We start from the raw sequence: 461,373 nt of genomic DNA on the forward strand, positions 1-461,373 counted from the left end.
GCTCTGTCTGCCGCATATTATATGGAAAGCGTAAACGTTGATCCAATCGATAAAATCTTGATAAAACCAGTATGTCTGTCGATTTTAGCTTTCTATTTGTATTTTATAGCAGTTGAATATGTCCGTTATAAAAAAAGGTTCCAGGTTCCCTGCAAGGAGGGCGGCGCTGATTGTCATACTAAGATAAAAATACCTTATAAAGAGATGCTGATTATTGGTATGACTGCCCTTTATGTATGGATTATCCAGTACCTTGGATTTGTAGTCACAAGTATTTTTTTCATGGCGGCAATGCTTTATATCCTCAATGTGCGCAAACTTTGGGTAGTTTGTTGTTTTTCTGTCGCCAGTTCCGCCATTTTATATATTGCATTTAAGGTTGTTCTCATGGTGCCACTTCCCGGTGGCATCTTAGGTTTTTAGTATAAGGAGGCAATGAAAAATGGACTATACTCCTTTCGTTGAAGGTTTTGCTGTCATACTTGCTCCAAAATACATAATGTATATGTTCTCCGGCGTGTTTTTCGGCCTGATACTCGGTGCGTTGCCGGGACTGACCGGTACGCTCGGCATAGCGCTGATGCTGCCGTTTACATATTCGATGTCCCCTCTGACCGCGCTTGTTTTTTTGTTGTCTATCTATTCAGGAGGTCTATTTGGCGGAGCGATAACCGCTATTATGATCAACACTCCAGGTTCTCCGGCAAACATTGCTACGATGTTGGATGGATATCCAATGATGAAAAAAGGTATGGCCAGTGAAGCGTTGGGACTGGCACTGACAAGTTCCGTGATTGGCGGTATCATCGGATGTATATTCCTTCTGTTGATCACCGAACCTCTTGCGACATTGTCTTTAAAATTTGGCCCAGCGGAGATGTTTATGGTGGCGATATTTGGCCTGTCCGTCGTCGGTAGCCTTGGCAATGACCCGCTAAAAGGAATATTCAGCGGTCTGTTCGGAATACTTTTAGGTACTATAGGAATGAACGCCAATGGTATAGAGCGGGGCACGTTCGGAGTCCTCTATCTCTTGGATGGAATACCTCTAATTCCGTGTCTTATTGGGTTTTTGTCACTTCCTGAAATTTTATCGCTTATCAGCCAACAGTATGTCGTGAGTGGTAAAATATCAAACCCCAGCCTATTAAAGATACTCTCTGCCTGGAAAGAAATAATGAAAAGGCCTGTGCAGGTTATATCTACCTCCGTGCTTGGTGTTATCGTAGGAATTATGCCGGCGGCCGGCGCAACTGTCGCCAGTTTGCTTTCATATAACCAGAGCAAGCAATTATCCAAGAGAAGGAACCTGTTTGGTACCGGCATACCGGAAGGTATCATTGCCAGTGAAACGGCAAATAACGCTTCGGAGGGCGGAGCGATGTCTACGATGCTTGTCCTTGGAATACCGGGCAGCGCCTCTACCGCAATGCTGCTGGGAGCGCTGATGCTTCAGGGGTGGGTTCCTGGTCCAAGCCTGTTTATAGATCATCGTGACATAATCTATGCTTCGATCTCATCCTTATTCCTTCAGCAATTCGTAATGTATATAGTAGGGTTGTTGCTGTGCCTGTGCGCGGCATATGTGTTGAAGGTGCCTGTTCGTTATCTTATCCCATGCGTTTTGATGTTTATGGTACTCGGAGCATTCGCAAATAGAAACGCTTTTTTTGACGCCGGTCTTATGCTGGTGTTCGGAGTGCTCGGCTATATCATGAAGGCGAATGATTTCCCTGTCATGCCGACAGTTCTGGGAATAATACTTGGGCCGATAGCGGATCGTGAGCTGCTTCGCACTGTACAGATGTATTCCGGAAATTATTTTGCCGCATTCCAAAAACCGATAGTGCTGGTTTTACTGTTTATAAGCATTGCCAGCATTGTTGTCCCAATGATATTGAAGCATCGTGATGATAGGCAAGGTATGATATCATGACATCAAAGCCAGACTACACGATGGTAAAAAGTGATTTCAGAAGTGATACAAGTACGCGCCCGACTCAGTCGATGCTGCAGGCGATGTTGCTTGCCGAGTGTGGAAATGAGGGTTACGGCGACGATCCGACGCTCAATGAGTTGGAGCGGCGTGCTTCAGTGCTTTTTGGCAAGGATGCTGCTCTTTTTATGCCATCCGGAACGATGGCAAACCTTGTTGCGGTAATGAGCCATATCAACAGGGGTAATGAAGTCATTTTGGAGGCGGACTCTCATATTATTACCAACGAGTGCGGTGGTCTTTGCGTCGTCGCAGGCGCAATTCCGAGGATATTACCCGGAGAAAAAGGCGTAATGGATTTAAATAAGGTGGAAGGTTTAATAAGGAAACAGTCTTTTAAAACTCCATCAACCGGACTGATCTGTATAGAAAACACCCATAATAAGAGTTCCGGAAGTGTTCTGCCGATGAAATATATAACAGATATCAGCGCTTTGGCGCACGAGCATGATGTCCCGGTACATATGGATGGTGCCAGGATTTTTAATGCATCTGTCGCTTCATCCACGCCAGTCAAAGAGATCGCCGCTCCTGTTGATTCTGTGACATTTTGCCTTTCAAAAGGCCTATGCTGCCCTGCCGGTGCCATGCTCCTGGGAAGAAAAGCTTTTATTGACGAAGCAAGGCGCAATAAAAAAATGTTAGGGGGAATAATGAGGCAGACAGGAATCCTTGCCGCTGCCGGGCTGATAGCGCTTGACGAGACAGTTGAACGTTTACAGGATGACCATAATAATGCAAAACTTCTTGCTCTGAAGCTCGCTGAAATAAATGACATTTTCATAGATATAAATAGTGTTCAGAGTAATATGGTTTACTTCAAAATAAATGTTTCGGAGAGTAAGTGCCTTAATATCATTCAGTATTTAAAGAATAACGGGGTGCTTGTCGATTATAAAGGAGGGGGAAGTGTGCGTATGGTTACTCATAAAGATATATCGGAGCAGGATATCAATAAGGCGATAAGGCAAATAATATCAGCTATCAATACAATCCATGCCATGTAAAGAAAAGTAGCATTATAGCTGCCCTTGTTTTTGATGTGTCCTTGTCTGTGGGTATGCCGCGCGCATTATTGCCCGTAATCGTTAGTTTATCTTAAAACGGGTTGACGACGAGTATATAACGGAGGACGGGGCCTCCTAATTCGTCGCAGTCTATTGTGTTCTGTGCGTTCTCTCTGGCCATAGTATACATTGTTCGCATGCGAGTCTTTGGTCATAACAGATAAGGAGTCTGTGTTTATTGTGTTGTGCGGCGTCAGTCAGTGCCGCTATCGGCGGTATTCGCGTATTATATTATAAAATAATGAAAGCCAGTGATAATCAGCCTCTATTCAATCAGGCTGTGCCAAACGGTGTGGTTTTTCTTCCTGTCTTATTGTGTGGTTATATTATAATTACCGTGAAGCTGGGGATACTATTCTGATTTGAAGGGGGGCGGCCGCATGCTTGATCTTACCATCCTTACCGACAACAATACGATCATCGACCGGTATTATCTGGGGGAGCCGGGGCTCTCTTTTTGGCTTGAGTGCGGCGGTAAAAAATTTCTGTTTGACACGGGTTATTCCGATGTTTTTATCCGCAACGCGGCGCTGATGGGCATCGAGCTGACGCGGATGGACGGGCTTATCTATTCTCACGGGCACAACGACCACACCTGGGGTACGCATTCGCTCGTCGCGCTCTTTGACCGCCTGGCGGTTGAGCGCCGGCCGCTGCTTGTCGCGCACCCGCTGGCGTTTGAGAACAAGGTGCACGGACGGCTTACTATTGGGGTGATGATGGGGGCGGAGGCGCTGGGCAATTATTTTGAGCTTGCGCTTTCCGCCGAGCCGCGCGAGCTTGCGCCCCGGCTTTGGTGGCTGGGGGAGATACCGGCGGCGGTGACGCCGCGCCGCGCGGTGGGCAAGATAAAGGATTCCCGCGGCGAACGCGGCGATTATTGCCTTGACGACTCCGCGCTTGCCTACGCGGGCGAGGATGGGCTTGTGATCATCACCGGCTGCTCGCACTCCGGCATTTGCAATATCATCGAACGGGCGCGTGATGTGACCGGGGAGCGCCGCGTCGCCGACGTCGTGGGAGGTTTTCACCTGCTCTCGTGTTCAGGCGGAGAGATGGCGGAGATATCAGCCTATATGAAGATGGTGGGTGTGACGCGGCTGCATCCCTGTCACTGTACGGACTTTGCCGCGAAGGCGGCGCTCGCGCGGGATTTTTCTGTCGCAGAAGGCGGAGTAGGGCTTCGGCTCAATTACAGATGACGCGCAGAGAATAAAAATGCGATACTGAGACTGGCGGCGGAGCCGGCCTCGGACGGATCAATAATGACATAAGTCCCAGCCTCCCGGCCGTCGTATGGAATTTTCGCCATGCATTTTTTAGAACAAAAGAGGAACATACGAATGTTGGGACATAGGTCATCGGCGGCGCTTGGCAAGGAAGAACAGCGCCGGCGAATGTTAAGCGAGCCGGTGGGCAGGCTCATTCTCTCCCTTGGCGGACCGACGACGGTTATTATGGCAGTCACCACCATTTACCTGATCTCGAATGTATTTTTCATCTCAAAGCTGGGGACCAGCGCCAACGCCGCCGCGAGCGTCGTCTTCGCCATCTTCGCCTTTTTCAACGCCGTCGGTTATACCTTTGGCCGCGGCGCGGAGAGCAAGATAGAGATAAGTCTCAGCGCCGGCGACGACACGGAGGCAAGCCGTTTTGCCTCCACATCTTTCTATTCCGTCATCCTGATCGGCACGCTGACCGCGCTCCTCGGCATAAAATATGTTGAGGGTCTCATGAGGCTCCTTGGCGCGACGGACAGCATCCTGCCATACGCCGTCGATTATTCGCGCCACGTACTGCTCAGCGCTCCCTTCGCCTGTTCGGCTTTCGTAATGAACAACATCCTGCGCGCCGAGGGTAAGGCTGTTTATTCTATGCGCGGGCTGCTGGGTGGCTCTTTGCTCAACATAGTGCTGACTCCGGTGCTGATATTTCCCCTGAAAATGGGCATTGCGGGGGCCGGGGCGGCGACGCTCGTGAGCCAGTGCGTCAGCTTCGTCATTCTTTATGAATATTTCCTGCGCGGCAAGAGCATCACCAGGCTCACGCTGGCCGGCGTGTCGCGCGATCCGCGCGAATACTATGATATTTTCCGGATCGGCAGCCCCTCTATGACGCGGCAGGGCTTTTCCAGCCTCTCCACCGCGGCGCTCAACTATGCCGCCGGAGCCTACGGCGACGCCGCAATCGCGGCGATGTCGGTCGTTTCACGCGTCGTCATGTTCCTCTTCGCCATCGTTACGGGCATTACGCAGGGTTTTCTGCCCGTTGCAGCCTATAACTATGGCGCGAAGCAGTACGCGCGCATCCGCCAAGGTTTTTGGTTCACCGTCAGGGCAGGCCTGCTCTGCATGTCCGTCATCTCTCTTCTCACCTACATCTTCGCGCGCGAGATCGTCACGGTTTTCAGCTATGGGGACTCGGCGATCATCGGCGTCGGGACCTTCGCGCTCCGCTGTCAGGCGGCGGTTTTCATCCTTCAGCCGCTCTTCATCGTCACCGAGATGATGATGCAGGAACTTGGCTTCGCCGCGCGCGCCTCGGTGCTGGCCTCGCTGCGTCAGGGGATATTCTTCCTGCCGATGCTGGCGGTGCTGCCGTCCTTTATGGGGCTGGACGGCGTCGCGGTCAGCCAGGCGGCTGCCAATGTTATGACCCTCTTCGCGACGCTGCCCTTTGTTTACAGCTTTATGAAGCTGCTCGACACTAAAGAAAAGGCGATGCCGGATTCCACGGAAACGACGGCGTCAGCCAAAAACTGATCCGGCGTTTTAAGCTTCGCTTTAGGTGCCTGTGCGTTTTCGCGTGAAAAACAGAGGGGCCGGGAGTGGCTCCTTTGCGTTCAAATGATTGCCGCATAGTTTATTTTTTATTCTTTCTGAGTTGGAGGCAGAACGCGCCGAGACAGATGAGGAGGCTCCACGGGGCCGCGCCGCAGCCGCCTGAACCGCCGTAGTGTGTGTCTGTATCTATCACTGTTACCATGCATTCGGCGCTGAATTCGCCCGCCCTGGCCGTTATTACCGCCGTGCCGGGGGCGTGCGCCGTCACCTTGCCGTCAGCCACGCTCGCGGCCTCCGGGCTGCCGCTCGCCCAAATGACGGCGTCCGTCGAATCAGCGGGCGTGACCGCCGCTGCGAGTGTCAGCGTTTCGCCCTTTCTCAGCGACGCCGCGCTCTTGTCTAGCGTGATGCCGGCGGCGGGTATCCTTTCGACGACATTTATCCCCGCAGAGAGCACGATATCATGCGGTGTCTCCGAAGGGCCGAATTCAGGATCGGAGAGATCGCTGGGGCAGAATTTTACCCTGACGGACATTTCGGCGCTGCCGGGGGATTTCCCGCTCACGGCGACGACGGCGCCTTTGGTCGCGGCAGCCGCGATATTGTCAGGCGTGACGGCGGCGGAGAGTTCCCTGACGTGCGAACCGAATGGCGCGCCTGTGCCGGGGAACAGCTCCAGCGTGAAATCGGCAGCGCCGTTTTGCGCCACTGTCGCCGAGAAGGGAACGAGCAGGCAGGCGGTGACTATTTTTTGCTGCTGTTCGGAGGTGAAGGGACACGCTCCGGCTGTCGTCTCCGCGTCGCCCGCGGCGCGCGGCGCGGAAGAGTCTAGCCAGGCGCATTCCGTAATGATCCCCTCATCATCCTGTGGGTCGTGAGCCTTATTGTATCCGGCTATACCGCCTCTGTACGTGCTGAATGATTCCACTCTCCCGGCCGATGCGCATCTCCTTATCATGCCGCCGCTTCCGCGGTTGGCGCCGGCGACGCCTCCCGCCGCCGTCCAGTTTTGACTGACGCCGGAGCCAGGCAGGCGGATATCTCCAAGGTTCACGCAGTCCTCTATCAACAGGAAGTTTATGGCCGCGATGCCGCCAGCGTAACTTTCGCCGTCAATGTACGATGAGGTTATCGTGCCGCTGTTGACGCAATTGGAAATCACGGTTCCATCGTCACCGCCGAGCCGTCCTGTGATGCCGCCTACGGGGGCGTCGGGGCCGCTTATGTTTCCCGTATTGCGGCAATTGAGTATTTTAGTGATGCCGCCGGTGCCGCCCACGATGCCGCCTACGCCTGAACCGGAGCCGTCGCCCTCCAAAGTGACGCTACCGCTGTTTACGCAGCCGTCAATGGATGAGGATTTAGCACCCGTTCTGCTGTCGGTCTCGGCGACGATGCCGCCGAGGGCGCTGTTGCCCCGGCCTTTTACGGGACCGCTGTTTTTGCAATTTTTTAATGTATAGCTATTGGCCGTTACGGCGATGCCTCCCGCCGTCGCTCTGCCGCCTGCCTTCCCTATAATTTCGCCGCTGTTTTCGCAGCCTTCGATGACAGCTTTTTCGGCCTGATATAAGTCGGTTGCATATCGATTACTGCCATTTTCGCAGCTGATGCCGGCGGCCGCTCCTCCCTCTACGCGCGCGTTGTTGAGGCAGGAGGATATGCGCCCGTAGTTTCTTGCGGCGATGCCGGCGCAGTAGCTATTTTCACCGACAGATTCCATTATGAGAGTGCCGGTCACGGCGGCGCGGTTCTCACATCTTTCGATAACGCCGCGGTTGATATCGGCGACGCCGGCCAGATATTCGTAATCTCCCGCAATCGAGCCGGTGACTGTAATGTTCTTCACAACGCCCGACACGCCGATGTATCCGAAGAGGGCGGCGGAAATCCCTGTTCCCGAGATCGTCAGGTTCTTTATGGTATTTCCGCCACCGTCAAGGGCTCCTTCAAAGGTTTTTGCCGGCGTAGTGCCAAAATTTCCTATCGGCGTCCATTGACGGCCGTTGAGATCGATGTCGCCGGAGAGGGTTATGCTCTTGTCCGTGAAATCATCGGAAGCTGCGTTGACGAGCGCGGCCAGTCCGGCGAGTTCTTCGGGGGCGGAGATGACATAGCTTCGCGCGGAGCCGTCGCCGTACCATTCCGTGTCAACGCCGCCGCTCCAAGCGGCGGAACATGATAAACAGCAGAGGAGGAGCGCCGCCGTCAGGAGGAGGGACCTCATGCCGCTCCTAATTAAGGAGGCCATATTTCTCATCTTTTTATCACCCTTTCGTCATATAGAGAGGAAACGGGGCCGCCGAGGGCCCCTTGATATTCGCGCCGGGGTTACTTTTTGCGTGCTTTGAGGCAGAGCCAGGCCGCGCCGAGGGTGATGAAGACGCCCCACGGGGCCGCGCTGCAGCCGCCGCTTGAGCCGCCGGAGCCGGGGGACTCTGGGACCGGCTGGCTTTTGAGCTTCACGTCCCCGATGATGGGGATGGCGAAGCTGAAATATTTCTTATAGCCGGCGACGGTGAAGGTGACAGTCGCCGTCTCCGCGTCATACCGCGCGGGGAAAGCCGTCAGGCGGTACGGCTTCGTCCCGGGGTCGACGATGAAGACGCAGGGGCTGCCGGCGAAGGCCCCCTTAAAGCCGCCGATCCTGATATGGAAGGTGACGTCGCCGTCGGAGGCGGTCTCTTTATCGTAATCGATCGTGACGCCGACCGCGGTGAGGGCCGACAGCGAGATGAGGTCGTCCTTCTTGAACCCCTCCGGCCAGTCTATCGAATCAAGGGTGTCGTCAGTGCTGATGTATTTATTGATCGTGCCGCGCCAGCCGTCAAGCCCTTTTTCACGGCGTTTGACATTTGCGGGGGAAATGCCCGCGGGCAGCGGTTCGTCAACGCTGACGTCTATGGAGGCGACGGGATACTCTTCGTAGTCTTTGCTGATGATGAAGGGTTTCGCGGGCTCGTGGTCAGGGGCTGGGGCGGGACCGCCTTTGGCTATAAAGATCGCGTAAGGCTTATCTTTTTCAAAACTGAGCGTCTTCGCCGGCTTGATGGCGATGGTCTTATTTGCGCTGTCCACCGCGATGCCGTCCACAGCCTCCACTAAGACATATGTGGAAACCGGAGGTTTTGGGGACCAATCGATGTCGAGGCGTGTAATGAATGCCTTCGCGTCGTTTGCGACTGCGGGCGGCACGCCGTCGGTCGTTTCCAGCAAAATGACGCCGCCCGAGCCCGACGCCGAGCAATATGCCTGCCAGGCGGTTAGGATTTCACTGTTGCCGAGCAATTGGCAGAGCCCGTTGCCGGCATCTTCTTTTATCATATTCTGCAGTTCGGTATCTGGCGGTTCTGGAAAGGCCCAGACGCTGTCATCCACTAAGGTCCCGCCCACATTCAGGCCGTTCAGGGGGATCTTTTGATAATTGTCGCTGACAGCCGGCGACGCCAGAGCCGCTGCGGACGATACCGTCAAGACGACGACCAATGTGATGACGCGAAGAAGAATTTTTACCGCTCTCATCGATTCCACTCTCCTCTTTGTTTAGGATGGGCGGGGTCACGCCCTCTTTGTCCTATTATTAAAAAAAGAGAGTCTTTTGAACAGGCCGTCATGACGACAGAATGCGTCGCATGTACGCCAGGTTTTGTCGTAACGACGACATTGATATACAATTAGATTTTATTGATAAAATAAAGGATACTGATGATATGATTTCAAGCCGTCGTGTCCGATTCCCGCGCCGCCTCTTCTTCCGCGAGGCATTCGTAGTAGAGGCGGAGCAGCCCCAGGCGTGATTTTGTGCCGGTCTTCTCATATATGGCGGTGAGGCTGCGCTGAAAGGCTCTGCCGGAGATCGCCATTTGCTCCGCGAGTTCGTTTATGCTGTCGTCGCTCATAATGACCAGCTCGGCTATCTCGTTTTCGCGGCCGCTGAGGCCGTATCTCCCGGCGAAGGAGGCCGCCGTTCCGCCTGCCGGGCTCTTTTCGCCGCTGGAGTTATTCAGCTTGCCCGCTGCGTAAAATAGCAGCAATACCGCGAGCGAGAGGCAGATGCTGATGATGGTCAGCAGATGGTGGCCGGCATGCTGAAAGAGCTTCACTCCCGGCACCGCGATAAAGCCAATGGTAAGCGAGCGCACGACGCGCCCCATACCGGCCCACAGGGCGGGAGCTGCGGTCCTCGGAGCCATTTCCATGAAGGCGAGCGTAATGTACAGAATGACGAAGCCGCCCAGGAAGTAGAGTGTTGCAAGGCTGATGACGAAGCCGAAGGAACCTTCAAGAAATGATGTGACGATTACAGAGAAGAGGAGTACGCAGACGGTGGCTATCGGCAGACAGCGGCGGTCTTTTATATCGGCGATGAATCCGGCCATGACGAGCGATACGGCGTAGAAGAGCCGCGGGTAGGCGGAGAGCGTGACGTCGCCGCGCGCGCTGAAGTCTGTCACGATCGCGTCGCTTATGCCTATCGCCGCCGACATCAGGCAGGCGGCGATGACGCAGGTCAGCTTGTCGTTTGCGGTCTTCGGCGATTCTTCCGCGCCGGGGCGCAGGGGGCGGCGCTCGTCCTTTTGCCCTTTGAGCGGCATCCACAGAGAGAGGGCGAGCGCCGCCGCCGCGCTCGCCATAAGCGCCGGGGCTGTCTTGGTGTAGTTCTGGACGAGATATTGTATGAGGACGGCGGCGCAGACAGCACCGCCGACGGTGATGCCGAGATGGGGACTGCCATCCATGTCGACGGCCGCGGCGTAATGGACGAAGGCCCCGACATAGCCTATCGCGAGCATGGCGACGGCGGCGAGGAGCATGAAAAAGAAGGGCGATCCAACAAAGACGATCAGGCCGAACGAGAAGAGGAAAATCGCGCCGGCGCAGACGAGCATGGCGCGGCGGGCGGCTTCGCCGCGGACGAGCGCGCGGCTCAGCGGCAGCAGCAGGTACCCAGCGGCGGTGGCGATGAGCCCCACGCAATAGGCAGGGACGACCGCCTCCGCGCCGACGGCGGCGGCCGCCCTGTCCTGTATGACCAGCTCGGCAAGCAGAAATATGAACATATAGAGCGCGTAGTATGTCCCGTTGAAGACGGATACGTTTATCTCCGCCCGCGGCGGCGCTATGCTTTTATTCATTTCTTCATCACCAGCCCGGCTCGCTTGATTTATTTACGACGTACTCTGTCCATATTGCAACTATAACAATATACGTACTTAATTTCAACAATAAGAACGTCATAAATCATAAAAGGCCGCCATCTGCCCGTGGTTGGGGCGGATGGCGGCCCTTGTGCCGGCCGTCTATTCTTCCGGGTCGTAAAGGCAGTAGAGCGCCTGTGTGCCGCTGTTTTCGTAACCGCCCTCGGCGAGTTCCTCGTAGAGTTCTCTCGTAACTGTAAGCGCGGGCAGGTCCAGATCCATCTCGTCCGCCGCCTCTTCCGCGAGCTTCATGTCTTTTATGTAGTGTTTGATGAAGAAGCCGGGGGCGAAATCCCCCTTGAGTATGCGGGGCCCGTAATTTTTCAGGCTCCAGGTCGCCGCCGAGCCGCCGCCTACGGCCTCGATGAATTCGTCAAGGTCCAGCCCGCAGGATTTCGCGAAGGCAAGGGCCTCGCACATTCCGGTCATGGTTCCCGCGATCACGATCTGGTTGCCGAGCTTCGCGTTCTGTCCGTCTCCCGCGCCGCCCATATGTTTGACGGTGCGCCCCATTATCTTGAAATAGGGCAGCGCCTTTTCAAAGTCCTCGCTGTCGCCGCCCGCGAAGATGGTGAGCGTCGCCTCGCGCGCTCCTTTGTCGCCGCCGGTGACGGGGGCGTCAAGGACGCCTACGCCGCGTTTCTTGCCCGCGGCCTGTATCTTTCTCGCTAGTTTTGGGCTTGAGGTGGTCATGTCGACGAGCACAGCGCCCTCTTTAGCGTTTTCCACAAGTCCTTTTTTGCCGAGGTAGACCTCTTCAACGTCCTTGGGGAAGCCTACGATGGTGAATATGATGTCGCACTTCGCGGCGATATCGGCGGGGGCGTCTTCCCATACCGCGCCCTTGTCGACGAGGGGCATCGCCCTCTCTTTAGTGCGGTTGTAGACATGCACCTCATTGCCGGCGGCGAGCAGGTGGCCGGCCATGCTGGCTCCCATTACGCCCGTGCCGATGAAACCGAGGATCTTTTTATCAGACATGGTATCACTCCCATAAAATTAATTATCTTGATCATTGACCATATGCACGTTGAGGTGCGGATAGCTCATTTCGACGCCGTGTTTGGCGTACGACTCCGGCACCGCCTCCATTATATCGTAATAGAGGTTCCAGTAGTCGTCGGTTTTGCACCAGAGGCGCACGGTGTATTCGATGACGGAGTCTTTGTAGGCGCCGACGCGCACGAAGGGAGCCGGTTCGGCGAAGACCTGCGGAAATTTTTCTATCGCCTCTCTTATCGCGAGCTTGACCGTTTCGACCGGGCAGTCGTAGCCCGCGGAGAACACGAAGTCGACGCGGCGCTTATCCTCGTTGGTGTAGTTCACGATCTTTGAGGAAGATACCTCGCTGTTGGGGATGTAGATTATTTTATTATCGACAGTCGAGACCTTGGTGTGGATAAATCCGATCTCCCGCACGGTGCCGCCGACGCCGCCCACTTCGACGTAGTCTCCGACCTTGAAGGGCTTGACGGAGAGGAGCATGACGCCGCTGGATAGGTTTGAGAGGACGCCCTGCAGCGAGAGGGAGATGGCCAATCCGGCGACGCTCAGGATGGCGACGAAAGACGTTATCTGTATCCCGAGCGCCCCCGCCACGGTCATAAAGACGATAAAGTAGAGGGTAAGCTTTATCAGCGTGAGGACGAATTTGTGGAGGGTCTTTTCTATGCCCGATCTTTCAAGCGCCTTTGTCAGCGCGCCCATAACTATCTTTACGATGAGAAGTCCGCCCATGAGATAGAGCAGGGCGGGCAGCAGCGAGGCGAACGTTACCTTTTCAAGCATCGCCGGTAGTCCTTCGAGATTGATGTTCATATTGAGGTCATTCCTTTCTTAGCCTTACTTTTATGTTGCCGGCCGCCTTATTTTATCTTCTGCCTCTTCGGCTGGCAATGAACCCAGGGCGTCTTCGATACGCCATTTCACCGATATGTTTCGCGCGAAGAGCGCGATGGCAATAAAAAATGGCATTTCATGCATTGAGCATGAAATGCCATATTGTCGGCTGGCTCCTCGACGAGGACTCGAACCTCGAACCTAGTGGTTAACAGCCACCCGCGCTGCCGATTGCGCCATCGAGGAATATCAGGTCGAAAATCTCGACAGGGGCTATTATAGCACGCCTCTGATTTTTGGCAACCCCTAAAAACTCTGTTGGAGAGCAAATACGCGCGATTACGTGGAGAGCGCGGAGCTCACTCTATGCCGGAGCGGCGGCGGGAGTCATTTTGTCCCCCGGCCGCCGTCGCCGTTTTTGTTGTCGCGGTTATTTTATTTGTTCTTCGTTTGCGCGGGGGCGTCAGGCTTTTTTTGCCAGCTGAAAGGCTCGAAAGAATCCGCTCCTTCAGCCGTCTTCCAGCTCTCTTTGCGGGAGTGGTAGATCAGGAGAGGCACGCCGACCGCGAGGAGGTTGCCGACGATGAGCAGTCCGACCCATTCCGTTGGGCTGCCGACCGGTATCTGTCCGGGCGGTATGAAACCGACGATGAATGCCGCGAAGGCGCCGATGAGTCCCACTCCGCCCACAAGCCACATTCCCAGCTCTCCGCCCGGCACCTTGAAGGGGCGCGGCGTGTTAGGCTCTTTGAGGCGCAGCTTGATAAACGCCCCGAACATCAGCATGTACATGATGAGATACATGGTGACTGTAAGGGCGGAGAGTATCTGGTAGGCCGCCTGCACCGAGGGCAGCAGCACGAAGATGACGGAAAGGACCGTTACGATCGCCGACTGGAAATAGAGGATGTTGACCTGTACTCCATGCTTATTTGTCTTCTGGAGGATGAGCGGCAGATATCCGGCCTTACCTACGGCGAGGATACCTTTGCTCGGTCCCGCGATCCATGTGTTGACTCCCGCGAAGACTCCGAGGGCGAGGCAGATCGCGACGACCGGCGAAAGCCATTCGAGGCCGAAGGCCTGGAAGAGGTTGCGGTAGGCGACAAGCAGGCTCTGTGTAAGGTTGATGTCCTTCTGCGGGATGACGAAACCGATCGCCAATGTTCCAAAGACGAAGATAGCCACCGTGATGCCCGCCGAGATGAGAATGGCGAGCGGGTAATTCTTCTCCGGGTTCTCTACTTCGTTGACGTGGACCGCCGAGACCTCCATTCCCGCGTAGAAGAGGAATATACTCACCGCGAGCGAGAGGTTGCTGAAGTTCCCCAGGTCGGGGATGAGGTCGCCGGCATGCAGCGACATGTAGATCGGATGCCCCGTAACGTAATAGAGGATGCCGAGGACGATGAGGATCGCCGCCGGGATGACGGTGCCGATGAGAGTGCCCCATTTGCTTATCGCGCCCGAGAGCGACATCCCTCTGAAGTTCATCAGCGTCGAGCCCCAGTAAAAGACGAGGACTATCGCCAGGGTGTACATCTTGTTCGCCGCGAGGGCGGAGTCCGCGCCGGGGTTCGTTCCTATATACGCCACGGAAACGGCGGCGAAGGTCAGGACTGTCGGGAACCATATCGTGTTCTGCATCCACTGGAGGAAAATAGCGACAAAGCCGAGCCTTCCGCCGAATGCCTCCCCGACCCACCTGAATACGCCGCCCTTCTGCGGCCATGCGGTCGCCATTTCCGCCGCGGCGAGCGCCACGGGGATCAGGAAGAATACGGCCGCGAATATATAGTAAAACACCGACGAAAGGCCATATTCCGCCTCCGCCGGCAGGCCGCGCAGGCTGACTATCGCGGCGACGTTCATCATAGCCAGTGTAAAGACGCCGATCGTTCCGCGTTTTGAACCGGATGCCGGTTTATTTTCAGCACTCATTTTGATCTTCTCCTTTCAAAAATTTTCCGAATGAATATTCCGAAAAAGCCGGACGCGCCGGCTTTTTCGGAATGTACAGCTATTTGCTGACGCTTTTTGTTTATGAATGTTTGAAGTTTCCCGTCTCCGCTTCCGTGAGGGGCTTCGCGACGGGATGCGTCTTGAAGTACGCGAGCGCTCTCTTCATATCTTCGATGAGGAGGGAGGCCATATCGATGTTGAACCCCTTCCTGACAAGTATGCGCTGGACGACGACATTCTGCGCGTCCGCGGGAAGCGAGTAGGCGGGAACCTGCCAGCCTCTTGAGCGCAGTTTGTCGGCGAGGTCATAGAGCGAGAAGCCGGGCTTCACATCGTCGCGGAACTTCCATGTACAGCCGGGAACGCCGCCGTCTCCGTCGTATACCATCTCGAAGATGCCGAACTTCATGATCTCGCCCGCGAGGAACTGGCCGGTCTCGGCGCATTCCTGCTGGATCTTTGAATAGCCCTCTCTGCCCAGGCGGATGAAATTGTAGTATTGGCTGACGATCTGTCCCGCGGGGCGGGAGAAGTTCAGCGCGAAGGTCGGCATATTGCCGCCGAGGTAGTTGACATAGAATATGAGCTCTTCGGGAAGATCGGAGACCTCTCTCCACATTACCCAGCCCACACCGAGGGGGGACAGCCCGAACTTGTGACCGGAGGCGTTGATAGATTTTACACGCTCGATGCGGAAGTCCCATACAAGGTCACGGTGGATGAAGGGGGCGATGAATCCGCCGCTGGCGCCGTCGACGTGGATGGGGATGTCAAGCCCCGTCTCCTTCTGGAGTTTGTCGAGCGCCTCCGCCACCTGCTTGACCGGTTCGTACTGCAGCGTGAAGGTCAGTCCAAGCGTGGGGACGACGCAGATGGTGTTTTCGTCGACATACTTGCCGACCTCTTCCGGAGTCATGCAGTATTTGCCGGGCTTCATCGGGATCTGGCGGTGTTCGATATCCCAGTAGCGGGCGAACTTGTCCCAGCAGATCTGTACCGCGCCGGTGACGATGTTCGGCTTGTCTGTAGGTTTGCCCTGGGCCTTGCGCTTTTTGCGCCAGCGCCAGAGGGCCGCGAGGCCGCCGAGCATCGCCGCTTCCGACGAACCGGTGGTCGAGGTGCCGATGGTGTTGGCCTCCTCCGGCGAATTCCACAGGTTGCCGAGCATACGGACGCAGCGCGCCTCGAGCTCCGCCGTCTGCGGGTATTCGTCTTTATCGATCATATTCTTGTCGATACACTCGTCCATCAGCTTATGCGTCTCTTCATCGAGCCAGGTCTGGCAGAATGTGGCAAGGTTCTGCGAGGCGTTGCCGTCGAGGACGAGCTCGTTGTGGACCGCCTGATACGCGTCCTGCGCCTTCATCTCCGCCTCGGGGAACGCGTTTTTCGGCAGCAGGCTGGCCATGGCCGCCGAGCCGAATGTCGGGTCGATCTCTCTGTGTTCGTATTCCTTCTGGTAAAGTGACATTTTAGAAATCCCTCCTGTTAAATACCGTCTTGTGTAATTTATACGGATGGTATGTGCCGAATTTTTTCCTTTTTTCGTCTCTTCGCACCGTATGATCCGAGTATAGAGCGCGGATCATTTTTGCGAAAAATAGTTTTTGCCGAATGTCCTCTAGGCAAAAAGCATGTGATGGTTATACGCAATTAAACATGTATAAATTACAAAAAAAGAATAATATTAATGTTAGAGTTCCATTTTGCTTAAATTAATAAGGAAAAATACCTAACCTAAAGGAGTGTCTCCTACATGGATATGCCGACAAAAAAACAGGAAAAAGCCTATGAAACGCTGAGCCCGTTCGAGGTGAAAAACGTCCTCATCGAGATGGCTTCAAAACACGCCCGCGCCGCCTCCTCCGTGATGCTCAACGCGGGACGCGGCAATCCGAACTGGATCGCGACGGAGCCTCGCGAGGCCTTTTTCACGCTTGGACGCTTCGCGATAACGGAGAGCCGCCGCGTCTGGGACGAAGGCATCCTCGCGGGATTGCCGGAAAAAGAGGGGATGGGCTCGCGCCTTGCCGGCTGGCTGGATGTCAATTCAATGATGCCGGGGGCCGACTGCCTCAAGCGGTCTTTTCAATACGGCGTCAATATCCTTGGCTTCGACGCCGACGAGTGGGCCTACGAACTTTGCGACGGCATCCTCGGCTGCCACTACCCGACGCCGGACCGGATAATGCCATGCTGCGAGAGCGCCGTGCGCGAATACATCATCAAAGAACTTGAGCAAGGGGGCGCGCAGGACCAGGATTTCGACCTCTTTGCGACGGAAGGGGCGACGGCGGCGATGGTCTACATATTCCGCTCGCTGCTCAACAACGGACTGCTGAAGCCCGGCGATACCATCGCCCTCGGCACGCCGATCTTCACGCCCTATATCGAGATACCGAACTTGCCGTGGTATTCATTCAAAACGGTGCAGGTCTATGCAGACGGTACGGAGCTCGTCGGCGGCGAACCCCGCCATTCGTGGCAGTATTCGGACAGAGAGCTTGAAAAACTCGCCGACCGGCAGGTCAAGGTCTTTTTCATCGTCAACCCGAGCAACCCGGGCTCGGTGGAGATATCTCCGGAAACGGCGCAGAAGATAAAAAATATCGTCACGGCGAAAAACCCGCAGCTGATGATAGTCACGGACGACGTCTATTCCAGCTTTGCCGACGACTACCGCTCGCTCTTCGACACGATCCCCTACAACACCATCTGCTCCTACTCCTTCTCAAAATACTTTGGCTGTACGGGCTGGCGGCTTGGAGTCATCGGCATCCACCGCAAAAACGTCTTCGACGATATGATCGCGGCGATGCCCGCGGCGCAGAGGATCAAGACGGCGAAGCTCTATGCGGAGCTCGCCGTCGATCCGGAGAAGATAAAATTTATCGACCGCATGGTCGCAGACAGCCGCGACATCGCGCTGAACCACACGGCGGGGCTGTCGGTGCCGCAGCAGGTGCAGATGGCGCTATTCGCCATACACTCGCTGATCGACAAGACGAACGCCTACAACCGCCTGACGAAGGATATCATCCGCCGGCGCTGCAAGGATTTCTGGAACAACCTCAAGTGGCCGCTGCCACTCTCCCCTCACAGCACGGCATACTACCAGCTGCTCGACGTCTCGCTCTGGGCGAAGGAAAAATATAGCGAGGGCTTCGCGGAGTGGCTCATGAAGAACTTTGAACCGATCGACATCCTCTTCCGTCTCGCTGAAAATCCCAACGTGGTGCTGCTCCCTGGCGAGGGTTTCGACGCCCCGGACTGGTCCGTGCGCGTCTCGCTGGCAAACCTTCCCGACCACGCCTATCGCGAGATCGGCCGCGACCTTGTGACGATCCTGGACGAATATTATTCGCAGTATAAGAAAGCGTAACCTTTTAACAAGGCGGCCGGGTCAGGACCGAAGCTGCCGGTGAACGATGACGGCAAACACCGCCGGGGCCTCCTTGCGGGAGGGCCCGGCGGCGTTGTCTTTTTCACGGACGCGCTTTCTGCGGAAACAAAAAACGGCCTCCGCTGGGAGGCCGGGAATTTCAAAAACGCCGTTTATTTACAGTGTTCCAGATAGGCCATTATCGTTTCCACCGCGCCGTCGACGCCGATATTGTCGGTGCTGATACAGAGGTCGTAGTCCTCCATCTTGCCCCATCTCCGGTCGGCGTAAAACTCATAATATTTTGCGCGCTTCTTGTCGACGTCGATAATGCGCTTCTTTATCTCCTCTCTCGTAAAATCGAGCCCCTCGGGGATCATCGACATCTTTCTGTTGATACGCTCGTCAAGGCTTCCGTAGATGAAGCAGTCGACGGGGTTCATGTTGCGGAGGATATAGTCGGCGCAGCGGCCCACCACCACGCAGGGGCCGCGTTCGGCGAGGCTTCTTATCAGCTTTGACTGTCCCTTGTAGATGAGGTCGGAGGGCAGATCCTGGTAAAATACCGGCATCGCGAAGCCAGGCATTATCGGACACATCGGCGGGGAACATTTCTCTTCGTTCGCCTCGATAAAGTCCACGTCGTATTTGCCGTCCTTGGCAAGGAGATCCACGAGCTCCTTGTCGTAAAATTTGACGCCGAGCCTCTTGGCCAGCCTCATGCCGACCTCATGTCCGCCGCTGCCAAACTGCCTGCTGATCGTTATGATACGTTTCTCCATACCCTCACGCCCTTTCTTCTTTATTATTTATTATATTATACCTTTATTATGATAAAAGTATAAGTGTTTGCCGCAAAACCGGGGCAAATAGGCCGCGTCCCCGGCGGAGAGCGGGGAATATCCGTCGGAACATAAAAATCAAAAATTTTTTATGAAAATCAGGAAAAATACTAAAACTTTTTAAGATTATGGTGTATAATGTAGCTGTCGAAAATTGAGATCGTTCCACATGAAGAGATGGGGGACTGCCGCGTGTGATCGTTGAAGCGGGCGGTCTTGCTGTTGTCCTGTTTTTGTAAAAAGGCGTTCTGGTTCCAGTGAAATGTATTTGTCTGTTCCACAACATATAAACTGTGAGAAGGGATTTGAAAGACATGTCACAATCAACACGCAAGATTCTCTTTGAGCTCCGCGGCATTCCCAAATTCACCGAAGCCCTGCCGCTTGCCATGCAGCATGTCGTTGCGATGATCATCGGCTGCATAACGCCGGCCATCGTGATAAGCGTGGTGGCGAACGTTTCGCCGGAGGACACGATGCTGCTGATCCAGGCCTCGCTCGTTACGGCGGCGATCGCCACCTTTATCCAGCTCTATCCGGTCGCCGGGCGCGTCGGAGCAGGCATTCCCGTGGTGATGGGCGTCAGCTTCGCCTATGTGCCTGTCCTGATCGCCATCGGCGGTTCGATGGGGCCCCCCGCCATTCTCGGCGCGCAGATCGTCGGCGGTTTCGCGGCGATCATCGTCGGGATATTTATTCGCAGGCTGCGCCCGCTCTTTCCGCCGCTCGTCTCCGGAACGGTCGTCTTTACGATCGGGCTCTCGCTTTATCCGGTCGCCATCCGCTATATGGCGGGAGGCGCCGGTATGCCCGGTTTCGGCTCCGCGCTCAATTGGGGGGTGGCGCTCTTCACGCTCGCCGCCGTGAGCTTCTTCTCCTTCTTCACCAAAGGATTTACCAAACTTGCCTCGGTCCTGCTCGGCATGGCCGCGGGCTATATCCTGGCGGCCTCCCTCGGCATGGTCTCCTTTGAGCGGATCATTGAAAGCCAATGGTTCCAGCTTCCGCAGGTGAACCACTTTAAGATAGAATTCCACGTCACCGCCGTCGTCTCAATGGTCATCATGTATATCGTGAATTCCATTCAGGCGATCGGCGACATCTCCGCGACGACGGCGGGCGCGATGGACAGGGAACCGAGCGACAACGAGCTCGCGGGCGGCATCATGGGCAACGGCCTTTCAAGCATGCTCTCCGCCTTTATCGGAGGACTGCCGACCGCGACCTTCAGTCAGAACGTCGGCATCGTCACGATCACAAAGGTGATAAATAAGTTCGTCATCGCGCTCGCGGCGGCGATCATACTGTTGGCTGGGCTGATACCGAAATTTGCCGCGCTGCTTACGACGATCCCTCTGGCCGTGCTCGGCGGCGCGACCCTCACCGTCTTTGCGGCGATCACGATGACCGGTATGAAGCTCCTGCTATCGGCGAAGCTGACGCCGCGCAACAGCGCCGTCGTCGGCATCTCCGTAGCGCTCGGCGTCGGCATCTCGCAGGTGGCGAACGCGCTCGGCGGCCCTGGTATGCCCTCATGGGCGCAGGAGATATTCGGCTCCTCGTCGGTGATAATTTCCACGCTTGCCGCCGTCGCCCTTAATGTCATTATGCCGCGGGACAAGAAGGAGCTTTAGCGCGCCGCGGATACGGCCCTCCGCGCATCCGTCCCGTCAGCGGGCGAAGCGCGGGGCCGTGCCCGGCAAATCAAATTTTCTATTGACACCTGCTTTTGAAAGAGCTTTAATTGATTAGATTTTATATATTATTGATAATATGTGTCGTTTGAGCGGAATTAGCGGCGGCATCGTACCGCCGTTCCGGTTTCCGTGCGATGATGGGAAGACAGGCGCGAATATCTTGAAGCGGATATCTATCGCGTAAAGATGTCTTTTGCGCCGGCAGTTTTCAGAGAGAAGGGGCATTATATGAGAGAGCGCCGACAGACCGCCGGGCTGGTGGCGGGCGTCATTATCTGTTTTTTGCTGATCCTCTGCGCGTCTCCGTGCGCGGCCGCCGCGCACGGACAAGATCTGCGGACGGTCCGCGTGGGATTTTTCGCCTTCGACGGATACCACGTGACATCAGGGGACGGCGCCCGCTCGGGCTACGGCTATGATCTGCTCCAGCACATGGCTGGATATACCGATTGGCGGTACGAGTATGTCGGATACGGCAAGGGCTGGGGCGAAATGCAGCGTATGCTGGAAAAGGGAGAAATAGACCTGCTCACGAGCGCCCAGAATACCGCGGAACGCCGGAAGCGCTTTGATTTCTCGGACAGGCCCGTCGGCACCTCCGCCGCGATATTGACCGTGAAGGCCGGAGACAAAAAATTCGCGCTCAAGGATTATGCCAACTGGAACGGCATGCGCGTCGGCATGATCAGGCGCAACAGCCGCAATGACGACCTTGCCGGGTTCGCCGCTCAGAAAGGGTTCTCTTACTCCACAGTCTATTTTGACGATACCGCCTCCATGGTCAAATCCCTTAAAACGGGCGGAGAGATCGACGCCGCGCTTACAAGCAACCTTCGCTCGATCGACGACGAATGGGTGCTGGCGCAGTTCGCCTCCTCTCCGTTTTATATCATGACGCGCAAGGGAAACCGCCGGCTCATGGCGGAGGTAAACGAGGCGCTTGAACAGTTGAGCAACGACGAGCCGGAGCTGCTCACGATGCTTATGAACAAGTACTACACTCCCGACTGCGGAGAGGAAATAGCTTTCACGGTCGAAGAGCGCGCCTATATCGAAGCCATGCGCGGCGTGAAACTCACCGCGCTTATAAACCCGGACCGCGCGCCGTTCTCTTCCTTTGAAAACGGCCGCCCCGTCGGCATCATCAGCGATATCGCGCGGATGATCACCGAGCGCAGCGGACTGAACATCCAATTGATCGAGACCGGCAGCCGCGAGGAATACCGGCGGCTGGCGAAGTCGGGAAAAACAGATATCCGTTTCGACGCCAGGTACGATTACGCCGAGGCCGAGGCGATGGGCTGCCGCCTGACCGCGCCCTATCTGGACGCCTCCGTCACAAGGCTCTACAAACGGGGCGGCGACGGCTTTTCTTCGGCCGCGCTGCTGAAGGATTCGGATATCTCCGCCAAATACGGGGAATACCTTTCAGACAAGCGCCGCGACGCCGTCTACTATGATACCGTCGCCGGGGCCGTGGGGGCCGTGCTCTCGGGAAAGCAGAGCGTGACCTATTTATACCGCCGCAGCGCCGAGCTGGCCGCCCAGAACGACGAAACGAACCGGCTGATGATAGAAGACCTCTACGGCTACAACACCTCCTTCGCCGTTGCCGTCAGCGGCCGCCAGAGCCATCTGCTCTTTTCGATACTCAACAAGAGCGTCCTCAGTATCAAAAACGAGGAGATAAAGGCGATCGACCAAAGGCATGCCTCCTATACTGAAAAACCGTTCTCGTTTGTGGGCTTTATCTACGGCAGCCCGCTCGTAGTTTCCGGGATCGTCGCCGCCCTCTTTATCATGCTGGGCCTTGCCGCCTTTTCCGTCCTGCTCTCCCGTAAGAGGAGGCGCGAACATGCGCAGCTGGCCGAGGAAAAGCGCCGCAGCGGACTCCTCGCCGACGCGCTCGCGGCGGGTGAACGCGCGGACGCCGCCAAGAGCCAGTTCCTTTCGCGCGTCTCGCATGAGATGCGGACGCCGCTGAACGCGATCATCGGCTTCATAACCCTGGCCAGGGGGGCGGAGCCGCGGCAGCTCGAGGGCTATCTCACCAACACGGAGGTCGCCTCCAAACAACTGCTCTTGGTGATAAACGACGTGCTTGACATGTCGTCGATCGAATCCGGCAAGATGAAGATCGCCCACGCGCCCTTTGACTTCCGGCACATGATCCACAGCGTCACCAGCCTTTATCTCGCGCAGTGCCATCAGAAGGGGCTGCTATATGAGACGAAGCTGCTGACGCCGGTGGACGACTGGTTCATCGGCGATCAGCTGCGCGTGAACCAGATCTTGATGAACCTGCTCAGCAACGCCGTGAAATTCACGACGGAGGGGCATGTCTGGCTCAAGATCAGCCAGCGCGACGCTTCCGGGAACAAGGCCTTTATCCGTATCGAGGTATCCGACACCGGCTGCGGCATCACGAAAGAGATGCAGGCGCGGCTTTTCAAGCCCTTTGAGCAGGAGAGCGCCGCCGTCGCGCAGAAATACGGAGGCAGCGGGCTCGGCCTCTCGATCGTGAAGAGCCTCGTCAGCATGATGGACGGCGCGATTTGTGTGGAAAGCGTCAGCGGAAAGGGGACGGCCTTTGTCGTAGACCTTCCTTTCATTAAGGGAGAGGCCTTGCTGGACGCGCAGATGCCGGCGGGGATCGAAAAACTGCGCGTTCTGGCCGTGGACGACGAGCCCGCCGAGCGCGAGTACATATCGGTAGTGCTGGGGCGCATCGGCGTGCGCTACGCCTGCGTCGGGGACGGCAAAGCCGCCATCGCCGAGCTCGAACGCTGCGCGGGCGAGGACGCTCCCTATAACATCTGCCTGATAGACTGGAAAATACCCAACATGGACGGCATAGAGATCACAAAGCGCATCAGGGAAAAATTCAACAGGAACGTCATCATCATCGTCGTCTCGGCTTACGAGCATAATCAGGCCGGAGAAAGCGCCGTAGAGGCGGGGGCGAATATGTTCATCCCCAAGCCTCTTTTCCAGTCCTCGCTTTTCGACCTCTTTATGACGCTGACCGGCGGCGGCGTCGCGGGGAAAAAGGCGGCGCCCGCCGCGCCGCGCGACTTCAGCGGAAAGCGCGTCCTTCTCGCCGAGGACAACGCCATGAACCGCATGGTGGCGGAGGGGCTGCTCGGCAAGTTCGGCCTGGAGTGCGATTCGGTCATGGACGGGCGGATGGCGGTCGATAAATTCCTGGCCTCGGCCCCGGGCTATTACGACGCGATCCTTATGGATATCCAGATGCCGCATATGAACGGCTACGAGGCCGCGCGCGCGATACGCTGCTCCGCACACCCCGAAGCGAAGACGATACAGATCATCGCGCTGACCGCCGACGCTTTCAACGAGGATATTACGAAGACGCTTTCCAACGGCATGAACGGCCACGTAGCCAAGCCGATCGAGCCTGATGTGCTGGCGGAGGCGCTGGACACGGCTTTTAAAGCCGAACAGACGCGCCGGCAGGGATAAATCCATAAACTAAAGAGACCTTTTCGTAAGAGGCCCGCCGCCTGCGTCGGATCTTATCGGTTCCCGGGCGGCGGGTCTGGCGTTTGGCTTCGCCGGGTCCAGCCGGCGAAGGCCGGAGCGGCGGGAAAGCCGTTTTTCTGCCGCCGCGTATGGTCCTATGGCTCGCGGGGCGGAATGATTGGATTTTCACGGAAGCTCGCTTGGCAGTTCGTCTCGCTTCCGGTCTCTGAAAAGCGTATTTTACCCGATTCCCTTTTCATGTGATGGCCCTATTATTTTATCGTGCGCAGAATCTAAAAAAGTTATAAAAAAGAAAAGGGGGCGCCGATCATGAAGGGGCTTAGTATAATGTCTGGCCGCAGTTGTATCCTGTGGTGTTCTATGATCGCCTTATTCGTTTTTCCCGCCGTGCCTCTGGCCAGCGATACGAAACCGCGCCTTAGGGCGTCCTCTTTTCTATGCCACGATTTTTCCGACGCTCCGCAGTCGCGTTTTGTCGAAATGAGCGATAAAGCCTTCGGCAGAGAATGTGAAAAACTCAGGAAAGAACTTGAAGACAGCTACAACGCCTATTATATGATGCTTGACGACGGCGGGCGGCGCGAGCTCTTTGAGAGCGAGGTCTTCTGGGAGAAATACCTTCGCTGCTATCAGAAGAACCTCTGCGATACGCTTGACCGGCCGCTGCTGATATTCACCGGGGAGGCCAAGAGCCCGGTCATTACCAACGTATACCGGGAGATCGTCACAGATATCCTCAGATGGCGTATAAATGATCTGAAGAGGTGGGAGAAGGGGCGTTATCTCTCCAATGCCAATAACAGCACCGAGGATATCGAGCGGAAGCTCTCCGGGGAGCGGCGCCGGTATACCCAACTGAAGAGCGACGCCGTTCTGCTGAGATACGTCCTCTACCATTACGACAGGAGAAACATGGACAAGACCGCCAACCTCTTCGGAGAGAAGAAGCTGGATTTCCTTGAAAACAGGACCAGCGACAAGCGGACGCTGCTCTGCGAACAGCTTGAGATGAGAACGCGCGGAAACCGCGTGCTGGAGATGATTTCGGCCGGGCTGCGCGGGGTCGCCCCCGTAATACGGGAGGAAGGACCCAGTTAAGGGCTTACTGCGCGCGGGCGGCGGTCTCCCGCGGCACGTTGTCTCTCTTTATTCCTCCGCCTTTGCGACGACCGCCCTGAAAATGTCGGCCTGTACGCCGTCGTCTTCCGCAAGGCACTCCGGATGCCACTGTACCCCCACGGCGTATTTATAGGCCGGCGCCCAGATCGCCTCGATGATCCCGTCTTCGGTCCTCGCCGCGGCCTCCGCCTGTTTCGCAAGGCGTCCGACCGCTTGATGATGCATGGAGTTTACCTTCATCGTTTCGCCGCGGTTGTTGGGAAAGAGCGTCGGCACGGTGATTTTTACGTCGTGCACGTAGCCTCTTACGATGTCGGGACGGCGGTGGAGGCCCCAGTCGTCTTTAACGTCCGGCAGGTCTTGTATGAGCGAACCGCCGAGGGCCACGTTCAGGAGCTGGCAGCCGCGGCAGATCCCCAGCAGCGGCCTGTTTTTCTCAAGCGCTTCGCGGCAGAGGGCCAGCTCAAAGCTGTCGCGGTCGAGGTCGGGAGAGATAGTCCCCCTGTCCTCTTCTCCGTAAAAGGCGGGGGCGATATCGCTGCCTCCGGCGAAGACGAAGCCGTCCAGTTTTGAAGCGGCGGCCTTTATCTCTTGTGCGTCGCGCGTCGCCGTAAGCAGCAGCGGGACGCCGCCGGCGGCGCGCACGCAGGAGACGATCTTTTCCGTCAGCACCGAGAGGAGCCAGAAATAGTCGAACTCTTCCTTATCTATATTTACGGGTGTGATTTCCGAATAGCTGTGTTTGAATGGCGATGTCGGGATTCCGATCAGCGGTCTCATCTTTTCTCCGTCCTCTCCGGTCATGGGGGATCTATCCGCGCCGCGGACTAACGGCAGGGGCGCATGTTTCTGCCGATGCAGTAATATTCAAATCCGAGGGCTCTCATCTTATCGGGGTCGCAGATGTTGCGGCCGTCAAAGACGATCTTTCGCTTCATCAGCTTTCCGAGCTTTTCCCAGTCGGCCTCTCTGAACTGCCGCCACTCGGTGACGATCACGGCGCAGTCCGCACCGTCGACCAGAGATTCGATATCGCCGGCATATCCGACGTTCTCCGGCAGCAGTTTACGTGCCTCGTCCATCGCGATCGGGTCGTAGGCGCGCACGGCGGCGCCGCAGTTGAGCAGGCCGCGGATCAGCGCGATCGAAGGCGCTTCGCGCATGTCGTTCGTCTGCGGTTTGAATGCGAGTCCCATGATCGCCGCCTCGATATCCTCCATATCCTCGCCGAAGCGCTCGCGCATCATTATGTGGAGCTGCTCCTTCTGCTTGCGGTTCACCTTGCTGACGGCGGAGGCCATCGTCATATCCAGCCCCTGTCCCTCGCCGATGTAGCAGAGCGCCTTGACGTCCTTCGGGAAGCAGGAGCCTCCGTAACCGCAGCCCGCGTTGAGGAAATATTCGCCGATGCGGCGGTCCGAGGCCATTCCCTTCTTAACGGAGAGGACGTCGGCCCCCACCTTGTCGCATAGCTGCGCGATCTCGTTCATGAAGCTGATGCGCGCCGCCAGCATGGTGTTCGCGGCGTACTTCGTTATCTCGGCGGAGGCCGGGTCCATGAAGATGATCCTCTCTTCGCTGACGAAAGGCAGGTAGAGCTCGCGCATCACCGCGCGCGCCTCGTCGGAGGCGGCGCCGATCACGACGCGGTCCGGGTGCAGGCAGTCCTCTATCGCCATCCCCTCTTTGAGGAATTCCGGGTTTGAAAGTATCTCGAGGTTGATCTTTTCCATGCCGCGCCCGCGCAGATGGCTCTTGATGCGTTTGCAGAGCAGCGTGCCGGTGCCGACGGGGACCGTTGACTTGACGACGATATAGCAGGAGTGCGAAAGCTCCGAGCCGATGTCGTCGATGGCGGCGAGCACCTGCGCGAGGTCCGCCCTTCCGTCGTCCGCCGGCGGCGTGCCGACGGCGATGAAACAGAGCTGCGTCCCCTCGAGGCCGTCTTTTATTTTAGTGGAAAAGGAGAGGCGTCCCTCGCGCTGGTTCCTCTCGATCAGTTCGTCGAGCCCCGGTTCGTATATCGGGCTGATCCCGTTCCTGAGTTTGCCTATCCGCTCTTCGTCGATATCGACGCAGCAGACGGTATGTCCGTTCTCCGCGAAACAGGTGCCGGTGACGAGTCCGACATATCCCGTTCCAACAACACAAATTTTCATCTATTTATTTCTCCTTTTAACTCTTGATAGCGAGCATCGTTATACCCGCGAGGATGAAGGCCATGCCTCCGATCCGCATCAGGGTGATCTTTTCATGGAATATAAAAAAGCCGATCGCGAGCAGCAGCAGATAGACTATGCCCGACATCAGCGGATAGGCGAGAGTCAGCTCGGCGCGGGAGAGCGCCGCCGCCATGAAGAAGAAGGATATTCCGAAGAGGCCGAGCCCGATCACGATCCAGGGGTTTAGCGCGATCTTCAGAAAGGCGCCGACGACGCCGGAGGAGACCATATCGCTGTCTCCGCCGTAGGCGTGCTTCATGACCGTGCTGCCGAGGGCGTTTGTTCCCGCCGAGGCGAGTATCAGAAAAAGCGTTATCTTATCAAGCATCTTATCTATTCCTTCGCAGCGCTCCGCGCTGACAATTTAGATTACCATATGAAGCAAGCGTGCGGATGCGCTTATAGCTGCACCGCGAGCGTGCCCGCGCGTCCCGTGAGGGTCCCGATCATTATCTCGCCGCGCGGCAGCGGCGCCTCCCGCGCGTATTCGCCGAGCGTGCGGAACTCGACGCCCAACGCCTTCGCCATGTTGAGGAAGTTTTCAAAGACGGTGAGCTTTGAGATCCCCTCCATCTCCGCGTGGACGGTGAGCACGTTCCAATCTTTATCCATCCCGTCAAGCCACGCTTTGGGGATGGTCACGTCGTTGATGCCGGGCAGGCCGTATATCTCGTCCATCGTCGGCAGCGTCGTCGGTATCTGCGGCACGCCGTATTCGACGCCCTCGAATACCGGCATGAAGGGGGCGTATCCGCGAACGTCGCTCGCATAGGCGAGGCCGAGCTCCTGCTCCGCCTCAAGGACGGCGTGCGAGACCTGCCAGCCGGGGGCGGCGATCTCCGCCGGGCCGCGTCCGCAGATCTCCCTATAGAGGGCCTCCGCCCTTTTGTAGAGCGCAAGATATTCCTCTTTCGATATTTTGCCGAGGCAATCCTGCACGTAGACGTGATCCCAGGCGTGGACGCCGACCTCGTGTCCCTCTTCCGAGGCGCGGCGCACGATGCCGGGGTCGGCGGGGACTATCAGCGGCGCGGGCAGCAGCGTGCCGTACATGAGCGTCTTCAGTCCGTAGGTCGACGGAGCCTTGGTGCGCATCATCTTGGAGATGAAGCCGGGACGGAAGATGCGCCGTATCGCCTTGCCGGAGTTGTCCGGCCCGAAGGAAAAAAAGATACTGGCCCTTATCCCCGTTTTCTTGAACAGGGCGAGCATGCGCGGCACACCCTCCAGGTAGCCGCGCAGCGTGTCGACGTCGACCTTAACGGCGAGCCGCGTCATTATTATCTGGCCTCGTTTTCGGCATACCACTCTATCGTTTTATTAAGCATCTCGCGCATACCGGTCTTCGGCTTCCAGCCGAGCTTCATCTCCATCTTTTTGACGGAGGGCAGGCGGTTCTGCATGTCGTCGTAGCTCTTGCCGTAGTAGGCCGAGGCGGGGATGATCTCCAGCTCCGTGGCCTCCGCGGCTTCGCGGAATTTCGGAAACTTTTTCGCCTCGTCGATGAGGAGTTCGGCGAGCTCTTTCACCGAATAGTTGTTGGCCGGGTTGCCGATGTTGAATATCTCGCTGTCGGCCTTATTGCCCTCATTTCTGATGATCGCCGTCAGCCCTTCGATGCCGTCGCCGATCCAGGTGAAGCTGCGGCGCTGTTCGCCGCCGTTTACCAGCGATATCTTGCGCCGGTAGATGATGTCGTAGAGCATCTGCGTGACGGAGCGCGCCTGGCGTTCCTCGGCGTCCTTGAAGGTGTCGAGCCGCGGGCCGACCCAGTTGAAGGGGCGGAATAGCGTATACTGCAGATCCTGTTCCTGCCCGTAAGCCATTATCATGCGGTCCATCATCTGTTTGGAGCAGCTGTATATCCAGCGCATCTTGACGATGGGGCCGGTGGTGAGCGGGCTTTCGTCCTCCTTGAGCTCCGCGTCGCCGCTCATTCCGTAGACCTCCGAAGTCGAAGGGAAGATTATCCGCTTGCCGTGCTTTGCGCAGAGGCGTACCATTTTGAGATTCTGCTCGAAGTCAAGCTCGAAGGTCCAGACCGGCTTCTTGATGTAATAGGCCGGTTTTGCGATCCCCGCCAGCGGAATGACGGCGTCGGCCTTTATCACTTCGGCTTCAAGCACCTCGTTGTCCTTGAAGATGTCGCCCTTGCGGAAGGCAAAGCGGTTCTCCCCCTCGTAAGGTTCGAGATTGGTGGAGGCGATATCGAAGCCGTCGACCTCCCAGTCGGTTTTGGCGAGAATATTTTCCAGCAGATGTGTGCCGATGAAGCCGTTTACTCCGGTGATGAATAGTTTCATTGCAAAGTCTCCCCTTCCTCTCCGCCCTCGGGCTGGAGCCTCAATATCTCAAGAAGCCCGTCGCCGGTGCCGATGACGGGCGGGTTCTCGCTGACGATCGTATGAGGCTTCGCGCCGCCCTCGATCGGGCGCGCCTTCCATATATAATATTTCTTTCCCGCCAGCTCTGTAAAGGCCCCCGGGAAAGGATGCGTCACCGCACGTATAAGATTATAAATCTCCTCGGCGCTTTTGGACCAGTCTATCTTGCCGTCTTCCGGGCGGCGGCGTCCGAAGCAGGTCGCCGCCGATTCGTCCTGCGGGCGGCGCGGCGCGCTCCCGGCCTCAAGCTCCGGCAGCCGGCGCGCGACTATCTGCCGCGCGGCCTCCGCCACCTTCATGAAGACGTCGTAGGCCGTGTCGGTGAACTCTATCGGCACCGCCTGCCGGTCGACGATGTCGCCGCGGTCGGCCTTTTCCGTCATTACGTGGAGCGTCGCGCCCGTCTCCCTTTCGCCGTTGAGGACGGCCCAGTTGACGCAGGCGCGTCCGCGGTATTTCGGCAGCAGCGCCCCGTGGAGGTTGTAGGCCCCGAGGCGCGGCGCGTCGAGCACCGCCTTCGGTATCAGTGCGCGGTAGTAGAAAGATAAGACGAGCTCCGGCGCGAGGGAATTGAAATATTCGATCTCATCCGCCTCAAGCTTTTTCGGCGTGCGCACGGGGATGCCGTTTTTTTCGGCGATCTCTTTAACGGAGCGGAACCAGATATTCTCGTGAGGGTCGTCCTCGTGCGTGAAGACGGCGGCGACGTTCGCGCCGTCTTTTATCAGCTCTTCAAGGCAGAGGCAGCCGACCTCGCTGTAGGCGAAGATGACGGTCCTAGGCCTGGTCATCGTGCTCGAAGATCTTTCTCACCGAATAACGCGGGCGTTTGCTCACCTCGCGGTAGATGCGGCCGATATACTCGCCGATGATGCCGAGCGAGAAGAGCGTGATGCTGCCGATGACGAACTGGGAGGCCTCGAATGCCTGTTCGAGGAAGAGCTGCCAGGTGCCGACGCCGAGGAAGAGGCGGCGGGCGAACATATAAAAGAGCAGCAGAAAGGAGATCACCGAGAGCAGCATGCCGGCCATCGTCACGAGCTGCAGCGGCACGAGCGAAAAGCTCGTCATCAGGTCGAAATTGAGGCGTATCAGCTGGAAGAGTCCGTACTTGGATTCTCCAAGCTCGCGCTCGCGGTGCGCGACGGGTATCTCTATGGGGTTGACGGCGAACTTCTGCGCGAGCGCGGGGATGAAGGTCGTCGATTCCTGACTGTGGTTGATGATGTCGATGATGCGCCGGTCATAGCCGCGCAGCATGCAGCCGTAGTCGCGTATTTTAAGCTTCGCGATGCGGTTGGTGAGCTTGTTGATGAACTTCGAGGCGACCTTGCGGAAGATCGGGTCCCGGCGGCCGACGCGGTACGTGCCGACGACGTCGTGCCCCTCGTCCATCTGTTTGATGATGTTCGGTATCTCCGAGGGCGGGTTCTGCAGGTCGGCGTCGAGCGTGATGATCTTGCCGCCGCGCGCGTGGTCGAAGCCCGCCATGATCGCCATGTGCTGTCCGAAATTCGCGCCGAGGTCGATCACGCGCATCTCCGGGTGAAGCCGGTAAAAGTCGTAAAGTATCCCCATCGTCGCGTCGCGGCTGCCGTCGTTGATGAAAATCACCTCGAAGCTTCGCCCGAGGTTCTCCATCACGGGCCAAAGCTCCTCGAAGAGCTTGTGCAGCGATTCCTCCTCATTGTAGGCGGGGATGACGATCGAGACCTCAACCGCCTTCGCCGCCTCTAACATCCGCACACCTCTCTTATCGCCGCCGCCGCGTCGCGCGCGTCGCCGTCCGTCATCGCGGGGAAGAGCGGCAGCGAGACGATGCGGTCGGAGACATATTCCGCCTCCGGCAGATCGCCGCGGTCCATGCCCGTCACCTCGCGGTAGCAGGTAAAGAGGTGCAGCGCCTGATAGTGCAGCGCCGTGCCGATGTTGCGCTCCTTCATGCGCGCCATGAATTCGTCGCGGGAGAAGCCGAGACGGTCGATATCGACGAAGGGCGTGAAAATGTGCCACGAATGCTCATACTCCCACGGCGCGCGCCGGGGCAGGATCAGCCCCTTCACGCCGGCGAGCTCGCGCAGGTAGAAGGCGGCCAGCTCCGCGCGGCGGCGGTTGAACTCCGGCAGCTCCCTCATCTGTGAATTGCCGATCGCCGCCTGGATGTCCATCATCGTGTATTTAAGGCCGGGGAAGAAAATGTCATAATTGGCGCTGCCCTTCGCCGCGTAGCGGTTCCAGGCGCCCTTGGACATGCCGTTCTGGCGCAGCACCATGATCTTCTCCGCGAGCTCCTCGTCGCCGGTGCAGATCATGCCGCCCTCGCCCGTGGTGATGTTTTTAGTCGGGTGGAAGCTGAAGACCGACAGCCGCCGCGCGCCGCGGTCCGCGCCGATCCGGCGCCCCTTATATGACGCTCCGAGCGCGTGCGCCGCGTCCTCGACTATCGCGAGGCCGTGCGCCCCGGCGATCGCCTCGATCTTGTCCATATCGCAGGGCATCCCCGCGAAATGGACCGGGATCACCGCCTTCGTCGCCTTCGTCACCGCGCGTTCGATATTTTCCGGCACGATGTCGAGCGTCTCCCTGTCGATATCGGCGAAGACCGGCTTCGCGCCCGTGAAGAGGATCGCGTTCACCGTCGCCGCGAAGGTCATCGGCGTCGTGATCACCTCGTCGCCGGGGCCGAGGCCGAGCGCCATCAGCGCGCAGTGCAGCCCCGCGGTGGCGGAGTTTACCGAGAGCGCGTAGCTCGCGCCCGTATATTTTGCGAAAGTTTCCTCAAAGCGTATCGTCTTCGGTCCCATCGCAAGCCAGCCGCTGCGGATAGAATCCGCGACGTCGGATATCGCCTCTTCGCTGACGCTTGGTTTGGCGAAGGGCAAAAATTCTTTTCTCATTTTGTCGGCTCCTCCCTGTAGAAGAGAATCACATATTTTCCGCGTTCTATCTTTTCCGCCGTTCCCGTGTCGCCGCGGGGGAATAACTCCTCGAAACGGCCTCCATTTTTCACAACCAGTATAAAGCGTTTTTCCCTCGCGTGCCACTGCCGCATAAACTCTTCCTTTGAAAGAAACCAGCCTTCGCCCTCCGGGCGCTTTGAACCGTACTCAAGCGGCTGCTTCGATCCGTACTCAAGCTCGCCCGGGTTCCCGACGAGCATCACGCGCTGCCCCGTATAAAATGGTATGCCCTGCAGCACCTCGTCGTAGGCGACGATCACATCTCCGGGCTTTCTCTCTTTGATTATCACCTCGGAGACCTCTTTCATGGTACGCATGGGGGCCACGATATTATAAACATCCTGCAGCCCGGAGATGAAAAGCACCGAGCAGAGAATGAGCGCGCGAACAGCCTCCTTATATCTTTTGCCTCCGCGCGAGGTATAATACCAGACCACCGCCGGCATCCCAATGAGGCCGAAGCCGGCCTTGACGGCGATCGGCCAGGCCTGCGCGGGGCTTGCGTGCTCCCCGAAGGCGGGATAGATTATCAGCCCCGCGCCGAGCAGTCCGCTCGTCAGCGCCAGCGTGAGCGGTACATATCCGTGCCACTCCCTGTCCCTGGCCATCCTCACGATATCCGCCCCGATCAGGATCGCGAGCGGCGGCAGGCAGGGGACGATGTAGGGGATCAGCTTGGAATCAGAGAAAGAGAAAAATAGAAAAATCACGGCGAACCAGAGCGCCAGATAGATGCCGGCGCGTTTTTCCTCCGCTCCCTCCGGCGAGCGCGCGACGCTCTTCTTGCTGAAGAGGGCGAAAAAGAAAGCCGTCCAGGGAACGAGGCCGAGCGGGATCATCGGGAAGAAGAACCAGAAGGGTTCATAGCGGTGGTGCATCTTCGTCGCGTAACGCAGGAAATGCTCCTGAATGAAGAAAAAGCGGAAAAAATCGGGATTATCGCGGCAGACCAGATAGAACCACGGCACGCTCACCGCGAAAAAGAGGACTATCCCCGGCAGATAGAGCGGCTTATAAAAAAGCTTCCATTGCTTTGTGAAGATAATGTAAAAAAAGATCACCGCGCCCGGCAGCACCACGCCGATAAGCCCCTTCGTCAGCAGCGCCATCGCGCAGGCGAAATAGAAAAGCAGATAATACTTTTTTTCTTCCTTGACGTGCGCGGCGTAGAAAGAGGCGAAGGCGAGCGTGAGGAAAAAAGAGAGCGGCATATCCGTGATATTGATCGTGCCGATCGCGAAATAGAGCAGCGAAGTCGCCGTCACCACCCCCGCGATAAAGCCGGCGATCCGCCCGTAAATAAAGGCCCCGAGCATCCCCGTCGCCAGCGCCCCCGCGAGCGCGCAGAGCGCCGTGCCGATACGCGCGGCAAATTCGTTCTGCCCGAAGATATGGAAGCTGGCGGCGTTCATCCAATAGAGAAAGACGGGCTTTTCAAAATATTTTACGTAGTTCAGCATCGGCGTGATGTAATTGCCGGATTCGATCATCTCGCGCGGTATCTCCGCGTAGCGTCCCTCGTCGGGCTCCATCAGCGGGTAAGAGCCGAGCGGGACTATATACAGGAGGACCAGCGCCGCGGCGATGGCGATAAAGAAAATATTCCGTTTTGAGATGGATGAAAGCATATATGACCGTACCTTTCTCTGCCGTTACAAAATATCTGGCGTATTTTACATTCAAAATCGTCATTTCTATACAACTTTAAAACTATATCATATACGGCGCGGCAAATGTTTAAGAGAATATTAAACGGCGCGGCCAAATGTAACGGTAATGTAAAAATACCGCCTGGGGCTCACACGTTACCTTCGCCGAAGCGGCCGGCCGCAGAGGAAATTATAAACTCCCAGGTACAACAAAAGTACAACAAAAAGAGGAGGCGTCAGCCTCCCCTCAGTTGAGCGGTCATTGATAGCTTCTATAACTTTATTATGCCTTCGGTTTCTTTACATTCTCCTGCGCCTCTTCGATGCCGCTGAGGATGCCGCGCTCGCTCGGCGTGCCGGGGACGAGGTTGTCGCAGATCGCCGCGAGTATCCCCGCGACCGCCATCGGCGTCTTAAGGACGGCCCATATCATACCGCCGAAGGTCGTGCCGAAAAGTCCCGTGAAAAGCGCCTGATTCGGTTCCACCCATCCGGGGAGGCCGAGCGCCATCAGGAAGGCGAAGCCGACGATGAGCACGTTGCGCTGGCTGCCCATATCGGCGCGCATGAGGTTCTGGATGCCGAGAGCGCCGATCGTGCCGAAGAGCGTGATATAGGCGCCGCCGATGACCGGCGAGGGCATCGTGGCGATCAGCGCGCCGAGCTTGCCGATCAGCGAAAGCAGGATCAGGATCACCGCGCCGGCGCGCACGACATGGCGGCTCGCGACGCCCGTGAGGCCGATAAGGCCGATATTTTCCGTGTACGAAGTAGTGCCGACCGAGCCGAGTATCCCCGAAAGCGCGCAGCACATGCCCTCCGCGCCGATGCCGCGGTTTATCTGCTCCGGCGTCGGGTCGTCGATGCCCGCCGCGTAGGAGCAGTTATGATAGTCGCCGATCGATTCGATCATCACGCAGAAAAAGCCCGCGGCGATCGCGCCGACCGCGAGGCCCGAGAACTTAGGCACGCCCCAGGGCATGAACAGCCTGTAGCGGAGCCACGGCGCGTCATAGACGCTCTGGAGGTTGATATAGGCGGGATGGCCCGGCGCGAAGACGCCGCTCACGGAGAGCGCGAGACAGAGCAGATAGGCGATCACGATCGAGCCGAGCACGGCGAAAATATTGAAATACTTGTTCTTAGAGACGAGGCTGAAGAAAAAGACCATCACGACGACGAGCAGCGAGACGGGCCAGAAATTCGCCGCGTTGAACTGGATCGCCGTCGGCGCGAGCGAAAAACCGATCGCCATGATCGTCGGGCCGATGACGACGGGGGTGATGATCTTCCTGATGCGGCCGATAAGCTTGCTGTAACCGAGCAGCGAGAGCACGATGCCGCCTACGACGAGCGCGCCGCCGACATACTGCATGATCACGTCGGGGCCGAGGCTCTTATAGGCGCCGATGATCGTCATGATGGGGGGAATAAAGCTGAAGCTGGAGCCCTGCACGATCGGCAGCCCCGAGCCGAGCTTCGGGTGTGTCTGGATGAGCGTGGCTATACCCATGCTGAAATAGACGCAGCCGATGAAAGCGCCGATCTGCTGTGTAGTCATGCCCATCGCGGGGCCGAAGATGAGGGGGACGAGGGTGGTCGCTCCGAAAAGCGTGAGAACATGCTGCGCGCCGGCAAGAATAAGTATCGGCGTCGGCGGACGGTCGTCGATCCCGTAAATCAGTTTTTTCTTAGCCATGTTGCACCTCCGTAAAAATTTTTTTGCAATCGGTTGCAAAATTATGCCGCAAAATATTATAGGGGATTTTGCGTAAAATGGCTAGTGCCGGGTAATTTTGGAGGAAGGGTAAATCGCTGTTTATCTTTAACTTCCAATCGTGTAAATCGGCGTTTAGACGTGCCGGATGCTAAATAACTTGCCCTCTGAGTACCGGAGCCGTATTGGTCATACGGCGAGGACACTCAGAGGGCAAGTTATGACGCAGACGGCGCGTATAAACGCCGATTTACAGGTTTAAGGAAGAGGGCCGTCCCAGAACCGCGGCACTCCGATGGTATAGCCTATCGTGAAACCGCCGTCATCGTCGTAGACGAATACCAGTTTGCTGCTGAAGTTGTTCGTCGGGATGGACAGCGCCGCGCCCACCTCCCAGCGGCTGTCGGCGTTCTTCCAGTCGTACATGGTCTGTCCGTAGTTGCCGAATATCTCCACGTTCACTCCGCCCCACCACGAGCGGGTGAATACTCGTTCTATTCCAAGGTGGAGCCAGTAAGCCTGGTCCCCTACCAGCGGGTGCTGCCCGAGGCTGTAGAGCTCTTCGCGCGTGCCGAGCATCGCCGCGTAGGCGAGGCTGTCGGCATCTCCCGTTTTGAGGCCGCCGGCAAAGATCACCTTACCCATCTTCAGGAATGGGACGTAGGTACGGAATTGGGTGTTCGAGACCACGTTATGATCTATCGGGAACCAGAGGTCGCTCATAACGACCATCCCCTTCGTCGGCAGTATAGGGTCGTCAAGCGTGTTGAAGCTGAACGTAAAGTATGGGCCGTGATCGTTGATCGTATCATTGCCGAGCGAGGTGACGCGCTGCGCTCCGTAGCCGAGGCCTACGCGCAAACGTCCGTTTAGCTTTTTGTACCAGGCGGCTTTTGCCGTATACCGCTCAAATTCGGCGTTCCCGTAATTATATGGCTCGTACTCTTCCCGGCGTCCCGCGAGCACGAGTCCCCACTGGGAATCTTTCTCGTCCTCCACCGTGAAGTAGCGCATCATCGCGCCCCAGGTGGTGCCAAAGCGGAACTCGAGCGAGGCGGAATCTCCCGCCATGAGGGTGTCGTGCACCACCGCGGAGAGCGAGATCCAGCGATTCCAGTAAAGGTTGCTCGCATATCCGTCTACGCCAAATTCATATTTCGCGGGCCGTTCTATCTGGAAGATGACGGCGACCGAGCCGCGCGAGATGTTCTCCGTGCGTCCGTCGACAGACTTTATGTCGTCGCGCGTTGATATCTGGGTCACTGTGTCCGCCACGAGCCTCATATCTAGCGGCTTGCCGATCCAGTCTTCGTACTTTTCATGCAGCTCCTCGGCAACTCCCTCAGGGACCCCCTCGAAGCGCACCTCGGCGACGACGGGGGGGCCGTACCTCCTGGTTCGCTCCACTCTGCTGTGATCCCAGGTATGGCATTTTTCTTCGACAAGTTTCTTCAGCTCGGGGACCTTTTCCTCGGCGGCTTCCATCCCTTTGTCGATTATCTTGTCATAGCCTCCTGAGGCGAAGGTACTGAACCCGCTCACCTCGGGGGTGATGACAAGGTCGGCGGCTTCCACGTTTTGGCGGATCTGCTGCACCATGAGAATATCCAGCGTCTGCGCCGCGACGTCGAACATGGTGCGGAAGTTCTCGTTTTTCTTTGTAATATCCTCCGGAGAGAGGTTGACGGCGACGATCGGATGTCCCGGGAATATCTTTTTCGCCTCGAGTACCGGCAGGTTGGCCTTCAGGCCGCCGTCGACCAGGAGCATGCCGTTCATCGGCCAGGGGTCGAAGACGACGGGTATCGACATCGAGGCGCGCAGCGCGGAAGCCAGGTTGCCGTTGCGCAGTATGACGGTGTCGCCGTTCCCCAGATTCGTAGCCACCGCGGCAAAGGGGATCGGAAGGTGGTCGAAGTCCGTCACCGAAACGTGGGAGGTAAGGTCGCTGAGGAAGGCGTAGAGGTCTTTCGCGTTGAGGGCTCCGAGGCGTCCCTGCTCGTTTTTATTTTTGTCTATCGTAAAGGAGAACAGCGAATCGCCTGGGACGGCCGGTTTGTTATAGCCGTTTATGAGGTCGCTCCTGTTTCGCCCCGACATTATCTCCATGAGGTCAACCTTTGACAGCACCTCGCGCATATCCTCAGGCGTGCGTCCCGAGGCGTAAAGGCCGCCCATTATCGAGCCCATGCTGGTGCCGATTATGGCGGCCACGGGGATTTTTTCGCGTTCAAGGACCTCGAACACGCCGAGGTGCGAGAGCCCTTTCATGCCGCCGCCGCAAAGGACCAGCACGACGCCCTCTTTATGAGGGAATCCCCAGCTCTGCATGTGTGCCCGCGTCTCGGGACTGTCCCGCTCAAATTGCGCGCGCGCCGCCCCCTGTTCGCCTTGGCGAACGGTTAAAACTTCCTCTGGGGGCAAGCCTGCGGATGCGTCTGCCGCGTGCGCCGCCCCCTGTTCGCCCTGGCGAACAGTTAAAACTTCCTCCGGGGGCAAGCCCGCGGATGCGTCTGCCGCGTGCGCCGCCCCCTGTTCGCCCTGGCGAACAGTTAAAACTTCCTCCGGGGGCAAGCCTGCGGATGCGTCTGCCGCCCCGGCCCAATTTGTCACCGTAAGGAGGATCAAAAACATGTATAAAATAATTTTATTCTTAAAAATTTGCTTCATCATTCGACCACCTTTACAAAATACCGAAAAAATACCGATGAGTAGTTTCCCCTCAAGATAATTCTACGCCATTTGTCCGCCATAAGTCTATGTTTTTCCACGAAAATAGAGTAACGGACTTATACGCCAACGGCCTTTTTGTTTGCTGATTTTATATATGCGGCATATGCCGTCCGATGTAATATCAGCCATTGTGCAAAGCATACAATATAAGGAGCGGAATAGAGGGGGATTTTGTGCCTCAATCCCAATGACATATCCGTCGGATTGAAATACATTATTTGCGGTCTGCCATGCGGCAAACAAAAATAAAGAGGCGGTCGGAACATAGGGGTTTTCAAAGGCTTGACGGCATCTTACGGGCAGACAGCCGCCGCCGCAAAACCAAGAAGGACATGTGAGGTTCCAGAAAGGATTTTTATACTTGCGGCGGCGCGCAGGCGTTAGTTCCGCGCGCCGGCGTCTAAATTTTATTGCGGAGGGTATCTATGCGGAAAGGACAGGAAGCCAGGCTGAAGAGGCTGACGATAGGCATCGACGTCGGCGGGACCAACACGGACGGGGTGCTTTACGATACGGAGACGCGGAGCATCTTATCCTCCGTGAAGACCTCCACCGATCACGCGGATTATAGGAGCTCGATCGAAACCGCCGTGGGCAGGCTGCTTCAGTCCGCCTCTCCCGGGGAGATAATATCGCTCAACATCTCCACCACTCTGTCGACCAACGCGCTGCTGGAGGGCAAGGGCGCTCCCGTGGCGCTGGCGCTCATCGGCTACGAGGATTTTCCGCACATAAAGGATGAAATACTGCGGGAGGTCTCTCCGGCGGCGCTGCTTTCGGCCCGCGGCGGCCACAACGGCTGGGGGAAGGAGCGCCAGGCTCTTGACCGCGAAGCTTTGCTGCGGTTCGCGAAAGAAAATTCCGGCGGCTATTTTGCCGTTTCGTCGCTGTATTCGCCGCGCAACCCACTTCATGAGATGGAGGCCGCCGGCATCATAAAGGCCGCCGGGTGCGCGGGCGTCACCTGCGGACATGAGATGGCGCGCTCAAAGCTGAATTCGGTAAAGCGCACGGTGACTGCTTTCCTGAATTCATCGCTGATGGATGTGACGGAACGCCTGATCGGCGGCGTGGAATTCTGCGCGGCCTCCCACGGCCTCCGCTGCCCCGTGATGTTCCTGCGCAGCGACAGCTCGCTCGTCTGCGGGCAGTGGTGCGCGCGGTTCCCGCTGGAGACTGTCTTTTCTGGGCCCGCCGCCAGCATGCGCGGCGCGATGCTGCTCGGCGGCGTCAAGAACGAGGACGCGGTCATCGCCGATATGGGGGGGACCTCTACGGACATCGGCGTCGTAAGGAACGGAAAGGCTCTCTATTCAAAAGAGGGGGCCGCTATCGGCAATTATCGTACGATGATCCCTTCGCTTGAGATAAACTCGATCGCTCTCGGCGGCGACAGCTCGGTCAAGATCGGCGAAGATGGGCGGCTTGCCATCGGCCCGGAGAGGGTTCAACCCTACTGCCGGGCATCCGCGGGGGAAGAATGCGGCTACACGCCGACCGACGCTCTGGCCTCCCTCGGCATCGCGGGGGTCGGAAGCAGCGGCAGAAGCCTCCGTGCCTCAAATGAATACGGCGAGAGGTTGGGCCTGTCGGCGATAGAATTCGCGAGGCTCGTGCGCAAAGAGGTTTCGGAACGGCTGCGTGAAGCGCTTGCGCAAAGCGGCAAAGAGGCGAGGCGCATCTGCGTCGGCGCTCCGATCGCGGCCTTCGCCGGCGGAGACAACTGCTCGGTGCCTGACGATGCGGCGATCGCCAGCGCCGCCGGGGCGGCCTCAAGCTCGCTTTCGCTGGACTGCACCGTCTCCATTCTGCACAATTTCTTCGACGGTAATTTTTACGCCTTTCTTCCCGTAAGCCAGATAAAGGGTTCGGATCTGGAGTCCGTCCTTTCGCGGTCGCGCGCCGCGCTTGAAAAATATCTGACCGAACAGGCCGCGCTTATGGGGTTTAAAGATGTCTCGGCCGGGATCAGCGAGGAATATGAATATATCGGAAGAGAAAAATGCCTTTCGTCGCTCGCGGCGATCACTTTGAGCGGCAAGGTGATTGTGCATAATGTATAAATAAGCGGAAGGCATTTTGTTTAATTTCTTTAATAAGTTTATAAAATTATTTATTATGCACAAAAATAAAATCCAGAAAAATCAATCTTTCATCAACTCTTTACAATGACGTTACGGAAAAATGGATATAAAGTATGGGCTACAGGTTGCAGGCCACGTACAATTTGGAGGCATTAAAAATGATAATTTCACTAAAAGACCGCATTGCCGATATATTGAAGGAAACGCCGCTCCCAAAGGCCAAGGATGTAACGGACGAATCACACAGGCTTGCCGCGGAGATAAACATTGGCCGCACCAAATTTATGGATAAATATGACGTTTCGTCGGAACTTGAATATAAGCGCAGGTGCGTCAAAGAGGGGCGCATCATGTATCACGCCCACATCGGCATGAACACATGGAATGAGACGGTGATTGCCCTGGGCGAAGTATATGATTTCGCCGAAAAAAACGGTTTCGTACTCGACCGCGCCGGTATTTGCCTCGACCGCCGCATGTCGCTGCCGCCGGAACTGAGAAAGTCCGCGCCGCAGGAAACGGGGCCGTACCTTGAGACCGAGGGGGACTGGCGGCAGGTGGGGCAGGCCGCGCCGATCCAGCCGCACATGGGAGACTTCATCATCGGCTTTCCCGCCTCGACGGTAAACGCGATGGCGGCGCTCCGCGCCGGCGTGACGACGGTCGGGAATCTTTCGCAGTTCTTCGCCCACGAAGCGCCGATGTGGAAGCGGACCGATATCACGACGGTCGAGACCGTCAAAGCGATCGGCATTATGGGAGCGTTGAGAGAGAAGGGGACGCTGATGCACTCCTATCTCGACGACGGCTTTGGGGCGCTTTTCCTCGACTGCGCGACGAGCGCGGCCTGGGCCTATCTCGAAAGATACATCGTCGAGGATCTTCTCGGAGCCAAGCTCGCCCACTGCGTCGGCGGACTGGTCTCCGACCCGATCAAACGCACGGGTTGGGTCTTCGCGCTCGACGAGATACACGATCACGACTGCATCGGCTCGATGTTCTACGGCGACACGATCTCCGCGAGCAGCGTGCCGGAGGAGAACCGCTCGCTGGCGGCCGAATACCTGATATGGGATATAATGGCCCAGCTAGAATGCCCAACTGGCCACGGACTGATGCCGGTGCCTTTCACCGAGGCGCTGCGCGCGCCGTCGCTCGAAGAGATCTGCGAAATACAGCAGTGGGCGCGCGAGATGGAGCGTATCGCCAGGCGCATGCACCCGCACTTTGACTTTACGGCGAGCAGATCTTTCGCCGCCTCGATCTGCGCCAAGGGCAAAGGCATTTTTAAAAACGCGCTCGACTTCTTCGCCGACTGCGGCGTGGATACGAGGGACGCGGTACAACTGCTTTATATCCTCAAAAAAATCGGCCCGCGGGCCTTTGAGGACGAACTCAACCCCGGCGCGAGAGACAAAGAGAAGACCTCCGCGGGCGGCGAACCGATCCCCAACGACATCTTCACGCGGACGCTGGAACAGGTCGACACCTGGCGGCCGCACTACGAAAGCGGCGAGGTCCGCGAAAAGCTATCGGGCATAAAGGTGCTGCTCGCCTCGACGGACGTGCACGAGCACGGCCTGCTCCTCATCGACCGGCTGCTTACGGCGGCGGGGGCGCTGGTGGACAATATCGGCGCCGAGCGCAACCCCGACGAGGTCGTCTCCGAAGCGGCAAAGCACAGGGCGGAAATGGTGTTCATCAGCACCCACAACGGCATGGCGCTGGAATACGCGCGCAACCTTCTCGACGAAATGGAGGAGGAGGACTACAAGGTCCCCGTCTGCATGGGCGGAGTGCTCAACCAAAACACCGCGGAGGGCACCACCCCGGTGGATGTGAGCGGGGAGCTTGAGGGGATGGGCGTGACGGTGGTAACGGACCTGCGGCTGCTGCCGGAGCGTACCGCCGCCGCAAAGAAACGCGTTTTATAAGGTTTTGCAAATCCATACATACAAAAGGGGAGATTCATTATGCTACACAGAGGTTTTTTTAAGTTTTTAGCTTCACCGTTCGCGCTGGCCGTCTTGGTACTGCTGCTTTGCGGGGCACGGAGCGCTCAGGCCGCTCCGCTGGTCCTCAAGTTTGCCGGGCAGAACCCGCCCGATCACTTCGCGACCGTTTCGATGAGGGACATCGCGAAAGAGGTTGAGAAAAATACCAACGGGCGTATCCAGATCAAAGTATTCCCCGCAAATCAGTTGGGCGACTATTCCCTTGTGTATGAGGAGCTCGTCCGCGGCACCATCGAAATGGCGGCGATCTCCTTCCCCAGCCAGTTTGACAGCAGAATGGACCTCATCTATGTCCACGGCTACACAGGCAGCTACGCTCAGGTCGCGAAAGTATACGCCCCCAACGGCTGGTTCTTCAAAAAGATGGACGAGTTCAACAAGGCGCTCGGCGTCAAACTTCTCGGGATGTACCTTGAGGGCATGGTCGGCATGGGCACGGTGAAAGAGATGAGAGATCCGCTCAACCCGAAGGTAGACCACGGCGTGCTGCTCCGCATACCGAACATGGACGTCTTCAAGACGGCTCTTGAAGGGTCAAAGTACCGCACGATCTCCATCCCCTTCGCGGACGTCTACCAGTCGATGCAGACAGGAGTCTGCGACGGCGACACCGGATACTCGATAGTCGCGGCCTACACGGCGCTCGGCGACGTAATCAAGCACTGGTACAACCTCAACAAAAACACGGAATGCCTCGGCATCATGATCAGCGCCAAGGTCTGGGACAAACTCTCGAACGACGACAAAAAAGTCCTTCAGGCGGCGGTCAACAAACAGACGGCCCTCTCAATAAAGAACGCAGAGGCGAATGACAAAAAATTCCTCGAACTGATGAGGAAAAAGGGCATCAAGGTCCACACATACACGACAGAGCAGCTTCGCCCGCTCATGGACGCCTTCGCGGCGACATGGGGCCAGCTCGATCAGTCAAAGGGCAAAGAGCTGATGGACGAATTCCGCAAAGAGATGAAGAGGATATCCGACAGCACCAAATAAACAGATCGCTCCTCCCAACCGACAGAAGAGCCAGGCCGTGCTTTCGCACGGCCTGGCTCTTTCATAACCATTATACCGGCCGCAAAGATCAGCGGCTGCCGCCGCGGTTGCCCAGCTCTTTCATATAAAGCGCGAGGTAATAGGCCATCACCTGCTTAAAATCCTGCATCGAGATGCCGAGCCGCTCTTCTATCTTCTGCAAACGGTAGGAGAGCGTGTTTCTGTGAAGGTGGAGCTTTTCGGCGGCCTGCTGCTTACTGAAAAAGGACTCGCAATAAACCTTGAACGTATCAAGCAGGTCGTGAGCGTCACCGTCGCCGCCAAGCGCGGCGAGCCTCTTTTCAATGAAGCGCAGTGAAAAATGAGGCTTTACTGAAATAAGCATCTCCTCCAGCAGCAGCCTGTCGAAGGTGTAGGCTCCCGGAGGCATGGACAGCTTTTCGGCAATGCCGACGACGTCCCAGGCGTTGCGGTAGGCGTTGGGCAATTCAAAGAGGTTGTGCGCGGGATGCCCCACGCCGATTATCGTTTCGAGAGAGGCATCCTTCAGCTTGTTGTATATCTCCCCCGCGGATTCGCACGAAGCCTCGATATCCTCTTCAAGATGTTTTTCATCGATGTCGCAGGGCCGTATCACGACAAAACGATCCCGCGCCACGCTCGCAATGATGTTCTGCGGATCGGGGAAAATCTCCCGCAGCAGTACGATGACGCGCCCGTGCATCGAGGAGTAATCTATCTCGTCCTCTATCGGATCGGAATAACTCTCATAGGATATCTTCACCGGGTTTTTTTCCAGGCCGAGGCCGCGGAAGTTTGAAAAGAAGACCGCGATCACGCCGTGCGGCTGATCGAGCTCTATGCCGAACTGTTCGGCGCGCTTGGTGAGCAGGGCGTGATCGTCACGGTTCGGATCAAACACGCCGATATCGCGGACGAGCTCGTTTATCTTCTTCTGCGGAGAGCTCAGCGACGGGGAGAGTATCTTCTCGCGCAGCATGCTCTCTATCTGGTTCTTCACAAGCAGCGAGAACTGCATTACGACCTCCGGCTCGCCGGCTATCGCGGCGGTGCCTATCACCCTGCCGTTATAAAACAGCGGCACCGTCGACCCGGGGTACCACACTCCAAGCTCCTTGGCCGCCTTCGCGTCGTCGAAGCTCATCTTCTTATATTTTACGCAAGGGATAGACGAGGGGTGGAAGTCCCCTATCCTCTCCTTCGCCGGAGAGCCGATTATGATCCCGTTGATGTCCGTGATGATTATGCTGCGGCCCATCATCGAGCTCAGGTATTCCGAAATTTCCTGCGCATATTTTGACAGCATCGTTTTACTCCTATGTTATTGCTAATCAGATATCTGATGAACGCAAAACAAGCGCGCCGTATGGCTCGTCCGCCCGTCCGGCGCGGATGATCCCGCGCCCTCTATTCCCTGTCTTCCCTTCTGAACGGGACCCCCAGCGCCGCCGGAGCGCCCAGGAGCCGCCCCTTGCCGGCCCTGACAGAGACGATCGTAAGTACGATTATAGTCATAATGTACGGCAACGTCATAAGCAAAGAGGTCGAAATTGTGGAGCCCATCGCCTGCAGCCGCAGCTGCAGCGCCTCGACGCCTCCGAAGAGGTAGGCTCCCAGCGCCGCGCGCGCCGGATTCCAAAGGCCGAAGATCACGAGGGCCACAGCGATCCAGCCGCGTCCGGCTGTCATCCCCTCTATCCACATCTGGGCATAGACCACGGAGAGATACCCGCCGCCGACGCCGGCCAGCCCGCCGCCGAAGACGCAGTAAAAATAGCGCAGCTTCGTGACGGAGAGCCCCATCGCGTCAGCCGCGCGCGGGTTCTCCCCCACGGCGCGCAGGTTGAGCCCCGGGCGTGTAAAAAAGATGAACCAGCAGAGAAACACTACGAGGATGTATGAGAGGTAGACCATCGCGTTATGCTGGAAGAATATCGGCCCGATAAAAGGAATGTCCGCGAGCAGCGGCAAATTCATCTGTTTCATGCCCTGTATCGTCTGCCCTATCGCCGAGCGCCCCATGAGGGCGGAGAGGCCGTAACCGGTAAGCACCATCGCGAGGCCGCTCACGACCTGATTACACATCAGCGTTATACAAAGGAAGGCGTGTATCAGCGTTATCGCGCAGCCCGCCGCGAAAGAGGCGGCGATGCCGAACCAGGGATCGCCCGTTGCCATCGTCACGGCAAAACCGGCGTAGGCGCCGACGAGCATGATGCCCTCAAGCCCAAGATTCATTACGCCCGCCCGCTCCGAAACGACCTCTCCGAGAGAGGCGTAAAGCACCGGGGTCCCGCTTCTCACCGCCGCCGCAAGCACCACTGTCAGAAATTCCATTACGCTTTCCCCCTCCCGCCGTCAAGAGCGGAGCTCTCCTTTTCAACATGGACCATCGATATCTTAAAGCGCGAAAGGGTCTCGGCGGCAAGCACGGAAAACAGTATCAGCCCCTGCAATATCTGGAGGCTCGCCAGCGGCAGTCCCATGACCACCTGCAGCGTATCGCCGCCGACGAGCAGCACGCCCATGAGGAAGGCGACAAGCGGCACATAGATCGGAGAGAGCCGCGCGAGCCAGGCGACGAGGATACCGGTGTATCCGTAGCCCATCGAAAAACCGCGGCTCATGCGCCCGTACAGCCCCGCCATTTCGCTCATTCCCGCAAGCCCCGCCACCGCGCCGCCGATAAAGGTGACGAGGAGGATGTTCCTTGAGATATTTATGCCGGCGTAACGCGCCGCGCGCGGGTTTTCTCCGATCACGGATATCTCGTAACCCCACTTGCTGCGCTTCAATATGACCTGAAAGACCAGCGCGACGGCGAGGGCGATAAAAATACCGCCGTGGATGCGCGTATTGCCAAATATCCAGAGGCGCGCCGCCTCGGGAAAGTTAGGCGTGAAGGGAAAGCCCATACTCATCGGGTCTTTCCACGGGCCGTAGATGAAATACTCGCTGAGGTTTATGCCGATATAGTTGAGCATCAGCGTCGTGATCGTCTCATTGACATTCCACCGCGCGCGCAGAAAGCCGGCGAGCATGCACCACAGTCCGCCGGCAACGGCTCCGGCGGCGGACATCATCACGAACATGACGGCCCAATTGTCAACAAAGAAATAACGGACGACGGCGACGGTGGCGATGGCCCCGAGACATAGCTGCCCCTCCCCGCCGATGTTCCAGATAAGCATTTTGTAGCAGATCAAACCTCCGAGCGCCGTCAGAGTGAGCGGTATGGCCTTGGTGACGATCTCGCTGAGTCCGTAGCTGCTTCCGAGCGCCCCTTTGATCACCTCTTGATAGGCCCGCAGCGGGTCCACGCCAAGACATGCAAAAAGCACCCCGCCCGCGAAAAGCCCGAAGATGACCGCCGCGACGGGAATGAGGACGTTCACCCAAGGGGGATTGTAAAGACGCGGTTCAAATCTCAGTCGAATCATCACAAAGCCTCCAGATCACAGATATATAACTGTATGATTATAACATTTCACAGACCGATCCGGCGCCCGCGCAAGCCTAAACGCCGATCTACGTCTGGCGAGGGGAAAATAAACAGCGATTTAGCGCCCTTCCGTCGCTCCGGCCTCCGAGCCGGAGCCGGGTGGCGTTGGTTTTTGCTTTACAATCGATGTTGGAACAAACCTGAAGCCACTGGATGCCGGGTCAAGCCCGGCATGACAAGATAAATCGCGGTTTATCTTTCCCCGCAATCGCGTAAATCGGCGTTTAGACGTGCGAATAACGAAATAACCGAGGGCCTGCCAAGCGGAGGCGCACTAGTGTGCGGTGAGCATTGGCAGGCCCTCGGTTATGAAGTTAGTCGTGCGTATAAACGCCGATTTATCAGATGTTGCGCCAGCGCTTAAACCCCTTGCCGACCACTTCGTTGGCTTCGGTGACGACCATGAACGAGCCGGGGAAATGTTCGGCGAGGAAACGTTTGAGCTCAACCACCTGCCGCGGCATCAGCAGGCACATTATCGTGAAGCCGTCGCGGCGCTTGTAGCCTCCCTCGCTTGACAGCAGCGTGCAGCCGCGGCCAAGCTTTCTGTTGATGAATTCAACTACGGCGTCGGTGTTGGAGGCGACGATGAAGACGAGGCGGCGCTTGTCGAAAGAGGCAAGTACGCTGTCCATCGTCATGCCGCAGATGTAGCAGGAGATAAATCCGTACATCACCTTTTCCAGGCCGATGACGCTGAAGGAAACGGCGAGGATGACCATGTTGAAGTAGAAGCTGAGCCGCCCCACCTCCATGCCGTAGCGTTTTTTAAGCACGGTGATCGCGATATCGAGGCCGCCGGCGCTGATGCCCTCACGGTAGAGCAGGCCGATGCCGAGTCCTTTGATCACGCCGCCGGCCACCGCGACAAGGAAGATGTCGTCCATCATCGGGAAGCTGATGGTCTGGAGCAGATCGAGTACCGCCGAAAGCACGAAAGCGTTGATGACCGTCCATATAAGGAAGCGCTTGGAGAGTGTTTTCGCGCCCCATATCAGCAGGATGATATTCAATATCAGCAGGACATAGGCGGGGTTGAACCCCAGAGTGTATTTAAGCAGCACCGCGATGCCCATGACGCCCTGGTCGGCAAATTTATATGGTATGGTAAATCCGACGACGCCCACCGCGTAGATGACGATGGCGGCCATGGATATCAGCATGGTCTTCCACTCGGAGAAGAACAAAAGCTGCGCCTTCCTGTAGAGATGTTTCCATTTTATTTGATCGATCCTGTATTCCATTTCTATTCTCCTCGCTGAACTCACTTACTACGGCCTATTATATCCGATTTACCGTTTTTATTTACTATTACCAGTCATCTTTTACAACCCGCCGTTTTACTATAAAGAATTTATATCTTTCGCCAATTAAGGTATTGCATGCTGTGATAAAATGTATTGTGGAAATTATTTTGGCAGGAGGAATAGAAATGGCGGCACCTATGCAGATAAGCCTCGAAGAGATCATCTCAATGCTCCTTCAGCGCGTTGAATCTCTCTCCGCGAGCGACGAGAACAGCAAGACAAAGCAGAATATCATAAACAGGGTCCTCTATAAGAAGGGCATTCTTACGGACGAGGATATTCTCGACTCCGTCAAAGAGGAGTACCGTATGCTCAAGGAGCTTGGCGTGATACAGTCCGAGCCCGACGACGCGATGTACAAGACGATCACGGACGGCGTCCTCCAGTGGATCAAGGGCGATGTAGACGGCATCAAGCAGTCGATGGCCGATTACGAAAAGAAGCTTCAGGAATACGCCCGCGAAGAGGCCTCCAAGAAACCGAAGATCGAGGTCGCCGGCGCCAACGTGCTGAACCAGCTCGACGCGGCGGCAAACAAAAAAGGCAAACTGATCATCTAAAAACCGCGGTTTATCTTCCACTCCCAATCGCGTAAATCGCAGTTTATCTTTTCCCCGCCCGAAGGAAATCGGCGTTTATAAGCAGTGAACCAAAACGCCGGTTTTGCGTTTTGTGTGAATCGCTTAATTTGTTCACCAGACGTGCCGGATGCTAAATAACTTTGGGGTCTGCGCCCGGAGCCGTATATTAATACGGCGATTGCAAGGCAATGTTCCCCGCCATTGGCGGGGAACTCTTTCAAATTATCCATATTGCCGCAGCATGCGGGTGCGTTTGCCGCAGGACGCCAGACCCCGAAGTTATGACGCAGACGGCGCGTCTAAACGCCGATTTACATGTGGCGATAGAGAAAAACCGAACACTTCGCCTGATTTACGACCTTCAGCGCGGTGCTGCCGAGGATCACGCGTTCGAGCGTCGTGTAGCCCTTGTTTCCGATCACGATGATGTCATAGCGGTCACTGTCGGCGACGCGCACGATCTCGCTTCCGGGGTTGTCCGCCACGTTTACGCGGATGTCGTATTTATGGCCGTCAGGCAGAGCGCCATACTTTGCCTTGATTTCGTCTGTCAGCTTGTTGACCTCCTGGGAGGCCGCCTCTCTGACCTTCTCCTCCGTTTTGCGGGCATCCGGCGTGATGTAAAAATGCATGTTATAGCCCTCGAGCGGAGAGGCCATCGCGGGAACAATGTGAAGGAAGGTTACGTCCGCCCCCAGCCTCTGCGCGTAATGATAGCCGTTAAAGGCCGCCTCACGGCCGACGGGGCTGAAATCCACTGCGATCAACATTTTCATAATAAACTATTCCCTCCTCTGTCTTATTTTTGCGTTTCTATTATAATCTTTTATTGGTGCTTTGCATTGATTGATATTATCGATAAAAATGGCGGAGGATTGGTCAGTTGAAATACATATTTGATGTTGCGTTTCTTCCCAGCGAGGTTTTGAAGGAGCATGATGTGCGGGTAGTCGTCGACCTCCTGCGCGCGACCACACAGATCACTACCTTTTTCGACGGCGGCGGCAATGTGCTCGTTCCGCTGAGAGACGTGGATGAGGCGTTCAGGATGAAAGAACGGCTTGGCGAGGAATGGAAGATCATGGGAGAACGCGGCGGCCTGCCGGCTCCGGGCTTTGATTTCGGAAATTCACCGCTTGAGCTGCTTGACGCCGGCGTTCCGGAATTTGCGATCATCACCACCTCAAACGGGACGCGCGCGCTGATGCGTGCCGCCGACGGCTGCGGGCGCGTGCTCGCGGGCTGCGCGCGCAACGCGGAGGCGGTCTGCTGGGACGCCATTTGTTCGGGGAAAAATATCGGGATCGTCTGCGCCGGACGCAACGGCGAATTTTCGCTTGAGGATACGGTCTGCGCGGGGATGCTGGTGGAGAAACTGCTGGCACTCGCCCCCGCTAACGGCGCGGAAGAGATGGAGCTCACCGACGGCGCGATGTCGGCGATGGCGCTCTGGCACAGCTTCGGCCCGGATATCACGGCGGTATGTCAGGAATCGACGCACGGAAAGATCCTGTCGGGGCTCGGCTTTGACAACGACCTCTTCTTCTGCGGCGAGGTCGACGCAAGCTCCACGGTGCCGGTACTTAAAGATGTGGACGGCGTGCCGGCGCTGGTCGGCAGATAAGCGGCGACCCGGCGGAGGAGATGCGGAACCGTCCCTTTAATTTCCGGATGCCTCCGCGATGAAGGAGAAACGCCTTATCGGCAACAATCCGCTGAAGCTGACCGAAAAAGCGGTAAGAAGTATCTACGAACGGCCCCGGTGATAAGGACGCGTGCGGCTGGTGGGGTAACTTTTTACCCCTGACGGCCCTTCCAGTCGTTGACGGCGTCGATGAAGGCCTCTCCGTAGCGTTCGAGCTTTGCGGCGCCTACGCCCGGAACTTCGAGGAAGGTTTGCTCGTCCGTCGGCAGCATGTCGCAGATGGCTGAAAGCGTCCTGTCGGTGAAGACGACGTAGGGGGGAACGCCCTCTTCCGAGGCGATGGCGCGGCGCAGCGCGCGGAGCTCCTCAAATAGTTCGCTGCGGACGATCTCGACGTTCTTCGCCCTTTTCTTAAGGCGCTCCTCCTTTTGGGCCCGCTCTTCGGTGCGGCGCATGATGAGGGGCGTCGCGTCGCGCAGGAAGGGCATCGTGCGCTCCGTGAATGAGAGCACGGGGAAATCGCTGTTTTCCATCCGCAGGTAATTCTCCGAGATGAGGAAGTTGATCATCTCGCGCACGTTCTGGGCGCTATGCTCCTTGAGCAGCCCCCAGGTCGATATCTTATCAAAGCCGAGCCGCCGCACCTCTTCGCGCTTCGAGCCCCGCAGCACGTTCACGAGCATCACGGTGCCGTATTTGCCGCCGCCGCTGGCCTGTGCCATGCGGTAGACGCAGGAGAGGATCTTCTGCGCGTCAAGCGTGATATCGACCCGTTCTATCTCATTCGTGCAGTTGCCGCAGGCGCTGCATTTCTCGGGAACGCCGCTTTCGCCGAAATATTTAAGGATATAGCCGCGCAGGCAGTCGTTCGTATGGCAGTAATCGACCATCGCCTGCAGCTTGCGGTAAGAGGCCGCGCGCGTCTCTTCCGGGCTCTGCGCGATGAAGAAGCGCGCCGTCATGATATCCTTCGAGCCATAGAAGAGTACGCAGTCGGCGGGCAGTCCGTCGCGCCCGGCCCTTCCCGCCTCCTGGTAATAGGCGTCGAGGTTCGAGGGCATGTTGTAGTGGATGACATAGCGCACGTTTGATTTGTCGATGCCCATGCCGAAGGCGTTGGTCGCGACCATTACGGCGGCGCGGTCATAGATGAAGGACTCCTGGTTCCGCCGCCGTTCTTCGTCGGAGAGCCCGGCGTGGTAGCGGACGGCGCTTATCCCGTGCCCGCGCAGCCGTTCGCATATTGTCTCGACATTTTTACGCGTCGAGGCGTAGACGATGCCGGATACGTCGGGAAACTGCCGGATATACTGCATCAGCGCGGCGTTCTTGTCGGCGGGATGCTCGACGTGGAAAAACAGGTTTTCACGGTCGAACCCCGTCGTCAGCGTGAAGGGCTCCCGCAGCGCGAGCTGTGAGATGATGTCGTCGCGTACCTCGGGGGTGGCGGTCGCCGTGAAGGCGGCGACGGTGGGGCGTTTGGGCAGCGAGGCGATCACGGGGGCGATGTTGAGATACGACGGACGGAAGTCATGTCCCCACTGGGAGACGCAGTGCGCCTCGTCGACGACGACGAGGCCGATCTCTATGGAGCGCAGGAACTCCGCGAAGCCCGCGCCCTCAAGCCGCTCCGGCGCGACGTAGAGCAGGCGCACCTGTCCCTGGCGCACGCCGCGGAAGATGTCGGACGCGCTTTCCCAGTCCATGGCGCTGTTTATCGAAGCGGCGCTGACTCCGTTCTGTATCAGGGAGTCCACCTGGTCTTTCATGAGCGATATCAGGGGGGAGATGATGACGGCGATGCCGCCGCTGAGAATTGCGGGGATCTGATAGCAGAGGGATTTTCCCGCGCCCGTCGGCATGATGCCGAGCGCGTCGCGCCCCGAGGTGACGGCCTCGATTATCTCCTGCTGTCCCTTTCTGAAGGAACCGTAGCCAAATACCTTTTTTAAAACTTCAAGAGCCTGTTCTGTCTGTCCCATATATATCTAACCCTTCCTTGACACGGAAGAGTATAGCATAGTAAAAAGCGAAAGGGCCGTCCTCACAAGCCGTCTTTTATCTGCCGCCGAGCCGCATCAGCGAAAAACCGTCGACGTTGTCTATGCTGACCTCTCCGTGATGTACGCGCAGACGCTTGTCCGCCGCCTCCGTACCGTTCTCGTTCAGGCCGGAGGCGAAGAAGGTGAGCCCTCCGCCCTTCGCGAGGCAGAGCAGCGCGCTGTTGCGCGCCTCTTTGCGCCATTTTAACTTATCGGCGTTTTTCGCGAGCAGGAAGTTTGAAAGCCCCAGCCCCTCTTCCGTCCTGTAGAGCGGCGAGGCTGTCTCTATTTCGTTGACCTTGCCGGCGATGAATATCACGCGCAGTTCGCGCTGAGGGTCGTCTTTGTTGTATAACCAGATCTCGACGGGATGGTCGGCCATCATCGACTTGCCTCCGACGTGGCCGAATATCTTGGCGTCGGGGCTCTTGCCGCCCATCTCTTCCTTGACCTCCTCTTTGGAGGCGTCAAGTTTTATCAGGCCGAGCGACTTTCCCGGCAGGATGACGAATTTAGCCTCCGTAGGCAGGCCGAGCATCGCCTTGGCGGCGTTCATGCCGTGCAGCGGGCGGTTGTCGCCGGGGGCGGCTTTCGCCGCGAGGACGTATACGTCGATCGCGCGGCGGTAGTCCTTGAGCGCGAGCAGCTCCTTACCGCACTCCATTATCTTATCGGGTTCCTTGTATAGCGTCGCGATATGCGCCCAGGCCTTTGCCGCCTCTTCGCCGTCGCCCGCCTTCACCGCCGCGCCGGCGGTGAGCCGCCACAGCTCGTCGTTCTTTTTGTCACGGGAAGCCGCCTCTTTGAGCCACCGGAGCGCCCGTTCATACTCGCCGCCCTTCATATAGAGCCAGCCGAGGCGCGTCATCGCCTTGGCGTCGTTCTTGGCCGTTTTTAGGTGTTCCTCATAGTACCTTATCGCCTCGGCCGTGTCCCCCGTCTCCTCTTTGCAGTAGGCGATGTTGTAGAGGACGTCGCGCCTCTCGGGGCGGATCTTCATTATCCGGCGGTAGAGCTCCTCGGCCCTGGCGTACTCCTTCTCTTTCATCAGCGCCGTGGCGCGGAGATAATATTTTTCGGGAAGCACGTTCTTTCTGTAGTACCACCAGCTGCCTCCGCCAAAGGCGATGAGCAGGATCAGCGCGATAGTTACAAAGACATATCTGGGGACCCTGGGCCGCGGAGGGCTCTTCACGCTCCACTCGCGTTCCTCTTCGGTCATCCCCTTCTGTTCCTCCGGGACCATATCAGGACATTTGATGTTTTCGCCGCTCATCTTATCTTCGTTTTCCATTTATTTATGCCTTCCTTAATATAATCGTCATAATGCCCTGCGCGTACTTGCGCATTTAATAAAATTCTATCAGATATATGCTTTTTTGCTATGGCAGTTTTGGAAGAAAAAGTATATTCTTATCTAAGACATTTGTAATAGTTTGCGATAACATCTAAGAAAGGTCAATAATACCTCGGAGGTAATTTGCTTGGATTTAAATTTTCAGGAGATAACACTGGAAGAGGCGCCCAGATATATCGCGCATTGGAACATGTGCGAACAGCGCACCTCGGACTATTGTTTCCCGGTTATATGGAGCCTGGGCGCGGACTTCGGCACGAAGCTCGCCTATGACGAGAGCACGGACCTGTATTGGCTGCACCAAAGCAAAGTGGGGCTCGCCGACCTCGCGCCGGTCGGAAACTGGCGGCGGGACGACTGGCCGCGGATACTGCGCGAACGCTACGGGGACGAAATGGAGTTTTTCCTCGTTCCGGAAAAGCTCGCGGAGATATGGTGCTCCGAACTTGCCGGCAAGGCGAACGTCGAGGTTGTGGACGACCGCGGGACATGGGAGTACCTCTACAACATACGGGAGCTGGCGACGCTTGCGGGAAACAAATATATGAAGAAGCGCAACCGCGTCAACCAGTTCAGAAAGAACTACGACTACGTCTACGAACCGATGACCGACGGGCTGCTGCCGGAGGTGGTGGACTTTCAGTATTCGTGGTGCCAGGTGAACCACTGCGGCACGACTGCCGGACTGATGCAGGAAAATCACGCTATCCAGAAGATATTGCAGAACTGGAACCGCATACCGAACCTCTGCGGCGGCGTGATCAAGATCAAGGATCAGATCGTCGCCTACACGATCGGCGAGCTCGCCGGAGATATGCTCGTCGTCCATTATGAGAAGGCGAGCCTCGAATACGGCGCGGCATATCAGGTGATAAACAGGGAGTTCCTTTCACACATCATCGGGCTCCATCCGGAACTTGAGATCGTCAACCGGGAGGAAGACATGAACGATCCCGGCCTGCGCGCGGCGAAGATGTCCTACATGCCGATCGGCTTCCTCAAAGAGTGCAGGGTAGAAATCAAGTTTATATAAAAAGTTATGGTAAAATTGCCAAGTCAGATCTAAAAATGAGACGGAGGATTACAATGATGAAAATATTGGCACTCAGCGCAATGGTGGCGGCGGCGGTAATGTTCCCCTTCGCGGCGAAGCAGGCGGAGGCGGCGGACGCCGCGGAAGCCGCGCCTAAACGTCAGGTCGCTACCTTCGAGACGAACTACGGCACATTCAAGATCGAACTCTTCAACGATCTCGCGCCGAAGACGGTGAAAAACTTCGTCGACCTCGCGCAGAAGGGCTACTACAACGGCCTCTCCTTCCACCGCGTCATCGATCAGTTCATGATCCAGGGCGGCTGCCCGAAGGGCAACGGCACAGGCGGCCCCGGCTACAACATCCCCGACGAATTCGGCAAGGGCCTCAAGCATGACAAACCGGGGATACTCTCCATGGCCAACGCCGGCCCCAATACCGGCGGTTCGCAGTTCTTCATCACACTCGTGCCGACGCCCTGGCTTGACGGCAAACATGCCATCTTCGGACATGTGACGGCGGGTATGGACGTCGTGGAAAAGATCGGCAAGCTCCCGACCGATTCGATGGACAGGCCGCTTAAGAAAGTGGTTATGGAGAAGGTCACTATCCACTAGGTAAATCGGCGTTTATAAGCGCGATTTGCGTCATAAAACGGGGGCTCCGAATCCTCGCCGTATACAAATACGGCTCCGGTATCGGAGCCCCCATTTTATTTAGCAACTCGCACGTCTAAACGCCGATTTACTCGATTGGGAGGGAAGATAAACAGCGATTTAGCGCTCTGCCCTCCCGTCGCTCCGGCCTCCGAGCCGGAGCCAAGTGGCGTTGGTTTTACATGCGCTGGTGGAGCAAAAACATAGAGCCGCTTGGCCCCGGGTCAAGCCCGGGGCGACGGAGTACCAGTGCCGGCATGACAAGATAAATCGCTATTTATTCTTCACTTGAGGAAAATTTCAGCCTCGCGTGAAAGTTCTTTCCTGGCGATCAAAAAACGCGGAGGAGGGTGCGCTTCCGCCGCGGTTATGTTAAAATGCTTAGATGAAGCCTAATGTCCGATAATTTGTTGGTAAATGGAGGAAATAGTTTGAGCATGGAGATAAAATTCAAGGACGGAGATCCGCTAGTCTGCGAGGGGCCTGTGACCGCGCGCGACGCTATGGAAATGATAAATTTTCCTAAGAGGGAAAATGTCGTCGCCTGTCGGGTCAACAGGGTGCAGCGTCCGCTCTCCTGGGAGATCGTGATGGACTCCTTTGTCGAATTCATTACGACGGACAGCATCGAAGGCATAGAGGTCTACATCCGCACGCTATCTTTCCTGCTCACCTCCGCGGCCACCCGGATCAGAGGAATGCGCCTTAGCCTGACGCAGTCCATGTCATATTCGTACTATTATGAATCCCCCGACGGTGAGATCACGGAGGATATCTGCCGCGAGCTCGAGGCGGAGATGCGCCGCATGGTGGACGAAGGCGTGCCGATAACACGCGAGTCCTTCCCGATAGACGTCGCGCGCGCCGTGATGCACGCCCAGAACTATGAAGACAAGGAGCAGCTGCTCCTCTTCGCCGGCAGCGATCCCGTCATCGTTTACAACTGCTGCGGCGTATATGATTTCTTCGGCGGCGCGCTCGCAGACTGCGCGGCGATCACGCCCACATTTGAGCTGCGCCATTATAACGGGGGCATCTTCCTATCCGGGCCGACCTTTGCCGACCCTACGAAGACGATGGCTTTCGTCGAATCGCCGCGGCTCTTCAAGCTCATCGACAGCCACACCGACTGGCTTAAAAACCTCCATATGAGCACGATGGCTGGTATCCACCGGCAGGTGACAGACGGCCGCTCAAGGGACATGATAATGGTCTGCGAAGCGCTGCACACAAAACTGCTCAGCAACACATCGGCGCAGATCGAGGCGCGCCCCGAGGTGAGGCTCCTCTGCCTCGCCGGCCCCTCCAGTTCCGGCAAGACGACCTCGTCGCGGCGGCTGCGCGTACAACTGCTCTCCTCCGGGATAAAATCCGCCACTCTCGAGCTTGACAATTATTTTGTGGACCGCGAGCACACGCCGCTCGACCGGGAGGGAAAACCTGACTTCGAGGCGCTGGAGGCGCTCGACCTGGAACTCGTCAATGAACATATCACGGCTCTTCTCGCCGGCCGCGAGGTGGATATCCCCAAGTTCGACTTCCTCACCGGAAAGCGCACAAAGGGTTATAAGATGCGCATCTCGCCCGACGAGCTGCTCGTCATCGAAGGCATCCACGGGCTCAACGAAAAGCTCACGGCGAGCGTTCCGGCGGATAAAAAATATAGGATCTTTATCTGTCCGCTCACAGGGACCAACATCGATTTCCACAACCGCATCGGTACGACGGACACGCGGCTGCTGCGCCGCCTCGTGCGCGACGCGCGGACGCGCGGGCACTCGGCGGAGGCTACGCTGATGCAGTGGCCCTCGGTGGTGCGCGGTTCGCACCGCCATATATTCCCCTATCAGGAATATGCCGATACCCTTTTCAACACCTCGCTCGCCTATGAGGTGCCGGTGCTGAAGGGATACGTCACGCCGCTTCTCAAAACAGTAAAAGAGGATTCCCCCGTCTACGGCGAAGCGACGCGCCTTTTGTCGTTTCTTGAATATGTTCCGGTCATCCCATCGGACGACGTGCCGAATCTCTCCGTTTTGAGGGAGTTTATTGGCGGCAGTTGTTTTGAATGATACGCGGGGCGGGCGCGGCTTTTGCCGTCCCCGCCTGAATTTTTAAGGCTATGAAGGCAATAAACGAGGTTTTTTTATGTTAATTCTCCATACGGCATTTGAACAGGACCAAATTTATCTGTGGGGCGAAAGCTCCTTTGAAAATAAAAAGCTGCGGAACCGGGAAAGAGCGGGCGGCAATATGCTGCCGTGGAGCGCGAAGCCGCAGCAGCTTCGCGCCGCGCTCCGGGAGTGCGGCGTGCGCCACGGGCGCAGGACGCCGGCCGACGAATCATTTACGGCTTCGCTCCTCATCCCGGCGCGCGGGAAAACCCCGCTGCCTTCGAGCCCGATACTGGGGGAGGTCCCCGACTCCGGCGAACCTCCGGCCCTCTCCGCCTTTTATGTGGATGCCGTCGCCCTTAGCTTCACGGAGTTCACACAACTGCTGCGGATAATCCGCGAGAGCGGCGAGCGCCTTTCCTTCCCCGGGCTTTTATTTGCCGACGACTTTAAATTCATGTGCCGCGCCCTGGAATATTCCGCGGCGCTTGTGCAGCGCGGAGCCTATATCCCCGACATGGAGCCCCGCGGAGACAGCTTCGTCTCGCAATGGAGGCCGATGATCCTCGCGAAATACCAGGACGAATTCTCCGCCTACGCGGCCGCGATGCCGCCGGTCCTTTGCGCCTTCTCGACGGACGGCCCGCCGGCGGCGCCCTGCCCGAAGCGTACCGGAGCGATGCGGCTCCTCGAGTGCATGACCGATATGCTCATCCGCTCCTCACAGCTAGGCGGGACCGACCGCGGCCGCCGGGTCAACGCCGGCAACCCGCACGAGATATGGCTGCGCTCACTGATCTGGCAGAAGGCGCCTCTCGTAAAGTGGAACGAGGAGATGGCGTCGCTCTACCCGCAGATACGCGCCTGGGCTGACTCGCTGAAGGCCGTCACCGCGCAGCCGTGGCGACTCTTCATGCGCCTTGAGGAGCCGATCGGCGAGGGGGAACGGGACTGGATACTCTCGTGGCATCTGCAGTCGACACAGGACCCGAGCCTGATAATCCCGGCCGAACGGGTATGGAGCCCGACGGAGACCGAACGCGGCTGGTTTGATCATACGCAGACGAACCCCCGCCGGTACATGCTGCAGATACTGGGACACCTCGCGACGCGCGTGCCCTACATCGCGAAGAGCCTGGAAGTTTCCTATCCCTGCGAGTGCGTCCTCTCGCTCGATAATTTATTCGACTTTTTGCAGAATCACCTGACCTCGATAATGGATCAGGGCATACAGGTACAGTTCCCCTCGACCTGGGGGCAGATATCCGACCGCCCGCGCCTCTCGGTGCGCGCGGCCCTTCACGATGGGAATGCCTTCGCTCCGGGCGGCCAACTGCATCTCTCCGACATGCTCGATGTCGATTGGTCCGTGGCCCTTGGCGACGACCTCCTCACCGCCGACGAACTGGCGATGCTGACGGAACTCAAGACGCCGCTCACCAATATACGCGGCCGCTGGGTCATCCTCTACCGCGACGAGGTGGAGAAGATCACGACGGCGCTCAAAAAACTTCCCGGCAAAATCGAACGCAAAGAGGCGCTGCTCTCGTCGCTGCGGCAGGAACATATGGAGGCGCCGCTCTCCGATGTGACGGGCTCGCCCTGGCTCGCGAACGTTCGTTCGCTGCTTCTCGGCGCTGAACCGCTTGAGGAAATGGCGGCTCCCGAAGGATTCGCCGGGCGGCTGCGCCCCTATCAGGCGAAGGGACTGGCCTGGCTGGCGCGCCTTGTGCGCCTCGGCATGGGCGCCTGCCTAGCCGACGACATGGGGCTGGGCAAGACCGTCCAGACCCTGGCCCTCATAAAAAACCTGCGCATCCTCGGCGAACGCCGCCCCATCCTGCTCATCTGCCCCACCTCCGTAATGGAAAACTGGCGGCGTGAGACGGAACGTTTCGTGCCGGGGACGAAGACCCTCATACACCACGGCATGAAGCGGAACAAAAAGAACCTCTTCACCGACGAAGCCCTCGCGGAAACGCTGGTCATCTCCTCATATTCACTGCTCTACCGCGATAATTCGCTCTTCGCGAAGATAGAATGGGCGGGGATAATCCTTGACGAGGCACAGAACATCAAGAACCCCGACACCTGCCAGTCCCGCGCCGCGCGGGCCGTCCGCGCCGACTGGCACATCGCGCTCACCGGTACCCCGGTGGAAAACCATGTCGGCGACATGTGGTCTATCATGGAATTCCTCATGCCCGGCCTCATGCCGAACCGCGCGCGCTTCTCGCGCGAGATACTGCGCCCCGTGCAGGCGGGGGAAAAGAAGGCGATGGACAAGGTCCGGCGGATGACCGCCCCCTTCATCCTGCGCCGCCTCAAGACCGACAAAGAGATAATAAGCGACCTGCCGGAGAAGATAGAAAGCAAAGAATTCTGCCCGCTCTCACGCGAACAGGCGACGCTCTACAGCGCCGTCACCTCCTCGCTTGAGCGCGAACTCGAGGGCACGGAGGGCATAAAGCGCAAAGGGATGGTGCTCGGCGCGATAACCGCGCTGAAGCAGATCTGCGACCACCCGCTCTTATACTTGAAAGACAAGTCCGAGATCGACAACCGCTCGGGAAAGCTCGCGCGCCTCGCGGAGATCGCGGAGGAGATGCTGGCCTCCGGAGACCGCGCGCTCATCTTCACGCAATACGCCGAAATGGGCGAGCTGCTGAAAAAATACCTCCAGGAGACCTTCGGCCGCGAGGCGCTCTTCCTGCACGGCGGCGTGCCGCGCGAGAAGCGCGACGAGATGGTGCGCCGCTTCCAGGAAGAGGAAGACGGGCCGCCCTTCTTCGTCCTCTCGCTCAAAGCCGGAGGCACCGGGCTGAACCTTACGCGCGCGAACCACGTCGTCATGTTCGACCGCTGGTGGAACCCCGCGGTCGAACAGCAGGCGGTCGACCGCGCCTACCGTATCGGACAGCAAAACAACGTGCAGGTACACTACTTCTGCTGCCGCGGCACGCTGGAAGAAAAGATCGAATCGCTGATCGAGGCGAAGCGGGATCTCGCCGAAATGCTCGTCGGCACCGGAGAGAGCTGGCTTTCGGAGTTGAGCGACAGCGACCTGCACGAGCTGTTCTCGCTGGAGAAAGAGGCGGTGGATAACCTATGACGGCTTCATTTGAACGTGAAGAAAAATTCTTTAAATACAAAAAGCCGCGCGAGACAAAGTGCGGCATCAAATCGCGCACCGCGCGCGGCCACGCCTACGGTTCAAACTGGTGGTCGCGCCGCTGGGTCGAGATCATGGAACAGTGCATCGACTCCGGGCGGCTCGCGCGCGGCAAGAGCTACGCCCGCAAGGGACAGGTCGTCAACATCCACATAGAGCCGGGGCTGGTGACGGCCTTCGTCCAGGGTTCGCGCAAGACGCCTTACCAGATACGCTTCGGATTCGAGACCCTCTCGCAGGAGGCGCGCGAGCTGATACTCTTCCGCTTTGGGGAAAGCGCCGCGCTCGCCGCGAAGCTGCTTGCGGGAGAGATGCCGGAGGAGATCGAGGCGATCTTTAAAGAGGCGGGGACGCCGCTCTTTCCCGCGAGGGAGACGCTGCGCCGCTTCAAATGCACCTGCCCGGACGACGCCACTCCCTGCAAACACATAATCGCGGTGCTCCTGATACTCGGCGAAGAGCTGGAGGACGACCCCTTCCTGCTGCTCAAACTGCGTGGCCTCGATAAAGAATCGCTGATAAGCCTGCTGACCCTTGAGAACGCCCCGGACGACGAAATCGCAGAGGCCGGCGCGGAGTACGAATGGGAGTCAGCCGGCGAACTGTCGGGCGGCGCCGAAGCGGAGGCGGAGACGGGCGCGCCCGTTCGCGAAGAGGTGCCGCCGGCGGACGAAAACTGGTACGGCGGCGGAGAATTCTCCTTCGAACGCGCGGAGCCGGACGTCCAGCGCCGCGCCGCCGCGCTGGACGTGATGAACGACTTCCCATTCTGGCGCGGGGAACATCCCTTCCGCCAGACCCTGGCCCCCTTCTACGAACACGCCGCGATATACGCCGGCGAAATACTGACGGGAGAAAAGAAAAAACCGGTAGGAAGACCGCGGAAGCTGATATAAGGCAGAAGCCGAACATGCACAGCCTTCCCTCGCACCATGCGGGCGGGAGGCTATATGTTATGGTAGATCTTTTTCGTTTCTTCGAACTGATACGCGACAGCCTTGCCGATGATCTTGAATTCGTTGATATCGGCGGCGTCATCGGCGGAAACATAGATAGCGTCGCTGTTATTCCCTGGGAAGAGATAAAGGGCTCCGTGTCTTGTATACTGCGGCCGCTTCAACGTCAGCTTCCCCTTATAAAAAACAAGGGCTATGTCAAAATTGGCGACACGTTCAGCGGGGTTTATCACCACGTAGCTCCCCTCGCGTATGGCGAATTTTTCGAAAGACTTATCGCGTGTAACAATAGCAAAAGGCTGGCTATGCGGCTGCACATTGCCGATGAGCGCCTTGGGCATGATTATGTGTTCGGTGCTTGCTGCGATGAGATCCGCCGAGGGGATGAGGTTATATGAATCGTTGCTGGACAGCACGGGGACGATAATCCTGTCGCTGACGCCGTACGCGTAAACAGAGTGTGTCTGCGGAGAAGCTATGCCCGTAGAGAGATACTCTATGGAAACACCAAGTATATTCGCGATCGTGACGGCGTCGCTCACCTTGGGCTCCCGTTCCTCTCTCTCATAACGCGCGATCGTCTCGGCGTCCACGCCTAACGGTTCCGCGATATCGTGACGTTTTAAGCCTTTTTCCCTGCGCAGGCGACTCAAGCGGGCGCCAAAAGTTTCCATATGCTCACCTCTTTCATATGAAAACTACCGCATTATGGTAGTGGTTTCAATAAAAAAATGTTGCTATATAAGCGTTAATATCCCTTAATTTTATTTGACACTATAAAATTATTGTATATACTCTATTTATTTACGATAATTTTATTATATAAACAAAGCGTCTCAACCACGCTATTACAGGGAGCCAAAAGCGAGCGCTGCGTATGCGGCCATACGTTTCATAAAGTCAGAAAAAGTATTCGTCAAACCATCATATAAACGAAGGTGATGCGAAAAACAGTCAATATTTCCTCAATGTATGACGGACGCGGCAAAAGGGCGTTTCGGTGAAAGTTGGTTCAAACGATAAGGAGGTACTTATATGAAGAGGAGCATTTTGATTTTTGCCGCATTATGCGCTCTGCTGACGGCGGTCGTGTCAACCGCGGCCGTCAGCACAGGAGGCGTCCTGGTCAAACAACAGGACGGGACAACAAGGGACATTTCCATTCCGGTACAGGACGATAACGACAGATGGCTTCACAACGTTGAAACAGCCTCACTATATGGGGCTTGGGACAATGTGGAAATGGCGATCTGGGGGATATCGTCCGATAATACTTTGTTGAACCTCATAATCTCTGGAGATTTTGATTTCAAAAAGACGGACCCGAACAGAGGATGGTTTAACGCCTACGGCGGTAAGGATTGTTATAACGAGCCATTGGATATTAAAGGCGATACAAAACTTGTTGTGACTGGAGATAAAAACGCGAAGATAGATCTGGACAACGGCGGCATATCGCTCTTTGGCGGAGCCAGCCTCTATGCCAGCTACGGCGGAGATATTCAAGGCAGTACGTTATTAGTGCTTCAAGGTGAATCACCTACATTTACGCCTGATAAAGATGTGGATGAAAATATCAACCTTTATGGTGGTAGCGCAATAGGAAATGATGGAATAAAGATTCATACCATTCATGGCGATTCAAGTGTAATGATAAATGCTCCTTGGGATTTGGGAGATAATGACAGAGATATTAGTTTTGTCATTGGCGGAAGCGATGTACAAGGACGTTCAAAAGTAGTAACTAAGGGCAAAACGTATGTGCTTATTGACAATAAAAAAGCCAGCGCGACAAATGTCAGAGGTGGAGGAAGAGCGTCGGATAGCTCGACCTGTGTCATAGATGGCGGCAGTGAATTGCTTTTTAAGAATGGCTCCATTGGCAACGCCTATGCCGGATGCTACGCATCTCAGCACGCTAAAGCCTACACCGCCAAGACATATGTGGAGATTCGTGATATCAGCGCCCCCGGCGACGCGATGATTACGGGCGGCGGCGTCTCTGGTTCTAATTATGATCTCGACGATCCAACAATGGTTTGCATCAATGTCGTTAGCGGCGATACATATATCCTTGTTGAGCCATCCGCTGGTTACACAGGCAAAGGTGTTTGCCGTATATTCGGCGGCTCGAATATCAGGGGAGCTGGGGCAACGGCTGAGATACTAGGCAGCACGAATATCGTCATTAGCGGTGATGCGGCCCTCAACGTGATAAAGCCGCAGAATCCGGAAAAAGATTGGACACACATCAGTGCGGGGGGGTTCCGCAAAAACAACAAAACAATCTCAAACGACGTAAAGGGCGACGGCAACATCACATTCAAGAACATTACCAATATATCAAAGCTTATGAATAACACCGCTTTGGGTGGCCAGGGGCGTGAACGTGACGATGATATGCCCGGTAACCTTGGCTTTTACGACAATTCTGTCGTGGGCACGTCGCGCCTTATTTACGATAACGTTCAAGGCGTAACCGGCGCAAGGACGTTTCTGTTTGACGAAATAATTTTCAAGAACGGAAGCAATGTGACATTCAACAGATCACTGTCACAGCTCTATTCTGATGACGACAGAGATAAAGAAACAGTCACGTTAGTCGTAGAAAAGGGCAGCACTCTCCGTATTTCCAAAGATCCGACGGGAGATACCGGCAACCCGGTGCTTGGAAACGCGAAGATCGACGGTACGCTCATAGTGGACGAAGGGATGACTCTAGTTCTCAATAACAGTCTTGAAGTCGGCGAAGGGGCCTCTGTCAAAGGCAGCGTTGTCGTGAAGAAAGTGGAACCGGTAAAGCCTCCCGTCAAACCGGAAAGTGAAGGTGTTATTCCAGTAAAAGCGCAGGCGGTGAATACAATCGAAGAACTCCCGGCCAACGTTGCTGTTCTCGTTGAAAAACAGCCTAACGGAGAGCTCGTCGTCACCTCGTCGAAATTTATCTCGGCGGTCCTGTCGAGCGACATCAGCGGTACGGTCGATACCGATCTCATCAAATCGATGCCGGTGATCAAGAGCGCCGTCTCGGCGGATAAAACGGCGCTGATCTCATTTAAGGCAAGGTTGGATGAATTCTCCTCCAAGAAGTTCAGCGATCTTGTACTTTGCAAGATAATACCAGGCAAGGTGCTGAAGTTTGCCCTTCAGAGCGTTCCGGAAAAGATAAAATCCGGCGAATTCACCGTTACGGCCGCTGACGGCAAAGCCGTCGACCTCAACGGCTCGCCGAGCGCGGGAACCGAATATCTCATCAATCTCGCCGTCGCGGATAACAGCGAGTATGACCTTGACCCGGCTAAAGGCGCGATTCTTGATCCCGCGGTGCTCACGGTAAATAAGGAAAAGCTAACTCTGTCCGCCACGGAACTCACGCTGTTTGTCGGAGAATCCGCTTCCCTGAAAGCGTCGGGCTATGCGGCGGGAGCGGCACTCTCCTGGCAGAGTGGCGACAAATCCGTAGCGGCGATCGAAGGTTCCGGCGCGGAGGTAACTGTCAAAGCGCTGGCCGCGGGGACGTCCGATATCGCAGTAAGTGACGGAACCGCGACCGTGACCTGTAAAGTGACGGTAAAACCCGGCACAAGCGGCGGCGGTTCCGGCGGAGGGTGCGATGCCGGAATCGGGGTCATCGCCCTGGCCGCGCTGCTGCCCTTTGCTTGGCGCAGAAAAAGGTAATATTTTCTAGGACAGATTCATCAATTTCCAAGCCGGCACATAAAATCCGTGCCGGCTTGGAGTTCTTTAATCAGCGAGCAGAGCGGTTACACTGTTATTTCATTGAAGCAACCTACATTGAAATAAGTCGTTTGATTTTCTTATCTTATTTCAATATCATTGTCACTTCGCCTCCGTACCATTTCGCCCTTTACCGCGTCTCTTACTTTTTCTTCTCCTTCGCCCACTCGGCCTCTAGCTTTTCCAGTTCGTCGATGGTGATCTTTTTATAGCCCTTGGGCTCGTTGAAGAGGTTGGGGTCCTGCGGGGCCGTCTTTATTTTTTGGTATTCGTAGGAGGCGGAGCCGTTCAGCGACTCCATCTTTACGGGGATGGGAAAGCCGCTGCGGTGCCATTCGTAGTACTGGTCCTGCGTTTCGCCTTTGTTGTATTTCACCGTCACGAGGAATTTTTTGAGGCGGTAGCTGTCCACCATCTCGTAGCCGAGGTCTTTGCGCGAGAGGTCTCCGGTGTCTTTCGCGGCGTTTGTTTCTTTGACGTCCCCGGGAATGACGCCCCAGAATTCCTCTTCCACGTAGACTCTCTTTTTGGGGAAGATGATCCACATTACCTTCTTGTCGGCGCGCGTGACCTCTATTGAGTCCATGCCCTCCATTTCGAAGCGGGACTTTTGCCCCGTCATGTATATTTTCCCCTTGCGCACGGAGTCTCCGTCTTTTTCAACGAATTCGGCGCTGAAGTCCAGCGCGAGAGCCTGCAGCGCGAGAGCCATGACAAGAATGGCGGCGGCCGCGGCGATCATCGTTATTTTTTTCAGTTTCATGTTGTACCTCTCTTTACTTTTTGCTCCGCCGTGTTTTTGTGGTGATGACAGCGGCGGTTATTCTGATATTATATAATCGCCTGTGAGATCGCGCATCAATTAAATTTATGATATGCCGGTGATATCGTGCTTTATGGGATTTTTTTGAGTGTCATTACCTGTTTCTGCTGGGGCAGCACGGCGTTTTTATTGCGTGGGATAAGAGGGCTGGACGCTTCTGAGATGTCGCTGATGCGTTCCTGCGGCGGCCTTGTCTGCGCCGTCGGCCTGGTGTCTCTTGTACAGGGCGCGAACGTGGAACAGCTTGGGGCTTCGGAGGCGCTGGTATTTATCGCCCTCGTGCTCTGCAACAACGTTATCGGCGACGTCTTTCTCTTCTTCGCGCTGCACCGCCTCGGCGTCGCGCGCGGCTCCGCGATCGCGAGCTCATATCCGATCCTTGTGGCGTTCGCCTCGCATCTCTTTTTCGGCTCTCCGCTCACGCCGGCGATCGTGACCGGCACGCTTCTTGTCGTCGCCGGGGTCGCGCTGCTCTGCCGCACCGGCCGGGATGAGGGCAAACTCTCCGCTTCGGGGCTTGTCTATGCCTCCCTCGCCAGCGTTTTTTGGGCCGCCGGGCTTCTATTTAATAATGAGCTGCTTGTGGAGGGGCTCACTCCCGCGACGGTCGTGCTGGGACGCGGCGTCACCTTTTTCTCGATCGCCTTTCTGATCTGGTTTTTCCGCCTGTTGACGGTCAAGCGGGATCTCGACGGTTGGCGGGTGTTTCTCAAAAGGGATTCTCTCTACGGGCTGCTGGCGGGGGCGTGCTCGCTGGGCTTCGGCGCCTGGTTTTATTCAAGCGCTCTGGAATATGTCTCCCCTGCCGTCGCCACGCCGATCGGGGCCTCTAACCCGATAATCGCCTCGGTGCTCGCGATGCTGGTTTATAAGGAGCGGCTGCGCCCCGCGCAGTGGGCGGGGATAGCGCTGGCCGTAGGCGGCTCGATCCTGGTGACTCTTTGACCTGAACGCCTGCCGTTCGCTTGATATGAAACGCGCCCTCCCGTCTTTTCCCGGAGGGCGCGTCCTGTTTTATTTGTGCGGCGCGGGACGGAGGCCTTAGAACGCGGCGACGATCCCCTTCGGCACGAGGTTTTTATTGATGTATTCTTTGACTTCCTTGGAGTTGGCGGCCTTTACAAGCGCCTTCACCGCGGGGGTGTCTTTATCCGCGCCGCGCACGACGAGGACGTTCGCGTAGGGGGAGTCTTTGCCCTCGATCACGATCGCGTCTTTCGCGGGGATCAGGCCGGCCTCGACGGCGAAGTTCGTGTTGATGACGGCGGCGTCGACATCCTGAAGGGTGCGGGGCAGCTGGGCGGCGTCAAGCTCGCGGATCTTGAGGTTCTTCGGGTTCTCGGTGACGTCCTTTGCCGTAACGAGCTCTCCGGCCTTGACCTTGATCAGGCCGCTCTTTTCAAGCAGGCGCAGCGCGCGGGCGCAGTTCGTCGCGTCGTTGGGGATGGCTACCTGCGCGCCCTTCTTGAGCTCGCCTATTTTCTTGATCTTCTTTGAGTAGAGTCCGAGCGGCTCGATGTGGATCTTCGCGACCCAGGCGAGGTCGTAGCCCTTCTCTTTGTTCGTATTCTCAAGGTAGGGCACGTGCTGGAAGAAGTTCGCGTCGAGGGCCTTTTCGGCGAGCGCGGTGTTCGGCGTCACATAATCGGTGAATTCGACGATCTTGAGGTCATAGCCCTCTTTGGCTACGAGCTGTTTGACGACGTTCATGATGTCCTTATGCGGGAATGGGGTGACCCCGACCTTGATCTCTTTGCCGGCGGCGAGGGCCGCGGTGGGGATGATCAGTGCTGCTAGCAGTGCGAGTGCGATTTTTTTCATGATTTTTTACTCTCCTTTTTATTTTTTGTCTTGGCGGTTATCAGGGACTTCGGTGCGCGCGGTGCTGAGGATCATCTCATATTCTATCCGACACCACCTCCGTTACCTGATCTTCTCGTAGATGTAATTTCCGGCGTACTGGATCACCTGAACGATCACGATCAGGATCGCGACGGAGTAGACCATGACGTCCGTCTGAAAGCGGTTGTAGCCGTATTTTATCGCCAGGTCGCCGAGTCCGCCGCCGCCGACGACGCCCGCCATCGCGGAGTAGCCGAGGAGGTTTATCGCGACTATCGCCCAGTTGAGGACTATCGCGGGCATCGCCTCTTTGATCATCACGCCGAAGATTATCTGTGCGGTGGAGGCCCCGAAGGATCTCGCCGCCTCGACGACGCCGCGGTCGACCTCAAGCAGGCTGCCCTCCATGAGGCGCGCGACGAATGGGGTCGCCGCGATCGTCAGCGGTACGATCGAGGCGGTGCTGCCGATCGAGGTGCCGGCGATAAGGCGCGTCAGCGGGATTATCGCGATCAGCAGGATGATGAAGGGGAAGGAGCGCAGCAGGTTCACCGCCACGTCGAGCACGCCGTAGACGGCCTTGTTCGGCTTCAATCCGTTGGGGCCCGTTATTATCATCAGGATCGCCACGCCGGAGCCGAATATCCCCGAGAAAAGGGTCGACACCGCCACCATGTATAGAGTTTCCCAAAGCGCCGCGGCAAGCTCACTGCCCATTTTTCATTACCTCCCAGTACATCTTGTTTTCACCAAGCCATTTTTCGATATTCGCCACGTCTTTATCGGCGACGTTGATGATGAGGAAGCCCATCACCGTCTCGCGGTACTTTTCGATGCGTCCGCCGACGATGGAGAAGTTTATGTTGAGGTCGCGCGCCATATTGGTGATGATGCTGTCGTTGGCGACCTCGCGCGGGAACATCAGGCGGATGTTCGTGCCGGAGGGGATGACGGCGTAGTCGTCGGTGATGAGCTTGCGCAGCTCCTCTCCCGGGGCGAGGAAAAGCTTGTCCGTTTCGCCGGAGGCGACGATCTCGCCGCCGTCGAGGATGATGACCTTGTTGCAGATCATCTTCACGACCTCCATCTGGTGCGTGACGACGACGATCGTAACGTTGAGCTTCTTGTTGATATCCATCAGCAGTTCGAGTATCGAGATCGTCGTCTTCGGGTCGAGGGCGGAGGTCGCCTCGTCGCAGAGCAGTATCTCGGGATTCAGCGCCAGCGCCCTCGCGATGCCGACGCGCTGCTTCTGTCCGCCGCTCAGGTTGCGCACCTTCTCGTGCCTTTTCCCCGTGAGGCCGACCAGTTCGAGCAGTTCGTTCACCCTTGACTCGGCCTCGCTTTTAGGGGTGCCCCATACTTTGAGGGGGAAGAGGATGTTTTCAAAGACATCCTTTCTGTTCATGAGGTTGAAGTTCTGGAAGATCATCCCCATGTCGCGCCGCAGCAGCTTCAGCTCTTTTTCGTCGAGGTCCCTTACCTCTTTGCCGCCCACGCGCACGCTACCCTCCGTGTAGCTTTCGAGCCCGTTGAGACAGCGCAGAAGCGTCGACTTGCCCGCGCCCGAATGGCCGACTATGCCGAAGACGTCGCCCTTGTCCACTTTGAGGGAGATATCGGAGAGCACCTTATGGTCGCCGAAGTATTTCCCCAGACTGTTGATTTCGATCATGCAAAACCATCCTTCGCACAAAATCTTAAAATTTATAAAAGTTCCTCTTCACAAAAAAAGACCGAGCCGCAGGGCCCGGTCTTATGATTTTACGCACGCGGCGCTCTAGGCGTCCGGCAAATCACAAGAGGAGCCCTGAGTGTACATGCACATCATCATGTTGTTGGCAAAATATCCAGCGCTGAATCTCATGTCTGCTCCTCCTTCTTCAAATATGGGCAACATTGTAGTAATGATTCGCGCGATTGTCAACCCCGTATTACATGCGGCACAGGGCAGCGGCATTTACTTTTTATGCGGTTAGAGGGAAACTATAGGCGAGGATAAGGGGGAAGGGGCGGCATGAAGAAACGCATCGTCATAGCGGATGACCATAGGCTCGTCATCGAGGGCATAGCGGGGCTGCTGATTTCGACCGGCGAGTACGAGATAGTCGGCCGCGCGGGCAACGGAGCCGAGGCCCTGCGGCTCATAAGGCGGCTCAAACCCGACCTTGCCGTGCTCGACATAACCATGCCGGAGATGGACGGCATAGACGCGGCGCGGGCGGTAAGGGCCGAACTGCCGGAGGTCAGGATACTCGTCCTCTCCGTACACAAGGATCTGCGCATGATAATGGAGGTCATAAAGGCCGGAGCCGACGGTTACGCGCTCAAGGAGGCCGAACCCGATGAACTTATAAACGCCGTGAAGACGGTCCTCGCCGGCGACATATACCTGGACTCAAAGATAACGACGCTGCTGGTGCGCGACTATATACGGAAGCTCAACATCCCGTCGATCCCGGAGGCGCGCCGCGGCGACCTTTCACCGAGGGAGTGCGAGATCGTGGCTCTCGTTGCCGGGGGGCTCGACGCCTACGAGATCGCAAAAAAACTCTGCATCACGCGCAACACTGTCGACGCGCACCGGCGCAATATAATGCGGAAGCTCGACTGTAAAAACCTGCGCGAGCTCACGAGTTACGCGCTGTATTCGGGGCTGGTGAATCTTGATGAAGAATGACGCCATACTCAACGCGATCTTTACGAGCATTTACGCTCCCGTGGCGGTCTATCACGTAACGGGAGGCGGTGATGAACCTGTCGACCTTATCTACGACAGGGTCAACAGGGCTTATCTGGAACTCAACGATTTTGCGCAGGAAGAGATCATTGGCAGGCGGTACACCGAAGTCTGCCGCGACGAGACAGAGGAACCGTGGATGAAGTGTATGCTTAAAGTCGCGGCGACCGGTACCGCGGATTGCTGCGAAGGGATGTGCGTCCGGCGCACAGGCTATTATGTCAGCCTCCTGGCCTTTTCTCCCGTGGCCGGAAGGGTGGTGGCCATCGTCCGCGATCTGAGCGAGTGGCATAAAAGCAGGCTGAACCTGATCGAAAAACAGGAACTGCTGCAAAAGCTCACGACGCGGCTTACCCTCGCGGAGGAACGCACGCGCCGCGACATCGCGAACACGCTGCACGACGGCGTCGGCTTCGAGATGGTAACGATGCTGAACTCACTGCGGTCGCTGCGTGAAAAAACGGAGGGGCGCGACGCGAAGGAGCTGCTCGCCGACAACATCAGCCGCATGGAGAAGCTCATCGAGAACACTCGCTCCTTCACCTTTGAAATAAGCCCGCCGCTGCTCTACGAGGCGGGGCTGGACGCGACGCTTGAGGCGTGCTGCGGCCACATGTTCGGGACGAACGGCGTCAAATGCGACTTCCGTTCGGAGGGGACCGAGATCCGCATCGCGGAGGATACGAAGGTGCTCCTCTATCAGATGGCGCATGAGATACTCGTGAACGTCGCCAAGCACGCGAAGGCGCGGAACGTACTCGTCATGACACGCTGGGGAGCGAAGAAGGTCCAGCTTTTCGTCAGGGACGACGGCGTCGGCTTCGACCAGTCCGGGGACAACCTCCCCTCCACCACCTCCGGCATGGGGCTCTTCAGCATACGGGAGCGCATGTCGGCCATTGGCGGCCAGTTCAACGTCATATCGGAACCGGGAGCCGGCACGACGGTCAGCCTTATCGCGCCGATACGCCCCGCCGTGAGGTAACGGCCATCCCCGGACGGCCGTTCACATTTCCCCTATTCGGGGTCATTATTTTACCCGACATTTTTTCATATTTCACCAATTGACTTTAACAGCCGGCGCAATATTCAAAAGCGCGCCCTCTTAATATAATCCACTTAGGTTGAGTGGTTGGTTTTGCCGTAATAAATACGGCGCATCTGGAAGGGGCTGGACTGGAACGGATGAGAAAAGACAGAACTGTGATAGGGCTCAATCTTCCGGCGTTTTTGATGATGATAGGCGTGGGCATGATAGTCGCTCTTTTTCCGCAGCGTATCATCGACTTTGACGGGGACGGCCGCCGCGTCGGCTACGTGGCCTCGATGTTCGCTCTGTCGTATATCGCGTTTCAGGTCCCGGTCGGGGCGCTGGCCGACAGGTTCGGGTTCAAGCGGTTTATCGCGCTGGGATACCTGCTCTGCTTTTTCGCGGGACTTGGCTATTATTTTTCCTCAGGCTCAATAATGATCTTTCTCGGGCGTCTGATCCAGGGCGCGGGAGAGGCTCCCGTCTGGGCGCTGGCCCCGGCTCTGCTCTCGGTGAAATTCTCATCGGACAAGGGGTCCTCCATAGGCCTCTATAACGCCATATGTTACGTCGGACTTACGGCCGGGCCGATACTTAGCGTCTTCCTGATAAACAGGTGGCGCTATGAGAATATGTTCCTGCTCTACGCCTTCGCCTGCCTCGCCGGCGCGGTGCTGACGCTCTGGCTTGTGGAGGATGTCCGCCCCAACGGGGAGTCTCCCGGCAAGGTCGATTTCTCAGGAGTGCGGGAGATGGCGCGGGATGGCGCGGCGCTGCTCACGCTCATCGGCATAACCGTCTACGGGGCCGGCTACGGAGTGTTCGTAACGGCGCTGCCCGTGTTCCTGATGAGCGAGAAATGTTTTGGACACTCGCTTGTCAGCGCGTTTTTTTCGCTCTTCTACATCGCGATAAGTATCGCCCAGCTCACGACGGGAAGGGCCTCCGACCGGTTCGGCCCAAGCCGCTTCATGGCGCTTGGCCTTCTCTTCGCCGCGATCGGGACCGCGGCGGCTCCGTTCCTTTTTTCGATCCGGCTGCTGGCCGCGCTCACGCTGGCGAGCGCGGGACTCGGGGTCTTTTACCTGGCCTCTATGATATTCCTGAACGAGACGGTCGACGAGAGGCTCAAAGGTACCATCTCGGGAGCGTACTATCTGTTTTTCGGCGTAGGGCTGTGCTTCGGGCCGCCGCTATTTTCCCTGGTCATGGGCATGGTGGGATGCGCAAATTCGCTCATCTGTCTCGCCGCCCTCTTTGCCGCGTTTTCAGCGATCATGGCGGCCGGGCTCCGGCGCTTTGGACGATAAAGAGACGGGGCGGCCGGCAGCGCCGTGATCCGCGTTGGCCGTTCCGCACATCGGGCGCGCTGTTTCAACAGACGGTGCGTCCCTCACCTGACCCACAGGTAAAACATCGCCTCCGTGCCGTCCACCGGGGCTCCGCGGCTGTCGAAGGCCTCGACCGTCACGGTGTAGAGGCGTTTTTTCGCGGTTCCCGGCAGCGTTATCGTGTGGCGGAATTCATATATCGAGGGCGAGGTCCATTTTTCGTCGCGCGGGTCATAGCAGCGTTCGAGCCCCGTCGGCAGCTCCTTTTCTATCACCTCTCCGAGACTTTTTTCCTCAAAGCGGTAGCGTATCTTCGCGATACGGTTTTTTATCGTAAAGGTGCCGTCGTCGTTTTGCTCCACCTCGGATAGCGGCGGCTGTATCGGCGGCGTGACGCCGAAGAACGTCACCGCCTCCCCGGGGGCCGCGGCTACCGAGTCATAGACGTTCCAGTCGACGCGCCCCGCGTTCTCCGTGGGGAAGTATTTCTCCGGCCTGGAGCCGAGCTCCGCGCGCGTGAAGCGCAGCCGTTCGCCCTCATCGAGCTTCGTTATCCTTCCCTCCTTAACGTGTTCGCCGTCCCAGGCGGAATATTTCAGCGACGGTTCGCCGGCGTCGTAAAAATAGAACCAGACTTCGTCGTCGCGGAAGAGGCGTCCTTCAAAGGCGATGCGGCCAAACTCGACCTCCTGCGAGGCGCTGCGTTTTTCAGGGATGTTGTAGAGCACGGCGTGGACGCGTCCCGAGGCATACTCAAGGCCGTCGTTGAGCCGCCAGCGCAGGGGTATCTCATAGACACCGTCAAGGTCGCGGAACCAGTAGCCGGGAAAGGGGTCGCCATATATCCGGTAACCCTTTTCATGGGCAAAGTCCGTCACCTTTTTCATGTGCGCGGCGGGCGAGAAGCGCGCGAGCATCTTGTCCGGCACCGAGCCGAGCATCACGTCGACGTGCCGCTCCGCGAGGACCCTGCCGCCGGATACGGCGGATACGGTCACGCGGAAGTATTTCCATTCGAGGTCGTCTTTGTAGAGGTTTTTATAGCCGCTGTCGAAGTCTTTCGTGCAGCCGCCCTGTATCAGCGCCGCGTAGCCGTTTTCCGTCACCGCCGCCTTGAGCCGCGGGTCGTAAAAGGACTGCGGATCTCCGTGGCGATAGACGAGGTCCGGCGGCGGCGAGGCCATCAGCTCGTCGGGCGGGAGCTTGGTCCAGGGGGCCTTGCCCTCGTAGCGGAACCAAATATCGCGGCGCGGCGTCAGGCCGCTCGCCTTATCCACGCGGCTTTCGACGGCGCGCAGCGGTATCCTGACGCCGTCGCGCATCAGCCCCGCCTCCGCCACCTCGACTCGGATGTCGACGGGCAGCTCGGCGGCGGGAACTCCCTCGCGGTCGATGCGTCCGGCGACGTAGAAGTCGCGCCCCGAGGCAAGCACGGTCTCGCGCACGGAGGGTATCTCGATGGATATCTTTACCGCCTCGGCGCGCGGAGCGGCGCAGAGCGTACAGAGCAACAAAAGTGTCAGAAAAAAGCCGCGCTTCATCGATCCGGTCTTCCCTTCAGCCAGTTTCCCATATTATATATCACGCCTGCCGCGGCGGCGGGACTGTAAAATTTTATTTATATTTATATATAAACGTATCTGCCGGTTGACACTTATAATGTTTTCAAAATGTTTATCCCGGGGGTGCTGCTATGCGAAAAATTTTTCTGGCGGCTCTGGATAAGCACCTATTCCGAGAAAGGGCTGATCCGGGTCTCGCCCGACGGAAAGATCAAACGCTACCGCAGAGCGGATGGAATGCCTGACGACAAGGTCCGCCTCGCGATGGAGCTCTCTAACGGGGACATCGTCGCCGGCACGAACAGCGGCGCGGCCATTATACGCGGTGAAAAGATCGTCCGGGTCCTGGACGGCAGGTCCGGGCTGGCGAACCTTACGATACTCTCCGCCTGCGAGGACGAAGACGGCACTCTCTATCTCGGCACCGACGGCGGGGGGATATTCTCCGTTGCGCGCGGCGGCGTGATGAAAAACTTCACGAAGGCGGACGGCCTTGGCGCCGATGTGATACTTCGCCTGCTCTACGACGGGAAACACAACGGCATATGAATAAGCGCCGGCAAAGGTCTCTTCTATATGGACCTGGAGCACGGCGGAGAGATTCGTTCCTTTGGATTGCCGGTCCCGGTATCGAGCGGCATCTTCGATATAAAGCACGGCCCGCGCGGCAGGCTGATGCTGATCGCCGATACGGGGATACACCTGGCCGACAAGCGAAACGAGGCGAGGCCGAAACTGGCGGTCAACAAGATCACCGTCGACGGCAAGGTCCATGAGAACCCGGCGCGGCTGGATATTCCGAGCGGCGCGAGGCGCCTCACCTCTGCGAAGCGGTGAGCTTAAAATATACTGCGGGCAGCCGGATAACGGAGGGAGCGAGGCTCCTCCAGGCGAAAAAGACAGTTAAGAAAACGCAATACTATGTCCGCTGATTACGTCCGGAGAGCCGATATCTTTGATTTCGCGCGAATCGGCCGGTTTGTCCGTCAAATGCGGCCGCCTGTGGCGCGCAGCTGAAATAGGGAATCTGTGACTCCCGTCATCGAAGCTGATAGTCACATCAGATCACGCATATAATCAGCGGCTCCTTTAAACGGGCTTGCAATATACGCCCGTATTAGGTATCCTTAACTCATCATATTTGATGACCGGCGGCTGTCGCATACTGTCTGCATGGGCCGGATACGTCACGGACATGGGAGTGTTTGATGTGCTTCAGTCTCACGATAACGTAATATACAACATACTTCTCTTCCTCAAGGAGACGAACGAACCGGCCGGAGCCGGGTCGGTGCAGCGCTTTTTGGAGAAGAAGGGCTTTTCCATGGCCGAGGCGACGGTGGGACGCGTCCTGCGGGACATGGACTGCGCGGGCTATACGGAGAAGAGAAGCAACCAGGGGCGCGCCATCTCCGCAGACGGGGAGAAGCGGCTGCGCGAGCTGGAGGAGATGCGCTGGCACGATAAGTGGACCGAGGGCTTTCTCGACGTCTTCGAGAGGACCGACAAGAATTATCTGCTGGATCTTCTCGAGGCGCGCCTGCCGGTGGAGACCACCGTCGCGCGGCTGGCGGCGCGGAGGGCCTCCGCGGAGGAGACCGAGGCGCTGCGCGCAGTTGTGAAAGAGCAGGAGCGCCTCGCGAAGCGCGGAGCCCCCGTCTCCGCGCTCGACGACGAATTTCACCGCACGCTGGCCGCGGCGAGCCATAACCAGATACTTGAGGCGATCGTCGAGCTGCTTCGCAAGAAAGAGGAATACGGCCGGGCCTTTGAGAAGATCCGCCGCGACGCCGGGCATATTTACAACAGCGAGCACCGGAAGATATTCGAGGCCATCGAGGCGAGAGACCCCGAGCTCGCGGAGCTCACGATGAAGAGGCACATAGCTAACCTCATAGAGAGCGTTTCGCAATAAAGAGCGCCTCCGCGCAGAGAGAGGCCCGGGCCGGTACGCCCGGGCCCTGTTTTTTGCCCGCCGCGCGCGCTTGCGCCTAAAGAGCGGGAGCCGGCGCATGAAAGCCGGCCGCCCGGTGTTTTCATTAAAAGACCTGATGCCCCCGCCCCGCCTAAAGAACATATTTTCTGCCGATTGAATAATTCTTCGCATATAATATGCTAAAGAAAAAGGATGGTGGACTGACAAGATGAACAAAATCGGCAAATGGATCGTATGGGCGCTGATCGCGGCCTTCCTGCTCGGCTTCCTGCCGACGATAATAGACACGCTCGCGGGGTTTTTCGTTCTGACGGAGGAGGGGCTGGGCGTGACGCAGCACTTCACGCGTACGCTTGATACGGTCGTCGCCACGGCGGAGAGCTATATGTGGCACATCGTCATCGCCTATTCCATCATTATCGCCTTCATCATCTTCATGGAGGGACAGAACCCCGACCGCACGATACTCTGGATGCTCGTGCTCGTCTTTGTCCCCGTCTTCGGCGTCATCCTCTACCTCATCCTCGGCCCCGACCTGCAGAGCATACGCAACAGGAGGCTCTTCCGTCCGGCGAAAAAATACGGCTTCGACCATTCCCCCTTCAAAAAAGCTACCGAGGACCAGTTCCTCATCGGCAGTATGCTGCACGCCTGCAGCGGCGCCGACCTCCTCGTGCGGAACCGCGTTGAGATCCTGATAAACGGAGCCGAGACCTTCCCCGCGATAGAGGCGGCGATCGCGGGCGCGGAGAAATTTATCCACATGGAATTTTTCATCATCCGCGACGACGATCTCGGACGCAGGATCGGCGGCATGCTCATGGAGGCGGCGCGGCGCGGCGTGAAGGTCCGCGTGCTCTATGACGCTGTCGGCAGCTGGAGCCTCAAGGCCCGATTTGTGAAGGAGCTCGAGGAGGGCGGCGTCGAGTGCCGCTCTTTCATGCCGGTCTCGTTGCCTCTCTTCCGCCGCAAGATGAACTTCCGCAACCACCGCAAGATACTGGTGGCGGACGGCAAGGTGGCCTTCACGGGAGGCATCAACATCGGCGAGGAATACGACGGCAAGGGGCACCTCGGCTTCTGGCGCGACACCTTTGTGCGTCTTGAGGGAGAGGCGGTGGCGGCTCTGCATAATATATTCCTCCATGACTGGTGCGTGCGCTCCGCCGACGATCCCGCGGCGATCTGCGAAGACCTCAACATAACGTTGAACGGCCTGCCGGTCAAAGACGACTACTCCGCTCTGCCGGTCATTCCGCTGCAGGTCGTGGAGAGCGGCGTCGACAGCGTCTGGCACTCGATCGCCAAAGGTTACTACGGGATGATCTCACGCGCGCAGAAGCGCGTCTGGGTGACCTCACCCTACCTTGTGCCGGGGCCTGAGCTGATGAACGCGCTGATCGCCTCTTCGCTCTCGGGCGTCGATGTCCGGGTGATGATGCCATCGGTCAAGGACCATTTTCTCGTCTTCTGGGGCAGCCGCAGCAACATCGAGCCGCTGCTCCGCGCGGGGGTGCGCGTCTTCCAGTATCAGGACGGCTTCATCCACACGAAGTCGGTCGTCTCCGACAGCTGCATCGCCTCGGTCGGCACCTGCAACATGGATGTCCGCAGCCTCGACATCAACTTTGAAAATCAGCTCTTCATCTATGACCGGGAGATCGCGGAATCCTTCGCGCGTCAGTTCGAGACCGACATGAAACGCTGCAAAGAGCTTCACATCGGCGAATGGGAGAAACGGCCGCTCTGGCAAAAACTGCTGGAATCCTTCGGACGCCTCTATTCGGCGCAGATATAGCATGAACGACAGGGTCTTTGAGCGGCGTTTCTCCGAGCATCCCGCCTTCTGGGCGGCCTGTGCCGCCATCGTCACGGTCATCTACATTTACATATTCCTCACCATAAACGAGGCGCAGCCCGAGGGCACCGCCGGCGTCATCTGGCTGATGCTCTGCTTCGCGATGACGGGCCTCTCATACCTCGCGCGGAGGACGAAGCGCCTCCACCACGCGCAGCTGCGCCGCTGGACGGACAGAGCCGGCAGCCTCTGGCTGCTGTTTGTGCTGTACGCGTTTTTCACCCTCATCGCGCTTGAAACGGCGGGAAGATTTTTGGGCGGCGGGCTGCCCGCATGGGCGGAGTTGGCGGCCTCGTTCGCCCTCTCCCTCTGCCTCATCGCGCTGGGGGTGAAGCAGGCGCACACGATACAGACGACTAAAATCACGGTGGAGACGGAAAAGCTGCCGCCCGGCGAAGAGCGGCTGCGCATCGTACAGCTGACGGACCTCCACCTCGGCCCCTACACCGGCGTCAAGCTGCTGGCGCAGATACTGCGGCGCGTGCGTGAGGCCGATCCCGACATGGTGCTTGTGACGGGCGACGTCGCCGACGGCTCTCTCGAGGGACGCGGACGCGAAATAGCGATGTTTCGCCGCATCAGGCCAAAATACGGAGTCTATGCCGTCACCGGCAACCACGACTACTACGACGGAATAGACAAGGCGCTTGAATTCATGCGCCGCGCCGGGATGCGCGTGCTGCGCGGGGAATCGGTCTGCGCCGGCGGCATCGTCGTCGTCGGAGTGGACGACCGCGACCATCTCTGCGAGGATAAATGGGGCCTTTCGCGTTCGGAGACGGTCATCGTCAATACGAAGAGCCGTTTCCGCGACAAATTTATCCTGCTGCTGCGCCACCGCCCCGTCGTCGAGATCGGCACGCAGGGGCTCTTCGACCTGCAGCTGTCGGGGCACACCCACGGGGGGCAGCTTTTCCCGATCATCTCTTCGCGGCTGTTCTTTCGCGGGCATTCGCGGGGCTTTAAAAAACTGAAAAACGGCAGTATGCTATATACGAGCAACGGCGCGGGATATGTCGGCCCCCCAGTGAGGCTCATGGCCCCGCCGGAGATTGTGGTGATAGATCTGGTGAGAAAATAATTGGCGCGTCCACAGAGAAATTCTCCTGAAAAATTCGGACGGCTCGACGGACTTCTGCCGCGGGCGGAGGGAAAGATAGAGCCGGGACCGCAGAACCTTCCGAGAGAGCTCGACATCGACGGGCTGCCGGAGGGACGGTGGATCGCGCGCGGCGTCTACCGCATGGAGCGGGAGTTTGAATATGGCCGCTGGTACGGCAAGAAGATGCTCGCCTCCCCCGAGGAGAGCGGGCGGGTTCTCTGCCACTGGGGCGGAAACGCCGCCCCGGTCTTCCTCGATACGGAGACGACGGGACTCTCCGGCGGCACGGGAACATACGCCTTCCTCATCGGCCTCGGACTCTGCGGCGCGGCCTCTTTCCGCGTCGTGCAGCTATTCCTCGCCGGCCCCGCCTGGGAAAAAAGCTGGCTCGCCGCGATCGAGGCGGAGCTGCCGGAACGTTACGGCCTTGTGACATACAACGGCCGCGCCTTCGACCTGCCGCTGCTGCGCACCCGCTACACGCTGGCGCGCGCCGTCCCCTCGTGGAACGGAGCGCAGCACATGGACCTGCTGACGCTCTCGCGCCATTTCTACAAGGGAAGACTCTCCTCCTGCTCCCTCTCGTCTATCGAGAGAAACGTCCTCGGCCTGCGCCGCGGCGGCGAGGACGTCCCCGGAAGCGAGATACCGTGGATGTACACCCAGTTCCTCCGTACACAGGACGCCGGGCCGCTGCGCGGCATCTTTTACCACAACACCCTCGACATAGTCTCGCTCGCGGCGCTGCAGATCCACATCGCGGAGATGGCGCGCGGCGAATGCTCCTGTGCGGCGGATATGATACGCGCCGGCGACCTTTGGGCCGCGAAGGGCTTTCAGGCGGAGGCGCGCGCGGCCTGGGAGGGCGCGCTGGACTTCAGCCGCGACCGCCATCTCGCTCTGCTGCGCCTGGCGGAGACGGAGCGTGCCGCGGGAAATTACGAATCCGCCTATCGTTATTACGAAGAATCGCTCGAAACGGAACGCCGTCCCGTGCGCACACTCGAGGCGATGGCGAAGATAGAGGAGCACCGCTTCCGCCGCTGCGAAGAGGCCCTGGCCCACGCGACGGAGGCGCTGCGCTGGCTTGAAAGCCACCGCATCTTTAAAGACCGCCAGTGGGAAGAGGACCGAAAGAACCTCCTGCACCGGATAGAGAGGCTCAAGAGGAAGATCGCCGGTAAAGAGTGCGGCGAAGAGACGCATCCAGACGACGGCGAACTGTGACCCCGCTTCCGCCGGCACCGCGCGATAGAGGATGCCTGTCATTATCCCGGCATGATGATGTATAATTCATGCCAGCTTTATTGAACAGATCAGAGAACTTGCCTGATACTTGGAAGGAGAGCTGGCTAAAATGTGGAAGGGCCGTTTTGCACAGGATACGGACGAAGCAGTCATAAACTTTACCCAGTCGCTGGACCTCGACTGGCGCATGGCCTTCGCGGACATCCGCGGGAGCGTCGCGCACGTGAGGATGCTGGCGCACACCGGGCTTCTCGACGCGAAAGAGGCCGAGACGATAGAAGAGAACCTGCGCGGGATCGCGGAGGAGATCAGGAGCGGCGATTTCACGCCGAAGGTGTCGCTTGAGGACGTACACATGAACATTGAGTCGCGCCTCATCGAAAAGTGCGGCGCCACCGGCGCGCGCCTCCACATGGGGCGCAGCCGCAACGACCAGGTCAACACAACCGTGCGCCTATACCTGCGCAAAGAGCTGCTCGGCATCTGGGAGGGTCTTGAGTCGCTGATATCCGTGCTTATCAAAAAGGCCGAAGAGCAGGCCGACATCGTCGTTCCCGGCTACACACACCTTCAGCAGGCGCAGCCGATATCGATGGGGCAATTCTGGATGGCCCACGCGCAGGCCTTTATGCGCGACGCGAAGCGCCTGCTTGCCGCCTATGACTCCGTCGATGAATCGCCGCTCGGCTGCGGCGCGCTGGCCGGTTCCACCCTGCCGCTCGACCGCGAGTTCACGCGCGCCGACATGGGCTTCTCCCGCCTCACGGAAAACAGCATGGACACCGTCGCCCACCGCGACCATTTTATGGACATCCTCTACTTCGCCGCGGTCTTCGGAGGCCACGTCAGCCGCCTTTCAGAGGACCTTATCATCTACTTCACGACTGAATTCGGCTGGGTCAAACTGCCGGATTCCTTCTGCACCGGCTCCAGCATCATGCCGCAAAAGAAGAATCCCGATGTGCTGGAGATACTGCGCGGCAAATCGGGGCAGCTCTCCGGCGCGCTTGTCGACCTGCTGACGATGACTAAGGGCATCCCGCTCACCTACAACCGCGACCTGCAGGACGACAAGCGCAGCCTCTTCCGCACTCTCGACTGTCTCAACGGGATATTCTCCGTCCTCCCGGCGCTGCTCTCGCGGGTGGAGATCGATGAGGAAAAGGCCAACCGCGGCTTCGCCGACGGCCTCATCCTCGCCACCGACGTCGCCGAATACCTTGTGCTGCGCGGCGTCCCCTTCCGCAGCGCCCACGAGAAAGTCGGCCACGCGGTGCGCTGGTGTATCGAAAACAACAGGCCGATGGACGGGCTGACGCTCGCCGAATGGCAGAGGCTGATACCCGAGGCGGAGGCCGGACTGCTCCCTCTGCTTTCGCCGCGCAGATCGATGGAACGCCGCGACACCGTCGGCGGCACCTCGCCGCGCCAGGTACGGGCGCAGATCGCGCGCGCGCGCGAAAGGCTCGCGGCATACGAAAGCGAGATGGCGGAATACGGGGACAAACTCCCCGATATGCTGTAAAAAAACTTCGACATGACGAAAGGGGGCCTCGCTGAGGCTCCTTTTTTGTTCTCCGGCGCGAGGTCTTGCAAGCTTATGGAAATACAGCTTCTCACGACTGTGCCATATGTGTTGCCTGGTATGCGCTGAATCAAAAATGAAAAGCAAAAATTTATTATTTCCCTGAGCCGCTATTGACATCTGAAAAGTCAAATGTTATAAGTTATTTAGTTAGCATATGCTAACTAAATAACTTCAGGAGGTATTATATACTATGGAAAGGCTGTTCAAAATGGCTGCGAAATATAAGTCGGGCGCGGGCGCTCTCGCCCTCATATGCGCGCTGTTCGTCTGCCCCCCGGCGGCGGATGCTCATTATTTCAGCGTCATACCAAAGGTCTCCCGCACAGGGGTAGGAAATGAACATTCCGTCATCGTCTCTTTTACACACATCACAAAGCAGGCCCAGTATGATTACAGCTTCATGAAGTTGGATCCCGACGCTGACATGCTGAACGGCAGGCTGATTTATAAGGATGGCACGGAGACAGACCTGACAAACCTCTTTGCCGCCTACGACGACCCTGACGGCGACGAGGTCACGGGGATCGACTCCCGCCGCGCGGTCGCCCCGATCGGTAAGGAGGGGACGGTGATCGCCGCCTGCCGCACCAATCTGAATATTCCGGGACAGATGGTCTATACGGGTTACAGCAAGCATATCTTCAACACCGCCGCCGACGGTCATTCAACGAAAGCGGCCGGGGGCGGCGAAGTGGCGGAGATCATTCCCCTGTCCGATCTCGCCATGGCCACAGTCGGCGTGCCGATCAAGTTCAAACTGCTCTATAAAGGGAGCCCGCGCGAGGGGGCGGAGATAGAATATGGAAATGAGACCACTCCCATCGTTAAGGGCGAGGAGGGGCCTGAAAATCTCAAAAAACTTGAGACGCCCAGCGATAAAGAAGGCATATTTACCTATACTCCCGATTCCGCGGGAAGGAACACGGTCGCGGCAATGCTGGACCTGGGAAATAAGACCTATTGCTCGACGACGCTCTCCTTTGAAGCGAAGGAACGCTCCGGCGGAGGCAGCGGCGGCTGCAACGCCGCGTCGGCCTTGCCGGCCCTTCTTGTCCTCCTGGGGCTTTCCCTGGCGCCCGTGATAAAGAAGAGGATAAAGAACAACAAAAGGTAGGATCTGCCTGGCACAGGATGTTTCTGACGGTATCGCGCGGCGTCTCTTTACGTGAGAGGCGCCGTTTTTTGTGCGGCGGCGCGGTTTCGCCGTCTATATCGGGGGAACTCCCTGTCTCGGATAACAAAAAAAGCGCCCCTCATTTGAGGGACGCCGATATGCCTGATCACATTCCGGGGTAGTCGAAGTCCTCCACCCGCATCTCTCCGTAGAGTTTTTCTATCTCCGCGATCTCTTTCCTCAGTTCGGCGGCGTTTTCCTGCTTCGCCGCCTCTTTTTTGAGGTAGTATTTGCGGAAGAACTTATTATCGTCCGTCGCGCCCTCCGCGCCGAAGAGCTCTTTGTACATCATGAGGTCGACGGGCATGCCGAACTCTTTTTCAACGTCGTCGTAGCCGAAGAGCACCCATATCTCGTGAAATCCGGCCCATGATATGGCCGAAATGCACATCGAACAGGGGTCGTGGCTGGCGACGAAGATGCACTTCGCGGGATCGGGGTGGCCCGGGGCGGCGAAGAAGCGCCGGATTGTGTCGATCTCGCCGTGATAGATGGGGTTTTCCCGGCGGTTATTGCTGCCCGCGGTTATCACCTGGCAGCTCTCCTTATCGAGCACGAGGCCGCCGAATACATGGTTGCCCGCCGCCACCTCTTTCTCCGTGAGCGGTATGAGGCTTTCTTTGATCGCTTTGAGTATCAGCTGTGGTTTGTTCATTTTATCCACGTCCTTTACGTTGGCCGCCTGCCATGATCGGCAAGCTTTTCTGAGCACCGCGGTATTATTTAATCCCAGTTCGCGATGTCGGCGTTGGCGCCGCTGCCGCCCTCCTGTCCGTCCGCGCCGTAGGATAGGATGTCCACGTCGCCGTGTTCTCCGGGCGCGGTGTAGACGAATTCGCGCCCCCAGGCGTCCTTCGGGACCTTTTTCATGTAGCCGCCCTTCTTGTAGTTGAGCGGTTCCGGCGGCATCGTCGGTTCTTTTACAAGCGCCTCGAGTCCCTGGGAGGTGGTCGGATAGAATCCGTTGTCGAGATAGTAGAGGCCCAGCACCTGCTCTAACTGGGCGATCTGGGTCTGCGTCGTCTTGCGCTTCGCCTCGTCGCTCTGTCCCATGAGCCGCGGGCCGACGAGCGCCGATAACAGTCCTATGATAACGACTACGACCATTATTTCGATCAGGGTGAAGCCCCTTCTTTTTTTCATCAGTTTTTTGTTGTGATCTCTCAATATGTACACCTCCGGAGGTTTTTGGATATCGCCTATCGTCTCAATCTTACCCTTACGGCCCCTATTTTTCAAGCACGGCCATGACGCGCACGGGCGCGCCGTCGGCTCCCTTGAGCGCCAGCGGCAGCGCGGTGAGGCAGAAGGGTACTTTGAAGGGGAGCTGGCACAGTCCGCGCAGGTTCTCCATAATGACCATGCCGCCGCCGAGAATTATCTTATGTATCGGGCACTCCTCGCTTTCGACGGGGTCGACCGATATCGCGTCCACGCCGATCCCTTTGAGCCCGGCCTCCGTTAGGCGGCGCGCCGTCTCCTGCGAGAGGACGGGAAAATCTTTGAGGTAAGCGCCGCTGCCCATTTTATCCTCGAAGCCGGTGTGGAGCAGCAGAAAATCCGCCGCCGCCATCTCCTCCTTCGTGAGGCCCAGGTCGGCGCTCTCGATCTCACGGCCCGCGCGGCCGCTTACGTCCACGATCACCGCGAATCCGAAGAAGGTATCGTTCGGCAGCTCGTCAAGGCGCGCGCCGTCCGCGAGCATGTGGGCCGGCGCGTCCATGTGGGTGCCGGTGTGCGACGACATCGTGATCTTTTTCGTGCGGAATCCCGCGTCGGACATCTCCGCGAATTCTTCGACCACGGGAGAGATATCCCCCGGAAACACCTGCATAGAATCCTCGATCGGCCTGCCTAAGTCTATTACGCGCAAATCGTCCATCCTCCCCTGGGTGAGACGCGGAGTATATAATATGGCTTTACCGGACCGTCCGGGACAATATTCGGCCTTTTTCGCATCCGGCAGCATATTTGATAAATCCGCTGACCATAGTATAATTAAAAAGTTATGGCTAAGCTACAAGAACTTGGAGGAATTTCAGTTGCTCACCTTTTTAATCGCTTCACTTATATTTCTTTTGACGATGACGTCGGACAACGCCTTCGCCGCGGACGGCCTGCGCTTCGACGTGGCGGTGATCGGCGCCGGGACCGGCGGTTCGGCGGCGGCGATCCAGGCGGCGCGTATGGGGATGGATGTCGCGCTCATCGAGGAATCGGACTGGATCGGCGGCCAGATGACGGGAGCCGCGGTCTCGACTATGGACGACGTGCGCCGGACGCGCACGGGCATATACAATGAGTTTATCACGCGTGTGCGGGACTATTACGCAATGCGCAATACCCCGGTCAACGTCTGTTACTGGGGCTCGGATACGATCGCCTTTGAACCGTGGGTGGGACGGAAGATACTTACGGACATGATAAAGGAGAGCGGAAAGGTAACGCTCTTTCTCGAAGCGCGCGTGCTTAAAGTAAAGACCGAGAAGAACCGCGTCGTTTCCGCCGTCATTGAAAGCGGCGGCGAGAAGACGACGGTGACGGCCAAGGTCTTCATCGACGCCACGGAGACCGGCGACTTCATCCCGCTCACCGGCGCGCGCTACCGTGTTGGCAACAGCATCGCGCCGAAGATCGATAAAGAGAGTGTGATCCAGGATATCACCTATGTGGCGGTGGTAAAGAAATATCCCGACGGGCTGCCGCCGGAGCTGAAGCTGACAAAGCGCCCCCCAGGATACGAAGACTATCTGCCCCATTTCCGCAAGGTGATAACAAAAGACGGCGACTGGTGGCCCGGAGAGTATCCCTTCAACGTGCCGGTGCATAACGCCTACCGCGCGATGCCTGATACGACAAACCCGGACCGTGAAAAAATAGACGGCGGGGTTTCATCCACATGGCCGCTCATAACCCGTACCGGCGTAAACTGGGCGAACGACTATCCCGGCAGGAAGTATGGCGAGGCGGGGATGTCGGTGAAGTACCTTGAAGACAAAAAGTTCCGCCGCGAGGCGGAGCGTCGGGCGATGGCAGAGACTCTCGCTTTCATATTCTATATGCAGACGGAACTCGGACTGGAGGACTGGTCGGTGGACGACCGGCAGGGGTACGGCAAGTACTTCAGCAACAACTGGCAGGAGTGGAAGGAGATGCCAGACGAATTTTCCTCCGTGCTGATACATTTCCCCCCCTTCCCCTATGTGCGCGAGAGCCGCCGCATTGTCGGCGTCACGACGATGACGGTCAAGGATGTGGAGCGCGACCGGGTGCTGAGGCGCATGCTCAAGACGAATCCGGACAGTATCGCGCTCGGCGAGTACCCGACCGATATCCACGGCCTGCGTGAGCCACAGTATCTTGACAGGGACCTCGGCGAGCGAGCGGATGAGATACCGGCCGACAGCGAATGGAAGGGCGGCCTTTTTCAGATACCGCTGGGAGTGCTTGTCCCCGAAAAGGTGGACGGACTGCTGGCCGCGGAGAAAAACATCTCCGTATCGCGCATCGTCAACGGCTCGACGCGCCTGCAGCCGGTCACAATGCTGACGGGGCAGGCCGCCGGCGCGCTCGCCGCGGAGTCGGTCAGGCAAAATACCGCGCCGCGCAAGGTGCGCCCGCTCGACGTCCAGTGGCGGCTCCTGGGGGCGAAGGACAAACTCTCCCTCTTCAATTTTGACGACGTGCCGGTGGAATCGCTCTGGTGGCGCGGCGTTGAGCTTTCGGTGATATATGATTACATGGACCCCGCCTCGGAAACGATATATGGCGTGGATCAGGAGATGCACTGGCTGGAGGTGCGCGACGCCTTCCGCCGCGCCTTCGGACGGCTGGAGTTCCCGGCGCGCGAATATGAGGCGACGGTGACCCTTGACGAATTCAGCGGTTGGCTCCGCGAGCTCTTCGGAGCGGACGCGGAGCGGTATAAAAGCGTCCTCGAGCGTTTCAGCGGCGGCGAAGTGATGAAAAAGGGGCAGCTTGCCGCCGCCGTCGCCGAGATCAAACTTCTTAAAGATTGAGGGTAATATTTTGGCACAGATAAAGATAGACGCGATCCTCATATCCATCCGCGACTCGGTCGCGACAGTGAACCGCTCCGTGAAGAGGGGCGAAGTGCTGGCCTACATGAACGGCGGCGACCTGATGGAGATAACCGCCGACGACGACATCCCCATATATCATAAGATAGCGCTGGTGTCCGTTCCAAAGGGAGCGCCCGTCTTCAAATATGGCGAAAAAATCGGCCGCGCGACGCGGGACATCCCCGCCGGGGCCCATGTACACAGCCACAACCTGACCGACATCGGAGAGGAGCGCTGAGATGAAGTTTCTCGGATACCGGCGGCCGGGCGGCCGTACAGGAGTGCGCAACCTCGTGGCGGTCATGCCCGGCGTGCTCTGCTCCTCGGCGGCGGCCCGGAAGATCGCCGACGCCGTCCCCGGCACGACCTTTCTCTACAACCATAACGGCTGCGGACAATCGCCGTCTGATACGGAACATACTCTGGAGATACTTTCCGGCCTTATCGCGAACGGCAACGTCTACGGCGCGCTCATCGTCGGCCTCGGCTGCGAGGCGACGCAGCGGGAGCTCTATCTGGCGGCGGTCTCGGCGAAGAGCGACAAACCGCTGCATTACATCTCCATCCATGAGGAGGGAGGCATAGGCGGAGCGGTCGCGGCTGGGATAAAAATTGCCGAAAAGCTTGTCGAAGAGGCGCGGAAGCTGAAGCGCGAAGAGATCGACATCTCGGAGCTGATCGTCGGCCTTGAGTGCGGCGGTTCGGACCCCACCTCGGGCATATCGGCCAACGTGGTGCTTGGCGACCTCTCCGACCGCCTCGTCGACCTGGGGGCGGCGGTCGTGATAAGCGAGACCTCCGAAGCGATCGGCGCGGAGAATATCCTGCTCGCGCGCGGCCGGACGCCGGAGATCGGCCGCCGCCTCTGCGAGATGACGGCACGGTGGGACCGTGACATAAAAGAACAGACCGGCGCCGACATCCGGCTGACTAACCCTACGCCTGGCAATATCGCCGCCGGGCTCACGACGCTTTCGGAAAAATCCCTCGGCTGCATACACAAGAGCGGCACGCGTCCCTTTGAGGGAGTGCTCGCCGCGGGGGAATACATAAAGGGGCGGGGCCTCTATTATATGGATACCACGGCCTACGACTGCGGATCGATAACCGCGAAAATCGCGGGCGGCGCTCAGTTGGTGGCCTTTACCACCGGGATGGGAAACCCCATCGGCAGCCCCGTCGCGCCGGTGATAAAGATCACCGGCAACCACGCCACCTTTGAAAAACACAACGACATGATAGATTTCGATACCTCAGCGAGCCTCAGCGGTGAAAAAAGCGTTGAAGAGCTTGGGGAGGAGCTGTTGGATTTCACGCTCTCGGTCTGCTGCGGCAGAGAGACCAAGGCTGAGATCAACGAGGCCGGAGTCGTTTTTGTAAATCAGCGCCACAGCTGCGGCTAGATGGGGCGTGCGTGCGCCTCCGGCAGCGCCGCCGGAGGCCGCGCCCATCCGACGCGGCGTTCGGCGGCTAGCGCTCCGCGTCGATCAGAAAATGTTTTCTGGCGTCGTTCATGAGCTGGCGTCCCATCACCGGTTCCAGCCCCTTCCAATTCTCTACGATCGCCCGGCGCAGCGGCAGCAGCTCCGCGTCGCTGTAGGTAAAGACCCGTATGCCGCTTTGCCTCATCCGCTTGAGGTTTCTTTTATTGTTATGCTTCGCCTGTTCAAAAGACTTCGCCGAGGCGCGCGCCACTTCGCCGTAGATCACCGCGATATCCCCCTCGCTGAGTCTGTCCCAGGTCTTGGCGCTCATGAGATAGGACTCCACCGCCTGTGAATAATTCAGCTGATACCAGTATTTCATGATGCCTTTAAGGTTAGCGAGGGCAGCTCCGGAGGATATTGAGGAGACGGCGTCGCACCTCCCCTCCTGCAGCGCGCGGGCCGTATCGGCGTATGGCATCGTGACGGTCCTGTATCCCTGTGCCTCGATCGCCGACTTATAGACGTGCATGGGCGGTATGCGCACGAGAAGCCCCTTGTCGGCTTTAGGGTCCAGAGGGGAGTTTATCGGCTTGACAGAGGCGATGCCGGTGAGTCCCTCCACATTGAATCCCAGCAGTTTGACGCCCAGCCGCGTGTTGTACTCATCCATCTTTTGAGAGAGCCAGCTGTCAAGCCTGACATTTCTCCGGACAACGTTGTGGTCGACGAAGGCATTGAGATAGACCAGCTCAAGGCGCGGGTCGAAATGGCTTGGAATGGAGATCAGCGCCATGTCGATCGCCCCGCGCATCAGGTCCTCGTATATGATCGTATAATCCCCGAGCAGATTGTCGGGGTAGACCTCTATGTTGACGCGCCCGCGCGTCCTCGTCCGAACGCCCTCGGCGATCTCCCTCATCAGCTTGGTGGCGCTGTGTTCCTCCGGGAACTGTCCCGCGAAGCGCAATGTGACCTCGGCGGCCGCGGAGGGAGATGAAATAAGCGCAAGCAACATTAAGGAACAGAGTATATTTTTCAGGCATCTCATAACTATATCACTCTTTCTTTTCGTGTTGCGGCGCTCCGAACGGTCCCCCGCAATATGTGATATCCCTTTTTCTCGCAATAGCGGCAAATTAAAGACGTACTTCGCCTTTATATCATATATACCTGCGTTATGCCAGAGTAATTAAAGGAAAAGCGCCTTCCCGGCGTTTGCCGCGCGTCGGCTGAACGGCGAACGAAGAAGAGCGCGTGGGCGGACGGCGAAAAGCCTCCGCGGCGTGCTGAAAGCGGAGGCTTTTTCGCTGACTCATTTACGGGCGGACGGCCGCCGTGAGGCGTCTATTTATCCTTGATCGAAAAATGCTTCCTTGCCTCTTTCATTAGCTGGGCGCCCATCGTGGGGTCGAGCTGCTTCCAGTTTTCCATCACCGCCCGGCGCAGCGGCAGCAGTTCGGCGTCTGTATAGGTAAAGACCTGCACGCCGTTTTTTCTCATCATCTCAAGGTTCTTCCTGTCGTTCTGCTGTGCCTGTTCGAATGATTTCGCGGATGCCTTGGCGACCTCGGCGTATATGGCCGCGAGGTCGTCCTCGCTGAGTTTGTCCCAGCTTTTCGCGCTCATGAGATACGATTCAGTCTCCTGCGAGTAGTTGAGCTGGTACCAGTATTTCATTATCCCCTTGAGCTCCGACAGCGCCGCGCCGGTCGATATCGAGGAGACCGCGTCGCAGGTGCCGTCCTGCAGAGAACGGGCTATATCGGAATAGGGCAGCGAGATCGTCCGGTAGCCCTGGGCCTCCGCCGCCGACTTATAGACGTTCATGAAGGGGACCCGAGCGAGCACACCCTTATTGATATTTGGATTCAGCGGCTCGCGCACCGGTTTCTTCGAGGCGATGCCGGTGAGCCCCTCGATATTAAAACCGAGGAACTTTACGCCAAGGCGCGTATTATACTCGTTCATCTTTTTTGAGAGCCAGCTTCCGGGCTTGAACTCCCTTTTTAGTACGTCGTAGTTGGCGAAGGCGTTCAGGTAAACGAGCTCCAGCCGCGGGTCAAACTGGCTGGGGACCGAGATGAGCGCCATATCCACCGCTCCGCGCATCAGGTCCTCATATATTATCGTATAATCGCCGAGCCTGTTGGCGGGAAAGACCTCTATCTCGACGCGCCCGCCGGTCTTCTCCCTCACTCCGTTTGCGATCTCGCGCATGGACTTTATCGCGCTGTGATCCTCAGGGAACTGTCCGGCAAAGCGCAGCTTCACCTCGGCGGCGTCGGAACAAGGGGCGAGAAACAGAAGCAGCATAAGAACACAGAGCGAATTTTTGAAACTCTTCATAGCAAAAACCTCTCCTTTATGTCATTTAAATTGCTTGTATGTTGATTGCCTCTCCGCCGCAAAGTCGGCCCCGTCGGACAGGCAAACTCGCCTAGATCCCTTAGAATTGTAGCATGAATGACAAAGTCACGCCAATATTTGTAAATTCGCCCGCGCCGATGGGCAGGACACGTATAATTCGCCGTTTATAAGCGCGGTTTCCGCCGATTTAGCTGGAGAGGAGATTTTGTATGTAAACTAAATAAAAAATTTAAGTTGACACAAGTTTGCCGCCGCGTTATTATTTTCGGCATGAAGATAAAGGCGATGATCGAGATATCAATATTCGCGGTGCTTACCGCCGTAGGCGCAAGGCTGATGGTGCCGGTGCCTTTTGTACCGTTCACGCTGCAGACCCTGGTCTGTATGCTTGCCGGGCTTTTGCTTGGCCCGAAGAGGGGAGCCGCCTCGCAGGCGCTTTATATGGCGATGGGGCTGATCGGCATTCCCGTCTTTACCTCCGCGGCCGGCCCGGCGGCGGTGCTGATGCCCTCTTTCGGCTATATTCTCGGCTTTATCGGCTGCGCCTGGCTGAGCGGCTGTTTGCGCGACATGTTTTTCAAAAAATATGGTTCGGTGACGCGCCTCCAGTATTTTGCCGCGGCGATGGCGGGAGTCGCGGTCGTCTATCTTATCGGCGTCGCCTATCTCTACGTCATTTTGAACTTCTGGGTCAAGTCCGGCGGCGCGACATTTTTTAAAGTCCTCTCGATCGGCTTTTTCAGCACTATCGCCGGCGACGCGGCAAAAGCGGCGCTTGCCGCCGTCATCGCCCGCCGGCTTGAGGCCGGCGGCGTATTCCGGAATTGACCTGCGAAGATAAGAGGTATTGGAAATAAAGGGGCCTCCCTGTCTCTGCGGGGAGGCCCTTCCGCGTTCACAGGCCGGCCCGCGCTTTTACGCCGCGGAAACGGCGAATTTCCGGCGCAGTCCGGCGCATAGTTCGTCATTGCGCGAAAGCCCGGCCACGAGGGCTTCGGAGAAGGAGGCTCCCTCTCTCAGCGCAGTCGTCATCGCCTCCGTCACGCCGCCCTTTGTCGATACGTTTGTGAGCGAAGCCCCGCTTTTCTCGCCGGCATGGGCCGCGGTCACGCGGTCGATCCAGGGGGCGAGCTCGCGGTAGATGGGGTAACGTTTCGACATATCGAGGAGCGCCGACCGCTTTTCGTCTTCGTCGACTTCGGTGTTGAGCAGTATTGGCGGCAGGCAGATCCCCACGGTGAAGGAATCGAGCTCGCTTTCGCAGGATAGGTCGAATACTTTGAGCCCCGCCGCCTTGAGCACCGCGCAGGAGCGCGCCTCGGAGGGGAAGGAGACGCCGAGCCCCAGTCCGTCGGCTATCGTCTCCGGTCCGCTGCACATGACGCGGCAGAGATCCGCGGAGAATACGCGGTGCAGCGTTTCCAGCGAGATGCCGGCCATGAATGAGATGATGAAGGCTCCCTTTTTTACGGCCATCCCGCAAAAATCCGTCAGGCTCTGGGGGCGCGCCGCAAGCAGGATGATGTCCGAGCGCCCCATTAGTTCGGCGGTTTTCGTCATGCAGCGGGCAAGCCCGGCGGCGCGGGCGCGTTCGAGCGTCTCAGCGCGCCCACCGCATGAGATCAGCAGCCGTTCTTTGGGGAAACCGTGCGCGAGAAGCGAAGAGACGACTGAGCTTCCAAGGTGTCCGAATCCCGCCACTCCGAGGGTCTTTCCCATGAGCGCCTCGTCTGTGAGGCAGCCGGCGGTCGCCGTATTGCGGTCATTTATATTTTTCATTTCAATTTCTTCCTTTCAGACAAATAAACAGAGTCCCGGCGCGCCGCCAGCCGCTGACGCGCAGGACTAAGCCCGCGCCTGAAGAGGCCGGGCGGCCATGATCGGATATTTCTTTCAATTAAGATAAAAAGAAAGGGGTGCGGACCGGAGGTCCGCCGAAGATGCGTTAGAGGGTATACGGTCGAGGTCGGGTGTATCCTGCGCAGGCGGATGCTAAAATTCTGTATTGTCGTAACATGCGGTCACCCTTCTCTCGTGCCAGAAATTATTTCCCAGCATATTACCCGCATGGGATAAAAATGTCAACAGAGGGATAGTGTGAATTTAGATTTTGTACAAAATAGTGATCTGAATTAAATTTTTTGATGAAGGCCCGCCGGCGGAGGCTCAGGAAATACTGATTAATCCACTTTGTCATACAAAACCTGACGCATATAATCAGCGGCTCTCTAAATGTCTTCCAGCCGCCGCCGTTCTCTCCCGGCGCAGACTACGGTGTCGGCGGAGTAGACGGCGAGCGCGCTCCAGATGCAGGCGAATGTTATTATCCGGTGGATGGAGAGCGGTTCGTTGTATATGAAGGTGCCGATCAGGAATGTCATTGTCGGGGAGACGTACTGAATAAAGCCGATCGTCGTCAGTTTTATCCGTTGAGCGGCGTAGGCGAAGAGCAGTAGCGGGACGGAGGTCATTACGCCCGTTCCCGCGAGCAGCAGGTCCGTCGTCAAGCTGTAGGGGAAGTTCGCCGCCCCCGTATGCTGCAGCCAGCAGAGGTAGGCGAGCGCCGCCGGCGCGGCGGAGAGGGTCTCTATCAGCAGCGCGACGGAGGGCTCGATGGAGACGGCCTTTTTCAGCACCCCGTAGAGGCCGAATGAGAGGGCCAGCCCCAGCGAGACGAGCGGTATTTCGCGGATGGTGATTATTTGTATGCAGACGCCGGCCGCCGCGATGGCGATGGCGATACGCTGGGCGCGCCGTAGTTTTTCGCCGAAGAAGAGCATGCCGAAAAACATCGATACAAGGGGATTTATGTAGTAGCCGAGGCTTGTTTCAAGGATGCGCCCGGCGTTGACCGCCCAGATGTAAAGTCCCCAGTTGAGGGTGATAAGATAGCCGCCGAGGAAGAGCCAAAGGGTCTTTCGTTTATTTTTCACGGCGAAAGCCGTTGTTTTATGCCATTGTCCCGTGACCGCTATGAGCGCGAAGGTGAAGATGGCGGACCACACGACGCGGTGCCCGAGGATCTCGGAGGAGGATACGGAGGAGAGCGCCTTCCAGTAGAGCGGCATCGATCCCCACCAGAGATATGAGAGAAAGGCCGCCGCGGCCCCTTTTTGCGGAATTGTCATCAGTATCCTCCTAACAGTCTCGTGCTCAAACCGGAACGCGGCAAAATCGTTCCGCGGCTTTGAATGCCGTCCTTCACACGCTTTATTTTACACGTTCCCTCTGTTTTGTGATAAACTATTCAGATGTATAATTTGTATGTTTTTCTGTGACGGAAGGAAGAACGGGCATGAAGGAACATCTGGAGCTTTCATCTTTAGGCGCTTCGTTGCTTGCGGAGGCTGAACGGATATCCGGCGAGATACAGGACTGGAGACGTGATTTTCATCAGTTTCCGGAGTTTGCTTTTGAAGAGAATATAACGGCGTCGAAGATCACGAACGTTATGCGTTCTATTCCAGGGATGGCGGTGACGACCGGTTTTGCCATTCAGACCTCGGTGATCGGCGTGCTGGGGGCCGAGATACCCGGCCCGGCGCTGATGTTGCGCGCGACGATGGACGCGACGGCGGCCGAGGAACAGACGGGGCTGCCCTTTTCGTCCTGTATGCCCGGCGCGATGCACGGCTGCGGCCATGACGCGGAGATGGCTTCCCTGCTCGGCGCGGCCTCCGTCCTTTCGAAATACCGCGGCGAGCTGAAGCAGAGGGTGGTCTTTCTCTTTCAGCCTGCGGGCGAGGGGCGAAGCGGCGCGAAGACCCTCACGGAAAATAACATCATCGAAAAGTTTCACATCGGGCGCAGCGTCGCCGTAAACTGGGCCTCCGAGCTCCCATACGGAGAACTTTTTACACGGCGCGGCGTTATGACGGCTCTCTCTGACCGTATCCATATAGATATCAGGGGAACGGCGGGACATGCCGCCGAGCCGCATATGACGGTCGACCCCGTTACGATCGCCGCCAACGTGATCATTATGATACAGACGATGCTCTCGCGCGAGGTGGACCCGCGCGAACCCGTGGTCGTCTCCTTCGGGCAGGTAGAGTCCGGCGAGGCCTATAATATAATTCCCGAACAGGCCAACCTCTGGGGTACGCTGCGCGCCTTTGACCCCAAAGTGCGCGATTTCGTACAGAGCCGCATCGAAGCGGTGGCCCCGGCTATTGCGAAGGCGTTCCGAGGACTGGCGTCGGTGGAATATACCCGCAACTACGCGCAGGTGGACAATAACCTCGATATGGTGGATGAACTCCTCCGTGTCGGGGTTCCTTTTTTCGGGGAGGACGGGCTCAACATGCTTGAGCGTCCTTTGCTTTCCGGCGATGATTTCGCGTTCTTCAGCCACCGTGTGCCCTCTCTTTTCATGTTGATGGGCACTGGGCTTGAATACCCGCTGCATCATCCCCGCTATGACGTGCCCGAGAGCATGCTTTCGTTTTCGGCCGCCTGGGAGGCGTATCTGGCTCTGACGTTTGGCCGCTAGATCCTCCCGGCTCTCAGGCGTCGGGTCTTTTGGTATATGCCGCGTATGATCGGCGGATCGCATGCGGCCGGTGTTATTGAAAAAGTTGCAGAAATAAACTATGGATGTGATGCAGTTGAGTTCCAGGCTGGATATCATTATCAGGGATAATCTGAACAGGCTCCCGACGGAGCCTTTTATCTGGTGGCAGAAGACGTGGTGGTCTCGCGGGGCGTTTCTCGAACTGATCGAGGAATGCGAAGAGAGGCTCCGCGCCAGTAATTTCAAAAGAGGACAGCGCCTGGCCCTGTTGATGCCGAACAGCCCCGTGCTGCTCGCGACGGCGGTCGCGGTCTGGCGTCTTGGCGGTGCGGTCGTGCTGATAGATTTCCGCTCCGGCTATCTGCCGCTCATCCGGCAGCTGCGGCACGCGGACGTCTTTGCGGCGCTGACTTACCGCGGCTGTGAGGACCTGGTCCAGCTTATCTCCGAGGAGGGCATCCCCTGCTCCGTGATAAGCCTGGATACCCTTGAGGAGAATATTCCCGGACGCCCCTGCGCGGAGGAGAGCGAAGAGACCGCGGTCATCTTCTACACCTCCGGCACCACGGGCGAACCGAAGGCCGTGCCGCTTACGCACGATAATCTGCTGTACTGCATAGAGGGCTGCGTAGAGCATATCGACATGCTCAACGAGGACGACGTTTTCCTGAATGCGCTGCCCAACTCGAACGTCTTCGGGTTCCTGTGCGGCGCGCTGCTCCCGCTGGTAAAGGCGACGCGGCAGGCGATACTGACCTCGTTCATGCCCGTCGAATCTTCGATGGACGCCATCAAACACGCCGAGGTGACGATCGCGACGGCGGTGCCGACGATGATCGCGCTGATGATCGGCGCCGTCTCGCGCGGCGCAACGCTCTCTTCTTCCATGCGCTGCATCCTCTCGGGCGGCGACCGGCTCCCGGCCAGGATCTCGGCGCGCGCCGAAAGGCTGCTCGGCGTTCCCGTGCTCCAGGGATACGGCCTGACGGAGGCCTCTTCGGTGGTGGCGCTGCCGCCCTCGATCAACGCCGCAAAGCCGGGCAGCGTCGGCACGCTGCTCTCCTGCGTCGAGGCCGAGATCCGCAGCGACGAGGGGGCGGTGCTTCCCCAGGGACGCGAGGGACATCTGTGGATAAGGGGCAGCTCCGTCGCCAAGTGTTATTACCGCAACCCCGAGCTGACGGCCGAACGTTTTGAAAACGGCTGGTTCAACACCTGCGACATCGCGAAGTTTGACGACGAGGGATACCTCTATCTCGTCGGGCGCGCCTGTGACGTCATCTTTGTCGGCGGCTTCAAGGTCTACGCGCGCGAGGTGGAGAAGACGCTCGAGGAGCACCCGCTGGTGCTTGAGGCCGCTGTCATCGGCGTGCCGCGTTCAATAAGCGGCGAGATCGTAAAGGCCTTCGTCGTGCTCAAAAAGGGAGAGCGGGTCTCCGCGAAGGAGCTCATCGAGTATTGCAAGAAGAAGCTCTCTTATTACAAAGTGCCGAGGATCATCGAATTTGTGACCGAGATGCCGCGTTCGGCTATCGGGGAGATCGTAAAGAGGAAGCTGTCAAAGGATTAGTTAAAAATGTTTGGATTTAACTGCCGCGTAACGCGCAAACTCTGCGGTTATGAAAGAAGAGCCGTCGAAGGGCTGCTGGAGCGCAGCGGCCTTGTCTTCGAGGGCTCTCCCGACTATACCGCCGTCGCCGAGGACTGCGATGAAAATATCGTCGCCACGGCCAGCCTCTCCGGCTCCGTGATCAAGATGGTGGCCGCCGATCCGCGGTGGCAGGAGGCGGGGCTCTCTGGCGCGGTCATCTCGGCGCTGATGCGCGCCGCCCGCGAGGACGGCCTTTATCACCTTTTTGTCTATACAAAGCCAGAGATGGCGGAGCGTTTCGCCGGCCTCGGCTTCCGTGAACTCGCGGCCTCCAGCCGCTCCGTGCTGATGGAGTGCGGAGCGCCGGGGGTGGAGGACTATCGCCGCTCGCTCGAAGCTCTGCGGCGGGAAAACGGCGCGCCCGCGGCGGCGGCGGTGATGAACTGCAATCCCTTCACGCTGGGACACCGTTATCTCATCGAGGAGGCGGCGAAACGTTCGCCGCTCTTCTATGTGATCGTCGTCGAGGAGGACGCCTCCGTCTTTCCCTTTGCCGACCGCCTGGAACTTGTCCGCGGCGGCACGGCCGACATCGCCAACGTCCGTGTGATATCCAGCTCTCATTACGCCGTTTCGGCGGCGACCTTCCCGACCTATTTCCTTAAAGACAGGGGGGAGAGCTCCGTGGCGCGGGCGCAGGCCGAGCTTGACGCGCGGCTTTTCGCCTCCCTGTTCGCGCCCTCGCTGGGGCTTGAACGCCGCTTTGTGGGCACGGAGCCTCTCTCTTTCGTCACGGCGCTTTATAATTCGGTGTTGAAAGAGACTTTGCCGGGGCTTGGCTGTGAAGTGACGGAGATCAGCCGCGCGGCGTCGGGAGGAGAGGTCATTTCCGCCTCGCGCGTGCGCGCGATGATCGCCGCCGGCGAAGAGGCGGGACTTGCGGCGCTGCTGCCGGCGGTGACGCTTGAATATCTGAAAACTCCGCGCGGGGCCGCCGTGGCCGCGAAGCTGAGGGATGCCCGATGACGCCGCTCGAAGAGGTGCTTGCCGGACGCGACGAGCGCGCCGCCTGGCAGCGGCTTTGGCTGGAGGCGACGGAGGGAAGTTATTTTATCTGCCAGATCGGGCTCAACATTCCCGGCTATCCGAAACGTATCCCCCGCGATATCGAGATCGTCAGGAAGTGCCGCAAATACCTGATGGACCACGCTCATGCCGTTCCGTCCGAAGAACGGTATCTTGAGAACGGCGCAGGCGTCTGCTGGCAGGGGGCCTTCGACGCCCTGAAATTTGAGGCCGCGGCGCTGAAAAAATGCGCGGTGGAGGCGGAGAACTCCATGACCGCCGGGCGTGTGCTCGATATCGATATTATCACCCGCGAAGGCTCCCTTTCGCGCACGCGGATGGGATTTCCCGAACGCCGCTGCCTGCTCTGCGGCGAGAGGGCGAAGGTCTGCGCGAGGCTTGGTACCCACTCTCAACCGGAGCTGAGGGAGAAGGTGATCAGGATAATAAACGCCGCCTCACTGGAGATGTGATATCGCGCGGTTTTGGCCTAGAGAGTTATGCTCAGCGTTCTCTTTTTTGAAACATATTAGTTTGATCTCCTGTTTTTTAAGTAAAGCCGCCGTCATGTTGCCGCTATGCGGCGGACCGGCCTCTATTTCCGGACGGGATTATTGAAATCCCGCCGTTTTACCGCGATAATTTTCTTATTGAATAGGCGGCGCCGGCTGCCGGCCCCGTTTATTTGCGTAAGGTATCCATAAAAACATAAAGATTAATCAGTAATTTCCTATGTAAAAAACTATCACATGCATATAGATTATATAATTGTCGATAGAGGGGAATTTACGAGGCGCGCATTCGGTCGCATTAACGGCGGCTGATATATCTGGTAGGTAATTTCCCTTAATATTGATGCTGCGGAGGCATAAAAAAATGACGAACAGGCCCGAATGGGACATATATTTTCTTCTTATGGCGCAGGTGGCGGCAAGCAGGAGCACATGTCTGCGCCGTAAGGTGGGAGCGGTGCTTGTACGTGACAGGCAGATATTGAGCACGGGTTACAACGGGGCCCCGCGCGGGGTGAGCCACTGCGAACAGGCGGGATGTCTCCGGGAGCGGCTTGGCATCGCCTCGGGCGAGAGGCATGAGATATGCCGCGGCTCCCACGCGGAGATAAACGCGATCGCCCAGGCGGCGGCCGCCGGAACGGCGACGGCCGGTTCATGGCTCTATTGTACCCACGAACCATGCATCTACTGCACGAAGGCGCTGATAAACGCCGGCTGCGAGAAGGTCTTTTTTCTCTATCCATATCCTGACGAGCTTGCCCGCGCCGTGATGGCGGAGTCGGGAGTGGAGAGTATTTGGGTCGATCCGCAGACGCTGCCTAAAGATATTTTTTCGATCTGAGAACCAAAAAACAAGTATAATAACAAAAGCAGAGAAGGGAGCAATAAGTATGTCTATATCCATCGTTCTTGCCGACGATCATCCGCTGACCAGAGAAGGTATAAAGGGGTATCTGTCAAAGGAACCGGATTTTGATATCGTTGGGGAATACGCCGACGGCAACTCCACATGGACCGGAATCCAGACGCACAGGCCGCAGGTAGCCCTGCTCGATATCAGGATGCCGGGCCTTGACGGCATCGCGCTCGCGCGCAAGGTCAAGGAGGCGGGGATCCCCACGGCGTCGCTGATGCTCACGTCGTACGACGCCAATCAGTATGTCATGGCGGCCCTCCGCGCGGGGGCGCGCGGATATGTCCTTAAGACAGCCACCATGGACACCCTTTCACGCGCCATCAGGATCGCGGCGCGCGGCGGCTTCTATCTTGACAGCGACGTCGCGAGCGCGGTCGAAGAGGGTGAGGATTTCGTTCCGGAGCCGGTATCGGTACGCGAACGCGAGGTGCTGCTGCTCGCGGCGCGCGGTCTTTCGGGAAAAGAGATAGCGTCGCAGCTCTTTATCAGCGAGCGCACGGTCCAGACGCACCTTGCCTCGATCTACGATAAGCTGGGAGCCAAGAACAAGACGGAGGCGATGCTGCTCTCCCTCAAATACGGCATCGCCACGATGGAGGAACTTCTTGATTAAATGAGGAAAGAAGGACTCCTCTATCAGCTCATAACCGCCCTTCTCGTTCCCGCGCTCCTCGCGCTGGTCCTTGCGTGGGTGGTATACGATCAATTTGAGAAGAGCATGGAGTCCAACGCGAATAATTATGTCGAGAACCTGGTGGACAGCGTGGCGGCCAGACTCGATTCCAAAAAATGGCACGTCCAGCCCGACGGCACCTACATGAGAAAGCCGCTCGACAAGGATGTGACCTCCATCGCCGCGGTACTTAAAGAGACGAACCTTCCCGGGATGTTCGCCGTCTTTCAGAAGGACGGGACGCTCATCTACGGTTCTCCCGGGAAGGTGAACTTTCTCGTCGACTGGGTGGATTCCTTTGATTCCCCAACGCCGGTAAAGATCCGCGGCAAGGGGGGCGACTATTTCACGGGGATGTTTTATTCCATTCCCGATGAGAACATCTACATAATCGGCGCGGTCTCATGGAAGATGCTCTTCGGTTCCATGGTGCTCCTCGTCACCGTCTGGCCCTTTATCATGGGCACTCTCGCCATTATCACCATTCTTGCGATATATCTCTTGTATGAAAAGGTCATCCTGCCGCTGCGCGAGCTTGACGACGAGGTCTCGTCGCTGCGCCTCGGATACGACCTGCCCGACGCCTCCGCGCCGGAGGCGGTCCCAGAGCTGCAGCAGCTGCGCTCTACCTTCGTGGTGCTCGCGCAGTCGGCGATAGACAAGGAGCAGCTCTCGCGCGATTACATCACCGACATCGTGAAGGTACAGGAGGAGGAACGGGAGCGTATCTCGCGCGAGATACACGACGGCCCCCTTCAGGACGTCACGGCGCTGGTCCAGAGACTGCGGCTGCTGGCGCTGGATGTCAGCGACGAGCAGACCATCAACAACCTGGTGAACGCCGAAAAGGTGGCGATGATCGGCGTCAAGGAGATGCGCGAATTCTGCAACAACCTGACCCCTCCCTGGCTTGACCTCGGACTGCGCCACTCGCTGGCCGAGCTTTGCAACAGTATGTCCTCACAACTACGGGTGCAGATAGATCTTGAAGTCGAGAACGGGGACGATTACGACGACGAATCCCTGCCCGCCTCCCTCTGCCTGGCCTTCTACCGGGTGGTGCAGGAATCGATAAACAACTCGGTCAACCACGGCGGGGCCACCTTCGTCTCCGTCCAGCTTGAGAAAAGAGACGACCGGATAACCATGCGTATCGAGGACAACGGCAAGGGCTTCAACATGCCGGATGACGTGAAAGAGCTCCGCGTTCAGGGGCACCGCGGACTGTCGAATATGAAGGAGCGCATACGCCTTGCCGGAGGCTCTCTGGAAATAACGTCCGCATTGGGAATCGGCACAATTATAAGTTGTGAAGTACCGCTCCAGAATGTAGAATAATAGCAGGAGCGGAATGTCTGCCGACAGCTTTTCTGCGCTGTTGTTTTATTGGCAAGTGTTCTTATCTGTTACTTTTATTTTGAAAGGTGGGAGCCTCCGGGCGAGCTACAGTGAAGCTGCGAATCTTGGGCGCCGCCGGTGAAGTTACCGGTTCCAACTATATGATAGAGACGGATGGTTACAAAGTTTTAGTCGACTGCGGCACGCACCAGGGGATGGACGAGGAGAAGCACGAGGAAGAAAAATTCCCCTTCAGCCCCGCCGATATCGACGCCGTCCTCCTGACCCACGCGCATATCGACCACAGCGGCAAAATTCCTCTCCTCGTGAAGCAGGGCTTTAAAGGAAAGGTCTATTGTACCCACGCCACTTCGCAGCTGATCGAAATACTGCTGCGCGACTCGGCGCATATCATGCGTGAGGACGCGGAATGGCGCTCGCGCAAAAACGCCCGCAAGGGGCTGCCGAAGGTCGAGCCGCTTTACAGCGAAAGCGACGTGGAAGACGCGCTGGCCTTCCGCCATCCGATCCCTTATGACGAGATGGTGGAGATATATCCCGGGCTAAAGGTGCGTTACCGCGAAGCGGGGCATATCCTTGGAAGCGCGATAATCGAGACCTGGATCTCGGAGGGAGAGGGGCAAAAACCCGTCAAAGCAGTCTTCTCCGGGGACCTCGGCCAGTTTGACGGCGTCATTGAGAAACCGCCGGCAATCGTCGAAGAGGCCGATTTTGTCCTCATCGAATCGACCTACGGCGACAGGCTCCATAAATCGCTGGAAGATACGCGCGCCGAGTTCCAGAGCGCGATGGAAGACGCCATCCGTTCGGGCGGCAAGATGCTTGTGCCGACCTTCGTCGTTGACCGCGCGCAGCGTATGCTTTACGAATTCAAGCTGCTCCAGAAGAAGCTGCCCGATCTCAAAATGCCCAACATATATCTCGATTCTCCGATGGGAGTACGGACGACGGAGATATATTCGGCGCATACGACGCTGCTCTCGCGCGAGCTCAAAGAGCTGCTTATGAACGGAGAGGACCCCTTCGAGCCGAAGGGCTTCAGCTTCGTCCGCAGCGCCGACGAGTCGCGCGCCATCAATGACATGGCGGAGGGCATCGTGCTCGCGGGAAGCGGCATGTGCTCCGGCGGGCGCATCATGCACCACCTGAAGCACAACCTCTTCAAGAAAGATACGCATGTGTTCTTTGTCGGCTACCAGGCCTACGGCACCCTCGGACGCCGCCTTGTCGACGGAGCCAAGAGCGTGCGCATCGCGGGAGAAGAGATATCGGTCAAGGCCAAGTTCCACACGCTGAACGGATTCTCCGCCCACGCGGACCGCGACGACCTGCTGAAATGGGCCGGCCATTTTCCGAAAAAGGCCCAGTTCATCATCGTCCACGGCGAACCGAAATCGGCGGAATCGCTGGCCCTCGGGCTCAAGGACAGCGGCTATTCGACGCGGATACCGGCGATCGGAGACGAGATAGACCTCCTGGCCCCCGCTCCCGAGAAGATCGCGATGCCCGTCATCTCGCCGCGCATCCTCGACCGCATCCAGTTCAACTCCAAAGATGTGGAGGACCTGCTGAACCTCATCTCGGCGCGCACGGCGCGGATGCAGCAGACCGTCATCCAGAACGAGGAACAGTACAAAAACATAATGCCGCTGCTCATTTCAGCAAGGACGCTGCTTGAAGCGGCGGCCGCCTTGAGCGACAATAGGATAGAATACAAAGAAGAAAAAAGAGAAGAAAAGAGATAATCGCAGTGGAACAAAAAGGATGGGATGCTCTATGACGGAAAGGGTCAAATACGCCGCGGGCACAGCCGCAGCGGCGGTGATACTTGCGGTTCTGTTTTTCACATACACGCTGTGGAATTCTTCTGGCATCCTGACGATGATCCCCAAGCCCGAAGGATCGCGCCCCTATGTGCTGACGGAGACAAAAGAAGGCAGTTATCCGAAGGCGCTTTCGGCGCTGCTGACCGACGGCGTTTACGCTCTGCTCAAGGGAGGCACGCCGCGAAACGCGCTGCTTTCGGCCACTTCGGCGGCAAAAGAGGCCGCGCTGCTTGTCGAAGACGGCGGCGAGGGGATGACGGAGGTCTACGCCTCCTTCCGTTTTGCGCCGTCAGACACCTCGGCGCTTAAAAAAGGTTCCCTGCCCGAGGCCTTGAAAACGGTCTTCAAGGGAGCGTCCGTGCGTGCCGGCAGCGAGAAGGGAGTCTTCACGATAGAGGCGGAGGGGCTCTCCTCTCCCGTCTATTACACGGTAAAAGGCAAGAATGTCCTGATGGCGGCGGAGCTTTCCGCGCTGCGCCGTATGGAGGATGCCTCGAAAAAATCTTCCGCTAACCTCGGCGGCAAAAAGTGGCGGCAGGAAAAGAGCTGGCCCGCGCATATCGAGGTATCGGACGGCGGCGTCATCACGGCGGGCGCCGAGCATAAGTTCCCGATAATGATCGAAGCCGCCTGGCACAGCCTTGAACCAAAGAACCCGTCCGACCCGGCCGGCGAGATCCGCTGGGCGCTCGTCGACCTTGGAAAGCCCGTGGAGGCTTACCTCTCCTCGTCTTTGAAGGCGAAAAAGTGGGATACGGCGGACTGCATCATCCCGGAGCCGCTCCTTCTCTCAATGGGGATTAACCTGCCTCCGCTTGGCGGCGACCCGCGCGACTGGCCTTTTCCGCTCTCGTCTCTCGGAGAGATCGCGGAAAACCTCGACATGAAAGAAGCTCAGATCCGTGAGATACTTTCGGGGCAGACGGTATTCTCTCTTGGCGGGCAGAACCGCATTCTCTGGTTTTCGCTCCCCGGCTTCCTCGTGGAATTCTCCGGACGCACCGAACTTATGAACGAGCTTGTGGATTCATTCTGGAAAAACCTCTTTTTCGGCGCGGAGCCGAAGCCTCTGCCCGGTTTTACCTTCGGCGGGACCACCAATGTGCCCTTCTCCGTGATCGGCGCGGGCCGCGACGGCATCGCGGTGTTGGGATTGACCACGCCCCAGTCCATCAACGCCAAAAACAGGCTTGGCAAATTCCTCAAAGAGGATGAGGCGGTCGTCGGATGGATGCTGGCGGACCTGCCGCGCATCGGAGGCGCGTTGTCCGAAATGACGAAGATGAGCAGCTTCCTTGAAGAAGAGGGCATGGAGGACTCCGGGCCATACGGCGATTACCAGGGATACGGGGATAACGAGCAGTTGGCGGAGCCGCTGCAGCCGGACCTCTCGCTGTCGCCCTTCGACCAGGGGATCACCGACTCGTTCGGCAGCGTCCTCAAACAGCTCGGACGCGTGCTGATCGTATGGGAGAAACCACTCTCAGGCCGCATCAACTGGTACAAAACGGCGGCGAAATAGAAGAACTTTATATCAAGGCCGGGAGAAAAATAAGTACTTTCTAAACTCTGGAGGTTTTTTTATGTATACGAACGCACTTAAGGTTTTGAGGGAACGCGGTTTCGTCGAGTGGAGCAGCCATAATGAAGAGCTTGAAGAGCACTTCATGAAAAATATGGTGACGGGCTATATCGGCTTCGACCCGAGCGCCGACAGCCTCCACGTCGGGAACCTCGTCGCCATCATGGGGCTCGCGTGGCTCCAGCGCCTGGGGCACAGGCCGATAGCCATCGCCGGCGGCGGCACGGGGCGCATCGGCGACCCCTCGGGGAAGAGCGCCGAGCGAAACCTGCTCTCCGAGGAGCAGATACTCCACAATGTTTCCTGCATCGCGGAACAGCTCAAGCATTTCCTTGATTTCGAAAGCGGAGATAACAGCGCCCTGCTCGTCAACAACAACGATTGGCTCAAAAATGAAAACTACATCGAGTTCCTGCGCGATACCGGAAAATACTTTTCGGTCAGTTTCCTCGTCAACCGCGAATATGTGCGCAGCCGCGTGCTCGACCCTGACAAATCTATCACCTACACGGAGCTTTCGTATATATTGCTTCAGGCCTTTGACTACAACCACCTCTACAACGAATACGGCTGCACCCTGCAAATGGGCGGCAACGACCAGCAGGTGAACATCATCGCGGGCATGGACCTCGCGCGCAAAAAATCCGGCGGCCAGTGCTACGGCATCACCTTCCCCTTGCTTCTCAACGCGCAGGGGCAGAAGTTCGGCAAGTCGGAGAGCGGCGCGGTCTACCTCTCGTCGAAGCGCACGAGCATCTACAAATTCTACCAGTTCTGGATAAACGTCGATGACAAGGACCTTGAAAAGCTCTACAGGCTCTTCACCTTCCGCGAACTTGACGAGATAGAGGCGCTGCTCGAGGAGCATAACAAGGCTCCCCACCTTCGCAAAGCCCAGAAAGAGCTTGCCTGGGAGATGACCTGCCGCGTACACGGCGAGGAGGCCGCGAAGCGCGTGCTTGACGCGAGCGCCGTCCTCTTCGGCGAAACGGAGATCAAAAAGGCACAGGCGGACGTCCTTGAGACCCTCGCGGCGGAAATACCCTGCGCCGAGGCGGACCTCGCCGAAGCGAACGGCGTCACCGACCTCCTGGTCCTCTGCGGAGCCTGCGACTCCAAGGGCAACGCGAAGAAGAAGATCAAAGAGGGCGGAGCATACCTCAACGGCGAGAAGATCGCCGACGCCGGACGCCAGATAACGGAGGAAGACCTGCTCGCGGGCCGCTACCTCCAGCTCAACGTCGGCAAAAAAGACTTCCGGCTGCTCAAGTTTAAATAGGCGCGCAGACAGAGATATAGAGCCAAGAGACGGAGGAACGCGGCAGACTGCGTCGCCTCCGTCTATTATTTGGCGGCGGGAACGGCCGAATTTCCGCCGCGCCACTTTCGCATCCGGCGCGGTGGCATTAAAATGGTCCCAATAATATCCGGCCCCCGCTATGATGGGCGGCCGCATTACGGAAGGCTGAAACATTTGAAAGAAGAGACAAGAAAAAAAATAACCGATCATCAGGTCCGCGCCTTCATGGCCTTTGCCAGGAGCATCCGCCCCGGCTGGCGCGCGAACCTGCTCGCCGGCGCGTTCATACCGTTGCTGAGGCTGATCGGCGTGCGCAAGGATGTGGCGCGCCGCAATATAATGCTCTGCTTCCCGGAAAAAGAGAAGGCGGAACGCGAGAAAATACTTGCCGAATCCTACGAAAGCATGATCTGGACCGGCGTTGAAATGCTCGCCTGGCAGCATGACCCCTCGCTGATCGACCGCATGGTCTTGGAGGTAAGGGGCATAGAGCATGTGGAAAAGGCGCTGAAAGAGGGCAGGGGTGCGGTGTTGTTTTCCGCGCATCTGGGCAGCTGGGAGCTCGGCGCCGCCTGGTGCTCGCGCCATTTCCCCTTTTATGGGCTCGTGCGGCATTCGGACAGCCCCTTCCAGCGGCGGCTGATAGAAACTTTGAGGGAAAATTCCGGCCTGCGGACGATATCAAAAGACTCCTCGATGAAACATGTCGCGACGCTGCTTAAAGACAACACGATGATAGGCTTTCTCGCTGATCAGCACTGGGGCGACGATGGCATGTCCGTGCCCTTCTTCGGGCAGAACACGTCGACGGCATCCGGCCCGGCGGCCTTTTCCATGCTTACCGGCGCGCCGATGATCCCGGTGGCATTCACCCGCATTGAGCCCTTTAAGTTTTACCTTTCATTCGGAAAACCTATCGAACATCCCCAGAATATGAAACGCGGCGAGGCTGTGCGCAGCCTCACGATCCGGATGAATGAGGAATATGAGAGGATGATCCGCGAGAATCCAGGGCAATGGCTTTGGCAGCACCGGAGATTCCGCGAAATGATAACGGACTGAATAACTGAATAAATGTAAGCCGTCCGCTCCCGAAACAGAAGATATGGTTTTGTTCGGAAGAAGAAAACGGCCCCGTCAAATTACATCCTTGTCTCTGACCCCCGCCATCAGCAGGCCGATCTTTTCGATGTCGGCGCTTCGCGGGTCGTCCACAACGCCGCTTATCTCCCCGCTGTACATGACGGCTATGCGGTCGGAAAGGGCGGTGAGCTCCTGCAGGTCCTTGGAGATGAGAAGCACTGCCGCTCCCGCCTCGCGCGCCTCTATCAGCCGCTTATGGACAAATTCCGCCGCGCCGACGTCGAGTCCCCAGGTGGGCTGCATCGCGATGATGACCTTGGTTTCCTCGGATATCTCGCGTGAGAGCATCAGCTTCTGGAGATTTCCGCCCGAGAGCACGCGCACCGGCGCGAAGAGATCCGGTATCTGGACGTCGTAATCCTTGACGCGTTCCGCCGCGAAATCCGTGATATATGCCCAGTCCATGAAGAATTTGTTCTTCTCCATCGGCGGCCGGCAATAGCCCTTGAGGGCGATGTTCCCGATTATGCTCATGTTGGCGACGAGCCCCACTCCCTTACGGTCGGCGGGAATGTAGCTGATACCCTTTTCTATGCAGCCGCGCGTTCCCTCCGAGGTAATGTCGTTTCCTTCGAGAGATACCGAACCGGAATCCGGGGAGCGCAGTCCGGCGAGGACCTCGCAGAGCTCGTCCTGCCCGTTTCCGTCGACGCCGGCGACGCCGAGGATCTCGCCGCCGCGTATTGCGAGCGAGACGCCCTTCAACGCCTCCGTGCCGCGCTCGTCTTTCAGCGTCAGGCGGGAACATTCGAGCACCGTCCCTCCCGGCTTCCTGCGGTCTTCCGGCAGCGAGGTGCCTTCGAGGCTGTGGCCGACCATCATCTCCGCGATCTCCGCCTTTGAAACGCCGGCGGCCTCTCGCGTCGCCACGCGCACGCCTTTGCGGAGCACTGTGAGGCGGTCGGATATTTCCATTATTTCTTCGATTTTATGGGATATGAGGATGATGCCGTGTCCGGCGGCGACCATGTCCTTCAGCGTCTTGAAGAGCTCCCGCGTCTCCTGCGGCGTAAGGACGGAGGTCGGCTCGTCGAGTATCAGCACCTTCGTGCCGCGGTAGAGCATTTTTAGTATCTCGACGCGCTGCTGTTCGCCGATGGAAAGCTGCCACACCTTCGCCTCCGGGTCCACCGCGAGGCTGTAACGGTCGGATATTTCACGAATGCGCGCGATGATTTTTTCTTTATTTATAACGAGCGGGATGTCGCCGAGCCCGAGAATGATGTTCTCCCAGACGGTGAAGACGGGGACGAGCATAAAATGCTGATGGACCATGCCGACCCCGTGGCCGATGGCCGCCTTGGGGTTGGGAAGAAAGACCGGCTCGCCCTCGATATATATCGACCCGGCGTCGGGAAGATATATCCCCGCGAGGCAGTTCATAAGCGTAGTCTTGCCGGCGCCGTTCTCTCCGAGTATGCTGTGCACCTCGCCGGCGAGCAATTCAAAATCGACGCCCTTGTTGGCGTGCTTCCCGTAAAAAATCTTATCCACGCCACGCATTGAAACAAGCGTTTTTTTAGTCTCAGTCATGCTGATTCCCCCGTTCGTCAGGTAAATAGTAACAGCAAATATCTTTCAAGACAATAAGTCGGAGTAAGTATATAGTTGAATGACGGAGAAAGGGTATACAATATTTGGGATTAGATATGTGGAAGAGGTAGATAACATGCGGGCATGGACTAAAGACGGAAAGATGATGAGTTATGGGCTGGCAGCGGTCGTTACGATGATATGGAGTATTACCTTCGTCTCGACGAAATTCCTCCTGAATTATCTTTCACCGGCGGAGATACTGCTGTACCGTGTCATTCTGGCCTATTTCATTTTTGTTATGATGGACCCGCGTTTTATCCGGCCTGTCAGCCTGCGGGAAGAGTGCCGCTTTGCCCTGATGGGATTTTTGGGGACGACCCTCTACTTTCTTGGCGAAAATTTTGCCCTCGAATATGGAACGGCCTCGAATGTCTCGCTGCTGGTATCCACGGCTCCGCTTCTAACGGGGATAGTCGCCCACTTCTTTGTGAAATCGGAGCGGTTGACGAAGAGGTTCGCGATCGGAGGCCTCTTTTGCCTCGGAGGAGTGTCTCTCATCATCTTCAACGGGCACTTTATCCTGAAATTGAGCCCGGTAGGCGACTTTTTCGCGCTCGCGGCGGCGCTCTCATTCGCCTTCTATTCTGTCACCGTGCGTAATATGAGCCGTGGTTATGCGATGACGGTGATCACGCGCAAGAGTTTTTTCTACGCGCTCCTGACGCTGCTGCCTCTTACTCTTACGCCGCTGATCAACTGGCATCCGCAGGATCTTTTTCGCGTAGACGTATTGCTGAACCTGCTCTTCCTGGGGGCGTTAGCCTCGGCGTTCTGTTACCTTGCCTGGAACAAAGTCATATGGGCCCTGGGCGCGGTCAAAGCCAACAACCTTATATACCTCACGCCGCCGTTGGTAATTATAAACGCCGCCGTCATCCTCCGCGAACGCATCACCCCTTTCGCCGTCGCCGGCGGTTTGCTGATTTTGGTGGGAGTCTACATTTCGCAAAAGTAGCGGCGCTTTGAGCCGGGTTATTTATTTTGCCGCGGCGGTTGAAAAATATGGAAAATTTGATTCCACTGTGCTATTCTAAGCAAATGTTAGCCATTGGTCCTAACTGAAAAAATATCATGGGAGGAAACTTTGCAATGAAAAAGGGCATTTTGCTTGCGCTGCTGCTTGTGACGGCCTTCGCCGCCTCGGCTTTCGCCTTGGCTCCGATCAAGCCCGAGGATCAGAAACCGGTATTTATCTATGTGGGGCCCGTCGCGGACGGCGGCTACAACTACATGCACGACCTCGGACGTCAGGCTATGGAGAAGGCCAATCCGGGAGTCAAGGGATCGATAGTGGAATCGGTTCCCGAGGGGCCGGACGCCGAGCGCGTCATGGAGACGGCCATCCGCAACGGCGCGAAGGTCGTTTACGCTAACTCCTTCGGCTATATGGACCACGTGATCAACGTTGCGAAAAAGTATCCCGACGTCTACTTCAACCACTGCTCTGGATACAAAGTCGCCCCGAACGCCAGCACCTACTTCGGACGCATGTATCAGCCGCGCTACCTCTCCGGCCTCGTCGCCGGCAAAGCGACAAAGTCGAACCTCATCGGTTATGTCGCCGCCTATCCGATCCCCGAAGTCATCCGCGGCATCAACGCCTTCACCCTCGGCGTGCGCAAGGTGAACCCGAACGCGAAGGTCAAGGTCGTTTGGATCTACACGTGGCATGATCCCGCGAAGGAAAAGGAGGCCACGAAGGCCCTTTTCGACGCAAAGTGCGATACGATAGCGATGCACGCAGACACTGGCGGAGCGCCGCAGGCCGCGGAGGAGCTTGGCATGTGGGTCATCGGCTACAACTACCCGATGGACAAGTACGCGCCGACCCGCCATCTCGTTACCCCCGTCTGGAACTGGGGCAAGTACTATGACTACTCGACAAAGGCCATTGCCAACGGCACCTGGAAGTCGCAGCAGGTATGGTGGAGCATGAAGGACGGCATGGTCGACCTCTCGAAGTTCGGCAAAGATGTCAAAGAGGATACGAAAAAGCTGGTCGCCTCTGAGAAGAAAAAGATCATTGACGGCAAATGGGACGTTTTCACCGGCCCGATCAAGGGACAGGACGGCAAGGTAGTCGTGCCGCAGGGCAAGAAGCTCAACGACGGCGAGATGCTCTCGATGAACTGGTTCGTGGAGGGCGTAGAGGGAACGATCCCGAAATAAGATCTTAGACAAATAAAAAAGCTAAACGAAAAATCCGGCCTTTTATGGGCCGGATTTTTTTATTTTTCACTTTAACGAGGCCGCAGTTTTTTAATATCCGAACCTGTTCCGGCCGCGGCTTGCCTCCGCCAGGCAGCAATAGGCGACCAATACGATATTCAGTACGGGAAAGAATGCCGCGAGCGCCCACCAGCCGCTCTTGTCCGTGTCGTGCAGCCGCCGTACCGTCATCGTCAGCACCGGCACGACGGCGGCGATGCCGTAGATATAGTTCAGGATGCCTAACATCGGCAGCAGCCGGCTCAGCGTCACGAGGACGGCCCCCACGACGATATTTACCGCGAACGCCTGCCAATAATCGCTGCGCGGCGTCCTTCCCTCGAAGACGAAATAATTCGCGAACATTTTTTTGTAGGAATAGATAAAATCTTCCATCGCCGTTCCTCCTCCGGTCTTATATTCGTCTTATAATTCTAGCCGAATATCTCTCCGAGCGCCATTTCGACCTGCCGGTTTTCTTCCGGCAATCCTACGGAGATGCGCATGACGCGTTCTTTGCGCAGCGAGAGGCCGCGCACGGCGATACCCTTTTGGGCGAATGCCGCGGCGAGGCCGTCGTATCTTTCCCGCGGAAATATCAGCACGAAATTTGCCCGCGAGGGGATATATTCCACCCCGCAGCGGCGCAGCGCGGCGCAGAGTTTGCCGCGTTCCGCGGCGACCGCCGCGCATGTCTTCCCGAGATGTTCTTTTTCGTCAAGCGCCGCGATGGCGCCGGCTTCGGCCACAGAGGTGACGCAGTAAGGCTCGCGCACCCGGTAGAGGTAGTCGAGCAGTCCCGGATGGGCCGCCGCCCAGCCGACACGCAGCCCCGCGAGGGCGAAGAGCTTTGAAAAGGTGCGGCAGATAATGAGATTGGGGAACTCTTCAAGGAGTTTGAACGACTCCGAGCCGTCCTCTCCCGTGAAGTCAAAGTAGGCCTCGTCGAGGATCACGGCGACCCTCGGCGGTATATCTTCCAGCATCTTGCGCAGGGAGGCGGCATCAGCCAGCGTGCCGGTTGGATTATTGGGGTTGCAGAAGAAGAGCATCTTTGTCGCGGGGCCTACGGCGGCGGCGAAATCAGCCGGTATCTGTCCGTATCCCTCGCCGAGCGGGATTTTTTTCACCGAAGCGCCGGCGATGAGCGCGGTATCGGCGTAGACGCCGAAGGTGCATTCTCCGCAGATCACCTCGTCTCCGGGGGCGAGGAAGGCGCGGCCGAGCATCGTGAAGAGGCCGTCGAGGCCGTTGGAGGTCATTATCTGCTCCGGCCTCAGAGAAAAACAGGCGGCGAGCTTTTCACGCAGCGCCGTATTCCTGCTGTCGGGATAGCGGTTGCCCCCGGCGAGCGCCCTCCGCATCGCCGCAAGGACCGAGGGCGGGAGCCCCTCGTTGTTTTCGTTGGCCGAAAGCCGGATCTTCGGCTCTTCTATGGTCGAGGCGTCGTATGGCTCGATCCCCCATATCGCCGGACGGGCCATGGAACGGAAGAGTTCTTCTGTCTCCTGCATGATCTGTTTTCTCCTTTACCGGGCGTCTGTGAGGAGGCCCGCCGCGACAGACGCGCGCACGGCCTCCTCCGTAGTGTCATAGCGGAACTCGGCCTCCGGCAGCAAGTGACCTACCGCCGCGAAGCGTCCCCTGCCGAAGGCCGCCTGCGCCTGCATGTCGCTCGCCGTGTCTCCGAAGAATACCGGCGAAGCGGCGCCGAGGCGGCGGCAAAGTATCTCAAGTCCCTCCGGCGACGGTTTGGTGATGCCGCTGTCGGAATTTATTATCAGCTCGTCGGGAAAATCTTCCCACCCGAGACTCTCCTTGCCCAGCTCCCATTCGAGATCGTTGCGCCCAGAATATATCGCTGCGGGCAGCCCCAGCTCCTTCCAGTGCATCTTTATCATCGGCTTTTCGAGCAGATGCAGGCCGTATCCTTTGCCGCCGTAGAGTTCGGCGCATAGTTCCCGCACATCGCGGCGCGGGACGAGGGCGCCGTATCGCGCCGCCGCCCATTCGTGGGACGGCGCGCGGCAGTCCTCCAATTCCGAATAGAGCCTTTCGGGGGAGGGAAGCGCCTTTGAGAGAAGTTTCTCGCCGCTCGCCGCGGCCATTGAAAGTAGCGTCCAGGCGATGTCATAGTCGTCGTTGAAAGCGCCGTGACGCTTCAATACGCGTTCATGTCCCGCGTTGTAGCCGGGCGTGTCGGATATGCCGCCGCAGAATTTCTCCCAGCCGCCGAAGACCGCCTGCCGTATCACCTCTGGAAACGACCGGGCCACGTCGAGCAGCACTCCGTCGATATCAAATATCAGGGCGTCCGCTTTAAAATTTGTCTCCATTTCTACCGGCTCCTTCAGTCTCTTGTCAGCCTCCCTTCGGGGGGCATGACTCAATATTATATGTTTTTGCCGGACTTATTGTGTTTCACATTTGCAAAAGCGGCAAACGAGTGCTATTATATATCCCGCTTACGAAATTATCAAGCTATCACTTTAGCTAAGTAAAATGATAGCTGGAACAGTGAAAGGATGAAGACGATGAACAGGAATCCGAAGGGGTGCAGCAACATTGGCGGAGCGATCGCGGCCAATATGGAATATTGCAGAGGCGCGGCGATGCATCTATTTTCCCTTTACGGATACCATCCGTTCAGCCCCGCTGAGTTCCAGCTTGTGGAGGACGTCTGGAGCAAGATCGCTCCGGCGCGCGCGCGCCGCCTCATTCCCCTGATGTCGCCGCTCGGCGAGCCCTGCGTGCTGCGCGGCGACCTGACGCTTACGGCGGTCGCCTATCTGGGCAGCCACCACACATGCAGCGAGAGGCCGCTGCGCCTTTCGTATGCCGACCGTATCTTTTCCGTGCCGCAGCCGCCAAAGGATAACCTTGAGGAGAATCAGGTCGGCGTGGAGCTGATCGGCTGGGAGGATACGGGGGCCGACGCGGAGACGGCGGTGCTGCTGCTGCGCACGCTCGACCTGCTCAGCATCGAGCGGTCGGCGCTGGTGCTCGGCGACGTCTCCGTCCTCGCGGGGATATTCGGCGGCCTGCCGGAGAGCCGCGCGGGGAAACTGATAGAGGCTTTACAGGAACGGGCCTATACGAAATACAATATGCTGCTCGACGGGCTCGCGCTTCCGGAAGATAAGACGCTGCTGCTCCGGCGGCTGCCGTCGTTAAAGGGCGACGTTTCGGTGATCGGCGAAGCGATGGGATTGTTTGAAGATCCATCGGTGCTGATGCCGCTCAAGCGTCTCTGCGACAGCCTCTGCAAGCTCGGCTATGCGGAGCGGCTGCGTGTCGACCTGAGCTTCGTGCGCGACCTCGGATACTACAGCGGCCCCATATATAACGCCTATTCGTCTGTCGACGGCGTTCTGCTCGGAGGCGGCGGGCGCTACGACGGGCTGCTCGCGAAAGAGGGGATAGAGGGACAGGCCGCGGGCTTCGCCCTCAATCTTAAGGAGCTTGCCGCGCACTGCGCCTCCCCCGCCCCCGCGCCGCTGATGATGCTCTGGGGCGGCTCCTGCGCCAACGCGGAGGCGCTGCGTTACGCCGACGCGCTTTCAAAGAAAAACATCGCCTTTGAGCTGAGCTGGACGAAAGACAGGAAAGAGTCCCTCTCGACCGCCTCCCTGCGCGGCTACAAGTGGTGGATAGACTTAGGCGGCAGGCGGGTGACGCTGCTCCCCGGCGGCCGCGAGATCTCGTTGAACGAGTTTGAATCGGAGGTACTCTCATGCTGACATTCGCACTTCCCACGGGCCGTTCGCTCGACAGCTGCGTGGATATTCTGGAGCGGGCGGGACTGCCTACCGCGAAATTAAAGGACGCTGGGCGCAACCTCGTGATAGAGGAGACCAGTTTCCGTTATCTGCTGTCAAAGCCCTCCGACGTCCCCGCGATGGTGTACTACGGCGCGGCGGATCTGGCGCTCGCCGGCAGCGACGTGATAGAGGAGGCCGGCATCGAGCTCACCGAACTTCTCGATACCGGCAGGGGCCGCTGCGTGATGGCGGTCGCCGGCCCGGAGGAGATGGCGGAAAAATTCGGCGGCCATGTCTCCGGGCTCATGGGGCTTAAGGTGGCGACGAAATACACGCGCCTTGCCGAAAAGACCTTCGCGGAATGGGGCGTTCAGATAAAGCTGCTGAAGCTGAACGGCTCGGTGGAACTCGCGCCGGCGCTGGGCCTTGCCGACTGCATCTTCGACGTCGTGCAGACGGGCGGCACGCTGAAGGCCAACGGCCTGCGCGTGATCAAGGAGACGATGCCCGTCTCGCTGCGCCTCGTCGCCGGCATCTCATCCGTACAGCTGCGGTGGGGCTCGCTCTTCGGCGTGGTGGAGGCGATAGACTCGGCGGTGAGGGCGGCCTGATGATAGCGGAGATAATACGCAATACCAAGGAGACACAGATAGAACTGACGCTGAGCGATGAGAGCCGCGAACGCTCGATCGATATAAACTGCGGCTTTCTTTCGCACATGCTGGACCTGCTCTGTCACCGCACGGCCCTGGGCCTTGTAATAAAAGCCCGCGGTGATGTCGAGGTCGACAGCCACCACCTCGCGGAGGATGCCGGCATCGCTCTGGGACAGGCGCTGCGCAAGATAGCGGCCGCCGCGCCGATACGCCGCTACGGCTCCGCGCTGCTGCCGATGGACGGCTCGCTCGCGCGCGTGGCGCTTGATTTCAGCGGCAGGGGCGGCCTCTGGTGGAAGGGGGAGTTTCCCTCCCAGAAGTGCGGCGATTTCGATATGGAGCTGGTCCCCGAATTCTTCGCGGGTTTTGCGCGCGAGGCGGGGCTGACCCTCCACATCGCCCTGCTTGAGACAGACAACTCACACCACGCGGCCGAGGCGGCCTTCAAAGGCGTGGGGCTGGCGCTTAAAGAGGCGCTCGCTCCCGCGCAGACCGCTCCCAGCACGAAGGGGCTGTGGCTGTGAAGATATTTCCCGCGGTGGATCTATACGAAGGCAAAGTTGTCCGCCTCACGCAGGGCGACTACTCGCGCCGCCGCGTCTATGAGCTCTCGCCCCTCGACGCGGCGAAAAGCTTCCGTGACGCCGGCTGCCCGCGCATCCACGTCGTAGACCTAGAAGGGGCGCGGACGGGGGAGCCGAAACATCTGAAAGAGCTCTCCGCGATAGCCTCCCTCGGACTCTTCGTCCAGTACGGCGGCGGCCTGCGCAGCGCCGAAGCGGTGGCGCGGGCGGTATCCGCCGGCGCCGGGCGCGTGATGGCGGGAAGCCTCATATTCAAGGATTTGGGGCGCGCCTCGGAACTCAGCGCCCGCTTCGGAGACAAGATAATGGCGGCGGTAGATATAAAAAACGGCAAAGTAGTGCACTCGGGATGGCTTGCCGCCACGGAATTCAGCGCCGCCGAGGCGGTGGACAAGCTTTTCGCGATGGGCTTCTCGTCGTTTCTCGTGACCCAGACGGAGCGTGACGGAATGATGTCCGGAACGGACGCCTCCGTATACGGATCGCTCGCGGCCCGGGGCCGTTTTATCGCCGCCGCCGGCGGCGTGACGGACCTGCACGACATCCGCGCGCTCGCCGCGGCCGGCGTTGACGCGGCCGTGGTCGGAAAAAGCTTGTACGAAGGCGGCATAACGCTCGCAGAGGCCCTGGATGCCTGCTCTGAATAGATGAAAAAGAGGAAAAGATAAATGATGAATATAGACCTTTCATTGATAAAATTTGACGAAAAGGGACTTGTTCCCGTAGTCGTTCAGGACGCCGTCACCGCCGAAGTGCTTATGACCGCCTGGGCGAACGCCGAGGCGCTCGCGGAGACGGCGCGGTGCGAAGAGATGGTCTTCTGGAGCCGCTCTCGCGGCGAACTTTGGCACAAGGGCGAAACGAGCGGCAGCCGGATGTGCCTGCGCGAGCTGCGTGTCGACTGCGACGGGGATACGCTGCTGGCGATCGTCGAGCCGCTGGGCCCGGCCTGCCACACGGGCGAGCGCAGTTGTTTTTACCGCAGCCTCTGCGGAGAGGCGGATTCGACGGAGGCCACCTTCCTCGGCCGTCTCTGGCGATACCTGAACGTCAGGAAGGACGACGATCCGAAAGAGAGCTACACGGCGCGGCTCCTGCGGTCCGGGCTTTCGCGCGTAGCCCAGAAGGTCGGCGAGGAGGGCGTTGAAACGGCGCTTGCCTGCGCGACCGGCGACCGCGATGGTTTTCGCTACGAGGCGGCCGATCTGCTCTACCACCTGCTTACGGCATGTATCGCGGCCGGCGTGCCCTTTGACGAAGTGCTTCGCGAGCTCGCCTCGCGCCACAAGGGGGCGAAGAAATAATGATCGCGGTGATAGACTACGGAGCCGGAAACCTGAAAAGCGTTAAAAACGCCCTCGACCACCTCGGTGCTGCGAACATGCGCGCCTCCACGGCGAAAGAGATATTGCTCGCCGACGCGGTGATACTGCCCGGCGTCGGCGAATTCGGCACCGCGATGGCGGAGCTTGAACGCCGCGGGATAAAAGAGGCGGTCATAGAGGCGGCGAACGGAGGCCGGCCCCTGCTGGGGATCTGCCTCGGTATGCAGCTGCTCTTTGAGGCGGGCGAGGAGAGCCCCGGGGCGAAGGGGCTCGGCATCCTGCCGGGGCGCGTGCCCCGCTTTCCCGCGGAGATGGGGCTCAAGATACCCCACATGGGCTGGAACTCCGTCATGCCACTCAAAGAAAACCGTCTGCTTGACGGGCTGCCCAAAGGTTCATACATGTACTTCGTACACTCATTCTATGTAAAAGCCGCCGAGCGCGCCGACGTGAGCGCCATTTCGGAATACGGCCTCATATTCGACGCCGCAGTCGAGCGGGGGAACATCTTTGGCTGCCAGTTCCATCCTGAAAAGAGCGGGGCGGCCGGGCTTGTGATATTGAAAAATTTTATAGAAATAGCGAAGGGAGAATAAACGAAAATGTTTGCGAAGAGAATAATACCATGCCTTGATATAAAAGAGGGAAGAGTCGTCAAGGGAGTGAACTTTGTCGGACTGCGCGACGCGGGCGACCCCGTGGAATGCGCGAAGGCCTATGAAAAGGCTGGGGCCGACGAGATCGTCTTCCTTGACATCACCGCCACCAGCGACGACCGTAAGACCGTAGTCGACCTTGTGCGCCGCGTCACCGCCGAAGTCTTCGTGCCGATCACCGTCGGCGGCGGGATTCGGAGCGTCGGCGACATCCGCGAAATACTGCGCGCCGGGGCCGATAAAGTCTCGCTGAATTCAGCGGCGGTAAAAAATCCCGCCCTCATCAGCGAGGCGGCCAAAGTTTTTGGCAGCCAGTGCGTGGTTGTCGCGATAGACGCGAAACGCAAAGGCGACGGCTACTGGGAGGTCTATACGGCGGGAGGAAGACGCCCCGAGCACATGGACGCCTTCTGCTGGGCTGTTGAGGCCGAGCGGGCTCGGCGCGGGCGAGATACTGCTGACGAGCATGGACCGCGACGGCACAAAGGCGGGCTATGACCTCGAGCTGACGGAGCTTATCAGCGGATCGGTGAACATCCCCGTCATCGCCTCCGGCGGCGCCGGCGGATATTCGCATTTTTACGACGCCCTGACGCGCGGCCGCGCCGACGCGGTACTGGCGGCCTCGCTTTTCCACTTCAACGAAATACCGATCCCCGCGCTGAAAGAATACCTGGCCGGACGCGGCATCCCTGTAAGAAAGAACGCGGAGGGGCGGCGCGCGCCCTACGAAATGTCGCAGGAGGAAGTTGGGTTCTTTGGGATCTGCGGCGAAGCGTAAATCGGCGTTTAGACGTGCGAGTTGCTAAATAAAACGGGGTCTGCGGTCCTGCGGTAAACGCATCCGCATGCCGCGGCAATTTGGATAATTTGAAAGAGTTCCCCGCCATTGGCGGGGAACATTGCCTTGCAACGGCACACACGTTCTTACGTCTTGCTATTTACTTCCAGGGACTGTTGTTCCTGTGTACAGCCCTGGCTCTTCAGTTCAGCCGGCAAAAGAAGCGTCCCTCAGTCTTCTGCCAGGTTATTCCAGCTCCGCGAGCCACAGCGCCGCGGCGGCGTCCGAGGGCATGCGCCAGTCGCCGCGCGGGGAGAGGGTGACGGAGCCGACCTTGGGGCCGTCGGGCATACAGGAACGTTTGAATTGCTGGGCGAAGAAGCGGCGGTAGAAATTTTTCAGCCATTTGTCTATCGTTCCGCCGTCATAGATTCCGGCGAAGGCGGCATTTGCCAGCCGGCGCACCTTGCGCGGCGAAAAACCGCAGCGCACGGCGTGGTAGAGGAAGAAGTCGTGCAGCTCGTAGGGGCCGACGAGGTCTTCCGTTATCTGCGAGATCTCGCCGTCCTTCGCCGGCAGCAGCTCCGGGCTCACCGGAGTGTCGAGGATGTCCAGCAGCGCGCGGCGCAGCGGTTCGTTTTCCGCGCTGTCGGCGGCGTAGCGCACGATGTGGCGCACGAGCGTCTTCGGCACGGAGGCGTTGACGCCGTACATCGACATCTGATCTCCGTTGTAGGTCGCCCAGCCGAGCGCGAGTTCCGAGAGGTCGCCGGTGCCGACGACGAGGCCCCCCTCTTTATTGGCGATGTCCATCAGCACCTGCGTGCGTTCGCGCGCCTGCGCGTTTTCAAAGGTCACGTCATATTCGTCCTCTTTATGGCCGATGTCGCGGAAGTGGAGTTTCACCGCTTCCGTTATGTCGACGCATCTGAAATCGACGCCGAGCGCCTCGCAGAGCAGTTCCGCGTTGCCCTTCGTCCTTGCCGTGGTGCCGAAGCAGGGCATCGTCACGGCGAGGACGCCGGTGCGCGGGCGCTTCATCAGGTCCGACGCCCTGACGGCGACGAGCAGCGCCAGGCAGGAGTCGAGGCCGCCCGAAACGCCGATGACGGCCTTTTTCGCGCGCGCGTGTTCAAGCCGTTTTTTGAGGCCGTGAGCCTGCATCGTGAGGATCGCCGCGGCGCGCCTGCCGCGCTCCGCGCCGTCGTCGGGGACGAAGGGCCGCCTTGGGATGAGGCGCTCCGCGAGGTCCGTATCCGATGCCTCCATTTCAAACGTTATGGTCTGGTATCCCGCCGTCCCTTCTTCGGGATAGGTCGTCAGCCGTTTGCGTTCCTGTGCGAGCAGCTGCGCGTCAGTGACCGCGGAACTGTGTCCCGCAGTGAAGGGCTCGCATTCGGACAGCAGACGCCCGTTCTCCGCGACAATGTCGTGTCCGCCGAATACCATGTCGGTCGTCGATTCTCCCCGGTCGGCGTCGGCGTAGACGTAGGCGCAGACAAGGCGCGCCGATTGTCCCAGGACGAGGGCGCGGCGGTATTCCGCTTTGCCGACCGTTTCGTCGCTCGCGGAAAGGTTGGCGATGATTCGCGCCCCCGCGAGCGCGTGGCGGACGGACGGAGGTTCCGGCACCCAGAGATCCTCGCATATTTCGGCGGCGAAGCTGAAATCCCGCATACCGGCGCACCGGAAGAGCAGCTTGCTGCCGAATGGGACCTCCTCCCCGCAAAGCCACGCCGTCGCGTTTTCCTCTGGAGCGGGGGAAAACCATCTCTTTTCATAAAATTCGCCGTAGTTGGGGAGGTTCTTTTTCGGGACGAGGCCGAGCAGCGCGCCCCTGTAGATGACGGCGGCGCAGTTATACAACTTTCCTCCGTGCGCTACGGGAAGGCCGGCGATGATCACGACGGAGAGATCCGACGCGGCGCGCATTACCTTTGAAAGCGACCGTTCTGCGGCCTCCGTCAGCGTCGGCTGAAAAAAGAGGTCGCCGCAGGTGTAGCCCGTGAGGCAGAGCTCCGGCAAAACGAGCAGGCGCACCCCATCGCGCGCAGCGCGCGCGGCCGCGTCGACGATCATTTCCGCGTTATAATCGCAGTCCGCGACGCGCATCTCCGGCGAAACAGCGGCGACCTTTATAAATCCGTCCCTCATAGGTACTCCTTTCCACGGCCCCTTGGCCGTTTAACGATCTGCTATGCACGCTGTTTTTAAGACTGGCGTTCAAGCGTCTCCTTATAGCTCTCTCCCCAGCTTACCATCGCGTCGAGTATCGGTTTCAGGCTGCGGCCGGTCCCGGTCAGGGTGTATTCGACGCGCGGCGGGACTTCGGCGTAGACTTTGCGGGTCAGCAGGCCGCTCTCTTCCATTGCGCGGAGCTGCTGCGTGAGCACCTTCTGCGTGACGGTGCCGATCGATTTTTTCAGCTCTCCGAAACGTTTCGTCCCCGGCATGAGGTCGCGCAGGATGAGCACCTTCCATTTATCGCCGATCAGCGTCAGCGTGGTCTCCACTGGGCAGGGCGGCAGCTCTTTTTTCGGCATATCGTTTCCTCCGTTAGTATCATTAAGGTAACTACAATACAAAATAGTGCTTACTTTATATTATATCCCAATATTTTTTATTATATGTCCGCAGAGAGCGCAAGGCAAGCTCGGCCATATAAGATTGAATTGCGGGAGTGGAGGCTCTGTGGTTTTGCACCAACTCCACGAAAGCGGCCATTGCCGGGCCGCTGCCGGCTAAACAAAGGGCCCTCCCGCGCGGGAGGGCCCTACGTGTGCCGCCGTGTTTACGCGGACGTTACTTTTTAGCTTTTTTCGCCGCTTCGGCAAGGGCCCGTTCGGCCTCTTCCATCGGCTGCCAGCCGCCGCCGAGGGCTTTGAAGAGCGCCACGGCGTTGGCCGATATCTGCCCCTGGCTGATGACGTACTCTTCCGAGAGCGACGTCAGCGAGCGCTGGGCGTTGATGACGTTCGTGAAGTCGACGAGGCCGTTCGCGTATTTGTCGTTGGCCACGTCAAGCGCCGCCTGGGCCGCCTCGACGCCGCGCTTGAGCGATTCGCTGCGTTCGTATTCCTTCACGTTGGAGGACAGCGAGTCGCGCACCTCGCCGACGGCGGAGAGCACAGTCTGTTCGTATGACGCGAGCAGCTGCTCGGCGATCGCGCCCTGCGCTTTGATGTTGCTGCGTATAGCTCCCGCGTGGAAGATCGGCCAGCTTATCTGCGGCATGAAGCTGTAGAGCTTCGCCGGGCCTCCAAAGAGCGAGCCCCAGTTGCCGGCCTCGGTGCCGATCGAACCGGTAAGGTAGAATTTGGGCCAGAGGTCCGCCTGCGCGGATTTCTTACGCGCGAGCTGGGCGACGAGCAGCCGTTCGGCCTGGCGGATGTCGGGGCGCTGGCGGATGGCGTTCGCGGGGATGCCGAGGAATCGCGTATCGGAGATCTTCGGTATCGGCTGTTTGGCGGCCAGCTTTTCCGCAAGGGTGCCGGGCACCTCGCCCACGAGGATCGCGAGCGCGTTCATCGTCTGCTCTATTGAGGATTCGATGCTCGGTATGCCGGCCTTTGTCTGTTCCATCGTGTACTGCGCCTGCTTCAGCGCGAGCGAGTCGGAGAGGCCGGAGTCTACCTTTGACTGCTGGATGTCCACGGTATTCTGCTGCAGGCTGAGGTTGTACCTGGCGATCGCGAGGCGTTCCTGCAGGGTGCGCAGCGAGATATAGTTCATCGCCACCTCGGAGGCGAGGCTCGTCCAGGCGGAGTAGAGCGCGGCGTACTGCGCCTCGAGCGTCGCGCGCTGGGCTTCCACCTTCGCGCGCTGTCCTCCGAAGACGTCTATCTCCCACGAGGCGTCCAACCCGAGCTTGTATAGGCTGCCGCCGTTCCCGCTGCCCCCCGCCTCGACCGGCGTTCTTCCGTTGTTCCAGAAGTCTGTCGAGCCGAGCCACGGAAGCAGCGCCGCCCTGCTGACGCCGAGCGAGGCGCGCGCCTCCGTCACCCTGGCGCGGGCCGTCGCGAGGGTGCGGTTGTTTTCGAGCGACCGTTTGACGAGGGCGGTCATCTGCGGATCGCCGAACGCGTCCCACCAGCTAGCGAGCCGCTCAGGCGTCAGCGCCGGGGAAATATCCGGCGAGACGGCGGGGATGGGATAGGCCCCGGCCAGCTCCGTCCAGCTCACCTCTTTGAGCCTGATATCGGCCGAGGGCAGTTCGTTCTTTGCTCCCGGCGCTGCCATGGCCGCGCCCGCTGCCGCCGCCATCAACATCACGGCTGCCGTGCATTTGCTGAGAAAGTTCATCTTCGCGCGCCTCCTATCCTTCCCTCTTGACGCTGCCCATGCGCCCTTTGATCTTCTCCCGCGCGCCCTGGAATATTACGTAGAGGGCGGGTATGACGAAGATGCCCAGAATGCTTGCCGCGCTCATACCGAAGAACATCGTCGTGCCGACCGCCTTGCGGCTTGCCGCGCCGGCTCCCGAGGCGAAGAGCATCGGGAGGACGCCGAGGACGCAGGTGAAGGCCGTCATGAGGACGGCGCGGAAACGTTCGCTTGCCGCGGTGGCCGCCGCCTGGATGAGCGGCAGTCGGTGCTCTTCGCGCTGTTCTTTCGCGAACTCGACGATGAGGATCGCGTTCTTCGCGGCGAGGCCGATAAGCAGCAATATCCCCAGCTGGGCGTAGACGGAGAGGGAGAGCCCCATCATCCGCAGGCCGCCCAGGGCGCCGAACATCGCGACCGGCAGCGAGAGCATGACTGGCACGGGAACGGTCCAGCTCTCATACTGGGCGACGAGGAAGAGGTAGGCGAACACGAGCGCTATGATAAGCACTAAAAGTATCCCCCCGCGCGAATCCTGTTCCTGATAGGTCATCCCCGACCATTCATAGGTATAGCCTTCGGGGAGGCTCTTCGCGAGCCCCGCGACGCGTGCGATGCCCTGCCCCGTCGAGTAGCCGGGCTTCATCACGATCGTAATGCCGGCGCTCGGATAGAGATTGTAGCGGTCTATCGTTCTCGGCGCGAGGGTCTTTCTCACCGTCGTCAGGCTCCGCACGGGAACCTGCCCGCCGGAGGCGTTTTCCACGAAGATGCCGCCGATGCTGTCAATATTGCTTCTATAGCCCCAGTCCGACTGGAGCATGACCTTGTTGACCTGCGTGCCGATGTTGACGTCGTTGATGTAGGCCGAGCCGAAGTAGGTCTGGAGCGTCGAGAATATCGACGAGACTGGAACGTCCATCATCTCCGCCTTTTCGCGGTCGATATCGAGGTAGAGATGGGGCGTGTTCGCCGTGTATGTGCTGAAGGCGTAGAGAAATTCCGGAGCCTTGTTGATCTCGGCGAGCAGCTTCTCCATCACCTCGGCCAGCTGTGCGGGGTCGTTGTCCTTAGCGGACTGGAGCCTCATATCAAGGCCGGAGGCCATACCGATCCCGCTGATCGCGGGCGGAGTGAAGACGCTTATTTTAGCGCCGCGGTATTTCGCGGCGATCTCGTTTGTGCGGGAGACAAGATAGCCGAGCTGTGTATCCTTTGTCTTGCGCTGGTCCCACGGCTTGAGCGAAAGGATGAGCGAGGCCACGTTTTCTCCGTCTCCGCCAAGAAGGTTGCGTCCCTCGATATTCATGACGTCACGGACTCCGGGAAGCGCCAGAGCCTCTTTTGCCATCGCGCGCGAGATCTTCTGCGTGCGCGGCATCGTGGCGCCCTCCGGCAGCTGGATCGTGGCGAAGACCGCACCCTGGTCTTCGTCTGGGATGAACGAGGTCGGCGTCGTCACCGTTATCGCCCAGCAGGCCGCGATGACGGCGGCCAGCGCGCAGAGCGATACCGTGACGCGGCCCGCAAGCCATACGGAGCCGGCCACATAGCCGCGCGTCGCGCCGGCCAGCGCGTTGTTGAACCATTTGAGCGGGCCGCGCCGCGCGGGTTTTACCTGACGCAGCAGATAGGCGCACATCGCGGGCGAGAGCGTGAGCGCCACCACGAGCGAGAAGACGACGGCGAATGAGATCGTCACGGCGAACTGTTTGTATATCTGGCCGGTGATGCCGCTCATGAAGCCGACGGGCACGAATATGGCGAGGAATACGAGCGTCGTCGCCGCCATCGGTCCGGTGACGTCGTCCATGGCCTGGAGCGTAGCCTCCCGTGGCGTGCAGCCGTCGCGGTCCATAATGAACAGGACGCGCTCGACGACGACTATCGCGTTGTCGACGACCGTGCCGATGACCAGTACGAGCCCGAAGAGCGAAAGTATGTTGATGCTGTATCCCATCGCGGCGAGGCCGATGAAGGTGGCGAGCAGCGATATCGGGATGGCGGCGACTGGGACCAGCGTCACGCGCCAGTCCTGCAGGAAGAGGTAGCAGACTAGGACGACGAGGATAAAGGTGAGCACCAGAGTTGTGAGTATCTCCTTTATCGTCGCCTGAACGTAGAGAGTCGAATCATAGGGGAGGCGAAGCTCCATGTCCTTCGGCAGCGTCGCCGATATTTTAGCCATCGTTTTTTTAACGCCGGCCATGACGTCGAGGGCGTTTGAGCCCGCGGCCTGCGAGAGCATCATCGCCGCCGCGGCGCCTCCGTTTTCGCTGGAATTCATATTGTAGGATTCCGCGCCCAGCTCGATGCGCGCGACGTCGCGGAGCTTTACCAGGCCCCCCTGCGCCGTGGTGCGGACGATGATGTTTTCAAAATCACGCACATCCGAAAGCCGTCCCTTCGCCTGCAGCGAATAGACGAGCGGACTGTCCGAATTGCCGGGCGCAGCGCCGACGGAACCTATCGAAGCCTGCTTGTTCTGGCTCTGGATGGCGGCGGCGACGTCGCCTGTCGAAAGGCCGAGCGCCGCGATGCGCGCCGGGTCCAGCCAGACGCGGATGCTGTACTTGGAGCCGAAGACCACGACCTCGCCCATCCCGTAGACGCGTTTCATCTGATTCTTTATATTCGAATGGGCGTAATTGTTGAGCTCAAGTTCGCTGTAGGTGCCGTTCGGCGACGACAGCGCAAGCAGCCCCAGCGTATCGGAAAAGGCCGTTACGACGGTAATGCCCTCGTCTATGACCTCTGAGGGCAGCTGCGGCGTCACCTGTGAGACGCGGTTCTGTACGCGCACGAGCGCCATGTCGGGGTCGGTGCCGGTGGCGAAGGTCACGTATAATGTGTATTGGCCGTTGTTGCTCGAGGTGGAGTTCATGTAGATCATACCTTCGACGCCGTTTACCATCTCCTCAAGGGGGACGCCGACGGTGTTTGCGATCGTCGAAGCGTCCGCTCCGCGGTAGGTGGTGTTTACGCGTATCTGGGGCGGCGTGACGTCCGGGTACTGCGCGACCGGCAGCGAGAAGGCCGCGATCGTACCGGCGAGGCCCAGCAGTATGCAGATGACCATTGCAAAACGCGGGCGTTCTATAAAAAATTTCGCGAACATCTTTTAATTTGCCTCTTTCCCGTCGGGGTCGGCCTGCGCCGCGACGGCGTCGCCGACCCTCACCTTTACACCGGGGCTGAGGCTCTGTATTCCGGAAACGACCACCTTTTGTCCCGCGGATAGTCCCTCTTTGACCTCGCGCATCTGCCCCATCTCGCGCCCCAGCGCGACGCGGGCCGCGCGTACCGTGTCGTCGGCGTTCAGGAGGTAAACATAATCGCCCTCCCCGTCGGCCATGACCGCGGACTGCGGGACGACCGCCGCCGCGCGGCTCTTGGCGGGCCGCGCGAAAACGCGCACCATCCCGCCGGGGATCAGCATGCCGTCTCCGTTCGCGTAGCGCAGGCGCACAAGGACGGTGCCGGTCTGCCGCTCTACGACGTTGTCCTCGAAATCACGCTCGCCGGCGGCCTCGAACGAAGTCCCGTTGCTCAGCACGAGCTTGGTCTTATATACCGGTCCCTGTTTCTTAAATAGTTCGAGCTGGTCGAGGTAATCCCTGTCCGGCAGCGAATAGGAGACGCGTATCGGGTCCATCTGCACGATCGAGGCGAGCGCCCCGCTCTGCGGCGTGACATAATTGCCCTTTGTGAAGGCTGCGGCCCCGATCTTTCCCGTGATCGGCGAGGTGATGCGGCAATAGCCGAGATCTATCTCCGCGAGGCGCAGTGAGGCCTTGGCCTGCGAGAGGGCGGCCCTTCCCTGAAGAAGATTGCTCTCCGCCGTGTCCCTGTCCGCCGCCGAGACCGCGCGCGCATCCGCCGCCGTTACGCGGGCGTGATACTTCTCCGCCTCCGCAAGCGTCGCCCTCGCCCGTTCGAGCTCCGCGCGGCGCAGCTCCACCGTCGCCTGATAGGGCGCCGGCTCTATCTGAAAGAGCAGGTCACCGGCGCGTACGAGGGCGCCCTCTTTGAAGCAGACCTTCGCGATCTCTCCGGATATCTGCGGCTTTACCTGAACATACTGGATCGCCTCCACACGTCCCACGTACTCGGAAGGCTGGGAGGAGACATCCGCCGTCCCGACGGATGTGACCGTTACAAGCGGCTCCCCCGCCGGAGCCTGCCCCCCGGCGGTCGTTTCTTTCGCCGCTATTTTGCAGCCACAGGCCGCCGCCGCGACCACCGCCGCGACGAGCGCGATCTTGATCCAGGCGGATCGCGGCCTGCCGGTCAATTCAAAATTCTTTTTGTCACCCGCGTTTTGCATTTTTCTACCTTCTCTTCCATATATATTTTATAAACGCTGTCTGGCCCCGCAAAAACAGAACGGCCCGGATCGCCTCACAGAGCGCGCCGGCCTCCGCAGGCGCTTAGTTCTCTGTCAAAGGCGTCGAAGAGGATGTCCGTGTATTCGGGGAATTCACCCGGCAGTTTGCCGCATAGCTGTATCGCGTAAAGCCCATGAAAGATGGAGCTGATCAGCAGAGCGACCTTACCGGCGGAGACGTCCTTTCTGATCTTTCCCTCCCTCTGCCCTCTGGCGATAAGCCTCTCCGCCATCTGCCTGTCGCGTTCCATGGAATCCGAAACGAGCTGCCGCACCTGTGTCTGTACCTCCTCCGGCCATTCATAGCGCCGTCTCAGCATCATCCCGTGGATCTTTTTGTATCTCGCGTCCTCAAACAGCCTTGCGAGCGCTCTCTTGTAATAGCCGCGCAGGGCGTCGCCGCAGTCCCGCTCTTCAAAAAGGCCGAGGAAGGCCTCCCCGTCCTCGCGGCAGGTCGACTTCACCAGCTGGATCAAAAGGTCGTTCTTATTTTTGAAGTGCCAATAAAGGGCTCCCTTTGAAAGCCCGGCGTTCTGGGCGATCTCCAGGAGCGACGTGCTGGCGAAGTTTTTAACGCTGAAAATGTCGAGCGCCGATTCGAGAATACGCGCTTTGGTCTCAAGCGCCTCCACCTTTGTCCTTCTCATTTTTTCACCTCCCCGCCATGCGCAAAATCGATTCTGCGGATTATAACATGCCTGTAAGTATGTAAGTCAACGCCTGTGAAGTATCGTAGGCAATATGCAAGACGATTTGAATGATTTTAAATATGTGAATAACTTTGTGTGAGACGCGTGGAAAATCATATCCCAGGCGTCTGCCCGCGGGCGGAAAATGCATAAATGCCCTTATACATTCGGGCGGCCTCTATTGCACGGGACTTAAAAATCATTTTTACCCTAAAAAAGATAACAAACAGATTGTTTTTTATCATCGAAGATAAATATATAAATGCGGGAAAACTTGTGCTTTTTAAAGGCCGGTTTTTGCGGCATCGGGTTTTTCTAGCATGTATAAGTTCTATACGTGGAATATGTTAAAAATAACTGTAATTTGCGGTTAATTAGTATTTTTATTATCGAAAAGAAAGTATGTATAATCGCGATGGGTATTAGGACCCATACAACAAACGCCCGTCCGATAATATAATTAAAAATGGTATCAGAGATATGTTCTCGCGGTATCGGGGGAAACTTGACAGAAGAAACCTTGAACTGAAAAGTTGGAGGCGGCATTAGCGGCAATAAATGAGAGGTCCTTAGGGGGCTCTCTTTTTTTTTCGCCAGCCGCGCGCCGCCATAGTATCTAGGAGGTATGTTTTTGCGCAGGACAAAAAAAGAGGCTGATGAGACGCGGCGCCAAATACTTGAAACGGCGACGGATATGTTTATAGAAAACGGATTTTCCAACACGTCGCTTACGGATATCTCCCACAAGATCGGGATGACCAAGGGCGCCGTATACTGGCATTTCAAAAATAAGGACGACGTGCTGCTGCAGATCGTGAAGAAAAACTGTTCCCTCATCATACAGGATGCGGTAAATTCGCTGGTGGACCCGGAATCGGGCGACACGATCTTCTCGTTCTACAAAAAGGTGCTCGAACGTCCGGCCTCGGATAAGCGTTATGCAAAATTCCACAGCCTGATGCGCCAAAATCACGACTGGCCGGAGGATGTCCGACCGGCTGTTTTCGCGATATTCGACGAGACGCTGCAAACGGAGCGCAAGCTGGTGGAGAACTATATAACGAGGGCGCAGACAGACGGCATGATGCGCGCGGATATCGAGGCCGAAAAGGTGGCGGTGGTCATCGCCTCGATCATCAACGGCCTCTGTATGCTGCAGACGAAAGAACTGCTTCCGCCGGAATTTTTAAAGTATGACAGGCTGCTTTTTGAGTCGTTTTCGCAGACGCTCGCCTCTTTGAAGCTTTAGTGTTGAAAGGGATAAGGCGCGCCCCGGGCTTCTTCAGCCCCGGGGCGCGTTTTCATGAATACACCCGAAAAAGGGCCTTTTGCGGGTGTACCGCGATTTTCAATTCCATCATATACTGATATTGCCATCGATTTACCATAGGCATGCGGTACTGCTTTGCCTGAGTCATAATATATAAAGGAGTGATGACATGAAAATACCGTCAATAAAAAAACTGCTGGCAGTCTGTTGTCTGCTGGCCTCTGCTCTGGCATCGGCGGTCTATGTGCGCGCGGAGGACTCGACCTATTACACAGACCCTCTGGCGGGGATCTATGAACACGCCAGCGTCTCGCCCAAGCAGAGGCTCATCGTATCTTACCTCAACAAGGACGGCTCCATGCGCTCCTACGAAGTCAGCGGCAAAAACGCAACCGATCCGGGAACGGCGCCTGAAAGAGTGACGAAGCTGACAGACTTTGGCAGCCTGACGCAGAGCGACACCTGTCACGTATTTTCCTCGGCGGCGGCGCAGGGCAACATACTCTCCACAGTGCATCTGCAGGAGCCGTTCGCAGGCGCGACAGAGATTCCCAGCGTCCCGCAGGGGGTGCAGGTCAACACATACTTCGTTATGGAGAACAGGAACTCAAAGAGGACGACCACCTCGGCCTGGATAGAGATGACGAACGGCGACGGCCGTATCGGCAGGATGAAGATCACGGAATTCACGCCGGCCTACACCGTGGCGTGGCGCGGGGATACAATACGCAGACATGATCCGCTGATAGGTTCCAACATAAACCACGACCTTATCGCCTATGACTGGAACGGCGACGGGTACAGCGATTACCTGCTCACATTCATCACGGCCACCGACAACGACGGGCAGAACGCGAAAGTGCGCCTCGCTGTGATCGACGGCAAGGGACTCTATGAATATTTGACGGGGTCCAGCCAAACGAGGCCTTCCGTAAGATTCCTGAACGGCGAAAAAGACACTCCGTTTCTTACCGGAGACAAGAAGAACCTCGTCGGCGGAGGTTCCTTCAGAAAGCCCCCGCATAGCTGCCGCACGGCCATCGGCGACTTCGACGGCGACGGAAGGGCGGAGATCGCCGTCTACTTCACGAAGATCCGCGGAGGCAACATAACGGAGGCGCTGGACAACCACCTCGTGGTCTATAAGCTCGACAAGAATTTCTCCGCGACGAAGATATATGAGATCGACGGAAAGCCATGCGGTCGCTGGTTTCTGCAGGGGGACAGCGTCGGGCTGGCGGCTGGCAACCTGGACGGCAATACCTCCGGAAAAGACCAGCTCATATTGCTTTACGCGCGTTCCTCTCAGAACCAGAAACACACCGCGATCAATATGAGTATCCTCAGCTATCAAAAATACGACGCGAAAAACCCGGATAAGACCTTCAGCGCGACCGTCAGCGAAAAGGAACTGCGTGGCGGGTTCAGCCCCCTGCACAATATGACCGGCGGCGCGCGCGACACGGTCTCCCCGCTGGAGGTGCAGATCGGGGACTTCGACGCGGACGGATACAAGGAGCTGGCCTTTACCTTCGCGGACAGCGGTTCAGAAAGATGCAAGCTCACGCTCAACATCTTCAAGTGGAGTGACCCAACCGGTAATCTCGACGTCAATACGGGGACTCTCTGCGCATATAACCTGAATGATAATGGCATCGTCATGGGCACAAACGGCAACGCCCACCACTCCTTCGCGGCGGGGCGCTACAGCTACGCGGGGACCGCGGCCTCCGGCGGCGCAACCGTGATGGATCAGCTTGGAGTCGTCGCCGCGGCTTGGAGCACCTACGAGAGCCAGCAGCTATGCAGCGGCATCTTCACCTGGAACAAGACTGACGGGCTTGACAGAAAGGCCTTCAAGATCGACCCGGATATGCACGGCGCCTATTACTGCGTACCGCGCGCGGCAGCGGCGGACATCCATAAAGAGAGCATGGTGCTCGGTACTCCGCTTGCGATCGCGGTCACGGACAGGGTGGACCTCTACTCAGCGATTCAGGCGCCTCCGCGCCACTGGGACGCGGTAAGCGCCGACGAAAGCTCAACGCTGTCCAGAGACGAAAACGGCAACGCGATCGCCGACGTCTTTTACCGGCTCTCCGGCTATTCCACGAAAATCGACACCTCCAAGAGCTCAAGCTCGATGGTGACAAAGAGCGATACGCACGAAGGCAGCGCCGGAATCACCACGGGGATGAAGGTCGGACAGTTTAATGTAAACGGATCGAAGGCGGATCCAAACTTCGCGTGGAGCCTGAGCGTTGCCAACGAACACGCAAAGACAAAGACCAGCAAAAAGAGCTTCAGCGTGGAGATGGACACCTCGGCCACGGCGGCGCTGGACGACCAGCTCTATGCCAACACCTGCGACGCCACGGTCTGGCGCTATCCGGTCATCTGGCCGGAGGATCTGCGCATGAGTGCCGTCTCGGACGATAAGGGCAATAACGTAAAGACGCAAAACTTCATCCAGTACGTAGTGCCCGAACGTGTCGGAGGGAATCTCTTCCCTGTAAGCGGGCGAAACGCCTCATGGTACAACCCGAACCATGACAACCGCAATCTCTTCACCTATCCGCGGCAGCTGAAGCAGACGAAGGGCTACCCAGGTACGATGAAGGACGTTTGGGGAGACGAGCCGGAGGACCTCACCGGGCTGCTCCTTGCGGAACAGGACGCCGTCTACTTCGGCAACGTCGATGCGGCTTCCGCGGCCTGCTCGATAAATACGGCCCAGCATAAAGAGGCGATGGAGAAAAACAAGCTCTCCGTCACCACAAGCGTGTATGGCGGCGGCGATATTAAGCCGAAGGCGGTACCAATATATGTTACGATATACGCCCAGCTTGACGGAAATTACGCGTGGACACACTCCTGCACCACCACCTCTGACATCAGCAACACCAGCGGCGTCAGCATCCACTGGCCGGGGGCGGCCGGCTACGTCAGCAAGAGCGGCATCGCTCCCGAACAGCTCGGCTTCAAGGGCGACTTCGGCATCTACACGCAGGACGACGGAGTGCTCTGCGCCTCCTACGCGGTGCGTTTGCTGAAAGACGATAACTCCGGCAGCCTCCTCTGGGGCCCGTCGTCTCCCTACCGCAAAAAGGCCGACCCGGCGCTGAACCTCCCCAACAGATGGTACAGCGACGGAACGAGAAACACCCTGCGCAGCGGCGGATATGTCCGCGGCCTCACCTTCGCGGTAAAAAACGAGGCCGGCGTCAAAATAGAACGGAGCTACAGCAACACCGGCACACTGCTTCCGACGAACGCCAAGATCGTCGGGAAACTGAGGGTGTTCAACCTCAGCTTTAAAGAGGCGGCGAACGTGACGCTGAAGGTGTACAGGGAGCCGACCGCCTCCGTGAGCGGCGTCGTAAGCGATCCCGATCTCAGCAGAGCCGAGCTGATAAATACGGTGAATATTCCATCCATCCCCGGGCGCGACAGTTATGACGAGAGCGGGTATCTCGACAACTGGACCGACAGGGAATTTGAGTTCAAGACAAGCGGGGAAGAGAAGGCCTACTGGCTCCACTTCAAGCTGGAATCCGCCGGAGAGGAACTCAGCGGCGACAATAACTACGGATATATAATGATCGCCACACAGAACGAGGGCGAAGGCACAAAAAAATTCGCAGCCGAGCTGGTAGACCCTGACAAACTGCCGGATCTCGCGCTCAGCGGCGTTACGGTCCGCGAGTGTGACGGCGATAAGCCGGGGCTCGAAACGACGCTCGCGGAACAGATTCCGCTTGCCGGCAAAAGCTTCAACGTTTCAGGGCATGCGGCCTTTACCGCCGGCCACGTGGGGACGACGAAGTGCGACATCATCCATGGCGTAACCGTCAACGTCGTGGCGGACGGCTCCGTGATAGGCTCCGATTTTGTGCCGGGCATAGAGGACGCGTACAACTTCTCGCTGAACTTTGCCATCCCCGAGGGATATAAAACGCCAAAGGAGATCAAGCTGGTCGCGCTCTCTTCACAGATCCCGTCGGCCTACGATAAGGATCCGGAAAACAACGGCGTGATCCTCTACAGCAGCGGAGGCTCGTCCGGAGGCTGTTCGGCGGCCGGCTTCCCGGCGCTGGCGGCGCTTCTCGCGACGGCGACAATGGTTTTGCCGCGCAGGAAGGGCAGGTAGCCGAAGCATTTCGTTAACGTGATCGTTTTACACGTAGGGCCCTCCCGCGCGGGAGGGCCCTACGTGTGCCGCCGTATTTACGCGGCTGTTACTTTTTAGCTTTTTTCGCCGCTTCGGCGAGGGCCCGTTCGGCCTCTTCCATCGGCTGGCAGCCGCCGCCGAGGGCTTTGAAGAGCGCCACGGCGTTGGCCGATATCTGTCCCTGGCTGATGACGTACTCTTCCGAGAGCGACGTCAGCGAGCGCTGGGCGTTGATCGACGTTCGTGAAGTCGACGAGGCCGTTCGCGTATTTGTCGTTGGCCACGTCAAGCGCCGCCTGGGCCGCCTCGACGCCGCGCCTGAGCGATTCGCTGCGTTCGTATTCCTTCACGTTGGCGGACAGCGAGTCGCGCACCTCGCCGACGGCGGAGAGCACAGTCTGTTCGTATGACGCGAGCAGCTGCTCGGCGATCGCGCCCTGCGCTTTGATGTTGTTGCGTATCGCTCCCGCGTGGAAGATCGGCCAGCTTATCTGCGGCATGAAGCTGTAGAGCTTCGCCGGGCCTCCAAAGAGCGAGCCCCAGTTGCCGGCCTCGGTGCCGATCGAACCGGTAAGGTAGAATTTGGGCCAGAGGTCCGCCTGCGCGGATTTCTTACGCGCGAGCTGGGCGACGAGCAGCCGTTCGGCCTGGCGGATGTCGGGACGCTGGCGGATGGCGTTCGCGGGGATGCCGAGGAATCGCGTATCGGAGATCTTCGGTATCGGCTGTTTGGCGGCCAGCTTTTCCGCAAGGGTGCCGGGCACCTCGCCCACGAGGATCGCGAGAGCGTTCATCGTCTGCTCTATTGAGGATTCGATGCTCGGTATGCCGGCCTTTGTCTGTTCCATCGTGTACTGCGCCTGCTTCAGCGCGAGCGAGTCGGAGAGGCCGGAGTCTACCTTTGACTGCTGGATGTCCACGGTGTTCTGCTGCAGGCTGAGGTTGTACCTGGCGATCGCGAGGCGTTCCTGCAGGGTGCGCAGCGAGATATAGTTCATCGCCACCTCGGAGGCGAGGCTCGTCCAGGCGGAGTAGAGCGCCGCGTACTGCGCCTCGAGCGTCGCCCTCTGGGCCCTCACGCTGGCGCGCTGTCCGCCGAAGATGTCTATCTCCCACGAGGCGTCGATGCCGAGCTTGTAGAGGTTCGTGCTGTTGCCGGAGCCTCCCGCCTGTACCGGCGTGCGCCCGTTGCTCCAGAAATTTGTGGAATCCAGCCAGGGCAGGAGGCTGGCCTGGCTGACGCCGAGCGTGGCGCGCGCCTCCGTCACCTTGGCGCGGGCCGCCGCGAGGTCTCTGTTGCCTTTGAGCGACGCGAGGACCAGTTCAGTCATCATCGGGTCGTTGAAGACGTTCCACCAGCTCGCGAGCCGCTCCGGCGTCAGCGCCTGCGAGACGTCCGAGGAGACGGAGGGGACGGGATATATCTGCGCGAGCGCCGTCCATTCCCCGTTCTTGAGCTGTATGTCGCGCGAGGAGGGCTGCGGCTCGGCCTTAGCCGCGAAAGCTGTGCCGGCCGTCAGCATTATCAGCGCGGATATTGTGCATATCGTAAGTTTTTTCATCATCACGCGCCTCCTTATTCCTCTTCTCTTTTTACGGTGTTGCTTACACGCCCCTTGACCCTCTCGCGCGTTCCCTGGAAGAAGACGTAGAGGGCCGGGATGAAGAAGATACCTATTATCGTGGCGGCGTTCATACCGAAGAACATCGTCGTGCCGACCGCCTTGCGGCTTGCCGCGCCGGCTCCCGAGGCGAAGAGCATCGGGAGGACGCCGAGGACGCAGGTGAAGGCCGTCATGAGGACGGCGCGGAAACGTTCGCTCGCCGCGGTGGCCGCCGCCTGGATCAGGGGCAGTCCGTGTTCCTCACGCTGTTCTTTCGCGAATTCGACGATGAGGATCGCGTTCTTCGCGGCTAGTCCGATGAGGAGGAGGATGCCGAGCTGCGCGTAGACGGAGATGGAGAGCCCCATCACCCATAGTCCGCCCAAAGCTCCGAACATGGCGACCGGCAGCGAGAGGATGACCGGCACGGGGACCGACCAGCTTTCATACTGCGCGACGAGGAAGAGGTAGGCGAATATCAGCGCGATGGCAAGCACCATGATGATGTCGCCCTTTGAATTCTGTTCCTGATAGGTCATGCCGGACCAGTCATAGGAGTAGCCCTCGGGCAGTATCTTTTTGCTCAGCTCCGCGACTCTGGTGATACCCTGTCCCGAAGAGAACCCTGGCTTCATGACTATCGTGATGCCGGCGCTCGGATAGAGGTTGTAGCGGTCTATCGCGCGCGGCGCGAGGGTCTTGCGGAGCGTCATGAGGCTTTGCAGCGGCACCTGCTCGCCGTTGGCGTTACGTACGAAGATCCCGCCGATCCTGTCCATGTTGTTTCTGTAGTTCCATTCCGACTGGACCATGACGCGGTTGACCTGCGTGCCGATGTTGATGTCGTTGATGTAAGCGGAGCCGAAGTAGGTCTGCAGGGTGGAGAAGATGCTGCCCACCTGCACGTTCATCAGTTCCGCCTTTTCACGGTCGATGTCGAGGTAAAGGTGCGGAGTGTCCGCCGTGTATGAACTGAAGGCGTAGAGGAACTCCGGCGCCTGGTTGAGTTCCACGAGCAGCGCTTTCATGACTTCTGCGAGGCGTTCCGGGTTATTTTCCATGGTCGACTGGAGCCTCATGTCAAGCCCGGAGGCCATGCCCAGCCCCATGATTGCCGGAGGTGTGAATACGTTGGTGCTTGCCTGCGGGTATTTCGCCGCGATCTGCCTGACCTGCGCGACTATCGACGTAAGCTGCAGCTCTTTTGAGTTGCGTTCGTTCCACGGTTTTAGGGGGAGGACGATGGAGGCGACGTTTTCGCCGTTGCCGCCCATGATATTGATGCCCTCGATGTTCATGACGTCCTGGACGCCCTTGATCTTGCCGATCTCGGTCGCCATCGGGCGCACGACGGCCTGTGTGCGCGGCAGCGTCGCGCCCTCGGGGAGCTGGACGGCGGCGAAGATGACGCCCTGGTCTTCATCGGGGATGAACGAGGTGGGCGTCGTCACGGAGACGAGCCAGCAGGCCCCTATTACCGCTCCGAGCAGGACGATCGTGACGATCATGCGCCGCGCGAGCCAGGTGGCCCCTCTGACGTATCCGCGCGTGGTCTTAGCGAGGGTCGTGTTGAACCACTTCAGCGGTCCGCGCTCGGCGGGCTTGACCTCGCGCAGCATGTGGGCGCACATGGCCGGCGAAAGCGTGAGCGCGACGATGAGCGAAAATACGACGGAGAAGGAGATAGTCACAGCAAACTGCTTGTATATCTGTCCCGTGATGCCGCCCATGAACCCTACCGGTACGAAGATGGCGAGGAATACGAGCGTCGTCGCCGTCATCGGCGCCGTGACGTCCTTCATCGCCTGGATGGTGGCGGCTTCAGGAGAGCATTTGTCCCTGTCCATGATGAACGTGACTCGTTCGACGACGACGATGGCGTTGTCGACGACCGTTCCGATTACGAGGACCAGCCCGAACAGCGAAAGGATGTTGATGCTGTATCCCATCGCCGCCAGCCCCGCGAAGGTCGCGAGCAGCGAGATCGGTATCGCCGCGACCGGGACCAGCGTGACGCGCCAGTCCTGAAGGAATAGGTAACAGACCAGCACGACGAGCAGGAAGGTGATGATGAGAGTGGTCAGTATCTCTCTGATCGTCGCCTTGACGTATGTCGTCGAGTCGTAGTTTATGAGGAGCTTCATGTCCTTCGGCATAGACTGCGAAAGCTGTTCCATCGTCTTTTTCGCGGCCGACATGACGTCAAGGGCGTTTGAACCGGCGGCCTGCGAGAGCGAGATCATCGCCGCGGGTGCGCCGTTGACGCTCGCGTGGGTGTTGTACGTCTCCGAGCCGAGCTCGATGCGCGCGATGTCGCGGAGCTTGACGAGGCCGCCCTGTTCGGTGGTGCGGACGATGATATTGTCAAACTCTTTGATGCTGGAAAGGCGTCCCCGTGTCTGCAGCGAATAGACGATGGGGCTGTTGAGGTCGCTGCCCGGCGTCGCGCCGATCGAACCTATCGAAGCTTGCTTGTTCTGGCTCTGGATCGCCGCGGCGACGTCGCTGATCGACAGGCCGAGCGAGGCGACGCGCGCCGGGTCAAGCCAGATACGGATGCTGTATTTGGAACCGAAGACCTGGACGTCTCCCATGCCTGGAACGCGCTTCATCGTGTTTCTGATGTTGCCGTAGGCGTAATTCATCAGCGCAAGTTCGTCATAGGTCCCGTTCGGAGACAGCAGCGCCAGGTACCCAAGCGTATCGGAGAATGACGTCTCCACGGTGATCCCCTCCGCCGTGACCTCCGAGGGCAGCTGCGGCGTGACCTGCGAGACCCGGTTCTGGACGCGGACGAGCGCCATATCGGGGTCGGTGCCGGTGGCGAAGGTGATGGTGAGCTGGTATTGCCCGTTGTTGCTGGACGTCGAGTTCATGTATATCATGCCTTCGACGCCGTTGACCATCTCTTCAAGAGGGGCTCCGACTGTATTTGCGAGAGTACTGGCGTCGGCGCCGCGGTAGGTCGTCGATACCTGTATCTGCGGCGGCGTGACGTTGGGGTACTGCGCGACTGGCAGCGAGAAGGCCGCGATCACGCCGGCAAGGGCCATCAGGATACTGATGACCATTGCGAAGCGCGGGCGGTCTATAAAAAATTTCGCGAACATTGGTTAATTTTCCTCTTTCGTTCCCGTATCGCCGGAATTTATGATCTCGGCTCCCGAAGTTTCGTCAAGCACTGAATTTGATGTCGCTTCGTTTGCCGAGGCCGATGTGTCTATTCTGACCTTGGTGCCGGGACGGAGGTTCTGCAGTCCCGCGACCACCACATTCTGGCCGTCTTTCAGTCCGCTCACGACTTCACGCAGCGTGCCCATTTCGCGTCCCAGCTTGACCCTGACGTCGCGCACGGAGTTGTCCGCCTCCACCACATAGACATAGTCCCCCTCCGCGTCGGCCATCACCGCCGTCTGTGGGATGACGTTGACTATGCGGCTCTTGACGGGCTGCGTGAAGACGCGCACCATCTCGCCGGGGATGAGCATGCCGCTGTCGTTTGTATAGCGCAGGCGCATCATGACCGTGCCCGTCATCTGGTCCACGGTGTTGTCCTCAAAGTCGCGCTGTCCGGGCACGTCCAGCTCGGAGCCGTTGCTGAGGATGAGCTTCGTCTTATATACGGAGCCCTCTTTTTTGAAGAGCTCGAGCTGATCGAGATAATCCCTGTCGGGCAGCGTATAGGAGACGCGGACCGGGTCCATCTGTACGATCGTCGCCAGTGCGCCGCTGGAAGGAGTCACATAGTTCCCCTTGGTGAGGTTCGCGATGCCTATTTTGCCGGTGATGGGGGCCGTGATGCGGCAGTAGCCGAAATTTATCTCGGCGAGGCGCAGGTTGGCCTTCGCCTGCGAGACGGCGGCCTTTCCCTGCAGCACGCTGCTCTCCGCGGTATCACGGTCGGCGGCCGATACCGCCTGGTCGTTGGCGGCCATCACGCGCTTGTGATATTTTTCAGCCTCGGCAAGCGTGGCCTCGGCCTTTTCCAGTTCCGCTTTCCTCAGCGCCACTGTGGCCTGATACTGAGCGGGGTCTATCTGAAAGAGCAGCTGTCCGGCCTTGACGATGGAGCCCTCTTTGAAGCTGACCTTGGCGATCTCGCCGGAGATCTGCGGCTTTACCTGTACGGTCTGGATCGCCTCGACGCGTCCCACATACTCCGAAGGCTGCGATGAGGAGTCGGCTTTTTCCACGGGTTTCACGATCACCAGCGGCTCCGCGGCCTGCGCCGTCTGCTGCTGTACCGCCTTCCCGCCGCTCCACGTCCTGTAGCCGTAGACGGCCGCCGCGGCGATCACGACGACGAGCGCTATTTTGATCCAGCCGGATTTCTGCTTGCTGTTCAACTCAATATTCCTCTTTTCTTCTGAGTTTTGCATTTTCTATACGCACCTTCTCTTTCTTAAAAATCCATATAAGCAACGCCGTCCCGAGAGACATGGCATATTATAGCGAGCTCATTGCTGCTTTATATTCAATTCTTTCTCAAACGCGTCAAATAGTATATCGGTATATTGCGGGAATTCCTTCGGCAGCATACCCGAAAGCTGCATCACGCAGAGCCCGTGGAAGATCGAGCTTATGAGAACGGCCAGCGCCTCGGCCGAGATATCTTTCCGCAGCCGCCCCTCTTCCTGCCCCTTACGGACGAAATTTTTCACCATCAGCTTTTCCCGTTCCATGGAATCCTTTATGATTTGGCTGACGCTCTGTTGGATATCTTCCGGCCATTCGTCCCTCTTTGTCATGATCTTGTGGATCTTTTTGTTGCGGTCGTCCTTCAGCAGGCGGGCGAGGTAGTTCTTATAATACCTTCTCAATTTTCCGCTTGAGTCGGGGGCGTCGAAGAGGTTTTTCACCCGGTCTTCCCCGTGCCTGCATATCTCTTCGAAAAGCCGCAGGAGCAGGTCGTTCTTATTTCGGAAGTGCCAGTAAAGCGCGCCCTTTGTAAGCCCCACGTTTGCGGCGATCTCCGTTAAGGAGGCGTTTGAAAAATTTTTCTCGCTGAAAATATCAAGCGCCGATTCCAATATTTTCGCTCTGGTCTCGAGCGCCGCCTCTTTTGTCCTTCGCATTCTTTCACCTCCCGCTTATATAGATAACAAGCTAGAGAATTATACATACCTACGGGGAGGTATGTCAATAGAGAAGAGGTTAATTTTAAATTATGCAAAATAATTTTAAAGAATATTAAAATGTGTATAAAATCTTAAAAATTAAGATGAAACGGGCCGGCATAAAATGTGCCGGCCCGCGGAAGATCATCTCTGGCGATCTGGCTGGCTTCCTCCGCTAAGCGCCGGAGGAGACGACCATGTTCGGCAGCCAGGTGGACAGCTGCGGAAAGGCGATTATCAATATCAGCACGAGCGTCATCGCGGCGAGGAAGAAGAAGATGTAACGGAAAGAATCTTCGTAGGCGATATCGGCGACCTTGCAGGCCGTCATGAGGTCCACGCCCAGCGGCGGCGTGTTGGCGCCTATCGCCATATTGACGCAGACCATCACGCCGAGGTGTATCGGGTCCACGCCTATCTGCGTCATGATCGGCATGAAGATCGGGATCACGATGAGGATGATCGCCGTCGTCTCCATAAAGGTGCCGAGCGCGAGCAGCATGAGGTTGAAGAAGATCAGCACCACCCAGTAGTTGTTGGATACGCCGAGGATGGCCTCCGCGATCTTCTGCGGGATATCCTGCGACGTAAGTATCCAACCGAAGAGGCTTGCCGCCGATATGATGAAGAGTACGACGGCGCTCGTCTTCGCCACCTCCAGGCATATCTCGAAGAAGCGGCGCCACGAAAGCTTGCGATAGACATATTTCGACAGTATCAGCGCGTAAAAGGCGGCGACTCCTCCCGCCTCCGTCGCGGTGAAGATCCCCTGCAGAATGCCGACGATGATGATCGCCGGCGTCACCATCGGCAGGAAGGCGCCCTTGAAGGCCTCCCACTTCTCACGCGCGCCGGTCTTCGGCAGCCGCGGATAGTTTTCTTTGGAGGCGAAATAGTAGGAGATCGCCATCAGCGAGCCGCCGGCCATGATGCCGGGGATGAAGCCGGCGATGAAGAGTTTGCCGATCGAGGTCCCCATCGTGACGCCGAGGATGACCATGACGATGCTGGGCGGGATTATCGTCGCCAGCGCCCCTCCGCAGCCGAGCAGCGAAGCGCTGAAGGCCGGACGGTATTTCTGTTCTTTCATCGCGGGCAGCATTATCGAGCCGATCGCCGCGACGTCCGCCACGCCGGAGCCGGAGATGGCCCCGAAAAACATGCAGGAGACGACCATGACCATCGCCATGCCGCCGCGGATGTGGCCGACCATGCTGGAGGCGAAGCGCATGATGCGGGGCGTGATGTCCCCTTCCGCCATCAGCGCGCCCGCGAGCAGAAAGAGCGGTATGGCGAGCAGCGTGAAGGAATCCGCGCCGACCACCATGCGCTGGGCGATGACGAGCACGGGCAGCGCCGATTCAAAGAGCAGATAAAGCGTGCCGGAGACGGCGATCGAATATGAGATCGGCACGGCGATCGAGATGCCGATGATAAGCGCCGCGGCAAGGATGAACATATCTTACGCCTCCCTGCCGAAGAGCCGGACGATGTTGCGCAGAACGACGGCGGCCATCAGCGCGCAGCCGATCGGAAAGGCCAGATAGAGTATCCCGGCGGGGATCTGCAGAGTCGTCGTCGTCATGCCCCAGGTCTTCTGTACGAGCCTGACGCCGCCCGCGGTGCCGCAGGCGAGGAACAAAAGTATGGCCAGGTCGCCCGCAAGCAGGAGCAGTTTTTTCATCAAGGGGCTGTTGACCCTGTCCATGACGACGTTGATCTCCATATGCTCACCGCCGACAAGCGCGACCGCCGCGCCGAGGAAGGTCATCCAGACCAGGATCGTTTGGCAGACCTCCGCGCCCCAGGCGATGGACTGGCGGAAGATATAGCGCGAGACCACTTCCAGCAGCACCACCGCAAAGACGGTGATCACGCCTGATATGAGCAAAAGCTCAAGAGGGCGGTACGCCCTCTTGAGAAAGTCGTTGTTTTTTTGAGGCATCGGTCTATTTCCCGTATTCGTGCACCATATCCATCAGCTCTTTGCCGAAGGTGCTTTCGTAGCTCTTCCACACGGGCTGGACGGCCTTCTGGAAGGCGGCCTTGTCAACGTCGTTGACCTTCATGCCCTTGGCCTTGAGCTTGTCAAGGAACTCGTTCTCTTCCTTTATAGTCTCTTTGCGCTGCGCCGCGCACCACTTCTGCGCGAGCTTCCTGACCGTCTCTTTATCCTTGGCGGAGAGCTTGTTCCAGACGTCGCTGTTTACGCAAAGCACGGCCGAACCCCATATATGTCCCGACTTGGAGAGATATTTCTGCACCTCGTTGAAGGCGTTCGAGTAGATTATCGCGTATGGGTTCTCCTGGCCGTCTACTACTCCCTGCTGCAGCGCCGAGTAGAGCTCGCCGAAGTTTATCGCCATCGGGGCGGCGCCGAGGAGCTTGAAGGTGTCGAGGCGCATCTTGTCGGGCGTCACGCGGAGCTTGAGTCCCTTGAGGTCTTCGGGCTTCACGACGGGCTTTTTGTTGTTGGTGATGTGGCGGAAGCCGTTCTCCCACCAGGCGAGGCCGACGATGCCCTTTTTGCCCAAAAGGTCGAAGAGGTACTTTCCGAGCTTGCCGTCAAATGCCTTATAGGCGGCCTCGTGTGTCGGCCAGGCGTAGGGCAGGGCCTCGATGCCGAACTTCGGGTCTATCGACTGGAACGAGCCGCCGCCGATAAGGCCGCCGTCGACCGTCCCGAAGGTGAGCCCCTCGACCATGTCCTTCTCGTTGCCAAGCTGCCCGCTGGGATAAAGCTGGATCGTGACGCGTCCCTCAGTTTCTTTCTTGACGTCGTTGGCAAATCCGGCAAGATTTTTGTGCCATGAGTGGTCGGTGTTGAGGACGTGCCCGATTTTGATCGTCGTCGCGGCAAATCCGGAGGCGGCAAAGAGCGCCGTCGCCGCCAGTGCGAAAGATAATACCAAAGCCAATTTCTTCATCATTTCAAAAGTTCCTCCAGTACAGATATTTTATGAAGCGTAATGATAGTACCGTTTAACGAATGTGTCAATATTTTGAGAGCGGATCTCTTGCATTTTGACAAAAAAATCCCGGCAGACGATGCCGTTTGCCGGTACGATAAGAGAATGATAAATATTTTATGAGGTGTAAATCAAATTTAGGTTAATAAAAGCATTCCTATTCCGCGACCACCGCAAAAAAGACGAGCGGTTCGCCGCCGCGGTTTTTTAAAGCGTGAGACATCCCTTTTTTGGTCGTAAAAATATCTCCCGGGAGCGCGGGGCATTCGCCGCCGTCATAAATGTAAACGCCCTCTCCCGAGAGGATCGCGTAGACCTCTTCGTCGCTGTCGTGGCGGTGCGGCCCGATGCTTGCCCCCGGCGCGAGCTCGATGCGGGAGGCGAGCGTCAGCGGTCCCCGCGCGGGAAGCGGAGAGGCGAAGATCCTGGCCTCCCCGTCGCCTCCGCGTATGTTCGAGACCGTCCTGGGCTCGCCGTCCTGCTTGATCAGAGATACGCTACTCATCGGAACTCATGTTCTTCAGCATTTCGTCAAGTTCGACATAGCTCGTCTTGCCGTTGCCGAGAAGCGGTATGGTCTCCATATAAAGAAGCTTTTTGGGGATCGCGATCTCCGCCATCCCGAGCTCTGACAGCCTCTGGCGCAGTTCGTCCCGTTTCATATCGGCCCTCGTCGTCACAGCCGTCAGCGTCTCGCGGTTCGCGCCGTGCATCATCGTGACGGCGTGCTGATCCTCGGGCCATATCTCGAACATCGCCTCTTCGACGGCGGCGAGCGAGATCATCTCCCCGCCTATCTTCGCGAAGCGCTTCGCGCGGCCGAGGATCGTCACGTAGCCCTCGTCGTCTATATGGACGATGTCTCCGGTGTCATACCAGCCATCCTTCGGCGGCTCCAATACTCCGGGATTGGAAATGCGCAGATAGCCGAGCATGATGTTGTCGCCTTTAAGCCACAGGCGGCCGCCGTCATGAACGCCGTCGACCGGTTCAAGGCGGTATTCAAGCCCCGCGACGATCGTTCCGACCGTGCCCGTCTTGTGGTGCGCGTAATAATTGTTGGAGACGACCGGGGCGGCCTCCGTGACGCCGTAGCCCTCGGTTATGCGGGTGTTGAAGCGCTCGAACCAGGTCTGCTGTGTGGACGGTTTGAGTTTTTCGCCGCCCTGCACGAGGAGGCGCATCGTCGCGAAGTCGTAGTTGTCGCTCGCGGCCTTCGCGTAGCCGGCAAGGAAGGTATCCGTCGCGAATAGCAGCGTTATGCGCTCGTCGTAGCAGATGGTGGCGATCGTCTTATAATGAAGCGGCGACGGATAGAGGTAGACGAAGAAACCGAGCGAGACGGGCATAAAGACGCCGCAGAGCCCGAACGAATGGAAGATCGGCATCGCGTTGAGGACGCGGTCCGAACGGTAGAAATCGACGCGCGTGAACATCTGCGCGTGGTTCGTGTTAAGGTTTTTATAGCTGAGGACGACGCCCTTCGGCGCGCCCTCCGAGCCGGATGTGAAGAGGATCACGGCGGGTTTCTCCGCGGCCCCCGGCGTCACCGGGTCTGAACGCAGGAAGGGCGTGCGCAGGGCGGCGGAGAGTTTTTTGCCGGTCGTGATCAGCGGAGCCACGTCCTCAAGCCAGAAGATGCGGATGCCGGCCTCCTCGATGGCGTTTGAAAGGGCCTCCAGCTTGCCGAGCTCGATGAACTTGCGCGACGAAACGACCGTCTTTACGCAGGCGGAGCGGCAGCAGTTGACGAGCGAACGCGGCCCGAGCGAGAAGTTCAGCATCGCCGGCACCTTGTCCATCTTCTGCAGCGCGTACATCGCAATGACGCCGCCGAGCGACGTCGGCAGCAATACGCCGATGTTGTCCCCCTCTAGGTTTTGTTCGCGCAGCGCCTCTTCGATAAGAAGGATGCGCGTGATAAAGCCGTTATAGGTTACCGGTTTGGCGCCGGCGTCGCTGAAAATGCGCACGTTGCCGCCGAATTCCCTGCGCGCGTCAAGAAGGATGTCCCAGAAGGGTTTCTGCTTCCTGCGCGCGGAGAGCGACGCCTCGTCCATGATGCGCTCCAGCGCCCGCCCGGCGGCGGCGTTGCGCTTCGAGCCCGTCAGCCCCTCGGGGATGTTGAGATTCTGGACGGGGAAGACGGTTATCGTCACCTCGGAAAAGAAACGCACCCCGCGTTTGTGCTGGATGCGCGAAAAGGGCGTGCGTTCCGTGCCCTTGATATGTATCGGCAATATCTTCGCGTCGGTATGGTCGGCGATCATCGCGACTCCTTGCGAGACCTTCATGGGATTGCCGATGATTGTGGGCTGCAGCTCGGGGAAGATGACACACCGCCCCCCGTTTTTCAGCAGGCTGAGGAAATATTTAAGCGTGAGCGGCGCGTCCGCGTCCAGTATATGCGTGTCCGCGATCGGCAGGAAAAATCTGGCGAAGCGTTTCTTCGTCAGCCGCCGCTCGATGGCGAAAGGGACCTTTTCCGGCAGAAAGGCCGCCAGGATCAGCGGGTCGATAAACGACACGTAGTTCGGCGCGATGAGGACCCCTTCTCCGGCGTTTTCCCAATTTTCCCAGCCCTTCACCTTCACCCTGAAGAAGAGACGCAGTATAAGTTTTACAATAAGTCGACGCAAAAAAACCCCTCCGATGGACCCGCAAAGAATAGTGGAAACTCAAGTCCAGTATAATACATTCATTATATCATGATATGACCGGATTCCGCAGTTTTTATTTTACTTTATAACGAATTAGGATACAATAAATATATCGTAAATATATATATAAATGGACAGAAAGGGTGGTAATGATGGAGAAGAAGGAGAAAGTATTTCTTATCGGTGCCGGAGACCACGCAAAGGTCGTGCTCTCGACGCTTGAGGCCTGCGGCGTGGAGTGCGCGGGGATCTACGACGATAACCCGGAGCTGTGGGGAAGGACGCTCTGGTGTCTTCCCATCATAGGAGCGGTCTCGGAGATGCCGGATACGCCTGAGACGATGGCTGTCATCGCGATCGGCTCGAATACCGCGCGCCGCACGATAAGGGAAAGATTCAAAGAGGTCTGCTGGCCGGTGTTCGTTCATCCGCAGGGAATCGTCCACAGTTCGGTGCGCATCGGCGAGGGGACGGTCGTCTTTGCCGGGTGCATAATCGAATCCGACGCGGAGATCGGGAAGCAGTGCATCATCAACTCCGGCTGCTTCATCGGCCATGACAGCAAGATCGGCGACTTCTGCCAAATGGCGCCGAAGAGCGCGATCGCCGACAGCGTGATGCTGGGCAGCGGCGTCTTCCTCGGACTCGGTTCGATGGTGCGCCCGTATACGACGATCCTTGATGACGTGACGGTAGGCATGGGCAGCTCTGTCGTCAAAAAACTCGGCCCTGGCGGCACCTACGTAGGCACTCCGGCGAGAAGGATAATGACGCCGGTGGTCGGAAGCGACTAGCTTAAAACCAGGCGCGGCCGCCGCTCCATAACGCGGATCATGCGCCGCGGAAAATGACGGACGGGGAGGCTTTTTCCGTATTTTGCGGCAGTCTCCCCGTCTTTCTATTGTTAAAAATCAAAAGCTTTATCTATCCGCTTTATTCAAGGATCTCAGGCAGGCTTCCAGCATATCGGCGATGATGCCCCGGTCTGCCACTGACAACGGCGGTAAATTGTCTATGCCGTGCCAGACTCTCCCGAGCATCATCGTTATCTCTGGTACCGTCAGATACCGCCTCTCTTCGTCCGCGATCCCATCCGAAGAAAGGCGCGGAGCCTCGCCGGGCGCGGAGCGTCCCTCGCCGCCCAGCCAGAATGCCAGTCCCTTGCCGGAACGTTCCACGACTTGCGATAAAATACGGTAGGACGGTTCTTTTTTGCCGCGTTCCAACTCGCTATAGTATGTGGCAGAGATATCCAAAATCTCTGATACTTTAGCCTGTGACCTGTCTCCCCGATATTCCCGCAGCAATTCCGCAAATGATTTAGCCATGTAATAGACATTAAACAGTCTCAATAAAAGAAGCAACACAAATAAGCGTATGTATCATACGTTATGGCGTTGATTCATACGCAACTGAAGATATGTGGCGCAGGCCGGGTATGCGTTTCAGCCTCCATCCGCCGCCCTGCCGGACGGCACTAAGATCACCTCCCGCCTTTCGTATCTGTCGACAGAGGGCGAGGCGGAACAGTTATCCGCCTCGCCCGAGGAAATCGTCGTCATATAGCTTCCGGTATGCGATAGGCAGATGCCGGTCACTTCACCGCCAGAGCCGCGGGGCTCTTGAGCCAGCGTATCGTCCAGACAAGGAAACCCAGGGAGATGACGCATCCGCCGACATCTCCGCATGGGAACGACATCCAGACGCCGAGCAGCCCGAAGATGCGCGGCAGCATTATCAGCGGGATGAACATGCAGAGCACGTGGCGGCAGAAGGAGAGAGCGAGCGAGGCGAAACCCTTTCCCAGCCCCTGGAGCGCCGAATTGGTGACGATCGTCACTCCCATGAACGGAAGCCCTATATACCCGACGCGCATTCCCGGCACGCCGATCGCAAGCAGCGCCTCGTCGTTCGTGAAGAGCCGCATCATCGGCCCCGCGAAAATTTCAGCGAGGGTGAAGCTGATAACATAAAACCCGACGGCCATGCCGAGGGCGCAGTATATCGCTTTTATGACGCGCTTAGGCATACCGGCGCCGTAGTTATACCCGATGATCGGCTGCGAGGCCTCCCCGATGGCCATCGCCGGCAGGAAGAGCAGGGAGTCAAGGCTGAGAAATATCCCCATCGCCGAAAGCCCGGCGTCGCCGCCGTATTTTATGATAAGCTGGTTCATCAGCGTCATATAGCAGACGAAAGAAAGCTCCATAAAGAAGGGAGCGCTGCCGACCGCGCATATCCTCTTAAAGACATCCCAGCGGGGCAGGCCGATGAAGTGCGCGCGGATGCGCAGGGGGGCTTCCCTCCGCCAGAAGAAAGAGAGGCCGAATACCGCGGAGACCGCCTGCGCGAGCACGGTGCCGTAGGCCGCCCCCGCGACGCCCATGTCGAGAGTTATGATGAAAAAGGCGTCGAGGATGACATTGCTGACCGCGCCCACGATCTGAGTGCACATGGCGAAGCGGGGATTCCCGCTCGCGCGCACGAGAAAATTGGCGCCGAAACCGAAAAGGCCCAGGGGCGCTCCGAGCAGGATGATGCGCAGATAGGGGCGCGCCATTTCGAGCACCTCGCCGGAGGCGCCGGAGAGGCGCAGCATGGCGTCCACCGCGAAGAAACTTGCCGCGATAGAGGCCGCGCCGACGATCGCGAGCAGGACGAACGTGGTGGTGAGCGCCTGTTCGGCTGGACGCCGCCGGTTGGCGCCGAAGAGGATCGATACTCTCGACGCGCCGCCGACGCAGATAAGCAGCGTGAAGGCCATCAGCATCATCATCATGGGAAAACTCACCGTTATCGCGGCAAGCCCGACAGAGCCGACATAACGTCCGACAAATATGCGGTCCACGATATTATATATGGCGCCGGCGATCATGCCGATTATGGCCGGCAGCGCGAAACTCAGGATAAGCCTGGGTATCGGCTCGCTCCCCATGCGCCTGTGCTGTTCTTCTTTTGAAACTGCAGAGTTAATGATAAAAACTTCCTTTCATTGTGATTATCACGCCATTATAACATACGAAAATAAAACGACGAATCTTCGCGAAAAGGCTTGACTAATCAGTGATTTTTTTATATACTTCCCTACGTTGAGCGCCGGGGTGGTGGAAATGGTAGACACGCACGTTTGAGGGGCGTGTGGGGCAACCCGTACGAGTTCAATTCTCGTCTCCGGCACCATTACTTAACAAACCCTCACGAGGCTGGTTAATGACCAGCCTCTTTTTATTATCCGGCGGTAATACAAAGCGATTCGCACAAAACGCAAGAGCGGCGTTTTGGCTCTCTGCTTTTCCGGCACCATTACTTAACAAACCCTCACGAGGCTGGTTACGTACCAGCCTCTTTTTATTTCCCTGACGTACAGACTAGGCGACCTCGCACGGCATCAAAGATGCCGGCTCCCTGCCTATCCGGCACCATTTACTTAAATACCCTCATGAGGCTGGTTTTTAACCAGCCTCTTTTCATTATCCGGCGGTAATACAAAGCGATTCGCACAAAACGCAAGAGCAGCGTTTTGGCTCTCTGCTTTCGGCACCATTACTTAACAAACCCTCACGAGGCTGGTTAATGACCAGCCTCTTTTTATTATCCGGCGGCAAGACAAAGCGATTCGCACAAAACGCAAGAGCGGCGTTTTGGCTCTCTGCTTTCGGCACCATTACTTAACAAACCCTCACGAGGCTGGTTAATGACCAGCCTCTTTTCATTATCCGGCGGTAATACAAAGCAATTTAATGACAGGCTGGGACGCTGCGTCTGCCTGCCGCGCCGAGACGGTAATTTCCTCCTAAAAGATTTCTTCATCGTCGCTTGACTTAGAGTTGACTCCAAGCCTTAATCTATGAAGCGTAAGGAACAAACAGACGATTTTCTTAAAAAACGGAGGATATAAAAAATGAGTTTTACGATGTATGTACCGACAAAGACGCTCTTTGGAGCCGGGATGCTGAACAAGCTGCACGAGCAGAGGATGCCGGGCAAAAAGGCGCTGATCGTGATTTCCAAGGGAAAATCGACTAAGGCCAACGGCTATCTCGCGAGGGTGGAAAACGAACTTAGACTCGCGGGCATGACGTGGGCGCTGTTTGACAGGGTGGAGCCGAACCCGCTGCGTTCTACCGTGATGGCGGGAGCCGCCGCGGCGCGCGAAAACGGCTGTGATTTTATCGTTGCGCTTGGCGGCGGCAGCCCGATGGACGCTTCGAAGGGTATTGCCGCGATGGCGGTCAACGACGGCGACCTATGGGATTATATCCATTCGGGCAGCGGCAAGGGACGCCCGCTCGCAAACCGGCCGCTGCCGATCGTAGCGATCACGACGACGGCCGGCACCGGCTCCGAGACGGACCCGGGCGGCGTCATCACGAACGAGGAGATGCATGAAAAGAGCGCGATCCTCGACGAAAATCTCTTTCCCGTGCTTGCCGTCGTCGATCCCGAGCTGATGGTCTCCGTGCCGCCCAAGTTTACCGCGTATCAGGGTTTTGACGCGCTCTTCCACAGCGTGGAGGCCTATATCGCGGGAACGGCGAACCTCATGAGCGATATGTTCGCGCTCGCGGCGATCGAGAATGTGAGCCGCTATCTCGCGCGCGCGGTGCGCGACGGCGGGGATATTGAGGCGCGCGAGCATGTCGCCTTTGGAAATTACGCCTCGGGCTTCGTGATGTGCGTCGGCAGCTGCGCGAGCGAGCATTCTCTGGAACACGCGATGTCCGCCTATCATCAGGAGCTGCCGCACGGCGCGGGGCTGATCATGATAAGCCGGGCCTATTACACGCACTTTATCGAGCGTCATGTCTGCGACGAGCGTTTCATCCGCATGGCGAAAGCGATGGGGATGGCGGATGCCAGCGAGCCGATGGATTTCATCAGGGTGCTGACAAAGCTGCAGGAGGAGTGCGGCGCGGCGGAGCTCAAGATGTCCGACTACGGCATCAAGCCCGAGGATTTTGAGACCCTTGCGAAGAACGCGATAGATACGATGGGCTTCCTCTTCCAGTGCGACAGGGAGCCGCTCAGCATAGAGGACTGCGTGGCGATATACGCGGCCTCTTATAAATAAAGACAGCCCGGAGCCGGTTCTCCTTTCCGCCGGCGGTACGCGAAGACGCCCTCTGTCAGACGGGGGCGTTTTCGCATGTTTAGCCCCGGCCGGATCGTCCTCAGGTCGGCGTACAGAGTATAGCGGCTCTTGCCGGCAGCCGGGACCGTGCGTTTTTCCCGGCGCTCGAAATCAGGCGTTTGACTTGGAGTCAGCTCTAAGTGATATCCTGTCTAACAAAGAAAATGTGTTTTATACTATAATGTTTAGGAGGATTTTTTTGATGAAGGCATTGGTAATGACGATACTGGCGATGGCGGCGCTCTTCGGCTGGGCGGTTCATGGCGAGGCGGCTCCCGCGCTTGCGGGCAAAAAGCCGCTGATCGTCTATTTTTCATGGGGAGGCAACACTCGTGTGGTGGCGAATCAGATAAAAGAGCTGACCGGCGGCGATCTGTTTGAGGCGCAGACGGTGAAGTCCTATCCGAAGGAATACCGAGCGACCACGGAGCAGGCGAAGAACGAGCTCAATTCAAACGCGCGCCCCGCGTTAAAGGTTTCGAAGCTGCCGAACCTTGGTTCCTATGATACGGTCATCATCTGCCATCCTAACTGGTGGGGGACGATGCCTACGGCGATGATGACGCTGCTTGAGGCTAACGACCTCTCCGGCAAGAAGATCGCGCAGGTCGTGACGCACGAGGGAAGCGGCGTCGGGCGCAGCGGCGGCGATCTGAAAAAACTGTGTCCGAAGTCGGAGATACTTTCCCCGACGGCGATCCGCGGCGGTGGAGTGAAAAACGCGCAAAGAGATGTGGAGAACTGGCTCAAAGAGACGGGCATATTGAAGTAAGGCCTGCCGGCGGTATTGTCTAAATAATTTCCTGATGGAGGGAATGGAAGAGATATGAAAAAGCTTGGATTCGGATTCATGCGCCTGCCGATGACCGATAAGGACGACCCTAAGAGCATCGATAAAGAGATGCTGAAGAAGATGGTGGATATCTTCCTTGAAAGGGGTTTCACCTATTTCGACACCGCCTATATGTATCATGACCATGCCAGCGAGGCGGCGCTGCGCGAGGTGCTGACGGAGCGCCACCCGCGCGGGGCTTTCACGGTGGCGACGAAGCTGCCGCTGATGTTCCTTGAAATAGAGGGCGATCAGGAACGGATTTTTGACGAACAGCTGGAAAAATGCGGCGTCGGCTATTTTGACTACTACCTCCTGCACAATGTCAACGTTCACACTTATGAAAAAATGAAAGAGTTCGACAGCTTCGGTTTCATCGCGAAGATGAAGGAGCGGGGGCTGATAAAGCATATAGGTTTCTCATATCACGACGACGCCGAACTGCTCGACCGCGTGCTTACAGAACACCCGGAGGCGGAATTTGTCCAGCTTCAGCTCAACTATCTCGACTGGGACAACGAGAGCATCCAGTCGCGCAGATGCTATGAAACGGCGCGGCGGCACGGAAAGCCCGTCGTCGTGATGGAGCCGGTAAAGGGCGGCGCGCTTGCCGAAGTGCCGGGCAGCGTGAAAGAGCTATTCAGGAAATATGCCCCCGAAATGTCGGCCGCCTCGTGGGCGGTGCGCTTTGCGGCGAGCCTCGACGGCGTCATGGTCGTGCTCAGCGGCATGTCAGATATGGAACAGCTTCTTGACAACGTTGGCTATATGGAAGATTTCAAGCCGCTTTCGGCGGAGGAGAAAGAGATCCTTGACGGCGCGAAGAAGATCATTTCCGACGCCAACGCGATCCAGTGCACCGCCTGCCGTTACTGCGTCGAGGGCTGCCCGATGGGTATTCCGATACCGGAATATTTCGCGCTCTATAACGCCGAGAAACAGTCGAATGCGGCGGTCTTCTCCATTTCCACGCAGGGGGTCTATTACGCCAACATCACAAAGACGCGCCGCAAAGCCTCCGAGTGCGTGGAGTGCGGCCAATGCGAACGGGCCTGCCCGCAGCACATAAAGATAGTCGAATGCCTCAAAAAGGTCGCCGAAACATTTGAGACGGAGGCCGCCGAATAGAGCGTCGCTCTTTGCCTCGTACTTAGCGCCGCTGGCCGCGGATCAGTTTTGGGGCGCCCTATTCGGTTTTGCGGATTCCGCCGCCGCGCCGCGCGTCGGTCCCTCTGTCGCCCGCCTACATACCCGGACGCCTTTGCGGACCGGGGATACTTGGCCTTTACGCGGTGAAGGAAATAATAACTTAGGCCGGGTAAAAAGTTGGCCGGAAAATGGTGATCGTATGAGGAAGATAATTGTCAAGACGGAGAGGCTTCGCATCGTTCCGCTTAGCATAGAAGAACTCCGCCTTCTGCATGACGGGGAGCCGGACGACGGCATGAAACAGGCTTACGGCGAAATGATGGACGCCGTGCGGAGATCGCCGGGACGTGAAGAGTGGGGGACCTATTGGAATATCTGCCTGACTTCGGGGACGCGGGTTGGCGGGCTCTGCTTCAAGGGCGCGCCCGACGCGGAGGGCGGCGTGGAGATCGGTTACGGAATAGACGAAGCCTATCGGCGGAACGGCTATGCCTCGGAGGCCGTGACGGGCGTCATAAAATGGGCCGCGGAACAGAGCGGCGTGCGCCGCGTGACCGCGCAGACGGAAGAGGAAAACGCCGCCTCCGAAAAAGTCCTCTTGAAGAGCGGCTTTGCGAAGGACGGGAGAGGAGACGAAGGACCCCTCTATAAAATAATACTTGTGAAACCGCAATAGTTCCTCGGCATAAAATAGAAAGAGCGCCTATGAAGATTTTCCCCGCGAAAGCCGCGGCGGCGCACGGCTGGCGCTGTCTCCGTGCCGCTGAGATCCGGCCTGTGCACATCAGCCGGCGCGTCAGCGTGCCTCTGTCGCGATCTAAGAGGTCAATAAAAATTGGGTGTAGGTGTTTTGAACGATCTTTTCAAGCAGGTCACTCAAAGCGGCCTTTTCATCTTCGCTTAATCCTGCTGTCAGCAAGTCCATACAGTTTTTTCCCTGCTGAACAAGGATAGGGTATATTGCTTGCGCCTTTTCGGTAGGGAATAGATCGAACGCCCTCTTGTCCTTTTTGTTTTGTTTCCTTGTGATGTAGCCCGCCTCCATGAGCTTGCCGATCGATTTCGCCACGACGCTCTTTTCAAGCGCGAGTTCATCCACCATCTCATTTTGCGATATGCCGCTCTTTCTGCAAGCGAGAATGACGATGGGGACTTGTGCCGCGGTTAAGCCAAGCGGTGCGGCCTGCTCATTTTTCCACAAATTGACCTTCCGATAGATCTTTGTAATTGCAACAATGTCCTTATCCGGTAAAAGCATTTCTCCGCCCCCATTCCGCATGTGTTTTCATTATACAAAATTTTTGGTGGCAACTGCAACTATGCTATTGACTTTCCGAGCGATGCGCGTATAGTTGTTTTTAGTGGCAGATGCCACTTGTTAACGGGGGTGTTTTTTATCAAATGAAAGGAATAAAAATAGACTGCTTTTTCACCTCTCAAAATCACAACCGCTGGCAATTTCCCCAAACACTTGATGCCGGAAAACTTGGCCGTTCGTTCGGATGGCCCCATTTCGGTATGCGTCGTTAATGCCGCACAGCTCTGGTATGTTCCGGCTCCGAAAGATTTGAAAAAGCGATCTGACTGAAAGTGGCATGGTGAAATAAAGCGCTCTCCCGGCGGCTGCGGCCAAGGCTTTTGTTGCTATGGGAAAGCGAACGCCGCAAAATAATTTGCTTAGGGGTGCGTTATGGAAGAAGAAAATATTTTTGGTTCGCTTCCAATGGGGAAATTGATCACGAAAATGTCCGTTCCCGTCATTGCGACCATGCTGTTTCAAGCGCTCTACAATGTCGTCGACAGTTTGTTTGTGGCGCGGCTTGGCCTCAACCCGTTAACCGCTTTGGGACTGGCATATCCCATACAGATCATTATGATTTCGGCAGCAAATGGGATTGGCGTAGGCATGAACTCTGTCGTATCGCGGCGCATGGGTGCGGACGATACGACAGGCGCCGGAAAGGCGACAGGAAACGCAATCACACTCGGCATCATCTGTTCCGTACTGATGCTGTTGTTTGGCTTATTCGGCGCGAAGCCGTTCTTTTCAATCAGCACAAATGACACCGAGATCATGGGATATGGCGTACAGTATCTTTCGATTTGCTGCATTTATAACTTTGGCCTATTCTTTTCCATTATTGGACAGCGTATGCTGCAAGCCGCGGGGCAGCCCGCATGGAGCATGGGCGTTCATCTGATCGGCTGCATTTTCAATGTCATATTCGACCCCATCATGATTTTTGGGTGGTTCGGCTTTCCTGCTATGGGTGTTTCCGGCGCGGCGACCGCAACCGTGGGCGGTCAAATATTATCGGCTGTCGCCGCATTCGTCGTTTGCGCCATCAAAAAGAAAAGCGTTGCTTTTGGGCTGAAAGATTTATGTCCCTCAAAGGATATTTGGAAGATGTGCAAGGTGGGCGCTCCCGCCGCCGCCGCGATGGGGATCGCTTCAGTCATGTCCTTCGGTATGAACCAAATCCTCAAGACCGAGGCGATAGGCCTTGCCGTGTTTACGGTGTTCTACAAGCTGTGGTGTTTTGTAATAATGCCAATTAACGGCCTGCTGCAAGGTGTCGTCCCTGTTATGGGATATAACTATGGGGCGAAAAAGAGAGAACGCGTTGCTTCCGCTATCAAACTTACTATTTTAGCCGGCGTCGTTATCATGTTCATCATAACGATTCTATTTCAGATGTTTACGGGGCAATTTATCTCGCTTTTTGACAATGGCAAAAACGGTGCCGACTTTATGCCGGCCGGCATTCATGCGCTGCGGATTATTTCCTGGGTTTTCATTCCCTTTGGTTTTGGGCAGGTAGGCAGCAGCCTTTTTCAAGGTATGGGGAAAGGGACGCCAAGCCTGATTTACGCCCTGCTGCATCAATGTATCTTACTGCTCCCTCCCGCGTGGCTATTCCTTAGATGGGGTGGCGTGGACCTGGTATGGTATTCATTTTGGGTCGCAGAAATCCTGTCGGCGGCCATTACTGCCTTTGTGTTTCGATATCAATATAGAAAAATCATGGCGGAAATGTAAATAAAAAATAGGCGGACACATAACTCAACAGAATAAAAGAAAATCTTCCGCCCGTTTAGGGGAAAGAAAAAACAGCCGGCCCTCCTTCAAAGCGGCCGGCGGCGGCGCGGCGCACGGCGGTCAAGGTGTCATAAATTTTTAAATACGCCATTGTTCGCGTATATTTTGTCCGCCCGGCCGCCGTTTTTTCCCCGGGCGCGGAGGCTGGATATTCCGGCCGCGCTCCCGCCGCTTCGGCACAGTAGACGTCCCATATCAATATTCCGGCAAAAATCGCCGCGCAAAGCAGAATGATTATTGTCAATGTCCTTTTCATACTTCTCCTATTTCCTGTACGGCTTTATGTTTCTAAGCCGCGAAGATCACAGGGGAGGCCCCGTCCGCAGGCATGACATTCACCCACCCCTTTATGTCGACCTGGTAATATTCCGCCGCCTGCTGCAGTTTTTTCATACGCCGCGTGATCGCCGCGAGCTCCGACCTGATGCGGTCCATCTGCTCGGCCAGCAGTTCGCGCCGCCTTTTCATGCCGCCCTCTTCTTCCGCCGTCAGGTAACTGCGTATCTGCGCGAGCGAAAAACCCATCTCCCTGAGTTCCTGTATCGTTTCTATGTTGTGAAGGTCCTCATCGGAGAAGAGGCGCCTGTTTTGCCCGTCTCTGTTCAGATGCGGGAAGAGGCCCTCTTTGTCGTAGAATCTGAGAGTATAACCGGAAATCCCCGTAATTTCAGAAGTCTGTTTAACAGTGTACATCTTATCCCCTCCATTTTTTCACGGTAGTTTTTGCGGCAAGGCGCTCCGCGCCTCCCTGACGACGATACTTTAGCGCGCCGACCTTACGCGGTTATGACGCGCGGCGGACGTAATGTTTCTTTGTTTTGCGAAACCTTGCGAGTTTGTCAGATTATGTAGTTGGATTATCGGAGCGCGGAGTATTACAATATCATTTAAAGAAACAGAGATTTTCGGAGGTATGGGCGATGGCCGCTGATCAGGCAAAAATATTGATAGTCGACGACGACCGTGAACTGCGCGAGCTGATCGCGGAGACGCTCTCCGAGTACGGCTATGATTCGCGCGCGGCGAAGAACGGCGCGGAACTCTTTGCCGCGCTCGAGCGGGAGGCTTTCGACCTGATACTGCTCGACATCATGATGCCCGGTGAAGACGGCCTTTCTCTCTGCCGGCGGCTCCGCGCCCCGGGCGCGCCGCACAGTGCCGTCCCGATAATCTTCCTGACGGCGCTGAAAGATACCACCGACAAGGTCGTCGGCCTTGAAATCGGCGGCGACGATTACCTCTGCAAGCCCTTCCACGCACGCGAGCTCATCGCGCGGATACGCGCGCTGCTGCGCCGTTCGTCGTTTTCGGGAGAGACGGGCCGCGTGGGGCTGGTCGGGAGCGGGGAGGCGGATTCGGCGCTTATCTTCGGCAGCTGGAAGCTCAACGTCATGGCGCGCCATCTCATAGACGAGGAGGGTGTCATCGTGCCGCTCTCGGCGGCGGAGTTCCGCCTGCTGATGCTGCTGCTCAGCCATCCGCAGCAGGTCGTCACGCGCGACATGATCATGGATTACCTCGCGGAGCGCAGCCTCAATATCTACGACCGCAGCATCGACGCGCAGGTGAGCCGCCTCCGCGCCAAGCTGAGGGATAAGGGGGCGAATCCGGGACTTATCAGGACGATGCGCGGCGACGGATACATGCTGGCCGCCCCCGTACGCAAGGGGAGTTTGTGATGAAGTCTCTCTGGAGGGCGGTAAAGCCCGATTCCCTCTTTGGTTTTATCCTGCTGGTCCTCATCCTGGGAGCCGCCGCGAACCAGTTTATAAACTTTTACGCCGTCTGCTCGATACAGCACTCGCTCGCGAGGGAGGTGCTCGGTATCGGCCATGACTATGTCTCTTCTGTCTATCAGGCGCTGAACACGATGGAGGGGCCGCAGCGGGAGGCATATCTCAAAAAACTTGATTCCTCGCGCGGCGTGATGCGCAAGCCTTTTCGTTTCAGGATGGTTCCCGCGCCCGCATGGCAGAGCGAGGACTATTACAAATCCGTCAATATGAAAAACGCCGTGGCCGGGGCGATCGGCGCGGCCGGCGCGGATGTCCCCGATATCCGCGCCCGGATGCTCTGGCCTGAATCGCCGGAGGCAACTTCCTCCGATTACGCCGGGTACATCTTCCCGATGCTGCAGGTGCTGATAGCAATGGACGACGGCGGCTGGCTGGAGCTGACGCAGCCGCTTTCGATCACCGACAACCGCCTGGTGTGGCGGCAGAGGATATTCGTCCTCTTTGAATCTCTGATATTTTCCCTTATCGTCATCATCCTCATCCGCTGCGCGGCGAAGCCGATAGAACGCCTCGCGCAGGAGGCGGACCGCTTCGGGCGCAACCCGGAGGCGGCCTGCCCGCTCGACGAGCGCGGCAGCCGTGAGATCCGCGAGGCGGCGCAGTCCTTTAACAGAATGAGGGCGCGCATCTGCGACAACCTTAATGAAAGAAACAACATGCTCGAGGCGATGGGGCACGACCTGCGCACGCCGCTCGCGCGCATCCAGCTGCGGCTGGACAGGATCGAGCCCGAGGAGCTGCGCGAGAAGTTCGCCGCGAACATCGAAGAGATCCGCTCGATAATAGAACAGGGGCTTGAGCTAGCGCGGAGCCTCCACACCTCGGAGAAGGCCGCGCCGATGGACGTGGTCGCCTTTGTCGAGAGTATCGCCGACGATATGGAGACAAAGGAGGGCGATATCCGGCTCGGCGCCATGCCGGACGACGATGCGCCGCTGCTTGTCCGCGCACGTCCGACCTGCCTTAAACGCAGCATCGAGAACCTCCTGACCAACGCGGTCAAGTACGCCGGCGGGGCGGTCGTCTCCGTGGAAAAAGACCGGGGCGATGTCGTCATCAAGATCGAAGACGACGGCCCGGGAATACCGGAGGCGATGTTGGAGAAGGTCTTTGAACCCTATTACCGCCTAGAAGGTTCGCGCAACCGCGAATCGGGCGGTACCGGCCTTGGCCTGTCTATCGCCCGTAATATGGTGCTGCTCAACGAAGGTTCGCTCGTCCTGAAAAACCGTCCGCAGGGAGGCCTCTGCGCGATGATAACGCTCCCCGCGATAGAGGCGAAAAAACGGGCGTAGACAGAAAAATCTTTCCTTCGCAAAAGGCTTGACTTAGAGAAAGCTCTAAGAGTTAGATTGAGGCTGTTGCGGAAAACCAGGTGCTTTTAGAACGGGAACGGCAGGCTGGCCGCTTAGGCTGCCGCCCTGTCGTTCCGTGCAAAAAGGAGTAAAGTGTAAGATGAAAAAAACGACGATGTTCTTTATAGTTCTGCTCGCGGCGGTCTTCGTACCGTGTATCTCAGCGCCTGTCCCGGCCTTGGCGGATACTCCGGTAACGATAAGGGAACCATTCATAAGAGACCTGCAGCTCCCTGTCGGCATGCTCTACGACGGCGAGGGCTCGCTTTATATAGCCGAATGGGCGGCGGGAAGGGTCTGTAAGTATGACTCTAAGGGCAGGAGGACCCTCGTTACGGAAGAGGTGGCGCATCCGTCCGGACTGGCGATGGATGAGGATGGCAGGCTTTTCATCGCCTCTTACAACGAGGGGATCATCTATATGTTTGAAGAGGGCCGCCTCCGCCGTTTCGTCTCGGGTTTTAACGTTCCGGCTGGGATACTGTGGCACGACGGCATCCTCTATGTAGCGAACCGCGACGCGGGCGAGATTGTAAGGGTCTCTCCCGTCGGCCGGAAAGATGTGCTTTCGAAAGGGCATCATTCCCCTGTGGGGATCGCCAGGTTTGACGACGGGAGCCTCGTCATAAGCTGTCTCGGCGGGCTCATTCAGCGTCTCTGGCCCGACGGCAGGGTGACGACGGTCAGCGACGCGCTGAAGTCGCCCGCTCCCGGCATCGTCAGGGACGGCGCTGGCGCGGTCATCGCCGCCGATTACGGCGGCACGAGGATCGCCCGCATTACGCTGGATGGTGTGGCGGAGACGGTAGCGGACGGCTTCTCGACGCCGGTCGGACTTGTACGGCGTCCAGACGGCGGCCTGGTAGTAGCCGCCTGGGGAGACGCGGCGGCATTCAAGGTGGAGCCCGGTATCTCAGGGCCCTCTGACAGCGCAGAAAACAAATTGTAAGCTGAAAGGAAGCGTGCTATGAATATGATGAAAAGGAAAAGCGTATTGTTGTTGACCACGGCGATCATTGTGACCATCTTTGCGGCAGCGGCCGCCGCCGCGCCGTTAAAGAGCCGCCCTTTAATGATAGAAGAACAGGGGAGTTTCGCGGCTGGAGGTAGCATTGTGAGTTCTCCCGGCAAGTTTGACCCCTATAAGTGGAATGGGGATGGGCAGACGCTGCATGGGGATCATGCGAGTGTCTTCTACCAGATACCCGTCAAGGCCCGTAAGCTGCCGCTTGTATTCCTGCACGGAGCTGGGCAGTCTGGCAGGACTTGGGAGACGACGCCCGACGGGCGCGAAGGCTTTCAGGATATTTTCCTGCGGCGTGGCTTCGGAATCTATCTTCTCGACCAGCCGCGGCGCGGCAGCGCCGGGCGCAGCACCGTCCCGATGGAAGTCAAGGCCATTCCCGACGAGCAGCTGCTGTTCGGTATATTCCGTCTTGGGACCTGGCCGAATTTCTATCCAAATGTGCAGTTTTCACGCAACCCGCGTGCGCTTGAACAATTTTTCCGTCAGGCGACGCCTAATACCGGACCGTACGATGCCGGAGTGGTTTCCGACGCGGTGTCGGCGGTTTTCGATCGCATCGGAGAAGGGGTGCTCGTTACCCATTCACAGGGCGGCGGCCCGGGTTGGTATTCGGTGATGAAAAACAATAAGATACGCGCCGTCGCCGCTTATGAACCGGGCAGCGATTTTATCTTTCCGCAGGGAGAGGAGCCGGCTCCGATGCCCAGCTCTGCGGGAACGCTCAAAGCGGTCGGCGTACCGCTCGCAGACTTTATGAAGCTTACTAAAATACCGATAATCGTTTATTATGGAGATAACATTCCGGGAGAACCTACAGATAATCCCGGGCAAGACAACTGGCGTGTGCGTTTGGCGATGGCACGCCTTTGGGCGAAAGCAGTCAATGAAAAGGGCGGCGACGTGACGCTTGTCCATCTGCCGGAGATCGGCATTCGCGGCAACACGCACTTTCCCTTTTCGGATCTCAATAACATTGAGATAGCCGATCTCCTCTCCAAGTTCCTCAAGGAGAAGGGGCTGGATAAATAGCGGCTGGCGTCTGCTAAAGCAGGGCGACAGGACAGGACGATAAAGATAAAGAGGATGGTTAAAGGATGAAAGTTTTGCTGGTGAACGGCAGTCCGCATGAAAAGGGCTGCACATATACGGCTCTCGGAGAGACGGCGAAAACGCTGAACGAAGAGGGGATAGCGACGGAGGTCTTTTGGATCGGCACAAAGCCGCTGTCGGGGTGCGTCGGCTGCAAGGCCTGTGTAAAGCTGGGCCGCTGCGTATTCAACGACTGCGTGAATGATTTTATCGCCCGCGCGGCGGAGGCCGACGGATTTATCTTTGGCACGCCGGTGCATTACGCCGCGGCGGGAGGGGCGATGACCGCCTTTATGGACCGTGCGTTTTATTCCGCGTTCCTCGGCGGCGGCAACCGCGCGTTTTATCTGAAGCCGGCGGCGGCCGTGCTGTCCGCGAGAAGGGCCGGAACGACCTCGGCTTTCGATCAGATCAACAAATATTTCGCTCTTCACGAGATGCCGATCGTTTCATCGCGATACTGGAATATGGTCTTCGGCGCGAAGCCCGAGGACGTATTGCGGGACGAAGAGGGGCTGTATACGATGCGCGTGCTGGCGCGGAACATGGCGTTCCTCCTGAAATGCAAGAAAGCAGGGCTCGCGGGCGGTGTGGAGCCGCCCAGGCGGGAGGAGCCGCGCTTCACGAACTTCATCCGCTGAAACGCCTCACGCCCCTCCGGCAAAGCCGCCGCCGACCCGTTTGTCCGACGCGGCGGCCCTGCCTGCCGTATCGTTGAAGGTTTTAAATATAATCGGAGATATACGGCTTTTTATGGATGACCGCGTTATCGAGAAATTTTATCGTTTCTCTGTCGGCGTCGATCCTCTCCAGCGCGGCAAGCTCCGAGGCCCGCTTGTATCCCAGCAGCAGCGTCGTCAGCGTGCCGATGGACATTGCGGCGGTGTGGCGGCTGGCCGTTTTTGTCACTTCGCACCTGCCGCCGGCGATGTCGAGGGTAAGGCTCTGGTCGTTCCATTCCAGGAAGGGATCGGATATGCGGAGCGTGACGCCGCCGTTTGCTTCGCCGCGGAAGCGGTATTTCTCCAGGAACATCCTTGTATCGACGAGGCGTCCCATGATGTAGGGACGGATCGTCTCCTTGATCTCGCTGTCTTCGAAGCTGAAGGCGATCGGTTCGCTGAAATAGTTGTAGCCGCGCACCTCGCCCACCATCGACTCATGCGCGCCGATGTATTTCCACAGCCCCTTGCGCGATTCCATATCGAGATAGATCATCTCCTTGATATACATGATATCGTCTTTGATGAGATAGACCATGTAACCGCGCGGCAGGTCGTCGTCCCGGTAATAGACGGCGACGGTGGTGTCGTCCTCGTCCCATTTCCAGTATTCGTCCCAGGCGAGGTTGTTGCGGAAGAGGCAGCCATGCGTCTGCTTTGCGAACTGCGTGTGCAGATCCATGAAGTCGGGGTCCTCCCAAGAGACACGCCGGACGTATCCCGCCGCCTCGATGTTTTTGGGCAGCTGCACGTCACGAATGCTGTATGACATCTTGTCCGAGATGATCTCCCAGCCCTTTTTGCGGTAGAGAGGGATGGAATACGGATAGAGCAGGGAGATCGACTGCCTGTTGTCGCGCATCTCGCTGAGCCCCTTCTTCATCAATTGGGACATCAGCCCCAGCCCCGAGTATTCGGGGTAGGTGGATACGCTTGTGATGAAAGCTACCTGATAGACGACGGAGTGAATGTTCATCTCCAGCGGGTAGACGGCGAACTGTGAGACGAGTTCGTCCCCGTCAAAACAGCCCCAGACGCTGGCGCGCTCCAACACGGGGAACTTTGACTGTTTGATGTCCTCATCCTCCCAGCCGCTCTCCAGCAGCGTCTTTTCCGTGACCTGAAAGGCGTAGCGCAGCAGGCCGTTGTATTGGTCAAGATCCTGTGCCGTTAATTTTCTGATGTCGATACTCATCCTGTCTTATCATTCCTTTACCGCGTTCTCTCTCCGGTTATGAGGATATTTTACCTCTTTACCGGGCGGAAAATCTTTGCCTCCTGGATAAATCCGATCAGCAGGGATGAAACGGTGACCGTCACCAGCGAAAAGGCGATGCGGCTGAGCGGGATGTAGCTCAGCGACAGGGCCAGCACGATGATATCCGTCACAAGGTAGGCCCTGGCGATCTTCCATTTGGTGACGCGGGCTATCGTCAGCGCCAGCGCGTCGTCTCCGCCGCCGGAACCGCCCTGTCTCACGATCAGGCCCACGCCCAGCCCGACAAATACCCCGCCGCAGAGGGCGGCGAGCAGCGGCGTGCCGGTCATATCGGGCAGTACGCGCGGAAACTGCTCCCATAGCCTGAAAAAACTCGCGAGGCTCAGCGTCGCCACCGCGGAGAGCCGGATGAAAGCGCCGCCAAGGTATTTGAAAGCCAGCGAATAACAGGCGATGTCGAGCACCGGCGTAACTATTGAGGGAGAGATCCCCAGCCAGTGATTCGCCAGCAAAATCATACCAAGCACGCCGCCCTCCGTCACTACGCCCAGTTGATGGATGTTGTAGACACCGAACGAACTGATCGCCGTACCTATCATGATTATAACTATTTTCCCGGGGGAAAGTCCCTCCATATTTTTCCGTATTAGATCGAGTAATATATTTTTTCCCATTTTGAAACGCTCCCTTTCGCAAATACTATAAACTCTGGCATAATACCAGGGTCAAGATAAATTTTGCGGCCTGTCCGCGAGGGGGAGCCTGACGGTGAAAAATTATTATAAAATCAACGAGATATCCAAACTTTACGGTATCGGCGTCGATTCCCTCCGATACTATGAACGGCTGGGAATCCTGCGCCCGCGGCGGGACGTAAACGGCTACCGGCTATACAGCCTGAAGGAGATGTACAAACTGAACATCATCCGCGATCTGCGGCGGCTTGATTTTTCCATGGCACAGATAAAGGAGTACCTGGCGGACCAGAGCGTCGCCAATACTTTGGAGCTGCTGCGCCGCGAACAGGCGCTGCTTGCGGAACGGCTGCGGGAGCTGCTGACGCGCGAAGAGCTGATCAAAGAGAGGATCGCCGTCCTCGATAACGCGCGGAATATCCGGACGGGAGTTTTTACCGTTAAGGACCTGCCGGACAGGTTTTGTGTGCGGCTCAGCGAACATATCGCGCGGGACGAAGAGATGGATTTCGCCGTCAAAAAACTTCACCGGCAGCATGAAGAGAAGATCAGGGACTTCGGCAATCAGATTATCGGAGCCTTCCCATCTATGGAGAATTTGAGGAACGGCATTTCCAATGTCTATGAAGCAGTGTTTTTTATTCTGGAACGGCGGTCGCCCGACTATGATTTCATCCTGCCGGCGGGAGAATATCTCTCTTATTTCTACGGCGGCGGCTATGGGCAGAACGCGAAAAGGATGGAGGAGCTGCTCGCCTATGCAAAAGAGGAGGGGCTGCGCCTGTCCGGCGAGCCCTTTGAGATGTACGAGATAGACAACCGCGACACCGTAAGAGAGGAGGAATTCCTCACGGAGATACAGGTGCGGGTGGCGGCCCCGCGACAGTGAGCGTCTTTTACGGGGATGTCCGGGGAGAGGCGGCCGCTCTCATAGGCGGAACCTTTGCTAAGCGGAAGGCACGCTCTCCCTTGCCTCTATGCGTCCCGCTATTATCAGCCCGAGCTCGAAGAGCAGCCAGGTCGGTATGGCGAGCATGAGCTGGCTGACGATGTCGGGAGGGGTGAGGATGGCGGCGGCGATCAGGATCGCCGTGGCGATGTAGGGCCGCTTGCGGCGCAGGCTCCCGCAGGATATCACGCCGAAGCGGACCGCCAGCAGGACGATGATCGGGGACTGAAACATGACGCCGAAGGCCAGCGTCAGCCATCCGGCCAGATTTAAAAAGTTTGCGAGCCCGATGCTCGGCCGGAGCTCCGCCGTGGCGAAGCCGCCGGAAAAGTTCATCATCAGCGGCAGTATGAGGCCGATGCTGAAGGCCGCGCCGCAGAAAAAGAGTAAAGATGATGAAACGATGCAGCAGCCGAGGGCCTTGCGCTCCCTTTTATAAAGCGCCGGCAGCAGGAAACGCCATAATTGCAGGATGTTCCACGGATAGGCGGCCAGCAGCGCGGCGATCAGCGCCAGCCGCAGCCGGACCCAGAGCACCTCCATCGGCGCGAAGTAATGCAGCGTGCCGGCCGATTCCGGAAAACACCACCGTACCAGCGCGTTGATGAGGTACGGCGACGCCAGATATCCGACGGGATAGAGGACGGCCGTCGCCGCCGCGCACCGCAGCAGCGCGTCCCTCAGCGCCTCGAGATGGGGGGCGAGGGTCTCTTCGTGATCGTTCGTCATTCTTTTCCCGTATTTTTATCTTCGCCCTCGGCGGCCCTTTCCGCCGCTTCCATAAATTCGCGGCTCTCGGCGTTCAACTCCTCCTTTGCCTTTTTAAATTCATAAGATGCGCGTCCCATTGCCCGCGCCAGTTCGGGGATGCGCTTAGCTCCGAATACGATGAGGATGAACAGGGCGATCAAAATTATTTCCGTAAATCCAAGTGACATGCCAAATACCTCCTGTTGTTTGTTGTCTTGCGGAAGCGGCGGGAACATTTACGGCAAAAAGCGATCTCCCCGCTTTGTCGGATCGTGTTCCTGTGATATCGCCGCTCTGATTGCTTACGCCGTTATGGCGCGCCAATGGCAAAAACTGCCGGCTTCCCGCAATTTTGCCGGGCTTTTCCTAAAGCGTTTTGCCGAGCCGGTAGGCCGCCTCAACGTATTTTGTGTTGTTCACCGCCCCCTCCGGCCAGACCCCGGGGACGATGATCTGCCCCGCGTCCTCCCAGCCGAGGTATTTCAGCAGCACGTTGTAATGAGAGATGATCGGCGCCGCTTCGGAGGCGGCGGTATTGGCGTAGGTCATCATCAGCACCGCCCTTTTATGGACGTGGATCTTTCCGTTGAGCGCGTAGAAGCGGTCGATCACGCTTTTGAGCTGCGCCGAGATCCCGAAATAATACATCGGCGTCGCGAAGGCGACCAGATCGGCGGGGACAAGATGTTCGCGCACGAAGGAGAAGTCGTCCTGATATACGCAGGGGCCGTCCATCCCGCAGTGGCTGCAGGCGGAACAGGGATGTACGTTTTTTAACGCGGCGTCGAAACGCGCGGTTTCATGCCCCGCCTCCTTCGCGCCGCGGATGAACTGCGCGGCGAGCGCGCCCGAATTGCTGTTTTTGCGCGGGCTGCCGGTGATCACGAGTATCTTCATTTTTTTATCGCCAGCTTTCCTTCCGACGTTTGCCGGCTGCGCGGCGGCGAGCAGCGGCGCGCCGAGAAGCGTGCCCCCCGTGACCGCGGCGGCCGTTAAAGATGCTTTGATGAAATCTCTTCTGTTCATGTCCGTTTCTCCTCTCTGTCTTGAACGTTTTTGTGCGATGGCTAAGAGGCTACACTCTGGAGCCGGCTCCAAGTCAAGCGCGGAAAATTTTTATGGCATCCGGAATAGGGTCATTATCGACGAGACAAAGAAAATGGCCGACATTGTCAGTTTCAACGCGCGCGGCGCGGAGGCGGCGCAGACCGACGAGTCGCCCTGAGCGAATTTTATCAGCGTGCCGGTGGGGCAGAGGAAGCGGCAGTAGGGGCGCGGCGTGACGAGCGAGAGCGCGAAAAAGACGCCCGCGAGGACCAGCACCGGCCAGGCGGCGCGCCGGAAGAGGAAGGCGGAGAAGAGTTCGTAGTCCATCAGCTCAAAGCCGACGCCGAGCCACATCAGCAGCATCATCGCCATCCATACGGCCTCCCGCAGCCGGCCGAGCCATTTTATCGCGTCGGCGGGAAGCTTTGCCTTGGGAACAGGTATCCGGCCTAAAAGTTCCTGCAGCGAGCCGAGCGGGCATATCCACGAACAATAGTGTCCCTTTTTTCCGAAGAGGGGCATGATGAAGGCGGCAAAGAGAAGCGCAAGCGCCGGCGCGGCATTCCATGACCTTACCCCGTTGGCGGCGAAGCCGGTCAGCAATGAGAGCGAGATGAAGGTCCCGCTCCAAAAGCCGAGGACCGCGGTGTTGGCCAGCAGCTGGAGGGGGCGGTATTTGGGCGACCTTATGAATAGGGGAAGAAACAGTCCGCAGAGAGCCACGGCGAGCGCCGCCAAAGCGCCGGCCCCGGGGCGGCTCCCTTCGCGCGGAGCTTCCGCCGCCGTTCCCCGCGCGTATTCCATGCCGCGCCGGAAGGTCCCGATCACGGCGTTTGACGATATCGTCGCGCCGCTCACCGCCGCGACCTCTTTGTTCAGCGCCTCCTCCGCCGTCAGGCCGTTCCAGGCGGAGAGGATATTGCTTTCCACCTGCGCGAAAAAGGGCGGCGTCTCGTAATTATCCTGTGCCTCGACGCGGACGACGCGCCCCTCTTTCATATATATGTGAAGCGGGATGCCGCCGCCGAAGCCCAGAATATCCTTTGCCAGCCCCTCGGTGGAGATGACGCGCGATCCGTCTTCCGCCGTCCATTCCGTCCGTGTTCCCCCGCCCTTCTGATCGCCCGGAGCGACGCCCAACAGCTTTCCGTCCCTGTTGAACGCGGCTGCCGCGATCAACAGCAGCGCGGCAGCGAGAAAGGCGATCCGGTTGAATTTTATTTTCATGGCATATTTCCCCCCGAACCTTATGTTTGCGGCGATTATAAATGCTGGAGTTGACTCCAACGCAAGCGGTCAAAGCCAGAAAATTTTTTAAAAATTCACACTTGACTTAGAGTTAACTCCAGCGAATAAGCTTTATCCGCGCCGCCGAAGAGGAGGCGCGCCCTGCCGCCGGCAAAAATTGCCGCGCGAGGCCGGATGCGTAAATAAAAATATAAATACGGAGGGATGACAGCAATGCCGCAGTTCAAGTATTTCATGATATCGATGGCGGTACTCGCCCTTGTTATGGCGATGACACTGCTGCTGGAAAGGGCCTGCTCAGCGGAGGAGATGGTTCCGGAATGGGCGCTGAAGGCGCAGCTGAGGGAGAGGAGCGATTTTGGCCGCCCGAAGTTTGAGGAACTCTTCAAGGGGCGCGACGGGGCGCGCTATGGCGACGAGGAGCTGGTCGCCGTCATGGACCGTTTCCTCTACGGGGATATCTTCCGGCGCGGGACGCTGACGGACAAACAGCGCGAACTCATCACGCTCGCCGTGCTGACGACGAACCGGAACCTCGACGACCTCAAGGCGCATGTGAAGGCCTCGCTCAACATCGGCGTCACGCCGGAAGAGATAAAAGAGGCGGTCTACCAGTGCGCTCCCTACATCGGATTTACCAAGGCGCTTGAGGGCGCCTACGCGATGAACGAGGCCTTCCGCGAGAAAAAGATCAAGCTGCCGCTCGCGAGCCAGGCGACGGTGACGGAAAAGGACCGTTACGCGAAGGGCTTCGTAACGCAGAAGTCCATCTTCCCCGCCGGACTTGACGGCATGTACCAGAGTTCGCCGGAAAACAGAAAACACATGGCGGAGTATCTCGCCTCCGTCTGCTTCGGAGATTTCTACACGCGCGGCGCGATAGACGTAAAAATGCGCGAGATACTCACCCTCTGCGTCCTCTCGGCGCAGGGCGGCTGCGAGAGCCAGGTCAAAAGCCATGTACAGGCCAACCTCAACGTCGGCAACGACGAAGATCTGATGATCGAGGCGATCACCCAGTGCCTGCCCTTTATCGGGTTCCCGCGCACGCTCAACGCGCTGGCCTGCGTCGCGGAAGTCGTTAAAAAATAGATCTTGCGCGGCGCGTAAGAACCTTTGACGGAGGTGGGGAAAATATACATTACCGAAGCAAGCAATAAAACCGGGCTGTCGGTGGAGACACTTCGTTATTACGAAAAAGTGGGGCTGATACCGAGAGTCGAGCGCACCGATGCCGGGCTGCGCCGCTACGGGGAGACGGACTGCTGCTGGATAGAGTTCATAAAGTGCATGAGGGACGCCGGCGTTCCCATAGACGTTCTCGTCGAGTACGTCCTGCTCTATCAGCAGGGGGAGTCCACCAGGCAAAAACGGTCGCTGATGCTGGCCGAGCAGATGAGGCTGCTGGACGAGAAGATCGCCGAATTACAGCGGACGCGCGAAAAGCTGCGTATGAAAATAACGTCGCATTAAATAAACAGGTTATCCCCTCGCGAAAAAGCGCGGGAAAAACAACTATAAAAACATATCACGGAGGTAAAACTATGGAGACAAAAATGTTAATGATCGCGATCGTATGCGCGGCGGCCGCGGGCCTCGCCGCGCTGGGACAGGCCGTCAAGGCCGAGGCCGCCGTCGCCGCGGAACCGGCGAAGATCCTGATCGCCTACTACTCGTACAGCGGCAACACGAAGGCCGTGGCGGAGCAGATACAGAAGGCGACCGGCGGAGAAATCTTTGAGATCAAGCCGGCAAAGGCCTATCCTGCAAGCTACAACGAATGCGTCGATCAGGCGAAAAAAGAGTGCGGCGAAGGCTTCAAGCCGCAGCTTGCGGGGGCGCTGCCGGACGTCTCCAAATACGACGTGGTCTTCGTCGGCACCCCGAACTGGTGGGGCACGATGGCGCCGCCCGTCCTCAGCTTCCTCTCCGCCCGTAATTTTGCCGGCAAGACCGTCATCCCGTTCATGACGCACGGCGGCGGCGGAGTCCAGCGCTGCGAGGCCGACATCTGCAAGGCGGCTCCGAAAGCGGCCTTTGGAAAGATCGGCGTCTTCTCCGGGAACGGCGGCTCCTCTGTGGCGGGCTGGATCAAGGAAGTCGTAACGGTCAAAAGATAGGGAAAGGATAAGATGATGATGATAAAAATAATAGCGCTGTCCGCAATACTTCTCTCCGTTTTATTTACTGTCGCCGTTAGAGAGGCGAAGGCGGAAGGCAGAGAAGTCCCGAAAGTCAGCCCATTTCCCATAGGCGAAGAAAACAGGGGATTCGCGCAGTATTTCAGCGGAAGGTCGTGGCTCGCGCCTCTGGCGGCCGACAGGCGGCTTAACGTCCCCATATTCAACGTCACCTTCGAGCCCGGATGCCGCAACAACTGGCACGTTCACACGGGCGGGCAGGTGCTGATCGCCGCCGGAGGCGTCGGCTACTATCAGGAGCGCGGCAAAACGGCCCGCCGCCTCGTGCCCGGCGACGTCGTCGAGATCGCGCCGGATGTGGAACACTGGCACGGAGCCGCGCCTGACAGTTGGTTCTCACATCTTGCGATCGAGTGCAACCCCGGCAGCAACAAAAACACCTGGCTGGAACCGGTGACGGAGGAGGACTACAAAGCCGCGGCGAAGGGGAAATAGGCGGATGGCGGACGAAGGTTGACGGCATAGTTTGATGCGAAACGCGAGTGGGGCCTGCCCCAAAGATACATCTTGCTGTGAACGCGCCTCGGCGCGGAGATGTCTGTTCACAGACCTCCTGACTTTTGCAGTTTCTCCCAGCTAAACAAGCGCTGAACCGTTGGTATATCACGGTTCAGCGCTTGTTATCTTTTACAAATTACGTAGTTCAAAACTCTTTAGGAAGTTCTGTGGCGAAAATGTTTTTGAAGATCGGTTTTAGTAGAGTAAGTTGTTAAAGGCTCATTGTGGTTTTTCTTATTTTTTGATCTCCAGGCAAACGATTTTATCGTTGCAGTTTTGATTCCACCAGGGGATCAGCGACAACAGGCCGAATAAGCCCCACCGTCTTCTAAAGCCTTCGTAAAACGTCCACTGCCGCAAAAACCGCAGCTTCTTATGCAGCGTTTCTATCTCTTTGCCGTCCGTCACGCCCCACAAAAAGGGGGCCTTCTTTGTGTCCACCGTATCATGGTGCTTTTGTTGTTTGATCATAAAGGGCGTCATGACTTCCATTAATAAAAAAGCGCCGGGGAAATGCTCTGCCGCGAGAGAAAAAAATTGACACATCTGTTCTTTACTGAAATACATGGATGCCCCTTCCATAATAATTAGGACGTCTTCACCGTTGCGAGGCACCATGCCGGGCCAGCTTTCATCGAATAGAGAGGCTGTGATCTCATGTTCCCGTTCATTTGTATTGGGGATAAGCTCTGACCGCAGCTGCATCACATGCGGCAGATCAAGGTTGTACCACTGAATACTGCCATTGTCCACCCGTTGGAATCTGGTATCCAGGCCGCAGGCCAGGTTGATACAGATAGCTTTCGGATGCTCCGCGAAAAAACGCCTCGCTTCTCTGTCCAGAATAGCGCTGCGTACCGCCACGCCGGCCTGAGATAGCTTGCCTTCAGCAAATTTGCTGAAATCATAATCTATTTTATTTATCAGTTCCGCCGCCGTCGGATCTTCAATCAAATGCTCGCCTTTTCTAGTTGTTTCGTAAGCTCTGGCCCATAGCGGGATCAGGGTCGTTTCTTCTACGCCTGTAAGTTTCATTAGTTATCCCTCCTGTAACACAATTGGTTAGCTATTGCTAATTATAGCACGTATTAAATATTTATACTATTTGAACGCTCTTGGATTCATGGCAAGCGCATCAAGAAAGATCCGTAAATTGGGGTTTACACGCGAATATGAGAGAATGGCAAACTGCGATTTATCCCTTTAAAGCCTCCCTCCCCGAGGGAGGTGGCAGCCGCATGTTTTTGCGGCTGACGGAAGGAGTGTTGCACTGCGTGGCGTATGTTTTCCGCGCCACGCAGTGCCCGCGGCGACAGCCGCGGAAGCACGCGAAAGAAGATAAGATCAAGAGCAAAACAAAACCCAAAGTCAAAACTCCTCCAGTCTCGGCGAAAAAGCACCGCCGAGCCAGCCCCCTCTAAGAGGGAGCCTCTAAAGGCGTAAACCAAAATCGCTGAATATCGACAAAGTGCTTTTTGTGGATGCCCGCTAAATCGCAGTTTATCTTTTCCCCGCAATCGCGTAAACCCCAATTTATCTTCCCTCCCAATCGAGTAAATCGGCGTTTAGACGTGCCGGATGCTAAATAACTTTGGGGTCTGCGCCCGGAGCCGTATATCAATACGGCGAGGACCGCAGACCCCAAAGTTATGACGCAGACGGTGCGTATAAACGCCGATTTACGCCAATTTATCACTGTCTGCCTGTTAATGTGTCTGCCCTGCTCTTACCTTCATTATGTTTTCGCACATAAACGCTCAAAGCCTCCCGCGCGGGCCGTGACCAATAGCTGCGCGAGTAGGCGGCTCTCTTGGGGACTGCCTACTCGCGCAGTGGTATTAGAACTGTCTTTACAGTATTTTTACCTGCATTTTTCCAACGCTATGACCTGCGCCGCCTCTGCCGCGCCGGCCGGCTGCAGTCCAGTGATCGCACCGCGGCAGGCGGTGACGGAGCTGTTGCGGTAGATGTAGCCTACGATGGAGCCGACCGCCTCGCCGCCGGTGATCGTTCCGCCTGCGGAGCAGTTCACGATCTGCATCGCGGCGGGGACCGGGTAGTAGCTCAGATAAGGTTCCGTCGAGAAATAGAAGCCGCTGCCTACTATGCCGCCGATACGCGAAGCTCCGTCCGCTTTCATCGTAAGCCCGCTGACGGCGCAGCCTTCTATCAACGTGGCGCTCCTTGCGTCGGCGGCCATCGCTCCCTCCGTGATCTTGCCCGCCGCGCCGACGAGCCCGCCGATCATGACGGAGCCCTTCGGCGCGGTGATCGTTACGTTGTCTACGGAACAATTTTTGATCGCTTTGTAATCCGTCGCGCAGCCGGCCAGGCCTCCGACGACGCTGACGCTGCCCCCGGAGCCGTCGCTCACGCTGATAGCCCCTCCGGTGACGTCGCAGCTCACGATAGAGCAGCCGGTCCCCATGTCGCTCATGCCTCCGGCAAGGATGCCGGCGCTGTTTCCCGCGCCTGACAGCAGGACTATGTCTGCCGACGCCGTGCAGCTTTCAACGCCGCAATAGCAGCCTCCGACGATGCCTCCGACCATGCTGATGCCGGAGATTGTGTTGTCTCCCACCAGCGCGACGTTTTTGATTGCGGCATCGTTTGTCTGAAGCGCCATGCCGACCACGGCGGCGACGCCGTTGCCCGCTTTGGCGGAGACGGCTGCGTTTTTGACTGTGAGGTCGCTTATCACGGCGCTTCCGGCGGTGCAGCCGAAGAGGCCGACGCCCCGCGCCGTCGCGGCGTCATTGATCTTCAAATTGGAGATCGTGTGCCTGCCGCCGTTGAAGGTCCCGGTGAAGGCCACGGAGGGGTCCGGCATGTCGGGGTCTTCCGCCGTCCCCGCGAATTTGCCGATAGGCGTCCAGCTTTTATTCTCGGACAGATCTATATCGGCGGTCAACTGATAGTGCGCGGTCAAATCATTGCGCACCGAGTCAAGCTGTTCGGCATTGGAAACCAGCCAAGGATCGCCCGCGGAACCGGAGCCGCCGGCAAAGGCGACATTGCCGCTGCGTTTGTTTGTTGAAACGTCTTCTTTTTTATTTTGGTTCTTACCGGCGGAAATTCGCGTGATCTTCTCACTTACCGACATAATCATGCCGCTCATATCATCAAGAGCAAGAACCCGCTCCGCATCCGCCGCGCCGGCCTGCTGCAATCCGGCGACAGCGGCGCGGCAGGCGGTGACGGAGCTGTTGCGGTAGATGTAGCCTGCGATGGAGCCGACCGCCTCGCCGCCGGTGATCGTTCCGTCGACGGCACAATTCACGATCCGCATCGAGGCGGGGACCGGGTAGTAGCTCAGATAAGGTTCCGTCGAGTAATAGAAGCCGCTGCCTACTATGCCGCCCACGCGGGAGGCTCCGGCGGCATTGACTGTGATGCCGCTGGCGGTGCAATTCTCGACCAGGGTAAAGCCTTTTGCGTCGGAGGTCATCGCTCCCTCCGTGATCTTACCGGACGCGCCGACGAGCCCGCCGATCATGACGGAGCCCTTCGGTACGGTGATCGTTACGTTCTTTACGGAACAATTTTTGACCGCGCTGTAGTCGGTCGCGCAGCCGGCCAGGCCGCCGACGACGCTGACGCCGCCCCCGGAGCCGTCGCCCACGCTGATAGCCCCTCCTGTGACGTCGCAGCTCACGATAGAGCAGCCGGTCCCCATGTCGCTCATGCCTCCGGCAAGGATGCCGGCGCTGTTTCCCGTGCCTGACAGCAGGACGATGTCGGCTGACGCTGTACAGCTTTCAACGCCGCAATAGCCGCCTCCGATGATGCCTCCGACCATGCTGATGCCGGAGATTGTGTTGTCTCCCACCAGCACGACGTTTTTGATTGCGGCATCGTTTGTCTGAAGCGCCATGCCGACCACGGCGGCGACGCCGCTGCCCGCTTTGGCGGAGACGGCTGCGTTTTTGATTGTGAGGTCGCTTATCATGGCGCTTCCGGCGGTGCAGCCGAAGAGGCCGACGCCCCGCGCCGTCGCGGTGTCATTGATCTTCAAATTGGAGATCGTGTGCCCGCCGCCGTTGAAGGTCCCGGTGAAGGCCACGGAGGGGTCCGGCATGTCGGGGTCTTCCGCCGTCCCCGCGAATTTGCCGATAGGCTCCCAGTTTTCATACTTGGACATATCTATATCGGCGGCCAGGATGAAGTGCGCCTTAAGATGATTGCGGACGTTGTTCAACTGCGCCGCCGTCCCGATCCGCCATGGATTTTCCGCAGTGCCGCTCCCGCCGGAGAAGCCTGACTCGCCGCCTGAACCGCCGCCGCACCCGCCGGCCGCGAATATCGCCAAAGTAAGTATCAATAACAGAGAAAAAAATTGTGGTATTTTACGGTTCCGCACCGTGGATCCCTCCCGAAATTTTTTAGTTAGTGCAAGCTAACCGCATTGCAGAATAACAGAACCGGCTGCGTATTTGTGGCCGAATCGGGTGTCTGCATGTTCGGATCCGGCATATCTTGTCATAAAAGCCGTATGCCGTCGTTTGCCTTTTGCCGCGGGGGTATGTTACACTACATTGAGTTAGTTAACGCTAACTAATTTCCGACCGCGGCAAAGGAGCGCTTTTTTGTGATCATACAGTTTTCCCAACAGGATTTCGCGCCGCGCTCTTTTGTCGCATCCAACTCTCCCGAAAACACCGCCGAGCAGAACTGCGATGGCGGCCGGTTGGAAATTCCCGAAAATATCGCCGGCGGCAGGGTGGCGGCGGATGCCGTCTCTCCCGGTTTGTCCCTGATTTGTTCGGAGATGTCATTTGCGAAAGACACATTTTTTCGTGAAGAATATCAGGATCGGGACGTTCTGCAAATCGCCTTCTGTCTGCAGGGCAACTGCGAATGGAGTTACGGAAACGGCGCGCGCCCGCATCAGCTCGCGCCGGCTGAATGCAGCCTGCAGTGCGGCGTTATGCGCAAATGCGACAGTTTTTTCCCGCGCGGACCGTATCGGGCTTTGAGCCTCTCTTTGGGACGGGAGCGTTTTGCCGACGTTATCGAGTGCCTTAAGGATGTGCGCCTGCTTGATTCGGGCGATATGATCCGGACGCGCGTCTTTGCCGGCACGCCGCATCTCCGGCTGCTTATCCGACAGCTCACGGAGTGTCCCCCGGACTATAAGTTAAGGAAGTTGTTTCTGGAGGGGAAGGCTCTTGAGCTTTTGTCTGTATTCTGCAGCGAGGTGATCGGGCGGAAAGAGAAGAAAGGCGACGTTTCCAGAGAAGACCGCCGCTGTCTCCGGCAGGCGCGGGAGCGTATCGACGAGCAGTTTCTTCTCCCGCTCACCATTTCGCAGATCGCCAAAGAGTGTCATATGAGCGAGACGAAGCTGAAGCGGGGGTTCAAGAATTGTTTCGGATGTACGGTATATGAATATATGGTCGAAAAGCGTATGGAGCTGGCCCACAGCCTGCTTTCGAGCGGGAAATACAAGGTGAAGGACGTCGTGTGGATGGCGGGTTACTCAAACGCCGGTCATTTTATCAAGATGTTCCGCAAGAGATACGGCCTTACGCCGGGCGAAATATCGTAAATGGCCGGAAAAATCGTATTTTTATATAGGTATAAATATTGTTATAATAAACGTGCGTTTTTTGTGTTCCTGACATAGCCCGGAAGGGAGGGCGGCGTATGCCGAGCGTTTATTTTACCGGCTCAGGAAAATTACGTTCCGAGTACGACGCTTCGGAGGCCGCGGCGCGGCTGATGCTTACCGTCTCCGAGCGCGAGGGCATACCTTTCGGGCGCAGCGTGCCTTTGAAGGTACATTTCGGCGAGCGCGGCAACGAGAGCTTCATCCGGCCGGCGCTGTACGACGGCATAATCGACGCGCTGCTTGCGCGCGGCGTCGCCTCATCGTTCATGGAAACTTCCGTGCTCTATGCCGGCCCGCGCATGAGGCGTGAAAGCCACATGCGGCTCGCCGCGGAGCACAGCTTCACGCGCCTGCCCGTCGTCATTGCGGACGGCGAAGCGGGCGAATCGTTTTACGAGGTCCCTATCGGGAAAAAGCATTTCAAGAGCTGCAAGTTGGGCGCGGCGTTCCGCGATTTCAGCCGGTTCGTCGTGCTGTCGCATTTCAAAGGACACAGGATAGCCGGCTTCGGCGGCGCGATAAAACAGCTTTCGATGGGGTTTGCCGCAAAGGGCGGCAAGCTCGCGATGCACATGGGCATAAAGCCGTTCATCTTCCGGCCGCTCTGCAGGCGGTGCGGCCTCTGCGCGGCCAACTGCCCGGTCCATGCTATCGCCAAAGATGGCGCATACCGCATCGACGCTGCGAAATGCATCGGCTGCGGCGCTTGTTTCGCGCTCTGCCCGCATAAGGCCGTCTCCATCTACACGCCGAAAAGCATCGTGCACGCGCTGCTGCGGCGCGGCGATTTCCTCGAACGCCTCGCGGAGTACGCTTACGCCGCCGCGCTTGGACGCAGGAATATCTACGTCAGCTACGCAATGAACGTAACGGCCAACTGCGACTGTATCGGCAAAAAGATGTCCCCGCTCATCCCGGACGTTGGCATATTCGCCTCGGCTGACCCTGTGGCGCTCGACGCCGCCTGTCTCGACGCCGCGGCGGCGGCCGGCGCGCGCTTCAAAGGCCGCCGCCAGCTCGAATACGCCGAGGAGATAGGGCTGGGCAGCGCGAAATACGAACTGATAAGCATCTGACGATAAAAGGCACACACACCGAGCGCTTCGCCGAAGATATACGCCAAAGCCCCGCCGCCCTGTTTCATGCCGGTAATAAACTGGAGGCACTTCCGCCAAGAGGGAAGGCCGTCTGGTCCTGGCTGGAACCGGTGACGGAGGAGGACTACAAAGCCGCGGCGAAGGGGAAATAGGCGGATGGCGGACGGAGGTTAACGGCATAGTTTGATGCGAAACGCGAGTGGGGCCTGCCCCAAAGGTACATCTTGCCGTGAACTCGCCTCGGCGCGGAGATGTCTGTTTACGGATCTCCGCGCCTTCGCTCTGCCGGCCTATTTTGCCAATTCGATGCGCATCTCGATCGAGCCCGGGAGCGTATCCATCACGGAAAGCGGCGCGTCTATCACCCCGATGTTGACCTGGAAGCCGAACTGCTTTGAGATATCTTCGTCCTTATAGAGGATCGTAAAATAATTCCCGTCTGTCGCAAAGTCGATATCGCCGTTGAGCCATCCGTTGTGCACATCCTTTTTATCGTAGGATAGCGGCCGGGCCATGACGCCGCAGTAATCGTGAGAATATTTGCTCATGCTCACCGTGTACGGCAGGCGCGATATAAGTTCCTTCGCCGAACGGCTGTCGTTCAGCGTCGCGGGGATGACCTTGTCCCCGACTACGAGCCGGACCTTCGTGCCGCCCGCTATCCGGCGTGTCGAATATTTTTCTGCGCCCTGCGCCTTTACGGGCGCGGGAGCGGCTTGGGCCGGGGCGGGACATGCCGCGCCGACGACGCCGCATCCGGCGAAAACCAGCAGGAGACTCAGCAGGCGCGCTGAGAAAAATGTTTTGCGCATGGTATCATTTCCCTTCTTGAAATCATGATATGATTTTTTCTGAGGCGATTTTATTTCAGCCTGAAAATAATAGCAAATACTTATTAATAATCATATAAAATGCTTGCAAAGCATGATTCCCATTTCTATAATCTAAGAAAAACTTAAAGGCGGGATCGTCATGGAACTCAGGCTTTTTCGATATTTTCTGGCCGTCGCGAAGGAACAGAACATCACAAAGGCCGCCAGGGTGCTGTGCGTTACCCAGCCGACGCTGTCGCGGCAGCTCTCGGAGCTCGAGGCGGAGCTGGGGACTCAACTGCTGATAAGGGGTAAGCGGAAAGTAACGCTGACAGACAAGGGCTCGCTCTTCCGCCGGCGCGCCGAGGAGATCGTGATGCTCGCGGACAGGGCCGAGCAGGAGGTAAAGACGCCGGACTATCTTGCCAAGGGCGATATCTATATCGGATGCGCGGAGACGGAAACGATGCGCATCGTCGCAAAGACGGCGAAGGAGCTGCAGCAGGATTATCACAACCTTTGCTATCACCTATCCAGCGGCAACGCGGAAGACCTGCGGCTGCGCCTTGAAAAGGGACTGCTTGATTTCTGCGTATTAATGGACCCCTTCGACAAAAGGGACTTCAACTATATAGAGCTGCCGGGAAAAGACGTCTGGGGCCTGCTGATGCGAAAAGACAGCCTGCTCGTCAGCCATGAGCGGATAACCGCCGCCGAACTGAAGGATCTGCCGCTGCTCGTATCGCAGCAGGAGGAGCAGAGCGCGGAGGGGCTGAAAAAATGGCTCAAGGGCAGGGAGCTCAATATAGTCGGGACATATAACCTCCTCTATAACACCACGCTGATGGTCGAAGAGGGTATGGGCTATGCGCTGACGCTCGACAAACTTGCCCCAACCGGGAATGACAGCGTTCTCTGCTTCAAGCCGCTCTATCCGGCGGTGGAAACGAGCTCCTATTTCGTCTGGAAAAAGTTCCAGATATTTTCCCAAGCCGCGAAGATATTCCTTAATAAGATGCGGGAGACGTACGAACGTTAGACCCGCCGGCAACAAAGACAACGGACGGCTCAGCGCCGGGAAGGGGAATGCCGTGAACTTATCGGACAGACCGCTTGCGAAGGCGCGAAGAATTTCAAAAAGCCGACGCCGGACCTGCGCGGTGTAATGGAAAAGGCCCCGCTGTATTACTCCCAAGATGCCGCGCGCCGCAGCTTTGCGGCGTGTTTTTTATTTGTCAGCTCTCATCACGGCCGCTGATTTTTTGTCGAATTTATCATAGCTTGTAAGCATTATTAATCATTTATAATAAGTATTTGCTATTGATATTGTCCCGTCATATAATTTTCGCAGCAAACGCGAAGGAGGGTGAGTTATGAAAAAAACGACCGCGGCAGCGCTGCTGATGCTGGCGTTCTCAGCCATCTGCTGTCTTACCGGAGACGCGGGCGCCGCTGAAAAGATACTGCTCACGGCGGGAGGCAAAAGTTTCACGGCAGAGCTGAACGACGGTCCCGCAGCGGCGGCTCTGTTAAAAAAGATGCCGTTTACGCTGGAGATGAAGGATCTGAACGAGAATGAAAAATTTGCGTATCTGGACGGAGCGCTGCCTGCTAAGGCCTCCGCACCGGGCACCATACGCGCGGGGGATATCATGCTGTTCGGAGCGGACTGTCTCGTCGTTTTTTACAAAACGTTCCCGACGGCTTACAGCTATACGCCGTTAGGAAAAATAGAGGGCGCGGAAACCGTATCGGCGCTCTCGGGCAAAGACGGCATAAAGATCACCTTTTCAAGAAACAAAACAAAATCAAAATAAAGAGAGGAAGTAAAACAAATGACGATCGACCTTGCACAAAAAATTTTTCTTGCCGCGGCCATCGCGCTGATCTCGGCGCTGGCCCTGGTATCGGCGAACGCCGCGTTCGCCGCTGACGCGGACCCGTGGTTTGCCCCGCTCCCTAAACAGGCTCCGGCTCCGCAATACGCCGACCACGGCGCGGACAACTTCTATAAGAGCGACAAAGTAACGGCGAAAGACGTCTCGTTCAAAAATCAGTTCGACATGAAGGTCGCCGGCAGACTCTTTGTACCAAAATCCTACAAGCAGGGGCAGAAGCTCCCCGCGATCGTTGTCGGCCACCCGATGGGCGCCGTGAAGGAGCAGAGCGCGGCGCTTTACGCGCAGAAGATGGCAGACCGCGGATTTGCCGCGCTCGCTGTCGACCTGCCTTTCTGGGGCTCGAGCGACGGTACGCCGCGCAACAGCGTCAACCCCGACCTCTACTCCGAAGCCTTCATGGCCGCGGTCGATTACCTTGGGACGCGCGATTTCGTCGACCGTGAGAGGATCGGCGGCATAGGCATCTGCGGCAGCGGTTCGTTCCTCATAAGCGCCGCGAAGATCGACCCGCGCATCAAGGCCGTAGCCACGGTATCGATGTACGATATGGGGCAGGCCATGCGTAACGCGCTTAATAAGTCGCAGACTGTGGAGCAGAGAAAGGCTTATATCGCCGCCGCGGCACAGCAGCGCTACGCCGAGTTCCAGGGCGGAAAGCGCAGGCTCCTGGGCGGCACGACGCACACGCTTGACGCGCAGACCGATCCCATCCAGCAGGAATTTTACGATTTTTACCGCACGACGCGCGGAGCCGCGGCGGGCAAAGGCCAGGACCTCAATACCACGACGCACCCGACCTTCGCAAGCGCGGTAAAGTTCATGAACTTCTATCCTTTTGAGGATATAGAGACGATCTCCCCGCGCCCGATGCTCTTCATAACGGGCGACCAGGCGCACTCTAAAGAGTTCAGCGAAGACGCCTACAAGCGCTCCGCGGAACCAAAGGAGCTCCACTATGTAAAGGGCGCGGGCCATGTCGACCTTTATGACAAGACAGACCTCATACCGTTTGACAAACTGAACGATTTCTTCACCGCGAACCTGAAGTAACGGACCTCCCGACAATAATCCGCCTTCAAAAAGCGGCGGCGCCTCCCTCGCGAAGCGCCGCCGCTTTAATATTTTTCCCCCAACCGCCGCCGATGTTTGCGCGGAGAAAGTGCCAAAGTCGGGATCACGCAGTTTGATGCGAAACACAGATAAAACGCCGGATAGAATCGCCTCTTCATCCGGCGTTTTATCTGTTGACTTAGAGCCTGCTCTAAGCCTTAACCTGAGACCGGCAAGACCGGCAATATGACGAGAGAGGAAGATAACAGCACCGTGGTCTTCGCCGGTTATCCGAATTGGTGGGGCGATATGCCGATGATCCTCTACTCCTTTTTAGAGAATGCAGACCTCTCCGGCAAAAGGGTCATCCCATTCGTCACCCACGGCGGCAGCGGTTTTTCCGGCACCGTCGAGACGATCGCAAAACTGCAGCCGCGTGCCGCCGTGGACAGGAACGGGATCAGCATCTCCAGAAACGATGTCCAGGATTGCGCGCCGGATGTGTCGGAGTGGCTTAAAAACCTGAAATAAACCGAGCGCACAGCGAAAGGGGGCGCCTTTATTGCAATCACCGGCAGCCCCTTATTTGTCTCTTTTTTGCCTATTCTACGACCTCTATCTTCATCTGCACCTCGTCGCCGTGACGGTCGTGCCGTTAGCGGTCATCCTCACGGCTGTGGATTTTGCCGCCGGGTGTTTCGCGCTTCCCTCATCCATAAGTTCCATCGCCACAGTGAACTTATCTCCCATAGCCGCCAGCAGCTCCATGCCGGACTCGACATGTCCCATGGGCACGAGGTCCTCATTGTAGCCGAAGTCCTTGTAGTAAAAGACTAGCGTGTTCCACGGAGTGTAGAGCGTCACGTCCGCCGCGTCGGGATCAACGCCGGTTTTGACCCCGGCGCTGCGGGAACGTCCACCGGCAGAGAGGCCGCGGCCAGGAGTAAGAGCGCAAAGACCGCCGGAAGCAGCAGCTTTTTCTTCATGGTCCGCCGCCTATTCGCCCTCGGGAAAATCAGTCGAGGCCGCGAGCTCTCTCTGTTCTTCAAAATCGGCGAGGCGTGCCCTGAGAGTGGAGATCGTGCGGTCAAGCGCCTGTGAGCCGAGCACCATCCGCAGCGGTGCGGGTTCCTTATCCGCGCTCTCAATGATGCGGGCCGCCATGCGGACGGGATCGCCTGGGGCCAGGCCGTTCGCGGCGTCCAGCATCTTGAGGAAGGCGTGGGCCGGATTGCCCTCATATTCCACCATCATCTTCGCCACCTTCGCGCTCCCATAGCGGAACTCGGTGCGGGCTCCGCCGGGTTCCACGAGCGTCACGCCGATGTTGAAGGGCGCGGCCTCCTGCGCGATCGATTCGCAGAAGCCCTCGATGCCGAACTTCGTGGCGTGGTAGAGAGAATTGCCGGCAAAGGCGACCTGCCCGCCGTAGGTCGACATCTGGATGACGCGGCCGCCGCCCTGCGCGCGGAGGTGCGGCAGAGCCGACCTTATCAGCTGGATGGAACCGGTGAGATTCGTGGCGATAATGTGGTCTATCTCCGCGTCCGAAAGCTCCTCTGCGGCGCCGAAGAGCCCGTAGCCCGCGTTGCTGACGACGACGTCTATCCTGCCGTGCTTCCTGAAAGCATCGTCGACGAACCTGTGGATCGCGGGAACGTCGGTGACGTCGAGAAGCCCGCAGTCAAAGGTGTCCGGATACTTCTCAATGAGCGCCGCGACCCTGTCACGGCCGCGCACAGTGCCGACGACGCGGTCCCCCCGTTCCAGGAGCTGCCTGCTCATTTCATAGCCGAAACCGCTGCTGACGCCCGTGATGAGCCAAGTACGTTTTTTCATTGTGATCTCCTCCTGTATTTATTCAGAAATTTTATTTATGCAGTCCAGCGCGTTCAGCGCGCGCGGATAACCGATAAAGGGTATGCACTGGGATATGACCTTGATAAGAAACTCTTTGCCGCTGCCGAGGCGGATATTCGCCGCGATATGGGAGGCAAGCTGTCTTTCGCAGCCGCCCTGTGCCGCGAGAAAACAGAAGGTCAGCATCTCGCGCCGCCGAAGGTCAAGGCCGCCGCGCGTGTACCAGTCGCCGAAGCAGTTGTCCGTCAGCCAGCGGTTGATGTGACGGCTGTCTTCCGGCCCTGACCTCCAAAAATCCTTCATACCGTCGCCGAAGATCTCGATCTGCGCCCGCTCTCCGGCCGCCAGCCGTTCCTCCGCCGCCGTCGTCGACTGCCCCGGCAGAGGCAGCCGGACGCCGCGCTCCGCTAGTATTTCGTTGGCGGCGCGCAGAAAGGGATATAACCTCCCGATGCCGAGATAGGCCGCCGCCTGGTAGAGCATCTCCTTAGCCTCCGTCGGCGTCACGCCGAAGTTCAGCGCCGCCGGCAGTATCGCGCGGTATTCGTCGATCCCCTGACAGCCGACCAGCGACGCGAGTATCGCCGTCATGCGCGTCCTCCCGTCAAGGTCGTCGCTGTTTACCACCTCGTCAAAGGCAAAATTATCAAATCTTTCGATAAATTCCGGGTCCGTGTCGAGAAATGTGGAACGATAACCGGGAAACATCCTCTCGTGATATTCTTTAGCCGCCGCTGTGATCGCCATATTCATTCTCCTTCATATTCTTTCGTCTGTGCTGAGACAATTGTAAAAGAAGGCTGGAAAACAGCAATTCCAACTGCTGATGCGATCAATAAGTTTTACTTATGCGAATCGCGGCAACAAAAAACGCCTCCCGTCATCTGACGGAGGCGGCATAAGGGCGCGCTTATTTCGCCTATTTATTGAGCAGTTTGTAAAGTATCTCCGCGAAAAGCTCCGCGTAGGGGTTTTCCGTGTCCTTTTTCCAGAATGCGCAGTAGTTACGGCGCAGCGGGCCGTCGGCATTCCGGATCGGCAGTCTGACGATCGAGGAGGCGGGCGGCGGAAGCGTGCCTACGGCCGCTACCGGCATAAAGCCCTTCCTGCCGGCGGCCATAAAACGGCCCTCCTCGAGAGTTTCGGCAAAGATAAATTTGCCGGCGAAGCCAAGCGCGCCGCGGTAAAACTCCTCTTCGCCGCGCCGCTGTTCCTTCGATGATACGAGGATACAAGCCATTTCCCTGAGCTCTTCGAGCGCCGCGTATTCCTTCGCGGCGAGCGGCTCCGCCGGAGACAGCTCCGCGAAGCAGCCGCAGCGGAGCAGGTGAAAGTTTACATATTCATCCGAAAATGCCCGTCGCTGGTCGCTCAAGACCAGATCGGCCGTCCCCTCGCGCAGTGCGTCGTAGAGCTCCTCGTGGGTGCCGCTAATGGTTTGCAGCGAAACCTCGGGGTGATCCCGGGAAAAATCCGCCGCTGCCTGAAGCAGCTCCTGTCCGCCGTAGCACTTGAGATAACCGACGCGCAGCCGCCGTTCCCCGAGGCCGATGCGCACGGTCTCGCGGCGCATGGTTTCCGCATCGGCGAGCAGCTCCCTCGCGCGGCGATAAAAATATTCCCCCGCAGGAGTCAGGGAAAAGCCTCTGCTTTCCCTGTGCAGCAGCTTTACTCCCAGGTCGTTTTCCAATGCCTGGATCTGCTGCGAAACCGCCGACTGCGAGATAAAGCATTCCTCCGCGGCCTCGGTAAAGCTGCCGCATTCCACGACCGCCGTGAAGTATTTCATCTGCCGCAAAAGCATAAGCGCGTTCACCCCCTGTCGGAATTATTCTTTCCCATTTTACAATAGCCGCCGCCGAAAAACAAAAAGGCGTGGTTTAAACGTCTGGTTTTCAGTGTTCGCGTTAATAAGGAGCGCCGTTGACGATGAAAACGTTCACCCTTTTCCCGTCGGTCAAAGATTCGATTAACTTGCGGGTTTGTATGTGACTTCTATCCCCGGCGGTGGCGTGCCCTCCCCTTTGTATATGCGGCGGGAATTGATGTGTTGATGCGCAGCCTGCGGCAGATGCTTGACTTAGAGCTGACTCTAAGAATTAACATGGACCCGTACGATATTTTTACGGAAGGGGTCTTTAACTATGTATGACAGATTTAGGAAATTTATCGGTATCGCGCTGGCGCTGCTGGTCATCTTGTCGGGCGGGGCCGCGAAGGCGGCGGACGAAAATGTCTCGATCGTTTACTTTACGAAGGACATCAGCCCGGCGGGGCTTTTGAAGGTCTATGACAAGGTGAACGCGGGTATCACGGGCAAGGTGGCGATCAAGCTGCATACGGGCGAACCGAAGGGGCCGAACCTGCTGCCGCTGCCGATGATCAAGGCGCTGCAGGCGCATATCCCCAACAGCAATCTCGCGGAGACGAACGTATATTACAGCAGTCCGCGCCAGACGACGGCGGGCCACCGCGAGACGATCAAGACCAACGGCCTCGACTTCTGCAAGGTGGATATCATGGACGAGTTCGGCGCCGTCATGCTGCCGGTCAGGGGAGGCCGGCATTTCAAGGAGATGTCGATGGGCAAGGGCATCATGGACTACGATTCGATGGTCGTCTACACGCACTTCAAAGGGCATACGATGGGCGGTTTCGGCGGCTCGATGAAGAATATCGCCATCGGCTGCGCCGATGGCAAGGTGGGCAAGGCGATGATCCACGCCAAGGAGGGGCAGCAGTGGGGGCAGACGCAGGACGCCTTCATGGAGCGCATGGCCGAGTCCGCGAAGGCGACGGTCGACCATTTCGGCAAACATATCACCTTCATCAACGTGATGAAGAATATGTCGGTCGACTGTGACTGCGCGGGAAGTTCCGCCGCCGCGCCGACCGCGAAGGATGTCGGCATCCTCGGCTCGACAGACCTGCTCGCGATCGATCAGGCGACGATCGATCTTGTGTATAAGCTTCCCGAGGCGCAGCAGAAGGACCTGCGCGAACGCATCGAATCGCGCCACGGCCTGCGCCAGCTCTCATATATGGAGGAGCTCGGCATGGGTAACAGGAAGTATAAGCTCGTCTCGCTCGATTAACGGATATCTCCCGGTCAACGACGGCGGCTTTGACGCGCTTGCCCCGCGAAAGCGCCGCCAGGCCGCCCTTTACGCCGCCTGTGTGAAGTTTTTCCATGAATCTTGTTCAAAACGCTTGACCTGAAGCCAGCTCTAAGTGGTATCCTATATGCTGTAACAGGTGCGGGGCGGCAGCGTAAAGATTTTCTCCCCGCGCCCGGTAAGGATCGCAGAGCCCTGACGCCTCACGAAGAGGCCGCGCGCCGCAGAAGCGGCTTTTTCGGGACGGCTCTCCTGCAATACGATATATCCAGCGGATCGATCACAATGATTGCCATGAAGGCGGTCTCCCTCATCGAAGGGGTCGCCGGCAGGCGTGATTTTCAGCAGATATTAGGAGGAATGTTTTATGCACATGTCAGACGCTCTATTATCGCCCTCCGTCGCTTTCGCGATGTGCGCGGCAAGCGGCGCGGCGATCGCCTGGTCGGTCGCCAAGATCAAGAAAGAGGAACTTTCGGAAAAGAAGCTTCCGATAATGGCTGTGGCCGGGGCTTTTGTCTTCGCGGCCCAGATGATCAACTTCACCATTCCCGCCACGGGCTCAAGCGGCCACATCGGCGGCGGGATACTGCTCGCGGCGCTGCTGGGCGGCGCTCCGGCGCTGCTGACTATCTCCGCGGTGCTCGTCATTCAGTGTCTTTTCTTTGCGGACGGCGGGCTGCTCGCTTTGGGCAGCAATATTTTCAATATGGGAGTCATTCCCTGCCTTGTCATCTATCCGCTGCTTTTCAAGCCGCTGATGAAGAAGGGGACAGCCTCGGGGCGGCTCACGCTTGCCTCGGTGGTCTCCGTCGTCGTCGCCCTGCAGCTTGGGGCTTTCTCGGTCGTCCTTGAGACGCTCGCCTCGGGCATTACGGCGCTGCCTTTTTCGTCGTTCGTGCTGCTGATGCAGCCGATACATCTGGCGATCGGCATCGTCGAAGGCCTGGTGACCGGCGCGGTGCTCTCATTTGTCTGGAAGACGCGTCCCGAGATACTTGAAAGCGCGGAGAGCGGCGATGATATCCCCGCCGGCGTCCCGCTGAAAAAGGTGCTTGCGATGCTCGCGGCGCTGACGCTGGTGACCGGCGCGATACTCTCTGGCTTCGCCTCCTCGTATCCGGACGGACTTGAATGGTCGGTCATGGGCGTGACGGGTTCGGAAGAGCTCGAGGCCTCCGGCGGCGCATTCGAGAGTGCGGCGGCGATACAGGAAAAGACGGCCTTCATGCCTGATTATGACTACGCGGAGCCAGCGGAGGGCGCTCCCGTCTCCGGCACCGCGGCGGCGGGCATCATCGGCTCGCTGATGACCTTCGCGGCGGCGGCGTTTATCGGCGCGGTCATCTCAAAGTCGAAGCGGCATAAAAAGGCGGCGGCGAACGCATAGCCGTTCCCTCTGATTTTTGTTTGGAAGTGAGACCGGATGGCGGACCTGCGCGGCAGCATCTATGAAATATATTCCCTGGAGCAGCTCGCCGGAGGCGGTTCCGCCATCCATTCCCTCGATCCCCGGGTGAAGATAGCCGGAACGCTGTTTTATATCGCCGCCGTCATCTCCTTTGGCAGAGGCGAGCTCTCGGGGCTCGCGCCGTTTGTCTTCTATCCCGCGGTGGCGCTTTCGCTTGCGGACATTCCCTTTGGCATGATATTCAGGAGGAGCCTCGCGGCGCTGCCCTTTTGCCTCTTCGCGGGGATATCCTCTCTGTTTTTTGAGCGGACGGTGCTCTTTACCGTCTGCGGGTTCGGCGTCACGACTGGCTGGGTCACCCTTTTCGCGATAGTTTTCCGCACGCTTCTCTGTGTTTCGGCGGTGCTGATACTTGTCGCCGTCACGCCCTTCCGTAAGCTGACAGGCGGACTTCGCAGCCTGCGTCTGCCAGGCATATTGATCTCGCTCTTCGAGATGACCTACCGTTATCTCGGAACTCTGGCCGGCGAGGCGCTGTCGATGTACACCGCCTATTCGCTGCGCGGCGGCGGCAAGAAGGGCGTCGAGATGAGGGATATGGGCAGCTTCGCGGGGCAGCTGCTGCTTCGCAGCTTTGACCGCGCCGAACGCGTTTACCAGGCGATGAAGTGCCGCGGTTACGGCGGCGCGCCGCCGGCAGCCGCGAACGGAGGCCGCCTGACGCCGAACGATCTGATTTTCCTCGTCATTCTCTGCGGTTCTTCGCTTTTATTTCGACTCATAAATTTTCCCAGGTTGATCGGGAGGCTCATCGAATGCTTGATATAGAAAAACTATCCGTCATTTACCCCGACGGCACAAGGGCGGTGGAAAACGTCAGCTTCCGCCTGGCGCGCGGCGAAAGCGCGGCCCTGATCGGCGCGAACGGCGCTGGCAAGACCTCGCTCGTCATGGCGCTGGTCGGCATCCTGCCCTCAACGGGCGTGATCATGGCGGCGGGAACGCTGTTGACGAAGAAGAGCCTCACGGAGATACGCTCGAAGGTCGGCGTCGTCTTCCAGAATCCGGACGATCAGCTTTTCATGGCTTCGATCTACGATGATATCGCCTTCGGCCCGCGCAACATGGGGCTGTCCGAAGAGGAGACCGCCAGACGCGTGGATGAGAGCCTCGCGCTTTTGCATATAGAGCACCTGCGCGGCAAGACGGCGCTCAAGATGTCCGGAGGCGAAAAACGCATGGCGGCGTTGGCGACGGTGCTCGCGATGGAGCCCGACATAATGCTTTTTGACGAGCCGACCGCCTTTCTCGATCCGCGGGCGCGGCGCAACCTGATAAATGTACTGAAGGCCCTGCCTCACGTCAAACTCATCGCGACCCACGATCTCGCCTTCGCGGAAGAGGTCTGTGAACGTTCGATACTGCTCAAAGAGGGCGGGATATTCGCGGACGGCCCCTCGCGGGAGCTGCTCCGTGACGGCCGGCTCATGGAGGACTGCGGCGTTGAGGCGATAGAGGGATGCAAAAGGAGTGTTTCATAATGGAACTTAATGATTTTTTCAAGGAAAACACGCGCGCAGCGCTGGCCTTCTCGGGCGGCACGGATTCCGCCTATCTCCTCTATATGGCGCTCAAGTGCGGCGCTCAGGTGCGCCCCTATTATGTCAAGACGCCCTTTCAGCCGCGTTTTGAACTTGACGACGCGCTGCGTCTCGCGAGGGAGCTTGGCACGGAGCTTACCGTCATCGAATATGACATCCTCGACGACGGCCTCATCGCCGCGAATCCGGCTGATCGCTGCTATCACTGCAAGAAGAAACTTTTTGGCCTGCTGCTGCGCGAGCGGGCGGCTAACGACGGCTTCCCCCTCATCATCGACGGCACGAACGCCTCCGACGAAGCGGGAGAGCGGCCCGGGATGCGCGCGCTGTGCGAGCTCGGCGTCCGTTCGCCGCTGCGCGAGTGCGGCCTGACGAAGACGGAAATACGCGCGCGTTCGCGGACGGCGGGACTTTTCACCTGGGACAAGCCGGCCTATGCCTGCCTTGCGACGCGTGTGCCGGCGGGGCGGCGCATCGACCGCGAACTGCTCCAGCGCGTGGAGGCGGCGGAGAGGGAGCTGTTTGCCCTCGGCTTCACCGACTTCCGCGTGCGCGTCTTTCACGAGGCCGCCCGCATCCAGCTTTCGCCGGAACAGATGGCCGAGGCGCTGAAAAGACGTGAAGATATCCTTGCCCGGCTGAAAAAATACTTTGATATCGTCCTTCTTGATATGGAAACGAGGTAAAAGATGGAGAGAAAAGAGCTCAGGAATCTGCTTGAAAGACTTTCCGCCGGTGCGGCGGACGTGGACGAGGTGATGACGAAGCTTAGGGGAGAACCCTTCCGCGACCTCGGTTTTGCGAAACTCGACAGCCACCGCGTGCTGCGTCAGGGCATCGCCGAGGTCATCTACGGCGCGGGAAAGAGGCCGGAGCAGATCGCGGAGATCGCCGGCGCGATGCTCGCGGACGGGCAGAGGACCGTGCTCATCACGCGAATGAGCGCCGAGGCCGCCGCCGTCGTGGAAAAAACCGTTCCCCTCTCTTATCATGAAATGGGGCGCGTCGGCATCGCCGGCGAGATGCCGCGGCCGGACGGCCGCGGAAAGATCGTCATCGCCACCGGCGGCACCAGCGACATGCCCGTCGCCGAAGAGGCGGCGCTGACGGCGGAGGCGCTCGGCAACGAGGTCACGCGCCTTTACGACGTCGGCGTGGCGGGGCTGCACCGCCTCCTCTCGCACACCGACGACGTGATGACGGCCTCCGCCATCGTCGCGATCGCGGGAATGGAGGGGGCGCTCGCCTCCGTGATCGGCGGCATGGCCGACTGTCCCGTCATCGCCGTACCGACCAGCATCGGCTACGGAGCCTCGTTCGGCGGCCTGTCGGCGCTGCTTTCAATGCTCAACTCCTGCGCCAGCGGCGTCAGCGTCGTCAACATCGACAACGGTTTCGGAGCAGCCTACCTTGCCAGCATGATAAATCATATAGGAGTGAATTAGAGAATGAGGACTTTATATCTTGACTGCGGCATGGGGGCCGCGGGCGACATGCTGACGGCGGCGCTGCTGGAGCTTCACCCGGACCCCGCCGCCTTCCTCGAAAGGATGAACGCGCTCGCGATCCCCGGTGTGGAGGTATCCGCCGCGCCCTGCGTCAAATGCGGCATCACCGGGACCCGCGTCACCGTCACCGTAAACGGCGAGGAGGAGGAGAGCGCGGAGGGCGAAACGTGCCGCGACTGCCGCGAACATCATCAGGCGCACGCGCATGAGCACGCGGCGCATCATCATCACGAAAAGGAACACAGCCACGCGGGGATGCATGAGATAGAGCACCTCATCTCCCATCTCGACCTGCCGGAGAAGGTGCGTTCCGACGTGATCGCGGTCTACGCGCTGGTCGCCGGCGCCGAGTCCAAGGTGCACGGCCGCCCGGTCTCGGAGGTGCATTTCCATGAGGTGGGCGCGATGGACGCCGTCGCCGATATCACCGCCGTCTGCCTGCTGCTTCACGAACTTGCGCCGGAGAGGATCATCGCCTCCCCCGTCCATGTCGGCAGCGGCCATGTGCGCTGCGCCCACGGCGTGCTGCCGGTCCCCGCGCCGGCGGCGGCGGAGATACTGCGCGGAGTGCCGATCTACGGAGGCGCGGTGCGCGGCGAACTGTGCACGCCCACGGGAGCCGCGCTGCTTAAGCATTTTGCCGCCGACTTCGCGCCGCTGCCGGTGATCAAAATATCCGGGATAGGTTACGGCATGGGCAAAAAAGATTTCGCCTGGGCGAACTGTGTAAGGGCGATGATCGGCGATGCCGAATGACCCTTTGATAGAATATCTGAACGACGAAATAGAGGCCGTTTGGAGCGTTGTTCCAAACGGCCTCTATTCATACAAGGAGAGCTGTCATCTATAAGAAAAGATCTGTGAGAAGGCCGGTCACGGCTGCGAATATCATCGCAAATAACAGGTAGAGGGCAAAATTCTTAATCCCCAGCACGATCTTCAGCGCGCCGAGGTTCGTCACCTTCGTCGCGGGACCCGTGATCATGAAGGCCGCCGCCGCGCCCATGCCCATGCCGCTTTGCATCCATTCGGCGAGCAGCGGGACGGTGCCGCCGCCGCAGACGTACAGCGGCACTCCGGCCGTCGCCGCGGCGATAACGCCCCAGCCGCCGTCTCCGCCGAAGAGGCCGGCGACCGCCGTCTGGGGAACGAAACACATAAAAATCGCCGCGAGGACGACGCCCGCAAAGAAGTAGGGGCCGGTGGCCCTGATGTTCCGCAGGATGTTTTTCAGGAGGCGCATCGCCATATCGGGGTCGGTGTCGCGGTTTTCCCCCTCCGCGAAACCGGAAAAATTAAAAAACTTCCCGCCGCGAAAGAGATACCTTACACAGAGCCCCGCCGCCGCGCCGCAGATGAAAGATGAGAGCGTCCTGACGGCGAGCGCCTTCATCCCCAGCGCCGCGCTGTAGATCATCAGCTGCGGGTTGAGCAGGATCGAACTCATCATAAAGGCCGCGAGCCAGTCGTCATTCATGCCCTTTTCCGACAGCGAGGCGGCGATCGGTATCGTTCCGTACATGCAGAGCGGCGAAGCGATGCCGAGAAGGCTTGCCGGCACCACGCCGGCGGCCCCTAAGCGCGCGCCGCGCATCGCGCCGAGCAGCCCGTGTATCCTCTCCTTCGCGAATACCGAGATCGACGAGCCCATAAGGATGCCAAGCCCCCAGAAGGGAGCGATATCCTTAAATAGCGTTATGAAACAGTGGCTGAAATATGCAAATTCATACTCTATCATCTTTTATTGCCGCGCCTCTCTGGCCCCTTATTTTATGACGATGCTAATCCTTAGAGCCGGCTCTAAGTCAAGCGCCATGCGCCGCCGGAAAAGGCTGGCGATATTTTTTATGTCTCTGTGTAAGGTAAGATCACGGATGTTTCGGGCGGGTTTATTAGGATGCGGAAGCCCCTCCGCGCGAACGCTATGCGCGCCGCGCGGCCTATACGGCGAAGCTCTGTGCTGAAACCTCTTCCCGGCGGCGCCAGCGCCCGACGGCGTTTTCCGTCTCCGTCATCAGGCCGCTGTCATAGTGTTCGAGCTGGTAATCCGCCTCGCGGAGACAGCCGTGGAGGTGCTCTATCTTGCTCATCAGGCTCCGGCGCGTCTCAAGGAGGATGACCTTCCGCTCCTGACGCGTGCCGCTGCCGAGCATCGCGAGCTTGACGTAGCTGAGGATCGACTCCAGCGACATGCCGATCTCTTTGAATCTCTGAATGAACATCACCCACTCGATCACTTCATCGTTGTAGTCGCGCAGGCCGCTCTCCGTTCTGGGAACGGGAGGTATCAGCCCGATACGTTCATAGTACCTCAATGTGTCCGCCGAAAGCCCCGTCTTTTCCGCCGCTTCGCTGATCGTCATTTCCGTCTCCTCCTTTTGTCTTACGCGCCGCGCCCTAATTTCGCGGCGGCGTCTCATCCTTAGCTTTTCTTATTATGTAGTCCAGGCAGTCGAGCGACTGCTGTTTAACGTGGATATCCTCAAGCAGGCGAAACCGCTGCCGCTTCAAGAGCCTGATCCGTTCGCCGCCGGTCTTTGCGTCCTCGTCCAGCAGCACGGGATTATCCCTCAGTGTCTCCGGCGAGATCCCCGCCTTGAGGAGCGACTCTATCCTGCCGATACGCCGCAGCTCCTCCCCCCGATAGTCGCGGTCCCCGTCCGTGAGCCTCCGGCAGGTCAGCAGCCCGGCCTCTTCGTAATATCGGAGCTTTGCCGGATCGATCTGGAAAGAACCGCAAACTTCGTCAATGGTCATTTGTGCCCTCCGCCGCCAATAAAAATAGTGTAAGCGCGGCAGCTTGCGGAAGAATCCTCCTCCCTTGCCGATCGCGCTTACACTATAATTTTCCGGGACCAATATGTCTAATGCTTATAATTTATGATTCAGTCATGCCTAAAAAGCATTTCAGGTGTTCGATGAATTTCGTCGCCGCGAGGCTGAAAGGCTGCTGGCGCTTCCAGGCAAGCACGGAGGTCGAGGTCAGTTCCGGATACAGAGGCCGGAGTGCCAGAACATTGTTGTCGAGATAGGGAAGCGAGCCTTCGACCGTGACGCAGCGCCCCATCCCTTTTTGTACCATGATGGAGGCGTTTGTGCTCATGCTGTGCGTAAGAATGACGCGCTCACGGTCAAATGAGCTTCCGAACCAACTGAGCAGTTCGTTGCGCACGCCCCCGCGGATCGGGAGGATCAGCGGCCCCGTCATCAGGTCGTCCGCCGTCACATATTCGCGCGCGGCCAGCGGGTCGTCGGCGGGCATTACGGCGACCCAGCGTTCCTTCACATCCAGCCTGATAAATTCGTATTTTTCGATGTTGATCGGCTCAAGCAGCAGGCCGATGTCGGTCAGCCCCTTGTCCATGCGTTCTTTGGTGAGGTCGGCGCTCGCGGTAAATATTTCATAACGTATGAGGGGATGTTTCGTGCGGCAGGATTTTATAATGTCTCCCAACAGCTGTACCGAGGCGAGTTCGCCGGCTCCGATCGACACCGTGCCGTCGATCAGTTCGTTTTGTTCCAGGAGCTCCCTCTCCGTCTTATCGACGAGTTCTGCGATCTCCTCCGCGCGGCGGCGCAGCAGTATCCCTTCGTTCGTCAGCGCTATCCCGCGCGCGCCCCGGCGGAAGAGCCTGACGCCGACCTCCTCCTCCAACTGCGCCAACTGCCGGGATAAGGTCGGCTGCGTGATGTGCAGCATCTCCGCCGCCTTTGTGATGCTCTCTTCCCTGACCACGGTCAGAAAATAACGCAGGACCCTGATCTCCATCTTCCGCACCTCCCCGTAAATTTTGCCTCTGCCCGCTGCTTTTCTTTATTATAGCAACATATCGGCGGCAAAGGTTTTGCGGAGAAACCGGCCGCGGCAGCGTAGCGGCGATGCCGCCGGGGCGCTTTATTTCATGCGCGGATCTCATCGCGTTCATGGGAAGGGAATTGTTTGTCGGGATCGCGCGGCGGCCTGTTCTGCCCGGCGCCTTCATCGCCGGTCTTAGGCGGTGTTTTTTACCGGCAATGACAGTCTTGAGCGGCGAGAGGCGCGCTTCATGCTGCTGAATATGGGTCAAACCAGCCTGATTTTTATTGACATAATCTGCCGCGCGGTCATGTCCGCAGATTGGTCCGCTTTGTCTGTCCGGACCTTTCCGCCCGCCGCCGGATGGCGTAAGATTGGCCGTTTGAGTTCGCTCTAAGTCAAGCCTCGCGGCCGGTTTTAAAAGCCGCTTGACTTAGAGCCGCCTCTAAAGTGTAACCTGTCATTACGGCGGCAAACCGCCGCGCGGCATAGGTCTCCGAAAAAAAAACGGCCCGCGGATAATACGCGTACCATAAAGGGGGTGGTGGAGGAATAAACATACCGCATAACGAGCTGTCAGAAGATGACGCACAACTTCCTCCCAGGGAACCGTCTTGGTGAAATGCTTCCGCTTTGGCGGCCGTTTTTTTCAAAGAGACCGGGGTAACTAACTGAAATGACCCACTGACTCCACAAAGGGAAGCATTTCCAAAAGGCGGATAAGGTACAAATGGGAGGCTATAAGGCGAAGGATATATTCCGAAAGATAATTAAAAATAGATCATATCACGCCGGAATGCCGGGCGTGCCGCGCGGGGCGCGGGCTTTGCGCGCAAAAGAGGGAGACGGGCGCGGCCCGCTAAAGGCAAAGTCCCGCAAGCGTCCGTCCCGCGGCTACGGAGAACAGGCAGCAGAGGACGCTGAGGACGGCGTAGAGCGCGGCGTGGCCCATTTTGCCCTGCGATATCAGGGCGAAGGTCTCGAGAGAGAAGGTGGAGAAGGTGGTGAAACCGCCGCAGAAGCCTGCCTGCAGCATCAATATCACGGAATGGCGCGAAAGGCCGTGCCTCTCGGAAAACAGGCTCAGCACGCCGATCATGAACGAGCCGAAGATATTTATCGCGAGCGTCGCCGCGGGAATTACGCTCTGTGACGATGCCGCTTTCCCCAGAAGATAGCGCAGCGACGCGCCGAAAAAACCGCCAAGTCCCACAAACAGCATGCCTTCCATGACAAAAATTCCCCCAGTGTCTTGTGTATATCGGCAAAAAAAGACTCCCGTCTCTTTGGACAGGAGTCATCATCGTAAAAACGAATTTCGGGCGAACTCCATCGCCCTCGTATGCGCATAATTATACCACCGTCATGGCGCGCGCGTTTTATCTTTTTGCCTGAAGAACATCAGGATCGCTCCCAAAAACAGCAGGAACGCCGGAAAGAGTATCGCGCTGTCGTCGTAAACATAGGTGAGCCTGGAACCGATGACGACGGACAGGGTGAATACCGCCACGGTGACGAGGTATTCAAAGCTGCGCGACACCTTCTCCATATCGCGGTCTTCCCGGTAGTCCATCACATATTCGATAGCCCCGCGCAGGTTCATCATCGCCAGCGTCGAGGTGAAGGGGACTCCGTTCATCGAGCGGAAGGCGTCGAACTGCATGGCGCAGGCGAACGAGACCATCGCGTTCGCGACGTTGTCGCCGTAGTGAGGCATGAATGATATCAGCACCAGCACCAGCGCCTCGGCGGCGACCACGATCTGACGCCATTCTATATGTTTCAGCGAGCTGTAGCGGAGCCGTATCCTTTCGGTTATGTAGGTCCCCAGCAGGAAGGCGGTCACCGGTATGAGATAGCTGATCGAGGCGGCGATCCTGCCGCGCGCCAGATTGACCCCCAGGAGGATCAGGTTTCCCGTCTGCGTGTTGGCAAAGACATTGCCGCGTCCGATGAATGTGTATCCGTCGAGAAATCCGCCCGCCGCCGCGAGAATGGCCGCGAGCAGGAATGATTCCGAGGGATCGATGAAGTCCATCAGCTTTATCTTTGGCAGTTTTATCATATCCGGCCTCCCGCGTCGATTGATCGTCCGCTCTCTTATATCCCGATCATGCCGACGGCGCATCAATAAACCTACAGATAAGCGGCTAGGCAAGAGGCATGAGACGCGCAAAGGCCCCACCGTGCCGCGGACGGCGGCGCCGTTCACGAAAGCGCTCCGTTGTGCTATCCTTCTGTTGTGTTGATAAACAGGCATGGAGGTGGGAGCGAAATGCTGTCCGAGATCATTTACGCGGCATTTTCAGGAGAAATGCTGATAGAGGACGCCGTTTTTGAAAACGAGATGGTTTCGGCGCTGGACCTTTCGGGGTTTCGTTTCGATTCCGTACGCTTCGTGAAATGCCGCTTCGACGGCTGCGAGTTCAACGCGGCGCGCTTCAACTCCGTCTCCTTTGAAAACTCCGATATTTCAAACTGCCGCTTCAAAGAGAGCCTCTGGCGCAAATCTGTATTTCTGGATTCAAAGGCCGTGGGAAGTTGTTTTATCCGCGCCCTTTTCAGGGACGCTGCGATAACGGGGTGCGACTTTCGTTACGCGAACTTAGACGGTATGCTGTGGGACGGCTGCGAGGTCAGAGCCTCCTCTTTTAAAGAGGCGGTCCTCTCAGGCGTTAAATTCCGGCGCGCCCTGTTTCACGAAACGGACCTTTCCGCCGCCGATTTCTTCAAGAGCTCCCTCAAAGGGATAGACCTATCGGATTGCAGCATCGACGCCATCGCCGTATCCGACACCCTGGCCGAACTGCGCGGCGCGAAGGTGAACGCGGCGCAGGCGGTCGAACTCGCGAAACTTATCGGCCTGAGCATTGTCTGACGGCGGCATGAAGCTCGTTCTCTCGCGGCCCCTCTATCCGCTATCGGCTAATTGAACGCGCAAAGATAAAAAGACCGCGTGCTGCTTCACGAAAAAGTGCCGCGCGGCTTTGAAAGGATAGGGTATATAGCGTTTTCTTTGTTGCAGGCGGCTGATGTCTATGAGATTATGCTCAAGAATGTTCTAAGCGACAGGAACAGCGTTATTACAAATAACCCGGCTAACAATATATTACGGAGAGAGGTATTTACTTTATCCCCCATAATATCCTTGTCCGCGGATATCCTCCAGACGATGAAGCATATCGCCGGAAGCATCATGCCGTTGATCGCCTGCGCGGAAAGGACAAGCCAGATAGGCGCGCTTCCGAAGACGAAGACTATTATCATCGGCACAACGCCCGCGCCTATTGAGATGATACGGCTTCTTGCTGCTTTTAAATCCTCCTCATAGCCCCATGCCTGATTGAATATCATTGGCATCAGCAGCATCCTGAACAAGCCGGACGAGAACGCGGCGCCCCAGAGGCCGAGTGAGAACAGGATTCCCGCGTAACGCCCGAGCAAAGGTGTAAGCTGCCGTGCCATGTCGCTTGCGCTCTTTACCTGTATGCCCAGAGGGTGCAGTACGCTTCCGGAACAGACAAGAATCGCGATGGATATCATGGCTGTGACTGTCAAGCTGACTAGCAGGTCAAATACGGCGGATTTCTTCTTTTCCAACGTGGGAAGGTTAACTTCCTCAGGCCTTCCGTACATGAACTTTCCTTTAAGCAATGCCGACAGAGATACGGGGATGTCGGGAACCATCGTCGTTCCAAGCAGAGCGATAACCAGGAACCAGTTGCCGCCGGGGATTCTGAACGAGAACCCGTCTTTTATCAAATCGCCGACGGAGGGGCCGGATGAGAATGCCGTTATCACAAAGGAGACGACCATGAGCCCTACGAGAACCTTTGTGAAGTTTTCAAGCAGATCTTGTTTAGACATCAGCGCCATTGCCAGCGCGCTTATGATCATGATATTTGTCCATGCGACAATAGAGAGCCCCGGAACAAAATAATTCATCGACATCGCCGCTCCAATAAAATTACTGGCTTGGAAAACCAGCGTACCGAGATACAGCAGTATAAACAAAAACTTGGGAACCGCGGGATTGTATTTTTTACGCGCCGCATCCATTACGCTCATCTGACGTTCGCACACAAGTCTTATCGCTGGCTCCTGGTAAAGATATGAGGCAAAACACGCAAAGACAATTACCCACAGCGGATCATAGCCGTATGCGGCGCCCATTGTTGACAACGTCGTGACAGAACCTGGGCCGATAACAACAGCTGCGATGATAATCGCCGGGCCGATGCTCATGAAATAGTCTTTAAAAGTACGTTTCTTCTCAAGAATGCCATCAGCTTTTTTCTCGCTCATAAAGATGCCCTCCTATATTTATCAGATCGTTTTAAATGTGTATTGAACAAAAAAGTTAAATGATTTTTTTGTCACAGATAAGCATATAGCCAGGAGAATGTGCGATCATCATCTTAGGCTTCGCCTTTTTTGCGACAGCTTGCGGAGTAACGCCGCAAGCCCAGAAGACGGGAACTTCGTCATCGTTTATGGAAAGGGCATCTCCATAGTCAGGACAATTTACATTTGTTATGCCGATCTTGCTTGGGTCACCTATATGTACGGGCGCGCCATGCGCATATTCCATTTTTGACGTGATTTCAACAGCGGTATCTATAAGATCTTTTTTTATTGGGCGCATGCTGACTACGTAATTTCCAAAAAACTTCTTTGTCGGGGCACAGGCAATGTTGGTATCGTACATCGGCACGCGTTTATTTTCCTCATAGTGTTTAAGGCGTATTCCCGCGTTCACCAGAGCCGCTTCAAATGTCAGGCTGCACCCAATCAAAAAGCCCGTCATATTTTTATCCCAATATTGCTGTACAGACAACGGCTCTTCAACAAGTACCCCGTTTTTGTAAACTGAATATTTAGGAATATCTGTCGTAACGTCACTTTGGGGCGCCATTTCTTTCGATATCGGCGTTCCGTCGCAAAGTACCTCAAGCAGCGGACATGGTTTGGGATTCATATGAGCAAACTCCAAAAACTCTGGAGAATCCTCGTCGCTTAAAATGACCAAATTCGCCTGTATGTATTCAGGACATAGCCCTGCCGTGGGAATTGCAGTTTCACTTTTGCGGAAGAATAGTCTGGCTTCTCCCGGAGATTTGAAATAGAAATCGCTCATATGAATCCCTCCCGATAATTTTAGAATTCAGCTATCACCCTTGCCGGGAATCCGTCGCAGCCTTTGACCTTCAGAGGAAGAGCTGTCAGCTTAATCACATCTTTGTCTATATCCAGAGTATTGTTAAGATATTCGACAAGAATGACGCCGTTCTGAAGGAAAATATCGTGAATCGGCGAGTGCTTGCCGTATCCGGTATCCGATAGCGGGTCGTCAGGAGAGGGAATGTCCAGAGCGACGAATATCGCGCCCTGATCCACTATATACCGCGCGGCTTCCGCCGTTATCCAAGGCCAGCGATCATAATACGCGTTGCTTCCCCATTCTTTGTACCATCCGGTTTTTATGAGCAGCCTGTCGCCTTTTTCAATTTCTGTTCCGCAGTTCTTGATCTCTTCAAGAGTAATTTTGTCTCCGCGGCTTTTGTTCGAAAAATCTATTACTTTAGCCGTTCCAACGATTGTTTCAAGCGGAATCATATCAATGGTGATCCCATTTTTCACCATATGCGCGGGAGAATCCATATGCGTGCCGGTGTGAGAGCCTAAAGTTACCGCGTAGCTTCTCCTCGCTTCCATATCGATGCGTCCCATTTGCTTTACATCCACTACAGGATGCCACGGTGAGGGATAGGTGGGCATACCCTCATGAAGCTCAAGAGAAAGGTCAAGAATCTTTGACATAATAACTCCTCCTTAAAATATTTGTTTTTTCAAGCTTGCGCAAAGAGCACAAAACAACAGTATCAGTCTGTGAAAACTAATAATATTTATAGTTGATTGACCGTGATTAAAAACTATGCAGCTGAATTGCCGTGTTCTATATAAATAATTTTATATCGCCTTTACCATGCCGCCGTCCACAAGCACGGTCTGCCCTGTGATGAAGGTGTTCGACGGCGCGCAGAGGAATGCCGCGAGCTTGCCGTACTCCTCCGGCTTGCCGTAGCGGCCGAGGGGGATGCCCGCGAAGGCTTTTTTCTGGAGCTCTTCGACGCTTATCCCCGCCTTCTCCGCGCGTATCTTATCGAGCTGGTCTATGCGCGCCGTGCCGATCCTGCCGGGGGCGATGACGTTTACCAGGATATTGTCCCTGCCCAGCTCCTGCGAGAGTGTCTTTGCGAGGCCGACGACGCCCATGCGGAATGTGTTTGAGAGGATAAGGTTGTCCAGCACCGCCTTGACCGAGGACGAGGTGGAGCAGAGGATGCGCCCGCCGCCGTTCTCCCTCATCTGCGGCAGGACTTCGCGTATCGTCCTGATGTAGGAGAGCAGGCAGAGCTCGTATGCCTCCTGCCAGGCCGCGTCGTCAAAAGCGTCGAAGGGGCCCGGCTTGGGGCCGCCGGTGTTGTTGACGAGCGCGTAGACGGGGCCGAATTTGTCCGCGGTCTCCTTCACGAGCGCTTTGATGTCGCCGGGGGCTGTGATGCTTCCAGTGAAAACGGCGGGTTTTCTGCCGGTCTCTTTATAGATATCCTCCTGAGCCTCGGCGAGCTGCTCCGCGAAGGGGCTGAAGAGCATGACGTTCGCTCCCTCGCGCGCCATCTCCGCCGCTATCGCCTTGCCCAGCCCGCTGCTTGAGGCCATTACCAGAGCGCATTTGTCTTTCAGTCCGAGTTCCATTTTTAATTCCTCCCTGTCGTTGTTTTATTTTTTGAGTTTAAGGTCGATCACCGGGTTCACGAGCGGTTCGAAGGAGAAGCCGTCAGGCCCCGTGATGCGGCATTCGGCCGTGTCGCCGTCCTGGATATGTACCGCGCGCGGCGTGCCGGTGGAGAGGATGTCGCCCGGCAGCCAGCCCTGCATATGCGAAACGAGCGCCACGAGCTTCGATGGGCAGAATGTCATGTTGGAGACGGTATTCTTGGCGTGGACGGCTCCGTTGTGTATCGTCGCCACCTCGAGCGCGGAGACGTCGGGAATCTCATCCGGCGTCACGAGCTGCGGCCCGAAGGTGAGGAAGGTGTCGAAGCCCTTGACGATCGTCAGATAGCGCGGGTTGAGGCGCAGTATCGATTCCTCCGTCATGTCGAGTATAGTCGTGTAGCCGGCGACATATTTGAGCCAGTCCTTTTCCTCGATGGATTTGCATCTCTTGCCCATGATGATGCCGAGCTCCGCCTCAGCCGTCGTCTTCTGCGCCTCTGGCAGCGCGGGAATCTTTATCTCATCGCCGTGGCCGGCTATGCAGGAGGCGGGTTTGTAGAAGCTGCCGGGGAATACCTGCGGCGTCTTTTCGCCGAGGTCGCCGGCGTGATCCTTGTAGTTGAGGCCGATGCCGAAGATGCGCCGTGGATTGCGGTAGAGCGGGCCGTAGATCACATCGCCGTAGGGGATCGCCTCTTTTTCCGCGAGCGCCTCCGCCTCGATCCTGCCGCCCTTGTTGTACCACTCGGTCAGCGGCTCGAGCTGTTCTTTTTCGATAAGCGCGAATATCTCGCCCTCCGGTTCAAAGCCGGCCCGCGCGCCGAGCGCCGTCAGAGGAAGGATGCCGCTCTTTGTTACAAGTCCCGCCCTCTCTGTGTTCCACTTACGAAATGTTGCAAGTCTCATTTATAACTCCTCCTGTCTTTCTTTTTTATTTTCCCGAGAGTTCGGCGAATGCCTGTTTCATTTTCCCGCAGCCCTCGGCGATGTTGTCGAGGCTGTTGGCGAAGCTCATGCGCAGATATCCCTCGCCGTTCCTGCCGAAGACGTTTCCGGGCACCAGCGCGACCTTTGCCTCTTCGAGCAGGTATTCGGCGACCTCGGCGCAGGGGCGTCCCAACCCCTTCACGTTGATGAAAATGTAGAAGGCTCCCTTCGGCGTGACGCAGCTTGCGCCCTCCATCTTATTTATCGCTTCGACGGCGTAGTCGCGGCGGCGCTCAAATTCCCTGACCATCAGCTCGACCTCGTCCCCCTCGTCGCGCAGGGCCGTGATGGCGGCGCGCTGTACGAATGACGGGGCGCAGGTGGTGTTGTGCTGGTGTATCTTATTCATGGCGATGATGAGATCCTTGGGAGCCGCGGCGTAGCCGAGACGCCAGCCCGTCATCGAATAGGCCTTGGACAAACCGTTGAATGTTACCGTGCGGTCCGCCATGCCTGGCAGAGAGGCGATGCTTGTCTGACGCTTTCCGTCGTAGACGAGGCGCTCGTAAATTTCATCCGATACCACGAGCAGATCGTGAGCCTTCGCAAGTTCCGCGATGCCCTCAAGCGTGCCGCGCGAGAGGACGCCTCCCGTGGGGTTGCATGGCGTGAGCAGCACTATAGCCTTAGTGCGCGGCGTTATCTTGCTCTTTATCTCTGCGAGGTCGGGCTCAAAGCCGTTCTCCTCGGTGAGCGAATAGGAGACGGGACGCGCGTTGAAGAGCGCGGGGACATTAAGATAATTTATCCATACGGGGTCGGGGATGAGAAGTTCGTCCCCCTCGTTCAGTATCGTGCAGAGCAGGTCGAAGACTGCCTCCGAAAGCCCGGCGGTGACGAGTATATTCTCCGCGGCGCAGGGAATGCCGTTCGCCTTGGCCAGCCTCTCGGCGATCGTCTCGCGCAGCTCCATCATGCCGAAATTCGAGGTGTAGAAGACCTCGCCGTCGCGCAGGCTTTTGATCGCCGCCTCTTTTATATAGGCGGGCGTGTCAAAGTCCGGGCGGCCTATCTCGAAGTGTATGACCCGTTCTCCCGCGCGCTCCATTGCCAGCGCGCGTTCATTTACTTTGCGTATTCCGGAGGGTGTGAGCGCACACACCCTTGAAGCAGTGAAATCCTTCATTGCTATTCCCCTTTCGAGCTATATTCATTATTTTCAGCGGTCCCATGGCCTTTTTCTTGATTTAATACTAATAAAATATCTTCTTGTTGTAAAATACTTATTACAATATAATCTTATATAGTTGTTTCTATAGCTCCCGATAAAAGGTAGATGCTGCCACAATGTTAAAGGATATCGAATATATATATGCCGTATATCAGGAACGCAGCTTTTCCAAGGCTGCGCGGAGGCTTTTCATTTCTCAGCCGTCGCTCAGCGCCGCCGTCAAACGCATAGAGAACGAGCTCGGCCTGCCGCTCTTCAACCGCAGCACGAACCCCGTGAGCCTTACCGAGGCGGGGGAGTATTATATAAATTTCGCTGATAAGATCATGGAGACGGAGCGCGAGATGCAGGAGCACTTCGCCGCGCTCGCTGGCGGCGCGCCTGCGCGGCTGAATGTCGGCAGCTCGATGTTTTTTTGCTCTTATGTGCTGCCGGAGATAATCGAGGCGTTCCGCGCACGTTACGCCAACATCACCGCCACGCTCTCGGAGGGCAGCAGCGTCGCGCTCTCAGAGCGTCTGCGCGAAGGGGCGCTGGACTTCCTCCTTGAGGCTGAGCAGCTTGATAAAAATGTTTTTGAGTCTGTGCCCTGGACGGTCGAGCGCATTGTGCTCGCCGTGCCCGCCTCCAATCCTATTAACGAAGAGCTCTCGGAGTTCCGTTACTCCTTTGAGGAGATGGCGGCGGAGAGCACGGACGCGCCCTTAAAGCCGGCCGTGCCGCTGGAGCGCTTCGCGGAAGAGGAGTTCCTGATACTGAAAAAATGGAACGACATCCACCGGCGCAGCCTCGCGATCTGCAAGGAAGCCGGTTTTACGCCGAAGGTATCGATGTATCTCGAACAGATGATGACGGCCTATTACCTTGTCTGCGAAGGCAGGGGCATCGCCTTTGTGCGTGATACGATCCTTGACTGTCTCGCGCCCTCCGACAAAGTATTTTTTTACCGCCTGGATAACAGTGAGGCGTCGCGCGGCATTTATCTCTCTTACAAAAAATCCGGCGTTCTGTCACAGGTACAGCGCGATTTTATTGACTTCATGAAGACGGAGAAACTCTCGCGGCGGCGCTGACGGCGAAAGCGGACGGAAATGTTTCCCGCCCGCTTCCGCGATTTATATGAAAAGAGGAGGTGCATCCTCTGAAAGCTAGAGAATAAATTTATCGAGGACGAAGACGACGGCGCACGAAAGCACCGAGACCTGCAGCAGGCTGCCGCCGAACCAGGAGAGCGCCGCGGCAGCCATAAGCGCCGCGACGGCCGTCAGCGTGCTGCCGGTGGCGTCGATTATCGCGGGAAAGGTCATCACCGCGAGCGTCACATAGGGGACATAATAGAGAAAGGCGCGCACGCGCCTGTTTTTTATTTCGCATCTGATGACCGTCAGCGGCAGGACGCGGATGAGGTAAGTCACCGCCGCCATTATCAACAGATAGAGATAGACGTTACGCGGCATTTGTCCGCCGCTCCTCCCTCAGCGGGAAGAGGAAGGCCGCCGTGCCGGAGATGGCGACCGTAAGGATTATCGTGCGCACTCCCGCCGAGAGCTCCACCGCGGAGAGGCGCGAGAGGGCGAAGCTTGCCGCCATCGAGACGGCGATGAGCAGGGCGATGACCGTATTCTTGCGCGCCGGCGGCACTATGACGGCGATAAACATGCCGAAGAGGCCGACGCTCAGGGCGGTGACGATATTCTGCGGCAGGATGTTGCCGACGACGACGCCGAGAAACGTGCCGAGCGCCCAGCCGGGAGCCGCGGCGGCGACCATGCCGTAGGTGTAAAAGGGATTGAGGCGCTTCGGCTGCGCGACGGACAGGCCGAATATTTCATCAGTGATGTCCACGGCGAGCAGCATGCGGTGGCGAAGCGGCGTTTCGGGCGATATTTTCTGGCTCATCGCGCATGACATCAGCAGATAGCGCGCGTTCGCGACGATGATCATGATGACGACTTCAAGGTATCCCGCGCCCGCCGCGATGAGGGAATAGCCCGCGAACTGCCCGGCGGAGGCGTTCTGCGTCACGGCGCTGAGCAGCGCCTGAAAGGGGCTGAGCCCGGCGTTCTTCGCGCCGATGCCGAGAGTGAATGAGACGGCGATATATCCCAGCAAAATAGGTATCGCGTCGCGCATCCCCTTGGAAAAATAGTAAATGTCTCTCTTGGCCATCTCTGTGATTTTCCCCCGTAACCTGTTGTTTTCACCGATATTTTTACAACTTTTATTGCAAGCAGTCCAACGAATATTTATAATAAATATATTAGTAAGACTAATAATAAAAAGGGGCGCGCGATGAACAGATATGAGGTCTTTGTAAAGGTGGCGGAGTGCGGCAGCTTTACCCGCGCCGCGAATGAGCTGGGATATACCCAGTCGGCGGTGAGCCAGATGGTCCACACCCTTGAGGAGGAGCTCAGCACGGTGCTGCTGCGCCGCGAGAAGGGCGGCGTCGTCCTCTCGGCAGACGGCGAACAGTATATGCCCTATATTCGTTCGATCTGCGCCGCTCACCGTGAGCTGCGCGTGAAATGCGAGGAAATGCGCGGCCTCGTCGGCGGCAACATCAGGATCGGGACCTTCACGAGCGTCAGCCGCAGCTGGCTGCCGAAGCTGATGAACGAGTTCAAATCCATCTATCCCTTCGTGCACTTCGATCTGCGGCAGGGCGACTACCGCGGTATCGAAGAATGGATATCGGAAGGCACCGTAGACTTTGGCTTCACCTGTTATGACGAGGTCAAGGGACTTGTCGTGACGCCGCTGCGCAAGGATGAAATGCTCGCGGCGCTGCCTCCGGGACACCCTCTCTCCGGCAGGGAATATGTTACGCTGGGCGAACTCTCGAAGGAGCCGCTGATACTTCTTGACGAGGGTGAGTTCAGCGTCGCGCTGGACGCCTTCCGCCGGGAAAATCTCGAACCCGACATCCACTACAGAGTCACGGACGACTACACCGTCATCTCAATGGTCGAGCAGGGGCTCGGCGTCTCCGTCCTCTACGAACTGGTCCTGAAAAATGAAGAGCGCAGCCTCGCGGCGCTGCACATCGAGCCGCCCGTGGAGCGCACGACGGCGCTCGCCTACAGGAACAAGCGGACTCTCTCCGTCGCCGCGCGACGCTTCATAGATTTTGTCCTGGACCATTTCAGAGTGGGGAAATAGCGGCCGGACGGCATCATCAATGTACTAGGCTGAGCCTTCGTGCGGAACGAAGATGATGATCGTTGTACCGGTTCCGGGCCTGCTCTCGACCGTCAGGCGGCCTCGGCAGAGGTATTCGAGACGGTTTCTCGTATTCTCAATCCCGACGTGCCGGCTGCCGTCGCGGGCCAGTGTTTGAAGGTTAAATCCGGAGCCGTCGTCGGAGACGGACAGCAGGGAACCGTTCGCCAGCCTCTTCGTGGCGACGGTTATCGTGATGGTCCCGCGCCCGTCGCCCCTGCCATGCCGCACCGCGTTTTCAACGAGCGGCTGCAAGGTAAGAATGGGGAGCATGAAATCCGTCGTTTCCAGGTCAAAGATCAGCTCCACCCGCCGCCCGAAGCGGAGCTTCTCGATGTAAAAATAATTTTCCAGATGCCGCAGCTCGTCGTCAAAAGGGATGGGCTTCTTATCCGAAAGAGAGGCCATGCTTCCGCGCAGATATTTCGCGAAATGCGAGACGGCCTCGGCGGCGGCCTTAGGGTCCTTCGCGCAGAGGGCTTTGATCGTCGAAAGCGAATTATAGAGGAAGTGGGGCTCTATTTGGCTCAACATGATGGTGACCTTGCTCTCCGCCAGCTCCTTCTCCATGCGTTCGGCCCTCGCGTCGGCGTCGGCGCGGCGTTTATATTCCCAGATAAGGATAACGCTCTGGATGATGATAAAAAAGGAAAAACTTACGCAGACCCATATCGGCGGAGTCTCTATGATCCGCAAATAACCGAGATTGTCCGCTATCGCGCCGAAGAGGGTGGGAACAAAAGAAATGAGCACCGGCAGGATCGCCTTATCGCCGGATTTCCGATACTCGATGACGAGAGAGACGATGGCGAAGAGAAAGAAGGCGGTGTTTACCGCGGCGCTGAAAAGCATGGGCCGATAGATGTCCGTCGTTCCGGTCCATGAAAGCGCCGCTAGAGCCAGGAATATAAAAAGTCCCGCCGCCGCGGAGCACTCGGCGGCGCGCCTGCGCCAGCCGCTCATATAGGTGGCGGCGTAAGAGGCGAAAAAGAAGGCCGTCAGATAGAGGCAGGTCACCTCAAAGGCCAGTATCACCCGCGGAAATGGAACGAGCAGCGTCGAAATGTCGTAATTTATCGAGATCCAGCCGCCAGCCGCGAAGGTGAAGCCGGCATTATAAAAGAAGCGCAGGAATACATTTCGGGAGGCGAAGAAAAAAAGCAGCGGCGAGGCCAGCAGCTCCACCGCGCCAAGCAGCGGAACGAATATCCCGATGAAGAAAAGCAGCCCGATCCGCCTGTAAAGGACATCCAGCAGCAGTTCGCCCGAATCCCCTGCATAAATATTTTCCAGCAGTAGCTTCACGGGCGAGTCATAATCCTTCGCATGGACCCGCCGCAGCTCGATCGTCACCTCGTCGCGCGGCGAGATGCCGGGCGACAGAAAACCGTGCCACACGTCGCCGGGGCTGTTGATATAACGGTTTGGCCTTCCCGAATATCCGAACGAATAGAGTTCGCGCCCGTTCACCGACAGCCGCAGCCGCAAATTCACCATCCTCAGTATGACGAACCTGTTTATAGCGATCTCCTCGCGGAAATGTCCCTTTATATAAACGGGACGCCCCTCCTCCGCGCCGCGGAATTCGGAGAGGCCGGAGAGCGGGCGCCATGCGCTTCCCTCGGTGCGGTACTCTCCGTCGATTGATATATGTGAAAGGGCGCCTTTGACAGCGAGCCGGCCCCCGCCGGAGAATAATCCGCCGATGATGAAAATGGCGGCGATGACGGCGGCCGCCAGGAGGGAAAATCGTATCTTGCCGAGAATATTCTTCATGCCGCGCCGCTCCAGTCTCTTCGTAAGTATCCTCCGCCTGATTTTAGCATAAAGATCACAGCTCCTCCTGCCCAAGTACCGGCAGGTCATAGTTTTCGGCACAGTTGCCCTTTTGTTGGCGTTCGTTTTTTATAATTGGCCTATATAAAGGGATTACTCAGCAAACGGCACAATGAAAATCAAATACAGGATCATGGAACGGCACCATTTCTAAGCACCTGCATTGACTCTGCCAGATCTTAAATACGGCGCTTTTTCAGCACAGCTTAATTATACGAGGAGGATATGTTATGAAAAAAAAGATATTTCAGTACGCGGGGGTCCTGTTTTGCGCGGCGTATCTAATATTTGGCATGACGCCTGCATGCTCTGAGGCTGTCAGTCTTATCGGAGAAGAGCGGGCCAAACAAATAGCATTTCAACACGCGGGAGCCAGCGAGTCTGGCGCAAGGATATTGAAACTAGGGCTTGATAACGACCACGAGCACACGGAGTATGAAATTGATTTTGTATTCGGAGACTTCAAATACGAATATGGCATCGACGCCGTAAGCGGCGCCGTAAGAAAATTTGGGAAAAAAGCAGGCTACGGAACGGCGGCCCATGCACAATATATTGGCCCGCAGGCAGCTGAAAAAATAGCTTTTGACCACGCAAAGGTAAAACGCGGCGACGTGCTTTATCTCAGGACCAAGCTCGACCATGACGATGGAATGGTTAAATACGAGGTCAAATTCTTCTGCAACGGGCTGAAATATGAATACGACATTGAGGCAAAAACGGGACAGATCCTGGAGTTTGAACAAGATAACGATTAACAAAATCTGGTTTAAGGCCAGGAATTTAACATTAGGAGGTATATTTGATGAACGAACCAGCTACAACTAATAAAAAGCACGTTAGAAGCATAGGCGCGATTGCACTGATATTGGCCATAACGGTCATAAGCGGCCTTTTTGCCCACTACATGCCGACAAAATCCAATGCAGAGGATGTTCGGATTCCACAAGCATTTATCATCAACACAAGCGCAGATCTTGCGCTGTTCCGCGACAACGTCAACAACGGCACCTCAAGCGATATATATGCGTACCTTTCCACGGACATCGTACTTTCAGGAGACTGGACTCCTATCGGCACCGAGGGACATCCTTTTAGCGGAACTTTCATCGGCGGCTGCCACATGATATCCGGCCTGACGATAACGGCTTCCAAGAACCAGTACGCGGGGCTCTTTGGATACGTTAAAGGCGGAGCTGTGGAAAACCTCACGGTCGACGCTTCTATCTCCATAATGGGCTCGACGCACGCGCTGTATTCAGGCGTTATAGCCGGGCGCGGAGAATCCGCGGCCTTTCTCAACTGTACGGCGACAGGCGCTGTCGGATTGGTAGTCTCCACCAACAACAATGTTTACGGCGGCGGGATCGTGGGTTATCTCTCCGGGATAAACTCAAAGATCCTGAACTGCTCATCGGCGCTTGGAAGCGTGGCGGCGGAGGTCGGGGCGTCGACAAATTACCAGGCATACTGCGGAGGAATCGTTGGCTATAACGGAGGCGGCACTATCACCAACTGTGCTGCCACCGGCGGAATTGAAGCGGAATCTCCGATAGATACGACCTATGCCGGCGGAATCGTTGGATACAACATGGGCGGAAAAATCACAAACTGTCTTGCAAATGCCATTGCGGGAGGAGCTGATTCCACGACAGGCACGACCTATATGGGCGGTATCGTCGGATACAACGACGGCAGCAGTGCCATTACGAACTGTTCTGCAAGCGGCACAGCCGGTGTTGAGGCGTCATCTGCTCCCTCCATCATTGGCGGGATTGCGGGATACAACCATAATAGTGCTACTATCACAAACAGTGCCTCAGCAATAGCCCTTACAACGGAACAGCACGGCACCTATATAGTGGGCGGCATTGTCGGCATAAATTCAGGCGACATCACAAATAGCGGCTGGCTCAGCACAACGGCGAGCTTCGATGTCGGCGAGGGCGAGCACGGAAAATTTGCCGTCGTCTCATATGACGCGGCTCTTTCAAACGACGTCGTCACCACCTGCCTGCCGAACCTTCTCGCGTCAACGGATCTCGTTCCGAAGCAGCTCGTAGTCACTGTGGGCAGCACCGACCAATATATGCTGAAGACATACCCGGGGAAACTGGGCACACAAGCGTCGTTCGATAGTTATGTCACTAACAGCGCTTTTGGCATCATGGACACCGCTTTAGCTGAAGTTGCCGTCAATGCCGCAAGCTATGACCATGCGGACGTGACTGGAAAGGCCGTAGGCGGCACGCACGCGACAAACGCAATGAAACTCTGCGCTACAGATTTTTCCAACATCGGCAATCCGATTAACACGCCGCTTGACCTGACAGGCGATGATAATATCCCCAAACTCTCCATTGGAGTCGTCGAGATAAAGGTCCCCGTGACCGCCATCTCTGTTGATAAAAAGATAGCGAGCACGGCCATAGGCAATCTTGTTTACATAGTCGCCACCGTTACACCCGCTGATGCCACTCTCCAAAGAATTACATGGAGTTCCAGCAATCCCGCAGTGGCTACGGTCTCGCCAACAACAAGCCTTTCCGGCGCGAGCGTCGGAGTAAAAGGCATTGCTGAGGGCAGAACAGTGATAACTGCAACCTCTGATAACGGTGGTTTCACCGCCTCGTGCGATGTCACAGTGACAAAAGAGGGGCCAATCGTAGTAGACGACCCATTCTCGCCGATTAAGCCGGTGCTTCCGGCGGATAAGCCCTCCGGCGTTGAGGCGACACTTGTCAAAATAGCTGTTGCGGCAGATAAAGCTGCTATTCTATCTGGCACGCGCCTGCTTCCCGCTGACCTCACAGTAAACGGCAAAGGACAGCTAATTGTGACCGATGCCATAGCCTCGGCTGCGGTAAACAGTGCAATCGAAGGCAAAAACTTAACTGTGGTGAAAATCAACAATTTGCCAATAGCCGCTGCAAGCCTTGACATTCTTGGAGACACATCGACATACGCCTATGAAGTCTCTGGTGATAAATTGCTGGCGGACTCGCTTTCAGAGCTTAAGCTGGTCAAGATTCTCCCTGGCGGCAAAGGAGAGCTTTTCAGCGTGGCCACCAAGTCGGCCGACTTCAAAGACAAGTATGTGACGCTGTTGAAATCAGGCACAAGCACGATACACACAGATGCGATAGTGCCAACGGATACCTACACTCTTGTAGCCTTTGTCAAAGACGGACAAAGTTTTGACCTTGACGAAGCCGCAAACGGTGTAGTGATTGACCCGATGGCGGTGCTTCAGGCAAAGACACAAGGCGGAGGAGGAAGCAGCAGCGGCGGCTGCAGCACAGGCCTTGCTGGATTGATGCTCTTGGCTGTGATACCACTGGTATTGAAAAAGAAAAAATAACGACGCACAAATAGCCTTTGATATTTGAGGGTGCACAAATTAACTGTATGAGTCGACGGCCTTTCAATATTTGAGAGGTCGTCCTCTCGTGCGGTGTGCATGATATGTCCATTTGTAGGTAACCTGCTTATGTCAGCAAGGTAATAATTTGCATCGCAGGAAGGGGAAATACTACAGGCAGAGGTGGCGCATGGTTTAAGGAGGTTCTGGTGATGGAAAGGCATTTACTTCTTTTGCGGAAAGCGGCTCTTTGCCTGGCGGTCGTTATGACCCTCCTTCTAGCTTGGCGGCTCATCTCGGATAAAAATTCCCGCGTCTCCGTCGAGAGTCTCTTTGTTCCGGTCAGTTTGATGGGTGAGTACAGTGTCGACGGCAGCCCGTGGCTGCAGCTGTGCAGCGATGCCGACTTTGGCATAAAGGCTGGAACTACCTTCTTTTTCCGAGGGAATTTTTCATGTGAAGTCGAAAAAAATATGCTGATCATGCTTCGCATCACGGATCTTTACGTTGAAATATCGCAGAACGGTCACCGGATATATTCTTTTGGGGAAAAGCGTCACCCGCTCTTCAAAAGCCCCGGAAACCTTTGGCACGCTTTTTTCTCGCCGGGGATAAGCCCTCGCGATCATATCGACATTGAGCTGCGCCCGGTTTACGGCGACGACTATCTGCCTGCTGTCAGTAGGTTTCTCAACAGCATCCACTATGGAAGTACAGATGGACTATGGCGCACGGAGATGCATGAATACGGCCTCTCTTTCCTGATTGGCGTTGTAACACTCGTGATGGGGCTGCTTGAGCTAGCCGCCGCAGCCGGGCTTGTGCTGCTCAAGCAGCCGCTTGCTTCGCGCTGTCTCTACGGCGGTGGTTTTTCCGTGAGCTGCGGCCTGTGGTTTGCGATACAGTATGGCTTCATTTCGTTAATCGTGCCATATCCAGCGTTGATTGGAAGCATCGACGTTCTCAGCTTTTATTTTATCGGCCTCTTTTTCATCCTATACATTGGAACTTTTCTTACTGGAGCGAGAAAGAGTGTTGCGGCATGTTCCTCCTCCTTCATTCTGACTCTCATCATTGGTATACTGGTGCTGGCACTTTCCGGAGTGCGCGATGCCTATGACGAACCAGATCTTCTGGTTGTCACCGTCGTCTGCGGAATGTTGGCCGCGCTCGCGGCCATGTGGCGCGAGTATCTTTTTACGTGCAATCGGGGACTGCGGACTGTTTTTTATACCACGTTGCCGGTAGGCATAGGCATTATGGCGGACATGTTCCTCTTTCTGAGGGATGGCAGTGAAAACACCATATGGCTCAACGCCGGTGTTTTTGTCTACGCAGTGGTGCAGTGGAGTTTTACAATCTGGCAGTTCAAGGTGAACACCGACGCATCTGTGCGTGAGGAGCACATGCGCGGCGAGCTGGCGCAGAGCCGCATTGCGATTATGCTATCGCAGATACAGCCACACTTTCTCTTTAACGCGCTCGCCACAATAAAATCTCTCTGCGTGAAGAACCCAAAGGCGGCGCGCGATGCAATAGACGCTTTCGCGAAGTATCTGCGCGGCAATATGGGTTCTCTAAACAAAAACAGATTAATACCTCTTGAATCGGAGCTGCTCCACCTCGAACATTACCTTTACATAGAAAAATTACGTTTTGGTGATAGAGTCAATGTAGAATATAATTTGAAGTGCAGGAGTTTTATGCTGCCAGCCCTCACAATCCAGCCGATGGTGGAGAATGCGGTTAAGCACGGCATCAGCCTAAAGCCAGGCGGCGGCACAATTTCTGTATCGACCTTCGAGGAACGCGCTGGCTTTGTCGTGGAGGTGGCTGATGACGGAATCGGCTTTGCGCCGGAGATGTTCAAGGAGGGCGGGCGCAGTCACATCGGAATAGAGAACACGAAAAGCCGCCTTAAGTTTATGTGTGGCGGTTCGCTTGCAATAACCAGTGCGCCCGGTGCAGGAACGAAGGCTGTAATATACATACCTAAAGAGGTGAAGGGATGAAGGTAATCGTAGTTGACGATGAAGAACTTTTGCTTGAAGATCTTCTGCTGCAGCTTCAAGAAGTACCGTCCGTCATTTCAACGGTCGGTTTTACCGACCCTGAAAAGGCATTGGAATATATTTTGCATAATGAGGTGCATGTTGCCTTTCTGGATATAAATATGTGCGGTATGGACGGACTGACTCTTGCCGCACATATCCAGCGTGAAAAACCCGCGGTCTCGATAATCTTTCTCACCGGGTACGGCGAATACGCGGTGGATGCCTTCAAACTGCGGGCTTCCGGATATATCATGAAGCCCGCAAATAGCGAGGATATAATCACCGAGCTTTCAAATCTGCGCCCGGTGGGGCCGCGGCATGATCTTGGCCGCCTCCGCGTGCAGACCTTTGGCTGTTTTGAGGTCTTCGCGAACGGAGCGCCGCTGCGCTTCAGCCGTTCGCGCTCCAAAGAGCTATTTGCCTACCTTGTGGATCGCCGGGGCGCCTCCGTATCTATCGCCGAGCTTGCCTCGGCACTCTGGGAAGAGCGGGATTTTGACAAGTCTCTGCGAAACCAGATACATACCTTCATGTCCGATATCGTAGCCGCGTTGAAGGCCGTCGGGGCCGCCGAGGTCGTGATAAAGCACAGAAACAGCTTCGCCGTTAATGTGGATGGCCTTGAATGCGACTACTACCGGTATCTTGAGGGCGATCCCCAGGCCGTTAAATCGTTCACCGGCGAGTATATGGCGAACTATAGCTGGGCGGAATATACGACGGCGCAGTTGGTGCGGAACCGGGAAGAGGGAGAGAACTAAAACTTTGCGGCGGCGAATGGATACCCGCCCTTAAGGCGAGCGGCATCGCCTGAGGGGCGGGGTTTTTTTGTCCGTGTGCGGCTGATTTAAGATTGGACAAATCTCAGGCGGATAAATAACCGCTTTTGTTTTTTTCGCGGCGGCCGTTATAATAACCTGTGAGAGAGTTGTCGGCTGGGGGAATGAGAAGGCTTCTGGATAAAATATCCGCGGATACGGCGGAATTTATAGAATGGCCGGTCGACCATGTGGCGGCAGAGGAGGCCTTACGGCCTGAATTGGCGGAGATGCGGATATACGACGCTCCGCTGATTGGTGTTGGCGCGGCTGATGACCCGCTTTTCGCGGAACGGCGGCGCGCATCGAGGGGCAGATGGCGGTAGCCGCGCTCGGCGGGTACATCAAGTCTCTTCTTGAGAGCGAGGAGTTTATGACTGTATTTCCAACCGCCGACAGCCGTTTCAGGATGCTGTACCCCTATGCCTCCGGCAAATGCCGGACGGGGGCCCTTGCGAAAGCAGGATGATGAAGGCGCGGCAGGTCCGGGGGAACGGAGGATGCCGCCGCCGAAAGGAATGGTATGGATGAGCGAAAAACTTGAATTTATGATCGTGGTCGATATGCAGAACGACTTTGTGAGCGGCAGCCTCGGCAGCGAAATGGCCCGCGCGATCGTGCCGGACGTCGCCGAAGCTGTGGAAAGATTTATCTCTGAGGACCGCGGGCGGCTAATATTCACGAAGGACACCCACGAAGAAAATTACCTGGAGACAAGCGAGGGCCGTCACCTCCCCGTACCGCACTGCGTCAGGGGAACGTGGGGAAACGAGATCATCCCGGAACTGGCCGGCTATGCCTCGCGCGAGGGGGCCGTCATCGTGGAGAAAAAGACCTTTGGAAGCGTCGGGCTCCCGGGGATCATCCGCGCCGCGGCAGCCGAAGACAAGGGGAAAAAGAGCGCGGACGGCACCGCCGGCGAATCTTTCGCCTTTTATCTTCTTGGGCTTTGCACCGATATCTGTGTCGTCAGCAACGCGCTGCTGCTCAAAGCGAATTTTCCCGAGGCGTCGTTCAGGGTGGACTCCCGCTGCTGCGCCGGCGTGACGCGAAAAAGCCACGAGGCGGCGCTGGAAACGATGAAGATGTGCCACATCGAGGTCGTATAAGCGGCCGTAAAGGCAGAGGCCGGTTAGGCCTCTGCCGGAAGTTCCCGCTCAGGTTCAGCACAGGCCGCCTGCCGTGACCTTTCCCGCCGTCATGCCGCGGGGCACGGCTCGGTCCCTCTTTCTCTCTCCATTGCGGCGTTTCGCGGCGCCGGGGCTTTCAGCGCCCGCAGCGCGTTAGCCACGGCGAGAAGCGCCACCCCGACGTCGGCGAAGATCGCGAACCAGACGGAGGCGTCGGCAAATATCGCGAGCAGCATCACCGCGACCTTGAAGCCGAGGGCCATCGCGATGTTTTCCCAGACGATCCGCTTCGTTTTGACGGCGATCCTGACGGCCGTCGCGATCTTGTCGACCTCGTCGGTCATTATCACCACGTCGGCCGCCTCTATCGCGGCGTCCGAACCGATGCCGCCCATCGCGATGCCGATATCGGCGCGGGTGAGGACCGGCGCGTCGTTGATCCCGTCGCCTACGAAGGCCGTCTTTTTCTCCTCGCCTGCCATCAGCTTCTCCAGCTCCGCCGTCTTATCCTGCGGCAGCAGCTCCGCGCGGACGGTGTCGATGCCGGCTTCGGCGGCCGTCTCCTTCGCGATCGCCGCGTTGTCTCCGGTCAGCATCACGAGGCGCGATATCCCGGCCGCGCGCAGGTCGTTCATCGCCGCGCGCACGCCCGGTTTGAGTTCGTTGGCGATCAGCAGGGCGCCGAGGTATTTCCCGTTGAGGGCGACATGCACGGCGGTCTTAGCGTATCCTCTCAATCCCCCGATGCCGATATCCTTCATGAGCTTTGTGTTTCCCGCGTAAAGGGTCCCCTCTTTGACGCGCGCTTCGATGCCCTTGCCTGCGAGCTCGCGCGCATCGGACCGCTCCGGCGCTTCGCCGCCGAAGGCCGCCATTATGGATCTCGCGATCGGATGATTTGACTGCGCCTCGGCCTCCGCGGCGCGTCGAAGCAGCTCCTCTTTGGAGACGCCCTCCGCGGGCAGCAGTTCCGTGACCTTGAAGACGCCGCGGGTCAGCGTGCCGGTCTTGTCAAAAGCGACCGTGCCGAGCCGGCTCATCGCATCCAGATAGGAGCTTCCCTTCACGAGGATGCCGCTGCGCGCCGCGCCGCCGATGCCGCCGAAGAAGCTGAGCGGGATCGAGAGGACGAGGGCGCAGGGGCATGAGATTATGAGGAAGGAGAGCGCCTTGTAAAACCACGCGGCAAACGTCCCGTAGCCGGCGAGCGGCGGCAGCAGCGCCACCAGCGCGGCGATACCGACGACGGCCGGAGTGTACCAGCGCGCGAACTTCGTGATGAACCTCTCCGTGGCGGATTTTTTGCTCGCCGCGCCGCGCACGAGCTCCAGTATCTTTGAGACGGTGGATTCCGAAAACGGCTTTGTCACGCGTATCTCCAAGGCCCCGTCCGTGCTTACGGAGCCCGAAAGCACCTCGTCGTCCGGCGCGGCGCGGCGAGGCACCGACTCCCCGGTCAGCGCTCTCGTATCAAGGAAAGATGTGCCGGAGAGCACGACGCCGTCAAGCGGTATCTTCTCTCCCGGCTTTACCGAGATCGTCTCGCCGACCATGACCTCCTCCGGGCTGACGGCGACTGTTTTGCCGCCGCGCAGCACGTTCGCGCGGTCGCTGCGGAGGTCCATGAGGCTCTCAATGCTGCGCTTCGATTTTGCTACCGCGGAATCCTGGAGCATCTCTCCGACTCCGTAAAAAACCATTACCGCGACCGCCTCGGCCATCTCGCCGATCGCGAAGGCCCCCAGCGAGGCGACGCTCATGAGGAAGTTCTCGTCAAAAATCTCGCCCTTCATGATATTGCGCAGCGAGGAAAGCAGCACCTTCCAGCCGGCGATCAGGTAGGCCGCCGCGAAGCCCGCGGCCTTCGCATAGGGTGGCAGCGGGGCGAAGGCGACCGCAGCCGCCAGCGCAAAGGCGGCGAAAAGCTGTATCAGCGTTCCCTTAATGCCGCCGCCCTCTTCGCGGGAATGGCAATGCCCGCAGCAATGCGCCTCTTCGTGCTCGTGATCATGCTCTATTTCGTGCCGGTGTTCCATTTAAACGACCCCTTTCTGTTATACATATACCCGTATAGGTATATGTATAACAGAAAAAACTACTTTGTCAAGAAGTCCGGAAAGATTTTTTACGACATGCGCGAGAAATGTTCGAGAGTCTTTACGAAATCGGCGATGGTCTTTTCGGCGTCGCCCTGTTCGATGCCGCGGCGGACGCAGTGCTTGAGGTGTCCCTCGAGTATTACCTGCCCGATCTTGTGCAGCGCGTTCTTCGCCGCGTTTATCTGGATGAGGATATCTTCGCAGGGGACGTCCTCGCCGATCATCCGCTCGATGGCGTTCACCTGTCCCGCGACCTTCCTCAGCCGCAGATGCAGATTCTTTGATTCAATACATTCCTTCATGACGGCACCCCCCTCTGTAATTTTTCAAAAATACCTTCGCGGGGTGTAAAAGTCAAGATAAAAAAGCGCCCTCACGGCAAACGCGTCAAGTCTTTTAACGGAAACATCGGACAGTCCGCGCCGCCGGCCGGCGGCGCGCCCGCTACAGCCGCTCGTCGACCTCTCCGATGAATCTCTTCTGCTGCCACAGCCATTGTTCCGGAAACTGCAGTATGCGCCTTTCCAGCTCCCTGTTTATCTGCAGCGTCAAAAAGTCGACCTCGGTCATATCCCCCTGCGCGCCGTCTTCGGGAGGAAAGCCGATATTTATCCTGCATCGGTAGGGAGATATCCGGGTGCAGGTGACGACCAGTACCGCGGCTCCGCTCAGCAGCGCGCAGCGGGCGGCAAGCGTGCCGGTATTTGTCATCTGCCCGAGAAAGGGCAGTTGGGAGCCGCTGCTCCCTCCGTGCCGGTCTCCCGCGACGCAGATGACGTCGCTCTTCTGAAACTCGGAGGCGAGTTGGTCTGACAGCGATTCGTCATTTAAGGCGGATATTTCATCATGCCTGCCGAAGAGGCACGAAAAACGCATCTGTCCCTCCATCCAGGCGGCGATGAGCGGCCAGTTGCCCAGGCACGCCGATACGGCAATGACCCGCCTGCCGTTTGAAATAGCTTCCTCAAGGAGTTCGAATCCCCTGACCTCCGCGGCGACCCTGTTCACGTATGCGGGGTCCTTCTGCCATGCGGCGTATTCGAAAAAACTCCATAAGAGGTTTTTATACGATTCCTTCAGTATTTGCTCTCTCTTGAACTTCGGCTTTGAGGGAAAGATGAACTCCAGGTTACGCCTGGCGATGTCTCTGCGCGGTCCCGCGATCCCGGCGAGCATGCAAAAAAACTCCACGGCTAACTTTGCCGTGGGGCCCTCTCTTTTGATAGTTTTGTTGAACAGCGAAAAAAAATTATCCCGGCAAAAAATGTCCGACATGACGATACAGCGACGCCTATTCCCGGCGTCCCGTTATTCCCCCGCCTGGATTCTCATCCTGGCTTCTTCCGATCTGTTCTGCGGGTCGCCGTTCAGCGCCGCGCTGCCGATGGTTACCTCACCGCAGATAACGCCGCCTCTTTCAATCGCGATCATATTCGTCGTGACGTTGCCGATGACGAAGGCTCCCTGCCTGAAATAGGCGTCCGCAGACGATGAGATGTTCCCCGATACCTTGCCGTCCACAAATATCTCCTTGGACATCATCGAGCCGACGATCTCCGTGTCTTTGCCTATCTTTATCGTGCCCTCCGCGGCAAGGTCTCCGGTGATCTTGCATGCCTTGAGGTCGATATTTTCTCCCGAGATATTCCCTTCGACGCTGCCTGATATGACGATGTCGCCTTTGGTGACGACATTCCCAACTATGATGCCGCGTATATCCAAACTTCCCTTCGAGACGACCTCGCCGTTGATGGCGGTATCTTCGGAGATGACGGAGGGATCAGATTTTTTGCGGTCATTCTTCCTTGGCTGTGTGAGGGCCAGCTTAGGCGCCGCAGTCTCCGCCTCTGTGACAAACGCGGCGATGTCCTGCTTCTCCGCCGGCCTCTCTTCCCTGTTCTGGCTTTTCTGCAACAGGAATATCTCTTTTAAGGCGGTTTTGAAATTCTGGCGATAATCCATGATTTCTTTCTCCTTATCTCTTATCTTATGTGTGTAAACGTGATGGGCCTGTCTTCGCTGCCGAGCGCTTTAAAAATGTAATTCTCTTTTTTCAGGCGCAGGATGATCTGTTCAAGCGAGGCGAGCGAAAGTTCCGAAGTATCGTGCATCAGGACGATATTGGGCTGGTCCCGCCTGACGTTGTTCGCCACGTTGTCGATGATGTTCTTTTTTATCGTCTTTTTGACGGCGTCTCCCGCGGAAACGTTCCAGTCATAGAATTTGAACCCGCGGCGCAGCATTTCAGCCGTCAGCTCTCCGTATATACGGGAATTGAAGACGTTTATACTGCCTCCGGGAAAGCGGAATATGGCGCACCTGTCGCCTGTTGCGCGGTATATCGCATCCTCGGCCATTGAAAAATCTTTGAGATATGAATCCACATTCATATATATCTGGAGGTATTTATGGCTGTACGTATGGACGCCGATGGCGTGCCCTTCGCTCTTTATCCTTCTTGCCACCGAGGGGTATCTTTGTACGTTTATCCCGACCAGAAAAAATGTCGCCTGAACGCCGTGCTTTTTTAAGAGATCCAAAAAGGCCGGCGTATATTTCGAGGGGCCGTCGTCAAAGGTCAGGTACACGACGCCATCCTGAAGCGCCCTCTCCTGCCCGGCTGCGCCGTAAAGTTCACTGTAGGCGCTCTGATAGCTAAAAGATGGAGGGCGGTTTTGGGGCGTGCCGTTGCTTTCAGAAAGAGATTTTTTATCGTACTGCAAATCGGATACGCGCTCCTTTTTTATCTCTGACGGTTCTTTCCGTATAAAAACATCTATAAGATATTTGCCGGATAATACGGCCATAAGCAACAGTGCCAAAATGATTAAATGCCTAAAAAATGCAACGCTTCCAAAATAACGCATCAGCCACCGCCTGAATCCTGTAAACAAAGAGATATTCCATCTGGGCTTTATCTTCTCATGTAGGTGAGTATATCAATAATTCTTGCATAATGCAATTAAAAATAAGTGTAAAATAATTGCAATAACGGTTGTGCGTATACATATTATATGAATTACAAAATTCAAGGCGTTCTGTGCGGGAAAACAGATGAAAACGCTGAAAAGATAAAAATATGCCGCGGCAAGTAAAGTTTGGTGCAAAGCGAAGAGCTGGGAAAGCCATTTTAAATGGAGGTCTTTGCCTTGCGGCTCATGGTAAAATAAAGGTCATTGAAAACGGGAAAGGACGCTTCCAATTTCCGCTTCGGTAATGGCCGTGCGGAAGGATAAGAACGTGCGAATGTTTCATGACGGCTAATTAGACGATCAAGAGGTGTATGTTCATGTGGAAAATTCAAAAGGGATCTACAAGCGTGAGCCGTACGTTCAGGCTGCCCGAGGAGATGGTGGAGGTGCTGGAGTCGCTGGCTTCGGAGAACAGGCTGTCCCTGAACCAGCTCGTCATTCAATGCCTGAGGTATTCTCTCGAACATCTCGATCCTCCGGAAGAAACAGCCCCTAAAGAAAGATAGACACAGCCGTACTGCGTCTCGTAAACGTCATTAAAAAACAAAAGCATCCGGCGGTAGATGCGCAGGATATCTTTGTTTTTGATTTATACCGAATAGACAGTCCTTTCTGCTTAATTTTTAAATATCGATCAGCATCGAAACGGCGCAATATACCAGCAGCAGCGCCATGACGGCGTTCACCGGCCTGCTGTATTTTTTGAAGAGGAGTTCGAAGAGCGCGCCGAAGAGCGCCCAGCAGAGAGTGCAGGCGAAGCCGACGAAGGCGAGGAATATTATGAAAGCGGCGATGACCGGCAGCCCGTGATAGTGCGGCAGGATGAACGAAGACATCGTCGTTATACAGTACAGGATCACCTTTACGTTGACGAACTGCAGCGCCATCCCCGAGAGAAAAGTATTCGTAACGGCCCGTCCGCCCTTTTCATGAGGCGCGTCGCGCCACACGGTCCAGGCGAGCCACAAGATATAGGCCGCGCCGACATAGAGCATGAGCGGTTTTACGGAAGGGATGACGTCGTATAACAGCGAGCTGAAAAGCGCGCTGAGAGACATCACGACGAGAAAGCCCGCAAAGACGCCGAAATTGAATGGCAGGGACCTTCTGAAGCCATACCGGCTCGCGTTGGACATCGACATGATATTGTTGGGGCCGGGGGTAATGGCGGTAAGAATGACATAGGAGAAAAACGCCGCGAAATTCATAACGATCACTGCCTCGCTTATTTTTTGTATGATATAATGAATACGTTCGGACGTTATACTGTCCTTTGTTGGATATACTATACATATCGTGCGATATATTGTCAATAAGCCAGAGGTGTGTTCTATGGAAAATATCAATTCGGTCGTCGCCGACAACCTGAAACGCCTCCGCGATGAGCGGAAGCTGAGCCTGGAGGCGACGGCGAAGCTCTCCGGCGTCAGCAAAAGCATGTTGGGGCAGATAGAGCGAGGCGAGGCCAACCCCACCGTCTCGACCGTCTGGAAGATTGCGGGCGGCCTGAAGATATCCTTCACCGACCTGATGACGCGCCCCGAAAAAGATTACGAGACGGTCGACATCAGACAGGTCGAGCCGCTGCTTGAGGACGGGGGCCGTTACCGCAACTTCCCCGTTTTTTCCTTCGACGCCGCCCGGCGTTTTGAGATGCTCTACGTCGAGATAGACCCCGGCGGCCGCCTGGAGGCCGAACCGCATCCCGCCGGCACGCAGGAATTTATCACCGCCTTCTCCGGCGAGCTTGCCGTGACCGCCAACGGCGAGGCCTTCTCGATCAAAGGCGGCGGCTCCTCCCTCCGCTTCAAAGCCGACACGCCCCACAGCTACAAAAACACCGGCGACGAGATCTGCCGGTTAAGTATGATTATTTATTATCCGGGGTAGGGTTTGTACTAAGACTAACTATGACAAACAAAACCTTAACTAATGAAAAATGAATAACAATTTTCATCGGGGCAAACGCATCAACCAGCCGACAAAGGGTAAATTGGCGTAAATCGGCGTTTATACGCACGACTAACTTCATAACCGAGGGCCTGCCAATGCTCACCGCACACTAGTGCGCCTCCGCTTGGCAGGCCCTCGGTTATTTCGTTATTCGCACGTCTAAACGCCGATTTATATTTTTAAGCCTCCCTCGCCGAGGGAGGTGGGCCGGCGCGCGGTTTTTGCGCCGGGTCGGAAGGAGTGTTGTACTGTTTGGCGCGGTTTTCCGCGCTAAACAGTGCCCGCGGCGCAAGCCGCGGAAAAGGCGGAAGAAGATAAGATCAAGATCAAAACACAAAACCCAAGGTCAAAACTCCTCCAGTCTCGGCGGAAAAACACCGCCGAGCCAGCCCCCTCGGCGAGGGGGCCTTTAAAAGCATAAACCAAAATCGCTGAATATCGACAATTTGCGTTTTGTGAGTGCCCGCTAAACCCCAATTTACCATTTATCTGATCGTTTTTGATGCGTTTGCCCTGCAATTTTCATAAAACAGCTTGACAAGAAATCCATGTTAGTAATAATATTAAAAAATGCAGTCTTGAGTTATGAAATATCGGGACTATCCAATTGAATAGCGGCAAACGCGATGATGGAGTTACGGTTGCGAATTTCGGATACTACAGACGGCCAGCGAACCAAAACAGCGTTTTTCTGTTTTGAGTGAGTCGGCTGGTCTTGCGGCATAAAAAACTAAATACTGTTAAAACGCGATGATGGAGTTACGGTTGCGAATTTCGGATACTACAGAGAGTCGGCACGCAGGTGAGAGCCGATGTTGAAGAAGCGCAATACGGCCTCGCTCCGGAGCGGAATCCCCTAAGGCGAAAGCTGTTAAGGGATTACGGCTGGCCCCGTTACAGGCGCCAATGAGCGGCCGCGGATATTTCGCGGCAATCAGGGTGGTACCGCGATGATTTGTATATTCGTCCCTGAGGCATGTTATGCCTCGGGGATTTTTTTATGCCCGCGGGGCGCGGGCATTGGCGGGAATTTAATTGTAGAAACAGTAAAAGGAGTGTTGGCGATGAAGAGAATCAAATTTACGGACATCACGCTGCGCGAGGCGGCGCGCGGACTTGAGGGGGCGCTCTCCTTCAAAGAAATCATAGAGATGGCAAAGATCCTCGACCGGCTCAACCTTGACGTTATCAGCCTCGCGCCGATCGCAAATGTGAAGATCGATTCGCTGCTGGTGCGCACGGTCGCGGCGGCGGTGAAGAAGAGCACGCTCTCCATGCCTGTCGGCTATACGGAGGCCGGGGTGGATACGGCGTGGAGCGCCGTCGCGGAGGCCGCGCATCCGCGCCTCTATGTGGAGGCGCCGCTCTCGGCGGTGCAGATGGAGTTTGTCTGCAATAAGAAGCCAGAAGGGATCATCGAGATGATCGGCAAGCTCGTGCGCAAGAGCCGCGGGCTTTGCGAAGATGTGGAGTTCGCCGCCGTCGACGCCACCCGCAGCGAGCCGGAGTTCCTCTATCAGGCGCTGCGTACGGCGCTCGCCGCCGGCGCTTCCACCGTGACGGTCTGCGATTCGGCGGGGACGATGATGCCCTACGAGTTCAATAATTTTGTCAAAGAGATATACGCCAACGTGCCGGAGCTCAAGGAGGCGGCGCTCGCCGTCAAGTGTTCCAACGAGCTTTCGATGGCGGCGGCCTGCGCGGTATCGGCCGTCAAGGCGGGAGCCTCCGAGGTCGACGTGGTCGTCAGCGGCGGCTGCGCGCCCGAGCTGGAGACGGCCTCGCACATCATCCGCACTCGCGGCGACGACTGCGGCTTTTTCAGCGGCATAAAGTACACGGAGCTGCATCGCTCGATCGCGCAGATGCACTGGATCTCCCGCTCCGAGCGCAGCAAGACGAGCGCCTTTGACACGGGATTCTCAATATCCGACGGCTCGGGTATCAGGCTGGACGCGAACGACGATATCACCGCGGTCGGCAAGGCGGTGGAGCGTCTCGGCTACGACCTCTCGGAGGAGGATATGGTGAAGGTCTACGATACCTTTATCAACGTCGCCGCCAAGAAGTCGGTTGGCACGAAGGAGCTGGAGGCGATCATCGCCACGAGCGCCCTGCAGGTGCCGCCGGCCTATGAGCTGGTGAGCTTTGTCATCAACAGCGGCAACGTCATCAGCGCGACGGCCAATATCCACTGCCGCCGCGACGGTGAGGATCTTTTCGGCCTCGCGGTCGGCGACGGGCCGATCGACGCCTCCTTCCTCGCGATCGAGCAGATCACCGGACACCATTACGAGCTCGACGATTTCCAGATTCAGGCCGTCACCGAGGGGCGCGAGGCGATGGGCTCGACGCTCGTCAAGCTCCGTTCTAACGGCAAGCTCTATTCCGGCAACGGGATTTCAACGGACATCATCGGTTCCAGCATCAGGGCCTATTTCAACGCCCTGAATAAGATTTCATACGAGGAGAATCACAGATAATGAAGCTTTCATTTTCGACTTTCGGGTGGCATGACTATACATGGGAGGACTTCTGCGCCGTCGCCAAAGACGGCGGCTTCGCGGGGATAGAGGTACACAATATCCACGAGCCGACGCTCGTGAAGAAAAACAGTATCTTTGACCCGGCAAGGGCCAACGCCGCGCACCGCGAGATGACCGAGGCTGGGCTTTCGATCCCCTGCATCGACGCCTGGCATAATATCGCAGACGGCGCGAAGTTTGAAGACAACTGCGCCGAGATCATGGATTATATCAATACCGCGAAGAGCCTGCGCGTACCCTATGTGCGCCTCGGCGCGAAGGATACGGGAAGTTCGTTCGCGGATGAGCGCGCCGCGGTGATGAGGGTGCTGGAAAAAATGCTGCCCGCCGCGCAGGAGGCCGGCGTGACGCTGCTGATCGAGACCATAGGGATATTTTCCGATACCGATAAACTCTGCGATGTGCTCAATTCCTTCTCCTGCGACAACCTCGCCGCGCTCTGGGATATGCAGCATACCTTCCGCGACGCGGGCGAGGCGCCGGAAAAAACGGTCAAGAATCTCGGCGCCTATATCAAACATGTGCACCTGAAGGATTCCGACGTCGTTGACGGCGTGATGGAGTACCGTCTCATCTGCGAGGGCAGCCTGCCGGTCGACGCGATGATGCGCGCCCTCTATTCGCTGAACTATGACGGTTTTATCTCGATGGAGTGGGACCCTCAGTGGGTGCCCGATATCGAGAGCATCGAGCTGATCTCCCTGCATTTTGTAAATACGATGAACCGTTTCGGCAACCCCGCGCGCATGGTGAAATCGAAGCGCCTTTATGAGAACAAGCGCGGCACGGGGCTCTATCCGTGGCAGAAGGACAAGCTGATCGAAAAGACCTTCGGCGCGGTGCTTGACCGTGTCGTCGAGGAATTTCCCGACCAGTACGCCTTTAAATACACGACGCTCAACTACACGCGGACCTATTCGGAGTTCCGCGACGACGTCGACGAATTCGCGCGCGCGCTGATCTCGCTCGGCGTGGGCCCCGGCAGCCACGTGGCGATCTGGGCGACGAACCTGCCCCAGTGGTACGTCACCTTCTGGGCGACGACGAAGATCGGCGCGGTGTTGGTCACCGTCAACACCGCCTACAAGATCCACGAGGCCGAGTACCTGCTGCGGCAGTCCGATACCCACACGCTCGTGATGATCAAGGGCTTCCGCGATTCGCACTATGACGAGATCGTCAAAGAGCTCTGTCCCGAACTGGAGACCGCCGCGGCCGGCAAGCCGCTGGCCTGCCGCCGCCTGCCCTTCCTGCGCAACGTCATCACCGTCGATTTCAAGATGAAGGGATGCCTTACCTGGGAAGAGGCCGTCTCCCGCGCGCACATGACGCCGCTGGAGGAGGTGCACCGCCTCGCCGCCGCCGTCGACATCCATGACGTCTGCAATATGCAGTACACCAGCGGTACCACGGGCTTCCCCAAAGGCGTCATGCTCACGCACTACAACGTCGTCAACAACGGCAAGTGCATCGGCGACCGCATGGACCTCTCGACGGCCGACCGCATGATGATCCAGGTGCCGATGTTCCATTGCTTCGGGATGGTGCTCGCGATGACTGCCTCGATGACGCACGCCGCCACGCTGTCGCCGCTGCCCTATTTCTCGACGAAGGCCTCGCTCGCCTGCATCAATCAGGAGCGCATCACCTGCTTCCACGGCGTGCCGACGATGTTCATCGCGATGATGGAGCATGAGGATTTCGACAAAACCGACTTTTCCTACATGCGCACGGGGATCATGGCGGGCAGCCCCTGTCCGATCTCAAAGATGCGCGACGTCGTCGACAAGATGAATATGAAGGAGATCGTCATCGTCTACGGACAGACGGAGGCCTCGCCGGGCTGCACGATGAGCGACACCGGCGACTCTCTGGAGGTGCGCGTCGAGACCGTCGGACACGCGCTGCCGGAGATCGAGTGCCGCGTGGTGGACCCGGAGACGGGCGAAGAGCTGCCCGACGAGGTGCCGGGAGAGTTCGTCGCGCGCGGCTACAATATAATGAAGGGCTACTACAAGATGCCCGAGGCGACGGCGGCGGCGATCGACGCCGACGGCTGGCTTCACACGGGAGATCTCGCCTGCCGCACGGCGGCGGGAGATTACCGCATTACGGGCCGCCTGAAGGATATGATCATCCGCGGCGGCGAGAACATCTATCCGAAGGAGCTGGAGGAGTTCCTCTACACGCATCCGAAGGTCAAGGATGTGCAGGTGATAGGCGTCCCCGACGAAGCGCTCGGCGAGGAGATCTGCGCCTGCGTCGTGCTCAAGGAGGGGGAGGAGGCCACAGAGGCCGAGATCAAAGAATTTTTCCTCTCGCACATGGCGCGCCACAAGTGCCCGCGGTATATCGACTTCGTCGATGATTTCCCGATGAACGCGGCGGGGAAGATCCTGAAATACAAGATGCGCGAGGACGCGGTGAAGAAGTACGGGCTGGAGAATGCGGCGGCCGTCAAAACCGCTTAAAACCGGCGTTTTGGTTTGCTGCATATAAACGCCGATTTCCTTCGGGCGGGGGAAAGATAAACTGGGATTTATCTTTTTAAGCCTCCCTCGCCGAGGCGGCCAGGGAGCCAAATCAGAGTTTTTCTGATTTGTGCGACTCGGCTGGCAGTTACACCAGAGGTGGTAGCCGCGTGTTTTTTGCGGCTGACGGAAGGAGTGTTGCACTGTGCGGCGCATGTTTTCAGCGCCACGCAGTGCCCGCGGCGGAAGCCGCGGAAGGCCAAAGACAAAACCAAGGTCAAATCTCCTCCACCCGCCTGCGGCGGGAGCCCCCTCGGAGAGGGAGCCTTTTAAAGGGCAAAGCCAAACCCGACGACTCTAGGCTCCGGCTCGGAGGCCGGAGCGCTAAACAGCAATTTATCCTCAATAGATACATTGTGATAGAATCTATAAGACAGTCTCCTATATTGGTTCATTAATTGCGGCAATAGCTGGCAAAGTAGTTAAGATAAAATTCCGGAACGCTTGAAAGGGGTCCGTGCAGTGAAAGAAAAAAAACTGGTAACGATGGACGGAAACGAGGCGGCGGCCTATATAGCCTACGCCTTTACCGAAGTGGCGGCGATATATCCGATCACTCCCTCTTCGCCGATGGCGGAGAAGACTGACGCATGGTCCGCCAAGGGCAAGAAGAATATCTTCGGGCAGACCGTCTCGCTGATAGAGATGCAGTCCGAGGCGGGCGCGGCGGCGGCCGTGCACGGCGCGCTTGAGACCGGGGCGCTGGCCGCCTCTTTTACATCTTCGCAGGGATTGATGCTGATGATCCCGGTGCTTCACAGGCTCTCGGGGCAGCGTCATCCCGGCGTGCTCCACGTGGCGGCGCGCACCGTCGGCACCCACGCCTTCTCGATCTTCGGGGACCATTCCGATGTGATGAACTGCCGCCAGTGCGGACTCGCGATGCTGGCGACCGGCAGCGTACAGGAGATCATGGATCTCGCCGGCGTCGCCCACCTAGCGGCGATCAAGGCGCGCATCCCCTTCATGCATTTCTTCGACGGCTTCCGCACCTCGCACGAGATAGATAAGGTGGAGGAGATGTCCTACGAAACACTCGCCTCCCTGCTCGACAGGGAGGCGCTCGCCGCGTTCCGCGCCGCCTCGCTGAACCCCGAGCGGCCGATGATGCGCAGCACCGTGCAGAATCCCGACATCTACTTCCAGGTGCGCGAGGCCAACAACGGCTTCTACGACGCGCTGCCCGCCATCGTTGAGGAATACATGGAGAAGATCAGCGGCATAACCGGCCGCGAATACCATCTCTTCAACTACTACGGAGCGCCGGACGCCGAAGAGGTCATCGTCGCGATGGGCTCCGTCAGCGGCACGGTGGAAGAGGCCGTCGATTACCTCAACGCGCGGGGCAGAAAGACCGGCTTCATCCAGGTACACCTCTTCCGTCCCTTCTCGCTGAAACATCTTTTCGCGGTACTTCCCGCCACGGTGAAAAAGATCGCCGCCCTCGACCGCTGCAAGGAGATGGGCTCCAACGGCGGCCCGCTATATCAGGATATATGCACCGCCTTCACCGGCACGGGGCGCGGCGTCACGATCGTCGGCGGGCGCTACGGCCTCTCCTCAAAAGACACCGACCCGACGCAGATCATCGCCGTCTTCGACAACCTCGCGAAGGCCGAACCGAAAAACGACTTCACGATCGGCATCACCGACGACGTGACACACCTTTCTCTGCCGCTCGGCGACGCGGTCTATCCCGACGGCGCGCGTCAGATGTCCTTCAAATTCTGGGGGCTCGGCGGCGACGGCACCGTCGGCGCTAATAAAAACACCATCGACATCATCAACAGCTACACCGATAAATATGGCCAGGCCTATTTCGAGTATGACGCGAAAAAGTCCTTCGGCGTCACCATCTCGCACCTGCGCTTCTCCGACGGCCCGATACGCTCCTCATATTTCGTAAAGCGGGCCGATTTCGTCGCGGCGCACAACCAGACCTACATTCAGAACTACGACATCGTCAGCGAGCTCAAAGAGGGCGGCACGCTCCTGCTCAACTGCCCGTGGGAGCCGGACGAACTTGAGGGGAAAATTCCCGCCGACATCCGCCGCAAGCTCGCGCGCAAGAGGGCGAAATTCTACATCATCAACGCGACTAAGATCGCCGAAAAACACGGACTCGGCAGCCACGTCAATATCCCGCTTCAATCGGCCTTCTTTCATCTGGTTGACCTGATCCCGATAGACGAGGCCAAACAATATATGAAGGACGCCGTCAAAAAGACCTTCTTCGCGAAGGGCGACGAAGTCGTCAGCCGCAACATCGCGGCAATAGACGACGGCGGCGCGATGCTCGTGAAGGTTGATATCCCGGATTCGTGGCTCGATGCGCAGGACGCGCCGAAACCGCGCCGCGCCGGCGAGCCGGCGATAGTCGAAAAGCTGCTCGCGCCGATCAACCGCCAGCAGGGCGACAGCCTCCCGGTCAGCGCCTTCAAAGGTTACGAGGACGGCACCGTCGAACTTGGCCTCACAGCCTTTGAAAAGCGCGCCATCGCCACAAGCGTGCCCGAGTGGGACCCCGCGCGCTGCATCCAGTGCAACCGCTGTTCCTACGTCTGCCCGCACGCCGTCATCCGTCCCTACCTGCTCACGGAGGCGGAAAAAGAGGCCGCGCCGGAGGGTTTCCTCACAATGCCGGCGATCGGCCAGAAAGACATGTACTTCTCCATGCAGGTCAGCCGTGACGACTGCACCGGCTGCGGCAGCTGCGTTACGGTATGTCCGTCTAAAGAAAAGGCGCTGACGATGGTGCCGATAGAAAAATCAAAATCGCTGCCGGAACAGTGGGCCTACGGCCTTACGATCTCCGACAAGGAGGGCAAGTTCGACCCCTGGACGGTGAAGGGCAGCCAGTTCCGCCAGCCGCTGCTCGAATTCTCGGCGGCCTGCGCGGGCTGCGGCGAAACGCCCTACGCGAAGCTGATGACGCAGCTCTTCGGAGACCGCGTCTACTGGGCCAACGCCACCGGCTGCTCGCAGGCCTGGGGCGGCGCGATGCCGGGCATACCTTACACGAAAAACAAAGATGGCAAAGGCCCCGCCTGGTCGAACTCGCTCTTTGAAAACAACGCCGAATTCAGCCTCGGCATGTTCCTCTCCGTGAAACAGCAGCGCGAAGCGCAGAGGCTGCGCGCTGAAAAGCTGCTCGCGGCCGGCATACCGGCGGCGCTCAAAACGGCGCTTGAAGAATGGCTCGCGGCCTTCGACGACTTCAACGGTTCGGCCGCGGCGGCGAAAAAGCTGACAGCGCAGCTCGAAGCGGCACAGCTCACGGACGAGGCGGCCGCCGCCGCGCGTGAAATGCTCGCCAACAAAGACCAATTCTCGAAAAAGAGCTTCTGGATGTACGGCGGCGACGGCTGGGCCTACGACATCGGCTTCGGCGGCCTCGACCACGTGCTTGCGATGGGCGAGAACGTCAACGCCCTCATCGTCGACACCGAGGTCTACTCCAACACCGGCGGCCAGTCGTCGAAATCGACGCCGATCGGCGCCGTCGCGCAGTTCTGCATCAGCGGCAAAAAAGTCGCGAAAAAAGACCTCGGCGCGATGCTGATGACCTACGGCAACATCTATGTGGCGCAGGTGGCGATGGGCGCGGATATGAACCAGCTCATCAAGGCCATGCGCGAAGCCGAGGAATACGAGGGCCCCTCGGTGGTCATCGCCTACACTCCCTGCCTCGCGCACGGCATCAAAGGAGGCATGGGCAGCGCGCAGGAAGAGATGAAGCGCGCCGTGGCCGCGGGTTATTGGACGCTCTACCGCTACGACCCGCGCAAAGAAAAGCCGCTGACGGTAGACTCAAAGGCCCCGACGATGGACTATGAGGAATTCCTTGACGGCGAAGTCCGCTACTCGGCGCTCAAACGCACCTTCCCCGAAAATGCGAAGAAATACTTCAAAGAGGGCAGCGAAGAGGCCGCGGCGAGATACGCCAGATATAAGCATATAGAAGAAAACCAGTAAATCGGCGTTTATACGCGCCGCTGACTTAGCTCAACAAGGCCGGAAAATCCTCGACGCACCAAAGTGCGCCTGCGGTTTTCCGGCCTTATTTCGCGTGGTCATTGGCACGTATAAACGCCGATTTACTCGATTGGGAGGGAACGATAAACTGGGGTTTATATTTTTAAGCCTCCCTCGCCGAGGGAGGTGGGCCGGCGCGCGGTTTTTGCGCCGGGTCGGAAGGAGTGTTGCTCTGCGTGGCGCATGTTTTCCGCGCCACGCAGAGCCCGCGGCGCAAGCCGCGGAAGGCCAAAGACAAAACCAAGGTCACATCTCCTCCACCCGCCTGCGGCGGGAGCCCCCTCGGATGAACAGAGTCCCGAAAATCGGACAGCCAAATAAAGCCCCTGGATTATAATAAAACTAAATACATATAAAGGGGGCTCTTCTATGCGTAAACGTAAAACAGAAGAAAGAATAAAAGCAATTGAGATGCACAAACAGGGAATTCCACGAAGGCGGATTGCTGAAGAACTTGGTGTTAGTCATGATTCTGTTAAAACATGGATATCTTTATATAAGAGCGGACAGAAGGACTTACTGGATGATACAAGGAAAAAAAGAACCTACAGCAAGGCTGTAAAACTTGAAGCTGTTTCGGCTCATTTAGAAGAGGGACGTACTATGGTAGATGTTACCTCATCTTTTAACATTTCAAGTCCCTCTCTTTTAAGGCGATGGTGTAAGGAATTTATCGAACAAGGGGATATTTCTAGTTCAAAACAAGACTGTCCAGATAAGAAATTGGAAGTTACAAATAGCATAGAAAAGATTAAAGAGCTGGAAATGCAGGTCGATGTATTAAAAAAAGCCTTAGAGCTGCAAAGGTGGTGATAGAAAGAAATATTAAATACAGAATCATTTTTGAATTTTCAACAAAACATTCTGTCTGTGTAATGTGTAGATTTTTGTCCGTATCTCGTTCGACATACTACAGTTGGCTAAAGCGGCGTGGAATGGAAGATAAAGACGGTCCTCTCATAGAAGCAATAAGAACGGGACAGAATATCAACAAAAACACTTATGGGTACAGGCGAATGACTCTGTGGCTCAACAACTTCATTGGCATTCATGTAAACAATAAGAGGGTAAGGCGTGTTATGAAAAAAAGCGGGACTTCAAGCGGAAATAAGAAAAAAGAAAAAGTTTAAAGTGATGTCAGGAAATATCCACAGCTATGAGAATATCCTGAACAGAGAATTTCGTTCCGACAGACCAAACCAGAAACTGGTTACTGATATCACATATATACGAACAAAAAGGGTAATATATTCCTCTCCATGATAAAAGATCTCTTTGATAATTCCATACAGGGATATCAAATCAGTCGTAATAATAATATTAAGTTAGTAAGCGATACATTGAAGAAAGCATTTGAAAATAATAATAAGGTGGTCGCTGATGGACCAATCCTCCACAGCGACCAGGGGTTTCAATATACAAGCCATGCATATTTCAACCTGACACAAAGATACGGACTCAAGGTCTCGATGTCAAGGAAAGGAAATTGTTTGGATAACGCCTGTGCAGAAAACTTCTTTAGTCACATTAAATCAGAACTCGTCAACCGAGTAAAATGGGAGAACTACGAGGAGGCCAAAGATGCTATAGACGAATATATAAGGTATTATAATAACGACAGGATACAGATAAAATTGAAAAAGGCTCCGATGCAATATCGAAGTCTCTTTATTGAATAAATTTTTGATACCCTTGGGAGCTTTTATAGCGTTGTCCGGTTTGCGGGACTCTGTTCAGGAGAGGGAGCCTTTTAAAGAGCAAAGCCAAACCCGACGACTCTAGGCTCCGGCTCGGAGGCCGGAGCGACGGAAGGGCAGCCAGATAAATCGCTGTTTATCTTTTCCCTACAATCGCGTAAATCGGCGTTTAGAAGTGCGAGTTGCTAAATAAAACGGGGGCTCCGATACCGGAGCCCCCGTTTTATGACGCAAATCGTGCTTATAAACGCCGATTTACCAGTTTTTTCAGTCGCTCAGCCTTCCGCCTTCGGCGAATAGCGTTTGTTCCGTTATATAGGAGGCGCCTTCTTAATAGGCCATGTCCTCGTCTTTGGCGATCTTCGCCGCCGCCCAGGCCGGCACCGGCGGTAACTGCTCGTCCTCCGGCTTCAGCGGAACGTCGATGAGGCAGGGGCCGTCCGCCTTGAGGCATTTGGCGAATATCTCTTCAAATTCGCTCATGCTGCCGGCGCGGCAGCCCGTAAGGCCCAGTGATTCGGCGAATTTGACGTAATCGACCTTCGCGAAATCGGTGAATTGGCGGAAGTTCCGCGTGATTTCCGCCCCGGTATGGACGCGCTGCGTACCGCGTATCCAGCCGAATGTCCCGTTGTTGAAGAGGACGTATATTATCTTCAGGCCAAGCCGTGCCGCCGTTTCCAGCTCCGCGCCGCAGAAACCGAAGCTGCCGTCGCCGATGAGCCCTACCACGGGAGCCTCAGCCGCCGTGCCGCAGCGCGCGCCGATCGCCGCCGGTATCGCGTAGCCGAGCGCGCCCATCGAGAAATTGTAGGCGGCGCGCCGTCCAGCGCGCGCTATGCGCAGAAAGCAGGAGGAATAGATCGCCGGGCTGCCCGGGTCTACGGCGAAGAAGGCGGTGTCGGGCGTCAGCCTTTCGATCGCGCGCACGAGCGAGAGCGGGTGCGGTTCGTCGCCGCAGCGCGCCATGATCGCTTCCAGCTTCTTCTCATGAGCGGCCTTTTCTTCGGCGCAGCGCGCGGCCCACGCGCCTCTGTCGGGGCGCGGCCTCTCCGCCAGCGCCGCCGTGAGCGCCGTCAGCGTTTCGCGCGCGTCGCCGAAGAGCGGCAGCGCGTCGTAGTTGTTGCCGAGCTCGCGTTCGGCGATATCTATCTGGATGAATTTCTGCCCTGAATTTGGTGAAGGCAGCTTCCAGCCGTCGGTGTTCGCGGAGTCGGTGCTCGTCGCGGCGAAGAGTATGACGTCGGCCTCTTTGACCATCCGATTGTTCCATTCGCGCCCTCCGCGCGCGCCGATGACGCCCAGCGAAAGCGGCTCATGTTCGTTCAGGCAGCCTTTGGCGTTGATCGTCGAGCCAACGGGCATCTCCTGCATCTTTGAAAGGGCCGCGGCCTCCTTCCACGCGCCGGAGTGCACGACCCCCTGGCCGCATATCATCACGGGCCTACGCGCCGCGGCGAGCAGCGCGGCCGCTTCGGTCACATCCGCCGCCGCCGCGCTGTTTCTGCACCCGGGGAAGGTCGAATAACGGCTCTGCGCGTAGATCTCCCCATCCGCCGCCTCGCCCTCAAGGGTGTTCATCGGGATACGGATGTGGACGGGGCCGGGACGTCCCGTCGTTGCCGTGCGGAAGGCGCGCCGGAAGAGGTGCGGAATCTCGCTCGCGTCGGTCACGGTAAAGGAGTCCTTCGCGATGCTTTTGAAGAGCGCCGACTGGTCGAAACCGGTCAGCATATTTTTCGGCCCCGTCTTGAGGTCGATATCCGTCGTTATTACGATGAGCGGCACGCAGGACTGGAACGCCTCGACGACGCCGGGTACCATATGCGTCGCGCCGACGCTCGGCCCCTCGCAGACGCCGACCCTGCCGGTGGCTTTTGCGTAGGCGTCAGCCATGAAGACTGAATTCCTTTCGTCCCGCGTAAGATGATATTTTATCTCGGGATATTCCTCCCATGCCTCATATAGGGCGAGCGTCGTTTCGCCGGGCAGGCCGAATACGTCGGTAACGTCATAGGCCCGCAGCATTGCAAGTATGGCTTTGCTTGCTTTCATTATATTTTTTCCTCCCATAACAAATTTTTTATAAAACAATGATTCATCATAAATGATGTATTGATTGTTATAAGATTACCCAATTATTGGCGTTTGGTCAATAGTGTAAGAAAATATTTTCTAAAAAATTTTTACCCACAAAACTGATAATACTTAAAAAATCCTTGAACAGAGCTGCTTTAAGTCTTTTATTCGCAATATTGACACATGGCCTGAGGGAGTTTATAATGAAATTACGCACTACTCTTCATTGATGAATAAAAAATAAATATCGCAGGGAGGCTTATCTACATGAGTAAAATAAAGATCGTGGTAGTCGGCGGCGGCTGGGGAGGCTGCGCGGCGGCGATAGCGGCTGTCAAAGCGGGAGCCGAGGCCGTGCTTCTTGAACGTACCGATATGCTGCTCGGTACCGGGCTCGTGGGCGGGATCTACCGCAACAACGGACGTCAGACGGCTGCCGAGGAGATGACCACGCTCGGCGGCGGGGATCTCTTCCATGTCATGGATGAATGCGCGGGCCACAAGAACATCGAATTTCCCGGCCACGCCCACGCGAGTCTTTACAATGTATATGAGATAGAGCCCGCGGTCAGGAAATGCCTCGCCGGATTAGGCGTCAAGGTAGTCGCCAACGCCTCCGTGGTCAAGATAGATAAAAAAGAGGGCAAGGTACTTTCCGTCGTCACACGCGACGGCGCGGTCTATGAGGCGGACGCCTTCGTCGACGCGACGGGAACCTCCGCCGTGCCCGGCAACTGCGTGAAATACGGCAACGGCTGCGCCATGTGCATCCTGCGCTGCCACAGCTTCGCGCCTCGCGTCTCTATCTGCACGCTCGCAGGGATCGAGGAGTGGAACGGGCGCAAGAAGGACGGGTCGCTCGGGGCGATGAGCGGTTCCTGCAAGCTCTTCAAGGAATCACTCTCCGAAAATATCGTCAGAAAACTCAACGATACCGGCGTCTGCGTCGTGCCGATCCCGGCCGCCGCCAACATGAGCGAGAAGCTCGGGATGAAGGCCTGCCAGCAGTACGCGACGAAGGACTTCGCGGAAAACATCATCCTGCTCGACACCGGCCCCGCCAAGTTGATGACCCCATACTTCCCGCTGGAAAAGCTGCGCCTGGTCCCCGGCTTCGAGAAGGCCCGCTATGAGGACCCGATCGCCGGAGGCAGGGGGAACTCTATGCGCTACTTCCAGTTTGCCAACTGCGCACACAGCCTCCAGGCCCGGGGCGAGGTCGATAATATCTTCTGCGCCGGCGAAAAGGGCGGCGCGATGGTGGGGCACACCGAAGCGGTCGTCACCGGCACGCTGGCGGGAAACAACGCCGTGCGGCTCGCCGCCGGCAAAGAGCTGGTCGAGCTGCCTAACGGCCTTGCCGTCGGAGATTTCATCAACCACGTCACGGACGAGATGAAGAGGGACGAATGCCGCGGCACCAAGTATACCTTCTCCGGTTCCGTCTACTTCGAGCGCATGAAGGAGCTGGGCCTTTATGTCTGCGATCCCTCTGAGACGGCCAAAAAGGTGGAAGCCGCCGGACTCAGCGGCCTCTTCGCAAGGAAGATCTGCTGAAACTGTCACTGCGGGGCCGCCTGACGCGGCCCCGTTTTTTCGCCGTTGACTTCACTTTTGACATTGTAAGGAGGCATACCAATGGTAACCGAACTTTCAGTCATTCATTTCATATATGTGGCAGTAGTCTTCGTTTGTATCGCTCTTATGCTCTGCCGTAAAGATATCGTCATCGTCTGCGTCCTCGGGACCCTGTTGATCGGCGCCATCCATACCGGTTCGGCGATAGAGGCCATTCAGGTGCTCTTTCGGGCGCTTATGGTGGCGGGGGAGGATCTGTTCGCCATCATGCTCGTCATCTCGCTCATGGTGGCGATGCTCAGGGTCCTCAACAGGATGGGCGCCGACTACCTGATGTTCCTTCCGTTCAAGAAGGTCATAACCGGAGCTAACCAGTCATACCTCTTTCTCGGCATCGTCTCATATATCGCAGCCTCGCTCTTCTGGCCGACGCCGGCGACGGCGCTCGTCGGAACGCTGCTGATCCCGATCTGCATCAAGGCCGGGCTCACGCCGATGGCCGCCGCCGTCGCCGTCAACATCTTTGGCCACGGCATGGGGCTCTCGGGCGACCTCGTCATCCAGGGCGCGCTGAAACTTTCGTCTACAGCCGCCAATATCACGGTGGACGACATGTACTTCAAGGTCGCGCTGCTCTCGATAACCACCGGCGTCGTAGCCGGGTTTGCCGGCTGGCTTATGCTGCGCGAAGAGCTGAAAACCTTCAAGGGCTCGGACGAATGGAAAAAATATAAAGAGACCTCCGAACAGGAGGGCAGCTATAAGCCCTGCGCCGTGTACTTCGCCGTCGGCGTGCCCGTAACTTTCTGCTGCATCATCGCCGCGATGATACATTATGATATCAAAGGCGGCGACGCCACCGCGCTCATCGGCGGCACGGCGCTCATCATCCTCACCGCCGGCACCGTCGTCAACGACGCGAAAAAGAGCTTTGACGACATAGTCGCCTTCCTCAAAGAGGGCTTTCTCTTCGGCATAAAGATATTCGCCCCCGTCATTCCCATCGCCGCCTTCTTCTTCCTGGGTGCCAACTCTGTCACCGAGATACTGGGAGAAGGCGCGCCTAAGTGCCTCTTTGACGTCGGCAACTGGCTCGCCTATCATCTGCCGATGGGGCGCGTGCCCGTTGCCTTCGGAAACCTTATCGTCGGAATGATCGCCGGCATCGAGGGCTCCGGCTTCACGGGCCTCCCCCTGACAGGAAGCCTCGCGCAGGCGATCGGCGGGCCGCTCGGCCTTGACGTCGCCTATATCGCCTCCGTTGGGCAGATGGGCTCGATATGGACCGGCGGCGGCTGCCTCGTCCCCTGGGCCTTCGGGCTCGCGGCGACGGCGGGGATCGCCGGCGTCAACCCCATCGAGCTGGCGCGGAGGAACTTTATTCCCGTACTCTGCGGGCTCCTCGTCTCGACGGTTCTAGCGATCTTCCTGATGTAGCAAGAGGCGTATTTATGACGGAGGGCCTGACGGCGGGGCCCTCCGTTTTCTGCGCCGGCACGCGCCGTACCGCCGGACTAATCGGCCCTAAAGCGGCGTCTCGCCAGCTTTACCAGCTCCGAGAGCAGGATTACCGAGAAGCCGAGGGCGATGATCTTCAGCCACATGGCGAGCGGCAGGGGGACGGTCCTGAAGAGGCCGTCCGCGTACTGCGTGATGAGCACCTGCAAGGCGAAGGTCAGCGCGAAGACGCCCAGCATCAGCCTGTTGGAGCCGAAGCTGCGCAGGATGCTGACGTCGCCGAGCGCGCGGCTGTTGAAGGCGTTGAACAGCTGGAAGACGACGAAGAGCGTGAAAAGTATCGAAGACAGCTCCGCCTCTGTGCCGCCAAGGAAATTGGTCCAATGCTGCGCCATGAAGACCGCCGTGATGTAGAGGCCGTTTATCGTTATGCTCCAAAGCATCCCCCTTGAGACGATGTTCGCGTCCCTCCTTATCGGCGGCTGGTCCATCAGGTCGCCGCGTACCGGCTCAAGGCCGAGGGTGAGCGCCGGGGGGCCGTCCATGATCATGTTTATCCAAAGTATCTGGATGGCGGTGAAGGGCGCCTGAAAACCGGCCACGACCGACAGCAGGATCACGAGCACCGACGAGAGGTTGACAGTGAGCTGGAACTGGATAAAACGCTGGAAGTTGCGGTAAATGCCGCGCCCCCACTGTACGGCCCGGACGATGGTGGCGAAGGAGTCGTCAAGCAGCACGATGTCGCTCGCCTCCTTTGAGACCTCCGTTCCGGAAATTCCCATCGCGATGCCGACGTCGGCGTTTTTTATCGCCGGAGCGTCGTTGATGCCGTCGCCCGTGACGGCGACCACGTTGCCGAGCGTTTTCAGTATCCTGACCACCCTCGTCTTGATGGAGGGCGTGCTGCGCGCGATCACCCGTATCGCCGGCAGCCGCTCCGCCAGCTCAGCGTCTGAAAGCTTCTCCAGCTCCCTGGCCTCCGCCGCGCAGTGCCCTTCGTCGAGAAGCCCGAGCTCTCCCGCGATGGCCGCGGCGGTGGTCAGGTTATCGCCCGTAAGGATCTTGACGTCGATGCCGGCGCCGCGGCAGCGCTCCACCGCTTCAAACACGTCGGCGCGCAGAGGGTCGGCGATGGCGGCGAATCCGTCAAACGCCATGCCGCTCTCGATCGCCTCCCTGCTGCTGCCGTAATCTTCGCCGGGAGAAAGCTCGCGGTGCGCGAAGGCGATCACGCGGCGCGCCCGCTCCTGAAACTCCGTTATACGGGCCGCGGCCTCTCTCCGTTCGCCGTCGGTCATGGAACACATAGAAAGTATCTTTTCCGGGCTGCCCTTGGTATAGGCCGTTATGGACGTCCCATTCGTGACGACGGAGGTCATGTTCTTTGTCTCCGAAGAGAAGGGGAAGGTGTGAAGCACGTTCCTCTCCCTGCGCAGGGCGCGGTAATCGAAGCCGGCGTCGTGTGCCGCCACGAGCAGCGCGCACTCCGTGGGATTGCCGATGAAGGCCGCCTTTCCCTCCTCAAAGCGGACCTCGGCGGTGCCGTTCAGACAGAAATTGTCTATCAACGCCCCCGCGCCGAGCTCCCGCGGCCCGCGCGGCTCTCCGCCGCCGCAGACGTCCGTCACCGTCATGCGGTTCTCCGTCAAAGTCCCAGTCTTGTCGGAACAGATGACGTTTATGCCGCCGATAGTTTCGCAGGCCGCCATCTTTTTGACGAGCGCGTTATGTTTCGACATCTTAATGATGTTTATCGCGAGGGAAACCGCGACAATGGTCGGCAGCCCCTCCGGCACGGCGGCGACGATCAGCACGATGCTGGTGATAAAAGCCTCGGAGACCGTCTCCAGCGAAGCGGCGCCCTTTGCGATAAAAGAGGCCAGCTGGATGAGAAAGACCGCCGCCGCGGTTCCCGTGGCGAGCAGCGCGATCCTTTTGCCCATCTTCGCCAGCTTTTCCTGCAGCGGGGTGGCGGAAGATTCCGCCGCCGAGAGCTCTCCCGCGATCTTGCCGAACTCCGTCGCGTCGCCGACGGCGGTGACGACGGCCAGGCCGCCGCCGCCCGTCGCAAAACAGCCGGAATAGAGCATATTGGCGCGCTCGGCGAGCGGCGTCTCCGGGTCGGCGAAAACCGCCTCCGCCTCCTTGCCCGCCGGCATACTCTCTCCCGTGAGCGCCGATTCGTCGGCCGTCAGCGACGAGCTTTCTATCAGCCTCGCATCGGCGGGGAATTTATTGCCGGTCTCAACGCTGATGATATCGCCGACGACTACCTCCCGCTGCGGAATGAGCTCCGCCTCGCCGTCCCGTATCACGCGCACCTTGGCATCGTCCGTGATACGGTTCAGCGCCTCAAAGGCCCTGGCGCTGCGTCCCTCCATCGCCACCGTGATGGCTATGGAGAGCGATATCGCCGCGAATATCCCCGCGCACTCGATAAGGTCCGCCTCGCCGCCGCTCAGGCCGCGCGCGATATTCACGCCCAGCGTGATCAGCGCCGCGGCGATCAGCATGATTATCATCGGCTCGCGGGCGGCCTCCGCGATCCTTCTCAACATCGAGACGGGCTTCTTTTTAGTGAAGCTGTTTTCCCCGTACCGCCGCCGGTTCTGCGCCGCCTCCTCTGTACTCAGCCCGCGCCGCGGGTCGACGCCGAGCCTCTTCAGCGTTTCGGCGGCGCTTTCCCGGAAAGCCTCCCGGCGCGCCGGATACTTTTCGTTCAACTGCATTCCAAGTTCCACATCCTTTCGTCTCTTACAACGAAAAGACCCAGGTATCAGCTCCGCCGGAGCTTTGCCTGAGCCATAAAAAAAGACTCCATGTAAAGCTTCGCAGAGCAATACATGAGTCTCGTTATTTAAGACAAGCCAGACTTTTTCGATCTCAGCCAGGATGTTGACTTGCCACGCGCCCTTCGCGCGCCACTACTCCCTCACGGGTACTTTTCAATTGTAGGGCATAAATTAACATCGCCGCCCGCGTTTGTCAATACGCATGATTGCCCTTATCACGCGGGGCTCTTTAAATCTCTTTGCGGCGTTTATAAGCACGATTTGCGTCATAACTTAGGGCTCTGGCGTCCTCGCCGTATTAATATACGGCTCCGGTTCCAGAGCCCTAAGTTATTTAGCAACTCGCACTTCTGGTGAACAAATTAAGCGATTGATGGACAAACTAAGTTCGACGACGAAAATCAAAGATTTTCTGTCTCACTTATCACACAAAACGCAAAACCGGCGTTTTGGTTCACTGCTTATAAACGCCGATTTACGCGATTGGAAGTAAACGATAAATTGCTGTTTAGCGCCTTTAAAGCCTCCCTCGCCGAGGCGGCCAGGGAGCCAAATCAGAGTTTTTCTGATTTGTGCGAATCGGCTGGTAGGCACACCAGAGGTGGCAGCCGCACGTTTTTTACGATTTATGCTTTTAAAGCCTCCCTCGCCGAGGGAGGTGGCATGACGCGGTGTTTTTCCGCGTCATGACGGAAGGAGTGTTGCTCCGTTTGGCGCGCGGTTTTCGCGCCGAACGGAGCCCGCGGCGACAGCCGCGGAAGAAGCGGAAGATGATAAGATCAAGAGCAAAGCACAACCCAAGGTCAAAACTCCTTCCGGCCCTTCGGGCCACCTCCCTCGGCGAGGGAGGCAAGGGGCAAAATCTAAACCAAAATCGTTGAATATCGACAAACGGCTTTTTGTGGATGCCCGCTAAATCGCTATTTATCTTTCCTCGCAATCGCGTAAATCGGCGTTTAGACGTGCGAATAACGAAATAACCGAGGGCCTGCCAAGCGGAGGCGCACTAGTGTGCGGTGAGCATTGGCAGGCCCTCGGTTATGAAGTTAGTCGTGCGTATAAACGCCGATTTACAGGGAGGCCAATCGCTCTTGATACTCCTCCGGCGTATCCATGTCTTTGAAATGACAGTCGGGGGCTTCGGCGCGTTCGATCTCGCCTTCGTAGCGCATGAGGATCTTCTTTCCGCCGACGTCGCCCTCCGCGCCGCGGAAACGTTCGCGCCAGAGGGCGCGGTAGAACATCGGGTGTCCGAAAGCTCCCCCGCGGCAGGGGGCGAGGACGCTCTTCTCCGGCGGCAGCGCCTTGAACCTTTCGGCGAGCGCCGCTATATCCGCCGCGCGCGCGAGCGGCAGGTCGCCGAGCATGATGCAGAAATCCTCTCCCGCCGGCAGCATATCGAGGCCGATCGAAAGCGAGCTCGACTGCCCGCGTTCCGGCTCCTCGTTTACGCGGACCGTCAGCGGTCCGGCGGCGGGGCCGAGCGCCTCCGCGACCTCGCGCGATAGCACGGCGTATATCATCCGCGCTCCGGCGTCGCGCAGATTGCCGATCACGGTCTCTATGACGCTCCTGTCCCCGAAGGGCAGCAGCAGCTTCTGGCGTCCCATGCGCTTTGAGAGCCCCGCTCCCAGCAGAATCACATTCATCCTCATCTCTCCCGACAGTCGTAAAGTATATTGAGCCGCATCGAGACGAAAGCGGCGGCGTCATAGCTTTCGAGCAGGGACGGCACGGCCTCCGCGAACTCCCGCCGCGCCTCTTCGCCGGCCCTCTCCCACTTATTCAGCAATAACATCTTCTTCGCGCCGCGCGGGGCGTTTTTCAGCGGCCCTTCGGGATGGCGCAGATAACTCAGATAATCGGCGGCGCTCACCTTCGCCCCCTCCGCCATGCCGTGCAGCGCGCGGAACCTGTCGGCGCGGAAAATATGTTCCTCGTCCGCCGTCTCGCCGAGCGCGTCGATCCCCGCGACGGCAAAAAGGCAGCCGCAGCTCCGCGGCACCGGTGGTTCCCATTCCTCATAAAATTTCAATGACCGGCCCCGCGAGCCGTCGCATTCCGCGACCACCGCCCCCGCCGCGCCGCATCCCGCGAGCGCGCAGACCTCCTCCGGCGCGTAGCCGATCAGCTTGCCCTCCCTCTCGCCCGCGGCGGCGGCCAGCAGTGAGGCGGGCGGCATCGCGCCGATAAAGGCGGCGCATAACTTTGCCGGGCCGAGGAAGAGGTCGCGGCACTCGCAGGCCGTGGGACGGAATATCTTCGTCGTCGTGGAAAGCAGCACGCGCCGGGAGGCGGCGAGCTCGCGCCCCAGCCCGTAAAGCAGCGACGTCTTGCCGCCGCCGCCGGTGACCGCGGCGAGGGCGGCCTCATTCCTATCCATATATCCTGCCAAAAACGCAAACAGCTCTCTCATAAAATCCGCAACCTCTGCAAATTAAAAATCCGCGCCTCTATTATATACAAAAAAATCCCCGCGCGGCGGCGGGGCCCTGAATTCATCCGGCGCGCCCCGCGCCTTGCGCAGAACACGGCCGGATACGAATACTCCCTTCCCGGCTTCCGTTATCGTATAACCCGGCTTTTACAGTAAACCCGGGTCAAACATATCCAATTCCTTGCAATGAATCATTCTTTCAAACAACATGGCTCTATTTATTTGAGTGATTTAGGTCTAAATATGATATGATAACAGCACTAAATAGTGACGTTAAGGAGGTTTTTATATGATTCAGATATCGGTCTCCGAGCTGAAGGCTAATGTGGGAAAGTATGTCTCGATGGTGAACGAGCAAGAGATTTATATAACGAAAAATGGCAAGAGGGTCGCAAAACTGACGGCCCCGAAGCAGGATAAAATTTCGGCTGCGATGTCGTTATTTGATATCCTTCCGCCTGAAGCTGACCTTGATAAGGCAAGGATGGAGCGCCTGGGATGAAGATCTCTTTCGACACGAATGTTATTCTGGATGCGATCATTGAGGGGCGGGAGGGCGGCGCAGAGGCAAAGCAGCTTATCCTTGCGGTCGCGCAGGATAGGGCTGAAGGGCTTATTTCGGCAAATAGCATCACAGATATTTATTACATTGCCAGGAAGTATTTGGGAGATGTAAAGACGAGAGAGGTAATCTACAGCCTTCTGACGATTTTCAGCGTCGCCGGCGTTGGCGAGGATGATTGTCTGAACGCCCTGGAGCTTCCGATGGGTGATTTTGAAGATGCGCTTCTTGCCGTCTGCTCACAACGGGATGGGGCGGAGTATATTGTTACCCGGGATGAGGGATTTATAGCAGCTCCGGGTTGTCCGGTAAAAGCGGTAAGACCGGCTATGATGCTGTCGATTTTGCAGCGGTAACGGGCCCGGATACGAAAACTCCCTTCCGGCTTCCGTTATTGTATAATAATCACCATATCATGAAGAAACCAGGCGAACGAAGCCGCGGACCGACCAACGGAAGAGGGAATTGAAAATGCGCAGAGGCGTGGGCTTCAAAAACAACGACGGGACATACATACCGCCGCAGCTCATCGAGAAACTGGGGACGATGCTGACGTCGCCGCTGACGCTCATAGAGGCGGGCTCCGGCTTTGGCAAGACCACCGCGGTGGCGGAAGTCCTCGAAGACGTTCAGGAGCAAAAAGCGAACGTCTACTGGCACACATTCCTCGGAGAACCGCCGGAAAAGGCGTGGCAGGCCCTCTGCGGCCTCATCGCGCACGCCGACGGCAAAGCCGCCGTCTGGCTCGGGAACCTCGGGCGTCCCTCGCTCTCGTCGCTCCCCGACCTCGCCTCCATCCTGCGCGACATACGCTGTTCCAAGACCACCGTCATCGTGCTTGACAACTGGCAGCTTGCCGGCTTTGAAATATCGGCGCAGCTGATAGAGGCGCTCTCGCTGCACCGCGGCAAAAAACTCCACATCGTCGTCATCACCCAGCCCGCGGCGGCCGCGGCCCGCACCACCTCCAACCCGCGCATGGCCCTTATCGGCAACGACAGCTTCCGTTACACGCGTGAAAACATCGCGGAATTCTTCCTCCATTCACGGATCACGCTCGACGAAGAACAGCTCGACATGCTCTGCGACATCACCGAAGGCTGGATCGCCGCGCTGCGCCTCCAGCTCTCGGCCTACGCGGAAAACGGCCGTTTCGAGACCGCCGGCGGCATCTCGCAGCTCATAGAGACGGCGGTCTGGAACAAACTCACCGAACAGGAACGGGAAGAGAACCTCCGCCTCTCCATCCCGAAAAACTTCACGATCGAACAGGCCGCCGCCATCCTGAGACGCCCGGAACTCAGCGAAGATGAGATAGCGCGCCTCGACAACGACCCCTTCGTGCGCCGCGACGCGAACGAAGGGACATACACATTCCACAGCCTCAAAAGGGCCTACCTTGCCGACAAACTATCGCGCCGCTCGCGCGAATACCAGCTCGACGCGCTGCGGCGGGCCGCCGAAGGCTACGCCGCGCGCGGGGACGTCGGCGCGGCCGCCTCATGCTATGCCCGGACGCGCGACTACGAAGCCATCTTCGCCCTCCCCTTTGGGGACGCCGCCCTCTCGCAGTCCATCCGCTACGCGCGCGGAGAGAGCATCGACGCCATCTTTGACGACTGCCCCAAAGAAATATTGCTGCGCCACCCGGAAATAATGCTGCGCGCGGCGCTGGAATTCTTCCTCAAAGGCGATTTCGAGCACTTCTCCCGCGCCTTCGCGCTCGCGGAAGAATCCTGCGAACTTGAAGAGCGGCGCGGCGGCGAACGCGCCATAAACCTGCGCGGTGAACTGGAATTCCTCAAATTCTTCCCCGCCTTCAACGACGTCAAGGCCATGTGCGCCGCGCACGAAAAGGCGTGGAAGATACTGCGGGGGCCGCTCAAGACCCTCTACTTCAACGACGACACCTGGACCTTCGGCATCTCCTCCGTCGTCTGCATGTTCTGGCGCGAAAGCGGCAGCCTCCGCGAAGAACTCAAAGAAGTGGAAAACGGGATGCCCTGCTACTATAAACTCAGAAACGGCCACGGCATGGGCGCGCCTGCCGCCATGGCCGCGGAGACGGCGCTCATGAGCGGAGACGACGAAAGCGCGCAGAACCTGGCCATCAAAGCCATCTACAGCGCCGAAATAAAACATCAGGACAGCATCTGCTTCTGCGGCGAGCTCGTCCTCGCGCGCATCGCCGCCCTGCGCGGCGAAAGCGGCAAATTCAGCAAAACGCTTGCCGAAATGCGCGCGCGCGCCTTCGAGGGACGCGACCCCTACGGCGTCGTCACGGCGGAACTCTGCCGCGCCCACCTGGGGACCATGGCCGGCATCGGCGGCCTCATCCCCGAATGGACCCTCGACGCGCGCCGGATCAGGGAAAAAGTATTCGCCGCCGCCGTCCCCTTCGCGCTGATACCGCTCGCCAAATACCTGCTCGACAACGACCCCGTCAGCTTCGGCGCGCTCGTCGGAGAATTCATCGACGAAAGCCGCCGCTTCCACATGCTGCTGCCGGAGATATACTTCCGCCTCTACGCCGTGCGCCACAAACAGCGCTCCGGCGAAAGCGGCGAAGCGGAAACGGAGCTGAACGCCGCGCTGGACCTCGCCCTGCCCGACAAAATATACCTGCCCTTCGCGGAACAGGGGAGCGAAATAGCGCCGCTGCTCGTCGCGCTGCGCCCGCAGATCGGCGACAAACAGGCCGTTGACGCCATCCTCGCCCTCTCCCAGCGCCTGCAATACAACATAAGCGGCATCCCTGACGCCGGCACCCAGCCCGGAGACAAGCCCCTCTCCGCGAGAGAGCGCGAAGTGGCGCGGCTGCTCGCCGAAGGCCTGACCACCCAGGAGGCCGCCGAAAGACTCTCCATCACGAACAACACCGTCTGCACCATGAAAAAGAGCGTCTACAAGAAACTCAAAGTCCGCTCAAGAGTGGAGCTTGCCAAGCGCTGCCTCTTGTAAATCGGCGTTTATAAAAATCGGCGCGAATAAGCACCGTATGCGTCATAAGCCGGCCCCTGAGTGTCCTCGCCGTATGGAGAATACGGCTCCGGTACTCAGAGGCCGGCCTATTTAGCCTACGGCACTTCTTCGCGCCGATTTTTTTGTTATTATGCAAAACTGCTATCGTTGATTTCCTTTGGGAGAGGGAAAAGATAAACTGGGATTTAGCGGGCACCCACAAAAAACAATATGTCGATATTCAGCGATTTTAATTTATGCCTTTAAAGGCTCCCTCTCCGAGGCGGCCAGGGAGCCAAATCAGTGTTTTTCTGATTTGTGCGAATCGGCTGGTAGTTACACCAGGGCTGGCTCGGCGGTGTTTTTCCGCCGAGACTGGAGGAGTTTTGACCTTGGGTTTTGTGTTGCTCTTGATCTTATCTTCTTTCGCCTCTTCAGTGGGAGAGGATAAGGCCAGAACAAAAACAAAACCCAAAGTCAACCCTCCTCACCCCGCTTCGCGGGGAGCTAAGCGACTCGCACAAAACGAAAAAACATCGTTTTGGCTCCCTGCTTATCGGCGAGGGAGCCTTTAAAAAAGTAAAACCAACGCCACTGGACTTTTGCTCGGGGGCCGGAGGGACGGAGGGGCGGGCGGCGCGCGCGAAACAATGAAAAAAAACGAATCGGATTTTCACGGGTCACGACCGGCTTTATGGTGGTCCGAACCAAAAAAACTCTTTAAAAAAGAGCCCCAATCACCCGAACGGGCGATTGTCATATCCGGGAGCGCCGTTTACCATGGAGCGAGTAGGTATATATTTCTCTTTAGGGGGCTTTTTTGTGCGCAAAGACGGCAAAAGGTTCAGTTTATATTTGATCGCGGCGTTGATCCTGGTTTCGATAGCATCGTTCATGATGCTGCGTTCGGAGGCGGAGGATTTGCAGCTGACGAAGGATAGCGCCGGTTATTATCTGATCGCGACGTCGGCGGACCTCAAGCAGTTCAGGGAGGCGGTCAACGCGGGCAGCAAGGACATCAACGCTAAGCTGACGGCGAACATCGACCTTGAAGGCACGTCGGACAACCAATGGACGCCGATCCGCAGTTTCAGCGGCACATTCGACGGCGGCGGCTTCACGATCAGCGGCCTCTATATCAATGAGGGTAATAGTGAAAATAAGGGCTTCATCGGGACCCTCGCCGGCGGAGCGGAGGTCAGCGGCCTGACGATCGAGGGCACGGTAATCGGCGGAGGGACTCTCGGCGGCATCGTGGGGAAGAACAATGGCACGGTGAAGAACTGCGCGTCGAACTGCGAAAAAGTCAGCGGCAGCGAAGACTATGTCGGCGGCATCGTGGGGGAGAACAATGGCACGGTGACGAACTGCGCGTCGAACTGCGGGGCAGTCAGCGGCATCGGCAGCTTTGGCGGCGTCGTCGGGTGGAATAACACGGGCACGGTGACGAACTGCGCGTCGAACTGCAAAACAGTCAGCGGTAGCGTCCACGCCGGAGGCATCGTCGGGAGGAACGGCAGTGTGTCCGGCACAACCAGAGGCACGGTGACGAACTGCGCGTCGAACTGCGTGGCAGTCAGCGGCAGCGGCGACTCTGGCGGCGTCGTCGGGTGGAATAACAAGGGCACGGTGACGAACTGCGCGTCGAACTGCGGGGCAGTCAGCGGTGGCAAAAATGTCGGCGGCGTCGTCGGGATTAGCGATGGCACGGTGACGAACTGCGCGTCGAACTGCGGGGCAGTCAGCGGCAGCGACTATGTCGGCGGCGTCGTCGGGCGGAACATGAACGCCACAGGCACGGTGACGAACTGCGGCTGGCTTTATACAACAACAACAACAAGCGTGCCGAGCGTCGGCGTCGGCGCCGGCAATAGCACGCACGTCGTCTCCTACGACGCGGATGCCTCCAAGACGGTCGTGACCGCCTGCGTGAGCCCGCTCTCCGTCACGGTCGCCAAAGACCGCTCGGCTGTCGTGCCGTTTGCGCTCGCGCCGGGCGCGGATGCCTCCGCCGCGATGTATATCGAGACCTTAAGCGCCGACGTTGCAAGCGCCGGCATTGCCTCGGCGGATGTTGCTTCCGGCAAAGTCACCGTCACCGGCCGGAACTACGGAACGACGGCCATGGCGGTCAGCTACAAATTCAAATACACAGACTTCTCCAAGACGCCGCTAAGCGTCTCAGACGGCTCGGTGGCGGTCAGCGCCAACGTGGGGATAACCGTACAGGATTTCGCGGTAACGCCGAAATCGGCGACGATCGCGGTCGGCGGCACATCTAAGCTTACCGCCTCCGGCGGTTCCGCCGCGGGCGGCGTAACGTGGGACGTGTCGGGTGACGCCGTTTCGCTCGACAAGAAGGATGGAACCTCTATAGCGGCCACAGGCGTCCGCAGAGGTACGGCGACGGTGACGGCGACGACCAAAGACGGCGAGACGGACTACTGCGACATTACGGTAAATCCCGCGACCGACCCAGCCGACCCGCTTCCGGCCGAAAACCAGACGGACAAAGACGGTACCGGCTCCGGCGTCCTCATCATCAGCCCCGACACATACGAATCGTTCAAAGTCTATGACGCTTTAATAAAACTGGGCGAAGAGGGCAGACTCCCCGACGGCATCACGATAGCATCGTTAGACGCAGTGCCAGCCGCAAGCACCGACCTTTCGATCGACTGCTACATCCAAGGCACAGGCGGCAAGACCAGCGGCGACATTATTGCCGGGGCTATAAAGGATTACTGGGGCATCACCGACACGTCGCCGGAAAAGCTGCGTCTCGTCAGCGCCGTCAGCGCGACCGCACACGCAGGTTCTGACGAAACAACGCTTGCCAAATTCTGGCGCATCCTCGTCGATGAGGTGCGGAAGTTGCTCGGCTATGACAACGATAAATCAACGGACAGCGCATATCTGCCTCTTCAGACGAACTTCACGATAACGTCGGCGGACATTGCCCTGCTCTCGGACGACATCAAGACAGAACTGAACGCCGGCAACCTTCTGGATAAAGTAAACCTCTTCGCCGTCGTAAAGAGCGGAGACGAATACGCCGCCAGGAGCCTCAACGACGCCGCCGACAACTCCGGCGCGTCCCGCGGCAAATACATGACCGTCAGCGAAGACAAAGACGGCAATTACAGGATAAGCACGCGCATAATGCTCTTCAACTTGCCCGGCACCGTATCGGGCGACAAGACGATGGGCGCGAGCTGGATACTCCCGATATCGTCCGACAAGACCTCCGACGACTACTTCCTCGTCCAGGACGGAGCAAAGGACGATACATACGCCGTTGCAATGGCCCTCGCCGTAAAGACACCCAACTACGCCACAGTCCATATAGCCACAGACACCACATCCGGCGATACGCCAGTCTCATACGACACAGCCGTAACAGGCAAAAAAGGCTACAGTGAGAAGATAACCTCGTCCGACTGGTCGAACGCCGAAATGTCCGGCGACGTCTACACCGTGACGTTCGCAAAGGTCGCAGGCTACTCCATCAGCGTCAACGACGGCTCCGAAGCTTACACAGTAAGCAAAGACCTCGCGTGGGGAGCGAGCTGGGACGTCAAGGCGACATACAGCAAGATATACGTCTCCGGCGTATCGCTCGACAAAACGGCGCTCGTCCTCGCCCCCGGCGGAAGCGACAAACTGACCGCCACGGTCACGCCAGACGACGCCTACGCCAAAGACGTAACATGGACGACAAGCGACAAAAACATCGCCGAAATCGCGGCGGACGGCACGGTAACGGCGAAAGCGGCGGGCAAAGCGACGATCACCGCGACGGCGAACGACGGCGGCGGAGCATCTGCCGCATGCGCCGTAACCGTGAGGAATAACGCCGGCGACGACCCGACGGCGCCATCGCTCACGCCCGAGCTTGTCACACACGCGATAGCCCGCCCGGCGGAGATCGAACTCGCCGACAATACCGCGTCCTACGTCACGGACGCGGCAAAACAGACGACAGTCGCGACCGCAGCCGGCTTCAAAGACGAAGACACCGCGCTCACCGCGACGGGAGCCCTTGCCGCCGGCAGCACCGTCGTCAACGGAGCGGTAAACGACGTCATAGCCAAAGACCCGACCGTCAGCAAAGACATCGTCTACGCGCTGCCGATCGTCGAAAGCAAAGCCGACAAAGCCGGAATGCTCCACGCCATCAGCTTCAAAGTGAGCGGAGACATATTCGGCGAAGTGACCGGAGCGGAAATACGCGTCCTTAAAGTATTCCCGGACGGCACGGGAGAACTCTTCACGCCGATATCCGCGCCCGAAGAGATAGCCGACAAAACGGCGGCGCTCTACGACACGAACGAGGCGATGGTAACGGGCGCGATAGACAAAGAGGCGGATTACATCCTCACGATCTTCGTCAAAGACGGAGAGTCATTCGACCTCGACGGCAACGCGGACGGCACAGTCATCGACCCGGTATCGATAATCAAAGCGGCGGCCGCGGAACCCGACCAGCCGGACAACACCCGCAGCCACAACGGAGGCTGCAACACAGGAGCGGCGCTGCCGCTGCTAGCGGCGATGGCTGCGGTACTAATAATACGCAAGAAGCGGTAAATCGGCGTTTATAAGCACGATTTGCGTCATAACTTAGGGCTCTGGCGTCCTCGCCGTATTAATATACGGCTCCGGTTCCAGAGCCCAAAGTTATTTAGCAACTCGCACTTCTGGTGAACAAATTAAGCGATTCACACGAAACGCAAAACCGGCGTTTTGGTTCACTGCTTATAAACGCCGATTTACGCGATTGTAGGGAAACGATAAACTGCGATTTACGCCTTAAAAGCCTCCCTCGCCGAGGGAGGTGGGCCGGCGCACGGTTTTGCGCCGGGTCGGAAGGAGTGTTGACTTTGGGTTTTGTTTTGCTCTTGATCCTATCTTCTTTCGCATCTTCCGCGGCTCCCGCCGCGGGCTCCGTTCGGCGCGAAAATCGCGCGCCAAACGGAGCAACACTCCTTCCGTCATGACGCGGAAAAACACCGCGTCATGCCACCTCTGGTGTGACTACCAGCCGATTCGCACAAATCAGAAAAGCTCTGATTTGGCTCCCTGGCCGCCTCGGCGAGGGAGGCTTTAAAAGCATAAATCGCAAAAACATGCGGTTGCCACCTCTGGTGTAACTACCAGCCGATTCGCACAAATCAGAAAAACACTGATTTGGCTCCCTGGCCGCCTCGGCGAGGGGGCCTTTAAAAGCGTAAACCGCAATCGCTGAATATCGACAAATAGTCTTTTGCGAGTGCCCGCTAAACCCCAGTTTACCATTCCCTCGCAATCGCGTAAACCCCGGTTTACCGTTCATTTCCAATCGTGTGAACGGCTGTCGTTGCCGTGCTTTTGCCCGGAGGCGTTTAATAATATTTTTTCTCCACGTGCCGGCCCAGCCTTGTCATTACTGCCGCGAGGTCGTCCATCAGGCGCGATTTGACGCGCAGTTCGGTGGGGAAGTCGGGGTTCTGGTGCGCCGGGTTCACCGCCTTGCCGATGAAGAGGTTCAGGTGGGTGCATTGCTCGATGAGGATCTTTGCGAGCTTTGCCGCGCCGTGCGGGTCGTCGAGTTCCGAGATCATGTTCGGGACGGCGGGGCGGTCGATGTATTCCCCGATCATCTCGATGGCGCGTTTGAGCGTCATTACCCCCTCCGTCACGAGGTCTATGCCCTCTATCGCCGCCGTCGGCGGGATGTCGCTGTCGGTGTAGTCGATGTTGACACGCAGCGGGCGTTTGAGCTCGCGCGCCAGTATTTCGGAGCTGGTGCCGCCGCTGACGATGTGCAGACCTCTGGTCTCGATGTAGTCTCTGACGAGCCGCGAATCGTCCTCCGGGTTTTTCGGCGGCCCGGAGAAGAGGCTGACCGGCTGTCGGGGCAGGATGTGCGCGATGGAGACGGTGGTGTCGTCGCCCGGTTTGCCGAGGTAGAGGTCTTTCGCTACGTCGAGCACGCGGTTGATGACGCGCGGCGCGGAGAGTTTTTCGCCGCAGGGGCCGCAGAGGAAGTCGGCCACTTCGTCGCAGCCCCAGCCGAAGGAGAGGGTCTCTCCCATGCCGGCCTGCGTCACGCCGTCGCTGACGATGACGAAGTAGTCGCCCTCGCGCGCGGTGAAGCGGCTTTCGCGCACGAGCTTGCCCTCGATCGTCTTTTCCTCGTATTCAAAGGGGATATGGCGGCCGTCACGGATGAGCATACAGGGTGGGTTGTCGTATTCCGCGAGGTAGCCGCTGCCGTCTTTCCGGATGCTGAGGATCATGAAGGTGGAGTAGGCGATGCCGCGCACTTTGCAGACGGGCAGCGTATGCGCGATGGTGTCCACGGTGTCTTCGATGGAGGCGCCGCGGCTGATCATCGTCGATATTATTTTTGAGGTCAGCGTCGAAAGGATGTTGGCTTTGACGCCGCTGCCGAGTCCGTCCGAGAGTACGAGCAGCATGCTCTCCGGCGAGTTTATCACCTGCACGCGGTCGCCGCAGAGCTCTTCGTTTTTCTTTATCAGGCTGTTATAGCAGGCGTCTATGCATATACTATCCATTGCCGTTGTTTCCGTCATAGACGATCAGGTCTTTCAGTTTCGTCAGTGTTACTTTGGTCTCGGCGGTCGTTTCGCCGAGAAGGCTAGCGATCTCCTGCGCCACGGTCATCTGTTTGTCGATGACGTTCTGCGCCATTTCCATCGTCTCCAGTTTAAGTTTGTTGAGCGATTCGGTCTCCTGTTCCTGCTTCGTCACGTCGTGAAGGAAGGCGATCGCGAGCCCCTGTTCGGGGATATAGATTATGGTCTGGTTGACGGTGATGCCGCGCTCGTCATAGCTCACTTTGTGGAGCGGGATGTTTCTTTCCTCGCCTACCGCGAGGGCGAAGTCGAGGGGGTCGAGGAACTCTTCGATGCGGCGGCCCACGATCTCGTTTTTCGTGAGTTTAAGGAGGTGCTGCGCCGCTATGTTGCACTCCTTGACGCGCAGGTCGTGGTCCACGGCGATGATGTAGTCGGGGCTGACGGAGAGGGTGACGTTGGCGAGCGTCTCCGATATCTGGCTCATGTAGGGCAGGCACATGTAAAGTTCCGCCTTGTTCTGGTAGACGGCGATCGCCTTGTCGCGGCAGGTACGGTAGCCGCAGCTTCCGCAGTTGAGCTCGTGTTCCGGCTTCGTCTTGCCGATCTCCGCCAGTATCGAGCGTATCGTCTCCTCGTCGGGGATGTCCTCCCTCAAAGGTTTCGGCTCTATATGGCGGCGCAGGTCGAGCGAGGAGATGTCCGCCTCGCGGATGTTTTTCTCCGCGCGCAGGTAGCGTATCATGTCGATGCCAGTGCTGACGGGGTGATATTCCGTGTCCGGCTTTTCGGGGCCGTTGATGCAGCTGCCGTAGCAGGTGCTGGCCTCGATGAAGCAGTTGTGGATGCGCCCCTCGCTGATCTCTTCCAGCAGCTCGATGACGTCTTTCGCGCCCTGCACGCTGAGGAAGGTATACTTGTTGAAGACGTGGGAATCTTCGGGGAGGTTGGCGCGGACGTCCTTCACGATGCCCTCGAATACAGGGTAGATCGCCGAAGAGCTGGGGTCGTTGCCAAAGTAGCCCTCGGCGCATTTTTCAAGCTCGATGTCCTCTTTTATGAACCAGCGGGCGAGCTGTTTGAAGGTGACGACGCCGTCGATGAAGCGTTTTTCAGAGACGCGCGCCTCCTCTATCTTCGAGATGCAGGGGGCGAAAAAGACGATCAGCGCGTCGTCGCCGTACTTTTTGCGAAGGAATTCGCCGTGGGCCTCCATCGGGGATAGCACCTGCGCGAGCTGCGGCGTGAGCTGCGGGAAGTATTTCTGCACGAGGAAGACGACGGAGGGACAGCAGGTCGTGATCATATTGTCCATAGAGTCGCTTTCGAGGATACGCGCGTATTCCTTTGTCACGGCGTGCGCGCCGACGGAGGTCTCCTCCACGGCGTCAAAGCCGAGGCGATGCAGCGCCCCCGCGAGGCGGAAACGGTTCTCCGCGCCGAAGGAGGCGATGTACGAAGGGGCCAGCGCCGCGATCGCGCGCGCCGCCCCCTGTTCGCCTTGGCGAACATTTGAAAATACCTCCGGGGGCAAGCCTGCGGACGCGTCTGCCGTGCGCGCCGCCCCCTGTTCGCCAACGGCCTGCTTGATGGCGCTGATGTCGTTTACCAGGGACTTCGCGTGCTGGGGGCAGTTGCGTATGCAGCGCCCGCAGAGGATGCATTCGTTCTCCAGCACTTCGACGTGATTGTTGCTGTACTTTATCGATTTTACGGGGCAGACTTTAAGGCACTTATAGCAGTTCTTGCAGTTTGCCTCCGCGACATTTATATATTTCATTATCCATTACCACCTGCGATCACATCATCAAAAAACATTTCTATATGGTCCGGGTCCACAAAGTGGATCTCGCCGTTTACCTTCACCGATACTCCCGCCTCTTCGCAGCGCCCCATACAGAACGAACCGGAGAGGTTCACCTTCTCCGTGAGGCCGCGCTCCGTCACCAGTTTCGTCAGCCCCTCCACGACGCGGCGCGCGCCTTTTAGATGGCAGGAACTGCCGACGCAAATCACAACATCTGTCAAACCGTTTCCCTCCCGCACGATAAGATATCACCACACTCTATATTGTAGCAGAAAATGCTTTATTGTGATTAAATTCACACAACAAAGATATGAGGTCTCTTCGCCGGGCCGCGCCTCAGGAGAGGTATCGCCGCAGATACCTGTCGATAACATAGTTCATGTAGGAGTGGAGGAAGGAGAAGGCGACGAGCGGCGCTTCGTTTTTTATGACGTAGGTGGCTCCGCCCTCTTTTGAGACGATGTCGATGTTCCTGAAGGGGAAGTCGGCGTTCGTGACGCAGCGGTAGTTTGAACGCTCCTGCGCGAGAAGGCCGACGGCCCGCATGTGTTCCCTGAATTCTTCCGGCGTGTAGCGGAGTTCTCTGTCCCCCAGCGTCCAGGGGGTGTGGATGCCGACGCGCCCGGCCTCGATATCCGCGGCGGAATATTCGGGGTAGACCTCGATGACGCTGACCTCGGAGAGCGAGCTCATGAAGGCCTTTCTTCTCGCGCGGTAGTATTTCATGAGTTCGTCCCTCTCGTCCTCACTCGCGGCGGCCCTGTCGAATATCCGCCGCGCGAGGTGCTCGGGCATCGATTCCGGAGAGAGCCTGTGCATGAACTTTACGACGTCGCCCCCCGGCGCGGAACGTTTGTCCTCGATGTCGCGGTGCAGTTCCTTCAGGTCGCCGATCCCGTATGTTTTGACAAGGGGCTTCGCGCAGGCGAGCAGGTTGCCGAACTGCTCGCTTACAAAGGCGGCTTTATCGGGGCTCTTCGAGAAAAAGGCGGTGACCTCCTCCTCTTTGCCCTTGAAGCAGGAGAAGCGCATCGAACAGAGGCCCTCCGCCGCGCCGATATATTCGCTAAAGAGAGATCTGTTGGGGCGCGTGAGGTAATAGGGCTCCACCTGCCCTGAGATATAAAGCGGGATCCACGACGACGCGGCGCAGAACATCTCGTCGGCGTCAAGGTTGAGGTCGTGGATCACCTTTATGCGGTGCCCGCGCGAGAGTATCTCCCGCATGAGGGCGGTCCAGCCGCCGCGAAAGCGCGGCGAGCGGGCGAACCAACTGAAATCGGAGGCGCAGACGCGGATGTCCGCGGGTTCTTTGGCGGCGAGGATCGTTTCCGTAAATTTAAGGAACGCGGAATAAACGCCGTCCGCTCCGCGGAAAATTTCCTCGGTGAATTTTACTCCCTCCGCCTGCGCGTCTTTCCCGTTCTTTTCGTTAGAGGAAAGGCCGCGCGGCTCCGCGGAGTCGATCCCCTGCAGCAGAAGGCGCGTCGGAGCAGCGGAGCCGGATTCGCGGAACCACTCAAACAGCTTCGCCGTTATGTATTCCTCGTCGGCAGCCTCGTCCGCCGGGACCCTGAGCTCTTCCGACAGCTCTTTGGGAATGCCGTGCGAGCGGCAAAGAAAGGCGAAATAGCGGCAGATATCGCGCAGTATCGGGTCGTCTGTTCCCATGCCGCGCCTGCCGCTGCGGTAGCGTGATATCGAAGAGCTGTCCACGTTCACGTAACGGGCCACCGCGGCGTTCGACGTCTTGAAGGCCTCCATCAGGAGGCTGAACTTCTGCGCCGTCCCCGCGCGCTGCTTTTTCTTCCTGCCGCGCAGCGAAGCCTGCGGCTCCGGGCGTTTCTTCTCCCTGAGGGACGAGTCGTCGGCGTTGAGCCAGCGCGCGACGGCGTCATGGAGCACCTCCTCCCGGTGCGCGCCGACCAGTTTTCTGAGTTCACCGACCCTGTCGCCGTTCTCCGCGAGTTTTGCCGCCCCGGCGGCTAAATAGGCCACCGTTTTGCCGTAGCGCGGCGGCTTATGCTTCGCCCCGAGGTAACGGCAGACGCATGAGGCATCAAGCCCCGAACTGCGGGCCAGCGCGGAGCTGGTAGCGGCGATGGCCTCCTTGAGCAGGGAGAGTTTTTCATGAAAGAGCATCGGCATCCTCCTTTATGGTACTGGCTGATATAATTATCGTCTATAAGAAATTATTTTACAATACCGGTTGTACTGAAAATGAAAAATCGGCATTGCCAATTTCAGTGGCGCGCAATTATTGTTTTCTTTTAGGATGGCGGTGGTTTTTTTGTTGACGGAGATATATAATATTTTCAGAAGTTTCGCGCGGAGAAAAACTCAAGGCCCGGGAAAAGCGGCGTCAAGCCGGAATCATCACGGAAAAAGAGCCGCGCCGGTTTCAAGACGGTATGTGGATGGAAGGTGAAATGTTCTATGAAAAGATTGTTTTTAGCGATCGTATGTCTTATGTTTACCGCCGGTTCGGCCTATTCCTGCCAGCCCGGCGCGCCGAAGGGGGCCTCTGACAAGGCGGCTCCGGATCACGTGGAAAACGAGGCGATCGCGCTGGTCAGGGTCCCGCCGGAGATGCGCGCCCAGGACGAACGCCGCCGCCTCTTCGGCGAGCTTTGCCGGAAAATAGCCGCGGGAGCGGGAGCGGAAGTGCTCTATATCTCCCCGATATATGAAGACTCCGAAAACGGCATCGCCCACATGAGGTCCGCCGACAAATCGGCGAAGGAACTCATCGCGCTGCTCAAAAAGGACAAGAACGTCATCGGAGCCTCGCCGAACCACATCACCAGGCTGTCACCGCCCATAAAAAGCTCAAAATGAGTGAGATGAAAGGATAGTAATCGATTGATGAAAAACTACAGTATCAGCGCCCTTATCTTATCTCTGACGATCCTCTTCTTCGGTTCGGCGGCCAGTGCCGCCGACTACGCGGAGAATCAGGTCATCGTGCTGCTGCGCGACTCCAACGCGGCAAGCTCCGTTATGAGCGCCTCGGCGAAACAAAGCTCGGCCGCGAAGGCGGCGTCGCTTGCTAAGAGTGTAGGCGCCTCCGCGCTGAAAAGCTTCCCGGAGCTCACGGCGGGCAGCGGTCGGAGCATCGCCCTCTTCTCTTCGGAGGAAAAGACGGCGGACGAGCTGATAAGCGCGCTGAAAGACACCCCCGAGGTCATAGGCGTCGCGAAGAATTATATGAGAAAGGCGCTGGCAGAGCCCAATGACCCAAGATGGGCCTCTCAGTGGGGGACGAAGAGGATAAAGGCCCCCGAGGTGTGGGAGGCGGCCACGACCGGTTCCGACGCGGTCTACGCCGCGGTGCTCGACACCGGCGTCATCTACGACCATCCCGACCTTGCCGCGAATATCAGCGGGAAACTGCCCGACGGCACCTACGGCAAGATGTTCCATGACAACGGAACGGTCACCGACGTCGTAAGGAGCGGCACGCCGTCGGGCGACGTAACGATAACCAACGTGAACCAGGTGGATTACGCGACGGTCGGCGACGTCGGCGGCCACGGCACACATGTGGCGGGGATCATCGGTGCGGTCGGCAACAACTCCATCGGCGTCGCGGGCGTCAACTGGAAGGTGAAGATACTGCCGGTGGGCGTCTTCACCGTGGTGGAGGATAAAGAGGAAAAGAGCGGATGGGGAACGGGGGCCTATGATATCGACATTATCGCCGCGCTGAATTACATTGTTGAGCTGAAGAAGACATACGGCCTCAACATACGCGCCGCCAACCTCTCTCTCGGTCGCTGGACCGAACCGGTGGATCAGGATAAAGACCCTTACGCGCAGGCGGTCAAGCTGGCCGGCGACGCCGGCATCATCGTCTGCATGGCGGCGGGCAACGAGGAGCAGGACATCGACGCCCCCACCGATCCCGAATGCGTGGGCAAACTCTCATACCCGGCCTGCTTCCGTTTTGACAATACGATCTCCGTCGGCGCCTCTAACGAAAACGACGGCCTCGGCAAAAGCTCCGGCTCAAATTACAGTACGAGCGGCAAGTGGGTGGACGTTATGGCCCCGGGCGACAATATAATGAGCACGACGCCATTTTACAGCTACGCCGGCAGCAAAGATTACCACAGAGACGGCTATGACAGCTGGAGCGGCACCTCGATGGCTACGCCGATGGTTACGGGAGCGGCGGCGCTGCTCTGCGCCGTATACCCGGACAAGACGGCGAACGAGATAAAGACGATGCTGATGAACGGCGCGGAGAACGTCTTAAAAGACGGCTATTCCAAATACGGGCTGCTCAACGTCTATAACGCCTACCTGCTGGGAAGGCAAGAGGATTCCGGCAGTTCTTCGGGCGGCTGCTCCGCGGGCTTCGCGGCCCTCGCGCTGATCGTGCTGCTGCCGCTGGCGATGCGCGGAAAGAAGAAATAACCGCGCGCGGCATGCGCTGAAGGCGGGACGAATCCGTATATTCCTATAAACGCAGAAGGCGGGGCCGCAAGGCCCCGCCATTTTTATACCGCGATCATCTTTGCCGGATCATTTCTTCGCCGAGCCCTGTTTGGCGACCGCGGCCTGCGCGGCGGCGATCGCCTCGGCGTCGCCGAGGTAGTAATGCTTCAGCGGCCGGAGGTCTTCGTCAAGCTCGTAGACGAGCGGCACCCCAGTCGGAATGTTCAGTTCGAGGATATCCTTCTCCGATACGTCGTCAAGATACTTCACGAGCGCGCGCAGGCTGTTGCCGTGCGCGGCGATGATCAGCTTTTTGCCGGACCTGACGTCGGGGGCGACGACCTTTTCCCAGTAGGGCACGACGCGCGCCACGGTGTCTTCTAGGCACTCGCCGAGCGGCAGCTCGTCGGGGGACAGGGAGGCGTAGCGGCTCTCATGGCCCGGCCAGCGTTCGTCCTCCTTCGTCAGCAGCGGCGGCCGCGTCGCGTAGCTGCGGCGCCAGATCTTCACCTGCTCGTCGCCGTACTGCGCCGCCGTCTCCGCCTTGTTGAGCCCCTGCAGAGCGCCGTAGTGGCGCTCATTGAGCCGCCACGACTTTTCGACCGGTATCCACATGAGATCCGTCTCCTCAAGCACGCACCAGAGCGTCTTGATCGCACGGCGCAGCACGGAGGTGTAGGCCTTGTCAAAAAGATATCCCTCTTTTTTCAGCAGCCCGCCCGCGGCCCTGGCCTCGGCCAGCCCCTTTTCCGAAAGCGGCACGTCCTGCCACCCAGTGAAGCGGTTTTCTTTATTCCACGTGCTCTCGCCATGTCTTATAAGAACGAGTTTGTACATATAAGCAGCCTCCATAATATTGATAATGGGATTCCGTCTACATTGTCAGACAGCGGCGGAAGGTTGTCAAGTCCCGCTGTCCTTTAGTCAGGGCAAACACATCAACAAAGGCCGGGAGAGAGGTAAATAGCGATTTACGCCTTTAAAGGCTCCCTCGCCGAGGGAGCTCCCCGCGAAGCGGGGTGAGGGAGAGGTGCGCCCGACATGCACATAAACTAGGCGGTGTAAGTCCGCTACAGGCATTGCAGTGTGAACTGTTAGCCAAAGGCAAGGGTGTCCATCGTGAGGTGGAATCTGAAGGAAGCCGGAGGCAAAACCTCGGTCCGACGAACAGGGACCGCATGTGAGGCATTATGGGACGGACGAGTCTACCCCCAAGACAAAGTCCTACACTGCACGAATCCCATGGTGTAAATGCGGCGGATATATGAGGAGAAAGTTTATGTGCTTACTCGGGGAGATCTTGCGGGGGCTTAACCTGAGTGCAATCCACCCAGAGATGGATGGATGAACCGCAAGAAGTCAGCAGAGGCCATAGTACTGGTGAAAGAAAAACAATCAGGAAGGGCCGAACGGTAACAAACTTCTCAGACGAAAGAAGGTCGGGCAATGCGAAGAAAGCAGAAAACTGCGCAAGCAGGCTGTTCATGCGAGGACAAGCTGGAAGCGGAAAGCACCATGAAAGCGCCGAGTATTGCCCACACAGAAAACGCAGGAGAAGAAAGAGCGCAAACGTTGCTCGAATGTATCCTCACCAGAGCGAACATGGCAGAGGCGTACAAACGGGTAGTCAAAAACGGAGGTGCGTCAGGCATAGACGGAATGACAGTCCAAGCGATGTATGGACACCTGAAGGAGCACTATCCCGAACTTATCCAAAGCCTCTATGATGGAAGCTACAGGCCCCAGGCAGTAAAGAGAGTCGAAATCCCCAAAGCGGACGGAGGAAAGCGCAAGCTGGGAATCCCCACGGTCATAGACCGTATGATACAGCAAGCCATCTCCCAAGTGCTGACGCCAATATTCGAGAAGCAATTCTCCGACGGCAGCTATGGATTCCGCAAAGGGAGAAGCGCCCATCAGGCAATAGAACAGGCGAGGATATATTACGAACAGGGATACAAAGTATCAGTGGATATCGACCTGGCCAAATACTTTGACACAGTCAACCACAACCTGCTCATAAAGATGCTTCGGGAAGAGATAAAAGACGAGCGTGTAATAAGGCTCATCAGGAAATACCTCAAAAAGCGGAGTAATGGAAAACGGGCTCATCAGCTCGACCACAGAAGGAACTCCGCAGGGAGGCAACCTCTCACCGCTCCTCTCCAACATCTACCTTACAAAATTTGACAAACTGCTGGAAAACAGAGGACACAAATTTGTAAGATACGCCGACGACTGCAACATATATGTCAAAAGCGCAAGAGCCGCCCAAAGAGTAATGGAGAACTGCGTCAGCTATCTTGAAGGAACGCTTAAACTCAAAGTGAACCAAAAGAAAAGTTGTATCGGAAGCCCAACAAAACTCAAATTTCTTGGTTTCTCCCTCTACCCTAGCAAAGGAGAAACGAAGATAAGGGCACACGAACAAAGCCTGAAACGGTTCAAAGACAAAATCCGAAAACTTACCGCCAGGAATCAGGGACGCTCGATAGAGACCATCATGCTAAACCTCAGGAAATACACGACGGGATGGCTGGGCTACTATGCGATAGCCGAAATGAAAAGCGCGATGTTACAGCTGACTGGATGGATAAGACGCAGGATACGGCAAATCTACTGGAAACAGTGGAAAAGGATATGGCCGAAATACAAGAACCTCAGGCAGCTGGGGATCCATCACAGGGACGCGTGGCGATGGGCAAACAGCAGGCTCGGATGCTGGCATATAGCCAGAACGTGGATACTGACCACCTCACTGACCAACAAATACCTCGCCTCGCAGGGATATGACGATATCCTGCTGCGATATGAGGCAATGCGCGCTCGTTACCAAACCGCCGTATACCGAACGGTACGTACGGTGGTGTGATAAGCAGACTGCCAGCGAACGTGACCGTAGGGAACAAGGAGCTGAGCAGGTCGCTTAGTAGTTTCACCAGAGGACGGCCTCTCAAATAATGGGAGGCCTCCTACTCGATTTGACCTTGGGTTTTGTTTTTGTTCTGGCCTTATCCTCTTCCGCGGCTTGCGCCGCGGGCACTGTTTAGCGCGGAAAACCGCGCCAAACAGTACAACACTCCTTCCGACCCGGCGCAAAAACCGCGCGCCGGCCCACCTCCCTCGGGGAGGGAGGCTTAAAAATATAAATCGGCGTTTAGACGTGCGAATAACGAAATAACCGAGGGCCTGCCAAGCGGAGGCGCACTAGTGTGCGGCGAGCATTGGCAGGCCCTCGGTTATGAAGTTAGTCGTGCGTATAAACGCCGATTTACGCCGATTTATCATTCTCTGGCGGTTTGTTGATGCGTCTGCCTTGATTTTTTTAGATAATGATATATCGATAAAAGTATAGCGATATTCCTTTTCCGTATCTTCAAATATTGGCGGCGTCAGGTACAATACCAAATGTAAAGCGATTAACAAAGCAGTACAAAAAATAAAAACTTAAACGTATCGGAGGAATATATCATGGCAAGATTTACATTACCGCGCGATCTCTATCACGGAAAGGGTTCGCTGGAAGCGCTTAAAACACTCAAGGGCACAAAGGCCATCGTCGTTGTCGGCGGCGGCAGCATGAAACGCTTTGGATTCCTCGACAGAGTCGAACAGTATCTTAAAGAGGCCGGCATGGAGGTGCGCCTTTTTGAAGGCGTCGAACCGGATCCCTCAGTCGAGACGGTCATGAGGGGCGCGGCTGTGATGCGCGAGTTCCAGCCCGACTGGATCGTCTCCATCGGCGGCGGTTCGCCGATCGACGCGGCGAAGGCGATGTGGGCCTTCTATGAATACCCCGACACGACCTTCGAGGCCCTCTGCATCCCCTTCAATTTCCCGACGTTGCGCCAGAAGGCGAAGTTCTGCGCCATCCCCTCGACGTCTGGAACGGCGACGGAGGTTACGGCCTTCTCCGTCATCACCGACTACGCGAAGGGCATCAAGTACCCGCTGGCGGATTTCAACATCACGCCCGACGTGGCGATAGTAGACCCCGAACTTGCCGAGACGATGCCGAAGAAGCTGACGGCGCACACCGGCATGGACGCGATGACCCACGCGATCGAGGCTTATGTCTCGACGCTGAACTGCGACTACACCGACCCTCTCGCGCTGCACGCGATCGAGATGGTCAGCGAGAACCTTGTCAAGTCTTACAACGGCGATATGGCGGCGCGCGACAGGATGCACGACGCGCAGTGCCTCGCGGGCATGGCCTTCTCGAACGCGCTGCTCGGCATCGTCCACTCGATGGCGCATAAAACCGGCGCGGCCTACAGCGGCGGCCACATCGTCCACGGCTGCGCGAACGCCATGTACCTGCCGAAGGTGATCCGCTTCAACGCGGCGGAGCCCGCGGCGGCCGAGCGTTACGCGAAGATCGCGAAGTACCTGCACCTTGAGGGCAAGACGACCGCGGAGCTCGTAGAGGCGCTCGTGGACCATATCAACGGCCTCAACGCCCAGCTCGACATCCCCACGCGCATCAAGGACTACGAGGGCGGGATCATCGACGAGAAGGAGTTCATGGAGAAGCTGCCGAAGGTAGCGGAGCTTGCGGTGGGCGACGCCTGCACCGGCTCGAACCCGAGGGCGATCACGCCCAAGCAGATGGAAGAGCTGCTCAAGAGCTGCTATTTCGACAAGGAAGCCGTAAAGGCCGCGAAGTCGACGCAGGCCGCATAGTTAAGGAAAAAATTCCTCCCCCAACAGGAATTTTATAGAAAGACCCAATACACGCAAACAGATACAGGGGACCGGGACTGCACCTTCCGGTCCTCTGTATCTGTTTGCCGGGCAATAAAATTCCCGCCCGCCTGTTGCAAGATCGATGTTTTAGTATTATACTGACCGTTAGTCATTTTAATGACCGATGGTCATTTTTTATTTTGACACTCTGATAACGGCGACGGCCGCATAAATGGCGGGGAGGAATTTTTATGCCAAAGGTAAACGACGTGAGGCGCGAAATAATGGATAAGGCGATAAGGGAGCGGGTCTTCAGCGAGAGCTGCCGCATTTTGAAGGACGACGGCTGGGGCGGCTTCACGATGGAGAAGCTCGCCGCGGCGGTAGGCGTCGCCAAAGGGACGCTCTACAACTATTTTAAGGACAAGCTCGACGTCATCGTCTTCGTCAACGAGCAGCTTTTTGATGAGGTGGCGCACGATGTTGAGGCGCTGTTCACGGCGGAGGGCGACTGTCGTGATATTTTGCGCGCGAGCATGAGCCGGGGGCTGGAAAAGATGACTGATTTTCGTTTCCTGCGTATGGTGATGATAGAGATGCACATGAAATCGGCCTCTAAAGAGGAAAAAAAGATGTTTGTCAGGGACCCTGCCGACCGTGTCCGCAGCGCGATGGTGAGGTTTTTCAAACGCGGCGTCGACGAGGGCGCTTTCAAGCCGCTGCCGCCGGAGACGCTGGAGATCTTTTTCACCGCGGCGTTCGACGGGCTTGAGGTACGCTCGAATTTCGACCAGAATTTTACCCCCGCCGTGGGCGGGATGTTCGACGATCTGATGGATATGATCATCGACGGCGTCTCGATTCACGAAAAGCGGGACGAAAAATAGATGAACGTTATAGATACATCGCTGCGCCGCCCCGTGACGGTGATCATCAGCACGATCGCCGTCGTCGTCTTCGGCCTCATGTCCTACGGCGGCATGGGGATGCAGGATACGCCAGATATCGACCTTCCCGTCGTCTCCGTTTCGACGACGATGACGGGAGCGACGGCGGCGGTCATGGACAACGACGTTACTGACGTCCTTGAGGAGCAGCTCAACAGCATTTCCGGCATCAGCTCGCTGAGCTCCGCCAGCTATCAGGGGCAGGCGGTGACGACGATCGAGTTCGACATCGACCGCGACATCGACGACGCGGCGGCCGACGTGCGCGACAAGGTCAATCTCGCTCTGGCGGATCTTCCCGATGAGGCTGAGACGCCGACCGTCTCCAAGCTTGACGTCGGCGACTCTTCGCTCGTTCAGATCGCGGTCACCGGCGACGCTTCCTATAAGGAGAAGGTCCACTACGTCGACAAGATATTGAAGACCAAGCTCCAGGCGATAAACGGCGTCGGCGAGGTCGTGACACCCGGTATGCGCGAGCGCGAGATCAGGATCTGGGTCGACCCGGAGCGGCTGCGGTCGCGCGGCCTCGTCACCTCGGATATCACCGACGCGGTCAATAAAAAGCATGTCGAGCTGCCGGCCGGCAGCGTGATCCTCGGCCGCTCCGACGTCGATGTGCGCGTGATGGGCGAATACGCCTCGGTCGAGGAGCTGAAAAACCTCGCCGTCGCCGTGCGCGGCGGCACGGTGATCCGCCTCGCAGACGTCGCGGATGTGGCGGACGGTTTTGAAAACCGGGAGAACGTCGCGCAGTTCAACGACGACGACACGATCCTCGTCGGCGTGAAGAAGCAGCGCGGCGTCAACGAGGTGCAGCTCTGCGACGACGTCGTCTCCTACCTGCATGACGCGGAAAAAAGCCTGCCCTCAGGCATCGGCCTCAAGATCATCTATAATCAGTCGGACTTTATCCGGCGGTCGCTTTCCGGCGTCACCTCCGACGTTTTCAGCGCCGTGCTGCTCTGCGCGCTGCTGATGCTCTTTTTCATGCAGACGCTGCGCGCCACCTTCGTCACGGTGATAACGATCCCCGTCTGCCTCATCGGCAGTTTTATACTCATGAGATACATGGGCATTACGCTCAACAACTTATCGATGATGGGGATATCGCTCGCCGTCGGCATGGTGGTGGACGCGACGACCGTCGTCATGGAAAATGTCGACCGCCGCATGAAGGGCGGGCTGCTGCGCTACGAAGCGGCGCGCGAGGGGGCCAACGAGGTCTCCTTCTCCGTCATCGGCGGCGCGCTGACCACGATAGCGGTCTTTTCTCCCGTCGCCTTCATGAGCGGGGTGATCGGCAAGCTCTTCTTTGCCTTCGGCGTCACGGTGATATTGACGATTTCGCTCTCGCTCGTGCTTTCGATGACGCTCACGCCCTTCCTCTGCTCGCGCATCCTGGATAAGGGCAAGCCGGGGCGCGCGGCGCGCATCTGCGGCATGCTGCTCTCTAAGCTCGAGCGCGGCTACCGGCTGCTGCTCAAACGTGCCGTGGCGCACCGGGCGGCGACGATGGCCGTCGCCGCGGGGATGTTCGTCATCGGGATGGTATTGGTCATGAACACGGGGACGCAGTTCATGGCCGACGACGATGAGAGCTCCTTCATGATCAAGTGCGAGCTGCCGTCGGGGACGGAGATCGAGGAATCAGGGCGGGTATTCCGCGAACTTGGGCGCGCCGTGCGGCGGCACAAGGCCGTCGAGTATACCTACGCGAATATCGGCACAGACTCGGGAAACCAGAGCAACAACGGAACACTCTATGTACAGCTATACCCGAAGAAGCAGCGCGGCGACATAAATAAGGTGATGGACGAGGTCCGCGCGCTGACCGCGCCGTTCCGCGACGTCACCGCGACCTTCACCACCTTTGCCGGCAAGGATGTCGAAATGGTGCTCGTCGGCGGGAACACCGCGACGCTGCTTGATATATCGAAGAAGATAATCGCCGAAGCCGAAGCGGGCGGCAACGTCCGCGACGTCGAGACCGACGTGCGCATCGACAAGCCGCAGCTGGAGGTGGAGATCGACCGCGGCCTCGCCGACACGATGGATATTGACGTGCGCTCCATGTCGAACGAGCTGCAGGCCTACCTCGGCGGTACGAAGGCCGGCGTCTACAAGGAGGACGGCTACCGCTATGACATCCGCGTCATGGCCGAACGCGCGAAGCGCTCGGATGCGGCGGATATCGGCAAAATATATTTCAAGACGGGGGCGGGCGACATCATTCAGGCCCCCGGCGTCCTCAGCGTCAGGAAAACTTTGGCGCCGAACGTCGTCAAGCGCTACAGCCGTCAGCGCTCCCTCTCGATATCGGCGAACGTCACGCGGAATTTTTCGACCGGAGAGGCGGCGGCGCTGCTCACGAAGCTGGCCGGCAAATATATCCCCCGGGACTCCGGCGTCAGCCTGGTCGCCTCCGGCCAGACCAAGACACAGCAGGAGGAGTTCGCGCGCCTCTTTACCGCGCTCGTCGTCGCGATCATCCTCGTCTACGTGATCATGGCGATCCAGTTCGAGTCGTTCATCCACCCCTTCGCCATCATGTTCACGCTACCGCTTTTGACGCCGGGGGCCTTCGGACTGCTCTGGCTCTCCGGCTGCAAGCTCAACATGATGAGCTATATGGGGCTCATCCTGCTGGTCGGCATCGTCGTCAACAACGGGATCATCCTCATAGATTTCATCAAGCAGGAGCGCGAACGCTGCTGCGACAAGGTCCAGGCGGTGGTCAGGGCCGCGCCGATGCGGTTGCGCGCGATCCTTATAACGGCTCTCTCGACGCTGATCGGGGCGATACCGGCGGCGCTGAAGCTCAGCGAGGGCTCGGAATCGCGCCAGCCGATGTCGGTCGCCATCTTCGGGGGCCTCTTCACTTCGACGCTGCTGACCCTTTTCGTCGTCCCCGTCGTCTATCTGATACTTGACGACGTAAAGGAGAGGGCCTGCGCCTGGGCGCGGAGGAGACTGAAAAGCAATGTCGGAAGAACGGAGGAGGCAAGATCATGAAAAGGTTTTTCTTATTTATCGCGCTGGCCGCGGCACTCGCGCTGTTCGTGATCGCCGCGGGGACGGCCTCCGCCGCCTCCGTTAAGACGGAAACGGGCGGGGCGGCGCTGAAGCTCTCGATGAAAGAGGCGCTTTCGCTGGCTCTGGCGCAGAACGTCAGCGTCGTCAACGCAAGCGAAGACGTGCGGCGCGCCGCCGGCGAGAGCCAGTCTCAGTCCTCGGCTCTGCTGCCGAAGATCGACCTCGCCGGCTCCGCCGCCGGCACGAGCGACAATTCCGCCGGCACACAAAACACCGACGAGCGGACGCTGGGCGCTCAGCTCTCCTACACGCTCTATAACGGCGGCAAAAACAGGGCGCTCTCGGAGCAGGGAAAGCTCGGCGTCGCGCAGGCGGGAGACTATCTCTACGATACGCGGGAGTCGATCGTGCTCGACGTCTGGAAGGCCTACTGCGAAACGCTCTATCGCGCTTCCGTCGTCACGGCGGTCAAGAGCGCGCTCGATTACTATGAGCGCGCCGTCGAAGAAGAGACGAAGCGCGTGGAGGTCGGCGTCGCGACGAACCTCGACCTGTCGCGCATGAGACAGCAGCGCGCCGGCTCGCAGGCGGAATACATCTCCGCGAAAAACGACCTCGACTCCGCGCGCATCGCGCTCTGCCGTCTGCTCCAACTGGCTCCGGAGACGAGATTGGAGCTCACGGACGGCCTGCATGACGATCTGTCTTTGGCGGGAACGCCTCTGCCGGAGAGCATATCCGTTCGTGAATACCACGCGCGGGCGCTCGAAAGGCGCGGCGATTACAAAAAACTCGCGGCGCAGCGCAAGATCGACGAAAAAGAGATCGTCGTCGCGGCGAGCGCCCTCAAGCCCTCCGTTTCGTTCTCCGGCGGCTACGGCTACGATTATAAAGATACGAGCGACAAGATCCTTGAAAGCAAAGACGAATGGTCGGCGAAGCTGTCGCTCTCCGTGCCGCTCTTCGACGGCGGCAAGGGCGCGGGCGACGTTACGGCCGCCAGGTCGAAGCTGACGCAGTCGGTAAACTCGCTGTGCGATAAGGAGGAGGCGATCCTGGCGGAAATCACCGACTGCCGCCTGTCGCTGGCAAGCGCCGCCGAAAGCGCGGCGGCCGCCGTAACTGAGGTTTCGTTTGCCAAAGAAAGCCTCGGCTACGCGGAGGTCGGCTATAAAGAGGGCGTCAATTCGCAGCTCGACGTGATCCAGGCGCGGAGCGACCTTACCGACGCCGACAAAAAACTCGCGGGATATCTCAAAGAATACCGCTCGGCTCTGGCCTCATTATGGCGCGCCGGCGGGGAGCTCATAGAAAAGACGATCGGCGTCAACTGACGGAGGTAACGCATGATGAACAGAAAAAAGACAATAATTATCGCGGCCCTGCTGCTGCTCGCGGCGGCCTGCGGCGCGTTGCGCCTGACTGCGGGCGGGGAGAATGGGGACGAAGCCGGGGCGGAAAGCGGCCCCGCGCGCGTCGAGGCAGCCAAAGCCGAATACGGCGCGCGCATAGAAGAGGGATTCACCACCACTTCGACGCTGAAGGCGCTTGAAGAGGTGGAGATAAACGCCAAGGTGACGGCGCGCGTAAAATCCATCCGCGTAAAGCGCGGCGACAGTGTGAAGGCCGGTCAGCTCCTGATCGAACTGGACAGCGGCGAACCCGCGGCAGAATACGATTCGCAGAAGGCGCAGCTCGCCGTTTCAAAGGCCGAGGCCGAACAGTCGAAGGCGGAGCTCGAAGACGCCAATCGCGAGTACAAGCGCTACGGCCGCCTGCGCAAACAGGGCTACGCGACGCAGCAGGAATATGACAGCCGCGCCACGACCCTCGCCACGGCGAAGGCGGATTACGAACGCGCGCGGGCCTCCGTCTCGCAGGCCCGCGCCCAATTGGCGGCAAAAGGCGTCAACCTCGCCGAATACCGGCTCTGCGCGCCGATAACGGGCGTCGTGATGGAGGACTACGACCTCACGCCGGGCACGCTCGTCACCTCCGGCACGAACGCGGTGCGCGTCGCGCGCGTCGACACGCTGCGCGCCGTCGTCGAGATACCGGAAAAGGATATAAACGGCATCGGCAAAGGGATGACGGCCTCCGTAAGCTGTGAGAGCGCCGGCGGCAAAAGCTTCACCGGACGCGTCTCCGTGATAAATCCCTACGTCGACGAATCGACGCGCACCGTGACCGCGGAGATATTGGTGGACAACGCCGCCGCGGGTTATATCCTTAAACCGGGCATGTTCGCGAACGTCCGTTTCGTACAAAAAGCCGAAGAACGCCCGCTGCTCATCCCCACGGAGGCGATCGCCGACGACGGCACCGTCATGACGGTGGAGGATGGAAAGATTAAGACGGTCAAAATCGAAAAGGGCGCCTCGCAGAACGGCAAGACCTCGGTGAAATCTGGGCTTGCGGAGGGAACCCTCGTCGTCCTCTCGGGAGGGCGGAACCTCAAAGACTCCGACCCCGTGGAGACGGCGAATTAGGAAACGATAGACAGCAACGCGCGCGGCCCCGCCCTCACCCCGGGGCCGCGCTTCAGCGCGGCAGCAGCAGCGCGGCCACCAGCGTGAGATACTCGGGCAGCCTGTCGTCCTTTATCCAGAGGATGTCGAGGCCGAGATACCTCTTCATCGCGAGGCTTACGTTCGCGCCGAGCGACTCTATCGAATGGCGCGCCATCGCGGGGCGGCGGCAGGGTTCGTTCGTCACCTTCGCGCACACGGGGCAGAGCTCGCAGGAGCCGGCGAAAAAGCTGAGGCTGCCGGGGATTTTCTTCTCCTCTTCCAGAAGCTCGCCGATCAGCCGGCGCTTCTCCTTTGAAATTATCTCTTTGGCGCGCTCCGCCGCGCTCTTTCCCTCCCCGCCTTCGCGCGCGGGAGTCATCCGCAGGCCGAAGAGTTTTATCTTTTCGTAGGAGCGCCAGATGTCGAGCGGGTCAAAATCAAAGGGCGGGCACATCCAGTTATTGCCGTAATTATGACATTCGCGGCAAAAGCCGAGGAATTTCGGAACATCCACGCACGAGGCGACAAAATCTTCCACGTCGCAGACCGTACTGTAAGCTATAACGGAATAATTCATCAAAGACCAAGCCTCCCTCCGGCGGCGGCCGGCAGCATATTTATGAGAATATCCCTTCGCTTCATTTTGTCAACCGGCGGGGCGGCATTGTCCGGGACAAACGCATCGATAGGCCGACAGCGGAGAAACGCCGGGTTACGCGATCGCGAAGGAAAGATAAATTGCGATTTAGCGCCTTTAAAGCCTCCCTCGCCGAGGCGGCCAGGGAGCCAAATCAGAGTTTTTCTGATTTGTGCGATTCGGCTGGTAGGCACACCAGAGGTGGCAGCCGCACGTTTTTTACGATTTATGCTTTTAAAGCCTCCCTCGCCGAGGGAGGTGGCATGACGCGGTGTTTTTCCGCGTCATGACGGAAGGAGTGTTGCTCCGTTTGGCGCGCGGTTTTCGCGCCGAACGGAGCCCGCGGCGACAGCCGCGGAAGAAGCGGAAGATGATAAGATCAAGAGCAAAGCACAACCCAAGGTCAAAACTCCTTCCGGCCCTTCGGGCCACCTCCCTCGGCGAGGGAGGCAAGGGCAAAATCTAAACCAAAATCGTTGAATATCGACAAACGGCTTTTTGTGGATGCCCGCTAAATCGCTATTTATCTTTCCTCGCAATCGCGTAAATCGCAGTTTATCGTTTTCCCCTCCCGAAGGAAATCGGCGTTTAGACGTGCCGATGACGCCTCGAAGATGCCTGGCGCGGGGCGGGAACGCCTGCCGTTATACAGTCTCGGTATTATGCGTCCCCGTCTCGCGGCATTTCATGCTGTTCGATACTCTCTAGTTTTTCTTTCTTCTCAGCGCCGCCGGGACAATGGCGAGAAGCGCGAGCAGCCCATATCCGGCGCTGCATCCGCCGCTGCCGCCGCCGTCTCCGGAGGGCGTGTCGGGATCTTCAGGCGTGATCGTCCCGATCGGATTTACGGCGGTGTAAGCGGAAATGTTGCCGCTCAGCGCGTTGCTGCCAAATTCCGTCCAGGAGGAGCCGTCATAGCGCCAGAGACTGTAGCCGACGCCGGCCCAGAGGTAACCGGTCTTCTCGTCATATACCAGTCCGAGGCGATAACCGTAGTCTCCGTTGAAATCCTTCAGCAGCGTGCCGAGATCGCCCTTTTGCAGCTTTTCAAGCGTCGTCTCGTAGACCCTGATGCTGTAGCCCGAAGAATAGTCCTCGCCGGCGGTCCATTTGGCGGCCTGTACATAGACCTTGTCGCCGGCAAAGGCAACGGCGTCGAACATGTGCTTGAAGGTCGGGTCCTTCGCGTTCATTTCTTCCGCGGTGATGAGGCTCTTGACCTCCATCGTCGCCAGATTAGCGGCCTCTATGCAGGAGCCGGTGTTCCACTTATCTCCGAACAGCTGAACACCGCCGAGCGTCGCGACATAAAGCATGCCGTCCTTCTGTGAGTATGCGCCCGGTGTGAAGCCGTCAAGATTCCTGCCCTTCATATCGACGCTCGTAACTTCGTTGAGATCCGCGTCGAGCTTGACGAGACAGTTTGCCCTGTACGAGCCGTGCTCCGTGTCCCATGGGTCGTTCGCGCCGGTAAAGATGGCGTAGAGACTGCCGTTATAGGCGCACAGGCCCTCGCCGTGTCCGTCATATTTAGAGTCGTTGTGATAATACTCGTACTTCTTATCCTGTTTGTAGACGTCGCCCGCCGTGGTGACGCGGCTGACGATAGGGATGTCGTAAGCCGTGGCGTAAAGATTGCCGTTCAGCTCCACCATGGTCCTCGTGTTGTGCAGCGTCGTCGTCGCCTCACGCAGCGGCGCCTTCCACGCCGAGGGCTGCGTCCACTGCGACTGCTCGCCGGGGTTATAGATCGAGATGACGTCCGTGCCGTTTGACGTATAGAGTGTCACGGCGACGCGGAAATACCCGTCCGCGTTCTTAAACGGATAGATACCCTGCCCGGCGTTTCCTCCCATGTTGCTGACGAGCGGAGAGACGGGGACTCCCGAGCCTTGAATGATGCCTAAGGCGGTGTTGGCATAACTGTTGTCCTGTCTTGTGAAGAGCAAGTCGGCCCGGGCCGGCAATGATATCGCCAGCAGGCAGAGGGCCAGCAGCAGTGCGGTAAACTTTTTGTGCATATTAGTTCCTCCTCATTTTTATTGGTGACTTGGCAAAGCCCGCCTGAAGCCGGCAGGCTTTGCCGAATTGCCTTTACGACTTCTTCTTTGCGGCGCGCGTAAGCAGGGGGATCACCGCCAGCAGCATTATGCCGGCGACGCCCGCGTTGCATCCGCCCGACGAACTGCCGGAGGGGGCCGGCGTCTCTTCCGCGAGCTTGACTATGGCGACCGGGTCGATAATGGAGCAGTCCGCCGGATCGATGTCAAAACCGCCGTTGTCCTGGATGTAAAGCACCAGCTTGTATGTTTGCGCCGGATCGATCTTATCCGTCGGCGCCATTGTCTTATCGTCCATCGTCTGCAGCGTAAAGCGCTTGTTGCCGATGGCGTCCTGATCCTCCGCGTAGGTGAAGAACTCGCCTGTCCCGTCGGGGCGTGTCTTGACAAGCGCCACCTTCTGCGGCGTCTCTGCCATGAGGCGGTCTCCGCTGATAATCATGCCGGCGGCCGCGATCTTGCCCGCGGCGCTTACCTTCACTGAGAAGAGCGGCAGAGGAATTATCGCCGTCACTTTAAGATTGTCCCTATCCTCCGCGTCTTTGACAGCCGCGTTCACCGTTTCGCTGTTAAGGTAAAGGACTCCGTTCAAACCGACTCTGAAGACGGAGACGTCGACGCCGACCGCGGCGGCGATATCTTCTATGACCGCGCTCGTCGCTCCCACTGGCTTCACCGCGTCGATATAATTAGGAACGGCGTCGCCGGTCGGGATGAATCCGGAGATTTCAACATCTGTCACCGGGTCTCCGACTACCGTTATCGAGTCTGAGAATTTACCGTCCGCGGTCGCCGCCGTAAATGTGTAGGCGTAATCCTTTTCATGGCCGGAACGGAGGAGTATCGAAAGATTCCCGTTTCCGGCATCTTCCATGATGACATCTTCCGACGACGCGGCGCCGCTTACAGCGGAGAGCGTCCAGACGACATCGCGGGCATCGGCGTCCGAAGGTCTTACAGAGGCTCCCAGCACCCGGGTCTCGCCCTCTTTCCACGCGGTGTTTGAACCGTAGGCCGTAATTCCCTCGACGGGGATCGCGCCTTGCGTGATTTTAAGGACGCCCTGGACGGAGGCCGTCGTCTCAAAGTTGGAGATATAAACGACAGATCCTCCCGACTGTGACTCGGTATGTCCAAGCAAACCATAGACGTCGGCGGAGATGACGGCGAAGAGATCTTCCGTCCCCGCGCCGTCCTTTGCCTTCACGGTGAGCGTCGGCGTTCCCGCTCCCTTTATCACCTCAAGCTTTGACTTGTCCACGCTCCACGTGTATTTAAGAGAGGAGGCGTCGGCCGTAAGCGGGTATGCGGTGATATGGATATCGCGCGTTTCGCCGCTTTTGATGGTCTTAAGATTATCGGTATCCATCGCGACCGCCGTTACCGGAAGCTTTGCGGGGTCGGTGATGCCGCCGACTGGCTGATCGCGGTTTACGGAAAGCCAATAGCAGTTCTGGTAGCCCCAACCGAAAGCGCCTACGACGCCTCCGACATATCCGGGAGCGCCGGCGAGCTTTTGCGCGGCGGAGACGTTGTCGGCGGTCACAAAACTGTTGAAGCCTCCGAAGATACCGCCCGCGTCCATCCCTGAGACTATGGAGGGGCTCAGCGCGACGTTATTCAGCACCTCTCCCTTATACCAGTGGGAGAATCCCACGATGCCGCCCGCGTACGCGAAGGAGGCCGGCGTGGAAAAGACGCTTCCCAGAACGACGTTGTTGCGGATAATGGCATAGGGGTTTCCACTCGTCATATCGTCGCCCTGCGGCCCGCCGTTGAGCCCCGCGATGCCGCCCGCGTAGCCCCTTTTGGAACTTGTGGCCCGCACTTCGACGTCGGTGACGCAGTTCTCGATGAGGCCGTCCGCCCAGCCGGCGATACCGCCGACGCCTTCGCATTCGGAGGCGTTGACCTTTCCTTTTACAACAAGGTTTCTCACCTTACCGTCGATGGAAATATAGCCGAAAAGGCCCGCCGCCTCGGTCTGTTTCGAGCTGTACAGCGGAACGTTTTCGCATGTCTCTATCTTCAGTCCGGAGATCGTATGGCCGCCGCCGTTGAAGTTGCCGTCGAAGCCCGCATATTCTTTGGTAACAGACCCCCATGATGATTTCTCCGTATAACTAAGATACCATCCGATGGGCGCCCATTCCTTGTCTTCGAGGTTGATGTCGCGCGTCAGGAGGATGTGCTTGTCCTTGAGGCTCACCTTTGTGACCCCCCATTGGCCGAAGGCGACATTGGTTATCTTCGCGAGGCCGGCCAGCTCTTCGGGGGAGGAGATCAGAAATGGATTTTCCGCGCTCCCGCGCTCATTCTTGTAATTGTCGTACCATGACGTATCGGGCGTCCACGAATCCGACGCGCCTATCATCGAACCGGCAAAGAGAATTACGACGAATATGGCCGCCGCCGCAAGCGCGAGGTTCCGTCCGAGTTTCTTAAAGCTCTTATTCATGATTCTTACCTCCGTTTATGGCGCTCCGTTTTTTTAAAACCGAAGCGGCAAACGGAAGGACCATAAAGAGCGAAAGCCAGCCGTAACCGCCTCCATTGCAGCCGCCTGAACTGTGCGAACCGCCGTCGGGGGCTTTTTCCTCCGCCGTGTTGACGACGACGTCGGCTGAAAGCTCCGACCCGTCCACCGTATAGGCAGAAAGCAGATACTGGGCCCCCGGCACGTATTTGAGCAGGGTCGCCTTCAACTGTCTCGAACTGCCGACGTGCGTCAACTCTATGTCGTCGACCGCCGCCGCGTCGCCCGAGGTCACCTTAAGGTCCCAGCGTAAAACGGGATACGACACCTCTTCCGCCGGCAGCAGAGAGGCGGTTATGATCTTTGAATCGCCGGCGCCCGTCAGCGTGACAGACTCCGCGTCAAGCGCGAGAGAGGTGAGCATCACCTTGGTGACGGCGGCGTAGGTCTTTGCCGTCCATGAATTTTCACCGAGGAAGCCGTTTGTCGAGGCCAGTATATATGTCGCGCCCGCTTTGACGCCCCTGACCAGCGCGCTTTCTCTGACAGAGGAGACTATCGAGGCGACGGTGCTGTCGGCCGTCCCCCATGACCAGGCGAGACCGTCCGTTTTTCCCGCGGCGGAGGGGAAGGAGATCGCCTTCTGCGTATAGCTTTGGTTCTCCAGTATCCGCACCGTCGGCGCGGAAATGAGCGCGACGGGCGTCAGCTCGGCGGCGTCGGTCACCTTCGTAACGCTGAGTTTGAGCCTATTTTCGGGAATGTCGACGTCGGCCGCGTAACAGTCTGAGGGGAACCCCTCTCCCGCCAGCCACTCGCATTGATACATTTTAATATTAGTGGGTTCCGGAATGAATCCTACTAAACTTCCCGCGTGGCCGGAGGAGTCGGTCTTCATTACGGACGAACAGTGTTCAAAGTCAAGGTCCTGGCTGTTGTCTTTGACACCGGCAATGCCGCCGGCGTTCACAAAGGCGTCTCCCGCCGCCGCCGACCTGATCTTTATGCTTCCCTGCGCCGAACATCCCACTATTGCCTGCCATTGAACGACTCCTGCTATCCCGCCGGCGTTATTCATATATCCGGCGCGGTTGATGTTAACCGTGGGATGCTGTCCGCCGATGACGTCAATGTCGCATGAGACGGCGCAATTCGTGAGAGCGGCCCCCGTGCCGGTGGTGCCGGCAATGCCCCCCGCGCTGACTGGGCCCACGGCCTCGGCGTTCTTTATCGAACCGCTGAAAAAGCAGTTTTCTATCGGCTGGTTGGCATTTCCACAGAGGCCGCCCAAGCAGGTAACGGTAGTGTTTTTGTCGTTTCCCGAGTTATCGGTGGTTATATACGCCTCGGCGCTGCAGTTGCGAAGCACCATGGCGCCATATCCGGCTATCGCTCCGACATATCCGTCGCCGTACCCCTTTACGCTGCCTTTAAAGGAACAGTTTTCTATCGAGCTGGTCGCGGCTGCTCCCTGCGCCCAGCCGGCGATGCCGCCGACGCGGTAACCCAGATAGTCTCTTCCCGCGATGGTTTCCGGAGCGACGGAGACATTTCCCGTGACGTTGAGGTTCCTGATATTTAAGGTGAGACCACCGTTGAGTATGCCGAAGAATCCGATATACTCTCCGCCCGGCGCTCCGCACTTGATAGCGCCGAGGCCGCCTACGGTGTATCCCTGGCCGTCAAACAATCCTTTGAATGTTTTCCCCGTTATCCCGATACCCGTCCACACCTTGCCGCCCAGGTCGATATCTTTTCCGAGCTTTACCGTCTTGTTGAGAAAAGTTTGCGTCCCGTCGTTGACGAGCTTCGCGAGTCCCGCGAGCTCCTCCGGCGTGTTGATCGTAAAGGTGACGTCGGCGGAGTTCGCCTCGTACCAACTGACGTCGGCGGACTCAATCCAGTCCGCCGCCCGCGCGCTGCCGGCCGGCAATAGAAACGCCGCCATAAGCGCGATAAACATAAATAATATTTTTCTTGACATCGTTATTTTTCCTCCTTGAAATCACTGCACTTTCTTTGACCCTGTCCTGAAACGCCAAGTCTCTAAAGGTATCAAGTAAAGCCGGGAAAAATAACGCCGCGCTTCTTTTCGTGAAACAAAAACAGCAACATTCTGGCTCCTTTCTCCGGAGCCGGAAAACCTTACAAAAAGAGGGAGAGAGCGTTCGGCGATGCAAAACGACTCTCTCCCTTAAAAATATATACGACATCTGTACGCATATAAAATACATGCGGAAGATCGCCGTTCTGCGCCCACTGCGCGTCGCTAACTCCGAATCCCCGGTAGGTCTTCTGGCTTTCGTTCATCCTACTTTACGAAGGCGTTGATGTCCGCTTTCGCATAAACGGCTTGAACTCATAGTCAATGGTTCCGCCGTTTTCCGCGTCTTCTCACCTTGCGGCAATGACATAATGCGGTTTCGTCCCGATTACAGCAGCAGGGGCTGCCCCGGCATATACCGGATTCCCTGACTCCGCAGATCCTGAAATTTCATTATACAGTCTAACATGTGAATTATTTCTGTCAAGAACAGGTTCTTGTCAGGATAAACGCCTGTTCATGCAATTGCGTTGGAATGATAAACTGCGATTTTGTGCTATGCTCTTTCATTGCTCTGGCCTCCGAGCCGGAGTCTGGTGTCGTTGGTTTTGCTTTACAAGCGGTGGCGGAGCAAACCTGAAGCCTCTGGATGCTGGGTCAAGCCCGGCATGACAAGATAAATCGCGATGTTTATTATGAGATACTATAAGAGCGGGCCGGGAAATTCCGGCCCGCTCTTTGCGGAGGAGAATTTTCACCGCTGCGGGGACAGCGGGAAAATTGTGAGGTAGGCTATTTTTTGCCGCGCCTTCTCAGAAGCGGCAGCGCCGCGAGCAGTGCTAACACGGCGAAACCGCCGTTGCAGCCGCCGCTGCTGGAGGACTGTTTCTGCGAGGTCTTTATCAGCGCGAGCGGGTCGACGATGGAGCATTCCGTCGGGTCGATGTCGTAAGCGCCGCCGTCCTTCACATATACCACGAGCTTGTAGCTCTTGGACGCCTCAATGGCTCCGTCAGCCGCCAGGACGGAGTCGTCCATGTTCTGGATCGTGAAGTGGCCGTCCGTATAGTCGGCCGCCGCCGCGGCGTATGTGAGGAAGGTTCCCGTTCCGTCCGGCCGCGTCTTTACGAGCTTGACCTCCTGCGGCGTGTCCGCCATGAGCTTATCGCCGCTGATGATGAAGGCCGTCACCGCCGTGGCGCCGGCAGCCGAGACCTGGGTTTTGAAGAGCGGAAGCAAAACAGCCTTTTCAAGGACGACCTTGTCGTCGGAGATCGCGTTTACGATCGCCTTCTGCGCGACGGAGTCCTCGAGATAGACGACGCCGTTCCCGTTGACTTTGAACGAGCTCATCGAAGCGCCGAGCGTCTTCACGAGCGTGGCGAGCTGCGACGAGTTGATCCCGTTCGCCTTGACCGCCTCCGTTTCGGCGGTCACGACCCCGCCGACCGGCAGGATGCTCGATATCTCTTCGCCCTCAATGACAGAGGTCGTTATTGTGACAGAGGCCGAAGCGCCGCCGTCTTCCGCCGTCGCCGTCAGGGTGTATCCGGCGGCTGTCGTTCCGGCCCGGCGCAGTGTGACGGTCGCGCTGCCGTCGGCGTTTTCAACAAGGGCGATGTCGGAGTCCTGGGCGCCGCCGCTCGCGGCGCTTATCGTCCACTTGACCCTCTGGTTTTCCGCGTCGGAGGGTTTGCAGGCGGCGGTGAACAGGCGGCTCTCGCCCTCCGTCAGCGCCTCGGCGTTCCCGCTGATGTTTATTTCGGAGACGGTGATCGTCTTTGACGTCACTTTGAGGAGGCCTCCCGGCGTCACGGCGATGTCCGTGCTGGCCGCGTCCACGCCGAGGATTCCGGTGACGGAGGCGCTGACGGGGTAGAAGCCCTCTTTATCGGCCCTGACGGTTATCTTTGAGGTTCCCGCGCCCGATACGATCGTGAGGCCGTCGGCGACGGTCCAGTTGTATTTCAGCGCGGAGGCGTCGCCGGTCGGGGGGTAGGCGGCCGCTTCGATGACGCGCGTCTCGCCTGTTTTCAGCGTTTTGAAGCTGTCGGGCGTCAGCACGACCGAGGCGATCGGCAGCAGCGCGGGATCGGTGACGCGTCCCTCGGTCTTACTGCCGCCCCAGCCAAATTCAGGCTGCCCCTCTTTCGCGTAGAGCCAGTAACATTCCGTGTATCCGTAACCGTAGGCGCCGACGATGCCGCCAGTGTAGTTAGGCTGTCCGCCCATGACGTAGTCCGAGGTGGAGACGCAGTATTTCGTCGTCGAGTTGAAGCCGCCCCAGATCCCGCCGGCGTCTGCCATGCTCACGATCGAAGAGCACATCGCGACGCAGTTTTCCGTCGCGCCCCTGTACCAGTAGCCGAAGCCCGCAATGCCGCCGGAGTAGGCCGCGCCTACCGAGGACTTAATGCTGCCATAGGTGACACAGTTGCGCACCTTGCCGCCGCCGATCAGCGAGGCGACGACGCCGGCGTAAGCGTTGCCTTGGCCGGAGGCGTCGAGGTCACAGCTGACGATACAGTTGTAGACGTAGCCGTCCGTCCAGCCGACGAGGCCCGCCGCGCCGGAGCTCACCTTGTTGGTGACGGAGCCCTCAACATAGACGTTCTGTATCGTGCCGGTCGCCGCGAGGTAGCCGAAGAGCCCTGTGGTGTTGCTGATCGTGCCGTTTTTGTCGATCTTGCTTCCGGTCCCCTTGGGCATGTATTCGCCCGTCGAGATGAGCATCCCCGTTATTTTATGGCCGCCGCCGTCAAAGTGTCCGGCGAAACCGCGGAGGTTGCCATAGGCGACCATCCAGCCGATGGGTATCCACTCTTTTTTCGCGAGGTCGACGTCGAGCGTGAGCGTCACATATTTGTCCTTGAAGTCGTCGGAGCCGGCGTTGACGAGGGCGGCAAAGCCCGCGAGCCCCTCCGCGTCCGCGATCCGGTACGGATCGTCGACCGTGCCTTTGGCGGCCGCGGGGCCGTCGTACCAGCTCGTGTCCGTCTTCCAGAACTCCGCCGCCGCCGCGGGGCTGAGCGCGGAGAATGCTAGGAGCAGTGCGAGCGCCAGCAGGTAAAGTTTGTTTGAGTAAGATTTTTTCATGGCTTTATCCCTTCCCCTCTATCCTTTTTTCCGGAAAAGAAGCGCGCAGGGCAAAAACAGCGCGAGCGCCGCGAATCCCGCGAATCCCGCGTTGCAGCCGCCGGAGGAGCCGCCGCCCGACGGCTGCGCGGCCGTGGCGGTCAGCAGTATCGAGTCGGTCAGCGACGAATCGTCGACGCCCCCCGCCGTAATGCGGTAGACGGCGCCCTCGACGTGGTTTTTCAGCGTCACCTTCGCCTTGAGGCTGCTGTCGCCGAAGGATAGGAGAATATCGTCCGCAGAGGCGTTATCTCCGGATACCACCTCGTATGTCCACTTAAGGACCGGGTAGGAGGGGGTGTCGGAGTCGGGCAGGATCGTCGCCGTGATATCGGCGCTCGCTCCCGCCGCGTCAAGCGATATCGCCCGCGGCGAGAGTTCGAGCCCCTCCATCTTCACGCGGTAGACCGCCGTGCCCGTCACCGGAGTGTAGGTGTTTTCGCCGCCAAGCAGATTACCGCAGGAGAGGTTTATCTTGGTGAAGCCGGCAGCCAGCCCCCTGACGAGCGCCGATGCGCCGTCGGCCGTGAGGGATGCCACGGATGGGTCTGAGACGTTCCATGAGATCATTACGTCGCTTTTGTTGTAGGCAGCGGTGGGATATACTGTCGCCGCAAGTGTGAATGATTTGTTTTCAACGAGCCTGATCAGCGGCGTTGTGAGCACGGCCGAGGCCGGCAGATTTGATTCGGATTCCACCGCGTCGTTGCTGACGATCGCCTTATCTATCCCTATATCTCCGCTGATCTCATTCCAGTTTCCCGCAAGCGGCGCAGGAACGCCTTCGCCCTTAACCCAACGGTTGTTTATTATTTTGCATTTGTCCTCTACTTCCCACTCGTTTGTCCAGCGATAAACATATCCCACCAGCGCACCGGCGCAGGCTTTTTCGGGTAGCAGGCTGGAGGCCGATACTTTGCAGCTGACGGAGCTGTTGTGCGCGTAAGTGTTTCCGCCTGTGCCTGTGACGCCGGCTATTCCGCCGGCCGCTACCCAGTTTTTGCCGTCTTCGGCATGGAGCTTAACGGTTCCCGCTACGGCGACGTTATTGATGGGACCATCGTTATACCCGGCGACGCCGCCCGCGCAGTTGTAGTCCGAATAGCTGTCAGTACCAAGACCGCCGCTGACGTCAATGTCGGCGGAAACTACGCAGTTCTGAATGATACAGTTGTTCGAAGAGTTTTCACCGATGATACCGCCGACACGCATCCTTGAGAGGTTATCATCGTATTTGATAGAGCCGGTGAAGGCCGAGTTCTCAATCGTGGATTTGGAAAAATTTTTGCCCAAAATGCCGCCGATTATCATATAAGCGCCCGCTTTTGCGTTCGCGGCGTCGGCTGTAATGTCGGCGCTCGCGGAGCAGTTGCGGATAGTGCCCGCTTCGTTGTAGCCGATTATACCGCCGTTAACTTTCCCGGTCATGCCTCTGAGGCGGCCTGTAAAGCTGCAGTTTTCGACGGGTTCGGAATAATAGAGGCGTCCCGCCACGGTGCCGATATAGTTGTATTTGTCGCCCGAAGCAACGACGTCGCCTTTGAGGATGAAATTCTTGACCGAAGAGTATTGTCCAAGGCAGCCGAAGAGGCCATAATCGCCGTATTTGTCGGAGGGAAGCGGCGTTATTGTGCCGAGTCCGCTTATCGTATGTCCCCTGCCGTCAAAAGCGCCGGCGAACTTGGCGTTATAATTTCCCACCGGCGACCAGACTTTGCCGGAAAGATCTATATCCTTCGCGAGGATTATCATCCGTCCCTTGAAGTCGTTCTTTTTCCCCTCCGCGTCGCCGCTGCCGACGATGACGGCAAGGCCGGCGAGCTCTTCGGGTGTGCTTATCGTATACGACGAGGCCTCTTTGTCGCTCTCATACCACGCGGTGTCCGCGCTCTCGACCCACGAGCCGTCCTGCGAGGCGCAGGCCGCCATGACGAGGAGCGTCAGCATCGCAAGCAGCGCAAAGCAGGCGCAGCGCTTTCTTTTGAATGCCGCCAACAAATCAAACATAATAATGATCCCCTTTCTTACGTTCAGGTTCAAGCAAAAAACATTCTCCCGATGTCCTCAACCGCTGTTTTCCCCGGCGATCACCCCTTTTCAGAGAATTTTCATAAAAAAGCGGAGAGCCATCAACGACGACAGCTCTCCGCTACGGACACATGTGACAATAGTCCAAATGTTAGGGCCGGCGCTCCATCTGAGCTGCCTAGGCAGTTTCCTCTCCGCGCCAGGTTTCCCGGCTCCCGTTCATCCTCGGCCGCGCCTTCTCATCCTTTCGGACAATGGCTTACGCGGCTTCGTCGCGGTTACGGTGACAGTGGTCGCTCCGGCATCACACCGGATTCCCATACTTCGCGAAAAGGCCGATATTCAATTATCCCGCCGTGCTCAGCGGCTCCTTAGAACGTCCACATCAGGGTCGCATAGAATGCCCTGCCTTGTATCGGATACCAGAGCGTGCGCTCCGGTCCGTTGCCGGTGGCGAAGAGCAGCACGTCGGGGCCGGCGTTGAAGATGTCGTCTACGCCCACCACGAGTTTCAGGTTTTCCCTTATCAGATAGCGCACGCCGAAGCCCACGGTCGTGAGGTTGTCCCAGCCGACCTCGCCCTGCATGTCATAGTAGTTTTTGCCGATGTGGTGCAGCTCGGCAAAGAGCGTCGCGCGGTCGTCCTTCAATATTTTCCTGCTCACGCGCAGCAGCCCCTCCCATTCGGGCCGGTTGGGCAGCGGCGTATCGTACATATAGCCGGGGGTCTTGTTCGTGGCGTCCATCCATGTAGCCGAGAGATAAACGTCCCATTTGTCGCGTTTGACGGTGGCCTCCAGTTCGATGCCGGAGACCTCGGCATCGCCGATGTTCACGTACTGCGCGTAGCGCGGGTTGACCATCAGGTAGTCGATGAGGTTGTTGGATTTACGGTAGAAGTAGGTCAGCTCGGCCTTGACCTGCGCTTTGGACAGTTCTCCCTCCCAGGAGATACCGGCGTCATACTGTGTGCCGTCCTCCCATTCGAGCCCCGTGTTGGGGATGATGAAGGCGCCGTCGCCGTAAAGCTCGTAGAGGTTCGGCGCGCGGTTATAGGTGCCGCCCGTCACCTTCGCCGTCCAGCCTTTGCCGAACTTTTTTGTGAGCGCCGCGCCCCAGGAAAATTCCGTGACGCCCTCCGCCGAGTTCCACCTGACGATGGGGGTGAGCCAGAAGTCTCCCGCCTTGTTGAGGCTGATAGTGTCCTGTATCTGGCCGTTCCACGAGTTGCGCGTATGGTTCTCGCGGCCGCTGAATTTCTGCACGATGTCGCCGGTGGTGTGCAGTTCTTCGTTGTAGTAATTCCAGAGGAACTCTACGAGATGGCGGTCGCCGACCGGCAGAGAGCCGTCAACGGCGGTGCCGAAGCGCTTTGTCTCATATTTATTATGCTGTTCGCCCCAGCCGCCGATGACGTCGCTCGGGTCGTCGTAGTCCTTGGTCTGGTTGAGGTATTCAAGGCGCAGGCCGAGGTCGAGGTCGCCGAGCTTCTGGCGGCGGCTCACGATCATGTTCCACTGGTCCGTCACCTGCGTGGCGCCCGCAACGCTGTCCGCTTTGTCGGCGCCGGGGGCCGAGTAGGGCAGCTCACGGTCGTTGCGTTTCCAGCCTCCCTCGATCTTCCAGTTGTCGTTATTCCATTTAAGCAGGACGTTGGAGTTCTTATAGCCGTTGTTCTGGCGGTTGGCGTTGTAGTCGTCGCCGGGAGTGTAGGGGGTGTTGTTGTCGTTCAAGTATTCAAAATCGCCGTCGGTGCGGTCGAAGTTGACGGAGGCCATGAAGGCGCCGCCGCCCAGGGGGCTGTTGTAGGTCGCGCCGCCGGTGAACCTTCCGAATGAGCCGACGCCCATGGTAACGGAGCCGCCGGCCTTTTCGGGTTTTTTGGTGATGATGTTGATGACGCCGCCCATCGAGGCGCCGCCGAAGCGCGCCGGGATATAGCCGCGGTAGACCTCTATGCGCTCGACGTTTTCCACGGGGATCGTCGTGAGGTCGACGGCCGGTTCGCTGCCGAGGTTCATCAGCACACCGTCTACATAGACGGAGACCTGCGAGGCGGAGCTGCCGCGCACGGAGGCGGTGGTGTAGGCGCCGCGCCCCTTGGTCTCGATGATGTGCAGCCCCGGGACCTGTTTAAGGAGTTCGGGAAGGTTTTTCTGCTCTCCCTTCATCTCCTGCGGTTTGATGACGGTGACGGTGCCGGGCGACAGCAGCAGCTTGTCCTCTTCCCCCGCGTCGGCGGTGATCTTTTCCGCGGGCAGTTCCGCCGGCCGTTCGGCGGCCCCGGCGCCGCCCGGCGTCAGGCACAGTAACGATAATAACGCAATGGCAATAAAACTTTTTCTCACTTTGGCAGCCCCTCGCTTATATTTGCAAAGGCAGAGCCGGAGTGTGTGCCGGCCCTGCCGCTTTGCGTATCCGTCCGTTATTTATTGCTTTGCGCTCCTTTTCCCGCGGATGAGAAGCGGGATGAGGGCGATCGCCATCAGAGCGGTCGGAATGCCGGCGTTGCAGCCGCCGCTCGAGCCGGAATCCGGCGTCGGTGCTGACGGGACGTTGGCGACAGCGAACTGCGCGAGGTCGCCCTGCAGCGCGTCCTTGTCATAGGTCGTCCACGCCGCGCCGTCATAGCGGTTGAGGGACGTTCCGGCGGCAACCCAGAGGTAACCGGTCTTTGAATCGTAGCTCATGCCCGCGGCCCAGCCGGTGCCGGTGAAGTCCTTGATCATCGTCCCTATATCGCCGGCGGCGAGCTTCTCCGCCGTGGTCTCGTAGACTCTCATGCTGTAGCCGGAGAAGTCGGCCTTCCATTCGACCGCCTTGATGTAGATCTTATCGCCGGCGACGACGACCGCCTTGAAGAAGTGGTTGAAGGTGTTGTCTTTCTTATATACGTCGGCGGCGGTGACGAGCGTCTTAGTCGTCATCGCGTCAAGGTCAGCCGCCTCGATGGAGCTGGCCTCGTTGAGCGTGCCGTAGGGCTGGCTGCCGCCGACCGAGGTCACGTAAAGCGTCGAGCCGGAGAGCGCGTAGGCCCCCTGCCCGCCGCCGTCAAAGTTGAGGCCGGCGAGCGGCAATGTCGCCGTTTCGTTGAGGTCCGCGTCAAGCTTGACCAGCGTGTTGGGAAGGTAGCTGTAGTTGCCGTAAGTGCCCTTTGAAGCCGAGAAGATCGCGTAGACGGAGCCGTTGTACGTTACCAACCCCTCTCCGTGCCCGCTGTAGCCCTCCTGCGGTTCGAATTCGAGCGTCGCCAGCTCCTTATAATCGTCGCTCGACGTCGATATCTTGCTCACGACCGCATTCGCGTATGAGATGCCGTAGAGATAGCCGTTCATCGCCTTCATGGCGCGCGTGTTGAAGAGTGAGGTCGTGATCTCCGCCGCCGGTTTGGCCCAGACGTCCGCCTTGCTCCAGTCCTCCTCCGCGCCCGGCGAGTAGACGTTGATCGTATCTACAGCCGCGCCTGATCCATAGAGCGAGATCGCCACACGGTAACCGCCTTCGGCGTTCGTGAAGCCGAAGATGCCCTGCCCGGAGTCCCCGCCCATGTTGCCGATGAGCGGCGATACGGGAGCGCCGCTTCCGTTGATGACGCCGAGCGCGGTGTTCGAATAGTTCGTCTGCCTCGTGAAGAGCACGTCGGCTGACGCCGGAAGGACAGTGAATAACGCCAGCGCGATGATAAGAAGTAACGATAATGTTTTTTTGCGCATTTTCAAATTCTCCTCCTGATGATCGATTTTTTATTAAGATTCTGCCGCAAACAGAACTTAAACAAACTATGGAACGCCAAACTCCGCCTATATACACGAACACACGCGGGAGAGCGATGACACCGTCTCCCGCGTGTGATATATACGTCGGTCAGCCGCTGCCATGCGCCCGCTGCGCATTTAAAGCCATTCTATCTCCGCGGCAGGTTTCCCGACTCTCGATCATCCTGGGCTGCGCCTTCCCATCTTTTGACAGTGGCATAATGCAGCTTCGTCCCGATTACGGTGGCAGGGGCCGTTCCGGCATTTGACCGGATTCCCATACTCCGAAGAAAATATTTTATTATGGTCAAAACAAGATCCAAAACCTTATACGTAAACTATCACGGCTTTGCCTCATTGTCAATTATGAACATACATTATAAATTGCCCAAATAATCAATCAAAGAACCTGTTTGTAAAACTCCGCCCCGCGACACACTATTATAGTTATCAAACACGAAAGGAGGAAATCAAATGGCAAGCATCAAACACCTGACATCAGCTCTGCGCCTTACGCTCTCCCTCGGCACCGTCGACGGCAAGAGCGTTACCAAGACGGTCTCCGTCTCGAAGATCGGCGCGGCGGCCGGAGCGGAGACGCTTAACGCGCTCGTGGGCGCGCTCGGCGGCCTGCTCGAGCACCCCGTAGCCTCGGTGAAGAAATACGACACCGGGCTCCTCGAGGTCGAGTAACGAAGAGAACAGACAGGACGACGGAAGGAGGTGAAACAAGACAATGAAAACGATCCGTATGAAATTCATCACCGAGGCCGGCAAGAACTTTTTCGTCAGCATGGACTACGCGGCCCCCGAGCTCTCCGGGACCGAGGGCGCGGCGAAGGTCCAGGCGGCGGCAGAGCTCATCCTTGAGCAGCAGCCCTTCGCCGTGACCCTCGTATCCTGCGAGGCGGCGGAGCTCATCGAGCGCACCTCGACGGAGATCGCTCTCGCATAGGCCGGAGCGTAAAGAAAACGGGAGGGGAGCGCGCCTTTCTCCCCTCCTTAAACCCAAAGCAAAATGCCAACTCAAAGTATGTATTAGTGGTTGCGTAAATACATAATATTTGATATCATACAGTAAAGCAGGTGAATAAAAACAAACCCCCGTAAAACAAAATGGCGCATAATACTTGAGATCGCCGGGCGTCTCATCGCCCGCGCGCTTGACCGCGCAAAAGAGAGGAGGCGGTAAAAAATGGACGAACTGACGGGCAGCATGATCCAGAACGGATTCTCCATCGCGGTGGCCTCATTCCTGCTCATCAGGATGGACAAACGTCTTGAAGAGCTGACCAAAGCGGTGATAAACCTTGGCTCCGTAATGGAAAAGGCCGCGCGCCCGGAGAACTGAACCACCGCCGCACGAAAATAAATACAGACCGCCGCTCTTCGCGGCGGCGGTCTTCCCTGAAAAAAATCATCCCCCATAAAACAAAACACATACCGAATACAGACAAAGGAGGGTATCTTCACCCATGCGCCTCAACGACTTCCAGATCTCCCCGAACTTCAACCTTAGGGAATTCCAATGTCCCTGCTGTCACGCCGTCATTGTCCACCGCAAACTCGTCTCCCTGCTGCAGAGGCTGCGCGAGAGGCAGGGCGGCCCGCTCGTTGTCACCAGCGGTTACCGCTGCGCGCCGCACAACGCCGCCGTAGGCGGTGTTGCGAACAGCCTGCACCGCCGGGGCCTCGCCGCCGACGTCGCCGTCGCTCCGGCCGCACAGCGTACCTTCTGCGAAATGGCGAAAGAGGCCGGCTTTGCCAAAGCTCTCGCCTACCCGGAGCGCTCCTTCGTCCACCTGGAGGTCCTTCAATGAACGGCGAGGCGCAGGTGCGGGAGATAGTGGACAGCTACACGCCGCTGGTCAGGGCCACGGCCCGCCGTTACGAGGGGCGCGGCGCCGACTATGAAGACCTCGTGCAGGAGGGATACCTCGCGCTGCTCATCCTCATCCCCAAATGCCCCGACATGAAATGGCTCGCCCATTTTCTCAAAAACAACCTGCCCGGCCTCGTCCGCGACGCCGCGGCGCGTATGCGCAGAGGGCGCGCGCAGGGGGACGAGGTGCTGCTGGAAGAGATCGAGGAGACGGTGGGCGCGGAAGAGGAAGGATACCGCGAGGCCGAACTGCGCGCAATACTCTTCCGCGTCCTGACGCCGGAGGAGCTGGACCTCACCCAGGCGCTGCTGGAGGGCTTCAAGCAGCGGGAGATCGCGGAAAACCTCGGCGTCAGCCAGCAGGCCGTCGCGGCGCGGCTGCGAAAGATAAAGGATAAACTTAAAGGCATCATAGCGTCAATGTAGGAAAAAAAACACGCCCCGTCCCAGTCGCTCCGGGCTCGCCCCGGAGCCTGGCGGCTTCAGGTTTGCTGTTTTGTCATTCCGGCTCGGAGGCTGGAGCGACGGAAGGGCGGAGCGGTAAATCGGCGCGGCGTTTGCATGAATGTGACGTTTCTTTCGGGTAATAGGTGATCAGAGGCCGGGGAAATCCGGCCTCTGATTTGCGGAGGAGAAGATTCCCCGCCGCGGGGGCGGCGGGAAACTATGAGATTGCCGTTTGCTGACGCGCGTTTGCCCGCCGTTTGCCGGGAAACGCGCCGTTCGTTTCTCTTTTATAAGACGGCCTCCGGCTGACGAGGCCGGAGACCGCTGTTGGAGAGATGACTCTATCCGAAAAGATGAGATACTGCGCATATCCCATCAAGATAGCCTGGTTGGGTGGTCGCCGCGCCGGGCGGAGTGTGCGGCTCCGTGCCGGCACGGCGGGGTGTGCTTTTGTGTGTGTGGTTTTTTTGTGTGTCTTATGTTTCGTCCGTTGCCGTAAAAAGCAGTCTCTCCATGGAGCCGATCACCGCCTTGGCAGCTACTGTCGGGGTAATTGCTCCGGCTATCACCTTCCTTTCGATGTCTTCCCTGCATTTCGTGAGTTCCGCGTTCTGCGAGATCCTGTTTTGCAGGTATTCCGCGGTCATCGCGCGGACCCATTCGATGGTCTGTTCTTTACGCCGTTTTGAAAAGATTCCCGAAGCCGTTACGTTTTCCCGGAAATCTTTTATGACGCTCCACATTTCGGGTATACCCTCTCCCGTTATCGAAGAGCAGGTATAGGCCCTCGTCTTCCAGCCTTCGGTGGCGGGACGCAGGTAGTGCAGTATCTGGTCGTAGTCCGCCCGCGCCATCATAGCTTTCATTTTGTTGTCGCCGTCCGCCTTGTTGACGAGGATGCTGTCGGCGAGCTCTATTATTCCCTTTTTTATGCCCTGCAGGTCGTCTCCCGCGCCGGTTATTACGACGACGAGGAAGTAGTCGACCATCGAGCGTACCATTGTCTCACTTTGCCCCACGCCGACGGTCTCGACGAGGACCGCGTCGTATCCGGCAGCTTCGCAGAGCAACATCGTTTCGCGGCTTTTTCTGGTGACGCCGCCCAGCGATCCGCCGGAGGGGGAGGGGCGAATAAAGGCGTTTTTCTCACGCGCGAGGTTTTCCATGCGCGTTTTGTCTCCGAGGATACTGCCCTTTGAGAGCGAGCTGGAGGGGTCCACGGCGAGAACGGCGACTTTGCAGCCCTCGCCGCAGAGGTAGGTGCCGAATGCCTCGATGAAAGTGCTCTTTCCCGCGCCCGGCACGCCCGTTATCCCTATCCGCATCGCTTTGCCGCTGTGCGGCAGTATCTTCTGTATTATCTCCTGACCGAGTTCAAAATGCTTCGGCGCGTTGCTCTCGATGACGGTGATGGCCCGCGAGAGCATGACGCGGTCGCCCGCCAGTATGCCCCGCGCATAGTCGTCCGCCGTCAGTACGGCTTTCGCCTTTGCCGGAGGCGCGGCCCGCGCCTCCGCGTTGCAGTCGCTCGCGAGCGGCACGCCCGGCATTACGGAGCAGGCAAATTCCGCGCCCGCGTTTTCCGGCTGCCAGTCAGGCCGAAAGTTTTTTCGCATAGCCTAGACGTGAGCTGCCGCGAGACGCTTGTTGAGTATGACCAGCATCTCTTTGGCCGCCGCCGGTATCACCGTTCCGGGGCCGAAGATGGCGGCCGCTCCGTGGTCGCGCAGGAACTGGTAGTCCTGCGCGGGGATGACGCCGCCCGCCACGACCATGATGTCTCCGCGCCCGCGTTTTTCAAGTTCCTCAACGAGCTGCGGCAGCAATGTCTTGTGTCCCGCCGCCAGCGAGCTCATGCCTACGATGTGGACGTCGTTGTCGATCGCGTCCTGCGCGGTCTCTTCCGGCGTCTGGAAGAGCGGTCCGATGTCCACGTCGAAGCCCATGTCGGCGTAGGCGGTGGCGACCACCTTCGCGCCGCGGTCATGCCCGTCCTGTCCCATTTTCGCGACCATGATGCGCGGACGGCGGCCTTCGCGTTCTTCAAATTCGTCGGTCATTTTACGGACTTCTTCGATGATCTCTTCTTCGGCGAATTCGCTGCTGTAGATGCCGGAGATCGAGCGGATGACCGCTTTGTGTCTTCCCGCCGCTTTTTCGACGGCGTCGGAGATCTCACCGAGGCTCGCTCTGGCGCGCGCCGCTTCGACGGCGAGCTCGAGCAGGTTGCCCTCGCCGGTCTCTACGGAGTTGGTGATCGCCGTGAGCCATTTTTTCACGTCTTCCTGGTTTCTGTTGGCGCGCAGCTTCGCCAGACGGGCTATCTGCGCGTCGCGGACGGCGCTGTTGTCGACTTCGAGGATGTCGATCGGGTCTTCCTGTTCAAGCTGCAGGGCGTTGACGCCGATGATCTTTTCGCTGCCGGAGTCGATGCGGGCCTGACGGCGCGCGGCCGCCTCTTCTATGCGCATTTTCGGCAGCCCGGTCTCGATGGCCTTCGACATACCGCCGAGGGATTCGACCTCTTGTATATGGGCCCAGGCGCGGCGGATGAGTTCGTCGGTGAGCGCCTCCACGTAGTAGGAGCCGCCCCACGGGTCGATGACTTTGCAGACGCTGGTCTCGTCCTGGATGTAGAGCTGGGTGTTGCGCGCGATGCGGGCCGAGAAGTCGGTCGGCAGCGCGATGGCCTCGTCAAGGGCGTTGGTGTGGAGCGACTGGGTGTGTCCGAGGGCCGCGGCCATCGCCTCGACGCAGGTGCGCGCGACGTTGTTGAAGGGGTCCTGGGCCGTGAGGCTCCAGCCGGAGGTCTGCGAGTGGGTGCGCAGCGCCATCGATTTGGCCTTTTTGGGGCCGAACTGTTTGACGATCTTGGCCCAGAGCATACGGCCGGCGCGCATTTTCGCCACTTCCATGAAGTAGTTTTTGCCGATCGCCCAGAAGAAGGAGAGGCGCGGCGCAAAGTCGTCTACGCCCAGTCCCGCCGCCTGTCCGGTGCGGATGTATTCGAGGCCGTCGGCCAGCGTGTAGCCGAGTTCGATGTCGGCCGTCGCTCCCGCCTCCTGCATGTGGTAGCCGGAGATGCTGATGCTGTTGAATTTCGGCATGTTGTGCGATGTGTAGGCGAAGATGTCGCCGATGATCCTCATCGACGGCGCCGGCGGGTAGATGTAGGTGTTGCGGACCATGAATTCTTTTAAGATGTCGTTCTGGATGGTGCCGGAGAGCACGGATTTGTCGACGCCCTGTTCCTCGGCCGCGACGATGTAGAAGGCGAGGACGGGAAGGACCGCGCCGTTCATCGTCATGGAGACGGACATCTGCCCCAGCGGGATGCCGGAGAAGAGTATTTCCATGTCGAGGATGGAGTCGACGGCGACGCCCGCTTTGCCGACGTCTCCGACGACGCGCGGGTGGTCTGAGTCGTAACCGCGGTGCGTCGCGAGGTCGAAGGCGATCGAGAGCCCCTTCTGCCCCGCCGCGAGGTTGCGGCGGTAGAAGGCGTTGCTTTCTTCGGCGGTGGAGAAGCCCGCGTACTGGCGCACGGTCCAGGGGCGCGTGACGTACATGGTGGGGTACGGCCCGCGCAGGAAGGGCGGCAGCCCCGCGGCGTAGTTCAGATGGCTCATGCCCTCGTAGTCGGCCTTGGTGTATAGCGGGGCGACTTCGATCTGCTCCATCGTGCGGTGCATCAGGCTTTCAAACGGTTTGCCGGTCTCTTTTTCGATCTTTTTCTTCCATTCCTCATAGCTCACGGCCCTTTTGGGTTCCATGTTCAGAGGGATCTTTGTGAAATCGGGGTTTGAAGATGACATTTAGAGTCCCTCCCCTTTGCGAGGATTTTTCTCCGCCGTCCGGCAGCCGGAGGCGTTTATCGCTTTTTCCTGTATCGTCTTGAGTATTTCATAGCAGTTCGCCTTGACGTGGATGAAGTCGTCCACGCCGGCTTCGACGTATGTATCTTTGTATTCCGCGGCAGGCGCTCCCGCGAGCAGCACGCGCATCTCCGGCGCGGCGGCTTTGATGCCGCGCGCCACGGGCGGCACGAGTTCCGGGTAGGTGTCGTCGGCGGAACAGATGACGGCGACTTCCGCGCCAGACTCGACGGCGGCCCGGACTGCCTCTTCCGGCGTGGGGAAGCCGTTGTTTCTCAGCACTTCAAAGTGCGCGACTTCCATGAAGCCGGCGCTGAAGTCGGCCCGCGCCTTGTGCTGCGGGATCGGCCCCATGTTGGCGAGGAATACGCGGATGTTTTTGCCGGTACGTTCGGCGAACTCTTCGGTCGTTTTCCTCAGCGCCTCTATCTGTTCGGTCCAGCGGTGGGTGCCGACGGCCTTCACGCTTTCTTCACCTTCAAAGCCGTCGTTGAGCGCATTTCTCACTTCGCCGACGGTCGCGCCCGCGAGGAAGGCCTCGATGACGGCGTCGACGAATTTCGCGTCGCCCTCGTGGACGTTCTCCATGATCTTATCGAGGCATTCGGCGGCGTGCTGCCTGTCCGTGAGTTCGAGGAACTTGTCCACGGAGGCTTTTCTCGCACGGTAGAGCTTTTCCCCGCCGGGGAACATGTTTTTGAGCGGTTTTTCAAGCGTGTTCGGGTACATGTTGGTGCCGACCGCCCTGTCCCTGCGGAAGGCGAGGTTCTTGAGGCGGTTCTTGAATACTTTTTCTATTTCGCCCTGGACGGCGCCCTTTTTCAGCGCGGAGTACATCCCGCCCTCGCCGTCGACGTCCTGAAGGAGCGCCCAGACGGCCGCGGCGCACTGTGTCGTGAGGCGCTCGACATACCACGAGCCGCCCGCCGGGTCGACGGGCTGGAGCATGTCGAACTCGGTCTGGAGCATTATCTGAATGTTGCGCGCGATGCGTTTCGCGATCTCGCCGCTTGGACGGATGGCGTCGTCGAAGCAGCTGACCTGCATCGAGTCGACACCGCCGACCGCGCCCGAGAATGCCTGGGTCGTCGCCCTCAGTATATTGACATAGGGGTCGTAGACGGTGGAGGTGAAGTGCGAGGTGCGCGCGAAGATGTCTATTTTGCCCCGTCCGTCGGCATCGACGCCGAAGGCTTCGGCGATCTGCGCCCAGACGGTGCGCGCCGCCCTGATGCGGGCGATCTCCATGAAGAAGTTGGTGCCGATGGAAAAGCTGAATTTTATGTGCGGCATGACCGTCTCCGGCTCAAGGCCGCGGTGGCGCATCGCCCTGATGTAGGCGATCGCCGCGCTCATAGCGTAGGCGGTCTCCTGGGTGGCGCTCGCGCCGCCGTTGTGGTAGACGTCGCCGCGCACCAATATCGTCTTGAGCTTGGGGGCGTTTTCCTCCGCCCATTTTATGGCGAGAGCCATCTCATCATAGAATTCGTCGATCGGCAGCGGGAGGTTTCCGCGCTCGGCAAGCTCTCCCAGGGGGTCGGCTCCGACGCAGCCTTTGGCCTCTTTGAGGCTCTCTTTGACGCCGGCGGCCCTGGCCTGAGCCGCGACGAGGGCCAACACGGGAACGGCGGAGGCTCCCGCGTAGATGTGGAGCGGCACCTTCGTAAAATCAAGATCTTTGAGCATCTCGTCCGCGTCGCGGAGCGTCGTCAGCGAAAGTCCCCGGTAGTCGTCTTTAAAGAGCGCCGGGTCGGGATCGCGCCCAAGCTTCGTGCAGTCGTCGAGCTCGAAGTTCAGGATGGTGGCGCCTTTGCGGAGCTCGTTTTTCACGGCCTCGTTCGCCTCTTCAGGCAGCACGTCCGAGGAACTCTGGGCGATCTTCCACGGCTCGGCGATGTAGCCGGAGCTCTTTGTTCCGCGCAGGAACGGAGGTTCTCCGGGCATGCCGCCGATGTTGAGCAGCTCTTCGTTGTCGGCAAGCGTATAGACCGGTTCAAGGGTGATGCCTTCGTAGGTCGGCGTGAACATCCGTTTGTCGAACGGAGCTCCCTTGAGGGCCGCCACCGCTTCGTCGTACCACTGTTCGCGTGTGGGAACGGCAAACTCTTCAAAGGAGACAGGCGGAAATTCGCTCATTTTCACCTCTGTTTCGTTCATATTACAGCTTCCCTTCCAGATAAAGTTTAAGCGGGCAAACAAAAAAGACCGCCTGCGGGCGGTCTTGCAAAAGTTGTCGGCGAGTAGATAAAGGTGTTTCTAAACGCACTCGACGACCCCCGCCCGCGCAGGGATTGCCGCAACCTCTATGCAGACCGGTCTCCTGGCTTCCGTTCATCCTACTTTCCGCGCCTTCCTGAGTCGCCTCAGTGGCATCGCGGTTTCGTCACGGTTACAGTGGCGGGGCCGTTCAGGATTTACACCTGATTCCCGAGCATCTGCATCAATACTACATTCTGCGTTTATGATACGCTTAAAGGGTCTGTTTCGTCAATCTTTTTCTTTTGTCTGACGTTTGTGAATATTTCCGCGTCAATTGCGGGGCGGTTTGCGCGGACCGAGAAAGTTTTGATCCGGCTCTCCGGCCGCCTCATCAAGAAAGCTGAAGTTCTTTGAAAAATCGGCGTTTATACTCGCGGGGATTGCTTAGTTATAATTTATTTTTGTCCGCCATTTTTTTTATATTTACTGTGAGAATATTGTAGAATAGATAGTGCTTAACAGTTGGTGAAAGGATGATAGATAAATGTGCGGAATCATGGGCTATATAGGGGACAGGGATACCACGAAGGTAATACTCGAGGGTCTCGCAAAGCATGAATACCGCGGTTATGACTCGGCGGGCATAGCCGTTATCAAGGATAATAAAATATCGGAGCTCCGCACCATCGGCAGGGTCTCGCAGCTTGCCGAGAGGGTCGCTAAGGAGCATTTCACCGGCGATTTCGGCATCGGCCATACGCGCTGGGCGACGCATGGCGGCGTGACGGAGAACAACGCCCATCCCCACGTTTCGAGCGACCATCGTGTTGTGCTCGTACATAACGGCATCATCGAGAACGCGCGCGAGATACGCGCCGACCTTGAGGCGCACGGGATAAAGTTCCACACCGAGACGGACACCGAGTCGGCGGTGCAGTATCTCGGCTACGTCTACGACGGAGACCCGAAGGCGGCGATCGTGAAGCTGACGAAGCGTATCCGCGGCGCTTTCGCGCTCGTCATCATGTTTTATGACAAGCCGAACGAGATATGGGTGGCCCGCAAAGGCTCCCCTCTCGTCGTCGGCCGCGCGGAGAATGAGGGGTTCTGCGCCTCCGATCCGACCGCGCTGCTGGAATATACGCGCGACGTCTGGTTCATGGACGACGACGAGATGGCGCAGATAACGAAAGAGGGCTGCAAGTTTTTTGACTTTAGCGGCGCCGAGCACGATAAGGCGTCGATGCACCTGGACTGGGACGCGGCGATGACCAACCGCGGCGCTTATCCGCACTTCATGCTCAAGGAGATACACGAGCAGCCCGAAGTGGTGGCGCACACGCTCCTGGGGCGCGTGGCGGGAGAGAGCGTCGACCTCAGCAAGGAGCTTGGCTGGACGGCGGAAGAGGCCGCGAAATGGAAGAAGATACACTTTATCGCCTGCGGCACCTCGCACTACGCGACGGTCGTCGCGGCGCGTATCATGGAGACTCTCGGCCGGTTTGAGATACGCACCGAGGTAGCCTCCGAGTACCGCTACCGGAATATCCCGATAGACGACGAGACGCTCGCCGTATTCGTCTCCCAGTCGGGAGAGACGGCGGACACGCTGCACGCGGCGCGCCTCGCGAAGGAGCACGGCGCGAAGTGCCTTGTGATCACCAATGTGCGCGGCTCGACGATACACCGCGAGGTGGGGGAGGCGCTCGTCACTCCCGCCGGCCCGGAGATCGGCGTCGCGGCGACTAAGACCTTTATGGCGCAGATGACGGTGCTGACGCTGCTTGGCCTCTATCTCGCGAAGCTCCGCGGCGATTTGAAGCCCGAAACGGAGAAACGCCTCACCTCGGCGCTGATGGATATCCCCGGCAAGCTCGCCACCGTGCTTTCGCACGAGAAGGATATCGAGGCGCTGGCGCGTGATTTCGCCGACGCGCGCGGTTTCTTCTTCATCGGCCGCGGCCTTGCCTACCCGCCAGCACTTGAGGGGGCGCTCAAGCTGAAGGAGATATCGTACCTCCACGCGGAGGCGTATCCCGCCGGCGAGATGAAGCACGGACCGATCGCGCTCCTGGACAAGGAACTGCCGGTCGTCGCGCTCGTTCCGAAGAACGATTTGTGGGAGAAGACTATCTCCAATATCGAGGAGTCGATGGCGCGCAAATCCCCGATCATCGCGATCGCCACGGAGGGCGACGGCGAGATCGGCCACTATACGAAGCACGTCATCTTTACGCCGGAGACGGAGCCGGAGCTCTTCCCCTTTGTCGCGATAATCCCGCTCCAGCTCTTCGCCTACTATATCGCGCGGCAGCGCGGCTGCGACATCGATATGCCGCGAAACCTCGCCAAGAGCGTCACAGTCGAGTAATTTTAAGAAGTTTGAAGGAAGGCAGGCGGAGCTCTTCCGCCTGTTATTTTTTAGGCAGGCTGATAATCAATGATAAATAAAAAAATAGTGATCCTCATGATCCTTGCCGCGGTGCTTTTTGCCGGCATCCCCTTTATCGTGGGGGCCTTGTCCGGCGGGAGGGAGGTCCCTCTGCTTGAGCAGGCGCGGGAGTATATTTCCGCGGGAAGCAGCGCCGAGTTCATCGCGCATTTTTCCGCCTTCACCGGCCTCGCCTACTGGCTTTTCTCCGGCAGTTGGGATTTCTTCTGGGAGTTTGACGATGAGGGCTTGTGGGATTTCCTCTTCGACCTCTTCCATCACGGGCCGGAGAAGTATAAGTTTGAAAGAGACGCCCCCGGCACCTTCTCGATATGAGCGCCTACACCTACATCCTGCGCTGCGCCGACGGCACCCTCTACACCGGCTGGACGAACGACCTGGAAAGGCGGCTGCGGGCCCACAACGCCGGCAGAGGGGCCCGCTACACGCGGCCCCGCCTTCCTGTGGAGCTGTTTTATTATGAGAGTTATGAGACGAAAGAGGAGGCGATGTCGCGCGAGGCCTTTATAAAAAAGATGCCGCGGCGCGCCAAGCTGCTCTTAAAGATACGTAAAATTTCCGACAAAACTACTTGCGAATCTCAACTACAGGGGATACAATAGCAAAGTTTCGGAAAGAAATGTCAAGGAATAAAACTTTTGGCAATCTGTTAAAGAGGTGTTTTCAATGAAAGGTCGCACAGATATCGTTCTGGGAGTACAGTGGGGAGACGAGGGCAAGGGGCGCGTCGTCGACGTGCTGGCCGCGCGGGCCGGCGTCGTCGTCCGCTATCAGGGCGGAGCCAACGCGGGACATACCGTTATCGTGGGTAATGAGAAATATGTCTTCCATCTGCTGCCCTCCGGCATCCTCTATCCCGGCAAGACCTGTGTGATAGGAAACGGCGTGGTGCTGGACCCCGAGACGCTCTTTGAAGAGCTCGACGATCTCGCGTCGCGCGGCAAGAGGCTTGCGCGCCTTGTCGTGAGCCACGGCACGCACATCGTCATGCCGTACCACAAGATGATCGACAGGCTGGCCGAGGGAGCGCGGTGCGAAGGGACGAAGATCGGCACCACGGGACGCGGCATCGGTCCATGCTACGCCGATAAGTACGAACGCATCGGCATCCGCGCCGAAGATCTTGTCAACCCGGAGATACTTAAAGACAAGCTGGAGCGCACGCTCAAGATAAAGAACGACATCCTGACTAAGATATACGGAGCCGAGCCGCTCGACTTTGAAGAGATATATGACAGAGCCCTCAAGTGGGGCGAACGGCTCTCGCCGATGCTCGGGGAATCCTTCCTTGAAATATACGACGCCGTCCGCGCGGGCGAGAACGTCCTTTTTGAGGGAGCGCAGGCTACGCTGCTTGACGTGGACTACGGGACATATCCCTTTGTCACAAGTTCGAGCCCCTGCGCGGGCGGAGCCTGTACGGGAGCGGGGATCGGGCCGTCGCGCATCGACCGCGCGATCGGCGTCGCCAAAGCCTACTGCACCCGTGTAGGCGAGGGCCCCTTTCCGACGGAGGAGCTTGGAGAGACCGGAGAGCTGCTCCGCTCAAAGGGCGGAGAGTTCGGGGCGACCACGGGACGTCCGCGCCGCTGCGGTTGGTGCGACCTCGTCGCCGTGGATTACGCGGTGAAGGTCAACGGCCTTGACGGTATCGCCCTCACCAAGCTCGACGTCCTTGACGGCTTTGACGAGATAAAGATATGCACGGCCTACGAAATAGAGGGCGAGGCGCGGAAGCATTTCCCGAGCAGCTGCGCCGAGCTTGCAAAGGCGAAACCCATATACGAGACGCTGCCGGGCTGGAAGAGCGACATCTCGCGGTGCCGCCGTTTTGAGGAGCTGCCGAAGGAGGCGCAGGATTATGTGCGCTTCATTGAGGAGCGCGTGAAAGCTCCGATACTCCTCATCGGCGTAGGAGCCGGACGCGAGGACACGATCGAGCGCGGGATATAGAGCTCCGCTCAAACAGGCTGATACCAGGACATAAGACGGCGCGGCTATTCATAAGGGATAGTCCGCGCCGTCTTTTAGGGAGCCGCTGATTATATGCACCATCTGATGTGACTACTAGCTTCAATGACGGGAATCACAGATTCCCTATTTCAGCTACGCGTCACAGGCAGCCCCCGACCGTGGCTCCAACGTATGCAAATACGCCTGATGGGACTACCAGCCGATTCGCACAAATCAGAGAGTCACTGATTTGGCTCTCTGGCCGTCCGCCCCGCTCGGGGACTGCCTGTTTAGCGGCTGGCACATCTGATGGACAAGCCGGCCGATTCGCACGAAATCAAAGATTTCGGCTCTCTGGCCGTAATCAGCGGACGATATGTCAGGTTTTATGTAACAAAGTGAATTAATCAGATACAGTCCTATTTATGCGCGGCCGGTTCCGCCGCGATCTTTTTTGCCGCTCCGGCCTTCTTGCGTTTCTCCGCCTTATGTATCCTGAAGAGCGCCCAGCCGAAAAAGCCGAATATCGTTCCCAGCCAAAGCGCCATGTTAATGTACCACATTCCCGCACCTCTCCTTTGTATCTTTACCGATCAAAATGTAGCTCTTACGGCAGAAGAATATATCATAAAAATACCGAAGGCGGCGTAGTGGTTTATAACAAAAAAACGGCCGCTCAGGCGGCCGTTTCGTATATGGGAACTGGGAACGGGGAGATAGAGGCTGTTGTTAAACGACGTTCGGTTCGACGATCATTTCGCCGCGTTCGAAGCGCTTGTAGTCCATGATCGTCGGGTCGAAGGGCGGTTTCTCGCCGTTGAGCAGCGCGGTCATGATCTGTCCTGCTACCGGGCCGAGCATGAAGCCGTGGCCTGAGAAGCCGGTCGCGAGCCAGAAGCCGGGGATCTCGGTCTTGCCGAGGACCGGCGCCGCGTCGGGGGTCATCTCATAGCGTCCGGCCCACTGACGGACCACGCGGATGTTCTTCGCGCGCGGCAGGAGCTTGAGAATGGTCTTCGCGATCGAGGCGGGCGACGTCACGGTAGAGGTGTAGTCGATGCCGGGCTGGTCATGGACGGGGCTTTCTCCGGCGATGATCGATCCGTGCGGACGCTGCTGGATATAGTAGTTGCCGCTGAAGCTCATGAGCATCGGCGGGCAGACGCCCGGGTCCACCGGCTCGGTGATGATGATCTCGTGGCGCTCGGGGCGCACCGGGATATTGAGTCCGACCATGTTGCCGATCTCGGCGGCCCATGATCCGGCGCAGTTGACGACGCATTCGGTCTCGATCGTGCCGCGGTTCGTCTTGACGCCGGTGATTTTGCCGTCTTTCATGTCGATGCCGGTGACTTCGGTGAACTTATGGAACTTCGCGCCGCAGCGTTTGGCCGCTTCCTGGAAGGCGAAAGTTGTAAGGAAGGGGTCGGCGTGGCCGTCGCGCTGGTAGAAGGTGAAGCCGAGCGCGTCGTCGACCGCGACGCCGGGGCAGATTTCCTGCGCGCGTTTCTTGTCCTCAAATATTTCGGAGTTGATGCCGAGCTTGTGCTGGAGCACGACATTCTTTTTGAATTGCTCCCACTCGTGTTCCTGATAGGCGACCAGCAGATATCCGCCCTGGTTCAGCCCCGTGGGCAGGCCGAGCTCTTCGTCAAGCTGTTCAAATGTCTCGAGGCAGCGCAGCGCCATCAGGCAGTTCAGCTCCAGCCCCCACTGGGCGCGGATGCCGGCGCCGCAGCGACCGGTCGAGCCGGAGCAGATGGTGTTCTTTTCTACAAGGTGGACGTTCTTCCGTCCGGATTTAGCTAGATAATAGGCGGTGGCAGTTCCAACGACTCCGCCTCCGATGACTACGACATCGGCTGTTTTCGGAAAATCACTCATACTCCGCACCTCCTATTTGGGATTGTCTTCAAAGTCTTTGGCGAGAAGACTGAGCTTGATAGGTTTCACGGGCGGCCTCATGGTGCCGGGGCCGATCTCCTCGAAGGTCTTGCCGGTCGCTTTCGCGATCTCCCTCATTATGATGTCGCGGCAGCCGCGTCCCTGGCAGGGGCCCATGCCGACGCGCAGTTCGCGCTTGAGTTCGTCGAAGGTATCATAGCCGCGCGCGATCCACTCGCGGATGGTCTCTATCTCGACCTCTTCGCAGCGGCAGATGACGTGGCATTCCGGCGTTTCGGGGACCTTGATCGCGCGGATGTCGTCCGCAAGTTCTGCGGGGATCACTACCGAGACGACATATGTCTTGTCTTTCGACGGCTCCGTCACCGCGAGCACCTCTCCCTCGGCCACCGCTTCGCCGGTCCTGTCAAGGCAGGCGACCCGCTGGCCCTTTTCGGGAATGGGAAGGAGTTCGTAGGGGAGTTTTATCACGGCTTTGCCGGGCGCGTAGGTGAGGTCTATCACGAAGCAGGCAAGTCCGGGGCAGCGCGACACGCAGATGCCGCAGCCGGTGCATTTGTCATAGTTGATCTTCGGGGTGTCGTTGATGTCTTCAAAGGGAAGCACCGCGCCGGTCGGGCAGCTTGTCGCGCAGGGATTGCAGGGAATGCGTTTCGGGCATTCTATCACGACGAAACCGCCTTTTTTCCCCTCCCATTTATCTTTAGGGGGGAGCAGGGCTCCTTCGCGGTGGTCGGTGAGGACTCCGCTGTTGAAGAGTTTTTCTTTATCAGCCATTGTTTACGCCTCCCATTTGTCGACGAGTACCTGGTTGACGCCCGCCGTTATTTTCTGCCCCACTTCTCCGGCGCGGAGGTGGTGGAGCCTTTCCCAGTATTCGCCGAATCTCTTATCGTCCACGGGGAGCCCGAGGGCTTTCGCCGCCGAGTGGCCCGCTATTCTTCCTTCGACCATGGCGGCGGAGGCCTCTTCTATGCCGGAGGCGTCTCCCGCGACCCAGATGTCGGGGTTGCTGGTACGCATGGTTTTATCTCTGAAGGGCACGTAGCCGCAGAGCTGGGGGACGAACTGCATTTTGCAGCCCGCCTGCCAGAAGAGTTCCGTCGTAGGCGTGAGGCCGACTGCCATGCAGATGATGTCGCAGTCGATTTTCTTCGGTTCGCCGATGAGCTGGAATTTGTCGTCAAGCTCCTGGATCACCGCGCCCTCGAGAACTTTGTCGCCGACCGCTTTGGTGACGGTGTGTCTGAGGAGGATGGGGATGCCGAGGCGTCTTATCTTTGCCGCGTGGACCCAGTAACCGCCGATCTGCGGCATGGCTTCCACCACAGCCACGACGTCGACTCCGGCCTGCCTGAGCTGGTAGCTGACGATAAGGCCGATGTTGCCCGCCCCCACCATGACGACTTTTTTGCCCGGTACGACGCCGTAGACGTTCATAAGGGTCTGGACGGCTCCCGCGCCGTAGACTCCGGGAAGGTCGTTGTTGGTGAAGGGGATCATTCTTTCCTGGGCGCCGGTCGCTATCACCGTCTTTTTGGCCTTGACGCGGTAATAGTCATCCTCGCCCTCCATGACGGTGAAAAGTCCGTCCTCGGGGTAGTAGCCGGTGACTGTTGAGTTGCAGCTGATATTCACTTTGTCGCCGAGCGCCTCGATCTCACCGAGAAGGATGTCGGCTATCTTGTAGCCGCGCGTGCCGGCGTATTCGTCTTTGGAACCGAAGAACTTGTGCGTCTGCTTTACAAGCTGGCCGCCGGGATGGAGGTCGCTCTCTATCACCGTGACTTTAGCTCCCGCCGCCGCGGCTTCCGCCGCAGCGCAGAGGCCCGCCGCTCCGCCGCCGATCACGAGGAGGTCTGTCTCATATGCGTTCTTCATCTCATCAGCCTCCTATTCGGCTTCCATGGGGACGCGGCCCTTGTCCCTCTGCGTCTCGACTTTCATCCCCGCCGAAAGCGGAGTGACGCAGGTACGGACGTTGGGGACTCCGTCTACCACCATGAAGCATGAGCTGCATTTGCCGATCGCGCAGAAGAAGCCGCGCGTCCTTTTCATCTCCGGCGTGACACGGTAGATGAGAACCCCGTTGGCGTGCAGCGCCATCGCTATCGGCTCTCCCTCGTACCCCTTGAGCTCCCGTCCGTCGAAGGTGAATGTCACTTCCCGACCGTGTTTGTAGTCCAGTATCGGGTGTTTTTGTATCAGTTCCATGCCCTCTCTCCCTCCTTGGTCTTACGCCGGCCATACGGCGCGGCGAATTAAATGCGCAGAACATAAAGATAAAATCGGTGAGTAGATTATAGCATCAAAAAATTGTTTTGCATCAATTTTTTGATGCTAACATAGAATATTGTTATTCAATATTGAAGTTTTGTCAAGATAAAATAAATATTTACACGCAGAAACATAACTTTGTAAGCAATGGTAGTATTATCGAAAAAATACTAAGCCATTTTGCCGTAAAGGCTATGATTCATTGTTTTTTTTGTATATCTCTTATATATGCGTAAATGGTGAATTTCGTATTGCCCATCTCGGCTGCCAATGTGTCAACAGCGCCCTTGAGAAGGAAGAAGCCTTTGTCGTGAAGCTCTTTGATGACCTGCTTTTTTTCAGGCTTGGTGAGGTATTGCAGCGGTTTGCCGATCCGCCTCTTTGCCTGTGCCAGCGAATCGTCCATCACCTCTTCCAGATCCTGGGCGAAGGACTCGCGCACCGGCTCGGGAAATTTTCCGTGCGGCTCGGAGGGCGGATCGAAGCTTTCAGGGTACTGCTCGATCTTCCCCATATCCACCTTCACGAGGCTTTCGATGAGCTCCTGCGCGGCGACGGCCTTCTTGAGGTCGTAGTTGATGCAGAGGAAGGCGATGATCTTTTCGTTTTCGTCCCTGATGAAGATGCAGCTGCATTTGATAAGTTCGCCGCGGTTGTTCTTCGCGAGATAGTTGTAGATGCCGTCTTTGCTCTGATACTCCTCCGACTGGAGCATAAAGAGGCCGAAGTCGGTCATGGGGCCCCCTTCGCGGCGTCCCGTCACATAGCCGTTTTCGCAGAGGACGAGAGAGTGTTCCGGCATCGAGACGTCGTGGAGGTTGACCTCGTAGTCTTTGCCGAGGATCTTTGCCAGGCCGCGCACGACCGGAATGAGGATCTTTAATCTAGGGTTCATTTTTTGCGAAGCCGTCACAATGATCATCCCCTTAGTGCAGAATATTGTACACTAATTTGCGCGGCAAATAAACAAAAAATTGATATGTTGGCAAAAAAAGGGCCGGAAGAGCGATCCGCCCTTCCGGTTCCCGTTATCGGATATCGACCGCATCCCGCTAAAGGACCACGGATCAACTCACTCTGTCATATAAAACCTGCCGCATATCATCAGCGGCTCATCAAAGGACCTCCGCCAAACGCCGGATCCCCTCGCGGATGATCTCGGGCGTCGAGTTCGTGTAGTTGAGCCTGAAGGTGTTGACGTTTGTCTTGCCGGCGTAAAAGGGATCTCCGGGGACGAAAGCGACCTTCTTTTCCATCGCCTTGCGGAAGAGGTCGAGCGCGGACTGTCCCTCGGGGAGGGTCACCCAGATGAACATGCCGCCCTCCGGTTCCGTGTATTTCACGTGGGCGGGGAAGTATTCCCTCATCGCGGAGAGCATCGCCTCGGCCTGCGTCCTGTAGAGGGCCGTGATCTTGTCGACATGCTGCTGGTATTCGTTGTGAGCGAGATAGTCGGCGATCATGTACTGCGAGAATATATTTGTATGGAGGTCGCTCGACTGTTTCGCCGTCACGAGATGGTGCATGAGTTCCCGGTCCTGCGTAATGACGAAACCGAGGCGCATACCCGGTGTGACCGTCTTCGAGAATGTTCCGAGCAGCACGCTGTGAGCGAGTTTGCCCGCTCCGATGTAGGGCAGCTTCTCTCCCTTGAAGCGCAGCTCTCCATAGGGGTCGTCCTCGACAAGCACGGTGTCGTATTTGTCGAAGAGCGCGCATACGGCCTCGCGGCGTTCCTTCGTGTAGGTGAGCCCAGTGGGGTTCTGGAAGTTGGGGACCACGTAGGCGAACTTCACGCGCTCCTGTTTGAGGGCCTCTTCGAGTTTTTCGAGGTTCAGGCCGTCGTCCTCAAGCGTTACCGGCATAAATTCCGGTTCGAACATGCAGAAGGCCTGAATCGCCCCAAGGTATCCGGGCTCTTCGATGATGACGCGGTCGCCCTTGTTGAGCAGCACCTTTGCGATAAGGTCGAGCGCCTGCTGCGAACCGGTCGTGATGAGTATATCCTCCGGCGTGATATTCAGACCGAAATTCCTGTTGTACTTGTCCGCCACAAACCGGCGCAGCGGCAGGTGTCCCTCCGTCGTCGAATATTGAAAAACTTTCCCGCCCTCGTTGTCGATGATGCGGCAGGCGGATTCCTTCAACGCCTCTTGCGGGAAGGATATCGGGTTCGGCAGGCCGCCCGCGAAAGAGGTTACCGACGGGTCCTGCGTCACTTTCAGGATGTCCCGTATGAACGAGGAAGGCGTGGATAAAATTCTGTCTGAATAGCGCATGGTGCGATCACTCCTTGGTAAAGATCATTTCCTGATTGATTTTTGCGTAAACCGCCTGACGCGGACGGATAACGTCCGTGCCAGGCGGGATATAGCCAGATATTAAAGTCTTAAAAGATTTTTAGTTGGCGGTCTCCGCCCGATTCACCTGTATCTCGTCGGCGATCTCAGCGAATACGGCGAGCGCCTTGCTGAAATCGAGGCGGCCGAGCCCGACGCGGAAGTGGTTCGTGTCAAGGCCGAAGGCGCGTTCTCCGATGATGAGCAGCTTTTTCTCGGTCATGGCGCGTTCGCACATCTCCGTCACGTCATAGGGCGGCAGCAGGCGCGGGAAGGCCGTCGAGCCTCCGTTGGGCTGGATCCACTGGAAGAGGTCGCGGTGTTTCTTGAAGAAGGCCTCGGCGATGCCGAGGTTCTCGAGGACTATCTTGTGGTTGCGCTGCAGGAGGTCGAGGGCGTTTCTCATCGCGATCGTCGCGAGTATTTCGCCGGGGGCGTTGTTGCAGTATGTCGTATAATCTTTATATCCGGCGCATTCCTCGATGATCTGGCGGTTCTTGGAGACGAGCCAGCCCATGCGCGTGCCGGGGAGCCCGTACTTGTTGAGGCCGCCGATGACCGTCGCGCGCGGATAGATGTCGGCGAGTGAGGGGAGCGCCGCCGCGGGGTCGTGTTCCATGCCGCGGTAGGTCTCTTCGTTGAATACCCAGGTGCCCATGCGGTCGGCGAGGTTGAGTATCCTGTCCATCTCCGTGCGCACGGGGATATATCCCGTCGGGTTGTTGGGGACGTTCATTATGAGCAGCTTCGTCTTCGGCGAGATGTTTTCCGCAAGGAAGTTCACGTCGAGGCGCCAGCCCCAGCTGGTGACTTCAAGCGGCCACTTTATCACCTTGCATCCGAGCGTGCGCGGCAGCTCGTAGAGCGACGGGAGCGTCGGGTGCATGACGATCACTTCGTCGCCCGGCTCCAGCATATTGTTCATGAAGATAAAGATGCCCTCTTCCGGGGTGAGCTCGAGGATGTCGGAGGGACGGATCGAGGTGTAACGCTGGGATATCGCCTCGCGCAGGGGAGCGAAGCCCGCCGGCCTTGTGTAACCCAGGCTCAGGTTTTCCCAGAGCTTCTTGCATTCCGGGTCGGCCATATCCAGGATCTCTTTCATCGAGCAGCTTTCGCAGGAGGATTGGCTCAGCATATATTTAGCCTGTTCCGCATACCTGGCAAATAGTCTTTCGAGCTTGAACGCTTTAATTCTCATTAAAGTTTCCCCTTTCATCTATAAAGTTTTCTGTGACGTTTAATAATCGTGCTATACGCATCGTTATTCATACAGTATAACCTTTTTTTCAAAAGCTGTAATCCCTCCTGTCAATTATTATTCAGCAAATCTTATCTTGATTTATAATATAATAATGTAGTTCCATAGCTGCCTGAAAAATTGGAGAGAAATTGTTTGAAAAATATCACGGAAAATTCGAGAAGGCATAAATAAAATCCTTGCTATAGCGAGGTTGCCTAAATATTACAAGAAGAAGGTTTAAAATATATTTAAAAGTATATTGTAATCTGATATATCTGTGATACAATTAGCCTTAGGGGAGGAGAATATCCTAATGACGTGCGAATCGCAATTCACACTAAAGTCGCTCAGAGAACAGGTTTACGATTATCTCCGCATTCAAATGAATGAGGGAAGGATTCGTGCGGGTTCATTCCTGAATCTCAACGACATAAGCAGAGAGCTGGGCATGAGCAGGACGCCGCTGCGCGACGCGCTCTTTCAGCTTGAATCCGAGGGATTCATCACCATTTTCCCGAGGCGCGGAGTCGTCGTCAACGCGCTGACCCTTGAAAAGATACGCAACATCTATGAGATGCTGGGCGCTCTGGAGTCCGCGGTGCTTGTCCTCGTCGCCGTCCGGTTTCGCGAAAGCGACGCCGAACTGATGGAACGATACAACCAGCAGATGAGCAAGGCGCTGGACCAGAACAATTTTTCCGTCTTTTACGACGCAAACCTGAAGTTCCACAACGTGTACCTTGAAATGTCGGATAACGCCGAGATGCTCCATTCAATAAAGATACACAAGGAGCGCCTCTATGATTTTCCGAGAAACAAGACCTTTGTCAAAGAGTGGGAGCTTCACTCTCTTGAAGAACATAAAACAATGATCGAGATGCTGCGGAACCATGACTTCAACAGCGCCGCGGACTATATCAGGGACGTGCATTGGTCATTTTCCGTACAGGAACGCTTTATCCGTAAATATTATTTTGCCAAGCACCTAGACCTTGACCTATCTGAGGAGGGAATCGGCGCAGTTGAGTAAGACGGGAATCATCTTCGACATAAAAAAATATTCGATACACGACGGCCCCGGCACGCGCACCACGGTGCATCTCAAAGGATGCCCGCTCGCCTGCTGGTGGTGCCATAATCCCGAGAGCCAATCGGTGATGCCGACGGTGCTCTTCCGCGGCGAAAAGTGCATCGGCTGCGGCTCCTGCGTCAGGAGCTGTCCTCACGGAGCGATCTCCGCACGCGGCGGCACGCTCGTTACGGACGACGGCCTCTGCGACGGCTGCGGCAAATGCTGCGACGTCTGCCCTCCCGAGGCGCGCGAACTTTGCGGCCGGCGTTACACCGTCGAAGAGCTGATGACGCAGCTCCACAAGGACGAGATATTCTTCCGCGACGGCGGCGGCGTCACCTTCTCCGGCGGCGAGCCCTTCATGCAGCCGGAATTTCTCCTCGAGGCGCTGGACGCCTGCGGGAGGGCCGGTTATCACCGGGCGCTCGACACCTGCGGCTTCGTGAGCAGGAGCGTCATCGTCGACTCTGTGAAACGCGCGGATCTCTACCTCTACGACGTAAAGCACATGGACCCCGAGAGGCATAAGGAATACACCGGCGTGGACAATGTCGTCATCCTTGAAAACCTGAGGGCGATATCGGACGCCGGCGCGAAGATCAACATCCGCGTCCCCTTCATGCCGGGGCTGAACAGCGGCGACGAGAACATGCACGCGCTCGGCAGGTTCGTCCGCCCCCTCAAAGGGATCACGGGCGTGAACATCCTGCCGTACCACACGGTGGCGAAGGGCAAGCACGACCGCTGGCACATGGAATACAAGCTCGGCGACCTGCTCCCCCCGACGGAGAATCAGACGCGCCACGCGGCGGCCATCCTTGAAAGCTACGGCCTCAAGGTACATATCGGCGGTTGACGGCCGGCGGCGGGATGACGATAAAACGCCGGCAAAGATTTCACTGTTTTTTAAATAAATAAACTTATTTCACATCAAGAACGGGAGGCAATAATTATGAACGAAAGAATCCGGCGTCTGCGTGACGAAAGCTTTGACACACACCCTTCGATCGACATCGAAAGGGCGTTGCTTGAGACCGAGTTCTATCGCGAGAACGAGGGCAAGCTTCCCATGCCCGTGCTCCGCGCGGCGAATTTCAAGCACATCTGCGAGAACAAGACGATATACATAGGCCCCGAAGAACTGATCGTCGGCGAGCGCGGCCCCAAGCCGAAGGCCGTCTCGACCTTCCCCGAACTCACCTGCCACTCAAGGCACGACTTCGAGATCCTCACGACGCGCGCCCAGCAGAACTACACCGTCGCGCCCGAGGATATGGAAACCTACGAAAAGGTGGTCGAGCCATATTGGCGCGGACGCTGCATGAGAGACCGCCTCTTCGAGCGTATGCCCGAAGACTGGACGCTCCTTTATGAAGCCGGCACCTTCACGGAATTCGGCGAGCAGCGCGCTCTCGGACACACCGCGCTCGACGGGCTCATCTATCAGAAGGGCGCTCTCGACCTCAAAAAGGATATTGAAGAGGCCCGCGCGAAGCTCGACTTCATCAACGACCCCGACGCCACGGCGAAGGACGAACAGCTTCAGGGCATGTCCATATCCTGCGACGCGGTGATCATCTTCGCCGAGCGCCACGCGGAGCTTGCCGAAAAGATGGCCGCCGAAGAGAAGGACGAAAGACGCAAAGCCGAACTGCTTAAAATAGCCGAAGTCTGCCGCCGCGTCCCCGCGCACGCGCCGAGCAACTTCTGGGAAGCGGTGCAGATGTACTGGTTCGTGCACCTTGGAACGATCACCGAGCTCAACGGCTGGGACGCCATGAGCCCCGGACACCTTGACCAGCACCTCGCCCCCTTCTACGCGAAGGGCATCGCAGGCGGCACGCTCACCCGCGACGAAGCGAAGGAGCTCCTCTCCTGCCTCTGGATCAAGGTCAACAACACCCCCGCGCCGCCGAAGGTCGGCGTCACGGCGAAAGAGAGCGGCACCTACAACGACTTTACGAACATCAACCTCGCGGGACTTAAAAGAGACGGCACCGACGGCTCCAGCGAAGTCACCTACATCTGCCTGGAAATATTCGACGAACTGCGCCTCCTTCAGCCGCAGGGCAACATCCAGGTCAGCGAACGCACGCCGGACAACGTGCTCCGCGCCGCGGCGCGCGTATTCCGCAACGGCATGGGCTACCCCTCGATGTTCAACGCCGACATGGTCATCCAGGAACAGATGCGCGTCGGCAAGACCCTTGAGGATGCCCGCGAAGGCGGCACCAGCGGCTGTATCGAGACGGGCTGCGCGGGCAAGGAGGCCTATCTGCTCCACGGCTACCTCAACGTGCCGAAGCTTCTCGAATACGCCCTTTCGAACGGCGTAGACCTCCTCACCGGCAAACAGGTCAGCATCAAGACCGGCGAACTATCGGAGTTCAAGACGTTTGACGACCTCTACGCGGCCTTTGAGAAACAGATGGCCCATGCGATAGAGACCAAGATCGGCGTCGACAACTACCTCCGCTACCAATACGCGACCAACATGGCGGCCACCTACCTCTCGTGCGTCATCCGCGACTGCATCCAGAAGGGCAAGGATTACTACAACGGCGGCCCGCGCTACAACAGCGACTACATCCAGTGCTGCGGCATCGGCACCATCACCGACAGCCTCTCCGCGATCAAGAAGCACGTCTACGACGAGGGCGCCTATACGCTGCAGCAGGTGGTCGAGGCGATGAAGGCCAATTGGGAGGGCCATGAGGAGATGCGCCTCACGCTCTGGAACAAAACGCCCTTCTTCGGCAACGACGACGACTATGCCGACGACCTGATGAAGAGAGTCTACAACAGCCTCTTTAACAACATCGACGGCAAGCGCAGCATCCTGGGCCCCACCTACCACCTCAACATGCTTTCGACGACCTGCCATAACTACTTCGGACAGAAGCTCGCGGCGACCCCGAACGGGCGCTTCAGCGGCATGCCAGAGTCAGACGGCACTTCGCCGAGCCACGGCGCCGACAGAAACGGCCCGACGGCGGTCGCGAAGTCCCTCGCGAAGATGGATCAGGTCAAGTCGGGCGGTACGCTGCTCAATCAGCGCTTCCTGCCCTCCGTGCTCGCGGGCGAAGAGGGGATCGAGGGCGTCAAGAACCTCATCCGCTCCTACTTCAAGCTCGGCGGCCACCACATCCAGTTCAACGTCGTCGACGAGGAGACCCTCCGCGACGCGCAGGCAAACCCCGACAACTATCGCGGCCTCCTGGTCCGCGTCGCCGGCTACAGCGACTACTTCGTGGACCTCGATAACTATCAGCAGGAAGAGATCATAGCGAGGAACGCGCAGGAGGGCTTCTAAGCTCCGGCGTTTGCGATCCGCTGAAGAAAAAAACTACTGAACAAGAAGCCGTCGGTCCCGTGAATGTTGTAATTCACGGGACCGATGTTTATGAGGGGCGGCAAATGGGGTATAATTAATCAGACAAAAACTTGTCCGGCCCCGGGGAGAGTGCGCGCTGCTTGAATATTTACGCTGACGATAAAAATAACAAGCCTTTGGCTGAAAAGACGGTCGAAGGGCTGATAGGGATCATCAAGGGCAACGGCCTGAAACCTGGCGACCGCCTGCCCAATGAATTCGACCTCGCGAAGATGCTCAACGTGGGGCGCAGCACGCTGCGCGAAGCGGTGAAGAGCCTCGTTTCACGGAATATCCTCGTGACGCAGCGCGGCGCGGGGACCTTTGTCTCTTCTCTCAACGGAATCCCCACAGACCCGCTGGGACTCACCTTTATCGAGCGCAGCGACGACGAGATCGCGCTTGCATTCAACGAGGTGCGCCAGGTGTTGGAGCCTGAGATCGCGGGGCTTGCCGCGCTCAATGCCACCAATAAGCAGAAAGAAGAGATCATGCGCCAGTGCGAGCTGGTCGAGGGACTGATCAAGCGCCGGGCTCCCTATTATTCCGAAGACATGGAATTTCACCGCCTGCTCGCCCAGGCGAGCGGAAATGTCGTTATGATGCAGCTTGTGCCGATACTTCACCACGCGATAGGCAAGAATATTGACCGCACGAACAATGAGCTTGCGGGAGAAACCGTGATATGGCATAAAAATATCGCCGTCGCCGTGCAGAGGAGCGACGCCGTCGGCGCGCGCAACGCGATGTTCATCCATATAGAACTGAACCGCAGGATGATCTACGAGAAGATCGTCGCCGGCAAGAACGCCGCGGCGCGCTGAAGAGCGAACTCTTTAAGAGAGCGAAAACGGACGGAACGAGGCCATATAAAAAGCCTCGTTCCGTCCGTCGTTTGTCTCTCAAGTAGTCAGACTTATTCCGGCCAGCCGTCCATGCCGCCGTAAAGCAGTTCCAGGTGACGCCCGACATGTTTTTCAATGTCTTCCGTGTAAAATTCCCGCTCTTTGCGCCACAGAGTGTAAAGCCTCTCGCGGAAGCACGTCGAGCCGTCAGCGTTTTTCGCCGTAAGGATGGGGCCGTATGTGATGTGTATGAGCTGCCGCGCGTCGTTCTGCGTAAAGAGCTCCGGCAGTTCGTCGTCCGTAAGTCCGTCTATGTCGGGGACCTTGGAGAGATCCGTCGTGACGTGGTAATATTTCTTCGCCCCTTCAAACACTTCAAGCGCGAACTTGTGTATCTCGCGGTAAAGCGCCGGATCCTTTATCGCGGCGGCCTTCATCGCCTCTAGCCAGTTTGTCCCGCAGATCTTGACGTGGAAATTGCCGCGCGTCTCGCGGCCGTACATAGTGAACACGGAGAATTTATCCGAGCCGGAATGGAGGCTCAGCTTATATCCGAAGTGCCGCGCTATCACTGCGTGAACATGCATCTGCTTTTGCAGCTCGTCAAGGTTTCCGATATAATCGACGCCCTTTTGGAACTCGCCGACGAAGCGCGGGGCCAGCGTCGCGAAGCGCACGCCGCGGCGGCACAGCTCGTTCGCAACGAAGAAGTGCTCCAGCGGCGACGTCGGAGTCGTCGTTTCGTCTATCGATATTTCAAAATCTGCGTCGTATTTTCCGGGAGCGAAGAGCTCGAAATAAATCTTTGCCGCATAGTCTATCACGTCTCCGTATACGAGGCTCATGCGCTTGAGCGACGGCGCGTCGAAAGTAAGTGTCACGCCCTCTCCGATGTCAAAGTTCCTGCCGAGGTATTTTTCTTCGATCTCCGCATTGGGCGCGTAACGCGCGTCGACCTCGGCCTCCGTCATGGATTCCGCATCGTTGTGCATCTGGTTGCAGCAGTCGAGCGTTATCATCGAATAGCCGAGAGAAAGCGCGCCGCGGATCTCGTCCGCCGTTTTCAAGTGATCGCCGTCCGCTCCGTAGCCGTCCCTGTAGCCCTCGCGGAAGACGGCGAAAGAGGCGCAGTCAAGTATGTCCTTATAGCTCCTGTCCGTGAGCGTAAGCTCGCGCATCGACTGCTGCGCGAATACGGGGCGCGCGTCGTAACGCCGGATCGCGCGGATGTGTCCGGGCGTGGCGATGCCGAGCCTGTCGCCCGCGCCGAAGGTCCTTTTCGCGCCCAGCACCCTGACGGGAGCGGTGAACGGAAAGAGCTTTCTCAGCACGCAGCCGTTTTCCCACGTAAGCGGGGCGGCCGTATATTCGCGCCCCGCGGCGGAACCGCGCTCGCCGACGAAGCCCACCGAGGGACCGACGGTCACGATGACGTCGTTTTCTCCGTCGGCGGCCATCATCACCGCCGTATCGCCGATTTTATTGACTGACAGGGGATATATCCCGAAATCCTCCGCCCTTCCGGCGCAGCCCCCTTTTATATAATCGAGATAGCTTTTCATCCGCGCTATTTGGTCCCCTCGTATTGCGGGTCGAGCTTCGCCAGGTCGTAGCGGCGCTGTTCCGGCGAGAACGAGGCGAGTATCCACAGGTAGGCGTTCACGGTCCCGGGGCTCGATACGGTCGGGTGATAGCCGCACGGCGCTTCGACCATGGTGCCCGACTGCACCGGATGCGCGACGCAGTCCATCGTCCCGCCGCTTGTGAGATAGCTCACGTGGAAACCGAACTTCGGCGCGGGCATGTCGAAATAGCAGTAGACCTCTTCAAGATCCTTTTCATGCTGATGCGGCGGCCAGCTCGTCCACGCGCCGTTGGCGCTCCACGTCAGCCCGCAGATCAGGCGCGAGGCCGGAGTGGCGGGGTCGAGCGTAAACATTACCTCCCGGCGCCCCATGCCCTCGCCGTGAATCTGGTGAATGTCGCCTATCGGAAGGTCCGGATCGAAGGCGCGGAAGCATGCCGCTCCTATCCCGTCGTACGGCGCGGCGCCTATATAAAAAACGCAATCTTCGTCTGCCGTGATGTTGACGGCAGTATTTGCCGGTATGTAGAATGAGTCGAACTTTTTCATCGTCTTCAGCTCGAGCTCTTCGCAGCAGCCAAGACTTGCCGAGCCGCTGATAAGCACCGGATGCATTTCAAGCTCTCCTGACTCCAGGCGGAAACTCTCGCCTTTCCGAAGATTCAGCCTGTATACGCGCGCCGCGCGGCATTCATTTTTTCCCGGGACTATCACCGCGTGGAAGCCCGGTGTCTCAGGCGACTGCGCGCGCCATTTTTCCATTCTCTTCTGATTGTCCGACCACATGAAAAAGCCTCCTTTTTATTGACTTCAACTAATATCTGTCCGCCTAGAGCATGAAGGTGCTGATCTTAGCCACTAACACGACAAGGAAGAAGACTCCGGTATATCCAACGAAGAACGGGATCTCGCCCTTGACGATATCGCCCATTTTGAGGTGTGTGACGCTGGCTGCTGAGAATATGTTGACGGCGACGGGCGGCGTCATCGTGCCGATGACGTTGGAGATGCTCACTATCATCCCGAAGTGGATGATGTTTACGCCGAGGCTGTTGGCTATCGGCCAGAGCACCGGCACGAGAAGCACAGCCGTGGCCACGCCCTCAAGAAACGTTCCGAAAATAAGGAGGATAATCGCAACGATCAGGCAATAAAGCGTGGGGCTCAGGTGCATTGCGGTTATCGACGAGATCATGAGCTGGGCGAGCCCGGAAAATGTGAAAAGCCAGGCAAAGGCCGTTGAGGTCGCGATGATGAAGAGCACCATTGTCGCGCTCTTGCCTGATGAGAGGAATATCGGCCAGAGGTCTTTGAACGAAAGCTCTCTGTAGATGAACATCCCCACCACGAGGGCCCAAATTACTGCCACGGCTGCCGCCTCAGTCGCCGTAAAGAGGCCGGAATAGATACCGCCGAGGATTATGATGGGAAGCATCAGCGCCGGTATAGCGCCGAAAAACGTCTTTACGAGTTTTGCGAGGCTGAACTTTTCCATGTTCTTAGGCCAATTCTCTTTGCGCGCGTAAATGAAAACGAGCACTAGCAGCGCGGCTACGATCATCAGCCCTATATACATGCCTGCTTTGAACATCTGCGAGATAGAGGCCCCGGTGATCGTTCCATACACTATCATAATGATGCTGGGCGGGATGATTGGACCGAGCCCTCCAGATACTACAAGAAGTCCCGCCGTACGCGTTTTAGGGTAGCCGAGCTTGACCATATCAGGATAGAGCATCGCGCCAATCGCGACCACTGTCGCCGGCGCGGAGCCGGAAAGCGCCGCGAAGAAGGCGCACGCTATAACAAGCGCCGCGGCCATTCCTCCCCGCACGTTGCCTACGATCTGATTGGAAAAATCTACGAGGCGGCGCGATATGCCGCCCTTCGTCATCAGATTGCCCGCTAAGACGAAGAAGGGGATCGCCATTATCGATACGGAGTCCATCGCCGCGAACATGCGCTGCGTGACGATGCCTAGCGAGAGCTCCGGGTAGATGACCTTCAATGTGAGAAGCGTGGCGACGCCGAGCGCCATGGCGATAGGTACGCCGAGCACTAAAAAGAGAGCGAACGAGCCGAAGAGAAGTATTCCTGTGATCATCTTAAGCGGCCTCCTCAGAGTTTGGACCTTTGTTAAAAAACTCTTTTAGCATTACTGCGAAAACCGCCGACTGTATGACGGTTATGATTGCAAAGCTGAGCGTTATTGCGAAATATGGGATCACCATCGGGATGCCAAGCGCCGGTGACGCCTGCTGCGAGATCAGCTGCATACGCAGCATGTCTATGGAGGTGTAGAAGATAATGGCGGAAAATGTGATTACTATCGCCTTTGCGACGAGCTGGACGAATATTTTCGGTTTGCCGGTCAGTTTATCGGTCAATGCGGTCACCGATATCTGCGTGCCGTCGCGAAGCCCTGCCTCCGCCGCTAGGAAGGCCATGTAGATCATGCAGAAGGTCGCGAGTTCCTCGAACCACGACATGCTTAGCTTGAATATATTTCTGTTGACGACCTGCAGGAAGAAAGAAACGACCATCACGCCAAACGCGATGACGAGGATGCCGTCTTCTATCGTCTGAAGCGAATTGAGTATCTTGTTTAGTTTTTTGCTGGGCATTTTATCGCTCCCCCGTTTTCAAAGCTGCCTGGTTTTGAATGAAAAGGCGCCGTCCGCAGCGCCTCTTCATTCTCTATTAATCTGTGGGAAAAGTTTACTTGTTCTCTTTTATAGCCTTCTCGACGAGAGCTACGTACTTCGGATCCATTTTTTTCAAAGCTTCTGCCTTTTTAGGAGCGTAGAGCTTCTGGAGCTGGGCGCGGTCGATGTCATAGATATTTACGCCAAGTTCTTTGAGCTTCTTTGTCGCGTCGTTGTTGGCTTCGATAAGGTATTTGCGCTGTATCTTGCAGCCCTTGGCCACAGCCTTAGCGAATGGTTCGCGCAGATCCGCCGGGATCTTGTTCCACGCGGCCATTGAAACGCCGACGGGGATATATACGAATGCGTGGTGCGATCTTGTTACGTGGCGCGTAACCTCGTAATAACCGGAGGCGATGCAGTTGCTTATCGCGTTTTCCGCCGCGTCTATCGTACCCTGCTGCAGCGCCGGGAGAACGTCGTTATAGGCCATCGGTGTAGCGATGGCGCCGAATGAATTGAAGGCCGCCATGTGGTACTCGTTCTGCATTGTGCGGATCTTAAGTCCCTTAAAATCCTTGACCTCTTTGACAGGGCGTGTTGCGAATACGTCGCGGAAACCGGACTCCATCCAGCCGAGGAGCTTGATGTTGAGCTTCTTTTCACACTCGGCGGCTATCAGCTTGCCCATTTCGCCGTCGACGCAGGCGTTGGCCTGCCTGTCGTTGTCCCAAAGGAAAGCGATATCGAGTATCTTCATCTGAGGAATGAAGTTCGCAAGCACGGAGCTTGCTGCGGACCACATATCAAGAGTGCCCATCATCGCTGCTTCGACCATCTCTCGCTCATTGCCGAGCTGTCCGCTCGGGAAGACCGCTATCTCCACGCGCCCGTTCGTCGCCTTGCGTACTTCGTCCGCGATCGCCTTCGCGCCCTTGTAATAGTTGCTTGAATCAGGGTCGTTGATCCCAAGCTTCAGCTTGATCGGCTCTGCCGCCGATGCCGCGCCGGCAAAGCAAAATACGAGTGATGCAACCATAAGAACCGCCAGTAACTTCTTCATTAGTGCCGTCCCCTTTTTATTTAGGATTTTATTTATTCCAGACACCTTGTCTGGATCAAACCTTAAATCTGTCATTCTCAGCGGAAATAATCTTATTAATTTTCTTATGATCCGCTTTATCCCTAATATGTGCTGTGGCTATTGTAAAATTAGTCTGATGAATACGATAAAAATATAGCACTATTTTTGTGGTACTGTCAATATAAATTAAAAAGGAAAAGCTGTTTTTTGTGGAATATATTTTATGTGTTTCATTTTTAGGCAGAGAGATTGCGTAAAAATAAATAATCTTATTGACGATTCAAATAAAAATAGGTATGATTATTCATAAATTAATATGATTAATTTATTCGGCCATAAGGCGGTCACATATTGGCTTTGAGAGCCGGTATATAAAAACCAAAGCTATAGAGGGTGTATCTTAATGCTAATATTGGTCCTGGAAGCAAGTACTACATCCGCAAAGGCAATGCTGTACAATTCTGACACGCATGAATCGAAGGTCCTTGTCAAAACGTATGGCAAGATGTATGACGATGTGACGATACACAAGGCGGAGCAGGTCTTTATGGAGATGGCCGCGCTTGGCAAAGAGCTTGCCCAATGGCAGGATGTAAGCGTCGTATCGCTGAGCGGCACGTGGCACAGCATTCTCCTCTGCGATAAAAACATGACGCCTAAAACGCCGGTCTATCTTTGGTCGCATACCGGCGCGGCCGACATCTGCCGCGGCATCAGAAAGGACGCCGCGTTCGTGGATTCCTACTATCATAAGACGGGCTGCATGGTGAACGCCATTTATCCCGCCTACAAACTTTTAATGCTCAGAGACAGAGGCTACGATCTGGGCGGTTACTATATTATGGGGCAGGGCAGCTATAATACCTACCGCCTTACTGGCTGCCGTGTGATCACGGAATGCCTCGCTTCGGGGACCGGCCTGCTCAATATTCATGAGAAAAGGTTCGAACGCTCCATACTGGGCGAGATCGGCGTCGGGGAAGACCAGCTTTCCGAGCTCGTCTCATACTCCAAAACATTTCCCCTTTCCGACGAGGGGGCGGCGCTTCTTGGCATCAAAGCCGGCATCCCGGTCATTCCCTGCAACTCCGACGGCGGCCTCAATCAAGTTGGGGTCGGAGCGCTGGAGGAGGGCGTCATGACTTTTTCCATAGGCACGAGCGGCGCGATGCGGCTTACCACGCCGCAGGCGCTGATACCTGACGTTCCGAGCACGTGGTGCTATCTGTCCCCTAAATCGTGGCTCAGCGGCGCGGCGACTTCCGGCTGCTGCAACTGCATCGACTGGTTCAGGAACAGCCTCCTTGAGACGCGCGGCTCTTATGCCGAGCTTGACGGCGAGGCGGACGCGGGAGCCGATACTCCGGTGTTCCTACCGTTCCTTTTCGGCGAAAGGTGCCCGGGGTGGGATGACGAACGCCGCGGGGGCTTCAGCGATATAACGCCGCAGATGGGGCGCCGCGATCTCTACCGCGGAGTGCAGGAGGGTGTGCTGTACAACCTTTATCAGTGTTATCAGCATCTGGTGAAGCTCAATGGGAAGCCGAAAAAGATAAAACTATCCGGCGGCATCCTTCACTCTCAGAATTGGACGCAGATGTGCGCCGATATCTTCCAGGAAGAGATGGAGATAGACAAGGAGAAACAGGGGTCGCTTATCGGCGGCGCGGTACTCGCGATGGAGTTGCTCGGCGTCATCGGCGACGCGAAGGATTACAGGCCCGAGGCCTGCGAGAGGATAAAGCCGGATTTTCAGAACGCGCAGCTTTACGCTAAGAAATATCGGCGCTATCTGGACGTATATAATGAAAATTTTTGCAAAGGGGGAAATAAATAATGGATATCTATAAGCAGATCGAAGCTCTTAAAATCGTGCCTGTGGTGAAGCTTGACGCGGCGGAGGACGCCGTGCCGCTGGCAAAGGCGCTGATCGACGGCGGCCTTCCCATCGCGGAGATAACTTTCAGGACGGCGGCGGCCGAGGAATCGATCCGCGCCGTTTCCGTGGCTTTTCCGCAAATGCTGGTGGGAGCCGGTACTGTGGTGAATGTGGAACAGGCGGAACGCGCGGTGAAGGCCGGCGCGAAGTTCATCGTTTCGCCGGGGTTTTCGCCCGCAGTTACAAAATTCGCCGTGGAAAAAGGCATCCCGATCTTCCCAGGAGTCTGCACGCCGACCGAGATAATGGCCGCGTTGGAATTCGGGCTTAAAGTTGTAAAGTTTTTCCCCGCCAAGCAATACGGCGGGCTCGCGACGATAAAAGCGCTCGCCGCGCCGTTCCCGGGGATCAGATTCATGCCCACCGGCGGCGTCAGCGCCGAAAATCTACTGGAATATCTCTCTTCTGATAAGGTTATCGCCTGCGGCGGAAGCTGGATGGTAAAGGAATCGCTCATCGGCGCGCGCAGCTTCGGCGAGGTCGCGAGGCTTACGAGGGAGGCCGTCGCGCTCGCCGCCAAGGCGTAGAGGAGGTACAGGCAATGGCAAAATATAAGGTTATCGTGACCGCAAGGTCATTTGGCAAGACGGACTCAAAGGCGCGCGAACTGCTTGAGGAAGACGGCTGTTCCGTAATAAAGCTTGAAGAGGCGGGCGGCCCGATATACGAACAGCTCAAAAACGAGCTGCCCGATGCCGACGCCGTGATCGCCGGGCTTGACGACTATGACGAACGGCTGCTCGCCCGCGGCGGGAAGCTTAAAGTCATATCCCGCTACGGCGTCGGGTATGACAGGGTTGACGTCGGAGCGGCCTCCAAATTCGGCATCAAGGTCACCGTCACGCCGGGAGCCAACGGCGACTCCGTCGCCGACCTCGCAGTCGGCCTCATGCTCGCGGCGGCGAGAAATATCCCCCTGATGGACGCCGCGATGAGGGCGGAGGCGCAGAAGCGCCCGCAGGGGGTCGAGATGTTTGAAAAGACCCTCGGTGTGGTAGGGGCCGGCCGCATCGGCCAGGGCGTCGCGAGAAGATGCCGCGGATTCGGCATGAAGATCCTGTGTTACGACGTCTATCAGAACGAGGCGTTCAAAGACGAGTGCCGGGCCGAATATGTCTCCTTCGAGAGGCTGATCCGCGAGTCGGATTTCATCACGATACACTCGCCATTAACGGAGGAGACGAAGAATATGTTCGGTGAGCGCGAGTTCGCCGTGATGAAACGCGACGCGATCATCGTCAACACCGCGCGTGGCGGCATCATCGACGAGAGGGCGCTCTGCGCCGCGCTGCGCGGCGGCGTGATACGGGGCGCCGCGCTCGACGCCACCGTCTCCGAGCCGCCTTACGGCGAGGAGATACTCACCCTTCCCAACTGCATCGTAACGCCCCACGCCGGGGCGGCGACGAAGGAGGCAAGCGCGAAGATGAGCCTGATGTCGGCGCGGAACGTACTTGACGTGCTGACGACGGGAGAATGCAAATACGCTGTAAATTGATTTGAAGAAAGAATAAAGGAGGGGCAAATTATGGCAAAAAATTTTACCGATCTGACAGGCAAAAAAGCGATCGTGACGGGCGGGGCGCAGGGGCTAAGCTATGGGGCCGCGGAGGGGCTCATGGAGGCCGGCGCGGAAGTCTGCATCATGGATATCAACCCCAAGGTGGCCGACGTGGCGAAGGCCTTCTGCGAGAGGGGCTTTAAATGCTCCGCGGTGACGGCTAACCTTGGCGACAAAAAGGAGCGCCGCGAGAAGTTCCTTGAAGCAGTCGAAAAGCTCGGCGGGCATCTCGACATCCTGGTAAACGGCGCGGGGGTGCAGCGCCGCCATAAATGCGAAGAATTTCCCGAGGAAGACTGGGAGTTCGTGCTCAACGTCAACCTCAACGCGGTCTTCGCGCTCTCGCAGATGGCGGGGCAGACCTTCATCAGGCAGGGGAGCGGCGGCAAGATAATCAACTTTGCCTCGATGCTCGCCTTCTTCGGCGGCTACACCGTTCCGGCCTACGCCGCCTCGAAGGGCGGGATCGCGCAGCTCACGAAGGCCCTCTGCAACGAATGGGCCGAAAAAAATATCAATGTGAACGCGATCGCCCCCGGCTATATGGACACTGAGATGAACACGGCGCTCACCGATCCGAACAACCCGCGTTTCAAAGAGATAACGGACCGCATCCCGCACAAGCGCTGGGGTACGCCCGAAGACGTCAAGGGGCCGATCATCTTCCTCGCCTCTTCGGCGTCGGACTATCTTGACGGCGCCATCATCCCCGTAGATGGCGGCTATCTCGTAAAATAGCGAAGAAGCGGAATGATGAAAAAGGCTGACATCGGCCTCATCGGCCTCGCCGTGATGGGCGAAAACCTCGTTATGAACATGGAATCGCGGGGATTCACCGTCGCCGTTTACAATCGCACGGCGGAAAGGGTCGACAGTTTCGTAAAGAGGCGCGCGGGCGGCAAAAATATTGTCGGGACAAAATCCCTCGCGGAACTTGTATCAACGCTCTCCCTGCCGCGCAAGATCATGCTGATGGTGAAGGCGGGCCCCGCGGTCGACTCGCTGCTGGAATCGCTGCTGCCGCTGCTCGAACCCGGCGACATTATCATAGACGGCGGCAACAGCCGCTACACCGATACGATCAGGAGATGCGCCGGCGTCGAAAGCAATGGCCTGCTGTATATCGGCATGGGCGTAAGCGGCGGGGAAGAGGGCGCGCTGAAAGGTCCCGCTCTGATGCCGGGAGGCTCGCCCGCCGCGTGGCCTTTCGTCAGGCCGATCTTTCAGGCGATAGCCGCGAAGGCCGGAGGCGAGGCCTGCTGCGAATGGGTCGGGGAGAACGGCGCGGGCCATTTTGTGAAGATGGTCCACAACGGAATAGAATACGGCGACATGCAGCTCATCTGCGAGGCGTACAGCCTCCTGCGCGTTCTTCTTGGAATGAACGCGGAAGAGGCCGCCGACGTTTTTGAGAGCTGGAACAAAACGGAGCTTGACAGCTATCTTATAGAGATAACGAAAAATATTCTCCGCTACAAAGATAACGACGGCGCGCCGCTCGTCGGCAGGATACTTGACGCGGCCGGGCAGAAAGGCACTGGCAAGTGGACCGCCGTCTCCGCCCTGGACGAGGGCGTTCCTCTCACGCTCATAGGAGAGGCGGTGTTCGCGCGCAGCCTCTCCGCGATGAAAGACGAGCGCGTTAAGGCGTCGGAGGCCTTTGCACGGGAAAAGACGCCGTTTGACGGCTGCCGGGAGAGCTTCATCGAAGATATACGCCGGGCGCTGCTGGCATCCAAGATTGTCTCTTACGCGCAGGGCTACATGCTAATGCGCGCGGCGGCGAAAAGCTACGGCTGGAATCTGAACTATGGCGGCATCGCGCAGATATGGAGCGGCGGCTGTATCATCAGGAGCGTCTTCCTCGGTAAGATAAAAGAGGCGTTTGAGGCCGAGCCTGAGCTCGCCAACCTGTTGTTCGCCCCATACTTCAGGGATAAGGTGAAGGACCTTGTCCCATCGTGGCGCAGAACGGCGGCGGCCGGCGTTCTGCACGGCGTGCCGCTTCCGGCCTTCACCTCGGCCCTCTCATGGTTCGACGGCTACACGAGTGCCGCGCTGCCCGCGAATCTCCTGCAGGCCCAGCGTGACTACTTTGGCGCCCATACCTATGAGCGAACGGACAGGCCCCGCGGCGAGTTTTTTCACACGGACTGGACCGGCGAGGGCGGCGCGACGGCCGCGGGGAACTACAACGCCTAAAAAAGGGGGCTGAAGCCGCGCGCCTCTTCCGGCGATGATTGGCGCCGTTCACGCTTTCGCCTTGCGCTTAATGAACATAGTTTCCGCATTATGGTGACGAAAGCAGGGCCGCGCCCGAAATTCGCGGAGCGCGGCCCTGCTTTATTTGTCAGTCCTCTTTCGAGGGGATATTATTCCTCCGGCTTCACCGCGAGGAAGCGCAGGCGGACGTAATCGGCGGTCCAGCCCTTCTTTTCATCGTAGAGCGTCGGGCGGCAATAGTCTTCGACCTCTTTGTAAAAGGCGTCCCTTTCACCGTCTGTGAATCCGGCGGTATGGCTTGCCGAGAAGACTTCGAGCCAGCCGCGCAGCCCGGCGGGAAGCGGCGTCGGGCGGTCGATGCGGGCGATGAACTTTACCTGGAAGCCCTGATTTTCAAGGATTTTTGAGAAAGCGCCGAGCTCGGGATATTTCCACGGATTGCGCGCCTTGTAATCTATGCCGCGTTTGATGAGGGCGATCTTCATCCCTTCGCGGATGATGCGCACGCAGCCCTCGCCGCCGCATTCGGCGGCGAAGCGCCCGCCTGGCTTCAGCAGGTTCCAGACGCGGCGCACGACGGCGTACTGGTCGGGCATCCAGTGGATGGCGGCGTTGCTCATGACGGCGTCAAATTTTTCATCCATCTTCAGCGTCTGCGCATCGGCGAGCAGAACGTCAAGGCCAAGCTCCTTCGCGGCGGAGACCATCTCCGGGCTCGCGTCGGTGCCGACGACGGAACAGCCCATGTCCGCCAGCCTCTTTGCCAGAATGCCCGTTCCGCAGCCGAGGTCCAAAATCCTCTCTCCCGCCTTTGGCTCAAGGAGCTCTATTACCGGTTCTCCGAGTTTGGAGACGAAGTCCGCGCTCTTCCTGTACTCTTGCGGGTTCCAGATTTGATTTGTCATAAATGACGGCACCTCTTTCTTAGAGCGCCGCCGGACGCCGCGCGCCGTTGCGCGCGTGCTGAGCGGCGGAAGCTGAGTTGTGTTTTGCTGTACCGCCTCTATTATATCTGAGTTGCGACCTCTCTGCACATCTTTTGTATCTTGGGAACGAGATTTAACGCCTGCTCTTCGGTAAACCGCTGGATCGGTCCCGCGACGGAAAAGGAGAAGGCGAGTTCGCCGCGGCGGTTGAAGATGGGCACGGCGACCGAGAGGATGCCCTCTTCACGATCTCCGTAACTCAGCGAGTAGCCGAGGGTGCGGACGTTGGAAAGCTCTATCCGCAGCTTGTCCGGTTCAAAGAGGGTCGTCGGTGTTATCTTGTGGGCTTTTTTGATCTCGCGCTCGATGATCTCTTCGCCGAGGAAGGCGAGCAGCGCCCTTCCGCCCGCTCCGGCCCAGAGGGGGAGACGGTCTCCCACGCGCATTACGCACTGCATCGAGAGCAGGCTCTCGACGTGCTCGAAACAGGCGCGGTCTTCGCCGATGACGCCGTAGAGTGAAACGGCCTCCTTCGTCTCGTCGCGTATCTGCTTCATATAAGGGTAGATGATCTGCTGCGGGCGGAAATTGGCCTTCGCCACGCTCCCGAGCAGGTAAAGCTGATTGCCGAGCGAATAGCAGCGGTCGCTGTGGCGGTGGAGCATGTTGAGGTTCTCCAGCGTATTCGCCAGGCGCAGCGTGGTCGTCACGGGCAGCTGTATCCTCTCCGCGAGCTCGCTGAGCGTGAGCTTGTAATCATCTCTTGTAAACGCCTTCAGTATGGAAAAGGCGCGTTCGACCGAACGTACTGAATCTTCCTTCATGGCAGCCTCCAAAATATATCAAATTTCCAATACATGGAATAAAATTGCATAGTGCGATATAATGATAGTGGAAATGGGGCAACTTTGCAACCGGAGCCTTAACTTTTTTCGTATTTTTACCGCCCTGCACAAAGCTTGCGGCGGCGCTCCAATATGTCTGGGCAGACCTGACGGCGTTATCTTTCAGAAAGATGTCTCTCCTTGACGAAAACAGCCTCTTTGTTATAATCTTAAATGAATAAAACTGAATAATACCCCGAGTCAAAGCTCCTACAGAGAAAAATAATTCTCAATGGAGCACGACCATTGGGTGTCTTTGGAAACGAAGGTGCCTCCCGTCTGGAAAGGGGAAAGGAGATCGCGGGCGCAGCCTGTGTAATGGCCTTTTCCTCCCCCTCAGCGGAACACCAAATCTTACAGATAAGAGAGGAGGAAGTGGTTGAAATGCGCAGTTTGAAAGTCTTGATCGCGGAGTCAGATCCGCTTCTTCAAAAACTTTATTCCGATATCATCATCAATGACAGCGCCTTTACGCTGCTGAAATGCGTATCGACGGGGCCCCAGATGTTCGAGGCGATGCGCTGCGTCGATGTCGATCTCGTGCTGCTTGACCTGTTTCTGAAGGATTTCAGCGCGATAGAGGGCCTTGACGACCTTCGCAAGTCCTTTTCACGCACCGACTATATCGTCGTATCCTCGGGGGAAAACCCGGAGCTTGTCCGCAAGGCGCTCTGCGCGGGAGTTTTTGAATTTCTCGTCAAACCATTTTCCTTCGACCGTCTGCGCGCCACGCTGAAAAATTACCAGATATACCATCATTCCTTGACCGGCAGAACGCGCCCCTGGCAGCAGGAGGATCTTGACGCCCTCGTCTCGATGAAGAGCCACGACCCTTCATGGGCCAACAACCGTTCGATACCAAAGGGGCTCCAGCTTAAGTGTCTCAACGACATTGAATCCTTTCTGAAAGCGAATGAAGACACCTTCTCGGCGCAGGAGGTCGGCGAGCACCTGGGCATTTCCAGGTCGACCGCGCGCCGTTACCTTGAATTTCTCACGATGAGCGAGCGCGTCGTCGTCGAATATGCCTACCGCCGCGTAGGCCGCCCGGAAAAACGTTACCGTATGGCGCTGCTTTAGGGCTGGATCCGCCCGGCGCACGTATAGCAAAGATAATGGGGGAGAGGCGGCTCTCTTTCATTATCTTTTTTTTGAACGGCGGAAGATGCCTCCCTGTACTTTTGTGAGGCAAAAGTTTATTTTGAACTTTATGCAACTGACCTTCGTAAAAAATTTACTAAACATAAACTAATCAAAATAGCGCATAACATCTCATATCCTACCTAAATATTGCTCATTATTCTGTACTTTTGTATAATTTGAATAGAAAGTTTAGACAATTGTTGCAACTTAGTTGCAACCCCGAGTTTCATCTCCTAACGCGTGATGCCATGGAGGTGGGACCAGTGAGCCGAAGGGCTCCAAGGGTTTTTGCGGAAAACCGCGAAGCCTCCCGGGATGCGCAAAGTGTCCGAATTGGAAAGGGGTAAGTCTCGATCGTTTCGTCGGCAGGCGGGCATATCATACTCTCTTTCTTTCCAATGAAAACGCAGTCAAGGTTTTTTAATTTATTTCCGAAGTTCCCGATGCGTGGGATATGGAAAAATTTATTTCGAGAGAGGAGATTTTCAATGGCAAAGGAAATGACAGAGGCACAACTCGCGGCGAGCTATGTCATCAAGAAACTCACTATCAACGGAGTTCCGCGCCGTGTGATGGGCAAGCCGGACGTAACGCTGCTTACAGTCCTCCGCGAACAGCTCAAGATGACGGGGACGAAGCGCGGCTGCGACTGCGGCCAGTGCGGCGTCTGCAACGTCATACTCAACGGCAAGGTGGTCCGCGCCTGTATCACGCGCTGGAAGAACGTCCCCGAGTTTTCGGAGATCACGACGATCGAAGGGATAGGCACCCCCGACAATCTTCACGCCCTGCAGTGGGCGATGATAGTCTGCGGCGCGATCCAGTGCGGTTTCTGCACACCGGGCTTCATTACCTGCGGAAAGGCGCTCCTTGACCAGAACCCGAACCCGACGCGCGAAGAGGTACGCGACTGGTTCGGCAAGAACTGGATGGCCTGCCGCTGCACCGGCTACAAGCAGATAGTCGACGCGGTGATGAAGGCCGCCGCGATCCTGCGCGGTGAAGAGAAGATCGAGGATCTCGCGAAGATGTACAAGCCGGGCGACAAGGTCTGGAATTCGAGCTATCCGCGTCCGAACGCGGTGTTCAAGGCGACAGGTCTTTGGGATTTCGGCGACGACGACCGCCTGAAGCTGCCGGAGGAGTTCCTCTTCGCTTATCCCTACGCCCTTGAGGGCGTGCGCCACGCGAAGGTCAACAAGATCGACGTGAGCGAAGCCGAGAAGTGCGAAGGCGTCGTGAAGGTCTGCACCTATAAGGACGTCAAGGGCACGAACCGCCTGCGCGGCCAGATCGGCTGTGACTCCGCCGTTGTCGACGGCTGGGAGCGCCGCATCATGGTCGAGGAGGGGGACAAGATCCGCCAGTGGGGCGATATTGTCGCCGTCGTAGTCGCCGACAACGAAAAGCACGCGCGCGCGGCTGCGCAGAAGATCAAGGTCGACTATGAGCAGCTTCCCGAACTCGTCGACGTCCGCGAGGCGATCAAGGCCGACGCGGTCAGCGTCTTTGACGACTGCCCCGGCATCGACGGTATGCCGAACGCGTGGAACAAGCGCTGCTTCGCAAAGGGCGATGATCCGAGCGATATTATCGCGAACGCGCCGCATAAAGTTGACGATGAATTCTACAGCTCGCGCCAGCCCCACATGGTTCTCGAGGCCGACTGCGGATATGCGTATTACGACGACGAAGGGCGCGTGACGATCCATTCCAAATCCTGCGCCATCTACTTCGCGATAGTCAAGCTTGCCAGAGGTATCGGCCTGCCGCCGTCGAAGATCCGCATTATTGAGAACAATATGGGAGCCTCTTTCGGCTACAAGACTACGGTCACCAATGAGCAGTATCTTGCCCTCGCCCTGATGGCGACGGGGCGTCCCGTATATATGCGCGTCAATATGAAAGAGCACAACCAGCGCACACCGAAGCGCTCGCCCTCCTTTATGCATATCAGAGCCGCGGCGGACGAAAAAGGCAAACTCATCGGCGTCGATGGGACGTGCTGGATCGACCACGGCCCGTGCAGCGAGTCCGCGAACGACCTTACAAACAAGAGCGGGCAGTTCTTCTTCTCACCCTATGCGTACGACAATATGCGCGTGACGGCATATACGATCTGGACCAACCATCGCTGGAGCTCGGCCTTCCGCGCCTACGGTTCGCCGCAGATATATTGGGGCGCCGAGACCGCGATGGATATGCTCGCATACGAATGCGGCATGGACCCGTTCGATTTCCGCGAGCAGAACCTTCTCGAGTGGGAGCCGTTCACGGAGAACCCCCGCGGCCATTTCCCCTCCGGACACGCGCCGGAAGTCTTCCCGCTGCCGGAAATGATGAAGAAGGCGCGTCCCGTCTATGAAGAGATGAAGAAAAAGGCCAAAGAGCTTTCAACGCCTGAAAAGAAATACGGCGTCGGCATTTCGGTCAGCATCTACAACGCGAACGACGACGGAGCGGACGAATCCGCCAGCAACATCGAGCTGCTCAAAGACGGAAGCGTCATGATCTATAACACGTGGGAGGACCACGGACAGGGCGCGGATATCGGCACCGTGGGCACTGCGCATGAGGCGCTGAAGCCTCTCGGCATCGCCCCCGAGCAGATAAGGCTCTTTATGAACGACACCGCGCGCTGCCCGAACAGCGGCGCCGCCGCGGCGAGCCGTTCGCAGACGATGACCGGCAACGCGATCGTCGACAGCTGCAAAAAACTCCTTGACGCGATGCGCAAGCCGGACGGCACGTACCGCACGTACGACGAAATGGTCGCGGAGAATATCCCGACCTTCTACGAAGGCAAATCGCAGGCCCAGGTCCTTCACAAGGACGGCTCCGTCGAGAGCTGCGGCGGCAACGACAAGGATACCGGCATAGGCAAGCCCTTCGCCTTCCATATGTTCGCGGTCAACCTCGCGATGGTCTCCGTCGATATGAATACCTTCAAAGCGCATTGCGAGAAGTTTGTCCTCTGCGGCGACGTCGGCGTCATCAACAACTATCTTGTTGTCGACGGCCAGCAGTACGGCGGCATCGCGCAGGGCATCGGGCTCGCGCTTACGGAAGATTTCCTTGACGAGTCGAAGTATAACAACTTTGTGACGATGGGCTTCCCGTACATCAAGGACATCACTGACGATCTCACTCTGATACAGTCGGAAGTGCCGCGGCCGCTCGGGCCGTTCGGAGCTTCCGGAACGGGCGAAATGCCGCTTTCCGGCCCGCACGCCGCCGTAGGCAACGCGATCTATGCGGCCTGCGGAGCGCGCGTAAAGACGATCCCGGCGATCCCGGCGAGAATCAAGGCGGCCCTCGAGGAGACAAAGAAGTAACAGGCGCGCAGGCGCGATAAAATCTAAAGGGCCGGCATGGGATTTTTTCATGCCGGCCCTTGCCGGTTTATGATAGACTGTCACATAGAAGCAACCTATGATTTGGGGGGATACGTAATGAGCGAAGAGAAAAACTATGGTTCGATATACGACCTGCCGCTGCAGAACGCCTCCGCGCTCGCACCGGAGATAGAGAAGAGGACGATATACGGCCCGGAGAACTGTTGGGGCGATTACGTCATGCGCCATTTCATCCTGCCGGCGCATAAAGGCATCCCCGCGCACGAGCATGAGTGGGATCACCTGATGTTTACGCTCTCCGGCGACGGCGTCGTCGAGGTCGAGGAGGAACCGGGCAAAAGGGTCCCTTACCTCATGAAGACGGGCTATTGGACGCGCGTTCCCGGCGGCCTCGTCCATGAATATAAAAACGACGCAGACGTGCCGCTTGAGTTTTTCTGCATCGTGCCGACCCGCGGCGACCCGCACGCGAAGAAGTTCTCGATGCGCGAGGAGCGGGCCCAGCGCAAGGCCTGCGAAGGCAAAGCCTAAATATTTAGAGAGCTAAGGAAATTTGTATGATGAGCGGAGCGCGCCGAGTGAGAGATTCCGGCGCTCCCCGCTATTGACGGCGTCCGCCGTAGAGGAAATTGCGAACGATGAACGAGGCGATGACCTGCCCCGTGATCTCGATGACGGTTTTCTCTTCTTTGCTGAATACCCGCGACGGATCGCAGCAGTCGAAGCCGAGAAAACCGATAAAATCCCCGTTATCCATTACCGCCGTCTGGACCAGCGTGTGTATATTCTGGTTGTCGAATGTTTCAAACAGCTCCGCGTCGACGCTCTCTATCTCCATCCAAAAGATGCCGTCGTCGTTGAAGTGTTTCCGGTAATCGGGGCGCTCGTCTTCGTAGCTTCTGTTCTGAAACATCTCCTTCGTCGCCGCCACACCGTCGTTGCAGAATTCATATATTTCGGAAAAATGCCTGCCGTCGTCGGAATTTCTGAAAATGTAGCCGCGGGAAAAATTGAAGCGGCGCACTATCAGCTCAATAATGCCGCACACAGCCAATTCCGTGTCTTTCGCGTTATAGAGGATGCGGAGAATGTGACGCGCCGGGTCCTTCGCGAAGAGGTCGGTCGTGTCGCTTCCGTCCTGAGCCTCTGTCCCCATCTGCGCAAAAGAGAGTCCCATCGATTCCTTATAAAGCTGACAGCGCGCCTTGCCGCTGTTTTTGGAATGATAAAGCGCGATATCGGCTTTATTGTAAAGATCCAGGAAATTTTTACCCTGCTGCGGGAAGAGGGCGACCCCTATGCTTGCGGAAAACTGCAGCATGCCGAAGTAATTTCTGTGCAGGGAGCTTAACGCCAGGCAGGCCTCCTCCGCCATCCTTTGCGCCGCGTTTGCGTCCGCGCCCGGCAGGAAGACGACGAATTCGTCGCCGCCGGCCCGCCCTAAAAGAGAATCCCCCGTGAATATCCCGCGCAGCGTCTGCGCCACCGAGACGAGCACGGCGTCGCCGAAGAGGTGTCCCATGAGATCGTTCACATTTTTAAAGTTGTCGAGATCCACCATGATCATGGCAGCCGGCGAGTCTGTTTTGCCCAGCGATTCTATCTCCTTTTCCACCATCTCCCGGATGCGCGTTTTATTGTAGAGTCCCGTGAGAGAGTCCCTTTCCGCCATCATCGACAGACGCTCGTTTTTTTCGCGTTCGTCAGTGATGTCGCTTATGAACCACAGGGAGCGCAGCGAAAGGTCGTCCGGGTCCGTAAAGACGTTATTGACGGCCGATTTCCAGCGATAAGAGGCGCCGTCCGGCGTCAGCGTCCTGTATTCGATGTTCGCCCCGGTGACGCCGTGCTCAAAATCGTCTCTGTTGTTCTCCGGCAGCGCGAACCGCAGATAGAGCTCCCTGTCGTCGGGGTGGACGTGGTTTTGACAAAAGTCCAGGATAGTCTGACGCTGGTCGTTCGCGGCAAAGCCGTATCCCTGAAAATGCTCGCCTCCGGCGATGATCCTGTTGTGCGTAAGGTCAAATTCATAACAACGGTCATAAAGGCTGGAGAGCGCCTCTTTGTACTTGTCCGCCCGAAACGCGTCCCGCCGCCCGGCGTGCGGCTTTTCGCCATATTTATCGCCGCGGCGCGGCTCCGCGCCGGACGCCATTTTCTCCATGGCGGCGACGTACAGGAGCATCAGCGCCACAGTTGCCGTCATACAGACCAATGCGTAAGATCTGTAACACAAAAGCCGATCCTTCCATAATAGAAGGTTTCCGTCAGAATCCGTCAGACATAGAAACTCCAGCGCGGCGACGCCCGCGGCAAATAAAATGAAAAAAACGAGGGCGATGACGAGCAGACGGCCGCGCCGGACATAAATTTTTAGGAACAGGTCCTCTCGCAGGTGGCGGCAACTCATAGCAATGGCTGATCCGACTCCTTTCGTCATAATGGCGGCTTTGAAATGACTTTTATGCTTGTAAAAAAGGCTTTATGTAAATGTTGCTAAATCTGGTTTCAAGATTATATCACCTTAAATGTTGAACGGATATTTTCGCTGCCATAATCTATCAAAATGTCAAAGGCGGCGTCTGAAAGAAAACAGCGCCCGGCCTGCGGCACATGGCGGACGCTGATTGGATCTTAATGCCGCCGCCCTTTGATCTCTGCGAAAGCGGCGGTCTGTTTTTGTCGGGGGATCGTTTCGTTACTTTTCCAGATTCATATCCGCTATCGGGGGAATGAAGGCCGTCGTCGGCGCGGTGTCCCAAGGGAAGAGCACCCATGTGTCCTGGCTGACCTCCGTGACGAAGGTGTCGACCAGGGGGCGTCCCTCCGGTTTCGCGTAAACGGTGGCGAAGTGCGCGGGGCCGAACATGCCGCGGACGATCCTCGCCGTCTTGCCGGTGTCCACAAGGTCGTCGATTATCAGCCATTTCTCGTCGACTCCCACGAGATCCGGGCGTTTCAGTATATCGGCGGCTGTCTGGTCGCGCATCGTGTAGCTCGAGATGCAGACGGTGTCTACGAGGCGGATGTTCAGCTCTCTCGCGATGATCGCAGCCGGCACCAGCCCGCCGCGCGCCACCGTTATCAGACGGCTCCAGTCGCTGCGGATGTCGAGCAGCTTCCAGGCCAGGGCGCGGCAGTCTCTCTGCACCTGTTCCCATGATACGGGATAATTCTTATGATATCTCGAGGCGGTTTCAGCCATTTATATTCCCCTTTTCGTGATAGTTCGGATAAAAGCCTTTTTTATTGTACTAACAGAGCCCGCGCTTGTCTATTATCCATCAGGGATCGTCCCCGAGCTCTCCGAGCAGGGAATCGATCTCCGCGCGGTCCCCCGAGTCACACAATAATTTCGCGGAGATCTCGACGCGGCGGCCCTCGCGCGCTCCCGCCGGCAGCAGCGACGCGGGAAATTCAACGGCGCCGCCCTTCTCTGGCAGCAACCGCGCGGTGTTGCCTTCTATCGCGTCGATGAAGAAGATGCCATTTTTTGTCCCATCTCTCATTTGACCGCCCTCTTTCTCTCAAACGTGATGCTTTTGCCGTCTGTGCGCAGCTTGACGGCGCCGTCAGCGGTGTCGAAGCGGCGCACGCCGGCCTCCCTTATCGCGCGGACCACCTCTTTGTGCGGGTGTCCGTAGCTGTTGCCCTTCGCGTAACTGAGGACTATTATTTCAGGCGAGACCTCGCGGAGCGTCCTCTTGTCCGTCCCGTTGCGGCTGCCGTGATGTGCCGCCTTGAGGACGACCGCCCGCGGAAGCGGCGCTATCGTCGCGCGCTCTTCCCGTTCCATGTCGCCTGTCATGAGAAAAGAGATGTCCCCGTATGTGACGAGGAGGACCAGACCGTTGTTGTTGGCGTCGCTGTTTGTGTTTTTCAGCTGTTTCACTGGGGCCAGCACCTTCACCTCGACATCGCCGAACTTATCCGAAAATCCGCGTTTGGGGCGTCCGAAGGCGATCTTCCCCTCCTTTATGGCCCGGTAGAAGTCACGCTGTATGCGCGATCCGTGGTTGTACCCCGAATCCCATATCTTTTCTACCGGAAATGCGGAAAGCAGCTCCCTCATGCCGCCGATGTGATCCTCGTGCGGGTGCGTAGCGACCAGCAGGTCCACCTTTTTTACGCCGCAGGATTTGAGATAGCGCACGGTCTTCTTCGCGTTTTTCTCCGGCCCGGCGTCTATCACTATGGTCTGTCCGTTCGGCAGTATAAAGAGCGAACAATCCCCCTGCCCGACGTCGACGGCGTAATAGCGCAGCGGCGGCGCCGCGCCGGCCGCGGGAACGACGGAGAACAGCGCGTATGCCAGCAGGAGCATCGTAAGCAATACTTGCGGGAGGATTTTTGTTTTGTTTTTCAATTTTGTGCCGCCTTTCGAGTTACGTCAAAATAAAACGATATGGTCTATAATAATTGCTTAGTTGAGACTGAAAGGGAGAGCCGAATGTTCGGATTTTTTCTTGTACTGCCCCTCGTCATTATAATTATAACCGGAAATCAGCTGCGTGCCCGCGGTTTTTATTCCGCAAACGACATCTCCGCCCTGATGAAGACCCTGTACTGGGTCATATTGCCCCCCCTGCTCTTTCGGACCACCTATATAGCCGGCACGGAGGTTTTGAGGCAGCCCAATCTTCTTATCGCGAGCACCCTCTGTTACATTATCACGATAATCGCCGCCTACGCGGGCTCTCGCGCCTTTGCCCACAAGGGGGACGTCAGACGCACGGCTGTCTCCGTTTTTTCCTCGTTCCGCAGCAACAACATATATCTCGGTTTTCCCGTCATCCAGCTGGCCATGGGGGAGGCTGGGCTTCACGAGGCCTCCATATATGTGGCCGTGACGACAGTCTCATTCCAGCTTCTCTCCATCGCCGCGGGAGAGGCTGTGCTCTACGGCCGTCCGAGCGCACGCGGCATTCTGGACATGCTCAGGAAACTTGTCCTGAACCCGCTGATAATCTCCTGCGTCCTCGGCGTTATCGCCGCGGCCTCCGGCTTCCCGATCCATTTCGTCTTCGACGAAGCGATGAAGCTGATGAGCGGCGCGGCGACGGCGGTGGCGCTGCTGGCTCTTGGCGGTTCTCTCGACCTCTCGCGCATGGGCAAAATCGTAAAGATACTCAGCCGTACTTGGTTTGACACTCTGATCAAGCTGGCGGTGAATCCGGCTATAATGTATGCGGTGCTGCTGCTTTTCCCTATACCCAAGGACCTTTTTAACGTTACGGTAATGCTCAGCGCGATGCCGAACGCCGTGAACTGCTTCATCCTGGCGCGCGGCATGGGGATGGACAGCGAGTACGCCGCCGACCTGGTCGCCGCGACTACGCTGCTCGGGATCATCTCGATACCGGCCTGGGCATACATCCTTGGTATGGTGTAGTAAACCTATAGTTTCTAATAAGTTTAGACGAGATATCGGTAATATGCCGGGGCGGCGCAAAATTGCCGAAAAACTCTCCCTGATAAAATTAGCATATTGAACTTTTTGGTGGTTTGGGTTTATAATATAGAGACAAAAAATTATTTATCCATCCTAAAAATTTTTAATATGAAGGAGTGCCAGATAACAATGATTCCGCATCCAATAGCCACGAACGACAATCCCTCAAAAGCAACGAAAGTAGTGATCGCCCTTGGCGGCAACGCTTTAATGGAGGCCGGCACCCCGCCGACGGCGGAGGAACAGCTCAAGGTCGTCAAAAAGACCTGTGACAACCTCGCAGATATCAGCTGCAACGGTTATGAGATGGCTGTCGTCCACGGAAACGGACCGCAGGTCGGCCGTCTTGTGCTCCAACAGGAAATTGCGGCGGCCTCCCAGCCCGACCAGCTCCCGGCGATACCCTTCGACTGCTGCGGGGCGATGACCGAGGGCTATATAGGCTATCAGATACAGCAGAGCCTCCGCGACGCGCTCCGCAACAGGAACCGCAACGTTCCCGTTGTGACGCTCGTCACGCAGGTCATCGTCGACGAGAGCGATCCCGCCTTTGAAAAACCGACGAAGCCGATCGGACGCTTCTACAGCGCGGAAGAGGCCGAAAAAGTGGCCAAAGAGAAGGGCTGGACTATGAAAGAGGACTCCGGCCGCGGCTGGCGCCGCGTCGTCCCCTCTCCGAAGCCGAAGCGGATAGTCGAACTTGACTCCGTCAAGCGCCTCTGGGATTCAACGATCGTCATTACGGCCGGCGGCGGGGGCATCCCCGTGATAGAGAACATGGACGGTTCGCTTTCAGGCGTCGCGGCGGTCATAGACAAAGATCTCGCGGCGGAGCGACTCGCGGAGGACATGGAAACGGACATCCTTCTCATCCTCACCGAAGTCGAGAACGTCTATGTCAACTTTGGCAAGCCCGATCAAAAGGCACTTTCGCACATCACCGTAGCCGAGGCGATCCAGTACATGGAAGAGGGGCAGTTCGGTTCCGGAAGCATGGAGCCGAAGGTAATGGCGGCGATAAAATTCGCCCGCCGCTTCCCCGGCAAGAAAGCGATCATCACCTCGCTCGCGAAGGCCATCGACGCGCTTGAAAACGGAGCCGGCACCATAATCACAATGGCATAGTATCCCGTCGTCCCGCGAGAAAAACGGCGCGCGGGTTGACAAAAGCGCAATATCCTGTAGAATATTTTCCCGTGGTGCTGTGTTGAGCGGCCCATCTGTTTTAGTGGTAGGATGGCCGAGTGGTCAAAGGCAACAGACTGTAAATCTGTCGGCGAGAGCCTACGTTGGTTCAAATCCAACTCCTACCACCATCTCTTAAAAAAGTAAGGCCGCCCGCGAGGGCGGTCTGTTTTTATGTCTAAGCCCTATGATTCATCATTTGGCCTCTCGTCTTTTTCTTCAGGCAGTTCTCTGTATTTCTTGATATCCCATATTTTTTCGGCCTTCGAGCCGAGAAGCCAGAGGCTGCCTCCCAAAATGAGGAAGAAAAGCCCCTTATCCATGCTGTTCCAGAAGGTCTCAAAAAAACGAGTGTAGAGGTTTATCCCTAAAAAAGTCAGCCCGTAGCCGCGAAGCATCGCGTCGTCGCGCCTGATCCCCAGCCACAGAGAAATGCCGGCGGCCGCGGCGAAGATTACGGACCAGTGAAAGAGCTCTGCCTGGCGCACCTTATGCCAAACATTTATATCGCCGTAGTTGCCGAAGATCGACATGATCCACAGGCTCACAAAGAGGAATAACAGCCCGACGCTGAGCGTGCCGCGCCGGAACGGCGCAAATCGCCCATACCTTCCCATTTGCCGGGAAAGAGCTGTGAGAAAGGCTCCATAAAGCGAAAAACGGGCCGGGTAATTAAGTCCGAGCCAGTAGGCTCCCCATCCCGAAACGTAGCCGGTTTCGGCTCCGAGCCAGCTGCCGAGCGAGAAGAGCGCGAATATCCATATCAGGATGGAATCCAGCGTGAGCGCGATAACTCCGTAGGTGAGCGCCGCGAGACCCAGGAGAAGCGAAAAGTGGCCGCCGCCATTGTCCAGCGTTTTGCCGAGCCATGCGATAGAGGCGGCCGTCGAAAGAACGCCAAGGAAAAGCACCGCCTCGTTTGTAAAGGCCTTTTCCGGAAATTTCACCCTGCGTTTACCTGCCCATATGTAGAGAGCGGCGGCAACCACCGCGAAAAATACGCATCTTACGATCGCCCTGCCTCCGAAGAGCCAGAGCATGAGCTCCAGCGCCCATCTGGACCTCGTAAGCGCCGCGGCCCCTACAAAAATACAGCAGAGCGCCGCCGCCAAGAGGTAACGCGCCGCACGCTGCCAGTCAAACGGCATGGGAGCGATGTTCTCCCGAAGCTTTTCCGCCGTCTCCGCATCGAGCTCACCGCTCTCCTCCCATAAATCAAGCATCCCCGATACTATATTATATTGGCGTTTTGGAAGCTCACGCATGGAAACAAATCCTTTCCGAGTCCCCTGCCTGCCGGACGAAGACGAACTCTTTCAAATTAAATATTCAGTAGATATTAACACCGCCGTAGCCCCGGAGCAAACGTAATTTCAATCCCAAATTCCCAAAACGATCCGTTTTTTTGCCTGTCAGTTCGCTAAAATCTATGCCTCATAGCGACATTATCTCAGACCGCTTATGGGGCGGTTTTATTACAGAACAACAACACAAAGGCTTCAGGGCAGACGCATCAAATATTCTGCAATAAACTCAGCAGATAGGCATCATCCCAACCGGCCTTAAGCCTTCGGACGCGTATACTCACCTTGGTATTTTTATCCTGCTTTATAAGGTTGAGCGCCATATGTCGTATGACTGTCATGTTTGCTGCGCTGTTTTTTTGCGCGGTTCCTCAATTGGTCTTCGTTAAAAACCATGTCCAGCACCCAGTGCAGACTGTTTTCAATTCCCCAGTGGGAGCGGATTTGAGAGCCTATTTTCTTCGCTGTGCCTGATATCGATGTAATATAATATCGCGATTCAAAAGTGCGCTGCTCAGCGGTTTCCCTTGTAGAATCGACCTTAACTACGCTCCGCAGGCTCGGCCATTTATCTAGAGACGGCAGATCGAGGGATTCAAGGTCCGTTATGACTGTGACTTTTCTTGTCTCTATCCTTCCATGATCCTTCTCGACAGTTGTACCGTTTGTTGACTGAACGCTTTCATAGCCGTTTTTCTCTTCCCATTTAAACAGGTGCTCCACAGTATCCAACGTATTGCCTTGGTTACCTTTTAAAGAAAAGAGGTAATTGCCTTTTTTATCAAATATTTTCTGGGCAATCTCTGTCTGACACCCCATAGCGTCTATCGTAACGGTGCATCCCTGGATATCTAAAATATTAAGAAGTTCAGGGATAGCAGTGATTTCGTTTGATTTTTGGTCTGTCACTGTCTGGCCTAATACTATTCCCAGATCTGAACACCAGGCGCTGACCATATGGATACAATCTCTTTTATCTAGATTATTAAAAGACCGGCGTTCTGTTTTTCCATCGATTGCAATTACGCCTTTTAGGCTGAGCTTTCTTATCCATTTTGCAAAGCACTCAGAAAACTGCTGCGTATCAAGAGACGAAATTACTCGGTTCAATGTATCATGTGACGGTATCCCGCCCGGCAGTTCAAGAAACGACTCAAAGAATGGAGCCTTACATTTGGCAAAGAGCTCAATGCCGTTAAACGTGTCGGCGCCGGATATGACAGCGCAAAGCACGATCGTGATAATGTCTATAAGTTTATGGCGAGTCCTTCATGTTACACGCGGAGCTTCAATACTTTCAAAGTGTTTTGTTATGATAGTATTAATTTTTCTCAGTCCAATGCTTTAAATAGAACTAATATATCATATTAAAACCAACTTTTGATCTTTCGACAATATAGTGTGTAGGGCAAATATATTTTGATGCGTTTGCCCTGACAAAGGCTTCAGGTGCCTTGACAAATGTGCGATATCATGTAGAATATCTTTTCGTAATGCCGCTTCGTGCGGCTGTAGTATTGAGTGGTAGGATGGCCGAGTGGTCAAAGGCAACAGACTGTAAATCTGTCGGCGAGAGCCTACGTTGGTTCAAATCCAACTCCTACCACCATTTTTATGTAAAAATGCCCTTACCGCATTTAAGTTTGACCGATGCCGACTTAGCTCAGTAGGTAGAGCACATCCATGGTAAGGATGGGGTCCCCGGTTCGAGTCCGGGAGTCGGCTCCATTTTTTGTAATATGTGTTCCAAAAGTATAGATGCCCCCGCTTTTGCGGGGGCGTTTGTTGTTTTTATGTATGCTTTTTGTCTTATCTGTCTTTTGTGTCATGTAACAGCGCCTCTTTACACCGGATAAATCACCGTATAAGATTTTAGGCACCGTATAAGGATTTTGAAGGTGATCGGACAGGGAGTGCTGATATGCTTACAGAGCTGCAGGCAAGGAATGCGAAGGCCGAGAGCAAGGTTTACCGACTTAAGGATGAAGCGGGGCTTTATTTGGAGGTCCGTCCTTCGGGTAAGAAGGTATGGCGGATGCGGTACTGGATTGCCGGGAGGGAACGGATTCTTACTTTTGGTGATTATCCGCTCTTCTCGCTGAAGGAGGCGCGTGACCGCCGGGATATCGCCAGGCGGATTATTGCCGACGGCGGAGATCCCGCCGAAAAGTGGGCGGAAGAGCGCGCCGCGGTTAAGGCTGCCGAGGAAGCCGCCAAGGATACGTTTGAGGCGGTTGCACTTGAATGGCTCGACATGCGGTTGTCTGAGAATCTTTCAGACAGGTATAAACATAAAACTGAGTGGCGCCTGCGAAAGTATATTCTGCCTTCAATCGGGAAAATCCGCTTTTCCGAGGTGTCTCCCCTCGATCTGCTGGGTATGTGCAAGGCGCTGGAGGCTCGCGGATTGGTGGAGACCGAGCATAGGCTTGTCGGTATTTGTAGTCAGATTTTTCGTTATGGGATTATTTGGCAGAAGAGGACGGATGATCCAACTTATTCTTTGCGCGGCGCGTTGATGTCGCCTACGGTGAGGCATTTTTCGAGCATTCAGGATAAGTCTCTTTTAGGCGAGTTTTATGTCGCCATAGAATCATGTACGGGATCAGAGATCATAAAGGCTGCCTTGCGGTTTTTGGTGTTGAATTTTCCACGCCCGGGCGAGCTGCGACATGCCGAGTGGAGCGAGTTCGATTTTGATACAAATATGTGGTCTGTCTCAGCGGAGAAGATGAAGATGAAACGACCCCATATGGTCCCGCTGGGAAGTCATTCTCTGGCGCTCCTGAAGGCGCTGCACCCCTTAACAGGACATGGCCGGTATGTTTTCCCGTCTCCACGAAGTGGTACAGGTTCTGTGCCTCTGAGCGACATGGCGCTTAATGTCGCGATGCGGGCGATGGGATATGAACAGGAAGATGTCAGCGCACACGGTTTTCGGCATACCGCATCAACGATGTTGAATGATTCTCTGCTGTGGTCGCCAGACGCCATCGAACGGCAGCTTGCGCACGTGGACGGGAATAAGGTGCGCGAGACGTATAACGCCGCCGAGTATCTTGAGGAGCGTAAGCGGATGAAGCAGTGGTGGGAGGATTTTGTGATCGGCGAGGCCGAGGCCGCCAGGAAGAGGGCGGAGAAGAAGAAAAAAGAGAGGGAACAGAAGGGAGGAGATTAGCCTCCCTTTTTTTGTTCTTCCGCAAGTTTTTCAAGCTCTACGTCATGGTATATCTCACTTGATATGTAGCGAATGGCCCTTTCCCTGTTTTCGTATGGCCCCATTACTTTTTTACGAGGATGAGAGACATAGTAGCCAGGCTTCGGAGATTGTATTTCTGGAAAGGCTGCGGCCGCCTGCTCTTTGTCGTAGTATTCGGTTTTGTATTCGATGAATTTAGACATGGGATTCCGCCTTTGCCTAAAATGTTCTGTCCTCGTATGCCAAAATTTCATGTTTTGTATCTATCATTGCAACCCTTGATACTTGCTGGGCTGGAAAATAGAAGAACCCCAGCGCCTCTGTAGGGCTCATTTCTATGAAAACAGCATTTACTTCCTGATTGTTGACGTAATGGATTTTCTTTCCCTGTGTAGAAAAACTATCTCCCAAAGTTTTTAGGTATTTTACACCGTATTGATGGATATGGATTGCTAAATTTGTAGCCTGAATACCGCATTTATCTTCCATTTCTTTTCCAAGTTTTTCTATTTCCGCGCTCGGGGCTAGAGGATCAGTTGGCGCTTCGTTATTGCGGTATTCCTCAGAGTCGCGTAGATCACTCCAAATTTTTGAATAATGAGTTCGTTCTTGTGACGTTATTTCTCTCTGTTCGCCGTAGCTTGCTTCCGGTTCATTGTAATATAGTGGCTCCTCATGGATTTGTGCCGTTTGCTGGTGTCGGGGTGCCTCATGTGCTTTTGCGGAGGAACCGCGTACGATTGCGTTGATCAATATTGCACCAAGTAAAACCCCGACGGCTGTCCCTGGAGAAACGGAGGGAGCATATGAAGAACTTGGCGAAGGATTTCCCATGTTTGGGTAATAGGCATGGCCTTGCTGCCCTGGGGTGTCATACAGGGGATGACCGACCGGTGCTGTCGCTCCGTTGTGATAGTATTGGTCGGAGTTTGGGTCGTATTGGAAAGCATTGCCGTTCTGATCGTAAAGGGTCTGCGGACGCACACCCGAGCCGTAAACAGAAGCATTTGCGGGTATAACGGATAAGGAAAGCATTGTAATAATAATTACTATGGCGATGTTCTTCATAATGTACCCTTCCTTTGTTTTATGCATGTCCGATAAAACTTGCGGCAATACCTACGGTAACACAAAGAATTGCTAAATACTCAAACCATGCAAAGACTGTTATGATTTTTACAAAGAAACTCCATTTAGTAGGTCCATCGTAATCATTTGCTGAACGCCACATTCCTAAAAGTACAAGGGGTTTATATACCAGCGCAAATATAACTAAAAGGATGAAGGATATAATAGGAGCACGAAATGTAGTAAAGATGAATAGAAATAGTACATAAGCGACAAAGGATACGCCTACGTTGCAAAACCAGAATGTTACCGGCATGGAGAATTCTCCGTTTTTAAGTGCTTTGAACCATTCCATGAGTAAGCCTCCTAGATTATCAACTTACATATAAAGTGTTTTGTGCAGCTATCAAGGATAGAGCTGTATCACGCCGTCTTTTCTGAGTCTCCCGCGTAAGCGGAACTTTCTTTCTCAAGCGTTTTTAAGCATCGCTTGAGAAGTATTTGAGCTATGTCGATCTCTTCCTCTTCAAAGGCTTTTGTTTCAGCTTCAATCTCTCTGTTTACACGTGCGATTGTCTCTATTATCTGTGAGGGCTTAGTATGATCTGTCTGCTGTGTTGCAGGCGTGTCCCATTTTGAGGTTGCAGATGATCCAGGCAGTTTAAGTTCACTTTCATCCTGCTTTTTTACATAAGTATTTATTATTTTGTCAAGGTCGCTTGAAAGCAAATCCGGGTCTGAGACCTCTCCCGTAAAAAATGCGACCGATGTTTTTAGTGCATACGCGAGCTTATAGAGGTTATCTATGTCCGGTTGTCTCTCTCCTGATTCCCAACGCCATACGGTATTTGCCCTAACCCCTATTACCTCAGCTAACGCTGAGCGGCTTAGTCCGTTTTTTTCTCTGGCTGTCTGAATATTAACCCCGACATTTTCAGGAGTCATAAAATCACCGCCTTGTTATGAAGTCTATCCCAATTTGGTACTAATTGAAATAGGACAAAGTGGGATTATTTATTTCCCAATATGGGAATATAGTGCTTGAGAACTATTGATATGTTCCCGAATTGGTAATATATTATCTGTTGAAAGGCGGTGATGTTGTGGAGGGGCTTAAAAAAATCAGGTTGGCTAACAAATTATCATGTCAGGCCCTTGGTTCCCAAATTGGAGTAGGAGCTAATACTATTTCACGCTGGGAAAGTGGTCAGAGAAGCCCGGATGTGGAAACTCTTGTAAGGCTATCCCAGATTCTTCACTGTACCGTTGACGATCTCTTAAACCCTACGCCGCCCCTGCCCAGGCTGCAGGAGCAGGGGGATGCGGCAACGGCGTAGAAGAGGCTACAAGGCGGGGCCGGGTACTGGCAAGAGCCGCGAAGAGGTTAAGCGATCCTGAGTTTGTGGTCGGGCTGGTGGCGGACTGGTGTGACGACGGCGATCTGGACGAGCCGGAACACATTGAACTGGTGGAAGCTCTTTCGGGAGTGGCAAGAACCGAGCTTTAGTTTCTCCGAACTATGACAAGCGTATAGGGGCATCGCGGGTTACGTAGAAGATTTTATTTTTCAGGAGGTGTTCGTTATGGGAAGGAGGATTGCCGGCAGTCTGGACGATATGGGGCGCGTGCGGCGCGCTACGGTAGAGCTTATAGAACGGGTATGTTCCGGGCGATATAAGGATAGTTCAGAGGTCGCAGTTTTACCGGATGTGCTCGCATACTACGAACGCGCCTGCGGAGGCGGCGGTCCAGTACCGGTGAATGTTGCTGCCGGCGAGGACGCGGCGGAGGTAAACGAGTTTGCCGGGCTTACGAAGGAAGAGGGGGGAGCACCAACGGCTGATTCTTTCCCGCAAACGGGGCTGGTGTCGGCGGCGCAGATCGCGCCATTTCTCGGTTTTACGAAAGCGACGCATAAGCGCCCGGAGAATTCGGTGCATAGGCTGGCCGCGAATGGCGATATCCCGAAGCCTGTCTATCAGGGCAGCAGGATGCCGCGCTGGCGGGCCGAGGATATCAGGGAGTACGCCCGGACACGGAAGTACCGGAGCGAGGATGAATAGGAGGTTTTTGTTTTGGAGAACAAGAGCAGCAGGGTAATTTTTTTCGATGAGCAGGGCGAGCCGGTACCGATGGAGTTTGAGGGAGCGTCTGCAAGGTTTTTAAATGTGGTGCGGGATTGTTTCTGTGATCCAGAGAATAAGGATTTGAAGGCGATCGCTTTCAATGCGTCATTTATTCACGACGGGGAACAGGAGCTGTTCAGCGGCGGAATGTGGGGCGACGGAGAGACGCTGGTTCGTCTGATAGCTAATCTTGTCGTTGGGTATGCGGTGAATGTTTCTGGCCAGCCTATGGGAGTATCGGTTGCGGATATAAACGGCTATGCGCTGAAGCTTGTTCACGGTATTGAGCGGGAGGCGGCGAAGTCAAAGGGCGGGATTATTCTGCCGAAGGGGGTGTAGGTCTTGGGAGAGTTTTTCGCGGCTGTTGTGGTATTGCTGGTCTGCGCGCTTGTTGAGCGTATACGTACTCAGCGTCGTCAACGAGAACAGATGAGGTTCGCGGTACGCGAGTGCGCGGCTAGAGAGGAACGGAGGCGGTGCTGGGAACAGGAGGCCGAGTGATGGAGCAATTAGTAACGATGATCGCGGCGGAGGTCGCTCGGATGGCTGCGGATTATGCGGCGTTGCTGGCCGCGGCGAGGATCGGAGGGTAACGGTATGGAGCAGATCGCGCAGAGTGAGTTTTTTTATCATCATATCGCGCCGAATTTAATGCTGGTCAAGGCGGTGTTTTTCTTCGGGATCTTCGGGCTGATCGGCGTGGTGGCGCAGTCGGTGCGGATCGGGCAGGAGAAGGAGGAGCTGGAGGAGAAGAATGGGTAGGCATTATGTGTATCGCGGGAAGGAGGTAGCGGCGTGTCAGGTGGATTTCAGGGACTCGTCTGCCTTTTGCACTTTCTGGAAGGCCAGTGACGGTAGCGCGCGGAGGCTAAGACACCCGGAGTTGCCGGAGCAGGCGTCGCGGAGCGCCGCGCAGGGAGATTTGGACAGGTTTGCGGAGCTGAGGAAGTTAAAGGTACTGGAAAGGAGTGCTCGTCTTGTCGAGTGAGACGTTGCGGACCACGGACGGCAAGGAATATGGCGAGTGTACGGAGTGCGGAAAGAGCGGGCGGGTTTATTGGTGTTTTTTCTGCGACGAGGGGCCGCTGTGCTGGGATTGCCTCGAGGAGCATAAATCGGATTATCACAATATCAGGTAAGGAGGAGTTTTTATGAAGGAATTTTTAGAGGATCTGGGACAAAAGCCTCTTACCCCTGACGTAATAAGGGAGTATCTGAATCAGGGGTGTGAAAAGGTAAAGGAGTTTGAGCCTGAGGCTTTCCTTATTGTCGGCATCAAGGCGGAGGGGGAGGATATCCATTCGATGGTGGTCACGAGGTTTTCCTGTCTTGAGTTTGTAAATATTTTGAATGGCATTTCAAGGATATCCCCTGAGATTCACCAAGCGATGTGTGCTTTTTCCATAGAAATGCTTTGTGACTGCATTGAGGAGAAGGACAAGGACGACTGCCGTGATTGTCCTGACGAGTTTCGTGGGGATAAGTCCGATGCGTAGCGTAACGCGGGCATTTCTTAATTTCTATGGCGGGGATATGGGAACGCCTTGGGTGGCGGCAAAAAAGAGTGCCTCCCTTTAGGGGAGGCGTGGTTACCGGTTTTACGGCGGCAGTTGGCGCTGCCGCCTCTATTGTAGCACGTCGTGTGCTGTGAAGGAGGTTAGTTTTATGGAGGATTTTTTTGAGGGTCTGTGCGATTGGCTTGGTAAATACGGCGATATTGAATGGTGGGTGCTGAGATGAGCGGGCTGAAGCAGCGGGTTTTAGAGGCGATCTCCGAGACGGACGACGTTCTTCTGGATGTGCTTTGCGGGAATTGTCCCGCGAAGTATCTGGAGAAGGGGGCTACGGAGGGCGGGCTTGCAATCGAACCCGACGAGTGGACTTGCCCTTGCAGTTTTGAGTACGGAGATCCCGGTTGTGAACGGTGCGGCGATTATAAGCGGATAGAGGAGCTGGCCGGCAAATTGGCCGACGAGATGGAGCGTATGGAAGGAGCGGTATCAGATGAGTTCTAAGGGTTTGGAGAAGGGGCCGGCGAAGGCGGCAAAGGCCCATATCAGATATAAGACGGCTGACGGCAAGGTGGTTCCTGGTGTGACGACGGTGCTGGGGGTAATTAATAAGCCGGCGCTGGTGAAGTGGGCGAATAATCTTGGGCTGCAGGGTATCGACAGCAGCGCCTATGTGGATGAGACGGCGCGTATCGGTACGCTGGCGCACGAGATGATTCAGGAGTATTTGGGTGGCCCGGTTGTGGACAGGGGCGCGTATACGAAGGATCAGATCGACGCCGCGGAGAATGCCCTGATTTCTTTTTTTGAGTGGGAGAGGCATCAGGAGGGGGCGAAGATGGTGACGCGCGCCATCGAGCTGCCGCTGGTTTCGGAGGCTTACCGCTTCGGCGGCACGATTGACTGGTACGGAGAGATCGGCGGACGGATGTGGCTGGTGGATATTAAGTCCTCGAAGGGGCTTTTTACGGAGCATGAGTTGCAGGTGGCCGCCTATTACAAGATGCTGCAGGAGAACGGCTATGCGGTGGACGGGGTACGGCTGCTGCGCGTCGGACGCACGGAGGACGAGGGGTTTGACGATCATGTGCTGTCGCCGGTGAAGCTGGACGCCGGCTGGGAGGTTTTCGAGAACGCTTTGCGGCTGTACCGCACGAAGCAGCAGTATGAGGCGCAGGCCAGGAAGGGGGCGTTTTGACGATGGCACAGGAGGCTGTGACGGCGGCGGAGGCGCCGCGTTTCCGCCAGTTGAGCGATAAGGACAGGGATCTGCTGCGTAAGGGGCTGTGCGCGAAGTGTACGGCGGACGAGTTCGAGCTTTTTGCGGAGACGTGTAATAAGACGGGGCTGGACCCGTTTATGCGGCAGATTTATCCGGTGTTTCGTCCTGACCGCAAGCAGAACCGCGATGTGATGCAGATTCAGGTTTCGATCGACGGGATGCGTCTGGTGGCGGAGCGTTCGGGGCATTACGCGGGGCAAGTGGGGCCTTTCTGGTGCGGCAAGGACGGCGTGTGGAAGGATGTCTGGCTGTCGGATAAGGAGTTTCCCGTGGCGGCGAAGGTCGGCGTGATGCGGCATGATTTTAATGAGGTTCTGTGGGCGGCGGCGCGTTTTCAATCTTATGTGCAGACGACGTATGAGCGGAGGCCGAATCAGATGTGGAATAAGTTCCCCGACGTGATGATCGCGAAGTGCGCAGAGGCTTTGGCGCTGCGCAAGGCGTTCCCGATGGAGTTGTCGGGGCTTTATTCGACGGAGGAGATGTCTCAGGCGGATAACGCCGAACCGAGTACGGGGAAGGTGAATGTCTCTCCGAATACTGCCCCAAAGGCGGAGACGCCCGCGCCGGCAAAGCCGGAGCCCGCAGCTCAGGAAGCGCCGCAGCCCGCTGAGGATAGGAAGAGCGCGCCGCCGCAGGAGGCGGACGATCATACCGTCTTGTCGCGCACGTTGATGAATTTGCTGGTTTCGGAGCAGGGGCTAGGTTTTAAGAAGTCGGAGATCGCCCCTTTTATTGTCCGCGTGGTCGGACGGAGTAATTTTAAGGCTTTGGGCGAGCTTTCTTTGGAGGAGCTGAGCCGCTGTGTCGAGGTCGCCCGTGACGAGTTGTCGGCTCGGAGTGTGGCTTAGGAGGTATCGGTATGAAGAAGTGGCGTTGTCCGAGAGGTTTGTTTGAGCGTACGGGCGGTATTGATGGTGATTTTCTGGCTGAGTCGAGGGGCGCGGCGATGGAGACTTTTGACTGTGATCCCCAGAATGCCGGGTGTGACTGTTATGGCTGCGACGGGCCGTTGGAGGTATCGTCGCACGGGAGGGTAAAGCATTCCGAGGTGGAGGCCCGTTCTGAAGGCTGTGTTCCGGCTCCTGTGGACGGCGGCGTGGTGGAGGGCGGGATTGTTCCCGCCTCTTCCGCGGCCGTGATTTTTGGCGGCGAGGTGCGCGAGGATGATGTCATCGAGACGGAGTTTGCGCAGGGGCAGCAGCCGCTCGGCGGAGAGGATGTTTTTCCGCCTTCGTATGAGGAGGTCGTAGGTTCCGCTCCCAATGTTACGGAGGCGCAGCGGAGGCTGTTGTTTGTCCGCGAGCAGATGCAGGCGGCGGACAGGGCGATTAAGGATATCAAGAAGGACGCGGTGGCTCCCTTTCAGGGTGAGATCACGGAGAATCAGCGGCGCAAGGATATGTTGGCGATCGCCTTTGATTTTTATGTGGTGCAGAGCGCGATCGAGGAGGCCCGTGTGAAGAGTCTGCACGAGGACCCGATTTTCTGCGCCTATATTGCCGCCACCGAGAAGAAGTTTCTTAAGGTGAAGGTGGGGACGCGGCAGGATGTGCGCGAGGCGGCGGTCAAGTATGGCGAGGCCAATGTTTATGTCTTCGGCGAGTTTCAGGAGGGGCAGGATGTAAACGCCCCCGCGGCGGAGGCTGGGAAGGACTGCCGTGAAAGTGAGGAGGGGGCGGCTTAACGCCCCTTTTCGCTCATGAACAGCGATATTCGTATTCCCGTATCTTTTATCGGACACCGGAAGCGCCGGAAGTTGAGTCTCGCGCTGGGGGTGCCGGAGTGCGCGGGCTATTTGCTTGATTTGTGGCTCAACGCCGCGATGAACCGCCCGAAGGGCGTTTTGTACGATATGGACGCCGCCGATATCGCTTTGGATGCAGGCTGGGATGGGGATGTCGATTTTTTTGTCGGAGCGTTGGTGAGCTGCGGTTTTCTGGAGCTGAATGAGGACGGGGTGTATGTGCTGCATGATTGGGCGGAGCATCAGGGGTATGCGCAGTTCGCCGAGGAGCGGCGCGAGCAGGCCCGTAACGCGGCAAACGCCAGGTGGGCGAAGCACAGGGCGCCGGCGGGCAGTGCTGTCGGTATGCCCGAGCAATGCGGCGAGCATGATTCAGCATTGCCGGCGGATACGGAGAGCAATGCCCCATCTCCAGTTCCATCTCCATCTCCATTACCAGATCCTAAAGATAAAGATATATGTCCGTCCGTTCCCGCCGCCGCGAAGTCTCAGCGTGGCAAGGCGGATTTTTCGCCGGAGTTCGAGGCGTTTTACGCGGCTTATCCGCGGCGGGTGGTGAAGAAGCGGGCGTGGAGGAACTGGAATGTCTGTCTTAAGGGCGGGGCGAGTCCCGATGAGCTGACGGCGGCGGCGGTGGCATACGCGGAGAGGTGCCGGCGGCTGCGGACGAGCGAGGAGTTTATTTTGCATCCGTCAACTTTTTTGGGGCCTTCGGAGCCCTGGCGGGATTATGTCCATCCGCCGGCGGCACGAGAGGATTCCGGGGTGATCGGCCGTCTGTCTCCCGAGGAGGAGGCCCGTCAGCTCGCCGATATCGAGAGGTATCTCTCTAGGGGGGTGGCATGATGTATACGGCATCGGAGGCATTGAGGTCGTCTGTCCCGAATTTGATGGAGTATCGGGATGAGGCGGCGATGAAGCGCCAGCACGCCGAGATGTGGCAGGAGGTCCTCGTCTGGATGAACAAACGGTTTAAGGACGTGCGGCCGGAGGATTTGTATGACCAGCAGCTTTTGAGCCTGCACGCCGCGATGTGCATGGAGGAGGACTGTAAGTATTGCATAGATGTTTCGCAGTGTCCTCATTCGCGGGCCGCTTTGGTGGTCTGCGAGGAGCAGGAGCGTGGCAGACGGGCCTTTATGGTCCGCGCGAAGGTATGTGATTTTCTTTCTCAGCACCGGCAGGAGGCGCGCCGGCATGATTTGCTCGAGGAGAGCGGGATTCCGAAGGCGCGGCGCGGAAATAGTTTCCAGGCTTTTGATACGCTCGGCGGTTCGATGGTGCTGCAGGCGACGAAGGCGAAGGCACAGGAGTGTTTCGAGAAGGGGCGCGGCCTGGTTCTCGGAGGGCCTGTGGGCTGCGGCAAGACGCATCTGGCGATAGCTATGGGGCTTGCGGCGGTGGAGCAGGGGCAGTCGGTGCGCTTTTTTCTGCTTCCTGATTTGCTGGAGGATTTGCGCTCTGCGATGTTCGACCATCGTGAGGAGCTGCTTTCGGAGGTGAAGTCATGCGGCTGGCTGATTCTCGACGACGCGGGAACGGAGCGGAGCACGGACTGGAACGACGAGCGGCTGTTCGTCATGATAGATCACCGCTGTAATCATAATTTGCCGGTGGTGGTGACGACGAACGCGGTCGGCGAAGACGGGCTGCGCAGGATTTTGGACGGAGACCGCGGCGCGCGGACGTTTTCTCGCCTGATGGGTATGACGGAGCAGGCGTGGATGGTGGGTGTGCCGGATTACCGGAGGAAGGGGCGGCAGTGATGGGGCTGATAATTGATCTTTTTGCGGGCGGCGGCGGGACTTCGCTTGGGATAGAGCGGGCGCTTGGCCGCAGCCCGGATATTGCGGTAAATCATGATCCGGAAGCGGTCGCCATGCATAAGGCGAATCATCCTCATACGAAGCATTATTGTGAAAATGTGTGGGCAGTCAACCCCCGTGAGGCGACCGCGGGACGGCCCGTCGATTTTCTTTGGGCGTCCCCGGATTGTAAGCATTTTTCTAAGGCGAAGGGCGGGAAGCCTCTCGATAAGAAGATCCGCTCTCTGGCATGGGTGATTGTGAAGTGGGCGGCATGGACGCGGCCCCAGGTGATCGCGATGGAGAATGTCGAGGAGTTCCGTAAGTGGGGACCTCTGGACCGCAAAGGCCGTCCGATCAAGGCTCTCGAAGGAACGACGTTCAGTAATTTTGTTTTTGCCCTTAGAAAGCTGGGGTATAAGGTGGATTACCGCGATCTTAAGGCCTGCGATTACGGCGCTCCCACAAGCCGTAAGCGTTTTTTCCTTGTCGCACGCCGCGACGGCGCGCCGATCGTCTGGCCGGTGCGGACGCACGGCGTCGGCACGGGACGCCCGTATCGGACTGCGGCGGAATGTATTGACTGGTCTATTCCCTGTCCAAGTATTTTCGAAAGGGAGAAGGAGTTGGCCCAAAACACTCTGCGCCGAATTGCAAAAGGGCTCGTCAGGTATGTTTTGTCGAACCCAAGCCCGTTTATCGTCTCTGTGAATCACGGCGGCGATGCTTTTCGCGGCGTCGGGATGGATGAACCGATGCACACACTGGCGTTGGACGGTCCGCTTATGGTGGTAGACGCCAACCCGCGCTACGCGATATGTGCCGCACATCTTGCGAAGCATTACGGAGGGGTGGTCGGACAAGCGGTGGAATCTCCTGTCGGTACGATAACGGCGGCGGATCACCACAGCTTGGTGGCCTGTACGCTTATGAGGCAGTTCGGCACGAGTACGGGAGCTCCTGTAGACCGCCCTGTCGGGACGGTGATGCCGGAAGGCCGCGGCAAGACTGGGCTGGTAGCGGCGTTTCTGACGAAGTATTACGGTGCCGAGAGGGAAGGGATGCAGCTGAATGGTCCTCTGCATACTATCTGCGGTAAGGATAAGTTCGCCGTCGTTACGGTCAGTATCGGCGGAGAAGAGTACGCGGTTTACGATATCGGCATGAGGATGCTGCAGCCGCGCGAGCTGTTCCGCGCGCAGGGGTTCGGCGACGATTATATTATCGATCTGATTTATGAGGGTAAGTATCTCAGTAAGTCGGCTCAGGTCCGTATGGTGGGCAATTCTGTCTGCCCGCCGATTGCGGAGGCGATCGTCAAGGCCAACTGTGCCTTTATGCAGGAGGAGCGGGAGGTGGCGTAGATGGTCTACACGGGCGACGCTTTTGAAATTCTAAGCACCATGCCTGGCGGAAGTGTGAATTGTATTGTGACGTCCCCTCCCTATTATGCGCTGCGGGATTACGGTGTGGAGGGACAGATCGGGCTTGAGGCGACGCCTGAGGAGTATATTTCCCGACTTGTATCTGTATTTGACGAGGCAAGAAGAGTACTGCGCGGCGACGGTACTTTGTGGCTGAATCTTGGGGACTCTTATAGCGGCAGCGGCAAGGGAGCCGCAACCGATCCTCTGAACGCGAGTTTGTACAAGCAGGGGACGAACATGGGGCTGCTGGGCTCTCAGATATTACGGACGTGTGGAAAGCCGAAGAATTTGCTGGGGATTCCGTGGCGGGTCGCTTTGGCGCTGCAAGAGCGCGGATGGATTCTCCGGCAGGATATTATCTGGAATAAGCCGAATCCGATGCCTGAGAGTGTCGTGGATCGTTGTACGAAGTCCCATGAGTATATTTTCCTTTTTTCAAAGCAACAGCGTTATTTTTTTGATGCGGCTGCGATGAAGGAACCACGCGTTTCGGATGAAAATGCCAATGGATTTCGTGGCGGTTCATATATACATGATAGCCCTTCAAAGAGAAAAACTGTTGGAAATATCAGGTATGGCGGCCAGAAATATACGGAGAACCCTGACGTTTTTTTTCGTACCAAGTCAGGGAATTTGTATGATGAAAATTATTTGTTACGCAATAGGCGTTCTGTGTGGACTGTTGCTACGGTGCCTTTCAAGGGAGCTCATTTCGCTACGTTTCCTCCTGAACTTATCCGCCCATGTGTCCTGGCTGGGTGTCCTGTAAACGGCACTGTTCTCGACCCATTTTTCGGTTCTGGTACGGTGGGCGTAGTTTGCCGCGAGGAAAACCGCTATTACGTTGGAATCGAGATTAATCCCGAGTATGTGCGAATAGCGCGGCGGCGTATTGCCGCGACGGAGGGAAAGGGGAAATTGAGGATGGATGTTGACGGAGGTGCAATAGATGAGTAAGGCGGCTTATCACAGGGATTTTTCTATTGAGTTGAGCGGGCGGGAGTCGGAGGTCTGGGAATTAGTGGCAAAGGGGCTTACGAACGAAGAAATTGGTAAGGAGCTGTATATTTCGGTCCGTACCGTACATACACACGTTAGGATTGTTTGCGAGAAGATGGGGTTTCGCAACCGGACCGAGGCGGCGGTGGCGTGGGTGAAGCGCCGGATCGCTGCGGAGCTTAGGGAAAGAGGGATGGCTGATGTCTCGTGGATATAATAAGGTCATTTTGTCCGGGAATATCGTTCGCGCTGCCGACGTCCGCATGACGGCCGGCGGGCAGAAGTCGGCCCGTTTTACGCTTGCGGTGGGGCGGTCGTGGAAGGATAAGGCGACGGGAGAGAAGCGGGAGCGCGCGGATTTTATCTCTTGCGTCGCATGGGGCCCCACTGCTGATTTAATCGAGAAGTATACGGACAAGGGCAAGTCCCTGCTGCTGGAAGGCCGCATTTCGGTGCGGGATTTTGACGACGTAAAGAGTGGTACCCACAGATGGGTGACGGAGGTTATTGTCACGGAGGTGGTGCTTCAGGGAGGTGCCGCCGGAAGGGACTCTAACAGCGCCCATGACGGTTATGGCGACGCCCGCCCTGGCGGCCCTCGTGATTTGGGGTATGACAAGCCCGATCTCTTCGAGGATGATTTCCCGATAGATTTTAGCGAGCTCGGCGGCGGCTCGGATGAGATTGAGATTCCGTTTTAGGCTTATGGTATGGATGTTACGCTTGAACGGAGCACATGCGAGCTTTACCGGACTATATATGCCGATCCTCCGTGGATGGAGCGCGGCGGCGGAAAGATTAAACGTGGAGCTGACAGGCATTATGCCCTTATGAAGACCACGGAGATAGCTTCTTTTCTGCATGACACGGGGCTGGAAAGTTTTATCGCACCCAACGCACATCTTTATCTTTGGGTGACGAATAATTTTTTGACGGACGGTTTTCGCGTCATGGATGCTTGGGGTTTCAGTTTTAAGACAGTCATCACTTGGTGCAAGGAAGGGAATATAGGTCTTGGGCAATATTTCCGAGGCCGCACGGAGCATTGTCTTTTCGGGGTGCGCGGGATGCTTCCGTATAAGGTTAAGGACGGCAAACGGCAACAGGGCGTTACCGGATTTACAGCGCCGCGCGGAAAGCACAGCGAGAAGCCTCTTTTTATGCGGAGGATGGTCGAAAAGGTTTCGTATCCGCCGTATTTGGAGCTTTTCGCGCGGCAGCGGTTCGAGGGATGGGATTGTTATGGCACAAAGGAGTGGTGTGAGATGAGATGTGTGGACGACTGCGAGTTTTGCGCCGGTATCGACTGGAGCGGGAGGAGTCCCGCGGTCGAATGTACCTGCAGCGGCTGCGAGGGGCGGAGTATCGATCCGTTTGCGTATTGTTATTTCGGAAAGAAGAGGTCGGTTGAAGAGGTAAGGCCGGTAGATCCCCGTCAGAGCAGCCTTTTTGATTCGCAGGGGGCGCTTTTTTGATGGCGTCCTCTGTCGCCTTGCCGGTGCCGAAGGAGCACGAGGAACAGAAGGCTTTTATGACGCTGGCCGAGTGTCTGCTGCCGTCGGAGTTTCGTCCGCTGCTGTGGGCGACGCCTAACGCCGCGAAGAGAAGTCCAAAGACAGCTTCGATTATGCTTGCGGAGGGGCTTAAGAGCGGGGTGCCTGACCTGTTTCTCGCCATTCCCTGCGGCGGCAAGGCAGGGCTGTTTATTGAGATGAAGCGGCGGCGCGGCGGGACTGTCTCCGCAGAGCAGAAGGCTTATTTGGCGCTACTGCGTAAAATGGGATACAGGGCCGAGGTCTGCCGCGGGTGCGATGAGGCGCTGGCGGTGTTTAAGGATTATCTGGGTATTTCTGACGGATAGGAGGAGGTGGCGTAGAAATGAGTAACATGCTGATATACCTGCTGGCCTGGCTGTGTGTTAATGCGCTGCTGTACCTTTTTGCAATATGGAAAGAGGCTGGGGTTCTGGAATATGTGGCTATTTTTGTTTTTATGATCACGTCTGTCCCGTGGAAACAATGGCCGCAGTTTTAACCGAAAATTTTTAAGAAGGAGCTGAGGCCCTTGTCCAGAAAGGTGAGCTATATACCCAAAGAGGTGTTGCGGATAGAGGATATAATCTGGCTGTTTGCGGAGTATTGTCCCACTGGGCTTGCTTGCTTTTTTGGAGAGGCAGAGTTTCCTGCGGCGGAAGAGCTGTCGTCAATGGTAGCGGCGAGGTATACGCCAGCGGCTGATGTTGGGCGTATTGATGGCGGACAAAGCACACCACAACAACAGATCGTAGTGGAATCTGCGCTTTCGGTGAAAGATATTCTCGATTCTGTTGGCGGTCTTGAAATGGTGCGAAAAGTGTTCATCCTATACGGCGCCGAGAAGCCGGATAAGGCACGCATACTGAAAGAGATGTCTTTTATCGGCAGGAGCTTTCGATATCCGTCAGCAGAAGAGTTCGCGTACAGGAATCACATGAGCCCGCGGCAATTTTATCGCTGCAAGGAGAGCTCTATTCGGCAGATCGCCTGGGAGATTTACCGCAGGGCAACGCTTTCCGGATTCTGCGCATAAAAATAGTGTCGCAAATCCTGTCACAAAAAGAGGCAGAGTTTTTGTCGCAAAAGATGACAGAGACAAAACAGGTTACACATAGTATCCTGTTAGTGTGGAAATTTTGACGCAACTGTAGAAACATGAACTAAGGAGCCCTCTCTTGCCATGGCAAATGGAAAAGTGAGGGCAAGTTTATTTATTTTTGTCGAACCAATATAGCGTAGATAAAAGCCAAGCTATGTTGTTGATGGCATCTCTAATTTCTGGGGATAGAAATGGAATATTTAAAAGGGAAAAGAAACCCCAAAATATAAATATAAATGATATTATTAGGTCCTTTTTAGATATGTTAACCCCTCCTTTTAAAATGTGGAAGAAAAGCCTCCTACTATTAACTTGTGTTGTTTTTTTGAATTTTGTTGAAAAACAAAAGGCAACTTTTTTAATATATGAATTAGCTTTTTACTAAACAACGCACATTAACAATCTCTGCTATGTGGGAGCTTTTATCGGTTCGAGCGTAGGAGGGGAGGGGATGCCAGAGGAGGTGAACCTTGTGAGGGGGAAAAAACTGACGCCGAAGCAGGCCCGCTTTGTCGAAGAGTACCTGGTTGATCTCAATGCCACCAATGCCGCTAAAAGAGCAGGTTACGCCGCGAAAACCTCATATTCCATCGGACAGCGCCTGTTGAAAAATGTTGAAGTACAAAACGCTATCAACGTAGCGCAAAGACGGCGCTCGATCCGTACTGAAATTAGTCAGGACGCCGTGATTAAGGAGATTGCCAAGATTGCTTTTGGCGATCCGCGAGCTGTGATGAGTTGGGGGCCTGACGGGGTGAAGCTCAAGGACAGCAAAGAAATCTCCGATGACGCAGCGGCATTTGTTGCGGAGGTATCCGAATCGACTACGGAGAGTGGTGGTAGTCTGCGGCTTAAAACGAACGACAAGCTCAAGGCGCTTGAATTACTGGGGAAGCATTTTGGCATGTTCAAGGAGCAACAGCCTGTCCAACAGAGTACAAATAACCTGATTTTCGCTGACTCAAATGCTCTGATTTATCAGGCCGTGCTGGATACAGTGCGCGACACGGCCCGGGCTGTGCGCGAGGGGGCCGTTCTTAGTGGTGATCCCGTCCGAGAGGGCGATATAACGGAGGTATGAACAATGAAGAGGTTGAGGGCGGTACCGACGACGGTTCGGTTTTTTAGGGATAAGGATAGACGCTGTGTCCGTGTCGATTTTAGAGGTCATGCGATTGCGGATGTCTCTACTAAATACGAGGAGGATGCGCTGCTAGACGGAGTGTGTGCCTGTGCCGGTGTTTCGCTGCTGAGCAGTTTTATGGAGATACTTGTCATGTTAGGGGGCGCTGAACGGTATGAGGTGAGATCTTTCAACGACGGACCGGAGGAGGTTCCGGTGAAGTCTTTTAGGTGGGAGGCGGACGCGGAAGCTATGCAGATCCCTGTTGAAGCGCTTTACCGGACGGTACAGGCGTTGTCGGTAGAGTTCTATCCTTTTGTGCATGTCCAGGATGTTTTGGGCGTTTAGCGTTGTTTTGTTTGGAGGAGGTTGCGAGGCATGTGTAAGTATGTAAAGAGACCGGTGGTAGTTGAGGCTGTCAAGTTTGAGGACAGCACAGAGTGTTTTGATAAGCTGCAGGCGCTGGGACTTGATCCTGTGCGCGTTAATTACGCCGATAAGGATAATCCGGTGATCAAGATCGATACGCTGGAAGGTGAAATGACAGGGCAAGTCGGCGATTACGTTATCCGCGGCGTGAACGGTGAATTTTACCCCTGCAAACCAGATATTTTTGAAAAGACGTATGCAAAAGAGGGCTCGTATCCTACGAAACATCTTTCTTTTGGGGCGGCATTTGATTACCTCAAAATCGGCAACGTGGATTACATGCGCCTTCCGCAGTGGAAAGAGGATGTGAAGATAAGAATCCAGCGCCCGGATGAAAACTCGAAAATGAGGGCGCCATATCTCTATGTTGAATCCCGTTTCGGGCGTGTGCCGTGGAAGGAAACGATGATCGAGCTGTTTTCGGATGAATGGGAGGTCGGGTTTGATGAATAGCGTAGACCAAATTATCGAGGCTTATAAGCGTGGGCTGGAGGATGGACGGCGCGGTAGTGACAACAAGAGACCGGCAGATCCTTATGGCGGGTGGATACGTCGTCAACAGTCTGGAAATTCTACCGGCAATTCTCCGGTAAATACGCCTATGGTCACTTGTGAGTTGGAGCGGCAGACGCCTTCGTGTTCCGGGGATGTGCGATAAAAAAAGGTTCATTGAAGGCTAGGAGGTGTCCGCATTGAATGATGTGTCTGATGTGGAGGCCGTCCGCCGGATGGCGGAGGATGAGACGCGGTGCGCATCATCGTTGGTGGCATTTCGGAAACAGTACCTGGCAGCACCCGATGATGTAGATGCGGCCCCATTTCATGAGGAGTGGAGCCGCCTTTTGTTGTATGGCCGCGAGCATGAGGCAATAGAAGGCTATCGTTCTTCGGCGAAGGATCAGTATGTTTTTCAGGCGTATATTATGTATTGCCTCAAGTATCCCACTTATGAACGGAGCTATATCGTCATTATCTGCGCCACGGCGGAGATGGCGGCGCGGAAGCTGTTGGCGATCACGCGCCGCTTCCAGGCCCCGGACTGTGCCTCGATGCGTGTTCATCTGGAGAAGGTCGTCGAGGATTCCGGCAAGGCTTTTCAGGCGCTGTATCGTGACGGCATGCAGGTCAGGGTTGAGGCGTTCGGCAAAGGCGGCGCTATTCGCGGCCTCGTCTGGGGGGCGAAGCGCCCGGATATTATCATCATCAATGATCCGCAGGATCTAGAAGACATGAACAGCCCGGCCACGATGGAGAAGGATTGGGATTGGTTCACATCGGACGTTATTTTCCTTGGGAACAGCACGCGGATTTTTCTCATCGGCAACAATCTTGGTGCGCTCTGTATTATTGAGCGTGTCTTTCAGTTTGCCAGGCAGCTTAATTTCGACTGCCGCCGGTATCCCGTCCTGGACAAAAATGACCGCAGCACCTGGCCGCAGAAGGACCCCACGGAGAAGATGGTCGCCGAGCGGGAATCGTTCCGCGCTCTGGGTAAGATCGATTCCTGGATGCGCGAGAAGATGTGTCAGGTGATGGCGCCGGAGTCGAGGCCGTTGAAGCCGGAGCTGTACGGCTATTACGACCCGTTTCAGCTGGATTTGTCGGGCAGCGTTGTTAAGATTGTGCTGGACCCAGCGATCAGCGAAAAAAAGGATTCTGACGAGTCGGTTATCACGGCCTGCGCGATTCGTGACGACGGGCATAAGGATATTTTGGAGATGGACGTTGACCGGCGTAATCCGTATAAGATCGTGGACGCGCTTTTCCGCATGGTGGCGCGCTGGAATCCCGTAATGGTTGGCGTGGAGGCGATCGCCTATCAGGAGATGTTGGCGCAGGAGATTGAGCGGCAGCAGATCAAGAGAGGTATATATTTTAACGTTGTGCGTGTGCGCGGTATGCGCGGCCGCGCGAAGACGTCGAAGGAGCAGAAGATCCGTATGCGCCTGCAGCCGCAGATGGCCGTGGGGGCGATTCGGCTGCCCTCCGGTGCTGGCTGGGTACCTAAGCTGCTGCAGCAGACACAGGAGTTCCCTTATGGTGCCCACGACGATATGTTGGATACGCTCGCCATGCTGGACGACGTGCGCGAGGATATTCTTGTGCCGAATTTCGACCAGGCCGCCTGTGTCTGCGGCGAGTTTCCGCTTCCAAAGAACTGGCCGTTCTGGTGCTCTATTGTGGCCGACGTCACGGGCGAGTGCGTGATGCTTTTCATGTCCTGTTCGCCGGAGGGCAGGCTTTTTATCACGGATCAGATTTTTATACGCGGCACCCCCGAGGCGTTGTACCGCCGTTATCTGGGGGTGATGGGATCTCGGCAGCCGTTGATGACGGTAGCGCCGGCGGTGATGTTCAAGGATACGCCGGTTTCCCGCGAGGTGTGGGCGGACAGTTACCGCGGCGCGGGGTTCAGGCTGTCGAGTGCGCCGGATGATTACGCGTCGATGTTGACGCATTTGAATCAGTCGTTCGCCGTCCCCTATGCCGGGTCGCCGCCGCATTTGCAGATTTTCCCGCGGTGCAAACGGCTGATTTGGGAGCTGTATCACGCGGTCTCCGGCGAGCAAAAGCAGCCCGACCGTAAGAGTATTCAGGCGCTTATGCTGCTGCTTTCGTGCGGACCGAAGTGGCGCGATATGGCCACGATGCCGCTGCGAAGCGGACGTGCGGTGAATTATCCGCCGCGCGACGTGCCGTAGAAAGGATGTGAGGTTTTTTGGCTGTTTATGAGGATGGTACAGCGCCGCAACTGCCCGAAACGGGACAGTCGCAGCAGGACGGAGAGGGAAAGAAGCAGCGAGCGAATTTGAAGCAGATGGCGCTGCGGGTGGTGAAGAGCGATATTTCCACCGCGAAGTCCGCCAGTGACGCTGAGCAGTCGAAGCGCACGCGGTTTTATAGTCTTTACCGCGCCCGCGGAGATGAGGGGAAGAGCGAGCGTTCGCACAGGAGCACGTTCACTTCGTCCGATGTGATGAATTGTATCGAGTGGATCATGCCGGATATGATGAAGGCTTTTGCCGGCAGTCGTAAGGTGATCGCGGTGGTTCCTCGCGGCGGCGAGGATGTAAAGAAGGCCGAGAAGATAGAGAAGCTACTTAACTGGCAGTTTATGCACCAGTGTCAGGGATTCCTTACTTTGCAGGCGTGGATCAAGGCGGCGCTGGTATACGGCATCGGCCACCTCAAGACGGGCTGGGAGGAGCAGTACGCGCGGAAGGGGTTCGCGCAGCCGGAGGTCATCGAGCCTGATTTTATGCAGATGGTAGAGGACGATTCTATTGAATCGCTCTCTTATCTGGACAGCTACGAGGTTCCGGTACCGGCACAGCAGGCCCGTGGGATGCCAAACGCCGCCTCTTACGGCTTTTCACCGGCACAGGTGGAGATGATGCGCGTCTATACGGACGTGCAGGGAGAGCAGAAGATCAAGACTTATTCCGGCCCGAAGCTGGAGGTTATACCGCCCGAGGATTTTCTGATCGACCCCGAGGCGAAGGACGTGGACAGCGCCCGTTTCGTGATTCACCGCGTCATGCGTACTATCTCTTATCTGCGTGAGAAGGAGCGCGACGGGATTTACGCGAATATCGACCGGGTGGTTCAGCTGTCGGGAGAGGGCAATAACGGCGATTATGACAGCACGGAGGAGGTTGCGCGCCTGCAGGATTCTGCTTCTTATTCCGCTATGGGATATACGGACGACAACGAGGCGCAGCAGATCGGCCGCCGTAAGGTGGATGTGTTCGAGTGGTGGGGAGAGTTGGATGTCGAGGGAGACGGGCGTACGGAGAGTTATCTTGTGGTGGTCTGTAAGAATACGATCATCCGCATGGAGCGCAACCCGTATGCGCACGGCAAGTCTCCATTCGTCGATTTGCTGCCGATTCCCGATATTTTCAGTTACGAGGGTATCGGCTACGCGGAGCTGGCGGGGCCGCATCAGGAGGTCAAGACGGCTGTTATTAAGCAGCTGCTGGATAATGCGTCGTTCACGAATAATCAGATGTGGGAGGTGGATGAGAACGCCGGCGTCGATGTGGACGCGCTGGCGAATCCTTTTCCCGGCAAGGTGGTGTTCACGAACCGGCTCGGCGGCTTTAAGGCGATCACTCCGGCGCAGCTCGACGGTTCCTCTTACAACCTGATCGAGTTCTCGCAGGGGCAGCTTGAGCAGCTTACGGGGGTTACTCGCTATAACCAGGGGCTTGACGCTAATTCGCTGAATAAGACGGCGACCGGCATCTCCGCCATTATGGACGCCTCGTCGAAGCGCAAGGAGTTGATCGCGCGCACGATCGCCGAGACTGGTCTGCGGAAACTCTACCTGAAGATGCTGCAGCTCGACCAGCAGTTTATAGACCAGAATATCGTGATCCGACTGTTCAACGCGCCGCTGGAGATTTCTCCCGACGATCTGGCGGGGAATTTCGATGTCTCGGTGGATATCGGCAGCGCGGTGACGGACGACGATACGGAGGTGCGGCAGCTGTTCATGATGGTTCAGCAGTACCCGATGTTACAGCAGCTTGGCATTATGCGGCCGGGAAATGTGTTCACGATCTGTAAGAAGGTCCTCGATATTTGGGGATATAAGAATACGGAGATGTATTTGTCCGACCCGCAGGAGACGGAAACGGCACGGCAGGCGATGGTCGCCATCGCCCGTCTTGCGCAGTTTGTGCAGGGTACGGGGCAGGTCCCGCCCCTGCAGGTGATTGCAGAGGTATTACAGGCGGCCTATGGGGCGCTTGCGAAAATAGCGGGGCCAGGCCCCGGAGGAGGAATCGTAAATGGAGAAGACGGAGCACCAGCGCAGGCTGGAGGCGGCGCGCCGGGACATGATGGTAAGTTTGTACCCTCTGTTGTCGCGTCTCGATATGGAGGTGCTGGTGAAGCTGGAGGCGGTTTACCAGCAGGAGGCTCACAACCAGCTTTATAATATCGCCATCGAGGACCGTGATGAGTTGGTCGGCGCGGTGGCGAAGATTAAGGGCGCGCGCGATTTTGTACAGTCTGTACGAAGGTGGAAGGGACAGGCTGAGGCGATCGTCTCTGCGGAGGAGCGAAACAACGTATGACGAAGGTGCGGGTCTTTTACGCGGGATCGCCGCCTGATGCGTGGGTGCAGGGTATCGAGTGCCGCGGCCATGCGGGCGGGACAAGGGACGGAGGAGCGGATTTAATCTGCGCCTCCGTTTCTTTGTGTATGGAGATGTTGGAGGAGGGGCTGCGCCATGTCGCTGACCCTGACGTTGTCACCTCGGTGTGGATATGTGAATCCAGGAATCCGGGGGGAAAGGCTATTCACTGGGAGGGGGACGGCGCGGAGGTCCTGGCCGAGACGGTGGCCGCGACGCTGAGGAATATCGCCGCCGCCAACCCGCAGAATGTTTCTGTCGAAGATGTTTTTAATGGGGAGGATAAAAAAGATGAGAAGGTTGCTGAATCTTAGGTTTTTTGACGGTACTGCCGGTTATGGTGAGATGTCGGACGAGGATTTCCAGAATGTGATGGACAGTGTTCGCTATGCCGGGTTTGATGAAGATGATCCCGCGCCTGTGCCTGTGCCGGCGGATGATGACGCGGGTAACGGCGATGATTCGGGGGGTGGCGAATCGACGCCAGTGCAGAATGAACCGCCCGCCGCTCCGGCTGCGGAACCGGAGGTTCCCCCTGCGCAGCCGGAACCGCCGGCACAACAGAGCGGTATCCCCCCGCATCTGGCGGATAGGTACGCGCCGATCATCGACGCTCTGGAAACGGACCCGTCTTTTCGTCAGGCGCTGGCCGATGCGATTGCCGCGCGGCGCAGCAGCGCATATGTTCCAGCCGCCGCGCCGCAGCCTGAGCAGGCGGCTAAACCGGCGGATGAGGATGTCGAGCCGGTATGCGGTGAGGACGAGCTGCTTGAGGATTTCGAGCGGCGTCACGGCGAATGGGAGCGGCGGCAGCAGGATAAGCGGGTGCGGGCGGAGGTCGAGAAGGCGCTTTCAGAGCGGCAGGAGGCCTTTCAACGGGAACAGTTTATCCGCCGCTCACAAACGGTCAACGAACTGGTGCAGCAGGATACGGAGGCTCCGGCAGTGGCCAGTTTCATTCAGAAGAATCCTGCGCCGGCAAGGCTGATGCAGCTGATGAACGAAGATCCAGATGTATTTATGTACGTATATGACGGCATGAGGCAGATCGTCGGTAAGGGTAATTATTTTAAGGAGATTGCTATGAGACAGCGTGGCGTACCGACCACGCAACCCGCCGCTGCCCCCTCTCAGTCCGCTGCCCAGCCGTCCGCCGTCCGTTCTCCGGCTGCTGTGCCGGTAAGGACACACGTGAAGACGCCGCAGGCGCCATTCACGGAAAACGGAGGTGTAAGCAGTAAAGGAGGAGGTGGAGGCGGTGTAAGTTTTGCGGAGATGTCGGATAAGGAGTTCGCAAGTTATATGAAGCGAGTGAGTATGCAGGGCCTGTAGGGCTGGAGGAGGAAAATAATGTTTAATGTTGCAAGAAGGCTCAATCTGAGCTTTTTCGAGGTGAATACGCGGAATTTCCCGACGGAGATTAAGAATTTTTATGACCGCGTGGCGTTGACGACGGCGCTTCCGTTTCTGCCTTTCCGAAAGTGGGGACAGAAGCGGCCGCTGCCTAAGAACAAGGGCAAGGTGATATCTTTCCGCCGCTGGGGCGTGCTGGCTCCGGCCACTACGCCGCTGACAGAGGGTATCACTCCGACCGGCAGCTCTCTGGACTATGAGACGATCACAGCCACGGTACAGCAGTACGGTGACTGGATACCTCTCACGGACCAGGTGCAGGATCTCGCCATTGACGCTGTGCTGACGCAGGTTGTCCAGCAGCTGGGCGAGCAGCAGGGCGAGACGCTGGCGATTTTAGCCCGCAACCAGATGGTCGCGGGGGTAAATGTCAGCTACGCGAATAAGGTCACGTCGAGGTCGGAGGTGGTGGCGAGGGTCAGCGCCGACGACTATGACCGGATCATCCTGAAGCTGAAGATGAAGCTGGCCAAGCGCCACACCGAGATCATCATGCCTACGGTCAAGATAGAGACAAAACCTATTCGCGCCGCCTATATCGCCATCATCAGCCCTTACACGACTGTGGAGTTGGAGAGGCAGCTTGGTAACGGTTATGTCCCTGTAGCGAATTATGCCAGCGGCGTCGGCGTCATGGAGGGCGAGGTTGGCAGTTACAAGGAGATCCGCTTTATCGAAACGACGCACGCGATGGTTTACGAGGACGCCGGCGGCAATGTGGCGGACGGCTGTAAGAGCACCAGCGGTACAAAGACGGACGTCTATGCCGACCTGATTTTTGGCAAGGAGGCCTATGGCGAGACGATGGTTGGTGGTAAAGACACTCACACCGTCATCATCAAAATGCATAAGGACGACGATACCAGCGACACGAGCGACCCGCTGAATCAGCGCGGTACCGCGGGCTGGAAGGATTATTATGTCGCGAAGATTTTAAACGACGACTGGATCGTGCGCTATGAACACGCCGTCAAGTCGTAGGAAGGAGGCGTAGAGATATGACCTGGCCCTATGAGCAGGAATGGCTGGATTATAAGGCGGCGGCCGCCAATGTCGTAGTTTCCGAGACGGCTTTTACGAGCGGCACGACTAAGACGACGGACGCCGGTTTTGAGGACTGTAAGGTGGGTACGCTGCTGATCACGAATGTTACGGCAAGCGGCGGTGCGGCTACGACGACGGTCTATGTCGTCACTGCGGTAGCCGAGGATAAGATAATCACCGGCAAACAGATCAGCAACGCCTCTTAAGCAGATGGCGGATGGGAGGGCGGAGGGATTTCCTTCCGCCTATTTTATTTATGGGTAGGAGAGGATTTTTATGAGCGGATTTTTTGAAGCTGGGAGAAAGTATCGGGTACGTGTAACGGATCTGCATTCGCCGGACGCGGTAACGTTTTCCGTCTCGCTTAACAATATGACTGGCAGATACTATACGAACGAAGATATTGAGATGCCCGGCGAGCTGATCAACGTGCTGCTGGATGCGACGGTGCCCCACGAGATTATCCAGATGGAGCGCGGGTATCCGAAGATTGTCGGTGTTAAGCTGCGTCCGCGTTTTTCCGTTACGCCGCTGGGGATGCCAGCGGTACCTACGGCGGACGCCACGCTTATCACTCCGGGGGTCTCTGCCGGTACCGGTGTGTTGGGGGGCGAGATGCCACTGCCACCGTCTGACGACGGCGTGCCACTGTTTGACCCGCACGAGGGCGCGGAGCCTGAACCGGAGGCCGAGGATGGCGCTGACAGGCAGGCGGAGCTGACGGGCATGAACAAGGGGGCTCTTATCGAGATCGCCCAGGGATATGGTCTCCGCTATACGGAGAAAAATAATAAGTCGGAGATGATTACCGGGATTCTCGCGGCTGAGGCGGGGGTCTAAGATCTCATGAGCACCGCGAGAGATTTGCTGTTGGAGATCAAGCGGCAGATGGGGAAGGTGAACGCCGCCGAGCCGGAGGAGACGGATGTGCTTGCGTTTCTAAACCGGGCGCTTGAGGGCATCTGGAATTACGGCGCCAGGCTTAACTCTCCGGTGCTTTTTCGGCATGAAGTTTTTACCTCGCCTGACGGCGGTACGGTGCAGATTCTAGGCGGCGCGATGAAGGTGAGGAGTGTGCGCGACTGTGACAGCGGTCTGTTGCTGCCGAGTGTCACGCTCGACTATGCGGAGGCTGCTCCTCTCGCCTCGGGGCGTAGGTGCTACGTGGCGTATCCGGCGCGGGTGGATATCTACCCGCTTGATATGCCCGTTACCGCCGAGATTACCTATCTACCATTTTTCTCCAGGATTAAGGACAGGGCGGATGAGCTGCCATTTTCCCCGGAGTTGGATAACTCGGTTGTTGCTCTGGTAGTGGGGATGATGGGCGGGGCGGAGCCGGACGAGCTTATGAGCCGTGTTCGGTATGGCAACGCAGTCAGCCGCTATTTTAGGCCGCGCGGTGCTGATTGTGTAGTCTGCCGCGGCCCGTGGTGAGGTGAGGTTATGAAAGCACAGAAGATTTTAGCGCAAGTCCGGCTTTATGTTGGCGATGCGGCGAAGGCGAAGTTCGCAGACTGGCAGGCGGTCAGGGCAATAAACGACGCGCTACGGGTGATGGCCGAGGAGAACGCGAAGTCTGCCGGGCTGCTTTTCCGCCGTAACGCGGATGTCGTGCTGGAGGAGGAGAGCGGCGTTCTGCCGTCGGATTACCTGAATGTGATCCGCGGCTTCGGTGCGGAGGGGCGGGAGCTGTTGCAGGTACACGGTGACAGCCCCGGCGCGGGGGAGTATGCCATTCGCGGAGACGTTCTTTGTTCCGGCGAGCCGCAGGTAACTTTGTGGTATTTCTCGACGCCGCCGGCGGTGACGGACGGGGAATCGGAGATCGAGGTTCCGGAACGTTACGCTACGGCCATCGCGCGCGCGGCGGCCGCACTGCTTGCCGGCGGCGAGGGCGGGGCGGTCTCGGTAGTGAATTATTTCCTGCCGAATATGCGTCCAGCCGCGCCGCAGCGTAAGGAGGCGCAGTCCTGATGCTGGTCAACGAGTTTATCAAACGTGTATCCGTGCGGCTCGGCGACGAGGCGCGGATCACCTACAGCTCTAAGGAGCTCATTTCATGTCTCAACGACGCTATCAGCCAGCTCTCTTTGGAGCGTATCGCGGCGCACGACCCGTTAATGATTCGCGAGGTAACGGTTACGCCGGGGCGTACTACGGTACCGGCGGGCTTCGTGCGTTTTGTGGGGCAGGAGCCCTTTTACATCGACGGTGCGAAGTTCGCCTCTCTGGACGGCTCGACGGAGAAGCGGACGGCGCGTTGTTATATGGCGAAGGCCCATGTGGAGAGCGCCGGGGATGATCTACCCTTCGACGACGCTACGAGCCTCGGTGCGCTTATGGATTATGTGGTGGTGCTGGCTGGCGCGCGCGTCGGCTATGCCTCGCAAGTGGAATCGACGCTTGCAGACAGGATGAGCGGGGCCTATACGGGAAGGAGTGCTTCGGATGCCGGTGCAGTCGCGAAAGAATCCTAACTCCAAGGATAAGGTCTATTCGGATTTTCGCGGCGGCGGCCTGAATCTCGGCGCTTCGGAACGGTTCCTGTCGGAGAAGGAGGTCGCGGGCGGCAAGAACTTCTGTTATGAGCGCAACGGCGGGCGTTTCCGGACGCTTGAGCCGCTGGAGCTAGTGGCCACCGCGGCGGGGACGGTGACAAGTCTGTACTGGTCCCTCAACTTCGGCATGATCTTTTCCTGCGGCCAGGCTTTATATCGTATCGTGGACGGCGCGCCCGTCAGTATCGGCACCCTCTCCGGCACTGATTTGCCGGTCTACTGCGATTGGGGCGAGGAGGCGGAGAGGCGGCTGTTCGTCGCCTCCGGCTCGATAATCCAATGGTATGACGGTAAACAGTTTGTGACGCAGACCCCCGTGCCGGTAGACAAAACCGACCCCAGCGGCGGCGACAAGTGGAATACCGCGAACGACGTAATGGTCCGCGAGGGACGGCTGCTGCTGTCGCGCACAGGCCGCGACCGGCTGCGCTACTCCGGCATCGGCGACCCTGAGAACTGGCAGAGCGAGGATGAGGGAAGCGGGGACGATATCGACGTCCACACCGACGCCGACGCGCAATGGCTCGACGTCGGCTATAAGGAGGGCGGCGACATCGTGCGTATCCTGCCCATCAGCCGCGATCTTGTCATCTTCCGTTCGGACGGGAGTTTGTACCGGCTGTTCTCGTCTTTCCCGGACTGGACGGTTATAAGGGTTGCAAGCCAGGTCGAGCCGGTGAACCGCGACGCGGTCGCCGCCGTCGGCAACGACATTATGTTTCTCGACAAAGATAGGGGTATCCGCAAGGTCTCGGCCATCTCGGACAACGATACCGACCTCGCGGTGACCGAGAAGGAGGGGCAGAAGATTAACGCATGGCTGGCGGCGCACTTCACCAACGACGCCAGGCTGTGGACGCTGCCGGACAGGGGCGAAATATGGGTAAAACCCAACGCCCTGAATGACGTTTTTTGCTGGAACGAAAGATACCAGGGCTGGACGCGTATCGATCTCGGTTCGCCGGTGACGGCGGCCTGTGAGGCTGACGGGACTGTATATCTGGCCTTGGGGGCGAAGATATACCGGCTGACGGATTCCTCAGTCTCCCCGGCGATCAGACCGGAGATGGAGATAGAGCTGGCACCGGTATTCGGAAGCGATCGGGCGATGACTGACTATCAGGAGCTTTGTGTGACAAAGGACGCGGCGGCGGTCGCGGAGCTGGAGATCGGGCGCTGGCGGTTTGCCGCCTCTGGAAGCAAGACGGTCAAACATCAGATTTACGTGGCGGATGAACTGCGGCCGGTGCTGCGCTCATCCGGCGGCACGGTGGTACTCGACAAACTGACCATAAGGACGGCGGAGGTGGTGTAGGTGGGCAATCTGGCAAATACAGAGGCGCGTATTAAAAGGCTGGAAAATCTGCTCAAGGACGAGACGGGGACTGGCGGCACAGGCCAGAATGGGACCGTATTGTACCCCGTTCGGCAGCTCACGCTCACGGAGGAGACGAGCCACGACGACGCGGGGAACGCGGCGGTAACGGTGCTGGTTTCGTGGAAGTCTCCCGCCGGCAGCCTCGTGCCGGATAAGATAAAAGTAATGCTGAACGGCGTCACCGCCGAGCTGGCGGGCGGCGTCACTGAGTACAGGAAGGGCGGCTTTGCGGCGGGCGATACGGTCAAGGTTATTGTCACCGCGGTCTATTCGACTGGCAGCTCGTCGGCGGTGACGGCGCAGCTTATCATCACAGGCTCCGGCGCGGCGCCTGACGTGCCCTCCGGTTTCTCCGCCGTCGGCGGCTTCTGCACCATAACTCTGCGCTGGGGAGTACCAGCGGGGCAAAATCACAGCCATATGGAGATATGGGAGAGCACGCGCAACGACAATCTGGAGACGGCGGAGCGTATCGCGCAGGCATACGGCACGGACTTCGTGCGCGCCAACTGCGGTGTCATGGAGACAAGGTGGTACTGGATTCGTTCGGTAGATACCGGCGGCAACAAGAGCACATTCGTCGGTCCGGTATATGCCATCACAACGCCCATCGAGGCGGAGGAGATAAGAGACGGCGCGGTCACCGAGAGCAAGCTCATCGCTGGGCTTGCGCAGAAGATCAACGACAGCGACGCGGCGGTGCAGATAATAAATCAGGTGCGGACGGGCGAGGTGGACCTCTTCCAGCAGCCGACGGCGCCAACGTCGGGGATGGCCGCGGGCGACCTCTGGATTGACAGCAACGAAGCCGTTTATCGGTATATCGGCGGCGCATGGGTCAAGCAGGAAAACACCTCGGCCTACGAGCTGCTGAAGGCGGCGATCGCGCAGTATACGGTCAAGACGCAGGTCGCAATGGATGGCAAGTTAAAAATCGCGGGGTTTGGGGTGTTCAACGACGCGACGACTGGCAGCGAGTTCTGCGTGCTGGCCGATCGCTTTTACATCTACGGACAGAGCCAGGATGGGAGCTATACGAACGTCAAGGTCTTTGCCGTGGACACGACGAAGAATCCCCCGGTGGTTGGTATCAACGGCAGTCTCATCGTCAACGGCACGATCGATGGCAGCAAGATCAACGCCGCCTCTAAAATCCAGCTCGGCACGCTGGTAAACGGCGTGCTCACCGACGGGCAGCTCATCATCGGGGCCGGGGGAAAAATACAGATCGGCGACTCCATAATCCTTGACGGAGGAAGCGGCTCTTTTTTCTAAAATCCTCCGCCAATGAAAAGAATAATATATATATTGGCGGAGGGTTTGTCAGAATAATGCGTGATTTTGGAGACATCAATCCCGCCGTCTATCTGCTCTCAAGGCTCGGCACGGCCTCCGGACTGAGGGATGGCGTATCGGTGGCGTTATCGGGACAGTGGAGCCAGGAGCCGGCGGTGGCCGTAGGGCTCTCGGATATGGTCACATACGACCCGAGCAAGAACGCGACGATATATCTTGAATCAGGGGTAGAAAAGACGGAGTATGCGGGAAACGGCGTTTATAAGGTGAGGGCTTACGCCACAGCCGCCACCTCTGGCGGACAAAGTACATGGGGGGTAAATGAAAGAATCCCTGCCTCCGGGTTCTATAGTTGGGATTATAACAGCCCGGCTTCGCCGCCTATAACGTATACCTTTGGCTGGTTCGGCACGATGCCCAACATAAAAACTATAATCTTTAGCTTAGAAATACAATCGGCGCGTAAAGACGCAAGAGAATGGTATGGCTGCGGCTCCATTGCGAATATCTATGTGGATTATATCGACCAGGCGAGCGGTACCATGAAATCTTTAGGCGTTAGAACGGTGACGTTTTCTTTAAATAGCCATCCTTTGGTAAATGAAATATATCAACTTTATAACATTAAAGCCACACTGAATAGTTTGGCTTCTAATGTTCGTGTTCGTGTGGTGATAAGCAACAGCGCAGAGAGTTTTGGCGGTATGAACTGGGGCTTAGGCGGTTATAACGCCAATGAATATGTGAGGTTTCTTGGCGGCGTAGTCCAAAAAGACCCGGCGGCTGGGAGTGTTACCACATATTCCGGCAATGTCTTTGCGCTTGCGGTGGGGAGGTAGATATTTTATGGGAGGGTATCTCAAGTGTGTTTCCCCAGACAGTCCAAATAAGTACGTAGTCATTTCAGAGGGCGATATCGGCTTTTATGAAGACGTGAATGGAAGTCCTAAATTGGCGACGGCGATTACGCAACTGGGACTTTATAGTGTGACCAATGGAGGAACCGTCCGCACGGAAGAGAGATTCGTCACTAAATATGGCATGCCGCAAGTGTTCGTCTCGCCGCGTTCTGTGAACATCTTTAATGTGAACGGTATAGAGCTGGACCAAGAAATAAATATTAAATCTCCTGTAGTCGCCGTTGACGATGCTGGGAGGGCAACTTTTGGCGTATCTGGCGGTTTGACAAAAAAAACAACCGGCAACGGTTCTTTGCTTGTACCGAGAATTGAACAACGAATCTGGCACGACCATAACGATTTTTTCGATGATTTTACGAGTGGCGAGGGCTATCACGATTATGTGGAGAGGTTCTCCGCCGAGTGGGCTGTACCGGTGATAAGTGCTAAATCTGCGGTAGCTTGCGCACGCGTGTATGGAAACGCCATGCGCACAAGATTAAACCCTCAGCAGCCGACAGGGTGGGAATACTGCACCTCTTCCTGGAATTACAGCTTGAGGGTTGGTATCGGCAATGGAGCAGGCGTTTTTTCCTGGGGAACGGCGACGACCGGCGTAAAACCCAACAACGCCGATCCTCTCTTAATCTCGGCTTCCGTAAGCGGTTCTCAAAGCGGCTCTCATGTGCATGTAAAGGTCGAATGCTCTGCAAGTCAAATGAATGTAATAACAAATTCCGCGTCGTTTTATAGCCAATGGTTTGGTGGAAATAACCCCATGATACCGCTATATGTTAACTGCCTGCCAGATGAAGGGGATATTTCCGCCTCGTCATCAGGTGGGTTTACGGCGCTGGTGGTGGGCAGATGAGCGGCGAAGCTGTTTTTAAAGACCCCAAAGATTTGGCAAATGGGGATATGGTGGTCTTAGATTCCGGCAGGCTTGATATATACAACAAAATAGACGGAGTACGGACGGTAACGCCGACGACGACGCTCAAAAAATGTGAATCGAAGAGCGCGCCGCTGAATGCGTGGACGGAGCTTGAGGGCTATTGGCAGGAGCCGCCAGCGGTGCTTGTCTCGCCGAAGCGAGTGCCGACATATTTTTCACGGGGGAGATATGGGCGACAGAGGTTTCAGTTGGGATGTAGCGTAGCCGCTTCCGATAGTCCGTTGAAGTACCGCATATATCCATCTTGCAAATTTACAATCGAAGCCGGTTCGTCGGGGACGATTAAAGTTGGCGAATCTATAAACCTATGGCCGGAAGGATCTTTTTACTTTCCCACCGGAAACAGTCTGTCAACGATTATAACCAGTGCTCAGAGTGGTATGGGTAGTTTAACGGTTAGTTTCAGTTGGCGCACGATGTATGGATATAGTAATGCAACTCCGGGAACGGCGGACTTCCGTGCCAACATCTATCTGGATGTGCTGCGGGCGGGGGCATCCGGTTCTCCTGTACTGGAAACCCATCTTTTAGTAAGCGAAAGTTTTTTCGCAATGGAGCAGCCTGTGCAGACGACGGTAAAAACGGTCTCTTTGGGCGGTGCGCCGTGCGCGTGGTGGCTGCGTAAAGAGGGAGATATTCAGAATATACGGACCGGTACAAGGGACATCGGGTATGAGCATTCCCTGACGCTGAACAGTTACTCGTGCGTAATCCCAGGTGAGGAGTTCTATCCCACCGACGGGGAAGTATTTTATCTGGCAATAGGACGGTGAGACGAGTGGCACAAAACAAGACAATAAAGATAGACGCGGGGGCGGACTATTTTTTGACGGTGCGGCTGCGCGACGAGGCGGGGGAGCTGATTGAGCTTACGGGCTGTTCTGCGCGCATGAAGCTGAAAAAAGAATATGATTCCGCCGACGCTATGGTGAGCCTTACCTCCGACGCCGGCGGCGGGATAACTTTTGAGAGGTTTGACGACGACAGCGCATTTGTAGACGCTTGCTGCGTACATATTACCAACGTGCAGACGGGGCCGCTGGTGGACTACAGCATAAAGGACGGCGACGGCGAGGTTCAGCCCGGCGAAGGGGTTTACGACCTGGAGATCGTGGACACGGCGGGGGTAGTGCTGCGCGCGATTAACGGCATGTGGATCGCGATGCAGGAGGTGACGAAATGAGCAATATAAAATCGGTGGAGGTTGTGGAGTCCGCCAACCGCATCGCGGAGATAGTCGAGGTTTCCTCCAGGCAGGGGCGCGCGGCGACAATCGCCGTAGGCACGGTGACAACTGGCGCGCCGGGGAGCATGGCGCAGGTGACAAATTCCGGCACGCTGGGATCAGCGGTCTTTGATTTTGTCATCCCCGCCGGCGAGAGCGTGGAGTTCCGCGTCAGCGACGGTAATGTACAGTGGAAGACGACGAACGCGGAGGCATGGACGAACCTTGTTTCGGTCGCCGGGATTCAAGGTTACAGCAATTATGCCGTCTGTTCCACGCCCGCGGCGGTGGCGGAGAAGTCGGTGAGTATTCCGGGCTTTGTCTTGGATACGGGTAAATCCGTGCTTGTAAGGTTTGCCAACGCGAATACGGCGAACGCTCCGACTCTGAATGTCAGCGGCACGGGTGGGAAGGATATAACCTTTCAAGGGGTGGCGGTTCCCACGGGCTGGATACGGGCGAATGTGATATACAGTTTCGTCTATGACGGTGTCGGGTGGAATATGGACGCTGGGTATCAGCTCGCCGAGGAGTGGGCCTGTAAGACCGGGGATACGGTGGACGGCATAGCGTATAGCGCGAAGGTGTATGCGTCATATGCCAAGTCTGCGGCGGAGAGCGCCTTATCTTCGGCGGCGACCGCGGTCGATGCGAAGTCTGCGGCTGAGCTGGCCAAAGCAGGGGCGGAAAACGCCAGAGACGCAGCGGCGGGGAGTGCGGCGGCGGCTGGTGCGGCGGCTACGGCGGCGGGCTCCAGCGCGTCGGTAGCTGCGGCGGCGGAGCAATCGGCGCTGGCGGCGAAAGAGTCCGCTGAGGCGGCAAAGGCAGCGGCGGAGAATGCTCAGAGTGAGGCGGCAGGGAGCGCGGCAGGGGCGGCGGGCTCTGCTACTGCGGCGGAGAGTGCGAAGGTTGCCGCGGAGAACGCCAAAGCGGCGGCGGCAAGTTCTGAGGCTGAGGCATCGGCTTCGGCAACGGCCGCTGTAAATGCGAAAAACGACGCCCAGGCTGCGAAGCAGGCGGCGGAGAGTGCGGAAACCGGCGCGGAAGCGGCTAAGAATGCGGCTGAAGCCGCTGCCGGGAATGCCGCGCAAAACGTGAGCGACACTCTTGCTGGGTATGTTTCCGATGCGAACTCGGCGAAAAATGCGGCGGCAAATAGCGCTGCGGCCGCCGCCGGCAGCGCGCAAGAGGCCGCCGATACAGTGGCGAGCCTGACCTTCAGCGCGGCGACACCGGCGGCGGAGAGCGAGGCTGGGGCTCCGGGAACGACCAATCAGATTCCGCGGGCGGACCACAGCCACCCGCGGGGGCCTAAGACGGCGGTGTTTGTAAATGGCGAATCCGACTCGGCGATCCTTGCCGATACTAAAGTTGGCGACATAATAATCAGGAAGGTGACGGTATGAGCGACATCCTAGAGATATTGGCGCGCGGTGACGGTGGGCTTGCATCACTGCTCAAAAGCGTTTTGCTGGACTCCGAGGGCAAGGTCCCTGCGGACAGGCTGCGCATCGTCGGTGCACTGGCGTCCGGGGCGATCATCGAGAGCGGCTCAAACGCCAATGGCCGATACATAAAGTATGCGGACAATACGATGATCTGCACGCAAGTTGTAAACCTCGGTACGATGACGGTTGCACAAAACGATGGTGCGCTTGTAAGTTGGGCATACCCTGCGCAATTCGTAGATACGGAAGATTTATGTATAATTGCCCAGCCGACAGGTTGGGCATCAAATAGATTCGTGGCAAATTTGTATCCGAATACAACGACATATGCCTACGGTGGATGCTTTGCAATTACCGGTACGTGGAATTTAACAGGCGCAACATATCTAGTTCAGATAGCCATAGGCCGTTGGAAGGCGTGAGGCTATTTCCAGCGGCCTATAGACCTCCATTGAATAAGGAATGTACCAGACCTTGCCGCGATATCAATAACTCTAACTATTAGCTCATTTGATGACTTTAGTAAACAACTACACCATACAGATTGTGACGGGAATTGAACAGACGCAATATTCGCCACGTTATCATCCACATATTGCGCCGGATATGGTATCCACACGGAACCATCATATAGGCTGCCGTAAGCCGTGAGCGTTAGCGTGCTGCCAGTTATACCATAGCATTCCATTATTCCATTGGCGTATTTTATCCAGTGCCCGTTGGCGTTTGAACCTTCCTCAAAAATGGCCCCGTCCGTCAGTGCACCGACGATGTACAGGTCAAGCAGGCAACAGAGCGGGCTCGGAAACAATAGGCTAATACTCGTGTAATAAGACAAAAAGCATAAATACCCAAATCACAGGCCACCACCTGACTAATGATGTGTGGCTGAGTAAAAAGCGTGTAAAGGAGAGATAAAAATGTTCAAAATCAACCTTAGTCCACAGGTGCGGGAGGATACCTTATCTGTATCTGTCAGCGGCTCGACAATAATCATAAACGGCCAAACTTTTGACCTTGAACCTCTGCAAGACGGGGCGACATTGCCTTGCGATGCTTTTGCCACGGAGTTTATAGTGTCGGACGTTGCGCGCAGCGGAGACACTATTGAACTGACACTGCTATTCCCGATACCTAGCAATGCGACGGAAGAGCAGCGGTTTCCCAAACCCGTATATGTCGATGCATCCGGGCAGGTAATAGCGATAGATGAATTAGGTGCCGAAGACCAGGCTATTGAGCCAGAAGTTGTATAGGAGAATGACAGGAGGACGTAACAATGATAACAACTTGTAATGTAGCCAGGGGGGGGGGCGCTCCTAGGTAACATATGTCCCATAGTTAACATTTTGGAGTGTGCGCACTATGCCTGAGAAATATCTTGTGCAGAGGCGCACGGCGGATGGACTTGAGACTGTGGCCGAGCTGCCGATGTTAGATGGGGATAAAATAGATATCTCTTTGTTGCCGGTTGTCGGGACGATAGGAAGCGCCATAATAGAGCGCGGTTCTAACGCCAACGGAGAATATGTCAAATTTGCGGATGGTACGATGCACTGCTGGTCTGTATATATTCCTTTTGGAAGTGACCCTGGTGTTATGCAAACATTTACATATCCAGCAGCATTTGCAGCAGTGCCTATTGTCTTGCCTTCTGTTGCAATCTATATGGGAGATACAGATACTACTTTGGCAACGTCGTTCCTATTTGCCCCTGTCAGTAACGGCGAAAGAACTACTTATTGCCAGATGTGCTGCCAAACTTTGGGTGGCAACACGCCGCTGCTGAACGGAAGGGCAAAATTTGTTGCCATAGGCCGCTGGAAATAGAAAGGACTGGTAAATATGGGAAACATTAACTGGACAAAACTAGACACGCCCGAGATGAAATTTGCGCGCGCAAAAGAGGCGAAGCGCCGCCAGATATGGGCGGCAGGCGACGCCGTACTCGCCGAGGTAAAGGCGAACTATACGGAGGCAGAGATAGAGTCGTGGCGCAAGCAGGAGCAGGGGGCGAAGGATTTTGCCGCGGGCAACACAGAAACGGAGGCGGCGCAATTTGTCGCGGCAATCGCTACCACGCGGGGCATAGAAACCGCCGTGCTGGTGGAGAAGATACTCGCCAATGTGGCCGCATACGGCGCGTTATCTGCCTCGGTGATCGGCAAGCAGCAGCGGCTTGATACCGCCGTCACCGCAGCCACGACCCAGGCCGAACTTGACGCGATAACGTGGGAGGCCGCCAACAATGATAACAATGTGTAATGTGGACAGGGGGGGGGGGCGCTCCTAGGTAACATATGCCCCAAAGTTGACATTTTGGAGCGTGCGCACTATGCCTGAGAAATATCTTGTGCAGAGGCGCACGGCATCTGGACTTGAGACTGTGGCCGAGCTGCCGATGTTGGCAGGGGATAAAATAGATATCTCTTTGTTGCCGGTCGTCGGAACGATGGGAAGCGCCGTGATAGAAAGCGGCGAGAATGCAAATGGCCGGTATATAAAATGGGCCGATGGCACAATGATCTGCACCCATACATATGTTAAAGAGCCTAGGTATTCTGATTTTCTCTTTCTCACTGGAGAATGGGTATTGCCTATAGCCAACGTCGGGACAGTATATAAATTAGTTGTTGGTTTTGGCGCAACAACAAACGACAGCCCTACGGCTAATCATGGTGTATATACAAGTATAGGCTACCAGGGGACAGAAACATATGTATGGAGCACCGGCAGTAATTCAGCGGTAAAGAGGCTTGCCGATGCGATAAGGACCGGAGGCAGCTTCGGTGTTGTAAGTTACACCGCATATCTGGTCGCCATAGGCCGCTGGAAATAGCAAAAACAACGTAGAGCCACGGGAGCCGCAGGGCTCTTTTTTTTGTGCTCGTTGATAGGGGGGATTGAATGAAGGTTTTGACGCCGCGCCCTTTTGGCTGGTGGATGAAGCGGTATTTGGATAGGGTGGGCTCTTCTGATTGCCGGTTCGGCGAGTATGAGGAGCTTTTTTTTGATCCTCTGCGCGGCTTTATGTGCTGGGAGGTTTCGCCGGGGATGCGGGAGCTGTATGTCACAAAAGTCTGCGGGGACGGGCGGTTCTGGCGCGATAAGGCTTATGAGATGTTCGCCTGGGCAAAGGAGCGGTACGGGGTGCGTTATCTGTGCTGCTGTACGCGGCGCGGGCCGGAGGCTTTTTGTCGTCTGTTCGGCGGCGATGTTTTTAAGGTAGAGGAGCGGGACGGCCGCCCGCTTTTCTGGATCAGGACAAAGGAGTTGATGTGATATGGGCGGAGGCGGCGGCAGTTCGCATTCGGAGACGGTGCGCAAGCGGGACCCGGACAGCGCGGAGATTTCAGCACTCCAGAGCCTGCTATATTCTCAGTACACGCCGATGGCCTCTCAGTTGGGAGGCGATTATGCGGCGGCGAAGGAGAACGCGGCGAAGTACGGGCAGCAGTACGACAAGGCTTATGGCGGGCTGGCCGATTTAACGGAGTCGGGGAATTTGCCGGCGGGGCTGACTGACGCAATGAACGGATACATCACGCGGTCAATGGACAAGTCTCTCGGCTCGGCGATGGCGCAGATGGGCGGTAAGGGTATCTTGAACAGCTCGGTCACGGGCAGGGCGATCAATGAGATTGGAAGCAACACCGCGGATGCGTTCGCGAAGAATTACATGGACGCTTATAAGGCGGCGTCAGGGAATTATGGCACGCTGATGGATGCTGCGGGATCGGCGCAAAAGCAGCAGTACGACAATCTTACGGCGCAGTATGCGCCGCTGATGGAGTTTTTTAAGACGGTGCGGGCGTCTGAGGACCAGGATGACTATGACACGGTGGTTTATCAGGACGGCGGGAAGTAATGCAGGGGCCGTTTTATAACCGCTATAATTCGGCGCTGTCACCGGAGGAGCGTCAAGGGCTGTATGAGCGCCTTATGGATATGTCTATGTCTGAGGGCCGTAATCGCTATAACGATATGAATGATTACGACATGGCGGGGGCGTATCTTGCGGGAGCGATGGAGCCGGGCGGCAACGGGCATTTCACAGATGAATGGAAAAAACCGAATCATCCGACTTTCTCCCAGGAGAGCCGCTATAACGGCGTGGATGGGTATTCCGGTGGTGTGTGGGCGGAGGACGGTTCAGGTGAAACGACGTTTACACCTTCGGCGTGGAATTTGGAGAATATGCCGCCGGAGGAGATGCAGCGTTATTTCGGGATCGCGGAGCCGGACGCGAGGCTGGTTCTGCCGGGTAATGGAGGAGGTAATAAGGATATGGCGGTTCAGTATGTGCAGAATGGCGGAGGCGGCGGCCCCTGGGGATTAGTAGGTTCGCTGTTGTCTTTGGCTGTGCCTGGCGCCGCACCCTGGATTGCGGGCGCTAAGGCGGTGGGGTCGGCGGTAAAGGGGGATTACGGTGGCGCGGTGAAGCAGGCTGCGGGATTGCTTGCTCCCAATATCGGTGGTGGCTCCAATGGAAAAATACCCTCTCTATCAGGTTCGTCTCCAGCGGATTTGACAGGGATGTTAAAGCAAAATCTCAGCAACGCCAATCCTACAGCCCTGCCGGATTTTAGCAAGATTCCAGACAATCTTTCCGATATGGGGACGCGCTATGTCGGAAATAGGATGCAGAGCCCCGGGTTTGTCTCCAATTTGATTGGCGGTGGCGGGAATGGGTATCGGCTCTCCGACGCGGATAAGCGCCGGTATGATGAGCTGCTGGTGCAGTATGGCCTGTCGGATATGGATTATAGCACCCGGCAGCGCAGGAATATGATGTAAGGAGGGGTTGGCATGGCGGTATATTTTGCTCCCCGCAATAGTAACAGGATAACGATCAACGACATCCTGGGTATGGTGGGAGGCCGGTTCCTGGATAGTATGATGGCCCGCGATGAGGCGGCCAGGCAGTATAAGTATAGGAGCAGGCTTGACGCGGAGGCGGCGGCGCGGTCGGAGGCCGAGAAGCGCGGATATATCGACATGATGCGCTCCGGAGTAGATAACAATCCGAATCAGCAGGCGGGGGCGGCGGATTTTCTCGGCGGCGCGGTGGGGGCCGGGGCCAATCTCCAGCATTTACAGAATTATTGGCTGCCGCAGATGCTTACGGTGGATCAGGGGAATCAAAAGACGGTTGCTCCAGCCTGGTCAAACGGTGCTGTCGGCGACGGCCGTTCGTATGATATGGGCGTCGATCCCGCAAAGGCGCAGGAGATGTCCGACAAGTTGAAGATGTATAACGCCGGTCTCGCGTGGGATAGGGAGCAGGGGCTTTGGGAGAGGGATTATAAGAACAGGGCTCTTGCGCAGGAGGCGTCAATCCGGCGCGAAGGACAGCGTAGGCAGCAGCCGGCACAGCTGATGCCTGACGGCAAGGGCGGCATGGTATGGGTCGATCCCGTATCGCGTTCTATTGTGCCTGCGGAGGGGATAACGCCGGGCAGCGGCGGCAGTATGCTTGAGTCTCTTTTTAAGGCGTCTGGCGCTTATAAGAATTTTTACGGCAATAATGGCGGTTCCAGCGGGCAGGGCGTTGTTGACGGCGGCGACGGCGCGGCGCAGCCGCAGATGGACCCTATCAAGTTTTTGCAGGTAATGGGGCTCTTGGGCAATGACGGTGGGGTGCCATTCTCCGACTATAAGCCATTGTATGAAAGTATTGGTGATGGCGGGCTGAACGCTTATTCGTCCGCGCTTGGCGGCGTTGGCGGTCCCGCCGCGGCAGGCGGCGCGGCGCGTTCGCCGCAGACAGCCGGAAGCGGCGGCAAGCGGATCAGCATGGCGGATATTATCAATGAGGCAAATATACAGAACCGGCTGCCGGCAGATCTGGTGAGAGAGGCGCAAGAGAGCGGTTTTACAGTTTATTGATTTTTAGGCGGGGGCTTCCCCGCCTTTATTTTGGGGGAGGTCTTTTTATGGCCAACTGGCTTGATAAATATTCGAAAAAAGAAGAAGCTGCAACTGGAACAAATTGGCTAGAAAAATACGCAGATTTGCGATCTGATACAGAAGGTACGGCGGAATCCGATATGTCCGATACGGAGACGATCACGCCGTCGCGGAAAGAGGGCGGCGGCTGGAAGGGTGTTATTCCCGCGCTCCTCCCTCCGCGTAATAGGATCGAGCGCATGAAGGGCGGCAGCGTCGATGAGAGGGTAGCGGGCAACGCGGCAAATTATGATCCGAATCTCCCGGACTGGACGATGGGGAAGGCTTTCAAGGGCGGTATCAGCGATAGTCTGGGGCGGACCGGCGCCATTATCAACATGAATACCAACGAGATAGAATCTTCCGCCGCCAATAAGGATATGACCGAGGTGGCGGCAAGCCCATATCTGACGCAGACGGAGAAGGCGGCCATTTTACGGTCAAAGAGTATTGGTTCTCCCGAGCTTTATAATGAGCTGATGGCGCAGCGCGAGTGGGCGAAGGAGGCCGCTCTTTCCGGACAGGAGTATTTTGACCCTGGCGCCTATAATATGCCGACCTCTGTCGCCGGGCAGCTTGTCCACGATGTCACGCGAGCGATGCCCTATACTTTGGGTTCGATGGCCTATAACATCCCCGTTGGTATAGCCTCCGGCGGCGGGTCTTTTATGGCCTCTCTACTTGCGGCCTCTCCCGAAGCGCAGATGGAGCAGGCGGATGTCTATGACGAGCTGCGGAAGCGCGGGATGAGCCACGAGGAGGCTTATGAGGCGTCGCAGAAGGTGCTGGCGGCAAATATGGCGATGCTGCCCATGTCGAATTACTTGCAGTCGATGGCGGTAACGGGGATGACGAAGGCGGTTCGGGCCGCCGACGCTGGCGCACCGCTCGACACTCTTCTTGGCCGCACGGTCGGACGGGCAATGAAAAATGAAAGGCTTGGCGGTATCCTCCGCTCCGATAATGTCCGCGCCGCGGCGGGAACGCTGGTTGATATTTTAGGCGAGGGCGGAGAAGAGGTCGCCCAGGGATACGCCTCGGACAAGGCGCTGGGGAACGAGATCGATAAACGCGCCCTCGCTTATGAGGGTGTCGTCGGCGGCATGATGGGAGCGTTGTTCGGCATTGGCGGCAATATTGCCGACCGCGCCTTTAACGGCCGCGTCAATGTCAAAGGTAAGCCCCGTTCCGAGGTGGATAGTTTTATGGACGGTATCGCCGGTGATATAGAGAATGCCTCCGCTGCTGCGCCGCAGAGCGGCGTGGAGGGGACAATCATGGGCGAGGGGGATACGGAGGGCGTATCGCGTAAGTTTGTGCCGAATACGCGCATTCTGAACGAGATGCGGAATTTTTACCGCGAGATCAGGAGTATCCCGGAGGCGCAGCGGTCGGCGGAAGATAATGAGAGTTTTAGCACTTTGCGCCATATTCTTGAGATGTATTCTTCGGGCCATGAGCGCGAGGCGGAGGCCCTGGCCAGGGAGCGATTTGATACGGGGCCGCTTGAAGAGGCCCCGCAAACTGCCCCAATTAACATGAGGGAGCGCGCGGCGTCTGAATTGGCTGTCCCCGTGGAGCGTCAGACACCGGCTAATGAGAGTATGGCGCTGTTAAACGCTATTCGAGGGAAGTTTGTTGAGGATTTCCGTCGCTACGGGGCCGTCGATATGGATTCGCTTTCCGGAGATGAGCGTTATCACGCCGCGCTGGTGCGCGCCGCTGGCGACGCTTATCAGCAGGGAGATTTTCAGCGCATGGTCAATATTCTCGCGCATCTTTACGCCCCTGCCGAGACGACTTCTGAGACCGGGCCTATTGCCGCCAGGGAACGCGCCACTTCGGAGCTTGCGGTCCCTGGCTGGCGTATGCCGGAAGCCGTGCGTCCGGAGGCGGCGGTACAGGCAGAGGCAGGGCCGCGGTACGTCGAAGTGCCGTATCCCTCTCGCCGCCGTAAAGAGGTGGCCGCCGATATGTCTAAGATGTCAAAGGGCGAGGTCGGCAGGAAGTATGGCAAGGATATTGCCGAGCTTGCCGCGAAGCGCGGTGCTTTAGCCGCCGCCGACGCCGTGGCAAAGCAGGATCAAATTGCAAAGGCGGATGCAGATAAAGCAAGGACGCAGGAAGTAGCGGAGCCGGTATCTGTTCCCGATGTGCCGCAGAATGCAGAGCCGCCGCAGGCAGAGAAGGCGCGGGAATTGGAGAACTCGCCGGAAGCGCCAGACGCGGCTGCAAAAAAGGATTTTCTTAAGGAACATGTGGTTGTGAGCGGAGTGCCAAAGAACGAGGGGGCCCAGCCTGCTAATGTTGGGCAGGCGGTGGATGGCGGCGAACGTTTTCCGGTCGGCTATGAATGGGAGGAGGACGGTGTTCTCTCGCGTGTCGTTGACATCAGAAAGTCTAAGGGGCCGACGGTTACTATGGAGAGCGCCATGCTGACCCCGACGCGCAACGGTATTGTCGCCACGCCTGTAGAATCGCGGGAGTATCCTATTGCCGGTGAAAAGAGATATATTGTCCACAGGGACGGCCCGGACGGGACGGAGATATACTCCATTCCCGAGCGAGAGATGCCGGGTGCTGCACATGAGCGCGCGGCAGGCGCGAAAGCCGGGGAGACAAAGGGGCGGCAGCCGCTTGACAATGGTAAGATTATAGGACAAGATAAGGCAAAAGAGAAACAGGCTCAGGAGTCCGTCGGTAAGGATAAACCGGTTAAGGAGGGTAGCTCCGATGACGATAGAGGAAATGACGCAGCAGACGATAAATCACTGGAAGATGTATTACCCGGAGGAGTACGCGGCGCTGGACGGCGGGTGGGCGATGAGGCAGGCGACGGCCTGCGCAAAGCTGACTCGCTCGGAGATGGACGCGCAGAAGATGGTGTCACCGGGCATGACGGACGAGGAAGCGTGGAACGAGTCGCGGAATCTGTTTTGCCTGACGCCGCCGCCGGAACCGGAGGAGGAAGAACCGGAGGAGGAGACGGAGGCGGAAAAGGCCCGTCGGAGAGCGGATTACATGGAGTACAAGCTCGGGAGGAAACCGGAGGTTCCGAAGGGGTAGAATCCGCGAAGGAAGAGAAAACGCAGCAGGCGCCCCAGTCCCTGCTGAATCCAAGAGAATCTAAGCCAGCGAAGTTGTCGGGAGAGAATCCCGGCAACTTTTTTATTGGCGAGGATTTTGGGCTTGGCGGCGGTACGGCAGGAGAGAAGATCGCCGGGAATTTAACCGCGCTGCGCACTCTTATGAAGCTGCGGAAGGAGCAGCGTTACCCAACGCGCGAGGAGCAGGCGGCTCTTGCCCGTTATGTGGGCTGGGGCGGATTGAAGTCTGTCTTTGACGTGAAGAAGGCAGGGGCTGGAGATATGTACGGCAAGGCGCAGCGGGTCCTCAAGGAGCTGCTTTCTCCCGATGAGTACGCCGCAGCATTTCGCACGGTAAGCGACGCGCATTATACGTCAAAGCCTGTCGTGGACGCTATGTGGCGCGTGGTAAGGTTTTTCGGCTTTAAGGGCGGCCGTGCGCTGGAGCCGACGGTCGGGGTGGGTAATTTCCTTGGACTTGAGCCGTTGGATATCGCTTCTGCGACGGAGTGGCACGCCTCGGAGATCGACACTGTGACCGGGGATATCGCCGCTCTGCTGTATCCCGAAGCGAATATCCTCTCTTCGACCGGCTTTCAGGATGCTCCTTTTGCCGATAATGTATTTGACCTGGTTATCGGCAATCCTCCGTTCGGTGAGACGACGATTAAGGATAGGCACAAGAGCCGCGCGCATTTGTCGGGGATGAAGATTCACAATTATATTATCGCCAAGGCCGGTATGCATCTGCGTCCCGGCGGCGTGATGTCCGTCGTCGTAACGCATCGTTTTCTGGACACGGCCAATCCCGAGGCGCGCCGTGTGCTTGCCAAGGATTTTCGCTTTCTGGGCGCTTTCAGACTGCCGAATGACGCCTTTGCAAAAAACGCCGGCACGGATGTCGTCACCGATGTGATTTTCATGCAGAAGCTGCGGGCCGATGAAAAACCGGAGCTTAACGCAGCCTGGCTGGATACTAATGGCAGGATCACCGTTGACGGCAAAGATATTCCCGTAAATAGGTATTATCAGGAGTATCCCAGCCATATTTTAGGACGTTCGGCGATGGACGGTACGATGTACGCCAGTTCGCGCGGTAATGAGTACACGGTGCATAGCGACGGGCGCGATATTAGTAAGGCGATCGATGATCTGCTGCGCGGCGATTTTGCAAAGCTGGCGGGCGTGATGGAGGAGACTGCCTCGGATGCCGATACGAAGGCAGCGATGATCGTCCAGAGCGATATTCCCATCGGCAGTATGGCGCTGGATGATAATGGCCGCATTGTACGCCGCGCGATGGACGACGCCGGCGGCAACAGCGTGATGGAGGAGATCACCCCCAATACGCTTTGGAAGGATAACGCCGCCGAGTGGAGCGCGGTGATCGACGCGCTGAAGGATGTGAAAAAGGCGGCCGCAGGCGGCAAGGGGCTGGAAGGGGCCCGCGATATGCTGGATTCGGTCTCTTATGTCGCCCGCACCGCGACGGGAGCCAAGCGCGGCAGTCCCACGGCGGCGGAGAGGGCGCTTTATTCCGTGCAGGACGCGCTTGAATCTGAGGGGCCGTCATTCTCATGGCGTTTCGACCAGGAGCTGAAGGAGATCGACGCCTCTTACCGCAGGAAGCAGCTCGGGCAGGAGAATTATTTGCGACTTCGCGGGATGTTGGAGCTGCGTCGTAAGCTGCAGGAGCTGAATAGGGCGGAGCGGGCGAATGACCCGAGGATGGAGGCAATACGTAAGGGGCTCAACGGATTGTATGATTCGTTCGTCTTCAAGTATGGCCCGATCAGTGATAAGAGAAATTTCAGCCTGCTCGGCGTGGACGTCGGGGTGGAGAGCGGTCTTGAGGCGGATTATCTGCCCGGCATCACTCCGGCGCAGGCGAAGTCCAAGGGGATTAAGGCCCGCAAAGCCTCCGCGACGAAGGCCGATATTTTTACGAAGCGTGTATTTTACCCGGCGGAGGAGATAAAAAGGGCAGGCAGCGCCTACGACGCGATGGAGATTTCGCTCTCTCAGCGCGGCACTGTCGATATTGCCTATATGTCTGACCTTACCGGTAAACCGGTTACGGATGTTATTGAAGAGCTGAGTAAGGGCGAGCACCCGCAGCTTTTTATGAACCCGGAGACGGATGTATATGAACATGCGGGAGAGTATTTATCCGGAAATGTGCGCCGCAAGCTGGAGGTGGCACGCAACGCCGGTCTTGAGCCCAATATAAAAGCCCTGGAGGCGGTTCAGCCTCAGCCGAAGGATAAGAAGCATGTTACGCCGAATATCCGTGCCACCTGGATACCCGCCTCCGTTTATGAGAGTTTTCTCTCCGCGCTTGGCTGCGAGCGGCCGAAGGTGGGGATTATTCCCGGTATAGGCCGCATCAGGGTGGACGACGCGCGGTTCAACGCGACGGATTTCGGGATGCAGTTCACGAACGAGTATAAGAGCGTGCCGGATATTTTTAACGCCGCCGCCGCGGGTAAGAGCCTCACGGTACGCGACAGCAAGAAGCAGGTGATCGAGGAGGCTACGCAGAAGGTCAACGCGCTTGTCGATCGAATGGGAAAGGTTTTTTCGGAGTGGGTTTATACGGACGAGGAGCGGACAAAGCAGATCGTAGACGCCTATAACGAGAAGATGAATACGAATGTCGATCGGGGTTTTGACGGCGTGAAGTATCTGAAAACGGTCGGCAGCAGTCCCTCTATCGTTTTGCGTAATACGCAGAAGAACGCCGCCTGGCGCATGATTCAGTCCAAGTCCGTGCTGCTTGACCATGTGGTTGGCGCCGGAAAGACTTTCACCGTGATTACCGGAGTGATGGAACGTCGGCGGCTGGGGCTGTCGAAGAAGCCGCTGATTGTGGTGCCGAATCACCTGGTCACGCAGTGGGCGCAGGATTTTTACCGGCTTTACCCGGGGGCGAAGGTGCTCGCGGCGACGCCGGCGGATTTCACGGCGAAGAACCGGAAGCGGCTTTTCTCCCGGATAGCCACAACGAAGGATGTTGACGCGATCGTTATCGGCCATTCGTCGCTGGGGTATATTCCTTCTCCGGGGGCGGACTTGAAGGCGATCATCAGAGAGCAGTTAGGTATTCTGCAGCAGGCTTTGGATGAAGCGCGGATTAACGGAGAGAGTAAGCGTTCTTTGTCGCAGATAGCACAGCGCATAGATTCTTATAAGGGGCAGCTCGAAGAGATCAGCAACCGCCCGTCGGATAAGATTGGGCATGACTTGGAGACTCTCGGGATCGATTATATCGCCGTCGATGAGGCGCACGAGTTTAAGAATCTTGAGTACGCGACCGCGGGGGACCGAATTGTCGGTATGAATGACCCTAGCGGATCGAAGAAGGCGTTTGACCTCTATGTTAAGCTGCGCGGCCTGCAGCAGCGCGGCGGGGGCGTTACTTTTGCCACCGGCACGCCGCTCTCGAATTCTCTGGTAGAGCTTTACACGATGATGAAGTATCTGGCCGCCGATGACCTGAAGGAGAGGAATATGCTCTTTTTCGACGCCTGGGCCGGTTCTTACGCCGTGACCGAGACGCGCCTTGAGTATACGCCGACGCAGAAGCTGACGCTGCGGCGCGTGCTGGCGGGGCTGAATAATCTGTCGTCTCTGCGTCAGATGTACACCAGCTTTGCCGATATTATCACGATGCAGGATCTCAAGGATATGTATAGGAGGGAGATGGAGGAGCGGAACCGCAAAAATAAGACGAAGCTGCGTACGGAGTTCCCCGTGCCGAAGGTGACGGACGGCGGCCGCAAGCTAGATACCGCGCCTGCCACGGAGACGCAGCGGCTTCTGACGGACTGGCTGGTCGCGCGCATGGACGCCGTTCAGAAGAACTCCGGGGATAAGGAGTATCGAAGCATCGACAATTATCTGACGGTGATGACGGACGCGCGGAAGATGTCGCTCGATCCGCGGATCATCGATCCCTCTTTGCCCCGCGACGAGAATGGCAAGGTGATGCGCTGCGCCCGTAAGGTTAAGGCCACGTATGACAGGTGGGCCGATAAGAAGGGGACGCAGCTTATTTTCTGCGATATGTCCACACCCGCGAAGGCCGGGCAGAGGTCTGCGAAGAAGCTCGTGGACGACGCCGCGAAGATGGTTTTCAGCGACGCGGAGCTGCGCGCTTTTAAGCAGCGGGCGAAGGGGCTGTCTTTTACGCGCCAGTGGGATATTGTGACTTCGGAGCGGGAACGGCTGCTTGGTGCTGAATCTTTGAGTCCGGCGCAGAGGGACCGCATGGAGGAGTATTTCAGCAAGCTGGAGGATGTGGACGCCGCGCTGTCTGTTGCCGACAGCGGGTTTTCTGTTTATGACGACCTGAAAACGGTGTTGACGGATATGGGGATTCCCGAGCGCGAGATCGCCTTTATTCACGATTATGAGTCGCCGGAGAAGAAGCAGGCGTTGTTTGACAGTGTGAATAACGGCGACGTGCGCGTGCTTTTGGGATCGTCGGCGAAGATGGGCGCGGGGATGAATGTGCAGAAGCGTCTGGTCGGGCTGCATCATCTTGATTCGCCCTGGCGGTCGTCGGATGTGGAGCAGCGCGAGGGGCGCATTATCCGGCAGGGGAATATGTTTTATGAGGCGGACCCGGAGGGGTTCAGCGTCGATATCACCAGTTATTCTACCTCCGGCACGGCTGATACGGTTATGTGGCAGATTCTCGCCCGCAAGGCGGCGGCGATAGAGCAGTTCCGTAATGGCGGTGAGATTGACGCGATGGCGGAGTCTAGCTCGGACGCAGATCAGTACGCCGATTTTATGGCGAGTTCGACAGGCGATCCGGTATTCAAGAAGAAGATGGAGGCGGAGCGCCGTTTCCAGGAGCTGGATGCCGAGGTGAGCGGCGCGCTGATGGCGCAGCAGAACGCGAGGGATTTTCTCAAAAGTTATGAGGCGCGCAGCCGTGAGAATCAAAATGGACTGAGGATTTTGAAGGATGTCACGTTCGACGGTAAGGAGCTTTCCGCTTTTTCCGAGGCGCTGCGGCAGACGGAGAAGCAGTACGGCGAGGATTATGCCAATTTTGAGAGGGACAACGCGGCATATAAGCGAGAGCTGTCTGTGTGGGAGAACGAGCCAGATAAGAAGCGGCGCGGCAAGAAGCCTGAAGCGCCTGTCCGTCCCAAGCGTCCCGGGATTTTATCTCCTGACGTGCAGAGGGCGTCCGCATTTGCACGCGCGGTCAAGAGGGCGATAGAGCCGCTGACGGAATCTTCCGCAACGGGCACGGTAAGTATCCCCTTCGCCGGCGGCAAGGTGGTGGTCTCCAGGATTAACGAACAGTACACCACGCCGTCGTGGCTGGTGAAGTTTATCCCGGGAGGCACCGATACGTATGATGTCGTCATCGGCCAGGCGGAAGGCAAGGTACCGAAAAATCTTTCGCAGCTGACGGAGGTATTGTTGTCGCCGACTCATATTCAGAGCAAGATCGTATCGGCTACAAGGAATCTTGAACAGATCATACGCCGGATGGAATCGCAGAAGAAGTCCAGCGAGGCGTTGGCCGATAGGGATATTCCGCATCAGGCGAGGGACGACGCGAAGGAGGCAATGGACTGGTACGCTCTGCAGGTGGCGCTCGCCGAGGTCCGCGCCGACGTGGAGCGGGCCAAGAGGAAGAATCCTTTTATAGAGAATGACCGCAAGCATCGTCTTAAAACGGCGGCCGTCTCACGGATGGCGGAAGGTGTTATCAAGGTGGATGGCGTCGAGTACCGCACTACGGGGATTTCGGCGGCGACCCCGAACGGCTCCGGTACAGTGCTTGAGGCTGTACGCGTGGATAACGGCGAGCCTGCCACGATCATCAGTTCTTCCGGTCAAAGCGGATCGGCGTTCACTGTTATGCGTATGCCTGAGTCGGTGGCCAAGGAGGCTGGCGGGAAGAAGGATACTCATTACCGGCTGGGGCCGACGGCGCAGGCTCGGCTCGACGCCGACGCCGCGGCCTTTGCGAAGCAGGTGGATGATTTTGTAGCTGGAAAGATGGGACGTTATGCAGAATTTCAGGTGATGCAGACGCCGCTGGTGCTGCAGATCAGCGATGCGCGTGTAAAGCCTCTTCAAATAGTTATGTCGCAAAATACGTTAAAGAAGATTTTTACGAAGCACAAGCTGTCGCCAAATTTGGTAAAACAGATCCCCGCGGCGCTGGCTGATCCTATCATGGTATTTGAATCGGAAGGGAGGGCAAAGCAGCTTCAAAACGGGTTGGTCGTGATGCTGGAGCTGAAGGACTCACAGGGGGCGACGATAAATGTGCCAATCGCGTTAAACGCTGCGCATAAGGGCGCACAGGGGCAGATTGTCTGCAATGATATTGCCAGTGCCTATGGACGGTTAAGCCCTCTGACGGGAAAGCCTTTTAACGACTGGTTTGTAAAGCAGGCTGCCGCTCCAGGGCGGCTTAAGTATGTCAACACAAAAAAATACTCTCAATGGATATCGCAAGCCGGACTAGTAGGGTCCGGGGGTCAATCCATCAAGAGCTTGTTTAATAGTGTAAAGACCGAGGCTGATCTTGTCAAGGCACAGAGCGCCGCTCCCGGAAGTTACGCGCTGGGCGAAAAACGGGCGGGGCTGCCGCCGCTTTCGGTGAGCGAGGTCGCCGCGCGCGTGAAGGGCGCTAAGGTCACAGAACTTGGCGAGGGGAAGATGCGGCTGGACTTTGAGAACGGTGTGTCGTGGATCGTTGACACGCAGGCGGAGGCGATCGCCGCCGACCCGGAGGTTGTGAAACGGGATTATGGCCGCGAGGTACGTCCTGGAGAGGTGGTCTCCGGGCGCACGCGCGTTATCGACGGGCAGCGGTTTATCGATCTCGTCGCCGGCATGAGCGACGCCCGCACGTTTGGCCATGAGGTGTTTGAATCTGCGTGGGATTCTCTTTTGAAGGAAGAGCAGGCCGCGGTGCTGAAAACGCATGGGAGCCGCGAGAGGGCCGCCGAGATGTACGGCGAGTTCCTGGAGGGGCGCGTCGGTAAGCTGACGAAGAGGACGCAGGCGATTTTCCAGCGATTGAAGGATTTTTTCTCTGCGATACGCGCGACGTTGTTTGGCAGGAACTCTGAGGATGTTTTTCGTGAGATTGCCTCCGGGAAGGCGCTGAATCGTAAGGCCGGCACCGTCGAGAATCAGGAGCATTACCGGCTGTCCGTTCGTAAACCGGCAGAGGCGTCGCCGGTGAGTGAGGCGGTGACGGTAGAGCCTGATGCTTCCGTCGTCGTGGAGAAGGACGCGCAGTGGCTACGCGACATGGGGACGGCAGAGCTTGAGCGGGTGGTGCGGCCTTCGCGGCAGGATGAGTCTATTAAGGATAAGCTCATTCATGTGAAGAATAATTATTACCGTCAGTGGCACGACCGGTTAAATCCGATCAAGAAGAATTTTGGCGATGATATTTACTTTGATGCCGAGAACGCGATTTATGGCGCGGCCAGCCGCGCGGAGAGGCGCTTTGAGAAGGGAGACCCCGACAGCGGCGTAAAGGGATTGGTCGAGATTATGAAACCGATCGCGGCAAGCGAGCAGCAGGGATTTGCCGCGTATACGGTTTATAAGCATTTGAACGATATTGCGGCCAACAGTGAAAAATTGCTGAAAGCGGCCTCCGCGCTAGACGAAGCCGCCAAAGCGAAGCAGCGCGAGATCGTGGAAGATCGAAGGCTGCCGTCGCCTGATAAAGAGGCGCTTTCCGAATGGAAGAAGCGGATGACTGCCTTACGGGCAGAGCATGACCTTTATCGCGAGCAGGCACAGGCTCTGCGCGAGGCGGTGAAGTTTACGAAGGGGAGCGCGGCTCAGTATGCAGCGGCGGTACGGAAGATCGAGGAACATTATCCTCATTGGAAGAAGTCACAGCGCGAACTTGTGAAGTATAACCGGGCCCTGCTGGAGATGATCCGCGATTCCGGCATGATCTCTGATGAGATGTATTCGCGGTTGATCGACCTGTATCCAAATTATGTTCCTTTGCAGCGTGATTTCGGAGCGGACGAAAAGAGTGTCGGCGGCTTTGTCGGCGGTATGGGGCTGGTGAATATTCAGTCTCCGCTGAGAAGGTTAAAAGGGTCGTCGCGTGACGTCATCGATCCTTTGGAGCAGATCGTGCGTAATACTTTTCAGTTTGAATCTGCGGCCGCCAGGCAGTCGGTGGGTCGCCAGATCATGGAGGAGTATGACAAGGGAAATTTCCATGAGCTGATGGAGGAGGTCGAGAATCGCCACCACGAGCCGGACGAGATGGTTTGGCATGTGTGGGATAACGGTGTGAAGAGGCTGTTTCGTTCGGAGCGCGATATTTACGAGGCGCTGATGCCCAGGGCACGCGCGAAGTGGGAGGATAATCCCGTGGTGGCCGCGTCGCGTTTTATTACTTCGCTGCTGAGGAAGGGGACTACGCACGGTCTGACTTTCGCGCTTCGCAACCCGGTGCGTGACACGTTCAATTATGCCATCGTCGGAGAGAATTTCCGCCCGGTGGTTGACACTGTGCGGGGGTTGATGATGTGCTTCGACAAGCGCGTCGGCAGTATATATGACGAGTTTATGCAGCACGGCGGCGCGCAGGGGATGACGGTGCTGACGAGGAATGAACATGCGGAGCGCATGAAGCAGCTGCGGCACGAGAGTGGAACGGTCCTGTTGAGCTGGGCCAGTCTGAAGAACCCGCCTAAAGCCGTATATGAACTGATCGGGCAGCTCTCCGAATATGGAGAGCTGGCGTCTCGACTTGGGCAGTATGAACGGGCGAAGGCGGCGGGGTTCAGCGCAGAGGAGGCGGCCAATATCACCCGCGACAATATGAATTTTATGCGCATGGGGACGCTGGGCGAGCAGGTCAATCAGCATGTTGGGTTTTTCAACGCTGCGCTTCAGGGCGTGGATAAGATGTTCCGTACCTATTTTAAGGGCGGCAGGATCAACAAGAAGGCCCTGCTGCGGTCGTTTATGTATATAACGATCCCGTCTATGTTACAGATGTTGTACAACTTTGGCGACGACGACCGAAGGAAGAGGTACGAGAATTTACCCGCCTGGCGCAAGAATACGTTCTGGAATTTTGTAATCGGCAAGGATGGGCCAATCGTCACTATCCCAAAGCCTTTTGAGATAGGGATGATCTTCGGCAGCCTGCCGGAGCGTGCGCTTGAGTATGTCTATACGAAGAATAAACGGGCCTTTGACGGCGTAGGGTCGTCTATGCTCTCTTCTCTTACGCCGGAGTTTTATCCGAATGCGATGCTGTTGCTGGCCGAGATTGGCTCGAATCATTCTTTTTTCTATCAGCGTCAGATCGTCTCTGAAAGGGAAAAACGTTTCGAGCCGGCTTTGCAATATGGACCGTATACGGCAGAGTGGGCTAAGGCGGCAAGCAAGGCGTTGAATGTTTCGCCCAGGCTGCTGGAGTATTCCGTTTTTTCCATTGGCGGCGGGCTTGCAAAGGAGACGTCGAATGTCTCTGATGCCCTGATAAGAAAGTTTCTGACGAAGGAGACTCGCCCGGATCGTCCCTGGTATGAAGCGGCTCCAGGCACGAGAGGGTTTTTCGCCAGCGATGGTGATGCAACGGAGAGCGCCTTTCAGTCGGAGATTCAGCTGCTCAATAGGAAGCGGGCCACGGCAGAGGAGATTCTCAAGACGAAGGGACCCCAGGCTCTCAGCGAGACGCAGAAGAGGCTTATCCGCGCGAATAACGATATTAAAGCGTTATCGAAACTGAATAACGGCAAGGGCGGTATTTATGACGCGTACAGAGCGGTCCGCGAGATTACTACGGCAAAGAATTTGAGCGCCGTTGAGAAGCGAATCCGTATCCGTCGTATTGAGGAGAATATCCGTAATGCCTCCGAGCGGGGCCTGGCACGGATAGACAAGATCAATGCTTATCTGGACAGATAGGGGGTGGCGGTAATGTGACAACGGGGATTCTCACTTTACAAAATGGGCTATTTGGGTGAAGATACTTTCCCTAACCAGAGAAAGTATTTTGCCGTTTTAGGTGTGTTTTGTAAAGTGGCGGTTATGTATGTTCAGCAAAGAGGGAGGGCTTAATGCCCTCTCTTTTTTTATGGGAGGTGTTCGCGGTGGATAATGTGACGGCGTATGAGGTTTTGAAGAGGTATCAGGGGCGGATAAATGCGTACGGTGCGCTCTGCCAGATGAATTGGGAGACGCGCAGCGGTGGTAAAGCGTGGGCCTCGGAGCTGTTTCTTGCCGCGAATAACGCGGCGGGGATAAAGGCGGGGACTGGATGGTCGGGGCCGGTATATAACAAGGTCTCTTGGGAGCAGCGTGCAAACGGAGAGAGGTATTCACAGTTGAGCGCCTTCCGTAAGTACAGCTCTTTTGATGAGTTCGCAGCCGATTATGTTAAGAAGATCGAGGCGAATTATCCTCTGTGTGCCAGCCGCGCTGATAATTTTTATGGATATTTCGCGGGGCTGCTCGCGGGGCGATATGGAGCGTGGGCAACTGATAAGGCGTATTTTCGCCGTATGGTTGAGAGCGCCGTAACTCTCGCACCTGAGATATTTGGCGCGGCCGCCGCAGCACCGAAGATTAAGGCTGCGCTCTTATATGCGATCGAAAGCGATTATCTTTCCGATGCGGAGGCCGCGGTCGCGCTGGAGGTGTTGGGTATCGGAGACGGGAACGATGGTACTGAAAGCGTACCATTAACGCCGGAAATCAAGACCGATAGCGCCATATCTACGGACAATACCGGGCGGAAAATAATCTGTATTGATCCCGGGCATGGTGGCAAAGATCCTGGAGCCTGCGCGGGAGGCGTACAAGAGAAGGATATCGCGTTAAAGGTGGCACAGATGATTGGAAGCTCCCTTGCTGGCTACAGGGTAGTTTATACCCGCGAGGGAGATACATATCCAACGCTTTCAGAGCGTGCCGCGCTTGCCAATAAGATTAGAGCTGATCTGTATGTCTCCGTACACTGCAACAGTGCGACCAGCGCGCAGGCGAACGGCATAGAGGTTTTTACGCATACCAATCAAAGCAAAGGGGCGGTCGCCGCGGCAAAGGCAGTATATAGGCGGCTACTCCCAGTTTCCGGCATGAATGGCCGTGGTGTGAAGAACGCTAATCTGCAGGTGCTGCGCAATACGGCAATGCCGGCGGTGCTTGTGGAGTTGGGGTTCCTCTCTAACGCAGGCGACAGGGCAAAACTCACAGCCGCCGACTGGCAGGAGAAAGCGGCGGTTGCGATAGCAGCTGGCATAGAAGAGGTTTTTGCATGAAGATGGTCGATGATTTTGTTACGGCCGCACTGGCTATGCTGCCGACGATCGTCATTACCATGATTGGCAACACGGTCCGATATACGCGGCATCATCGGCAGGAGCCGTTTTCTCCAGGAGAATTTGCCTGTGGCATGTTCGCGGCGGCTTTCATGGGGGTCATGATCCATGCGTTTTGTTATGTGATCGGGGCCAGCGGGTGGCTGCAGATGGCCGTCGGCGGTATGTGCGGGTATGCAGGGGCGTCGCTGCTGGATACGGTAGCGGCGCTGATGGTTAAGCAAATCAAGGTGTTCTTTGGAGGAGGAGAGAAGAAATGAATCTTTTAGAGCTGATTCCTGGTGTTGGCAGCATAATAGAGAAGGTCGTTCCTGACCCGAATAAACAAAATGAGTTAAAAATTGAGCTGGCGAAGCTCGACACACAGGAGGCGACGGCGCGCCTCGGTGTGCTGCAAGCGATGTTTCAGAATAAAAGCATCTTCGTCAGCGGAGCCATACCCGCGCTGATATGGGTATTCGTGCTCTCCGTGACCAACAACTATATATTAGTTCCCTGGGCGAGAGGGTTTGGCCTCAGCATACCCGACGTTCCATTGCCGGATTCTATCGTGGGGTTGGTTGGTTTTGTTATTACCGTCATCCTCGGTAAAAAGTACAAAGATGACGAGGAGACATACTATTCAAACGGGCAGTTGAAGAATCCATCTAAGAAGAGGATTCAGGCAGAGGTCGCTGCCTGTGAAGCAGCGAAGAGCGTGTCCACGGTGGCCACCGTAGATTATGATGATCCAGAGGCCGTTGATACAAGGTTAAAGAAAATCGCGCGTGAAAAAGGGCTGTTGTAAGCCCTATGATCTGTGGTAATATGGTCAATGTGGTCGTTGGTATGAGTCCGGAGACGCATTTTTTACAGGATATCGTCTCACCGTATATATGACCGTATAAGGACTGCACTCATGATTTTGGGAATCGTGCGTCTAAGCCAGTTCATGCGATTTGTATGGGGCCGGGAGTCGGCTCCATTTAAAATTATATCCTCTGTATAGGCAGAGGATTTTTTGTTCTCCTGCCGTCGGATATTTTGGGCGGTGCAAACATCCTTTGAATAACATCATTTTTGCCGCTGGTTGTTTGTGAATGACTGTTGTTAAGGGGAATCACAGTGGTTATATAGTGAGGTTGTTCACTTTGTCCTCATTTTAGCGGCTAGCTGTCCGTTTGACATTCCCACCGGGCGCTCTTTATAATTCTCACGCGCCATTATTCATTAATGGTCTCTATAATTATGCAAGCGGAAAGAAGAGTGTTTTTGTGATGAAGTTTCTTGAAAAACTCAGTGATTTTGTGGGAAGGTATATGGCCTTTATTGTTGTTGTGGTTGCCGCGACGGCTCTTTTTGAGCCATCCGCCCTGTTATGGATAAAGACGTCGTGGATCACGACGCTGCTTATGATAGTTATGTTCGGTATGGGGCTTACGCTGGACCCCGCCGATTTCGCCGTGGTTTTTCGGAGGCCGAAGGATATTATCCTCGGGTGCGTCGCGCAGTTTACGATCATGCCGCTTTTGGCTTTCGGTCTTGGCAAGATCTTTGCCTTGGACGACGCGCTGCTTGTCGGCGTGATCCTCGTCGGGACTTGCCCGGGAGGCACGTCTTCGAATGTGATAACTTACCTCAGCAAAGGCGACGTCGCCCTCTCCGTCGGCATGACGAGCGTATCCACGCTGCTTGCCCCGGTGCTGACTCCGGCGCTGACCTATCTTTTGCTGAAACAGACCGTCTCCGTCGATATGGCGGCGATGTTCATGTCGATAGTCAAGGTGGTGATATTGCCTATCGCCGCCGGCTTCGTCATTAATAAATTTTTCAGCAGCACGACGCAGAAAGCGGTCAGGGTGCTGCCTCTGGTCTCCGTCACGGCGATCGTTATGATCGTCGCCGCGGTCGTTTCCGCCAACTCCGCGAAGATAATGACCACCGGCCTTGTTGTATTTTCGGTCGTTATTTTGCACAATATCCTGGGCTACGCGCTAGGGTATATGATCGCGGCGTTTTTAAAGGTCCCGCTTGCCAAGAAAAAGGCTATTTCGATCGAGGTCGGGATGCAGAATTCCGGACTTGCCACCAGCCTGGCGGCAAGCTCGTTCCCATCTCTTGCCCTTGCCACGGTGCCGGGAGCCGTATTCAGCGTCTGGCATAATATATCCGGAGCGATTCTCGCGAATATATATTCTCAGATGCGCGAAAAATAACGGGGGTTCTTCCCTGTGAGGATTTTTGCGCAGAAAACGGGCCCCGTCGCTTTCAAACCGGCGGGGGTCGTTTTTTGCCGTTGTTTGGGCGGCGTTGTGGGGGATTTCCCTGCTTTTTGCCCCCTGACGCATGTTAAAATATGTTCATCGGAAGTCGAAATGATCTCCGGGCAGCCACAAAATCAGATGATCGTGATGTGATGACCGGGTGAAGATTAGCGAGATCGTCAAGAGATCTAGCGCGCTCTGATGAAGGTCGGACGGAGACGATTTTAAGGCCGTAGCTACGCCGGTGTCATATAAATATTCATAGATATTTTATATTTTTTGAAATGTGGTGTTGTGTATGAAGATGGACGCTCTGAGATATAAATACCCTTCGCGCCGTACTCTAGTCTATGGCTCGCGAGGCATGGTCGCCACCACGCAGCCGCTTGCCGCTCAGGCCGGCCTGGATATGCTGAAAAGGGGCGGGAACGCGGTCGATGCCGCGGTGGCTGCGGCCGCCTGCCTGACGGTGGTGGAACCGACCAGCAACGGGATCGGCGGCGACGCTTTTGCGCTCGTATGGACGCGCGGCAGACTGCACGGCCTCAACTCCAGCGGATATGCGCCGGCGCTCGCGAACGCGGAGGAGCTGCGCGGAGCCGGCGGGGGAAAGATGCCGCTCTATGGGTGGCACGCCGTCACCGTCCCCGGGGCGCCCTACGCTTGGGCCGAGCTTAACGCCAAGTTCGGCCGCCTGCCGCTCGGCGAGCTTCTGGAACCGGCGATACACTATGCGCGTAAAGGTTTTCCCGTTTCGCCGACGGTAAGCCTGCTTTGGAAGAGAGCATTCGCCGGTTTCTCAAAGAACCTGGCAGGCGAAGAGTTTGCGCCGCTTTTTGAGTGTTTCACGGAAGGCGGGAAAACTCCTTCCGCGGGACAGCTCTGGCGTTGCGAGGCACAGGCGCGTACGCTGGAAAAGATCGCGGAGACGAATGCGGCGGCTTTTTACACCGGGGAGCTTGCGGAGGCGATAGACCGCTTTTCGAGGGATCATCATGGCTGGCTGCGGGCCGAAGACCTCGCCTCGTTCACTCCGGAATGGGTGGAGCCGATATGCGCGAACTACCGGGGCTATGACGTCTGGGAGATACCGCCGAACGGCCAGGGCATCGTTGCGCTGATGGCGCTGAACATTCTGAAAAAATTTGAATTGGCGGAGCGTGAATGCGCGCGCAGTTATCACCTGCAGATAGAGGCGATAAAGCTGGCCTTTGCCGAGGCCATAGCCGAAGTCGGGGACCCGCGCTGCATGCGCCGTTCGGTGGGAGAACTGCTTTCCGAGGGGTTCGCCGAACATGGAGCGGCCCTTGTAGACCCCTCCGCGGCGGGGCTACCGACGTCGCGCCGCCAGTCGTCCGGCGGCACGGTATATCTAGCGGCGGCTGACGGAGAGGGGAACATGGTCTCGATGATCCAGAGCAACTACCGCGGCTTCGGGTCCGGACTCTGCGTGCCGGGGACGGGAATCGCCCTGCACAACCGCGGCAATAACTTTTCTCTCGACCCGTCGTCGCCGAACTTCCTCGCCCCGGGCAGGAAGCCGTATCATACGATAATACCGGGTTTCATAACCAGGGGCAACGAGCCGGTCGGCCCCTTCGGCGTAATGGGGGCCTTTATGCAGCCTCAGGGGCACCTCCAGATGATCGCCAATATGGTGGACTTCGAGCTGAATCCTCAGGAGGCGCTCGACGCGCCGCGGTGGCAGTGGCTGGAGGGCAGGAAGGTCGGACTTGAGCAGGGTGTGGAGAATCACATCATCAAAGAGCTTGCCTCAATGGGGCATGAAGTCCACGTCGATTACGATCAAACCTCTTACGGGCGCGGGCAGATGATAATACGCGGCGGCGGAGCCCTTATAGGAGCGACGGAGCCGAGGGCCGACGGATACATCGCCGTATACTAGCGCCGGAACGCGGGATGCCGCCCCGCTCCCTGCATGATATGAGATGCAAGCTTGAATGTGGCTAATATCAGTAAGGCAGCCGTTGCTTTATCTGCGGCTGCCTTTATTATGTCCTTACGTGGGCGGTAAAGGCATAAGGGAGAGAAATTATTTTTATACTTGACTTTTCTTAAATTAGGGCTAAGCTACATGTTAATGTAATAAAAAAAAATACATATAATATCCGGAGGTGCTGTTCATGGAAATGTATGACGTTATAGTGATCGGTTTCGGCAAGGGAGGCAAAGTCCTTGCAAGTACCCTGGCGGCGCAGGGACAGAGGGTCGCGCTGGTGGAGAAGTCCGATAAAATGTACGGCGGGACATGTCCCAACGTGGGCTGCGTGCCCACAAAGTTCCTTGTCCACAGAGCGGAGATATCACAAATAAAAGGATTTCCGGAATTCGCCCAAAAGGCGGCTTTTTACAGAGAGTCGATACTCGATAAAAAAGAGCTGCGGAAGAAGATCCTTGGCAAAATGTTTAACATGTTTGACAGCAACCCCAATATCACCCTTTATACCGGAACGGCGAAGTTCGTTTCTCCGAAAGAGATAGAGATTCGCGGCAAAGATTTTACCGCCGCAGCCACCGCGGACAGGATCGTGATCGACACCGGTTCCGTTCCCTTCATCCCCCCGATCGAGGGCCTTGGCGAGTGCGGGTGCGCGTATACCAGCGAAGGCATGCTCGACCTTGAAAAGCTGCCGGAGCGCCTCGTGATAATCGGCGGCGGGAACATCGGACTTGAGTTTGCCTCGTTCTACCGCCAATTCGGTTCGGAGGTGACGGTGCTTCAGGATCTGCCGGACTTCTTCCCGAACGAGGATGCCGACGTCGCCGCCGCGGTCAAAGAGACGATGGAGCGGCAGGGCGTCAAGTTTGTCTTCGGCGTGAAGGTCCTGTCGGTGAAGAATGACGCGGAGGGCGCAATTGTGAGATACAGCGCCGGCGGCGTGGAAAGAGAGGCAAAGGGCGACGCGGTGCTCGTATCCACGGGGCGTATCCCCAATACTCGCGAGCTGAATCTGGCGGCGGCCGGCGTAGAGACGACGCCGCGCGGCGCGATAGCCGTTGACGGGAATATGCGTACGTCTGTGTCCGGCATATGGGCCATCGGCGATGTCGCCGGCAGCCCCCAGTTTACCTACATATCGCAGGATGACGCGCGTATCGTAATGGCCGATTTCAGCGGCGGCGGCAGGACAAGCGCCGGGCGCAACGTCCCCTACAGCATCTTCCTTGCGCCGCCGCTCTCGCGCGTGGGGCTGACGGAAAAGGCGGCGCTGGCACAGGGATACAAGACAAAGACGGCGGTGATCCCGGTGACGGGGCTGCCCAGATCCCACGTACTGGGGAGGTACACCGGACTGCTGAAGGCCGTCGTTGACGCTGACAGCGGCCTGATCCTCGGCGCCGCGCTGTACTGTGAAGAGTCCCACGAGCTGATAAACATCGTCACGCTGGCGATGAATGAGAAACTCCACTATACGGTGCTGCGGGACATGATCTTCACGCATCCCGTGATGAGCGAGGCGCTGAACGACCTCTTCGGCGCGGTTAAATAAAGCCTGGCCGTAAAGACCGGAGGATGTCCCGCGATGATGCGGGGAATGAGATAAAATCAAAGAGGGACATGCCGTTTATCGACATGTCCCTCTTTATAAAGAATCTGCCTTTATATGCGGCGTCATTTGCCGTATATTTTTATTCCGGCGCGCTCCGCGGCATTCTTGAGATGCGTGAGCGCCGCCTCCTGCGCCGCGGCGGCCTCTTTGGCCAAGATGAATTTCACCACGCGCCGGTGCTCCTCGAGGACGTTATGCGCCCTCTCCGGCGAGGCCATCGTCCGTATTCGCAGTTCTTTCGCCAGGTCGTGCAGCTTTCCCTGTAAAAACAGAATAAATTCTATCAACACCGGATTATGGCTCGCGCGCGCGATCGCCGCGTTGTAGCGGTCGTGGGCCTCCGCCCCCGGGGCCTTGTCGCTGACAGCCTCTTCCATTTCCCTGAAAGAGGCCATTATCTCCTCGATATCCTCCTGCGTGCGCCGCGTCGCGGCAAGCCCGGCCGCCTCTGATTCAAGCAGGGCGCGCATTTCATAGAAATAGTTTATCTCGTCCATGGAGATCGTTTCGAAGACGTCGGAAAACCTGAATGCCTGCCGGCTGCGCGCGTTCTTCACAACGATGCCGCGTCCCTGCTTCGATTCGAGGATGTCTTCATTCTTAAGGCTGGCGATGGCTTCGCGGAGAATGGTGCGGCTCACGCCGTACCTCTGGGCAAGCTCAATCTCCGGCGGCAGCTTGTCTCCCACAGTGAGCTGTCCCGATTGTATCTCGGATAAGATCAGCTTCGATATCTGAGACGACAATCTTTCCGCTTTGACCGGCATCACCGGCGGAATATTTTTTTCCAGGATTGGATCCATATGAGAACCCCTCTTTCGAAACTGCTTCCGAATCATCAATATCCTACCTTTTTATTTAGTTTATCGCAAGTATCGCCGCGCATAAAACTATTTTGATTGAATTTTTACAGAAATACAAAAAAATGTTTAAAAACTGTCTAAAGCTATTGACATATTTTTGTATGATTGTAGTATTATATTATAAAATGATCATTTAGAAAAACGTTTCACAGGCAGATGCTTTATCAAAGAGGAGTGGTTTTTTTGGAAATGAAAGAGGCGCTTATGATGCAGGGAGCCAGGACGATCATGGACAACTGCGTCTCGCTCAGGGCCGGGGAGACGGTGCTCATCGTTACCGACATGGTCCAGGAAAAAATCGCCAAGGTCTTATCGGCGGCGGCAGTGGAGCGCGGCGCGGAGGTCATCGTGAGCATAATGAAGCCGCGTAAAAGGGCGGGAGAGGAACCGCCTAAGATCATCGCCGAAAGCATGAAGCACGCGGATGTCGTTCTAATCCCCGTCAGTTATTCCGTGACGCACACCTTCGCCGTGAAAGAGGCGGCGGAGAGCGGCGCGCGGCTGTTGGTCCTCACCGATTTCACGGAAGAGATGCTCATCTCCGGCGGCATAGAGGCCGATTTCAGGTCAATCAAGCCGATTTGCAAAGGGGTGGCCGACGCCTTTACTAAGGGCAGCAAGGTTCACGTCACGACGCCGGGCGGTACCGATCTTTGGCTTGACATCACCGGCAGGCGCGGCAACGCCCTCTACTGTGTCGTAGAACCGGGAGAATTTTCTACGATACCGACGGTGGAGGCCAACTCATCTCCCGTCGAAGGCTCGGCGAACGGGCGCATCGTAGCGGACGCCAGCATTCCCTATCTTGGGATCGGCGTGCTGGACGAGCCGGTGGTCGTGGACGTAAAAGATGGATTCATCACCGACATCAGGGGCGGGCGGCAGGCTGAAGTGCTGAAAAGGGATCTTGCGAGCCACAACGACCCGAACTGCTACAACATCGCGGAGCTCGGCGTCGGCCTTAACCCCAAATGCAGGCTTTGCGGCATCATGCTCGAGGACGAAGGCGTGATCTCGACGGCGCACATCGGCATCGGCACGAGCATCACGCTCGGCGGCGTCGTCAAGGCCCCCACCCATTATGACCTTCTGATGTGGAATCCCAGGATCGAGGTCGACGGAAGGGTGATCGTCGACGGGAACGAAATTTTTATTTGAAGCGATAAGAGCTGGGCGACTCTTAAAATACGGTCCAAATTTATATTTAGGGGAGGTAGTTGGTAATGAAGAAATCGGCTCTATTGTTGGTGGTTTCGTTGTTTTTGTTCGCAAGCGCCGCCGCGTCGTTCGCGGACGCCCCATTTCATATCGGGATAGCGACGCTCACGGTTTCCCAGGCGGAGGATACGTACCGCGGCGCTGAGTATATGGTGAAAAAGTATGGTGATACCAGCAGCGGCGGTATGATCAAACACATAACCATGCCCGATAATTTTATGCAGGAAATGGAGACCACCATATCGCAGATAGCCGGACTCGCCGACGATCCGAAGATCAAGGCTATCGTCGTCGTGGAAGCGATACCCGGTACGACCGAAGCGCTGCGCAGGGTAAAGGAAAAGAGAAAAGATATAATCTGCCTCACAGGTTCCCCGCAGGAGGATCCTAACGTTATCTCCTCTGTCGCCGATTACAGCGTCGCCTCGGATAAGATAATAAGAGGATATTTAAATATTTACGCCGCGAAAAAGCTGGGAGCAAAGACTTTCGTCATTATTTCCTTCCCGCGTCACATGAGCTATGAACTGCAGGCGCGCCGCCGCGCCATCTTTGAAGAGGCGTGCAAAGACCTGGGGCTCAAGTATGTATTTGAAACCGCCCCAGACCCTGTGAGCGACGTAGGCGTTGCCGGAGCCCAGCAGTTCATACTTGAGAAGGTGCCGGCCTGGATCAACAAATACGGCAAAGACACGGCCTTCTTCTGCACAAACGACGCGCAGACGGAGCCGCTGCTCAGGCAAGTCGCGAAATACGGAGCCATCTTCATCGAACCAGATCTTCCGTCGCCGCTTATGGGATATCCCGGTGCCTTTGGCATAGACCTCAAGAAAGAGGCGGGCAACTGGCCGGCGATAATGGACAAGGTCGAAAAGACGGTCATCGCGGCCGGCGGAAAAGGCCGGATGGGAACCTGCTCATATTCGCAGTCATGGGCGACGGTATGCGCTCTTACGGAATATGGCAAGCAGATCGTCGAAAAGAAGGCGAAGCTCGGGAAGCCGAAAGATCTGCTTGAGTGCTACGATACCTATACTCCAGGCGCGAAATGGTTCATAAGGCCTTACACGGAACTTGGCACCGGCGTTACCAACAAAAAATATCAGCTCATCTATCAGGATACCTATATATTCGGAAAAGGCTATCTGAAACTCACCAGTGTCAAAGTCCCGGAGAAATACCTTAACCTGAAAAAATAATGGTTTCCCGGACGAATACGAAGTAAAAGTACCAATTAAATGATTGTCAGCGGGGGCTGCGGCTATTCACTTCTTTAACCTTCGGCGGGCGCTCAGCCGGCGGGAATTCGTTTGCCGAAGGTAATTTAAGCCGCGTAAGTCCCCTTGTCATTCCTTAGCTTTATTCAACGCGGCTCCTATTTGGGAGGAAAATCCATGGACTTTTTAGGTAAACTTGGTGTCATACGTGAAAAAATGAGAGGGAACGGCGTGGGAGCCGTTGTGCTGCCCTCGGCTGATCCGCACCAGAGCCCGTCGGTCTCGGCTCACTGGAAAACGGTACAGTGGCTCACCGGCTTCTCCGGCAGTCTTGCCATCTGCATAATATCGGCAGATGCCGCCGCTTTATGGACGGACGGCAGATACCTCCTGCAAGCGCAGAGAGAGCTTGAGGGGAAAGATGTGGAAATTTACATCTCTTCCGATCCTGACGCCCCTGATTATACGCAGTGGATATGCGGCCATATAAAAGACGGGGAAACGGCGGTTGTCGATAAGAGCCTGATATCCGCGGCTGAATATAACTCTGTTTCTCAAAAACTTGCCTTGAAAAATATAAAAATAGACGACTACGATGATTATGTAGGAGAATTTTGGAAAGAGCGTCCGCCAATATCGCGTGAACCTTTATTCGAACTTGCCGACGCTTACGCTGGTGTTTCAAGAAAAGCAAAGGCCGAATCAGTTCGGGCAAAGATGAGGGAGAAACAAGCCGACTGCTATATCGCCTCTTCTCTGGACGCCGTCGCCTGGCTGACCAATCTGCGCGGCGGCGACAATCCGATATACCCGCTCTTTCACTCCTACCTTTTATTTACGGAAGAAAATATTTGGCTCTGCGCGGAGCTTTCCAAGGTCGGCGCGGATATCGCGGAGAAGTTAAAGAGCGACGGCTTCAGACTCTGCGGGCTAAATGACATATTTGCCCTGGCCGCGGTTGAAACCGTGGGAAAAAGGGTGTATTTGGATAGGTACAAAACTTCCGCGCGGCTCTGTGATTCGCTGCCGCAGAAATCCTCCGTAGTAGAGGGCATCGACTTGATCACGTCGATAAAATCGAAAAAAAGCGAAGCCGAACGTGAGAATATACGCCTCAGCAATATCAAGGAATGCGTCGCTCTCTGCCGCCTCATAAAATATATCAAGGAAAATGTCGGCAAGAGCGCTATGGACGAATATGGCATTGGACAAAAGGTCAATGAATTTCGCGCCATGGATCCGCTTTTTATGCGTCCGGCGAATGTGCCGATCGTAGCGGTTTCGGAGAACGCGGCCCTGCCTCACTATAAACCGCGGCAAGGCGCCAGTCGGGCAATTGAGCCCAATGGTTTTCTGCTCTTTGACCTTTGCGCGCATTATTACACCGGCAGCACCGATATAACGCGCACGATCCAGATCGGCCCCTTAAGCGATGAGATGCGCCGCGATTATACCAACGTGCTCAAAGCCCATATATCTCTCGCCACTCTTGTTTTCCCCTTTGGGACTACCGGTTTCGTCATTGACGGCATCGTGAAATCGCACCAGTGGCGCAGACGCATGAACTATGACACCGGCACGGGGCATGGTATAGGCTATTGTCTTGACATTCATGAAGGGCCGTGCAAGATCGTGAGCGAATTCAGCCCGCTTTTTCCGTATGCGATGACTGTCCCGCTTGACGTTGGCATGCTCTTTTCAAACGAACCAGGGGTATATAAGAAGGGCAGGTTCGGAGTCCGCCTTGAAAATAATATCATGGTCCGCGAGGATTGCGTCAATGAATTCGGCCGTTTCTTAAAATTTGAGACGCTCACTTATTGTCCATTTGAACGCGGCGCGATAGTCAAAGAGATGCTGACCGAAGAAGAGCTTGAATGGCTTAACGCGTATCACAGGAAAACATACGTAATACTGTCGCCATGCCTTAACGCCGAGGAAAAAGCATGGCTCAAAAACGAGACGGCGGAAATGTAACGAAAGAGGTGAGTAAAATGTCCGAGAAAGCTCCTCTGCTGAGAATAGAAAACATAGGGAAAGATTACTTTGGAAATTGTGTCCTTCAGGATGTCACTTTCTCCCTGAAAGAGGGTGAAATCATGGGATTGGTCGGAGAAAACGGCGCCGGCAAATCAACGCTTATGAACATTCTCTTTGGTATGCCTGTAATTCACCAAACGGGAGGTTATACCGGCAAGATCGTTATGGATGGCGAAGAGGTCTGCTTTAAAGATCCGACAGACGCGCTTAATGCGGGTATCGGCATGGTGCATCAGGAATTTTCCCTTATACCAGGCTTCAGCGCGACGGAAAACATCCTGCTCAACCGCGAATCGACAAAATATAACCCGCTGGTGGAGGTCTTCGGCGACCGTTTGAAGACGCTTGACAGAGCCGATATGAAAAAAAGGGCCGAAAGCGCCATCCGTACCCTGGGCGTGGATCTGAAGGCGGATACGCTCATAAGCGAGATGTCGGTCGGCCATAAACAATTTACCGAAATAGCCAGGGAGATAGACCGCAGCAAAACGCGCCTGCTCGTTTTAGACGAGCCTACGGCCGTGCTTGCCGAATCGGAGGCGGAGGTGCTCATTTCCGCGCTCAAAGCCCTTGCCGGCCAGGGCATCGCGATTATTTTTATCTCTCACAGACTGCAGGAGATCATAGAACTGTGCGATAAATTCGTGGTCCTGCGTGACGGGCGCGTAATCAAGGAATCGCCGGCGGCAAACTCCAGCGTGCGTCAGATAGCAAGCTGGATGGTAGAGCGCAAAACTGACGGTGCGGAAGACATTTCCGCGAAAGAGAGAACTCGCACGATCGGCGGCGTGCTGCTGAAAACGGAACACCTTTGGGTCGATATGCCGGGAGAGACTGTCCGCGACGCCTCCCTTGAAATACATGAGGGCGAAATATTTGGTATCGGAGGTCTTGCCGGACAAGGGAAGGTCGGCATCTCCAACGGCATTATGGGACTTTGCGCGGCGGGAGGAAAGGTTTACCTACGCGGCAAAGAGATAGTACTCAACGATCCCCAGGCTTCGTTAAAAGAAGGCATGGCCTTTGTTTCCGAGGATCGCCGCGGAGTCGGTCTCCTGCTGAAAGAGGGGATTGACTGGAATATCGCCTTCACGGCTTTACAGGTGCAGGAAAAATTCTTGAGAAGCTTTTTAAGCGGTTTGGTCAAATGGAGGGACGACCGGGCAATAGAAAAATGCACGCGGGAGTATATAAGTTCGCTGAAAATACGCTGTACCGGCCCTAAACAGAGGGCGATCGAGCTTTCGGGCGGCAACCAGCAAAAGGTTTGCCTGGCAAAAGCATTTGCCGTAGCCCCCGATATTTTGTTTGTTTCCGAGCCGACGCGCGGGATAGATGTGGGCGCGAAAAAACTGGTGCTCGATACTTTGCGCGAGGCCAATGAAAAACATGGCACGACGATTATCATGACCTCTTCGGAACTGGAAGAGCTGAGGTCCGTCTGCGACCGTATCGCGGTCGTCAACGAAGGAACAGTGTCCGGGATACTCCCCGCGCAATCGCCGGCGGAAGAATTTGGTCTCATGATGTTGGGACACGCAGGCGTTGGTTCGCCAGAAAGTCAGGTGGCGTGATGAATGATAAATTGAGAAGTTTTATAGAGAGCGCAGGTTGGCCGCGGATCATCATCGCGCTTTTCCTGCTCTCCCTTTTTATCGCTGCGCCGTTCGTCGGCGTGCGCATAGACGCGTCCCTATCCGACACGTTGGTGCGCGTGGGCATGAACGGCATACTCGTACTTGCCATGGTCCCGATGGTCCAGTCAGGCTGCGGCCTAAACTTCGGCCTTCCTCTCGGCATCATCGCCGGCCTGCTTGGAGCGGTGACTTCGATTCAATTAGGCGTCGCAGGGCCGGCTGGGTTCCTGGCGGCCATCGGCATCGCCGCCCCCATCGCGGCGGCGTTCGGATGGCTTTACGGACAGCTCCTGAATCGGGTCAAGGGCGATGAAATGATGATCGCCACCTACGTAGGTTTTTCATCTGTGGCGCTGATGTGCATCGCATGGCTGCTGCTGCCTTATACCAGCCCCACGATGATATGGGGGTACGGAGGATCTGGACTCAGGACCACCATCAGCGTGGAAGGCTTCTGGCTCAACGCGCTGAGCAAATACCTGCATATACAGATTGGGGAATTTTTTTACTTCCCTGTCGGTATGTATATATTTTTCATCCTGACGGCCCTGACCGTCCATGGGTTTTTTCACACGAAGACGGGCACGGCGATGACGGCGGTAGGCTCCAACCCGGAATTTGCCAGGGCTTCGGGGATAAATGTGGATCGGATGCGTACGATATCTGTCATTCTCTCTACGCTCCTCGGCGCTTTGGGAATCCTGGTATACGAGCAGAGCTTTGGCTTCATTCAGCTCTATATGGGACCTTTCTACATGGCATTCCCGGCGGTGGCCGCGATACTTCTGGGAGGGGCTTCCGTCAATAAGGCCACGATCGTAAACGTCGTTGTCGGAACATTTCTGTTCCAGGGGATACTTACCATGACCCCGTCAGTCATCAACAGCGTGATGCAGACTGACATGTCGGAGGTCATACGCATAATAGTCAGCAACGGCATGATACTTTATGCGCTTACGCGGAAAGTGAAGGTGAAACGCTGATGGCAAATAAAATGAAAGGGCGCTGCGCAAAAGACCTCCTTGCCGATTACGCGGTGCCGATAGTTTTTCTGGGGCTCTCCGTGGTCGCCATCCCTCTTTCAGGTTTTTCTGCCGTTTATCTCATTCAGGAGATGCTTACGCGCCTGGCCAGAAATTCTTTTCTAGTGCTGTCGCTGCTGATACCGATCTTTGCCGGCATGGGGCTCAATTTTGGAATGGTGCTCGGCGCCATGGCCGGGCAGATAGGCATGATCTTTGTGACGGATTGGGCCGTATCAGGCTGTTATGGGATGCTGTTGGCGGCGTTGGTGGGAATGCCGATAGCGATAGTGCTGGGGTGTATCTGCGGCGCGGTTTTGAACCGGGCCAAGGGCAGGGAGATGGTTACGTCATATATCCTCGGCTTCTTCATAAACGGCATCTACCAGATGGTCGTCCTCTACGGCATGGGCAAAATTTTCCCCATTTCCAATCCGCAGCTTGTGTTGTCGCGCGGGTACGGCATACGCAACGCAATCAATCTTACCGGACTCCGCCATGTGTTGGACAACCTGATCCCGCTCAAAGTATATGGTATAGACGTTCCGCTGGCCACATTCATTTTGATCGGTTTCTTCTGCGTGTTCATCGTGTGGTTCAGGCGGACGAAACTGGGGCAGGATATGCGCGCGCTGGGGCAGAATATGGCGGTGGCGGAATCCGCAGGAATCCCGGTGGAACGCACGAGGATCATCGCCATTTTGATATCGACGGTGCTCGCCTGTTTTGGGCAGATAATATTTCTGCAAAATATCGGTACGATGAACACATACAACAGCCACGAACAGGCCGGCATGTTTGCGATAGCGGCCATACTCATCGGCGGAGCCTCCGTGAGCCGCGCCACGATCAGCAACGTCTTTGTCGGCGTGGTCCTTTTCCATCTGATGTTCCTGGTATCGCCTATGGCCGGAAAGGAACTTATCGGGCAGGCACAATTGGGAGAATACTTCAGGGTGTTCGTCTCCTATGGGATCATCGCCCTAGCGCTCGTCCTGCACGCTTGGAAACGCCAGAGGAATAAAATCGAGGCTCGCAGGAGCCTGAGAGGGGAATCATAATGTCGTCAGCGACAAAAATCAAGGGCAGGCAGACAATGATCTGTATCATCATGACGGCGTTGTTGGTCCTGCTGGGGTGCGCCCTGTTTTATTATGGGAAAGATCATGACATCATATTAGATAATAAAAGTGTTGTGATAGATGGCGTGTGCTACGAGGCCATTCCATATCTGACTGCTGCGATAGATGGAAATTCTGAAACGGAGCTTGAGTTTTATCCTGACGACCGCGATATGGCGAAGGTTAGCGGTCCGCGTCACACAATAAAAATAGCGGTCGTCAACGAAGAGACCGAGGAAATCGTAAAAACGGTCGAGAGGACGCTCTCGCTGGGTATATCTCCCTCCGTGATGCTTTCGCTGCCGGCCGTCGTGGCGGAGGCCTCCGACGTGATGCTGCCGCTGCCGAAAACTAACGCGCCCCAGGATGACGGCAACAGCGAAGAAAACGCGGAAGAGAGCATGTAGTTTGCAAAAACATGTCCATAGTTTTGCAGTGCGGGAAGAAGCCGCCTGGCTTATACAGGCGGCTTCTTCTTGAGGATCGGTCATTAGGCAAGTTGTTGCCTTTATTTTTCACGCCTCGTCATCTCCGCGAGTTTTGCGGTGAAGCGGCGGTCGTCCTCCTTCGTCCTTTTCGCGGGGCCCTTTGTGCGGCCGCCGGCGCGGCGGTACTTGGCCTTTAGTTCGCGCTCTTCCAGGCTGGCCTCCATCTGTTTCCCGACGTATTCGAAGCCCGTGGGGCCGAGCGCTCTTGCGCCCTTTGCGAGCGCCATCGCGGCGAGGCCGATGTCCTGCGTTATGACGATGTCGCCGGCGCGCGCGAGGTTTATTATCTTCAGGTCCGCCTCCTGCGGATCTCCGCCCACGGTGATGTGGTGCTCCGAGGCGATCTCGTGGTTGAAGTTTGCGACGGTTATCAGCTCCGCGTTTGCCGCGGCGGCGGTCTTCGCTGCCGCTTCAAAGGCGCCGCGCGGGCAGGCGTCGGCGTCGATTATTATCCGCACTCAGCCCTTCATGCAGCCGCAGATCTCGGTGTTGTCCCCCGAAGCCGGCTCGGCCTTTATCTCGGTTATCTTGATGCGTCCCTCCCGGTGGAGGGTGAGCGCGAGTGAAATGATGGTCGCGGGCGTAACGCCGATGTTCTGCGCCAGCTCGTCGGGATAGAGGCCGCCCTCTTTCTCCACGGCGCTTATGATGGCGTCGCCGAGGCAGTCCACCCACTGGGAGAAGAGCTGCTGCATTTCGGGAGTGTTGGAGGCCGCGAGCTGGCTTACCCTCACCACCGAGTCGAATATGCGCGCGGAAACAAGTTCAAGGGACTTCACTAGCTGTTTCATGTCCTGGTCTTCGAGATTTTTTATATCGAGATTCATAGAAATTCCCTCCTTAACGGTATGTCTTTCATGCCGCTGTGAATTATAATATAAATCAGCACTTTGAGAGAAGGGATGGAATTTTTATGTCCGTTGTAACAATAGATGATAAAAAGATCGGCGTCCTCTCCGATACGCATGGAAGTTTCCCCGCCTGGCAGAAGGCGCTCGCGCTTTTCGGCCCGGAGGTGCGGACTGTCCTGCACGCTGGGGACGTGCTTTACCACGGCCCGCGCAACAGCATTCCCGGCGGCTACACCCCGGCGGACCTGCTGGAGGCGATAAACGGCTTTCAGCGGGACGGGGGACGGGTGCTGCTCGCCGAGGGCAACTGCGACGCCGCCGTCGACCGCATGGTGCTAGATCCCGAGATGGAGAAATATGTCTCGCTGGTATGGCGCGGCAAGAAGATACTCATGATGCACGGGGACAATTTTCCGCTGCTGCGCGAGATGGCGCTCCATAACGGGGTGGATCTGGCGATATCCGGCCATACTCACGTCGGCTCGCTTGTGCGCGAAGGCGGCGTCATTTTTCTCAATCCGGGCTCCACGACGATCCCCAAGGGGCGGGACCCGGAGAGCGCCGCGCTGCTCGACGACGAGGGCATCAGGATAATGACGCTTGACGGAGGGGAACTTCACTTTGAAAGATGGTAAGAGCGGGATGTATCCGGTGTTCAGGCCGCGCAGGTTTTGGACGTCGGTGCTTTGGCTCGTTTTCCTCGCGGCCGGTTCCGCTTTCAGCTGCGTCTTCGGGATATTCGCCTTTTTCACGGCGGTGCTGGTGTCGGTATTTATAGGGCTGAACGAGTTTGGTCGCTGGTCGTATAAGACCAATCTCGTGATCTGTGCTGGCACCTCCGTCGTGGTCGCGGTGGCCGGGGTATTCACATGGATGGAGATCGCGTCGCTTTTCGTGCTCTTTTTTGCGGTGAGCGCCTACCTGCTCTATTTCAGAGACCGTGCGAGCCGCCTCATTCCCTCGCTTGAAGCTTTTGCCGCCTCTCTCGCGAAAGCGCCGGATTTTGATTCTATAATTGAGAGTGCCTGGCGCGGCATACAGGAGATGGCGCCGGAGGCCGCGGTTTTCATCGTCCTCGCCGATATTGAGGGGTGTTTGTATGTGCCGGACCATTTCGATGTACCGGGGCGCGCGCTTAAGAGAAACGGCGGCACTCCGTGGAAGGTCTTTGCCTCGGGGCGTCCGATGAACGTTATCCGGGTGTCGACCGGGCGCGACCAGCCGCTGGACCGCGACGCGCTCTCGCTGATCTCGGTCCCGATCACGGCGCGGGGCGAAAAGCTCGGCGTGCTTCAGCTTGAGGCCGGCACGGCGGGCGCCTTCAGCGAGGAGGATGTGGCGAAGCTCTCTCTCGCGGCGATGATCATCGGCCACGAGCTCTATATGTTTGAGTCTTCCGAAGCCGTCGTAAGGGAGGCCGATGAAGATGATCCTGATTGATATGCATGTGCACAGCTGTTATTCCGACGGTACTTTCACGCCGGAGCAGCTCGTGTCGGCGGCGCGGCGGCGCGGACTTTCGCTGCTCTCTCTTACCGATCATGACACGACCGCCGGGCTGGGGCCGCTCATGAGGGCCTGCGCCAAAGAGGGGATCAAGGGGCTCTGCGGCATTGAGCTGTCGGCTGAGGCCCCCTTCACGCTCCATATATTGGGCTACAGGATATCGCCGGGCGCGGGCAGGCTGGAAGGCCGGCTTGATTATATCCGCGGACGGCGCGACGCGCGCAACCTCATGATGTGCGAAAAGCTCCGCGCGCTCGGCCTTGGCGTCACCATCGAAGAGGTGCGGGAAATTTCGGGCGGAGAGGTGGTCGCGCGTCCGCATATAGCGCGGCTTTTGATAAATAAAGGCTATGTGGGCAGCGTGGCGGAGGCCTTCGCGAAGTACCTCGCGAGGGGGGCCGCCGCCTATGTTTCGCGCGAGCGGCTCTCCGCCGAGGAATGTATTTCGCTCATCCGCGAGGCGGGCGGCGTGGCCGTTCTCGCTCACCCGTTTCAGTGCCGGCTGGACGACGACGGATTGGCGGCGCTGCTTTGCAGGCTCAGGGATGCCGGGCTCTGGGGGATGGAGGCGATCTACGGCGCAAATTCGCCGGAGACGACCTACCGGCATTTGAAGATGGCGGGGCGGTTCGGCCTGTACACGACGGCGGGCTCGGATTTTCACGGCGGCAACAGCCCGGGGATAGAGCTGGGCATGCCGGTCAGCGATGATATTTTGCCGTGGGCCAGGCTGGGGATAAGATAAAATATGACGATTATCGGACGAATATCGGCAGGAGGTCGAAGATGAGATGTACCATAAAATAATGGATTTTAGAAGCGATACCGTTACCAAACCGTCGGAGGAGATGCGCAGGGCCATCGCCGGCGCCGAGGTCGGGGACGACATCTACGGGGACGATCCCTCCGCGAACGCGCTCTGTAAGTACGCGGCGGAGATAACGGGGAAGGAGGACGCTCTCTTTGCCTGCTCGGGAACGATGGGCAACCTTCTTGCCTTTACAACTGTGGGACGCCACGGCGAAAGCCTGCTCGCGGGGAAGCGTTCCCATGTGTGGTGCGCCGAGGTCGGCGGCTTTTCCGCCGTCGCCGGGCTCTGTCCCTATCCGCTCGGCGACGACGACGGCATTCCCGACCCCGCTGAGCTCGCCGTGGCCAGCAGGGCCGACAACGACATCCACCATCCGGATACGACGATACTTGCGCTTGAAAATACGCACAACTACACCGGCGGCATCGCCGTGCCTCCCGAGCGTTTCGCTCTGACGGCGCGCGAGGGCAGGCGGCTCGGTTTTCATGTCCATCTTGACGGCGCGCGCATCTTCAACGCCGCGGTCCGTCACGGCGTTGATGTGAGAAAGTACGCCGACGAAGTTGATTCCGTGCAGTTTTGCCTCTCGAAGGGGCTGGGCGCGCCGCTCGGTTCGATGCTCTGCGGATCGCGCGAGCTGATCGAGGGGGCGAAAAAGTGGCGCAAGCGCCTTGGCGGCGCGCAGCGGCAGGTTGGGATCGCCGCCGCCGCGGGGCTCTACGCGCTGAAGAACAACGTCGCTCGCCTTGCCGAAGACCACGCCAACGCCGCGCTGCTCGTCGACATGCTGAAGAGGGGCGGCGTCGAAGTGGAGGAGAGGCCGAATATGACGAATATGGTATTCTTCCCCCTCAAGGAGGGGCAGGTCAGCGACGCCGAGTTTGAGGCGAGGTGTCTTGAAAAGGGGCTGCTCGCGCATATGATATCGCCGCGCCGCGCGCGTTTCGTCACACATCTGGACGTTGGCCGCGAAGATGTGGAGCGCGCCGCCGCGATAATTCTGGAGGTCCTTTCGGCGTGATAAAGTTTCTTCCGCACGATGAAGTAGAGGCCCTTGCCGCCCATGCGCTCGACCTTGCGGCAAAGAGCGGCGCCTGGGGAGCGGACCTCCTTTACAGCGAGGGCAGCGGCAGCGGGCTGACTCTTAAAGACGGAGAGACGGAGGAATGCGCCTCCGGCTCCTCTGCCGGCATCGGCATCAGGACGATAATGTCGGACGGACGTCAGGGGATCGCCTATGGCAGCCGGCTAGACAAAGCGTCCGTCGACTCTCTTGTTGAGTGGAGCCTGCATAACGCGCTGGCATCCGAGCCGGAGGAGGGCATCACCCTCTACGAAGGGCCGCTTGTGCGCTGTCGGGAGCTTGACGCCGAGGACAGGCGGATACGTGAGATCACCGCAGCAGACCGCATGAAATATTGTCTCGAAATGACGCGGGAGGCGCGGTCGCTCGACAGCCGCATCGTCTCCGTGCGCTCCGCCTCATGGAGAGACGGATGGGGTGCTTCCTTCTTTGCCACGACCAAGGGGCTTTGCGGCTGGGAGGAGGGCTCCAGCGCCAACTGTGGCGTCATGGTGCTCGCCCAGTCCGGCGAGTCCACCGAGATGGGCGGTTACGGAATGGAAGCGCTGCGCCTGGACGAGCTGGACATAATAAAGAGCGCGCGCACGGCGGTGGAGCAGACAGTCGCCTCGCTTGGCGGCAGACAGCTCGCGACGGGGAGCTACACCATCATGATAGAACCGGAGACGGCGGCCTCTCTCGTAGACGTTATCGGCGGCCTTTTCTGCGCCTCCGACGTGCACCGGGGACGTTCGATGATGAAGGGGCGTCTTGGCGAGCTCGTCGCCTCTCCCTGCGTCAACCTTACGGACGATGGGCGCATCCCGTGGAAGCCCGGCAGTTCGTCGTGGGATTCCGAAGGTGTCCCGACCGGTCGCACGGAGCTGATAAAAAACGGAGAGGCCAACGCCTTCCTCTATAATTTGCAGTATGCCATAAAAGACGGCGTAAGCTCAACCGGCAACTGCTCGCGCGGGATGTCGTCCCTGCCCGATGTGGGAACGACGAACCTCGTGTTCGCGGCGGGGACGGAAAGCCCCGACGCGCTGCGTGCGCGGATCACAAACGGCATGTACGTAACGGAGTTCATGGGGCTGCACACCATCGACCCGATCAGCGGCGATTTTTCTATCGGCGCCAAGGGGCACCGCATAGAGAACGGCGAGATCACAACGCCGGTGAGCGGTGTCACAATGGCGTCCAATCTGTTAGAATTTATGAGAAATATCTCGGCGGCGGCCTCCGACCTGAAATATTCCGGTTCGGTGGCGGCCCCTACACTGGTGGTTGAGAATGTTGTCATTGCGGGTAAATAATAGGATATTCACAGGGCTCATAGCGGTTTTTGCGTCGCTCTTCATCCTTTCGGCCTCCTGCGCCTTCGCCGCGGAGACGCTCTCTTTCTGGAACGGGGAGGTTAAAAAGGGCGACGTCGCGGCGCGCCGGAACGGAACGATACAGGAGGTCGCCATTGACGAGGTCGTCTCGTCGCTGGGTTTCATCCCGAAGGTGGACGCCTCCTCTATAATAGTGGTTCTTGAGGGGAAGAAGATCGAATTCTGGAACGCCTCGAATGTGGTCCGCGCCGCCGGAAGCATAATCAGCTTCCCGCTGCCGGTGAGCAACACGGACGGACATTGGTGGGGAGATGCGAAATCGGTGGCCGCCGCGTTCGGTTACTTCTACGCCGCGATAGGCAAACCTTCGGCCTTCCGCTGGGGCGAACCTTCGGCGGCCCCGCAGCCGCCCGTCCAGCCAAAGGTTTCGGAGCCGCAGCGGCCGGTTGAGGAAAAACCGGCCGAACCTGAAAAAAGGCCGGTCGTGAAGATCCCTTCCGCCGAGCCGGCCCAGCCCCCGGCGGCGCAGAAGGGGGAGCCGGAGGAAAAGTACACGCCCGCCGCTCCGGTCGCGACCTTCAGCGGGAATAAACGCCCCGTCGTCGTCGTAGACGCGGGACACGGAGGGCACGATCCCGGAGCCGCGGCAAACGGCGTGAGGGAGAAGGACGTCAACCTCAAGGCGGCGATCGAGCTTGGCGAGATATTGCGCCAGTACGGGATCGACGCGAGGCTGACGCGCAGAACCGATGTCTATCTGAAACTTGCGGAGCGTACCGCCTTCGCGAATAAAAACGACGCAGACGTCTTTGTCAGCCTCCATTGCAACGCGATGCCCAAAGGCCGGTCAAGCGTCGCCGGGCTTGAATATTACATCATGGCCCTTCCCTCGGACAAAGACGCGATGAACCTGGCCATCGCGGAAAACAAAGAAATTTCCGCCGGCGTCGACAGCGCCGCCGAGGCGCAGCGCGCCGACAAAAAGACGCAGCTGCTGCTGAAGATATTGGGCGACATGCAGCAAAATGATAAAATAAACGAAAGCACGACGCTGGCAGAGGTGATGCACAAGGCGGCGAAAGCCGGCTCGATGCCGATGCGAAAGGTGGCCCAGGCTCCCTTCTTCGTACTGCGCGGCGCGGGGATGCCGGCCGTGCTGGTGGAAATGGGATATCTTACGAACGCGGCGGAGGCGAGAAAACTCAACTCCGCCTCATACAGGGAGGCGCTCTGCCGCAGTATCGCGCAGGGGATCGTGCAGTATATAAAGGAGCATCCCACGCAGAGATGACGGTTTTTGACACGAAAGAGAGCCATAGGGAGGACTGCTGATGAGAGATTCTGAGGGAAGACAGCGGCATTTTGTGATCCGCGATAAAAAGGATGAAAGCTATGACTCGCCGTCCGTGCGCCGCCGCGGGGTCATCAAGGAGCGCGAGGAGGAGATGGAAGAGGCCCTCGAAGAGCCGCGCGCGCCGCGCCAGCGCAAATCACTGCGCGAGCGCGAGATGGAGGAAGAGGACGAGCAGAACATCCTGCGCCGGGGCCGCGGCAATAAGCGTATAAAAGAGGAAGAGGATTACGAAGAAGAGGAAGAAGAAAATTACGGCTCCAAGGCTCCCAAAGTCGTTCGCGTCTTCGCCTGGATCGCGCTGATGATCATCCTCTTTGCCTGCGGCTACCTCGCCACCAACTACTTCTTCAGCTGGTCCGACAAAAAGGGCGGCGAGCGTATAGGCAGCGTCTACGGCACGGGCTCCGAGGTCAAAGAATCAGCGGCGACGGAGGAGACTGCCGCCTCCAATACGAAATATACCCTCTATCTGCCCGACGGAGAGGGCTTCCAGAGCCGCGGCATCGATATAACCGGCGGCGGCACGAGGGAAGAAGACATCGCGAAGGTGATGTCGATGTACGTTGACAGCCTGAAAGAGACGAAGGCGCTCGACCCGGCGGTCTCCATAAACGAAATATTCCAGAGCGGCGACTGGCTCTATCTCAACATGACGCCCACCTTCCAGAGCTCGCTCAAGAGCCTCGGTAAGGCCAAGGCGGAGAAGCTGCTCAGTGGCTTTACCAAGACGGTACAGGAAAACTTCCCGCCGCTGAAAAAGGTAAAATTCTACGTGAACTCCAAGGAGATCACCGACAAAAATCCCGTGGACCTCACCCAGCCCTGGGAAAGGACCAATTAAGATGACAGAATTGATCCGCATAGACGGGCGCGGCGTGGAGACGCTGCGCCCGATAACCTTTGAGCGCGCCGTCAGCCGTTACGCCGAGGGGTCGGCGCTTGTCAGATGGGGCAACACCCATGTTCTCTGCACCGCCTCGGTCGACGAAAAAGTCCCCCCCTTCATGCGCGCCTCCGGCAGCGGCTGGATAACCGCGGAATATGCGATGCTCCCGCGGGCGACCCACCAGCGCAGCCCGCGGGACATCAGCAGGGGAAAACAGAACGCGCGCGGCAGCGAGATACAGCGCCTTATCGGCCGCTCCCTGCGCGCGGCGGTGGATATGCCCAAGCTTGGAGAGCGGACGATAACTATAGACTGCGATGTGCTCCAGGCCGACGGCGGCACGCGCACGGCCTCCATCACGGCGGGGTTCATCGCGCTCTTCGACGCGCTGCGCTGGCTTCGCGCGAACGGCAGGATCGTTTCCATACCGCTGAAAAATCAGATCGCCGCTGTCAGCGTCGGCAAAGTCGCGGGCGCGCCGATGCTGGACCTTTGCTACGAAGAGGACTCCACGGCGGAGGTCGACGCGAACCTTGTCATGACCGGCGCCGGGGACTTTATCGAGCTGCAGGGCACGGGAGAGGGCGGTTCTTTCTCATATACGGAACTTGCGCAGATAATAGACCTCGGCTGGAGCGGCATCTCGGAGATACAGCAGAGGCAGCGCGAAATCCTTGCACTCAGCGAAGAAGAGAGAGAGCTGTTTGAAAAATGCAGATGATACTTGCGAGCACCAACAGGGGCAAATACCGCGAGATGAAGGCCCAGCTTGAACCTTTGGGGATAGAGCTGCTCTTCGGCGGAGATTTTGAAAAACCGCTTGACGTGGACGAGACGGGAGAAAGCTATGCGGAAAACGCGCTGCTCAAGGCCAGGGCGTGGGCGGAGGCGACCGGCCTGCCGGCGCTGGCTGACGACAGCGGCCTCGAGGCGGAGGCCCTCGGCGGCAGGCCGGGGATACATTCCGCGCGCGCAGTCGAGGGCAGCGACAGCGACCGCATGTACTGGCTGCTTGGCGAGATGAAAGACAAGAGCGACCGCCGCGGGCGTTTCGCCTGTGCCATCGCGGTGGTCTTTCCGGATAAAAAGGAGCCGCTCACGGTCACAAAATACTGTCCCGGACAGATAACGCGCGAACCGGCGGGGGAGTCCGGCTTCGGCTATGACCCCATCTTTGTCCCGGACGGTTTCGACAAGACCTTTGCCGAACTTGGCGGCGAAATAAAAAATAAAATTTCTCACCGCGCAATGGCCGTAAAAGGTATAGCCGAAATGCTCATACCTGTGGTACAATCATACGCTGTACGTGGTATGTAAAATACTAGGGCGAAGCTGCGGCTTTTGCCTCTTTATTTAGAAAATTTTGGAGGTGTGGTTTGTGAAAATTCTTCTTGGAATAATTCACATCCTTGTTTGTCTCGCACTCATCACTGTCGTGCTGATGCAGCACAGAAAATCCGGCGGCTTCACCGGCGCGTTCGGCGGCGGCGGAACGCAGGCCGATATGAATAACGGCACCTGGCAGCGCATGTCCGGCCTTACGAAGGTCACGGCGGTGCTGATGGGGGCTTTCATGGTCATTTCAATACTTCAGGTAGTAGTCAGATAGCGGGATCGTGATATGACCGTAAACCCCCTGGACGGCCAGAAAGACATCGCCTCATACGAGCCTGTCGACGGCCGCCTCTTTTCCGCTACCCATGAGGAAATATTGACAGGCTGGACCACGGACATCTATTTCCTCAAGACGCGCGACGTCCTGAGATCCGCCGGATTGCTTGAAACTCCGGTGGTCGCCGAAGTCTTCACCCGTAAGCCGGGCACCTTCGCCGGCTCCGAAGAGGTATTGAACCTCTTCCGCAAACTTCCGAACCCTCCCCGGGTGGAGGCGCTGTCGGAGGGCGAAAGCTTCGAGGCTAAAGAGGTCGTGATGCGCATAACCGGCACCTACGAATCATTCGGCCTTTACGAGACGGTGCTGCTCGGCATGCTCGCCTCATCGACCGGTTGGGCCACGGCCGCCAAAGAATGCGTGGAAGCGGCGGAAGGCAGAAACGTCCTCTGTTTCGGCGCGCGCCACGTCCATCCCGCCATCGCTCCCGTAATGGAGCGGGCGGCGAAGATCGCCGGCTGCAGCGCTATGAGCTGCATCCTTGCCGCGAAGCTCTGCGGCGAGGAACCCAAGGGTACGGTGCCGCACGCGGCGATACTGATGGTCGGGGACACGGTGAAGCTCGCGAAACTCTACGACGCGCAGGTCCCTGCCGAAGAGCCGAGGATAGTCCTCGTCGATACCTTCAAGGACGAAGCGGAAGAGACGATGAGGGTCGCGGAGGCTCTCGGCGACAAACTCTCTGGCATCCGCCTCGACACGCCCGGCGAGCGCGGCGGCGTGACGCCGGATCTCGTGCGCGAAATACGCTGGCGGCTGGATACGGCGGGCTATAACAAAGTTCAGATAATCGCCACCGGCGGACTGACGCCGGAGCGCATCAAGGTCATGAACGAAGCCGGCGCGGACGTTTACGGCGTAGGCAGCTACATCACGAACGGCGCGCAGCGCGACATGACGATGGATATAAAGATGGTCAACGGCAGACCGATCGCGAAGAGAGGACGCCTGCCGGGAATAATACCGAACCCTAAGCTTAAACGCGTGCTCTAGCCCCGCCGCCCGGTCCTCCCCCACGATGACCGGGAGCGTCTCCCATGCCGGCCTCCGACGTTACGTAAGGATGCGCATGCCACGGCAGAAGGGAGCCGGTAGAAAACGCTTTGAGATATAAAATAAAAAATAAAACTAAGAATTGACTCTCTTTCTTAAGGAGGAAGATCCATGATAGGCACACGTTCCTTCATGGCCAAAGGCGAAGAAGTCGAGCACAAATGGTATATCATCGACGCTGAAAACAAACCCCTTGGCCGTCTCGCAGTACAGGTAGCCCGCATACTCTCCGGCAAGCACAAACCCACCTACACCCCCCACGTGGACACAGGTGATTTTGTGGTCGTCATCAACGCCGAGAAGGTAGGCCTCACCGGCAATAAACTTACCCAGTCCACCATCTCAAAGCACTCCGGACACCCCGGCGGACTTAAAGTGCTCACATACAAACAGATTCTTGAGCGCCGCCCCGAACGCCTCGTAGAGCGCGTGGTATGGGGAATGCTCCCGAAGACGAAGCTTGGCCGCGACATGTACCGCAAACTTAAGGTATATGCCGGAGCGGCACATCCGCACGCGGCCCAGAAGCCCGAGCAGATAGACTAAGGATAGAGGTGGAATAAAATGGCAGACAAAAAATTCCTTTGGGGAACAGGCAGAAGAAAGAACGCTATCGCCCGTGTACGCATCTGCGAAGGCACCGGCCAGTTCCTCATCAACAACCGTGAAGTAAAAGACTACCTCCCCCGTTTCTACTGGGCCTCGCAGGCCGTTGAGCCCCTCGCGGCGGCAGGTGTCGAAGGTAAAATAGACGTCTTTGTGAACGCCCATGGCGGCGGCCTCACCGGACAGGCCGGAGCCATCCGCCTCGGTGTGGCGAGAGCGCTGCTCAAGATGTATCCCAATGTACGCCCCGTGCTTAAAAAGGCCGGACTCCTCACGCGCGACTCACGTATGGTCGAGCGCAAGAAGGTCGGACTCAAGGGCGCGCGCGCGAACAAGCAGTTCTCAAAGCGTTAATCGCGCGGGAGCCGCTTACTGTTCAAAAAGTAAAGGCCGTCCAATTTTGGCGGCGATTGTCAAACAAGATACGATCACTTTCAGAAAACGGCGCTGCTTCGGCAGCGCCGTTTTTTCGTCTTTCAATCCGTTTAACGAAGGACGCTGGCCATACCTCCGCGGGAACATAAAAAATATCGATCCACAGCTGCCTCAGGGCGGAGGCCGCAAATGTACAAACAAAAACATTGAACGGCCGGTGCCGTGGGGCGGCTGCTGAACTATGCGCCGCCCCGGAAGCCGACGCCGTCCGTTTGGCCTGGCGAAGCGGCAGATTTATAAACTTTGCTGCCTTGACAGGTAAACGAGCGTTTACTATAATATTCAGTAAACGCTCGTTTACTTACGGGAGGCGTAAGAAGATGGGAACAAAGGAAAAAATTCTCGTAACCGCCCTTCGGCTGTTTGCGCAGGATGGATATGAGGCGGTCTCTGTGAGCCGGATCGCGGGAGAATTGGGCATGACGAAGGGCGCGCTTTATAAGCACTACAAAAATAAGCGCGACATCTATGACAGCATCGTGGCGCATATCTTTCAGCTGGATGCGGAACGGGCGAAAACATCAAAAGTTCCCGAGAAAACCTTTGATGAAACGCCCCTGCCCTTTCGTTATGCCACCGTAGAGGGGCTAAAGACATTTATGGAGGCGCAGTTTCGTTATTGGTCGGAGGATGAGACCGCCTGTAATTTTCGCAGGATGCTGACGCTGGAACAATATCGAAATCCGGAATTGACGGAACTGTATCACCGGGCCTTTACAAGCGGGCCGCTCGGTTATACGGAAGATTTATTCCGTGAGATGATGGGGCGGGGGCTTTGGCATAAGGGAAATCCCCGGCAAATGGCGGTGGAATTTTACGCGCCCTTTTACCTGCTGCTGAGTATCTCCGACGCCGCCTTAAGTGAGCCCGAAAAGAGAGCGACGGCGGAGCTTTTTACGGCGCACGTTGAAGGGTTCATAGAAAAATATGCCTCGGATGGCGAAGAAGCGGCTGACGGCGGGGATCATAAAAGCTGAATGTGCCGCGCCAGGTATGCGGAGATAAGGGACGCCCGCGTTCGTTAAAGGCAGTATTAATAAGAAATGAGGAGAATTTGCAGTGATAAAGATAAGAAACGAAAGAGAAACAGATTACAAAACAGTAGAGGATATCACCAGGAAAGCCTTTTATAACCTCTATATTCCCGGGTGCGCGGAACATTATTTAGTTCATATCATGCGCGGGCATGAGGATTTTATCGCGGAGCTGGATTTTGTGATCGAACTTGACGGACAGGTAATCGGAAACATCATGTACACGAAAGCTAAGCTGATCGACGAGGCGGGGACGAAAAAAGAGACACTCACCTTTGGCCCCGTCTGCATCGCCCCTGAACATCAAAGAAAGGGCTATGGGAAGATGCTCTTGGAGCATTCCTTTCAAGAGGCGTTGGTGCTTGGCTACGACGCCGTCGTCATATTTGGCAGTCCGGTAAACTATGTGAGCAGCGGTTTCAAGAGCTGCAAAAAATATAACGTCTGTCTGGAAAATAATAAATTCCCCGCGGCGATGATGGTAAAGGAGCTCACCCCCAATGTCTTTGACGGCAGAAAATGGACCTACTACGACAGCCCGGTGATGGCGATCTCGGAGCAGGCGGCCCGGCAGTATGACGATGCTCTGGAAAAAATGGAAAAGAGGTATCAGCCCAGCCAGGATGAATTTTATATTATGAGCCGTTCTTTTGTCGAATGAGACGAATTATCCGTGTCGGAGGGATAGGACAGGCTCGATAAGAAATTAAATCCTGAGATCATAATTGATAAAACCGGATAATTGCCTCGCGCCATCGTGGCTCGAGGTCAACGACGAACCCCGCCGCGTCAGCGGCGGAGTTCGTTTTTTCGCTCCCGCGCCGTTCTCCTCTTTCGTAAATTTTAAATTTTTGAAGGCCGCTCTTTTTGACATATGCCTTGACAAAGTAACAACTTTAAATATAGTATAAAGTTGTTATTTGCTCTTGTATGGGCGGCTGAGAAAAAACAGTACGGACAGCGTCGCCGAAACTGTGGAAAGACGGCAGGCTGTCACAGCATGTTGTCTTTGTTTACCTCGTTAGGTTTGGGTATTCATAAAAAGGGGCGGTTCCGCGTTCCTTTATTTAGAGGCTGATAGGAGCCTGCTGTTGGTCTCTTCTTTACTGTTTTCTCCGCCCGCTCCGTCAAGGAAAACCAAAACTTATGGAAAAGAGGGGAAAAGCATGACGAAAAAAGGCAGGAATATCTTGTTAGCCGCAGCAGCGGTGTTGGCAGTGGCCGGGCTCTTTACGGCCTTTGGCCAAAAGGAGACGGAGAAGACCGTAATTACGGCGAGCGCGAACAATTGGGACAGTCAGAATCTCCACAACGCGATAGCGAAACTTGTGGTCGAGCATGCCTATGACGGCTACGAATTTGGAACGTCGGCCGCCTCTTCAACGATGAACTGGCAGTCGCTGCTCGCGGGGGAGGTCGATCTCGATATCGAAAGCTGGACCTTCAACGTACCCTCATATCCCGACGATATCGCGCGCGGCGATATCGTCGACCTTGGAACGCTGGTCCCCGACAGCAAACAGGGACTTTATGTGCCGCGCTATGTGATAGAGGGAGACCCCGCCCGCGGCATCAAAGCGCTGGCTTCGGGGCTAAAGAGCGTCGCGGACCTCGTAAAATACTGGCAGGTATTCCCTGATGATGAAAAAGCGGGGCGCGGACGCATCTACGGTTCCCTGCCCGGCTGGATGGCGGATGAGATCCTCTACAAAAAGTATGAGGCCTACGGCCTGAATAAACATTATGAATATGTGCGGCTTGGAGACGAATCAACGCTCTTCGCCTCGCTGACCTCGGCCTATAACCAGGGGCTCCCCTGGGTCGGATACTGCTACGAGCCGACGGCGGTCACCGGCAGGCTGGACCTCGTGCTGCTGGACGACCGGCCTTACGACGCGGCGCTTTATCTCAAAGGAGAATGCGCCTTTCCCGATCAGGAGCTGAAGATCGTCGCAAGCAAAAAGTTTCTCACCAAGGCTCCGGAACTGGCAGAGTTCTTTAAAAAGTACAAAACGGGCAGCAGCCTGATATCAAAGGCGCTCGCGCATCTCGACGAGACGCAGGACGGCATAGACCAGACCGCGGTGTGGCTCCTCAAGGGCAATGACGAACTGCTGGAGCAGTGGCTGCCGGCGGAAAATGCGAAGAAGCTGCGTGATTACCTGAAGACACTTGATTGATACGGGGACGGAGATTTTTATGGACTTCGTACAGCAGTATATACTGAACTTTCCGCAGAGCTGGCAGTTTAAGGCCGGCAAGGTGATCGATGCCATGGTGATGGAGTTCGCCCGTGACCACCGAAGCGGACTGGAACTCATAAAATCAGGGATCATCTTTATGATCAACTGCGTCAGGTGGTTTCTCTCCTCTGTTCCTTGGGTGGTGATTGTGCTCTTTGTCGCGCTGCTCTCGTGGTACTTGATGAAAAAGTGGTATGTGGGGGCGTTATACGGCGCGATGCTCATCTTTATCGGCAGCTGCGGGCTCTGGAACGAGATGATAGAGACGCTCAGCATTGTGGTCATGGGGGTGGCCGTCTGCGTCGTGCTCGGTTTTCCGCTGGGGGTCTTTCTCGCCGTCAACCCGCGGGCCAACAGGATAGTGCGTCCCATTCTCGACACGATGCAGACGATGCCCTCGTGGGTCTACCTGGTGCCGGCGGTGCTGCTTTTTCAGGTGGGGATGACGCCGGCGCTGATCGCGACGGCGACCTACGCGATCGTTCCGATGGTGCGCATGACGAGCCACGGGCTGATATATGTCGATAAGGAGATGCTTGAGGCCTCCTATGCCTTTGGTTCGACGAAGATTCAGACGCTCATGAAGGTGCAGATACCGCAGGCGAAGCCGACCATCATGGCCGGTGTCAACCAGACGATCATGATGGCGATGTCGATGGTCGTCACCTGCGCCCTCATCGGCGCGAAGGGGCTGGGCATGGAAATACTCATCGCCACGAACCGTGTGGAGGTCGGCCGGGCGCTCTTCCCCGGCATCTGCATCGTCATGCTCGCGATAATTCTTGACCGGCTGACGCAGGTCGCCGTCAAACGTCAGGACGTTTTGGGGGAAGAGGCCGATGGTTAGTCCGGAGATCATCCTCGAGGCCCGCAGCCTTTCTGTCATCTACGGCTCTTCGAAGAGGGAAGCAGTGCGGATGATGGAGGAGGGCTCCGATAAGGCCGGGGTATACTCCAAGACCGGTGCCACCGTCGCGCTGTGGGACGTGAACTTTCAGGTGAAGCGCGGAGAGCTTTTCGTCATCATCGGTCTCTCCGGCTCCGGGAAGTCGACGCTTGTGCGCTGCTTCAATCAGCTTCTCCGTCCGACCTCGGGACATGTCCTCTTTGAGGGAAGAGAGATAGATTCAATGAAGAAAAAAGAGCTGCTGGATTTTCGGCGCGACAAGGTCTCGATGGTCTTTCAGCACTTCGGCCTCTTCACGCACCGTTCCGTGATGGATAATGTCGCCTACGGCCTTGAGGTGCGCGGCATCCCGCCGGAGGAGAGGCGCGCCAAGGCGCTGGAATTTATCCGCATGGTCGGCCTCGACGGCTGGGAGGACAAGGCGATCTCAAGCCTTTCGGGGGGTATGAAGCAGCGCGTCGGCATCGCCCGCGCGCTGGCGAACGACCCGGAGGTCCTGCTGATGGACGAACCCTTCTCGGCGCTCGACCCTATCGTGCGCCGCGAGATACAGTTTGAATTTCTCCAGATACAGCGGAAGCTCAATAAGACCGTCCTCTTCATTACGCACGACATCGACGAGGCCTTCAAGCTCGGAGATACCGTCGCGATCATGAGGGACGGCAGGATAATTCAGGTCGATACCCCAGAGGAGATGTCCGCCAATCCGGCCGACGATTATGTGCGCGCCTTCATCGAAGGAGCCGACCGTTCGCAGGTGCTAACGGCGAAGAACATTATGACGGTGCCCGCCTGCCTGATCCGCGCGAGAAACGACCCCGCCGGCGCCATCCGCGAGATGAGCCACGGCAACCTTTCCAGCGCCTACGTCGTGGACGACAGGATGCGGCTCGTGGGAGTGATCCCGATGGACGCGGCGCTGAAATGTCTGCGGGACAAGACGCCGCTCTCCGAGGCTATCGAGCGGGAACCGGTGACGACGACGGAGGACACCCTGCTGAGCGACATCATCCCTCTCGCCGCGGGCACCCGTTATCCGATCGCGGTCGTTGATTCCGACGGAGTGCTGAAGGGCATCGTGAGCCGCGCAGCGGTGCTCTCTTCTTTGGTATGACGGTTGCCTTTTATGCCGCTTGTGATAGTATTTCCCCTATCGGAACCACACATATCAAAGAAGAAAGCGCAGGTTTTCTGTTGATGACAGAGGAAGATGTCCCGGTAAGCAGTCCCCGTTACAGACAGGTCGCGGTGGATATCGCGGCAAAGATCGTAAACCGCCAATACAGGGTCGGGGAGCGGATATATGCCCGTTCGCTCATTGCGAGCACCTATTCCGTCTCGCCGGAGACGGCGAGGCGGGCTATCGCCGTACTGGCCGATCTCGGCATTGTCGAGGCGACCAAGGGCAGCGGCGTACATATCATCTCCTATGACAACGCCATGAAGTTTCTCCGGCAGTCCAAAGACTATAAGACCCTGTCGGGGTACAGGCACAGCATTAAAAAAATGGCCGAAGAGGTATTCAGCCAGTGCGGGAAACTGAAGGACGAGATAGAGAGTCTGGTGAGCCACGCGGAGCAGTTCCGTTCCAGCAACCCCTTCACCCCCTATGAGGCCACGGTGCAGGAGGGGGCGCCATGTACGGGGCGGAGCCTCTCCGACCTGAAATTCTGGCAGAACACCGGCGCGACGATAGTCGCTATCGGGCGGGGCGGCGCCTGTATGCTCTCCCCGGGGCCGCACATGAGCCTTCGCGAGGGGGACGTCCTCTATTATGTGGGGGATGAGCGTTGTATCGACCGGGTGCTGCACCTGACAAAAGGCGAACTTTCCCTCTCAAACGCCAACATGTAGATACTTTGTCAGGGAACATAACGCCGCAATGGTCCGCGCCGGAGGTTGGCCTCCGGCGCGGATGCCGTTACGCGGCCCGCGCGCGCCGGAGCTTTAACAAATTTTAATTAAGATATATACTTCAAGAGATATGCAAGCGGAACGTTCCCGCTAAATTGGGTACGAAAGAAGATGAGTTGAGCCAATGACTGGTGATAAATTACTGGAAATAGAGGATCTGCATGTCTCCGTGGAGGGGCGCGCTGTCTTAAAGGGAGTCTCGCTTTCGGTCGGAGAGGGCGAGATACACGCGCTTTTTGGCCCCAACGGCTCTGGCAAGACGACGCTGCTCAATACCGTGATCGGCTTTTCACGCTATAAGATAACGCGCGGCGCGATATATTTTAAGGGACGGGATATCACCGGCGCGACAATCGACGAGCGCGCGCGGCTGGGGGTAGGCATCTCCTTCCAGCGGCCGCCGACGATAAAGGGTGTGACGCTGCGTTCGCTGATCTCCTTCGGCAGCCCTAACCTCTCGCGGGAGGAGATCGAGAAGACGGCGGCAAAGCTCGACGCCGAAGAATTCCTCGACCGCGAGATAAACGCCGGGCTCTCCGGCGGAGAGATGAAGCGCACGGAGATGCTTCAGATAATTCTCCAGTCGCCGGAGCTCGTCTGTCTCGACGAGCCGGAATCGGGCGTCGACCTGGAGAATATGGCGCTGATCGGCAAGGCGGCGCGCATCGCCCTCGGGCGCGACAGCTTTGACGGCGCGGCCTGCCGCCGCTCGATCAAGAGCCGCCGTGCCGATTATAAATCCGGCCTCATCATCACGCATACAGGGCAGATAATGGATCATCTCTATGTCGATAAGGGACATGTGCTGATGAACGGCGAAATAGTCTGCTCGGGAAACGCCCTGGAACTGCTCGGTGAGATAAGGAGCCACGGCTATACCGAATGCTTCCGCTGCGCGGGCTGCGAAAGGAGTGAGGGCTGATGAAAGAAGAATTCCGTGTGGACGAACATCTGGACGATTTCAGAGCCGACGCTCCCGTCCATGACGAGATAAAAAATATCGCCGAACTTCCCGCCGGTGATCGTGAAAGGCTTCTGCGGGCCGGTATCGACGACGAGGAGAAGGCGGCGGGGACCTTTGTCCACGCCGACCATAACACCGTCTACTGCAACGCGAACCTCAAGGGCGTGGAGCTGATGCCCATCTCCTACGCGCTCTTTAAGTATGACGGGCTCAAAGACTACTGCTGGAAGATCATCGAGAAAGAAAAAGACCCCTTCACCGAATTGGCGGCGAAGCGTTCCGAGGGCGGATACTTCATCCGCACCGAAAAGGGCGCGAAGGTCGACTATCCCGTCCAGGCCTGCATGTACATTGAGACGGACGCGCTGGCGCAGGACGTGCACAATATCGTCATCGCGGAGGAGGGTTCGGAGCTTAATATCATCTCCGGCTGCGCCTCCGGCCCCAACGTGCGCTCCGGCCTCCATGTCGGGGTCTCTGAGATGTATGTCAAGAAGGGGGCGACGCTCTCCTTCACGATGGTCCACGACTGGGCCGAGGAGATGTCGGTGCGCCCGCGTACCGTCGTCGTCGTCGAAGAGGGGGGCCGCTACATCTCCAACTACATCTGCCTCAAACCGGCAAAAGACCTGCAGATGTACCCGACTGTCTATCTCAACGGCGAGGACTCCGTCGCCACATTCAACACCGTGCTGATGGCGGGTCCCGGTTCGAAGATGGACACCGGCTCGCGCGTCTATCTGCGCGGGGGGGGTAGCCGCGCGGAGATCGTCTCGCGCACCGTCTCCACCGGAGGTGACATCTACGCGCGCGGCCACCTCATCGGCGAAGAGGCGGGCGTCAAGGCGCACCTGGAATGCAACGGCCTGCTGCTCTCAAACCAGGGCAAGATCCACGCAATACCGGAGCTTGAGGCGCGCCATAAAGACCTAGAGATGTCGCACGAGGCGGCGGTCGGCAAGATAAACCAGGAGGAGACGGAATATCTCATGGCGCGCGGCCTCTCCGAGACCGAGGCGCAGTCGCTGATCATCAAAGGCTTCCTCTCGCTCGACATCCTCGGCCTGCCGGAGTTGCTGCGCAAAGACGTGGAGCGGACGATCGAGGAATCGACGGCCGCCGGGGCGATGTGACCTGCTGTGCGGCTATGGCTGTAAACGACGGGCGCTCTCGCCAAAGAGAGCGCCCGTCTTGCAGATATGCGGCGGCTTACAGCGTTATCTGTCACGTAATTTTTACTTGACCTCAATCATCTGAAAGACTAAAATTTATTAGTTGACGCTATGGAAAATCGGGCATTATGCCTGAGAAGGGAGAACTCTTTTTTATGGACGCAAGCGGCCCCAGTCCTGAACCTGTGGGACAATCTCTTTTAATTTTCATCTAGCAGACCCCGGGCCGTTTCGTACCCGGGCGATGCGGGTACGGAGGGAATTTTATGTTAAAGATCACCAAGACCACCGAGTCGCAGCTCATCGAGCTGACGCCCGACCGGATAGAGGTCGGCGCGTGGATAAACCTTGTACGCCCGTCGGCGGACGAACTCAACGCGGTAGAGGCGATAACGGAGGCGCCGCAGGACTTCATCAGGTCCGCGCTTGACCCCGAGGAATCGTCTCGTATTGAGATAGAGGATAACCATATCCTTGTCCTTATAAATGTTCCGATAAATCATGACTCGCATGTCTATGAATACGACACGATACCGCTCGGCATTATAATCACCCCTGATTACATCGTCACCATCTGCCAGGAATACAACGACGTCATCCAGAATTTTTCCGAGACGCGCTTCCGTTATTTCAGCACCTTCAAGCGCACGCGGCTCTTATTCCAGATACTGTACCGTTCGGCGATGCTCTTCCTGAAAGACCTGCGTCAGATGACGCGCCGTTCCGACCAGATAGAGCAGGACCTGCGCAAGTCGATGAAGAACGAGGAGCTCTTCCAGCTGCTCGACCTGCAAAAGGGGCTCACCTACTATTCAATGTCCCTGCGCTCCAACAAGGTCGTCGTGGAAAGGCTGCTGCGTCTCTGTTCCAACCCGCAGGTGAGCCACATCATCAAATTCCGCGAGGAGGACGAAGAGCTGCTCGACGACGTCCGTGTCGAATACGACCAGGCGATCGAGATGGCGCAGATACAGACCGACGTCCTCGCGGGGATGATGGACGCCTTCGCCTCCGTCATCTCCAACAACCTGAACATCGTGATGAAATTCCTCGCCTCGATAACCATCGTCATGGCTATCCCGACGATGGTGGCCAGCTTCTTCGGCATGAACGTTCCCGTCCCCTGGGAGGGCGATCCGATGGGATTCGTCATCGTCAGCATCGTCGCGCTGGGGCTGACGATCGTCTCTATCTGGGTGCTCTGGAAGAAGCGGCTCTTCTAAAGAAACACTGATTAATTCACTTTGTCACATAAAACCTGACGTATCGTCCGCTGATTAGATGTGCCAGCCGCTAAACAGGCAGCCCTTGAGCGGGGCGGAGGCGTATTAGCATACGTTGGAGCCACGGTCGGGGGCTGCCTGTGACGCGGATGGTGCATATAATCAGCGATTCACTAAATCAAACGGACAAAAGATACGAAACGGGAGGGCGGCTGCGATGCCAGCGCCCTCCTTTTTATGGTTGGGACTGGGCCGGCTTTATTTTATCGCCGCTTTCAGGATGTCTATTGTTTCAAGGGCCCTCTTATCCTTGCCCTCCGCAAGATACTGCGTGGAGACGCCGAGGATGAGGGCGATGATAAAATTCGCGACTTGCCGCGGTGAATGTGTCTTCAGGATCTCCAGGTGGGGGGCGTAGTCGGAGACGTACGAGGCGACGATGTCCAAGAGTTCGCCGACGAGGGTGCTGAATTCCGCCCTGAAGGGCCCGGGGCCCATCGCGAGGTTGGAAAATTCAAGGCGCAGCCGGTGGATGTCGGAGTCCCTGACGATGCTCTCTTTTGAATATTCGCAGAGAAAATCGATAAACTCGTCCGAGGTGGAGATCCGGCTCATCTTTTCCTGAATGTCGCCGAGAAAAGATTCTTTGACCTGTCTTATCAGGGCGATGAAGAGCCCCTCTTTGTTTTTGTAATGGTAGGCGATCTGGCTGATGGCGACGCCGGCCTGCCTGGCGATGTCGCGCATGGAGACATTGGCGTATCCCCTCTGTGAAATAAGGTCAAGCGCGGCCTCCAGTATTCTTTTCGACGTATCCCTCTCTTCAGCGTACAAAACGGCATATCCTTTCTCCGTACACGGCGTTCATCTCCCTAAGAAATAAATATATCACAATTGCTGTGGATTGACACTGCAGGTACTTTTGTTATAATACGAACGTTCGTTCTAATATGGATGCTGAAAAAGTTATAAGCTGCGTCATTTGCTCTTTGACTTTTATCGGCAGGGAATGGATAATAAAAAAATTATCGGAAAAGCCTTTTCGAAGGGAGCAGTTAGATGAAGGTCTCGGAATTCTTTACAGGCAAGAGGATCCTCATAGCGATTTTAGTGATACTTATCGTCGGCTCATCCGTCGCCATCTACTTTAAGGAGAAGCCAAAGGACAAATATGTCAGGGCCTCGGGAACTGTCGAGGTGACGCAGGTGCAGCTCGCGCCGCTCGCCGGCGGGCGGATCGTGGAGCTCGCGGTGGAGGAGTCCGACCATGTCAGGAAAGGGCAGTTCATCGCGCGCCTCTCAATGGACGGGGCCGACGACGAGCTGAAGATGGCGGAGGCGGCTCTTGCCGGCGCGAAGGCGCAGCTTGACGAGTTGAAAAACGGTTTCCGCAAGGAGGATATCTCAAAGGCGAAGGCCGAGCTCGCCGCGCGCCGTGTGCAGTATGAGCAGGCCCGGCGCGACGAAAAGCGCTTTGCGGCGCTTGCGGCAGACGGCGTGGTGGCGGAGCGGGACGCGGAGCTCTACAGCGAGGCGGCGAAAGCCTCCCGCAGCGCGATGCAGGCGGCCTCCGACCAGGTGCGGCTGTTGGAAAACGGCATGCGCCCCGAGCAGATAGCGGCGGCGGAGGCTAATGTCGCGCGCGCCGAATCCGCTTACCGAAAGGCCAAGACCCTGGTAGGCTATAAAGAATTTTACTCGCCCGCGGACGGCGTCGTACTGACGAAAAACTATCAGGTCGGCGACGTCGTGAACGCTGGCGCGCCCATCGCCACTCTCGGCGATATGAACGACTGCTGGGTCAAGCTCTATATCCCCTCGACGCAGCTTGGCCTTATCAAGCTGGGCGCGAAGTGCAGCGTCTATGTAGATCCCTTCCCCAAACGCGCCTTCGAGGCGACCGTAACGGAGGTCAACCAGCAGGCCGAATATAATCCGCGCATGTCGCTGACGCAGAACGAGCGCGCGAATATGGTCTTCTGGATAAAGATATCCATCAACGACACGGAGGGCGTCATAAAGCCCGGAATGCCGGCCGACGTCACGATATTATGACGGCGGCCGCGCAGGAGCGCATCCTCTCTTATCGCGGCGTCGCGAAAAGCTTCGGCGCGCAGCGCGCTCTCGACGGCGTGGATCTGGAGATAAAGAGAGGGGAAATATTCGGATTCATCGGCCCGGACGGGGCGGGGAAGACGACGATGATGCGCATCGCGATGGGGATCATCAACCCCGACGGCGGCGAGTGTATGCTGCTCGGTTCGGCGGACAGGAGAAGGGCGCGCGTCATGGCGGGCTATGTGCCGCAGCTCTTCAGCCTTTATATGAACATGAGCGTCATGGAGAATATCAACCTTTTCGGCTCGCTCTACGGCAAGCCCGTGAGCGAGGTCGTGGCGCGCGCGGAATACATCCTTTCGCGCGTCGGACTATGGGGGTTCCGCGACCGTTTCGCGGGGAACCTCTCGGGAGGCATGAAGCAGAAGCTGGCGCTGGCGATCGGGCTGCTCAACACGCCGGAGATACTGCTGCTTGACGAGCCGACGACGGGCGTAGACCCCGTGGCGCGGCGCGAGTTCTGGGCGCTGCTCTACCAGTTCAACCACGAGGGGCTCACGATCGTGGTCAGCACTCCTTATATGGACGAGGCCGAGCTCTGCACGCGCAAGCTCTTCCTCAACAACGGAAAGATACTTGACGTCGGCACGACGGGCGAGCTGCTCTCGCGCTATCCCTACAAACTGCTGAGCCTTGACAGCGGCGGCCGCGAGGTCCGCGGCTGGCTTGCGGGCCGCCCGCATATCGTGGACGCCAACATGTTCGGTTCGAAATACCATATCGTGACGGACGACGCCTGCGGCGCGCGCCGTTCCGTCGAGGCGGCCTTCAGGGAACACGGAGGCACTCCGCCCGGACTGCGCGATATCGATCCGGGCCTCGAGGACCTCTTCGTCGCCTTCGCGGGAAAGGAGGATTAAGATGCCTCCCGTAGTGGTACAGACAGAACATCTGACGAAAAAATTCGGCAGCTTCACCGCCGTCGACGATATAAACATGTCCATCGAAGAGGGGGAAGTCTACGGCTTTCTCGGCCCCAACGGAGCGGGAAAATCGACGACGATCAGGATGCTCTGCGGCCTGCTCGCCCCCACCTCGGGCAAGGGGCTCGTCCTTGGGCTCGACCTCGCATCGAACGGACAGGAATTGAAAGAGAAGATCGGCTACATGTCGCAGAAGTTCTCGCTCTATCCCGAGCTCTCCGTGCTTGAGAACCTCAACCTCTATTCCGGGCTCTACGGACTTACGGGCGCGGCAAAGAAAAAACGCATCGATGAAATGCTTGATCTCGCGGGGCTCGTCGGGCGCGAAAACGAACCGACCTCCGCCCTCTCGGGAGGCTGGCGGCAGCGGCTCGCGCTCGGATGCGCCATCCTCCATAAACCGAAGATACTTTTCCTCGACGAGGCGACGAGCGGCGTCGACCCCAAGGCGCGCCTGCTCTTCTGGGACATCATCTACGACCTCGCCGCGGATGGCACCACCGTGATGGTCACCACCCATTTCATGGACGAGGCGGAGCACTGCAACAAAGTCGCCTTCATCTATTACGGCAGGCTTATCGCCGACGACTCGCCGGATAATCTCAAGAAAAAGATCCCCGGCAAGCTCTACGAGGTGACGGCGGACGACCCGATGGCGCTGCTCGCGAAGGTGCAGGCCGGCGAGGACGGCCCGGTGATCGACTCCTATTTCTTCGGCGACAAGATACACCTGCTCGTATCGCCGGATAGGGAGATAACCGCGGAGGGCATCTTCGCGGAGAGCAAAATAGAGCGCATCGAACAATCGATGGAGGACGTCTTCGTCTACCTCGTTAAATCCCACGCCGGCGACGACCTGGGCAGCGGGCGGATATCCGGGATCGGAAATATAACTACGTCACAGGCCAAAGGCGCCGAAAAAGAGGGGATAAAATGAACTGGGAACGGATGCACGCACTGATAGTAAAAGAATTCATACAGCTCATGCGCGACCGCATCACGCTGGCGATAGTCGTCTTCATGCCGCTGGCGCAGCTGCTCATCTTCGGTTTCGCCATCAACACCGACATCAAGCACCTGCCCACCGTCATCTTCGACCAGTCGCGCACGCAGGAGAGCCGTTCGATGATAAACAGCCTTACCTCGAGCAACTATTTCGACGTCGCCAGATACGCCGGCAGCGTGAAGGAGGTCGACGAGACCGTCGAATCGGGACGCGCGAAGGTCGGCATCGTCTTCCCGCCTGATTACGCGAGCCGGATAAAGGGCGGCCGCCAGACCTCCGTGCAGGTGATCATCGACGCGACGGACAACCTCAGCGCCTCCTCGGCGCTTGCCGCGGCGCAGACTATCGGCATGCTCAAATCGCAGGAGATACTGGCGGAGAAATTTTCGCGGCTCGGCGTCAAAGTGCCGGGGCAGACCATAGACATGAGGATACGCCTCTGGTACAACCCCGACTTTATCACCTCGTGGTATATCGTGCCGGGCATCATGGGGATGCTGCTCACCATAACCCTCATATCGATGATGTCGATGGCGATCGTCCGCGAAAGCGAGCAGGGGACGCTTGAACAGCTGCTCGTCACGCCGATGAAGATCTGGGAGCTGCTCTTTTCCAAGATAATCCCCTATATCGTCGTCGGCTACGTGCAGGTGTTCATCTCGATCATCGTCGGCATCTTCGTCTTCAACATGCCCTTCCTCGGGAGCATCACCCTCTTCTACTTCCTCACCTTCTTCTACGTGGTGGCGAGCCTCTCTCTGGGCATAATGATCTCCTGCTTCGCGCAGAACCAGACGCAGGCGCTGCAGATGTCGGTATTCATCATCCTGCCGAGCGTGCTCCTTTCGGGCTTTGTCTTCCCGCTGGAATCAATGCCGCTGGGTTTTCGCTACCTCGGAGAGTGTCTGCCGATAACATATTACATCAGCCTCTCGCGCCAGATAATCCTGAAGGGCGGCGGCCTCGCCTACGTATGGCGGGACACCCTCGCGCTCATCGCCTACATCGCGGTGATGTTCACGGCCTCGATACTGATGTTCAAACGCCGCTTCGTTCCGTAAGCGGCCGCGCCGCCAAAGCGGAATAGGCGTTCGTATTTTTGCAATGCTCTTTAATAAGCAGGGGAAAGGACAGATAAAATGCTTACCAGAAAAATAATCATGGCATTTCTGATAATATCATTCGCGGCGGGCGCCGTCGCGGCGGCACCCGCCCCAATGCCGTCCGCCGCGCCTCGCTCTGCCGATATGGCGCCTGCCGTCGACGACGCGGCGCTCGCGGCGCTGCTGGTAAAGGCCGCCGCCAACAACCCGCAGATAGCGGCGGCGGCGCAGAAAACCGCGGCCGCCGAGGCGCAGGTCTCTCAGGCTCAGGCAAAGATGGGACCGAAGGCCTCCGCCGGCATGGGCGCGCTGTGGATGCGCGACGGGATATCAAAAAATGCAGATATTCCCGGCATGGGCATGCTTAACGTACCGATACTGGGTTCACACACATACGCGGCGGCGGTCGGCCTTACGCAGGTCATCTATGCCGGAGGCTCGCTGACGGCACAGAAACAGGCGGCGCAGCTCGCGCGCGACGCGGCGGCGGCGCAGGAGAGGCGTACCGCGCAGAGCGTGGAAAACGCCGTCTGCCGCGCCTATTACACACTGCGCTGCGCGCAGGCCAAGGAACTTGTGGCCGAAGAGGCCGTGTCGCTGTCGAAAAGCCACATGGCGCAGGCCGAAAAACTCTTAAAAGCCGGCGTCGTGGCGAAAAATGACGTCCTGCGCAGCAAAGTCGCGGTCGCCTCCGCGGAGCTGGACCTTATCCGCGCGCAGAACGGCAGCGCCGTCGCCTTCACGGCGCTGCGGCGCGCCGTAGGCGCAGACCTCCCCGACGGACTTGCCGAGACGCGCCCTCTCAATAAAATACTTACCGCCGCGGAGGGACAGCCGCCGTACGGCGAAGCCAAAGGCGCGGCGGAACTGGCGATGGAGAGGCGCGAGGAACTGAAGGTCTACGCGCTGCTTTCCGGACAGGCGGAAAAACTCGCGCGCGCCGCGCAGGGGCAGATGCTGCCGCAGATACTGGGCGCGGTCGGTTACTTTGCCGCCGATGATAAATTTTTCCCCAGCGAGCAGAGCGAACCGGCGGCTGCCGTCGGCCTCTACTGGAACTTCTACGACAGCGGAGAGATGCGCGCCAAGACCAACGAAGCCAAAGCCAAGGCCAAAGAGCTGCTCTTTATGCTTGACGATATGAAAAACGCTATCCGCATGGAGGTCACGCAGGCCGATCTCAACCTGAAATCGGCACACAGCCGCCTCGTCGTAGCCGCGAGGCAGGCCGGCGAGGCGCGCGAAGATTACCGGATCGCCACGCGCCGTTACGCGGAGAGCGTCGGCACCAACCTTGACACGCTCGACGCGCGCCTCGCGCTGACGAACAGCCTCACGGAGCTGGCCACCGCGATGTACGATATCAAAATGGCGGAGGCCGACCTGCGCTACGCGATAGGAGAATAAAGAGGCCGAAAAACAACAAAGGATGCTGCGAAGAACGTCAAGCTCTTCGCGGCATCCTTATAAAACATAAACAAAACGTCAGAGGTGAAAGTCCAAGCGATCGCTGCCCCCGACGCTTCGGTGATAGTTTCTTAGGCGGACTGTTTTTTCTACGCCCAGCCGATAAACATGGCGATGGCGATCAGTATCATCTGGGTGAGTATCAGCAGAATGAAGAGCGGGACCATCCATTTCCACCATCTGTCAAGCTTAATGCCGGCAAGTGCGCAGAGCACCGGCGCGAAGGCCGACGAGAATCCTATTACGCCGAAAGCGGCATGCCGCAGCTCTGGCAGAAACGGTACTCCCCGCGCGCTTCGCCTCCCGCGCCACAGTGGCTGGTAATGAATTCCTCGTCAATATAAAACGTCGCTTCCACGGCGTCGAACCGCAGCACGCAATGTTCGGGGCCCCCGGGCCGCCAGGGGAACGTTCCTTGTACCATTCTTTCCAGAGGTTCTTTTTCACGGCTTCGCCCTCGACGAGCGTCACCGCGCACCGCCCAATATATTATATATATTTCTTACGTAAAACTATTTTATAAGCCGCATCGCTCTTTCAAGATGAGATATCATCGCCAGCCGCGCTTCTTCGGGTTTCTTATTTAAAATAGCGGCTATGACTTTTTCCTGGTCGTTGATGAGATTTGTGATATCCGCTGCGGGCAGGTTGTCAAAACTTGCGTGGTGTGCGTCGATTTCGGCCTTTATTGATGAAAGCATGTGTATTAATAAAGTGTTCTTGCTCATACGGATGATCGCGTCATGGAAAGCGTAATGTATCCTGTTTTGTTCCGCGATATCGCGGTTTTCGTTGTCACGGCTCAGTCTTAAGAGATCATTCAATTCGTCAATATCGTCGTCCGTCACGCGCAGCGCCGCCCAATAGGCACTCTGCGATTCCAGTAACGTGCGTATCTCGTATATCTCCTCTACGGAAGCGTTTTTATAGCCGATGTCTATGACTTCAAGCGACAGGATGCGGCTGACTGCGTCCTGCGCTAGGAATGTTCCCTGTCCCGGACAGGAAGTGAGGACGTTCATCTTGTTTAAGATTTTTACCGCCTCCCTGATTGAATTCCTGCTGACAGAAAATGACGATGCAAGCTCATTTTCACTGGGTATTTTATCGCCAGGCTTCCATGTCCCGTCTTTTATTAGCTTCAACATCTGATCCGAAATAGACTGGGTCAATGTGACCCTTGAAATTGCCTGAATCATGGGAACACTCCCTTTTCTGTTCTTAATTTTAACATCATACAAGATTAATATAAATTATATTCAGGAATTGGTCCAACGGCATTTCCAAATTTTGCAAACGGAGGCCATCTGTTGTGGTAACTTTTTACAGGAGAAAATAAATTGTAGATAATTTAATTGACATGAAGAAACACGATGCTATAATAATGGCTAAACTAATTAAATGTAGGATAATCCTATAGTTAATGTGAGAGGTTTAAAAATAGAGGGAGGTAATCTTAATGCCGTGCAAATTGGTCAATGCGGAGATCGTTGAAAAGTTACTGACGATGAAAGATGCGATAACCGCGTGTGAGGAAGCGTTTTGTGATTGGGGCAACGGAGAGGTCGTCTGTCCGACAAAAATTACCCTTGAGCTTGGCGAAGACGCGGAATGGCCGCCGTACAAAAATGGCCTCAACGCGATGCCAGCATATATCCACAGCAAAAAAAGTGCGGGCATCAAATGTGTAGGCGGCTCGCTGAACAACCCGCAGTGGGGATTGCCATATATCATAGCTTTAATATTACTTTTCGATCCCGCAACGGGAATATTTCGCTGTGTGATGGACGGCGCTCAGATAACGAATTACAGAACGGGAGCGCAGGCCGCCGTCGCCGCTAAATACATCGAGGATAAGAAAAAAATCAAGTTTGGCCTCTTCGGAGCCGGCGTACAGGGCCGTACGCAGCTGATGGCCTTCAACGAGGTCTTCGAGATCGAAGAGGTTCATCTCTATGACATAAATTCGCAGGCTGCGAAGGCGTTCGTGGAAGAGATGTCGAAAACCGTCAACACAAAATTCGTCATCAAAGAAGATCCAAAAGATGTAATGGACGATACGGATATCATCGTATCGGTGACGCACGGCAGAAATAAATTTATTAAGAACGAATGGTTTAAAAAAGGCCAGATCATCTTCCCGATGGGTTCGTTCACCGAATGCGAGGACGAGCTTCTTTTGGGCGCCGACCATGTGATCGTGGATTCCATAGGGCAGACGATGCACAGGGGGGCGCTGAAGAGTGTCGTGGATTCCGGAAAGTTTAAGAAAGAAAATATCAGCGCGACTATCGGCGAGCTGGTATGCGGCAAAAAAGAGTACCATATTTCACCCGATGAAAAAATAGTCTGCGTACCCATCGGCACCGGTGCGATGGATGTAGCCGTCGCCACGATGATCTACGAAAAGGCAATGGCGCAAAACTTTGGCGAGCCTTACGTTTTCAACAATGCTGTAGAAATTTAGTTTTCGGTCACGAAAAAGCATAAAAAGAATGTGGAGGGATAATGATGTTTAAGTATGTGAAGGCCGGCCTGATAGCGATGACGGCGCTTTTCCTGGGGAGCGCGGCCTGCGCGGCTCCGGCGTACCATGTGGGAATCGTCACCGGTACTCTTTCCCAGAGTGAAGATGAAATACGCGGCGCGGAATACTGCCTGAAAAAGTACGGAGATGCCTCTAAAGGCGGGATGATCAGGCATGTCACTTATCCGGATAATTTTATGTCGGAGATGGAAACAACAATTTCGCAGATAGCTGGTCTGGCCGACGACCCGTTGCTTAAGGTCATTGTTATAAATCAGGGTATTCCCGGCACCACGGAGGGCATCAGGAGAGTCAAGCAAAAGAGGCCCGATATAATCTGTCTCGTGGGCGAGGCTCACGAAGACCCCAACGTGATCACCTCCGCCGCTGATATGGCGACGACGATAGATTTTATAGACAAGGGCTACCTGCTTGCCTATACAGCGAAGAAAATGGGGGCAGACACCTTTGTGCACGTCTCATTCCCCAGACACATGAGCTATGAGAGCATCGCGCGCAGAGTCGCCATCATCAAGGCGGCATGCAAGGACCTGGGAATCAAGTTCTCCTATGAGACCGCGCCAGACCCTACGAGCGACGTCGGCGTAGTGGGAGCGCAGCAATTTATGATCGAGAAAGTGCCGGCATGGATAAAGAAATATGGAGATAAAACGGTATTCTTTACGACCAATTACGCTCTTCACGAACCGCTGCTGCGGCAGCTCGCGAGATATGGCGGCATGTATATCGAGGCGGATAGTCCCTCGCCTCTGGTAGGTTATCCCGCCGCGTTCAGCATCGACTTGTCGAAGGAAGCCGGGAACTGGCCCGCGATATTGAAAAAAGTGGAAAGCGCGGTTATTAAGGCTGGTGGAAAAGGCCGGATGGGCACGTGGGCCTATTCCTACGGTTACGCGAATACTCTGGCGTTGGTCGATTTCGGCATGAATGTCGTTGAAAAAAAGATGAAGCTGACGAGTAAGAAAGATTTCCTCAAATGTTTCGACCGCGCCACTCCTGGATCGAGATGGAATGGCAACTATTATACGGATCTGGGGACCGGCGTGACGAGCAAGAATCTGATGCTGATCTATCAGGATACCTATATCTTCGGCAAAGGGTTCATGGGGGTGGCGGACGTAAAAGTTCCTGAAAAATACCGTAAAATAAGATAAAATTTAGTCTTGGGCGGACCGTTTGAAAATACTGCAAGCGGCTCCGCCGTATTTTTTTATGAGGAAGTGATAGTTATGGCAGCTTTTGGCAAGATGGAACAGATGGTCTCTTTATTGAAAATAGCTGGCTGTGACGCGTTTTTTATCGCCCCGTCCCCTGACCTCGAATATATATGCGGATTGGATTGTCTTCCTGATGAACGTTTTAAAGGACTGCTCGTAACGAACAAGGGCCGTTTTTTCTTTATGACGCCTAAGCTCTATCTAGAAGAGATGTCCGCAGTGGCCGGCGACCCATCTCTTTGCGAGGTATGGGAAGATCACGAAGGTTTTGTGGGGGCTTTTATCAACGGCTGTAAAAAGGCCGGACTGGAATCTGGGAAAATCGCCTTTAATGACGCCGTGAGAGCCGTGGATATGCTGAAAATATCCGCCGCGATGAAGGGGATCGTCTGCTGCGACGGAGAAGAGCTGATAAGTCCTATGCGCAGTGTCAAGAGCAAAGAAGAGATTTCCCTTTTGCAAAAAGCCGCCAAAGTCGCGGATGATACGTTGTCAGAAGTCGTTAAACACATCCGCCCTGGACTCAGCGAGCGCCAAATTGCCGAAAAGCTCACGGAAATACATGACGACCTGGGAAAGGGCATATGCAGGCACATCAGCCATATCGTAGCGGCCGGACCCAACGCGGCGATGCCGCACTATAATGGCTGCGACAGAATAATAGAAGATAAAGATGTCGTGCTTATAGATTTTGCAGGAAGGTACGGCGGGTATTTTTCGGATATGACGCGGACCTTCTTCATTGGCGACCCGACTGAAGAGGAAAAGAACGTCTATAGGATCGTGCTTGAGGCGCAGACGGCAGGAGAGAGGGCGATACGCTCGGGAATCAGCGCCGGGGAGGTAGACCGTATCGTGCGTAAGGTGATCGAAGAGGCGGGCTACGGAGAACGGTTTCCATACAGAGTCGGCCACGGTGTGGGAATCTCCGTTCATGAGACTCCCTTCATTAAGGCGTTCAATAAGCATATCCTGCGGCCGGGCAATGTCTTCAGCATAGAACCCGGGATATACCTGCCGGGAAAATTCGGCGTCAGGATCGAAAACCTGGTCGCCGTGGCGGACGATGGTTCCGCTCTCGTGTTGAACAAACTGCCTAAATCGATGTTGGTTCTTTGATAAAAGGGGAGGCGAATTTGCGCTATGAATGGCTGTGAGACAGGCGCCTTGAAAAAGGTCTATAAATATATAGATGAAAATATGGATCTTTATATAGACTGGCTTCTGGAAGCGGTACGCCAGCCCAGCATATCGATGTATAACAGTGGAATGAACGAGATGGCTTCGCTTTGCGTACATTTCCTTGAAGACAAACTGGGACTGAAAACAAATATCATCGAAACAGGCGGCTCGCCCTACATATACGCCTACCTTGACGAAGGGGCGAAAGATACGTTGGCTTTTTACAACCACTACGACGTAATGCCCGTCGAACCGCTGGAAGAATGGGAGTCCTATCCTTTTGAGCCTGTCATTCGCGACGGCAGGATATGGGGTCGGGGCACAGCTGACAACAAGGGGAGCATGTTTTCCAGGATTTGCGCGGTTCATGCCTGCAAGCAGATATATGGCAAAATTCCTGTGAACCTAAAATTCTTTTATGACGGAGAGGAAGAGATAGGAAGCCCCCACCTTGATGATTTTATGCTCGTAAAGGGCGGCTTGCTCGAATGCGACGGGTTTTTCTGGGAAGGCGGCAGCCGCGATCTCGAAAGGGGGCGTCCGCATATCACCTTAGGCGTAAAGGGGATCTGTAAAATAGAGTTGTCGTGCAGGACGGCAGGCCGGGATTTGCATTCGGCCAACGCCGCCATCGTTGCCAATCCTTTCTGGCGTCTCGTATGGGCGCTGGCGTCGATGAAAAATGATAAAGAAGAAATACTCATTGACGGATATGTTGATGATATCGCCCCGCTCTCGGATAAAGAACGTAAAATAATCCACGATATGAGTTTTGACGAAGAAGCCTCGCTCAGGTCTTACGGCATCAGCTCCTTTCTGAACGGCGACAAAGGCGGCGCTTTGAAAGAAAGGCTCGTCAATTCTCCGACCATCAATATCAATGGTTTCAAAGGAACCTCCAGCGACACGGAGACAAAGACTATCCTGCCGGGAAACGCCTCAGTCTTTCTTGATTTGCGGCTGGCTGTGGGGCAAACTCCGGAAAGCGCTATGAAAAAAATCAGGAGGCATTTGGACAGGAAGGGCTTCAGCGATATCGAGGTAAAATTAAAATCATCCTACGACCCGTTCCGCACCAGTTGCGAATCAGCGCTCATGAAAGCCGCGGTCCAATCAGCGAGAGAAATATATGGAATGGAACCCAATATCATCCTCAACGACTGGGGCAGCAGCGGTGTCTGCGCCGTATGCGGCAGGCTTGACATACCATGTGTGATGATCGGCGTCATGAACGAAGACAGCAGAGAACATGCCCCCAATGAAAACATCTACGTGGAAGATTATAACTGCGCGATAAAAATGATCGCTTCGATAATTACCAAAATACCCTGTTTGAAATAAACCGCCATGCGGCCGGTGTTTGTTACAAGAAAGGACCTCTATGCATAGCCGGGAGGTTTCTTAGAAATTGAGTAGGAGGCCTCCCATTATTTGAGAGGCCTCCTACTTGATCTGTATTTTTGTGTATGGAGGTTTTACGTTACGCCCAGCCGATAAACATGGCGATGGCGATCAGTATCATCTGGGTGAGTATCAGCAGAATGAAGAGCGGGACCATCCATTTCCACCATCTGTCAAGCTTAATGCCGGCAAGTGCGCAGAGCACCGGCGCGAAGGCCGTCGGCCAGACGATGTTTGAGAGCCCGTCGCCGAACTGGAAGCATAGAACGGCTATCTGGCGCGGAATGCCGAGAAGGTCGGATAGCGGAGCCATGATCGGCATACTGATGACCGCCTGCCCCGAGCCGGAGGGCACGAGGAAGTTGAGCAGCGTCTGTACGACTAGCATACATTCGGCGGCTATCCAGCTCGGCATGTAGGAGAGAGGGAAGGCCAGTCCGTAAACGACCGTGTCGATCACGCTTCCGGCGCGAAGGACGACGAGTATTGCACGCGCAAGTCCGACCATCATCGCCGCCATCGCCATGTCGGCGAAGCTGGCGGCGACCTTTTCCGCCGTCTCAGAGGGGCTCCAGCCCATGATGGCAGCGCTCGCGAGTCCCATGATAAGGAAGATTGCGCACAGCTCCTGCAAATACCAGCCATAGGCTTTGGTACCGTAAACGACGACGACTATCCCCACCGCCAGTGTGGCGAGGACCAGTATTTCACGGATTCCGAAACGGTAGTTCTCAAGGTTTTCGTCGGCTTTGACGTGAGCGGCCATCTCTGACCCGTAGAGCAGGCTCTTCGTGGGGTCTTCCTGTATCTTGAGCGCGTACCTCATGGTATAGATCGAGGCCACGACGACCATCGATATATGACAGAAGATGCGGAAGCCGGCGCCTGACATCGGCGGCAGTTCCGCGATGCTCTGCGCCATGCCGACGGTGAAGGGGTTCATCACGGCTCCAGAGTAACCGATGCCGACGCCGCACGCCACGATCGCCAGTCCGACGATCGCGTCGTAGCCCATGGCGATCGCGATGCCGACGAAGATCGGCACGAAGGGGAAGGCCTCTTCAAAAACGCCTATCGTTGAGGAGGCGACGCCCAGGATCGCGATGAAGACGGGGATGATGACGGTGCGTGATTTCCCCTTGAATATGCGCAGCAGGCCGGAGACGAGGCCGTTGAAAGCGCCCGTCGCGATTATCAGCCCGATCGAGGCATAGGCGATCATAATAAAGAAGATGATGTTCGCCGCGTCGAGCATACCGCCATAGATGGCCTGGATCATCTGGAAGGGGCCGACGGGCGTGGCGGGGATCGGGTGATAGGTGCCGGCGACGACTATCGTGCGTCCGGCGGCGTTTTTGACGCGTTCAAATTCTCCCGCCGGCAGCAGCCAAGTCGCGATCGCGCAGGCAATGATGATCATCAGCAGCAGCACGTAGATGTGCGGGAATAGAAACTTCTTTTTTACCTGGCCCTGAGGGCTCATTTCAGCCGGTTCTTTCATGTCGTTTTCCTTTCTTCGCGAAAAGCTATTCCGCGAGCGCGAGTTTAACGGCCGCCTCGGCGTGGAGCGTGGTTGTGTCGAATAAGGGGACGGACGTGTCTTCCTGCTTTACGAGCAGCGGTATCTCCGTGCAGCCGAGGATGACTCCCTCGGCGCCCCGCTGGTGGAGCTTTTCGATGATCTCTACGAAGCGCTTGGCTGAGGCGGGGCTGAATATGCTGTAGTCGAGCTCCTCATAAATGACGTGGTGGATGAAGGCGATATCGTCTTCATCGGGAATGAGTATCTTTATCCCGTAGTCCTTTTCCATCTTGTCCTTGTAAAAATCCTGTGTGAGCGTGAACTTCGTCCCCATAAGGCCGACTGTCTTGAATCCCTTGTCGAGTATCGCCTGTGCCGTGACGTCGGCGATGTGCAGTATCGGCTTGGATACTCTGTTCTTGATCGCGCTCACTGTCTTGTGCATCGTGTTCGAGCAGATCATCGTGAAGTCCGCGCCGGCGGCCTCGACGCGTTTGACCGCGTCCTCCATGATGTCGTTGAGCTTTTCCCAGTCGTCCTCGTCGCGCAGGATGAGCACGGGGTCGAGATCGACCGAGTACATCACGCACTGGCAGGAGTGTTGTCCGCCGAGCTTTTTGTTGACGAGCTCGTTGATGATCTTGTAGACTTCGGCGGATGACTGCCAGGCCATACCGCCGACGATACCGATAGTCTTCATGAAAAATTCCTCCTCTTTTATTCTATTTCCGCCGTCAATTCCACTTCCACGCAGATTCCCAGCGGGAGCGAATTGACGGACATCGCGCATCTCGCGTGCCGTCCCTTTTCGCCGAAGGCCTTCACCAGCAAGTCCGAGGCCCCGTTGATGACGTAGGGCTGCTCGGTGAAGTCCGGCGTGCTGTTGACGTAGCCGTGGACGCTGACGATCTGTTTGACGCGGTCCAGGTCGCCGGCCGCTTTTTTAAGGATGGAGATGAGGTTGGCCGCCGTCACCGCCGCCGCTTCTTTGGCTTCCTCTTTGGTGACGTTTTCACCGACCTTGCCGATGTATTTGACATATTCACCGCGAATGCTCGGCCCCTGTCCCGAAATATGGATCACATTTCCGCAGCGGGTGAAAGGGAGATAACTGCCGATCGGCTTGATGTCGGGATATAATTCAACGCCCATCTCGGCGAGCCTTTTTTCCGTTTCCATCGTTTCCGCCCCGTCCTTAGAGATATTTTCGCTCTACTCTGCGGCCGCCCTTGTAGACCTCGCGGATATGCTCGAAAGCGCCGAGGTCGTCGAGCGGGTTTTCCGCGAGTATGAGGAAATCCGCCTCTTTGCCCGCCTCAAGCGTGCCGCGGCTCTTTTCCACGCCTACCACTTCGGCGGAGCTTTTCGTCGCCGCGACTATGGCCTGCATGGGAGTGAAGCCGCCCTCGGTCATCAGCCGCAGTTCGCCTACGTAGGCCTTGCCGTGTTCGCAGAAGGGGGTCCCAGCGTCGGTCCCCATCGCGATCTTGACGCCCTTTTTCACCGCCATGCGGAAGCTTTCCATGTGCCTGCCGATAGCGCTCTTCGTTTTTTCCACCGCCTCTTTGCTGAGGCCGCGTTCCTCGCCGACCATCGCGCAGATCCAAGGCGCTACCAGCGTCGGCACATAGGGAATGCCATGGGCCTTCATAAAATCGAGCGCCTCTTCGTCGATGAACATACCATGCTCGATGCAGTCGATGCCGGCGCGCAGCGCGTTCTTAACGCCCTCCGCGCTGTGGGAGTGGGTGGTGGTGCGTTTGCCCGATTTATGAGCCTCTTCCACAGCCGCGCGTATCTCCTCTTCCGAGAGCTGAGGCGCGCCCTGCGGCCCCGGCGTAAGGTTGCCGCCGGTGGCCATGATCTTGATCACCGTCGCCCCGGCTTTTATCTGCTCGCGCGCCGCCTTGCGCGCTTCGGAAGGTCCGTCGCACTCGCGGCCTATCTTCCAGCCGTGACCGCCGGTCATCGTGATCATCTCGCCGCTTGCCAGCAGTCCGCAGCCTTCGATCAGTCCTTCGTCGATAAGCTTTTTCAGCTCGATGTCGATGTGGTGATAGCCGCCGAGGTCACGGATGAAGGTCACGCCGCCGTCGAGCGTCTTTTTGAGGTTGACCGTGCCGCGATGCGCTATTCTTGTGTCGCTGTCGCGTCCCACGAAGCCGGTAAAATCCGCTTCGGGATCTATCGTGACGTGGACGTGCGCGTCTATGATGCCGGGAGTTACGTACTTATCACCGTAGTCGATCAGCTCCGCTCCGGCTGGAGCCTCCTTCGCGACCTCCTCGTATTTTCCGGAGCTTACGATCAGGCCGTCTTTCAGCAGCAGAGCCGCGCCGACGGTTGGTTCCGCGCCCGTGCCGTCGATCAGCGTTCCGCATTTTACAATGGAGTACATGCAAAAGCCCTCTTTCATTCTTTCCCCCCGCGTCGCCTGAAAAAATTTTTCACCGGCGTGGCGGAGGCGCTATAATATTTATCTGGATAGGGGTGGCGCGCGAAAGCCTAAAACCTTCTCCATGGCATGATTATATTTATTAATGTCATAAATATGTCACAGAGGATGTATCGCGGAGGTACAAAATGAAAATTTCTCTCAACTTGTCTGGCGCGCCCTCAGTGCTGAAAGACGGCAAGAGGGTCGTATTTCCCACGAAGAAGGCGGAAGCGATCTTTTACTATGTCGCGCTCGTCGGCCAGGTCTCCAAATCTGCCCTCGAACTTATATTCTGGCCTGAATTGGACCAGCTCGGCGCCAATAAGAACCTCCGCAATTCCATCTACTATATAACGAAGATCTTCGGCCGCGACGTCTTCAAAAAAGACCGCGGCGTACTTGAGTTTTCCGACGGCGTCGAGCTCGAGTTGCTGACGGAGCCGCTCGGCGGAGAATTTATGGAGGGCTTCTACCTTAAGGATTGCCCGGATTTCAATTCATTCGCCGAAGAATATAACAAGAGGCAAAGTATGCGCCTCTATAATTCAGCCAAGGGCGTCTTCCTCGACGAACTCGCTAAAGGTAAACTAACGGGGCAGCAGGCTCTGGGGCGCATCGCCGCGCTCTCAAAGATGGATCCGTACGACGAGGAAGTCGTGCTTGCGGTCATGGAGCGGTGCTTCACGGAAAAACGCCTTGACGACCTCATCCTGCTCTACCGCGATTTCGAAAAAAGGTTGATCTCCGATTTGATGGTGGAACCGCGCAAGGAATTGCAGAACCTCTACCGCACGGCGCTGATGCAGAAAAAAGCCGCCCGCGGGAACACTGAACCGTATTTTTACGGGCGGCGGGAGGAACTTAAAAAAATCGACGGCGCGCACCGTAATTTCAGCGCCGGCGAGCCTTACGCAAACCTGATCATAGCCGGCGGCATCGGCAGCGGCAAGACCTGCCTGCTGAACCATTACCTAAGAAACAACGATGTCGCCGGAACGACGGTCATCTCGCTGGTATGCTATGAGGCGGAGGCAAAGATAGAATACCGCATCCTTTCGCTGCTGACAGGAAAAATGCTTAAAGCGCTGAAGATCGGCACGGCGGCCCTTCCCGAGAGTTACCGCCGCATCATGCTCTACTTTTTCCCCTTCATGTTCAACGGCGGCGCGCAAGGGGAGGCGCCGCGCATCGATAAGGCATCCCTCCCGCTCTTTGAGCTGGAAGACCTCTTTTCCGAGCTGTTCGGCTACCTCGCGGCGCGCGGCAAGTTTGTGGTCGTGATCGACGACATTCGTTTCTGTGACAGACGTAGCCTTGACTTCATCCAGCGCGTCGCGGTTTATAAATATTGCCGCCGTGTGCTTTTCATCTTCAGCTGTCACGAAAGCTGGCTTGGAGAATATATAAAAACCTTCGATAAAAGCGTACTGCAAAATATCGACATCATTGAACTGCGGAACTTCGAACGCGGCGAAGTGGAGTCTATCGCCGCCCGCAGCCTTAAAGAACCTGGCGCGGAGCTTGTGGATTCGATCTACCGTGAAAGCGGCGGCAACCCGCTCTATCTCTTTGAGATAATCAACAACCTCAAGGAAAACAAAAACGTCAAAAGCTATAAATTCTTTTATCTGCTCGAAAACAGGCTGAAAACCCTCTCCGACCACGAGCAGGCCGTCCTCTACATTTCCTCCACATTTTTCAGCGGCATCATGCCAGAAGCGGTTGCGTCGATCGTGGGAGTGGACTACATCAAGGCGCTCGAACTCTACGAGCCCCTCGTGCGCAACGGCTTTCTGAAGGAAGAGATCAAGGACGGACGGCTGACGCTGCTCTTCGCCCACGAGCAGTTCCGAAGCTATATCTATCAGAGCCAGCCGCTGATCAAGCGCAAGACCATCCACATGAAAATAGCGGAGTACCTGGCGGCCTATGGCGAGAAAAACGGTTGCCTCAAAGATCATATCGATAATATAATCTACCATTACGGCAATGCGGGGCAGACGACGAAGTACCTTCATTACAAACTTATGAAGGCTGCCAGCATTGTTTCGATCGACAACGATTTTCCTGAATTTCTCACCAGTTTTACGCAGAGCTTCATTGATGAGCTGGAAGACGAATTTTCACGCCAGCCCGTGCCCGTTGATTTGCAATATGAATTTACTCTGCTCAAGGCGAGCTTTGCGATCAAGGCCTGCGACTATGGCCGCGGCCTGGAATATATCGAAAAACTGCTTGAATTCGACACCGACACGCGCCGCCTGCTGAAAGCGAGAAAACAGCTTATCTATTACGGCATCCAGACGCGGGACTACACGATGATAAAGGAAAACGCGGTCGAGGCGCTGCGTATACTCAAAAAGATCCCCGACGACGTCGAGCGCGCCGACATCCTCAAATCATACGCGCTGGCGGAGATAAACTGCCGCCGTTATAAAAACGCGAAGAGTATGCTGCTGAAAAGCCTCTCGCTGCTTTGTTCCGCGCCGCTCAACGAAAACGTGATCTCCATCCGTGCCTGTGTCTTTAACTACCTTGCCTACGAATATAAATACGCCGGAGAGTATGAAAGGTGTATCCCTCTCTACCGCAAGGCGATCGAACTGTGCCTTTCGGCCAACATTACCAACGGTCTGCCGCTTTTTTACATGAACCTGGGGCAGGCGTTGGTAAAAACAGGCAGGCTGAAGGAGGCGAAGGAATACTTCCTCAAATTTGAGATCCTGCGCGAGCAGATTTATTCCGCCCTTTCGACGACGATAGTCAAAGCGTATCTCGCTTTTATCTATTCCTTCGAGAAGAACTACAGGCTGTCGGCAAAATACCTTGCCGAGGGCTTTGAATGCAGCCGCCTCATAAAAAATCCCTACGAATACGCCTACCTATACAAAATATGCGCGCTGCTGAAAAAAAACGCCGCAGCGGACGGCGAAGCCGCGGCAGTCATTGACTCTGTCCTGCCGGAGAGCTATGAATACTACCGAGAGAGGGCCGCGGAAAATTTTATCACTATCGGTCTGGAGCGCGAGCTTGCAGAGTTGGAACTGCCGCCAACGGGCTGAAGGGGGAATGTTTGAAAGATCGGATGTTGATTGTGACCGCCCTCGGCTGTAGGGTGGATTTAATTTTCGGACGCATGTATAGTTAGATAAGAGAACATTTATCTATGAAGGGAGCGCGATTATGAAGAACAAACCTTTTTTTGCCGCCGCTCTGGCGGCGTTTCTGGCGATTGCGGTGTTTTCCTGCGGCGCGCGGGCCGCGCAGCAGCCCGAATATGTCGAGGGCGAAGCGATCGTCGTGATGAAGGGGACCTCGTCCTCCCTCTCCGGCGCTAAATCGGCCGCCGCGAGAGAAAGCATGAAGGCGCGCGCGGCCGTCTCCGCGTCGAAATCCGGCGGCAGCGTGATACAGCTCTTCAGCCCCATTGAAGAGAGCGTTTCGGGGGCGGCCACGTCACGCGCGAGTTCCGCCTCCGGCGGGACTCTCATCGTGGCGCACCTGCGCGCCGCCTATGGCGAAAGCACGGAAGATTTCATCGCGCGTTTAACGAAAGATCCCGACGTCATCAGCGCGATGCCCAACTATCTCATGCGCCGCCAGGCGCTGAAAACCCCAAACGACCCGCTGTGGGCGCGCCAGTGGGGACCGGCGGCGGCAAAGGCTCCCGAAGTGTGGCGCCACGGCACGGGAACGGCGGAGACGGTGGTCGCCGTCATCGATTCCGGCGTCATCTATGACCACCCTGACCTCAAGGACGACATGTTCGTCATCAGCAGGGAGCTTGCGGATAAGATGAGCGCGGAAAGCGGCGTCATCAGCGGCGACTTTGCCGGCAGCCACGGCGCGTGGTATCACAGCGAAGTCCATCTGGGAATCCCATCGAAGTCCTATCCGGCCATACCGATAGGGCCGTCTCCGACGATCCCCGGAGAGATCGGCGATATCGACGGCGGCACTCGTGAAACGATGAGCCGCATCGGCGACATCACGGGACACGGCACGCACGTTGCGGGCATCATCGGCGCGGCGGGAAACAACGAAACCGGTATCGCTGGGATGAACTGGAATGTGAAGATACTGCCGGTGAACGTCTTCTCTTACAGCATACTAGGCGATATGGCGGAGACGTCGGACCTCATACGAGGCATTGACTTCGTTCTCGCCGCGAAAAGAGCCGGCGCGAATATCCGCGTGGTAAACATGTCGTTCGGTATGTGGGGCCTCCCGAAGGAAATGGAAGGCAGCGCCTATGACCTTAAAATAAAGGAAATGAGCGACAACGGCATGTTGCTTGCTCTGGCCGCCGGCAATGACGGCGAAGACCTCGACGCGCCAAAGAAAAGCTGGTTAACGAAAGGCAGACGTTTCTATCCGGCCTGTTTCAAGTATGAGAATACGATTTCCGTGGGCGCGCTTAAAAAAGAGGAAAACGGCGCGCTGTCGCCGGACGGCTCGTACACAAACTACAGCGTGAGCGGCAAATGGGTGGACATCTTCGCCCCCGGCACCGAAATCCTCTCGACCTGCCGCACCGGCAAATTGCTCGGCGACATATTTAACGAATCCGGCTATACGTCAATAAGCGGCACCTCGATGGCCTCGCCGTGCGTCGCGGGCGCGGCGGCGCTGCTCTTCTCCCTCGACCCGTCAAAGAGCGCCCGGGAAGTGAAGGCGATGCTGCTTGAAGGGGCTGACGGCTCTATAGCGAAAGAGGGTTATTCTGCTTACGGCGCGCTCGACCTGAACGGCGCGTGGGAAAAGGGCTTCGGCGGCACGCCGGTGACGCCGGTATCGCCGGACATCGAGACCTCGGGCGACATCCTGCCGCTTCTCGCCGAGCTGCCGGAGGAGATCTCTCAAGTCGCGGGAATATTCACGGATGGGCAGCTCGTCACCACTGACGAAGGGCTTTATCTTGATTTTGACATCGTCGATAACGCTTTAGAAGGGCTCGGCGGCAGGGAGATAGAAGAGATATCGCTCCTTCCCGTCTTCACGCTCGCGGACGGCGAAATGACCGAGGGGCGGCTGTGCGCGGCGGCCTTCGAGCTTGACGGCTCTGATCTCGCCGCCGGAGGCACGCGCGCGGATCTCGCCGTTTTCAAAATAAAGCCGGACGGCACGCGGCTTGAATATAAATGGGCGGCGAACGAGAGCGAATACGCCGACGGCCGTTATACGATACTCGACGAAGATGGAAACGCCTTTAACGGCAGCTTTGACGACGCGGCGAAATATACGATCGTACTCTTCATCAAGGATAACGGAACCTTCGACCTCGACGGGAACGCGGGGCGTATCGTGGACCCGACGGCGATCGCGGTCTTAAAAAAAGAAAATAGCGGAAGCGGAGGGAGCGGAGGATGCGCCGCCGCGGGGGGAGCCGCGTCTCTGCTCGCGGTGCTGATATTTGCTGTTCCGATCGTCCTTCGCAGGAAAAAAGAGTCTTTAGCTAAATAAAAAGGCAATTTTAACAAGAAGCCCGGCGCAAAAACGCTGGCGCTTCTTATCTGTTTTTTTGTATTATTGCCGGGTCGGGGCACGCTTTTTCAGCGCCGGTATGGCCTCGACCGCCATGACTCCCGCCAATATCAGTGCCGAGGCGATGAAGATGCGCCATGTCATCGGTTCGCCGATAAAGATGACGCCGATGGCGCTGCCGAAGATGCCGGAGGTCGAAAGGAGTATCGCGACATGAGTCGAGGCGGTGTATTTTTGCGCGGCCGTTTGGAGGACGAGCGTCAGCGCGAAGCCGATGGTCCCCGCGTAGATCACAGCCGCCCATGCCGCGCCGCTGAGGCGCGCCGGTATCGGTTCAAAGAGGAATGCCGCGGCACAAGCGAGGATCATGCCTCCGAACGCCTGCCAGCAGGCAAGCCCGCAGGGGTCCGAGCCGGTGACGAATTTCTGCACGAGCAGGATGTAGGCGGTCACGAAGAGCATCGCGCCGGCGGAGAGCAGGTCTCCGACATTGACCGAAAGGTCGCCGTCAAGTACAAGTCCCGCCATGCCGGCCGTGCATAGAACTACGGCCGCGGCGACGTGCCAGCCGGGAAACTTTCTTGTGAATAGCCAGACAGAAAGCGGTACGAAGACGACGGACATGGAGATGATAAAGGATTGGTTGCCAGCGGTCGTGTAGAGCAGCCCCACGGCTCCCGCGAGGTAGGCGCAGATAAATACCATGCCGGTGAATGTCCCGGCGGCTTTCGCGCGGAGGTCCATCGACATCGCCCTCTTGCCGAAGATGAGCATGACGGCGGTCCAGGCGATGATGAAGCGCAGCGCGCAGAACCAGAAGGGGGTTATGTCTCCCAGCGCGTCGCGGATGACGACATTTGTAGCGCCCCAGATCAAGGCTACCAAGAGAACGGCGAGGTCTCCTATCAGCATTTTTTTTCTTTTTGCCTGCATCGCGAGCCCTCTTTCTTAGAGCTGATCTTTAAGTATGGTATATTGTATATCATCGTCGCGGATAGCGGTTATGCGAAATCGAAAAACTTTTTTTGTATTTACTTTGATCCTTTGTGCTTTCAGAACATTTACATCCGATGATTAAAAGAGTTATAATCGGAGAAATATCAAAAGCATATGTGATAGCGAATATCGTTAGCAGGCAAAACGTCCGAACGGCATAGATCTGTTTGATATAGGCGTGGGCGGCGCCTTTTCCTGCTTCCGCATCATAAGGGCTCTGCTTTGAAGGAGGGGCGATATGCCGGAAGAAAAAAGATATGTGGTAAAAAATATTTACGGGATACTTTTAGTGCCGTGTTTCATCGCGCTGGCCGCCTTTGTGAGCCTGCTTGTCTTCAGCGCCGCGATAACGCGGCTGACGGAGGAAAACACCTTCTCTACGCTTGTGGACTCGACCGAGCAGCAGGTCATGCTCTTCAATGTCTCGATAGAGGGGCAGATCCGGATGCTGACGACGCTTGCCGACAACATCAGCGTTGAGATCAGCAAAGTCGGCGACCTGAAAGAGATCATACCGCGCCTGGAAATGATGAAGTATTCCTCCAACTTCCTCAACGTGGGCGTCTTCGGCAGGGACGGCAGGGGCTATCTTTCCACCGGCGACCGCGTCGACGTCAGCGGCAGGGATTATTTTCAAAAGAGCATGCTTTACCAGACAGTCGTCGAAAAGGTGGATTCCGGGCTCGTAGCGAAAAAACCCAGGTTTATCATCTCCGTGCCGATAATAAACGGCAACAGTGTGGACGGCGTCCTCTTCGGCAGTTATGACTTCTCCCGCTTCAAGTCGATCGCGAAGATAGACGTCTTTGACGTCAGCAGCTACAGCTTCATCGTCGACGAAGACGGGCGCGTCGTCATCGGCACGGACAACCGCAACTTTCTTCTCGACAACGAGATGCTCTCCGGCACAAAACACATGGATAATTTTCTGGAGCTGCTGAGGAACAGCAGGCTGGACCGTATAGACACCTTTGAAGGCTTTATGAAAAATTTTAAATCGGAACATGGCGGCATATTCGGGTATTCTTTCCGCGGCAACAGGCGCTATGCCGTCTATCAGCCTTTGGGCGTCAACGGATGGTATCTTTTCAACGTCATTGACGCCGCCGTGGTGGATGGACAGAAAAACCGGATACTGCACCTCGCTTATATGATCATCGGCATGGTCGTCCTCTGTTCCGCGCTTTTTATCGTCTATATCTATAAACTCAACGCAAAGAAAAACTGCGAACTGATGATGGAGGAGGAACGGCTGCGACAGAGCGAGGAGCTTTACCGCATCGCGGCCAACCTCTCCGACGCGGTGCTCGTCGTCGTCGATATCGCCAACGATACGGTAAGGTATAACAAGAATTTTGAAGAAAAATTCGGCTACAAGCCGCGCTTTTTCACCTCTCATGAATTGGATGAGCATTTTCTTTCACAGGTCTTTGAAGAAGACCGCGAGATGGTACGGAGGTATATGACTGACATCGACTGCGGCGATAGGCAGCATGCCCTTGATTTTCGCGCGAAAAACCCCGCGGGAGAGTTTTTCTGGATACGCGTCGAATTTGCAAAGCTCTTTGATTCCTACGGAAAACTCCAGCGCGTTATCTGCCGCCTTACAAATATAGACGAAGAAAAGCGCAGCCTGCAGCAGCTGCGCACAATGGCGGACAGCGACGCGCTGACGGGGATGCTCAACCGCAAAGCCGCCGTCGAACGCATGGAAAGCTTTCTTGACGGAGAAGGAGCCAGCGGCATCCACGCCTTTTTTATCATCGACATCGATAATTTCAAGGAGATAAACGACCGCTTCGGGCATATCGAGGGAGACCGCGTCCTCACGGCGCTTGCCGGCGATATGCTCCATTTCTTCCGTGACTCTGACATCGTCGGAAGACTTGGCGGGGACGAGTTCATCGTGCTGCTTAAGGACGTCCGCTCACCGGAGACGGCGGCTGCAAAGGCCAGCGCCTTCTGCGAACACGCGAAGCGTATAAAAGAGCTCCACAAGCTCGAGTCGTACGTTTCCGTCAGCATCGGTGTATCCGTAGCCATGGACGGCGCGAAGGGCTTCCAGCTCCTATATCGCGAAGCGGACGAAGCTCTATATAAAGTGAAAGCTGACGGAAAAGGCGGCTGCGCCCTGTACGAGGACAAAAACGGCGCGAGCGCCTAGAAACGAGGGCCGGCGGTTTGCGCGGAAGCGCGGGAGAACTTATAATTATGCCCAATGAAATACCGATGGAGGGATATTTTTATGAGTGACGGCGTTACAAGAGAAGCGGCCGCGGGGCTGCTTAAAAAATACAACAAAGAGGAGTTCCATCTGCTGCACGCGCTGACTGTGGAGGGCGTTATGAGATGGTACGCAAACGATCTCGGCTTTGCCGACGAAGCCGACTACTGGGCGACTATCGGGCTGCTTCACGACGTGGACTTTGAATGCTTCCCTGACGAGCACTGCAAAAAGGCGCCGGAACTGCTGCGCGAGATCGGCGCGGACGAGGCGATGATCAAATCGATATGCAGCCACGGCTACGGCCTCTGCACGGACATCAAGCCGGAACATTTGATGGAAAAAACACTCTTCGCCGCCGACGAACTGACGGGGCTCATCTGGGCCGCGGCGCTGATGCGTCCCTCAAAAAGCGTCTCCGACATGGAGCTCAAAAGCCTCAAGAAAAAATACAAAGATAAAAAATTCGCCGCCGGCTGCTCGCGCGAGGTGATCGCGCAGGGCGCGGAGATGCTGGGCTGGGAGCTTGACACGCTGCTTGAAAAGACGCTCGAGGCGATGCGCTCCTGCGAAGCCGAAGTGACCGCCAACCTGGAGAAATTGAAGTAGTTGGAAAACAACAAAGCGCTGATCGCGATGAGCGGCGGAGTCGACAGCTCCGTCGCCGCCTTTTTAACGAAGGAGGCCGGCTTTGACTGTACCGGCGCGACGATGAAACTATTTTCCAACGAAGATATCGGCATCGAGGGCGAGAGCCGCTGTTGCTCGCTTGACGATGTGGAAGACGCGCGCAGCGTCGCGAACCGTCTGGGCATACCTTTTTTCGTCTTCAACTTTTCCGATAATTTTCGCCGCGAAGTGATAGAGCGCTTTATCACCGCCTATAAAAACGGTGAGACGCCCAATCCATGCATCGACTGCAACCGTTTCCTGAAGTTTGAAAAGTTCTTCCTGCGCGCGCGGGAGCTCGATATCGGCCATATCGTTACCGGACATTACGCCGTTATCTGCTACGACGGGGCCGCGCGGCGCTGGGGGCTGAAAAAGGGCGCGGACGAAAGCAAAGACCAGAGCTATGTCCTTTACTCGCTGACACAGGAACAGCTCGCGCACACGCTGCTGCCGCTCGGCGGGATGACGAAGGCCGAGGTGCGGGCCGTCGCGGAAGCCAACGGCTTTATCAACGCGAAGAAGCGCGAGAGCCAGGATATCTGTTTCGTCCCTGACGGCGATTACGCCTCCTTCATCGAGAGATATACCGGCGAACCGAACCTCGCCGGGCAATTCGTCGATAAAGAGGGACGCGCGCTCGGAGAACACAGAGGCTTCGTGCGTTACACGATCGGTCAACGCCGCGGACTCGGCCTCTCTCTGCGCGAACCGCTCTACGTCTGCGCGAAATGCGCGGCGCGCAACACCGTCGTCCTCGGAAAAGAGAGCGAACTCTTCTCCAAAAGCCTCACCGCCACAGGGATAAACCTTATCGCCTGCGACAGGCTGACCGCGCCGCTGCGTATAAGGGCGAAGGTCCGCTACAAGCAGCGCGAACAGTGGGCGACCGCCGAACAGACAGGCGACGACCGCCTGCGTATTGAATTCGACGAGCCGCAGCGCGCCGTGACCCCCGGCCAGGCC

At 57.1% G+C, this 461,373-nt stretch carries 400 protein-coding genes, 5 tRNA genes, 2 pseudogenes, 7 riboswitches and 1 other annotated feature (2 of these 415 cut by a window edge); of the genes and pseudogenes, 251 read left to right on the forward strand and 156 right to left on the reverse strand.

The annotated features are described in order from the left end of the window. From CLOEV_RS00800 to CLOEV_RS00820, 5 genes are all read left to right on the forward strand, one after another. Positions 1-423, forward strand: the 3' portion of a protein-coding gene (locus CLOEV_RS00800) for a tripartite tricarboxylate transporter TctB family protein (protein WP_034441339.1). 45 nt of this gene lie to the left of the window's left edge; only the last 423 of its 468 coding nucleotides appear in the window; its start codon lies off the left edge, out of view; it ends in the stop codon at positions 421-423. Positions 424-442: 19 nt separating this feature from the next. Then, positions 443-1,936, forward strand: coding sequence for a tripartite tricarboxylate transporter permease (locus tag CLOEV_RS00805; protein WP_034441341.1), 1,494 nt, complete (start codon positions 443-445; stop codon positions 1,934-1,936). Continuing rightward, positions 1,933-3,003, forward strand: coding sequence for a low-specificity L-threonine aldolase (gene ltaE, locus CLOEV_RS00810; protein ID WP_218915496.1), 1,071 nt, complete (start codon positions 1,933-1,935; stop codon positions 3,001-3,003). Before CLOEV_RS00805 ends, ltaE begins: the two co-directional genes overlap by 4 nt. A gap of 440 nt (positions 3,004-3,443) precedes the next feature. Then, positions 3,444-4,265, forward strand: a complete 822-nt coding sequence (locus CLOEV_RS00815; protein WP_034441343.1) for an MBL fold metallo-hydrolase — start codon at positions 3,444-3,446, stop codon at positions 4,263-4,265. Positions 4,266-4,406: 141 nt separating this feature from the next. Next, positions 4,407-5,825: an MATE family efflux transporter gene (locus CLOEV_RS00820; protein ID WP_034441345.1), complete on the forward strand. Its 1,419-nt coding sequence runs from the start codon at positions 4,407-4,409 to the stop codon at positions 5,823-5,825. Positions 5,826-5,925: 100 nt separating this feature from the next. Here CLOEV_RS00820 and CLOEV_RS00825 read toward each other — a convergent pair whose 3' ends face one another. From CLOEV_RS00825 to gad, 8 genes are all read right to left on the reverse strand, one after another. Then, positions 5,926-8,073 (reverse strand): Ig-like domain-containing protein, encoded by a 2,148-nt coding sequence (locus CLOEV_RS00825; protein WP_034441347.1) that lies wholly within the window; start codon positions 8,071-8,073, stop codon positions 5,926-5,928. Between the two features lie 104 nt (positions 8,074-8,177). Next, complete coding sequence (locus CLOEV_RS00830) at positions 8,178-9,368, reverse strand: hypothetical protein (RefSeq protein ID WP_034441350.1); 1,191 nt, start codon at positions 9,366-9,368, stop codon at positions 8,178-8,180. 194 nt (positions 9,369-9,562) lie between these two features. Continuing rightward, complete coding sequence (locus tag CLOEV_RS00835) at positions 9,563-10,981, reverse strand: helix-turn-helix transcriptional regulator (protein ID WP_051484778.1); 1,419 nt, start codon at positions 10,979-10,981, stop codon at positions 9,563-9,565. Positions 10,982-11,146: 165 nt separating this feature from the next. Continuing rightward, on the reverse strand, positions 11,147-12,025 hold the full coding sequence (locus tag CLOEV_RS00845; protein WP_034441356.1) for an NAD(P)-dependent oxidoreductase: 879 nt from the start codon (positions 12,023-12,025) through the stop codon (positions 11,147-11,149). A gap of 18 nt (positions 12,026-12,043) precedes the next feature. After that, positions 12,044-12,862 (reverse strand): mechanosensitive ion channel family protein, encoded by an 819-nt coding sequence (locus CLOEV_RS00850; RefSeq protein WP_008709273.1) that lies wholly within the window; start codon positions 12,860-12,862, stop codon positions 12,044-12,046. A gap of 191 nt (positions 12,863-13,053) precedes the next feature. Next, positions 13,054-13,129 (reverse strand) — tRNA-Asn (locus CLOEV_RS00855). Positions 13,130-13,318: 189 nt separating this feature from the next. Beyond that, the gene (gene gadC, locus CLOEV_RS00860) at positions 13,319-14,824 is read right to left on the reverse strand and encodes a glutamine/gamma-aminobutyrate antiporter GadC (protein ID WP_034441358.1); all 1,506 of its coding nucleotides are present in this window, start codon (positions 14,822-14,824) and stop codon (positions 13,319-13,321) included. A gap of 100 nt (positions 14,825-14,924) precedes the next feature. Further along, positions 14,925-16,316 (reverse strand): glutamate decarboxylase, encoded by a 1,392-nt coding sequence (gene gad, locus CLOEV_RS00865; RefSeq protein WP_008709277.1) that lies wholly within the window; start codon positions 16,314-16,316, stop codon positions 14,925-14,927. Between the two features lie 285 nt (positions 16,317-16,601). Here gad and CLOEV_RS00870 point away from each other — a divergent pair, with 285 nt between their 5' ends. After that, the gene (locus CLOEV_RS00870) at positions 16,602-18,227 is read left to right on the forward strand and encodes a bifunctional aspartate transaminase/aspartate 4-decarboxylase (RefSeq protein ID WP_034441359.1); all 1,626 of its coding nucleotides are present in this window, start codon (positions 16,602-16,604) and stop codon (positions 18,225-18,227) included. A gap of 173 nt (positions 18,228-18,400) precedes the next feature. On the opposite strand, the gene CLOEV_RS00875 is transcribed toward CLOEV_RS00870, so the two are convergent. Continuing rightward, positions 18,401-19,009 carry a cytidylate kinase-like family protein gene (locus CLOEV_RS00875; protein WP_008709280.1) on the reverse strand — a complete coding sequence of 203 codons (609 nt, stop codon included), beginning with the start codon at positions 19,007-19,009 and terminating at the stop codon, positions 18,401-18,403. Between the two features lie 374 nt (positions 19,010-19,383). On the opposite strand from CLOEV_RS00875, the gene CLOEV_RS00880 reads away from it, so the two are divergent. From CLOEV_RS00880 to CLOEV_RS00890, 3 genes are all read left to right on the forward strand, one after another. Next, positions 19,384-20,703: a uracil-xanthine permease family protein gene (locus tag CLOEV_RS00880; protein WP_034441361.1), complete on the forward strand. Its 1,320-nt coding sequence runs from the start codon at positions 19,384-19,386 to the stop codon at positions 20,701-20,703. 291 nt (positions 20,704-20,994) lie between these two features. Further along, positions 20,995-24,249 (forward strand): response regulator, encoded by a 3,255-nt coding sequence (locus CLOEV_RS15580; RefSeq protein ID WP_051484780.1) that lies wholly within the window; start codon positions 20,995-20,997, stop codon positions 24,247-24,249. A 330-nt stretch (positions 24,250-24,579) separates the two neighbouring features. Further along, a complete protein-coding gene (locus CLOEV_RS00890) occupies positions 24,580-25,368 on the forward strand; it encodes a hypothetical protein (protein WP_008709284.1) in 789 nt (262 codons plus the stop codon). A gap of 48 nt (positions 25,369-25,416) precedes the next feature. Here the strand turns inward: CLOEV_RS00890 and CLOEV_RS00895 are convergent, their stop codons facing one another. From CLOEV_RS00895 to CLOEV_RS00945, 11 genes are all read right to left on the reverse strand, one after another. Beyond that, complete coding sequence (locus tag CLOEV_RS00895) at positions 25,417-26,169, reverse strand: gamma-glutamyl-gamma-aminobutyrate hydrolase family protein (protein ID WP_008709285.1); 753 nt, start codon at positions 26,167-26,169, stop codon at positions 25,417-25,419. Positions 26,170-26,216: 47 nt separating this feature from the next. Further along, positions 26,217-27,548: a UDP-glucose dehydrogenase family protein gene (locus tag CLOEV_RS00900; protein WP_008709286.1), complete on the reverse strand. Its 1,332-nt coding sequence runs from the start codon at positions 27,546-27,548 to the stop codon at positions 26,217-26,219. 16 nt (positions 27,549-27,564) lie between these two features. Beyond that, a complete protein-coding gene (locus CLOEV_RS15585; RefSeq protein WP_008709287.1) occupies positions 27,565-27,939 on the reverse strand; it encodes a DMT family transporter in 375 nt (124 codons plus the stop codon). A 71-nt stretch (positions 27,940-28,010) separates the two neighbouring features. Next, the gene (locus tag CLOEV_RS00910) at positions 28,011-28,889 is read right to left on the reverse strand and encodes a polysaccharide deacetylase family protein (protein WP_008709288.1); all 879 of its coding nucleotides are present in this window, start codon (positions 28,887-28,889) and stop codon (positions 28,011-28,013) included. Between the two features lie 2 nt (positions 28,890-28,891). After that, positions 28,892-29,914: a bifunctional UDP-4-keto-pentose/UDP-xylose synthase gene (locus tag CLOEV_RS00915; RefSeq protein WP_008709289.1), complete on the reverse strand. Its 1,023-nt coding sequence runs from the start codon at positions 29,912-29,914 to the stop codon at positions 28,892-28,894. Next, complete coding sequence (locus CLOEV_RS00920) at positions 29,911-30,786, reverse strand: formyltransferase (RefSeq protein ID WP_008709290.1); 876 nt, start codon at positions 30,784-30,786, stop codon at positions 29,911-29,913. The genes CLOEV_RS00915 and CLOEV_RS00920 overlap by 4 nt, the downstream gene beginning before the upstream one ends. Then, the gene (locus CLOEV_RS00925) at positions 30,773-31,735 is read right to left on the reverse strand and encodes a glycosyltransferase (protein WP_008709292.1); all 963 of its coding nucleotides are present in this window, start codon (positions 31,733-31,735) and stop codon (positions 30,773-30,775) included. The genes CLOEV_RS00920 and CLOEV_RS00925 overlap by 14 nt, the downstream gene beginning before the upstream one ends. After that, positions 31,729-32,892 (reverse strand): DegT/DnrJ/EryC1/StrS family aminotransferase, encoded by a 1,164-nt coding sequence (locus CLOEV_RS00930; RefSeq protein WP_008709293.1) that lies wholly within the window; start codon positions 32,890-32,892, stop codon positions 31,729-31,731. The genes CLOEV_RS00925 and CLOEV_RS00930 overlap by 7 nt, the downstream gene beginning before the upstream one ends. Then, positions 32,889-34,583, reverse strand: a complete 1,695-nt coding sequence (locus CLOEV_RS00935; RefSeq protein ID WP_008709294.1) for a phospholipid carrier-dependent glycosyltransferase — start codon at positions 34,581-34,583, stop codon at positions 32,889-32,891. Before CLOEV_RS00935 ends, CLOEV_RS00930 begins: the two co-directional genes overlap by 4 nt. A 304-nt stretch (positions 34,584-34,887) precedes the next feature. Continuing rightward, complete coding sequence (locus tag CLOEV_RS00940) at positions 34,888-36,303, reverse strand: uracil-xanthine permease family protein (protein WP_008709295.1); 1,416 nt, start codon at positions 36,301-36,303, stop codon at positions 34,888-34,890. A gap of 276 nt (positions 36,304-36,579) precedes the next feature. Next, the gene (locus CLOEV_RS00945) at positions 36,580-38,652 is read right to left on the reverse strand and encodes a patatin-like phospholipase family protein (protein WP_051484781.1); all 2,073 of its coding nucleotides are present in this window, start codon (positions 38,650-38,652) and stop codon (positions 36,580-36,582) included. A gap of 827 nt (positions 38,653-39,479) precedes the next feature. Between CLOEV_RS00945 and CLOEV_RS15590 the strand changes: the two genes are divergently transcribed. From CLOEV_RS15590 to dctP (CLOEV_RS00960), 3 genes are all read left to right on the forward strand, one after another. Then, positions 39,480-41,117 carry a hydantoinase/oxoprolinase family protein gene (locus CLOEV_RS15590; protein ID WP_051484783.1) on the forward strand — a complete coding sequence of 546 codons (1,638 nt, stop codon included), beginning with the start codon at positions 39,480-39,482 and terminating at the stop codon, positions 41,115-41,117. A 179-nt stretch (positions 41,118-41,296) separates the two neighbouring features. Continuing rightward, positions 41,297-43,072, forward strand: coding sequence for a cobalamin-dependent protein (locus CLOEV_RS00955; RefSeq protein ID WP_034441367.1), 1,776 nt, complete (start codon positions 41,297-41,299; stop codon positions 43,070-43,072). Positions 43,073-43,111: 39 nt separating this feature from the next. Next, positions 43,112-44,149: a TRAP transporter substrate-binding protein DctP gene (gene dctP, locus CLOEV_RS00960; protein ID WP_051484785.1), complete on the forward strand. Its 1,038-nt coding sequence runs from the start codon at positions 43,112-43,114 to the stop codon at positions 44,147-44,149. A gap of 88 nt (positions 44,150-44,237) precedes the next feature. Here the strand turns inward: dctP (CLOEV_RS00960) and CLOEV_RS00965 are convergent, their stop codons facing one another. The 4 genes from CLOEV_RS00965 to CLOEV_RS00980 form a co-directional block, all read right to left on the reverse strand. After that, positions 44,238-45,476 (reverse strand): sugar diacid recognition domain-containing protein, encoded by a 1,239-nt coding sequence (locus CLOEV_RS00965; RefSeq protein WP_034441370.1) that lies wholly within the window; start codon positions 45,474-45,476, stop codon positions 44,238-44,240. 101 nt (positions 45,477-45,577) lie between these two features. Continuing rightward, on the reverse strand, positions 45,578-46,507 hold the full coding sequence (locus CLOEV_RS00970; protein ID WP_008709301.1) for an ABC transporter permease: 930 nt from the start codon (positions 46,505-46,507) through the stop codon (positions 45,578-45,580). Beyond that, positions 46,507-47,610: an ABC transporter permease gene (locus CLOEV_RS00975; protein WP_008709303.1), complete on the reverse strand. Its 1,104-nt coding sequence runs from the start codon at positions 47,608-47,610 to the stop codon at positions 46,507-46,509. Before CLOEV_RS00975 ends, CLOEV_RS00970 begins: the two co-directional genes overlap by 1 nt. 403 nt (positions 47,611-48,013) lie before the next feature. After that, positions 48,014-48,916: a YitT family protein gene (locus tag CLOEV_RS00980; protein ID WP_008709305.1), complete on the reverse strand. Its 903-nt coding sequence runs from the start codon at positions 48,914-48,916 to the stop codon at positions 48,014-48,016. 188 nt (positions 48,917-49,104) lie between these two features. On the opposite strand from CLOEV_RS00980, the gene CLOEV_RS00985 reads away from it, so the two are divergent. After that, a complete protein-coding gene (locus CLOEV_RS00985; RefSeq protein ID WP_008709308.1) occupies positions 49,105-49,539 on the forward strand; it encodes a hypothetical protein in 435 nt (144 codons plus the stop codon). A gap of 332 nt (positions 49,540-49,871) precedes the next feature. Here CLOEV_RS00985 and CLOEV_RS00990 read toward each other — a convergent pair whose 3' ends face one another. Then, the gene (locus CLOEV_RS00990; RefSeq protein WP_034441373.1) at positions 49,872-50,336 is read right to left on the reverse strand and encodes a universal stress protein; all 465 of its coding nucleotides are present in this window, start codon (positions 50,334-50,336) and stop codon (positions 49,872-49,874) included. 107 nt (positions 50,337-50,443) lie between these two features. On the opposite strand from CLOEV_RS00990, the gene CLOEV_RS00995 reads away from it, so the two are divergent. Continuing rightward, positions 50,444-51,184 (forward strand): 2-phosphosulfolactate phosphatase, encoded by a 741-nt coding sequence (locus CLOEV_RS00995; RefSeq protein WP_051484787.1) that lies wholly within the window; start codon positions 50,444-50,446, stop codon positions 51,182-51,184. 173 nt (positions 51,185-51,357) lie between these two features. On the opposite strand, the gene recQ is transcribed toward CLOEV_RS00995, so the two are convergent. Together recQ and CLOEV_RS01005 are read right to left on the reverse strand one after the other, a co-directional pair. Next, positions 51,358-53,187 (reverse strand): DNA helicase RecQ, encoded by a 1,830-nt coding sequence (gene recQ / locus CLOEV_RS01000; RefSeq protein ID WP_034441374.1) that lies wholly within the window; start codon positions 53,185-53,187, stop codon positions 51,358-51,360. 76 nt (positions 53,188-53,263) lie between these two features. After that, positions 53,264-54,541, reverse strand: coding sequence for a tetratricopeptide repeat protein (locus CLOEV_RS01005; RefSeq protein ID WP_034441375.1), 1,278 nt, complete (start codon positions 54,539-54,541; stop codon positions 53,264-53,266). A gap of 190 nt (positions 54,542-54,731) precedes the next feature. Here CLOEV_RS01005 and CLOEV_RS01010 point away from each other — a divergent pair, with 190 nt between their 5' ends. The 5 genes from CLOEV_RS01010 (at position 54,732) to CLOEV_RS01030 (ending at position 62,475) form a co-directional block, all read left to right on the forward strand. Continuing rightward, positions 54,732-55,637, forward strand: coding sequence for a DUF2156 domain-containing protein (locus tag CLOEV_RS01010; protein WP_008709326.1), 906 nt, complete (start codon positions 54,732-54,734; stop codon positions 55,635-55,637). 53 nt (positions 55,638-55,690) lie between these two features. Next, positions 55,691-56,254 (forward strand): peptidylprolyl isomerase, encoded by a 564-nt coding sequence (locus tag CLOEV_RS01015; RefSeq protein ID WP_008709327.1) that lies wholly within the window; start codon positions 55,691-55,693, stop codon positions 56,252-56,254. Between the two features lie 476 nt (positions 56,255-56,730). Next, positions 56,731-58,365, forward strand: coding sequence for a nucleoside kinase (locus CLOEV_RS01020; RefSeq protein ID WP_232196850.1), 1,635 nt, complete (start codon positions 56,731-56,733; stop codon positions 58,363-58,365). Between the two features lie 76 nt (positions 58,366-58,441). After that, positions 58,442-61,519: a DEAD/DEAH box helicase gene (locus CLOEV_RS01025; protein WP_034441380.1), complete on the forward strand. Its 3,078-nt coding sequence runs from the start codon at positions 58,442-58,444 to the stop codon at positions 61,517-61,519. After that, entirely contained in the window at positions 61,516-62,475 is a 960-nt protein-coding gene (locus CLOEV_RS01030; RefSeq protein ID WP_034441382.1) for an SWIM zinc finger family protein, read from the forward strand. Before CLOEV_RS01025 ends, CLOEV_RS01030 begins: the two co-directional genes overlap by 4 nt. A gap of 50 nt (positions 62,476-62,525) precedes the next feature. On the opposite strand, the gene CLOEV_RS15595 is transcribed toward CLOEV_RS01030, so the two are convergent. Then, entirely contained in the window at positions 62,526-63,209 is a 684-nt protein-coding gene (locus tag CLOEV_RS15595; RefSeq protein ID WP_051484789.1) for a helix-turn-helix domain-containing protein, read from the reverse strand. Between the two features lie 361 nt (positions 63,210-63,570). Between CLOEV_RS15595 and CLOEV_RS01040 the strand changes: the two genes are divergently transcribed. Then, on the forward strand, positions 63,571-66,213 hold the full coding sequence (locus CLOEV_RS01040; RefSeq protein ID WP_084482139.1) for a Synerg-CTERM sorting domain-containing protein: 2,643 nt from the start codon (positions 63,571-63,573) through the stop codon (positions 66,211-66,213). 202 nt (positions 66,214-66,415) lie between these two features. Here CLOEV_RS01040 and CLOEV_RS01045 read toward each other — a convergent pair whose 3' ends face one another. Continuing rightward, positions 66,416-67,036: a hypothetical protein gene (locus CLOEV_RS01045; RefSeq protein WP_034441385.1), complete on the reverse strand. Its 621-nt coding sequence runs from the start codon at positions 67,034-67,036 to the stop codon at positions 66,416-66,418. A gap of 126 nt (positions 67,037-67,162) precedes the next feature. Between CLOEV_RS01045 and CLOEV_RS01050 the strand changes: the two genes are divergently transcribed. After that, a complete protein-coding gene (locus CLOEV_RS01050) occupies positions 67,163-68,041 on the forward strand; it encodes a DMT family transporter (RefSeq protein WP_083829556.1) in 879 nt (292 codons plus the stop codon). A gap of 96 nt (positions 68,042-68,137) precedes the next feature. On the opposite strand, the gene CLOEV_RS01055 is transcribed toward CLOEV_RS01050, so the two are convergent. The 3 genes from CLOEV_RS01055 to CLOEV_RS01065 form a co-directional block, all read right to left on the reverse strand. After that, positions 68,138-68,917, reverse strand: coding sequence for a MetQ/NlpA family ABC transporter substrate-binding protein (locus CLOEV_RS01055; protein ID WP_008709339.1), 780 nt, complete (start codon positions 68,915-68,917; stop codon positions 68,138-68,140). Between the two features lie 102 nt (positions 68,918-69,019). Then, entirely contained in the window at positions 69,020-69,655 is a 636-nt protein-coding gene (locus tag CLOEV_RS01060) for a methionine ABC transporter permease (protein WP_008709340.1), read from the reverse strand. Next, positions 69,645-70,613: a methionine ABC transporter ATP-binding protein gene (locus CLOEV_RS01065; protein ID WP_034441388.1), complete on the reverse strand. Its 969-nt coding sequence runs from the start codon at positions 70,611-70,613 to the stop codon at positions 69,645-69,647. The genes CLOEV_RS01060 and CLOEV_RS01065 overlap by 11 nt, the downstream gene beginning before the upstream one ends. Before the next feature lie 145 nt (positions 70,614-70,758). Between CLOEV_RS01065 and CLOEV_RS16675 the strand changes: the two genes are divergently transcribed. From CLOEV_RS16675 to CLOEV_RS01080, 4 genes are all read left to right on the forward strand, one after another. Further along, positions 70,759-70,917, forward strand: coding sequence for a hypothetical protein (locus tag CLOEV_RS16675; RefSeq protein WP_156938338.1), 159 nt, complete (start codon positions 70,759-70,761; stop codon positions 70,915-70,917). Positions 70,918-70,955: 38 nt separating this feature from the next. Next, entirely contained in the window at positions 70,956-71,618 is a 663-nt protein-coding gene (locus CLOEV_RS01070) for a response regulator (RefSeq protein WP_034441389.1), read from the forward strand. Next, positions 71,608-72,663, forward strand: a complete 1,056-nt coding sequence (locus CLOEV_RS01075; protein WP_034441391.1) for a sensor histidine kinase — start codon at positions 71,608-71,610, stop codon at positions 72,661-72,663. The genes CLOEV_RS01070 and CLOEV_RS01075 overlap by 11 nt, the downstream gene beginning before the upstream one ends. Before the next feature lie 200 nt (positions 72,664-72,863). Further along, on the forward strand, positions 72,864-74,018 hold the full coding sequence (locus CLOEV_RS01080; RefSeq protein WP_034441393.1) for an MFS transporter: 1,155 nt from the start codon (positions 72,864-72,866) through the stop codon (positions 74,016-74,018). Between the two features lie 83 nt (positions 74,019-74,101). On the opposite strand, the gene CLOEV_RS01085 is transcribed toward CLOEV_RS01080, so the two are convergent. Continuing rightward, a complete protein-coding gene (locus CLOEV_RS01085) occupies positions 74,102-75,580 on the reverse strand; it encodes a hypothetical protein (RefSeq protein ID WP_034441395.1) in 1,479 nt (492 codons plus the stop codon). Between the two features lie 129 nt (positions 75,581-75,709). On the opposite strand from CLOEV_RS01085, the gene CLOEV_RS01090 reads away from it, so the two are divergent. The 8 genes from CLOEV_RS01090 (at position 75,710) to CLOEV_RS01125 (ending at position 84,447) form a co-directional block, all read left to right on the forward strand. Then, entirely contained in the window at positions 75,710-76,150 is a 441-nt protein-coding gene (locus CLOEV_RS01090; RefSeq protein ID WP_034441396.1) for a two-component regulator propeller domain-containing protein, read from the forward strand. 27 nt (positions 76,151-76,177) lie between these two features. After that, entirely contained in the window at positions 76,178-76,438 is a 261-nt protein-coding gene (locus CLOEV_RS01095) for a hypothetical protein (RefSeq protein WP_034441398.1), read from the forward strand. Between the two features lie 373 nt (positions 76,439-76,811). After that, a complete protein-coding gene (locus tag CLOEV_RS01100) occupies positions 76,812-77,516 on the forward strand; it encodes an FCD domain-containing protein (protein WP_050805849.1) in 705 nt (234 codons plus the stop codon). Positions 77,517-77,745: 229 nt separating this feature from the next. Continuing rightward, complete coding sequence (gene cls, locus CLOEV_RS01105; protein ID WP_051484791.1) at positions 77,746-79,335, forward strand: cardiolipin synthase; 1,590 nt, start codon at positions 77,746-77,748, stop codon at positions 79,333-79,335. 1 nt (position 79,336) lies between these two features. Then, positions 79,337-80,476, forward strand: a complete 1,140-nt coding sequence (locus tag CLOEV_RS01110; protein WP_008709376.1) for a metallophosphoesterase — start codon at positions 79,337-79,339, stop codon at positions 80,474-80,476. After that, a complete protein-coding gene (locus CLOEV_RS15600; RefSeq protein WP_051484793.1) occupies positions 80,477-81,724 on the forward strand; it encodes a ribonuclease H-like domain-containing protein in 1,248 nt (415 codons plus the stop codon). It abuts the gene before it with no gap. A gap of 130 nt (positions 81,725-81,854) precedes the next feature. After that, positions 81,855-83,270 (forward strand): argininosuccinate lyase, encoded by a 1,416-nt coding sequence (gene argH / locus CLOEV_RS01120; protein WP_034441399.1) that lies wholly within the window; start codon positions 81,855-81,857, stop codon positions 83,268-83,270. A gap of 253 nt (positions 83,271-83,523) precedes the next feature. Further along, positions 83,524-84,447 carry a DUF4198 domain-containing protein gene (locus tag CLOEV_RS01125; protein WP_008709379.1) on the forward strand — a complete coding sequence of 308 codons (924 nt, stop codon included), beginning with the start codon at positions 83,524-83,526 and terminating at the stop codon, positions 84,445-84,447. Between the two features lie 166 nt (positions 84,448-84,613). Here CLOEV_RS01125 and CLOEV_RS01130 read toward each other — a convergent pair whose 3' ends face one another. The 3 genes from CLOEV_RS01130 to CLOEV_RS01140 form a co-directional block, all read right to left on the reverse strand. Beyond that, positions 84,614-85,162 (reverse strand): tRNA-specific adenosine deaminase, encoded by a 549-nt coding sequence (locus CLOEV_RS01130; protein ID WP_034441401.1) that lies wholly within the window; start codon positions 85,160-85,162, stop codon positions 84,614-84,616. A 68-nt stretch (positions 85,163-85,230) separates the two neighbouring features. Beyond that, entirely contained in the window at positions 85,231-85,674 is a 444-nt protein-coding gene (gene gspG, locus CLOEV_RS01135) for a type II secretion system major pseudopilin GspG (protein ID WP_008709381.1), read from the reverse strand. Between the two features lie 61 nt (positions 85,675-85,735). Beyond that, a complete protein-coding gene (locus CLOEV_RS01140) occupies positions 85,736-86,380 on the reverse strand; it encodes a cyclase family protein (RefSeq protein WP_034445021.1) in 645 nt (214 codons plus the stop codon). Between the two features lie 169 nt (positions 86,381-86,549). Between CLOEV_RS01140 and CLOEV_RS01145 the strand changes: the two genes are divergently transcribed. Genes CLOEV_RS01145 through CLOEV_RS01155 form a run of 3 tightly spaced genes read left to right on the forward strand, consistent with a single transcriptional unit; the run spans position 86,550 to position 89,992 of the window. Then, entirely contained in the window at positions 86,550-88,526 is a 1,977-nt protein-coding gene (locus CLOEV_RS01145) for an FAD-dependent oxidoreductase (protein WP_034441405.1), read from the forward strand. Between the two features lie 10 nt (positions 88,527-88,536). Next, entirely contained in the window at positions 88,537-88,827 is a 291-nt protein-coding gene (locus CLOEV_RS01150) for a UxaA family hydrolase (protein WP_008709387.1), read from the forward strand. Between the two features lies 1 nt (position 88,828). Continuing rightward, positions 88,829-89,992 carry a UxaA family hydrolase gene (locus tag CLOEV_RS01155; protein ID WP_034441406.1) on the forward strand — a complete coding sequence of 388 codons (1,164 nt, stop codon included), beginning with the start codon at positions 88,829-88,831 and terminating at the stop codon, positions 89,990-89,992. A 67-nt stretch (positions 89,993-90,059) separates the two neighbouring features. On the opposite strand, the gene dctP (CLOEV_RS01160) is transcribed toward CLOEV_RS01155, so the two are convergent. Together dctP (CLOEV_RS01160) and dctP (CLOEV_RS01165) are read right to left on the reverse strand one after the other, a co-directional pair. Beyond that, a complete protein-coding gene (gene dctP / locus CLOEV_RS01160) occupies positions 90,060-91,064 on the reverse strand; it encodes a TRAP transporter substrate-binding protein DctP (RefSeq protein ID WP_034441409.1) in 1,005 nt (334 codons plus the stop codon). Positions 91,065-91,360: 296 nt separating this feature from the next. After that, the gene (dctP, locus tag CLOEV_RS01165) at positions 91,361-92,362 is read right to left on the reverse strand and encodes a TRAP transporter substrate-binding protein DctP (RefSeq protein WP_008709391.1); all 1,002 of its coding nucleotides are present in this window, start codon (positions 92,360-92,362) and stop codon (positions 91,361-91,363) included. Positions 92,363-92,668: 306 nt separating this feature from the next. Here dctP (CLOEV_RS01165) and CLOEV_RS01170 point away from each other — a divergent pair, with 306 nt between their 5' ends. Then, positions 92,669-93,211: a biotin transporter BioY gene (locus tag CLOEV_RS01170; RefSeq protein ID WP_169732174.1), complete on the forward strand. Its 543-nt coding sequence runs from the start codon at positions 92,669-92,671 to the stop codon at positions 93,209-93,211. Positions 93,212-93,298: 87 nt separating this feature from the next. Here CLOEV_RS01170 and CLOEV_RS15605 read toward each other — a convergent pair whose 3' ends face one another. Then, entirely contained in the window at positions 93,299-94,162 is an 864-nt protein-coding gene (locus CLOEV_RS15605) for a pyrroline-5-carboxylate reductase family protein (protein ID WP_051484796.1), read from the reverse strand. 449 nt (positions 94,163-94,611) lie between these two features. Continuing rightward, positions 94,612-95,511, reverse strand: a complete 900-nt coding sequence (gene rarD / locus CLOEV_RS01180) for an EamA family transporter RarD (RefSeq protein WP_034441412.1) — start codon at positions 95,509-95,511, stop codon at positions 94,612-94,614. 167 nt (positions 95,512-95,678) lie between these two features. On the opposite strand from rarD, the gene CLOEV_RS01185 reads away from it, so the two are divergent. The 11 genes from CLOEV_RS01185 to CLOEV_RS01235 all read left to right on the forward strand — a co-directional run bounded on the left by CLOEV_RS01185 (position 95,679) and on the right by CLOEV_RS01235 (position 108,785). After that, a complete protein-coding gene (locus CLOEV_RS01185; RefSeq protein ID WP_008709395.1) occupies positions 95,679-96,875 on the forward strand; it encodes a M20 metallopeptidase family protein in 1,197 nt (398 codons plus the stop codon). A gap of 109 nt (positions 96,876-96,984) precedes the next feature. After that, positions 96,985-98,466, forward strand: coding sequence for an AMP-binding protein (locus tag CLOEV_RS01190; protein ID WP_034445029.1), 1,482 nt, complete (start codon positions 96,985-96,987; stop codon positions 98,464-98,466). 6 nt (positions 98,467-98,472) lie between these two features. Next, entirely contained in the window at positions 98,473-99,513 is a 1,041-nt protein-coding gene (citC, locus tag CLOEV_RS01195; RefSeq protein WP_008709398.1) for a [citrate (pro-3S)-lyase] ligase, read from the forward strand. Next, positions 99,510-100,025 carry a citrate lyase holo-[acyl-carrier protein] synthase gene (locus tag CLOEV_RS15610; protein WP_008709400.1) on the forward strand — a complete coding sequence of 172 codons (516 nt, stop codon included), beginning with the start codon at positions 99,510-99,512 and terminating at the stop codon, positions 100,023-100,025. Before citC ends, CLOEV_RS15610 begins: the two co-directional genes overlap by 4 nt. Positions 100,026-100,428: 403 nt before the next feature. Continuing rightward, entirely contained in the window at positions 100,429-100,908 is a 480-nt protein-coding gene (locus tag CLOEV_RS01205; RefSeq protein ID WP_008709402.1) for a deoxycytidylate deaminase, read from the forward strand. 49 nt (positions 100,909-100,957) lie between these two features. Next, positions 100,958-101,596, forward strand: a complete 639-nt coding sequence (locus CLOEV_RS01210; protein WP_008709403.1) for a response regulator transcription factor — start codon at positions 100,958-100,960, stop codon at positions 101,594-101,596. Further along, the gene (locus tag CLOEV_RS01215; RefSeq protein WP_034441415.1) at positions 101,597-102,994 is read left to right on the forward strand and encodes a sensor histidine kinase; all 1,398 of its coding nucleotides are present in this window, start codon (positions 101,597-101,599) and stop codon (positions 102,992-102,994) included. 110 nt (positions 102,995-103,104) lie between these two features. After that, positions 103,105-104,760: an MBL fold metallo-hydrolase RNA specificity domain-containing protein gene (locus CLOEV_RS01220; RefSeq protein WP_034441418.1), complete on the forward strand. Its 1,656-nt coding sequence runs from the start codon at positions 103,105-103,107 to the stop codon at positions 104,758-104,760. Positions 104,761-104,791: 31 nt separating this feature from the next. Then, a complete protein-coding gene (locus CLOEV_RS01225; RefSeq protein WP_034441420.1) occupies positions 104,792-106,363 on the forward strand; it encodes a hypothetical protein in 1,572 nt (523 codons plus the stop codon). Between the two features lie 61 nt (positions 106,364-106,424). Next, complete coding sequence (gene tyrS / locus CLOEV_RS01230) at positions 106,425-107,702, forward strand: tyrosine--tRNA ligase (protein ID WP_034441423.1); 1,278 nt, start codon at positions 106,425-106,427, stop codon at positions 107,700-107,702. Positions 107,703-107,897: 195 nt separating this feature from the next. Next, complete coding sequence (locus CLOEV_RS01235) at positions 107,898-108,785, forward strand: lysophospholipid acyltransferase family protein (protein ID WP_039916922.1); 888 nt, start codon at positions 107,898-107,900, stop codon at positions 108,783-108,785. 75 nt (positions 108,786-108,860) lie between these two features. Here the strand turns inward: CLOEV_RS01235 and CLOEV_RS01240 are convergent, their stop codons facing one another. Further along, positions 108,861-110,399: an ABC transporter ATP-binding protein gene (locus CLOEV_RS01240; protein ID WP_034441427.1), complete on the reverse strand. Its 1,539-nt coding sequence runs from the start codon at positions 110,397-110,399 to the stop codon at positions 108,861-108,863. Between the two features lie 136 nt (positions 110,400-110,535). Here CLOEV_RS01240 and CLOEV_RS01245 point away from each other — a divergent pair, with 136 nt between their 5' ends. Next, complete coding sequence (locus CLOEV_RS01245; protein ID WP_008709412.1) at positions 110,536-111,417, forward strand: DMT family transporter; 882 nt, start codon at positions 110,536-110,538, stop codon at positions 111,415-111,417. 134 nt (positions 111,418-111,551) lie between these two features. Continuing rightward, a complete protein-coding gene (locus CLOEV_RS01250) occupies positions 111,552-112,631 on the forward strand; it encodes a BMP family ABC transporter substrate-binding protein (protein ID WP_008709413.1) in 1,080 nt (359 codons plus the stop codon). Between the two features lie 90 nt (positions 112,632-112,721). Here the strand turns inward: CLOEV_RS01250 and CLOEV_RS01255 are convergent, their stop codons facing one another. From CLOEV_RS01255 to CLOEV_RS01265, 3 genes are read right to left on the reverse strand one after another with little or no spacing between them, the layout of a single operon-like run. Continuing rightward, positions 112,722-113,066 carry a DUF805 domain-containing protein gene (locus CLOEV_RS01255; RefSeq protein WP_008709415.1) on the reverse strand — a complete coding sequence of 115 codons (345 nt, stop codon included), beginning with the start codon at positions 113,064-113,066 and terminating at the stop codon, positions 112,722-112,724. 38 nt (positions 113,067-113,104) lie between these two features. Next, positions 113,105-114,184, reverse strand: a complete 1,080-nt coding sequence (gene hisC / locus CLOEV_RS01260; RefSeq protein ID WP_008709417.1) for a histidinol-phosphate transaminase — start codon at positions 114,182-114,184, stop codon at positions 113,105-113,107. A 15-nt stretch (positions 114,185-114,199) separates the two neighbouring features. Next, positions 114,200-115,006 carry an HAD family hydrolase gene (locus CLOEV_RS01265; protein ID WP_051484797.1) on the reverse strand — a complete coding sequence of 269 codons (807 nt, stop codon included), beginning with the start codon at positions 115,004-115,006 and terminating at the stop codon, positions 114,200-114,202. A 198-nt stretch (positions 115,007-115,204) separates the two neighbouring features. Between CLOEV_RS01265 and CLOEV_RS01270 the strand changes: the two genes are divergently transcribed. Genes CLOEV_RS01270 through CLOEV_RS17485 form a run of 8 tightly spaced genes read left to right on the forward strand, consistent with a single transcriptional unit; the run spans position 115,205 to position 120,433 of the window. Continuing rightward, positions 115,205-116,410 carry an ATP phosphoribosyltransferase regulatory subunit gene (locus CLOEV_RS01270; protein WP_008709422.1) on the forward strand — a complete coding sequence of 402 codons (1,206 nt, stop codon included), beginning with the start codon at positions 115,205-115,207 and terminating at the stop codon, positions 116,408-116,410. Continuing rightward, positions 116,404-117,042 carry an ATP phosphoribosyltransferase gene (hisG, locus tag CLOEV_RS01275; RefSeq protein ID WP_008709424.1) on the forward strand — a complete coding sequence of 213 codons (639 nt, stop codon included), beginning with the start codon at positions 116,404-116,406 and terminating at the stop codon, positions 117,040-117,042. Before CLOEV_RS01270 ends, hisG begins: the two co-directional genes overlap by 7 nt. Further along, positions 117,042-117,611 (forward strand): imidazoleglycerol-phosphate dehydratase, encoded by a 570-nt coding sequence (locus tag CLOEV_RS01280; RefSeq protein WP_008709426.1) that lies wholly within the window; start codon positions 117,042-117,044, stop codon positions 117,609-117,611. The genes hisG and CLOEV_RS01280 overlap by 1 nt, the downstream gene beginning before the upstream one ends. After that, entirely contained in the window at positions 117,608-118,318 is a 711-nt protein-coding gene (locus CLOEV_RS01285) for a 1-(5-phosphoribosyl)-5-[(5-phosphoribosylamino)methylideneamino]imidazole-4-carboxamide isomerase (protein ID WP_008709428.1), read from the forward strand. Before CLOEV_RS01280 ends, CLOEV_RS01285 begins: the two co-directional genes overlap by 4 nt. Positions 118,319-118,339: 21 nt before the next feature. Beyond that, the gene (hisIE, locus tag CLOEV_RS01290) at positions 118,340-118,975 is read left to right on the forward strand and encodes a bifunctional phosphoribosyl-AMP cyclohydrolase/phosphoribosyl-ATP diphosphatase HisIE (RefSeq protein WP_008709430.1); all 636 of its coding nucleotides are present in this window, start codon (positions 118,340-118,342) and stop codon (positions 118,973-118,975) included. After that, on the forward strand, positions 118,975-119,592 hold the full coding sequence (gene hisH / locus CLOEV_RS01295) for an imidazole glycerol phosphate synthase subunit HisH (protein ID WP_034441430.1): 618 nt from the start codon (positions 118,975-118,977) through the stop codon (positions 119,590-119,592). The genes hisIE and hisH overlap by 1 nt, the downstream gene beginning before the upstream one ends. 6 nt (positions 119,593-119,598) lie before the next feature. Next, entirely contained in the window at positions 119,599-120,150 is a 552-nt protein-coding gene (gene hisF, locus CLOEV_RS01300) for an imidazole glycerol phosphate synthase subunit HisF (RefSeq protein ID WP_281172921.1), read from the forward strand. Continuing rightward, positions 120,119-120,433, forward strand: coding sequence for a HisA/HisF-related TIM barrel protein (locus CLOEV_RS17485; protein ID WP_425393593.1), 315 nt, complete (start codon positions 120,119-120,121; stop codon positions 120,431-120,433). Before hisF ends, CLOEV_RS17485 begins: the two co-directional genes overlap by 32 nt. A gap of 246 nt (positions 120,434-120,679) precedes the next feature. Here the strand turns inward: CLOEV_RS17485 and CLOEV_RS01305 are convergent, their stop codons facing one another. The 6 genes from CLOEV_RS01305 to CLOEV_RS17360 all read right to left on the reverse strand — a co-directional run bounded on the left by CLOEV_RS01305 (position 120,680) and on the right by CLOEV_RS17360 (position 129,790). Continuing rightward, positions 120,680-122,587 carry an NAD(+) synthase gene (locus tag CLOEV_RS01305; protein ID WP_034441431.1) on the reverse strand — a complete coding sequence of 636 codons (1,908 nt, stop codon included), beginning with the start codon at positions 122,585-122,587 and terminating at the stop codon, positions 120,680-120,682. 56 nt (positions 122,588-122,643) lie between these two features. Next, the gene (locus tag CLOEV_RS01310) at positions 122,644-122,976 is read right to left on the reverse strand and encodes a winged helix-turn-helix transcriptional regulator (protein ID WP_008708909.1); all 333 of its coding nucleotides are present in this window, start codon (positions 122,974-122,976) and stop codon (positions 122,644-122,646) included. A gap of 259 nt (positions 122,977-123,235) precedes the next feature. Continuing rightward, positions 123,236-124,735 carry an efflux transporter outer membrane subunit gene (locus tag CLOEV_RS01315; protein ID WP_034441433.1) on the reverse strand — a complete coding sequence of 500 codons (1,500 nt, stop codon included), beginning with the start codon at positions 124,733-124,735 and terminating at the stop codon, positions 123,236-123,238. 13 nt (positions 124,736-124,748) lie between these two features. Further along, entirely contained in the window at positions 124,749-127,874 is a 3,126-nt protein-coding gene (locus CLOEV_RS01320) for an efflux RND transporter permease subunit (RefSeq protein WP_034441435.1), read from the reverse strand. Between the two features lie 3 nt (positions 127,875-127,877). Next, complete coding sequence (locus CLOEV_RS01325) at positions 127,878-129,083, reverse strand: efflux RND transporter periplasmic adaptor subunit (protein ID WP_051484799.1); 1,206 nt, start codon at positions 129,081-129,083, stop codon at positions 127,878-127,880. A gap of 74 nt (positions 129,084-129,157) precedes the next feature. Next, positions 129,158-129,790, reverse strand: coding sequence for a TetR/AcrR family transcriptional regulator (locus tag CLOEV_RS17360; protein ID WP_051484800.1), 633 nt, complete (start codon positions 129,788-129,790; stop codon positions 129,158-129,160). Between the two features lie 673 nt (positions 129,791-130,463). Between CLOEV_RS17360 and CLOEV_RS15620 the strand changes: the two genes are divergently transcribed. Together CLOEV_RS15620 and CLOEV_RS01340 are read left to right on the forward strand one after the other, a co-directional pair. Beyond that, complete coding sequence (locus tag CLOEV_RS15620) at positions 130,464-131,081, forward strand: TetR/AcrR family transcriptional regulator (protein WP_169732175.1); 618 nt, start codon at positions 130,464-130,466, stop codon at positions 131,079-131,081. A gap of 190 nt (positions 131,082-131,271) precedes the next feature. Further along, complete coding sequence (locus tag CLOEV_RS01340) at positions 131,272-135,252, forward strand: Synerg-CTERM sorting domain-containing protein (RefSeq protein WP_034441438.1); 3,981 nt, start codon at positions 131,272-131,274, stop codon at positions 135,250-135,252. Between the two features lie 95 nt (positions 135,253-135,347). Here the strand turns inward: CLOEV_RS01340 and CLOEV_RS01345 are convergent, their stop codons facing one another. From CLOEV_RS01345 to CLOEV_RS01385, 9 genes are all read right to left on the reverse strand, one after another. Next, complete coding sequence (locus CLOEV_RS01345; protein WP_245591093.1) at positions 135,348-136,838, reverse strand: efflux transporter outer membrane subunit; 1,491 nt, start codon at positions 136,836-136,838, stop codon at positions 135,348-135,350. A gap of 11 nt (positions 136,839-136,849) precedes the next feature. After that, on the reverse strand, positions 136,850-139,987 hold the full coding sequence (locus tag CLOEV_RS01350) for an efflux RND transporter permease subunit (RefSeq protein WP_034441439.1): 3,138 nt from the start codon (positions 139,985-139,987) through the stop codon (positions 136,850-136,852). 3 nt (positions 139,988-139,990) lie between these two features. After that, a complete protein-coding gene (locus CLOEV_RS01355) occupies positions 139,991-141,223 on the reverse strand; it encodes an efflux RND transporter periplasmic adaptor subunit (RefSeq protein ID WP_245591094.1) in 1,233 nt (410 codons plus the stop codon). A 111-nt stretch (positions 141,224-141,334) separates the two neighbouring features. Then, complete coding sequence (locus CLOEV_RS01360; RefSeq protein ID WP_034441443.1) at positions 141,335-141,952, reverse strand: TetR/AcrR family transcriptional regulator; 618 nt, start codon at positions 141,950-141,952, stop codon at positions 141,335-141,337. A 217-nt stretch (positions 141,953-142,169) separates the two neighbouring features. Then, positions 142,170-143,453 (reverse strand): TRAP transporter large permease, encoded by a 1,284-nt coding sequence (locus CLOEV_RS01365; protein WP_034441445.1) that lies wholly within the window; start codon positions 143,451-143,453, stop codon positions 142,170-142,172. A gap of 3 nt (positions 143,454-143,456) precedes the next feature. Further along, positions 143,457-143,939, reverse strand: a complete 483-nt coding sequence (locus CLOEV_RS01370; protein ID WP_034441447.1) for a TRAP transporter small permease — start codon at positions 143,937-143,939, stop codon at positions 143,457-143,459. 4 nt (positions 143,940-143,943) lie between these two features. Next, a complete protein-coding gene (locus CLOEV_RS01375; protein WP_008708923.1) occupies positions 143,944-144,924 on the reverse strand; it encodes a TRAP transporter substrate-binding protein in 981 nt (326 codons plus the stop codon). Positions 144,925-145,120: 196 nt separating this feature from the next. Next, positions 145,121-145,468 (reverse strand): cupin domain-containing protein, encoded by a 348-nt coding sequence (locus CLOEV_RS01380; protein WP_034441450.1) that lies wholly within the window; start codon positions 145,466-145,468, stop codon positions 145,121-145,123. After that, positions 145,461-147,602 carry an AMP-binding protein gene (locus CLOEV_RS01385; RefSeq protein WP_008708929.1) on the reverse strand — a complete coding sequence of 714 codons (2,142 nt, stop codon included), beginning with the start codon at positions 147,600-147,602 and terminating at the stop codon, positions 145,461-145,463. The genes CLOEV_RS01380 and CLOEV_RS01385 overlap by 8 nt, the downstream gene beginning before the upstream one ends. A gap of 170 nt (positions 147,603-147,772) precedes the next feature. On the opposite strand from CLOEV_RS01385, the gene CLOEV_RS01390 reads away from it, so the two are divergent. After that, positions 147,773-148,417: an acetyltransferase gene (locus tag CLOEV_RS01390; protein ID WP_050805838.1), complete on the forward strand. Its 645-nt coding sequence runs from the start codon at positions 147,773-147,775 to the stop codon at positions 148,415-148,417. Between the two features lie 126 nt (positions 148,418-148,543). On the opposite strand, the gene CLOEV_RS01395 is transcribed toward CLOEV_RS01390, so the two are convergent. After that, on the reverse strand, positions 148,544-148,951 hold the full coding sequence (locus CLOEV_RS01395) for a helix-turn-helix domain-containing protein (protein WP_008708932.1): 408 nt from the start codon (positions 148,949-148,951) through the stop codon (positions 148,544-148,546). Positions 148,952-149,217: 266 nt separating this feature from the next. Further along, entirely contained in the window at positions 149,218-150,558 is a 1,341-nt protein-coding gene (locus tag CLOEV_RS01400; RefSeq protein WP_008708934.1) for an MATE family efflux transporter, read from the reverse strand. 160 nt (positions 150,559-150,718) lie between these two features. On the opposite strand from CLOEV_RS01400, the gene CLOEV_RS01405 reads away from it, so the two are divergent. The 5 genes from CLOEV_RS01405 to CLOEV_RS01425 all read left to right on the forward strand — a co-directional run bounded on the left by CLOEV_RS01405 (position 150,719) and on the right by CLOEV_RS01425 (position 155,411). Beyond that, a tRNA-Leu gene (locus tag CLOEV_RS01405) sits at positions 150,719-150,803 on the forward strand. Between the two features lie 721 nt (positions 150,804-151,524). Beyond that, complete coding sequence (locus tag CLOEV_RS01410; RefSeq protein WP_034441455.1) at positions 151,525-152,694, forward strand: iron-containing alcohol dehydrogenase; 1,170 nt, start codon at positions 151,525-151,527, stop codon at positions 152,692-152,694. 262 nt (positions 152,695-152,956) lie between these two features. Beyond that, positions 152,957-153,526, forward strand: coding sequence for a flavodoxin (locus CLOEV_RS01415; RefSeq protein ID WP_008708937.1), 570 nt, complete (start codon positions 152,957-152,959; stop codon positions 153,524-153,526). Positions 153,527-153,580: 54 nt separating this feature from the next. Next, a complete protein-coding gene (locus CLOEV_RS01420; RefSeq protein WP_034441456.1) occupies positions 153,581-154,714 on the forward strand; it encodes an aldo/keto reductase in 1,134 nt (377 codons plus the stop codon). Positions 154,715-154,934: 220 nt separating this feature from the next. Then, the gene (locus CLOEV_RS01425) at positions 154,935-155,411 is read left to right on the forward strand and encodes a GNAT family N-acetyltransferase (protein ID WP_034441458.1); all 477 of its coding nucleotides are present in this window, start codon (positions 154,935-154,937) and stop codon (positions 155,409-155,411) included. A gap of 141 nt (positions 155,412-155,552) precedes the next feature. Here CLOEV_RS01425 and CLOEV_RS01430 read toward each other — a convergent pair whose 3' ends face one another. Beyond that, positions 155,553-155,993, reverse strand: coding sequence for a MarR family winged helix-turn-helix transcriptional regulator (locus CLOEV_RS01430; RefSeq protein WP_034441459.1), 441 nt, complete (start codon positions 155,991-155,993; stop codon positions 155,553-155,555). Between the two features lie 432 nt (positions 155,994-156,425). Here CLOEV_RS01430 and CLOEV_RS01435 point away from each other — a divergent pair, with 432 nt between their 5' ends. Then, on the forward strand, positions 156,426-157,775 hold the full coding sequence (locus CLOEV_RS01435) for an MATE family efflux transporter (RefSeq protein WP_034441460.1): 1,350 nt from the start codon (positions 156,426-156,428) through the stop codon (positions 157,773-157,775). 348 nt (positions 157,776-158,123) lie between these two features. Here the strand turns inward: CLOEV_RS01435 and CLOEV_RS01445 are convergent, their stop codons facing one another. Further along, on the reverse strand, positions 158,124-158,528 hold the full coding sequence (locus tag CLOEV_RS01445) for a MerR family transcriptional regulator (protein ID WP_051484802.1): 405 nt from the start codon (positions 158,526-158,528) through the stop codon (positions 158,124-158,126). Between the two features lie 227 nt (positions 158,529-158,755). Between CLOEV_RS01445 and CLOEV_RS01450 the strand changes: the two genes are divergently transcribed. The 5 genes from CLOEV_RS01450 (at position 158,756) to CLOEV_RS01470 (ending at position 163,743) form a co-directional block, all read left to right on the forward strand. Next, positions 158,756-159,514, forward strand: a complete 759-nt coding sequence (locus CLOEV_RS01450; RefSeq protein ID WP_034441463.1) for a response regulator — start codon at positions 158,756-158,758, stop codon at positions 159,512-159,514. Continuing rightward, positions 159,514-160,926: an ATP-binding protein gene (locus CLOEV_RS15625; protein WP_008708948.1), complete on the forward strand. Its 1,413-nt coding sequence runs from the start codon at positions 159,514-159,516 to the stop codon at positions 160,924-160,926. Before CLOEV_RS01450 ends, CLOEV_RS15625 begins: the two co-directional genes overlap by 1 nt. A gap of 160 nt (positions 160,927-161,086) precedes the next feature. Beyond that, positions 161,087-161,935, forward strand: coding sequence for a Vgb family protein (locus CLOEV_RS01460; protein ID WP_034441464.1), 849 nt, complete (start codon positions 161,087-161,089; stop codon positions 161,933-161,935). 24 nt (positions 161,936-161,959) lie between these two features. Next, positions 161,960-163,042, forward strand: a complete 1,083-nt coding sequence (locus CLOEV_RS01465; protein WP_245591095.1) for an alpha/beta hydrolase — start codon at positions 161,960-161,962, stop codon at positions 163,040-163,042. A 65-nt stretch (positions 163,043-163,107) separates the two neighbouring features. After that, complete coding sequence (locus CLOEV_RS01470; RefSeq protein ID WP_034441468.1) at positions 163,108-163,743, forward strand: flavodoxin family protein; 636 nt, start codon at positions 163,108-163,110, stop codon at positions 163,741-163,743. An 82-nt stretch (positions 163,744-163,825) separates the two neighbouring features. On the opposite strand, the gene CLOEV_RS01475 is transcribed toward CLOEV_RS01470, so the two are convergent. Beyond that, positions 163,826-165,019, reverse strand: a complete 1,194-nt coding sequence (locus tag CLOEV_RS01475; RefSeq protein WP_034441471.1) for a GNAT family N-acetyltransferase — start codon at positions 165,017-165,019, stop codon at positions 163,826-163,828. 50 nt (positions 165,020-165,069) lie between these two features. Further along, a complete protein-coding gene (locus CLOEV_RS01480; RefSeq protein ID WP_008708958.1) occupies positions 165,070-165,717 on the reverse strand; it encodes a YitT family protein in 648 nt (215 codons plus the stop codon). A gap of 94 nt (positions 165,718-165,811) precedes the next feature. On the opposite strand from CLOEV_RS01480, the gene CLOEV_RS01485 reads away from it, so the two are divergent. Beyond that, positions 165,812-166,627 (forward strand): MerR family transcriptional regulator, encoded by an 816-nt coding sequence (locus tag CLOEV_RS01485; protein WP_034441473.1) that lies wholly within the window; start codon positions 165,812-165,814, stop codon positions 166,625-166,627. 57 nt (positions 166,628-166,684) lie between these two features. On the opposite strand, the gene tatC is transcribed toward CLOEV_RS01485, so the two are convergent. The 4 genes from tatC to CLOEV_RS01505 all read right to left on the reverse strand — a co-directional run bounded on the left by tatC (position 166,685) and on the right by CLOEV_RS01505 (position 169,711). Then, positions 166,685-167,416: a twin-arginine translocase subunit TatC gene (tatC, locus tag CLOEV_RS01490; RefSeq protein ID WP_051484803.1), complete on the reverse strand. Its 732-nt coding sequence runs from the start codon at positions 167,414-167,416 to the stop codon at positions 166,685-166,687. Beyond that, positions 167,413-167,625, reverse strand: a complete 213-nt coding sequence (tatA, locus tag CLOEV_RS01495; protein ID WP_034441475.1) for a twin-arginine translocase TatA/TatE family subunit — start codon at positions 167,623-167,625, stop codon at positions 167,413-167,415. Before tatA ends, tatC begins: the two co-directional genes overlap by 4 nt. Before the next feature lie 178 nt (positions 167,626-167,803). After that, positions 167,804-168,463, reverse strand: coding sequence for a flavodoxin family protein (locus tag CLOEV_RS01500; protein ID WP_034441477.1), 660 nt, complete (start codon positions 168,461-168,463; stop codon positions 167,804-167,806). Positions 168,464-168,553: 90 nt separating this feature from the next. Continuing rightward, on the reverse strand, positions 168,554-169,711 hold the full coding sequence (locus tag CLOEV_RS01505) for a 4Fe-4S binding protein (protein ID WP_051484804.1): 1,158 nt from the start codon (positions 169,709-169,711) through the stop codon (positions 168,554-168,556). 234 nt (positions 169,712-169,945) lie between these two features. On the opposite strand from CLOEV_RS01505, the gene CLOEV_RS01510 reads away from it, so the two are divergent. The 4 genes from CLOEV_RS01510 (at position 169,946) to CLOEV_RS01525 (ending at position 172,368) form a co-directional block, all read left to right on the forward strand. Next, positions 169,946-170,824: a carboxymuconolactone decarboxylase family protein gene (locus tag CLOEV_RS01510; RefSeq protein WP_084482142.1), complete on the forward strand. Its 879-nt coding sequence runs from the start codon at positions 169,946-169,948 to the stop codon at positions 170,822-170,824. A 33-nt stretch (positions 170,825-170,857) separates the two neighbouring features. Further along, positions 170,858-171,205, forward strand: coding sequence for a MerR family transcriptional regulator (locus CLOEV_RS01515; protein ID WP_232196840.1), 348 nt, complete (start codon positions 170,858-170,860; stop codon positions 171,203-171,205). A 71-nt stretch (positions 171,206-171,276) separates the two neighbouring features. Then, on the forward strand, positions 171,277-171,852 hold the full coding sequence (locus CLOEV_RS01520; protein ID WP_034441479.1) for a flavodoxin: 576 nt from the start codon (positions 171,277-171,279) through the stop codon (positions 171,850-171,852). Between the two features lie 12 nt (positions 171,853-171,864). Next, positions 171,865-172,368: a cupin domain-containing protein gene (locus CLOEV_RS01525; protein ID WP_034441481.1), complete on the forward strand. Its 504-nt coding sequence runs from the start codon at positions 171,865-171,867 to the stop codon at positions 172,366-172,368. A 297-nt stretch (positions 172,369-172,665) separates the two neighbouring features. Here the strand turns inward: CLOEV_RS01525 and CLOEV_RS01530 are convergent, their stop codons facing one another. Together CLOEV_RS01530 and CLOEV_RS15630 are read right to left on the reverse strand one after the other, a co-directional pair. Beyond that, a complete protein-coding gene (locus CLOEV_RS01530; protein WP_034441483.1) occupies positions 172,666-173,466 on the reverse strand; it encodes a class I SAM-dependent methyltransferase in 801 nt (266 codons plus the stop codon). An 826-nt stretch (positions 173,467-174,292) separates the two neighbouring features. Beyond that, complete coding sequence (locus tag CLOEV_RS15630; RefSeq protein WP_051484805.1) at positions 174,293-176,791, reverse strand: GLUG motif-containing protein; 2,499 nt, start codon at positions 176,789-176,791, stop codon at positions 174,293-174,295. A 228-nt stretch (positions 176,792-177,019) separates the two neighbouring features. On the opposite strand from CLOEV_RS15630, the gene CLOEV_RS15635 reads away from it, so the two are divergent. Further along, positions 177,020-177,979: a helix-turn-helix domain-containing protein gene (locus CLOEV_RS15635; protein WP_051484806.1), complete on the forward strand. Its 960-nt coding sequence runs from the start codon at positions 177,020-177,022 to the stop codon at positions 177,977-177,979. A gap of 98 nt (positions 177,980-178,077) precedes the next feature. Further along, positions 178,078-179,118 (forward strand): DUF362 domain-containing protein, encoded by a 1,041-nt coding sequence (locus CLOEV_RS01555; RefSeq protein WP_034441487.1) that lies wholly within the window; start codon positions 178,078-178,080, stop codon positions 179,116-179,118. 311 nt (positions 179,119-179,429) lie between these two features. Here CLOEV_RS01555 and CLOEV_RS01560 read toward each other — a convergent pair whose 3' ends face one another. Further along, entirely contained in the window at positions 179,430-179,951 is a 522-nt protein-coding gene (locus CLOEV_RS01560) for a cyclophilin-like fold protein (protein ID WP_008708978.1), read from the reverse strand. A gap of 160 nt (positions 179,952-180,111) precedes the next feature. On the opposite strand from CLOEV_RS01560, the gene CLOEV_RS01565 reads away from it, so the two are divergent. The 4 genes from CLOEV_RS01565 (at position 180,112) to CLOEV_RS01580 (ending at position 183,433) form a co-directional block, all read left to right on the forward strand. After that, positions 180,112-180,990, forward strand: a complete 879-nt coding sequence (locus CLOEV_RS01565) for a LysR family transcriptional regulator (RefSeq protein ID WP_034441488.1) — start codon at positions 180,112-180,114, stop codon at positions 180,988-180,990. A gap of 334 nt (positions 180,991-181,324) precedes the next feature. Then, a complete protein-coding gene (locus tag CLOEV_RS01570; RefSeq protein WP_051484807.1) occupies positions 181,325-181,768 on the forward strand; it encodes a cyclophilin-like fold protein in 444 nt (147 codons plus the stop codon). 18 nt (positions 181,769-181,786) lie between these two features. Beyond that, on the forward strand, positions 181,787-182,902 hold the full coding sequence (locus CLOEV_RS01575; protein ID WP_051484808.1) for an alpha/beta hydrolase: 1,116 nt from the start codon (positions 181,787-181,789) through the stop codon (positions 182,900-182,902). A 246-nt stretch (positions 182,903-183,148) separates the two neighbouring features. Further along, on the forward strand, positions 183,149-183,433 hold the full coding sequence (locus CLOEV_RS01580) for a flavodoxin (RefSeq protein WP_051484809.1): 285 nt from the start codon (positions 183,149-183,151) through the stop codon (positions 183,431-183,433). Between the two features lie 90 nt (positions 183,434-183,523). On the opposite strand, the gene CLOEV_RS01585 is transcribed toward CLOEV_RS01580, so the two are convergent. The 5 genes from CLOEV_RS01585 to CLOEV_RS01600 all read right to left on the reverse strand — a co-directional run bounded on the left by CLOEV_RS01585 (position 183,524) and on the right by CLOEV_RS01600 (position 186,566). Next, positions 183,524-183,766 (reverse strand): cyclophilin-like fold protein, encoded by a 243-nt coding sequence (locus tag CLOEV_RS01585; protein WP_034441490.1) that lies wholly within the window; start codon positions 183,764-183,766, stop codon positions 183,524-183,526. Continuing rightward, complete coding sequence (locus CLOEV_RS17365) at positions 183,763-183,888, reverse strand: hypothetical protein (protein WP_281172926.1); 126 nt, start codon at positions 183,886-183,888, stop codon at positions 183,763-183,765. The genes CLOEV_RS01585 and CLOEV_RS17365 overlap by 4 nt, the downstream gene beginning before the upstream one ends. 10 nt (positions 183,889-183,898) lie before the next feature. Beyond that, positions 183,899-184,741 carry an SDR family oxidoreductase gene (locus CLOEV_RS01590; RefSeq protein ID WP_034441491.1) on the reverse strand — a complete coding sequence of 281 codons (843 nt, stop codon included), beginning with the start codon at positions 184,739-184,741 and terminating at the stop codon, positions 183,899-183,901. 18 nt (positions 184,742-184,759) lie between these two features. Beyond that, a complete protein-coding gene (locus tag CLOEV_RS01595; RefSeq protein ID WP_034441493.1) occupies positions 184,760-185,509 on the reverse strand; it encodes a carboxymuconolactone decarboxylase family protein in 750 nt (249 codons plus the stop codon). 172 nt (positions 185,510-185,681) lie between these two features. Next, positions 185,682-186,566 (reverse strand): LysR family transcriptional regulator, encoded by an 885-nt coding sequence (locus CLOEV_RS01600; RefSeq protein ID WP_034441494.1) that lies wholly within the window; start codon positions 186,564-186,566, stop codon positions 185,682-185,684. A gap of 340 nt (positions 186,567-186,906) precedes the next feature. Between CLOEV_RS01600 and CLOEV_RS01605 the strand changes: the two genes are divergently transcribed. From CLOEV_RS01605 to larC, 7 genes are all read left to right on the forward strand, one after another. After that, positions 186,907-187,857, forward strand: coding sequence for a DUF362 domain-containing protein (locus CLOEV_RS01605; protein ID WP_008708990.1), 951 nt, complete (start codon positions 186,907-186,909; stop codon positions 187,855-187,857). Between the two features lie 388 nt (positions 187,858-188,245). Then, positions 188,246-189,268: an energy-coupling factor ABC transporter permease gene (locus tag CLOEV_RS01610; protein ID WP_034441498.1), complete on the forward strand. Its 1,023-nt coding sequence runs from the start codon at positions 188,246-188,248 to the stop codon at positions 189,266-189,268. Positions 189,269-189,304: 36 nt separating this feature from the next. Further along, a complete protein-coding gene (gene cbiQ, locus CLOEV_RS01615; protein ID WP_008708992.1) occupies positions 189,305-190,117 on the forward strand; it encodes a cobalt ECF transporter T component CbiQ in 813 nt (270 codons plus the stop codon). Then, a complete protein-coding gene (locus CLOEV_RS01620) occupies positions 190,105-190,830 on the forward strand; it encodes an energy-coupling factor ABC transporter ATP-binding protein (RefSeq protein ID WP_034441500.1) in 726 nt (241 codons plus the stop codon). Before cbiQ ends, CLOEV_RS01620 begins: the two co-directional genes overlap by 13 nt. Further along, positions 190,830-191,576, forward strand: coding sequence for an ATP-dependent sacrificial sulfur transferase LarE (gene larE, locus CLOEV_RS01625; protein WP_034441503.1), 747 nt, complete (start codon positions 190,830-190,832; stop codon positions 191,574-191,576). Before CLOEV_RS01620 ends, larE begins: the two co-directional genes overlap by 1 nt. Positions 191,577-191,579: 3 nt before the next feature. Beyond that, positions 191,580-192,335 (forward strand): nickel pincer cofactor biosynthesis protein LarB, encoded by a 756-nt coding sequence (larB, locus tag CLOEV_RS01630; protein ID WP_034441507.1) that lies wholly within the window; start codon positions 191,580-191,582, stop codon positions 192,333-192,335. Between the two features lie 3 nt (positions 192,336-192,338). Beyond that, a complete protein-coding gene (gene larC, locus CLOEV_RS01635; RefSeq protein WP_034441508.1) occupies positions 192,339-193,154 on the forward strand; it encodes a nickel pincer cofactor biosynthesis protein LarC in 816 nt (271 codons plus the stop codon). A gap of 88 nt (positions 193,155-193,242) precedes the next feature. On the opposite strand, the gene CLOEV_RS01640 is transcribed toward larC, so the two are convergent. The 6 genes from CLOEV_RS01640 to CLOEV_RS01665 form a co-directional block, all read right to left on the reverse strand. Then, the gene (locus CLOEV_RS01640; protein WP_034441511.1) at positions 193,243-194,136 is read right to left on the reverse strand and encodes a permease; all 894 of its coding nucleotides are present in this window, start codon (positions 194,134-194,136) and stop codon (positions 193,243-193,245) included. A gap of 202 nt (positions 194,137-194,338) precedes the next feature. Then, positions 194,339-194,761, reverse strand: coding sequence for a MerR family transcriptional regulator (locus CLOEV_RS01645; protein ID WP_034441514.1), 423 nt, complete (start codon positions 194,759-194,761; stop codon positions 194,339-194,341). 34 nt (positions 194,762-194,795) lie between these two features. Further along, positions 194,796-195,155: a MerR family transcriptional regulator gene (locus tag CLOEV_RS15640; RefSeq protein WP_051484810.1), complete on the reverse strand. Its 360-nt coding sequence runs from the start codon at positions 195,153-195,155 to the stop codon at positions 194,796-194,798. 121 nt (positions 195,156-195,276) lie between these two features. Continuing rightward, positions 195,277-196,167, reverse strand: coding sequence for a LysR family transcriptional regulator (locus CLOEV_RS01655; protein ID WP_008709005.1), 891 nt, complete (start codon positions 196,165-196,167; stop codon positions 195,277-195,279). 886 nt (positions 196,168-197,053) lie between these two features. Continuing rightward, a complete protein-coding gene (gene crcB, locus CLOEV_RS01660; RefSeq protein ID WP_008709006.1) occupies positions 197,054-197,425 on the reverse strand; it encodes a fluoride efflux transporter CrcB in 372 nt (123 codons plus the stop codon). 53 nt (positions 197,426-197,478) lie between these two features. Continuing rightward, positions 197,479-197,540: riboswitch (Fluoride riboswitch) on the reverse strand. 17 nt (positions 197,541-197,557) lie between these two features. Beyond that, positions 197,558-198,259 (reverse strand): YoaK family protein, encoded by a 702-nt coding sequence (locus CLOEV_RS01665; protein WP_008709007.1) that lies wholly within the window; start codon positions 198,257-198,259, stop codon positions 197,558-197,560. Between the two features lie 210 nt (positions 198,260-198,469). Here CLOEV_RS01665 and CLOEV_RS01670 point away from each other — a divergent pair, with 210 nt between their 5' ends. Next, positions 198,470-199,072: a pentapeptide repeat-containing protein gene (locus CLOEV_RS01670; protein WP_034441517.1), complete on the forward strand. Its 603-nt coding sequence runs from the start codon at positions 198,470-198,472 to the stop codon at positions 199,070-199,072. A 158-nt stretch (positions 199,073-199,230) separates the two neighbouring features. On the opposite strand, the gene CLOEV_RS01675 is transcribed toward CLOEV_RS01670, so the two are convergent. From CLOEV_RS01675 to CLOEV_RS01700, 6 genes are all read right to left on the reverse strand, one after another. Next, positions 199,231-200,499, reverse strand: coding sequence for an Nramp family divalent metal transporter (locus tag CLOEV_RS01675; RefSeq protein WP_008709009.1), 1,269 nt, complete (start codon positions 200,497-200,499; stop codon positions 199,231-199,233). 55 nt (positions 200,500-200,554) lie between these two features. Further along, complete coding sequence (locus CLOEV_RS01680; protein ID WP_034441520.1) at positions 200,555-201,331, reverse strand: putative hydro-lyase; 777 nt, start codon at positions 201,329-201,331, stop codon at positions 200,555-200,557. A 20-nt stretch (positions 201,332-201,351) separates the two neighbouring features. Next, positions 201,352-202,014 carry a cyclase family protein gene (locus CLOEV_RS01685; RefSeq protein WP_008709011.1) on the reverse strand — a complete coding sequence of 221 codons (663 nt, stop codon included), beginning with the start codon at positions 202,012-202,014 and terminating at the stop codon, positions 201,352-201,354. 150 nt (positions 202,015-202,164) lie between these two features. Next, on the reverse strand, positions 202,165-202,953 hold the full coding sequence (locus CLOEV_RS01690) for an SDR family oxidoreductase (RefSeq protein ID WP_008709012.1): 789 nt from the start codon (positions 202,951-202,953) through the stop codon (positions 202,165-202,167). Positions 202,954-202,977: 24 nt separating this feature from the next. Further along, entirely contained in the window at positions 202,978-203,883 is a 906-nt protein-coding gene (locus CLOEV_RS01695) for a fumarylacetoacetate hydrolase family protein (protein WP_034441521.1), read from the reverse strand. 25 nt (positions 203,884-203,908) lie between these two features. After that, positions 203,909-205,090 (reverse strand): pyridoxal phosphate-dependent aminotransferase, encoded by a 1,182-nt coding sequence (locus tag CLOEV_RS01700; protein ID WP_008709016.1) that lies wholly within the window; start codon positions 205,088-205,090, stop codon positions 203,909-203,911. Between the two features lie 161 nt (positions 205,091-205,251). Between CLOEV_RS01700 and CLOEV_RS01705 the strand changes: the two genes are divergently transcribed. Beyond that, positions 205,252-206,208 carry a LysR family transcriptional regulator gene (locus CLOEV_RS01705; RefSeq protein ID WP_034441524.1) on the forward strand — a complete coding sequence of 319 codons (957 nt, stop codon included), beginning with the start codon at positions 205,252-205,254 and terminating at the stop codon, positions 206,206-206,208. 75 nt (positions 206,209-206,283) lie between these two features. Here the strand turns inward: CLOEV_RS01705 and CLOEV_RS01710 are convergent, their stop codons facing one another. After that, positions 206,284-206,592 carry an AzlD family protein gene (locus CLOEV_RS01710; RefSeq protein ID WP_034441525.1) on the reverse strand — a complete coding sequence of 103 codons (309 nt, stop codon included), beginning with the start codon at positions 206,590-206,592 and terminating at the stop codon, positions 206,284-206,286. After that, positions 206,582-207,304 (reverse strand): AzlC family ABC transporter permease, encoded by a 723-nt coding sequence (locus CLOEV_RS01715; protein ID WP_034441528.1) that lies wholly within the window; start codon positions 207,302-207,304, stop codon positions 206,582-206,584. The genes CLOEV_RS01710 and CLOEV_RS01715 overlap by 11 nt, the downstream gene beginning before the upstream one ends. A gap of 123 nt (positions 207,305-207,427) precedes the next feature. Between CLOEV_RS01715 and CLOEV_RS01720 the strand changes: the two genes are divergently transcribed. Beyond that, positions 207,428-208,297: a LysR family transcriptional regulator gene (locus CLOEV_RS01720; protein ID WP_034441532.1), complete on the forward strand. Its 870-nt coding sequence runs from the start codon at positions 207,428-207,430 to the stop codon at positions 208,295-208,297. 24 nt (positions 208,298-208,321) lie between these two features. On the opposite strand, the gene CLOEV_RS15645 is transcribed toward CLOEV_RS01720, so the two are convergent. After that, positions 208,322-210,133 carry a sensor histidine kinase gene (locus tag CLOEV_RS15645; protein WP_051484811.1) on the reverse strand — a complete coding sequence of 604 codons (1,812 nt, stop codon included), beginning with the start codon at positions 210,131-210,133 and terminating at the stop codon, positions 208,322-208,324. A 290-nt stretch (positions 210,134-210,423) separates the two neighbouring features. On the opposite strand from CLOEV_RS15645, the gene CLOEV_RS01730 reads away from it, so the two are divergent. The 7 genes from CLOEV_RS01730 to CLOEV_RS01750 all read left to right on the forward strand — a co-directional run bounded on the left by CLOEV_RS01730 (position 210,424) and on the right by CLOEV_RS01750 (position 217,535). Further along, complete coding sequence (locus CLOEV_RS01730) at positions 210,424-210,951, forward strand: PepSY domain-containing protein (RefSeq protein WP_034441535.1); 528 nt, start codon at positions 210,424-210,426, stop codon at positions 210,949-210,951. A gap of 47 nt (positions 210,952-210,998) precedes the next feature. Continuing rightward, on the forward strand, positions 210,999-213,554 hold the full coding sequence (locus CLOEV_RS01735) for an Ig-like domain-containing protein (protein WP_034441539.1): 2,556 nt from the start codon (positions 210,999-211,001) through the stop codon (positions 213,552-213,554). Positions 213,555-213,766: 212 nt separating this feature from the next. Further along, positions 213,767-215,566 carry a sensor histidine kinase gene (locus CLOEV_RS15650; RefSeq protein WP_051484812.1) on the forward strand — a complete coding sequence of 600 codons (1,800 nt, stop codon included), beginning with the start codon at positions 213,767-213,769 and terminating at the stop codon, positions 215,564-215,566. Further along, complete coding sequence (locus CLOEV_RS01745) at positions 215,563-216,369, forward strand: response regulator (RefSeq protein WP_034441541.1); 807 nt, start codon at positions 215,563-215,565, stop codon at positions 216,367-216,369. Before CLOEV_RS15650 ends, CLOEV_RS01745 begins: the two co-directional genes overlap by 4 nt. 182 nt (positions 216,370-216,551) lie before the next feature. Then, the gene (locus tag CLOEV_RS15655) at positions 216,552-216,752 is read left to right on the forward strand and encodes a hypothetical protein (RefSeq protein WP_051484813.1); all 201 of its coding nucleotides are present in this window, start codon (positions 216,552-216,554) and stop codon (positions 216,750-216,752) included. Next, the gene (locus CLOEV_RS16680; protein WP_156938342.1) at positions 216,743-216,895 is read left to right on the forward strand and encodes a hypothetical protein; all 153 of its coding nucleotides are present in this window, start codon (positions 216,743-216,745) and stop codon (positions 216,893-216,895) included. Before CLOEV_RS15655 ends, CLOEV_RS16680 begins: the two co-directional genes overlap by 10 nt. 31 nt (positions 216,896-216,926) lie before the next feature. Beyond that, complete coding sequence (locus CLOEV_RS01750) at positions 216,927-217,535, forward strand: cysteine hydrolase family protein (RefSeq protein WP_218915497.1); 609 nt, start codon at positions 216,927-216,929, stop codon at positions 217,533-217,535. A gap of 89 nt (positions 217,536-217,624) precedes the next feature. On the opposite strand, the gene CLOEV_RS01755 is transcribed toward CLOEV_RS01750, so the two are convergent. The 5 genes from CLOEV_RS01755 to CLOEV_RS01775 all read right to left on the reverse strand — a co-directional run bounded on the left by CLOEV_RS01755 (position 217,625) and on the right by CLOEV_RS01775 (position 222,378). Then, positions 217,625-219,592 (reverse strand): heavy metal translocating P-type ATPase, encoded by a 1,968-nt coding sequence (locus CLOEV_RS01755; protein ID WP_034441546.1) that lies wholly within the window; start codon positions 219,590-219,592, stop codon positions 217,625-217,627. Between the two features lie 89 nt (positions 219,593-219,681). Continuing rightward, positions 219,682-219,957, reverse strand: coding sequence for a metal-sensing transcriptional repressor (locus tag CLOEV_RS01760; protein WP_008709027.1), 276 nt, complete (start codon positions 219,955-219,957; stop codon positions 219,682-219,684). Positions 219,958-220,099: 142 nt separating this feature from the next. After that, a complete protein-coding gene (locus CLOEV_RS01765; RefSeq protein WP_034441547.1) occupies positions 220,100-220,930 on the reverse strand; it encodes a lysophospholipid acyltransferase family protein in 831 nt (276 codons plus the stop codon). 33 nt (positions 220,931-220,963) lie between these two features. Next, on the reverse strand, positions 220,964-221,617 hold the full coding sequence (locus CLOEV_RS01770) for a bactofilin family protein (protein ID WP_034441549.1): 654 nt from the start codon (positions 221,615-221,617) through the stop codon (positions 220,964-220,966). A 20-nt stretch (positions 221,618-221,637) separates the two neighbouring features. Then, a complete protein-coding gene (locus CLOEV_RS01775; RefSeq protein WP_169732177.1) occupies positions 221,638-222,378 on the reverse strand; it encodes a polysaccharide deacetylase family protein in 741 nt (246 codons plus the stop codon). 566 nt (positions 222,379-222,944) lie between these two features. Here CLOEV_RS01775 and CLOEV_RS01780 point away from each other — a divergent pair. After that, positions 222,945-223,133, forward strand: coding sequence for an Arc family DNA-binding protein (locus tag CLOEV_RS01780; RefSeq protein WP_008709033.1), 189 nt, complete (start codon positions 222,945-222,947; stop codon positions 223,131-223,133). A gap of 117 nt (positions 223,134-223,250) precedes the next feature. Here CLOEV_RS01780 and CLOEV_RS01785 read toward each other — a convergent pair whose 3' ends face one another. Further along, complete coding sequence (locus tag CLOEV_RS01785; RefSeq protein ID WP_008709035.1) at positions 223,251-223,835, reverse strand: LysE family transporter; 585 nt, start codon at positions 223,833-223,835, stop codon at positions 223,251-223,253. A 124-nt stretch (positions 223,836-223,959) separates the two neighbouring features. Between CLOEV_RS01785 and CLOEV_RS01790 the strand changes: the two genes are divergently transcribed. The 7 genes from CLOEV_RS01790 (at position 223,960) to CLOEV_RS16690 (ending at position 235,371) form a co-directional block, all read left to right on the forward strand. Next, positions 223,960-224,517 (forward strand): helix-turn-helix domain-containing protein, encoded by a 558-nt coding sequence (locus CLOEV_RS01790; RefSeq protein ID WP_034441550.1) that lies wholly within the window; start codon positions 223,960-223,962, stop codon positions 224,515-224,517. 804 nt (positions 224,518-225,321) lie between these two features. Beyond that, positions 225,322-225,554, forward strand: a binding site (T-box leader). A 90-nt stretch (positions 225,555-225,644) separates the two neighbouring features. Then, positions 225,645-227,063, forward strand: coding sequence for an alpha-isopropylmalate synthase regulatory domain-containing protein (locus CLOEV_RS01795; RefSeq protein ID WP_008709037.1), 1,419 nt, complete (start codon positions 225,645-225,647; stop codon positions 227,061-227,063). After that, positions 227,063-229,597 (forward strand): AMP-binding protein, encoded by a 2,535-nt coding sequence (locus tag CLOEV_RS01800; RefSeq protein WP_008709038.1) that lies wholly within the window; start codon positions 227,063-227,065, stop codon positions 229,595-229,597. The genes CLOEV_RS01795 and CLOEV_RS01800 overlap by 1 nt, the downstream gene beginning before the upstream one ends. Before the next feature lie 522 nt (positions 229,598-230,119). Further along, positions 230,120-233,632 (forward strand): pyruvate:ferredoxin (flavodoxin) oxidoreductase, encoded by a 3,513-nt coding sequence (nifJ, locus tag CLOEV_RS01805; protein ID WP_218915498.1) that lies wholly within the window; start codon positions 230,120-230,122, stop codon positions 233,630-233,632. A gap of 429 nt (positions 233,633-234,061) precedes the next feature. Beyond that, a complete protein-coding gene (locus CLOEV_RS01810; RefSeq protein WP_034441551.1) occupies positions 234,062-234,505 on the forward strand; it encodes a transposase in 444 nt (147 codons plus the stop codon). A 122-nt stretch (positions 234,506-234,627) separates the two neighbouring features. Then, on the forward strand, positions 234,628-234,822 hold the full coding sequence (locus tag CLOEV_RS17030; RefSeq protein ID WP_051484815.1) for a helix-turn-helix domain-containing protein: 195 nt from the start codon (positions 234,628-234,630) through the stop codon (positions 234,820-234,822). 93 nt (positions 234,823-234,915) lie between these two features. Further along, positions 234,916-235,371: an IS3 family transposase gene (locus CLOEV_RS16690; RefSeq protein WP_281172961.1), complete on the forward strand. Its 456-nt coding sequence runs from the start codon at positions 234,916-234,918 to the stop codon at positions 235,369-235,371. A gap of 348 nt (positions 235,372-235,719) precedes the next feature. Here the strand turns inward: CLOEV_RS16690 and CLOEV_RS01820 are convergent, their stop codons facing one another. Then, a complete protein-coding gene (locus CLOEV_RS01820) occupies positions 235,720-237,444 on the reverse strand; it encodes a thiamine pyrophosphate-binding protein (protein ID WP_034441553.1) in 1,725 nt (574 codons plus the stop codon). A 291-nt stretch (positions 237,445-237,735) separates the two neighbouring features. Here CLOEV_RS01820 and CLOEV_RS01825 point away from each other — a divergent pair, with 291 nt between their 5' ends. Together CLOEV_RS01825 and CLOEV_RS01830 are read left to right on the forward strand one after the other, a co-directional pair. Beyond that, a complete protein-coding gene (locus CLOEV_RS01825) occupies positions 237,736-239,025 on the forward strand; it encodes an FAD-dependent oxidoreductase (protein WP_034441555.1) in 1,290 nt (429 codons plus the stop codon). An 81-nt stretch (positions 239,026-239,106) separates the two neighbouring features. Further along, on the forward strand, positions 239,107-240,483 hold the full coding sequence (locus tag CLOEV_RS01830; RefSeq protein ID WP_008709047.1) for a transporter permease: 1,377 nt from the start codon (positions 239,107-239,109) through the stop codon (positions 240,481-240,483). A gap of 77 nt (positions 240,484-240,560) precedes the next feature. On the opposite strand, the gene CLOEV_RS01835 is transcribed toward CLOEV_RS01830, so the two are convergent. From CLOEV_RS01835 to yqeC, 3 genes are all read right to left on the reverse strand, one after another. Next, a complete protein-coding gene (locus tag CLOEV_RS01835) occupies positions 240,561-243,236 on the reverse strand; it encodes a calcium-translocating P-type ATPase, PMCA-type (protein ID WP_051484817.1) in 2,676 nt (891 codons plus the stop codon). Between the two features lie 1,133 nt (positions 243,237-244,369). Next, a complete protein-coding gene (locus CLOEV_RS15670; RefSeq protein WP_051484818.1) occupies positions 244,370-244,948 on the reverse strand; it encodes a nucleotidyltransferase family protein in 579 nt (192 codons plus the stop codon). 2 nt (positions 244,949-244,950) lie between these two features. Further along, on the reverse strand, positions 244,951-245,715 hold the full coding sequence (yqeC, locus tag CLOEV_RS01845) for a selenium cofactor biosynthesis protein YqeC (protein ID WP_034441557.1): 765 nt from the start codon (positions 245,713-245,715) through the stop codon (positions 244,951-244,953). 310 nt (positions 245,716-246,025) lie between these two features. On the opposite strand from yqeC, the gene CLOEV_RS01850 reads away from it, so the two are divergent. From CLOEV_RS01850 to CLOEV_RS01860, 3 genes are all read left to right on the forward strand, one after another. After that, positions 246,026-246,238, forward strand: a complete 213-nt coding sequence (locus CLOEV_RS01850) for a type II toxin-antitoxin system Phd/YefM family antitoxin (RefSeq protein ID WP_008709054.1) — start codon at positions 246,026-246,028, stop codon at positions 246,236-246,238. Then, positions 246,235-246,654: a type II toxin-antitoxin system VapC family toxin gene (locus CLOEV_RS01855; RefSeq protein ID WP_034441559.1), complete on the forward strand. Its 420-nt coding sequence runs from the start codon at positions 246,235-246,237 to the stop codon at positions 246,652-246,654. The genes CLOEV_RS01850 and CLOEV_RS01855 overlap by 4 nt, the downstream gene beginning before the upstream one ends. A 115-nt stretch (positions 246,655-246,769) precedes the next feature. Next, positions 246,770-249,259 (forward strand): LuxR C-terminal-related transcriptional regulator, encoded by a 2,490-nt coding sequence (locus tag CLOEV_RS01860; RefSeq protein ID WP_034441561.1) that lies wholly within the window; start codon positions 246,770-246,772, stop codon positions 249,257-249,259. A 250-nt stretch (positions 249,260-249,509) separates the two neighbouring features. Here the strand turns inward: CLOEV_RS01860 and CLOEV_RS01865 are convergent, their stop codons facing one another. Next, complete coding sequence (locus tag CLOEV_RS01865) at positions 249,510-249,734, reverse strand: hypothetical protein (protein WP_034441563.1); 225 nt, start codon at positions 249,732-249,734, stop codon at positions 249,510-249,512. A 347-nt stretch (positions 249,735-250,081) separates the two neighbouring features. Between CLOEV_RS01865 and CLOEV_RS01870 the strand changes: the two genes are divergently transcribed. Continuing rightward, complete coding sequence (locus CLOEV_RS01870; protein WP_034441565.1) at positions 250,082-253,849, forward strand: Ig-like domain-containing protein; 3,768 nt, start codon at positions 250,082-250,084, stop codon at positions 253,847-253,849. A gap of 794 nt (positions 253,850-254,643) precedes the next feature. On the opposite strand, the gene CLOEV_RS01875 is transcribed toward CLOEV_RS01870, so the two are convergent. From CLOEV_RS01875 to CLOEV_RS01890, 4 genes are all read right to left on the reverse strand, one after another. Continuing rightward, on the reverse strand, positions 254,644-255,819 hold the full coding sequence (locus CLOEV_RS01875) for a SpoIIE family protein phosphatase (RefSeq protein WP_008709058.1): 1,176 nt from the start codon (positions 255,817-255,819) through the stop codon (positions 254,644-254,646). Then, complete coding sequence (locus tag CLOEV_RS01880; RefSeq protein ID WP_034441568.1) at positions 255,812-257,620, reverse strand: [Fe-Fe] hydrogenase large subunit C-terminal domain-containing protein; 1,809 nt, start codon at positions 257,618-257,620, stop codon at positions 255,812-255,814. The genes CLOEV_RS01875 and CLOEV_RS01880 overlap by 8 nt, the downstream gene beginning before the upstream one ends. Next, positions 257,620-257,868 carry a (2Fe-2S) ferredoxin domain-containing protein gene (locus CLOEV_RS01885; RefSeq protein WP_008709064.1) on the reverse strand — a complete coding sequence of 83 codons (249 nt, stop codon included), beginning with the start codon at positions 257,866-257,868 and terminating at the stop codon, positions 257,620-257,622. The genes CLOEV_RS01880 and CLOEV_RS01885 overlap by 1 nt, the downstream gene beginning before the upstream one ends. A gap of 115 nt (positions 257,869-257,983) precedes the next feature. Continuing rightward, positions 257,984-259,789, reverse strand: coding sequence for a hypothetical protein (locus tag CLOEV_RS01890; RefSeq protein WP_034441570.1), 1,806 nt, complete (start codon positions 259,787-259,789; stop codon positions 257,984-257,986). Between the two features lie 294 nt (positions 259,790-260,083). Here CLOEV_RS01890 and CLOEV_RS01895 point away from each other — a divergent pair, with 294 nt between their 5' ends. Next, complete coding sequence (locus CLOEV_RS01895) at positions 260,084-260,485, forward strand: hypothetical protein (protein ID WP_034441572.1); 402 nt, start codon at positions 260,084-260,086, stop codon at positions 260,483-260,485. 27 nt (positions 260,486-260,512) lie between these two features. Then, entirely contained in the window at positions 260,513-262,066 is a 1,554-nt protein-coding gene (locus CLOEV_RS01900) for a S8 family serine peptidase (protein WP_034441573.1), read from the forward strand. 108 nt (positions 262,067-262,174) lie between these two features. Here CLOEV_RS01900 and gpmA read toward each other — a convergent pair whose 3' ends face one another. After that, positions 262,175-262,924 (reverse strand): 2,3-diphosphoglycerate-dependent phosphoglycerate mutase, encoded by a 750-nt coding sequence (gene gpmA, locus CLOEV_RS01905; RefSeq protein ID WP_034441574.1) that lies wholly within the window; start codon positions 262,922-262,924, stop codon positions 262,175-262,177. A 609-nt stretch (positions 262,925-263,533) separates the two neighbouring features. Between gpmA and CLOEV_RS17135 the strand changes: the two genes are divergently transcribed. The 7 genes from CLOEV_RS17135 (at position 263,534) to CLOEV_RS01935 (ending at position 273,248) form a co-directional block, all read left to right on the forward strand. Beyond that, a complete protein-coding gene (locus CLOEV_RS17135) occupies positions 263,534-264,277 on the forward strand; it encodes a reverse transcriptase domain-containing protein (protein WP_218915499.1) in 744 nt (247 codons plus the stop codon). Beyond that, positions 264,183-264,959, forward strand: a complete 777-nt coding sequence (locus CLOEV_RS17140) for a reverse transcriptase domain-containing protein (protein ID WP_245591096.1) — start codon at positions 264,183-264,185, stop codon at positions 264,957-264,959. The genes CLOEV_RS17135 and CLOEV_RS17140 overlap by 95 nt, the downstream gene beginning before the upstream one ends. A 599-nt stretch (positions 264,960-265,558) precedes the next feature. Further along, a complete protein-coding gene (locus CLOEV_RS01915) occupies positions 265,559-266,773 on the forward strand; it encodes an iron-containing alcohol dehydrogenase (protein WP_034441576.1) in 1,215 nt (404 codons plus the stop codon). A gap of 254 nt (positions 266,774-267,027) precedes the next feature. Then, positions 267,028-267,663, forward strand: a complete 636-nt coding sequence (locus tag CLOEV_RS15675; RefSeq protein ID WP_051484819.1) for a TetR/AcrR family transcriptional regulator — start codon at positions 267,028-267,030, stop codon at positions 267,661-267,663. Next, positions 267,664-270,738 (forward strand): efflux RND transporter permease subunit, encoded by a 3,075-nt coding sequence (locus tag CLOEV_RS01925; protein WP_034441577.1) that lies wholly within the window; start codon positions 267,664-267,666, stop codon positions 270,736-270,738. Beyond that, positions 270,735-272,093, forward strand: coding sequence for a TolC family protein (locus CLOEV_RS01930; RefSeq protein ID WP_034441579.1), 1,359 nt, complete (start codon positions 270,735-270,737; stop codon positions 272,091-272,093). Before CLOEV_RS01925 ends, CLOEV_RS01930 begins: the two co-directional genes overlap by 4 nt. Positions 272,094-272,105: 12 nt before the next feature. Continuing rightward, positions 272,106-273,248 carry an efflux RND transporter periplasmic adaptor subunit gene (locus CLOEV_RS01935; RefSeq protein ID WP_051484820.1) on the forward strand — a complete coding sequence of 381 codons (1,143 nt, stop codon included), beginning with the start codon at positions 272,106-272,108 and terminating at the stop codon, positions 273,246-273,248. Positions 273,249-273,300: 52 nt separating this feature from the next. Here CLOEV_RS01935 and CLOEV_RS01940 read toward each other — a convergent pair whose 3' ends face one another. The 8 genes from CLOEV_RS01940 to CLOEV_RS01985 form a co-directional block, all read right to left on the reverse strand. Further along, complete coding sequence (locus CLOEV_RS01940) at positions 273,301-273,846, reverse strand: DUF2284 domain-containing protein (RefSeq protein ID WP_051484821.1); 546 nt, start codon at positions 273,844-273,846, stop codon at positions 273,301-273,303. Positions 273,847-274,610: 764 nt separating this feature from the next. Continuing rightward, positions 274,611-275,927: a Synerg-CTERM sorting domain-containing protein gene (locus CLOEV_RS01945; protein WP_034441581.1), complete on the reverse strand. Its 1,317-nt coding sequence runs from the start codon at positions 275,925-275,927 to the stop codon at positions 274,611-274,613. 73 nt (positions 275,928-276,000) lie between these two features. Beyond that, the gene (locus CLOEV_RS01950) at positions 276,001-278,424 is read right to left on the reverse strand and encodes a Synerg-CTERM sorting domain-containing protein (protein ID WP_034441584.1); all 2,424 of its coding nucleotides are present in this window, start codon (positions 278,422-278,424) and stop codon (positions 276,001-276,003) included. After that, on the reverse strand, positions 278,417-280,426 hold the full coding sequence (locus CLOEV_RS15680) for a GLUG motif-containing protein (protein WP_051484822.1): 2,010 nt from the start codon (positions 280,424-280,426) through the stop codon (positions 278,417-278,419). The genes CLOEV_RS01950 and CLOEV_RS15680 overlap by 8 nt, the downstream gene beginning before the upstream one ends. Positions 280,427-280,710: 284 nt before the next feature. Beyond that, positions 280,711-280,939, reverse strand: a riboswitch (cobalamin riboswitch). Positions 280,940-281,278: 339 nt separating this feature from the next. Then, positions 281,279-283,582, reverse strand: a complete 2,304-nt coding sequence (locus CLOEV_RS01970) for an Ig-like domain-containing protein (protein WP_034441593.1) — start codon at positions 283,580-283,582, stop codon at positions 281,279-281,281. Positions 283,583-283,600: 18 nt separating this feature from the next. After that, a complete protein-coding gene (locus CLOEV_RS01975; RefSeq protein ID WP_156938454.1) occupies positions 283,601-285,628 on the reverse strand; it encodes a GLUG motif-containing protein in 2,028 nt (675 codons plus the stop codon). 202 nt (positions 285,629-285,830) lie between these two features. Beyond that, a riboswitch (cobalamin riboswitch) is annotated at positions 285,831-285,993 on the reverse strand. A 27-nt stretch (positions 285,994-286,020) separates the two neighbouring features. Further along, positions 286,021-287,997, reverse strand: a complete 1,977-nt coding sequence (locus CLOEV_RS01980; protein ID WP_034441597.1) for a TonB-dependent receptor plug domain-containing protein — start codon at positions 287,995-287,997, stop codon at positions 286,021-286,023. 81 nt (positions 287,998-288,078) lie between these two features. Next, positions 288,079-289,362 carry a Synerg-CTERM sorting domain-containing protein gene (locus CLOEV_RS01985; protein WP_034441598.1) on the reverse strand — a complete coding sequence of 428 codons (1,284 nt, stop codon included), beginning with the start codon at positions 289,360-289,362 and terminating at the stop codon, positions 288,079-288,081. A gap of 184 nt (positions 289,363-289,546) precedes the next feature. After that, positions 289,547-289,749: riboswitch (cobalamin riboswitch) on the reverse strand. A 129-nt stretch (positions 289,750-289,878) separates the two neighbouring features. Here CLOEV_RS01985 and CLOEV_RS01990 point away from each other — a divergent pair. The 5 genes from CLOEV_RS01990 (at position 289,879) to CLOEV_RS02005 (ending at position 291,712) form a co-directional block, all read left to right on the forward strand. Continuing rightward, the gene (locus tag CLOEV_RS01990) at positions 289,879-290,097 is read left to right on the forward strand and encodes a DUF1659 domain-containing protein (protein WP_034441600.1); all 219 of its coding nucleotides are present in this window, start codon (positions 289,879-289,881) and stop codon (positions 290,095-290,097) included. Between the two features lie 43 nt (positions 290,098-290,140). Then, positions 290,141-290,359 (forward strand): DUF2922 domain-containing protein, encoded by a 219-nt coding sequence (locus CLOEV_RS01995; RefSeq protein ID WP_008709081.1) that lies wholly within the window; start codon positions 290,141-290,143, stop codon positions 290,357-290,359. Between the two features lie 240 nt (positions 290,360-290,599). Further along, positions 290,600-290,755: a YvrJ family protein gene (locus CLOEV_RS16340; RefSeq protein ID WP_008709082.1), complete on the forward strand. Its 156-nt coding sequence runs from the start codon at positions 290,600-290,602 to the stop codon at positions 290,753-290,755. A gap of 124 nt (positions 290,756-290,879) precedes the next feature. Continuing rightward, positions 290,880-291,224 (forward strand): YcbK family protein, encoded by a 345-nt coding sequence (locus CLOEV_RS02000; protein WP_034441602.1) that lies wholly within the window; start codon positions 290,880-290,882, stop codon positions 291,222-291,224. Further along, positions 291,221-291,712 (forward strand): sigma-70 family RNA polymerase sigma factor, encoded by a 492-nt coding sequence (locus CLOEV_RS02005; RefSeq protein WP_034441604.1) that lies wholly within the window; start codon positions 291,221-291,223, stop codon positions 291,710-291,712. Before CLOEV_RS02000 ends, CLOEV_RS02005 begins: the two co-directional genes overlap by 4 nt. Before the next feature lie 497 nt (positions 291,713-292,209). Here the strand turns inward: CLOEV_RS02005 and meaB are convergent, their stop codons facing one another. The 3 genes from meaB to CLOEV_RS02020 are packed head-to-tail and all read right to left on the reverse strand — an operon-like array spanning position 292,210 to position 297,765. After that, a complete protein-coding gene (meaB, locus tag CLOEV_RS02010) occupies positions 292,210-293,349 on the reverse strand; it encodes a methylmalonyl Co-A mutase-associated GTPase MeaB (RefSeq protein WP_008709095.1) in 1,140 nt (379 codons plus the stop codon). A gap of 3 nt (positions 293,350-293,352) precedes the next feature. Beyond that, positions 293,353-295,548, reverse strand: coding sequence for a methylmalonyl-CoA mutase (gene scpA, locus CLOEV_RS02015; RefSeq protein ID WP_008709097.1), 2,196 nt, complete (start codon positions 295,546-295,548; stop codon positions 293,353-293,355). Continuing rightward, on the reverse strand, positions 295,549-297,765 hold the full coding sequence (locus CLOEV_RS02020) for a methylmalonyl-CoA mutase family protein (protein ID WP_051484823.1): 2,217 nt from the start codon (positions 297,763-297,765) through the stop codon (positions 295,549-295,551). 136 nt (positions 297,766-297,901) lie between these two features. Continuing rightward, positions 297,902-298,062, reverse strand: a riboswitch (cobalamin riboswitch). Between the two features lie 289 nt (positions 298,063-298,351). Between CLOEV_RS02020 and glmS the strand changes: the two genes are divergently transcribed. From glmS to CLOEV_RS02040, 4 genes are all read left to right on the forward strand, one after another. Beyond that, on the forward strand, positions 298,352-300,178 hold the full coding sequence (gene glmS / locus CLOEV_RS02025; protein WP_008709100.1) for a glutamine--fructose-6-phosphate transaminase (isomerizing): 1,827 nt from the start codon (positions 298,352-298,354) through the stop codon (positions 300,176-300,178). Between the two features lie 69 nt (positions 300,179-300,247). Further along, positions 300,248-300,574 carry a hypothetical protein gene (locus CLOEV_RS02030; protein ID WP_034441608.1) on the forward strand — a complete coding sequence of 109 codons (327 nt, stop codon included), beginning with the start codon at positions 300,248-300,250 and terminating at the stop codon, positions 300,572-300,574. Next, positions 300,571-300,861 carry a GIY-YIG nuclease family protein gene (locus CLOEV_RS02035; RefSeq protein WP_034441616.1) on the forward strand — a complete coding sequence of 97 codons (291 nt, stop codon included), beginning with the start codon at positions 300,571-300,573 and terminating at the stop codon, positions 300,859-300,861. The genes CLOEV_RS02030 and CLOEV_RS02035 overlap by 4 nt, the downstream gene beginning before the upstream one ends. A 64-nt stretch (positions 300,862-300,925) precedes the next feature. Beyond that, positions 300,926-302,212, forward strand: coding sequence for an adenylosuccinate synthase (locus tag CLOEV_RS02040; protein ID WP_034441618.1), 1,287 nt, complete (start codon positions 300,926-300,928; stop codon positions 302,210-302,212). Between the two features lie 419 nt (positions 302,213-302,631). On the opposite strand, the gene CLOEV_RS17035 is transcribed toward CLOEV_RS02040, so the two are convergent. From CLOEV_RS17035 to CLOEV_RS02075, 8 genes are all read right to left on the reverse strand, one after another. Continuing rightward, a complete protein-coding gene (locus CLOEV_RS17035) occupies positions 302,632-302,775 on the reverse strand; it encodes a hypothetical protein (RefSeq protein WP_008709107.1) in 144 nt (47 codons plus the stop codon). Between the two features lie 166 nt (positions 302,776-302,941). Next, positions 302,942-304,096 carry an NAD(P)/FAD-dependent oxidoreductase gene (locus CLOEV_RS02045; protein WP_034441620.1) on the reverse strand — a complete coding sequence of 385 codons (1,155 nt, stop codon included), beginning with the start codon at positions 304,094-304,096 and terminating at the stop codon, positions 302,942-302,944. Between the two features lie 12 nt (positions 304,097-304,108). After that, positions 304,109-304,894, reverse strand: a complete 786-nt coding sequence (locus CLOEV_RS17445) for a (2Fe-2S)-binding protein (RefSeq protein WP_008709109.1) — start codon at positions 304,892-304,894, stop codon at positions 304,109-304,111. A 3-nt stretch (positions 304,895-304,897) separates the two neighbouring features. Next, the gene (locus CLOEV_RS02055) at positions 304,898-305,998 is read right to left on the reverse strand and encodes an NAD(P)/FAD-dependent oxidoreductase (protein ID WP_008709110.1); all 1,101 of its coding nucleotides are present in this window, start codon (positions 305,996-305,998) and stop codon (positions 304,898-304,900) included. A 12-nt stretch (positions 305,999-306,010) separates the two neighbouring features. Continuing rightward, positions 306,011-306,331: a (2Fe-2S)-binding protein gene (locus CLOEV_RS02060; RefSeq protein WP_008709111.1), complete on the reverse strand. Its 321-nt coding sequence runs from the start codon at positions 306,329-306,331 to the stop codon at positions 306,011-306,013. Between the two features lie 262 nt (positions 306,332-306,593). After that, a complete protein-coding gene (locus tag CLOEV_RS02065) occupies positions 306,594-307,316 on the reverse strand; it encodes a helix-turn-helix transcriptional regulator (RefSeq protein ID WP_008709112.1) in 723 nt (240 codons plus the stop codon). A gap of 193 nt (positions 307,317-307,509) precedes the next feature. Beyond that, the gene (locus CLOEV_RS02070; RefSeq protein ID WP_034441623.1) at positions 307,510-308,673 is read right to left on the reverse strand and encodes an aminotransferase-like domain-containing protein; all 1,164 of its coding nucleotides are present in this window, start codon (positions 308,671-308,673) and stop codon (positions 307,510-307,512) included. Positions 308,674-308,794: 121 nt separating this feature from the next. Then, complete coding sequence (locus tag CLOEV_RS02075; protein ID WP_008709116.1) at positions 308,795-309,934, reverse strand: aminotransferase class I/II-fold pyridoxal phosphate-dependent enzyme; 1,140 nt, start codon at positions 309,932-309,934, stop codon at positions 308,795-308,797. A gap of 355 nt (positions 309,935-310,289) precedes the next feature. Between CLOEV_RS02075 and CLOEV_RS02080 the strand changes: the two genes are divergently transcribed. The 4 genes from CLOEV_RS02080 (at position 310,290) to CLOEV_RS02095 (ending at position 315,245) form a co-directional block, all read left to right on the forward strand. Next, positions 310,290-311,006: a GntR family transcriptional regulator gene (locus tag CLOEV_RS02080; RefSeq protein ID WP_008709117.1), complete on the forward strand. Its 717-nt coding sequence runs from the start codon at positions 310,290-310,292 to the stop codon at positions 311,004-311,006. Then, on the forward strand, positions 310,999-311,904 hold the full coding sequence (locus CLOEV_RS02085) for a glycyl-radical enzyme activating protein (RefSeq protein ID WP_034441624.1): 906 nt from the start codon (positions 310,999-311,001) through the stop codon (positions 311,902-311,904). Before CLOEV_RS02080 ends, CLOEV_RS02085 begins: the two co-directional genes overlap by 8 nt. Positions 311,905-312,000: 96 nt before the next feature. Continuing rightward, complete coding sequence (gene hypD, locus CLOEV_RS02090) at positions 312,001-314,361, forward strand: trans-4-hydroxy-L-proline dehydratase (RefSeq protein ID WP_034441625.1); 2,361 nt, start codon at positions 312,001-312,003, stop codon at positions 314,359-314,361. Positions 314,362-314,522: 161 nt separating this feature from the next. Continuing rightward, positions 314,523-315,245, forward strand: a complete 723-nt coding sequence (locus CLOEV_RS02095) for a FadR/GntR family transcriptional regulator (RefSeq protein ID WP_008709120.1) — start codon at positions 314,523-314,525, stop codon at positions 315,243-315,245. 92 nt (positions 315,246-315,337) lie between these two features. On the opposite strand, the gene CLOEV_RS02100 is transcribed toward CLOEV_RS02095, so the two are convergent. From CLOEV_RS02100 to CLOEV_RS02120, 5 genes are all read right to left on the reverse strand, one after another. Next, entirely contained in the window at positions 315,338-316,828 is a 1,491-nt protein-coding gene (locus tag CLOEV_RS02100) for a tagaturonate epimerase family protein (protein WP_034441627.1), read from the reverse strand. Between the two features lie 5 nt (positions 316,829-316,833). Next, a complete protein-coding gene (locus tag CLOEV_RS02105) occupies positions 316,834-317,637 on the reverse strand; it encodes a 5-deoxy-glucuronate isomerase (RefSeq protein WP_008709122.1) in 804 nt (267 codons plus the stop codon). A gap of 43 nt (positions 317,638-317,680) precedes the next feature. After that, the gene (locus CLOEV_RS02110) at positions 317,681-318,955 is read right to left on the reverse strand and encodes a TRAP transporter large permease (RefSeq protein ID WP_008709124.1); all 1,275 of its coding nucleotides are present in this window, start codon (positions 318,953-318,955) and stop codon (positions 317,681-317,683) included. A gap of 1 nt (position 318,956) precedes the next feature. Next, positions 318,957-319,475, reverse strand: coding sequence for a TRAP transporter small permease (locus tag CLOEV_RS02115; protein ID WP_008709125.1), 519 nt, complete (start codon positions 319,473-319,475; stop codon positions 318,957-318,959). A 94-nt stretch (positions 319,476-319,569) separates the two neighbouring features. Continuing rightward, complete coding sequence (locus CLOEV_RS02120; RefSeq protein WP_008709127.1) at positions 319,570-320,559, reverse strand: TRAP transporter substrate-binding protein; 990 nt, start codon at positions 320,557-320,559, stop codon at positions 319,570-319,572. Between the two features lie 424 nt (positions 320,560-320,983). Between CLOEV_RS02120 and CLOEV_RS02125 the strand changes: the two genes are divergently transcribed. From CLOEV_RS02125 to gnd, 5 genes are read left to right on the forward strand one after another with little or no spacing between them, the layout of a single operon-like run. Next, positions 320,984-322,417 (forward strand): gluconokinase, encoded by a 1,434-nt coding sequence (locus CLOEV_RS02125; protein ID WP_034441629.1) that lies wholly within the window; start codon positions 320,984-320,986, stop codon positions 322,415-322,417. Next, a complete protein-coding gene (eda, locus tag CLOEV_RS02130) occupies positions 322,417-323,046 on the forward strand; it encodes a bifunctional 4-hydroxy-2-oxoglutarate aldolase/2-dehydro-3-deoxy-phosphogluconate aldolase (RefSeq protein WP_051484824.1) in 630 nt (209 codons plus the stop codon). Before CLOEV_RS02125 ends, eda begins: the two co-directional genes overlap by 1 nt. Before the next feature lie 14 nt (positions 323,047-323,060). Further along, positions 323,061-324,017: a phosphoglycerate dehydrogenase gene (locus CLOEV_RS02135; RefSeq protein WP_034441634.1), complete on the forward strand. Its 957-nt coding sequence runs from the start codon at positions 323,061-323,063 to the stop codon at positions 324,015-324,017. A gap of 30 nt (positions 324,018-324,047) precedes the next feature. Further along, positions 324,048-324,818 carry an SDR family oxidoreductase gene (locus CLOEV_RS02140; protein WP_034441635.1) on the forward strand — a complete coding sequence of 257 codons (771 nt, stop codon included), beginning with the start codon at positions 324,048-324,050 and terminating at the stop codon, positions 324,816-324,818. A 12-nt stretch (positions 324,819-324,830) separates the two neighbouring features. Continuing rightward, positions 324,831-326,282, forward strand: a complete 1,452-nt coding sequence (gene gnd / locus CLOEV_RS02145; protein WP_034441637.1) for a decarboxylating NADP(+)-dependent phosphogluconate dehydrogenase — start codon at positions 324,831-324,833, stop codon at positions 326,280-326,282. Between the two features lie 170 nt (positions 326,283-326,452). Here gnd and CLOEV_RS02150 read toward each other — a convergent pair whose 3' ends face one another. Next, on the reverse strand, positions 326,453-327,208 hold the full coding sequence (locus CLOEV_RS02150; RefSeq protein WP_034441646.1) for a class I SAM-dependent methyltransferase: 756 nt from the start codon (positions 327,206-327,208) through the stop codon (positions 326,453-326,455). A 101-nt stretch (positions 327,209-327,309) separates the two neighbouring features. Next, positions 327,310-328,053, reverse strand: coding sequence for an IclR family transcriptional regulator (locus CLOEV_RS02155; protein ID WP_008709138.1), 744 nt, complete (start codon positions 328,051-328,053; stop codon positions 327,310-327,312). A gap of 242 nt (positions 328,054-328,295) precedes the next feature. Continuing rightward, a riboswitch (molybdenum cofactor riboswitch) is annotated at positions 328,296-328,419 on the forward strand. Between the two features lie 78 nt (positions 328,420-328,497). On the opposite strand from CLOEV_RS02155, the gene CLOEV_RS02160 reads away from it, so the two are divergent. From CLOEV_RS02160 to CLOEV_RS02170, 3 genes are all read left to right on the forward strand, one after another. Next, complete coding sequence (locus CLOEV_RS02160) at positions 328,498-329,193, forward strand: response regulator transcription factor (RefSeq protein ID WP_008709140.1); 696 nt, start codon at positions 328,498-328,500, stop codon at positions 329,191-329,193. A gap of 268 nt (positions 329,194-329,461) precedes the next feature. Next, a riboswitch (molybdenum cofactor riboswitch) is annotated at positions 329,462-329,616 on the forward strand. A 128-nt stretch (positions 329,617-329,744) separates the two neighbouring features. Beyond that, positions 329,745-332,591, forward strand: a complete 2,847-nt coding sequence (locus CLOEV_RS02165; RefSeq protein WP_051484825.1) for a molybdopterin-dependent aldehyde oxidoreductase — start codon at positions 329,745-329,747, stop codon at positions 332,589-332,591. Positions 332,592-332,708: 117 nt separating this feature from the next. Further along, positions 332,709-333,143: a cupin domain-containing protein gene (locus CLOEV_RS02170; RefSeq protein WP_008709143.1), complete on the forward strand. Its 435-nt coding sequence runs from the start codon at positions 332,709-332,711 to the stop codon at positions 333,141-333,143. 70 nt (positions 333,144-333,213) lie between these two features. On the opposite strand, the gene CLOEV_RS02175 is transcribed toward CLOEV_RS02170, so the two are convergent. The 4 genes from CLOEV_RS02175 to CLOEV_RS02190 all read right to left on the reverse strand — a co-directional run bounded on the left by CLOEV_RS02175 (position 333,214) and on the right by CLOEV_RS02190 (position 336,978). Further along, on the reverse strand, positions 333,214-334,848 hold the full coding sequence (locus CLOEV_RS02175) for a sensor domain-containing diguanylate cyclase (protein WP_169732178.1): 1,635 nt from the start codon (positions 334,846-334,848) through the stop codon (positions 333,214-333,216). 462 nt (positions 334,849-335,310) lie between these two features. After that, complete coding sequence (gene gpt / locus CLOEV_RS02180) at positions 335,311-335,817, reverse strand: xanthine phosphoribosyltransferase (RefSeq protein ID WP_008709149.1); 507 nt, start codon at positions 335,815-335,817, stop codon at positions 335,311-335,313. 79 nt (positions 335,818-335,896) lie between these two features. Next, complete coding sequence (locus CLOEV_RS02185; protein ID WP_034441651.1) at positions 335,897-336,121, reverse strand: hypothetical protein; 225 nt, start codon at positions 336,119-336,121, stop codon at positions 335,897-335,899. After that, the gene (locus tag CLOEV_RS02190) at positions 336,118-336,978 is read right to left on the reverse strand and encodes a ComEC/Rec2 family competence protein (protein ID WP_051484826.1); all 861 of its coding nucleotides are present in this window, start codon (positions 336,976-336,978) and stop codon (positions 336,118-336,120) included. The genes CLOEV_RS02185 and CLOEV_RS02190 overlap by 4 nt, the downstream gene beginning before the upstream one ends. 84 nt (positions 336,979-337,062) lie before the next feature. Between CLOEV_RS02190 and CLOEV_RS02195 the strand changes: the two genes are divergently transcribed. The 3 genes from CLOEV_RS02195 to CLOEV_RS02205 all read left to right on the forward strand — a co-directional run bounded on the left by CLOEV_RS02195 (position 337,063) and on the right by CLOEV_RS02205 (position 339,380). Then, the gene (locus CLOEV_RS02195; RefSeq protein WP_008709155.1) at positions 337,063-338,004 is read left to right on the forward strand and encodes an AEC family transporter; all 942 of its coding nucleotides are present in this window, start codon (positions 337,063-337,065) and stop codon (positions 338,002-338,004) included. Between the two features lie 189 nt (positions 338,005-338,193). Further along, positions 338,194-339,189: a carbamate kinase gene (gene arcC, locus CLOEV_RS02200; protein WP_008709156.1), complete on the forward strand. Its 996-nt coding sequence runs from the start codon at positions 338,194-338,196 to the stop codon at positions 339,187-339,189. Positions 339,190-339,294: 105 nt separating this feature from the next. Continuing rightward, positions 339,295-339,380, forward strand: a tRNA-Tyr gene (locus CLOEV_RS02205). Between the two features lie 54 nt (positions 339,381-339,434). Here the strand turns inward: CLOEV_RS02205 and CLOEV_RS02210 are convergent. Both CLOEV_RS02210 and CLOEV_RS02215 read right to left on the reverse strand, forming a co-directional pair. Beyond that, positions 339,435-340,514, reverse strand: a complete 1,080-nt coding sequence (locus tag CLOEV_RS02210) for a hypothetical protein (RefSeq protein ID WP_034441654.1) — start codon at positions 340,512-340,514, stop codon at positions 339,435-339,437. 333 nt (positions 340,515-340,847) lie between these two features. Further along, positions 340,848-341,807: pseudogene (locus tag CLOEV_RS02215) on the reverse strand (ISAs1 family transposase); the annotation flags it as partial. A 269-nt stretch (positions 341,808-342,076) separates the two neighbouring features. Here CLOEV_RS02215 and CLOEV_RS02220 point away from each other — a divergent pair. The 3 genes from CLOEV_RS02220 to CLOEV_RS02230 all read left to right on the forward strand — a co-directional run bounded on the left by CLOEV_RS02220 (position 342,077) and on the right by CLOEV_RS02230 (position 343,731). Beyond that, positions 342,077-342,162, forward strand: a tRNA-Tyr gene (locus CLOEV_RS02220). Positions 342,163-342,205: 43 nt separating this feature from the next. Beyond that, positions 342,206-342,281 (forward strand) — tRNA-Thr (locus CLOEV_RS02225). 193 nt (positions 342,282-342,474) lie between these two features. Next, positions 342,475-343,731: a tyrosine-type recombinase/integrase gene (locus tag CLOEV_RS02230; protein WP_051484828.1), complete on the forward strand. Its 1,257-nt coding sequence runs from the start codon at positions 342,475-342,477 to the stop codon at positions 343,729-343,731. Here the strand turns inward: CLOEV_RS02230 and CLOEV_RS02235 are convergent. From CLOEV_RS02235 to CLOEV_RS15685, 4 genes are all read right to left on the reverse strand, one after another. After that, positions 343,728-343,955, reverse strand: a complete 228-nt coding sequence (locus tag CLOEV_RS02235) for a hypothetical protein (protein ID WP_034441661.1) — start codon at positions 343,953-343,955, stop codon at positions 343,728-343,730. The two genes, CLOEV_RS02230 and CLOEV_RS02235, sit on opposite strands and share 4 nt — an antisense overlap. Positions 343,956-343,971: 16 nt before the next feature. Then, a complete protein-coding gene (locus CLOEV_RS02240) occupies positions 343,972-344,820 on the reverse strand; it encodes a hypothetical protein (RefSeq protein ID WP_034441665.1) in 849 nt (282 codons plus the stop codon). Between the two features lie 19 nt (positions 344,821-344,839). Then, positions 344,840-345,175, reverse strand: a complete 336-nt coding sequence (locus CLOEV_RS02245; protein WP_034441668.1) for a hypothetical protein — start codon at positions 345,173-345,175, stop codon at positions 344,840-344,842. A 68-nt stretch (positions 345,176-345,243) separates the two neighbouring features. After that, the gene (locus CLOEV_RS15685; RefSeq protein WP_051484829.1) at positions 345,244-345,765 is read right to left on the reverse strand and encodes a helix-turn-helix domain-containing protein; all 522 of its coding nucleotides are present in this window, start codon (positions 345,763-345,765) and stop codon (positions 345,244-345,246) included. A 158-nt stretch (positions 345,766-345,923) separates the two neighbouring features. On the opposite strand from CLOEV_RS15685, the gene CLOEV_RS17490 reads away from it, so the two are divergent. The 58 genes and pseudogenes from CLOEV_RS17490 to CLOEV_RS02530 all read left to right on the forward strand — a co-directional run bounded on the left by CLOEV_RS17490 (position 345,924) and on the right by CLOEV_RS02530 (position 403,413). Further along, the gene (locus CLOEV_RS17490) at positions 345,924-346,157 is read left to right on the forward strand and encodes a helix-turn-helix domain-containing protein (RefSeq protein WP_169732179.1); all 234 of its coding nucleotides are present in this window, start codon (positions 345,924-345,926) and stop codon (positions 346,155-346,157) included. A 246-nt stretch (positions 346,158-346,403) separates the two neighbouring features. After that, positions 346,404-346,883 (forward strand): helix-turn-helix transcriptional regulator, encoded by a 480-nt coding sequence (locus tag CLOEV_RS02260; RefSeq protein ID WP_034441671.1) that lies wholly within the window; start codon positions 346,404-346,406, stop codon positions 346,881-346,883. A 12-nt stretch (positions 346,884-346,895) separates the two neighbouring features. Then, a complete protein-coding gene (locus tag CLOEV_RS02265; protein WP_034441674.1) occupies positions 346,896-347,285 on the forward strand; it encodes a hypothetical protein in 390 nt (129 codons plus the stop codon). 258 nt (positions 347,286-347,543) lie between these two features. Then, positions 347,544-347,708: a hypothetical protein gene (locus CLOEV_RS16695; protein WP_156938344.1), complete on the forward strand. Its 165-nt coding sequence runs from the start codon at positions 347,544-347,546 to the stop codon at positions 347,706-347,708. Between the two features lie 206 nt (positions 347,709-347,914). Then, positions 347,915-348,085: a B-box zinc finger protein gene (locus tag CLOEV_RS17495; RefSeq protein ID WP_156938345.1), complete on the forward strand. Its 171-nt coding sequence runs from the start codon at positions 347,915-347,917 to the stop codon at positions 348,083-348,085. 12 nt (positions 348,086-348,097) lie between these two features. Continuing rightward, positions 348,098-348,442 carry a hypothetical protein gene (locus tag CLOEV_RS02275; RefSeq protein WP_034441681.1) on the forward strand — a complete coding sequence of 115 codons (345 nt, stop codon included), beginning with the start codon at positions 348,098-348,100 and terminating at the stop codon, positions 348,440-348,442. Between the two features lie 240 nt (positions 348,443-348,682). Then, the gene (locus CLOEV_RS02280) at positions 348,683-348,961 is read left to right on the forward strand and encodes a hypothetical protein (RefSeq protein ID WP_156938346.1); all 279 of its coding nucleotides are present in this window, start codon (positions 348,683-348,685) and stop codon (positions 348,959-348,961) included. Further along, positions 348,951-349,655, forward strand: a complete 705-nt coding sequence (locus CLOEV_RS02285; protein WP_034441685.1) for a PD-(D/E)XK nuclease family protein — start codon at positions 348,951-348,953, stop codon at positions 349,653-349,655. Before CLOEV_RS02280 ends, CLOEV_RS02285 begins: the two co-directional genes overlap by 11 nt. Before the next feature lie 2 nt (positions 349,656-349,657). Beyond that, complete coding sequence (bet, locus tag CLOEV_RS15690) at positions 349,658-350,590, forward strand: phage recombination protein Bet (RefSeq protein WP_051484830.1); 933 nt, start codon at positions 349,658-349,660, stop codon at positions 350,588-350,590. Positions 350,591-350,601: 11 nt separating this feature from the next. Beyond that, a complete protein-coding gene (locus CLOEV_RS02295; protein ID WP_034441688.1) occupies positions 350,602-351,426 on the forward strand; it encodes a hypothetical protein in 825 nt (274 codons plus the stop codon). A 72-nt stretch (positions 351,427-351,498) separates the two neighbouring features. Further along, complete coding sequence (locus tag CLOEV_RS02300) at positions 351,499-352,332, forward strand: hypothetical protein (RefSeq protein WP_156938347.1); 834 nt, start codon at positions 351,499-351,501, stop codon at positions 352,330-352,332. Then, positions 352,329-353,252 (forward strand): ATP-binding protein, encoded by a 924-nt coding sequence (locus tag CLOEV_RS15695; protein ID WP_084482149.1) that lies wholly within the window; start codon positions 352,329-352,331, stop codon positions 353,250-353,252. The genes CLOEV_RS02300 and CLOEV_RS15695 overlap by 4 nt, the downstream gene beginning before the upstream one ends. Further along, a complete protein-coding gene (locus CLOEV_RS17255; protein WP_034441691.1) occupies positions 353,252-354,655 on the forward strand; it encodes a DNA cytosine methyltransferase in 1,404 nt (467 codons plus the stop codon). Before CLOEV_RS15695 ends, CLOEV_RS17255 begins: the two co-directional genes overlap by 1 nt. After that, entirely contained in the window at positions 354,656-355,675 is a 1,020-nt protein-coding gene (locus CLOEV_RS16710) for a DNA-methyltransferase (RefSeq protein ID WP_034441693.1), read from the forward strand. After that, a complete protein-coding gene (locus CLOEV_RS17370; protein WP_034441694.1) occupies positions 355,668-355,934 on the forward strand; it encodes a response regulator transcription factor in 267 nt (88 codons plus the stop codon). The genes CLOEV_RS16710 and CLOEV_RS17370 overlap by 8 nt, the downstream gene beginning before the upstream one ends. Further along, positions 355,918-356,418 (forward strand): single-stranded DNA-binding protein, encoded by a 501-nt coding sequence (locus CLOEV_RS02325; protein WP_034441695.1) that lies wholly within the window; start codon positions 355,918-355,920, stop codon positions 356,416-356,418. Before CLOEV_RS17370 ends, CLOEV_RS02325 begins: the two co-directional genes overlap by 17 nt. A 9-nt stretch (positions 356,419-356,427) precedes the next feature. Continuing rightward, a pseudogene (locus CLOEV_RS17500) lies at positions 356,428-356,955 on the forward strand (MT-A70 family methyltransferase); the annotation flags it as partial. A 27-nt stretch (positions 356,956-356,982) separates the two neighbouring features. Continuing rightward, positions 356,983-357,192, forward strand: a complete 210-nt coding sequence (locus CLOEV_RS17265; protein WP_245591098.1) for a hypothetical protein — start codon at positions 356,983-356,985, stop codon at positions 357,190-357,192. Continuing rightward, the gene (locus CLOEV_RS02335; protein WP_034441697.1) at positions 357,192-357,578 is read left to right on the forward strand and encodes a VRR-NUC domain-containing protein; all 387 of its coding nucleotides are present in this window, start codon (positions 357,192-357,194) and stop codon (positions 357,576-357,578) included. The genes CLOEV_RS17265 and CLOEV_RS02335 overlap by 1 nt, the downstream gene beginning before the upstream one ends. 17 nt (positions 357,579-357,595) lie before the next feature. Continuing rightward, positions 357,596-357,751: a hypothetical protein gene (locus CLOEV_RS16715; RefSeq protein WP_156938348.1), complete on the forward strand. Its 156-nt coding sequence runs from the start codon at positions 357,596-357,598 to the stop codon at positions 357,749-357,751. A gap of 30 nt (positions 357,752-357,781) precedes the next feature. Further along, the gene (locus tag CLOEV_RS02340) at positions 357,782-358,285 is read left to right on the forward strand and encodes a hypothetical protein (protein ID WP_034441698.1); all 504 of its coding nucleotides are present in this window, start codon (positions 357,782-357,784) and stop codon (positions 358,283-358,285) included. Between the two features lie 517 nt (positions 358,286-358,802). Further along, positions 358,803-359,432, forward strand: a complete 630-nt coding sequence (locus CLOEV_RS02345; protein WP_051484833.1) for a terminase small subunit — start codon at positions 358,803-358,805, stop codon at positions 359,430-359,432. A 3-nt stretch (positions 359,433-359,435) separates the two neighbouring features. Further along, positions 359,436-359,822, forward strand: a complete 387-nt coding sequence (locus tag CLOEV_RS02350) for a ribosomal-processing cysteine protease Prp (protein ID WP_034441701.1) — start codon at positions 359,436-359,438, stop codon at positions 359,820-359,822. Between the two features lie 30 nt (positions 359,823-359,852). Continuing rightward, the gene (locus CLOEV_RS17155) at positions 359,853-360,356 is read left to right on the forward strand and encodes a Thoeris anti-defense Tad2 family protein (RefSeq protein WP_218915500.1); all 504 of its coding nucleotides are present in this window, start codon (positions 359,853-359,855) and stop codon (positions 360,354-360,356) included. Positions 360,357-360,595: 239 nt separating this feature from the next. After that, positions 360,596-362,605, forward strand: a complete 2,010-nt coding sequence (locus CLOEV_RS02365; protein WP_034441703.1) for a hypothetical protein — start codon at positions 360,596-360,598, stop codon at positions 362,603-362,605. 17 nt (positions 362,606-362,622) lie between these two features. Further along, a complete protein-coding gene (locus CLOEV_RS02370) occupies positions 362,623-364,848 on the forward strand; it encodes a portal protein (RefSeq protein WP_034441705.1) in 2,226 nt (741 codons plus the stop codon). Further along, entirely contained in the window at positions 364,799-364,987 is a 189-nt protein-coding gene (locus CLOEV_RS02375; RefSeq protein ID WP_034441707.1) for a hypothetical protein, read from the forward strand. Before CLOEV_RS02370 ends, CLOEV_RS02375 begins: the two co-directional genes overlap by 50 nt. Next, positions 364,984-365,361, forward strand: coding sequence for a ribosomal-processing cysteine protease Prp (locus tag CLOEV_RS02380; protein WP_034441709.1), 378 nt, complete (start codon positions 364,984-364,986; stop codon positions 365,359-365,361). Before CLOEV_RS02375 ends, CLOEV_RS02380 begins: the two co-directional genes overlap by 4 nt. Continuing rightward, complete coding sequence (locus CLOEV_RS02385) at positions 365,339-366,379, forward strand: hypothetical protein (protein ID WP_034441710.1); 1,041 nt, start codon at positions 365,339-365,341, stop codon at positions 366,377-366,379. The genes CLOEV_RS02380 and CLOEV_RS02385 overlap by 23 nt, the downstream gene beginning before the upstream one ends. Before the next feature lie 18 nt (positions 366,380-366,397). Next, complete coding sequence (locus tag CLOEV_RS02390; protein ID WP_034441711.1) at positions 366,398-367,441, forward strand: N4-gp56 family major capsid protein; 1,044 nt, start codon at positions 366,398-366,400, stop codon at positions 367,439-367,441. A 17-nt stretch (positions 367,442-367,458) separates the two neighbouring features. Next, positions 367,459-367,710: a hypothetical protein gene (locus CLOEV_RS02395; protein ID WP_034441713.1), complete on the forward strand. Its 252-nt coding sequence runs from the start codon at positions 367,459-367,461 to the stop codon at positions 367,708-367,710. A 70-nt stretch (positions 367,711-367,780) separates the two neighbouring features. After that, entirely contained in the window at positions 367,781-368,344 is a 564-nt protein-coding gene (locus tag CLOEV_RS02400; RefSeq protein WP_034441717.1) for a hypothetical protein, read from the forward strand. A 6-nt stretch (positions 368,345-368,350) separates the two neighbouring features. Continuing rightward, the gene (locus CLOEV_RS02405; protein ID WP_034441720.1) at positions 368,351-368,941 is read left to right on the forward strand and encodes a hypothetical protein; all 591 of its coding nucleotides are present in this window, start codon (positions 368,351-368,353) and stop codon (positions 368,939-368,941) included. Between the two features lie 9 nt (positions 368,942-368,950). Then, a complete protein-coding gene (locus CLOEV_RS02410) occupies positions 368,951-369,481 on the forward strand; it encodes a phage adaptor protein (RefSeq protein ID WP_034441721.1) in 531 nt (176 codons plus the stop codon). Continuing rightward, the gene (locus CLOEV_RS02415; RefSeq protein WP_034441723.1) at positions 369,481-369,984 is read left to right on the forward strand and encodes a hypothetical protein; all 504 of its coding nucleotides are present in this window, start codon (positions 369,481-369,483) and stop codon (positions 369,982-369,984) included. The genes CLOEV_RS02410 and CLOEV_RS02415 overlap by 1 nt, the downstream gene beginning before the upstream one ends. Next, positions 369,956-371,380: a hypothetical protein gene (locus CLOEV_RS02420; RefSeq protein WP_034441726.1), complete on the forward strand. Its 1,425-nt coding sequence runs from the start codon at positions 369,956-369,958 to the stop codon at positions 371,378-371,380. The genes CLOEV_RS02415 and CLOEV_RS02420 overlap by 29 nt, the downstream gene beginning before the upstream one ends. Further along, complete coding sequence (locus CLOEV_RS02425) at positions 371,381-372,718, forward strand: phage tail tip fiber protein (RefSeq protein WP_034441729.1); 1,338 nt, start codon at positions 371,381-371,383, stop codon at positions 372,716-372,718. Positions 372,719-372,774: 56 nt separating this feature from the next. Beyond that, positions 372,775-373,578: a hypothetical protein gene (locus CLOEV_RS02430; RefSeq protein ID WP_034441732.1), complete on the forward strand. Its 804-nt coding sequence runs from the start codon at positions 372,775-372,777 to the stop codon at positions 373,576-373,578. Positions 373,579-373,585: 7 nt separating this feature from the next. Next, positions 373,586-374,509, forward strand: coding sequence for a hypothetical protein (locus CLOEV_RS02435; RefSeq protein WP_034441734.1), 924 nt, complete (start codon positions 373,586-373,588; stop codon positions 374,507-374,509). Beyond that, complete coding sequence (locus tag CLOEV_RS02440; RefSeq protein ID WP_034441735.1) at positions 374,506-375,366, forward strand: hypothetical protein; 861 nt, start codon at positions 374,506-374,508, stop codon at positions 375,364-375,366. The genes CLOEV_RS02435 and CLOEV_RS02440 overlap by 4 nt, the downstream gene beginning before the upstream one ends. Before the next feature lie 5 nt (positions 375,367-375,371). Continuing rightward, positions 375,372-375,776 carry a hypothetical protein gene (locus tag CLOEV_RS02445; protein ID WP_034441738.1) on the forward strand — a complete coding sequence of 135 codons (405 nt, stop codon included), beginning with the start codon at positions 375,372-375,374 and terminating at the stop codon, positions 375,774-375,776. Further along, positions 375,773-377,224, forward strand: coding sequence for a hypothetical protein (locus CLOEV_RS16720; protein ID WP_051484834.1), 1,452 nt, complete (start codon positions 375,773-375,775; stop codon positions 377,222-377,224). The genes CLOEV_RS02445 and CLOEV_RS16720 overlap by 4 nt, the downstream gene beginning before the upstream one ends. Then, positions 377,221-377,688: a hypothetical protein gene (locus CLOEV_RS15705; protein ID WP_051484835.1), complete on the forward strand. Its 468-nt coding sequence runs from the start codon at positions 377,221-377,223 to the stop codon at positions 377,686-377,688. The genes CLOEV_RS16720 and CLOEV_RS15705 overlap by 4 nt, the downstream gene beginning before the upstream one ends. A gap of 498 nt (positions 377,689-378,186) precedes the next feature. Further along, complete coding sequence (locus CLOEV_RS02460) at positions 378,187-378,522, forward strand: hypothetical protein (protein ID WP_051484836.1); 336 nt, start codon at positions 378,187-378,189, stop codon at positions 378,520-378,522. 109 nt (positions 378,523-378,631) lie between these two features. Continuing rightward, entirely contained in the window at positions 378,632-379,096 is a 465-nt protein-coding gene (locus tag CLOEV_RS17110; protein ID WP_051484837.1) for a hypothetical protein, read from the forward strand. A 15-nt stretch (positions 379,097-379,111) separates the two neighbouring features. Beyond that, on the forward strand, positions 379,112-379,531 hold the full coding sequence (locus CLOEV_RS02470) for a hypothetical protein (protein WP_034441743.1): 420 nt from the start codon (positions 379,112-379,114) through the stop codon (positions 379,529-379,531). A 70-nt stretch (positions 379,532-379,601) separates the two neighbouring features. After that, complete coding sequence (locus CLOEV_RS17040) at positions 379,602-380,105, forward strand: hypothetical protein (protein ID WP_034441744.1); 504 nt, start codon at positions 379,602-379,604, stop codon at positions 380,103-380,105. A gap of 68 nt (positions 380,106-380,173) precedes the next feature. Continuing rightward, the gene (locus CLOEV_RS02480; RefSeq protein ID WP_034441747.1) at positions 380,174-380,548 is read left to right on the forward strand and encodes a hypothetical protein; all 375 of its coding nucleotides are present in this window, start codon (positions 380,174-380,176) and stop codon (positions 380,546-380,548) included. A gap of 1 nt (position 380,549) precedes the next feature. Then, a complete protein-coding gene (locus tag CLOEV_RS02485) occupies positions 380,550-381,134 on the forward strand; it encodes a hypothetical protein (RefSeq protein ID WP_034441749.1) in 585 nt (194 codons plus the stop codon). Continuing rightward, a complete protein-coding gene (locus tag CLOEV_RS02490; RefSeq protein WP_034441751.1) occupies positions 381,134-382,063 on the forward strand; it encodes a hypothetical protein in 930 nt (309 codons plus the stop codon). Before CLOEV_RS02485 ends, CLOEV_RS02490 begins: the two co-directional genes overlap by 1 nt. A 12-nt stretch (positions 382,064-382,075) precedes the next feature. Then, the gene (locus CLOEV_RS02495; protein WP_034441753.1) at positions 382,076-383,155 is read left to right on the forward strand and encodes a hypothetical protein; all 1,080 of its coding nucleotides are present in this window, start codon (positions 382,076-382,078) and stop codon (positions 383,153-383,155) included. Between the two features lie 161 nt (positions 383,156-383,316). After that, on the forward strand, positions 383,317-396,243 hold the full coding sequence (locus tag CLOEV_RS02500; protein WP_169732181.1) for an LPD38 domain-containing protein: 12,927 nt from the start codon (positions 383,317-383,319) through the stop codon (positions 396,241-396,243). A gap of 185 nt (positions 396,244-396,428) precedes the next feature. After that, the gene (locus CLOEV_RS15715) at positions 396,429-397,598 is read left to right on the forward strand and encodes an N-acetylmuramoyl-L-alanine amidase (RefSeq protein WP_169732182.1); all 1,170 of its coding nucleotides are present in this window, start codon (positions 396,429-396,431) and stop codon (positions 397,596-397,598) included. Further along, the gene (locus tag CLOEV_RS02510; protein ID WP_034441756.1) at positions 397,595-397,918 is read left to right on the forward strand and encodes a phage holin family protein; all 324 of its coding nucleotides are present in this window, start codon (positions 397,595-397,597) and stop codon (positions 397,916-397,918) included. The genes CLOEV_RS15715 and CLOEV_RS02510 overlap by 4 nt, the downstream gene beginning before the upstream one ends. After that, on the forward strand, positions 397,915-398,445 hold the full coding sequence (locus CLOEV_RS02515; protein WP_034441757.1) for a 3TM-type holin: 531 nt from the start codon (positions 397,915-397,917) through the stop codon (positions 398,443-398,445). The genes CLOEV_RS02510 and CLOEV_RS02515 overlap by 4 nt, the downstream gene beginning before the upstream one ends. 469 nt (positions 398,446-398,914) lie before the next feature. Continuing rightward, entirely contained in the window at positions 398,915-399,853 is a 939-nt protein-coding gene (locus tag CLOEV_RS02520; protein ID WP_008709610.1) for a bile acid:sodium symporter family protein, read from the forward strand. Positions 399,854-400,199: 346 nt separating this feature from the next. After that, a complete protein-coding gene (locus CLOEV_RS02525; RefSeq protein ID WP_008709611.1) occupies positions 400,200-401,807 on the forward strand; it encodes a gamma-glutamyltransferase family protein in 1,608 nt (535 codons plus the stop codon). 238 nt (positions 401,808-402,045) lie between these two features. Next, complete coding sequence (locus CLOEV_RS02530) at positions 402,046-403,413, forward strand: dihydrolipoyl dehydrogenase family protein (protein ID WP_008709612.1); 1,368 nt, start codon at positions 402,046-402,048, stop codon at positions 403,411-403,413. Positions 403,414-403,535: 122 nt separating this feature from the next. On the opposite strand, the gene CLOEV_RS02535 is transcribed toward CLOEV_RS02530, so the two are convergent. Next, on the reverse strand, positions 403,536-404,276 hold the full coding sequence (locus CLOEV_RS02535) for a FadR/GntR family transcriptional regulator (protein ID WP_008709613.1): 741 nt from the start codon (positions 404,274-404,276) through the stop codon (positions 403,536-403,538). Positions 404,277-404,525: 249 nt separating this feature from the next. Between CLOEV_RS02535 and CLOEV_RS02540 the strand changes: the two genes are divergently transcribed. The 7 genes from CLOEV_RS02540 (at position 404,526) to CLOEV_RS02570 (ending at position 412,998) form a co-directional block, all read left to right on the forward strand. Next, positions 404,526-405,494: an aminopeptidase gene (locus tag CLOEV_RS02540; protein WP_034445164.1), complete on the forward strand. Its 969-nt coding sequence runs from the start codon at positions 404,526-404,528 to the stop codon at positions 405,492-405,494. A gap of 65 nt (positions 405,495-405,559) precedes the next feature. Beyond that, positions 405,560-406,753, forward strand: coding sequence for a DUF3798 domain-containing protein (locus CLOEV_RS02545; RefSeq protein WP_008709615.1), 1,194 nt, complete (start codon positions 405,560-405,562; stop codon positions 406,751-406,753). Between the two features lie 195 nt (positions 406,754-406,948). Next, a complete protein-coding gene (locus CLOEV_RS02550) occupies positions 406,949-408,748 on the forward strand; it encodes a M24 family metallopeptidase (RefSeq protein ID WP_008709616.1) in 1,800 nt (599 codons plus the stop codon). A 17-nt stretch (positions 408,749-408,765) separates the two neighbouring features. Next, positions 408,766-410,385 (forward strand): sugar ABC transporter ATP-binding protein, encoded by a 1,620-nt coding sequence (locus tag CLOEV_RS02555; RefSeq protein WP_008709617.1) that lies wholly within the window; start codon positions 408,766-408,768, stop codon positions 410,383-410,385. After that, on the forward strand, positions 410,385-411,431 hold the full coding sequence (locus tag CLOEV_RS02560) for an ABC transporter permease subunit (protein WP_008709618.1): 1,047 nt from the start codon (positions 410,385-410,387) through the stop codon (positions 411,429-411,431). The genes CLOEV_RS02555 and CLOEV_RS02560 overlap by 1 nt, the downstream gene beginning before the upstream one ends. Further along, a complete protein-coding gene (locus tag CLOEV_RS02565; RefSeq protein ID WP_008709619.1) occupies positions 411,431-412,531 on the forward strand; it encodes an ABC transporter permease in 1,101 nt (366 codons plus the stop codon). The genes CLOEV_RS02560 and CLOEV_RS02565 overlap by 1 nt, the downstream gene beginning before the upstream one ends. Then, positions 412,531-412,998, forward strand: coding sequence for a DUF6672 family protein (locus CLOEV_RS02570; RefSeq protein ID WP_008709622.1), 468 nt, complete (start codon positions 412,531-412,533; stop codon positions 412,996-412,998). Before CLOEV_RS02565 ends, CLOEV_RS02570 begins: the two co-directional genes overlap by 1 nt. Before the next feature lie 101 nt (positions 412,999-413,099). Here the strand turns inward: CLOEV_RS02570 and CLOEV_RS02575 are convergent, their stop codons facing one another. Next, the gene (locus CLOEV_RS02575) at positions 413,100-413,537 is read right to left on the reverse strand and encodes a YaiI/YqxD family protein (protein WP_008709623.1); all 438 of its coding nucleotides are present in this window, start codon (positions 413,535-413,537) and stop codon (positions 413,100-413,102) included. After that, positions 413,538-413,906 (reverse strand): hypothetical protein, encoded by a 369-nt coding sequence (locus tag CLOEV_RS02580; protein ID WP_008709624.1) that lies wholly within the window; start codon positions 413,904-413,906, stop codon positions 413,538-413,540. Between the two features lie 86 nt (positions 413,907-413,992). Here CLOEV_RS02580 and yfcE point away from each other — a divergent pair, with 86 nt between their 5' ends. From yfcE to CLOEV_RS02700, 22 genes are all read left to right on the forward strand, one after another. Beyond that, positions 413,993-414,565 carry a phosphodiesterase gene (yfcE, locus tag CLOEV_RS02585; RefSeq protein WP_008709625.1) on the forward strand — a complete coding sequence of 191 codons (573 nt, stop codon included), beginning with the start codon at positions 413,993-413,995 and terminating at the stop codon, positions 414,563-414,565. Next, positions 414,552-415,370 carry a GAF domain-containing protein gene (locus tag CLOEV_RS02590; RefSeq protein WP_008709626.1) on the forward strand — a complete coding sequence of 273 codons (819 nt, stop codon included), beginning with the start codon at positions 414,552-414,554 and terminating at the stop codon, positions 415,368-415,370. The genes yfcE and CLOEV_RS02590 overlap by 14 nt, the downstream gene beginning before the upstream one ends. Next, entirely contained in the window at positions 415,357-416,181 is an 825-nt protein-coding gene (locus CLOEV_RS02595; RefSeq protein ID WP_008709627.1) for a PHP domain-containing protein, read from the forward strand. Before CLOEV_RS02590 ends, CLOEV_RS02595 begins: the two co-directional genes overlap by 14 nt. Before the next feature lie 46 nt (positions 416,182-416,227). Continuing rightward, complete coding sequence (locus tag CLOEV_RS02600; RefSeq protein WP_008709629.1) at positions 416,228-417,268, forward strand: threonine aldolase family protein; 1,041 nt, start codon at positions 416,228-416,230, stop codon at positions 417,266-417,268. Then, on the forward strand, positions 417,265-418,626 hold the full coding sequence (locus CLOEV_RS02605; protein ID WP_008709631.1) for a TldD/PmbA family protein: 1,362 nt from the start codon (positions 417,265-417,267) through the stop codon (positions 418,624-418,626). Before CLOEV_RS02600 ends, CLOEV_RS02605 begins: the two co-directional genes overlap by 4 nt. After that, positions 418,604-419,938 carry an N-acetylmuramoyl-L-alanine amidase family protein gene (locus CLOEV_RS15720; RefSeq protein WP_008709633.1) on the forward strand — a complete coding sequence of 445 codons (1,335 nt, stop codon included), beginning with the start codon at positions 418,604-418,606 and terminating at the stop codon, positions 419,936-419,938. The genes CLOEV_RS02605 and CLOEV_RS15720 overlap by 23 nt, the downstream gene beginning before the upstream one ends. A 40-nt stretch (positions 419,939-419,978) precedes the next feature. Beyond that, positions 419,979-420,842, forward strand: coding sequence for a GerMN domain-containing protein (locus tag CLOEV_RS02615; RefSeq protein ID WP_034441764.1), 864 nt, complete (start codon positions 419,979-419,981; stop codon positions 420,840-420,842). A 1-nt stretch (position 420,843) separates the two neighbouring features. Continuing rightward, complete coding sequence (gene rph, locus CLOEV_RS02620) at positions 420,844-421,608, forward strand: ribonuclease PH (protein ID WP_034441767.1); 765 nt, start codon at positions 420,844-420,846, stop codon at positions 421,606-421,608. Further along, positions 421,599-422,204, forward strand: coding sequence for an RdgB/HAM1 family non-canonical purine NTP pyrophosphatase (gene rdgB, locus CLOEV_RS02625; protein WP_008709636.1), 606 nt, complete (start codon positions 421,599-421,601; stop codon positions 422,202-422,204). Before rph ends, rdgB begins: the two co-directional genes overlap by 10 nt. A 61-nt stretch (positions 422,205-422,265) precedes the next feature. After that, the gene (secG, locus tag CLOEV_RS02630) at positions 422,266-422,496 is read left to right on the forward strand and encodes a preprotein translocase subunit SecG (RefSeq protein WP_008709637.1); all 231 of its coding nucleotides are present in this window, start codon (positions 422,266-422,268) and stop codon (positions 422,494-422,496) included. A 12-nt stretch (positions 422,497-422,508) separates the two neighbouring features. After that, on the forward strand, positions 422,509-423,552 hold the full coding sequence (locus CLOEV_RS02635) for a nicotinate phosphoribosyltransferase (RefSeq protein ID WP_008709638.1): 1,044 nt from the start codon (positions 422,509-422,511) through the stop codon (positions 423,550-423,552). A 171-nt stretch (positions 423,553-423,723) separates the two neighbouring features. After that, positions 423,724-424,158: a 50S ribosomal protein L13 gene (gene rplM / locus CLOEV_RS02640; protein ID WP_034441769.1), complete on the forward strand. Its 435-nt coding sequence runs from the start codon at positions 423,724-423,726 to the stop codon at positions 424,156-424,158. Between the two features lie 18 nt (positions 424,159-424,176). Further along, positions 424,177-424,572 (forward strand): 30S ribosomal protein S9, encoded by a 396-nt coding sequence (gene rpsI / locus CLOEV_RS02645; RefSeq protein WP_034441771.1) that lies wholly within the window; start codon positions 424,177-424,179, stop codon positions 424,570-424,572. Between the two features lie 401 nt (positions 424,573-424,973). Next, on the forward strand, positions 424,974-425,630 hold the full coding sequence (locus tag CLOEV_RS02655; protein WP_034441774.1) for a TetR/AcrR family transcriptional regulator: 657 nt from the start codon (positions 424,974-424,976) through the stop codon (positions 425,628-425,630). Positions 425,631-425,712: 82 nt separating this feature from the next. After that, entirely contained in the window at positions 425,713-426,348 is a 636-nt protein-coding gene (locus tag CLOEV_RS02660; RefSeq protein WP_034441776.1) for a GNAT family N-acetyltransferase, read from the forward strand. 505 nt (positions 426,349-426,853) lie between these two features. Next, positions 426,854-427,867 (forward strand): glycine betaine ABC transporter substrate-binding protein, encoded by a 1,014-nt coding sequence (locus tag CLOEV_RS02670; RefSeq protein ID WP_034441780.1) that lies wholly within the window; start codon positions 426,854-426,856, stop codon positions 427,865-427,867. Between the two features lie 19 nt (positions 427,868-427,886). After that, the gene (locus tag CLOEV_RS02675) at positions 427,887-428,777 is read left to right on the forward strand and encodes an ABC transporter permease (RefSeq protein WP_051484839.1); all 891 of its coding nucleotides are present in this window, start codon (positions 427,887-427,889) and stop codon (positions 428,775-428,777) included. After that, positions 428,770-429,951, forward strand: a complete 1,182-nt coding sequence (locus CLOEV_RS02680) for a quaternary amine ABC transporter ATP-binding protein (protein WP_034441782.1) — start codon at positions 428,770-428,772, stop codon at positions 429,949-429,951. The genes CLOEV_RS02675 and CLOEV_RS02680 overlap by 8 nt, the downstream gene beginning before the upstream one ends. A gap of 83 nt (positions 429,952-430,034) precedes the next feature. Beyond that, positions 430,035-430,691, forward strand: a complete 657-nt coding sequence (locus CLOEV_RS02685) for a GntR family transcriptional regulator (RefSeq protein ID WP_034441783.1) — start codon at positions 430,035-430,037, stop codon at positions 430,689-430,691. Between the two features lie 184 nt (positions 430,692-430,875). Next, positions 430,876-431,673 carry an ABC transporter ATP-binding protein gene (locus tag CLOEV_RS02690; RefSeq protein ID WP_034441785.1) on the forward strand — a complete coding sequence of 266 codons (798 nt, stop codon included), beginning with the start codon at positions 430,876-430,878 and terminating at the stop codon, positions 431,671-431,673. Continuing rightward, on the forward strand, positions 431,673-432,848 hold the full coding sequence (locus CLOEV_RS02695; RefSeq protein WP_034441787.1) for a SufB/SufD family protein: 1,176 nt from the start codon (positions 431,673-431,675) through the stop codon (positions 432,846-432,848). The genes CLOEV_RS02690 and CLOEV_RS02695 overlap by 1 nt, the downstream gene beginning before the upstream one ends. A 305-nt stretch (positions 432,849-433,153) precedes the next feature. After that, complete coding sequence (locus CLOEV_RS02700) at positions 433,154-434,110, forward strand: magnesium transporter CorA family protein (RefSeq protein WP_034441789.1); 957 nt, start codon at positions 433,154-433,156, stop codon at positions 434,108-434,110. Between the two features lie 258 nt (positions 434,111-434,368). Here the strand turns inward: CLOEV_RS02700 and CLOEV_RS02705 are convergent, their stop codons facing one another. After that, positions 434,369-434,944 carry a TetR/AcrR family transcriptional regulator gene (locus CLOEV_RS02705; protein ID WP_034441791.1) on the reverse strand — a complete coding sequence of 192 codons (576 nt, stop codon included), beginning with the start codon at positions 434,942-434,944 and terminating at the stop codon, positions 434,369-434,371. Positions 434,945-435,169: 225 nt separating this feature from the next. Between CLOEV_RS02705 and CLOEV_RS02710 the strand changes: the two genes are divergently transcribed. The 5 genes from CLOEV_RS02710 (at position 435,170) to CLOEV_RS02730 (ending at position 440,667) form a co-directional block, all read left to right on the forward strand. After that, positions 435,170-436,165: an HlyD family secretion protein gene (locus CLOEV_RS02710; protein WP_008709655.1), complete on the forward strand. Its 996-nt coding sequence runs from the start codon at positions 435,170-435,172 to the stop codon at positions 436,163-436,165. Continuing rightward, positions 436,162-437,088 carry an ABC transporter ATP-binding protein gene (locus tag CLOEV_RS02715; protein WP_051484840.1) on the forward strand — a complete coding sequence of 309 codons (927 nt, stop codon included), beginning with the start codon at positions 436,162-436,164 and terminating at the stop codon, positions 437,086-437,088. Before CLOEV_RS02710 ends, CLOEV_RS02715 begins: the two co-directional genes overlap by 4 nt. 1 nt (position 437,089) lies before the next feature. Continuing rightward, entirely contained in the window at positions 437,090-438,088 is a 999-nt protein-coding gene (locus CLOEV_RS02720; RefSeq protein ID WP_034441793.1) for an ABC transporter ATP-binding protein, read from the forward strand. Next, positions 438,085-439,218 carry an ABC transporter permease gene (locus CLOEV_RS02725; RefSeq protein WP_034441795.1) on the forward strand — a complete coding sequence of 378 codons (1,134 nt, stop codon included), beginning with the start codon at positions 438,085-438,087 and terminating at the stop codon, positions 439,216-439,218. The genes CLOEV_RS02720 and CLOEV_RS02725 overlap by 4 nt, the downstream gene beginning before the upstream one ends. A gap of 78 nt (positions 439,219-439,296) precedes the next feature. Continuing rightward, positions 439,297-440,667, forward strand: a complete 1,371-nt coding sequence (locus CLOEV_RS02730; protein WP_008709662.1) for a TolC family protein — start codon at positions 439,297-439,299, stop codon at positions 440,665-440,667. Positions 440,668-440,816: 149 nt separating this feature from the next. Here the strand turns inward: CLOEV_RS02730 and CLOEV_RS17375 are convergent, their stop codons facing one another. The 3 genes from CLOEV_RS17375 to CLOEV_RS02735 form a co-directional block, all read right to left on the reverse strand. After that, on the reverse strand, positions 440,817-440,942 hold the full coding sequence (locus CLOEV_RS17375) for a hypothetical protein (RefSeq protein ID WP_256195952.1): 126 nt from the start codon (positions 440,940-440,942) through the stop codon (positions 440,817-440,819). A gap of 26 nt (positions 440,943-440,968) precedes the next feature. Further along, positions 440,969-441,151: a hypothetical protein gene (locus CLOEV_RS16740; RefSeq protein ID WP_156938349.1), complete on the reverse strand. Its 183-nt coding sequence runs from the start codon at positions 441,149-441,151 to the stop codon at positions 440,969-440,971. An 88-nt stretch (positions 441,152-441,239) separates the two neighbouring features. Further along, a complete protein-coding gene (locus CLOEV_RS02735; RefSeq protein ID WP_084482150.1) occupies positions 441,240-441,926 on the reverse strand; it encodes a FadR/GntR family transcriptional regulator in 687 nt (228 codons plus the stop codon). Between the two features lie 260 nt (positions 441,927-442,186). Between CLOEV_RS02735 and CLOEV_RS02740 the strand changes: the two genes are divergently transcribed. From CLOEV_RS02740 to CLOEV_RS02755, 4 genes are all read left to right on the forward strand, one after another. Next, on the forward strand, positions 442,187-443,194 hold the full coding sequence (locus tag CLOEV_RS02740; protein WP_034441799.1) for an ornithine cyclodeaminase family protein: 1,008 nt from the start codon (positions 442,187-442,189) through the stop codon (positions 443,192-443,194). A gap of 44 nt (positions 443,195-443,238) precedes the next feature. Further along, positions 443,239-444,429 (forward strand): DUF3798 domain-containing protein, encoded by a 1,191-nt coding sequence (locus tag CLOEV_RS02745; RefSeq protein ID WP_034441801.1) that lies wholly within the window; start codon positions 443,239-443,241, stop codon positions 444,427-444,429. Positions 444,430-444,504: 75 nt separating this feature from the next. Further along, positions 444,505-445,611 carry a M24 family metallopeptidase gene (locus CLOEV_RS02750; RefSeq protein ID WP_034441802.1) on the forward strand — a complete coding sequence of 369 codons (1,107 nt, stop codon included), beginning with the start codon at positions 444,505-444,507 and terminating at the stop codon, positions 445,609-445,611. 24 nt (positions 445,612-445,635) lie between these two features. Next, a complete protein-coding gene (locus tag CLOEV_RS02755; protein ID WP_051484841.1) occupies positions 445,636-447,015 on the forward strand; it encodes a M20/M25/M40 family metallo-hydrolase in 1,380 nt (459 codons plus the stop codon). Positions 447,016-447,154: 139 nt separating this feature from the next. Here the strand turns inward: CLOEV_RS02755 and CLOEV_RS02760 are convergent, their stop codons facing one another. The 4 genes from CLOEV_RS02760 to CLOEV_RS02775 are packed head-to-tail and all read right to left on the reverse strand — an operon-like array spanning position 447,155 to position 450,995. Beyond that, entirely contained in the window at positions 447,155-448,576 is a 1,422-nt protein-coding gene (locus CLOEV_RS02760; protein ID WP_034441803.1) for a YfcC family protein, read from the reverse strand. A 25-nt stretch (positions 448,577-448,601) separates the two neighbouring features. Beyond that, on the reverse strand, positions 448,602-449,297 hold the full coding sequence (locus CLOEV_RS02765) for an aspartate/glutamate racemase family protein (RefSeq protein ID WP_034441805.1): 696 nt from the start codon (positions 449,295-449,297) through the stop codon (positions 448,602-448,604). Between the two features lie 17 nt (positions 449,298-449,314). Continuing rightward, positions 449,315-449,776, reverse strand: coding sequence for a RidA family protein (locus tag CLOEV_RS02770; protein WP_034441807.1), 462 nt, complete (start codon positions 449,774-449,776; stop codon positions 449,315-449,317). Positions 449,777-449,792: 16 nt separating this feature from the next. Then, entirely contained in the window at positions 449,793-450,995 is a 1,203-nt protein-coding gene (locus CLOEV_RS02775; RefSeq protein WP_034441810.1) for a metal-dependent hydrolase family protein, read from the reverse strand. A gap of 185 nt (positions 450,996-451,180) precedes the next feature. Here CLOEV_RS02775 and CLOEV_RS02780 point away from each other — a divergent pair, with 185 nt between their 5' ends. Beyond that, positions 451,181-454,096 (forward strand): ATP-binding protein, encoded by a 2,916-nt coding sequence (locus tag CLOEV_RS02780; protein WP_034441812.1) that lies wholly within the window; start codon positions 451,181-451,183, stop codon positions 454,094-454,096. 121 nt (positions 454,097-454,217) lie between these two features. Then, positions 454,218-456,497, forward strand: coding sequence for a S8 family serine peptidase (locus CLOEV_RS02785; protein WP_034441814.1), 2,280 nt, complete (start codon positions 454,218-454,220; stop codon positions 456,495-456,497). Positions 456,498-456,560: 63 nt separating this feature from the next. Here the strand turns inward: CLOEV_RS02785 and CLOEV_RS02790 are convergent, their stop codons facing one another. Then, positions 456,561-457,451: a DMT family transporter gene (locus CLOEV_RS02790; protein ID WP_034441816.1), complete on the reverse strand. Its 891-nt coding sequence runs from the start codon at positions 457,449-457,451 to the stop codon at positions 456,561-456,563. A gap of 301 nt (positions 457,452-457,752) precedes the next feature. Here CLOEV_RS02790 and CLOEV_RS02795 point away from each other — a divergent pair, with 301 nt between their 5' ends. The 3 genes from CLOEV_RS02795 to mnmA all read left to right on the forward strand — a co-directional run. After that, a complete protein-coding gene (locus tag CLOEV_RS02795) occupies positions 457,753-459,678 on the forward strand; it encodes a sensor domain-containing diguanylate cyclase (protein WP_034441817.1) in 1,926 nt (641 codons plus the stop codon). An 81-nt stretch (positions 459,679-459,759) separates the two neighbouring features. Then, a complete protein-coding gene (locus tag CLOEV_RS02800) occupies positions 459,760-460,347 on the forward strand; it encodes a hydrolase (protein WP_008709674.1) in 588 nt (195 codons plus the stop codon). Then, positions 460,348-461,373: the 5' portion of a tRNA 2-thiouridine(34) synthase MnmA gene (gene mnmA / locus CLOEV_RS02805; RefSeq protein ID WP_218915501.1), read on the forward strand. Its footprint extends 51 nt past the window's final position; 1,026 of the gene's 1,077 nt are visible here — the first part of the coding sequence; it begins with the start codon at positions 460,348-460,350; its stop codon lies off the right edge, out of view.

The sequence above is a fragment of the Cloacibacillus evryensis DSM 19522 genome, from assembly GCF_000585335.1.
Taxonomy (GTDB): domain Bacteria; phylum Synergistota; class Synergistia; order Synergistales; family Synergistaceae; genus Cloacibacillus; species Cloacibacillus evryensis.

Coding starts and splice junctions, on each gene's coding strand:
- CLOEV_RS00805 (WP_034441341.1), top strand. CDS start 443: ATGGACTATACTCCTTTCGTTGAAGGTTTTGCTGTCATACTTGCTCCA.
- ltaE (WP_218915496.1), top strand. CDS start 1,933: ATGACATCAAAGCCAGACTACACGATGGTAAAAAGTGATTTCAGAAGT.
- CLOEV_RS00815 (WP_034441343.1), top strand. CDS start 3,444: ATGCTTGATCTTACCATCCTTACCGACAACAATACGATCATCGACCGG.
- CLOEV_RS00820 (WP_034441345.1), top strand. CDS start 4,407: ATGTTGGGACATAGGTCATCGGCGGCGCTTGGCAAGGAAGAACAGCGC.
- CLOEV_RS00825 (WP_034441347.1), bottom strand. CDS start 8,073: ATGAGGTCCCTCCTCCTGACGGCGGCGCTCCTCCTCTGCTGTTTATCA.
- CLOEV_RS00830 (WP_034441350.1), bottom strand. CDS start 9,368: ATGAGAGCGGTAAAAATTCTTCTTCGCGTCATCACATTGGTCGTCGTC.
- CLOEV_RS00835 (WP_051484778.1), bottom strand. CDS start 10,981: ATGAATAAAAGCATAGCGCCGCCGCGGGCGGAGATAAACGTATCCGTC.
- CLOEV_RS00845 (WP_034441356.1), bottom strand. CDS start 12,025: ATGTCTGATAAAAAGATCCTCGGTTTCATCGGCACGGGCGTAATGGGA.
- CLOEV_RS00850 (WP_008709273.1), bottom strand. CDS start 12,862: ATGAACATCAATCTCGAAGGACTACCGGCGATGCTTGAAAAGGTAACG.
- gadC (WP_034441358.1), bottom strand. CDS start 14,824: ATGAGTGCTGAAAATAAACCGGCATCCGGTTCAAAACGCGGAACGATC.
- gad (WP_008709277.1), bottom strand. CDS start 16,316: ATGTCACTTTACCAGAAGGAATACGAACACAGAGAGATCGACCCGACA.
- CLOEV_RS00870 (WP_034441359.1), top strand. CDS start 16,602: ATGGATATGCCGACAAAAAAACAGGAAAAAGCCTATGAAACGCTGAGC.
- CLOEV_RS00875 (WP_008709280.1), bottom strand. CDS start 19,009: ATGGAGAAACGTATCATAACGATCAGCAGGCAGTTTGGCAGCGGCGGA.
- CLOEV_RS00880 (WP_034441361.1), top strand. CDS start 19,384: ATGTCACAATCAACACGCAAGATTCTCTTTGAGCTCCGCGGCATTCCC.
- CLOEV_RS15580 (WP_051484780.1), top strand. CDS start 20,995: ATGAGAGAGCGCCGACAGACCGCCGGGCTGGTGGCGGGCGTCATTATC.
- CLOEV_RS00890 (WP_008709284.1), top strand. CDS start 24,580: ATGAAGGGGCTTAGTATAATGTCTGGCCGCAGTTGTATCCTGTGGTGT.
- CLOEV_RS00895 (WP_008709285.1), bottom strand. CDS start 26,169: ATGAGACCGCTGATCGGAATCCCGACATCGCCATTCAAACACAGCTAT.
- CLOEV_RS00900 (WP_008709286.1), bottom strand. CDS start 27,548: ATGAAAATTTGTGTTGTTGGAACGGGATATGTCGGACTCGTCACCGGC.
- CLOEV_RS15585 (WP_008709287.1), bottom strand. CDS start 27,939: ATGCTTGATAAGATAACGCTTTTTCTGATACTCGCCTCGGCGGGAACA.
- CLOEV_RS00910 (WP_008709288.1), bottom strand. CDS start 28,889: ATGACGCGGCTCGCCGTTAAGGTCGACGTCGACACGCTGCGCGGCTAC.
- CLOEV_RS00915 (WP_008709289.1), bottom strand. CDS start 29,914: ATGAAACTATTCATCACCGGAGTAAACGGCTTCATCGGCACACATCTG.
- CLOEV_RS00920 (WP_008709290.1), bottom strand. CDS start 30,786: ATGACCAGGCCTAGGACCGTCATCTTCGCCTACAGCGAGGTCGGCTGC.
- CLOEV_RS00925 (WP_008709292.1), bottom strand. CDS start 31,735: ATGTTAGAGGCGGCGAAGGCGGTTGAGGTCTCGATCGTCATCCCCGCC.
- CLOEV_RS00930 (WP_008709293.1), bottom strand. CDS start 32,892: ATGAGAAAAGAATTTTTGCCCTTCGCCAAACCAAGCGTCAGCGAAGAG.
- CLOEV_RS00935 (WP_008709294.1), bottom strand. CDS start 34,583: ATGCTTTCATCCATCTCAAAACGGAATATTTTCTTTATCGCCATCGCC.
- CLOEV_RS00940 (WP_008709295.1), bottom strand. CDS start 36,303: ATGGCTAAGAAAAAACTGATTTACGGGATCGACGACCGTCCGCCGACG.
- CLOEV_RS00945 (WP_051484781.1), bottom strand. CDS start 38,652: ATGCAGAGCTGGGGATTCCCTCATAAAGAGGGCGTCGTGCTGGTCCTT.
- CLOEV_RS15590 (WP_051484783.1), top strand. CDS start 39,480: ATGCGGAAAGGACAGGAAGCCAGGCTGAAGAGGCTGACGATAGGCATC.
- CLOEV_RS00955 (WP_034441367.1), top strand. CDS start 41,297: ATGATAATTTCACTAAAAGACCGCATTGCCGATATATTGAAGGAAACG.
- dctP (WP_051484785.1), top strand. CDS start 43,112: ATGCTACACAGAGGTTTTTTTAAGTTTTTAGCTTCACCGTTCGCGCTG.
- CLOEV_RS00965 (WP_034441370.1), bottom strand. CDS start 45,476: ATGCTGTCAAAATATGCGCAGGAAATTTCGGAATACCTGAGCTCGATG.
- CLOEV_RS00970 (WP_008709301.1), bottom strand. CDS start 46,507: ATGGAATTTCTGACAGTGGTGCTTGCGGCGGCGGTGAGAAGCGGGACC.
- CLOEV_RS00975 (WP_008709303.1), bottom strand. CDS start 47,610: ATGATTCGACTGAGATTTGAACCGCGTCTTTACAATCCCCCTTGGGTG.
- CLOEV_RS00980 (WP_008709305.1), bottom strand. CDS start 48,916: ATGGAATACAGGATCGATCAAATAAAATGGAAACATCTCTACAGGAAG.
- CLOEV_RS00985 (WP_008709308.1), top strand. CDS start 49,105: ATGGCGGCACCTATGCAGATAAGCCTCGAAGAGATCATCTCAATGCTC.
- CLOEV_RS00990 (WP_034441373.1), bottom strand. CDS start 50,336: ATGAAAATGTTGATCGCAGTGGATTTCAGCCCCGTCGGCCGTGAGGCG.
- recQ (WP_034441374.1), bottom strand. CDS start 53,187: ATGGGACAGACAGAACAGGCTCTTGAAGTTTTAAAAAAGGTATTTGGC.
- CLOEV_RS01005 (WP_034441375.1), bottom strand. CDS start 54,541: ATGGAAAACGAAGATAAGATGAGCGGCGAAAACATCAAATGTCCTGAT.
- CLOEV_RS01015 (WP_008709327.1), top strand. CDS start 55,691: ATGATGAAAATATTGGCACTCAGCGCAATGGTGGCGGCGGCGGTAATG.
- CLOEV_RS01020 (WP_232196850.1), top strand. CDS start 56,731: ATGGAGATAAAATTCAAGGACGGAGATCCGCTAGTCTGCGAGGGGCCT.
- CLOEV_RS01025 (WP_034441380.1), top strand. CDS start 58,442: ATGTTAATTCTCCATACGGCATTTGAACAGGACCAAATTTATCTGTGG.
- CLOEV_RS01030 (WP_034441382.1), top strand. CDS start 61,516: ATGACGGCTTCATTTGAACGTGAAGAAAAATTCTTTAAATACAAAAAG.
- CLOEV_RS15595 (WP_051484789.1), bottom strand. CDS start 63,209: ATGGAAACTTTTGGCGCCCGCTTGAGTCGCCTGCGCAGGGAAAAAGGC.
- CLOEV_RS01040 (WP_084482139.1), top strand. CDS start 63,571: ATGAAGAGGAGCATTTTGATTTTTGCCGCATTATGCGCTCTGCTGACG.
- CLOEV_RS01045 (WP_034441385.1), bottom strand. CDS start 67,036: ATGAAACTGAAAAAAATAACGATGATCGCCGCGGCCGCCGCCATTCTT.
- CLOEV_RS01055 (WP_008709339.1), bottom strand. CDS start 68,917: ATGAAAAAAATCGCACTCGCACTGCTAGCAGCACTGATCATCCCCACC.
- CLOEV_RS01060 (WP_008709340.1), bottom strand. CDS start 69,655: ATGGGCAGTGAGCTTGCCGCGGCGCTTTGGGAAACTCTATACATGGTG.
- CLOEV_RS01065 (WP_034441388.1), bottom strand. CDS start 70,613: ATGATCGAAATCAACAGTCTGGGGAAATACTTCGGCGACCATAAGGTG.
- CLOEV_RS16675 (WP_156938338.1), top strand. CDS start 70,759: ATGCACATCATCATGTTGTTGGCAAAATATCCAGCGCTGAATCTCATG.
- CLOEV_RS01070 (WP_034441389.1), top strand. CDS start 70,956: ATGAAGAAACGCATCGTCATAGCGGATGACCATAGGCTCGTCATCGAG.
- CLOEV_RS01075 (WP_034441391.1), top strand. CDS start 71,608: ATGAAGAATGACGCCATACTCAACGCGATCTTTACGAGCATTTACGCT.
- CLOEV_RS01080 (WP_034441393.1), top strand. CDS start 72,864: ATGAGAAAAGACAGAACTGTGATAGGGCTCAATCTTCCGGCGTTTTTG.
- CLOEV_RS01085 (WP_034441395.1), bottom strand. CDS start 75,580: ATGAAGCGCGGCTTTTTTCTGACACTTTTGTTGCTCTGTACGCTCTGC.
- CLOEV_RS01090 (WP_034441396.1), top strand. CDS start 75,710: ATGTTTATCCCGGGGGTGCTGCTATGCGAAAAATTTTTCTGGCGGCTC.
- CLOEV_RS01095 (WP_034441398.1), top strand. CDS start 76,178: ATGGACCTGGAGCACGGCGGAGAGATTCGTTCCTTTGGATTGCCGGTC.
- cls (WP_051484791.1), top strand. CDS start 77,746: ATGAACAAAATCGGCAAATGGATCGTATGGGCGCTGATCGCGGCCTTC.
- CLOEV_RS01110 (WP_008709376.1), top strand. CDS start 79,337: ATGAACGACAGGGTCTTTGAGCGGCGTTTCTCCGAGCATCCCGCCTTC.
- argH (WP_034441399.1), top strand. CDS start 81,855: ATGTGGAAGGGCCGTTTTGCACAGGATACGGACGAAGCAGTCATAAAC.
- CLOEV_RS01125 (WP_008709379.1), top strand. CDS start 83,524: ATGGAAAGGCTGTTCAAAATGGCTGCGAAATATAAGTCGGGCGCGGGC.
- CLOEV_RS01130 (WP_034441401.1), bottom strand. CDS start 85,162: ATGAACAAACCACAGCTGATACTCAAAGCGATCAAAGAAAGCCTCATA.
- CLOEV_RS01155 (WP_034441406.1), top strand. CDS start 88,829: ATGAAGTTTCTCGGATACCGGCGGCCGGGCGGCCGTACAGGAGTGCGC.
- dctP (WP_034441409.1), bottom strand. CDS start 91,064: ATGAGATGCCTGAAAAATATACTCTGTTCCTTAATGTTGCTTGCGCTT.
- dctP (WP_008709391.1), bottom strand. CDS start 92,362: ATGAAGAGTTTCAAAAATTCGCTCTGTGTTCTTATGCTGCTTCTGTTT.
- CLOEV_RS01170 (WP_169732174.1), top strand. CDS start 92,669: ATGATCGAGATATCAATATTCGCGGTGCTTACCGCCGTAGGCGCAAGG.
- CLOEV_RS15605 (WP_051484796.1), bottom strand. CDS start 94,162: ATGAAAAATATAAATGACCGCAATACGGCGACCGCCGGCTGCCTCACA.
- rarD (WP_034441412.1), bottom strand. CDS start 95,511: ATGACAATTCCGCAAAAAGGGGCCGCGGCGGCCTTTCTCTCATATCTC.
- CLOEV_RS01185 (WP_008709395.1), top strand. CDS start 95,679: ATGAAGGAACATCTGGAGCTTTCATCTTTAGGCGCTTCGTTGCTTGCG.
- CLOEV_RS01190 (WP_034445029.1), top strand. CDS start 96,985: ATGCAGTTGAGTTCCAGGCTGGATATCATTATCAGGGATAATCTGAAC.
- citC (WP_008709398.1), top strand. CDS start 98,473: ATGTTTGGATTTAACTGCCGCGTAACGCGCAAACTCTGCGGTTATGAA.
- CLOEV_RS15610 (WP_008709400.1), top strand. CDS start 99,510: ATGACGCCGCTCGAAGAGGTGCTTGCCGGACGCGACGAGCGCGCCGCC.
- CLOEV_RS01205 (WP_008709402.1), top strand. CDS start 100,429: ATGACGAACAGGCCCGAATGGGACATATATTTTCTTCTTATGGCGCAG.
- CLOEV_RS01210 (WP_008709403.1), top strand. CDS start 100,958: ATGTCTATATCCATCGTTCTTGCCGACGATCATCCGCTGACCAGAGAA.
- CLOEV_RS01215 (WP_034441415.1), top strand. CDS start 101,597: ATGAGGAAAGAAGGACTCCTCTATCAGCTCATAACCGCCCTTCTCGTT.
- CLOEV_RS01225 (WP_034441420.1), top strand. CDS start 104,792: ATGACGGAAAGGGTCAAATACGCCGCGGGCACAGCCGCAGCGGCGGTG.
- tyrS (WP_034441423.1), top strand. CDS start 106,425: ATGTATACGAACGCACTTAAGGTTTTGAGGGAACGCGGTTTCGTCGAG.
- CLOEV_RS01240 (WP_034441427.1), bottom strand. CDS start 110,399: ATGACTGAGACTAAAAAAACGCTTGTTTCAATGCGTGGCGTGGATAAG.
- CLOEV_RS01245 (WP_008709412.1), top strand. CDS start 110,536: ATGCGGGCATGGACTAAAGACGGAAAGATGATGAGTTATGGGCTGGCA.
- CLOEV_RS01250 (WP_008709413.1), top strand. CDS start 111,552: ATGAAAAAGGGCATTTTGCTTGCGCTGCTGCTTGTGACGGCCTTCGCC.
- CLOEV_RS01255 (WP_008709415.1), bottom strand. CDS start 113,066: ATGGAAGATTTTATCTATTCCTACAAAAAAATGTTCGCGAATTATTTC.
- hisC (WP_008709417.1), bottom strand. CDS start 114,184: ATGCAGGAGACAGAAGAACTCTTCCGTTCCATGGCCCGTCCGGCGATA.
- CLOEV_RS01265 (WP_051484797.1), bottom strand. CDS start 115,006: ATGGAGACAAATTTTAAAGCGGACGCCCTGATATTTGATATCGACGGA.
- CLOEV_RS01270 (WP_008709422.1), top strand. CDS start 115,205: ATGAACAGGAATCCGAAGGGGTGCAGCAACATTGGCGGAGCGATCGCG.
- hisG (WP_008709424.1), top strand. CDS start 116,404: ATGCTGACATTCGCACTTCCCACGGGCCGTTCGCTCGACAGCTGCGTG.
- CLOEV_RS01280 (WP_008709426.1), top strand. CDS start 117,042: ATGATAGCGGAGATAATACGCAATACCAAGGAGACACAGATAGAACTG.
- hisIE (WP_008709430.1), top strand. CDS start 118,340: ATGATGAATATAGACCTTTCATTGATAAAATTTGACGAAAAGGGACTT.
- hisH (WP_034441430.1), top strand. CDS start 118,975: ATGATCGCGGTGATAGACTACGGAGCCGGAAACCTGAAAAGCGTTAAA.
- hisF (WP_281172921.1), top strand. CDS start 119,599: ATGTTTGCGAAGAGAATAATACCATGCCTTGATATAAAAGAGGGAAGA.
- CLOEV_RS17485 (WP_425393593.1), top strand. CDS start 120,119: ATGGACCGCGACGGCACAAAGGCGGGCTATGACCTCGAGCTGACGGAG.
- CLOEV_RS01305 (WP_034441431.1), bottom strand. CDS start 122,587: ATGAGGGACGGATTTATAAAGGTCGCCGCTGTTTCGCCGGAGATGCGC.
- CLOEV_RS01310 (WP_008708909.1), bottom strand. CDS start 122,976: ATGCCGAAAAAAGAGCTGCCGCCCTGCCCAGTGGAGACCACGCTGACG.
- CLOEV_RS01315 (WP_034441433.1), bottom strand. CDS start 124,735: ATGAACTTTCTCAGCAAATGCACGGCAGCCGTGATGTTGATGGCGGCG.
- CLOEV_RS01320 (WP_034441435.1), bottom strand. CDS start 127,874: ATGTTCGCGAAATTTTTTATAGAACGCCCGCGTTTTGCAATGGTCATC.
- CLOEV_RS01325 (WP_051484799.1), bottom strand. CDS start 129,083: ATGCAAAACGCGGGTGACAAAAAGAATTTTGAATTGACCGGCAGGCCG.
- CLOEV_RS17360 (WP_051484800.1), bottom strand. CDS start 129,790: ATGAGAAGGACAAAGGTGGAGGCGCTTGAGACCAAAGCGCGTATTCTC.
- CLOEV_RS01340 (WP_034441438.1), top strand. CDS start 131,272: ATGAAAATACCGTCAATAAAAAAACTGCTGGCAGTCTGTTGTCTGCTG.
- CLOEV_RS01345 (WP_245591093.1), bottom strand. CDS start 136,838: ATGATGAAAAAACTTACGATATGCACAATATCCGCGCTGATAATGCTG.
- CLOEV_RS01350 (WP_034441439.1), bottom strand. CDS start 139,987: ATGTTCGCGAAATTTTTTATAGACCGCCCGCGCTTCGCAATGGTCATC.
- CLOEV_RS01360 (WP_034441443.1), bottom strand. CDS start 141,952: ATGCGAAGGACAAAAGAGGCGGCGCTCGAGACCAGAGCGAAAATATTG.
- CLOEV_RS01365 (WP_034441445.1), bottom strand. CDS start 143,453: ATGTTCATCCTTGCCGCGGCGCTTATCATCGGCATCTCGATCGCCGTG.
- CLOEV_RS01370 (WP_034441447.1), bottom strand. CDS start 143,939: ATGCCTCAAAAAAACAACGACTTTCTCAAGAGGGCGTACCGCCCTCTT.
- CLOEV_RS01375 (WP_008708923.1), bottom strand. CDS start 144,924: ATGATGAAGAAATTGGCTTTGGTATTATCTTTCGCACTGGCGGCGACG.
- CLOEV_RS01380 (WP_034441450.1), bottom strand. CDS start 145,468: ATGAGTAGCGTATCTCTGATCAAGCAGGACGGCGAGCCCAGGACGGTC.
- CLOEV_RS01390 (WP_050805838.1), top strand. CDS start 147,773: ATGATGGAGAAGAAGGAGAAAGTATTTCTTATCGGTGCCGGAGACCAC.
- CLOEV_RS01395 (WP_008708932.1), bottom strand. CDS start 148,951: ATGGCTAAATCATTTGCGGAATTGCTGCGGGAATATCGGGGAGACAGG.
- CLOEV_RS01400 (WP_008708934.1), bottom strand. CDS start 150,558: ATGGGGAGCGAGCCGATACCCAGGCTTATCCTGAGTTTCGCGCTGCCG.
- CLOEV_RS01410 (WP_034441455.1), top strand. CDS start 151,525: ATGAGTTTTACGATGTATGTACCGACAAAGACGCTCTTTGGAGCCGGG.
- CLOEV_RS01415 (WP_008708937.1), top strand. CDS start 152,957: ATGAAGGCATTGGTAATGACGATACTGGCGATGGCGGCGCTCTTCGGC.
- CLOEV_RS01420 (WP_034441456.1), top strand. CDS start 153,581: ATGAAAAAGCTTGGATTCGGATTCATGCGCCTGCCGATGACCGATAAG.
- CLOEV_RS01425 (WP_034441458.1), top strand. CDS start 154,935: ATGAGGAAGATAATTGTCAAGACGGAGAGGCTTCGCATCGTTCCGCTT.
- CLOEV_RS01430 (WP_034441459.1), bottom strand. CDS start 155,993: ATGCTTTTACCGGATAAGGACATTGTTGCAATTACAAAGATCTATCGG.
- CLOEV_RS01435 (WP_034441460.1), top strand. CDS start 156,426: ATGGAAGAAGAAAATATTTTTGGTTCGCTTCCAATGGGGAAATTGATC.
- CLOEV_RS01445 (WP_051484802.1), bottom strand. CDS start 158,528: ATGTACACTGTTAAACAGACTTCTGAAATTACGGGGATTTCCGGTTAT.
- CLOEV_RS01450 (WP_034441463.1), top strand. CDS start 158,756: ATGGCCGCTGATCAGGCAAAAATATTGATAGTCGACGACGACCGTGAA.
- CLOEV_RS15625 (WP_008708948.1), top strand. CDS start 159,514: ATGAAGTCTCTCTGGAGGGCGGTAAAGCCCGATTCCCTCTTTGGTTTT.
- CLOEV_RS01460 (WP_034441464.1), top strand. CDS start 161,087: ATGAAAAAAACGACGATGTTCTTTATAGTTCTGCTCGCGGCGGTCTTC.
- CLOEV_RS01465 (WP_245591095.1), top strand. CDS start 161,960: ATGATGAAAAGGAAAAGCGTATTGTTGTTGACCACGGCGATCATTGTG.
- CLOEV_RS01470 (WP_034441468.1), top strand. CDS start 163,108: ATGAAAGTTTTGCTGGTGAACGGCAGTCCGCATGAAAAGGGCTGCACA.
- CLOEV_RS01475 (WP_034441471.1), bottom strand. CDS start 165,019: ATGAGTATCGACATCAGAAAATTAACGGCACAGGATCTTGACCAATAC.
- CLOEV_RS01480 (WP_008708958.1), bottom strand. CDS start 165,717: ATGGGAAAAAATATATTACTCGATCTAATACGGAAAAATATGGAGGGA.
- tatC (WP_051484803.1), bottom strand. CDS start 167,416: ATGACGAACGATCACGAAGAGACCCTCGCCCCCCATCTCGAGGCGCTG.
- tatA (WP_034441475.1), bottom strand. CDS start 167,625: ATGTCACTTGGATTTACGGAAATAATTTTGATCGCCCTGTTCATCCTC.
- CLOEV_RS01500 (WP_034441477.1), bottom strand. CDS start 168,463: ATGAACAGAAGAGATTTCATCAAAGCATCTTTAACGGCCGCCGCGGTC.
- CLOEV_RS01505 (WP_051484804.1), bottom strand. CDS start 169,711: ATGAAAATAAAATTCAACCGGATCGCCTTTCTCGCTGCCGCGCTGCTG.
- CLOEV_RS01510 (WP_084482142.1), top strand. CDS start 169,946: ATGCCGCAGTTCAAGTATTTCATGATATCGATGGCGGTACTCGCCCTT.
- CLOEV_RS01520 (WP_034441479.1), top strand. CDS start 171,277: ATGGAGACAAAAATGTTAATGATCGCGATCGTATGCGCGGCGGCCGCG.
- CLOEV_RS01525 (WP_034441481.1), top strand. CDS start 171,865: ATGATGATGATAAAAATAATAGCGCTGTCCGCAATACTTCTCTCCGTT.
- CLOEV_RS01530 (WP_034441483.1), bottom strand. CDS start 173,466: ATGAAACTTACAGGCGTAGAAGAAACGACCCTGATCCCGCTATGGGCC.
- CLOEV_RS01555 (WP_034441487.1), top strand. CDS start 178,078: ATGCCGAGCGTTTATTTTACCGGCTCAGGAAAATTACGTTCCGAGTAC.
- CLOEV_RS01560 (WP_008708978.1), bottom strand. CDS start 179,951: ATGCGCAAAACATTTTTCTCAGCGCGCCTGCTGAGTCTCCTGCTGGTT.
- CLOEV_RS01565 (WP_034441488.1), top strand. CDS start 180,112: ATGGAACTCAGGCTTTTTCGATATTTTCTGGCCGTCGCGAAGGAACAG.
- CLOEV_RS01570 (WP_051484807.1), top strand. CDS start 181,325: ATGAAAAAAACGACCGCGGCAGCGCTGCTGATGCTGGCGTTCTCAGCC.
- CLOEV_RS01575 (WP_051484808.1), top strand. CDS start 181,787: ATGACGATCGACCTTGCACAAAAAATTTTTCTTGCCGCGGCCATCGCG.
- CLOEV_RS01580 (WP_051484809.1), top strand. CDS start 183,149: ATGACGAGAGAGGAAGATAACAGCACCGTGGTCTTCGCCGGTTATCCG.
- CLOEV_RS17365 (WP_281172926.1), bottom strand. CDS start 183,888: ATGAAGAAAAAGCTGCTGCTTCCGGCGGTCTTTGCGCTCTTACTCCTG.
- CLOEV_RS01590 (WP_034441491.1), bottom strand. CDS start 184,741: ATGAAAAAACGTACTTGGCTCATCACGGGCGTCAGCAGCGGTTTCGGC.
- CLOEV_RS01595 (WP_034441493.1), bottom strand. CDS start 185,509: ATGGCGATCACAGCGGCGGCTAAAGAATATCACGAGAGGATGTTTCCC.
- CLOEV_RS01600 (WP_034441494.1), bottom strand. CDS start 186,566: ATGCTTTTGCGGCAGATGAAATACTTCACGGCGGTCGTGGAATGCGGC.
- CLOEV_RS01605 (WP_008708990.1), top strand. CDS start 186,907: ATGTATGACAGATTTAGGAAATTTATCGGTATCGCGCTGGCGCTGCTG.
- CLOEV_RS01610 (WP_034441498.1), top strand. CDS start 188,246: ATGCACATGTCAGACGCTCTATTATCGCCCTCCGTCGCTTTCGCGATG.
- cbiQ (WP_008708992.1), top strand. CDS start 189,305: ATGGCGGACCTGCGCGGCAGCATCTATGAAATATATTCCCTGGAGCAG.
- CLOEV_RS01620 (WP_034441500.1), top strand. CDS start 190,105: ATGCTTGATATAGAAAAACTATCCGTCATTTACCCCGACGGCACAAGG.
- larE (WP_034441503.1), top strand. CDS start 190,830: ATGGAACTTAATGATTTTTTCAAGGAAAACACGCGCGCAGCGCTGGCC.
- larB (WP_034441507.1), top strand. CDS start 191,580: ATGGAGAGAAAAGAGCTCAGGAATCTGCTTGAAAGACTTTCCGCCGGT.
- larC (WP_034441508.1), top strand. CDS start 192,339: ATGAGGACTTTATATCTTGACTGCGGCATGGGGGCCGCGGGCGACATG.
- CLOEV_RS01640 (WP_034441511.1), bottom strand. CDS start 194,136: ATGATAGAGTATGAATTTGCATATTTCAGCCACTGTTTCATAACGCTA.
- CLOEV_RS01645 (WP_034441514.1), bottom strand. CDS start 194,761: ATGACGATCAGCGAAGCGGCGGAAAAGACGGGGCTTTCGGCGGACACA.
- CLOEV_RS15640 (WP_051484810.1), bottom strand. CDS start 195,155: ATGACCATTGACGAAGTTTGCGGTTCTTTCCAGATCGATCCGGCAAAG.
- CLOEV_RS01655 (WP_008709005.1), bottom strand. CDS start 196,167: ATGGAGATCAGGGTCCTGCGTTATTTTCTGACCGTGGTCAGGGAAGAG.
- crcB (WP_008709006.1), bottom strand. CDS start 197,425: ATGGAAGGCATGCTGTTTGTGGGACTTGGCGGTTTTTTCGGCGCGTCG.
- CLOEV_RS01665 (WP_008709007.1), bottom strand. CDS start 198,259: ATGATAAAACTGCCAAAGATAAAGCTGATGGACTTCATCGATCCCTCG.
- CLOEV_RS01670 (WP_034441517.1), top strand. CDS start 198,470: ATGCTGTCCGAGATCATTTACGCGGCATTTTCAGGAGAAATGCTGATA.
- CLOEV_RS01675 (WP_008709009.1), bottom strand. CDS start 200,499: ATGAGCGAGAAAAAAGCTGATGGCATTCTTGAGAAGAAACGTACTTTT.
- CLOEV_RS01680 (WP_034441520.1), bottom strand. CDS start 201,331: ATGAGCGATTTCTATTTCAAATCTCCGGGAGAAGCCAGACTATTCTTC.
- CLOEV_RS01685 (WP_008709011.1), bottom strand. CDS start 202,014: ATGTCAAAGATTCTTGACCTTTCTCTTGAGCTTCATGAGGGTATGCCC.
- CLOEV_RS01690 (WP_008709012.1), bottom strand. CDS start 202,953: ATGGAACTCGGACTGAAAGACAAATGCGCTCTGGTAATGGCCTCAAGC.
- CLOEV_RS01695 (WP_034441521.1), bottom strand. CDS start 203,883: ATGAGACTTGCAACATTTCGTAAGTGGAACACAGAGAGGGCGGGACTT.
- CLOEV_RS01700 (WP_008709016.1), bottom strand. CDS start 205,090: ATGAAGGATTTCACTGCTTCAAGGGTGTGTGCGCTCACACCCTCCGGA.
- CLOEV_RS01705 (WP_034441524.1), top strand. CDS start 205,252: ATGTTAAAGGATATCGAATATATATATGCCGTATATCAGGAACGCAGC.
- CLOEV_RS01710 (WP_034441525.1), bottom strand. CDS start 206,592: ATGCCGCGTAACGTCTATCTCTATCTGTTGATAATGGCGGCGGTGACT.
- CLOEV_RS01715 (WP_034441528.1), bottom strand. CDS start 207,304: ATGGCCAAGAGAGACATTTACTATTTTTCCAAGGGGATGCGCGACGCG.
- CLOEV_RS01720 (WP_034441532.1), top strand. CDS start 207,428: ATGAACAGATATGAGGTCTTTGTAAAGGTGGCGGAGTGCGGCAGCTTT.
- CLOEV_RS15645 (WP_051484811.1), bottom strand. CDS start 210,133: ATGAAGAATATTCTCGGCAAGATACGATTTTCCCTCCTGGCGGCCGCC.
- CLOEV_RS01730 (WP_034441535.1), top strand. CDS start 210,424: ATGAAAAAAAAGATATTTCAGTACGCGGGGGTCCTGTTTTGCGCGGCG.
- CLOEV_RS01735 (WP_034441539.1), top strand. CDS start 210,999: ATGAACGAACCAGCTACAACTAATAAAAAGCACGTTAGAAGCATAGGC.
- CLOEV_RS15650 (WP_051484812.1), top strand. CDS start 213,767: ATGGAAAGGCATTTACTTCTTTTGCGGAAAGCGGCTCTTTGCCTGGCG.
- CLOEV_RS01745 (WP_034441541.1), top strand. CDS start 215,563: ATGAAGGTAATCGTAGTTGACGATGAAGAACTTTTGCTTGAAGATCTT.
- CLOEV_RS15655 (WP_051484813.1), top strand. CDS start 216,552: ATGAGAAGGCTTCTGGATAAAATATCCGCGGATACGGCGGAATTTATA.
- CLOEV_RS16680 (WP_156938342.1), top strand. CDS start 216,743: ATGGCGGTAGCCGCGCTCGGCGGGTACATCAAGTCTCTTCTTGAGAGC.
- CLOEV_RS01750 (WP_218915497.1), top strand. CDS start 216,927: ATGCCGCCGCCGAAAGGAATGGTATGGATGAGCGAAAAACTTGAATTT.
- CLOEV_RS01755 (WP_034441546.1), bottom strand. CDS start 219,592: ATGGAACACCGGCACGAAATAGAGCATGATCACGAGCACGAAGAGGCG.
- CLOEV_RS01760 (WP_008709027.1), bottom strand. CDS start 219,957: ATGAAGGAATGTATTGAATCAAAGAATCTGCATCTGCGGCTGAGGAAG.
- CLOEV_RS01765 (WP_034441547.1), bottom strand. CDS start 220,930: ATGTCGGACATTTTTTGCCGGGATAATTTTTTTTCGCTGTTCAACAAA.
- CLOEV_RS01770 (WP_034441549.1), bottom strand. CDS start 221,617: ATGGATTATCGCCAGAATTTCAAAACCGCCTTAAAAGAGATATTCCTG.
- CLOEV_RS01780 (WP_008709033.1), top strand. CDS start 222,945: ATGTGGAAAATTCAAAAGGGATCTACAAGCGTGAGCCGTACGTTCAGG.
- CLOEV_RS01785 (WP_008709035.1), bottom strand. CDS start 223,835: ATGAATTTCGCGGCGTTTTTCTCCTATGTCATTCTTACCGCCATTACC.
- CLOEV_RS01790 (WP_034441550.1), top strand. CDS start 223,960: ATGGAAAATATCAATTCGGTCGTCGCCGACAACCTGAAACGCCTCCGC.
- CLOEV_RS01795 (WP_008709037.1), top strand. CDS start 225,645: ATGAAGAGAATCAAATTTACGGACATCACGCTGCGCGAGGCGGCGCGC.
- CLOEV_RS01800 (WP_008709038.1), top strand. CDS start 227,063: ATGAAGCTTTCATTTTCGACTTTCGGGTGGCATGACTATACATGGGAG.
- CLOEV_RS01810 (WP_034441551.1), top strand. CDS start 234,062: ATGCGTAAACGTAAAACAGAAGAAAGAATAAAAGCAATTGAGATGCAC.
- CLOEV_RS17030 (WP_051484815.1), top strand. CDS start 234,628: ATGGAAGATAAAGACGGTCCTCTCATAGAAGCAATAAGAACGGGACAG.
- CLOEV_RS01820 (WP_034441553.1), bottom strand. CDS start 237,444: ATGAAAGCAAGCAAAGCCATACTTGCAATGCTGCGGGCCTATGACGTT.
- CLOEV_RS01825 (WP_034441555.1), top strand. CDS start 237,736: ATGAGTAAAATAAAGATCGTGGTAGTCGGCGGCGGCTGGGGAGGCTGC.
- CLOEV_RS01830 (WP_008709047.1), top strand. CDS start 239,107: ATGGTAACCGAACTTTCAGTCATTCATTTCATATATGTGGCAGTAGTC.
- CLOEV_RS01835 (WP_051484817.1), bottom strand. CDS start 243,236: ATGCAGTTGAACGAAAAGTATCCGGCGCGCCGGGAGGCTTTCCGGGAA.
- CLOEV_RS15670 (WP_051484818.1), bottom strand. CDS start 244,948: ATGAATGTGATTCTGCTGGGAGCGGGGCTCTCAAAGCGCATGGGACGC.
- yqeC (WP_034441557.1), bottom strand. CDS start 245,715: ATGAGAGAGCTGTTTGCGTTTTTGGCAGGATATATGGATAGGAATGAG.
- CLOEV_RS01850 (WP_008709054.1), top strand. CDS start 246,026: ATGATTCAGATATCGGTCTCCGAGCTGAAGGCTAATGTGGGAAAGTAT.
- CLOEV_RS01855 (WP_034441559.1), top strand. CDS start 246,235: ATGAAGATCTCTTTCGACACGAATGTTATTCTGGATGCGATCATTGAG.
- CLOEV_RS01860 (WP_034441561.1), top strand. CDS start 246,770: ATGCGCAGAGGCGTGGGCTTCAAAAACAACGACGGGACATACATACCG.
- CLOEV_RS01875 (WP_008709058.1), bottom strand. CDS start 255,819: ATGGATAGTATATGCATAGACGCCTGCTATAACAGCCTGATAAAGAAA.
- CLOEV_RS01880 (WP_034441568.1), bottom strand. CDS start 257,620: ATGAAATATATAAATGTCGCGGAGGCAAACTGCAAGAACTGCTATAAG.
- CLOEV_RS01890 (WP_034441570.1), bottom strand. CDS start 259,789: ATGCTCTTTCATGAAAAACTCTCCCTGCTCAAGGAGGCCATCGCCGCT.
- CLOEV_RS01895 (WP_034441572.1), top strand. CDS start 260,084: ATGAAAAGATTGTTTTTAGCGATCGTATGTCTTATGTTTACCGCCGGT.
- CLOEV_RS01900 (WP_034441573.1), top strand. CDS start 260,513: ATGAAAAACTACAGTATCAGCGCCCTTATCTTATCTCTGACGATCCTC.
- gpmA (WP_034441574.1), bottom strand. CDS start 262,924: ATGTACAAACTCGTTCTTATAAGACATGGCGAGAGCACGTGGAATAAA.
- CLOEV_RS17135 (WP_218915499.1), top strand. CDS start 263,534: ATGCGAAGAAAGCAGAAAACTGCGCAAGCAGGCTGTTCATGCGAGGAC.
- CLOEV_RS17140 (WP_245591096.1), top strand. CDS start 264,183: ATGGAAAACGGGCTCATCAGCTCGACCACAGAAGGAACTCCGCAGGGA.
- CLOEV_RS01915 (WP_034441576.1), top strand. CDS start 265,559: ATGGCAAGATTTACATTACCGCGCGATCTCTATCACGGAAAGGGTTCG.
- CLOEV_RS15675 (WP_051484819.1), top strand. CDS start 267,028: ATGCCAAAGGTAAACGACGTGAGGCGCGAAATAATGGATAAGGCGATA.
- CLOEV_RS01925 (WP_034441577.1), top strand. CDS start 267,664: ATGAACGTTATAGATACATCGCTGCGCCGCCCCGTGACGGTGATCATC.
- CLOEV_RS01930 (WP_034441579.1), top strand. CDS start 270,735: ATGAAAAGGTTTTTCTTATTTATCGCGCTGGCCGCGGCACTCGCGCTG.
- CLOEV_RS01935 (WP_051484820.1), top strand. CDS start 272,106: ATGATGAACAGAAAAAAGACAATAATTATCGCGGCCCTGCTGCTGCTC.
- CLOEV_RS01940 (WP_051484821.1), bottom strand. CDS start 273,846: ATGAATTATTCCGTTATAGCTTACAGTACGGTCTGCGACGTGGAAGAT.
- CLOEV_RS01945 (WP_034441581.1), bottom strand. CDS start 275,927: ATGCACAAAAAGTTTACCGCACTGCTGCTGGCCCTCTGCCTGCTGGCG.
- CLOEV_RS01950 (WP_034441584.1), bottom strand. CDS start 278,424: ATGAATAAGAGCTTTAAGAAACTCGGACGGAACCTCGCGCTTGCGGCG.
- CLOEV_RS15680 (WP_051484822.1), bottom strand. CDS start 280,426: ATGTCAAGAAAAATATTATTTATGTTTATCGCGCTTATGGCGGCGTTT.
- CLOEV_RS01970 (WP_034441593.1), bottom strand. CDS start 283,582: ATGAAAAAATCTTACTCAAACAAACTTTACCTGCTGGCGCTCGCACTG.
- CLOEV_RS01975 (WP_156938454.1), bottom strand. CDS start 285,628: ATGTTTGATTTGTTGGCGGCATTCAAAAGAAAGCGCTGCGCCTGCTTT.
- CLOEV_RS01985 (WP_034441598.1), bottom strand. CDS start 289,362: ATGCGCAAAAAAACATTATCGTTACTTCTTATCATCGCGCTGGCGTTA.
- CLOEV_RS01990 (WP_034441600.1), top strand. CDS start 289,879: ATGGCAAGCATCAAACACCTGACATCAGCTCTGCGCCTTACGCTCTCC.
- CLOEV_RS01995 (WP_008709081.1), top strand. CDS start 290,141: ATGAAAACGATCCGTATGAAATTCATCACCGAGGCCGGCAAGAACTTT.
- CLOEV_RS16340 (WP_008709082.1), top strand. CDS start 290,600: ATGGACGAACTGACGGGCAGCATGATCCAGAACGGATTCTCCATCGCG.
- CLOEV_RS02000 (WP_034441602.1), top strand. CDS start 290,880: ATGCGCCTCAACGACTTCCAGATCTCCCCGAACTTCAACCTTAGGGAA.
- CLOEV_RS02005 (WP_034441604.1), top strand. CDS start 291,221: ATGAACGGCGAGGCGCAGGTGCGGGAGATAGTGGACAGCTACACGCCG.
- meaB (WP_008709095.1), bottom strand. CDS start 293,349: ATGCGAAAAAACTTTCGGCCTGACTGGCAGCCGGAAAACGCGGGCGCG.
- scpA (WP_008709097.1), bottom strand. CDS start 295,548: ATGTCATCTTCAAACCCCGATTTCACAAAGATCCCTCTGAACATGGAA.
- CLOEV_RS02020 (WP_051484823.1), bottom strand. CDS start 297,765: ATGAACGAAACAGAGGTGAAAATGAGCGAATTTCCGCCTGTCTCCTTT.
- glmS (WP_008709100.1), top strand. CDS start 298,352: ATGTGCGGAATCATGGGCTATATAGGGGACAGGGATACCACGAAGGTA.
- CLOEV_RS02030 (WP_034441608.1), top strand. CDS start 300,248: ATGATAAATAAAAAAATAGTGATCCTCATGATCCTTGCCGCGGTGCTT.
- CLOEV_RS02035 (WP_034441616.1), top strand. CDS start 300,571: ATGAGCGCCTACACCTACATCCTGCGCTGCGCCGACGGCACCCTCTAC.
- CLOEV_RS02040 (WP_034441618.1), top strand. CDS start 300,926: ATGAAAGGTCGCACAGATATCGTTCTGGGAGTACAGTGGGGAGACGAG.
- CLOEV_RS17035 (WP_008709107.1), bottom strand. CDS start 302,775: ATGTGGTACATTAACATGGCGCTTTGGCTGGGAACGATATTCGGCTTT.
- CLOEV_RS02045 (WP_034441620.1), bottom strand. CDS start 304,096: ATGAGTGATTTTCCGAAAACAGCCGATGTCGTAGTCATCGGAGGCGGA.
- CLOEV_RS17445 (WP_008709109.1), bottom strand. CDS start 304,894: ATGGCTGATAAAGAAAAACTCTTCAACAGCGGAGTCCTCACCGACCAC.
- CLOEV_RS02055 (WP_008709110.1), bottom strand. CDS start 305,998: ATGAAGAACGCATATGAGACAGACCTCCTCGTGATCGGCGGCGGAGCG.
- CLOEV_RS02060 (WP_008709111.1), bottom strand. CDS start 306,331: ATGGAACTGATACAAAAACACCCGATACTGGACTACAAACACGGTCGG.
- CLOEV_RS02065 (WP_008709112.1), bottom strand. CDS start 307,316: ATGATCATTGTGACGGCTTCGCAAAAAATGAACCCTAGATTAAAGATC.
- CLOEV_RS02070 (WP_034441623.1), bottom strand. CDS start 308,673: ATGCGCTATTCAGACAGAATTTTATCCACGCCTTCCTCGTTCATACGG.
- CLOEV_RS02075 (WP_008709116.1), bottom strand. CDS start 309,934: ATGAGAATTAAAGCGTTCAAGCTCGAAAGACTATTTGCCAGGTATGCG.
- CLOEV_RS02080 (WP_008709117.1), top strand. CDS start 310,290: ATGACGTGCGAATCGCAATTCACACTAAAGTCGCTCAGAGAACAGGTT.
- hypD (WP_034441625.1), top strand. CDS start 312,001: ATGAACGAAAGAATCCGGCGTCTGCGTGACGAAAGCTTTGACACACAC.
- CLOEV_RS02100 (WP_034441627.1), bottom strand. CDS start 316,828: ATGAAAAGCTATCTCGATTATATAAAAGGGGGCTGCGCCGGAAGGGCG.
- CLOEV_RS02105 (WP_008709122.1), bottom strand. CDS start 317,637: ATGTGGTCGGACAATCAGAAGAGAATGGAAAAATGGCGCGCGCAGTCG.
- CLOEV_RS02110 (WP_008709124.1), bottom strand. CDS start 318,955: ATGATCACAGGAATACTTCTCTTCGGCTCGTTCGCTCTCTTTTTAGTG.
- CLOEV_RS02115 (WP_008709125.1), bottom strand. CDS start 319,475: ATGCCCAGCAAAAAACTAAACAAGATACTCAATTCGCTTCAGACGATA.
- CLOEV_RS02120 (WP_008709127.1), bottom strand. CDS start 320,559: ATGAAGAAGTTACTGGCGGTTCTTATGGTTGCATCACTCGTATTTTGC.
- CLOEV_RS02125 (WP_034441629.1), top strand. CDS start 320,984: ATGCTAATATTGGTCCTGGAAGCAAGTACTACATCCGCAAAGGCAATG.
- eda (WP_051484824.1), top strand. CDS start 322,417: ATGGATATCTATAAGCAGATCGAAGCTCTTAAAATCGTGCCTGTGGTG.
- CLOEV_RS02135 (WP_034441634.1), top strand. CDS start 323,061: ATGGCAAAATATAAGGTTATCGTGACCGCAAGGTCATTTGGCAAGACG.
- CLOEV_RS02140 (WP_034441635.1), top strand. CDS start 324,048: ATGGCAAAAAATTTTACCGATCTGACAGGCAAAAAAGCGATCGTGACG.
- gnd (WP_034441637.1), top strand. CDS start 324,831: ATGATGAAAAAGGCTGACATCGGCCTCATCGGCCTCGCCGTGATGGGC.
- CLOEV_RS02150 (WP_034441646.1), bottom strand. CDS start 327,208: ATGACAAATCAAATCTGGAACCCGCAAGAGTACAGGAAGAGCGCGGAC.
- CLOEV_RS02155 (WP_008709138.1), bottom strand. CDS start 328,053: ATGAAGGAAGATTCAGTACGTTCGGTCGAACGCGCCTTTTCCATACTG.
- CLOEV_RS02160 (WP_008709140.1), top strand. CDS start 328,498: ATGCGCAGTTTGAAAGTCTTGATCGCGGAGTCAGATCCGCTTCTTCAA.
- CLOEV_RS02165 (WP_051484825.1), top strand. CDS start 329,745: ATGGCAAAGGAAATGACAGAGGCACAACTCGCGGCGAGCTATGTCATC.
- CLOEV_RS02170 (WP_008709143.1), top strand. CDS start 332,709: ATGAGCGAAGAGAAAAACTATGGTTCGATATACGACCTGCCGCTGCAG.
- gpt (WP_008709149.1), bottom strand. CDS start 335,817: ATGGCTGAAACCGCCTCGAGATATCATAAGAATTATCCCGTATCATGG.
- CLOEV_RS02185 (WP_034441651.1), bottom strand. CDS start 336,121: ATGAGAGATGGGACAAAAAATGGCATCTTCTTCATCGACGCGATAGAA.
- CLOEV_RS02195 (WP_008709155.1), top strand. CDS start 337,063: ATGTTCGGATTTTTTCTTGTACTGCCCCTCGTCATTATAATTATAACC.
- arcC (WP_008709156.1), top strand. CDS start 338,194: ATGATTCCGCATCCAATAGCCACGAACGACAATCCCTCAAAAGCAACG.
- CLOEV_RS02210 (WP_034441654.1), bottom strand. CDS start 340,514: ATGCGTGAGCTTCCAAAACGCCAATATAATATAGTATCGGGGATGCTT.
- CLOEV_RS02230 (WP_051484828.1), top strand. CDS start 342,475: ATGCTTACAGAGCTGCAGGCAAGGAATGCGAAGGCCGAGAGCAAGGTT.
- CLOEV_RS02235 (WP_034441661.1), bottom strand. CDS start 343,955: ATGTCTAAATTCATCGAATACAAAACCGAATACTACGACAAAGAGCAG.
- CLOEV_RS02240 (WP_034441665.1), bottom strand. CDS start 344,820: ATGAAGAACATCGCCATAGTAATTATTATTACAATGCTTTCCTTATCC.
- CLOEV_RS02245 (WP_034441668.1), bottom strand. CDS start 345,175: ATGGAATGGTTCAAAGCACTTAAAAACGGAGAATTCTCCATGCCGGTA.
- CLOEV_RS15685 (WP_051484829.1), bottom strand. CDS start 345,765: ATGACTCCTGAAAATGTCGGGGTTAATATTCAGACAGCCAGAGAAAAA.
- CLOEV_RS02260 (WP_034441671.1), top strand. CDS start 346,404: ATGGGAAGGAGGATTGCCGGCAGTCTGGACGATATGGGGCGCGTGCGG.
- CLOEV_RS16695 (WP_156938344.1), top strand. CDS start 347,544: ATGGAGCAGATCGCGCAGAGTGAGTTTTTTTATCATCATATCGCGCCG.
- CLOEV_RS02275 (WP_034441681.1), top strand. CDS start 348,098: ATGAAGGAATTTTTAGAGGATCTGGGACAAAAGCCTCTTACCCCTGAC.
- CLOEV_RS02280 (WP_156938346.1), top strand. CDS start 348,683: ATGAGCGGGCTGAAGCAGCGGGTTTTAGAGGCGATCTCCGAGACGGAC.
- CLOEV_RS02285 (WP_034441685.1), top strand. CDS start 348,951: ATGAGTTCTAAGGGTTTGGAGAAGGGGCCGGCGAAGGCGGCAAAGGCC.
- bet (WP_051484830.1), top strand. CDS start 349,658: ATGGCACAGGAGGCTGTGACGGCGGCGGAGGCGCCGCGTTTCCGCCAG.
- CLOEV_RS02295 (WP_034441688.1), top strand. CDS start 350,602: ATGAAGAAGTGGCGTTGTCCGAGAGGTTTGTTTGAGCGTACGGGCGGT.
- CLOEV_RS15695 (WP_084482149.1), top strand. CDS start 352,329: ATGATGTATACGGCATCGGAGGCATTGAGGTCGTCTGTCCCGAATTTG.
- CLOEV_RS17255 (WP_034441691.1), top strand. CDS start 353,252: ATGGGGCTGATAATTGATCTTTTTGCGGGCGGCGGCGGGACTTCGCTT.
- CLOEV_RS16710 (WP_034441693.1), top strand. CDS start 354,656: ATGGTCTACACGGGCGACGCTTTTGAAATTCTAAGCACCATGCCTGGC.
- CLOEV_RS17370 (WP_034441694.1), top strand. CDS start 355,668: ATGAGTAAGGCGGCTTATCACAGGGATTTTTCTATTGAGTTGAGCGGG.
- CLOEV_RS02325 (WP_034441695.1), top strand. CDS start 355,918: ATGTCTCGTGGATATAATAAGGTCATTTTGTCCGGGAATATCGTTCGC.
- CLOEV_RS17265 (WP_245591098.1), top strand. CDS start 356,983: ATGAGATGTGTGGACGACTGCGAGTTTTGCGCCGGTATCGACTGGAGC.
- CLOEV_RS02335 (WP_034441697.1), top strand. CDS start 357,192: ATGGCGTCCTCTGTCGCCTTGCCGGTGCCGAAGGAGCACGAGGAACAG.
- CLOEV_RS16715 (WP_156938348.1), top strand. CDS start 357,596: ATGAGTAACATGCTGATATACCTGCTGGCCTGGCTGTGTGTTAATGCG.
- CLOEV_RS02345 (WP_051484833.1), top strand. CDS start 358,803: ATGCCAGAGGAGGTGAACCTTGTGAGGGGGAAAAAACTGACGCCGAAG.
- CLOEV_RS02350 (WP_034441701.1), top strand. CDS start 359,436: ATGAAGAGGTTGAGGGCGGTACCGACGACGGTTCGGTTTTTTAGGGAT.
- CLOEV_RS17155 (WP_218915500.1), top strand. CDS start 359,853: ATGTGTAAGTATGTAAAGAGACCGGTGGTAGTTGAGGCTGTCAAGTTT.
- CLOEV_RS02380 (WP_034441709.1), top strand. CDS start 364,984: ATGACGAAGGTGCGGGTCTTTTACGCGGGATCGCCGCCTGATGCGTGG.
- CLOEV_RS02385 (WP_034441710.1), top strand. CDS start 365,339: ATGAGAAGGTTGCTGAATCTTAGGTTTTTTGACGGTACTGCCGGTTAT.
- CLOEV_RS02390 (WP_034441711.1), top strand. CDS start 366,398: ATGTTTAATGTTGCAAGAAGGCTCAATCTGAGCTTTTTCGAGGTGAAT.
- CLOEV_RS02395 (WP_034441713.1), top strand. CDS start 367,459: ATGACCTGGCCCTATGAGCAGGAATGGCTGGATTATAAGGCGGCGGCC.
- CLOEV_RS02400 (WP_034441717.1), top strand. CDS start 367,781: ATGAGCGGATTTTTTGAAGCTGGGAGAAAGTATCGGGTACGTGTAACG.
- CLOEV_RS02405 (WP_034441720.1), top strand. CDS start 368,351: ATGAGCACCGCGAGAGATTTGCTGTTGGAGATCAAGCGGCAGATGGGG.
- CLOEV_RS02410 (WP_034441721.1), top strand. CDS start 368,951: ATGAAAGCACAGAAGATTTTAGCGCAAGTCCGGCTTTATGTTGGCGAT.
- CLOEV_RS02415 (WP_034441723.1), top strand. CDS start 369,481: ATGCTGGTCAACGAGTTTATCAAACGTGTATCCGTGCGGCTCGGCGAC.
- CLOEV_RS02420 (WP_034441726.1), top strand. CDS start 369,956: ATGCCGGTGCAGTCGCGAAAGAATCCTAACTCCAAGGATAAGGTCTAT.
- CLOEV_RS02430 (WP_034441732.1), top strand. CDS start 372,775: ATGCGTGATTTTGGAGACATCAATCCCGCCGTCTATCTGCTCTCAAGG.
- CLOEV_RS02435 (WP_034441734.1), top strand. CDS start 373,586: ATGGGAGGGTATCTCAAGTGTGTTTCCCCAGACAGTCCAAATAAGTAC.
- CLOEV_RS02440 (WP_034441735.1), top strand. CDS start 374,506: ATGAGCGGCGAAGCTGTTTTTAAAGACCCCAAAGATTTGGCAAATGGG.
- CLOEV_RS16720 (WP_051484834.1), top strand. CDS start 375,773: ATGAGCAATATAAAATCGGTGGAGGTTGTGGAGTCCGCCAACCGCATC.
- CLOEV_RS15705 (WP_051484835.1), top strand. CDS start 377,221: ATGAGCGACATCCTAGAGATATTGGCGCGCGGTGACGGTGGGCTTGCA.
- CLOEV_RS02460 (WP_051484836.1), top strand. CDS start 378,187: ATGTTCAAAATCAACCTTAGTCCACAGGTGCGGGAGGATACCTTATCT.
- CLOEV_RS17110 (WP_051484837.1), top strand. CDS start 378,632: ATGCCTGAGAAATATCTTGTGCAGAGGCGCACGGCGGATGGACTTGAG.
- CLOEV_RS02470 (WP_034441743.1), top strand. CDS start 379,112: ATGGGAAACATTAACTGGACAAAACTAGACACGCCCGAGATGAAATTT.
- CLOEV_RS17040 (WP_034441744.1), top strand. CDS start 379,602: ATGCCTGAGAAATATCTTGTGCAGAGGCGCACGGCATCTGGACTTGAG.
- CLOEV_RS02480 (WP_034441747.1), top strand. CDS start 380,174: ATGAAGGTTTTGACGCCGCGCCCTTTTGGCTGGTGGATGAAGCGGTAT.
- CLOEV_RS02485 (WP_034441749.1), top strand. CDS start 380,550: ATGGGCGGAGGCGGCGGCAGTTCGCATTCGGAGACGGTGCGCAAGCGG.
- CLOEV_RS02490 (WP_034441751.1), top strand. CDS start 381,134: ATGCAGGGGCCGTTTTATAACCGCTATAATTCGGCGCTGTCACCGGAG.
- CLOEV_RS02495 (WP_034441753.1), top strand. CDS start 382,076: ATGGCGGTATATTTTGCTCCCCGCAATAGTAACAGGATAACGATCAAC.
- CLOEV_RS02500 (WP_169732181.1), top strand. CDS start 383,317: ATGTCCGATACGGAGACGATCACGCCGTCGCGGAAAGAGGGCGGCGGC.
- CLOEV_RS02510 (WP_034441756.1), top strand. CDS start 397,595: ATGAAGATGGTCGATGATTTTGTTACGGCCGCACTGGCTATGCTGCCG.
- CLOEV_RS02515 (WP_034441757.1), top strand. CDS start 397,915: ATGAATCTTTTAGAGCTGATTCCTGGTGTTGGCAGCATAATAGAGAAG.
- CLOEV_RS02520 (WP_008709610.1), top strand. CDS start 398,915: ATGAAGTTTCTTGAAAAACTCAGTGATTTTGTGGGAAGGTATATGGCC.
- CLOEV_RS02525 (WP_008709611.1), top strand. CDS start 400,200: ATGAAGATGGACGCTCTGAGATATAAATACCCTTCGCGCCGTACTCTA.
- CLOEV_RS02530 (WP_008709612.1), top strand. CDS start 402,046: ATGGAAATGTATGACGTTATAGTGATCGGTTTCGGCAAGGGAGGCAAA.
- CLOEV_RS02535 (WP_008709613.1), bottom strand. CDS start 404,276: ATGGATCCAATCCTGGAAAAAAATATTCCGCCGGTGATGCCGGTCAAA.
- CLOEV_RS02540 (WP_034445164.1), top strand. CDS start 404,526: ATGAAAGAGGCGCTTATGATGCAGGGAGCCAGGACGATCATGGACAAC.
- CLOEV_RS02545 (WP_008709615.1), top strand. CDS start 405,560: ATGAAGAAATCGGCTCTATTGTTGGTGGTTTCGTTGTTTTTGTTCGCA.
- CLOEV_RS02550 (WP_008709616.1), top strand. CDS start 406,949: ATGGACTTTTTAGGTAAACTTGGTGTCATACGTGAAAAAATGAGAGGG.
- CLOEV_RS02555 (WP_008709617.1), top strand. CDS start 408,766: ATGTCCGAGAAAGCTCCTCTGCTGAGAATAGAAAACATAGGGAAAGAT.
- CLOEV_RS02560 (WP_008709618.1), top strand. CDS start 410,385: ATGAATGATAAATTGAGAAGTTTTATAGAGAGCGCAGGTTGGCCGCGG.
- CLOEV_RS02565 (WP_008709619.1), top strand. CDS start 411,431: ATGGCAAATAAAATGAAAGGGCGCTGCGCAAAAGACCTCCTTGCCGAT.
- CLOEV_RS02570 (WP_008709622.1), top strand. CDS start 412,531: ATGTCGTCAGCGACAAAAATCAAGGGCAGGCAGACAATGATCTGTATC.
- CLOEV_RS02580 (WP_008709624.1), bottom strand. CDS start 413,906: ATGAATCTCGATATAAAAAATCTCGAAGACCAGGACATGAAACAGCTA.
- yfcE (WP_008709625.1), top strand. CDS start 413,993: ATGTCCGTTGTAACAATAGATGATAAAAAGATCGGCGTCCTCTCCGAT.
- CLOEV_RS02595 (WP_008709627.1), top strand. CDS start 415,357: ATGATCCTGATTGATATGCATGTGCACAGCTGTTATTCCGACGGTACT.
- CLOEV_RS02600 (WP_008709629.1), top strand. CDS start 416,228: ATGTACCATAAAATAATGGATTTTAGAAGCGATACCGTTACCAAACCG.
- CLOEV_RS15720 (WP_008709633.1), top strand. CDS start 418,604: ATGTTGTCATTGCGGGTAAATAATAGGATATTCACAGGGCTCATAGCG.
- CLOEV_RS02615 (WP_034441764.1), top strand. CDS start 419,979: ATGAGAGATTCTGAGGGAAGACAGCGGCATTTTGTGATCCGCGATAAA.
- rph (WP_034441767.1), top strand. CDS start 420,844: ATGACAGAATTGATCCGCATAGACGGGCGCGGCGTGGAGACGCTGCGC.
- rdgB (WP_008709636.1), top strand. CDS start 421,599: ATGCAGATGATACTTGCGAGCACCAACAGGGGCAAATACCGCGAGATG.
- CLOEV_RS02635 (WP_008709638.1), top strand. CDS start 422,509: ATGACCGTAAACCCCCTGGACGGCCAGAAAGACATCGCCTCATACGAG.
- rplM (WP_034441769.1), top strand. CDS start 423,724: ATGATAGGCACACGTTCCTTCATGGCCAAAGGCGAAGAAGTCGAGCAC.
- rpsI (WP_034441771.1), top strand. CDS start 424,177: ATGGCAGACAAAAAATTCCTTTGGGGAACAGGCAGAAGAAAGAACGCT.
- CLOEV_RS02655 (WP_034441774.1), top strand. CDS start 424,974: ATGGGAACAAAGGAAAAAATTCTCGTAACCGCCCTTCGGCTGTTTGCG.
- CLOEV_RS02670 (WP_034441780.1), top strand. CDS start 426,854: ATGACGAAAAAAGGCAGGAATATCTTGTTAGCCGCAGCAGCGGTGTTG.
- CLOEV_RS02675 (WP_051484839.1), top strand. CDS start 427,887: ATGGACTTCGTACAGCAGTATATACTGAACTTTCCGCAGAGCTGGCAG.
- CLOEV_RS02680 (WP_034441782.1), top strand. CDS start 428,770: ATGGTTAGTCCGGAGATCATCCTCGAGGCCCGCAGCCTTTCTGTCATC.
- CLOEV_RS02685 (WP_034441783.1), top strand. CDS start 430,035: ATGACAGAGGAAGATGTCCCGGTAAGCAGTCCCCGTTACAGACAGGTC.
- CLOEV_RS02690 (WP_034441785.1), top strand. CDS start 430,876: ATGACTGGTGATAAATTACTGGAAATAGAGGATCTGCATGTCTCCGTG.
- CLOEV_RS02695 (WP_034441787.1), top strand. CDS start 431,673: ATGAAAGAAGAATTCCGTGTGGACGAACATCTGGACGATTTCAGAGCC.
- CLOEV_RS02700 (WP_034441789.1), top strand. CDS start 433,154: ATGTTAAAGATCACCAAGACCACCGAGTCGCAGCTCATCGAGCTGACG.
- CLOEV_RS02710 (WP_008709655.1), top strand. CDS start 435,170: ATGAAGGTCTCGGAATTCTTTACAGGCAAGAGGATCCTCATAGCGATT.
- CLOEV_RS02715 (WP_051484840.1), top strand. CDS start 436,162: ATGACGGCGGCCGCGCAGGAGCGCATCCTCTCTTATCGCGGCGTCGCG.
- CLOEV_RS02720 (WP_034441793.1), top strand. CDS start 437,090: ATGCCTCCCGTAGTGGTACAGACAGAACATCTGACGAAAAAATTCGGC.
- CLOEV_RS02725 (WP_034441795.1), top strand. CDS start 438,085: ATGAACTGGGAACGGATGCACGCACTGATAGTAAAAGAATTCATACAG.
- CLOEV_RS02730 (WP_008709662.1), top strand. CDS start 439,297: ATGCTTACCAGAAAAATAATCATGGCATTTCTGATAATATCATTCGCG.
- CLOEV_RS16740 (WP_156938349.1), bottom strand. CDS start 441,151: ATGGTACAAGGAACGTTCCCCTGGCGGCCCGGGGGCCCCGAACATTGC.
- CLOEV_RS02735 (WP_084482150.1), bottom strand. CDS start 441,926: ATGATTCAGGCAATTTCAAGGGTCACATTGACCCAGTCTATTTCGGAT.
- CLOEV_RS02740 (WP_034441799.1), top strand. CDS start 442,187: ATGCCGTGCAAATTGGTCAATGCGGAGATCGTTGAAAAGTTACTGACG.
- CLOEV_RS02745 (WP_034441801.1), top strand. CDS start 443,239: ATGTTTAAGTATGTGAAGGCCGGCCTGATAGCGATGACGGCGCTTTTC.
- CLOEV_RS02750 (WP_034441802.1), top strand. CDS start 444,505: ATGGCAGCTTTTGGCAAGATGGAACAGATGGTCTCTTTATTGAAAATA.
- CLOEV_RS02755 (WP_051484841.1), top strand. CDS start 445,636: ATGAATGGCTGTGAGACAGGCGCCTTGAAAAAGGTCTATAAATATATA.
- CLOEV_RS02760 (WP_034441803.1), bottom strand. CDS start 448,576: ATGAAAGAACCGGCTGAAATGAGCCCTCAGGGCCAGGTAAAAAAGAAG.
- CLOEV_RS02765 (WP_034441805.1), bottom strand. CDS start 449,297: ATGAAGACTATCGGTATCGTCGGCGGTATGGCCTGGCAGTCATCCGCC.
- CLOEV_RS02770 (WP_034441807.1), bottom strand. CDS start 449,776: ATGGAAACGGAAAAAAGGCTCGCCGAGATGGGCGTTGAATTATATCCC.
- CLOEV_RS02775 (WP_034441810.1), bottom strand. CDS start 450,995: ATGTACTCCATTGTAAAATGCGGAACGCTGATCGACGGCACGGGCGCG.
- CLOEV_RS02780 (WP_034441812.1), top strand. CDS start 451,181: ATGAAAATTTCTCTCAACTTGTCTGGCGCGCCCTCAGTGCTGAAAGAC.
- CLOEV_RS02785 (WP_034441814.1), top strand. CDS start 454,218: ATGAAGAACAAACCTTTTTTTGCCGCCGCTCTGGCGGCGTTTCTGGCG.
- CLOEV_RS02790 (WP_034441816.1), bottom strand. CDS start 457,451: ATGCAGGCAAAAAGAAAAAAAATGCTGATAGGAGACCTCGCCGTTCTC.
- CLOEV_RS02795 (WP_034441817.1), top strand. CDS start 457,753: ATGCCGGAAGAAAAAAGATATGTGGTAAAAAATATTTACGGGATACTT.
- CLOEV_RS02800 (WP_008709674.1), top strand. CDS start 459,760: ATGAGTGACGGCGTTACAAGAGAAGCGGCCGCGGGGCTGCTTAAAAAA.